Origin of the sequence: Bremerella sp. P1 (genome assembly GCF_028748185.1) — a bacterium.
In the GTDB taxonomy this organism is placed as follows: Bacteria; Planctomycetota; Planctomycetia; order Pirellulales; family Pirellulaceae; genus Bremerella.
In genome coordinates this window covers 2190125-2651497 of record NZ_CP118164.1, presented here as the reverse complement: position 1 = coordinate 2651497, position 461373 = coordinate 2190125, and the positions used below count along the sequence as shown (strand labels likewise).

General features: G+C 56.4%; 386 protein-coding genes, 1 tRNA gene and 1 pseudogene (2 of these 388 only partly in view). 186 read left to right on the top strand and 202 right to left on the bottom strand.

Features of this window, described 5'->3' with window-relative positions; genetic code table 11:
* A protein-coding gene (locus PSR63_RS10940; RefSeq protein WP_443111117.1) for a sigma-70 family RNA polymerase sigma factor crosses the window boundary here: on the bottom strand, positions 1-615 show its 5' portion. It extends 936 nt beyond the left edge of the window; the window shows 615 of its 1551 coding nt (coding positions 1-615); its start codon is at positions 613-615; its stop codon lies beyond the left edge, outside the window.
* A gap of 1333 nt (positions 616-1948) precedes the next feature.
* Here PSR63_RS10940 and PSR63_RS10935 point away from each other — a divergent pair.
* The 4 genes from PSR63_RS10935 (at position 1949) to PSR63_RS10920 (ending at position 4925) form a co-directional block, all read left to right on the top strand.
* On the top strand, positions 1949-2743 hold the full coding sequence (locus PSR63_RS10935; RefSeq protein WP_274333223.1) for an SDR family NAD(P)-dependent oxidoreductase: 795 nt from the start codon (positions 1949-1951) through the stop codon (positions 2741-2743).
* A gap of 151 nt (positions 2744-2894) precedes the next feature.
* On the top strand, positions 2895-3434 hold the full coding sequence (locus PSR63_RS10930; RefSeq protein WP_274333221.1) for a hypothetical protein: 540 nt from the start codon (positions 2895-2897) through the stop codon (positions 3432-3434).
* 18 nt (positions 3435-3452) lie between these two features.
* Complete coding sequence (locus PSR63_RS10925; RefSeq protein WP_274333219.1) at positions 3453-4172, top strand: lipoate--protein ligase family protein; 720 nt, start codon at positions 3453-3455, stop codon at positions 4170-4172.
* A gap of 75 nt (positions 4173-4247) precedes the next feature.
* A complete protein-coding gene (locus tag PSR63_RS10920; RefSeq protein WP_274333217.1) occupies positions 4248-4925 on the top strand; it encodes a basic secretory protein-like protein in 678 nt (225 codons plus the stop codon).
* 1 nt (position 4926) lies between these two features.
* On the opposite strand, the gene mutY is transcribed toward PSR63_RS10920, so the two are convergent.
* Positions 4927-6051: an A/G-specific adenine glycosylase gene (mutY, locus tag PSR63_RS10915; RefSeq protein WP_274333216.1), complete on the bottom strand. Its 1125-nt coding sequence runs from the start codon at positions 6049-6051 to the stop codon at positions 4927-4929.
* A 152-nt stretch (positions 6052-6203) separates the two neighbouring features.
* On the opposite strand from mutY, the gene PSR63_RS10910 reads away from it, so the two are divergent.
* Positions 6204-7187, top strand: coding sequence for an alpha/beta hydrolase family protein (locus PSR63_RS10910; RefSeq protein ID WP_274333214.1), 984 nt, complete (start codon positions 6204-6206; stop codon positions 7185-7187).
* On the opposite strand, the gene PSR63_RS10905 is transcribed toward PSR63_RS10910, so the two are convergent.
* Both PSR63_RS10905 and PSR63_RS10900 read right to left on the bottom strand, forming a co-directional pair.
* The gene (locus tag PSR63_RS10905) at positions 7184-8170 is read right to left on the bottom strand and encodes a DUF1559 family PulG-like putative transporter (RefSeq protein ID WP_274333212.1); all 987 of its coding nucleotides are present in this window, start codon (positions 8168-8170) and stop codon (positions 7184-7186) included. The genes PSR63_RS10910 and PSR63_RS10905 overlap by 4 nt on opposite strands.
* Positions 8171-8222: 52 nt before the next feature.
* Positions 8223-8387 (bottom strand): hypothetical protein, encoded by a 165-nt coding sequence (locus PSR63_RS10900; RefSeq protein ID WP_274333210.1) that lies wholly within the window; start codon positions 8385-8387, stop codon positions 8223-8225.
* A gap of 514 nt (positions 8388-8901) precedes the next feature.
* Between PSR63_RS10900 and PSR63_RS10895 the strand changes: the two genes are divergently transcribed.
* Entirely contained in the window at positions 8902-10587 is a 1686-nt protein-coding gene (locus PSR63_RS10895; RefSeq protein ID WP_274333208.1) for an alpha-keto acid decarboxylase family protein, read from the top strand.
* Between the two features lie 6 nt (positions 10588-10593).
* On the opposite strand, the gene PSR63_RS10890 is transcribed toward PSR63_RS10895, so the two are convergent.
* Together PSR63_RS10890 and PSR63_RS10885 are read right to left on the bottom strand one after the other, a co-directional pair.
* The gene (locus tag PSR63_RS10890; protein WP_274333207.1) at positions 10594-12033 is read right to left on the bottom strand and encodes a DUF1552 domain-containing protein; all 1440 of its coding nucleotides are present in this window, start codon (positions 12031-12033) and stop codon (positions 10594-10596) included.
* Positions 12034-12064: 31 nt separating this feature from the next.
* A complete protein-coding gene (locus PSR63_RS10885; RefSeq protein ID WP_274333206.1) occupies positions 12065-14545 on the bottom strand; it encodes a DUF1592 domain-containing protein in 2481 nt (826 codons plus the stop codon).
* Between the two features lie 84 nt (positions 14546-14629).
* Here PSR63_RS10885 and PSR63_RS10880 point away from each other — a divergent pair, with 84 nt between their 5' ends.
* The 4 genes from PSR63_RS10880 to PSR63_RS10865 all read left to right on the top strand — a co-directional run bounded on the left by PSR63_RS10880 (position 14630) and on the right by PSR63_RS10865 (position 19347).
* Entirely contained in the window at positions 14630-15625 is a 996-nt protein-coding gene (locus tag PSR63_RS10880) for a zinc-binding dehydrogenase (protein ID WP_274333204.1), read from the top strand.
* Positions 15626-15687: 62 nt separating this feature from the next.
* A complete protein-coding gene (locus PSR63_RS10875) occupies positions 15688-16716 on the top strand; it encodes an aldo/keto reductase (RefSeq protein WP_274333202.1) in 1029 nt (342 codons plus the stop codon).
* A gap of 118 nt (positions 16717-16834) precedes the next feature.
* Complete coding sequence (locus PSR63_RS10870) at positions 16835-18259, top strand: arylsulfatase (protein WP_274333200.1); 1425 nt, start codon at positions 16835-16837, stop codon at positions 18257-18259.
* A gap of 92 nt (positions 18260-18351) precedes the next feature.
* Complete coding sequence (locus PSR63_RS10865) at positions 18352-19347, top strand: hypothetical protein (RefSeq protein WP_274333198.1); 996 nt, start codon at positions 18352-18354, stop codon at positions 19345-19347.
* Between the two features lie 31 nt (positions 19348-19378).
* Here the strand turns inward: PSR63_RS10865 and PSR63_RS10860 are convergent, their stop codons facing one another.
* From PSR63_RS10860 to PSR63_RS10850, 3 genes are all read right to left on the bottom strand, one after another.
* Positions 19379-19714, bottom strand: coding sequence for a ribonuclease E inhibitor RraB (locus PSR63_RS10860; RefSeq protein WP_274333196.1), 336 nt, complete (start codon positions 19712-19714; stop codon positions 19379-19381).
* A 142-nt stretch (positions 19715-19856) separates the two neighbouring features.
* The gene (locus tag PSR63_RS10855; protein ID WP_274333194.1) at positions 19857-21161 is read right to left on the bottom strand and encodes a DUF1501 domain-containing protein; all 1305 of its coding nucleotides are present in this window, start codon (positions 21159-21161) and stop codon (positions 19857-19859) included.
* A gap of 30 nt (positions 21162-21191) precedes the next feature.
* Entirely contained in the window at positions 21192-23495 is a 2304-nt protein-coding gene (locus PSR63_RS10850; RefSeq protein WP_274333192.1) for a hypothetical protein, read from the bottom strand.
* 229 nt (positions 23496-23724) lie between these two features.
* Between PSR63_RS10850 and PSR63_RS10845 the strand changes: the two genes are divergently transcribed.
* The 3 genes from PSR63_RS10845 to PSR63_RS10835 are packed head-to-tail and all read left to right on the top strand — an operon-like array spanning position 23725 to position 27518.
* Entirely contained in the window at positions 23725-25068 is a 1344-nt protein-coding gene (locus tag PSR63_RS10845; RefSeq protein ID WP_274333190.1) for a sulfatase-like hydrolase/transferase, read from the top strand.
* A gap of 44 nt (positions 25069-25112) precedes the next feature.
* Positions 25113-26450, top strand: coding sequence for a sulfatase family protein (locus tag PSR63_RS10840; RefSeq protein ID WP_274333188.1), 1338 nt, complete (start codon positions 25113-25115; stop codon positions 26448-26450).
* A gap of 33 nt (positions 26451-26483) precedes the next feature.
* A complete protein-coding gene (locus PSR63_RS10835) occupies positions 26484-27518 on the top strand; it encodes a leucine-rich repeat domain-containing protein (RefSeq protein WP_274333186.1) in 1035 nt (344 codons plus the stop codon).
* Between the two features lie 46 nt (positions 27519-27564).
* On the opposite strand, the gene PSR63_RS10830 is transcribed toward PSR63_RS10835, so the two are convergent.
* Positions 27565-27969, bottom strand: coding sequence for a hypothetical protein (locus tag PSR63_RS10830; RefSeq protein WP_274333184.1), 405 nt, complete (start codon positions 27967-27969; stop codon positions 27565-27567).
* A 116-nt stretch (positions 27970-28085) separates the two neighbouring features.
* Between PSR63_RS10830 and PSR63_RS10825 the strand changes: the two genes are divergently transcribed.
* The gene (locus PSR63_RS10825) at positions 28086-29585 is read left to right on the top strand and encodes a sulfatase family protein (protein ID WP_274333182.1); all 1500 of its coding nucleotides are present in this window, start codon (positions 28086-28088) and stop codon (positions 29583-29585) included.
* 127 nt (positions 29586-29712) lie between these two features.
* Here the strand turns inward: PSR63_RS10825 and PSR63_RS10820 are convergent, their stop codons facing one another.
* From PSR63_RS10820 to PSR63_RS10785, 8 genes are all read right to left on the bottom strand, one after another.
* Positions 29713-30120, bottom strand: a complete 408-nt coding sequence (locus tag PSR63_RS10820; protein ID WP_274333180.1) for a hypothetical protein — start codon at positions 30118-30120, stop codon at positions 29713-29715.
* Between the two features lie 43 nt (positions 30121-30163).
* Positions 30164-31216, bottom strand: coding sequence for a DUF1559 domain-containing protein (locus PSR63_RS10815; protein WP_274333178.1), 1053 nt, complete (start codon positions 31214-31216; stop codon positions 30164-30166).
* Positions 31217-31710: 494 nt separating this feature from the next.
* Positions 31711-32127, bottom strand: a complete 417-nt coding sequence (locus PSR63_RS10810; protein ID WP_274333176.1) for a hypothetical protein — start codon at positions 32125-32127, stop codon at positions 31711-31713.
* Positions 32128-32190: 63 nt separating this feature from the next.
* The gene (locus PSR63_RS10805) at positions 32191-33135 is read right to left on the bottom strand and encodes a DUF1559 domain-containing protein (protein ID WP_274333174.1); all 945 of its coding nucleotides are present in this window, start codon (positions 33133-33135) and stop codon (positions 32191-32193) included.
* Positions 33136-33613: 478 nt separating this feature from the next.
* Positions 33614-33883 carry a hypothetical protein gene (locus tag PSR63_RS10800; RefSeq protein ID WP_274333172.1) on the bottom strand — a complete coding sequence of 90 codons (270 nt, stop codon included), beginning with the start codon at positions 33881-33883 and terminating at the stop codon, positions 33614-33616.
* Between the two features lie 183 nt (positions 33884-34066).
* The gene (locus tag PSR63_RS10795) at positions 34067-35020 is read right to left on the bottom strand and encodes a DUF1559 domain-containing protein (RefSeq protein ID WP_274333170.1); all 954 of its coding nucleotides are present in this window, start codon (positions 35018-35020) and stop codon (positions 34067-34069) included.
* Positions 35021-35223: 203 nt separating this feature from the next.
* Positions 35224-35691 carry a hypothetical protein gene (locus PSR63_RS10790; RefSeq protein WP_274333168.1) on the bottom strand — a complete coding sequence of 156 codons (468 nt, stop codon included), beginning with the start codon at positions 35689-35691 and terminating at the stop codon, positions 35224-35226.
* Between the two features lie 34 nt (positions 35692-35725).
* The gene (locus PSR63_RS10785) at positions 35726-36748 is read right to left on the bottom strand and encodes a DUF1559 domain-containing protein (RefSeq protein WP_274333166.1); all 1023 of its coding nucleotides are present in this window, start codon (positions 36746-36748) and stop codon (positions 35726-35728) included.
* A gap of 601 nt (positions 36749-37349) precedes the next feature.
* Here PSR63_RS10785 and PSR63_RS10780 point away from each other — a divergent pair.
* The 9 genes from PSR63_RS10780 to PSR63_RS10740 all read left to right on the top strand — a co-directional run bounded on the left by PSR63_RS10780 (position 37350) and on the right by PSR63_RS10740 (position 48296).
* Positions 37350-38978: an alkaline phosphatase gene (locus PSR63_RS10780; RefSeq protein ID WP_274333165.1), complete on the top strand. Its 1629-nt coding sequence runs from the start codon at positions 37350-37352 to the stop codon at positions 38976-38978.
* Positions 38979-39213: 235 nt separating this feature from the next.
* Positions 39214-40179, top strand: coding sequence for a DUF1559 domain-containing protein (locus tag PSR63_RS10775; protein WP_274333163.1), 966 nt, complete (start codon positions 39214-39216; stop codon positions 40177-40179).
* Between the two features lie 13 nt (positions 40180-40192).
* Positions 40193-40591, top strand: a complete 399-nt coding sequence (locus tag PSR63_RS10770; protein WP_274333161.1) for a carboxypeptidase-like regulatory domain-containing protein — start codon at positions 40193-40195, stop codon at positions 40589-40591.
* Between the two features lie 36 nt (positions 40592-40627).
* The gene (locus PSR63_RS10765; protein ID WP_274333159.1) at positions 40628-42007 is read left to right on the top strand and encodes a YncE family protein; all 1380 of its coding nucleotides are present in this window, start codon (positions 40628-40630) and stop codon (positions 42005-42007) included.
* A gap of 171 nt (positions 42008-42178) precedes the next feature.
* Positions 42179-43144 (top strand): hypothetical protein, encoded by a 966-nt coding sequence (locus tag PSR63_RS10760; RefSeq protein ID WP_274333157.1) that lies wholly within the window; start codon positions 42179-42181, stop codon positions 43142-43144.
* A 71-nt stretch (positions 43145-43215) separates the two neighbouring features.
* A complete protein-coding gene (locus PSR63_RS10755; RefSeq protein ID WP_274333155.1) occupies positions 43216-45063 on the top strand; it encodes a glycerophosphodiester phosphodiesterase in 1848 nt (615 codons plus the stop codon).
* Between the two features lie 38 nt (positions 45064-45101).
* Positions 45102-46322: an exo-alpha-sialidase gene (locus tag PSR63_RS10750; RefSeq protein WP_274333153.1), complete on the top strand. Its 1221-nt coding sequence runs from the start codon at positions 45102-45104 to the stop codon at positions 46320-46322.
* A 98-nt stretch (positions 46323-46420) separates the two neighbouring features.
* A complete protein-coding gene (locus PSR63_RS10745; RefSeq protein WP_274333151.1) occupies positions 46421-47818 on the top strand; it encodes an arylsulfatase in 1398 nt (465 codons plus the stop codon).
* A 31-nt stretch (positions 47819-47849) separates the two neighbouring features.
* Positions 47850-48296 carry a hypothetical protein gene (locus PSR63_RS10740; RefSeq protein WP_274333149.1) on the top strand — a complete coding sequence of 149 codons (447 nt, stop codon included), beginning with the start codon at positions 47850-47852 and terminating at the stop codon, positions 48294-48296.
* A gap of 66 nt (positions 48297-48362) precedes the next feature.
* Here the strand turns inward: PSR63_RS10740 and PSR63_RS10735 are convergent, their stop codons facing one another.
* Positions 48363-50030 (bottom strand): right-handed parallel beta-helix repeat-containing protein, encoded by a 1668-nt coding sequence (locus PSR63_RS10735; protein ID WP_274333147.1) that lies wholly within the window; start codon positions 50028-50030, stop codon positions 48363-48365.
* Between the two features lie 146 nt (positions 50031-50176).
* Here PSR63_RS10735 and PSR63_RS10730 point away from each other — a divergent pair, with 146 nt between their 5' ends.
* Positions 50177-51388 (top strand): FG-GAP repeat domain-containing protein, encoded by a 1212-nt coding sequence (locus tag PSR63_RS10730; RefSeq protein WP_274333145.1) that lies wholly within the window; start codon positions 50177-50179, stop codon positions 51386-51388.
* Between the two features lie 435 nt (positions 51389-51823).
* Here PSR63_RS10730 and PSR63_RS10725 read toward each other — a convergent pair whose 3' ends face one another.
* Both PSR63_RS10725 and PSR63_RS10720 read right to left on the bottom strand, forming a co-directional pair.
* Positions 51824-52669: a hypothetical protein gene (locus PSR63_RS10725; RefSeq protein ID WP_274333144.1), complete on the bottom strand. Its 846-nt coding sequence runs from the start codon at positions 52667-52669 to the stop codon at positions 51824-51826.
* Between the two features lie 302 nt (positions 52670-52971).
* Positions 52972-53136, bottom strand: a complete 165-nt coding sequence (locus PSR63_RS10720) for a hypothetical protein (RefSeq protein WP_274333142.1) — start codon at positions 53134-53136, stop codon at positions 52972-52974.
* 1089 nt (positions 53137-54225) lie between these two features.
* On the opposite strand from PSR63_RS10720, the gene PSR63_RS10715 reads away from it, so the two are divergent.
* The 7 genes from PSR63_RS10715 (at position 54226) to PSR63_RS10685 (ending at position 60619) form a co-directional block, all read left to right on the top strand.
* On the top strand, positions 54226-54732 hold the full coding sequence (locus tag PSR63_RS10715) for a hypothetical protein (protein ID WP_274333141.1): 507 nt from the start codon (positions 54226-54228) through the stop codon (positions 54730-54732).
* A 177-nt stretch (positions 54733-54909) separates the two neighbouring features.
* Complete coding sequence (ilvN, locus tag PSR63_RS10710) at positions 54910-55434, top strand: acetolactate synthase small subunit (protein WP_274333139.1); 525 nt, start codon at positions 54910-54912, stop codon at positions 55432-55434.
* Between the two features lie 165 nt (positions 55435-55599).
* Positions 55600-56604: a ketol-acid reductoisomerase gene (ilvC, locus tag PSR63_RS10705; RefSeq protein WP_274333137.1), complete on the top strand. Its 1005-nt coding sequence runs from the start codon at positions 55600-55602 to the stop codon at positions 56602-56604.
* A 151-nt stretch (positions 56605-56755) separates the two neighbouring features.
* The gene (locus tag PSR63_RS10700) at positions 56756-57298 is read left to right on the top strand and encodes a DUF6790 family protein (protein ID WP_274333135.1); all 543 of its coding nucleotides are present in this window, start codon (positions 56756-56758) and stop codon (positions 57296-57298) included.
* Between the two features lie 303 nt (positions 57299-57601).
* Positions 57602-58741: an Lpg1974 family pore-forming outer membrane protein gene (locus PSR63_RS10695; RefSeq protein ID WP_274333134.1), complete on the top strand. Its 1140-nt coding sequence runs from the start codon at positions 57602-57604 to the stop codon at positions 58739-58741.
* A gap of 19 nt (positions 58742-58760) precedes the next feature.
* The gene (locus tag PSR63_RS10690) at positions 58761-59699 is read left to right on the top strand and encodes an Lpg1974 family pore-forming outer membrane protein (RefSeq protein WP_274333133.1); all 939 of its coding nucleotides are present in this window, start codon (positions 58761-58763) and stop codon (positions 59697-59699) included.
* Positions 59675-60619: an Lpg1974 family pore-forming outer membrane protein gene (locus PSR63_RS10685; protein ID WP_274333131.1), complete on the top strand. Its 945-nt coding sequence runs from the start codon at positions 59675-59677 to the stop codon at positions 60617-60619. The genes PSR63_RS10690 and PSR63_RS10685 overlap by 25 nt, the downstream gene beginning before the upstream one ends.
* A gap of 22 nt (positions 60620-60641) precedes the next feature.
* Here the strand turns inward: PSR63_RS10685 and PSR63_RS10680 are convergent, their stop codons facing one another.
* Positions 60642-61175: a hypothetical protein gene (locus PSR63_RS10680; RefSeq protein WP_274333129.1), complete on the bottom strand. Its 534-nt coding sequence runs from the start codon at positions 61173-61175 to the stop codon at positions 60642-60644.
* 478 nt (positions 61176-61653) lie between these two features.
* On the opposite strand from PSR63_RS10680, the gene PSR63_RS10675 reads away from it, so the two are divergent.
* The 7 genes from PSR63_RS10675 to PSR63_RS10645 all read left to right on the top strand — a co-directional run bounded on the left by PSR63_RS10675 (position 61654) and on the right by PSR63_RS10645 (position 68931).
* Complete coding sequence (locus PSR63_RS10675) at positions 61654-61917, top strand: hypothetical protein (protein ID WP_274333127.1); 264 nt, start codon at positions 61654-61656, stop codon at positions 61915-61917.
* Between the two features lie 27 nt (positions 61918-61944).
* Positions 61945-62466, top strand: a complete 522-nt coding sequence (locus tag PSR63_RS10670; RefSeq protein ID WP_274333125.1) for a hypothetical protein — start codon at positions 61945-61947, stop codon at positions 62464-62466.
* Between the two features lie 106 nt (positions 62467-62572).
* On the top strand, positions 62573-63358 hold the full coding sequence (locus tag PSR63_RS10665; RefSeq protein ID WP_274333123.1) for a class I SAM-dependent methyltransferase: 786 nt from the start codon (positions 62573-62575) through the stop codon (positions 63356-63358).
* Between the two features lie 114 nt (positions 63359-63472).
* Positions 63473-64201, top strand: a complete 729-nt coding sequence (locus tag PSR63_RS10660; RefSeq protein ID WP_274333121.1) for a DUF1559 family PulG-like putative transporter — start codon at positions 63473-63475, stop codon at positions 64199-64201.
* 32 nt (positions 64202-64233) lie between these two features.
* Positions 64234-64638, top strand: a complete 405-nt coding sequence (locus tag PSR63_RS10655) for a hypothetical protein (protein ID WP_274333119.1) — start codon at positions 64234-64236, stop codon at positions 64636-64638.
* 14 nt (positions 64639-64652) lie between these two features.
* Positions 64653-64997 (top strand): hypothetical protein, encoded by a 345-nt coding sequence (locus tag PSR63_RS10650; protein ID WP_274333117.1) that lies wholly within the window; start codon positions 64653-64655, stop codon positions 64995-64997.
* A 508-nt stretch (positions 64998-65505) separates the two neighbouring features.
* Positions 65506-68931, top strand: coding sequence for a S8 family peptidase (locus PSR63_RS10645; protein WP_274333115.1), 3426 nt, complete (start codon positions 65506-65508; stop codon positions 68929-68931).
* A 144-nt stretch (positions 68932-69075) separates the two neighbouring features.
* Here the strand turns inward: PSR63_RS10645 and PSR63_RS10640 are convergent, their stop codons facing one another.
* The gene (locus tag PSR63_RS10640) at positions 69076-69618 is read right to left on the bottom strand and encodes a nucleotidyl transferase AbiEii/AbiGii toxin family protein (protein WP_274333113.1); all 543 of its coding nucleotides are present in this window, start codon (positions 69616-69618) and stop codon (positions 69076-69078) included.
* A gap of 226 nt (positions 69619-69844) precedes the next feature.
* Here PSR63_RS10640 and PSR63_RS10635 point away from each other — a divergent pair, with 226 nt between their 5' ends.
* The gene (locus PSR63_RS10635; protein ID WP_274333111.1) at positions 69845-71395 is read left to right on the top strand and encodes an outer membrane protein assembly factor BamB family protein; all 1551 of its coding nucleotides are present in this window, start codon (positions 69845-69847) and stop codon (positions 71393-71395) included.
* Here the strand turns inward: PSR63_RS10635 and PSR63_RS10630 are convergent.
* From PSR63_RS10630 to PSR63_RS10620, 3 genes are read right to left on the bottom strand one after another with little or no spacing between them, the layout of a single operon-like run.
* Positions 71310-72215 carry a hypothetical protein gene (locus PSR63_RS10630; protein WP_274333110.1) on the bottom strand — a complete coding sequence of 302 codons (906 nt, stop codon included), beginning with the start codon at positions 72213-72215 and terminating at the stop codon, positions 71310-71312. The genes PSR63_RS10635 and PSR63_RS10630 overlap by 86 nt on opposite strands.
* Positions 72212-73114, bottom strand: coding sequence for a hypothetical protein (locus PSR63_RS10625; protein WP_274333109.1), 903 nt, complete (start codon positions 73112-73114; stop codon positions 72212-72214). Before PSR63_RS10625 ends, PSR63_RS10630 begins: the two co-directional genes overlap by 4 nt.
* Entirely contained in the window at positions 73111-73962 is an 852-nt protein-coding gene (locus PSR63_RS10620) for a hypothetical protein (protein WP_274333107.1), read from the bottom strand. Before PSR63_RS10620 ends, PSR63_RS10625 begins: the two co-directional genes overlap by 4 nt.
* 475 nt (positions 73963-74437) lie before the next feature.
* On the opposite strand from PSR63_RS10620, the gene PSR63_RS10615 reads away from it, so the two are divergent.
* Complete coding sequence (locus PSR63_RS10615) at positions 74438-74875, top strand: hypothetical protein (protein WP_274333105.1); 438 nt, start codon at positions 74438-74440, stop codon at positions 74873-74875.
* Between the two features lie 119 nt (positions 74876-74994).
* Positions 74995-75846: a sialidase family protein gene (locus PSR63_RS10610; protein WP_274333103.1), complete on the top strand. Its 852-nt coding sequence runs from the start codon at positions 74995-74997 to the stop codon at positions 75844-75846.
* Positions 75847-75889: 43 nt separating this feature from the next.
* Here PSR63_RS10610 and PSR63_RS10605 read toward each other — a convergent pair whose 3' ends face one another.
* Positions 75890-76210, bottom strand: coding sequence for a hypothetical protein (locus PSR63_RS10605; protein ID WP_274333102.1), 321 nt, complete (start codon positions 76208-76210; stop codon positions 75890-75892).
* Positions 76211-76372: 162 nt separating this feature from the next.
* On the opposite strand from PSR63_RS10605, the gene PSR63_RS10600 reads away from it, so the two are divergent.
* Positions 76373-77179 (top strand): TrkA C-terminal domain-containing protein, encoded by an 807-nt coding sequence (locus PSR63_RS10600; protein WP_274333100.1) that lies wholly within the window; start codon positions 76373-76375, stop codon positions 77177-77179.
* 1 nt (position 77180) lies between these two features.
* Here the strand turns inward: PSR63_RS10600 and PSR63_RS10595 are convergent, their stop codons facing one another.
* Positions 77181-78299 carry a DUF1570 domain-containing protein gene (locus tag PSR63_RS10595; RefSeq protein WP_274333099.1) on the bottom strand — a complete coding sequence of 373 codons (1119 nt, stop codon included), beginning with the start codon at positions 78297-78299 and terminating at the stop codon, positions 77181-77183.
* Positions 78300-78575: 276 nt separating this feature from the next.
* Here PSR63_RS10595 and PSR63_RS10590 point away from each other — a divergent pair, with 276 nt between their 5' ends.
* Complete coding sequence (locus PSR63_RS10590; protein WP_274333098.1) at positions 78576-79787, top strand: hypothetical protein; 1212 nt, start codon at positions 78576-78578, stop codon at positions 79785-79787.
* Positions 79788-79859: 72 nt separating this feature from the next.
* The gene (locus tag PSR63_RS10585) at positions 79860-80930 is read left to right on the top strand and encodes a peptidylprolyl isomerase (RefSeq protein WP_274333096.1); all 1071 of its coding nucleotides are present in this window, start codon (positions 79860-79862) and stop codon (positions 80928-80930) included.
* Positions 80931-80939: 9 nt separating this feature from the next.
* Here the strand turns inward: PSR63_RS10585 and PSR63_RS10580 are convergent, their stop codons facing one another.
* Genes PSR63_RS10580 through PSR63_RS10545 form a run of 8 tightly spaced genes read right to left on the bottom strand, consistent with a single transcriptional unit; the run spans position 80940 to position 92193 of the window.
* Positions 80940-81875: a hypothetical protein gene (locus PSR63_RS10580; RefSeq protein WP_274333094.1), complete on the bottom strand. Its 936-nt coding sequence runs from the start codon at positions 81873-81875 to the stop codon at positions 80940-80942.
* A complete protein-coding gene (locus PSR63_RS10575) occupies positions 81872-85618 on the bottom strand; it encodes a hypothetical protein (protein ID WP_274333092.1) in 3747 nt (1248 codons plus the stop codon). The genes PSR63_RS10580 and PSR63_RS10575 overlap by 4 nt, the downstream gene beginning before the upstream one ends.
* Positions 85619-85650: 32 nt before the next feature.
* The gene (locus PSR63_RS10570) at positions 85651-88320 is read right to left on the bottom strand and encodes a tetratricopeptide repeat protein (RefSeq protein WP_274333091.1); all 2670 of its coding nucleotides are present in this window, start codon (positions 88318-88320) and stop codon (positions 85651-85653) included.
* Positions 88321-88338: 18 nt separating this feature from the next.
* Entirely contained in the window at positions 88339-88764 is a 426-nt protein-coding gene (locus tag PSR63_RS10565; protein ID WP_274333089.1) for an ExbD/TolR family protein, read from the bottom strand.
* A gap of 3 nt (positions 88765-88767) precedes the next feature.
* Positions 88768-89184 carry an ExbD/TolR family protein gene (locus PSR63_RS10560; protein WP_274333087.1) on the bottom strand — a complete coding sequence of 139 codons (417 nt, stop codon included), beginning with the start codon at positions 89182-89184 and terminating at the stop codon, positions 88768-88770.
* Positions 89185-89202: 18 nt separating this feature from the next.
* On the bottom strand, positions 89203-90012 hold the full coding sequence (locus PSR63_RS10555) for a MotA/TolQ/ExbB proton channel family protein (RefSeq protein ID WP_274333085.1): 810 nt from the start codon (positions 90010-90012) through the stop codon (positions 89203-89205).
* Positions 90013-90026: 14 nt separating this feature from the next.
* The gene (locus PSR63_RS10550) at positions 90027-91178 is read right to left on the bottom strand and encodes a hypothetical protein (protein WP_274333083.1); all 1152 of its coding nucleotides are present in this window, start codon (positions 91176-91178) and stop codon (positions 90027-90029) included.
* Complete coding sequence (locus PSR63_RS10545; protein WP_274333081.1) at positions 91162-92193, bottom strand: vWA domain-containing protein; 1032 nt, start codon at positions 92191-92193, stop codon at positions 91162-91164. The genes PSR63_RS10550 and PSR63_RS10545 overlap by 17 nt, the downstream gene beginning before the upstream one ends.
* Positions 92194-92477: 284 nt before the next feature.
* Here PSR63_RS10545 and hemE point away from each other — a divergent pair, with 284 nt between their 5' ends.
* Positions 92478-94406, top strand: coding sequence for a uroporphyrinogen decarboxylase (gene hemE / locus PSR63_RS10540; protein ID WP_274333079.1), 1929 nt, complete (start codon positions 92478-92480; stop codon positions 94404-94406).
* 52 nt (positions 94407-94458) lie between these two features.
* On the opposite strand, the gene PSR63_RS10535 is transcribed toward hemE, so the two are convergent.
* From PSR63_RS10535 to PSR63_RS10525, 3 genes are all read right to left on the bottom strand, one after another.
* Positions 94459-95034, bottom strand: a complete 576-nt coding sequence (locus tag PSR63_RS10535) for an HYExAFE family protein (protein ID WP_274333077.1) — start codon at positions 95032-95034, stop codon at positions 94459-94461.
* Between the two features lie 95 nt (positions 95035-95129).
* Positions 95130-96482, bottom strand: coding sequence for a histidine--tRNA ligase (gene hisS, locus PSR63_RS10530; protein ID WP_274333075.1), 1353 nt, complete (start codon positions 96480-96482; stop codon positions 95130-95132).
* Positions 96483-96606: 124 nt separating this feature from the next.
* Positions 96607-97041, bottom strand: coding sequence for a YkgJ family cysteine cluster protein (locus tag PSR63_RS10525; RefSeq protein WP_274333073.1), 435 nt, complete (start codon positions 97039-97041; stop codon positions 96607-96609).
* A gap of 146 nt (positions 97042-97187) precedes the next feature.
* Here PSR63_RS10525 and PSR63_RS10520 point away from each other — a divergent pair, with 146 nt between their 5' ends.
* From PSR63_RS10520 to PSR63_RS10510, 3 genes are all read left to right on the top strand, one after another.
* Positions 97188-98051, top strand: a complete 864-nt coding sequence (locus PSR63_RS10520) for a formyltetrahydrofolate deformylase (protein WP_274333071.1) — start codon at positions 97188-97190, stop codon at positions 98049-98051.
* A gap of 241 nt (positions 98052-98292) precedes the next feature.
* On the top strand, positions 98293-100929 hold the full coding sequence (locus PSR63_RS10515; RefSeq protein WP_274333069.1) for a diguanylate cyclase domain-containing protein: 2637 nt from the start codon (positions 98293-98295) through the stop codon (positions 100927-100929).
* 95 nt (positions 100930-101024) lie between these two features.
* A complete protein-coding gene (locus PSR63_RS10510; protein ID WP_274333067.1) occupies positions 101025-102191 on the top strand; it encodes a hypothetical protein in 1167 nt (388 codons plus the stop codon).
* Here PSR63_RS10510 and PSR63_RS10505 read toward each other — a convergent pair.
* The 3 genes from PSR63_RS10505 to PSR63_RS10495 are packed head-to-tail and all read right to left on the bottom strand — an operon-like array spanning position 102188 to position 105740.
* The gene (locus tag PSR63_RS10505; RefSeq protein ID WP_274333065.1) at positions 102188-102892 is read right to left on the bottom strand and encodes a sulfite oxidase-like oxidoreductase; all 705 of its coding nucleotides are present in this window, start codon (positions 102890-102892) and stop codon (positions 102188-102190) included. The two genes, PSR63_RS10510 and PSR63_RS10505, sit on opposite strands and share 4 nt — an antisense overlap.
* Positions 102889-104043 carry a GTPase gene (locus PSR63_RS10500; protein WP_274333063.1) on the bottom strand — a complete coding sequence of 385 codons (1155 nt, stop codon included), beginning with the start codon at positions 104041-104043 and terminating at the stop codon, positions 102889-102891. The genes PSR63_RS10505 and PSR63_RS10500 overlap by 4 nt, the downstream gene beginning before the upstream one ends.
* A 5-nt stretch (positions 104044-104048) precedes the next feature.
* Positions 104049-105740: a M3 family oligoendopeptidase gene (locus PSR63_RS10495; RefSeq protein ID WP_274333061.1), complete on the bottom strand. Its 1692-nt coding sequence runs from the start codon at positions 105738-105740 to the stop codon at positions 104049-104051.
* A gap of 154 nt (positions 105741-105894) precedes the next feature.
* Between PSR63_RS10495 and PSR63_RS10490 the strand changes: the two genes are divergently transcribed.
* From PSR63_RS10490 to PSR63_RS10460, 7 genes are all read left to right on the top strand, one after another.
* Complete coding sequence (locus tag PSR63_RS10490; RefSeq protein ID WP_274333059.1) at positions 105895-106872, top strand: DUF4282 domain-containing protein; 978 nt, start codon at positions 105895-105897, stop codon at positions 106870-106872.
* 185 nt (positions 106873-107057) lie between these two features.
* Entirely contained in the window at positions 107058-108626 is a 1569-nt protein-coding gene (gene purH / locus PSR63_RS10485; RefSeq protein WP_274333058.1) for a bifunctional phosphoribosylaminoimidazolecarboxamide formyltransferase/IMP cyclohydrolase, read from the top strand.
* 19 nt (positions 108627-108645) lie between these two features.
* Positions 108646-109437 (top strand): indole-3-glycerol phosphate synthase TrpC, encoded by a 792-nt coding sequence (trpC, locus tag PSR63_RS10480; RefSeq protein ID WP_274333056.1) that lies wholly within the window; start codon positions 108646-108648, stop codon positions 109435-109437.
* A gap of 47 nt (positions 109438-109484) precedes the next feature.
* On the top strand, positions 109485-110078 hold the full coding sequence (locus PSR63_RS10475) for a HupE/UreJ family protein (protein WP_274333054.1): 594 nt from the start codon (positions 109485-109487) through the stop codon (positions 110076-110078).
* A 183-nt stretch (positions 110079-110261) separates the two neighbouring features.
* The gene (locus PSR63_RS10470) at positions 110262-111068 is read left to right on the top strand and encodes a phosphatase PAP2 family protein (RefSeq protein WP_274333053.1); all 807 of its coding nucleotides are present in this window, start codon (positions 110262-110264) and stop codon (positions 111066-111068) included.
* Between the two features lie 18 nt (positions 111069-111086).
* Positions 111087-112247, top strand: coding sequence for an LptF/LptG family permease (locus PSR63_RS10465; protein WP_274333052.1), 1161 nt, complete (start codon positions 111087-111089; stop codon positions 112245-112247).
* 10 nt (positions 112248-112257) lie between these two features.
* Entirely contained in the window at positions 112258-113847 is a 1590-nt protein-coding gene (locus PSR63_RS10460) for an ArnT family glycosyltransferase (RefSeq protein ID WP_274333051.1), read from the top strand.
* A gap of 4 nt (positions 113848-113851) precedes the next feature.
* Here the strand turns inward: PSR63_RS10460 and PSR63_RS10455 are convergent, their stop codons facing one another.
* The 9 genes from PSR63_RS10455 to PSR63_RS10415 all read right to left on the bottom strand — a co-directional run bounded on the left by PSR63_RS10455 (position 113852) and on the right by PSR63_RS10415 (position 124630).
* Positions 113852-115501, bottom strand: a complete 1650-nt coding sequence (locus PSR63_RS10455; RefSeq protein WP_274333049.1) for a DUF58 domain-containing protein — start codon at positions 115499-115501, stop codon at positions 113852-113854.
* Positions 115498-116835, bottom strand: a complete 1338-nt coding sequence (locus PSR63_RS10450) for an AAA family ATPase (RefSeq protein WP_274333047.1) — start codon at positions 116833-116835, stop codon at positions 115498-115500. Before PSR63_RS10450 ends, PSR63_RS10455 begins: the two co-directional genes overlap by 4 nt.
* 70 nt (positions 116836-116905) lie before the next feature.
* Complete coding sequence (locus PSR63_RS10445; RefSeq protein WP_274333045.1) at positions 116906-118132, bottom strand: DUF4350 domain-containing protein; 1227 nt, start codon at positions 118130-118132, stop codon at positions 116906-116908.
* Positions 118129-118956 carry a DUF4129 domain-containing protein gene (locus PSR63_RS10440; protein WP_274333043.1) on the bottom strand — a complete coding sequence of 276 codons (828 nt, stop codon included), beginning with the start codon at positions 118954-118956 and terminating at the stop codon, positions 118129-118131. The genes PSR63_RS10445 and PSR63_RS10440 overlap by 4 nt, the downstream gene beginning before the upstream one ends.
* Positions 118953-119828: a hypothetical protein gene (locus PSR63_RS10435; protein ID WP_274333041.1), complete on the bottom strand. Its 876-nt coding sequence runs from the start codon at positions 119826-119828 to the stop codon at positions 118953-118955. The genes PSR63_RS10440 and PSR63_RS10435 overlap by 4 nt, the downstream gene beginning before the upstream one ends.
* On the bottom strand, positions 119818-120882 hold the full coding sequence (locus PSR63_RS10430; protein ID WP_274333039.1) for a stage II sporulation protein M: 1065 nt from the start codon (positions 120880-120882) through the stop codon (positions 119818-119820). The genes PSR63_RS10435 and PSR63_RS10430 overlap by 11 nt, the downstream gene beginning before the upstream one ends.
* A gap of 13 nt (positions 120883-120895) precedes the next feature.
* On the bottom strand, positions 120896-121843 hold the full coding sequence (locus PSR63_RS10425) for an RDD family protein (protein ID WP_274333038.1): 948 nt from the start codon (positions 121841-121843) through the stop codon (positions 120896-120898).
* A gap of 250 nt (positions 121844-122093) precedes the next feature.
* On the bottom strand, positions 122094-123176 hold the full coding sequence (gene corA / locus PSR63_RS10420; protein ID WP_274333037.1) for a magnesium/cobalt transporter CorA: 1083 nt from the start codon (positions 123174-123176) through the stop codon (positions 122094-122096).
* The gene (locus PSR63_RS10415; protein WP_274333036.1) at positions 123176-124630 is read right to left on the bottom strand and encodes a sulfatase; all 1455 of its coding nucleotides are present in this window, start codon (positions 124628-124630) and stop codon (positions 123176-123178) included. Before PSR63_RS10415 ends, corA begins: the two co-directional genes overlap by 1 nt.
* Before the next feature lie 204 nt (positions 124631-124834).
* Here PSR63_RS10415 and PSR63_RS10410 point away from each other — a divergent pair, with 204 nt between their 5' ends.
* On the top strand, positions 124835-126010 hold the full coding sequence (locus tag PSR63_RS10410; protein WP_274333034.1) for a tetratricopeptide repeat protein: 1176 nt from the start codon (positions 124835-124837) through the stop codon (positions 126008-126010).
* A 142-nt stretch (positions 126011-126152) separates the two neighbouring features.
* Here PSR63_RS10410 and PSR63_RS10405 read toward each other — a convergent pair whose 3' ends face one another.
* From PSR63_RS10405 to PSR63_RS10395, 3 genes are all read right to left on the bottom strand, one after another.
* On the bottom strand, positions 126153-126821 hold the full coding sequence (locus PSR63_RS10405) for a transposase (RefSeq protein WP_274326708.1): 669 nt from the start codon (positions 126819-126821) through the stop codon (positions 126153-126155).
* Between the two features lie 37 nt (positions 126822-126858).
* The gene (locus PSR63_RS10400; protein ID WP_274326707.1) at positions 126859-127029 is read right to left on the bottom strand and encodes a hypothetical protein; all 171 of its coding nucleotides are present in this window, start codon (positions 127027-127029) and stop codon (positions 126859-126861) included.
* A gap of 109 nt (positions 127030-127138) precedes the next feature.
* On the bottom strand, positions 127139-128263 hold the full coding sequence (locus PSR63_RS10395) for a hypothetical protein (protein ID WP_274333033.1): 1125 nt from the start codon (positions 128261-128263) through the stop codon (positions 127139-127141).
* A gap of 449 nt (positions 128264-128712) precedes the next feature.
* Here PSR63_RS10395 and PSR63_RS10390 point away from each other — a divergent pair, with 449 nt between their 5' ends.
* Together PSR63_RS10390 and PSR63_RS10385 are read left to right on the top strand one after the other, a co-directional pair.
* Complete coding sequence (locus tag PSR63_RS10390; protein WP_274333032.1) at positions 128713-129690, top strand: aldo/keto reductase; 978 nt, start codon at positions 128713-128715, stop codon at positions 129688-129690.
* Between the two features lie 6 nt (positions 129691-129696).
* Positions 129697-130893, top strand: coding sequence for a sodium:calcium antiporter (locus PSR63_RS10385; protein ID WP_274333030.1), 1197 nt, complete (start codon positions 129697-129699; stop codon positions 130891-130893).
* Here PSR63_RS10385 and PSR63_RS10380 read toward each other — a convergent pair.
* A complete protein-coding gene (locus PSR63_RS10380; protein WP_274333029.1) occupies positions 130883-132085 on the bottom strand; it encodes an inositol-3-phosphate synthase in 1203 nt (400 codons plus the stop codon). The genes PSR63_RS10385 and PSR63_RS10380 overlap by 11 nt on opposite strands.
* Positions 132086-132437: 352 nt before the next feature.
* Between PSR63_RS10380 and PSR63_RS10375 the strand changes: the two genes are divergently transcribed.
* Positions 132438-133631: an amino acid aminotransferase gene (locus PSR63_RS10375; protein WP_274333027.1), complete on the top strand. Its 1194-nt coding sequence runs from the start codon at positions 132438-132440 to the stop codon at positions 133629-133631.
* 70 nt (positions 133632-133701) lie between these two features.
* Here the strand turns inward: PSR63_RS10375 and PSR63_RS10370 are convergent, their stop codons facing one another.
* On the bottom strand, positions 133702-135294 hold the full coding sequence (locus tag PSR63_RS10370) for a HEAT repeat domain-containing protein (RefSeq protein WP_274333025.1): 1593 nt from the start codon (positions 135292-135294) through the stop codon (positions 133702-133704).
* A 566-nt stretch (positions 135295-135860) separates the two neighbouring features.
* Here PSR63_RS10370 and PSR63_RS10365 point away from each other — a divergent pair.
* Positions 135861-136127, top strand: coding sequence for a hypothetical protein (locus PSR63_RS10365; protein WP_274333023.1), 267 nt, complete (start codon positions 135861-135863; stop codon positions 136125-136127).
* Between the two features lie 454 nt (positions 136128-136581).
* Positions 136582-137847 carry a DEAD/DEAH box helicase gene (locus PSR63_RS10360; RefSeq protein ID WP_274333021.1) on the top strand — a complete coding sequence of 422 codons (1266 nt, stop codon included), beginning with the start codon at positions 136582-136584 and terminating at the stop codon, positions 137845-137847.
* Here PSR63_RS10360 and PSR63_RS10355 read toward each other — a convergent pair.
* Together PSR63_RS10355 and PSR63_RS10350 are read right to left on the bottom strand one after the other, a co-directional pair.
* The gene (locus tag PSR63_RS10355) at positions 137844-138881 is read right to left on the bottom strand and encodes an extracellular solute-binding protein (protein ID WP_274333019.1); all 1038 of its coding nucleotides are present in this window, start codon (positions 138879-138881) and stop codon (positions 137844-137846) included. The genes PSR63_RS10360 and PSR63_RS10355 overlap by 4 nt on opposite strands.
* A gap of 1 nt (position 138882) precedes the next feature.
* Entirely contained in the window at positions 138883-139353 is a 471-nt protein-coding gene (locus PSR63_RS10350) for a hypothetical protein (protein WP_274333017.1), read from the bottom strand.
* A gap of 79 nt (positions 139354-139432) precedes the next feature.
* On the opposite strand from PSR63_RS10350, the gene PSR63_RS10345 reads away from it, so the two are divergent.
* Positions 139433-140956: a hypothetical protein gene (locus PSR63_RS10345; protein WP_274333015.1), complete on the top strand. Its 1524-nt coding sequence runs from the start codon at positions 139433-139435 to the stop codon at positions 140954-140956.
* A 23-nt stretch (positions 140957-140979) separates the two neighbouring features.
* Here PSR63_RS10345 and PSR63_RS10340 read toward each other — a convergent pair whose 3' ends face one another.
* Entirely contained in the window at positions 140980-142272 is a 1293-nt protein-coding gene (locus PSR63_RS10340) for an outer membrane protein assembly factor BamB family protein (protein WP_274333013.1), read from the bottom strand.
* A 206-nt stretch (positions 142273-142478) separates the two neighbouring features.
* On the opposite strand from PSR63_RS10340, the gene PSR63_RS10335 reads away from it, so the two are divergent.
* From PSR63_RS10335 to PSR63_RS10320, 4 genes are all read left to right on the top strand, one after another.
* Positions 142479-142682, top strand: a complete 204-nt coding sequence (locus PSR63_RS10335) for a hypothetical protein (RefSeq protein WP_274333011.1) — start codon at positions 142479-142481, stop codon at positions 142680-142682.
* A 221-nt stretch (positions 142683-142903) separates the two neighbouring features.
* Entirely contained in the window at positions 142904-144058 is a 1155-nt protein-coding gene (locus tag PSR63_RS10330; RefSeq protein WP_274333010.1) for a TlpA family protein disulfide reductase, read from the top strand.
* 190 nt (positions 144059-144248) lie between these two features.
* The gene (locus tag PSR63_RS10325) at positions 144249-144836 is read left to right on the top strand and encodes a hypothetical protein (RefSeq protein WP_274333008.1); all 588 of its coding nucleotides are present in this window, start codon (positions 144249-144251) and stop codon (positions 144834-144836) included.
* Positions 144837-145059: 223 nt separating this feature from the next.
* Positions 145060-145782, top strand: a complete 723-nt coding sequence (locus PSR63_RS10320) for a hypothetical protein (protein WP_274333006.1) — start codon at positions 145060-145062, stop codon at positions 145780-145782.
* 199 nt (positions 145783-145981) lie between these two features.
* Here the strand turns inward: PSR63_RS10320 and epmB are convergent, their stop codons facing one another.
* Complete coding sequence (gene epmB, locus PSR63_RS10315; protein WP_274333004.1) at positions 145982-147028, bottom strand: EF-P beta-lysylation protein EpmB; 1047 nt, start codon at positions 147026-147028, stop codon at positions 145982-145984.
* A 76-nt stretch (positions 147029-147104) separates the two neighbouring features.
* Between epmB and efp the strand changes: the two genes are divergently transcribed.
* From efp to PSR63_RS10300, 3 genes are all read left to right on the top strand, one after another.
* Complete coding sequence (efp, locus tag PSR63_RS10310) at positions 147105-147671, top strand: elongation factor P (RefSeq protein WP_274333002.1); 567 nt, start codon at positions 147105-147107, stop codon at positions 147669-147671.
* A gap of 134 nt (positions 147672-147805) precedes the next feature.
* The gene (locus tag PSR63_RS10305) at positions 147806-148432 is read left to right on the top strand and encodes a hypothetical protein (protein WP_274333000.1); all 627 of its coding nucleotides are present in this window, start codon (positions 147806-147808) and stop codon (positions 148430-148432) included.
* A 9-nt stretch (positions 148433-148441) separates the two neighbouring features.
* Positions 148442-148729: a hypothetical protein gene (locus tag PSR63_RS10300; protein WP_274332998.1), complete on the top strand. Its 288-nt coding sequence runs from the start codon at positions 148442-148444 to the stop codon at positions 148727-148729.
* Between the two features lie 47 nt (positions 148730-148776).
* Here PSR63_RS10300 and PSR63_RS10295 read toward each other — a convergent pair whose 3' ends face one another.
* The 5 genes from PSR63_RS10295 to bioD all read right to left on the bottom strand — a co-directional run bounded on the left by PSR63_RS10295 (position 148777) and on the right by bioD (position 155165).
* Positions 148777-149451, bottom strand: a complete 675-nt coding sequence (locus tag PSR63_RS10295; protein WP_274332996.1) for a hypothetical protein — start codon at positions 149449-149451, stop codon at positions 148777-148779.
* Positions 149452-149457: 6 nt separating this feature from the next.
* Complete coding sequence (locus PSR63_RS10290; protein WP_274332994.1) at positions 149458-149958, bottom strand: hypothetical protein; 501 nt, start codon at positions 149956-149958, stop codon at positions 149458-149460.
* A gap of 157 nt (positions 149959-150115) precedes the next feature.
* The gene (locus PSR63_RS10285; protein ID WP_274332992.1) at positions 150116-151882 is read right to left on the bottom strand and encodes a vWA domain-containing protein; all 1767 of its coding nucleotides are present in this window, start codon (positions 151880-151882) and stop codon (positions 150116-150118) included.
* Between the two features lie 170 nt (positions 151883-152052).
* Positions 152053-154302 (bottom strand): vWA domain-containing protein, encoded by a 2250-nt coding sequence (locus tag PSR63_RS10280; protein ID WP_274332990.1) that lies wholly within the window; start codon positions 154300-154302, stop codon positions 152053-152055.
* Between the two features lie 140 nt (positions 154303-154442).
* Entirely contained in the window at positions 154443-155165 is a 723-nt protein-coding gene (gene bioD / locus PSR63_RS10275; protein WP_274332988.1) for a dethiobiotin synthase, read from the bottom strand.
* 68 nt (positions 155166-155233) lie between these two features.
* On the opposite strand from bioD, the gene PSR63_RS10270 reads away from it, so the two are divergent.
* Together PSR63_RS10270 and PSR63_RS10265 are read left to right on the top strand one after the other, a co-directional pair.
* A complete protein-coding gene (locus tag PSR63_RS10270; protein WP_274332987.1) occupies positions 155234-156121 on the top strand; it encodes a carbon-nitrogen hydrolase in 888 nt (295 codons plus the stop codon).
* Entirely contained in the window at positions 156118-157149 is a 1032-nt protein-coding gene (locus PSR63_RS10265) for an agmatine deiminase family protein (RefSeq protein ID WP_274332985.1), read from the top strand. The genes PSR63_RS10270 and PSR63_RS10265 overlap by 4 nt, the downstream gene beginning before the upstream one ends.
* Positions 157150-157151: 2 nt before the next feature.
* Here the strand turns inward: PSR63_RS10265 and PSR63_RS10260 are convergent, their stop codons facing one another.
* The 5 genes from PSR63_RS10260 to PSR63_RS10240 all read right to left on the bottom strand — a co-directional run bounded on the left by PSR63_RS10260 (position 157152) and on the right by PSR63_RS10240 (position 163249).
* Entirely contained in the window at positions 157152-157490 is a 339-nt protein-coding gene (locus tag PSR63_RS10260) for a tRNA-binding protein (RefSeq protein WP_274332983.1), read from the bottom strand.
* 2 nt (positions 157491-157492) lie between these two features.
* A complete protein-coding gene (locus PSR63_RS10255) occupies positions 157493-157864 on the bottom strand; it encodes a response regulator (protein WP_274332981.1) in 372 nt (123 codons plus the stop codon).
* Positions 157865-157960: 96 nt separating this feature from the next.
* Entirely contained in the window at positions 157961-159661 is a 1701-nt protein-coding gene (locus tag PSR63_RS10250; RefSeq protein WP_274332979.1) for an outer membrane protein assembly factor BamB family protein, read from the bottom strand.
* A 63-nt stretch (positions 159662-159724) separates the two neighbouring features.
* The gene (locus PSR63_RS10245; protein ID WP_274332978.1) at positions 159725-162472 is read right to left on the bottom strand and encodes an outer membrane protein assembly factor BamB family protein; all 2748 of its coding nucleotides are present in this window, start codon (positions 162470-162472) and stop codon (positions 159725-159727) included.
* A gap of 411 nt (positions 162473-162883) precedes the next feature.
* Positions 162884-163249, bottom strand: coding sequence for a cupin domain-containing protein (locus PSR63_RS10240; RefSeq protein WP_274332977.1), 366 nt, complete (start codon positions 163247-163249; stop codon positions 162884-162886).
* Between the two features lie 632 nt (positions 163250-163881).
* Here PSR63_RS10240 and PSR63_RS10235 point away from each other — a divergent pair.
* Complete coding sequence (locus PSR63_RS10235) at positions 163882-164838, top strand: hypothetical protein (RefSeq protein ID WP_274332976.1); 957 nt, start codon at positions 163882-163884, stop codon at positions 164836-164838.
* Positions 164839-164920: 82 nt separating this feature from the next.
* Here the strand turns inward: PSR63_RS10235 and PSR63_RS10230 are convergent, their stop codons facing one another.
* Together PSR63_RS10230 and PSR63_RS10225 are read right to left on the bottom strand one after the other, a co-directional pair.
* Positions 164921-165502 carry a hypothetical protein gene (locus PSR63_RS10230; RefSeq protein WP_274332975.1) on the bottom strand — a complete coding sequence of 194 codons (582 nt, stop codon included), beginning with the start codon at positions 165500-165502 and terminating at the stop codon, positions 164921-164923.
* A gap of 82 nt (positions 165503-165584) precedes the next feature.
* Positions 165585-167126 carry a sulfatase family protein gene (locus tag PSR63_RS10225; protein WP_274332973.1) on the bottom strand — a complete coding sequence of 514 codons (1542 nt, stop codon included), beginning with the start codon at positions 167124-167126 and terminating at the stop codon, positions 165585-165587.
* 363 nt (positions 167127-167489) lie between these two features.
* Here PSR63_RS10225 and PSR63_RS10220 point away from each other — a divergent pair, with 363 nt between their 5' ends.
* Entirely contained in the window at positions 167490-168641 is a 1152-nt protein-coding gene (locus tag PSR63_RS10220; RefSeq protein ID WP_274332972.1) for an ABC transporter substrate-binding protein, read from the top strand.
* A gap of 72 nt (positions 168642-168713) precedes the next feature.
* A complete protein-coding gene (locus PSR63_RS10215; protein WP_274332971.1) occupies positions 168714-170780 on the top strand; it encodes a methyl-accepting chemotaxis protein in 2067 nt (688 codons plus the stop codon).
* A gap of 66 nt (positions 170781-170846) precedes the next feature.
* On the opposite strand, the gene PSR63_RS10210 is transcribed toward PSR63_RS10215, so the two are convergent.
* The 3 genes from PSR63_RS10210 to PSR63_RS10200 form a co-directional block, all read right to left on the bottom strand.
* Positions 170847-172010 (bottom strand): formylglycine-generating enzyme family protein, encoded by a 1164-nt coding sequence (locus PSR63_RS10210; protein WP_274332970.1) that lies wholly within the window; start codon positions 172008-172010, stop codon positions 170847-170849.
* Between the two features lie 204 nt (positions 172011-172214).
* Positions 172215-174434 (bottom strand): hypothetical protein, encoded by a 2220-nt coding sequence (locus PSR63_RS10205; protein ID WP_274332968.1) that lies wholly within the window; start codon positions 174432-174434, stop codon positions 172215-172217.
* 163 nt (positions 174435-174597) lie between these two features.
* On the bottom strand, positions 174598-176256 hold the full coding sequence (locus tag PSR63_RS10200; protein WP_274332967.1) for a tetratricopeptide repeat protein: 1659 nt from the start codon (positions 176254-176256) through the stop codon (positions 174598-174600).
* Positions 176257-176591: 335 nt separating this feature from the next.
* On the opposite strand from PSR63_RS10200, the gene PSR63_RS10195 reads away from it, so the two are divergent.
* Both PSR63_RS10195 and PSR63_RS10190 read left to right on the top strand, forming a co-directional pair.
* Positions 176592-177014, top strand: coding sequence for a DUF2237 family protein (locus PSR63_RS10195; protein WP_274332965.1), 423 nt, complete (start codon positions 176592-176594; stop codon positions 177012-177014).
* Between the two features lie 108 nt (positions 177015-177122).
* Entirely contained in the window at positions 177123-177518 is a 396-nt protein-coding gene (locus tag PSR63_RS10190) for a hypothetical protein (protein WP_274332964.1), read from the top strand.
* Between the two features lie 20 nt (positions 177519-177538).
* Here the strand turns inward: PSR63_RS10190 and PSR63_RS10185 are convergent, their stop codons facing one another.
* Complete coding sequence (locus PSR63_RS10185; protein ID WP_274332963.1) at positions 177539-178786, bottom strand: HEAT repeat domain-containing protein; 1248 nt, start codon at positions 178784-178786, stop codon at positions 177539-177541.
* A gap of 184 nt (positions 178787-178970) precedes the next feature.
* On the opposite strand from PSR63_RS10185, the gene PSR63_RS10180 reads away from it, so the two are divergent.
* Positions 178971-179969, top strand: coding sequence for an endonuclease/exonuclease/phosphatase family protein (locus tag PSR63_RS10180; protein WP_274332962.1), 999 nt, complete (start codon positions 178971-178973; stop codon positions 179967-179969).
* Between the two features lie 9 nt (positions 179970-179978).
* Here the strand turns inward: PSR63_RS10180 and PSR63_RS10175 are convergent, their stop codons facing one another.
* The 6 genes from PSR63_RS10175 to PSR63_RS10150 form a co-directional block, all read right to left on the bottom strand.
* Positions 179979-180230, bottom strand: a complete 252-nt coding sequence (locus PSR63_RS10175; protein ID WP_274332960.1) for a hypothetical protein — start codon at positions 180228-180230, stop codon at positions 179979-179981.
* 135 nt (positions 180231-180365) lie between these two features.
* On the bottom strand, positions 180366-181340 hold the full coding sequence (locus tag PSR63_RS10170) for a HEAT repeat domain-containing protein (RefSeq protein ID WP_274332958.1): 975 nt from the start codon (positions 181338-181340) through the stop codon (positions 180366-180368).
* Between the two features lies 1 nt (position 181341).
* On the bottom strand, positions 181342-182910 hold the full coding sequence (locus PSR63_RS10165) for a tetratricopeptide repeat protein (RefSeq protein ID WP_274332956.1): 1569 nt from the start codon (positions 182908-182910) through the stop codon (positions 181342-181344).
* Positions 182911-183003: 93 nt separating this feature from the next.
* Positions 183004-184287 (bottom strand): glycosyltransferase, encoded by a 1284-nt coding sequence (locus PSR63_RS10160; RefSeq protein ID WP_274332954.1) that lies wholly within the window; start codon positions 184285-184287, stop codon positions 183004-183006.
* 8 nt (positions 184288-184295) lie between these two features.
* Entirely contained in the window at positions 184296-184796 is a 501-nt protein-coding gene (locus PSR63_RS10155; RefSeq protein ID WP_274332953.1) for a DUF1499 domain-containing protein, read from the bottom strand.
* A 3-nt stretch (positions 184797-184799) separates the two neighbouring features.
* Positions 184800-185630 (bottom strand): 3'-5' exonuclease, encoded by an 831-nt coding sequence (locus PSR63_RS10150; protein ID WP_274332952.1) that lies wholly within the window; start codon positions 185628-185630, stop codon positions 184800-184802.
* A 151-nt stretch (positions 185631-185781) separates the two neighbouring features.
* Between PSR63_RS10150 and pepT the strand changes: the two genes are divergently transcribed.
* Positions 185782-187032, top strand: coding sequence for a peptidase T (pepT, locus tag PSR63_RS10145; protein WP_274332951.1), 1251 nt, complete (start codon positions 185782-185784; stop codon positions 187030-187032).
* Positions 187033-187253: 221 nt separating this feature from the next.
* Positions 187254-188153 (top strand): hypothetical protein, encoded by a 900-nt coding sequence (locus PSR63_RS10140; RefSeq protein WP_274332949.1) that lies wholly within the window; start codon positions 187254-187256, stop codon positions 188151-188153.
* 91 nt (positions 188154-188244) lie between these two features.
* Here the strand turns inward: PSR63_RS10140 and PSR63_RS10135 are convergent, their stop codons facing one another.
* Positions 188245-189351 carry a hypothetical protein gene (locus tag PSR63_RS10135; protein WP_274332947.1) on the bottom strand — a complete coding sequence of 369 codons (1107 nt, stop codon included), beginning with the start codon at positions 189349-189351 and terminating at the stop codon, positions 188245-188247.
* A gap of 521 nt (positions 189352-189872) precedes the next feature.
* Here PSR63_RS10135 and PSR63_RS10130 point away from each other — a divergent pair.
* Both PSR63_RS10130 and PSR63_RS10125 read left to right on the top strand, forming a co-directional pair.
* Entirely contained in the window at positions 189873-191192 is a 1320-nt protein-coding gene (locus tag PSR63_RS10130; protein ID WP_274332945.1) for a flavin-containing monooxygenase, read from the top strand.
* A gap of 88 nt (positions 191193-191280) precedes the next feature.
* Entirely contained in the window at positions 191281-192918 is a 1638-nt protein-coding gene (locus PSR63_RS10125; RefSeq protein ID WP_274332943.1) for a sulfatase family protein, read from the top strand.
* A 72-nt stretch (positions 192919-192990) separates the two neighbouring features.
* On the opposite strand, the gene PSR63_RS10120 is transcribed toward PSR63_RS10125, so the two are convergent.
* Positions 192991-194472 carry a sulfatase family protein gene (locus tag PSR63_RS10120; protein WP_274332941.1) on the bottom strand — a complete coding sequence of 494 codons (1482 nt, stop codon included), beginning with the start codon at positions 194470-194472 and terminating at the stop codon, positions 192991-192993.
* Between the two features lie 282 nt (positions 194473-194754).
* Between PSR63_RS10120 and PSR63_RS10115 the strand changes: the two genes are divergently transcribed.
* A complete protein-coding gene (locus PSR63_RS10115) occupies positions 194755-195111 on the top strand; it encodes a YciI family protein (protein WP_274332939.1) in 357 nt (118 codons plus the stop codon).
* A gap of 69 nt (positions 195112-195180) precedes the next feature.
* On the opposite strand, the gene PSR63_RS10110 is transcribed toward PSR63_RS10115, so the two are convergent.
* From PSR63_RS10110 to PSR63_RS10090, 5 genes are all read right to left on the bottom strand, one after another.
* On the bottom strand, positions 195181-195627 hold the full coding sequence (locus PSR63_RS10110) for a tellurite resistance TerB family protein (RefSeq protein WP_274332937.1): 447 nt from the start codon (positions 195625-195627) through the stop codon (positions 195181-195183).
* A gap of 54 nt (positions 195628-195681) precedes the next feature.
* On the bottom strand, positions 195682-196125 hold the full coding sequence (locus PSR63_RS10105; RefSeq protein WP_274332935.1) for a tellurite resistance TerB family protein: 444 nt from the start codon (positions 196123-196125) through the stop codon (positions 195682-195684).
* Between the two features lie 221 nt (positions 196126-196346).
* Positions 196347-197723 (bottom strand): sodium:calcium antiporter, encoded by a 1377-nt coding sequence (locus PSR63_RS10100; protein ID WP_274332933.1) that lies wholly within the window; start codon positions 197721-197723, stop codon positions 196347-196349.
* A gap of 53 nt (positions 197724-197776) precedes the next feature.
* Complete coding sequence (locus tag PSR63_RS10095) at positions 197777-198709, bottom strand: SRPBCC family protein (protein WP_274332931.1); 933 nt, start codon at positions 198707-198709, stop codon at positions 197777-197779.
* A 133-nt stretch (positions 198710-198842) separates the two neighbouring features.
* Positions 198843-199166 carry an ArsR/SmtB family transcription factor gene (locus PSR63_RS10090; protein ID WP_274332929.1) on the bottom strand — a complete coding sequence of 108 codons (324 nt, stop codon included), beginning with the start codon at positions 199164-199166 and terminating at the stop codon, positions 198843-198845.
* A gap of 264 nt (positions 199167-199430) precedes the next feature.
* Here PSR63_RS10090 and PSR63_RS10085 point away from each other — a divergent pair, with 264 nt between their 5' ends.
* The 4 genes from PSR63_RS10085 (at position 199431) to PSR63_RS10070 (ending at position 204331) form a co-directional block, all read left to right on the top strand.
* Positions 199431-200864 (top strand): DUF2254 domain-containing protein, encoded by a 1434-nt coding sequence (locus PSR63_RS10085; RefSeq protein ID WP_274332928.1) that lies wholly within the window; start codon positions 199431-199433, stop codon positions 200862-200864.
* Positions 200865-200998: 134 nt separating this feature from the next.
* Complete coding sequence (locus PSR63_RS10080) at positions 200999-201760, top strand: ATP-binding cassette domain-containing protein (RefSeq protein ID WP_274332927.1); 762 nt, start codon at positions 200999-201001, stop codon at positions 201758-201760.
* Between the two features lie 70 nt (positions 201761-201830).
* On the top strand, positions 201831-203393 hold the full coding sequence (locus PSR63_RS10075; RefSeq protein WP_274332925.1) for an ABC transporter permease/substrate-binding protein: 1563 nt from the start codon (positions 201831-201833) through the stop codon (positions 203391-203393).
* Positions 203394-203464: 71 nt separating this feature from the next.
* Positions 203465-204331: a class I SAM-dependent methyltransferase gene (locus PSR63_RS10070; protein ID WP_274332923.1), complete on the top strand. Its 867-nt coding sequence runs from the start codon at positions 203465-203467 to the stop codon at positions 204329-204331.
* A gap of 93 nt (positions 204332-204424) precedes the next feature.
* Here PSR63_RS10070 and PSR63_RS10065 read toward each other — a convergent pair whose 3' ends face one another.
* The 3 genes from PSR63_RS10065 to PSR63_RS10055 form a co-directional block, all read right to left on the bottom strand.
* The gene (locus PSR63_RS10065; protein WP_274332922.1) at positions 204425-205612 is read right to left on the bottom strand and encodes a prenyltransferase/squalene oxidase repeat-containing protein; all 1188 of its coding nucleotides are present in this window, start codon (positions 205610-205612) and stop codon (positions 204425-204427) included.
* Positions 205613-205932: 320 nt separating this feature from the next.
* Positions 205933-206220, bottom strand: a complete 288-nt coding sequence (locus tag PSR63_RS10060) for a co-chaperone GroES (RefSeq protein ID WP_274332920.1) — start codon at positions 206218-206220, stop codon at positions 205933-205935.
* 191 nt (positions 206221-206411) lie between these two features.
* Positions 206412-207086: an endonuclease III domain-containing protein gene (locus PSR63_RS10055; RefSeq protein ID WP_274332918.1), complete on the bottom strand. Its 675-nt coding sequence runs from the start codon at positions 207084-207086 to the stop codon at positions 206412-206414.
* A gap of 113 nt (positions 207087-207199) precedes the next feature.
* Between PSR63_RS10055 and PSR63_RS10050 the strand changes: the two genes are divergently transcribed.
* From PSR63_RS10050 to PSR63_RS10020, 7 genes are all read left to right on the top strand, one after another.
* Entirely contained in the window at positions 207200-207988 is a 789-nt protein-coding gene (locus PSR63_RS10050) for a CPBP family intramembrane glutamic endopeptidase (protein ID WP_274332917.1), read from the top strand.
* A 68-nt stretch (positions 207989-208056) separates the two neighbouring features.
* On the top strand, positions 208057-208914 hold the full coding sequence (locus tag PSR63_RS10045) for a hypothetical protein (protein WP_274332916.1): 858 nt from the start codon (positions 208057-208059) through the stop codon (positions 208912-208914).
* Between the two features lie 382 nt (positions 208915-209296).
* A complete protein-coding gene (locus PSR63_RS10040) occupies positions 209297-209935 on the top strand; it encodes a hypothetical protein (protein WP_274332914.1) in 639 nt (212 codons plus the stop codon).
* On the top strand, positions 209932-210780 hold the full coding sequence (locus PSR63_RS10035; RefSeq protein ID WP_274332912.1) for a hypothetical protein: 849 nt from the start codon (positions 209932-209934) through the stop codon (positions 210778-210780). The genes PSR63_RS10040 and PSR63_RS10035 overlap by 4 nt, the downstream gene beginning before the upstream one ends.
* Positions 210781-211191: 411 nt before the next feature.
* Complete coding sequence (gene gyrA / locus PSR63_RS10030; protein WP_274334320.1) at positions 211192-213909, top strand: DNA gyrase subunit A; 2718 nt, start codon at positions 211192-211194, stop codon at positions 213907-213909.
* Positions 213910-213915: 6 nt separating this feature from the next.
* Positions 213916-214902 (top strand): GDP-mannose 4,6-dehydratase, encoded by a 987-nt coding sequence (gmd, locus tag PSR63_RS10025; protein ID WP_274332910.1) that lies wholly within the window; start codon positions 213916-213918, stop codon positions 214900-214902.
* Positions 214899-215801, top strand: a complete 903-nt coding sequence (locus PSR63_RS10020) for an NAD-dependent epimerase/dehydratase family protein (protein ID WP_274332908.1) — start codon at positions 214899-214901, stop codon at positions 215799-215801. The genes gmd and PSR63_RS10020 overlap by 4 nt, the downstream gene beginning before the upstream one ends.
* A 6-nt stretch (positions 215802-215807) precedes the next feature.
* Here the strand turns inward: PSR63_RS10020 and PSR63_RS10015 are convergent, their stop codons facing one another.
* The 5 genes and pseudogenes from PSR63_RS10015 to nadA form a co-directional block, all read right to left on the bottom strand.
* Complete coding sequence (locus PSR63_RS10015; RefSeq protein ID WP_274332906.1) at positions 215808-216584, bottom strand: type III pantothenate kinase; 777 nt, start codon at positions 216582-216584, stop codon at positions 215808-215810.
* Positions 216585-216586: 2 nt separating this feature from the next.
* Positions 216587-217594, bottom strand: a pseudogene (gene obgE / locus PSR63_RS10010) (GTPase ObgE); the annotation flags it as partial.
* A 123-nt stretch (positions 217595-217717) separates the two neighbouring features.
* Entirely contained in the window at positions 217718-217969 is a 252-nt protein-coding gene (gene rpmA, locus PSR63_RS10005) for a 50S ribosomal protein L27 (RefSeq protein WP_274332904.1), read from the bottom strand.
* A gap of 115 nt (positions 217970-218084) precedes the next feature.
* Positions 218085-219092 carry a hypothetical protein gene (locus PSR63_RS10000; RefSeq protein ID WP_274332902.1) on the bottom strand — a complete coding sequence of 336 codons (1008 nt, stop codon included), beginning with the start codon at positions 219090-219092 and terminating at the stop codon, positions 218085-218087.
* A gap of 203 nt (positions 219093-219295) precedes the next feature.
* A complete protein-coding gene (gene nadA, locus PSR63_RS09995) occupies positions 219296-220432 on the bottom strand; it encodes a quinolinate synthase NadA (protein WP_274332900.1) in 1137 nt (378 codons plus the stop codon).
* A 376-nt stretch (positions 220433-220808) separates the two neighbouring features.
* Here nadA and PSR63_RS09990 point away from each other — a divergent pair, with 376 nt between their 5' ends.
* The 8 genes from PSR63_RS09990 (at position 220809) to PSR63_RS09955 (ending at position 232704) form a co-directional block, all read left to right on the top strand.
* Positions 220809-221288: a 3-hydroxyacyl-ACP dehydratase FabZ family protein gene (locus tag PSR63_RS09990; protein WP_274332898.1), complete on the top strand. Its 480-nt coding sequence runs from the start codon at positions 220809-220811 to the stop codon at positions 221286-221288.
* Between the two features lie 100 nt (positions 221289-221388).
* On the top strand, positions 221389-221775 hold the full coding sequence (locus PSR63_RS09985; RefSeq protein WP_274332896.1) for an acyl carrier protein: 387 nt from the start codon (positions 221389-221391) through the stop codon (positions 221773-221775).
* 225 nt (positions 221776-222000) lie between these two features.
* The gene (locus PSR63_RS09980) at positions 222001-222546 is read left to right on the top strand and encodes a beta-hydroxyacyl-ACP dehydratase (RefSeq protein WP_274332894.1); all 546 of its coding nucleotides are present in this window, start codon (positions 222001-222003) and stop codon (positions 222544-222546) included.
* 158 nt (positions 222547-222704) lie between these two features.
* Positions 222705-223997, top strand: coding sequence for a beta-ketoacyl-[acyl-carrier-protein] synthase family protein (locus PSR63_RS09975; RefSeq protein WP_274332892.1), 1293 nt, complete (start codon positions 222705-222707; stop codon positions 223995-223997).
* Positions 223998-224343: 346 nt separating this feature from the next.
* Complete coding sequence (locus PSR63_RS09970) at positions 224344-226665, top strand: DUF1592 domain-containing protein (protein ID WP_274332890.1); 2322 nt, start codon at positions 224344-224346, stop codon at positions 226663-226665.
* Between the two features lie 14 nt (positions 226666-226679).
* Positions 226680-228035 (top strand): DUF1552 domain-containing protein, encoded by a 1356-nt coding sequence (locus PSR63_RS09965; RefSeq protein ID WP_274332888.1) that lies wholly within the window; start codon positions 226680-226682, stop codon positions 228033-228035.
* A 211-nt stretch (positions 228036-228246) separates the two neighbouring features.
* The gene (locus PSR63_RS09960; RefSeq protein ID WP_274332886.1) at positions 228247-231267 is read left to right on the top strand and encodes a DUF1553 domain-containing protein; all 3021 of its coding nucleotides are present in this window, start codon (positions 228247-228249) and stop codon (positions 231265-231267) included.
* Complete coding sequence (locus PSR63_RS09955; RefSeq protein ID WP_274332884.1) at positions 231268-232704, top strand: DUF1501 domain-containing protein; 1437 nt, start codon at positions 231268-231270, stop codon at positions 232702-232704.
* 75 nt (positions 232705-232779) lie between these two features.
* On the opposite strand, the gene PSR63_RS09950 is transcribed toward PSR63_RS09955, so the two are convergent.
* From PSR63_RS09950 to PSR63_RS09930, 5 genes are all read right to left on the bottom strand, one after another.
* Positions 232780-233412 carry a pentapeptide repeat-containing protein gene (locus PSR63_RS09950; RefSeq protein ID WP_274332883.1) on the bottom strand — a complete coding sequence of 211 codons (633 nt, stop codon included), beginning with the start codon at positions 233410-233412 and terminating at the stop codon, positions 232780-232782.
* A 374-nt stretch (positions 233413-233786) separates the two neighbouring features.
* Complete coding sequence (gene hemW, locus PSR63_RS09945) at positions 233787-234932, bottom strand: radical SAM family heme chaperone HemW (protein ID WP_274332881.1); 1146 nt, start codon at positions 234930-234932, stop codon at positions 233787-233789.
* Positions 234929-235768, bottom strand: coding sequence for an MBL fold metallo-hydrolase (locus PSR63_RS09940; RefSeq protein ID WP_274332879.1), 840 nt, complete (start codon positions 235766-235768; stop codon positions 234929-234931). The genes hemW and PSR63_RS09940 overlap by 4 nt, the downstream gene beginning before the upstream one ends.
* 160 nt (positions 235769-235928) lie before the next feature.
* Complete coding sequence (locus PSR63_RS09935) at positions 235929-236711, bottom strand: segregation and condensation protein A (protein ID WP_274332877.1); 783 nt, start codon at positions 236709-236711, stop codon at positions 235929-235931.
* A gap of 144 nt (positions 236712-236855) precedes the next feature.
* The gene (locus tag PSR63_RS09930) at positions 236856-240866 is read right to left on the bottom strand and encodes a hypothetical protein (RefSeq protein WP_274332875.1); all 4011 of its coding nucleotides are present in this window, start codon (positions 240864-240866) and stop codon (positions 236856-236858) included.
* A 425-nt stretch (positions 240867-241291) separates the two neighbouring features.
* Here PSR63_RS09930 and PSR63_RS09925 point away from each other — a divergent pair, with 425 nt between their 5' ends.
* The 5 genes from PSR63_RS09925 to PSR63_RS09905 all read left to right on the top strand — a co-directional run bounded on the left by PSR63_RS09925 (position 241292) and on the right by PSR63_RS09905 (position 256851).
* Positions 241292-242977: an outer membrane protein assembly factor BamB family protein gene (locus PSR63_RS09925; protein WP_274332873.1), complete on the top strand. Its 1686-nt coding sequence runs from the start codon at positions 241292-241294 to the stop codon at positions 242975-242977.
* 348 nt (positions 242978-243325) lie between these two features.
* Positions 243326-248305 (top strand): PVC-type heme-binding CxxCH protein, encoded by a 4980-nt coding sequence (locus PSR63_RS09920; RefSeq protein WP_274332871.1) that lies wholly within the window; start codon positions 243326-243328, stop codon positions 248303-248305.
* A gap of 226 nt (positions 248306-248531) precedes the next feature.
* Positions 248532-252326, top strand: coding sequence for a S8 family serine peptidase (locus PSR63_RS09915; protein WP_274332869.1), 3795 nt, complete (start codon positions 248532-248534; stop codon positions 252324-252326).
* Positions 252327-252491: 165 nt separating this feature from the next.
* Complete coding sequence (locus tag PSR63_RS09910) at positions 252492-255353, top strand: DUF1553 domain-containing protein (protein ID WP_274332868.1); 2862 nt, start codon at positions 252492-252494, stop codon at positions 255351-255353.
* A 46-nt stretch (positions 255354-255399) separates the two neighbouring features.
* Complete coding sequence (locus PSR63_RS09905; RefSeq protein ID WP_274332866.1) at positions 255400-256851, top strand: DUF1501 domain-containing protein; 1452 nt, start codon at positions 255400-255402, stop codon at positions 256849-256851.
* 10 nt (positions 256852-256861) lie between these two features.
* Here PSR63_RS09905 and PSR63_RS09900 read toward each other — a convergent pair whose 3' ends face one another.
* Positions 256862-257206 (bottom strand): GYF domain-containing protein, encoded by a 345-nt coding sequence (locus PSR63_RS09900; RefSeq protein WP_274332864.1) that lies wholly within the window; start codon positions 257204-257206, stop codon positions 256862-256864.
* 376 nt (positions 257207-257582) lie between these two features.
* On the opposite strand from PSR63_RS09900, the gene PSR63_RS09895 reads away from it, so the two are divergent.
* Complete coding sequence (locus PSR63_RS09895) at positions 257583-258551, top strand: SPASM domain-containing protein (RefSeq protein ID WP_274332862.1); 969 nt, start codon at positions 257583-257585, stop codon at positions 258549-258551.
* An 86-nt stretch (positions 258552-258637) separates the two neighbouring features.
* Here the strand turns inward: PSR63_RS09895 and PSR63_RS09890 are convergent, their stop codons facing one another.
* Both PSR63_RS09890 and PSR63_RS09885 read right to left on the bottom strand, forming a co-directional pair.
* On the bottom strand, positions 258638-259495 hold the full coding sequence (locus tag PSR63_RS09890) for a ThuA domain-containing protein (protein WP_274332860.1): 858 nt from the start codon (positions 259493-259495) through the stop codon (positions 258638-258640).
* Positions 259496-259611: 116 nt separating this feature from the next.
* Positions 259612-261132, bottom strand: coding sequence for a ThuA domain-containing protein (locus PSR63_RS09885; protein ID WP_274332858.1), 1521 nt, complete (start codon positions 261130-261132; stop codon positions 259612-259614).
* A gap of 200 nt (positions 261133-261332) precedes the next feature.
* Between PSR63_RS09885 and PSR63_RS09880 the strand changes: the two genes are divergently transcribed.
* Complete coding sequence (locus tag PSR63_RS09880; RefSeq protein WP_274332856.1) at positions 261333-261878, top strand: dual specificity protein phosphatase family protein; 546 nt, start codon at positions 261333-261335, stop codon at positions 261876-261878.
* Between the two features lie 7 nt (positions 261879-261885).
* Here PSR63_RS09880 and PSR63_RS09875 read toward each other — a convergent pair whose 3' ends face one another.
* The 3 genes from PSR63_RS09875 to PSR63_RS09865 all read right to left on the bottom strand — a co-directional run bounded on the left by PSR63_RS09875 (position 261886) and on the right by PSR63_RS09865 (position 264597).
* Entirely contained in the window at positions 261886-262236 is a 351-nt protein-coding gene (locus PSR63_RS09875) for a hypothetical protein (RefSeq protein ID WP_274332855.1), read from the bottom strand.
* A gap of 130 nt (positions 262237-262366) precedes the next feature.
* Positions 262367-262729, bottom strand: coding sequence for a 4a-hydroxytetrahydrobiopterin dehydratase (locus tag PSR63_RS09870; RefSeq protein WP_274332854.1), 363 nt, complete (start codon positions 262727-262729; stop codon positions 262367-262369).
* A 128-nt stretch (positions 262730-262857) separates the two neighbouring features.
* On the bottom strand, positions 262858-264597 hold the full coding sequence (locus PSR63_RS09865) for a tetratricopeptide repeat protein (protein WP_274332852.1): 1740 nt from the start codon (positions 264595-264597) through the stop codon (positions 262858-262860).
* A gap of 187 nt (positions 264598-264784) precedes the next feature.
* Between PSR63_RS09865 and PSR63_RS09860 the strand changes: the two genes are divergently transcribed.
* From PSR63_RS09860 to PSR63_RS09840, 5 genes are all read left to right on the top strand, one after another.
* Positions 264785-266089 (top strand): outer membrane protein assembly factor BamB family protein, encoded by a 1305-nt coding sequence (locus tag PSR63_RS09860; protein WP_274332850.1) that lies wholly within the window; start codon positions 264785-264787, stop codon positions 266087-266089.
* Between the two features lie 474 nt (positions 266090-266563).
* A complete protein-coding gene (locus tag PSR63_RS09855; RefSeq protein ID WP_274332848.1) occupies positions 266564-267871 on the top strand; it encodes a DUF1501 domain-containing protein in 1308 nt (435 codons plus the stop codon).
* A 203-nt stretch (positions 267872-268074) separates the two neighbouring features.
* On the top strand, positions 268075-270483 hold the full coding sequence (locus PSR63_RS09850; RefSeq protein WP_274332847.1) for a PPC domain-containing protein: 2409 nt from the start codon (positions 268075-268077) through the stop codon (positions 270481-270483).
* Positions 270484-270605: 122 nt separating this feature from the next.
* Positions 270606-272996 (top strand): DUF1549 and DUF1553 domain-containing protein, encoded by a 2391-nt coding sequence (locus PSR63_RS09845; protein WP_274334318.1) that lies wholly within the window; start codon positions 270606-270608, stop codon positions 272994-272996.
* A 99-nt stretch (positions 272997-273095) separates the two neighbouring features.
* Positions 273096-275885, top strand: a complete 2790-nt coding sequence (locus PSR63_RS09840; protein WP_274332845.1) for a c-type cytochrome domain-containing protein — start codon at positions 273096-273098, stop codon at positions 275883-275885.
* A gap of 100 nt (positions 275886-275985) precedes the next feature.
* Here the strand turns inward: PSR63_RS09840 and cysK are convergent, their stop codons facing one another.
* Positions 275986-276927: a cysteine synthase A gene (gene cysK / locus PSR63_RS09835; protein ID WP_274332843.1), complete on the bottom strand. Its 942-nt coding sequence runs from the start codon at positions 276925-276927 to the stop codon at positions 275986-275988.
* A gap of 149 nt (positions 276928-277076) precedes the next feature.
* Between cysK and PSR63_RS09830 the strand changes: the two genes are divergently transcribed.
* The 3 genes from PSR63_RS09830 to PSR63_RS09820 are packed head-to-tail and all read left to right on the top strand — an operon-like array spanning position 277077 to position 278199.
* A complete protein-coding gene (locus PSR63_RS09830; protein WP_274332841.1) occupies positions 277077-277445 on the top strand; it encodes a cupin domain-containing protein in 369 nt (122 codons plus the stop codon).
* Between the two features lie 53 nt (positions 277446-277498).
* Positions 277499-277906 (top strand): hypothetical protein, encoded by a 408-nt coding sequence (locus PSR63_RS09825; RefSeq protein ID WP_274332840.1) that lies wholly within the window; start codon positions 277499-277501, stop codon positions 277904-277906.
* A complete protein-coding gene (locus PSR63_RS09820; protein WP_274332838.1) occupies positions 277903-278199 on the top strand; it encodes an antibiotic biosynthesis monooxygenase family protein in 297 nt (98 codons plus the stop codon). The genes PSR63_RS09825 and PSR63_RS09820 overlap by 4 nt, the downstream gene beginning before the upstream one ends.
* Positions 278200-278207: 8 nt before the next feature.
* Here PSR63_RS09820 and PSR63_RS09815 read toward each other — a convergent pair whose 3' ends face one another.
* Positions 278208-278669 (bottom strand): CbiX/SirB N-terminal domain-containing protein, encoded by a 462-nt coding sequence (locus PSR63_RS09815; RefSeq protein ID WP_274332836.1) that lies wholly within the window; start codon positions 278667-278669, stop codon positions 278208-278210.
* Positions 278670-278742: 73 nt separating this feature from the next.
* Here PSR63_RS09815 and PSR63_RS09810 point away from each other — a divergent pair, with 73 nt between their 5' ends.
* Positions 278743-280233, top strand: a complete 1491-nt coding sequence (locus PSR63_RS09810; protein ID WP_274332835.1) for an AEC family transporter — start codon at positions 278743-278745, stop codon at positions 280231-280233.
* On the opposite strand, the gene pyrE is transcribed toward PSR63_RS09810, so the two are convergent.
* Both pyrE and PSR63_RS09800 read right to left on the bottom strand, forming a co-directional pair.
* Positions 280217-280771 carry an orotate phosphoribosyltransferase gene (gene pyrE / locus PSR63_RS09805; RefSeq protein ID WP_274332834.1) on the bottom strand — a complete coding sequence of 185 codons (555 nt, stop codon included), beginning with the start codon at positions 280769-280771 and terminating at the stop codon, positions 280217-280219. The two genes, PSR63_RS09810 and pyrE, sit on opposite strands and share 17 nt — an antisense overlap.
* A gap of 304 nt (positions 280772-281075) precedes the next feature.
* The gene (locus PSR63_RS09800) at positions 281076-281855 is read right to left on the bottom strand and encodes a leucine-rich repeat domain-containing protein (RefSeq protein ID WP_274332833.1); all 780 of its coding nucleotides are present in this window, start codon (positions 281853-281855) and stop codon (positions 281076-281078) included.
* Between the two features lie 220 nt (positions 281856-282075).
* Between PSR63_RS09800 and PSR63_RS09795 the strand changes: the two genes are divergently transcribed.
* Complete coding sequence (locus PSR63_RS09795; RefSeq protein ID WP_274332832.1) at positions 282076-282318, top strand: hypothetical protein; 243 nt, start codon at positions 282076-282078, stop codon at positions 282316-282318.
* 133 nt (positions 282319-282451) lie between these two features.
* Here the strand turns inward: PSR63_RS09795 and PSR63_RS09790 are convergent, their stop codons facing one another.
* Positions 282452-283246 carry a PhzF family phenazine biosynthesis protein gene (locus PSR63_RS09790; RefSeq protein ID WP_274332830.1) on the bottom strand — a complete coding sequence of 265 codons (795 nt, stop codon included), beginning with the start codon at positions 283244-283246 and terminating at the stop codon, positions 282452-282454.
* A 151-nt stretch (positions 283247-283397) separates the two neighbouring features.
* On the opposite strand from PSR63_RS09790, the gene pdxA reads away from it, so the two are divergent.
* The 8 genes from pdxA to PSR63_RS09750 all read left to right on the top strand — a co-directional run bounded on the left by pdxA (position 283398) and on the right by PSR63_RS09750 (position 292986).
* A complete protein-coding gene (gene pdxA, locus PSR63_RS09785; RefSeq protein WP_274332828.1) occupies positions 283398-284393 on the top strand; it encodes a 4-hydroxythreonine-4-phosphate dehydrogenase PdxA in 996 nt (331 codons plus the stop codon).
* Between the two features lie 171 nt (positions 284394-284564).
* Positions 284565-285773: a PQQ-dependent sugar dehydrogenase gene (locus tag PSR63_RS09780; RefSeq protein WP_274332826.1), complete on the top strand. Its 1209-nt coding sequence runs from the start codon at positions 284565-284567 to the stop codon at positions 285771-285773.
* A 164-nt stretch (positions 285774-285937) separates the two neighbouring features.
* Positions 285938-286483 carry a hypothetical protein gene (locus PSR63_RS09775; protein WP_274332824.1) on the top strand — a complete coding sequence of 182 codons (546 nt, stop codon included), beginning with the start codon at positions 285938-285940 and terminating at the stop codon, positions 286481-286483.
* Positions 286484-286537: 54 nt separating this feature from the next.
* Positions 286538-286918 (top strand): DUF4870 domain-containing protein, encoded by a 381-nt coding sequence (locus tag PSR63_RS09770; protein ID WP_274332822.1) that lies wholly within the window; start codon positions 286538-286540, stop codon positions 286916-286918.
* 768 nt (positions 286919-287686) lie between these two features.
* The gene (locus PSR63_RS09765) at positions 287687-288178 is read left to right on the top strand and encodes a hypothetical protein (protein ID WP_274332820.1); all 492 of its coding nucleotides are present in this window, start codon (positions 287687-287689) and stop codon (positions 288176-288178) included.
* 703 nt (positions 288179-288881) lie between these two features.
* A complete protein-coding gene (gene lysS / locus PSR63_RS09760) occupies positions 288882-290390 on the top strand; it encodes a lysine--tRNA ligase (protein ID WP_274334316.1) in 1509 nt (502 codons plus the stop codon).
* Between the two features lie 87 nt (positions 290391-290477).
* On the top strand, positions 290478-292178 hold the full coding sequence (locus PSR63_RS09755; RefSeq protein WP_274332818.1) for an ABC transporter permease: 1701 nt from the start codon (positions 290478-290480) through the stop codon (positions 292176-292178).
* The gene (locus PSR63_RS09750; RefSeq protein ID WP_274332816.1) at positions 292171-292986 is read left to right on the top strand and encodes an ABC transporter ATP-binding protein; all 816 of its coding nucleotides are present in this window, start codon (positions 292171-292173) and stop codon (positions 292984-292986) included. The genes PSR63_RS09755 and PSR63_RS09750 overlap by 8 nt, the downstream gene beginning before the upstream one ends.
* A gap of 109 nt (positions 292987-293095) precedes the next feature.
* Here the strand turns inward: PSR63_RS09750 and PSR63_RS09745 are convergent, their stop codons facing one another.
* The 6 genes from PSR63_RS09745 to PSR63_RS09720 form a co-directional block, all read right to left on the bottom strand.
* Positions 293096-293455, bottom strand: coding sequence for a hypothetical protein (locus PSR63_RS09745; RefSeq protein WP_274332815.1), 360 nt, complete (start codon positions 293453-293455; stop codon positions 293096-293098).
* Positions 293456-293792: 337 nt separating this feature from the next.
* Complete coding sequence (locus PSR63_RS09740; RefSeq protein WP_274332813.1) at positions 293793-294440, bottom strand: hypothetical protein; 648 nt, start codon at positions 294438-294440, stop codon at positions 293793-293795.
* On the bottom strand, positions 294404-294859 hold the full coding sequence (locus tag PSR63_RS09735; RefSeq protein ID WP_274332811.1) for a hypothetical protein: 456 nt from the start codon (positions 294857-294859) through the stop codon (positions 294404-294406). Before PSR63_RS09735 ends, PSR63_RS09740 begins: the two co-directional genes overlap by 37 nt.
* A 51-nt stretch (positions 294860-294910) precedes the next feature.
* Positions 294911-295177 (bottom strand): hypothetical protein, encoded by a 267-nt coding sequence (locus PSR63_RS09730; protein WP_274332809.1) that lies wholly within the window; start codon positions 295175-295177, stop codon positions 294911-294913.
* A gap of 9 nt (positions 295178-295186) precedes the next feature.
* Entirely contained in the window at positions 295187-295975 is a 789-nt protein-coding gene (locus PSR63_RS09725; protein ID WP_274332807.1) for a leucine-rich repeat domain-containing protein, read from the bottom strand.
* Between the two features lie 64 nt (positions 295976-296039).
* A complete protein-coding gene (locus PSR63_RS09720; RefSeq protein ID WP_274332805.1) occupies positions 296040-297278 on the bottom strand; it encodes a LysM peptidoglycan-binding domain-containing protein in 1239 nt (412 codons plus the stop codon).
* A gap of 104 nt (positions 297279-297382) precedes the next feature.
* Between PSR63_RS09720 and PSR63_RS09715 the strand changes: the two genes are divergently transcribed.
* From PSR63_RS09715 to PSR63_RS09695, 5 genes are all read left to right on the top strand, one after another.
* Entirely contained in the window at positions 297383-297631 is a 249-nt protein-coding gene (locus PSR63_RS09715; protein WP_274332803.1) for a hypothetical protein, read from the top strand.
* 237 nt (positions 297632-297868) lie between these two features.
* A complete protein-coding gene (locus tag PSR63_RS09710) occupies positions 297869-298966 on the top strand; it encodes an alpha/beta hydrolase (RefSeq protein WP_274332801.1) in 1098 nt (365 codons plus the stop codon).
* A 189-nt stretch (positions 298967-299155) separates the two neighbouring features.
* On the top strand, positions 299156-300220 hold the full coding sequence (locus PSR63_RS09705) for a sialate O-acetylesterase (RefSeq protein ID WP_274332799.1): 1065 nt from the start codon (positions 299156-299158) through the stop codon (positions 300218-300220).
* Between the two features lie 270 nt (positions 300221-300490).
* Complete coding sequence (locus tag PSR63_RS09700) at positions 300491-300760, top strand: hypothetical protein (protein WP_274332798.1); 270 nt, start codon at positions 300491-300493, stop codon at positions 300758-300760.
* 92 nt (positions 300761-300852) lie between these two features.
* Positions 300853-301182, top strand: a complete 330-nt coding sequence (locus PSR63_RS09695) for a hypothetical protein (protein ID WP_274332797.1) — start codon at positions 300853-300855, stop codon at positions 301180-301182.
* Between the two features lie 133 nt (positions 301183-301315).
* On the opposite strand, the gene PSR63_RS09690 is transcribed toward PSR63_RS09695, so the two are convergent.
* Entirely contained in the window at positions 301316-302635 is a 1320-nt protein-coding gene (locus tag PSR63_RS09690; protein ID WP_274332795.1) for a replication-associated recombination protein A, read from the bottom strand.
* A gap of 314 nt (positions 302636-302949) precedes the next feature.
* Between PSR63_RS09690 and PSR63_RS09685 the strand changes: the two genes are divergently transcribed.
* The 3 genes from PSR63_RS09685 (at position 302950) to PSR63_RS09675 (ending at position 304480) form a co-directional block, all read left to right on the top strand.
* A complete protein-coding gene (locus PSR63_RS09685) occupies positions 302950-303258 on the top strand; it encodes a hypothetical protein (protein WP_274332793.1) in 309 nt (102 codons plus the stop codon).
* Between the two features lie 118 nt (positions 303259-303376).
* On the top strand, positions 303377-303817 hold the full coding sequence (locus tag PSR63_RS09680) for a hypothetical protein (protein ID WP_274332791.1): 441 nt from the start codon (positions 303377-303379) through the stop codon (positions 303815-303817).
* Positions 303818-303982: 165 nt separating this feature from the next.
* Positions 303983-304480, top strand: a complete 498-nt coding sequence (locus PSR63_RS09675) for a thioredoxin family protein (protein WP_274332790.1) — start codon at positions 303983-303985, stop codon at positions 304478-304480.
* A gap of 26 nt (positions 304481-304506) precedes the next feature.
* Here PSR63_RS09675 and PSR63_RS09670 read toward each other — a convergent pair whose 3' ends face one another.
* Positions 304507-305322, bottom strand: coding sequence for a hypothetical protein (locus tag PSR63_RS09670; RefSeq protein WP_274332789.1), 816 nt, complete (start codon positions 305320-305322; stop codon positions 304507-304509).
* 184 nt (positions 305323-305506) lie between these two features.
* Positions 305507-305677: a hypothetical protein gene (locus PSR63_RS09665; RefSeq protein WP_274332788.1), complete on the bottom strand. Its 171-nt coding sequence runs from the start codon at positions 305675-305677 to the stop codon at positions 305507-305509.
* A gap of 48 nt (positions 305678-305725) precedes the next feature.
* On the opposite strand from PSR63_RS09665, the gene PSR63_RS28190 reads away from it, so the two are divergent.
* Both PSR63_RS28190 and PSR63_RS09660 read left to right on the top strand, forming a co-directional pair.
* Entirely contained in the window at positions 305726-306118 is a 393-nt protein-coding gene (locus tag PSR63_RS28190; protein ID WP_443111116.1) for a putative immunity protein, read from the top strand.
* Between the two features lie 33 nt (positions 306119-306151).
* Positions 306152-306562 carry a hypothetical protein gene (locus PSR63_RS09660; RefSeq protein ID WP_274332787.1) on the top strand — a complete coding sequence of 137 codons (411 nt, stop codon included), beginning with the start codon at positions 306152-306154 and terminating at the stop codon, positions 306560-306562.
* 203 nt (positions 306563-306765) lie between these two features.
* Here the strand turns inward: PSR63_RS09660 and PSR63_RS09655 are convergent, their stop codons facing one another.
* Positions 306766-307557, bottom strand: coding sequence for a DUF3050 domain-containing protein (locus PSR63_RS09655; protein ID WP_274332786.1), 792 nt, complete (start codon positions 307555-307557; stop codon positions 306766-306768).
* A 258-nt stretch (positions 307558-307815) separates the two neighbouring features.
* Here PSR63_RS09655 and PSR63_RS09650 point away from each other — a divergent pair, with 258 nt between their 5' ends.
* From PSR63_RS09650 to PSR63_RS09635, 4 genes are all read left to right on the top strand, one after another.
* A complete protein-coding gene (locus PSR63_RS09650; RefSeq protein ID WP_274332784.1) occupies positions 307816-308259 on the top strand; it encodes a hypothetical protein in 444 nt (147 codons plus the stop codon).
* Between the two features lie 153 nt (positions 308260-308412).
* On the top strand, positions 308413-309411 hold the full coding sequence (locus tag PSR63_RS09645; protein ID WP_274332782.1) for a hypothetical protein: 999 nt from the start codon (positions 308413-308415) through the stop codon (positions 309409-309411).
* Between the two features lie 44 nt (positions 309412-309455).
* A complete protein-coding gene (locus tag PSR63_RS09640; RefSeq protein ID WP_274332780.1) occupies positions 309456-310709 on the top strand; it encodes a polysaccharide pyruvyl transferase family protein in 1254 nt (417 codons plus the stop codon).
* 47 nt (positions 310710-310756) lie between these two features.
* On the top strand, positions 310757-312148 hold the full coding sequence (locus PSR63_RS09635) for an arylsulfatase (RefSeq protein ID WP_274332778.1): 1392 nt from the start codon (positions 310757-310759) through the stop codon (positions 312146-312148).
* 104 nt (positions 312149-312252) lie between these two features.
* Here PSR63_RS09635 and msrA read toward each other — a convergent pair whose 3' ends face one another.
* The 3 genes from msrA to uvrA all read right to left on the bottom strand — a co-directional run bounded on the left by msrA (position 312253) and on the right by uvrA (position 317155).
* Positions 312253-312789 carry a peptide-methionine (S)-S-oxide reductase MsrA gene (msrA, locus tag PSR63_RS09630; protein WP_274332776.1) on the bottom strand — a complete coding sequence of 179 codons (537 nt, stop codon included), beginning with the start codon at positions 312787-312789 and terminating at the stop codon, positions 312253-312255.
* A gap of 303 nt (positions 312790-313092) precedes the next feature.
* Entirely contained in the window at positions 313093-313812 is a 720-nt protein-coding gene (locus PSR63_RS09625; protein ID WP_274332774.1) for a hypothetical protein, read from the bottom strand.
* Between the two features lie 481 nt (positions 313813-314293).
* Complete coding sequence (gene uvrA / locus PSR63_RS09620) at positions 314294-317155, bottom strand: excinuclease ABC subunit UvrA (RefSeq protein ID WP_274332772.1); 2862 nt, start codon at positions 317153-317155, stop codon at positions 314294-314296.
* A gap of 344 nt (positions 317156-317499) precedes the next feature.
* Between uvrA and dgt the strand changes: the two genes are divergently transcribed.
* The 5 genes from dgt to PSR63_RS09595 all read left to right on the top strand — a co-directional run bounded on the left by dgt (position 317500) and on the right by PSR63_RS09595 (position 323374).
* Complete coding sequence (gene dgt, locus PSR63_RS09615; RefSeq protein ID WP_274332770.1) at positions 317500-318597, top strand: dGTP triphosphohydrolase; 1098 nt, start codon at positions 317500-317502, stop codon at positions 318595-318597.
* Positions 318598-318746: 149 nt separating this feature from the next.
* Positions 318747-319823, top strand: a complete 1077-nt coding sequence (locus PSR63_RS09610; protein ID WP_274332768.1) for a PIN/TRAM domain-containing protein — start codon at positions 318747-318749, stop codon at positions 319821-319823.
* 54 nt (positions 319824-319877) lie between these two features.
* The gene (gene rsfS / locus PSR63_RS09605; protein ID WP_274332766.1) at positions 319878-320288 is read left to right on the top strand and encodes a ribosome silencing factor; all 411 of its coding nucleotides are present in this window, start codon (positions 319878-319880) and stop codon (positions 320286-320288) included.
* Between the two features lie 176 nt (positions 320289-320464).
* Complete coding sequence (argS, locus tag PSR63_RS09600) at positions 320465-322441, top strand: arginine--tRNA ligase (RefSeq protein WP_274332764.1); 1977 nt, start codon at positions 320465-320467, stop codon at positions 322439-322441.
* A 15-nt stretch (positions 322442-322456) separates the two neighbouring features.
* The gene (locus tag PSR63_RS09595) at positions 322457-323374 is read left to right on the top strand and encodes a DNA-methyltransferase (protein WP_274332762.1); all 918 of its coding nucleotides are present in this window, start codon (positions 322457-322459) and stop codon (positions 323372-323374) included.
* Here the strand turns inward: PSR63_RS09595 and PSR63_RS09590 are convergent.
* Complete coding sequence (locus PSR63_RS09590; protein WP_274332760.1) at positions 323349-323780, bottom strand: hypothetical protein; 432 nt, start codon at positions 323778-323780, stop codon at positions 323349-323351. The two genes, PSR63_RS09595 and PSR63_RS09590, sit on opposite strands and share 26 nt — an antisense overlap.
* 214 nt (positions 323781-323994) lie before the next feature.
* Between PSR63_RS09590 and PSR63_RS09585 the strand changes: the two genes are divergently transcribed.
* Both PSR63_RS09585 and PSR63_RS09580 read left to right on the top strand, forming a co-directional pair.
* Positions 323995-324552, top strand: coding sequence for an RNA polymerase sigma factor (locus PSR63_RS09585; protein WP_274332758.1), 558 nt, complete (start codon positions 323995-323997; stop codon positions 324550-324552).
* Entirely contained in the window at positions 324545-324931 is a 387-nt protein-coding gene (locus PSR63_RS09580) for a DUF6768 family protein (protein WP_274332756.1), read from the top strand. Before PSR63_RS09585 ends, PSR63_RS09580 begins: the two co-directional genes overlap by 8 nt.
* Here PSR63_RS09580 and PSR63_RS09575 read toward each other — a convergent pair.
* From PSR63_RS09575 to gap, 5 genes are all read right to left on the bottom strand, one after another.
* Positions 324928-328074, bottom strand: coding sequence for an efflux RND transporter permease subunit (locus PSR63_RS09575; RefSeq protein WP_274332754.1), 3147 nt, complete (start codon positions 328072-328074; stop codon positions 324928-324930). The two genes, PSR63_RS09580 and PSR63_RS09575, sit on opposite strands and share 4 nt — an antisense overlap.
* Positions 328075-328092: 18 nt before the next feature.
* The gene (locus tag PSR63_RS09570) at positions 328093-329490 is read right to left on the bottom strand and encodes an efflux RND transporter periplasmic adaptor subunit (RefSeq protein ID WP_274332753.1); all 1398 of its coding nucleotides are present in this window, start codon (positions 329488-329490) and stop codon (positions 328093-328095) included.
* Between the two features lie 142 nt (positions 329491-329632).
* Positions 329633-330004 (bottom strand): hypothetical protein, encoded by a 372-nt coding sequence (locus PSR63_RS09565; protein ID WP_274332752.1) that lies wholly within the window; start codon positions 330002-330004, stop codon positions 329633-329635.
* Between the two features lie 105 nt (positions 330005-330109).
* Positions 330110-331246 (bottom strand): sialidase family protein, encoded by a 1137-nt coding sequence (locus tag PSR63_RS09560; protein ID WP_274332751.1) that lies wholly within the window; start codon positions 331244-331246, stop codon positions 330110-330112.
* Between the two features lie 244 nt (positions 331247-331490).
* Entirely contained in the window at positions 331491-332510 is a 1020-nt protein-coding gene (gene gap / locus PSR63_RS09555; protein ID WP_274332748.1) for a type I glyceraldehyde-3-phosphate dehydrogenase, read from the bottom strand.
* 991 nt (positions 332511-333501) lie between these two features.
* Here gap and PSR63_RS09550 point away from each other — a divergent pair.
* Positions 333502-335076 carry a cation:dicarboxylate symporter family transporter gene (locus PSR63_RS09550; protein WP_274332746.1) on the top strand — a complete coding sequence of 525 codons (1575 nt, stop codon included), beginning with the start codon at positions 333502-333504 and terminating at the stop codon, positions 335074-335076.
* On the opposite strand, the gene PSR63_RS09545 is transcribed toward PSR63_RS09550, so the two are convergent.
* The 4 genes from PSR63_RS09545 to PSR63_RS09530 form a co-directional block, all read right to left on the bottom strand.
* The gene (locus tag PSR63_RS09545; protein WP_274332744.1) at positions 335073-336281 is read right to left on the bottom strand and encodes a GspE/PulE family protein; all 1209 of its coding nucleotides are present in this window, start codon (positions 336279-336281) and stop codon (positions 335073-335075) included. The two genes, PSR63_RS09550 and PSR63_RS09545, sit on opposite strands and share 4 nt — an antisense overlap.
* A 31-nt stretch (positions 336282-336312) precedes the next feature.
* Positions 336313-337113, bottom strand: coding sequence for an undecaprenyl-diphosphate phosphatase (locus tag PSR63_RS09540; protein ID WP_274332742.1), 801 nt, complete (start codon positions 337111-337113; stop codon positions 336313-336315).
* A 145-nt stretch (positions 337114-337258) separates the two neighbouring features.
* Complete coding sequence (locus PSR63_RS09535; RefSeq protein ID WP_274332740.1) at positions 337259-340351, bottom strand: hypothetical protein; 3093 nt, start codon at positions 340349-340351, stop codon at positions 337259-337261.
* 60 nt (positions 340352-340411) lie between these two features.
* On the bottom strand, positions 340412-340885 hold the full coding sequence (locus PSR63_RS09530) for an RNA polymerase sigma factor (RefSeq protein ID WP_274332738.1): 474 nt from the start codon (positions 340883-340885) through the stop codon (positions 340412-340414).
* Positions 340886-341168: 283 nt separating this feature from the next.
* Between PSR63_RS09530 and PSR63_RS09525 the strand changes: the two genes are divergently transcribed.
* Both PSR63_RS09525 and PSR63_RS09520 read left to right on the top strand, forming a co-directional pair.
* Complete coding sequence (locus PSR63_RS09525) at positions 341169-341798, top strand: sigma-70 family RNA polymerase sigma factor (protein ID WP_274332736.1); 630 nt, start codon at positions 341169-341171, stop codon at positions 341796-341798.
* 25 nt (positions 341799-341823) lie between these two features.
* A complete protein-coding gene (locus PSR63_RS09520; RefSeq protein WP_274332734.1) occupies positions 341824-343512 on the top strand; it encodes a serine/threonine protein kinase in 1689 nt (562 codons plus the stop codon).
* Here the strand turns inward: PSR63_RS09520 and hemP are convergent.
* Positions 343496-343678, bottom strand: coding sequence for a hemin uptake protein HemP (hemP, locus tag PSR63_RS09515; protein WP_274332732.1), 183 nt, complete (start codon positions 343676-343678; stop codon positions 343496-343498). The genes PSR63_RS09520 and hemP overlap by 17 nt on opposite strands.
* 377 nt (positions 343679-344055) lie before the next feature.
* Between hemP and PSR63_RS09510 the strand changes: the two genes are divergently transcribed.
* Positions 344056-344517, top strand: a complete 462-nt coding sequence (locus PSR63_RS09510; protein WP_274332730.1) for a carboxypeptidase-like regulatory domain-containing protein — start codon at positions 344056-344058, stop codon at positions 344515-344517.
* A gap of 101 nt (positions 344518-344618) precedes the next feature.
* Here PSR63_RS09510 and PSR63_RS09505 read toward each other — a convergent pair whose 3' ends face one another.
* Genes PSR63_RS09505 through PSR63_RS09485 form a run of 5 tightly spaced genes read right to left on the bottom strand, consistent with a single transcriptional unit; the run spans position 344619 to position 351927 of the window.
* Entirely contained in the window at positions 344619-345380 is a 762-nt protein-coding gene (locus tag PSR63_RS09505) for a DUF695 domain-containing protein (RefSeq protein WP_274332729.1), read from the bottom strand.
* 53 nt (positions 345381-345433) lie between these two features.
* Positions 345434-347701 (bottom strand): glutamine amidotransferase, encoded by a 2268-nt coding sequence (locus PSR63_RS09500; RefSeq protein WP_274332727.1) that lies wholly within the window; start codon positions 347699-347701, stop codon positions 345434-345436.
* A 12-nt stretch (positions 347702-347713) separates the two neighbouring features.
* Positions 347714-350074, bottom strand: coding sequence for a BatA domain-containing protein (locus PSR63_RS09495; protein ID WP_274332726.1), 2361 nt, complete (start codon positions 350072-350074; stop codon positions 347714-347716).
* Positions 350075-350077: 3 nt separating this feature from the next.
* Positions 350078-350974: a DUF58 domain-containing protein gene (locus PSR63_RS09490; RefSeq protein ID WP_274332725.1), complete on the bottom strand. Its 897-nt coding sequence runs from the start codon at positions 350972-350974 to the stop codon at positions 350078-350080.
* Positions 350971-351927 (bottom strand): AAA family ATPase, encoded by a 957-nt coding sequence (locus PSR63_RS09485; protein WP_274334314.1) that lies wholly within the window; start codon positions 351925-351927, stop codon positions 350971-350973. Before PSR63_RS09485 ends, PSR63_RS09490 begins: the two co-directional genes overlap by 4 nt.
* Before the next feature lie 373 nt (positions 351928-352300).
* Here PSR63_RS09485 and PSR63_RS09480 point away from each other — a divergent pair, with 373 nt between their 5' ends.
* Both PSR63_RS09480 and PSR63_RS09475 read left to right on the top strand, forming a co-directional pair.
* Positions 352301-354664, top strand: coding sequence for a DUF4159 domain-containing protein (locus PSR63_RS09480; RefSeq protein ID WP_274332724.1), 2364 nt, complete (start codon positions 352301-352303; stop codon positions 354662-354664).
* Between the two features lie 203 nt (positions 354665-354867).
* The gene (locus PSR63_RS09475; RefSeq protein ID WP_274332722.1) at positions 354868-357225 is read left to right on the top strand and encodes an arylsulfatase; all 2358 of its coding nucleotides are present in this window, start codon (positions 354868-354870) and stop codon (positions 357223-357225) included.
* 143 nt (positions 357226-357368) lie between these two features.
* Here PSR63_RS09475 and pilM read toward each other — a convergent pair whose 3' ends face one another.
* The 4 genes from pilM to PSR63_RS09455 all read right to left on the bottom strand — a co-directional run bounded on the left by pilM (position 357369) and on the right by PSR63_RS09455 (position 364265).
* Positions 357369-359963, bottom strand: coding sequence for a pilus assembly protein PilM (gene pilM, locus PSR63_RS09470; protein ID WP_274332720.1), 2595 nt, complete (start codon positions 359961-359963; stop codon positions 357369-357371).
* Positions 359964-360023: 60 nt separating this feature from the next.
* Positions 360024-361256 (bottom strand): DUF1573 domain-containing protein, encoded by a 1233-nt coding sequence (locus tag PSR63_RS09465; RefSeq protein ID WP_274332719.1) that lies wholly within the window; start codon positions 361254-361256, stop codon positions 360024-360026.
* Positions 361257-361395: 139 nt separating this feature from the next.
* Positions 361396-362697, bottom strand: coding sequence for a type II secretion system protein (locus PSR63_RS09460; protein WP_274332717.1), 1302 nt, complete (start codon positions 362695-362697; stop codon positions 361396-361398).
* Positions 362698-363044: 347 nt separating this feature from the next.
* Entirely contained in the window at positions 363045-364265 is a 1221-nt protein-coding gene (locus PSR63_RS09455) for a type II secretion system protein (protein WP_274332715.1), read from the bottom strand.
* A 577-nt stretch (positions 364266-364842) separates the two neighbouring features.
* On the opposite strand from PSR63_RS09455, the gene PSR63_RS09450 reads away from it, so the two are divergent.
* Positions 364843-365550, top strand: coding sequence for an MOSC domain-containing protein (locus PSR63_RS09450; protein WP_274332714.1), 708 nt, complete (start codon positions 364843-364845; stop codon positions 365548-365550).
* 428 nt (positions 365551-365978) lie between these two features.
* Positions 365979-366494 carry a hypothetical protein gene (locus PSR63_RS09445; protein WP_274332713.1) on the top strand — a complete coding sequence of 172 codons (516 nt, stop codon included), beginning with the start codon at positions 365979-365981 and terminating at the stop codon, positions 366492-366494.
* Here the strand turns inward: PSR63_RS09445 and rlmN are convergent.
* Positions 366491-367552: a 23S rRNA (adenine(2503)-C(2))-methyltransferase RlmN gene (gene rlmN / locus PSR63_RS09440; protein WP_274332711.1), complete on the bottom strand. Its 1062-nt coding sequence runs from the start codon at positions 367550-367552 to the stop codon at positions 366491-366493. The genes PSR63_RS09445 and rlmN overlap by 4 nt on opposite strands.
* A gap of 195 nt (positions 367553-367747) precedes the next feature.
* Between rlmN and PSR63_RS09435 the strand changes: the two genes are divergently transcribed.
* The 3 genes from PSR63_RS09435 (at position 367748) to PSR63_RS09425 (ending at position 369626) form a co-directional block, all read left to right on the top strand.
* On the top strand, positions 367748-368056 hold the full coding sequence (locus PSR63_RS09435) for a hypothetical protein (protein ID WP_274332709.1): 309 nt from the start codon (positions 367748-367750) through the stop codon (positions 368054-368056).
* A 95-nt stretch (positions 368057-368151) separates the two neighbouring features.
* Positions 368152-368886 (top strand): hypothetical protein, encoded by a 735-nt coding sequence (locus tag PSR63_RS09430; RefSeq protein WP_274332707.1) that lies wholly within the window; start codon positions 368152-368154, stop codon positions 368884-368886.
* Positions 368887-368951: 65 nt separating this feature from the next.
* Complete coding sequence (locus PSR63_RS09425; RefSeq protein ID WP_274332705.1) at positions 368952-369626, top strand: family 16 glycoside hydrolase; 675 nt, start codon at positions 368952-368954, stop codon at positions 369624-369626.
* Between the two features lie 13 nt (positions 369627-369639).
* On the opposite strand, the gene PSR63_RS09420 is transcribed toward PSR63_RS09425, so the two are convergent.
* Both PSR63_RS09420 and PSR63_RS09415 read right to left on the bottom strand, forming a co-directional pair.
* Positions 369640-370053: an ester cyclase gene (locus PSR63_RS09420; protein WP_274332703.1), complete on the bottom strand. Its 414-nt coding sequence runs from the start codon at positions 370051-370053 to the stop codon at positions 369640-369642.
* Between the two features lie 161 nt (positions 370054-370214).
* Positions 370215-371654: a TonB-dependent receptor gene (locus tag PSR63_RS09415; RefSeq protein ID WP_274332701.1), complete on the bottom strand. Its 1440-nt coding sequence runs from the start codon at positions 371652-371654 to the stop codon at positions 370215-370217.
* Between the two features lie 511 nt (positions 371655-372165).
* Here PSR63_RS09415 and katG point away from each other — a divergent pair.
* Positions 372166-374556 (top strand): catalase/peroxidase HPI, encoded by a 2391-nt coding sequence (gene katG, locus PSR63_RS09410; RefSeq protein WP_443111090.1) that lies wholly within the window; start codon positions 372166-372168, stop codon positions 374554-374556.
* 174 nt (positions 374557-374730) lie between these two features.
* Here the strand turns inward: katG and PSR63_RS09405 are convergent, their stop codons facing one another.
* The gene (locus PSR63_RS09405) at positions 374731-376206 is read right to left on the bottom strand and encodes a DUF1501 domain-containing protein (RefSeq protein ID WP_274332699.1); all 1476 of its coding nucleotides are present in this window, start codon (positions 376204-376206) and stop codon (positions 374731-374733) included.
* A 399-nt stretch (positions 376207-376605) separates the two neighbouring features.
* On the opposite strand from PSR63_RS09405, the gene PSR63_RS09400 reads away from it, so the two are divergent.
* A complete protein-coding gene (locus tag PSR63_RS09400; RefSeq protein WP_274332697.1) occupies positions 376606-376938 on the top strand; it encodes a hypothetical protein in 333 nt (110 codons plus the stop codon).
* Positions 376939-377874: 936 nt separating this feature from the next.
* Here the strand turns inward: PSR63_RS09400 and PSR63_RS09395 are convergent.
* The 4 genes from PSR63_RS09395 to PSR63_RS09380 form a co-directional block, all read right to left on the bottom strand.
* A complete protein-coding gene (locus PSR63_RS09395; protein ID WP_274332695.1) occupies positions 377875-378480 on the bottom strand; it encodes a LutC/YkgG family protein in 606 nt (201 codons plus the stop codon).
* Positions 378480-379874 carry a LutB/LldF family L-lactate oxidation iron-sulfur protein gene (locus tag PSR63_RS09390; RefSeq protein WP_274332692.1) on the bottom strand — a complete coding sequence of 465 codons (1395 nt, stop codon included), beginning with the start codon at positions 379872-379874 and terminating at the stop codon, positions 378480-378482. The genes PSR63_RS09395 and PSR63_RS09390 overlap by 1 nt, the downstream gene beginning before the upstream one ends.
* Positions 379871-380620 (bottom strand): (Fe-S)-binding protein, encoded by a 750-nt coding sequence (locus tag PSR63_RS09385; protein ID WP_274332690.1) that lies wholly within the window; start codon positions 380618-380620, stop codon positions 379871-379873. The genes PSR63_RS09390 and PSR63_RS09385 overlap by 4 nt, the downstream gene beginning before the upstream one ends.
* Before the next feature lie 91 nt (positions 380621-380711).
* Positions 380712-381530, bottom strand: a complete 819-nt coding sequence (locus PSR63_RS09380) for a sensor histidine kinase (RefSeq protein ID WP_274332688.1) — start codon at positions 381528-381530, stop codon at positions 380712-380714.
* 391 nt (positions 381531-381921) lie between these two features.
* On the opposite strand from PSR63_RS09380, the gene PSR63_RS09375 reads away from it, so the two are divergent.
* Positions 381922-383535, top strand: a complete 1614-nt coding sequence (locus PSR63_RS09375) for a hypothetical protein (RefSeq protein ID WP_274332686.1) — start codon at positions 381922-381924, stop codon at positions 383533-383535.
* Between the two features lie 109 nt (positions 383536-383644).
* Here the strand turns inward: PSR63_RS09375 and PSR63_RS09370 are convergent, their stop codons facing one another.
* The 5 genes from PSR63_RS09370 to PSR63_RS09350 form a co-directional block, all read right to left on the bottom strand.
* The gene (locus PSR63_RS09370; RefSeq protein WP_274332684.1) at positions 383645-383881 is read right to left on the bottom strand and encodes a DUF1653 domain-containing protein; all 237 of its coding nucleotides are present in this window, start codon (positions 383879-383881) and stop codon (positions 383645-383647) included.
* Positions 383882-384504: 623 nt separating this feature from the next.
* Positions 384505-384578: transfer RNA gene (locus PSR63_RS09365), tRNA-His, on the bottom strand.
* A 100-nt stretch (positions 384579-384678) separates the two neighbouring features.
* A complete protein-coding gene (locus PSR63_RS09360; RefSeq protein ID WP_274332682.1) occupies positions 384679-385479 on the bottom strand; it encodes a creatininase family protein in 801 nt (266 codons plus the stop codon).
* Between the two features lie 59 nt (positions 385480-385538).
* On the bottom strand, positions 385539-387362 hold the full coding sequence (locus PSR63_RS09355) for a hypothetical protein (protein WP_274332680.1): 1824 nt from the start codon (positions 387360-387362) through the stop codon (positions 385539-385541).
* Positions 387363-387545: 183 nt separating this feature from the next.
* The gene (locus tag PSR63_RS09350; RefSeq protein ID WP_274332679.1) at positions 387546-388550 is read right to left on the bottom strand and encodes a sugar phosphate isomerase/epimerase family protein; all 1005 of its coding nucleotides are present in this window, start codon (positions 388548-388550) and stop codon (positions 387546-387548) included.
* A gap of 220 nt (positions 388551-388770) precedes the next feature.
* Between PSR63_RS09350 and PSR63_RS09345 the strand changes: the two genes are divergently transcribed.
* Both PSR63_RS09345 and PSR63_RS09340 read left to right on the top strand, forming a co-directional pair.
* Positions 388771-389799 carry a hypothetical protein gene (locus PSR63_RS09345; protein WP_274332677.1) on the top strand — a complete coding sequence of 343 codons (1029 nt, stop codon included), beginning with the start codon at positions 388771-388773 and terminating at the stop codon, positions 389797-389799.
* A 115-nt stretch (positions 389800-389914) separates the two neighbouring features.
* Positions 389915-391348, top strand: coding sequence for a hypothetical protein (locus PSR63_RS09340; RefSeq protein WP_274332675.1), 1434 nt, complete (start codon positions 389915-389917; stop codon positions 391346-391348).
* Here the strand turns inward: PSR63_RS09340 and PSR63_RS09335 are convergent, their stop codons facing one another.
* The 5 genes from PSR63_RS09335 to PSR63_RS09315 all read right to left on the bottom strand — a co-directional run bounded on the left by PSR63_RS09335 (position 391349) and on the right by PSR63_RS09315 (position 394128).
* A complete protein-coding gene (locus PSR63_RS09335) occupies positions 391349-391594 on the bottom strand; it encodes a hypothetical protein (protein WP_274332673.1) in 246 nt (81 codons plus the stop codon).
* Positions 391595-391687: 93 nt separating this feature from the next.
* A complete protein-coding gene (locus tag PSR63_RS09330) occupies positions 391688-392026 on the bottom strand; it encodes a hypothetical protein (RefSeq protein ID WP_274332671.1) in 339 nt (112 codons plus the stop codon).
* Positions 392027-392211: 185 nt separating this feature from the next.
* On the bottom strand, positions 392212-392454 hold the full coding sequence (locus PSR63_RS09325; protein ID WP_274332669.1) for a hypothetical protein: 243 nt from the start codon (positions 392452-392454) through the stop codon (positions 392212-392214).
* Between the two features lie 224 nt (positions 392455-392678).
* The gene (locus tag PSR63_RS09320) at positions 392679-393182 is read right to left on the bottom strand and encodes a hypothetical protein (RefSeq protein ID WP_274332667.1); all 504 of its coding nucleotides are present in this window, start codon (positions 393180-393182) and stop codon (positions 392679-392681) included.
* A gap of 55 nt (positions 393183-393237) precedes the next feature.
* Positions 393238-394128 carry a M28 family peptidase gene (locus PSR63_RS09315; protein WP_274332665.1) on the bottom strand — a complete coding sequence of 297 codons (891 nt, stop codon included), beginning with the start codon at positions 394126-394128 and terminating at the stop codon, positions 393238-393240.
* Between the two features lie 233 nt (positions 394129-394361).
* Between PSR63_RS09315 and PSR63_RS09310 the strand changes: the two genes are divergently transcribed.
* The 3 genes from PSR63_RS09310 to PSR63_RS09300 all read left to right on the top strand — a co-directional run bounded on the left by PSR63_RS09310 (position 394362) and on the right by PSR63_RS09300 (position 395991).
* Positions 394362-394994, top strand: a complete 633-nt coding sequence (locus PSR63_RS09310; RefSeq protein WP_274332663.1) for a hypothetical protein — start codon at positions 394362-394364, stop codon at positions 394992-394994.
* Between the two features lie 120 nt (positions 394995-395114).
* Complete coding sequence (locus PSR63_RS09305; protein WP_274326707.1) at positions 395115-395285, top strand: hypothetical protein; 171 nt, start codon at positions 395115-395117, stop codon at positions 395283-395285.
* A 37-nt stretch (positions 395286-395322) separates the two neighbouring features.
* Positions 395323-395991 carry a transposase gene (locus PSR63_RS09300; RefSeq protein ID WP_274326708.1) on the top strand — a complete coding sequence of 223 codons (669 nt, stop codon included), beginning with the start codon at positions 395323-395325 and terminating at the stop codon, positions 395989-395991.
* A gap of 103 nt (positions 395992-396094) precedes the next feature.
* On the opposite strand, the gene PSR63_RS09295 is transcribed toward PSR63_RS09300, so the two are convergent.
* The 5 genes from PSR63_RS09295 to PSR63_RS09275 all read right to left on the bottom strand — a co-directional run bounded on the left by PSR63_RS09295 (position 396095) and on the right by PSR63_RS09275 (position 401178).
* Positions 396095-396670, bottom strand: a complete 576-nt coding sequence (locus tag PSR63_RS09295; protein ID WP_274332661.1) for a hypothetical protein — start codon at positions 396668-396670, stop codon at positions 396095-396097.
* Between the two features lie 94 nt (positions 396671-396764).
* The gene (locus PSR63_RS09290; RefSeq protein WP_274332659.1) at positions 396765-397535 is read right to left on the bottom strand and encodes a hypothetical protein; all 771 of its coding nucleotides are present in this window, start codon (positions 397533-397535) and stop codon (positions 396765-396767) included.
* Positions 397536-397548: 13 nt separating this feature from the next.
* Positions 397549-399378: an oligoendopeptidase F gene (pepF, locus tag PSR63_RS09285; RefSeq protein ID WP_274332657.1), complete on the bottom strand. Its 1830-nt coding sequence runs from the start codon at positions 399376-399378 to the stop codon at positions 397549-397551.
* A gap of 258 nt (positions 399379-399636) precedes the next feature.
* Positions 399637-400698, bottom strand: a complete 1062-nt coding sequence (locus PSR63_RS09280; protein ID WP_274332655.1) for a beta-ketoacyl-ACP synthase III — start codon at positions 400696-400698, stop codon at positions 399637-399639.
* Between the two features lie 120 nt (positions 400699-400818).
* Positions 400819-401178: a DUF2750 domain-containing protein gene (locus tag PSR63_RS09275; RefSeq protein ID WP_274332653.1), complete on the bottom strand. Its 360-nt coding sequence runs from the start codon at positions 401176-401178 to the stop codon at positions 400819-400821.
* Between the two features lie 822 nt (positions 401179-402000).
* Between PSR63_RS09275 and PSR63_RS09270 the strand changes: the two genes are divergently transcribed.
* The 3 genes from PSR63_RS09270 to PSR63_RS09260 all read left to right on the top strand — a co-directional run bounded on the left by PSR63_RS09270 (position 402001) and on the right by PSR63_RS09260 (position 405008).
* Positions 402001-402777, top strand: a complete 777-nt coding sequence (locus tag PSR63_RS09270; RefSeq protein WP_274334310.1) for an NRDE family protein — start codon at positions 402001-402003, stop codon at positions 402775-402777.
* Between the two features lie 273 nt (positions 402778-403050).
* Positions 403051-404034 carry an EF-P lysine aminoacylase EpmA gene (gene epmA, locus PSR63_RS09265; protein WP_274332651.1) on the top strand — a complete coding sequence of 328 codons (984 nt, stop codon included), beginning with the start codon at positions 403051-403053 and terminating at the stop codon, positions 404032-404034.
* A 41-nt stretch (positions 404035-404075) separates the two neighbouring features.
* Positions 404076-405008, top strand: a complete 933-nt coding sequence (locus PSR63_RS09260) for an ankyrin repeat domain-containing protein (RefSeq protein ID WP_274332649.1) — start codon at positions 404076-404078, stop codon at positions 405006-405008.
* A 146-nt stretch (positions 405009-405154) separates the two neighbouring features.
* Here the strand turns inward: PSR63_RS09260 and PSR63_RS09255 are convergent, their stop codons facing one another.
* A complete protein-coding gene (locus PSR63_RS09255; RefSeq protein WP_274332647.1) occupies positions 405155-405931 on the bottom strand; it encodes a hypothetical protein in 777 nt (258 codons plus the stop codon).
* Between the two features lie 136 nt (positions 405932-406067).
* Positions 406068-407549, bottom strand: a complete 1482-nt coding sequence (locus PSR63_RS09250; protein WP_274332645.1) for a WD40 repeat domain-containing protein — start codon at positions 407547-407549, stop codon at positions 406068-406070.
* A gap of 300 nt (positions 407550-407849) precedes the next feature.
* On the opposite strand from PSR63_RS09250, the gene PSR63_RS09245 reads away from it, so the two are divergent.
* Positions 407850-408359 carry a hypothetical protein gene (locus tag PSR63_RS09245; protein WP_274332644.1) on the top strand — a complete coding sequence of 170 codons (510 nt, stop codon included), beginning with the start codon at positions 407850-407852 and terminating at the stop codon, positions 408357-408359.
* Between the two features lie 18 nt (positions 408360-408377).
* On the opposite strand, the gene PSR63_RS09240 is transcribed toward PSR63_RS09245, so the two are convergent.
* From PSR63_RS09240 to PSR63_RS09195, 10 genes are all read right to left on the bottom strand, one after another.
* Entirely contained in the window at positions 408378-409259 is an 882-nt protein-coding gene (locus tag PSR63_RS09240) for a hypothetical protein (protein ID WP_274332642.1), read from the bottom strand.
* Positions 409249-410160, bottom strand: coding sequence for a hypothetical protein (locus tag PSR63_RS09235; protein ID WP_274332640.1), 912 nt, complete (start codon positions 410158-410160; stop codon positions 409249-409251). The genes PSR63_RS09240 and PSR63_RS09235 overlap by 11 nt, the downstream gene beginning before the upstream one ends.
* A 357-nt stretch (positions 410161-410517) precedes the next feature.
* A complete protein-coding gene (locus tag PSR63_RS09230; protein ID WP_274332639.1) occupies positions 410518-411525 on the bottom strand; it encodes a Gfo/Idh/MocA family protein in 1008 nt (335 codons plus the stop codon).
* A 173-nt stretch (positions 411526-411698) separates the two neighbouring features.
* Complete coding sequence (locus tag PSR63_RS09225; protein ID WP_274332638.1) at positions 411699-412904, bottom strand: FG-GAP repeat domain-containing protein; 1206 nt, start codon at positions 412902-412904, stop codon at positions 411699-411701.
* Between the two features lie 74 nt (positions 412905-412978).
* A complete protein-coding gene (locus PSR63_RS09220) occupies positions 412979-413368 on the bottom strand; it encodes a VOC family protein (RefSeq protein ID WP_274332637.1) in 390 nt (129 codons plus the stop codon).
* An 83-nt stretch (positions 413369-413451) separates the two neighbouring features.
* Positions 413452-414648 carry a Gfo/Idh/MocA family protein gene (locus PSR63_RS09215; RefSeq protein ID WP_274332636.1) on the bottom strand — a complete coding sequence of 399 codons (1197 nt, stop codon included), beginning with the start codon at positions 414646-414648 and terminating at the stop codon, positions 413452-413454.
* Positions 414649-414742: 94 nt separating this feature from the next.
* Positions 414743-415453 carry a hypothetical protein gene (locus tag PSR63_RS09210; RefSeq protein WP_274332634.1) on the bottom strand — a complete coding sequence of 237 codons (711 nt, stop codon included), beginning with the start codon at positions 415451-415453 and terminating at the stop codon, positions 414743-414745.
* 32 nt (positions 415454-415485) lie between these two features.
* On the bottom strand, positions 415486-416226 hold the full coding sequence (locus tag PSR63_RS09205; protein WP_274332633.1) for a hypothetical protein: 741 nt from the start codon (positions 416224-416226) through the stop codon (positions 415486-415488).
* A gap of 55 nt (positions 416227-416281) precedes the next feature.
* On the bottom strand, positions 416282-417013 hold the full coding sequence (locus tag PSR63_RS09200; RefSeq protein ID WP_274332632.1) for a hypothetical protein: 732 nt from the start codon (positions 417011-417013) through the stop codon (positions 416282-416284).
* 66 nt (positions 417014-417079) lie between these two features.
* Positions 417080-417769 (bottom strand): hypothetical protein, encoded by a 690-nt coding sequence (locus tag PSR63_RS09195; protein ID WP_274332631.1) that lies wholly within the window; start codon positions 417767-417769, stop codon positions 417080-417082.
* Positions 417770-417971: 202 nt separating this feature from the next.
* On the opposite strand from PSR63_RS09195, the gene PSR63_RS09190 reads away from it, so the two are divergent.
* From PSR63_RS09190 to PSR63_RS09165, 6 genes are all read left to right on the top strand, one after another.
* Positions 417972-419996, top strand: a complete 2025-nt coding sequence (locus tag PSR63_RS09190) for an ATP-dependent DNA helicase (protein ID WP_274332629.1) — start codon at positions 417972-417974, stop codon at positions 419994-419996.
* Between the two features lie 386 nt (positions 419997-420382).
* Complete coding sequence (gene hisF / locus PSR63_RS09185; RefSeq protein WP_274332627.1) at positions 420383-421150, top strand: imidazole glycerol phosphate synthase subunit HisF; 768 nt, start codon at positions 420383-420385, stop codon at positions 421148-421150.
* Between the two features lie 69 nt (positions 421151-421219).
* Positions 421220-422368, top strand: coding sequence for a type IV pilus twitching motility protein PilT (locus tag PSR63_RS09180; RefSeq protein ID WP_274332625.1), 1149 nt, complete (start codon positions 421220-421222; stop codon positions 422366-422368).
* On the top strand, positions 422368-424194 hold the full coding sequence (locus PSR63_RS09175; protein ID WP_274332624.1) for an ATPase, T2SS/T4P/T4SS family: 1827 nt from the start codon (positions 422368-422370) through the stop codon (positions 424192-424194). The genes PSR63_RS09180 and PSR63_RS09175 overlap by 1 nt, the downstream gene beginning before the upstream one ends.
* 77 nt (positions 424195-424271) lie before the next feature.
* On the top strand, positions 424272-424829 hold the full coding sequence (locus PSR63_RS09170) for a hypothetical protein (protein ID WP_274332622.1): 558 nt from the start codon (positions 424272-424274) through the stop codon (positions 424827-424829).
* A gap of 47 nt (positions 424830-424876) precedes the next feature.
* Complete coding sequence (locus PSR63_RS09165) at positions 424877-425626, top strand: DUF4190 domain-containing protein (RefSeq protein WP_274332620.1); 750 nt, start codon at positions 424877-424879, stop codon at positions 425624-425626.
* Between the two features lie 6 nt (positions 425627-425632).
* On the opposite strand, the gene PSR63_RS09160 is transcribed toward PSR63_RS09165, so the two are convergent.
* Positions 425633-426586: a sugar phosphate isomerase/epimerase family protein gene (locus PSR63_RS09160; protein ID WP_274332618.1), complete on the bottom strand. Its 954-nt coding sequence runs from the start codon at positions 426584-426586 to the stop codon at positions 425633-425635.
* Between the two features lie 214 nt (positions 426587-426800).
* Here PSR63_RS09160 and PSR63_RS09155 point away from each other — a divergent pair, with 214 nt between their 5' ends.
* From PSR63_RS09155 to PSR63_RS09140, 4 genes are all read left to right on the top strand, one after another.
* A complete protein-coding gene (locus tag PSR63_RS09155) occupies positions 426801-427631 on the top strand; it encodes a TerC family protein (protein WP_274332616.1) in 831 nt (276 codons plus the stop codon).
* 156 nt (positions 427632-427787) lie between these two features.
* Positions 427788-430556 carry a PSD1 and planctomycete cytochrome C domain-containing protein gene (locus tag PSR63_RS09150; RefSeq protein WP_274332614.1) on the top strand — a complete coding sequence of 923 codons (2769 nt, stop codon included), beginning with the start codon at positions 427788-427790 and terminating at the stop codon, positions 430554-430556.
* A gap of 57 nt (positions 430557-430613) precedes the next feature.
* Positions 430614-432083, top strand: a complete 1470-nt coding sequence (locus tag PSR63_RS09145; protein WP_274332613.1) for a DUF1501 domain-containing protein — start codon at positions 430614-430616, stop codon at positions 432081-432083.
* A gap of 66 nt (positions 432084-432149) precedes the next feature.
* On the top strand, positions 432150-432422 hold the full coding sequence (locus tag PSR63_RS09140; RefSeq protein WP_274332611.1) for a hypothetical protein: 273 nt from the start codon (positions 432150-432152) through the stop codon (positions 432420-432422).
* A gap of 54 nt (positions 432423-432476) precedes the next feature.
* Here PSR63_RS09140 and PSR63_RS09135 read toward each other — a convergent pair whose 3' ends face one another.
* The 13 genes from PSR63_RS09135 to PSR63_RS09075 all read right to left on the bottom strand — a co-directional run bounded on the left by PSR63_RS09135 (position 432477) and on the right by PSR63_RS09075 (position 449765).
* Positions 432477-433643 (bottom strand): TlpA family protein disulfide reductase, encoded by a 1167-nt coding sequence (locus PSR63_RS09135; protein ID WP_274332610.1) that lies wholly within the window; start codon positions 433641-433643, stop codon positions 432477-432479.
* Between the two features lie 174 nt (positions 433644-433817).
* Complete coding sequence (locus PSR63_RS09130; RefSeq protein WP_274332609.1) at positions 433818-435038, bottom strand: TlpA family protein disulfide reductase; 1221 nt, start codon at positions 435036-435038, stop codon at positions 433818-433820.
* Between the two features lie 237 nt (positions 435039-435275).
* Positions 435276-437450 carry an alpha-amylase/4-alpha-glucanotransferase domain-containing protein gene (locus tag PSR63_RS09125; protein ID WP_274332607.1) on the bottom strand — a complete coding sequence of 725 codons (2175 nt, stop codon included), beginning with the start codon at positions 437448-437450 and terminating at the stop codon, positions 435276-435278.
* 163 nt (positions 437451-437613) lie between these two features.
* On the bottom strand, positions 437614-438633 hold the full coding sequence (locus tag PSR63_RS09120) for a galactose-1-phosphate uridylyltransferase (RefSeq protein ID WP_274332605.1): 1020 nt from the start codon (positions 438631-438633) through the stop codon (positions 437614-437616).
* A gap of 29 nt (positions 438634-438662) precedes the next feature.
* Positions 438663-440144: a glycogen synthase GlgA gene (gene glgA / locus PSR63_RS09115; protein WP_274332603.1), complete on the bottom strand. Its 1482-nt coding sequence runs from the start codon at positions 440142-440144 to the stop codon at positions 438663-438665.
* 408 nt (positions 440145-440552) lie between these two features.
* The gene (locus tag PSR63_RS09110) at positions 440553-441218 is read right to left on the bottom strand and encodes a potassium channel family protein (protein ID WP_274332601.1); all 666 of its coding nucleotides are present in this window, start codon (positions 441216-441218) and stop codon (positions 440553-440555) included.
* A gap of 5 nt (positions 441219-441223) precedes the next feature.
* Entirely contained in the window at positions 441224-442600 is a 1377-nt protein-coding gene (locus PSR63_RS09105; RefSeq protein ID WP_274332600.1) for a TrkH family potassium uptake protein, read from the bottom strand.
* Positions 442601-442700: 100 nt separating this feature from the next.
* Positions 442701-443357 carry a DUF6580 family putative transport protein gene (locus tag PSR63_RS09100; RefSeq protein WP_274332599.1) on the bottom strand — a complete coding sequence of 219 codons (657 nt, stop codon included), beginning with the start codon at positions 443355-443357 and terminating at the stop codon, positions 442701-442703.
* Between the two features lie 94 nt (positions 443358-443451).
* Positions 443452-444594, bottom strand: a complete 1143-nt coding sequence (pgsW, locus tag PSR63_RS09095) for a poly-gamma-glutamate system protein (protein ID WP_274332597.1) — start codon at positions 444592-444594, stop codon at positions 443452-443454.
* Positions 444591-445082 carry a poly-gamma-glutamate biosynthesis protein PgsC gene (gene pgsC / locus PSR63_RS09090; protein ID WP_274332595.1) on the bottom strand — a complete coding sequence of 164 codons (492 nt, stop codon included), beginning with the start codon at positions 445080-445082 and terminating at the stop codon, positions 444591-444593. The genes pgsW and pgsC overlap by 4 nt, the downstream gene beginning before the upstream one ends.
* Complete coding sequence (gene pgsB, locus PSR63_RS09085) at positions 445079-446272, bottom strand: poly-gamma-glutamate synthase PgsB (protein ID WP_274332594.1); 1194 nt, start codon at positions 446270-446272, stop codon at positions 445079-445081. The genes pgsC and pgsB overlap by 4 nt, the downstream gene beginning before the upstream one ends.
* 373 nt (positions 446273-446645) lie before the next feature.
* Positions 446646-448973, bottom strand: coding sequence for a VIT domain-containing protein (locus PSR63_RS09080; protein WP_274332592.1), 2328 nt, complete (start codon positions 448971-448973; stop codon positions 446646-446648).
* A 102-nt stretch (positions 448974-449075) separates the two neighbouring features.
* Positions 449076-449765 carry a hypothetical protein gene (locus PSR63_RS09075; protein ID WP_274332591.1) on the bottom strand — a complete coding sequence of 230 codons (690 nt, stop codon included), beginning with the start codon at positions 449763-449765 and terminating at the stop codon, positions 449076-449078.
* A gap of 201 nt (positions 449766-449966) precedes the next feature.
* Between PSR63_RS09075 and PSR63_RS09070 the strand changes: the two genes are divergently transcribed.
* Positions 449967-450395: a hypothetical protein gene (locus PSR63_RS09070; RefSeq protein ID WP_274332590.1), complete on the top strand. Its 429-nt coding sequence runs from the start codon at positions 449967-449969 to the stop codon at positions 450393-450395.
* 75 nt (positions 450396-450470) lie between these two features.
* Here PSR63_RS09070 and PSR63_RS09065 read toward each other — a convergent pair whose 3' ends face one another.
* The 3 genes from PSR63_RS09065 to PSR63_RS09055 are packed head-to-tail and all read right to left on the bottom strand — an operon-like array spanning position 450471 to position 453201.
* Positions 450471-450692 (bottom strand): H-X9-DG-CTERM domain-containing protein, encoded by a 222-nt coding sequence (locus PSR63_RS09065; RefSeq protein WP_338000682.1) that lies wholly within the window; start codon positions 450690-450692, stop codon positions 450471-450473.
* A gap of 55 nt (positions 450693-450747) precedes the next feature.
* Positions 450748-451158, bottom strand: a complete 411-nt coding sequence (locus PSR63_RS09060) for a hypothetical protein (protein WP_274332588.1) — start codon at positions 451156-451158, stop codon at positions 450748-450750.
* A gap of 48 nt (positions 451159-451206) precedes the next feature.
* The gene (locus PSR63_RS09055; protein WP_274332586.1) at positions 451207-453201 is read right to left on the bottom strand and encodes a tetratricopeptide repeat protein; all 1995 of its coding nucleotides are present in this window, start codon (positions 453199-453201) and stop codon (positions 451207-451209) included.
* 337 nt (positions 453202-453538) lie between these two features.
* Here PSR63_RS09055 and PSR63_RS09050 point away from each other — a divergent pair, with 337 nt between their 5' ends.
* From PSR63_RS09050 to PSR63_RS09030, 5 genes are all read left to right on the top strand, one after another.
* The gene (locus PSR63_RS09050; RefSeq protein ID WP_274332585.1) at positions 453539-454063 is read left to right on the top strand and encodes a hypothetical protein; all 525 of its coding nucleotides are present in this window, start codon (positions 453539-453541) and stop codon (positions 454061-454063) included.
* Positions 454064-454627: 564 nt separating this feature from the next.
* Complete coding sequence (locus PSR63_RS09045) at positions 454628-455629, top strand: DUF1559 family PulG-like putative transporter (protein WP_274332583.1); 1002 nt, start codon at positions 454628-454630, stop codon at positions 455627-455629.
* Between the two features lie 116 nt (positions 455630-455745).
* Positions 455746-456198: a carboxypeptidase-like regulatory domain-containing protein gene (locus PSR63_RS09040; RefSeq protein WP_274332581.1), complete on the top strand. Its 453-nt coding sequence runs from the start codon at positions 455746-455748 to the stop codon at positions 456196-456198.
* Between the two features lie 155 nt (positions 456199-456353).
* Entirely contained in the window at positions 456354-456836 is a 483-nt protein-coding gene (locus PSR63_RS09035; protein WP_274332580.1) for a magnesium-dependent phosphatase-1, read from the top strand.
* 71 nt (positions 456837-456907) lie between these two features.
* Positions 456908-457747 carry a hypothetical protein gene (locus PSR63_RS09030; RefSeq protein ID WP_274332579.1) on the top strand — a complete coding sequence of 280 codons (840 nt, stop codon included), beginning with the start codon at positions 456908-456910 and terminating at the stop codon, positions 457745-457747.
* Positions 457748-457800: 53 nt separating this feature from the next.
* On the opposite strand, the gene PSR63_RS09025 is transcribed toward PSR63_RS09030, so the two are convergent.
* From PSR63_RS09025 to PSR63_RS09010, 4 genes are all read right to left on the bottom strand, one after another.
* The gene (locus PSR63_RS09025) at positions 457801-458034 is read right to left on the bottom strand and encodes a hypothetical protein (RefSeq protein WP_274332578.1); all 234 of its coding nucleotides are present in this window, start codon (positions 458032-458034) and stop codon (positions 457801-457803) included.
* Positions 458035-458178: 144 nt separating this feature from the next.
* On the bottom strand, positions 458179-459540 hold the full coding sequence (locus PSR63_RS09020) for a PhoPQ-activated pathogenicity-related family protein (RefSeq protein ID WP_274332577.1): 1362 nt from the start codon (positions 459538-459540) through the stop codon (positions 458179-458181).
* 111 nt (positions 459541-459651) lie between these two features.
* A complete protein-coding gene (locus tag PSR63_RS09015) occupies positions 459652-460638 on the bottom strand; it encodes an HAD family hydrolase (protein WP_274332575.1) in 987 nt (328 codons plus the stop codon).
* Between the two features lie 88 nt (positions 460639-460726).
* Positions 460727-461373, bottom strand: the end of a protein-coding gene (locus PSR63_RS09010; protein WP_274332573.1) for an arylsulfatase. 922 nt of this gene lie beyond the right edge of the window; only the last 647 of its 1569 coding nucleotides appear in the window; its start codon lies beyond the right edge, outside the window — the gene reads right to left on this strand; its stop codon occupies positions 460727-460729.

Genomic DNA, 461373 nt, shown 5'->3' with positions numbered 1-461373 from the left:
CTGGGTACGTAGACCCAATTCTTCAATCAGTTTCACCACGCGCTGACGGCGGTAGCTCAAGCGACGCCATGCAGCGGCACGCTTGTCAGCCGATGCCGACTTGCTTAGCGCGGTAATGTAGTCACGACGGTTTCGCTTCAGCAGGCGATCGATGGTAACCAGATTCATCGGCATGCGGCCCATGATCTGTTCTTTTTCCAGGCGATCGGTCACCGAAACTTGGACCGTACGATCGAACGGGAGTTCGCCATCCTGTACGCGCTGCAAAACCTTAAAGGAATCTTGGGCGACGTAGTCGCACTCCAAGAGCAAGCGTCGGAACTTGGCTCGCGTTTGTTCGATCTTACGAGCGAGGAAGATTTCCTGTTGGCGGGTCAACAAAGGAATCTCGCCCATTTGCGTCAGGTACATCCGAACCGGGTCATCGGACCAGGTTTCGCTATCTTCGCTGAACTCATCGGATGAATCGTCTGCCGAATCATTCGACATATCATCCGAGTTCATTATGCGTTCGTCGTCGGAATCATCGATCACATCGACGGCAGCATCGTCGAAGCTACGCGGACGTACTCGTGCATCATCATCTTCGAAATCGTCAATCAACGAATCGTACAACATATCACTCCTTCACTCGCCAAAGTGAGGCTCGTATTCTTCTGATTTAACCCATGGGTGACGGGAAAAGTTCTGCGGTCGTCCCGCCCTATCCGCGTGCTTTTCTGTGGCATTCATTGCGATGAAAAACTTCGCAAGTCTACCACCTAACGCGCGGATGACTGCCTTCCGTGGATATTTGGAAAGAGATTACATTTAACGCGTGCTTGCGGCCTGCTTAGCTTGCCCAATCCCGAAAGTTCTGTGCTGAGCCAAGCGGAGTTTCGCCAATCTTGCGAATCCTCTCGCGGCATCGAAGCAGCAAACGGACATGGCCGGCAGCGTGCAACGTGTCAGTTGGTAATCCGTGCCCCTTTCCTCCAGCAGCAAGTCCTGTCCTGCTACTGGGCGACTCAGCTTCTTGCTGTGCCGAAGAATCACTCTAACCCTTGTTTACGACCAGACTTTCAACTCCCTAAAAATCGGTCTCATCACCTAGTGTAATCAACCGGAATGCCGCAATTCCATGAACTTTGCCGCTTATCGGCGAGGTTACTGGTCTGGAAAAAGGTCCGGAAGCGTGCTATCAATTGCCTAAAGTCCGTAGTCTATCCAAAGTAAAGATCGCCATGCTCTGTTATGCGATCGAACGATCGAGTTCTTTGAATAGGAGGTCGTCTATGTCACTCAGGTTCCCTTACGGATCGAAGTGTCTCCATGTTGCGATTTGGGCAAACACTCCGCAGTAACATATGTCAACCAAACCTCAACTCGTTTCACGACAAATAGAATTCCGTCTTCGGACCACGGAAAATTTAGACCGTGGGGGCAAGGTGTTCGTGCAAGAGATGGAGGGTTTGGAGGATACGAAATTTGGGCCTGCGCCATCGAGCATCCGTTCGTCGATTGAATTCACCCAATTCTAACTGGACGCTAACCAGGGTCCAGACTTTCATGCGGGAAAATAGGAGTTTCCGCTCCTTTTCGATCTACGGACAACCACAGTCTATGTCAGCATTTTCCAGGTGCTGGGAATTCTTTCCCCTTAGCGTCATTCCTGGGGGAGGATTGCCCCAGTGCGATGCGTCGCCGCAACATGTGTTCTTTTTTCCGGTTGGCTGTTTCCCCTTTACATCGTGGGACACTCCGTAAATGGCGTGAAAACACCACATTTTTGGCCTGAATCTCAACTCTCGTGAGATTGATCGATCGATTTTGAGACAATTCCCCCTGGCACTCGTCGCGGGGCCAATCCGTGAATTGCGGCCCGTGGGTTGCCCCGTTAGCATTACCCCACAGGAAGATCCTTCTTCTGCGAATATTCCTACCTCGATCAGCCCGGAAAAACAAAATCATGACGCAGCGAGATTTCGAAGGACAAGTGGTCCTGGTGACTGGTTCCAGCCAAGGTATCGGCAAAGCGGCCGCGATCGAGTTTGCCAGGCAAGGCGCCAAGGTCATCGTCAATTACCACAGCAGCCCGGCGAAGGCCGAAGAGGTAGTTGCCGAAATCGAAAAGCTGGGCAGCGAAGCGATCGCGGTAAAATGTGATGTCTCGAGCTACGAAGGGGTCGAAGCGATGGTCGCCCAGGGTGTCGAGCGATTCGGCAAGCTGGACATCGCGGTCTCGAATGCGGTCTACAGCGATCGCGAATTCTTCTACGAAGCCGATATGGACGGATTCCGCCGCACGATCGAAGTCACCATGTGGGGTGCGTTTCATCTTCTCAGGGCAGCTTCGCGGCAAATGATCGCCCAGAAAACGCCCGGTGCCATCACCATCATCAGTTCGCCGCATGCATTCATTCCAGCCCCTAAGGCCATGGCCTACAACATGTCGAAAGCGGCCATCGAGCATATGGCCAAGACGGCAGCGATTGAACTTTCCGATTTCAAGATCCGCGTGAACATCGTACAGCCTGGCTGGACCGACACGCCTGGCGAACGCAAATTCGCTACCGATGACGTTCTGGAAGAAGGGGGTTCCAAGATCCCCGCAGGTCGTCTCGGAACGCCCGAGGAAATGGCCGAAGCGATCTGCTACATGAGCAGTCCGAGAAACAGCTACACGACCGGAGCCACACTTCTGGTCGACGGTGGAATCTCACTCCCTTGGTGGGGCAAGACCGGTCGAGCTGCCCCTAGCTAACGCTGCAAGTAGATCGCAACGGTAAAGATTTTCAAAAATCGGCCTCATTCCTGCCTGTCGTTTTCCCACCGAGCGGTCGGGGGAGTAGACTAAATGGTTTCCATGAGCTTGTTTCCCGTTTAGATAGATCACTCGCGACCGCACAGAAGCTATGGCTCAAACTTATCTGCTGACGACCCCTGATGGCGAAGAGGTTCATGTCGAGTCCTCGCAAGCCGGTGAAACGATTACCACGGCCAGTGGCAAGACGGTCGAAGTCCCTACGCTTCGCGAACTCAAGAAGCTGCCGCTGGTTGAAAAAGAAGAAGCCCCAGCGCGGCGAGAATGGTCGGTTGGTCAATCGATCCTCTTTGTGGTGGGCCTGCTTCTACTGTTAGGGTGCTCGGTCAGTTCGGTCGCTTTGTATCGCATCACTCCGCTCGAGTCGCTGGACAAGGCCCGCGAAGTCCCGATCGAACTGATCGAAGGGGACGTCGAAAAGTGGACCATGGAAGATACGCTCAGCTTCTGGGCGTTTGCTACCAGTGGTCGGGCACTGGGCGATATGCGCGGAAACGCTTCCACGGATCGCTACGTACTCGACGTCTACGAGTCGCGGCAGACATTCTTGATGCTCTCGGTTGCTGGCGTTGTCCTGGGTCTGATTTTGATGGGCGGTGCATTTGCATTTCCTGGCAAGAGCACCAGCTAGGCTGAAGCAAACCGGTCCATGCAACTTCTCGATCTCACCCTGCCGTCGCCTGAAGAGAATCTGGCGCTGGACGAAGCTTTGCTCAGTGAAGCCGAAGCCGGCAGCCAGCCGGTTGAAGTTTTGCGAATCTGGGAACCGGTTGAGCCGCTGGTGGTCATCGGCCGTGCTTCCAAGCTCCACGAAGAAGTCAACGTCGAGGTCTGCCAACAGCGCGGTATTCGCTTTCTTCGTCGGGCCAGTGGTGGTGCCTCGGTGGTAACAGGCCGCGGCTGTTTGATGTACGCCGTTGTCCTCAGCTACGAGTTACACCCCGAGCTGGCAGCACTCGATGTCTGTCATCAGTACGTCATGGGGCGACTACAAACTTCGCTCGCCCGCGAGGTGCCTGAGATCGATTTTCAAGGGACGTGCGACCTGACGCTCGACGGGCGAAAATTCTCTGGCAATAGCCTAAGGTGTAAGCGCACGCATCTCATCTATCACGGTACGCTTCTCTACGACTTTGATTTAAAGCTGATACCGGAACTGCTCCGCACGCCACCGCGAATGCCCGATTATCGCGAGCGTCGTCCGCACGAATCGTTTGTTACCAACGTACCCATCGCCCGCGAAATCATCCGCCAACGGCTCATTGAAGCCTGGGAAACAGACGGCGAGATGGTCGATTGGCCCCGCGAAGCGACTGCTCAACTAGTTGCGGAAAAATATACAAATTCGGAATGGACCTCAATGCGATAGAGATTTCCGTTGGCTACGATGGGGGCAATATTTTCGTCCCCTATGTTCTCCTTTCGCAACCGAAGAGGCCACTCGATGCGATTCTCTCTGCTAGTACTCACTGGGTTGTTGTTAGCTCCCACAACGGTCTTCGCCAATGACACTACCCAAGAGCCTTCGCCACCCAAGGTGAAGGTCATCGTCGATACGACGGAAGTCCCCGAACTGAAAGAATGGGGCGATAACGCCGCCAAGCTGATCGAACAGTGGCATCCCAAGGTCGCCGAGATGTTACAGCAAGAAGGCTTCACGCCGCCCCAGGAAGTTCGCGTCGTCTTCAAGAAGGACATGAAGGGGGTCGCCCATACCATTCGCAATCAGATCGTGATCGCCGGCGATTGGGTAAAGCAGCATCCCGAAGATTCCGGCATGGTCGTGCATGAACTGGCGCACGTGATTCAAGCTTATCCTCGTGGAGGCCCCTTCTGGTTGGTCGAAGGGATTGCCGACTACATTCGTTTCTATAAGTACGAACCACAGACACGTCTTCGCGGTATTAATCCCGAGCGGCAAAGCTACCGCGACGGCTACCGTACCAGTGCCCAGTTTGTTGCATGGTTGGATAAGACACATCCTGGCATCGTGCAGAAGATCAACGAAGCGATTCGGAAGCACGAATATCAGAACGCCATGATTCGCGAGACAACCGGGAAGAGCGTCGAACAGCTGTGGGATGAGTTCGTCCAATCCGAAGACTCCCACGGACGGCGATAGATCACACCAGCTTGGCTAACTTCCGGCCGGTCGTCGATAACGGTAGATCGGTCAGGTGCGAAGCATCGCGCCACTGCCATACGCGGGGCTCGCCATCGGGGCCAGCCTCGGGGCGAAGGCGACCTTTCTTGTAAGCCATCTCGTGACACAGAAGCGTGATGCGATACTTGGTGACGCCATGCTTGATCGTCGTCACGTGAGAACCCAACGAGGCCTCAATTCCCGAGGCCTCTTTCAGTTGGGCTTCCACCACGTTCAGTTCTTCTTGGTTCTCCACAGAGAACCGGGGGAAATCCCATAGGCCCGCCCAGCGTTCGTCTTGCCCGCATTGCCGCACGAGGACCTCGTTCTTACGGCGTACGACCAGGGCGATCTCGGTGATAGGAATAAATTCGATCTTCTTCTTAGGCTGCGGAATCTCATCCTGCCGGCCTTGCTGATACGCCTCGCAGTGGGCAACCAAAGGACATTGCGAACAACTGGGATTCTTGGGCGTGCAGACCAGGCTGCCGATCTCCATCAGGGCCTGGTTGAAGATACCGACATCATGATCGGGAAGAATCTCTTCCGCGAATTCCCATAGCCGTTTTTGACTTGCTGAGGTTGTAAGTACCTGGTCCCAACCGATGAGCCTGGCAAACAGTCGCTGCGTATTCGCTTCCAGGATCGGAGCTTTGAGACCATAGGCAATCGAAGCGATCGCCCCCGCCGTATATCTGCCGATACCAGGCAGGCTTTGGATCTCGTCGACCGTCTGCGGGAACTTGCCGTCGTAACGCTCGACAATTTCCTTGGCGGCGGCGTGCAGTTGGCGAGCCCGGCGATAGTAGCCAAGCCCTTCCCAAAGCAGTAGTACCTGTTGTTCTTCGGCCTCGGCCAGGTCGCTCACGTGCGGAAACTCGGCCGTAAATCGGCGGAAGTATTCTTTGACCGTCGCGACTTGCGTCTGCTGAAGCATGATTTCGCTGATCCAGACGCGATAAGGGTCCTGCGATTTCCGCCACGGCAAATCCCGTTTGTGGGCCGCGAACCAGGCAAATACGTGCGATTGAAACGCAGCCAGCGACCCGCCCACAGGCGAAGAATTCTCTGGTTTCGAGCGAGATTTCGACTTGGTGCGTGGCATGGGGGAACTTCGGATAGGCGAAAACCCCAAGGTTAGCCTTTTCGTTTGACCTGACAACCGGACGACCTTGGAGAGCAAGCCGCTGTTTCAATCTCGATCTCCCCCGAGTTACAATAGGCCTGTTCCCCCGATTGGTTTATCAGGTTGCCTTAATGTCGTACCGCTTGTTTGTAGTGCTCGTTGGATTTTCGGTCACCACGTGCTTTGGTTTGGGCTGTTCCCAAAACCAGCCGGTCACCGAAACGCTCGTGGAATCCGAGTTCGCCGACCAACTGCTCGCCCCGGCGAATTACCTGAGCAACATCGCCAGGCAGGCTCCCGACGCCGTTTTCAGAGTGGAGCGAGGTGGTGGTGTTCGTAAAGCGGTCGTGCAGACGAAGCTTCCCAACGGACAATCGATGACACTGTGGATCTATCATCCGGATCCGCTGCCTCAGACGAAGATACCGTGCGTCTTCATTGCCCCAGCCGGAACGATGATGATCCACGGCCTGCAACTTGCCAATGGAGATACTCCCGAACACTTACCGTGGGCACGAGCTGGCTTCGCAGTGGTTGCGTACGAACTTAGTGGCAATGCGGACGCTCAGACTTCGTCAGATGACCAGTTAAAGTCGGCTGCCGAGAAATTCCGCCAGGCCAAGTCAGGACTTCTCAACGCGCAGGTCGCCATGGCCTACGCCCGGGAGAAAGTCTCATTTGTCGATCCCCAACAGTTTTACACCGCCGGTCATAGTTCTGCCGGGACGATGGCTCTCTACGTCGCCGAGATGGAACCTCAGGTGAAAGGAGCCATCGCGTTTATGCCAGCGGTTGATATCCGCGCTTCTTTGGGTGTCGATGGGATCACCTACGTGCAGAATGCCGAGATCGTGCCGGAGGCTGGCATTTACGTCAATGAAATTTCGCCGATCACCCACATCCATCGCTTAAGCCGACCTACGTTTCTATTCATCGCAGGTGACGATCGGCCTGATATCACCGGGCCGGCCGATTCGTTCGGCAAAAAGCTTCGCGAAATGGGAAGCGATGTCACGGTCGTCCGTGTCCCGAGAGGTGGTCACTTCGAGCCAATGCTCGACCCCGGCATTCCCATGGCGATTAGTTGGTTGAAGATGATTACGCAGAACAACTAGGGATCGTTCTTTTCTCCGTCGTTGCGAATCATCATCTGCTGAAGAACACCCATCTTGCCTGCCGTCGGTTCAGGCTGCCACTGCGTATCCGTATCGGTGGTGAGAAACTCAACCGATCCGTCGACCAGCAGCACGTTAGCCCCGCCGGGGTGCAGACTTGAAAAGCCTTCGCCGCACAGCATATCGCCATCCCAGGGTGGTGCATTGATCTTTGGCTTGGCCCCAGCAACCACATTCCAGATCGACGGCCCACCGTCGTGCTTCATCGGGTCAGGCACACCAGGCCAACTGCCGGCACGGCAACGCGTTAAATCACGTTCGCCGAGCATGATGGTGTGACTGACCCCATCGGTCACATCGGCCAGGGTCACCGCAGAGTTTCCGTAGAAGATGCCGGTGTTCACTTGGCTGCCGACGGCATCATGACGGTGCCCAGCGTTGCCGACGTACATGCTCAGCCCGAAAGGGACCGGATTGCCATCGTGAACCCAGCGTCGGTCGGGGTGGTTTTCGCCGTTGTAAGCCAGGGCATCGTCCGAAGGACACAAGTATTCTTGAAAGTAAGTTTGTACGAACTCCATACGCTGATCATCGGCGATCAAGACTTCGGCCAGTGGCGTCTCTAAATCTTGCGGCGTGGGATAGGTGATGTCGGTCATGCTGACCAGTTTGGAAGGCCATCCCCATGTTGGCAGCGAAGGCGCTTCATCCATCGGCACTTCCCACCCAGGCGGGAACGCATTGTGGACCACATAGTAGTCCTCGATCTGAACGCCCAACTGCCGCAGATGATTCATGCAGGTCGTTCGCCGTGCGTTTTCTCGGACTTGCAAAAGGGCCGAGGCGATCGGACCGAGAACGACGCAGCCGATAAGTAGGACCAAAAAGAGAACACCTCCAACAATCAGAGGTGTTCGAGATCGATCACGCTGGTCATTCACTTCAGCAAGCGACGGATCGGAATCAGAATTCAATTGGGACATGGTGCTAGGCGGCGAATCAGTAGGCTAAACAAGGACTATGCCGCCCATTAAATCAGTTTGCCTGCCACAACGCCAACGCGGGTCCCAAGATAAGAAGTCCGGCGATCAATCCTAGGCCGACGATTGCGACGGCCAACCAGGAGACAACGTCCGGGGGTGATTTAGCATCAGGATCGGAATGTGGATAACCTCGATCAAGTTCTTGTTGTTTGGTCATGGTATTCTCCTCGAATGTCTAACGAGAAATTCTCGGGTGAGCCGCTTTGCTCACGGGCTTTCCTGAAGAGGTAAGAAGCAAACAGTGCGCCGACCATTGCTGTAGGTAAGAAAAGGGGGGAGGCGAAACGACCTTCGCCTCGGGGCAGTGAGGCTGCAGTCCATTTCACCCCCCAACCCAAGCTCCTGACAGCCGCTGCCCGACTGTCGGATAACTCGCGAAATTAAGTGGTTAAAAAAACAGAACCGAAGTTTAAGTAACGCTTTAACCAGTAATCTGTGAGGAATCTCTCATTTCACCTATAAAATGTCCTGGATCTCGCAAACCCCCCGATATCACACGCTTTTGCCCCTTCTGACGAAATAGGTGCTTTGCCATACTGTGGGGGCATGGGGTGGGGGTAGGGTAGCCATCAGCTATCACGAACAAGAATTACCTGCCGCGAAAGGATCGAATTTCTACAATGTAGGTAGCTGGCTTTTCACACGTACCGTTTGATTGGGAGTCGACCAGGATGAATCGTTCCGCCCCTTCCCCGAGTGTGCCTGTCTCGCAAACTGTGAGCGGTGTTTCGATCGGCCAGTATCTCATTCGGCGGCTGCAGGAATATGGCCTGGAAGACATCTTTGGCATTCCTGGCGACTATATCCTTTCCTTCTACGGCATGCTCGAGAAGAGTCCCATCAACGTGGTGGGCTGTACCCGGGAAGACTGTGCAGGCTTCGCGGCCGATTCCTATGCACGCGTGAAAGGACTGGGTGCGGTTTGCGTGACGTACTGTGTCGGCGGTCTTAGCATTTGTAACAGCATTGCCGGAGCCTACGCCGAGAAGTCCCCCGTGGTTATTCTGACCGGTTCGCCCGGCCTGCGAGAACGCAACAACAATCCTCTTTTGCACCACATGGTGCGCGACTTCAACACGCAGAAAGATGTCTTCGAGAAGCTTTGCATCGCCGGCGCGGAACTCTCGGACCCGGTGAGTGCCTTCCGTGAGATCGATCGCGTGTTGGATGCGGTCGTGCGTTTCAAGCGGCCTGGCTACATTGAACTGCCGCGCGACATGGTGAATGTCGTTCCGCATATCAGCCACGTCTTTCCTTCTCAGGAAAACACCAGTGATCCACAGGCATTGACCGAAGCCGTCGGCGAAGCGGCGCAGTTGATTGAAAATGCCGAGAAGCCGGTGATTCTGGCCGGCGTCGAGCTGCACCGCTTTCATCTCCAGGATGAACTGGTTGCCCTAGCTGAGCATACCCAGATTCCGGTCGCGGCTACCGTGCTGGGCAAAAGTGTCATTCGAGAAACGCATCCCTTGTATGTCGGTCTTTACGAAGGGGCGATTGGCCGGGAAGAAGTGACCCGGTTTGTCGAAGAGAGTGACCTGGTGCTGCTGCTGGGGACGTTCATGACCGACATCAACATGGGCGTCTTCACGGCGAACCTCGATCCGTCGAAGTGCATTTATGCGACCAGCGAGCAACTTCGCCTGAAGCATCATCACTATCACGGCATCACGCTTCCTGAATTTGTACGGCAGCTTGCCCAGCGAAACATCACATGTGCCAAACGCACGCTGCCCGAAGGGATCCGCATGCAGATGCCCCCGGTCGGCGACATCACCGACAATCCGATCACCACACAGCGCATGATGCAGATGATCAATCCTCTGCTGGATGACGAAACGGTTGTCATTGCCGATATCGGTGATTCGCTCTTTGCCGCGACGGAACTGGTCACCCAGGGACGCAGCGAATTCTTGAGCCCTGCTTACTACACGTCCATGGGATTCGCCGTACCGGCCACGCTCGGTGCCCAGACGGCCCGCCGCGATGCTCGCATCGTGGCTGTGATCGGTGACGGGGCTTTCCAGATGACCGGCATGGAATTGTCGACCATCGTCCGGCTTGGCTACGACCCGGTGATTATCGTGTTGGACAATCACGGCTACGGAACCGAGCGCTGGCTACACCCAGGCGACTGGAAGTACAACGAGATACACCCTTGGTCGTACAGCAAACTGCCCGAAGTCCTGCGCGGCGGCAAAGGGTACGAAGTCAGCACCGAAAAAGAATTCCACGCGGCCCTGCACCAAGCCTGGGACGATCGCGATGCAATGAGCATCATTCACGTCCACTTGCCAGAAGATGACGCCAGTCCAACCCTGCATCGGTTGAGCCACCGATTGGGAGCGAATGTTTGATAGGCGTTAGACCAAATCGGGAAGCCGCCCGCCGAATGCGGCACCGGGCGACGTGACGCTGTCGCCGAACTCGCCCACTTTCACCCCGACTCGGTCGAGCATTTCGATGAAGAGGTTCGCCATCGGGGTTCCTTGCGGGAAGGCGATGTGGCGACCGGTTTTGAGGGTGCCTTGAGCGTTACCAACCAGCATCGCCGGGTAGTCTTCGCGGTGGTGGCCCCCGTCGGCCATGTAGCTGGTAAACAGCAGAAGCGTGTTATCCAATAGGCTCGCACCCCCCTCGTCAATGGCTGCCATCTTATCGACTACGCGGGCAAAGTGCTGGACAAACCAGTGACTTACCTGGCGGCAAGCCTCGCGAGCGATCGGATCGCTGCGGCGTGGATCGGGGTTGCCTCCTTGGTGTTCGAGCGTGTGAAAGTGCCGCTCGAAACCGACCGTCACCACGCCTGGCATCATCGAACCGTCGCTGCCGACAGCCATCGTGGCCACGCGGGTCGAGTCGGTTTGCAGGGCCAGAACAAACAGATCACCCATCAGGTCGATCACCTGCGATTGGACTTCCGGGTCTTGCGATGATACCTGATGAATCGGGTCCCACTCTTTGGCATTGGCAGGCAGCCCCTTGGGAATCTCGGCCGGCACACCCATGCCGTCGGCCATCATCTCGGCCGCTTGAGCTTCAACCAACGCAATCCGCCGCTCGACCGATTCGACGCTGGCCAGATACTGCTCTAGCTTCTGCTGGTCGAACTTGCCGACCTTCTTCTGCAGCCGTCGAGCGTCTTCCATCACCATGTCGAGGATGTGCCGATCGATCGACTTCTCAGCGGGCACGCTGGCTTGTTTGGCTTGATTCTCCGCGCGACGCTTGGCCCGGGCCGACCAATCCGGGGCCATGGGTTCGCGACCACGGAACATCCGATCGAAGACAACCCGCGGATTCATTTCATAAGGGACCGGCTCGCCCTTGTCGCGATACGAATACTTCCATTCATCGGGCGTCGTTGTCATCTCAAGACTAGGCAGGTAGGTCTGCGAACCGAGATGCTTGGCGGCCATCTGATCAACCGAGATGCTCGTCACCGGCACACCGTTCTCTTTGCCGACCTCCGCTGCCGCGGTCAGGTGCATCGAAGCACAGTGCTCGTGGGCGTTCACATTCTTCGAGCGACCATGGTTGGCCAGGCCTGACAGAACGAGCATCTTATCCTTGTGGGCTTCCATCGGCCGCAGGATGGAGGGAAGCTCGCTCAGGGTACCTGCCTTTTCTGGCTTCCACGATTCGATCACCGTACCGCCGACCGTCGAGTAAATACCCATCCGCATCGGGGCCACACTCTGGGAAGCAGCCAGGGCCTTGCTAGTCACCATCGATTCCAGCCACGGCAAAGCCAAGGCGGCGCCGGTTCCTTTCAGCAGCGTTCGACGGGAGATCGGTTTCATGCTCATAGCGGTACTCGGTGGATGAGTGCTCTTAAGGATTCGACGCAAGCGGTTGTTCCGCCCCGCGCTGGTATTGGAAGGGGTAACTCTCGACGATGCCGTAAATTAACTCTTGCATCTTGAAGTCGTTCTCTTCAAGACGATCGACGATGGCAGCCACTGCCGGGCGGTCCTCATAGGTGAGTTCGCGTCCCAGGGCGTAGGTCATCATCTGCTCTGTTAAGTTTCGCACGAAATGGGACTTCTGCTCCAGTAAAATCCCTTTCAGCTCAACAATGCCGTTCAGCTCACGTCCGCCTGGAAGTACGCCGGTCGCATTGACTTGCTCTCCTTGACGTTCGCGTTCGAAACGTCCGATCGGGTTGAATTCGTCGAGCGCGAAGCCGAGTGGATCCATCTTACGATGACAGCCGGCACAGGTCGAAGATTCATCCGCATGCAGCGATAGCAACTCGCGAAAACTCTTGGCCTGGTTCTTGTCCGATCCCTCGTCGATCTGCTCGACATCTGGTGGTGGCGGTGCCGGCGGATCGCCAACAAGCACATCCAACACCCATTTACCGCGCCGCGTGGGGCTGTTTCGCGAGACGTGCGAGGTCATCGCCAGGATGCCACCCATTCCGAGCAGACCGCCCCGTTCCGGGTTGCGACGCTTGTTGATCTCGGCCTTTTGGAATTCCTGTTGATAGCCGCCGTAGCGATAGATAGGGGTCAGATCGCGGTTGGTGAACGAGTAATCGGAATCCAACAACTCGATCACGCTGCGATTCTCCTGGACCAGGTGATCCATGAACATCAGCACTTCGGTTCGCATCGCATGCCGAGTACGGGCCGTGAATTCAGGGAAGAACTCTTCACTCGGCAGGGCATGATCCAGTTCATCCAGGTGCAGCCACTGCTCGGCAAAGTCGTGCACAAAGACCTGCGAACGCTCATTCTTCAGCAGCCGTGCGACTTGCTGCTTCAAGACTTCTGGCTCATGCAGCCGATTCTCGTCAGCCAGGCGAAACAGCTCTTCGTCAGGCATCGTATTGGTCAGGAAGTAGCTCAGCCGCGAAGCCAGTTCGTAGTCGGTTACCCGCTGCGGATCGCTTCCCGCCGGCGTTTGTTCGATTCGAAAGAGGAACTGCGGCGAGACGAGAACCGCCTTCAAACTGTACCGAATGCTTTCTTCAAAGGTCGAACCCTCGGTTTGCGCCATGTCGAAGATCATCAACAACCGGTCGATCTCTTCTGGCTTTGCCGGACGACGAAAGGCTCGCTTGGCGAACTGCGTGAGGATCTGCCGAGCCGCCTCTTTCGGCGGAAGCGTGTCGCTTGGCTGGGCGATAAAGATCTTCTCGTGGGCTTTTTGGCTGGGCACGATTCCCTGCGGGGAAACGGGACCGGCGACCTCCAGCGACTTCCAACCAAGATGCTTGAAGCGATGATCGTTCTCGGCCCACTTCGGGCCAAGCTCGGCATTGACGAACTCGATCGAAAGATCGATTTTGCCAGCTGGCAGTTGTAACGTCAGTACTTCCTCACCGGGATTCTCACGATCGCTGAGCACTGAGATAGACTTGCGTACCTGGCCGTTGACGGCAATCGCCAGATCAGGCTGCCACTTGGCCCACTTCGGTCCCTTGTGTCCCCATGCGGCAAGCGTTAACCGATAGGTGCCTGCTTTTTCGATCTGCAAAGGGAAATGATGGGTACTGCTCAAGCGGAACAGGCGATAGCCGTTGACCACTTCCGTTGCCGGAGGAATGGGGCCATCTTTCCCAGGACCTTCAGGCATCTCGCCTTCGAGATCGAAATCAACTTTCGTCATGTCGAAAGAAAACGACTTCGGCTTCGTATCGACCGCCCGCGAAAGCATCTCGTCGGCCGCGGCCAGGTACTTTTCGAGTTGCAGCGGGGGAATCTCCAGCGCGGTTCCTATGTTGTTGAATCCGAAGGCCACAGGATCTTCGGGCAACCCCACTGCGGTGGCCACATCGTAGTCGACCGCCAATAGGTCGCGCATCGTGTGGTTGTATTGCAAGCGGTTCAAGCGGCGAAAGACAACCTGACCGGGATCGCTCGGGGGCTTCTCGTCTAGATGTTTGCCCAGCGACTCAGCCCAAGTGACCAGTACCTTCCGCTCTGCCTCCGAAGGTTGGTCTTCGTCTTTAGGCGGCATGAATTGGTCTTTTTGCGACTGGGCCATCTTCAGCCAAGTCCGCACATGAGCGAACATCCGCTGCGGTGAGTCAAACCGATCTAGGGTGACATTGCCGCTTGGGGCATCGGTCGTGTGGCAGTGCAGGCAATATTGATCGAGAATAGGAAGGACGTCCGCGTGGAACTGTTCGGCACTTTGCTCAAGCTGCGGCGTCGCGAACTCATCAGCGCACGCCGGGTAACCAAGCGTTGCCCAAGCGCATCCGAGGCCTAGGATGCAAACAAAGATTGGCCGGAAGAATTGAAACGTACGAATCACGCGAGAGGGATCTAGCAAAGGAGAGTAGAAGGATGGGCGATCATTCATTCTACTCGTATGACCCGAACGGGCCAAAGGTTTCACTCCGCAGCTTGCCCCAACCCACGACCGAAACCGGGAAAGGATAACCCCATGCCTGGATTGATGATTAAAGAGCTTAAGTCCCCCTTAGAACTGTCTGATTACGATTTAGGGGATTTGAAACCAGGTTACGCCAAAATCGAAGTGAAGGCGGCGGCACTGAATCACCGTGATTACTGGATCACGCAAGGCATGTACCCCGGGATCGAACTGCCCAAGGTCCTCGGTTCGGACGGGGCTGGCATCGTCACCGAGGTCGGTAGCGATGACGACAAGAGTTGGCTTAACCAGGAGGTCATCATCAATCCTGGTTGGGATTGGGGGACCAATGAGGCGGCTCAATCCGCCGACTTCACCATCCTGGGGATGCCTCACAACGGGACCTTTACCAGTCACATGCATGTGCCGGTCGAAACGCTGCGGCCCAAGCCCAAACATCTCAGCTGGGAAGAAGCGGCCGCGCTGCCCCTGGCCGGTGTGACCGCGTTTCGGGCGACGATGTCTCAGGGACAACTGCGTCCCGGCGAAAAGGTCTTGGTCAGCGGTATCGGCGGCGGCGTCGCCACGCTCGCGCTGCAATTTGCCGTCGCGATAGGGGCCGAGGTTGCCGTGACGTCGTCGAAGCCTGAGAAGCTGGCCAAGGCGAAAGAACTGGGCGCGGTCGCCGGCTACAACTACCGCGAGGAAAACTGGCACAAGAAAGCGGCCGAAGAGTTCGGTCGACCGAATCTGATTGTCGATAGCGCGGCCGGTAAAGGATACGCGAACCTGATTGCACTGGCCGCACCTGGCGGACGCATCGTGAACTACGGCGCCACGACCGGTCCCCCGGAAACGATCGATATGTTCAAAGTCTTTTGGAATCAATTGAAGTTAATCGGTACGACGATGGGCTCCACCGCCGATTTCCGCGGCATGTTAAATCTCGTCGACAAGCACGAGATTCGTCCGGTGATTGATCAAGTCTTCAGTCTCGCCCAGGGCAACGAAGCGTTGTCCCGGATGGAACAAGGCGAACAATTCGGTAAGATCGTGCTGCGGATCTGATCGTCGATCGCACTCTCTCTTGCCGAGCATCCAGCCAAAAACCCCAGAACAGAAAGAGCATCATGAAGACACGTCCTCTCGGAAAATCAGGCATCGAAGCATCCGTCGTCGCTTTTGGGGCCTGGGCAATCGGTGGATGGACTTGGGGTGGGGCCGACGAGAAGGAATCGATCGCGGCCATTCACGCCTATCTCGATGCCGGCGGCAACTTGATCGATACCGCCCCCATGTACGGCTTTGGCCGCAGCGAAGAAGTCGTCGGCAAGGCCATCGCCGATCGTCGCGATAAAGTGCTCGTCGCGACCAAGTGCAGCATGCGATGGGATCTGACCGACGCCCAGAAGAAGCGAGCCACCAAGCGTTTCAGCACGACCAAGGAAAATGTCGACTGGAGCGGCGAAAAGACCGAAGAGAGCTTCGACGTCTACATCTACAGCGGCAAGGACGGCATTCGTGAAGAGGTCGAGCGGAGCTTGAAACTGCTGCAAACGGACGTGATCGACCTGTACCAGACGCACTGGCAAATGGATAACACGCCGATCGGTGAGCGGATGGAAACGCTCATGGAACTGAAGAAGGAAGGCAAAATCCGCGCGATTGGTGTTTGCAACGCCACCCAGGAAGAGATGAACGCCTATCGCCAGTTCGGCGAGTTGGATACCGATCAGGAAAAGTATTCGATGCTCGACCGCGATCTGGAAAAGACGAATCTCGACTACTGCGCGAAGCAGGACCTCGCGTTCCTCGCCTATAGCCCTTTGAGTCAAGGTTTGCTCACCGGCAAGATCACCCCGGATCGCAAGTACGAAGAAGGGGACCAGCGCAACTTCAAGCCTCGCTTTGAGGCCGAGAATGTTCGCAAGGTTCAAGCGATGCTCGAGCCAATGCGACCGATCGCCGAAAAACATGATGCCACGCTCGCTCAGTTGACGATGGCCTGGACCTTGGCCCAACGGGGTTGTTCGCACGTGCTGTGTGGTGCTCGTACGCCGCAGCAGGCAGTCGATAATGCCAAGGCCGGCAGCATTGAACTCAGCGATGCTGAGATCAGTGAGATCACCAAGGCCGTCGAAAGCTACGATGGCGTGTAACGACCGTTTGCCCCTGCATTTTTCCCCGGAAACCAGTTTAGGTACTCGCTCGATCTGACTAAGATACAGGCACACCAATACCTATACTTTCGCGCAAACCTCGTTTCCGGGTTATGTCATGAGTTCGCCGATCCGAGCACTGCTGCTCGTTACGTTTGTTTACGCACTGGCTCAACCAACGCTGACTCAAGCGGCCGATCCTTCGCGGCCGCCGAACATTATCTACATCAATACCGACGACTGGGGCATCGGCAAGGTTCCAGCATTGAAGATGGACCCAGCCAGCGAGCGGATCATCAAGACACCGAATCTGGATCAGCTGGCCGCCGATGGGATGACCTTCACCAATGCCTACTGCGGCAATGCAGTGTGTGGACCGTCGCGCTGTTCGCTTTTGACGGGTAAGCACCCCGGCAACGCCGTCTGGCGGGCTAATCGAGCGAAGATGCCTGAGGAGTTGTGGCCTCCTAAAACTCCGCAACTCGGCGAAGTCGCGCGCAGTGCCGGCTACACGACCGCTGGCTTTGGCAAACTGAGTGCCGGCGGAACAAGCACGCCCGAGGAGATCACCGAATGTGGCTGGGACTACTGGCTCGGCTTTCTTGGGCACATCGATTGTCGCGATTACTACGCCGCCAAGATCTGGGAAAACGGCAAGCAAATCGACTTGCTGGCGAACACGCCAGATGTTCTGAAAGGGACATCGCTCATCGGTGGTGGCAGTGGCGTGGTTGGCGAAGGGAAGGGGACCTTCATCGAAGATCTCTACACCGACAAGCTTATCGAGTTCATCACTACCAACCAGGACAAACCGTTCTTCGTTTACTTTGCATCCACAGTCCCGCACGGTGGCCCTCCAGGAGGAATGCGGGTTCCTTCGCTGGAAGGCTACGACAAGGTCGAAGGGCTTACGCTTCACGAACAGGTGTACTGCGCCCTGCTCACGCGGCACGATCGCAACGTCGGCCGCATTCGAAAAGCCCTTGAGGACTTGGGCCTGGCCGAGAATACGATTGTCATTTGGACCTCGGACAACGGCGATGAGGACAGCTACTACAAGCGAACCGATACGTTTGATGGAAATGGTCCTTATCGCATGATGAAACGGTCTCTGTACGAAGGAGGTGTTCGGGCACCGATGTTCGCTGCATGGCCCGGCACGATCAAACCGGGTAGCACGTCGGACGTAATCACGACGCAGATTGACATCATGCCTACCTTGGCCGACGCTGGCGGTCAGCCGATCACCACCGAAATGGATGGCATCTCGATTTTGCCGACTTTAGCTGGAAAGCCATCCGAGCAGTCTTCGCGGGAATACATCTACTTCGAGTTCTACGAAGGAGCCAAGCAGCAGTCGGTTCGCATGGGCAAGTGGAAGGCCTACCGCAAAGGTGGCTGGAACGGGAAGCTGGAACTGTACAACCTCGATACCGACATTGGGGAAGAGCACGACATCGCCGTCGAGCATCCCGAGCTGGTAGAAAAGATGAAGGCCATCATGCGGAAAGAACATGGCGAGCATCCGATCTACAAACTGTGAGTTCTTTCGCTGGCCTGCGGGGATAGACGTGATTGATCGCGTGTTTTCAATTACGCTAATGGGTGTCCATTCTGTCACTCGGAGAACGGTCCATGTTCGGTCGACGATTCTTTCTGCTGGTACTGTTCGCACTCGCTTCGACCGAAACGGCCTTGGCCGAAGAGCCCAAACTGCTTGATCGACTGACCGTCCCAGGGCAAGGGCATCTGGAACTTCAGCGGGCGATCATCGCCGATCTCGATGGAATTCAGCTTCAGACGGTGGCCGATGTCGTGAAGCTGCGCCAGCAGTTGGAAACGATTCCTTACGATCGCGAGGCAATTCTGAAATGGAAGTTCCTCGACCAGCTCGGCTTTACCGTCGTTAAGCACGAGATTCCGCCGTCCCCCCCAGGCGTGAAAATCGAACTGATTCAAGGTCCAGCCTGGACGACCACCATTTATGACTTCACGAAAGATTCCTTCGTCGATCGCACTTCCTACGACACGACCGAGTTTACGTATGGACGCTCGCCGGTCTCGCAGATTTTTGTGAATCGCAATGGCGACTATCAGTCGATTGTTCATAACGTTCCCGGGCCGCGACAAGGGGATAGTTTCGTCCCTGGCGAAGTTTTGTCTCGCGACGCCCGGGTACTGAAAGGTCCTTACCAGCGGCGAGAAGTGGCGGGGCAAACGTTTCGTGTCATCGAGTCTCCGCAGTACGAGAACTGGCTACTTGTCGATCTCGACCAAGACGCCATCCTGGCCACCGTAGCGGTCGACAAAAAGAATCATCAGGTGTTCAACTGTTCGTTGTATTGCTACCTGCAGCCGTCCAGCGATACGTGCCGCTTTCAGATGCCCAAGCTCGTGCTTAACTTTAATTTACTGCCTGAAGATGTCTGCCACGTAACGATGCATCACTTCGACGAAGCCGACTTCGAGACGCCGGTCAAACCCCAGCAGCTTCAGGTTCCGGTTAAGCAGGGAGCTCAATACACCACGAAGTCAGGCGCCGAAGAGTTCGTGGGACGTCTACCCCGCGACATCGAAGATATCTTGAACCTCTTCCCGGAAACGGTTCAAGGAATGATCCGTAATCAATAGGAACCCCGGTGTTAGAAGTGACGGCCTTGGGTCAGTCGTCCTGGTTACCAAACGTACCGAAGCCGTCGCTGTAGCCCCCAAATGGATCGGCCAGATCGTCCAGGTTCTCTTCGATATCGAACACCGTATCGACGGTCGCTACGATCGTCTTAGTGCAGTAGCAGGTCCACTCGCCCGACTCTTCATCTTGCTCGACACTCGTTTCAAATCCAATCTTGCGAGCCTCCTGGGCGACTTGCCCGCCAGATTCCTGACTCGGTACGGCCACGAAGAAGTCCATCTCGATCGGCTTCGACAAATCCGATCCATCCTCCTCAATTTGCTTCAAGGCCTGAGCGGTAACCGCTTTTGCTTCGGGGTCGAACATGGTGGCAAGTCCTTGTGCGGTGGCAGTTGTGATGCGCCTTATTCTAGTCATGCTCGAATCGACAAGTGAATCCAGCGTGAGCGATTCACTTTGAAATAGGCGAAAGAAATTGTAGGCTCACCCGATCGATGGGATCCGGCCATCATCCCCAGAATCCATGTAGTTGTTCCGCCTCAGCGACCCCCAGGGGAAACTTCTGACTGTGCGGATGATCGAAGATCTTGGCGTATTGGCGCAGAGAGGTGTGAATATGCTCAGGGCGAATACGAACCCCTTCTGTCGCACTGGTCGCGAGGGTCTTTGGATCGAAAGGGACGGCAAACTGTTTGTCATCGGTGGCACCAAGAACACGGTTTCCCTTGATTCCGGGGCCGATAAACATGATCGAGCCAATCGACCAGTGATCCTTTCCATTCCCCTTGTTGTAGTTGGGTGTCCGCCCCATTTCGCTCTGCACAATCACGACCAGCTTCTCGCGTATCTGCAGTTCCTCAGCCCGACGGAGGACGTAGGCGACTCCCTCTAATAGCTCGGGGATCAGGGTCATCTGATCCTTGTCGTTGTTGGCGTGACTATCGAACTGGCCAATCGAAAGATTTGCCGAAACGCAAACGCCGGCTTTGAAAGACGCGAGTGCCACCTCGGCTTGCCGCGCGAGACGAGCCTTGGGAATCTCTTTGGGAATGTGGGGCGTGATGCGGAGAAGCGACTTTGAATTCACTTGCGCCGCGTACAGGATGTTCTCTGCCCGTTCACGACGCGGCAGTACTGGTTGCGACTCAAGACTACGCTGCTTGTCGGCAAGTGCCTGTTCGATTCGGTTCAGTGCGAAATCATCGTGATAGGGAGCACGTTCATTTCCATCGATCGAGTCCGCACTCGCAATCCGTTTCAGCGATGGCAGGTAGGGGACACGCGACATGGCAACCAAGTTGCCGGTGGCCGAATAGTTGCCGAACGTCAAAAACGAAAGCGGACAGGCGGGTCCCTGACAGGCAGCCACCAGCGCGGCAAACGTGGGATAGGCAAGGCTATCGAGTTTGCCCGTCGCCATGTAGCGTGAACAGGGCGCGTGGTTGTTCACAGAGTAATCCAGCCCGTTGAAGACGAGCAGTTCCTGGCCAAACTCGGCAAAGAAATCTTCGTTGCTCATCCCGTCTTGCTTGTGCCTGGCGGTCGGAGCAAACCGGTGGTTGCCTTCGGTGAGGATCTCACCTTGTTCGTACAGACGGTTGATTCCATCGATCCCTTTGGGATCCATCAGGTAAGTCGTATCCCACCCTCCGGCAGCGTTGAAGACGATGTAGTAGGGACCTTCGTAGGCCGGTAGCTCGGCTGTCTCTTGAGCATGTGACAACAAGGGGACTGTCATCGGAGCAGCAATACCTAGCCCTGCACTGGCCCACATCTTCAGAAAGTTTCGTCGCGACGCGTGGTGCTTACTCATAAATAAACTCCTCTTGTCGCAGCAGGTAGGTTACGACGGCCCGCCAGGCACGTACCGTGTAATGCGGATCAGGCACCGGTTGATGGAGCCCCTGTCGACCCATATCTCTTGCTGTTCGAAGCGCCCCTGCTTGTGAGCATCTGCGACAATGCCGGCGAAGAGATCGAATGTTCGTTGAACTTCCGGGGCAGTCACTTTGTCGTAGCGACCAAGTATCCGCTCATGCAGATGCACGATTGTCTTGCGGATTCGTGTGTCATCCTCGGTCGAAACGCGTGGCAGAACATCAGGCTCAATGCCTGCGAACAGTATCCGCTCGGAAGCAGGTCGACTGAAATCGAGAGCCACGTTTTTGCACGCAACGTCGTTGGCCAGGATGCGTTGAATGGCTCCCATCGCCCCGCTCGGGTCGACCGCTCGTTCGGTGACTTCTTTCGAGTCGATCCCACCGTATAACATCGCGGTCTGATCATTCAATCTTCCCCAGGGTTTGCCAAAGACCGCCGCAACTTTGCGATCCAACTGTTCAGGAGAGAGCATGCGGACAACACCGATGTCTTCCAATTCAGTCCGCCGCGAAGTTGTCTCCAAAGGCGATGCCAGTCCATCGGCTCGATAAAAATCGGAGACGATCCAATCCTTAATCACCATTTTGAAGTTGAATCCACTCTCGACAAAATGAGCGGCGATGTCTTCGATTTCTCGGCGCTGTTCTTGATAGGCACGATATCGCGATTCGAATAGTGGATCGTCTAAGTCTTTCGGCGCGAGCAGCGGACGCCGACCTGTCAGAAGATAATAGGCATGCTCGGTCATCGCCGTGGCAAAACGAGGATCTTCCACGGTGCGCTCCCCCAGCCACTGCAGTGCCCGCCATCGTTCTTCGTCCGGCAAATCCTCACCTTCAAAGCCAGCAGAGAACATGTCGGTAAACCAGCCCTCGTGGCGTTTCCCGTAAATGGCGAAGTTGCGATCAAATCGCCAATAGTCTTGAAACAGCCCGGCAACCGGATCGAGCGTCTTATGGCAGATCACGCATTCGGAGGCCTCCATCGTGGGAACCTCAAACTTCGCCGAGACCGAAGCGGCATCCGAGACGCGTGCCGCGAGTTCCAGCACATCAACACCCAGAAAGTGCTGATAGTACATCCGCGCCCGCAAACGGTTTCGATTCGTCTCGGTGGTTGGATAGCGGCTTAAGTACTGAAACGTGCTTAACACTCCCGCATGGGGATAGAAACCAGTTGCGGAGTCCTGATCCTCTTTCTTGTTGCGTCCTTTGAGGGCTTCGAGTTTGACGGGGACGTACTCAAAGGGATTTTCTGGATCGTGGAACTGATCTTTCATGCGATCAAAGATGCCATAGCCCCTGGCAGTATAGGGGGACACCATGATGTAATCGGCCGTGACAATCTCGCTGAAAGGAAGATCGTTCCGCACGATGTATTCGACCAGCCGCATCGGTTCGTCCAACAGCGCGGCTCGGTACTGATTGGCGAGCTTGTACCCGGCCTGTCGTCGTTCTTTTTCATCTTCGATATGGCTCAGGTCAAACTTCTGATACCAGCCTCGCGACTTCTCAAAGTGTTCGTAGGACAGGACTGTAGAATCAGGGTTCCCATCGACACCGAGCGTGAGAAAGACGTCGTTGAAGCCTTCTCGAATCCGCTCGAAGAAAGCTTCTTCGGTCATGACCTTGTCCAGGATTTCTGGTATCGCGGAGAGTCCCTGTTCGGTGACGGCGGCGAGTTCGGCGTCAGTTGGTAGTCGTCCGGCCAGAGACAGCGTCGCTCGTCGGAGCAGTTGCCGGTCGTCACACATTACTACGCCATCAAAGAAGGGTGTCTCGGTGACCGCGTCGGATGGCTTGCCGGGCGACGAATTCATTCGGTGGATGAACTCTTCCAGAAGGCGGAAACCGGTCGAATCCTTCGCGAAGACTTCCCCTCCGCCATGGTCGATCTCGCCTGTCACTTTTGCCAGCAACAGTGGTTTGCCGTCGGCCTTCAAGCCAGCCATCTGACGAAACGCAACGTAATTGCGACACATCAAATCGAGTCGCTGATCGCCTCGAGCAAGTGTCGGGTCGTGCAGAATGAAGCGGCTATCTTCCGCGTCGCCACCCGACTTGTGGCACTTGATACATTCCAGCCCGCCAACTTTAGCCCAGACATCGCGTGAGAATCGGTCGATAGCAGCTTGGCTGGACGCCAGGCCTGGGCAACGTTCTTCTGGGGCGTCGTCCGCGGCAATGGCTTGTCCACCTAGTGGCAGCATGCACGACACGGCAATCCCGAGCAGCAATCGAATCGACGAACCAGCTTGAATTCGCATGCTCAATAATCCGGAGGAAGAGGGCCTGGTCTCGCCACACATCAGCAGCGGATCCCAGGTCAATCGGAGACAACAGGCAGGCAGTTCGATATTTTAGTAAGAGATCACCGCTTCTACTAATTCATTCCCATTGGGGGCTCCAAACGGGGGAGATTTGACCGGCCATTTCCAGTGGAGGATACTAAAAGGCCATCGATATCCTTCCGTTTCCCCCTAGGTTCCACGTTCCATGAATCGTGTTTTAGTGCTGTTGGCGGCTTGTCTGCTGCTTGTAACTTGCTCTTCCGTGTTCGCGGAGGAAAAGCCGAATGTGATCTTCATTCTGGCCGACGACCAAGGCTCGGTCGATGCCGGATGTTACGGATCGAAGGACCTGCACACGCCGCACATGGACTCGCTGGCCGTGCATGGGGTTCGCTTGACGCAGTTTTACTCGGCCGCCCCGGTCTGTTCACCATCGCGGGCCGGAGCCCTGACGGGGCGTTGGCCGGTACGTGCTGGCGTGCCCAATAACTGTTCGTCGAAAAAGGGGGGCGGCGGTGCGCTGCCCAACGAAGAGATCACGCTGGCCGAAATGTTTAAAGACGCCGGCTACACGACTGCCCATATCGGCAAATGGCACGTCGGCTACACGCCGGAGACGATGCCGTTGGCCCAAGGGTTCGACTACTCGATCGGGCACATGGGTGGCTGCATCGACAACTACTCGCACTTCTTTTACTGGAACGGCCCCAACCGTCACGACCTGTGGCGCAATGGCGAAGAGGTCCACGAGGACGGAACTTACTTCCCGCAGTTGATGGCGGACGAAGCTTGTGCGTTCATCGAAAAGAACCAGAACAACCCGTTCTTCATTTATTACGCGATGAACACGCCGCACTATCCCTATCAAGGCGAAGCGAAGTGGCTCGAGCATTTCAAAGAGGTCGAGTACCCGCGGAATCTGTACGCCGCGTTTATCGCCTCGCAAGACGACCGCGTCGGCCAGGTGCTGGCCAAGCTCGATAAGCTCGACCTGCGGAAGAACACCATCATCATCTACCAGTCCGACAACGGTTACTCGACCGAAGAGCGGGCACACTTCGGCGGCGGCAACAGTGGACCGTATCGCGGTGCCAAGTTCAGCATGTTTGAAGGAGGCATTCGCCTGCCTGGCATCATCAGCTGGCCAGGCCAACTCCCTGAAGGAGAAGTCCGCGATCAAATGGCCCATGCGTGCGACTGGATGCCGACCCTGGCCGAGCTAACCGGCGTAAAGCTTCCCGAGACCCACCTCGATGGCCGCTCGATGGTCGCTATGCTGAAAGATGCCGCGGCCCAATCACCCCACTTCAACCATCCGCTGCACTGGCAGGTCGGTAGCGGCAAGAACGCGGCCTGGGCGGTTCGCGCCGGCGATTGGAAACTGATCGCCAATACCCGCGATACCCACGAAGACGCCCAGAACGCATCGTTCAAACTCTTCCTGGCCAACATCACGGAAGATCCCGGCGAACAGACCAACCTCGCCGATCAAAACCCAGACATCGTCAAGCGATTGACGAAACTGCACGACGAAGAGCTCGCGAACTAAGGACAGTATCCACTCCCTATTCTCTTTTCCACACGGCCCCACCCATGAAATCCCTTCTCTCGATTTTCGCCTTACTAACTGTCACAGCATCGATCTTCGCTGCCGAACCGAAGCGGCCGAACTTTCTGATCATCTATACCGATGACCTCGGCTACGGGGACGTTTCGACCTATCACGACTCGGACGTGGCCACGCCCAACATCGACAAGCTGGCCGCCGAAGGGATGACCTTCACGCAGATGCGGGCCAACTGTACGGTGTGCTCTCCTTCCCGTGCGGCGCTGCTCACGGGTCGGTACCCAGACCTGGTTGGTGTGCCTGGGGTGATTCGTACCAAGCCGGACAACTCGTGGGGCTTTCTGAAGCAAGGCGTGCCAACGCTGGCCGACGAACTGAAGAAGCAAGGCTACGCCACCGCGTGCATCGGCAAGTGGCACCTGGGGTTGGAGTCTCCCAACACACCCAACGAGCGCGGCTTCGATCACTTCCATGGGTTCCTGGGCGACATGATGGATAGCTACATCACCCATCGCCGCGAAGGGAACAACTACATGCGGTACAACGATCGTGAAATTGATCCTGAGGGGCACGCGACCGATTTGTTCGCTCAGTGGGCGCATCAATACATCTGTACCCGCGGAGCCAAGAAGGAAGAGCCGTTCTTCCTGTACCTGGCTTTCAACGCACCTCACTTCCCAATCGAACCGCCGAAGGAATACCTCGACGCGGTGAAGAAGGCGAAGCCAGAGCTCGATGACAAACGGGCCAAGAACGTCGCGTTCGTTCAGCACTTGGACGATGCGGTCGCCAAGGTGCTGAAGGCTTTGGATACGTTCGGCCTGGCCGAGAATACGGTCGTGTACTTCGGTAGCGACAACGGCGGCAGCCTGCCCCATGCTCAGAACAACGACCCGTGGCGAGACGGCAAGCAAAGCCACTACGACGGCGGCCTGAAGGTTCCGTTCTTCGTGCGTTGGCCTGGCCACATTCAGCCTGGCAGCACCAGCGACTACCAAGGGATGAACTTTGATGTGTTTCCCACGTTCGTCGAACTGGCTGGCGGTACTCCGGCCGCAGACCTGAATGCGGTGAGCCTCGTGCCACTATTCGATGGGAAACCGATGCCCAAGAAGTCGCGCGATCTCTACTTCGTCCGCCGCGAAGGAGGCCAGCGCTACGGCGGCAAAGCATACCAGGCCATCATCCGCGACGGCTGGAAGCTGATGCAGAACGACCCCTATCTGCCGCTGGAGCTCTACAACCTGAACGAAGATCCGCAGGAACAAAACGACCTGGCCAAAAGCAACCGTCAGAAGTTCCGCGAACTGCAACAAGCCATGCAGAAGCAGATTCAAGCGGCCGGTAGCGTGCCGTGGCAGTAGAAACAATGAGGTACGTACTTTTAGGAACAGAAGATGCGATTTCGTTTCTCACTACTCAGTATTATGGTGGTTTGCCTGGCGGCCACATCGGGTTTTTCACAAGATTTGGGCAAAGCAAAGAACAGCGATGAAGCGGTTGCTGCGCTCGAGAAGATGGGTGTATTCGTCAGCAAGAATTTCCTGACAGAACAAGTCGAGTCGGTCTCCTTTCGAGAGATGCGTTTCGCCCCGAATGATCTTTCCGGGCTCAAACACCTTTCGGGACTTAAAGAAGTATCGTTTGAAGAGGTCGCGTTATCCGGAAGAGATTTGAAAGCTCTCGCCGAGGCCAAATCGATTCGCGAGATTAGTTTCACCGAGGTCGCTGTTACGGACAAAGATCTTGTGCCGCTTGCCTCGCTGAAAGACTTGATGAGTCTGTACTTCTACGAGTGTCCGATCCAAGGAAGAACGCTCGGCAAGTTTCCGAACGTGGAACGGCTGCACGTCCAGCTATTGTCCTTCGACGATGCAGGCATGAAACAAATCGGATCCCTGAAGAAAGTCTGGAGTCTGACGCTGGCCGAGACGAAGCTGACCAACCGAGGTGCGACGAATCTCGAGGGGCTTAAGGACCTCCAGTTGTTGACGTTGAGCGACAACAACATCAGTGACCCCGCGATCGAGGCCTTGAAAGGGTTAGAAAAGCTGAGCTCGCTCAGCGTGAACAATACGAACGTGGGAGACAAGGGGCTGCAAGCGCTCACCGGTCTGAAAGAAATCGATCTCATCTCAGCGGAGAGCACCAAGATTACGGATAAGGGACTCGATGCTTTACTTGAACTTCCAAAGCTCAGATACCTTTACCTCGACAACAATAACATCACCGACGAAGGCCTGAAGACGCTTTGCAAGATCAAGACGCTCGACAACCTGCAGCTCGACGATACGAAGGTGACCGACGCAGGTCTTCCAGCGGTCCTTGATTTGCCGGAGCTAACCATCCTGATGGTTCAAAGAACGGGAGTCACCAAAGCAGGGGCGGATGAACTGTGGTCGAAGAAGATGAATCTGCGGATTACCTACTGATCTGCCTCGATTGCTGGAATCGCATGCAGTCGAAGATTGCCAGCGATCACGTGCCGGCATCAAGATCGATCGCATTCAAAATCTGGCAAAGCGTGATTAAGACTCCCACGACCAGGAACAAATAGAACAAGAACGCCAGCGAGAACGTTCCTTTCTCTGGCGGCGGGCTATTGCGATAGGCATAGCTAAGCAGGATCGCGATTCCACCTAGATAGGCTGGCATCAGCGAGACCGCGTAGAAACTGGGGGTGGGTATAAAGCCCTTGCCGATCAACGCGGCGGTGATCAGCCAGCTCAGCACATAAAAGCCAGCCACCACGCATGCCCAGCCATACAGATTGGCTTCCGGCTGCCGCAAAATAGCTAGGCCAATGCTCAAAAGGCCAATCAAAATGCCCAGAAAGAACGCCAGGAGTACGGTTAAAAAGTAGACGCTCAATAGTCCGTCCATGTTTCATGAAAAGGAGCGGTTTAATCGCCCAGATTTGACCCTTCCGACGCCATCAAGGATACTGATCCTAAAGCTCATAACCCACCTCAGTCCTCCACTCAAGCGCGGAAAATCTCATGCCTCGCATCTCTTTCTTCCTTTCGGCCTTGCTGCTGTGCGCTATCGCATTGCCTGCCTTGGCCGACGATCGCCCGAACTTCATCATCTTCATTGCCGACGACGTCAGCTGGAACGACTTCGGTTGTTACGGCAGCGAAACGGCTCGTACGCCGAACATCGATGCCTTGGCGGCCAGCGGGATGAAGTTTACCAACGCGTATCTCACCGCCAGCAGCTGTAGCCCCAGCCGGTGCAGCATCATCACCGGTCGGTACCCGCACAACAACGGGGCAGCCAGCGAACTGCATCGTCCATTGCCGGCGCACCTGGTCAAGTTCCCCAAGTTGCTCAAAGAAGCTGGTTACTACACGGCTTTGGCAGGCAAGGACCACATGCCGCAAGACAACGCCGACGAGAAGGCCGTTTGGGATGACAAGCGGGGGACGAACGTTCCTGGCAACTCTGGCGGGGAAGGGCATTGGGTTGATGTCGTTCAGAAGCGTCCCAAGGACAAGCCGTTCTTTTTCTGGTTCGCAGCGACCGATGCCCACCGTGGCTGGGATGCCGACCGCCAGTGGCAGGCCGACAACTATGGACCGAAGCACAATCCCGACGACGTAAAGGTCTCGCCCTACATGCGGAACGAGCCCGCCACACGCGACGACCTGGCTTCCTACCACAACGAGATCACTCGTTTCGACTATTACATCGGTCAGGTCTGCGAAGAATTGAAAGCCCAAGACGCGTTCGACAACACGCTAATCATCGTGATGGCCGACAACGGTCGTCCTTTCCCACGTGGCAAAACGCGTGTGCACGATAGCGGCATGAAGACCCCGTTCGTCGTCAGCTGGCCCAAGGGGATTGAGGACGCCGGCGCGACCAACAACAAGCTGGTTAGCGTGATCGACATCTGTCCAACATTCCTGAGTCTGGCTGGCGTGAAAGTGCCTGAGCAGGCCCAAGGGGTCAGCTTCGCTCAGCTGCTGGAAAACACGCAAAACCTGTCGGAACGCGGCTACGCTTTCAGCGAGCACAACTGGCACGACTACGAAGCCCATGGCCGCGCGGTCCGCAAAGGTCAGGGGATCCTCTACATCCGCAATGCTCGGCCTGAGAAGGCCTGGCTTGGTCCGGCTGACTCGGTCAGTTCTCCTTCGCACAAAGATATCGTCGACGCGAAAGATAAACTGACCGACGCCCAGGCCGACGTGCTGTTGGCACCTCGTCCTACGGAAGAACTGTATGACACCAGCAAAGACCCACTGCAAGTGAACAACCTGGTAGGCAGCCAGGAGTATGCCAAGCACCTGGTTGAAATGCGGCAGGTCATGGACAAGTGGCAAAAGGAAACGGGCGACAGCGTCCCGGAAAACTACACCACCGACTTCTACGACCGCGAGACCGGCTACATCGACAGCAAGACGGGCGAGCGCATCAAGGGGAATCGCCCCTACGGTGATTGGTCTGGCAAAGAGTATAACGCCGACAAGATCAATGCCAGCGGACTGAAGTAGCAATCAGTGCGATTGTGAGCACGGTTCATCCCGTGCGTGCTAATGAAAAGAAAAAGGGCCCTCGCGGAGAAGCAACCGCGAGAGCCCTTTTAAGTACCACCTTCTCTGTTCCAAAAAGCGGTGGACTTTACAGTTCGATCTCGACGTGGTTTTCGCCATCGGGGTCGATGGTCACGACGATCTCTTTGCCCCGGTACTCCTTAAGTTGAGGAGCTGGGGCTTCTTTCGAGGTTGGCTCGCTTGGTTTGGCGTCGGTCGCCTTGCGGCCGCCGAGGACTTTCACCGTATGTTGCCCTGGGGCAGCACCAGGCTTGCCGGTCGAGTAGTACAGCTTGAAGTTGCCTTGCTCGTCCGACTTGCCATACGACGGAGCGCCCGCGGTTTGCGGCTCGAACTCGAGGTTCGCATCGACAAAGGGGACGCCGTCTTTGGTGATCGTGCCATCAACGGCATGCAGCTCTTGGCCCGAGCCAGAAAAGCAGCCTGTCGCTGACAATGCCAAAACCACGCAAGTGGATAATAGGAATCGATTCATCACATTCACCTTGAATAAAGCTACGAGTTAGATCCAACCGGGCTTAGAACTCGCCGAGGACGTTGCCGTCGGCACGGTTGGCCAGGTTACGCAGCGTTTCCAACGTGATGTTCTCGCTGACAAATCGCGTCGATCCATCGCCCAAAACAAACAGGGCACCGCCGGGGTGGGCGGACGTGAAGATCGTATGGTGGCCCGAGCGGCCTCCCTTGTTGGGATCGTTACCGGTTCCCAGTGGGTTGTTGTATCCGCTGGTGTGTGAGTAGTTGATACCAACCCGGATGGACGAATGTCCTTCCCAGTTGCCGTACCACGAACCGTTTCCATTGTGACCGCCGCCACCGCTCCAGGCACCGCCACGGTGTCCGTACTCGCGAGAATCATGGAAGGTGACTTCGCCGGTCGATGTATTGAGCGAACGGATGAAGTTCGACTGCTCGCCCACGGCCAACGTGTTGCTCGTACCGTCGGTGATGTCGCGGAACGAGGTCGTGGTCGGGTTGCGGCTGTCGATCGCCACAAAGATACCGTTGTAGTCGTTCATCCCGTGGTAGCCGTACCAATGCGATGGGGTCGCACCAGACATGTTGTAACCGCCACCCACGCCAACGTAGTCGGCACGTTGGTACTGAACTTCCGCTGGTGCACCATCATTCTGGGTCGCAATGCTGGAAGTCTGCGTCAGGAAGCGGTCCATCGGGTTGGAAGGGCAGTTCAGCGAATCGACATACAGAGTCGTCGTGACGCGCCAGTTACGATCGAAGCCAATCCCCGTCCAGTCGCTTTGGAACGTGCACTGGTCGTAGGCGGCCGATTGCTCGATGAACGGCCAGATCCGCACCAACCAGCTTGCAGGCCGGTTCGTGTTGTCGACGTACGAGACCATCGGAAAAGCGCCGTTGGTGTCGTGATAGTTGTGCAGGGCCAAGCCAAGCTGTTTCAGGTTATTGCTGCACTGCATGCGACGTGCAGCTTCGCGAGCCTGTTGCACGGCAGGCAGTAGCAGTGCGATGAGCACGCCAATAATGGCGATCACCACAAGCAATTCGACCAAGGTAAATGCAGAACGAGTTGAACGTTCCAGTTTCGTTTTCATCTCTCGAGTGCTCTCTGTTCCAGGCAGGAAAAAAATGGAGGAAGTATCACCACATCAGACCGTGTGAAGTGGTCTAGGAATGGTGGTATACCGGGATATCAGCAAAGCTTAGACCGATTTGCGCATAGTTCTAGGGCGAATCAGGCGGGAAAATTTCATTTTGGGCGGAAAAAGCACTTAAGGGGCAATAATGTTTCGGTATCGTCGATATTAGAAGGATAGTGGACGCATTGTTTCAATTGCGACTTCTACGGTCTGTCGGTAGGAATTTGCCTGGGTGGCGCACCTGAAGTGCTGTCTGTCGAAGAAGCAGGCGAACTGCTGCGAAGAATCAAAGCAGTTTCAAACCGCCTATTCCAGTGGGCATTTCATTCCAGCCACGCCTTTTCTCACCGGGAATATCCGGCTCGAAGCGCATAAAAAAAATGGCCTCGCGACAAGTGTCACGAGGCCATTTAGGTTTTCGCGAAATGCTATCCCAAGATCGGGTCGGACTACGCTTTCGACTTCGAGATCTCCAAGTCGACCGTATTACTACCGGGAGTAATATCAACTTGAATGATCTCTTCGTAGTACTTCTCTGGGAATGGAAGCTTACGCTTCTTGCCGGGGGCAGACGGTGCAATCTCGGGCGGGACAAGCTTCACGTCGCACGCTCCGACGCGGACGCCGTTGGTCGAGAGGGAGTAGACCGCTTCATATTGTCCCGACTCGTCGGTAACCGCGGTGCTGCCACGGACACCCTTGGTGACCGGGTCGAACTCGAGTTTAAGTCCGGCCCTGGCAGGCTGACCGTCCACGTACACTGTTCCCGTTACGCTTCCCATATCGACCTGGGATGTCGGACCGCAGCCGACAGCAGCCAGCGAGATCAGTAAAAGGCCAGGGGCCATCCATCGGTAATTCAACATGATTATTAACACTCTGGTCTAAAGTCTATGGATCGATAACAAAAAGCGAATCATGGCTGGGAACTACGGCAGACTTACCGTTTGTCCGTCGTCGCGAACGCCGAGCAACTGATACACGCCCATGCCTGATGCGTTGGCGTAGATGTCGGCATGAACCGAATCACCACCGAACCATCCATTGGAAACGCCGTTCTTATCGAACTCGATATGCTCGGAAATGAACTGCACCGAGCCATCGCAAAAAGCGAAGTAGGCTCCCTCGGTATGAGCACTGGTGAAGCCCCAATGTGCTGTCGCGTTCATTGGAAAGGAAACGCAACGCGATAGCGTATTCTGACGTTCCAGGTAGCCGTTACCAGGTGTTCCGGCCCAGAAAGCCCAACCGCGCGGACCCGACTCCCAACCACCAGCCTTGGCCGAAGCTTCACCGATAGCGAACGTATTGGAGAGACCATCGGTAATGGCCGAGAACTCCAAACCTACTTTGTTGACGGCACCGGTGTTGGCTGCCTTGTCGGCGTCCCAGCCTGCCTGACCATAGCCTCGGCTGGCCGCGTAGCTGATCACGCCATACAGCACCGAGTTGTGTTCGAAGGTCTCGGGTGCGGTCGTCGAAGGACATCGCAAGTTCGGCAGGACCGTAGCCAGGGCCGCGGTGGCATTCGTGCCGGCCGTTCCATCGACGGCTTGAGGGAAAGTATTCGAGTTAACGCCGACCGCTTCACTCAGGTTGTCCTGTTCCATGAACGGCAAGAGTTGAGCAGCCCAGCCCCAGAAGGTGTTGTCTCTGCGGTAGGCCGGCAAAGTCGAGAACGTGTCGTGATAGTTGTGCATCGCCAAGACGCTCTGCTTCAGATTGTTGCGGCATTGGATTTTGCGAGCCGCTTCACGAGCCTGTTGAACAGCGGGCAGAAGCAGAGCAATCAACACACCAATAATGGCAATGACGACCAACAATTCGACCAAGGTAAACGCCGAACGGCCGGACGAAGATCCTTTGGTAAACATCACAAATCACTTTCGAAATTGGGTAGGAAGAATCGAGGAAGACAATCCAGGCGTTGAGTTGCTGAAGGCGGAACTCGCCGTGGCGTAGCGGGATATCAGCAAGGTAGAGACCGAAACGCGGGTCGTCCTAGGGCGAAACGGGCGGACCTGGGGCAGATCGGGTGGCGATTGGCTGTAATGAAAGAAAAGATGCCGTTCAGCAGTCTTTTAGATGCAAGAATGGACTAGTATTTCGTATTGCGCCTTACCGAGGGTACAAGGTGTTTAAGCGCAGCGTGAAGAATGTGTCAGTGATTTAGGCACGCCGACGCATGGGGACAAGGCAAGCCCTTGGTATCGGCCTCCGCCTTGGGAAGTAAAAAGGTCCCCCCGCAACAAGGGTCGCGAGGGAACCTGGCTCTCTGTTCCATTTGTTGGTAGCGAACGGGACCCAGTGAGTCGCGTTCGATGTGTTTCATCTTCTTAACGTCGCAGACGCTTATAACTCGAAGGTGAATTCATTCACGGGCTGTGAATGGACTTCAGCCGTCAAGTCACTCGTGTCCGGCGATGCGTATTTACTTGGCAAGCCTTTGGGAAGTTTGGGAATGACCGGCATTCCGCCTGCCCCAGGCTCATGCGATGTATTGGGCGGAGAGATCGCAACCTTGTAGGTCGCCTCGGGAATCTTCGTATTACTTACGAAAGTCCCATCGGGGTTTAGTTCGCAAGTGATGCCGACACCCAGGTCAGGATTGTGAAACTTCACGTTGGCATCCGTGAGAGGTTTGCCATTGAGAGTCACTCTTCCCGCAACGGTTCCGCCCGAATTGGAATCGCTAGAGCAACCGATCATCGCAGCCACTCCCAGAAGTAGGAGTGAGCAAGCGACGTTCGATCGCGAGATGAAAATTGCTTTGTGGATCATATAGGTAGTTCTCTGCTATTAGGCCTAGTCGAACTTCACGACTTCACCATCACTCTTGAGTGCCAACAATTTGAAATTGTTGAGATCGATCGTTTCTGCAATGAAACGAACCGATCCGTCGGCCAGCAAGATGTTGATGCCGCCAGGATGAGCGGAGGCGAGGATGGTTGAGTTGATATAGCTGTAGCCGCAATCCCAAGGATCGGGACATGTCGCGTTCGGACCATATTGAATAGGAACGATGCCCGACATGATGCCGTACTGCGAACCGGTTTGGCTGAGGTTGCCTGGGCCTTCCCAGCCAGCATGGTAACCGCCTGGCGACATCGTCTTGCCTTCCGCGAAAGGCCATGATCCGAGGCCTGAACCGGTGTACTTCACACGTTCCGATTGTTCGCCAACGATCATCGTGTTGGAGGTACCATCGGTAAGTTCGGCCAGCTTCACCTTCTTGTTGACCGAGAACGGTCCGTTGTCACAGTTCCAGCCATAGAACTTCTGGCACGTTCCCACGCTTGTGCCGACCGCGCCGCTCACGCCCATGTAGTGATGGTACTGATACTTCAGTCCGTTCCAGCCAGGATTCATGTTCGGATCCAATGGGCTCGACGGGCAGACAAACGTATCGACGGCCGTCCCGCTCAACAGCGGAGTATTCGCGTTGTTTTGATCACCTCGAAAGGTAGCTGAGAAGTCGAGCTGATCGTACAGATTGTTTTGTTCGATGTACGGAAGTACGCCGACGCGCCAATTGTGTTGTTCCAGCACGCCCATCGGCAATGCCCGAAACGTGTCGTTGTAGGTATGCAAAGCGATACCGAGTTGTTTGAGATTGTTCGTGCATTGCATTCGCCTGGCAGCTTCTCGAGCTTGCTGAACGGCAGGCAACAGCAAGGCGATCAACACCCCAATAATGGCAATTACCACCAACAGCTCAACAAGCGTGAAGCCAAGGCGTTTCCGAAGCGGACGCTTCATCAGGAGGGCCTCCAATTAAGAAAGAAGTAAGAAAGTATGTACGTCGAAGTGACGCTTAGGGGATGTATCAAGCAACATCTGGCTGGCGATCCCTCTTCCGCCTTCAACGCTTCGGTTGAGGCGTAAAAAAGGACCCCCGCGACACAGGCGTCGCGAGGGTACCCAGCACTCTGTTCCATTTGTATGTCTTGAACAGGACCTGGTTAGTCGAGTTCGATAACGACGTGGTTGTCTTCACCCTCTTTAACGGTTGCCGGAATTCCTTCGATGGATTTCGGACCTCCGCCGCTGCGGCTACGACGGCCGGCAGCTTCCGGATTGGCGACCGGGGCTAACACCGTTTCGCCTTCGATCGGATCTTCGACAGGCTCTTCTTCGATTTCCGCACCATTGGTGCTTCCACCGATCACGGTAACCTTGTGATTGCCGATCACCGCACCAGGCTTACCGGTCGAGTAGCGAAGCTTGAAGTTGCCTTGCTCGTCCGATTTGCCGTAGGAAGCGGCACCAGGCCCTTCCGGGTAAAACTCAAGTTGGGCACCAACGAAGGGAACTCCGTTCTTGGTGATCGTTCCGGTAACGCCCTCGAGGGCAGGTCCCGATTCGCTACATCCAACCAGTAAGACCGTGGCCAAGAGCGTGATCGCTGCCAGGGATCTTCGAATCGTCATAGGTCTACGTCCTTAGATATCTGGAGTGATTCGATTAGTACTCGCCAACAACACGGCCATCGGCACGGTTGCCCAGGCTGCGGAGCGTGTCGAAGTTCATATGTTCGCTGACGAATCGAGTCGAGCCATCGGCGAGGGTGAATAAAGCTCCGCCTGGATGTGGCGAGCAGAATGGCGAGTGATGCCCACGGCGACCGTACCAGTAGTCACCAATCCCGTGCGGGCTGTGATTGCCCGAGGCGACAAAGTTGATACCAACGCGGAAGGAGGAGTGACCGTTCCAGTAGCCGTCACTGGTCTCACCGCCGCCGCCACCACTCCAGGCACCACCGTGCCAGCTGAAGTCGCGGTAATCTTTCTTCACGACGTTGCCGCTACCATTGTCGATGCGGACGTAGTCGGACTGTTCGCCGATTGCCAGCGTGTTACTGGTTCCGTCGGTGATGTCTTTGAACGCGGTGACCTGCGAGTTCTTCGAGTCGGTGGCGATGAACACACCGGAGTAGTCGTTACGGCCGTGGTAGCCATACCAGTGCGATTTGCCGTCGCCGTACGTTCCGCCCACGCCGCAGTAGTCAGCGATTTGATATTCGACCGTCGAAGGAGCGCCATCACTGGTCATTTCGCTACCGGCCGATTGCGAGTGGAAGCGATCCATTGGGCTGGAAGGGCAGTTCAGTCCTTCCACAAAGAGGTTAGTTGTGACGCGCCAGTTGCGGTCGAATCCGCGGCCAGACCAGTCACTACCGATAAACGTGCACTGCTCGTAAGCTGCCGATTGTTCGATGAACGGCCAAATTCGCACGAGCCAACTAGCGGGTCGCTCGGTCGGATCGGTGATAAAGTGAGCGATCGGAAACTCTTGGTGCGTATCGTGATAGTTGTGCAGTGCCAATCCAAGCTGTTTGAGATTGTTGCTGCACTGCATACGTCGGGCAGCTTCACGAGCTTGCTGGACGGCAGGCAACAGCAAGGCGATCAGCACACCAATGATGGCGATCACTACTAGTAATTCGACAAGGGTAAAGCCGCGATGCTTCGAGAGCCGGCAATTCATCAGGAGGGCCTCCAATTAACGAAAGGAAATATAAGAACAAATATGCCTCAAACTGACTGTTCCGCGATATCACCGAGATATATCGGGATATCGATTTCAAGCTAGGCAAAGGCAAAGGCCGTGCCATCCCGTAAAAAGAGCACTCATCAAGTCCTTGCTGATTTATCAGAATCCCTTGGTTTTTCGAAGTTTGGCAGATTTTTGTATATTTTGACGCGGGACACCAAGCACCCCAGAGGGGTGAATAGAAACTATCCATCTCTATTCTTTTTTGCACAATCTGATGGCAGGCCTGCTCAGAACGCTAACAGGCAATTCCTTAACCATCCACGCCATCGGTGGTAGGTCGATCAATTGAGAATCCTTCTAATTCTGGGCAGCGACTAACCCATAGGGTGGATGAAGCAGAGATTAATGGTTCGAGTCGGTCGTTCCTCGTCCCGATCGACCCTCATGCGCAAGAGAAAAAGATCTCAAGCGTCCTGCGCATTCGGAAGGATCGTCTGCGCTATAAGGGGTTTATTCATCGAGTCTTTGCAGGTTCAATAAAGGTTCAAGACGCGTTTTCCTCCCTCCCTGAAATTCCCGCCGAGACCCGCTTGTGTTCAAGATCTTTCCTGCGATTTGTGTAGCTGCCCTTAGTCTGCTGCTTGTGAACATGGGACACGCCGAAACGCTCGAGCGCGTTCCGGTCTCCACGCTGCAGCAGAATAATGCTGAGACAAATCGTCCCAACGGCATCCATTGGGGACCCAACGAAGAAAAGTATTCGAGTTGGGGCAATCACTCGAACCGCTTGATCCCGATCTACACGTTTGGCATCGACCTGGATGGTTTTGGGGGTGCCGACAGTATCTATCGAAGTGAAGAGAAACTCACAGAACTGTTCGATTACCTGCCTGCGCAAACAGTCAATTCCCAGGCCGAATACTTAGACCAGACCGACGTCTATCGTTTGCAGAAGAAAGCCGTGGCCAGTGGCAAGAAGCGGGTCATTCTGTTCGTTTACGATGGCATGGACTGGCAAACGACTTGGGCAGCCGCCATTTCCAAGTCGGGCAAGGTTGGCTATCGCGAAGGTCGCGGGACCGGTTTGCATTTCCAAGACTACCGCGGCGTGAAGACCGACTTTGGGTATTTCGTCACGACTCCGCATAACAGCGGGACCGACGTCAATGTCGATCGCCAAATCGTGACTTCCCCCGGCGGGAGCACCAAGGGCGGTTACGACGTGAGCCAGGCGGGCGAATTTCCCTGGAGCGTTCCCGCCGACGCGAACTATCCAATCGCCAAGGGAAAGAGCATCGTTCACGCGTTTACCGATTCCGCGTCGTCGGCTACATCGATGACGGCCGGCATCAAGACGTACAACAACTCGATCAACGTGAACTACATGGGTCGCGAAGTCTTGCCCATCGCGCGTCAGCTTCAAGCCGACGGATGGAAGGTGGGGGTGGTAACAAGCGTTCCCATTTGCCATGCCACACCAGGGGCGGCCTACGCCAACAACGTTCATCGCTACGACTATCAGGACATCACCCGCGACATGATTGGACGTCCATCGGTCTACCACCCCGGCGGTCTCCCCGGACTCGACGTGTTGATTGGCGGAGGTTGGGGTGACCAAAAGAAGAAGGACGGAAAGCAAGGTCAGAACTTCGTGCCTGGTAATCCTTATCTGACCGAAGAGGATCAGCTGGCGATCGACGTTGCCCACGGCGGCAAGTACGTCATCGCGCAACGAACACCAGGTCGCAGTGGTAAGCAGGTTCTGGAAGAAGGGACCACCGCGGCGATCAAAGAAGGTCATCGCTTGTTCGGTTTCTTTGGCGTCGGCGGCGGTCACTTGCCGTTTCAAACGGCCGACGGAAAATACGATCCGGTTGTCAGTGCCAAGAGTTCCGGTCCGGTGGCCGCCGAGAAGTACAGCGAAGCAGATGTTCGCGAGAACGTCACGCTCGCCGAGATGAGCATCGCGGCTCTCGACGTGTTGGAAGCGAAGGGTCAGCCATGGTGGCTGATGATTGAAGCGGGCGACGTGGACTGGGCTAATCACTCGAACAACATTGACAACTCGATTGGAGCCGTGCTTAGCGGGGACCAAGCCTTTCACCAAGTGACCCAATGGATCGAAAAGCATGGTGGCTGGGACGAAACGTGCCTGATTCTGACGGCCGATCATGGTCACTACCTGATCATTGAAGATCCCAAGGTATTAACCGGCGAGTAACGACGCCCTGCGAGCAAACTCGAAACGATCCAAGCCCCGGCGGCCTTTCCGCTGGGGCTTTTGTTGTTCTTGGCAGCCGTTACTGGCCTGGGAACTGAACCTCAAAATCACTCCTCGCGTAAATCTTTCAAGAATGTACTTGCAACAGACTTGCAAAACAAATAAAGTCGCAAGTGGCATTTAGTCGTGCATTGTTTCGCACGGCGTTGGTTATCCGCGAAGGGGAAGAATTTCAATGCGTTCACGACATGCGTTCACGCTCGTCGAGCTGCTGGTGGTCATCGCCATCATCGGTATTTTGATTGCCTTACTGCTGCCGGCCGTGCAACAAGCACGCGAGGCGGCTCGTCGAATTCAATGCCAGAACAACCTCAAGCAGTTGGGACTGGCTATGCACAACTATCACGACACCCACAGGAAGTTTCCGCTCATTTCATCCACCAGTACGGGCTTCTCGACCCAGGCGCAGATCTTGCCATTTATCGAGCAAGGCAACCTGCACGATCTGATCGACTTCAGCGAGCCGCTCATGCTAGGTAGTGGCCCGTGGGTCACGTTGAACCCTGTGCATGCTGGCATTCAAGCTCGTCCACTCGAGATGTTTTTGTGCCCATCCGACAGTGGTGACCCCCTCACATACGACGGGACCGATACGTGGGCCGGCACCAACTACATGGTCAACGTGGGAAGCGGCGACGGGCTGAACTACTGCGAAGCCTGCGATCCGAACGGTCTGTTTTGGCGGGGTAGTAATACGGCGTTTCGCGACATTACCGATGGCACCAGCCACACCATTTTGATGGCCGAAACGTTGTTTGGTGGTCGCGATCAGGTTTCAACGACGGTGCTGACCGACCCACAGCGGCAGATCAAGCGGGTCAGTGGGGGCGCGCCGGGATCGAAGACGGCCGAAGATATCGATGCCGCATCGGCTTCCAGCTACAGCGGAACGCGGGCCGGCTCGTGGATTCGGACGACCGGTTATCACATCACGATCAACGGTTTCTATCCACCCAACAGCCGCAAGCCTGATGCCTCGCATCACGGGTACATCGTTTCCAGCAGCCGCAGCGATCACCCCGGAGGAACGCAAATCGTGCTCGCCGATGGAAGCGTCAGCTTCGTGACCGAAACAATCGATCTATCCACCTGGCGAGCTCTGTTCAGTCGCAGCGGTGGCGAAGTACCTCAGCCCTATTAAGTAACCAACGACCATGCATCGCTTTGCACCCACACAGTGGACACTGCTCGCCTTCGTACTGATCGGTTGCGGGCCACCTCCCACAATTCCCGGAGGCACGCCTGGCAAGCTGCATAGTGAAGGTGAGCCTCTGCGTGAAGTTCGCTTGACCGTCTACGACCACGACGGCCACCCCCAGGCATTCGCCGTGAGCGATCGCCAGGGGAACTTCCAGCTTCGCAAGGAGGCGACGCTGGAAGGCGTTCATCTGCCACCAGGCAGCTACCGCGTAACGATTGAATCGGCTGGCGAGTTCCGCATGCTCTGGCCCAAAGCCTACCGCTCGCCGGACAAGTCTCCCTTAAAAATCGATTGGACGGCAGAACAAACCGAGATCGATCTCGATGTGCCTGCTCCGAAGTTAGCGCTTTAAATACCAACTCAAATCCATCACCTAAGAATGAAAACGATGACTCAGAAACGACTGCTCTCGAACTTGCTTGTGATCCTTGTCCTGCTGATTGGCACCGCGCCGATTCAAGCCGAACATTCCCATAACACGCCCATCATGCGAATTGTCTGGCAGGACCGCGAAGCGAAGACACTCCGTTGGGGTCAGTTCTCCCAGGGCGACTCGCAGATCGAGTTCACCAAGCACGATTCCATTGAAGGCTTCCCGCAGCTCGATACCAAACGGAATGAACTGGTTCAGATGGAGCGTATCGGCCGTGTGGTGGTCGTGGGGATTCGAGACGATGACGATGGCCAGTATCAAAGTGGATGGGCGGCACTCGACATGGGTGTGCGGAGCCATTCGCACGGCGATCACGACGACCATGTCTACCGCGAACCACCCCACGTGCTTGCCAGCGTGGTCGATCAGTCGCAGGGAAACCCGGCTCATCTGTATCAATACGACGGCATGTTTTACCTGGCCAACGACAAGCTCAATGGCTTCACCAAGCTCGATCCACTGCACCTGCTGCGGCAAGATGATCAGCAGCACGGTCACTTTTATCGCGGCGGTGGTGGACACATCACGTTGGCGACCGTCGGAGGAAAGATCGCTTACTCGACGTGGGCTGCTCGTGATGAAGAGAACAACGGCCGCATCGATGTGAGTGACCTAACCAAGTCAGGCGAAGACGCAATCGCTTATTCGTACCAGCTGCCGGTCGGAGGTCTCCATGGTGCGACGGCCGCCGGACGCCGTGTCTTCTTCGCGCCTTCGGATGGGATCTATTACATCGATGCCGATGTGAACTTGAAGCATTCCGCTGAAAGCATCGAGATGCATCATCTGTCTCTGGGAAAAGATGAGCAGTCCGATAAGCCGAATCGTACCGGTGCATTCACTACGCATCGCGATTGGGTGCTTTGCACGACCGGCAAGCACGCCGCGGCGGCGCTCTGTCTGATCGATGCATCCGCCGAAGCGCCTTCGGTCATCAAGTTGCCGATTGACACGCTGGATGGGCTTTCGCTCACGACACCCACAGCCGTGGTGACCGCAGCCGGCAAGAATTACGCGTTTCTGTTCCAAGATCGGAAAGAAGGGGATCTTGCCGAACAGTTGGTAATCGTCGATCTCGATCCCAACGCCGACCGCGACCTGAGTGATGCCCAAATGGTGAAGCAACTACCGATCGGACCGAGCCAGGTCACGGGTCACTATGGCCATCACGAGATCGATTTCGATGCCGACGGCCGCTGGGCCGTGGTTACCAACCCAGGCAGCGGCAAGCTGCAGCTTCTATCCCTTGCCGATCTCGAATTTCACGGCGAGTACGAAGTCGGCGGCATGCCGACCAAAGTGCTGTGCGTAGGTGGCAAACCGACGCATCACTAAGCAGGCAATGTGGCGAGAGTGCAGAAACGAGTGGTTTCCCCAACGGGGATGTGGGGGGCCACTCGTTTCTGATCGTCCTCAACCTTTGGTTTCCGGCTCAATCTTCAGGTATCCTAATAGGAGGTCCATTCTTCCAACTTAGTTCTCTCGCCATTTCCGCGGCTGTTCGCCATGAAAAAGTCTTTCGACCGTCGTCGCTTTGCAAAAGTGGTTCTCGCTGGCGGAACCTTGGCCGGCAGTCTGTGGTCCGACTGGCTGAAGGCCGCCGAAGACTCGCCGCTGGATGACCAGCACCTGGTGCGCCTGGGGATGAATGCGTTGGCCCGCGCCCACAAGATGAACTACTTCAGCGACGGGCATCGTGGCGCGGCAATGATCTCGGCCCATTTGATGTGCGTCGAGAATGGATTCGACCAGCCAACGATGACGCGGATCTCGCAGCTATTCGACTTGAACTGGGCGAAGACGAAGCTGTGCGAGCCCTTTCCCGAAGAAGATCCCGATCCGGAAGCCGTACAGAAAGTACGCCTGGCACTGCTCGATGGCAGTGAGACGCTCCGCGAAGTGGGGCACAACGTGATCTTCGCCGCCTTGGCGATCAAGTCATTCACCATGATGCCGGAACTGGCGACTCCGCAGCGCGTGGACGGCGTTTGCCAGATGATCCGCAAGTTCAAGCCGTGGCATGACGAAGCCCCGGACGAAAGCGTGCAGCCTCCTTCGTTTTCCGATACCGCCGTCGCTTCGCGCTTCGTTCTACAGGAAGCCAGTGATGCGATCGACCGCTTTGTCGGTTATGGGCAAGGGTTCGCCGGGCACATGCTCACCTTCGGCCAGGCCATGGTCGAACTGGCTGCCGACGGAGACGAAGAACTCGCCGAAGGATGCCGCACCGCGTTCCGCAAATACGTGAGCGTCACGCGGCAAGGTCCCGTCCCGGATGCCAGAAAGATCAAGGACCATGCGTTCAGTAAGCTCCGGCCCAACCAGGCCGAGTATTGGCAACGCCGTGGTGACAAGGCGGTTGGCATCGGACATGTCTTCAAGTATCCCTTCGGTTACTATTACTTGCTCGATAAGGCGAACGATCCCGATTTGGCGAAGACCTTAGATGCCAAGGCATACCACGTGTTCTAATAAACCGTTCGCATCGAACCCTAAGACCCTGACTCCCCGTCGGCGTGAAAAGAAGTGCAGAGGAAAACACCATGAACTCACGGCTCACTGCGACATCGCAGGCATTTTCCTCCTGTTGGAAAACACTTTTCGCGACCGATCTGCTCTACAAGATTCTCGCGTTCATTCTGCTCACTCCCCTGTTGGGTAGCCTGTTCCGATTTCTGCTGGCGACGTTTGGAGATGAAGTTCTCTCGGACGTCGAGATCGCGATGTTTTTTCTCGGCCCGGCAGGCTGGCTGTGTTTGATTGTTGTCGGTTCGCTTTGGCTGGGGATCGTGTTTCTCGAGCAGACCTCGCTACTGGGCATCCTCGCCGCCAAGCATGTTGGGCGAACGGTCACGCCGATCGGCGCCCTGCGATACGCGGTCGCCCATGCGGCAAGCGTCGTGCGGCTGACGATGAGGATCCTTTTACTGATCATTGCTGCCGTGGTACCGTTTCTGGTGGTGGCAGCGATCGTCTACTTCTCGCTGCTCACCGAGTACGACATCAACTACTATCTGAAAGAAAGCCCGCCTGTGTTTCGCATTTCGGTGGGCATCGGTGTTGTGTTGGCGATCGGGCTGGTCAGTGTACTGTTGTGGATGATTACCAGTTACTTCTTCGCCCTGCCGCTGCTCTTGTTCGAGCAACGCAGTCCGTCCGAGGCGCTGCAAGAAAGTCGCCGCCGTGTGCTTGGCCACAAGCGAATTATCTTCGCCTGGCTGGTCGGTTGGGCCGTGGCCATCGTGATCGTCTCGGCGATTGCCTCGGCGATTGTCACCTGGTGCAGTCAGCAGTTGATGCCGGATTCGACGACGTCGCTACATTGGCTGGTCGTGGCGATCGGTGTTTCGATGTTGCTGCTAACCGTGGTCAACCTGGCCAGCAACCTGCTGGGCACGACGACCTTCGCGTCGATGCTGTTCACGTTGTACCAATCGCCAGGAAACGGTTCCGAGGTCGACCTGGCCACCCAGTTCGAACAGGAAGCGGCCAACTACGCAGGCCCCAAGATCACCCGCACTCGCCTGGCCGTGCTCGCGATCGTTGGCGTTCTGGTCGCCATCTTGATCGGGGCCGCCGCGCTCGAGACCGTTAAGCTGGAAGACAACGTGCAGATCATGGCCCACCGGGGTGCTTCCAGCAAAGCCCCTGAGAACACGCTGGCAGCGTTTCAGCAGGCGATTGAAGACGGAGCCGACTGGATCGAACTCGACGTGCAGGAAACGGCCGACGGGCAGGTCGTCATCATGCACGACAGCGACTTCATGAAGCTCAGCAAGAACCCGCTCAAAATCTGGGATGCCACCACGGATGATCTGAAGGACATCGATATTGGCACGTGGAAATCACCCGACTTCGCCGACCAGCGCGTGCCGACGCTCGCCGAAGTGCTGGCCCTGTGCAAAGACAAGGTCGGGGTGAATATCGAGCTGAAGTATTACGGTCACGACGAGATGCTCGAGCAACGCGTGGCCGATATCGTCGACGAGCAGGGGATGAACGATCAGGTCATGGCCATGTCGCTCAAGCGAGAGGGCGTCGAGAAGATGAAGGCCATTCGCCCCGAGTGGAAAGTGGGCCTGCTCATGTCGGTTGCGGCCGGCAACCTGAGCAAGCTGGAAGCCGACTTCCTGGCCGTCAACGCCAGCTTTGCCGACGTGCTGCTGATCGATCAAGCTCACGATAACGGCAAACAGGTGTTCGTCTGGACGGTCAACGATGCGGCAACCATGTCGACTATGATGAGCCGCGGCGTCGACGGCATTCTGACCGACAAGCCCGAGCTCGCCCGGTCGGTCCTCGAGCAGCGCGCCGCGATGAGCACTCCACAGCGACTGCTGCTGGAGTTCTCAGGCCTCTTGGGCATCGAGCCGAAAGTAGCGGATCAATAGAAATAGCTTCAGTGCAACTTCACCGATTGGTAGAGACAATGATGAGACAGCGTTTGGGTCTGGCGGCATGTTTCGCGATGCTGATGGTCGTTGGCAATGGGATCGCTGCGACTAAGTCAGCAAACGCCGAAGAGAAGACGCCTGCCGACCAGACGACGATCATGCTGAAAGGAGACTGGGTTCCCGCGCATCCGCATGACATCGACTTCGATCGCTTGCCGCGCGTTCCTTCGCAACATGTCGTGGTGAGTGATGTGCGGAAGGCGAAAGGTGTTCATCAGCATAATTACCTGGCCTTTCACGAGGGTCAGTTCTGGATCATGTGGAGCAACGGCCCTGGCATTGAAGATCAGGCAGGGCAGCGCGTTTCGTATGCGACCAGCCCCGATGGATTGACCTGGAGCAAGCCCAAGTTCCTTTCGCCCGTGCCGCCCCATTCCGGCAAGGACTCGAAGGTCTACGGCACGCGCAGCCCCGATGGGTTCCGCTGGATTGCTCGCGGCTTCTGGCAGCGCGACGGCGAGCTGTACGCGCTGGCGTCACTCGATCAGTCGGCTGGCTTCTTTGGGCCCGGCCTCGAGCTGCATGCGTTTCGTTGGGATAACCAAGCCCAGGCCTGGGGCGATTCGCAGGTCATCCAAGACAACGCGATCAATAACTTCCCGCCCAAGAAGATACCTTCCGGTCAGTGGATGATGTCTCGCCGCATGCACGACTACAAAAAGTCAGGCGTGCAGTTCTTGGTCGGCGGCGTCGAAGCGATCGACGAGTGGGACTCGGTGCCGGTCTTCAAGTCCGATGCTGAGTTAGCCGCGGAAGAGCCGTATTGGTGGGTGCTGCCGGACAATCAGCGAATGGTGGCCCTGTTCCGCGATAACCACAAAAGCGGCTACCTCTATCGCTCGTTCTCGGAAGATCAGGGCAAGAGCTGGTCCCCTCCGCATCGCACCGACTTTCCCGATGCTCGGTCGAAGTTTAGTGGCGTTCGCCTGGAAGATGGCCGCTACGTGCTGGTCTCGAACCCGCATCCGAAGCGCCGCGATCCGCTGGCCATTTCGATCAGCGACGATGGGGTTGTCTTCACCAAGATGGGCTATCTGATCGGCGGCAGGCATGTCGACTACCCGCACGTGATCCAGCATGGCAGCGACCTGCTGGTGGCCTTCGCCGGAGGCAAACAAACCGTCGAGGTGCTGAAGATCAAGCTGGAAGACTTGAACAAGCTGGAAATGCCGAATCAACCGCTGGTAAAGCCGTAATTCTCGAGAATTTGACCCCGCCACCGGAGCAAGCAATACTAAACAACCACCTCTCTGGCACCCCGATTTGACCCTTGCTTGCGCGGAAGGTCCCTCCCATGCATCGTTTGGTTTTGCTGCTTGCTGGTTTGCTGTTCTTGGTTCCTTCGGTCGCGCGTGCGGCGGATGATGCCAAGCCGAACGTGATTTTCATCTACGTCGACGACCTCGGTTATGGCGACCTGGGCTGTTTCGGCCAGCAGAAGATCGCGACGCCGAAGCTCGATCAGATGGCCGGCGATGGGATGAAGCTGACCAGCTTCTACGCTGGCTGCACGGTCTGTCGTCCTTCGCGGCTGGTGCTGTGGACCGGTCGAAGTCTGGGGCATCAGCCGATCAACGACAACAAACCGTACACGATGAAGCCGTCCGATCACACGATCGCCGAGCTGATGAAAGAGCAAGGCTACACCACCGGCGGCGTCGGCAAGTGGGCGATGGGTGAGCCTGGCAGCGGCGGCGAACCGATCTATCACGGCTTCGACTTCTGGTGCGGGTACCTCAACCAAAGCAACGCCCACAACTATTACCCGCCCAATATCTGGCGCTGCGAAGGGGACAAGGTCGAAGAGCTTCCCTTGCCGGGCAATGTCCTGATGGACGACAAGAATGCCCGCGGCCGTGTGGCCAAGCTCGATGCCCGCAAGACCTACTCGCACGACGTGATGACCCAGGAAGCGTTCGACTTCGTTCGCCGCAATGCCGACAAGCCGTTTCTGCTACACATTCACTGGACGATCCCGCATGCCAACAACGAAGGGGGCCGCGTCACCGGCAACGGCAGCGAGGTGCCCAGCTACGGTCAGTACGCCGACAAGGATTGGCCCGCACCGGAAAAAGGTTTCGCTGCGATGGTCACGCACATGGACAGCGACGTCGGTAAGCTGCGCGACCTTTTGAAGGAACTGAAGATCGAAGACAACACGCTGCTGATCTTCACTTCCGACAATGGCCCGCATCAGGAAGGGGGACACAAGGTCGACTTCTTCGATAGCAACGGCCCGCTCAAGGGATACAAGCGAACCGTCTACGAAGGCGGCATCCGCGTGCCGTTCATCGCCGTCTGGCCCGGCAAGATCGCACCCGGCACCGAGTCTGGCATCACCTTCAACGCCTACGATGTGATGGCCACTTACGCCGATCTGACCAATGCCAAGGTGGTGCCGCTGAACGACGGCCTCAGCTTCCTGCCAACGTTGCTCAACAAGCAGCAGAAGGTGGTCGTCGCAAACCGCAAGCCTGACCCGAAGCAGCGGATCTCGTATTCGTCCTTCGCCAAGATGGAAGCGGCCCGGCAAGGAGAATTCAAAGCCGTTCGCCAGGCCCCAGACAAACCGATCGAGCTATACAACTTGCAGGAAGACATCGGCGAAACAACCGACATCGCCAAGGATCATCCCACGATTGTCCAGATGATGGCCGACTTCATGAAGGAAGCGAAAGAGCCTCTGGAGTAGCGGCACCCGTTTGCTTTTAATTTAATAATGCATGAAACCGCTTAACGAAATCATCGAATCGATCGACTCCGTTGTTGTAAAGGCTTACGAATCCAAACGTATCGGCGATTCTGTGAGCGACGCGGCCGACTCCGCCTCAACACTCGCAGGCTACCAAGCCATTGGCGACGGCTGGCGAACGATCGAACATGAGTATGAGTCCATCATTGACATGCTCGCCTACGATATAGGGCATGATCTTGCCTATTCTTCGGATCAACTACTACCGATCGAGGAATGCGTGGCGCTCGCGGAATCACTGTCCATGCACGCGGAATCAGGTTCGACTTGGGTCACTAACCATAGTCCCAAAACGTATGGCCATAACGGAACAGTGTTCGGTTCCTGGAACCCCGTATCCGATTGGACCTTCGATAAAGCTATTGTGGCGGTGGGTCACCACAAGACTCTCTTCATCTGCTTTTTCGCCGAAGACTGAAGTCGCGCACAAATCGAATGGGGACGCCGGCTTTTTTGGACGATCCCCATTTCTCATGCGGAAAACTTACTCCGCTTTCTTCACAATCTCATTCCCACGCTCAACGATCCGATCGGTCTCGTTCCCCTTGGCCAGTAAGACCTTGGCGTTGGAGTCGCCGGTGGTCACCTGGTTGCCCATGACGGCGGTCGATCCCTTGGGATCTTGGATGACGAACGCCGCTTGGTGGAACGTCTTCACCTTATTGCCGACGGCCGAAACATTCGCCTGGCTGGCGGAAACGGCGTGACGGAAGTTCTCGAAGCTGTTGCCATACGCCTGGACGGTGGCGTCCGGCAAAGCCCAGATGCCGAAGCTGGGTGGTCCGACTTTGCGAAGCGCCGTAGCAACCATTTGATTGTTCTCGATCCGGGCCTCGCCTGCGATGCGAACGCCAGCGACGCCGCCTCCCTTGAAGGTGTTGCCGTTTATGTCGACGGTCGAGCCAGCGAAGATCATCATCAGCGGCGGCATTCCTCCGGTCCGTTCGAGTTCGTTCTCGATCACTTCCGCTTGCCACCCACCGTGAATGCCGATGGCGACTTGCTTGTTTTCGATCAGCTTATTACGGGCAAGCGTGGCCTTTCCGTCTTCGCACTCCGCCATGCCGATGCCGGCGGATTGGTTGTGATGGCAGTGGTTGTCCATCACGACCGCCTTGGCTCCGTCTAGCCCGATGCCAGCGGCGCCGTTTTCGTAGCTGGTGTTGCCCACGATGGTGGCCTGTGCGTGCCGAATGCCGATGCCCGCCATCTTGTTTCGGTAACACTCGTTGTTGCGGATGATCGACGCGGCGTCCTCTTCGGTGCCGATGCCGGCCATGTCGTTCTCATAGCAGAGATTCGCTTCGATGATCGGACGGGTATCTGACCCCGTTCGCACGCCGATCCCGGCCCGGCGGTTCTTGTAGCACTTGTTCTCACGCACCGTGGGGCACGAGCCTTCACTGATGCCGATCCCGGCACGGATGTTCTCGTAACAGACGTTGCGGATCACAACAGGACTGGCGTGGTTGTGCCCGATGCCGGCGTAGAAGTTCTCGAAGCAGGTGTTCGCTTCGATGATCCCGCGCGACTGACGCATCGCACCGATGCCGCCACCCATGTTGCGGTAGCAGACGTTCTTATAAATGTGCGGCGAAGCGGCGCTGCCCGAGCTGCCGAACAGGCCGATGCCGGTGTCACCGATGTGATGCACGATGTTGTTTTGCACCACGCAGGTCACGTTCGGGATTTGAATACCTGGACCAGGGCTTTCGCCGATGTGCTCGTGCGATTGAAGGTTTCCCTGCGTCTTGTGATGCTTCGCCCACTCGGCTTCGTCGTAGTGACCAAAGTTACGAACCGTGAGCCCGTCGAGCTCCGACCCTTCGGCCATCATTACGGCACTGCCATGCCCCGGCACGTCGGAGCCATCGAGGATCGTTTCTTCGGCCCGCAGCAGTCCTTGCTTGCCTGCAGTGGCGTCTCCTTCGCTACGAACAGTCACGTTCGCTTTCAGCTTGAGTCGTTCGGCGTACGTTCCGGCCTTCACCAAAACAACGTCATCAGGCTCAGCCGCGTCGATGGCTGCCTGGATCGTCTTGTGGTCGCCCGGCACATGAATCGCTTTGGCCGAGGCTGAGGTGATTGTGGTAGAGAACCAAGCCGCGACCAGCAGCGCAGCAACGACCTTGATTGGGTTGGACTGAGACATGCGGAGATCCTTGGGTGGGGGTTAAGGAGGAGGGATACGTTTATGATATCGCGCGGATGTGCTCATCCAAACAAAAAATCGCGGAATGTGTTCTCAATCGGTACAATCACTCCGGAGAAAACGTGACCACCCTTGGGAGCTACTTCATGCCGCCAACTACCTGTTGGGTCAGCCTGCTTTTGATTGCCTTCGCGTGCGCGACGCTTCGGGCAGAAGAAACGAGTGCGATCCGTTTCCAGAAGATCGTGCTGAGCGATCGCTACTTCTGCGATGGAATTCAATCAGGCGACATCAACCAAGATGGGGCGACTGATATCGTGGCGGGCCCCTATTGGTACGCGGGGCCCAGCTTCGATCAGAAGCACGAGTTTTACCCGGCCGTGCCACTGCCGCCGGAGAAGAGCCCATCGAACAGCATGTTCAGCTTCGTGCACGATTTCTCCGGCGATGGGTTACCCGATATCCTGGTGCTGGGGCGCGTGCACCTACATGCTGCCTACTGGTACGAGAATCCCGGCAGCACCGACGGCGAGTGGAAGAAGCACTACGCGTTTGAACGCGTACAGGGAGAGTCGCCGGCGCTGGTCGATCTGTTTCAGGACGGGAACGTGCAGGTCGTCTGTCATTGGGAAGGCCGTTTGGGCTGGATCGAACCGCAGCCGGGCAAGCCACAACAGCCGTGGCGGTTTCAGCCGATCAGCGATCGGGGTGAGTGGAAGGAGTTTTATCACGGCGAAGGGGTCGGCGATGTCAACGGAGATGGCCGGCTCGACTTGGTGATCAACGACGGCTGGTTCGAACAGCCACCAAAACGCAACACCGTTTGGCCGTTCCACACGCACAAGTTCGCCGAGCGCGGTGGGGCGCAGATCTACTGCGACGACGTTGACGAAGATGGCGACGCCGATGTCATCACGGCGCTCGACGGGCACGGCTGGGGGCTGGCCTGGTTCGAGCAGACCAAGAGCGGTGAAGAGATCTGTTTCGAGAAGCACCTGATCATGGGAGACGACACGCAGCGGGAAACGTTCGGCGTAGCGTTCACCCAGCTGCACGCGTTAGACCTGGCCGACATCAACGGCGACTTACGTAAAGACATCATCGTCGGCACACGTCGCTGGGCCCACGGCCCCAAAGGAGACATCGAACCCATGGCCGCCCCGGTCGTCTATTGGTTCGAGCGGACCAAAAACGCAGACGGAACCGTCCGCTTCGTCCCCCACCAGATCGACGACCACTCAGGCGTCGGCGTGCAGATCCAAGCCGCCGATGTGAATGGGGATGGCCGGATGGATGTGCTGACTTCGTCGAAGCTGGGGAGTTTTGTGTTTGTTCAGGACGTTGAGGGGGCTCAGTGACGATCGACATCGTTGAGGTGATCACCGATGAATTCGCCGAGATTGAGCTTCGTTCGGAACTACCGGAACGGCCAAGGGCATACGACGACGATGGCGATCGTCCAACCCTGAGTGTGCTGATTCGACGAGCAGAAACTTCAGCCGTGGCGTTTAGCGTGCAGGAATTGCTGGAAGCAATTCAGGCAGTTGGCTTAGACGTAAGAGTGTTCGCCAAAGAAGCTCCGGAAGTCCTAGCCAGGGCAGTGGGGTACTTAGAGGACCAAGGGCGAGTCATACGCAATCACCCTTTGTTCGCTGACTTTATTAATGAACAAGGAAATCGATTGCCACGCGTCGAAGATGAGTACCTTGTCTGGAATACCGTCGCTGTTGAGCGTGGCAATCCAAAGGTGGAAGAACGACGATTGCGAGTCACTCTAGACACCTCTTTTTCTTCTACTCACTATCAAAGTCAGTCGGAATCACTTCCTCGATTACCTCATTGTGGCTCGAACAGACATAAACAGGGCGATCAAAACAGACAGCCACCATGCTGGCAAGGATGGATGATATATCCAAGACCCGATCGGTCTTCGACGCCGTACGATTCGTCACAGGTGCATACAAAGTAACATCAATCATTACATCTTTGTGGCTTAGTCGCGAATCCAAATCAGGGTCAAAGTAAAACGATTTTGAAACGGTTCCTTTTACGCCCATCGCTGCAAACGAGAAGGATTCATCCAGAATTGGGGACACGTGTTTTTCCATCTCTACATTGAACAACCGCCCTAGTGTTTCCCGGGCCTGTTCGAGATCTCCGTCAAAATCAAACCGAATCCTCACAATTCTTGACAGTGCTTCGTCACCTCCTGGCTGAATGGTAGTGCTGACAACCTTTCTTTTGGGTAATTGGGAGTCGGGCATAACTTCTTCCAGGACCACATCGTCTTCCGAGCAGACATAAGCGACACAATGAAGGTCGGTCGCTATCATACCGGCAAGAGGGGATGCACACTCAGAGAGGACAGCAACTTGGAAGTACATTCGTCCCGTTACTGGTGCGTATAGGTTCATTTGTACGATAACGTCGTTATCACTTAACCTGGGATCGTGATCGGGGTCATGAAACTTGTGCTTAAAGAGAGACACCCCCATTCCCATAGACGAAAAAAAATAGACATCGTCCCCATCCCAGGCTGTTCCCTTTTGAATCGCGACATGGAATAGCTGGCCAAGGCGCTTTTGAGCCTCTTCTAATGACCCATCGAAACTAAAACGGATCGCTACGGTATCTGACATTTTATCCCGGCGGGGTGGCACTGGCGGGCGATTAATCTTCCGTGTGCCACTTCTATGAAAGTCTCTGATTTGTCCAGGGGTTAGTATTCACGCTTGCGGAGATCCCAGTCTTCTATCCGAGCATCGGCCGCTTGGCCTAGCCCTGGTGGGTGTTTCGAGGTGCGAAGGCTGCCCTATCTGGCTTCGGACGGGTGTCCAAGTGGCACTCGAGCTCGCCTTCGCTACGCAAGGATCCGCGATCGTAAGTTCCTGCTCCTGAGTTTCATCGGTAGCTCTCGGTGATTGAAATTTTCAAAGGTACGCTAAGCGGCCAGTTCGGTTTCGGTGGCGACCATCTCGTGGTATAGCCTGCGAAGCCAACGGTTGGCGATCGCGGCCGAGACGACGTTCGCCGGTTTGGTTTTTCGTAAGCGTGTGTGAAACTCTTTCCAGCGATCGTCGCACCGTGGCAGTCGGCTGGGTGGCACTGGTTAACGATGGTACTTCTGTGTGCCACTGGCCTGCAGAATTCGGCGGCAACACGTTGGCTTTACTGGGTGCCATCAGGCTACCATAACGGCATGGCACGTTCACGCACTCAGAAGAAGATGAAGGGCCAGGCCAGGTCGTTCGCCGGGTGTCGACCCTGCCTACGACACTAACGCCATGCAGTGGCCTCGGAGCAATTTTAGTTTTCGATACGATATTGTGATGCAAACGGACAAATTTAGACTTGGGACAATGGTGCACTTCAATAAATGGAATCGCGTATATGACTAATGACAAATCGCCTAATCCATTGGACGCAATATGTATTGTTTGCGATGATCCAGAATTGATTATCCGTGCAGTGGATTCGGTATTCCCAAAACTTCCTCGGGAATTCAGATTGCCCTTTAGCAGATTGACTATGGACCTATTTCACCGCCATGGAAAGTCCGGTCTTTTTGACCGAATCAATAATAGAAGTGTCGCGTCCTTGTTCTCCGAGTATCATGATTTGGTAGATATTCCACCAATAGTTGAGGGAGAATTAGAGGGAGTGAAATATCATCTATTCGATAATTCCAAACAGCGTGAAGACTAAAGCATTCTGCAGTCCCGTGGGCCGATTGGCACTGCCAGCTTCTCCATCATGTTCAACATCTCAACGTGTGCCACTGCCGCCCTCGGAAGTGTGAAGCGGCAAGCCGGCTTACTCTCCAAGTTCCTTCTGAACTCTGGATGCGTGCAAACAACTTGGGTCAGGCAGGGTCAGCTTAGGTAGTCCTGGTTGTATCGTTCGATCTTCGTAGAACTTGGCGGCTGGGTGGCACACAGAGGTATCCTAGGCGGTGCGGCCCATACAAGAAAACCGCTAGCGCACTATCCTCGCCTGTCAGGCAGCTGGTAGACTACACGCATCTGACCTCAAAGCAATCTTGCTTCGGGGAATTGGGTTCGCCTCTTGTGCGGATCTTTGACTTGGGTCGCTTTGATCATTCGCCGGCCCTTCTACTTTCACCCAGTCGCTACCAACGTGCTTGTGCATGCGCGGTGGCTGGCATACCGCGGTTCTTTTTCCAACGAGGATGATAATGTCGAGTTCCACTACCGATACCAACAGCACGACGCAAGACGAAACGAAGAGCACGATCGACGTGAGCCAGATGTCGACCCCGGAGATCTTCGCGGCCATTCGGCGGATCTACCAACGGCGGCAAGAGAAGCAGCAGGAGATCGAACGGCGCGAACGTGAGCAGGCCGAGGCCCAGCAAGCGGCTGCCCAGGAGGAAGCTCCCAGGCCGGTGAAGAGCGTTCCGCGTGCCACAGGCGTCTCGCCTGTGCGGCGTCGGTATCCGTTTGCCATGCCGTTATCCGCTTCCAAGACACCGGCCAGAGGCCAGTGGCATACACCGGGCACCACGTTGCTCAAACGGCCGGGGCACACGGAACTCGCATCGGCGGCCAGCTGCCGTGGACTCGTCCGCGTGGGCATGAGTTTGAGAAACGTTCTCCCATTTCGCCTGCCTTGGCCGCCGTTCCCATGGCACGCTAAGCCGCCCCTGGCAAAACCTCAATCGAGGGGCCTGAACTTGTCGTAACTCATGGTGTCTTAACAGGATCGGTCGGCTCCATCGGCTACTAACACTTCTGCCCGCGTTAGGGTGGGGCTAATGGCTTTCCTGGCTGCACTAATTGGCGGCATAGCACCGCCTCTTGTCGGTGCAAGGGGGGCAAACTATCATGCGGGTTTCAATTTACGGTTCTGGGAGAAAACAATGCGTCACGTGCTCTCGGCGGTGGTACAGAATGTGCCCGGGGTACTCGCCCACATTTCCGGGATGCTCGCCTCACGCGGATACAATATCGATTCGCTCGCAGTGGGGGAAACCGAGGATCCACATCTTTCGCGTATGACCTTCGTCGTAGTCGGAGATGATCATGTCCTAGAGCAGGTACGCAAGCAGCTGGAAAAGATCGTCACCGTCGTACGCGTGCTGGACGTCAGCTCGTCGGACTTCGTCGAACGCGATCTGATGCTGATCAAAGTTGCCGCCGAGCCAGGCGGATCTCGCAGCGAAATCAACGAGTTGGTCGACATCTTCCGCGGCCGCATCGTCGACGTCGGCCGGAGCGAGATCATCATCGAGATCTCTGGCACCGAAAACAAGATCGTCGCATTCATCGACCTGATGCGACCTTACGGAATCCGCGAGCTGGTGAGGACGGGACGAATCGCCATGGTTCGCAGCGGAATGTCGTTGGAAGAACAAGTCAACGATCCGCACGCGGTTGAAGCGTAAGCCTCGCCGAGAAACTCAGGTCCCCTCTCCCTTCAAGGGAGAGGGCCAGGGTGAGGGTTCTTCGCACTTCGGATAACCCCTCACCCTAACCCTCTCCCCTCAGGGGCGAGGGGACAAGACATAACCGTCCACTTACCCATCAGTTTTAGAAACAGTAACAATTCTATGACCGCCAAAATCTATTACGACAACGATGCTGACCTGTCCGTTTTGAAGGGCAAGACGATTGCTATCCTGGGTTATGGTTCCCAGGGTCATGCCCAGGCTCAGAACCTGCGTGACAGTGGCTGCACCGTCATCATCGGCCAGCGCCCTGGTAGTGCAAACTACGACCTGGCCAAGTCGCACGGCTTCGAGCCCATGAGCGCCGAAGAAGCGACCAAGAAGGCCGACATCATCAACATGCTGCTGCCGGACGAAGTTCAAGCCGACGTCTACAAGAGCTGCGTCCAGCCGAACCTGAAGCCAGGCAACGTCCTGATGTGCTCGCACGGGTTCAACATTCACTTCAACCAGGTCGTTCCGCCAGAAGGTGTCGACGTGCTGCTGGTTGCCCCCAAGGGTCCAGGTCACCTGGTTCGTAGCGAATACGAAAAGGGTGGCGGCGTTCCTGGTCTGATCGCTTTGGGCGACACGGCTTCGGACGAAACGCGTCAAATCGGTTTGGCCTATGCCAAGGGTATCGGTGCTACCCGTGGTGGCGTGATCGAAACGACCTTCGCCGAAGAAACCGAAACCGACCTGTTCGGCGAACAAGTCGTTCTGTGTGGTGGCCTCAGCGAACTGATCAAGGCCGGCTTCGAAACGCTGGTCGAAGCAGGCTACCAGGAAGAAATGGCTTACTTCGAGTGCATGCACGAAGTGAAGCTGATCGTCGACCTGTTCTACGAAGGTGGTCTGAGCTACATGCGTTACAGCGTGAGCAACACGGCTGAATTCGGCGACTACCAAACCGGTCCACGTATCATCACGCCAGAAACCAAGGCCGAGATGAAGCGCGTTCTGACCGAGATCCAAGACGGTACGTTCGCTCGCGATTGGATCCTGGAAAACAAAGCCGGTGCTGCCCGCTTCAAGGCCATCCGCCGCCGCGAACGCACCCACCAGGTCGAAGAAGTCGGCAAGCGATTGCGTCGCCTGATGAGCTGGATCGACGCGAAGGAAGTTTAATTTGCTTCGCGCTTAGCTGATGCTGATAATCAAACGGCACCTGGGTTTCCTGGGTGCTGTTTTTTTGTTGGGTATCGTCTTCGTAGGCTGGGTCGCGACCCAGCTTGCTATTTCGCGTGCGGTATGACCGTCTTCTCATGGATTGGATGCAATGGTCGAGACCATCCTGCGATTAGCGATTAGCAACTATCCCGTCACGTTCTTTCTGCTTGGTTTGATTTGTTCCGCCGTTTCGATTGCCTGTCAGGCGAAACGGCTTACCAAGCAGATCGTGTGGGAGAAGCTGCTCGCTTACTATTGCCTCAGCGCGGTGGGCTTCTTTTACATCTTCAACTTCATCATGCATGTCTTCTTCGGCGAGATGGCGGCCAGGTTTATTGGCTGGGAAGACAGCCCGTTTCAGTTGGAGGTCGGTTTCGCCAGCCTGGGCTTCGGCCTGGTGGGGTTGCTCGCGTTTCGGCAAGACTTCGGTCTGCGACTGGCAGCGAACCTGGGGCCGGCCTGTTTCATGTGGGGTGCGGCGGCTGGTCACGTTTATCAGATGGTCGTGCATCACAACTTCGCCCCGGGCAACGCCGGCACGATGTTCTGGGCCGACATCTTCCTTCCGATCATCGGCTTCGTCTTTCTGATCGGTTGGCAAGTGACGAGTCGGAAGCGATCATCGAACGAAGCTGTTGAGACGCCTGATTAACATGGGCCAAGTACGCTGTCGCGACGCACTCGAACAAAATATCGCGCGCACTGTCTTCAGGCACATTCAGGCTGGTATACCTAATGCATGCATGGGAATTCGCTAGCAATCACCGCAGTCAACGATTTCACGCGCCTTTATGGTTTGATCGCGAAATCAATCTGCAGGAATACAAGCCGCTTGGTCGACCTTAACGGTTATGTGGATTGCAGCGGGCAGGCTCTTCGGCATCTTACCAAGGGATGACGCCAGCACTGCTTGCTCTTCTAGCGTGAATCACCTGCCTGCGAGCGTTTTCCTCCGATGCACAATCAGTTCGACATTTCGTCTGCGTGCATCGACTATCTGCGGCGTGCTGTTCCGCTGCTGGCTTGGCTGTGGGTTGCTGCTGTCGCTTCGATCGGTCTGGCGGAAACCAACTACGCGTCGGACGTTTTGCTGGATGACAGCCAGCAGGTCTACGTCGAACAAGAGTGGATCGAATACGCAAACGCACCACCAACCACGCTGACGCCGTTTGCTCAACTGCTAACGCTGAAGCTGACCGAAGGAAGCGCCGAGAACTGGGCTCAGGAGATCACACCGCTGGGCATGGGTAGCCTGGCCGGAACGGCTCGGTTGATCGATGCTCCGTTCGAGTGGAATGCCGCGGTCAGGGCCGGCATCCAGCGCGACTGGCCCGAGCCTGGCACGAGCATGCGTTTGTACTACACCTACTTCGGCACCTCGGCCACCAACCACGCGGCCGGCGAAGTCTATTCCGCTTTCCTCGGAAACTTCTTTGTCGACAACCCGGACGGCACTGGCTTCGGTCCCAAGTACCGTAGCGCCGACGTCGACTGGGACGTTCAGTTCCACACGATCGATCTCGAGTTCGAGCGTACCTTTGTGATCAGTCCCGCGCTGACGATGCGTCCGTTTGTGGGTGTGAAGTCGGCGATCATTCGGCAAGACATCGACTCGCGTTGGTACAGTCCGATCGACTCAGCGGGGCACGACTACCAGTTCAACTCGGCGACCGAAACGCTGAAGCAAGACTTCTGGGGCATTGGCCCGTCAGTTGGGTTCGACGCGCTTGTGCCGCTTTCCATGACGCCCACGCATTCGCTTCAGGCGTACTTCACACCTTCGGCCGCTTTGATGTACGGCAACTGGAATTTCAGCGAGGTGTACCAGACCGACGGTCCGACCTCGACGACGATTCCGACACCTTCCACGATCGCGATCAACGAAGACCCCATCCACGGCGCGGCGACCATGTTGCGGTTCGCGCTCGGCATGGAATGGGAGCAGCCAGGGTGCCGCGTGAGCACTCGCGTTCGCTTGGGATACGAAGCCCAGGTGTGGCTAAATCAAATGCAGTTTTACTCCTACAACATGGGTCGTTTGAACAATCTCATGTCGCTGCAAGGCGGCGTGCTGGAGATTGGGTTTACTTATTAGTCCGTTTTAGAAACCGCCAGTGATTCGTACGTTTGTATGCCTGTTCTTCCTTTTGGCCAGCGGGGCTTCCGCTGCCGCCGAGGGAATTACGCCGTTCGCCGAGGCGATCGTGTGGCATGCGTCGGCCGAAACGTCGTCGGTCTGGGCCAGCGAAGTGCCGCTGACGGTAGATGAGTTTGAAGCGACCAACATCGAGTTCGGCTGGGATGCCGGCTATCGGGCAGGCCTACTGATCAAGCCGCCTGAGTGGTTGTGGGACGTGAAGTTCACCGTCACGCACTTTTCCACGTCGCAGCAGGCAGGGATCGAAGACGGCTTGAACCTGGTGATCCCGGAATTCTTCAGCGGCTTCCTAAGTGGCGATTCGTTCGACTTCACCACGGCCTCGGTCGACTGGACGATCAAGTACACGACCTTCGATTTGGAAATCGGACACGATGTGTGCGTCTCGCCAGGATGTATCATCCGCCCGACCTTTGGCTTGAAGGCCGCGGTGATTGATCAAGATATCGATTCGCACTGGGCCAACTTCCTGGGACTCACCGCGGTAGAAATGGTCGACCACGAGTTCTTCGGCTTCGGTCCCAGCGCCGGAGTGGGCGTTCGCTGGAACCCAGGCACCGAGCGGCTTTGCCTGGTGGCCGATTGTTCCGGAGCTTGGATGTATGGTGTGTGGAACGTCGAGGACGACTTCCAGCGCACCGACGGGGGCGCGCCTTCGTCGTCGTACGAAGCGTTCACGACCAGCATGAATGACTCGAAGCTGGGGACGCTCATGATTCGTTCCTTCTTTGGAGTCGAGTGGAATTTTCCTTGGCCAACGCCGGTGGTGGGTCGGCTGGGTTACGAGATGCAGTGGTGGGCCAATCAGCAACGGTTGCTCACGTTTCAGCAATTGCCAATGCACGGCGATTTGACCTTTCAAGGTGGTGTATGCGGTATTGCGGTTACTTACTGATTCTCTGCCTGGGCTTGGCGACCCCAGTACAAGGGGCCGAGTTCTTCGGCGAGTTCTTGTACTGGAAGGCGACCGAACCGGTCGATTGGGTCCTCAATACCAATGCGATGCCCGTCAATCAGTACATCGACTACGAGTCGACGATCTACGACTTTGCCCCAGGCTTCCGCGTGGGCATGTCGTTGGATGGCAATTGGAAAACCAACCTGGCGTGGACCCACCTGCGTACGGAAACCACAGACTCGGCCAGCGGACTGTTGACGGCCGCGTTTCTCGGCGGCAAAGAATCGCAGCCGCCGTCACCGAAGCTGTACTTCGATACCGGGCAGCTTGAAGCTTCCATCGATTACGACGTGGTCGATCTCGACTGGAGTCACGAAACGCCACTAGACAGTGGGCTGAGCATTCGTCCGGTGATCGGACTTCGCGGCGGCATCATTCGCCAATCGTTTACCACCTCGTTCCAGGCCGACTACGTCATCGGCCCGACCACGTCGACTCGGCTGGTGGTTGAAGAAGCCGAGAGCAATTTCTGGGGGCTCGGCCCGAAAGTGGGTATCGATGGCGAGTATGCCCTGTGGTGCTCGCCGCAGTGCGAGGTGAACCTGACCGCCGGCTTCTTTGCTTCGTATCTGCTGGGTGCCTGGGACGTTCCCGATGAGACCCACATCACGCAAACCGATAACGGCGTGACGACAACCAAGTCGCAAGCCGTGAAAGTCGATTCGCGCGACTTCGGCTCGCTGGCATTTCAAACGATGGTCGGCATGAACTTCCGCCGTGGACCGTGGTCGGCCGCGATCGGTTACGAACTGAACGACTGGCTCAATCAATGCCAGATCTTTACCGACGCCACCGGCCCGCAGAACAACGATCTACTGCTGCAAGGTCTTACGGCGACGGTGGTGCTGGAGTTCTAGCAGAAGGTCCAACGGACCATTCTCACTCGGCTGGAGTCGCTGTGAAGAACTTCTTGATCGCAGGCTCGGAATCGATCAGCGGTTTGAGTCCTTGCTCGGTCATCTTGACCCCGCTTAAGTCGCAGTCGACCTGTTCCACCTTGGGCTGCTCGCCGCGAATCGATACCAAGAATAGGCCCCCCTTTGAGATGTCGTAGGTCTGGTCGGCGATCGTTGCGGTGCCGGTTGTTTCTGTGTCGAATAGGCAGCGAAATTCGACAAAGCCGTACTCGTTGTTGATCAGTTGGCCCCCTCCACCCACGTGATCCTCTTTGCTGGCATAAGCGATACTGGCGGCGCTGTTGGAAGTCGGAAAGTCACTCCAAACAATGACCGAGTCTCCAAAGTAAAGAACTTTTACTTCATCAACGCCCGGCGTGGAAGGTCCTTCCGGTTTCTCCGACCAGTCGACGATCCCCATCGGCGGGCGACCTGCATAGGGCAGGGAAGCCGAGTTGTTTTGCGAACAGCCGACGACCACAAGTAATGCGAGAGAAACCAGGAGAGCTGTTTTCATGTTACCGCCAGAAAGACGAAGCGAAGGAGAGATCGTGAAGAGCATTGGCTAGTGAACCGAGACTAGCGGAGCCTGACAACGGATGTCAAGAAATAGTTGCCAACGTATTCCGCCAAAAGCGCATACCTTAGCGTGCCCCACCCGCCCCCGGCGGACTCTGCCTGAGAAGATATGTCCTGGGGGCGTTCTCGCGGGAGAACGCCCCCTTCGGTTCAGGTTGTGGGTGCGCGGAGGAAGACATGATGTGTTTCTTAACAGTTGACGGTTAATGGTGGTTGGGGGAAGCGGTCCCCAAAGCATGGATTAGGTATACCTGCCGAGGTGGTCGGAAGATAATGTGCGCGGAATTTTGTTGAAGGAGTGGTGCTTTCGCATTCGCCTGGGCGTGAGATTTGCGCTAAGATGTGCCATTAGCTGATTCGCGAATTAGTGAATCAGATTATGCTCAAGACACCTCCTCCCCCCCGCTGCGATCAACATGCACCTCTTCCTTCTCCTGGCTGACGCCAAAGACGATTTCAATCAGTACCTGGAAAACAATCCTGCCATTTTGGGGTTAGGAGCGATGGGCCTGGGGCTTTTGATTGGGGGCTGGGGCGTAGCCGAGTTGATCACCGGCGTTTCCCGCGATAAGAAGGGAAGGGTGCTCGAAGGGGGCACCGGCAAAGCGGCTTCGTTGATCCGCGTGGTTTTCGGGGTCGGGCTGATCGGGTTTGGTTTGTATAAATTGGTGGCGGGTTAACATCTCTCTTACCTCAGAAAGGGTTCTATGGGTTTTCGGATTTCGTGGGTTGCTTCTCAAGAGATCGCTGCGGATGAACTGATTCGCACCGCCGATAAGCAGCGAACTAAAAAGCGCGACGAGATTCCCGATTTGTCGTGGTATCTGTTAGAACTGCCGCCGTGGGAGCTGATCCTGGCCGACGGGCGAGACAACTACCGAGATCTCGGCCGAACTTATGCCAAGAACCTTTCGGCAGGTGGTCGCGAGACCCTCTTCTTCCGGTGCTCTGATACGTTCATGAAGACCGACCTGCGCTGTTATCGGGACGGTCAGGAAGCGTGGTCGATCATCTACAAGGGTGACGAAGAAACCAAAGAGCCGACGCTCAATGGCGAAGTTCCGGAAATGGTGCACGAGATCCTGGCTCAGCTAAAGGCCAAGCAAGAGCAGGACGGTGCCGACCATATGTACGAACTAACGGCCGAAGTTGGTCAGTCCCTGACCGGCTTCCGCCACGACAAAGACCCCGAAACGAGCGACCCGCGGCCGTTCCAGGTTTTGACTTAGCTATCTGGCGGCTCGCCAACGATTCGCTTGATCTTTCCCTATTCGATACGTTCTACTTTGGCTTGGGGCATTCGCACTTTGCTAAGCCAAGGATCGGGGGGAAATCGTGTCAGAGCAAACAGATACCATCAGCGTCTTTGGTTCCGGCAGCGCCGCATATGAAGAGGCGTTTCTGGCTTTCTTGCACCATACCGATCAGAAGGTCCAAGCCAAGAGCAAGATCGCCGAGGTGATCGATCGCCTTGGGCCGGTGACAGGCGAAAGCAAGAAAGGGAAGTACGTCGACGTGGGTGCCGCGACCGGGGACGTGACCAGCTGGTTCATGCCGCACTTCGAGCAGACGATCTGCGTGGAACCGAACACCCACTTCGAGCCGAGTATTCGCGAGCATTGCCCCGGGGCCGAGATCGTTCAGCAGACGATCCTGGAGACTGATCCGGCGCAGGTCGACGGAGCCAACTTCATCCTCTGTTCGCACGTGCTGTATTACATCGAGCCGGAAAAGCGGCTGGCCAACCTGCAAGCGATGAGCGATTGGCTGCGGCCTGGCGGAATTCTGCTGGTGATCTTGCAGCAGTCGACGACCGATTGCATGAAGATGCTCGACCACTTCTTGGATATGCATTTCGACCTGCCGGCGATTGCGGATCGGTTTGCCACCGATGCCGCGGAAGCGTTTGATGTGTCGTTTGAGAAGATCGACAGCCACGTGACGACCAGCACCTTTCCGGTCGCCTACCAGGTAGCCGAGTTTATGCTGAACCTCTTGCCGATGTCTGATCCGCCCAGGCGAAGTGATTTGGAAGCCTACCTGAACGAGAACTTTCAGACGCCGGAGGGAGGCTATCGGTTTAGCTGCTCGCAAGACTTTTTGATCGTGCGGCGGAAGTAGTCAGTCCGCCACTTTGGGTATTCTTATCGGCAAAGTGTTGCCTGGGGTCGACGGAACGTCGAGAATCAGGGCATTCCCTATCGTCATGCCCTCTTCTTGTTTTGGATGATTGCGATGCGCTCACGAAAGTCCTCTGGCAATACGGTCGTCGTTCTGATCGTAATTCTGGTCGTTGTTGGCATCATGTTCGTTCTCTGTGCTGGGATTGCCGTGGCGATCTTCTTGCCGGCCGTTCAGCAAGCACGCGCCGCCGCTAGACGTGCCCAGTCGATGAACAACATGCGGCAAATCGGCATCGCTCTGCACAATTACCACGCCACCTACAAGTCTTTCCCGCCGGCGCTCATAACCGAAGAGGATGGCCAGCCGCGGACGTCGTGGCGGGCTTCGCTATTGCCGTTCTTGGCCGATAACTACGCGGACGATTACGACTACCACGTGGCCTGGGATGACCCCAACAATCAGGTAGCCGCCCAAAGGTATCGCGACGTCTACGCGAGCCCCAACGTCGACCGAGAGGGCTACACCCCGTATGTCGCCGTGGTGGGACCGAAGACGATCATCTCGCCAGAACTTGGAATTCAGATGAGCGACGTGAACGATGGCCTCTCGAATACACTGTGCATCATCGAGGATGTCGAGCGTCCCGTGCCGTGGAATGCCCCACAGGATATTTCGCCGGAAGAGCTTTTGAAGCGATACGACCGGCAAGACTTTCCGTCGCCTGGCGTGTTGGTGCTGATGGCCGATGGATCGGTTCAACTGGTGACGTTCGGCCAGACGGAAACTCTTGAATCGATGATCGATCGTGATGACGGTAAGTTCCCGCTAGGGGGTTTCTGAGCGGGAACCGCATTCGGCGAAGAGTGGTGGCGATGATCGACAACGGGACTTGCTTGGTTCTCATAGGCAACGGCCTTGCCGGTGCGGCGGATGCGGTTGCCATTATGATGGTCATGTTCGCCGCGATGGTGATTGGTCTGACCGGCCTGCTCGCGATGTGTTATCGATCCATGCGAACGATGTACGTCTATTTGGGGCTGCTGGCGTTGTTTGTATTGCTCTTCCAGCCCTGGCGCGTGTGGACCGATACGCCGCCGAGCCCCGCGACCGATTCGGAATGGGAGTCGACTCAGGACGTGATTGATGCCATCGAATTCTGTACGATTGGACTATTGCTGTTCACGATCGCCACGGTTGCTGTGACTGTTTACCAGGCTCGGCAGCATGCCCAACTGGTAGCGCAACTGGGGGATCGATTCACCGCAGAACGTGATTGACGTTGGAGGCGAATATGAATCACTCATCTCTTACCACGATCGTTTGTCTGGTGGCGTTGTCCTTCGTCCTGGGTTGTACGAATTACCGAGCCCAGATGGAACAAGCCGAAAAGGCTCGTGCTATGGCCGAGCAGCAGGCCGCCGAAGCCGAGATGATGCGGGAAAAAGCGGAGGTGATTTCCGCCGACTTAAAGGTTGAGCGGGATAACCTGGAAACGACCAACAAGATGTTGGAGCAAGCTAACGATGAGCTTTCCAAGACGAAAGAAGCATTGAAACAGGCGAATGCCGAGATCGAACGCCTTCGATCGGAGCTGGAAGCGCTGAAACAACAGCAAGAGAAGCCCGCGGACGAGTGACGCCAGGTGCGCTTCGATTTCTTTCGCGCAAGGGCCATGTATCAAAAAATCAACATCGGTGCATAACAGAAGCAGCTAGCCGCACGTGGTGTTTTCTTTTCGCCTCAAATGTCGGATTCAGGCTACTTGGACTTGAGCCATTCTTGGGATTTTTTCAGAATCCCTGCCCGCTCGATTTGACGCCAGGGAAGGCGCGACCGACATTTCCGCAGGACTTTGCGGAGGGAGCAATTCGCAGGCAAGGAATGCCGGCAATCGCTTCCCACTGAGTCTCTCTACTCCCCAGCGTGACCGGGCAGCCAGCTATCGGCAGCAAGGTGACCCACGTCACGCACTGCTTATCACGGCACCCGCGCATTAAGCCGCGCGGTCGCCATGTTCCTGCTGGCATGCAAGCAGCCGAGCTCCCAGGCAAGTATCGGGACGGCTAGCAGCAGCCAGCAAGCACGTATCCAAACCATCGGCTCGGTTGGAATCGAGCCCCAAGGTGAAATCAGGAGCAGCGAAGGTGGGAAGTTTCGATAGTGACAATCCCGAGGTACGTACCGGGCTAGCAAAGTGGCTGACCGGCGGTGCTGCCAAATCTAATCGTTCCAAGAGGAACTCGCGCAACTCCAAAAAGAGTTCCAAACAACAATCCAACGCCAATACCATCGAAACGCTGGAAGTCCGCAGCATGATGGCGGGCGATACGATCTCGACGATCTGGTTCGAAGACGTCGCCGGCGAAGACTACGAGCGCAACGGCGGTGGTTACACGACCGATTCCAACGGCGTGACTCAGCAATCGACCCAAGATCCCTACACCAACGACTGGATCGTGCAGCTCTCCAGCGACGTGGCTAGTACTCTTACGTCGGTTTCGCAAGTTAGTTCACTGCTGACCGGCAGTGGTTTTGAAATTGAGGTCGTCCGCGGGCTGGGCCTGGTAGGTCAGCTGTTGGTACGTAGCGAAGGAGCCACCGCCGACGATGTGGGTGCCTGGTTCTCGTCGCTCGATGTGATTAGCGGATTTGAACTCGACGTGGCTTCCGTCTTCAACGTGACACCGAACGATGCCAGCTACTCTTCCACCTACGGCATGAATCAGATCGATGCGCCGGAGGCCTGGAACAAGACCACCGGTTCCGATAGCGTTGTCGTCGGCGTCATCGATACGGGCGTCGACTACACCCACCCCGACCTGGTCGGCAACATCTGGACCAACCCGGGCGAGATCGAAGGTAACGGGATCGACGATGACGGCAACGGCTTCATCGACGACGTGCACGGGTTCGACTTCGTGAATAACGATGGCGATCCGATGGACGACAATCATCACGGAACGCACGTTGCCGGAACGATCGCCGCTCAAGGCAACAACGGACGCGGCGTGAGCGGCGTGGCGTGGAATACATCAATTATGGCGCTGAAGTTCCTCTCGGCCAGCGGTGCCGGGTACACTTCCGACGCGGTGCGTGCGATCAACTACGCCACCATGATGCGGACGCAGTATGGTGTGAACATTCGCGTGCTGAACAACAGCTGGGGTGGTGGCGGATTCAGTGCTTCGCTTGAATCGGCCATCAAGGCCAGCGAGCAGGCGGACATCTTGTTTGTCGCCGCGGCCGGTAACGACGGTACGAACAACGACGCCAACCCTCACTATCCTTCGAACTACAACGTCAGCAATGTGATCTCGGTGGCAGCCACCGATCAGAATGACAACCTGGCCAGCTTCAGTAACTACGGAGCCAGCACGGTCGACATTGCTGCCCCAGGCGTCGGCATCTACAGCACGATCGCCGGCGGCTACTACGCTTCGTTCTCGGGAACGAGCATGGCATCGCCCCATGTCGCTGGCGTCGCCGCGTTGGCTTTCGCCTACGATCCTGATGCAACGGCTGCCGAAGTGAAGGATGCGATCCTGGGTGGCGGCGACTTGATTTCGGGACTCAGCGGAAAGGTCTCGACCGGCATGCGGCTCAACGCGGCAGGCACGCTCGACCTGTTGAACCCGGTCAGCAGCAATCCAACGCCTGATCCCGAGCCGGAACCGGAACCCGAGCCAGAACCAGAACCGAACAAAGCACCGACCTTGGGCAGCGTCTCGACCGACCCCAGCACGGTCTACCTGGGCGAAACCAATACGATCACCATTTCGGCCAAGAATGTCGCCGACGCGGACGGTAGCGTCTCGAAGGTGACTTTCTATCGCGACTCGAACGGCAATGGGAAGTGGGATGCGACGGATGCCGTGCTCGGCAGCGATTCGACCATCAGTGGCGGCCTGGCCAGCCTGACGATCAGCAATCCATTTACCGCGGCCGGTAGCCAATTGATCTTTGCCCAGGCAACCGACAACGAAGGGGCCAAGAGCAACCTGGTCGCGACCACGGTCACGATCGTTCAGCCGGACGATCATGCGAACAACGCTGCCGGAGCAACCCTGGTTTCGGTTGGCAGTTCCAAGTCAGGCAAGCTGAACTACGCTGGCGACGTCGACTACTTCCGCTTCAGCGCGGTAGCCGGAACGACGTATGTCATCGACACCAGTCACAGTTCGCTGGCCGGTTCCGAGCTGACTTTGTACGGCAGTGGCGGCGCGACGCAGTTGGCACAGGACTCGAGTACTTCCGGTTCCAAGATCGTTTGGACGGCCAGCAGTACCGGCACCGTGTACCTGGCGGTGAAGGGTGCGACCAGTTCGTACACCGGCGACTACACACTGAAGATCGCCGAGTCGTCTCCGTTTGAGTTGAAGAGCGGAACGCTCGCCATTTTGGGGACCGATGGGAACGACACCATTTCGGTCAATCACACTGGCTCGACCGTTACCGTCACGATGAACGGCAAGTCGTCGAGCTTCAGTGCTTCGCAAGTGAAGAAGATCACCTTCGACGGCGGGGCCGGGACCGATACGGCTCGCTTCTATGGAACCAGCGGCCGCGAAACGTGGATCTTCCGCGCCGACACGATGACGGTCCAGGGTAGCGGTTTTACCTGGAGCACCGACAACGTCGAGTACAACTACGGTGGTGCCAGCAGCAATGACTCGGTGATCTTCTACGATACGATCGCCAACGATACGTTCACCAGCAGCCCGACCAAGTCGACGATGTCCAGCAGTGGCTATAAGAATGAAGTCACTGGCGCTCGCTCGGTGATGGCTCGGGCCATCTATGGCGGCATCGATACGGCCATGCTGTACGATTCGAGCGGGAACGATTACTTCATCGGCCGCGGAACCGACAGCTACATGCTGACCTCAAGTTCTTCGATTGCGACCTATGGCTTCGAACGAACCAACGTATACAGCACCGGCGGAAACGATCAGGCCTACTTGTACGACTCGAAGGGGAACGACACGTTCACTTCGTATGGCTCGTCGAGTGTTCTGAGCGGTTCTGGCTACACGAATACCGTCTACAACTACGATCGCGTTTTGGCGATCGCCATGAACGGCGGCAACGACACGGCAACGTTCCACGATACGGCCGGCAACGATGTTTACATCGCTCGCGGGAATCAGGCCACCATGTATGGTGCCGATTACTATGTGTTTGCCCAAGGCTTTGATCGTACCTCGGCCGTGTCCAGGAAAGGTGGTGAAGACCAGGCGTTCTTCTACGACACGGTCGGCAACGACACGTTCTATAGCCGCACGGTTGAAAGTTCGATGGCCGGACAAGGCTACGCCAACACGGCACGTGGGTTCGATCGTGTCAATGCGATCGCTTCGGCCGGGGGGCATGACGTCGCGTATCTGTTCGATACCGAGGCCGATGACAAACTTATTGCTCAGTCAAATTATGCGTCACTACAAGGCGATAATTTTTCGAGCTACGCTGCCGGATTTGACGTCGTGAATGCCTACTCAACCAAAGGTTCTGACAAAAGTTATGTCAGCGACATCGACTTTCTTATGCAATACTTTGGTGAGTGGGACGATTAACACGACCTCTTAATCGTTCAAGATGCTTATCCTCTTTCCCTCCGAACTTGGGCAGTTTCCCTCCTACCCCATCGTCGACCTACCCAATCGCCCGGACCGCCCTGGTCGGGGCGATTTTTTTGCGCTCTCATTACAGAGACTTCATCATTGGAGAAGCTGCGTCAGCAGTGAATCGAGTCCCGTTATCAATCGGTACTTCCACTCTTCCTGGGTACCGGGAATCTGGGGGTATTCCTTCTTGAAGTCCTCCCATTCGATGTGCCAGTTGAGGATCGCATCGGCATCGAAACGGTCGACCGGGTTAGGGCAGTGAGCGGTCCACGTATCACTCACCTCGAAGGTCTGACGGAGTAGCTCAGCATCCAGCGTCGTGTGATCCGCCAGCAGCACGGCATCGTAGAGGTCTTTCCCTTGGCCGTAGCAATCGGTCTTCAGCCGAACGACTTGAAGGCCAAGTGGTTGGAGCTGCTCTTCAATCTGCTTGGCCGTCGCGTGCTGTGATTCTAGCGAATCGGTACCCCAGTACGTGATCATTGGCTGGCGTTGATGGTCGCCGCGGCTCAGTTCGATTTCCGTCCACTTCAGGCCCGCTGCAGTGGCCCACGTCCGCGCAGACTCGATGCCGTCGCTTCGGTTTGATGCGAGCGTCAGATGGGTTTCGTAGGTTTGACTAGGTTGGAAGTTCACAGTAGTTCCTGTTTTCCCGTGCCAGTTCATGTGGCAGATAGACAAGACGCATGGTAATGGGGTTCACAAAACCGGAGGAACATCTGCAAAGCAGGTAGACGTCGCAGTTCTAAGATTTTGGAACTCTTTTGTCCATTGATTGAAAATCACGGCAAAACCAAGCAAAATGAATCGACCTGCCCAGGATTTCACTCTTGCTGCGTTCTCTACCCTCAAGGTTTCTCTCATGTTTCGTGCAATTACTGCGCTCGTTGTTTCCGTGGGATGTTTTGCAGCATTGGCTTGGGCCGAATCGAGGACTTGGACCGATTCGACCGGGCAGTTCAGCATCGAAGCCGAGTTTGTTGAGTACGCCAAAGGTGACGTGACGCTCAAGAAGGCGAACGATGAAACGATTACTCTTCCGATGAACAAGCTCAGCAAGGACGATCAGGCATGGATTCGTGCGCTGCTTCGCGAGCGGTTGGCCGAACGGAAAGCAGCCGAGATGCGTCCCGGCGCGAATCGGTCCGGTGAGATGCGATCCGACGACAGTCGGCCGACCCGCGGCGGCAACGAACCGGAACAGAGCGAAGACAGTGCGGTTGTAAATCGTGGGGCTCCTGGCGACTGGCTCCAATGGCGCGGACCGGACTCCAACAACATTGCCCCTGGTCCACCAGCTCCGACGCAGTGGAACGACACGCAAAACGTCAAGTGGAAGGTCGAGGTCCCTGGTCGCGGTCATTCTTCGCCGATCATCGTGGGGGACCTTGTCGTTGTGACTTCCGCCGACGAGAACCGCAAAACGACCGGCGTGTTCGCCTACGACAAGATGACCGGGAGTCCGGTGTGGCAGACCCCAATCACCCAGGGAGGATTCCAGGGGGAGATTCACCCGAAGAACACGCATGCGACATCGACGGTGGCTTCCAACGGAAAACAGCTGTTTGCCGTTTTCATTCAGAATCAATCCGTGCAACTGATCGCGCTGGATCTCCAGGGAAGACTTCAATGGCAGGTCAACGCCGGGCCCTACGTGCCGCAGCAGTACAAGTTTGGCTATGGGCCTTCCCCCATGCTGTACGACGACATGGTGATCGTGGCATCGGAGTATGAGAAAGGTTGGCTGGCCGCGTTTGCACAGAAGGATGGCAAGTCGCGCTGGAAGCAGCCTCGCAATGGGATCTCGTTCAGTTCTCCGGTCGTGACCAAGATCGGTGGTAAGGATCAGCTGCTCATTAGTGGTCTCAAGATGGTTGCTGCCTACGATCCAAAAACAGGCCAGCCGTTGTGGTCGACGCCTGGTACGACCAATGCGACTTGCGGAACGATAGTCTGGGATGGCGACACGGTCTTTGCCAGCGGTGGCTACCCGGATTCGCAGACGATTGCGATCAAAGCCGGCAGCTCTGGCCAAGTGTTGTGGACCAACAACGAGAAATGCTACGAGCAATCGATGCTCGCTTACGATGGTCACGTCTACGCGATGAACGATGGTGGGATCTTCTTCTGCTGGGATGGCCAGACCGGTCAAGAGAAGTGGAAGACCCGTCTGGGCGGGCCGGTCAGCTCGTCGCCGCTACTCAGTGGCGATAACATCTTCGTCGCGAACGAGAAGGGCAACGTTTGGGTAATCAAAGCCAGCCCGGAATCGTACGAACTCGTCGCGGAAAACCGCCTGGGGGATGATGTCTTCGCTACCCCAATCGTCAGTCAGGGACGTCTGTATGCTCGCTTTGCCGACAGTTCTCAGGGGCGTCGGCAAGAGTATCTGATTTGCATTGAGCAGCAGTAGCCGGCGCTAGTTTCAGCACGCCGGGGAGCCAGGCACGTATCGGAAAGAACGTGCCCCAGATGAGCATCAGCTGAAACGCAAAGGTTGGATAAAGCAGGATGAGAAACTGTCGATCGTTCAGCGGTCGATTCTCATCCAACACGATCAGTGCTCCCAAGACAAACAGTGCAAATACTGTCCAGAGTAAGACGCAGAAAACGATCATCCCGATAAGCCTCTTTCGACCCTGGGAGATTGTTGCCAGGCACGCGGGAAACAAGTAAATCCCACAAGAAATAGCAAAGGCGATGAAGACGGTCTCTTGTGCTTGTCGCCAATAGGAAAGGGTGGTTGCCTCCGCAAGACGGGCCATGAAAAGGAAGATGCCCAAGAGCCCGCTAAGCGCTAGGATTTCGGCGAGCGAGAACTGAGGGGACCATTTCTTTGGACGCACAGGCATGTTGAATAGCCAGGCCGATGTCAAGGCAAGGCCCACAAGCGCTGCCGCCTCAAGAAGGAACCAGACAATGGTTCCGAGCGATTGAAGGTCCAGAGCGATCATGACGATCCCTACGACGACCAACAGTCCGGCGACAAATGTCAATCGCCGGATAAAGATGGGCAACGCCCCGGCGACCAGGAAGAAGCTCAGCATCCCGGTCTGGGCGAAAGGACCGGTAAGCATCGACCAAATGAAAACGTCCAAAGTACCAAGGTTGGAAGTCGATAGGTAAGCAAAGAGATAGGGAGAGGCATTCAAGACTATCAGCCAGACGATGACTAGCCACTGCCACCAAGTGGGCCACTTTCGCGTGCCAGTGGTTTGGTAAAGCTGGTTCATTGCATCTCGGCGAAGTCCTGTTCGCCGCTTGGCTGTTGCTGAGTTGAAGCGGCCTGACCGACTCGGCCCAATTCGCACGGCGTTTGGCTTGTCAGCACGCCAGGGAACCACGCTCGTATCGGAAAGAACGTGCCCCACACGAGCACAAGTTGGACCAGGAAAGCAGGATAGAAGAGGAAGAGAAACAACATTTCTTCCATGGGCCCTGTCTCTTCGATTGCGATGAGTAGTCCCAGGAAAATCAGTGGGAACACTGGCCAGACTAAAACGCAGAATAGTACTAGACCGCAGATTCTTTTGCGCCCGTGGGAAACCGTCGCCAGGCAGATTGGGAGTAGATAAACGCCTGTACCCAATGAATACCCGATCAGTGCGATCTCTTGTCCTTGTCGCCAGTAGTCCAAGTCCATCGCCCCGGCCAAGCGGAGCATGAGAAGTAAGACACCCAGAAGCCCGCTGAGCACTAGGATCTCTATCAACGAGAACTGCGGCCACCATCGCTTCGGTGGTGAAGGAACACCAAACAGCCAGGCGGATGCCAACGACAGCGCGATCAGCGTTACCGCTTCAAGGAGAAACCAGGCAATCGCTCCGACCGAATCGGCTTCCAGAATCAGCATCATCAATCCCAGGACGCCAAGCAGTCCGACTGCGCCAATCAGCCGTCGGACAAAGACAGACAAGACGCCCGCGATCAGGAAGAAGCTCAGCATTCCGATATGGGCAAAGGGACCGGAAAGTATCGACCAGAAAATCCATTCCAACTTACCAAAGTCGTCGGCCGCCCAGAAACCAATGAGGTACGGAGTTGCATTCAGGATCACCAACCAGACGATGACCAGCCACTGCCACCATGTGGGCCAGTTCCAACTGCTATCGTCTTGAGGGATCTGTTTCATTGCATGTCCGCGAAATCTTGTTCGACGCTTGGCTGGTCCGGTTTTTCATCGACCAGGTCCCCCGGCTCTACTTTGGGAGGTGTCTGTCTTACGAGCACTCCAGGGAAAGCGTTGACCAGAGGAATCATGATCGCCAGGGCCATCACCGTCTGGCCGATGTGGGCGGCGTAGAACAGTTCGATATCTCCGCCGGATAAGCTAAGCAGTGAGAACGTCATCGATTCGATGGGTGGAATCAGGGCAAGCGCAAATGCCAACATGGTTCCCATGAACCAACGTGGTTTTTTGCCTGTGACAATCAGCGGCAGCAGGGCGATGGTCATCATAGCCCCGGTGAAGAGTGCAAACACCAGGAAGTGAACCCCAGCCCGCGATGCCCATGCAGGCCAGTCCCACTGGTAGATTTCCGAGAGCAAACGAACGATGGCCAACGTCACGCCGATAAGCCCAATGCTGACGACGATCTCCCAAAGGGCGATGCGGACTTTCCACGTCGATTGGATCGGTAAGAACGAGCCGACGCATCCCAGCCCGAGCATCGCCAGCGCGGTGGAAGCCGTCGTGGCCGCGAGACCTGGGGTAAAGCCGACGGGGTTTTCGCCGCTTGTCAGTGCCATGACGAAGACGAGCAAGCATTGCCCCACGAGCATCCCCAGCAGCCGCAGCCAAACGGGACCGATACCAGCAGTTAGCCAAATGCCCAGCAGTGCGGCCGTGACGAAAGGAGTGACCAGGATATACCAGAAGTCTCCGATCGTGGTGGGAGCTACGAACAGCAGAAGGAAAGCTCCGACGAAGACGGCCAGTATCCAAAGCAGGGAAAGCCATTGCCGGCTGGTCCATTTCATCCGATTTGGTTCTCCCTAAGTGAATCGTCAAACAGCACTTCTATCGTATCGCCTGTTCTCGCTCCTTACCAAATACGCGTTATTTGACCCAGTTAGGTCTATTTATCTTGTTGCAACTTGTGGGGGTTTGGGGCGAGTTGGTTTTGACTTAGGGATTGAATCGAACGCATAAAATGGATGCCCAGCGAACTTGTTGAAGAAATAAGCATCCATAAAGGTATGTGCGCCTCGCTTGAGCATTGTTAATGATGCGCTCCGCTAGCTGACCGTGATTCGGCTCACTTTAGCTTTTTTAAAAGTCAACAGGCTTTTAGGTTTACGGTCGGTCCGCGGTAACCAACACAGTGTTTTGGCACGTGTTTCGCTTTAGGGTCCATCAGCATTCCGGAATGCGAACGAAAACCCTGCGCACCGTAGCTCCGCAGAAGGATCGCGGAACTCTCCATTTCCAACGACTGGTACTAGGGAGACGAGCATGACCTCGTTCGTAGTCGCGTCCATCTTAACGATGGCGTCGATGGGGGCTTCCCCTGTCGAAACCCATGTGGTCGACCGTGTCGATCTCGTGGAAATTAATCACTTGTACGACCTTCAAGGCCGTCTCGTAATCAATCAACTCATTTTCTACCAATGGGATAGTGCATCCCAGCGATTTCAGGTCCGCGCCTGGCGGCTGCTGAAGACGGACGATCAGCTTCCTCGCAAGTCGTGGCATCAAGACCAGTTCATCTGCCACTGGCGTGACATGAACGTCGATCGCAAGGTCTACGCGGATAACGTCCGTGAAACGTGGACAACCTACGATCCGGAAGTTCTGGAACGGAATATGTTTCCGATAGAACAGCGGAGCGAATTAAGCCAGCCCGACCAACTCTCCGGTCGTTTGGCGAAAGCCGAGTCGGACGAGGAGTAACGCACACTCAGCCACCTAACAACGTGCCGGCAGAGGCAAACGCCGGATTTAATGAGCTGCCGTGGGGACTACAATAGGAAAGGCCTCTCACCCTTTCCCACCCCAAGGCAGCTTTTTTCATGTTTATTGCGTACGGACAACAGGGTCTGCGAATCGCATCCGCGGATGGTCGGACGTGGTCTGAGCCGATTGTCGAGAAGAACAACTACTACTTTCGAGGCTGCCAGTTTGCCAAGGGGCGTTTTCTCGCATTCGCTACCTACGGCGGTAAGATGCTCTTCTTCTCCTCGCCCGATGGAAAAACGTGGCAGCAACAAAGCGAGCACGAAGTCGATGGGCGCATGTATGACATCGCCTATGGAGACAATCGCTATCTTTTAGTGGGCGGCAATACGGACGGCCATTGGACGACTGTCATGATCAGCCAGGATGGAACCAGCTGGGAAGGTCCAACCAAGTTCGACAAGCAGCCGCTCCTTCTCCGCGTAACCTACGGCAAAGATCAGTTCGTGGCCGTCGGCGTGAAAGGGCGAGTAGCCGTGAGCAAAGACGGCACACAGTGGAAAGATGCCGAGCCACTGCCAGAGCTCGATACGTTCATCGACATTGCCTATGGCAACGGAGTCTATGTCGGAGCAGGCCTGCACGGGCTGCGCATGACCAGCGAAGACGGTCTGGTCTGGAGCCACCGCGAAGTCGGCCGCGAAGGGGAGCACATCAACTCGCTGCTTTGGACCGGCCAGCAGTTCGTGGGCGTTGGTCTCGGGGCGACCTACTTTTCGACCGACGGAAAGTCGTGGAAACGCGTGGAAAATGAAAACGCTCCGGAAACCTGCACCTACGGTGACGGGCTCTATCTCGGTTCTGCCTGGAAGGGACGAGTATTGATTTCGGAGGACGCGATCCACTGGAAGGAACTGTTCCGCGCGCCGGAACATGTCAACGGAATTGCCTACGGCGCGACGGCATGAGCGCGGGCACCGATTAATTCAAGTTGCCTCGATTCATAAGCCACTACAATTCTTCGCCCTGGGCCTGCTCCAGGTCCTTCACGTAGATCTGCTCGACCGCGTAGACGGCCCATGCCGTGTAGCTGAACCAGGCCAGTCCCAGCAGGCAGGCGACGCCTTGCATGGCAAAGGATGGTGGAAACATCACCAGCAACCACAGGGACGCCAAGCCTAACACGATGGAGGGAATTGCCGTCAGCCGCGCGATCTGTTGACCCCGCGTCTTCGGCTTGATGAAATGCCCGGCGAAGAACGCGTACAGGAAGCGACCCAAATCAAATGCGATTTCATGGTCGTCATTGTTGTAGTCGAACGGTTCAGACATCGGTTTATAATTGATAAAGAAGATTCCGGTAGCGCTATCGAGTTTTTCGGTGCCGCGGCTCGAATATTGGCTTCGCAAAACACCGGTCCGTGATTTGCACCTTAACGCAGTCACAACTTCCACATCGTCCACAAAACGCTTTCAGGGGCTTACTGTAGTCTAATGGCGTCCTTTATACCGATCATCTCTCTTTTTATCGTCATTCTCATGTCGTTAATGGTCGTGCGCATTGCGACCATGGCCTTAGTTTTGACCGGGCTTTCGCATCAGCTGGCTCAGTTTCAAGCTCGATCCGCGTTCACCGGGGCAGGCTTTACGACCTCGGAATCGGACAAAGTGACGCAGCATCCGGTACGCCGCAAGATCATCATGCTGCTGATGCTTTTGGGAAATGCGGGGATCGTGACCGCGATGAGTTCGCTCATGCTTTCGTTCATTAACACCCGGGAAAACGATCCGGTAGATATCTGGATCAACTTCGGCATCCTGGGCACGGGTCTGGCAGTTTTATGGTTCGTCAGTCGCAGCCAGTGGGTCGATCATCGCCTGAATAACCTGGTGGAATGGGCACTGCGGCGGTGGACCGATTTAGAAGTGGCCGACTACTCGAGCCTGTTGCACCTGGCACACGGGTTTATGGTGATCGAGATGGTCGTCGAAGAAACCGACTGGCTCGTCGAACGCGACCTGGCCGGCCTGCGGCTTTCAGAAGAAGGGGTGCTGGTCCTAGGGGTCGATCGCCCCGGTGTCGATTACATTGGCATTCCCCGCGGTCACACGCGACTACAAGCGGGCGACACGGTCATTCTGTACGGACAACGCGATGTGCTGATGAACCTCGACGAACGCCGAGCCGGTTCCCGCGGCAACTGGGATCACCACCGAGCGGTCGACAAGCGGATCCAGGTCCAGCTCGAGCAGGACGAGTTGGAAAAGGGGGAAGAAGCGGAAGGACAGAACGCTCCTTAGCTTACATCTTGTTCGGCAGGTCGGTGATGTACCGCAGGAAGTACGCTTCCAGTTGATCGAAGTCGCTACCGAACGCATCGCGGAAGTCACGCATACGCTCTTCTGTGGTGTAGCCCTCTTCGGCCGAGCGTGCCGCGACGGTCCGCACGTAGGCGGCGAATTCCCGGGGACGGGTTTCGATGAGATAGAAGACCAATGCCCAGCCTTCGCCGTAGGCGGTGGAAGGACGCTTGTAGTAGGCGTCGTCGGTGGCGATGAACTGGGCCAGCGAACCGGGGGCTCGTCGGGTCTTGGCGTACTCCAGGAACTCGAGCATCCGCGTCTTGTTCACGCGGTCGCGGAAGTTCGAGTGATTGCGCGAGTCCCACACGCCGGGCGCTTCGAACATGGTCGCGAGTCCTTCGACAAGCCACTTCGGCTGCGGAGCATAGCGGCTGTGTAGGCCAGTGTTAAAAGCCGTTTGGTGGGTGGCCTCGTGAATGATGGTGGCCATGTTCTCGGCCCACATCGGATTGTCGTGGTTGCCGTGGGTCACGTCATACAGCGCCACGCGGTTGGTTCGTGACGAGTAATAACCGACCAGACCCGGCGATACGCGCATGCCATCCCGGGCAGCGTACTTCTGATACGAACGAAAATCTGGGAAGACGACAGCAACCAGCGGAAACTCGTTCCGCTGCAGAAGAATGCCGCGAGCCGCGAAGTATTGCTGGAACGAACGAAAGAGCGTTTCAAACTGGTTGGCCCACTCGTCTTTCTGACCAGCGGGATGCACGACCAGGTAATTGCCCGTGCCGGTGACATCGAAGCCTTGGCCGAACTCCGTGAGCAGATCACCACGCATTTCATTTTGCCGGAGGGGACGAAACGGCGTGGCAAGTTGCGCAAAATTGGAAGCATTCTGAGGAGCAAAGTCCCACATGCGACCATCCTGGCCGAGCATGATCACCCTTTGCTCGGTCGCGAGCACCGGTGTGGCCTGGATGGTTTCATCTTTCAGATCCAGCTGAATCATCACCGGGTAAGTCTCTTGCTGAGCGATGGCTTTGGCCGTGAAATGCTGGCAAGTCGGTAGCAAAACTAGCGTTACGCTCAGCAGAGAAAGCCCTAGGAATTTCATATCCAAACCCGGTGTTCATAATCAGGGGAATTGTAAATACCTTACAAGCGTAGGTTACGCGCGACAAAAAACCCCTACAAATGAGGGGGAAACTTTCGAAGATTCTGCTGGAAAGTTATCGCCACAATCCCTAGAATGATTGCTCACCTCATCTCAAATGACCTTTTCTGGAAGAAATTCCTAACCCTATTCATGGACGCGCTTCGAACCATCATGTGGGTGGGCCTCGTGCTTGCGCTCGCAGGACCCCTGTATGCCCAAGATGCAGAACCTAGTTTGTCGGACCAAGTGAAAGCTTGGGCACGTCGTCTAGATTCTGACACGCTCGAGGATCGCCAACGCGCGGAGCGAGAGATTATCGAGCTTGGTCATAAGGCCATCGAGTATCTTCCGCAGGTCAAACCGAACACGCCGGCCGAAACCAAGGCTCGGCTTCAGCGGATTCGGACCATTCTGGAAAAGGCCCGTGCTGACAGCGCGGCCAAGGCATCGCTTGTAACGCTCACGGTTCAAGATGCGACGCTGACCGATATCCTGGGAGCGATCGAAGAACAGACCGGCAATAAACTGGTCGACTATCGCCGCAACTTCGGCCAGCGTGCTGACGCCACAAAGTTGAGCGTCGATTGGAAAGATGTTCCGTTCTGGAAAGCCGTCGAGGAACTCTTCACCAAGACGAATCTCGAGGCCTATCACTATGCAGGCCAGCCCAACGTGTTGGCCTTCGTAACGCGGCAGTCCTCCTCGGACGAACCGAATCCCTTGGTGCGAACCAGCGAGATCTTCCGCTTTGAACCAACCCGCGTCGAATCGTTTCTGAATCTTTCGGATCGCTCGCAGCGTGGAACGTTCTTGAATTTACAGGTTGCCTGGGAACCTCGCGTCGAGCCGATTGTCATCAAGTTACCGCTTGATCAGTTGAAGATCGAAGACGAACAAGGCAAAAGCCTGACGGCCGAGAATCAAATGGGTTCGCTCGATACCGAAGTGCTGCAAGGCGTTTCGGCGGTCGACATTCAGCTTCCTCTGGGAGGCGTCCAGCGGGACTCGCAAAAGATCGCGACCCTCAAGGGAGATATGGTGGCCTTGATGCCTGGTCGCGTCGAAACGTTCAAGTTCGATAAGCTAGAGACCGCGCGGAACGTGAAGGACACACGCGGAACGATTGAAGTTGTGCTCGAAGCATTTCGACGCAACGGTGATATCTGGGAGGCAAGTATCCTGCTGCGATTGTTGAACGAGCAAGGCGCGCTCGAATCGCATCGTGGCTGGGTCTACAACAACGAAGCATATTTGCAGGGCCCCGACGGGGAACGTATCGACATGGCCGGGTTTGAAGAAACCTACCGCGATGTCGATACCGTCGGCATGTCTTACAAGTTTGTTATGGAACGAGAAGTAGGCGATTTCCAATTCGTGTATCGATCACCGGCGTCGATTATTTCGCTGCCGGTATCCTTTGAGCTCACCGATATTCCATTGCCGTAGTTTCACGGGAAGCCAAGTTGGCGGAGCGTACCTGCACGCGGTACTGGAATCCGAAAGAATTGAGAGCAAGCCATGTCGTCAAAACCCTGGATCGGATCTCCGACGTTCGTTCTGGTGATGATCTGTTTGATCGTCTTGCCAGAAGCCGCGAACCAATGGAGCCTATCAGGCGATTTCGAATCCTCACTTGGCCCCTACTTGCCCGAAGAAACGTTGATCCATCCTTCCACGGGAGCGATGGTCGTCGCGAGCGTGAATGACGTTCCGATTTATGACGTGGAGATCGAGCGCTATTTGCAGCGGTTGAATGTGTTCGATGACCTGCCGGAGACGTCGTTGCAGGTTTATCGCTCGACCGTGATGTCGCAGTTGGTGCGCCGCCAGGTGATTCTTTCGTACCTGCAGACGACCAAATTCCGTGCTACCGAACAAGAGGTCGACTTGGCCGTTTCCGAGGTCAAACAGGCCCTGGCAACTCGCGGTCAGTCATTGGATGAATTCCTCGCCTCCGGCAAGGTCGATCAGGCCATGCTCCGCCGTAACCTGGCCTGGAAGATCGTCTGGTCGCGCTACCTGGAAAGCTATTTGACCGAAGCGAACCTGCGTCGCTACTACGAGCGGAATTACGAACGATTCGACGGCACGGCCCGGCGTGTATCGCAAGTCTACTTTGGCGATCCTGATAACTCCGCGGAATTTGACTGGGATGTGGCTTTCCGGGAAGCCGTGTTCCTGCGAGATCGCATCCAGCAAGGGGAAATCTCTTTCGAGGACGCGGTCAAACTGCACTCGCAGGCCCCTAGTGCCGCGGACGGCGGAGACATGGGCTGGATCCAGCATCATGGTCCCTTGGATCCTCGGATTCATGAAGCCACGTTCGCCCGTCCTGTCGGTGAGCTGGTCGGTCCGATTCAAACCAAGTTCGGTATCCACTTGATGAAAGTCCACGAAGAGAAGCGGGGCGAGAAGAAGTGGGAAGACATGGTCGACGATATTCGCGCTGCTGCGGCCGCGTACTTGTTCGCCCACGTGGCCGATCGTCACATTTCCGACTCGAACGTCTACTACTTCGGTGAAGAAGAAGGTTCGGAAATCGATCCCTCATTCGTCCGTCGATTCAGTGACGAATTCATCGCTCCGTAGGACCCGCGACTACTTCGCTGGTTCTATCCACTCTCCGTCGCGATAAACGCATTGCCGAGGATCGAAGCCGATTGCCTTGGCAAGGGATAGGACCGGCAGTGGTTTTTGGAACGTTCCGTCAAGGAAGAATCCCCACTGCGGTTTCACTTCGTCGCTCGCCTCGCTGGTCCTTAGTTCCAGTTCCGCCGCGACAAGCTTCTGCAGCATGTAGGCTGGAATCTGCCCTTGTCCACAGCCAGGGCAAAGACCTTGAACCAGTGCCAGGCACTCGTCGGGCGTGATCTTGCTGGTCCCTTGCCGCATCGCGCTGCGGATCTCGTCCCGCTGGAGTTGTTGCCGCGCATCGGCACGTTCGCCGTGGCGAAGCATCTGCAAAACCTTGATGACATCCTCACGCAACGACTCGTCGAGCGCGGCTCCCGTGGTTACGGCCTGCTGTTGGCCTTCCAAAAGCGAGGCGTCATGGGAAGGATCAATCAGGTAGGCCATCGCGCGAAGCTGTTTCACGCTTTGGGGATCGTTCATCAGGGGGGTCATCCCCAGAAGTGCACTTCGTCCTTCCGCTTTCGGATCGAGATGGGCAGCAATCATGAACAGACGCTTAGCCGTTTCGACTGCTTCGGGATCGGACGTCTTCTCGACCAGCTCTTCGGCGTATTCGCGGTAGGCCTTGGGGTTATCGGGCGAGAGTTGGCTCAAGCGGCTTGGGCTTACCGGCTGAAGCAGCAGGTCGATCTCGCTGCGGAGGATACGGCGATTCAGCTCGTCACCTTCCGGTGTTACGATTCGCAGTTGGATGCTCATGTCGTCGGCCGATTCGACAAAGCCGGCGATCGGTTCCTTCTGACCTTTGACATAGACAACCGCCCCAAAAGCTTCGCTGCAAACGAGCAGCAAAGCCAGGAGCATCAACCATGATTTCATGCGAGTTGGAATTACGATCATGCCGAGCCTCCAGTCAATTCCCAGACTTTGACCAGTGCCAGCTCGCCACTGCGAAGTTGCTCGATCAAGCTCGTTGCGGACGCATCTTGTTGTTCCAGTTTGTCGATGATCTGTCCCAGCTGCCCCTGAAATTGCGGCCGCTCTTTGCCAAAGCGAAGGGAGACTAGCCGTAGCCATACCCGCTGCTTGGCGACCATCGAGGCGATGGGCGAATTGCTCAGGTAATTGAGGGCGATCTCACGGCGAGTAATATCCTGCAGCTTGCCCGCCTCGGCATCGGTGAGGGTCATCTGTTCGAGACGGGCTCGTTCGATCTCGATCAAGCGTGCGACGATCGCATCGGGTAGCTCATCACTACCCAGTTGATCAGGCGAAATCCCGCTGAGCCGTGCATGCTGTCGATAGTGATCCGCAAGGAACATGGCCATGTCATTGGCCATTTGCGGCGAAAGCTCGCCCGACTGGGCAGGCTGATTCCCGAGACCTTCGAGTCCACTCCGCAGCAGGCGTTCTCGCAGTTCGTCCCGCGCGGTTCGCACGTTGTTAACGACTACGTTTTCTCCCAACAAGCCACCGACGATCTCGGCCATGTCATCCGCTGCGCGGCGGGCCGTATGGACTTGATCCGCAACGGCCAGCTTAATATTCGTCCAGTGAGAGAACGCTCGGATTCCGCTCTGGATCTGGCCTTGCTCGGCGCGCGGCTTGGGGGCCAGAAGGTATTCCGCCAACTGGGATGCGGTCGCGTAGTCAACGTCCTCGACATCTCCGGCAAGCGAACATAGCTCGCGGTAGACATCGATTCGGCCCAGGGGATTGCTCGCGCGATGCAAGCGTTCGACGAGCGATTCAATCTTGGATAATGCCGCTAACGACTTGGTGGAGGACGAAGTCGCATTCATGTTGGTCGCGGAATTCGCATCGTAGACAGGCGGACCTTTCTTGAGCGTCTCCTCAAAAATCCGCTGCCCCATATTGCCCTGGCTGGCCGCATGCCCCAGGGCCGATAGAAAGCTCAGTTCGGTAACCTGCTTGGCAAGTTCATCCGCTGCGATATCCGATGGCGGTTGCCAATCGAAAGCTGCCGACCGTCGCGTGAACATGCGATACATTTCACCGTCGCGAACGACCACCGCGTCGAGACCCAATTCGGTACGTACGATCGCCGCCGATTGAATCGGGTCGTCGGCATCCAGACCCCGGCTAATCCGCCGCGAGAGCATGCGGGCAATTTCCTGTTGGACGCTCGAGCTTTTCATGCCGTGCTCGAAAGCGTCCAATATCGGCAGCAAACGATCGGCCTTATCGGAACTGACCACTCGCTGCACGACCGGCTGATAAGTTGACCAGTTCTCGGTCATTCGCCCGGCGATATCAGCAATCAGATAACTATCTTTGGCAACAACCTGGTCCGCAGGCAGGTAGCTTTGAGCCATCTGGGAAAGATCCGCATGCAAACGGGCCGCCGCATTGGGATCGTTGGCGGAAAGGTCACGAATCTTGTGATACTGCTCGCGAATCATCTCGCTCATCGTGAGTTCGACGGGGTCCGCCGAACCCGAGTACGTAATGCCCAGTTGTTGCTCCAGTTCGTTTAAGAACAGTTCGCGACGTTCTTCCGGCAAGTCCGACTGCTGAGCCGATTTGACGCTGAGAAAGGCCTTCTCCAGCATTTGCGATAGCGGCGTCGCGGCCGATATCGGTGCGTCCTTCAGCGAAATTCCTTCGGTCAACGTCTGAGCGATGATTTCGACCGCTTCATCGCTCGGTTCATCGTGCACGAGCCCCGCGACAGATTCGCGAATCGCTTCCCTTGATTCTCCTGCCTCCGCGACAGACTTCGTTACCATCTGGGGCAACAAGGCTCGATAGGCCTTGCTGCGGCGGTCTACGTCATCGGTACAGATCGCGGTCAAACGCGGCTGGAGGGACGTTTCTTCCTGGTAGACCTTCAGCAGATTGAGCGAGAGGGATTCGCCCCACCAGGGTTGCCGCTGCCAGACGAGTACTTCCGGCTCGTTGTTATCATCCGACGAATCGAGGTTGGTATCGGCGATATCGGTCGAAGTTTTCCCGGGTGAATGATGCGCGGTGGGCGAGCCTGTTGGAGGGATCGAACCGATGTAAATGACATATCCGCCACCGAAAAGCAGCAGGGCGAAAAACGCACCGAAGATCATGGCAACCTGGCGCTGCCCGCGATTTTGCTTCCGCGTGTAGTCAACGATTCGGTCTTCGATCAGTTGCTGGCAATGGGTGTGATCGAGTCCCCATTGCTCGCCTTCGGCCATCAATCGCTGACGGCTTTGTATCGAAAGGAAACCCTCTTCGCGCATCAGCTCATCGACCAGCGAATTGATATGCGACTCGGCCTGTCCGACTGTCACCAGGCGAAGGTCTTCTTCCTGCAGAACTTCGCGAAGCGTGCTCCAGGCGAGGTCTTCATGGAGACCGTGCATATCGACGCCGATCTGGACGAGCTGCTGTGCCAGGGTCGCAATGACAATGCCGTGACTCATGTTGTCGAGTCGTTCACGCACGAACTCTCGGAACGATTCGGCACGCTGTTGCTGGCGAGTATCCGACTGGTTCTTCTCGTTTTGCTTCTGAATGGAAGCGAGCGCGGCGTCGCGATCTTGATCGGAAAGCCCCAGGTCGGTGGCTACCTGGGCGATCATGATACGCGTTAGCGAGTTGACTCCGCCTTGTCCGGCAATGATGGTCGCGGCCCGCTGCTGGAACGTCGTGATCCGTTCGGCCTTGGCTTGTTTCTCGTCTCGCTCTTCCGGCTTCTCTTCTTCCGAGGCGACGACGTATCCCTTCTCCTTAGCGACCTCCAAAAGCAGGTCACGTGCGAGCACTTCGCTTAAGCCCAGCTTGGTGGTTCCCTCGCGAATGAGCTTCTGTTCGCGTCGCTCGTTCACGCGTTTGACCGGCAAGGCCTCCATCGCCTTCCGTAGATAGACTTTGTAAAGCTTGCTGGGGGATTGCCGTTTCTTTTTCTCGGCCTTTTCCCGCTCGGCGGCTTCGCGTTCTTCCTGGGTCGGGCCTTCTTCGGTTTCAGGCGCGAGTTGGGCCTCGAATACCTGCATCGGATCCGCGGCCGGTACATCCTTTGAGGGGGGCTGAGGGTTGAAGTTGGAATCGTCCAGTCGCCGGTAAAGGTTGCCGCGGACGTCGTGCGGAATCAGAAACTGATCGGCCAGGAAGTTGATTCGGGCCAGTGCCTGTTCCGACCATCCGCGTGCGTCGGCCAAGATAAGCCGTGCCTGGCGCGTGAACGAGTAAAGGTCTTGAGGCCGCACGCCTGGGTAGTCCTGATCGTCCTCGGCGACCACTTCCGACTCGATTAGCGGTTCGTCGTCGGCGGGCTTCTCGACCTCATCGGCAAGAACCTCCTGCGGAGCCGCTTCTGGTGGCGGGGCGGCTGCCTGGGGTGGCTGCGGCTTGGGGGGAGCCGGAGGCAGAGCTTGGGCAGGCTTCGACTTGACCGGTTTCGTCTGCGTGGGCTTCGTCGTAGGAGGTGAAGCCGCCGCAGGGGTCGCTGGGGCCGTGTACAGAATGTGCATCGCCTGCTGGTATTCTTCCCGAGACAGGCCGCACTGATACGCTAGTGCTGGCAGGACCGTCGGATCGTGTCCTCCACCGCGAGAAGCAAGAAAAGCCTCCGCTTCGCGAACGAATTCGTCGATTCGTTGCGATTGGTTCGGGTCGGCGGAGTGTGGAGGCGGTCCTTGAGGCATTCCACTGGACGTATTCAGGAATTACTAACAGGTTACGATCCCGCAGATCCGGAGATCTGTTGGGCGAGTGTCTTTATTTTATCGCGCCACGGTGGCAAACCCCAATCTGGATGCAGCAATTCAAATTGCTCCAGGACCGTTTTGGCTTGATCGCGGTCGGTTTGCTGTAGGCAAGCCAACTGGTAATACTTGGCCTCGAACCAGGCCTCGTCTCCCTTGTTGAGCCCTACCAGCAAGGTGCGCCAGTGTCCCAGAGCCCCGGGGTAGTTCTGTAGTGTGAACTCAACCCTTCCCAGCCGTTGCAGGTACTCTTGTTCCTTGGGATAGGCATCGACCAGCACACGCAGGTAAGTCGCCGCGTCGGACCAGCGATGAAGCTGCTCGGCGAAATCGGCTGCCTTCGAGCAGGCCACTTTGGCGTTCTTGCTCTGTTTCACAGCTCCGGACGTTGCTCCGAGATGCTTCACCAGGCGGCTATAGATGTCAAAGCCTTCTTCCAGAAGGGGCATATCGGGATTGGTCGTAGCGGCAACCTGCTGATCGATTTCCAGGGCGCGAATGATCAGCGCTGACTGCTCGTACGGCGAACCTTTGGCATACTTGAGTAGCCAATCGGCGTGCGTGGCGACCTCGTCCTCATTCTTTTGAGATCGAGCCAGCATCAGCGCCTGGTAGTGATAGTCGACCCAGGCCCGGTCGTCCGGCGGAAGGGAAGCGACCAGCGCCTTCGACGCACCAACGTACTTCGCGAAGTTGGCAGCAGGTAAGATGTTCTTGCGGGCCAAGTCGGAAACGTTCAACAAGCAACGCACCACGCCGGAGATGCGATCCTCCGGAGCAGAGTCCTGGTTCAATCGTGACTCAAGGTCATCGGCAACCGTTTTGAGTTGTCCGGCCAGCTCTTTCTTTTCGTCCTCAGACGAAGCTTGATCGATTTGTTGCCGCAGCAGATTACACAGATCGAACTTGGCGGACCAATAATTGGGGTCATTGGGCGCAATGCTTTGTAGCTGCCGGATCGAGGAAGTCATCGAGCCGCGCGACTGCTGCAATTTGGCGATGAAGTAGTCCGCCTTCTGAGCGTACTGGTGATTGGGGAAGTCACGCTTCAGGTCTTCCAGCACTTCGATGGCACGCAGACCGTAGCGAGGTTCTTCTTTAGCCAGGGCCTGGTAAGACACAAACGCCATCCAGGCGGCTTCGGCTGCCTTGCCGGGGTTGGGACCTTTAAGACCCGAGACAGCGTCTTGAAAATTCATGCCGGCCTCGGCGTGTTCTTCCAAGCGGTAGCTACACCAACCCAGCGTGTAGCGGCATTCGCTTGCGGAAAGAAGGTCTTTCTTCGCCTCGGGGGCGGTCAAGGCATCGCGAAGTTGAGCTTGCGCCTTGCGGTAGTCGTCGTCCGACTTCGATTTCTCGGCTTCGGCGAACTCCTGCTGGCCGACCAGCCACATCATGTAAAAGCCTTGCGAATTCTCCAGATCGAGGTCGTACTTCTCGACCAACTGAATAGCCGCCGAGTGATGGCCCAGCTTGGCTAAACCAATCAGTCCCTGGATGCCCATATCGCGGATCTTGGGATTGTTGGCTCCTTCTCGCAGGCCGGTGTCGGCTAACAATACGCACAGGCTCGTTTTGCCGGGGGACGTATTCCCTTGAAAGTCTTGAATGGTCATCTTGGCGAAATCGGCCGCTGCGTCGAGTTTCCCTGCGTTGATCAGGCCGCGGCAGTACCAATAGTCGGACTGATCGACAATCTCGGCACTCGTAGGGCCAGCTTCCAGCAGCGCGAAACATCGCTGCCCATCCAGCACGTTGTCGTCCAGAATCTCGGACATGCCCAGACCGATCAGGGCCCGAGCTCGCCACTCTTGTTCGAGCCCCATTCGATTCGGATCGGCCGCCTCATGCCAGGGCGTGGTTGCCTTCGGGTCAATCTTCAAATCCAGCAATCCACGAAAGAGATTGATGGCGATCTTTGAGTACTGCGACGGCCCACGTGTATCTTCGACCAACGAGAGGTAATAGTTCGACCAGGCACCGAAGAACGCGGCCCGACCGACAACGCCTTCCAGCTCACGCACCACCTTCTCGCGCGTTTCTCGTCCAGTTCCCGACGGCATGCGGTCGATGACGTCCCATTGCTCTTCGATTCGCTTTTGAATCGACTTGTGATACTCGACCAGCTTCGGAGCGATCCGCTGAAAGTCGCTGCGTGCTTCGGCCAGGGACTCCTTATCGCTTGGGTCGTTCAGCCACCGCGTGACGGCTGCTTCCCCACGGTTGTAGTCAGCTTGTAGCAGCATCACCTGAATCGCCGGTGTGTCGGCACTGGGGTGATCAGTGAGAAACTGCTGGACCTTCTGCTGATAGTGCTTCGACCGGACCGGGTCATCGGCGTAAAGCATCAACTGGGTGGCGTACAACTGCGAGCCTTGGTCGAGCAGCTCTTCCCGTTCTTCGGCCGGCAGGGCATGTTTCAAATAGCGCTCGATCAGCAGCAGCCGCTGATCCGGCAACTTGAATTTGCTTAGGTAACCATCAACGCGGCGGTACTCCTCGATCATCTGTTGGGGAGAACGCTTGTCGTTGACGACCGCATTCTGGGCACTCGCCGCGCGCAGCGGAGCAAGGCACATCGCGGCGGCAGTGAAGCCGCCAAGAAGTGCACATGCGAATCGCGTTTTCAGCGCGGTAGGCACGAGTGAGGTGGGTTTCTCTTACGGGGTTAATGGAACGTACGAAACGCCGGGAAACTCGGAATTCTTGCAAGCTTGAATCGCTGCGGCTGCCATTCCGTAGGGTGCGGCATCGGGGGCTCGTACGAAGGCCCCATCCGCTTTGTTAGGAAACTTGTCGAGCACTTCCTGCAGTTCGGCGAAAGTACTGATGTTGTTCGATCCGATTTGATAGACCCAATTCCCATCGACCTCGGCCAGCAGGACCACGGCAGGCTCCAGATCTGTCTCGGCGGCGCTGCTCGACTTTTCATTCACCTTGGTCACGGCGTCCAGGTCACGTTCGGTCTTGGTGAAGCTGGCGGTGACGATGAAGAAGATGAGCAGCAGGAACACGACATCGATCATGCTGGTCATTTCCAGCGTGATCTGGCGATTATGGGCGCGTTTATGGCTAGATAATTTCATGGCTTAGTTAGGTACCTGCACAGCGAGGCGAACTTTCGAAATCCCTTGGCCGGCCAGCTGTTTGACCAAAGCATTGGGAACCTGGCAGGTTGCTTTCTGATCGATGCGAACGACGACGGTCACAAGGCCCGGGTCGCCCCCGTTGCTCTCGAGTTCTTTCCCGACCAAAAACGCCACATCAGCTAACTGCAGTTGGTTGCCGGCCACGATGATATCGCCGGCCTTGTTAATGTTGACGACCAGGGAGGTCTTCTTCTGATCCTTGGCACCCTTCAGCTCCGGCAGTTCCAGCTTCTCGCGGTTGGTTTCCGAGACCTGGCTGACGGTGATGAAGAAGATCAACAGCAAGAAGACGATGTCGATCATCGGCGTGATGTCCATCCCCTTGGTGTGTCGCACTCGCTTCTTGGAGAGCTTCATGTCATTGTCCCCAAGCGATTAGCGGCGACGACCCAGCGGAGTCAGGATCTGTTCCACGCGTTTGCCGACTTCCGCTACGAGGGAATCGATGCGGTTGCCGAAGTAGCTGTAAGCCACCATCGCGGGAATAGCAACGACCAGCCCCAGCAGCGTGGTGACCAGTGCTTGCCCAATCGAGCCGGCCAAGTCTTCCGGTTTCGGAGCCCCACCACTCGAGGCGATCGTATTGAAGGCCTTGATCATACCCAGCACCGTACCGGTCAGCCCGAGCATCGGAGCGATCGAGCCAATCAGGCCCAGCACTTCGGTCTTGCGGTAAAGCTTGGCCGTTTGATCTTCGCCTGCTTCTTCGACGGCCGCCTTGTATTCGGCAAAGCCAAATTCGGCCCCGCGAAAGCGTTCCAGACCGGCCTGCACAACATAAGTCAGCAGCGACTCATACTCAGGGTTCTTGCAAACTTCGAGCGCCTCGTCGACGCGGCCCTGGGCGATCATCTCTTCCAGTTCGTAGGCGACCCCTTCCGGCATCAGCACACTTTTGCGAATGGTCAGGAAGTGCTCGACGATGAAACCAATCGCGACCATCGATAAGAGGCCGATCAAGATCCCGACGGTACCACCATCCATCAGCGTATCGAGAAGGGTCTTTTCTTCGTAATTGGAACGCGGGGCCATGGTGGCATCTTCGTTGCCGTCGAGTGTCAGCGTATCCGGCGAGGTCGGCGGGGGGTTCCCCGAATCTTGTGCCCAGAGCTGAACGGTGAAAACTGCTACCAGCAGTACCAGGCAATAGAAGATGCCCGTCTTGGGCGTCGTCTTGTGTCGCATATCAAGGGTGCCTCTCAAGGGTTGCTTTGGGACTTAGTCGCTTCGCGAATTTCCTGGGCGTGGGTCGTTCCACCGTAGAACAGCAAGAGCTGCCGGCGAATGTCCTGAGCCTGTTCGGGTTGTTGGATGCGTCGTAACGCGGAGTAAGTTTCTGACAGGGCGGCTGCGGCCAGTTCGGGATGTTCGTTGCCGTACAGGGCAGGGATGTGCAGCAAATCGAGCACACCATTTTCGATTCGCAGAAACTCGCTCGACCGTGAGCCTGAGATGCCCAACAGGTACCACGCCACCGGTTGGTTCCAGGTCTCGAAGCTATGAATCAGCGGCTCGAGATCAGCCCGCGCGCCGATCAAGTCGCCTGTTTGAATACGCGATTGCGCGGTGAGAATCACCGGCCATTGCTTGAGGGTCGGATTGCCGCTTTTGATGCGGCTCCGCCATGATTCTGCCTGGGCAAAGTCCTCGGCAGCGATCGCCAGCGAGGCCATGTAGACCAGTACGCCATCAGGCGCGCCCGAGCCTATCGAAGTGGCCGCCGTGCTGGCCTTGGGAAGTGCCTCGGCCGCTTTTTCGCGATCGAAGAAGATGGGCAGCATGTCGGAAGTCAGACCAGTCTGTTTGTCGTAATCGAGGGTTCGGCTGCCGGGCAGCTGCGTTACTTCGCTGGTTCGTGCCGACTTCTTCATGATTCGTAAGCAGCAGAAGTAGGGTTCAAGTGCCGCTTCTCGTTCACCTTCGGCCAGGCGTCCCCACATGGTGGCCTGGCAAACCATGTAGGCGACTTTGGAGTCGCGATTTTTGTAGCGATCGAAGACGGTCTCGGCTGGTTCGCGAGCTCCTGCGTAGTCGCCAACTTTCAGGCGTTGGTGAATGCGAAAGAGAGGATCGCCCAGTTCCTTCCGCAGGCGATCGAAGTCGGCTTGCTTATCTGGACTGACGGTGCCGAGTTCAATTTCGTGCCAGGGAATGAGGTTGTTGTCGGTGACTTTGACTCCTTCTTCGTCAAAGCCGATCACGGTGATGTTACCGATCAAGCGAAGATCTCGGAGGATAAGTCGATCGGCCTGTACATGTGCTGGCACGGCCAGCCAAAACGCAGCGACCAAAACCGCCATGCATTGCCCGCACCACGTGCTCACGCGTGGGCTATCAAAAGGCAGAGACATGGCGATACGATCCTCCGGAGTCGTTAGCAATCTGCCGCATCAGTGGTTCGGCTGACTTATCGATGAACGAGATCGAATGAATCTTGGTTCGGTTGCTGCCACCGATGTTCAGCGCTTTCACCTCTGGGACAACATTCGGCTCGAACAGACCGTCGGTCATGAAGAAGATTGCATCGGGGGCTGGCGTCAACTTGAACGCTTCCTGAAATGCTGAAGTCGGATTGGTGCCGCCCTGGGCCGTGACCGTATTCAGCCAACGCTTGACGTTGTCGAGGTCACGCTTTGGGTTTCGCCAGCCACGCATGGTGTAAGGAACGGCGCCGCTGTTGAAGAAGACGACCTGGAATTCACTCTCCCGCGACATGCTGCGGATGGCTTCCAGGACCTCTTCTTTCAGGTATTCGATTTTGGGACCACTCATACTGCCGCTACAGTCGGCGATGATGCAGATGCGCGAACCTTCGGCCCGGACGCCCATGAACGTGGTACCAGCGCCCACCGAGCCACCGCCGCCCCCGATGGTATTTAACGATCCGGCCGCGCCGCCAGCAGCACCACTAGGAAGGAGCTGCGAAAGGCTGACCTCTTCCCCCATCTCGGATGTCGCAGCGGTTGGGGGTTCGATGTCGGCGACCAACTCGTCCAGGCTGGCCGTGTCGGACGACTGTTCGACGTCGCTCGTATCAAGAACGTCTCCGCCGGAGTCGGTCAGGTCGATCCCAGGCAATTCGCCGATCGAGACTTCTTCGCCTTCGGGAAGGCCACTGCGATAATCACAAGTGACGGCTGCCAGGACAAACAAGATGCCCATGTGGATCAGAAGCGAGGCGAAGCCCGAGATGCTGTCGGTCAGCCAATAGTGGGCCTTCGGTTGATGGTCTTCTTCCGACGTATGCAGCTGTTCGGCGTCCGGCAGACGGACCACATTCCCACAATGCGGACAGACAACTTCACCACCCAATTGATCGGCGGTAGCCGTCAGGTTCTTGCTGCAGTAAAAGCAGGAAAGTTGCATGGTGGGAACTCGCGAAAAGCCTTCGTTTACCGGTCGAGACCGCAAACTGCTAAAATCAGAGGAGCGTGGCAGTTGCGCACCGTAAGGTGGTGTACACTGCACAATCATCATCGTAGGAATAGAATACAAGCCGGTCAATGAATTGGAACGCTGGCCGAGGCCCCCGGGGGAAAGCTTTCTCCCAGGAAAACGGCCTTTCGGTGCGTTTCCAACTGAATATCAAGTGCGGAACAACCGCCTGCCGGTCGCCCACCCCAATAGAGCTAGACGCGGATTAGATTTATATGCCAGAAAATGGAAAAAACTTCGCAGGCCTGAATGTTGCCTCGTTCGAGAGTCGTCGCGGAAAAGAAATGGCGATGATCATCGAGAAGTTCGGGGGCGTTCCGCACGTGAGCCCTTCGATGCGCGAAGTGCCGTTGGATGACAATCAACCAGCGATCGACTTTGCCAATCGCGTGATTACTGGCCAGATCGATATCGTCATTTTCATGACCGGGGTGGGATTCAACCACCTGCTGGCGGCCATCGATCGTAAAGTCGACAAGCAACGATTTCTGGATGCCTTATCCGACATCACCACGATCTGCCGTGGACCGAAGCCTGTGGCCGCGATGCGGGAAGTAAAGCTGACGCCGACCATTAAGGTGCCTGAGCCCAACACGTGGCGCGAGATTCTACAGACCATCGATACCGAGATCCACATCGCCAATCAAACGCTGGTGGTACAGGAATACGGCGTTACCAATGCCAGCTTGGTTGCCGGGCTTGAGGCCCGCGGCGCGCATGTCGAAACCCTGCATGTGTACGACTGGGACCTGCCGGAAGACATCGGCCCCCTGGCGGCAAACATTCAGAAAATGATCGACGGCAAGATCGATGTCACGATGTTCACGTCGGCCAATCAGCTGAATCACGTCTTGAAGCTGGCCCAGCGACAGGGGCAGATGGAAGCCTTCTCGGCAGCTTTGCGTGGTACGGTCATTTGCAGTGTCGGTCCCACGATGAGCGAACGCCTGCGCGACTTGGGCTACCCGGTCGATGTCGAGCCAGAGCATCCTAAGATGGGGCCGTTGGTGGCAGCCGCGGCTGAACGCTCACAGGATATTCTCGTGCGTAAGCGTCAGATCCGTGCCGTCTTGCAAGAGACCACCAAAGCGGCGCTCAACAAAGAAGCACCCTGGTACAACAGTGCATTTCTCAAGGCTTGTCGTCGCGAACCGACCGACTTCACGCCCGTGTGGCTGATGCGTCAGGCCGGGCGCTACATGAAGGAATACCGAGAAGTCCGCGCGAAGACGACCTTCCTCGAACTGTGTGCCAATCCTCAGCTTTGCAGCGAAGTGATGTGCACGGCTGTCGAGAAGTTGGGCGTTGATGCAGCGATCATCTTCTCGGACCTGCTGCCGATCTTGCAGCCGATGGGGTTGGACCTCGAGTTCGCCAAGGGAGAAGGCCCGGTCATTCATAACCCGATTCGTGAAGCGGCCGACGTCGATCGCGTGCTGGAACTGGAAAGCACCGACTCGCTGCACTACGTGATGGAAACGGTCAAGCAAACGCGTGCCGATTTGCCGGCGGATATGCCGCTGATCGGTTTTGCCGGAGCTCCGTTCACCCTAGCCAGTTATGCGATCGAAGGGGGTGGTAGTCGCGATTACGTGAACACGAAGACCCTCATGTTCCGCGACCCTGGTGCCTGGCGAGAACTGATGGAACGCTTCGTGCGTGCGATCTCGCGCTACTTGAATGCCCAGATCGCCGCGGGTGCTCAGGCCGTGCAGCTATTCGATTCATGGGCCGGAGCGCTCGGACCGGATGACTATCGCCGTTATGTGCTTCCGTACGTGAAGGACATCGTCGCCCAGATTGCTCCCGGCGTGCCGGTGATCAACTTTGCAACCGGCAACCCGGCACTTCTGCCAATGCTGGCCGAATCGGGCGCGGCGGTTGTGGGTGTCGATTGGCGTATTCGTCTCGACGTGGCCTGGGAAACGGTTGGCCACAATATCGCCGTGCAAGGGAACCTCGACCCGGTCTCGCTGTTGGCAGACCAGATGGAGCTACGCCGCCGCGCGAAGGATGTCCTCGACCAAGCTGCCGGCCGACCGGGGCACATCTTCAATCTTGGCCACGGGGTGATGCAGCAAACGCCGGTCGACAATGCGAGAGCGTTGGTCGACATGGTTCATGAAATGAGCCAGCGGAAGTAATCCGTGCGGCTTATTCCGGTAAGGGATCATCGGTGGGATGGTCCCGATCTCTTCAGGCAATCGCCGATGCGGTATTGCCGGACCGCCGATGATCGAAGTCACCTCCCGAGACGACCGGCGTCCGGAGGGTGACTTGCAGCGGTTCGGCCAGTTGGCGGAAAGCCTTGGTTGGCATCGACATGGTTTTCCAACGTGGCGAGATTTTCCGCGCCCAAGCGACATACAAGTCGAGCCGGACCCCAATGAACGCGTAGAGTCGGTCTTGATGCGGATACAGTAAGTGCTGTGGAACGGGAGCCATTTCGCCAACGACGTCGTACACAAAGACGAGCATCCCGCGAAACTGGGGACCCAACAGCCGCTGCCACTGCGACAAGCTTTGCAGGTCGTCGGTCGTGGTCCAGTTCTTCCAGTAGCGGTTCTTGCGACCGGAAGGGAATCGGCGTCCCTTCACATCGATCAGCCACGACATGTCACTGCCGCTGGGGGTGGCGATGAAATCGAGGTTCTTGAGCGAGCCGGCTCCGTACAGCGAACGGCGTCGTTCATCGACGGCGATGTAGGGGATCTTCTCGTCGCGCAAGAAAGCTTCGAGTGCGACTTCATAATGGTTCGTGCGGATCGTCATCGGTGTTGCCCTCGGGAAAGTTGCGAGGTGAGAAGCCGGAGATCTTGGATGGCTTCAATATCGCAACTAGGGGTGACAACACCTTGTCATGGGGGTTATGCGGTGGGCCGCAGAATTTTCGAAATTCCCGCAATCAATTCTTCGGCACCCCCCGCTAGACTGGCCTCGGCCGAGTCGCCTGTCTTCAGATCCTTCACCTGGCACTTATCCTCGGCCAGTTCACGGTCGCCGGCGACGATCGCCACTTTGAACCCGCGTCGGTCGGCATACTTCAGCTGCTGACCAAGCTTCTTGGCATCGGGATAGAGTTCGACGTTGAAGCCTGCCGTGCGAAGCGTGGCCGCGATCTTGAGATACTGTTGCAGGCTGTTGGCGTCGAAGTAGGGAATGAAGACTTCGGCCGGCGTTGTTCGAGCTTCGATCTTGCCGAGTTCTTCCATCGCCGCCAGAAGTCGGTCCAGTCCCAGCGAGGCTCCGATGCCTGGCAGCTCTTGATTGGTGTACAAGCTGGCCAGGTCGTTGTAGCGGCCACCACTGCAAACGCTGCCGATGCCAGGTAGCTCGCTAAGGAAGGTCTCGAAGATCGTCCCGGTGTAATAGTCCAACCCGCGGGCAATCGAGACATCGATCTGAAGTCGCTCAGCAGGGACGCCTGCGGCTGCCGTGGCTGCGGTCAACTCGCGCAGCTGTCCGACGCCGATCTCTCCTTTTTCGCTACCAGCGACCAGGCTATCGAGTGCCGAAAGGATCTCGTCGGTCGTGCCGCCGATTTCTGCCAGCTTCAAAACCTGGGCTGCTTGCTCGGCGGAAGCGCCGGCCGTTTCCTGCATTTCCGCAGCAACTTTCTCGGCACCGATCTTGGCCAGCTTGTCGAGCGCACGCAGGACTTCGGTCGACTTCTCAACGAGGTCGAGCTTTTCGAGCAGACCCGATAGCACCTGGCGATTGTTCACGCGGACCGTGAAGCCTTCGAACCCGATCGCCAGCATCAGGTCATGAATGACCAGGGCCGTTTCGATATCGGCCACGATGCTCTTTGTGCCGATCGTGTCGAAGTCGCACTGCATGAACTCGCGATAGCGACCGCGCTGGGTGTTCTCGCCTCGCCAGACGGTTGCGATGTGATAACGCTTGAAGGGCGTTCCCAGTTCACCGATGTGTTGAGCCGCGAAGCGGGCCAGGGGAACGGTCAGATCGAAACGCATGCCTACGTCTCGTTTGCCATGATCCTCGAATCGGTACATTTGCCGATCGGTTTCGTCGCTTCCTTTGCCCAGCAGAATCTCGGCATATTCCAGCGTTGGCGTATCGATCGGGGCGAACCCATACGAACGATAAACGCGGCGTGCCGTGTTGACCAACTCCTCTCGCGGCATCATCGCGTCAGGCAAATAGTCGCGAAAGCCTTTGAGCGTGCGGGGTTGGATAAGTTTCTTCTTGTTGGACATGGGATTCGGGGTTCGATGGCTTGCGGTCAATTAGTTCCGATAGGACAGGGCAGAACCTAGATAGTTCGCCCCTGACTATTTTCTTTCGCCGTTATTCGGCCAGGATTCTTGAGCAAAACAAGAACTAGCTAAGAATCGGCAGTGCTGGCGGCTTGGTGCTTCGCAGGCTTTGGCCTGGGCGGCGAGGCGTGGTGGCCTCGGCGTATTCCCAGATCTGCTCTGGGGTTTCGAAATACTTCTCGTAGCACCAATCGTCGTCGTACTCGCACGCTTCGGTCGTGTAGTCGCGACAAATCTGCGGGCGGGTCTCATAGATACCGCAGCGATAATCGTCTTGCAGATGCTTGCAGGTCGTATGAACCAACAAATACCAAACGTCTTCATCCAGAAAGACGGAGGCCCGGTCGTGCAGCAGGTACCACCGGATAAACTCGAAATCGGCGAATTCGGTGGGCGTTTCAATCGGCAGCGCGAAGTAACGGCAGCACTTGGCGGTGCAGTGTTCGCACAGGTTCTCATCCGGCCCAAGATCTTCTCGGCGAACCTTTTTCTGGATCATTTTGGCCATCCTCGGCGAATTGGTGGCGTTGGTAAGATGTAGGACTTCTTCGGACAAGGTAGCAAACCGGTGCTACAATGCCTAGTTCGGGTCGATATTCGAAGTAGGTTCAATCGTTGTTTTAAGACTCCATAGGTAGTTTGGCGATGCTCGTTGTGATCACCGCAGTCGGACCAGATAACGTGGGTTTGGCCGATCCGATTATTCACTATGTGACGGGTTTAGGGGCGAACATTGCCGAAATCCAGATGTATGACCATGACGAAGAGGCCGTCTTCGCCATGTTCCTGCGCGTGCATATCGATGCTGACCTCTACAATTCGCTCCGAACGGCTTTGACCGAGATTGGCCGGCTGAAAAAGCTTTCGATCCGGGTCTGGTCGGCCGATGTTCGCCGCGATTGTCCCCGTATCGCGATCTGCACCACCTACCGCCCCGAGCCCGCCCAGGCCGTGCTCGAGGCGATTGCGGCTGGGGAAATCAACGCGATACCAGCGGTCATGATCGGCAATCGCGATAACTGCAAGGGACTGGCCGAAAGCCATGGTGTCGATTGGCAGAACATCGGCCGCGAGAAGGGAGAAGCCAACGACGAGCGGATGATCGAAATCCTCGACGAGTACGACGTCGACTACGTTCTGCTGGCTCGCTATATGCGTATTCTGCCGGCGGCCAGCTGTTGGAAATATGCCGGGGGCCGCATCATTAACCTCCATCACGGCCTTCTCCCGAGCTTTCCGGGAATTCGCCCTTACCACGATGCCAACGAAGTACGGATGCTCACGTTCGGTGCGACCTGTCACTTCATCGTTCCCGAACTGGATGCCGGCAATCAGATTATCCATCAGGAAACGTTCTCTGTTGAACCCGGTACCAAGATCGAAGAGATCATCCGGATAGGGCAGGAAGTCAACGAGCCCACTTGCCTGGTCGAAGGCCTCCGCCGCGTGGTTGCCGGAGAAGTGGAACTTCATTTCCACCGTGTGGTACCCCGCAAGACTCACGGCTAGTCGCATCGATCGCGATTTATCTGAGCGACCGGTTGTCGCGATTGTTCTGGCATTGCTGGCAGCGTCGGATAATTCGGGTGGTATCCAATCAGATATTCTGCTTGCGCTTCTTGCGATATTTGTGAGGCGCCCTAAGTTTTCAGCGTCTCAGGTTACTAGGAAGCAGTAATCGCTTTTTGATAGCGCCACATCTGTTGGTGCGAAGCGTTTGCTGATCAAAGTGAAGTATGGTGGGCAGGCCATGCACAATCGATTACTCGTGATCGAAAGCACTAGTGCGCTTCGCAGGAAACTGCGCGACGTTCTCAGTGAACATCACACCGTTCATATTCTGGAGAATGCGGACAAGATCCGCGCATCTATCGAGCAAGTTCAGCCTGCGTTGATCTTGCTCGATTATCACTTGCGCGACGACTCGGCCCTTGAAGTCTGCCGAGCGATTCGCCGTGAATTTGCAAGTCGACAGATACAGCTCCTTGTGCTGGGAGAAGGTCTTAGTGAATCACAGCGATTGGAAATGTTTGCCGCCGGTGCCGATAACGTCATCGATAAATCAATCGGCCGTTTAGAGTTAACCGCAAAGATTGACGTTCTGATGCGGCTGCACAGTGCGCTGATGCGTGCCACGACCGCCGAACGCAAGCTTGCGAACTATTCTCGCGAGTTAGAGCGGATCGTCGAAAATCGCTCGATGGCCATTCAATCCACGCAAGACATTGCGGTCTTTGCGTTGGCGAAGCTTGCCGACTCGCGTGACACGGAAACAGGCGAGCACCTCGTTCGCATGCGCGCCTATTCGCAGATGATTGCTGAGCAACTGCGGATCAGCGGGCCTTACCAGGACGCAATCGATGATTTGTTCCTGCAAGACCTCTTTCGTTCCAGTCCTTTGCACGACATCGGTAAGGTTGGTATCTCCGATGCGATCTTGCTGAAGCCCGGCAAGCTGACGGCGGAAGAATTCAACGCGATGAAGCAGCACGTCCGTATCGGCGCCGAAACGCTGCAAGAAGCCGCCAAGAGTAGCTCGAGTGGCTCGTTCTTTCACATGGCCGCCGAGATCGCTCGATATCACCACGAGCGTTGGGATGGATGCGGCTATTTGGAAGGCTTGAAGGGAGCCGAGATACCATTGGCCGCTCGCATCGTGAGCGTGGCCGACGTATTCGACGCCCTCTCCAGCAAGCGTGTGTATAAAGATGCGATCCGCTCTGATCAGGCAAAAGCCATGATCTGCGAGGGAAGTGGAACTCAGTTTGATCCGGCAATCGTGACTGCCTTCGAGGAAACGTTCGACAAGATCGAAGCGTTCTCGGCAGAACAACACAGCGTCGTGCGTTTCCTAAACGCAGCCCCAGGGCAAACGACCAATTATCACTGGGGCAAGCATCAAGCGGCACCGGAGCTGAGCGGCGAGAATGCCGTGGTCATCAACGATGGTTCGCCTTCGATTGGACTGATCATCAAGTGGCTGCAAAGCGTTGGGATGCATGTACGTACCTGCGGCGAGTTTGCATCGGCCAAGCATCTCATTCGCGAAGACTGCCCGATGGTAGTCATCAGCGATTGGGGACAGAACCAGGCCGCTGCCGAGGGATTTTGCCGTTGGGTTCGGGAAGAGCATCTACCTCGTTACGTCTTTACGATGATGTTGGCCGATCAGTCCGAGCTGAATGATCCGACGCTGGCTTATCGCCTGGGAATCGACGATGTGATCTCGCATTCGATCGGCCGGGAAGAACTGCTGTCGAGAATCAATTCGGCAGGTCGGGTTATCGAACTGGAGAACCACCTTCGCACGGTCGAACGAAACGATCCGCTAACCGGCCTCGCCACGCTTCGCTATCTAAACGACCAGTTGAAACGGGAGTGGGTACGGGCTCGCAACTATCATTTGCCGATCTCCTGCGTGGTCATCGATATCGACGACTTCAGCGAGATCAATCGCAACTACGGTTTGGAGGCCGGCGACCGGGTACTGCAGCAGCTGGCCCAGACGATCACGGTTCAGGGACGACAAATCGATTACCTGTGCCGCTTGGATAGCGATCGCCTGCTGTTGGTATTGCCTGAATGTGCCGAGGTAAATGCCTATCGCGTTGCGATGCGTATCGAAATGCTGGTCGACAAAATGGTCGTCGACGTCCCTGGCGAGCAGGTACGCTGCTCGGTAAGCATGGGGGTCGCACAGCGGAACAACGACGTACCCAACTTGGAAGCGCTGATCGACAATGCGGAGATCGCGTTGAAGGTCGCCAAGAGCTCAGGCAAGCGTCATGTCGTTTGTTTGGGACATTGCCAGGAATCCACCGGGATCATCGCATCTGATGATCAGGTTCGAGAACGGCTGGAACACCTGACGGCTTCCGAGATCATGACCTCCCCGATTCTTACCATTTGCCAGACCGATACGATCGCAAACGCCACGCAAATGCTGATCAACGAAGGGTTCAATTCAGCGCCTGTTGTGGACGAGAAGGGCTACCTGGTAGGCGTCATTTCTGAGAAGGACTTGATGCAAGCCTTCCGTCGACCGGAAGCAGGCAAAACGCTGGTATCGGTGGTGATGCGTAGCGAAGTCGTCAGTTTCGATGAATCCGATCCGGCGATTCACGTATACGAATTCCTCTGCCAAGCTGCGATGCGCCGGGTCATTGTCGTCAATGACGAGCGGCCCACCGGTGTGATCAGCCGTGGAAACTGCCTGCGTTGGGTACATCAACTTGAGGCTGAGATGGGACTTGGTGATCCCGGCAAGCTGGCAGATATCGTCGATTCGGGGATTCTGGAATCGGCCACGCTAAGCCAAATTAGCGAGATAATCAAAGGAATGGAACACGGACCCACGGGCAGTTCGGTCGATCGCGTTCAATTCTAACTAACGGCGTGTTGCTATTCATCGCCGGTGCTCCCTGTTACGATACGTGATGTGTAATTCATTTATTTCGTCGCGTGTCCTAGGGGTTTTCCGTGGTGTCGCAGGAAGTTTTCGACCAGTTCCGTCAGCAAATCCAAGAGTCAGGCAGTTTGGCGGCGATCGAGAATATGATCGAGTATTTCCGCCAAGAGAAGCAGCACGTTCAGCTGTTCGAAATGTACAAGCTCCGCGCAAGGGCGAAGCTCGGGCTGCCACTGCTATTTCCTGGTGTCTCGGAAGAGCTCTCCGAAGAGCAGCGAAATCAATTGGAAGACGCGCTCGTCGAAGCATGCGATGAAGTTGGACGCTTGCTGCTGGACGCCGGACAGATTCGCGAGGGATGGTACTACCTTCGTCCGGTTGGCGACAAGGCTCCTGTCATCGAAGCTCTGAAAGAGGCTGAGGTCGATGAGGAAAACATCGAAGACCTGATTGAAGTTGCTCTGTATGAAGGCGTGGCACCAGAACTCGGCTTTGGCTGGATGCTGGAACATTACGGCACGTGCAATTCGGTCACCACGTACGAACAGCAACTGGCCGGCATGCCTCCGGCCGCTCAGCAGCCGTTGGCCGCACTGCTTCTCGATCATGTCTACGACGAGCTGATGGGGACGGTTATTGCCGATATCTCGCATCAAGAGGGCACCGAACCGCAAGAGAATACGCTGAGCGAAATCATCGCCCCGCGTGACTGGTTATTTGCCAACTCGGCCTATCACATCGATACCAGCCACCTCGCCGCGACTGTCCGCTTTGCTCGTGTCCTGCGAGACGAGGCACACCTTCGCAAGGCGTTGGAACTGGTCGACTATGGTTCCCACTTGGATCAGGCATTCCAATACGAGCAGACGCCGCCGTTCACCGACCTGTACCCAAGCCACAAGCTCTATTTCCAGACGCTGCTGGGCGAAGACGCTGAACAGGGCTTGGCCTACTTCAAGGAAAAGGCCGAAGAGTCCGACATTCGCCGCGAAGGTTCGCTTGCCATCGAGACCTACATCGAGCTGCTCTCGCGTTTGGGGCATCACGATGAAGCATTGGATGCCGCATTGAAGATGATCCCGCCAGGCATTCACACCATTGGGATCTCACCAAGTTTGATCGAGCTCAGTCAGAATGCCGGGGACTTCCAGCGACTGGCCGAACACTCGAAAGAACTGGGTGATCCGCTCGGCTACGCAACCGCATTGCTGTTTGCCAAACGAGAAGCTGGCGAGGGCTAAATCCCTTCCGGTCCGCCGGTCCAGCCAGCTGGCATTTGGCCATCGCCGAAACGCTGCTCTTTCCACGGGTCGCCTACATTGTGGTACCCGCTTTGTTCCCAGTAACCCGGCTTGTCGGTTGCGCTAAGCTCGATCGCTTTGATCCACTTGGCGCTCTTCCAGGCGTATAGCTTCGGGACAATTCCTCGAACAGGTCCGCCGTGATCGGCGTTGATCTCGACGCCGTCATGCAGGTCGGCCAGCAGGGCGTCTTCGCTGAGAAATTCATCCAGCGGGAGATTGGTCGTCCAGCCATTGTCGTAGCCATGACAAATAACAAACTTGGCTTCCGGTTGTACGCTGGCTTGCTCCAGGAGGTAACGCGTTGAGACCCCTTCCCATAGATTCCCCAGTCGCGACCACTGAGTCACGCAGTGGAAATCGGAGAAGACCTTCACGCGTGGCAGCGCCTGAAACTCTTCCCAGTCGAACGACAATTCGCGATCGACCAGCCCAAAGACTTTCAGCGCCCAGGTTTCCTTCGTGACCTCAGGCACGATCGTCGCGTGCAATACCGGCCACTTCTTAGTGCGTGACTGCCCCGGCGGAATGCGATTGTCTCGGAAGGTATCGCGACTGATGATCACGTCCTCTGCATCCGCATGATGATGCGGGGCAGGGGGATGTTCGGTCTGATACTTCGCTCGGTCGTGCTCGTTCATGCTTTCAGCAGCGTCTGGATAGTTTGCAGGGCGTCGTCGATCTGGCGTTGTTGCACTTGTTGATGCAATTGTCGAAGGCCGTCGATCTGACGACTGGTGAATGGAATGGGCTCGTGTGCCTGGGGAACGTTGGGGATCAGGTGCGAAACGATCGACGAGATCAATTCGGGTACGCCTTGCCCGGTAACCGCACTGGTGGCGAGCATTTCACCCGATTCTGGCACTTGAAGATCATCGGCCAGGTCGATCTTGTTCACGACGTGCAGGGCCGCAGGAAGTTCTTTCAGCGACTGGTCCAGCTCATCGGGTTTCAGGTCGGTTGCATCGTGCATGACGATCGCCAGATCGGCTGTCTTGAGTGCGACTTTGGCTTTGGCAATGCCTGCTTGTTCGATTTCGTCGTCAGAAACACGAATGCCTGCGGTGTCTGAGAACTGCACCGGCCACCCGTCGAGTGCCGTGGTCGCGTGCAGCACGTCCCGAGTCGTCCCAGGCATATCGAGCACAATCGCCCGGTCGTACCCGACGATCTTGTTCAGCAGACTACTCTTGCCGACGTTCGGGGGGCCGGCGATGACAATCAGCCAGGGCTGCGTCAGATGCCTACCGAACGGCGCCAGCGACAGCAAATGGTCGAGCTTCTCCTGGGCAACTTCGAAATTCGCATTGTCGAGAAGATTGCCGATGGTAACGATTTCTCGGGTCAGGGCTCCGTTGGCCTGATCCAACAGGTGCAGCGCAGCCTGGGATGTGACTGCTTGGGGAAGCTCCAACTTCGCCTCGGCTATGATCGCATCGGCATGCTCGGAAGTCGTTCGTGACTGCCAAGACTGTACCTGGCAGCCGGCCGAGGCCAGGTGCTTCAGGATGCGCTGACTCGCTTGAACACCGCCATGGCAATGGATTTCGACCAATTCGGGAGCCAGCTTCGCGACGACCAACTCTTCGCCGATCGGTTCGTCTTCTGCCTGCCAGTGTCCCACCAGGATGCGTCCGACGTTGGCATCGCACACTCCGATCTTGCCCAGGCTGGTGAAGAAGCGATCGGCCAGCGCAACCGCTTCCGGCCCTTGCACCGAGACCGTAGCGATGGCCCCGCGCGCCGGAGGCGTAAGAACGGCAGCGGTTGTTGGCGTGGTGAACTCTGACATCCGATCTAAAGCCCGAGGAACTTGCTGGCCTGCCCAGCCACTTCGCTCAAGCAGCCTGGCTCGAAGGGGCTCTTCAGGTCGGCACTTTTGGCAAGCTCCTGGAACGGTAACGTTCCTCCCCGAGCACAAAGGTTCAGGTAGTCTTCCATGGCTTGCTCGAAGTTTTGTTGCGACCGAACCCAGAACTGCAAGGCACAGCATTGGGCCAGCGTGTAGTCGATGTAGTAGAACGGCGACATGTAGATATGCCGCTGCTTCTGCCAGCGTCCCCCTTCCGGCAAGTGAGGAAGGTCGCCGAATTGCATGTGAGGGAGATACAACGCTTCCAACTCACGCCACTTGGCATTACGCTGCTGCGGTGTCATCTCAGGGTCTTTGTAAACTTCGTGTTGGAAGTGATCAACCGAGACACCGTACGGCAGAAACAGAAGTCGCGACGCAAGATGAATCTTACGGAATCGATCGGCCTCGTCTCCGAAGAACTTCTCCATGTGCGGCCAGCAGAGGAACTCGAGGCCCATCGAGTGAATCTCGCACGACTCCATCGTCGGCCACACATTATCCAACAGCGGCAGTGACATACTGGCGTAGCACTGGTAGGCATGGCCGACTTCGTGGGTGAAGACTTCCACGTCGCCCAGCGTGCCGTTGAAGTTCGCGAAGATGAACGGAACTCGTTGTTGAAGCAAGCTGGCACAGAACCCGCCGCCTGCCTTGCCGGGGCGGTTCTTCAGGTCCATCAAGTTCTTGTCCTGCATTAGCTGGAAGAACTCGCCCATCCGCTCGTCCATACCGTCGAACATGGCCTGGGCCTGTTCGATCTGATGTTCATACGTTCCTTGCGGACGAGGATTCCCTTGTTGGTCGTGGATCGCTTCGTCCCAGTACATCAGCGGATCGAGGCCCAGTAGCTCGCCTTGTCGCTTACGAATCTCGGTGCACAGCGGAACGATCTTGTCGATCACTTCCTGGCGATATTGTTGGACATCTTGTTCGTTGTAATCGATCCGGGACATCCGCTGGTAAGCGAGCTGGACGAAGTTTTCGTACTTCAGCTTCTTGGCCATCTGATCACGAAGCTTGACCATCTTGTCGTAGATCTCGTCAAGTTCTTCGTGGTTCTCGGCAAACCAGCCCCACATGGTCGCAAGAGCGGAGAAACGGACGCTGCGGTCGCTGTCTTCGGCGTATTCGACGATGCCTGATAGATTGGTTTCTTTCCCTTGGAAAGTGAACGTAGCACTGGCCAACAGTTCGTTGTACTTGGAAACCAACTTCGCCTCTTCCACCAGGTCGTCTTCGATCACTGGATCGAATGAGCGGACCTGGCACTCCCACAAAGCGGTGGCCTGGGCACCAAAGCGTTCGACGATCTTCTCTTTGCGGTCTTCCACCAGCAGCAGCTTTTTGATCTGCACGTCGAGGTCGGTCAGCTTTGGATGGATTTCGTCGAGACGATCCATGGCCGCTTTATAGGCCGCGTTTTTGGTGTCTTGGTTGAAACGGATCTCGGTCAGATTGCACCACGAATCGATCTCGCGACGAATGTCGTCCCAGCGTTCGAGCCATTGAAACAGCTGTTCCCCGCGGCCATCGTTGCCGTTGAGATCTTCGATTCCCTTCGCGATCTCGTCGTAGCGCGATTTGAGTTCCGCGAGGTTGGGCTCGGGAAGTTCGAGCTTGCTAAAGTCTTCCATTCCAATGGTCCTACAGCTGAATAAGTGGGAAAAACCTAGATTCTTCGGTGACGATGTGTGCGTTTGACTTTGGCGTCCCGCTAAGACATTATGAAGAGCACACTCTTCCTCAACCCGCGCGCTTCTCTTCGTGACAATTTAAAGATCATACCTCATGGCCGATGAATTCTTCTACAAGTTCAATCCGGATGCGCCCGAAGTAGGTCCGATTGATTCAAAAACTTTGAAGCAGCTTGCCGGTAGTGGGGCGATTCAACCAGAAAGTCTTCTACGCCGCGGCACCGGCGACTGGGTGACCGCTTCCACCGTCAAAGGACTGTTTCCTGGTGGTGCCGCCGCCAGTCCTCCAGAAGCAACGCCGGTGGCACCTCCGGAAGCCAAACCAGCTGGTCCTGTGCCGATTGCCGCGCCCATTACGGCGCCACCGGCAACGCCAGCATCTCCGCCGGAAGCCATCCCCGTGGCTCCGCCTGCCGCAGACGCTGGTGGCGGAATGGGTTTCCCCGATCTGGCTCAATCAAAGCCTGCCGCGGATGTTCCGGCCGGGCTCGATTCGTTAGTGGTTGCTCCGAAGAAGCCAGGCGGCAAGCCAGCCAAAAAGGGGAGTGCCCCGACTGCGAAAAAGGCCGCTCCCGCGCCAGCAGCACCAAAGGTTGAGGCACCCAAGGTCGATGCCCCGAAGGTGGAAGCACCGAAAGTCGAAGCACCCAAGGCAGAGCCTGCCGCCGCTCCGGCGGTGGCACCGGCAGCACCCAATCCGTATGCCAGCGATCCGCCAGCCGCGCGAACCGCGCCGCGCCGCAAAGGACGAGGCGGGATCGGCTCGCTGTTCAACTTTGATGTCTTGATCGCGCCGACGGTGATCAAGATTCTGTTCTTCTTGCTCGCTGGCCTGCTGTTTCTCGGGTTCATCGCCTACTCAGGCTTCTTCCTGGTCATGGCGATCCTGGCCGGTGATGTGATGGCTATGGCCATGGCCGCCGGGGCCGCGCTCGTGATGCTATTGTTCACGTTGATTTACATCGTGATCCTTCGCGTCATGGCCGAAGTGGCGCTGACGTTCTTTAACATCAACGACAATGTCCGCGACATGCGCGACATGATGGCCGATCGTCAGGGGACCATCGAATAGTACCGGTCAGCCGCGATTTGTCGCTACTTGCCAATCTAATGACCAAACGGGCGGCCGATTTGCTTCGGTCTGCCGCCCAGAGGGGGTTCGGGTGGTTGACGATTTCCCACTCGCCAGCCTACAAAGGGAGCTGATTCTCTCTCCTGGGTTCCGTTCTCGGTATACAGATTTAGATTGGTTCTACGATGTCTCTCGACCCTGTCATTCAAAATGCCATTATCAGTGTCAGCAACAAGGAAGGCCTGACCGAATTCGCCCAAGGGTTGGTGGAAGCTGGGGTCACCATCTACAGCACAGGTGGAACCCGGCGTCACCTGGAAGAAGCCAACATCCCGGTCAAGGATGTCACCGAGTACACCCAGTTCCCCGAGATGATGGATGGCCGGCTGAAGACGCTGCATCCGAAGATCTTCGGTGGGATTCTGTGCCGACACGATCGTGAAGACGACATGACCGCCATCGGCGAGCACGGCATCTTCGCCATTCCCCTGGTCGTGGTGAACTTGTATCCCTTCGAGGAAACGATTGCCAAAGAAGGAGTCACCGACGCCCAGGCCATCGAACAAATCGATATCGGCGGGCCTACCCTGGTGCGTGCTGCCGCGAAGAACCATGCTTTCAGCACGATTGCCTGCAAACCAAGTCAGTACCCCGAGATCCTGGCCGAATTGAAGAACGGCGGAAAGACCTCGCTTGGTCTTCGTCGCAAGCTGGCCGCTGCCGCGTTTGCCCATACAGCCGCCTACGATGCGGCGATCGCCAACTACTTCGAGAAGGACGACGACTGTGCCTTCCCAGAAACGCTGCGTCAGTCGTTCCAACGGAAAGCCGTTCTGCGTTACGGCGAAAACCCACATCAGCAAGGTGCCGTGTACGCGGTGCCGAAGTTTAACGGTGCCTCGCTGGTCGATGCCAAACAGCTCAACGGCAAGGAACTTTCGTACAACAACTTGCTCGACCTCGACAGTGCACTGGCCATTGCCCGCGGTCTGCCGGATGTGGCTGTTTCGGTGATCAAGCACAACAATCCTTGTGGTGCGGCCTCGGCTTCGACACTGGCCGAAGCGTGTGAGAAGGCCATGCTGGGGGATCCGCTCAGTGCGTTTGGTAGCGTGATTGGTATGAACGCGGAAGTCGATGCGGCTACTGCGGAATACCTTTCGACGCCTGGTCTGTTTGTCGAAGCAATCGCCGCCCCGAGCTTCTCAAAGGAAGCGGTGGAGATACTGACCACCAAGCCTAAATGGAAGAGCAACGTTCGCTTGATGGAAGTCGGACCACTGGAAGGTGCTCGTCCGGAGTTCCAGTCGCGTTGGATCGAAGGGGGCCTGCTCGTTCAGAACACCGACTTCTCGCTCGATGATCCAAGCACCTGGCAGGTCGTGACCGAAACGCAGGTCGAGGAATCGATGAAGCAGGAGCTGCTTTTTGCCTGGGAGATCTGCCGTTTCGTGAAGTCGAACGCCATTGTCCTGTGCAAAGACCGCTCGCTCGTGGGTGCCGGGGCAGGGCAGATGAGCCGCGTTGACTCGGTTCAGATTTCGATCGAGAAGGCCGCCGACCGTGCACCCGGTAGCGTGCTGGCCAGTGACGCGTTCTTCCCATTCCCGGACTCGATTCACGAAGCCGCCAAGGCAGGCGTCAAGGCATTCATTCAGCCAGGTGGCTCGAAGCGGGATCAGGAAGTGATCGACGCGTGCAACGAGCACAAGCTGCCGATGATCTTTACTGGTGTTCGTCACTTCCGACATTAATCTGCCGCAAGAGAAGAACATGGCTGATCCGACCGTCCTCGATAAGATCGTCACCAAGAAGTGGGAAGAGATTGCCGCAGCGAAGGCGATCCGTCCACTCGCAGAAGTCGAAGCCCGAATGGCCGACGCACCGGCTCCACGGGACTTCTTCGGAGCCCTGGCCGCAGGCGGCGCGGTCAAGCTGATTGCCGAAGTGAAGAAGGCCAGTCCATCCAAGGGATTGATTCGCCCTGACTTTCATCCGGTACAAATTGCCAAAGACTATGAAGCGGCCGGCGCCTCATGCATCAGCTGCCTGACCGACGAGTCGTTCTTCCAAGGTCATTTGGATTACCTGGTCGCCATTCGCAGCGAAGTCGGCTTGCCGATCCTGCGGAAAGACTTCGTGCTCGATCCTTACCAGGTCGTCGAAGCCCGGGCAGCCGGTGCCGATGCGGTGTTATTAATCGCCGAGTGTTTAGACGACGATGCACTCAAGTCGTTGCACGATCAGATCTGCGAACTGGGCATGACACCGCTGGTTGAGCTTTACGAAGAGTCAAACGTCGCGCGTGTGCTCAACATTGGTGCCAAGTTGGTCGGCATTAATAATCGCGACCTGCGAACGTTCGAGGTCGACTTGAATCATACGATTCGACTTGGCCAACAAATCCCTGACGAATGTGTACTGGTCGGAGAAAGCGGTATTTTCACGCACGACGATATTCTTCTGCTGCAGAAGAATGACGTCGATGCCGTTCTGGTTGGCGAAAGCTTGATGCGGCAGGACGACGTGCAAGCAGCTGTCCGCAAACTTTTGGGTGGCACCTAGCCGATAATAAGGGTGGCCTTCTCCTTTCACCTCATCGAGAACACCCCATGAGCTTTGCCCGAAACCTTTGGGCCATCTTCTTGATCCCGCTGCTGACTCAGCAAGCGTGGGCTGGTCCTGTCGACGGCTTGGTAGCCAGGAACAGTTTTCTCGATGGCGTGTTGCATCCCTGGTTTGGCATCGATCATCTGCTGGCCACACTGGCCATCGGTCTGCTGGTGGTGCATGTCGAAAAGGGATCGACGATCGCAGTTCCGATTGTGTTTCTCAGCAGCTTGATGGCCGGGGCAGGCCTCAATGGAAGCGGGATCTGGCTGCCCTGGGGCGAACCGATCGTCGCGTTCTCGGTGATCTTGTTGGGGGTTGCCCTGATTCCAGGGCGAAGATACCCCGAATTGTTGCTAGCAGTCGCCGTGGCCCTTTTCGGTATTTTTCAAGGCTACGTTCATGGAAGAGAAAGCTTGGCCGATTCGCTGCCGCTGGCATATCTGTTTGGACTGCTGCTGGGGACTGGGTTGCTGCTGGGGCTGGGAATTTGGATCGGCCACTGGATTGAACCGGCTTCCAAGGTGTCGCGGAGTATTGGTGTCGCGATCGCGCTGGCTGGCTTGGGATTATTCATCTACAGCCTTGTCGCCTAGTCGCTGCTAGCGTGCTTCGACTGCAGATGTGTCTTGCGTCGAAACCCTCATCTCGGGTAGTAGTAACCTTCGCTATAGAATTCGGACAGACGTTTCGCTTAGGGTGATTCGGAAAGCCGAGCGACATCCATTGAATACTTTAAGTCTTTGTCTCACGCGCGATTGGCCGCGGACTTGTCGACCATGCCCGACTCGGACCATACACAACTCAGGCCTCAGGCTCATTCCTTTCAGCGAATGCTGATCTGGATGGCCATCGTGCCGCTGACGCTATTGGCAACGATCACGGCGCTTTGCTACCTGACGCAGCTTGATCTGGTGACAACACACCAGTTCTTCCGTGCCCAGGGAGAAGATCCATTTCCCTACGGCGAAACGCTTTTGGCGACCACGATTTACGACTACGGTCCGATTCCCGCGATCCTGTTTGGCGTGGCAAGTGTGGCGACGTGGATTGGCAGCTATCTCTTCGCTTCACTAGCAAGCTGGCGAAAGAGTGCCATGTTCTGCTCGCTTGCCATCCTCATTGGTCCGGGGATTCTGATTAACACAGTCCTGAAGCCTAACTGGGGGCGTCCGCGTCCGATCGATACGGTCGTGTTTGGTGGTGAGTACAACTATGTTCCGCCTGGAACGATTGGGCCTTACGAGATGGCCAAGTCTTTCCCCAGCGGTCACGCTTCGATGGGATTCGTCTTCCTGCTGCCAGCATTTCTACTGCTTCGCAAGAACCCAACAGCAGCGGCGTGCGTATTCGTCGTTGGGTTTTTATGTGGAGCTGGTGTTGGTGCTTCCCGTATCGCCGAGGGGGGGCATTACCTGAGTGATATTGCTTGGAGTGGCGCGATCGTCTACTTTACCGGCCTCACTTTATACGTGGGAATGTACGGCTGGAAACAGTCGGACACATCGGCTCTGAGTGTTGCGGAAACGGTGCCGTTTTCGCGTGAGAGCCACGAAGACAACGTTCGTAAAAATTCCGCCGCGTAAGTAAAGCACAGATTTCTCATGTCAACGATCCAGAGGTACGTATTGTGGGAGATCACCAAGGTCTTCCTGCTCTGCCTCGGAATCACCGTGCTTCTGATGACGGTCGGTGGTGGTGTGAACGAAGGGCTGAAGAAAGGGTTGCCTCCTGGGGTGATCCTGAACATGCTGCCCTACTTCATTCCTGAGATGCTGCGGTACACCATCCCCGGCTGCATGCTGTTCGCCGTCTGTACGGCTTTCGGACGCATGGCCGCCTCGAACGAGATCACGGCGATCAAGTCGGCTGGCATTAATCCCATGGAATTGATGTGGCCGGTGCTCACGCTGGCCTACTTTCTCAGCTTCTTTACCTTCTGGATGTACGATGCCTGTGCGGCATGGTCTCGGCCGAACCTGCACCGCGTGGTGGCCGAATCTTTAGACGATACGGTCTACGGCGTGCTGCGGACGCAACGCAACTTCAAGATGTCTGGCTTCTCGGTGACGGTGAAGTCGGTGCAAGATCGCAAGTTGATCAGCCCGACGTTTCAGGTCGCGGCGACCGATTCACAGCCGTCGATTTACCTGGAGGTCGAAGAGGCCGAACTGAAGACCGATCCCGAGACAGGCATCCTGCAACTGATCTGCCGCGATGGTACGGTCGAATTCGGCGAGGAAGGCTCATTCGAATTCCCCGACGAACGTGTGATCTATCTTGATCATCTTAATTCCATCGAACTGAATGAAGACAATTCGTCTCCGGCGAACCTCACCCTGAAAGCGATTCCACAGCAGATCGATCGAGAGAAGGTCATCGTCGAGGAAGCTCAAGCTAAACTTTCCGATGTGACCACGATCACCGGAGCCGAGACGGTCGAGGATGTTCAGCATCACTTCAACCATCATCAAAAGCGACTATTTCGCTTGCAGGCCGAGCGTCAGCGCCGCTTAGCCAATGGCTTTGGTGTCTTTTGTTTTGTTTGCATGGGCATCCCTGTTGCCATTTGGAGAAAGTCTTCGGACAACGTTTCGACCTTCTTTACCTGCTTCCTGCCTATCTTGTTGTTGTATTACCCGCTGCTGGTCATTGGCGAACAGACGGCCCGCGAAGGAACGTTCGGCTCGGCACCAGTGTGGATTGCCAATGCCGTCCTGATCACGATCGGCGCGGCACTCATTTGGCGAGTGAATCGAAACTAGCAACCAACGCATGAATACACCACTTGAGGCCATGAAGGCCGATTCAGAAGACTCGACTTTGTGGACTCGCCGAGCGATCTGGCTGTTGCTGGGCTTGGGACTGTTTCGGATTCTTTACCTGGCTTTCGATCCCTTCGACCTGGTCCACGACGAGGCCTACTACTGGGATTGGTCGCGGCAGTTGGATTACGGTTACTTCAGCAAGCCCCCGATGATCGCCTGGATCATCGGTTTGTCGACACGACTATTGGGCGATCACGAATTCGCCGTTCGCCTGCCGGCGGCGCTACTAGGAACAGGCAGCCTGGCGTTTGTCTTTCTGCTGGCCCGCCGGATGTACGATGCGAAGGTCGGTTTCTGGGCGACGCTTTTGGCAGCGATGACGCCTGGTAACGCGGCAATGAGCTTGTTGATGACCATCGACGCTCCGTTCCTCTTCTTCTGGAGCGTCGCCATGTATTGCTTCTGGCGACTACTGGAACGCGGGGAAGATCGTTGGAAATGGTTGGTGGCAACCACCGTTGTCATCGGTCTCGGCCTGCTGACCAAGCAAACCATGGCCGGCATGCTGGTCTTTGGTGGACTGTTCGTCCTACTTTCACGGGAAGACCGACACGAAGCGATTCGCCCGACACTTTACGTCTGTGCTGTCGGAGCTTTGTTGTTCCTCGCTCCCGTTTTCTACTGGAACTATCAACACGACTGGGTCACGCTGCATCACACCAGCGAACACTTCCAAGGCGAACCGGTGACGCTTCTGCGCCGCGTGGCCGTTTCCCTGGAATTTGTCGGCGGGTTGTTCGGCGTCATTTCGCCGGTCACGTTCTTTCTGTTCGCCTGCGTGACAGCATTCGGTCTGTTTGCGTTTCGCAGCGTCGGACGTCGCGAACGCTATTTGCTTTGCCTGAGCGCGTTGCCGATGATGCTCGTCCTGGGATTGAGTTTGAAGCAGCGACTGGAATTGAATTGGCCGGCTCCCTTCTTCAGTGCCGGTATCATCCTGGTGGCCGCTTGGGCACTGGGCCGTTTTCAATTGCCTGGTTTGTTTCTCAAGGGCAGCGAGACGCGCTTACGCTATGCGGCTACCGTCGGTGCGATCTTCCTGGCAGGCACCTATGCGATGCCGCTGGCATTGCCGATGTTGGGACTCAATGGAAGCAAGGTCGATGTGCTGGTTCGGCTAAGAGGCTGGGAAGAACTCGGCAACGAAGTCGGCAGTCGTTTAGAAACACACCAGGCCGGATCGCAGGCCATGATCGTGACGGCCGGTCGAGCGGTCGCCTCGGAGCTGGCCTTCTACATGCCGCAGCATCCGAAAGTTTACCTCTGGGGAGATAACCAGTTTCCTCTCTCGCAATACGATGTTTGGGGCGGACCGGAAGCGACGGAGAGCCAGGATTTTCTGCTCGTAGCCCACCAGGAAGACGAGATCCCTCTTCCCCTCAAGATGGCGTTTGAATCGATCGAGCTGCTGGAAGAGGTGGAAGTGGAAGTCGGTCCCAATCGCAAGCATGCTGTGACGGTCTACCGCGGTCAGGGCTTTCGGGGTTGGTCCGTCGCCAAGAGCATTCAGGCCGACCAGCAGACGATGCATCGCTAGCCGTTTAAAGCAGATGCCGCGCCTTGATCTCGAGATACTGATTCACGAGGTTGGCGGTTAAGTCTTCTGGGAAGACATCCAAGGCCAGCACCCCTTTATGGCTGAGATCGGTTAGCACGTGATGCCGCCAGGTAAGGATTTCGGCGGCGGCCGCAGCCCGAAATAACTCGGCTCCGTATGGCTTTTCATTCTCGGCCGCGTCGAACAGGCGATGATCCCGCAGCAGCACGCCCAGCGGCAAATGCCGCCCGACCAGCGTCGTCAGGTACTGCTCGATCTGATGCGAGTTGACCTCGTCGATCACGTTGGTGATCAGCACGACCAGCGACCGCTTTCGGCAGTTCGTCCGCAGATGCATGAACGCTTCGTCGTAGCGGGATTCGACCAACTGTGGGAATTGATCGTAGCTGGCATGCAGCAGATGATTCATCTGGTTCGCGCCGGACTTGGGTGGCACGTACTTGTGAACGCGATCGGAAAACGCGATCGCCCCGACCGAGTCTCCCTGCCGCAGCGCAACGAAACTGAGCATCAGCATGGCATTGAACGCATGATCCAACAGGCTGATGCCATCCGCTTCGTTGGTCATCATGCGCCCGCAGTCGATCATGAACATGATCCGCTGGCTCTGGCTGGTTTGAAACTCGCGAACCGTCAAGCGCCGTCGCCGAGCCGTGCTTCGCCAGTCGATATGCTTGTAGTTGTCGTCCCGCGTGTAGTCGCGCAGGCGTTCAAAATCATGGTCCTGCCCAACCTTCCGCGTACGCCGCACGCCGACCAGGCTCAGGCGGTTGGTACGGGCAAGCAGTGCGTACTCGGCCAACTGCTTCATGTCGGGATAAACACTGATGGCGATATGAGCCGGGACCTTGACGATCTTTTTCCAGAATCGCAGCTTGCTATCGACCTGGATGAAAACCGTATCCATGGCAAACGACCCACGCTTGGTCGGTTCCATTTCGTAGTGCACGGTCGTCCGGCTGCGTGGTTCAACGTCCAGGTTGAACTCTTCCGGCACGGCCTGGAATTGCTGCGGGACGTCATCGCGGACCGACAAGTGAAGATTGAGTGGACCCTTGTAGGTGATGGTCAGGATCACTTTTTGTTTCTTCAGCAGCGAAGCGATGCGACTCGTTTCGCGCTCGACCGAAAAGTCCTTCGCACTCGGCAGGCTCGACAGGTCGATCGCGGCAATCACCGCGATGGCAATATTCAAGGCCAGCAGCGTCCAGGCAACCCACGTGAGCGAGTTGCCGATCGTAGCGAAGGCAAACAGCACGCAAATGCCCAACGCCGCCATGAAGGTTATTCCCAGCCATACGCGTGCGGAGAATGGCAGGAAGGAAACCTGGAAACGCTTCCACCCCAGGGAATGGGCGAGAAACTGAACAAACGAAAAGATGCCCACCGTCAAGGCAACCGCCAGCAGGAACAGGATCGGTCCCATCAGGCTGCCGGCGTCGGCCAGCAAAATGGCGATCACTGGCACCGGCATCAGCGCCGCGAAGGTCAGGGCCAGCCAGATCGTGGGCGTCGTCCGCATCCACCGAGCAAGAATGGCCAACGGAATCACCATGGCCAGCAATTGCATCATGGGTTGGGTGAGGACGTTATCCCACAGTCCGACGAAGAAGTCTTGTACGATCGAGATCACAGACGCGGCACCTCGATCGTGCGGATGAGTTCTTTTAGTAGCTCGTCGGCCGTGTGCCCTTCCACTTCGGCTTCGGCCGAAAGGACAATACGGTGCCGCAGAGCAGGCAAGGCGATCTGAACCACGTCGTCAGGCACGGCATAGTCACGGCCATTGAACGCGGCCAAGGTGCGTGCCCCTTGCATCAACGTGATCCCGGCTCGAGGAGATGCCCCCAAGTGGAATTGCGGCCACGTACGGGTCAGACGCACGATTTGATTGATGTAGTCAATCAGCTTGTCGGCGATCAGCACGTCCCCATTTTGCTTGGTGACTTCCATGATCTTGGCGGGTGAAGCGATGACTTCCAGCTCTTCGTCGAGACGCTTGTTGATGTCGACTTGCTGGCTGTGCTGCTTCAAGATTTCCGATTCTTCCAGTTCGCTCGGATAGTCGAGGTTCAGTTTGAACATGAAGCGGTCGAGCTGGGCTTCCGGCAGGTTGTAGGTCCCTTCCGACTCAATCGGGTTTTGCGTGGCCATCACCAGGAAGGGGCGATCGATCTTGTGGCTCGTTCCGTCGATCGTCACGCGGAATTCCTGCATCACTTCCAGCAGAGCGGCGTGCGTCTTGGCAGGCGAACGATTGATTTCGTCGGCCAGCAGTAGCTGGGTGAAGATCGGACCGGGGCGGAAGCGGAACTCATTCGACTTCATATCGAAGAATGGCGCACCGGTGATGTCCGACGGCATCAAGTCGGCAGTGAACTGCACACGACCGAAGTTGCACCCCAGCACGCGTCCGAGCGTTCGCACGAAGAGCGTCTTGCCCAGACCCGGAGCACTTTCGATCAGCACGTGTCCGCCGCTGAACAGGGCGACCAGCGTACCAAGCACCAGTTCTTCCTGACCCACGTAGATCTTCGAGATCTCGTCGGTGATGCGCTGGAAGAGATCGCGCGTCTCCGAGAAAGCCGAGTCATCCGCATGGTGCCCCTGCAGCGTTGTGCTGGTCGGGCGAAGCGGTTGGGCCGGGGCCTCTGGCTCTGGAGTTAGCTGGGCCGGCGGTTGTTCAGCAGGAGGTTGAACGCTGGGCTGATCCATACTAGCGAAAAGATCGTCCCCCAAGCTGCCGCTTGGTGTTGCTTCCGCGGCAGGAGGTGCGGGCGATGCCTCGGTGGGCGGCTCACCTACCACTTGGCTGGTTCCGTTCGCTTCGCTGGAAGTGGGAACGACCTGCACGTTGTCGCACTGCGGACAGCGTGCCTTCTTGCCGGCGGCTTCCGGGCCGACACGCAACTTCTTGCCACAGCCGCTACAAGGAAATTCGATAATGTCAGGGGTGGAACTACTCATGGATGCTCGCTTATCGTAATGCACGCCGTCTTGTCAATTTGCTGTAGTTGTTGTTCGTCGAGTACCGGCCTTACTTGCCCTCGCCTCGACGTACCTTCGATCGACGGTAGACGGCGTCTCCTTTCATTGCTTGATGATATTGCTGAACGCGTAGCTGAGCGTAACCGTGATCATCGGTTGCCTGCAGCAGGTCGCCCACGGAATCGATGTGCTTTTTGAAGTCGGATGTCTCGGCCGATGGCAACTTCTTCGCGCGACCGAAAATGGGGTACAACGCAAAGCAGAGGACGATCAGCCACCAGGCCATTTGCAGGCCGACCAAATTCAGGGGCCATTTCGAGAGCCATTCCCAACCACTGTTGCCGTCGGTGGACTGATCCGCATTCATGATGCGAACGCCTCCTTCTGTTTCCAGGAAGGCCACACTGTCGGGGGCATAATAAGACTCGTCGCACTGATTGACCAGCTTGGCCGCTAACTTGCGGTGTTCTGGATTGACCAGCGGCAGATTCAACAGGAAAGAACCGTTGTTGACCAAAATGATTTGATTGTCGCTATAGTCGCTTCCCAGGCGAGCAACGATTGCTTCTTTGCCCGTGCTTAGCAAGATCTCCGAATCTTCCACTAAATGAATGGGAACAGCATCTTCGTCGAAGGTATCGAAACCTTTATAGATCGTATCTTCATCGGCTGGGATCATTCGCGATCGCAGTTCGATCTGAGTCTTACTGGCGTCGATCCCCTTGGCCCAAGGTCCCGAAAGGGATGAGGCAACCCGCCGCGGGGCGTCCCGTTCGATCTTGTAGAACTGGTAGTCTGCTTGCGGTGATTGATAGTTTCGCAGCTTATCGAACGACTCGATCGCCAGGCTGCGCTGTCGCATGACATCAAGCTTTTCCGCTGGGTCGACCTTGTTAAGCACATCATTCCAATACTGGATAGAAGCGTCGAAGTCGCGTCCCACGTAGATGAACGTGCGACCTTCCTCCTCTTCCAGCCATCTCAAAATGGTGTCGCGAAATTCAGGAGTTGGACCGTCGAAGCTATTGGGGAACCAGACGATCACGTTGTGTCGGAGCATGCTTGGTGAGACAGCGCTATAGCTGCGAACGTAGTAGCCTGCCTCACGGAACATCTCGGACAGGGCCTTGGTACCGTTGACGCTGCCAGCTTCATTACCAGTTCGCTTGCCGTAAGCCGTACGGAGCTTACTGCTGGGCTTACCACAGCCAACGATAATCCCACAGGCCAACAGCAACAGCAGGACGAGATAGCGGGAAGAGCTTAAGCCGTTCATACGCCACCTCCCGCGAGATGTTGATTGAACTGCGTGAGCTGATTCCAGCAACGCTCGAAGCGATCGCGGGTCAAATTGCGATTGCCGAAGAAGACATCCTCGAATGCGTTCATGGTGCCTTGCAGGATCTTCCGCAGGTCGCGGTTGCGGCCAGCTTCGCGGAGATACTGACCGTTCGTCTTTCCTTTGGCCAGGCGAATAACGTGTCCCTTGTCGAGTTCCAGCAGTTGGAAGCTGAAGAGGTAGATGATTGCCTCGTTGAAGTTACCCGACTCGTAACAGCGGCGGGCCTCGTCGAGCAAGTTGCCGTCCTTCTTCTTAACCTCAAACGGAAGATGCTCGACGCGATCGACCTGGCGCGACTTTTCATCCTCGTGTTCCTCAGGCACGTACGAACTTGACTCGTTCGCGCCGCCTGAGCTAATGGCTCGATAGATCAGGTAAGTAATGAACCCGAGTATGATGATCAAGATCGAGTACATGGCAATCGAGGCCAACGACAGGCCACCGAGGCTTGGGAAATTCCAATTGCCGCGGGCCGCAGGTGCCGCAGCAGGTTTCTTCTGTTTCGCGGCACCGGGGCGTGTGTCCGGCATCTTGGTTTCCCCAGGCACAGGAATGGTACGTACCTCGTCCGATTCGCTGTCGTACCAGTTGGCTTGGGGAATATTCGCTAGTGCCTCGCGTCCTTGCTCGACCGGTTGTTGGATCGAACGCGTGCCGGTTCCAAACTCATCCCACTCTTGGGCATGCGTCTGGGGTAGTACCGGGACTAATAGCAACAGGCAGAACAGAGCGAGTTTTCCAAGAAGGCTGCGCATCATCCGGCGACCTCCTTCATGCGTGTGGCTTCGGCCCGCAGGACAAGTTCGACTTCCCAGCCTTCTCGGCGGATGCGCAAGTCCAGGTAGCACAAAAAACGCACCACGGTCATAAAGGCAACCACCAGCCACAAAGCCATGGGGAACCAGATGAACAGGAACATGTCGTCCCAGTTCCATTGACCGAAAACGAAGCCGCGGAGGCCAAAGACATTCATGACGATACTGGCCGCCAGCAAGATACTGATGCTCGAGGCCATCGCGCGGATGACCAGATCGCCAAAGTTCGGTTGATGCAGGGCCGAGCTGCGGCGACCGACCGTGATCGCATCTTTCTGACGCGAGAAGACCGGGTTCTTTTCCAGGATCAAAATCTCGCCAATGTAGGGGCGAACCGCTCGGAGGATCGCGGCATAGCAGCATAAGAAAAACAGCAGCGTGCCGGCGATAAAGTCTTCGTCGAAGGAACCGATGAATGCCAATGCCATGCCCGGCAAGATGGCCCGGAGCACGACAATGATCCAAAAGATGCGGGGAATCACCGGCCAGAGCCCTGTGCACATCCGCCGCCAATTCGGTTTCTCGTGGAATAAGGCATCGCCCAACAGCAGCGTGATGGGAAGACCCGCCAAGGGAGCTTCCAGGAAGATGAGGGCGATCATGTAGTAAATGAACAGACCGGCTGTTTCGTTGACGACCAGGTCAGGCTCCATCACCCACAACAGGCCAGCGTTGATCAACGTCAACGGGACCGCCGTGATGGCCAGGGCCTGCACGATCTTCCACCAGTAGACGCGCATCACGATTAACGCCAGATCGTAGATCTCGAGCAGTTCGCGTTCGCGGATCGCAATGCGTGTTTTATCAAGCTGCATCGGATTCCCTTCGCGGATAGCCGAGCACGATGAAGTAGACCATCAGCAGACCACTGCAAAAGATGGCCACAACCTGCTTCGCTTGCTCAGGCAGTGGAGAAGGGGAGATCCATGCTTCGATCATTGCCGCCAGGATAAAGAGAATCGCCGAAGCACCCATGATCGGCAGGGCACGCTTGGCACCAATCCGCAGCGAATCGATTCTTTCGTAGGCGACCCGGCGCGACTTATCGAAGAGGCTTTCTTCCTCTTCCGGCAGTTCGTCAGGCTGGAGCGATTCTTCTTTATGGTAGGGGCTGATCAGCGAGAACCCGATACGCAGACCGGCCCCGGCGGCCAGGACAATGGCCGTCAACTCAAAGGGACCGTGGGCAGTAACGAACTCGAAGAAGTGCTCGCTTACTTCTTCCGAAACGTTAGGGCTCGCCATGTGTCCGAACGTGGCCCCCAAGACCGCCGCGTTGTAGAGCAGCACGCAGATGCCACCGATCACGGTGATCCCCACGACGAAGCACTTGATGCCGATGCCCGTGTTGTGATTGACGTAGAACGCGGCGCCGGAAGCGGTCGGACCATTATTGCGCGAACTTGGATCGTCGGCGTACATCTGCTCGTACATGTCGATGTTTTCGGCACCGACGATGTCCGCGGCGAAGTTCGGAAAACGATCTGGATTGGCGGCCATATAACCGGCCAGCAGAAAGACCATCCAAAACAGCCAGAACGTCAGCTGAACGCAGCGATCCTGGAAAATCTCGCGCGGGATTTGGCGGAAGAGGATGTCCCCGATCTTCGACCAATCGACGCGGCGGCTACGGTATAGCTGGCCATGGGCACGGCCGACGAGCTTGTGCAGGTAATCGACGATGTTGGGTGGTAGCTGATAACTATCGGCCAAGGCCAGGTCGGCACAGGCCGCGCGGTACAGCGTGGCGAACCGAGCGATGTTGCGGGCCCCGATCGTTTTCTTGCGCGAGTTGGACATCTGAGCGCAGAGATTCTCCAGCTCTTGCCAATACACACGCCGTTTTTCGATCAGTTGAGCAACTTTCACCGTGATAATTCCTTTACTTCGATTCCGCTCCGACCGGTGCTTTCGCCGTCGCCAGATAAGGGTTGGAATGCTCCCTCATCGTTCCATCCCCCAGCAGCTGCGAATCGTCCTTCGTCCCGTCGGCTGAGTGTTTCGATAGGAACGTTCGATAATACAGTGCGCAGAGCAGTAAATCGTAGCTGGTGTCGGCCGGGAGGCCAAACTTTTCCAGTAGCGGTTCGGCCAGGTGCCGTGCGATTTCTCGTCGCCGCGCGGTCGTGAAGTAACGTCTTCGCTCGACGTAGGTAGCCACCGCTTTGACCATGCTCCGCGGAGCCACGAAGTTGGGTGGAATATAGTCGGCCAACAGGCGTGCCCGGTCGTCTTCGATTTTGGCAATTTTCATCAGCCACGAACGGTCTTCGATGACGACCATTGTGCCGGCGATCAGGTCGCCAATCCGCTGGAACCGTTGATTGAAGATCGGTACGATCAGCGCGAATAGAAACGTCACCACGATCGGCTCGGGCGTCATCTCTTCCCGCATCACGGCGAAAGGGAGCGGTACCATGGGCCACATATCGACATAGCGAAACAGGTTTCGCACGGCCGACTGAAATAGATTGATCGGCTCCCCTTCGTCGGTGGTCACCCGCAGGTTCAATAGCCACTTGCCTGGGGTTGTGCCGTTCCACCAGTACTCGAACGCGGCCATGTAGAACCAGTTGAAGAAAAACGCCGCCAAGGTCATCAGGGCGAACATGAGATCTTCGAGCCCGGCATTGACGAAAACGCTTCCGATTCCGGCACAACTCAGGGCGATGAAGAAGGCCAGAATGACCGCTCCGCGAATGGCCAGATCCAATAGAAACGCAAGCAAGCGACGGAATGGTCCGGCGACCTGGTAGTTGAACGCGATGTTCTCAGGCGTCACGACCTTGAATTGCGAGTCGATCGCCTCGGTATTCCACGGAGCTACCATCGAGGAGCTTTTCTATCCTTGCTGGGTGCGGCCTTCGTAAAAGTTTGCCGTCAGATGAGTTATCTCCAGTCTAACGCAACTACTTACGCCAAGACGAGGACTCGTCCCAGATTAATCGGTTTTCACCCCCCTCAACAGAGGTGATTGGAAATTCAATCTAAAGACTTACGCGTAATAACGTGGACCGAGGGATGGATTAACTCGGTTTTCGTTGGCAGACCCCTGCTATCTATGGGTTCGCTCCGGCCGCTTATCCCTTGAACCAGCCCCGGGTATAGAACCACGTCATGAGCCCTCCGGACACGCTGAGCATCAAGATCCAGGCGAATTCATAGCCGAACTTCCATTTGAGCTCCGGCATGTATTCAAAATTCATCCCATAGACGCCGGCGATAAAGCTGAGCGGAATGAAGACCGTGGCGATGATTGTCAGCGTTTTCATCACCTCGTTGGCCCTTTGGCTGGTCAGGGCGAAGTGGAAGTCCCGCATGTCCGAGCAAATCTGCCGGTAGGCATCGATCGCGTCGAGCAGCTGCGACGTGTGGTCGTCGGCGTCGCGCAAGAAGACCGACGTATTGTCGGTGTACCGTGTGAAGCGGGCTCCCATCATGTTGCGAATCGCTTCCCGGTGGGGGAGCAAGTTGCGGCGAATGGTGAGCAGGTCGCTGCTGATCTTTTGGATCTTGGGGATGATGTCGTGGGTGTAACCGGCGGCCAAGGGATCGTCGAGCGTATCCAGCCGGTCGCCAAACGATTCAACGACGGGGAAGTAGTGATCGATCACCGAGTCCATCAAAGCATACGAGAGGTAGTCCGCGTTCATCTGCCGGATTCGACCAACCCGATTTCGTAGACGCTCGCGTACAGGCTCCAGTCGATCATGGTCGCTGGCTTCCTCGATGCTTAGCAAAAAGTTGTCGCCTACGACCATACTTAGCTGCCGCGTATCGAGATGTGGATCCATTTCGACCATGCGTACGACAATGAATGCGTAGTCGCCGTATTCCTCGGCCTTGGCACGTTGATGCGGATGCAACATGTCTTCGTAGACCAAAGGGTGCAGATCGAACAGATCGGCCAGCTGCCGAAAGTGCACCGTATTGCCCAGGCCATGCACATGAATCCATGTCACGTCATAGCTGCCCAGGTAATCGCGAACTTGATCGACGTTATCGATCGCAGTTTCCTCGAATTCATCCGGGCCGAAGGCAACCACCTGGATGCGGCTAGCGACTTCCTCGTCCGGCTTGGTTGCCGTCCCCGGTGCCGAGCCTGGCGGCGTGCGGCGTTCGAACGGACGTCTCAGAAACTGCAGATCGATGGGTAACTTCATTACGGCGAGGCATCCTGCACGGTTTGGAGTAACTTCGCGACGACATCCGGCTTTTCCTTCACCAGGTTCTGAATCGGGTCAGGCGTTTCTCGAATGTCGTACAATTCCATCTTTTGCGGGGTTCCCTTTTGCATCTGCACGATCAGTCGATGCTGGTCGTCGCGAATGCTGACCTGATTGCCCCGCCAGTAGCTGACCGCGACATCACGAACCTTGTCACTGGAGCCCTGCACAATCGGTGCCAGGCTTACGCCGTCCAATGGGTGCTCGGTCTGTTGAAACTTCGGATCGCACAGCTCAATCAAGGTCGGGTAAATATCGAGCGTCTCCGCCAGGGCCGTGGTCATCTGTCCCTGGTCGGTCACACCGGGAACTTTAATAAACAGGGGACTGTTCAGAGCGCGTTCGTGCGAAGTGTGCTTGGCCCATAGCGCACTTTCACCCAGGTGCCAACCATGATCACCCCACACGACGACGATCGTCGAATCTTCCAGGCCCGTTTCTTTCAGGGCTGACAGGACCTTGCCGATTTGACGGTCCGTATAACGAACACAGGCCAGGTACGCTTTGCGAGCGGTGATCTGATCCTTCTTGGCCAGCGGGTTGGTCTTGGGGTAGTCGGTCTTGTACTTGTAGAACTCGCCGGACGTATGCCAATAGGCCGTGTCAGGCTTGGTGCCATGAGGTGCCGGCTGAATGTCCATCGCATCGACTGCTTCCCAGTCCTGCCTGGTCGCCACGAAGGGAAGATGCGGCTTGAAGAAACCCAGGCCCATGAAGAAACGTTTATCGTTCTTGCTGTAGGCTTTCAGCTTCTCGATAGCCGTCTCGGCCATCAGGCCGTCTGGCAACTCGTTGTCCTTTTCGACGGTGAACTCCATCAGGTCACGATGACCGCCACCGTCCTCGCGGTGCTTTCCGTCCGCATAGGCGAAGAAGATCCCCCAGCCGCGCTTCCACGGACCGTAAGGGGTCGCCAGGTCATCCCAGGCATGTGGAATTTCATCGCGACCGTCGCCTTTGCCGTTGTAGGCGTACACCTTGCCATCGCCCGTATGCGAGACTTTGCCAATCAGCGTCGTGTGATAGCCGCTCCGACGGAAGAGTTCCGGCAGCGACTGTGCCCCGGGGAGCTGTTGTTGGGAAAGGGCATTCTTTCCGCTGTACATCGCTTCGTTCCCCATCGCGCTGGTCTTGCCGGGACTGCGTCCGGTGAGCAGCGCGAATCGAGAAGCACCGCACGTGGGAACCTGGACGAAATGGTTGCGAAACACAACCGAATGCTTTGCCAGTTCATCCAAAGAGGGACTTACCGTTGGCGATCGCCCGAAGCAGCCCAGCTCGGGTCGTAGGTCGTCGACGGCGATAAACAGCACGTTGTAATTGTTCTCGGCCGCCGCGCTGGCAACCCAGGTGAGGGACAACAAGACGGTGAGAATTCCGATCCGAGACATAGCAAACTCGTGAGCAGGGAAGTGATTGGGTAGTCTTCATAGGTAATCGATCTTGTGCCAGGAAACAAGGTTACGGCGCTTCCGGGCCTAGTCTACGGGGCCCGGTTACAGTACCTTTAACCGAAGAGAACGTAAGGGTTTGCTCCAGCTTTTTCCCGCGCTTGGGGACCGGCCAGGGCAGCCCGCTTTCTGGGATAGTGGCACGTGGCAACGGACTGGGCCAAATCGAACGAAGCCGGCGATCTGTCGGGCAAACGCGTCGCGATTATCGGCAAACTGGCCGGTATGACACGGCGCGAGGTCTTTACGGCGCTGCGCGAAGCCGATGCTACCCCCAGCGATAAAGTTGACGAGCGGGTCGATGTGATCGTCTTTGGAGAGAATGATCTGACCGGTTTGGGAGATCAGGGCATCTCGGCCGAGCTGCAGGAAAAGGCGGCCGCCGGCGATCTGAAATTCATCAGCGAAACAACCCTCTGGCAGTGGCTTGGCCTGATTGAACCCCATCAGAAGCTGCATCGACTTTATACGCCGGCGATGCTATCGGACCTGTTGGGGGTCTCTAAGTCGATCATTCGTCGCTGGCATCGGCGAGGGCTGATCGTTCCGGCCCGGCAAGTTCGCAGCCTCCCTTACTTCGACTACCGCGAGGTCGCCACCGCCAAGCAGTTGGCCGCGATGCTGGCTTCCGGCTTATCGCCTGATCGGATCGAACGTCAGCTGTCGGCAATTTCCGAATACCTCCCTGACGTGCAGCGGCCACTCGTGCAGCTTTCGGTGATGGTCGAAGGCCGCGACATTCTGCTGCGGCAAGGGGAAGGGCTCGTCGAACCAGGCGGCCAGATGCGTTTCGACTTCGATCGCGATGAGGACTTCTCCGAAGAGTTCAATGTCGTCGATCCCGGAAGCTACGAACCGGAAACGGCTGAGCAGTGGGACGCCCGTGCCGCGGACTACGAGGATGACGAGCAGCTGGAAGAAGCGATCCGCTGCCTGCGATCTGCCCTGGCAATCGGCGGGGCGAGTGCCGAGCGATCGTTCCGCCTGGCCGAACTGCTATACCGGGCAGGCCATCTGCACGGAGCCATCGAGCGGTACCACACGGCGATCGAGCTCGATCCCGACATGATTGAAGCCCGGGCAAACCTCGGCTGCGTGCTGGCCGAAGCAGGGCAACTCGTCGAAGCGGTCTCGGCCCTGCGAGACGCGATCGAAGTGTATGACGATTACTGCGATGCCCACTATCACTTGGCCCGCACGCTCGACGAACTAGGTCGCGAACGCGAAGCGACCGGCCATTGGCAGAAGTGCCTAGAGCTCAATCCGGATTCCCCCTGGGCCGATGAGGCCTATCAGCGATTGAATCCGGAAGAGGATTAGTCTCGATCCTAGAACGCGTTTCAACGCACCAAGCGTCGTCGGCTGGGCCTTCCGCCCTTGGGATCGAAATGGGAGAGGAACTTTGGCTGGCGATGCTCATCGCTCCATAAACCCTCACCCTAGCCCTCTCCCTGCGACAACATTATTCACCAGCTAGCGGTGGAGGATGAAGGTTGAGGAGCATGTACATGGCATGGATCAGAAGTTTGGCTTGAACCCACTCGCGGACGCGGTGTATTCGTCGAGCCCAGTTGGGTAGTGGTTCGAGGCCTCCGGCGTGATTGCCAAGCCAGGCGAATCTTCGTTCGACCTGGTTCCGGAACCGTATTAGGGCGCGACCGAACTCCTGCTCTAGTAGGGCGAAACAGCGAATTCGTCCTGGGCTGTGGCGGCAATGCCCCAAGCCTTTTCCTGGTCGCAGTTTTTCGGCCACCAGTTGATAACCGGCTTCCATCGCCGCGTCGTGGAGCTGGTTGCTGTCGTATCCACGATCAGCCACTAGATAGCCTCCGCCTCTCCCTAGGATCGGGAGAAGCCGAACTGCAACCGGCGTTTCGGCCACGTTGAGCGGTTCGACATCCCAGGCCAGCGGCATGCTGCTCGAGCCGTAGATCGCGTGGACCTTGTAGCCCTTGCCGTAGCCGCGTCGTGCGCGGCCCCAACGGGCATCGGGATCCTTGCTGCAATGACTCACCATTTGCGGCTTGCCATCAACGAGCATGACAAAACCGAAATCGTCCACCGCGATCATGCACCGTTCCATTTGAGCGAGCAGTGCCTGAACTTCCGTGGTTGGCAAGCGTCGGCTCATCGTCGGTTGAGACGGTAATTTCCGAGGCCTGAGATCGTCAGGCCAGTTGCCCGGCTCGCATGCCCAGCAGGTTGGTCGATCGTGAATAACCGCCCACAAGTAGACGCTCACGATCTCCCAATCGAAAAAACTTTGTCATCGCCCACCAGGGATTGGCGTCGCACTGGCGAGCCAATTTGTATAATGCAATCCAGAGTTCACGTTCCATGGCTTGGCTCCCAATTTGGGAATTCGTACACAACTACCTAGCCTAGTACGTGAACTCCTTTTATTGCTAGCTGGTGAATAATGTTGTGCGAGGGAGGGGACATGAGTCGTTAGCTGCCGACGTTTACTTCTAACCCGGTTAGCTGCGATTCCAGCTCTTCCGCCGCTTCTTTCGAGGCGCCGGTTTGCCAGAGGTAAAGACTCTTCAGGTTGGTCAGGTTAACCAGGACATCGATGCCCTTGTCGGTGACCTTGGTGCCGTACAGGTTCAAGTACGAAAGCTTCGTGTGTGGCACCAGGTAAATCAGAGCCGCATCGGTCACGCCGGTCTGGGCCAGGTTCAGCTTCTGAAGATTAGGAAGGCCGACCAACTGCTTGACCCCTTCATCGGTGATGTTGGTTCCGCGGGCATTGATCTCGACCACGTTGCGTAGCTTGCGAACCAGGGCCAGGGCTGCGTCATCGATCGGCTTGTCGCTCAGGTGGAACGACACGACCTTCTCGTCCGAGTTCTGGGCCAGCACGTTCACGCGACCACCACGAGCCGTGATCTGCTTGATCGCTTCTTCTTCAGTCGCGTCGTCGACAGGAGCCAGCGGATGGGCTTTGACGATCTCGATGACCTGCAGCTGCGTCTTGATTGCATCGGCCAGGCTCTTGCGTAGTTCGGTCGAGAGTTCCGCTTTGACTTCCTTCTTGATGTCGGCTTTCAGTTTGTCGAGCGCGGCTTGATCGAGAACCAGTCCGGTCTTTTCTTCCGCGGCCGATTCCATCGGCATCGGTTCCGGTGTTGGTTCTGGCATCGGCTCGGCCTTGGCGATCTCCGATGGCAACTTGCCGGCACTGATGTTATCGGCGAAGGTGGGGGACTTATCATCCTCCTTGTTCACCTTCATGGCCTTCACTTTTTCGAGCGCGGCAACCACTTCGGCGGTCGCTTTGTCCTTTTCCTTTTCGAGACGCTCTTTGTCGAAGTTGGCCTTGTCCAACAGTTCGTCCAGAGCCACACCGTAAGCGTTGCGTTCCTTCTTGCTTTGACCATCGATGTGGCACACGTTGCACTTCGATTCGGTGGCGGTAGCAGCGAACTTCTTGGCAGGCTCTTCCTTCGGATCGGCCGGAACGACCTTCTCGTTGAAGACTTCCCAGAAGAATGGAATAGCGTAGGCTGGCTGAGTGATGTAGGCGACGCCTACCAGAGCGAAACAGGCAGACAAAACGATTCGGGCAAACATGGACTTCCTCGTCGTGTGACTTGTGCGATGGGATCGATATCGGAAAGGGCCTCACCCGAGCAGCGAGACGCTTACCGAGGTTTTTGGCAATTTGGGCGAGATATTACGATTCTGGCTCGTAAACCGGCGCGATGCAAGCCGGAGAGCCAATTCGGGGCAAAGTCGCACGCATAAGAAGGATTGTTACGCCGGTCGTGCGAGTTTTCGATGAATAGGGTGGCCCAGAGATTCATCTCTGGTTCGGCTTTGCCGACGAGCGGCTCGAAAACGGATGTCGTCGAGGATTGAGTCATCCCGTTCTATTCCTACCCAGACCAAGAGCCGCTTGTCGCCTGCGGCTACCCAGAGAAAGCTCTCTGGGCCACCCTGGTGCTTAATCGCCGACAGGGGCATTTGATTGTGTTATAGTGGCCCACGCTTGATGATTCTTTCCCCTCCAGGCTCACCTCATGAATACACAAACGCTCAACACCGGATCCCACATGCCCATGCTTGGGCTCGGTACTTGGAAGATCGACAAGTCGCAATGTGCCGACGTGATTGTGGCCGCCGCGAAGGCCGGATATCGCCACTTCGATTGTGCATGTGACTACGGCAACGAAATTGAAGTCGGCCAGGGCATCAAGCGAATCATCGACGAAGGTATAGCCACCAGGGAAGAGCTGTGGATCACTTCCAAACTGTGGAACACCTACCACGCCAAGGAACACGTGCGGCCGGCATGTGAGAAAACGCTCAGCGATCTGGGACTCGACTACGTCGACTTGTATCTGATCCACTTTCCGATCGCGCTGAAGTATGTCCCCTTCGAAGATCGCTATCCGCCAGAGTGGTTTTACGACCCGGCCGCGGACAGTCCTGGGCTGGTGACCGAGCCGGTTCCGATCCGTGAGACCTGGGAAGCGATGGAGTCGCTGGTCGAGGCCGGCCTGGCGAAGGACATCGGCGTCTGCAACTTCGGCGTGTCGCTCATGCGGGACATGCTTTCCTATGCGAAGATTCGCCCCAGCGTGCTGCAGGTAGAACTGCACCCACGTCTGACGCAAGAGAAGCTCCTGCGCTGGTGCGCCCAGGAAGAGATCGCCGTGACCGCGTTTTCTCCGTTCGGTCCGAGCTCTTACTTTCAACTGGGCATGGCCGAGCAGAGCGAGTCGCTGATCAATAACGATGTCGTTCAAGCAATCGCCAAAGAAGCAGGCAAGACACCAGGACAGGTTCTGCTGCGTTGGGCCGTGCAGCGCGGGACGATTGTTATTCCCAAGGCGAGCAGCGAAAAACACCTACAGGAAAACGCGGCAATATTTGACTTCGAGCTGACGAAAGACCAGATGTCTGGCCTGTCGGCTTTGAATCAGAATCGCCGCTTCAACGACCCAGGCCATTTTTGCGAGGCGGCCTTTAACACCTTCTTCCCCATTTACGAATAGAGCATCATGGGCGGCGAACTGGCACAGCTGAGTTTGATCTTTCTGGGACTCGCGATCGTGATTGTCTTCGCAGGCAATTTCATGGCCAAGGCAGCCGACGTGATCGGCGAGAAGTCAGGCATGGGGGCCTCGCTGGCTGGCCTGGTGCTGTTGGCCGCGGCGACCAGTCTGCCCGAGTTCGCGATCAACATCAACGCGGTTCGCTTGCCCGATAGCACCCAAGGGGTCGACCTGACGCTGGGCAACGTGCTGGGGAGCTCGCTCTTTAATCTGTTGATTCTGGGGATCGTCGACTTAATCTTTCACTCCAAGGCGCGGATGTTTTCGTCGATCTCCTCGGCGCACGCTTTATCGGCGTTGGTCAGCATGGCGCTGATTGCGATTGTTGTGCTGTTTCTGCTGCTGGAGCGGGATGCAGTCGGGATACCGCTCCACGTTTGGCACATGGGGATCGGGACGATTTTGTGTGGGGTGTTTTATATATTCTCGGTGCGGCTGATCTACCTCGATCAGCACATGGCCTCGAAGCTGAAGGATGAGAAAGAGAGCCCGGAAGAAGAGCCTGCGGCCAATTCAGGCATGTCCCTTGGGATGGCAATCGGCGTTTACCTGGCGACGACGGTGGTGATTTTCATCGCCGCGGCCTACCTGGCACCAACGGCCGATCGTATCGCCGAGATCACTGGCCTGGGTGGCACGTTCATCGGTAGCACGCTGTTGGCCCTCACGACCAGCCTGCCTGAGTTCGTTACGACGATCGTCGCCGTCCGCATCGGCGCCGCCGACATGGCGATCGGCAACATCCTGGGCAGTAACACGTTCAACATCGCGATCCTGCTGCCGGTCGATGCGATCTATACGAAAGGTTCGCTCCTGGCCGACGCCAGCCCCGTGCACGCCATGACCGGCGTGGCGGTCATCGTGCTGACGTGCGTGGCCACGATGGGGATTGTGTATCGAGCCGAAAAGAAGTACTCGATCATCGAGCCAGACGCGCTGCTGGTGGTTCTCTTGAGCCTGCTCTCGATCTGGGGCATCTATCAGTTAACCAGACCCAGCGGCCAGCCTGAGATCAAGGAAAAGCCGCACGTCGAGGAGGTGTCGTACCAGCAATTTCACGTAGGGTGCGAGCAGCCAAACGCGTCGCACCCCATGCGGCATCCACCTTGGCTCGAGATGAGTTCTCGAAGCCCTAGCTCTTAAGCGACTTCGTCCAATCTTCCAGCATTTGGAACTGGATGGCGAAGTCGTTCTCTTCGGTCCCCAGCGGTGACTTGAAGAAGCACGAGAGCTGCGTTTGCAGGCCGGTGCATCCGGATCGCCGGGCCAGGTCGGCGAAGCGAGCCAGGTCGATCACCAGCGGGGCGGCCAGCAGCGAGTCGGCACCTTGCCAGATGAACTGCATCACCATCGGCGTGCCCAAAAAGCCTTGGAAGTGGATGTGGTCCCAGGCCGTCTTCCAGTCCCCCATGCTGTCGATGTTTTCGATGGTGACCAGCGTCTGTGGGGTGTAGCCGAAGATCTTGCTCAGCAGACGATCCTTGCTGACGGCCTTGGTCTTCTTGTTCTCCGGATCGTCGAGCACCTTGGCATCCATGTTGCCGAAGATGTTGTGCCCGACCCAGCTCATCACGTGGAAGTTACGCTTGGCAAACATCGGGGCGAGCGCACTCTTGAGGAGCGTTTCGCCGGTCTTGCCGTCGTGCCCCATGTGACAGGTACCCTTCGACTTGGCCAAGTCATCCAGGGCTTCGATCGCCGTACCCAGCGAGGGCGTGAAGTTGATGAACGCGTAACCGAGTTCCAGCGTGGCGATACCATACAGCGAACTGGCCGGTAGCTTGCAATCATCGGAGGCCAACTGCGGCTCGAGCTCTTTCCACGTCTTGGGGAACTGGTCGCCATCGACCGGCGGCTCGGTCGAGGAAATATTCACCACCACCACGTTGTCCAGGCTGTTGGCCTTGGCGAACCCGGCGATGTCGGCTTTCAAGCGATCGACCGCTTCTCGCGGCGTTTCCTTGAGGGCTTGAAGCTTGGGATGGGCGAACTCACTGATCTTCTTGCCAGCGTTGTAGAGCGTGCCGTCGTGAATGTTGGCGTCGAGCGCAGTCAGGTCGTCCTTGATCTTTTCGACCAGGCGACCATCGATGGCGCGGCTCTCGAAGACCATCTTGTAGGCTTCGTCCAAAAGACTGACGTCGCGAATGTCGTGGCCGCCGATGACGATGTCATTCCACTGGGCCAGTTCCAGATCCTGAAACTGCTCTAGTTCGCTTACCAGCCCGACGGTCTCGGTCAGGCCTTTCTTTAGTGCGAGAAGTCCAACAATGGAGGTTGTGGCGACGCCGCCTTTAGCGCCAATCAGCCAGATCCCGGTACGCGAGCCTGCCATCGGTAAGTTTCTTTCCAATCAAAAGGCGAAAAATCAATTCGTCGCGTTGCCAACGTCAGGCCTGGCTAAAGGGGAGCGTCATCGCCGTGAGGCTCTCCGCTGTGCTACTTCCAGTTCCGAATTCAGGGAGGGAACAAACCAGGCAGGCATCGCGAGGAAGGGTGAAGCTTACCATTATGATCGGTTTGGGCGCGAAATTCACCCCGTTAAAGGGGCAGGTCACCGAAGAATCCTTCGCATTTTTTCCGAGTTTGGGACTTTTCGGACACGATTGCGAACTATCAGACATCGTTGGCATCTCGTAAAATGAACGCGTTTGTTTGCTTCAGCCCCCTGTTACCAATGGAAGTTTATGTTCCAGCACGTCGAAACGGCTCCCCCGGACGCAATCCTGGGTCTTAATGAAGCCTTCCGCAACGATCCCAACCCCGAGAAGATCAACCTCAGCGTGGGCGTCTACAAAGACGAAAAAGGGGTGACGCCGGTCCTCAAGTGCGTCAAGGAAGCGGAAAAGCGCCTGTTGGAAACAGAAAGCACCAAGAGCTACCTCCCAATCGACGGCCGAGCTGGCTACAACAGCGCGGTTCGCACGCTGCTGTTTGGTGACGATCATGAAGTGATCACGGCTAAACGTGCCGTTACCGTGCAGTCGCCTGGCGGTACGGGGGCCCTGCGTGTCGCTGGCGACTTCATCGCGGCCAACTTCCCCGGTGCTTCGCTATGGCTGAGCCAACCGACCTGGCCGAACCATCCCAATATCTTCACGGCCGCCGGCATTCCGCTGAAGACGTATGCCTACTTCGACAAGAAGACCAACGGCCTCGACTTCGACGGCATGCTCAATGACTTGAAGAGCGCCGGCAAGGGGGACATCGTCCTGCTGCACGGCTGTTGCCACAACCCGACCGGTATCGACCCGACGCCTGAGCAGTGGAAAGCGATCGCCGACCTGATTCAGGAAAAGGAATTGCTGCCGCTGTTGGACTTCGCTTACCAAGGCTTCGGTTCCGGTCTGAGCGAAGACGCCGCTGGTCTCCGCGAGATCGCACGTCCCGGGCAAGAGATGCTGATCTGTAGCAGCTTCAGCAAGAACTTTGGCCTGTACAACGAACGCGTCGGTGCCCTGACCGCCGTGGCGACCGGCGAGGCGGAAGCGACTGCCGTACTCAGCCAGTTGAAGAAGGTGATCCGCTCGAACTACTCGAACCCACCGACGCATGGTGCCGCGGTCGTCGAGACGGTTTTGACCGACGATGGCCTTTGCACGATGTGGGACGAAGAACTGACCCACATGCGGGACCGCATCAACGGCATCCGCAAGCTGTTCGTCGATAAGATCTCGGCCTGCGGCATCGACCAGGACTTCTCGTTCATCCAAGACCAAAAGGGGATGTTCAGCTTCTCTGGCCTCAATCAGATGCAGGTCGACCAGCTCCGCAGCGAGATGAGCATCTACATCGTCGGCTCCGGCCGCATCAACGTGGCCGGCATCAGCGAGGCCAACGTCGACCGCCTATGCGAAGGCATCAAGAAGGTCACCAGCTAACCCGTTCCTGTCCCCTCTCCCCGCAGGGGCGAGGGGACAGGAAGTAGATGACCTACGCCCAAAGACGTCTCTACTCCGCTTCTTCTTGATCCGATAGGCTCTCGTGCAGCGAGACCCATTCTGGGCGGTCTTTGTTAAAAGCCTGTAAATATTCGCGGCCTGTGTGAACGTAATAGGCCTCGCGGGGGCCGATCGGGTGTCGGCTTTCTCCGGCCGGGTAGAACGTCGTGCTGCGGAGATCCGCAATCGCGGTCCCGGCCTGACCGTCGCGGCGAGTGCCTGCTATCAGTCTTACATCGCCAAAGAAGAAGCCCAGCATGGCCGGCTGTGGTGTCTCGTAACCTTCGCTGGCCACACGCTGCAGCAGACTGTTGGCCAACTCGTTCTGGTTGGCCTGCCACTTGTCGGGTTCTAACTCGAAGACCTCCGGATGCTCGGCCTGCCAGCCGGCGAAGGCCGCGTAGATGTCTGGCAGCGGCAACGAAGTCAGGTCGACGGCAAAGCTCTGGGTGACCGGTCCCACAATCCCCACGCTCTGAAATGTACCGCCGGGCATGTGGTACGCGTACTGAATCAGGTGGCAATTCTGAGCTTCTTCAAACCCAGGCCAACCCAAAGTGCGGCTATCAACCTGGTGCACTTCGTGCGGTGGCATGCCGAACTGGGTGTCTAAAGAAAGCCACGCGGCGAGCTCTCCTTCGACCTTCGCTTGTTCGGTTTGAAACTCGGCCGGGATCTTTGCCAGCATGTCCAGTTCTTCCGCCACCTCAAGCACACTCGGCCGGCAGACCGGCTCGGCAGCCAACTCCACGAGCAGCTCTTTGCCTTCTTCATTGCCCAGTTTGGCCAGCGCGATAGCCGCATCCGATCGCAGCTTGCGATGCTTTAAGTCAAGTGCTGACTTGAGTTTACTAACGGCCTTCTCGTCGCCGATGAGGGCAAATGCGTCGCAAATGGCCAGCGCAATGGACGTGGCTTCGGTCACCGCGACCTTGGCCGCGGCGAAGTCCTTGGCCTCTTTGGGCGGCTCGGTTTCAAACTTCGAGAGCCGCGCGATCAGGCCCGAGAAGAGTTCCCCCAACGCATCGACTCGGTCGGATGCCGGATGCTTGGCGACCATCCCTTGTCGCGTGACGAAGTTGGCCAGGTCCAACACGAGCGACGCCACTGAAAGATGCGACAACGCTTCAAGAAGTTTTGGAAAAAGTGTCTCGGTGGGAAGATTGTCCTGACGCAGAAGAGGAACAAATGCGATCGCGGCCGCATTGGAATTCGAAGGTGGTTGTTCGACGACCAACTCAGCGAAGAGTTCCAGCGCTGCCTCACTACCGGTGGCCGACAACAACGCGAGCAAGAGATGCCCCATGCGATGCGTCGCACCCCAGTTGCGATAGGCCGCGGCAATACGATTCAAGTCGTCCGTTTCGAGCTCTTCGACGTCGCGCAGACGCATGGCCAGCAGGTTCAACACGCGATCGAGAAAGCGACGTTTCGCATCGGAGATCTCAGGCGGTACGGACTCTAAAAACCGCAAAATACCCGAGATTTCCAGCTCTTCGGCACTCAGAATCCACTGCAGAGCTTCCTTGTGAGAGACCAAACTTTCGAGGGTTTGATCTCCTTCCAGCCAGCCACTGAGAACGGCATTCAATCGATCCGACATGGAATTCACTTTCGCATAGAACAACGGCGGACAACCACTTGGTCCATCTACTAGTCTAAAGGGCAAAGCATTTGATCGCGACCACCTTCTGCGCGCGCTGGAAAGGTTCGTGTCGCTTCACCGCGCAAGTGGCCGCGCAACTATTTCCAGGAAGTGTGCGGTTGGTGGAGAACTTTTTCTGCACAAATTCGTTTCGAGGTTCGATAATTCACCTTGACGAAAGAAAGGCAAAGTTGATTCAATTTGCGAGAAGTAGTTTTTCAGTCATCACCTCACGTCGCTTTCGCAGTTTGGTGGCGCACCTGAGCGATGACATGATGAGAAACTCCGGCTTGATTAATCCCGCGAGGATGCCGAGTCGAAAAGGGGTGAAGCGGCACGCGTGCCGAAGTTCTCCCAATCGAATCTGTGCCATGCATTCGGACGGATGAAAATGGATGTTCAATCTCTCACTTGTGTGTGAGAGTTCGGCATAACTGCCAAAGCAGATTCGAGAGGACTTTTGTGATGCCCCGAAAGTTCTCTCTATGACCACGGGCATCGAATCTTGAGGAGCCCACGGAACGATGGCAACCAAGAAGAAAGCTGCACCGAAGAAGACCGCCAAGAAAGCACCTGCCAAAAAGGCTGCCCCTAAGAAGGCTGCTAAGAAGACGGTCAAAAAGGCTGCACCAAAGAAGGCCGCCCCTAAGAAGGCTGCCAAGAAGACGGTGAAGAAGGCTGCTGCCAAGAAAGCTTCGCCAAAGAAAGCTGCCAAAAAGGCTGCGCCAAAGAAGGCCGCTAAGAAGAAGACCACCAAGAAGGCTGCCGCTCCGGCAACTCCAGCCACCTAAGGCTGATGGCCGAGGGTAATCCTCGGTCTATATTGGTTTTTCTTCGACGAGGTCCCCCCCAGGGGCGGCCTGGCATATAACGACGAGAAAGGCCGGACCACTGTCCCGTAGACGTCTTACGGGCCAATGGTTCGGCCTATTTGTTTGCGCATCCGGAACTTCTGAGGGGCACGCTCGATTGTCCTATCGCCGTTTGTACATTATTGTTAGGGCTTATTGTTTTGATGCAGAACTAGCGGCAGCAGCGGTTAACGTCCCAGCAAGTGTCATCACATCGCCCTGGGTCGGCCCCGACGGAGCGATCGTTAAGCAAAAGCCCCCCTGGCTATTAGCGATCGCCCCCTTGGGGCTGACAAGTGAAAGACATGCTTAATGTTTGGACCCGCGCGAGAAGCCGCTGACAACAACGACGTCTCCCTACCCTACGACGTCCTTTCCAGAAACGGTCCAAACCTTGTCGACCTCTGAAGATTCCCCAGAAAAGAAGTTCACCGATCTCAATCTCTCCGAAAAGATGCTCGCGGCCCTGAAAGAGGCCCGCTATGAGGTCCCCTCGCCGATTCAAGCTGGCGTCATTCCCTTGGCCCTGGAAGGGAAAGATGTCCTCGGTCAGGCCCGCACCGGTACCGGCAAGACGGCCGCGTTCGGCATTCCGATCATCGAGACGCTTCCTTCTGGCAAAGGTCCCCACGCCCTGATCCTGGTGCCGACCCGCGAGTTGGCCGTTCAGGTCCGCGACGAGATCGTGAAGCTCTCGAAAGGAATGAGCATTCAGACGGTCGCCATCTATGGTGGTAAGCCCATCAAAGGGCAGATGGATAAGCTCAAGCGAAACCCCGACATCGTTGTTGGGACGCCTGGTCGCGTGATCGATCACATGACACGCCGGTCCCTTTCGCTCGACTACCTGAGCATGGTCGTGCTGGACGAAGCCGACCGGATGCTCGATATCGGTTTTCGTCCCGACATCGAGAAGATCTTGCGTCGCTGTCCGGAACAACGCCAGACGATGCTGCTGAGCGCCACCGTTCCTCCGCCGATCGAACGCCTGGCCAAACGCTACATGCACGAGCCGGTGAAGGTCGACTTCTCTCCTAAGAACATCTCGGCCGACACGATCGAGCAGCATTACTTCACGGTCGACGGACCGAAGAAGATGGAGCTGCTGGTTCGCCTGCTTCGCCGCGAGCAGCCCACCAAGTGCATTGTTTTCTGCCGCACCAAGCGAGGCACCGAAAAGCTGTTCCAGCGACTGCAGAAGAAGACCAAGCTGGTCCGCTGCATCCACGGCGACATGCAGCAGGGAGCCCGCAACCGTACGATCACTGATTTCAAAGCGAACAAGTATCGCATTCTGATCGCCACCGACGTCGTGGGCCGCGGGATCGATATCTCGGATGTGACGCTGATCGTGAACTACGACGTGCCGGAATACTCCGACGACTACGTCCACCGCGTGGGCCGTACCGGCCGCATGGGCAAGGAAGGGGTCGCGTACACCTTCGTGACGCCGGAAGAAGGTAATCAGCTGACGCGGATCGAGATGCGGATCGACAAGCTGCTGATTCGCGACGAGATCGAAGGCTTCGACCCGTACGTCAAGACATCAGTGCAGACCACTCCGCCGCACGCTCGCGATACCGACAACGCAGGCAAAGAAGAAGAAAAGAAAGAGCCGCCCAAGAAGGCTCCCCGTCGCCGTCACCGCCGGGCACTCTAGTTGGTCAGTATCTTCTCGCGAAGAAACGCCGCCGCGCTATCCCACTGGTCGACCGAGGCCTCCCAGTCGACCTCCATCGGCTTGATCGTCTTGGGGGATTCGACCTGCAGCGGAATATCGAGCGTCGTGTTGAGCGGTATTTGAGCGCTCGGTCCTTGGGAGAGTGCGGTCTCGACTTCGGCCGAAAGCAGGTAATCGACCAGCTTCTTCGCGGCCTCCGGGTTCGGCCCGCCTTGGATGATTGCCAACGTATTGGGAATGAAGAGCGTGCCGAGTTGGTCTTCCGCCTGGTCCGGATAAACAATCGCCACGGGACGCCCCGATTTGATCTCGACCATCGCATCGTCCGTATCGGTCAGGCCAAACGCGATTTCGCCTGAAGAGACGGCCTGGGCGACTTGCTTGTTGCCCGGGAACATCTTGGCGTTGGTTTGCAGCTTGGTGAAGAACTGCTCGGCTTTCTCCTGGCCCAACTCCGTGAACAGCACGGCCGCGTGGGTGGCGGTCGTACCAAATAGCGGCTTGGCGTAACCTCCTTGCCCTTTCCACTTGTCATCGGCCAGATCGAAGACCGAAGTGGGCCGCTGGCCTTCCGCTAGTAGGTCGGTGTTCACAAGCAGAATGCGAGCCCGGGCTGCGAAACCAAACCAAGTGCCATCGGCTGAACGGAATGTCGCCGGGTACTCCTCCTCGTGCTTGGGATGGTACGCCGCGAGCAGTCCCGCTTTCTGCAGCCGCAGCGTGTTGAGGATCTCGTTGTTCCAGAAAACATCGCAGCGAGGACGGTCCTTCTCCGCCAAAAGGGCCTCGGTCAGGCCGACCGTCTTGTTGGCTTCGGTATCGTACTTGGCGACGACGTCGACACCGGTCAGCTCGTGGTAGGTATCGAAGTGACTCTCTGAGAACTCCTGATCGAGCGCCGTATAGACGACGACTTCCTCCTGGGCAGCGGGTCGGCAAGCGGTGAAAAGCGTGCCAATCGATAGCAAGAGAATGAAGAGGGCAGTGCGGCGGCACAGGGCAGGGGCAAGCATTTCAGGAAACAGCTTTCGACTTGCGAGGGGTGATTTTCCAGCGAATGCCCCAAATGACCAGCGAAATGATGCTCGTGACGAAAAGAGCGACCAGGGTGGTCGTTTGGCCGGTCAGAATCGGGATCGAGTTGGACTGCTGGGCGAAAAACACCGCGACAACGATCAGCACTACCACGTTAGCGACGATCCAGCCGATGTCCGACTTGCGTTCGTAGTGGCTGCTGCTGAAAAGGTGCTGATGATCCAGAATTGAGGTCCTCAGGTGGCCTGCTGCCAGCAAAAACTGGTATACGACGGCGATGCCCCAAATCACCAGTGCTGGCATCATCACGGCGGCATGCTGTGGGGCCGGCGTAGGCCAATCGAGCCCTGATACGACGGCGCCGGCAAAGCAAATAAGGGCGCAGGTAGCGTGAGCTTTGGGTAAACCAGATTTTCCGGGGGACGTATGGTCCTGCATGACGGCAAACATGAACAAAGACTTGAAATCGATTTTCGTCTAAAATACCACCAAATGGTTTGTTTGTCTTCTCTTCGGGCAAAGGCGGCCCATGGTTCGATACCTCGTTCTCGTCATCGTCGGTGCACTTTTACTGCCAGGCTGCGGTTCGTCCGAACCGGCGGCTAAGCCTGCACCTCAGGCACCCCCAGCACAGACCACCCAGGCCAAGCCAGCCGAGTCGAAGCCACCGGAGCCCGAGAAAGAGCCACCCAAAATGCGCTCCGGCAACGCGACCTTCAGCAAGCCACCGTCCGACGGAGCTGATGCCCTGGGGCCCAACTTCTTTAGTGGCGAAGGACTCCGCGAACGACTTAAGGTCGGTCGCATCGAACCAGAAGTGCAATTCGAAGTCGACCCAGCCAAGCTCGAGGCCAACGGTATCCGCACCATCGAGGGGACGCACGTCACGATCTATACCGACCTGCCGTCTTCGCCTGAGATCGACGAACTTCCCAAGGTGTTCGACGCCGCCTATCCGCAGTGGTGCGAGTACTTCCGCGTCGATCCCGTCGCCAACAACGACTGGAAGATCAAAGCGGTCTTGATGTCCAACAAGCAAACCTTCAAAAACGCCGGCCTCTTTCCCGATTCGCTGCCGGAGTTTCTGCATGGCTACTACCAGGGAGACGCCGTCTGGCTGTTGGATCAGCCGAGCGACTACTACCGACGCCACTTGCTGATCCACGAAGGAACGCATGCGTTCATGATGATCCTCTTGGGCGGAGCCGGGCCACCGTGGTACATGGAAGGGATGGCCGAGCACTTCGGTACGCACAGCTGGGAAAACGGCCAACTCGAAACCCGCGTGATGCCCCCCTCCAAAGATGCGACACCGATGTGGGGACGCATCAAGATCATTCAGGACGAAGTCGCCGGCGGCAGTGCGCTATCGCTGACCCGCATTATGGGAACGCCCCAGCAGTCGTTTCTCCAGAACCGACCTTACGCATGGTGCTGGGGCGCGTGTGCCTACTTGGATAACCACAGCCTGTCGCAGGAAGCGTTTCGCGACATGGTCACCCAGGTACGTTTGACGGGCGGTTTCAGTGAACGGCTATTGAACGAACTCGGCGATGTGATGCCGCAGCTGGCTGAGTCGTGGGAGCTGTTCGTCACCAATGCCGAGTATGGCTACGACTGGCAGCGGAACGAGGTCGTCTACCGGGACCCGGTTCCCTTTACCGGCGAAGTAATGACCGCCGAGATCAACACCGATCGCGGCTGGCAATCGACGGGAATTCTGTTAGACACCGATAGCAACTTCCAAATCTCTGCCAGTGGCGAGTACGTCATTCGCAACGACGGCCAGGCCTGGAAGTGCGAGCCCAACGGCGTGACCATCCACTACTACAAAGGGAAACCACTCGGTCAGCTCGTCGGGGCATTGCGAGGCGAGCCTTGGCGAGGTGGAGCCATCACGCCGCTGGTCACGGCCAACGAAGTCGGTCTGGGGACCAACCTCTATCCGGAAGCACCCTGCGTACTGTTCCTGAAAGTGAACGAAAGCCCAGATCAGCTAGGTGATAACCTGGGCACGATTCAAGTTCAGATCAAGCGGGTCGAGAAGCAGTAACGCGTTCAGGCGAACGAAGGTACTTACTTCCCGATGCAGTACAGATGTTCTTTCCCACGAAGGAACAGTTTGCCACCGGCAACCGCTGGCGAAGCGATCGTCGTGTCTTTCACTTCGTTTTCGCTCACCAACTCGAACGTATCCTTCGCGGCGACCACCTTGCAGTTGCCGTCGATGTTGATGAAGTAGACGTTGCCGCCCGCCACGATCGGCGAGGCCTTGAAGTTGCCGCCTAAGCGTTCACGCCAGAGAAGCTCGCCATCGGTGCTGCGGTAGCAGTGGGCGATGCCATCGTCGGTCACCGTGAAGAGCATCCCGCCGGCATACACAGGCGACGGCGTGTCCGGCGTCGACTTATCGACGGTCCATTGAATCGCGTCTTCGCTGAGTTCCCCTTTATTACCGTCGAGCGTCACCGCCAACAGCGGCTTACGCATGCCGCGCGTGGTGAAGATCTTTCCTTCGGCGACAATCGGACCGGTCACCGTGCGTCCGCCGACCAGGCCTGGCAAGTACCACAGACGCTTGCCGGTATTGGGGTCGTAGGCGTCGAGCGTGTTGCCACCCATGACCACCAGTTGCACCTGGCCATCTTTGGTAAGCAGCAGCGGCGTGGTGTAGGCGTCGGCTTCTTCGGCCGGAGCACCGGTCATCCGCATGGTCATCCATTTCTTTTCGCCCGTCTTCAGGTCATGGGCGATCAGGTAGCTTTTGACCGGTTCTTTCTGCAGGTCGGCCAACGAGTCTTGCATGCAGACCGAGATCACCAGGCCGTTGTAAACCACCGGACTGTTGGCGTGTCCCCACCAGATTGAATAGGTGCCGTATTCCTGCTGAAGGTTGTGGCGCCATAGCTCCTCACCGTCGAGGTTGTAGGTTGCCAGCAAACCATTGCCGAAGTGAACGACAACGTGATTGCCGCTGACCACAGGCGAAGGACTGGCCATGTTGTGCAGATTATGAAACTTCTGGGACTTGCGCTTCGGGGCCGTTCGCGGCGTTTCGGCTTGATCGACCAGGATGTTCAGTTCGATCTGACCCGTCTTCGCATCGAGCCGCAACAAACGCAGCTCGTTGGCTTCGTTCTGCAGCGTGACAAAGACGTGATCGCCCACGATGGCTGGAGTCGAGTCGCCCCAGCCGTCCAGCGAGGTCTTCCAGGCCAGGTTCTCCTGGTCGCTCCACTTCGTTGGTACATTGGTGGCCGCACTGAAGCCGATCCCTTCTGGGCCGCGCCAGGCAGGCCAGTCGTTAGAATCGCCCTGAGAAAGGGGTTTCCAGCCCGATTCTTCCGCCTGAGCGGCCATCGGAATCATGAAGAGGACGAGAAAAAGAGTCCAGCAAAAGCGAACTGCCGGATTAGAATTTTCGATCATCATTATTTGTGGGGTAAGATTGGGGAGTGGGAAGGAGGAGTGATTGCTCTAACTTACCACGCGGCCGCAGCGAAATCGACATTTTTCAAACAACGGGGTCTGCCGATCAATACGCAGGCGAGAAGGGGCGACGACAGGGGAAATTGATGACCGACAACGAGAAATACCCAGAACTTCGCGAATATCTGCGAGGTCAGAACTACTCGGACCTGGAAATCGACCACATCATCGCCGAAGTTCGCGATTACGAGGCCGAAACCCGGGTCGACTCGATCATGGATAGCATCGACTCAGGCCATCTCGACATTCAGGCCCTGATCGACGATGCCCTCAAGAAGATGGCCGACTAAGGCATCGGCATCGCGCAGCCATTCTGGGGTGTGCTGCGCAATTGTGTATGCAATTCGAGGGTAGACATCTTTCTTCTGCCCTCCACCGGGCCATAATACACTGTCCCTTGATTCACCGCCCCGCGCGATCAGGGACCGACGCTTGGCCAATCTGGTAACGATTGACCGCCCAATCGCTCGCTCGCCAAAATCCCTCTCATGTCCTGGGAAGCTGATTGCTCATGAAACGAATTGCTCTTGCTGCCTGCGTTTGTCTGTCTCTGTTTACTTTCACGGCTTGCGGTAGCGCCGCGGACGGGCCCGGTTCTGCCGAAGCAGATTCTTCCGGCGGAGAGGTGCTCGCCCAAGATAGTCTCCAGGCTTTCATCCACGACACCACCGATACCGAACCGCTGATGGACTTCGCCAACGCCAATTTTCAGGCGCTGATGCACGAGATGTCCGGTCCCAGCGAAATCGCTCAGAAGCATATCGAAGGCATCCGCGAAAGCGTGGCCGACGTCGACCCAGGCGACAACGAACAAGCAGCCGGTCTCTTGAACAGCATCAAGCGATCGTTGGAAGCCTTTGAGTTTCGCCTGGTCGCCAAAGGGCTCTCGCTGGATGAAGTGAAAGCGACCGTGACCAAGGACCCTGCCAACACCGAAGCGATCAACCTGTATATCGTGAAGCTCGGCATGACGTTCATGGAAGACATGAATGAGGACATCGAAAAGATGGAATCGTTCGTCAAGACAGAGAACGACTTCATCGATGCCAACGTCGAGAAGGTCGAAGCATCCGATGTGAAAATCACCTACAGGAAGGCCGGCGTGGTTCTTCAGTCGGCCACGCAAGAGATCGAGCGTTTGAAAGCCTACGCCGAACTGGTCGGCAAAGAGATGCTGCCGATCGACGCCCAGGCCTGGGCCAACGGCGATGGGCTCTCTGCGGAAGATCTCAAGGGCAAGGTGGTCCTGCTCGACTTCTGGGCCGTCTGGTGCGGTCCGTGCGTCGCCAGCTTCCCACATCTGGTCGAGTGGCAAGAGAAGTACGGCAAAGATGGCCTGCAAATTGTGGGCATCACGCGTTACTTCAACTTCAACTGGCCTGAGGGTGCCGAAGGCCCACAGCAAGGAGAAGGCCAGGTCCCGCCCACCGAAGAGAACGCCATGCTCGACAAGTTCACCGCCGAGCACAACCTGAAACATCCCACCGCCGTGCTTGACGATACGGATGCGTTCTACAGCTATTACGCCGTTTCCGGTATTCCTCACTTCGTCCTGATCGGTCGCGACGGCAAGATCCACAAGGTGAATTCCGGCATCAGCGAAAGCCGGGCAAAGAAGCTGGAAGAAGAGATTCAGAAACTCTTGGACGAATCCGCACCCGAGTAAGCGGCAACCAGCTTTCGTCATACAAAAGGGCCGAGCGTATCGAACGAGATAGGCTCGGCTCTTTTTTTGTCCAATGGCAATCGGTTTACATCATTGTGGAAAGACATCGTTTGTTTCTCGACATGCGAACAGGGCTTGATAAGGTAACACGCATCACGATTGGGTTATCCCTCATGAGGTAAGCGTAGTCATGCGACAAATCGTCTTCCTATTGGTGCTCTGTGCTCTTGTCGGTTGTGGACCATCGGATCGCGACCAAAAGATCAACGAAGCGCCTCTGAGCCATCAATATCGAGATCCAAAGCCTAAGATTCCGACCGATGATGAGTTGAAGGAGATGTCGTTGGAAGAGGTTCAGGCCATTCTTGATAACGATCGGAATCCAGAAACATGGCGGCTATTGAACCTCAAGGTCGAACAACTCGCCGACCAGCAGATTGAGGGAGCTAGCCTCGAAGCAATTCAACAGCGAATCGAAGCCGACCCGAACGATCGAGTGGCCTGGCGATTGTTAGTCATGAGAGTCGCACAGTTAGCCGGTGATGTCGTCGAGAGCGATCACAGTAAGGCCTATGAATACATCCTGAAAGCGAGAGAACTCTTGCTAAAGCACCAGGAAAACATGTCGGAGGATTTGAAGATGAAAGTCTTTCAACATTCGAACGAGGCGTGGGAGGCAATCGAAAAAAGATCGTTGGTCCTCTTTCAGAAGCAATACGCATCCGATGCCGAGCAGCCCCAACAGGAAGAGGCCGAAGAAACTTCTCCGAGCGAGTAATGGCCTCCGTGTTAAAAAAATTCTGCGCGCACTATCTTAGTGACGCGCTTCCCTTCTAAACTGCACTTTCATCGTGCACACCAATCCCAAAGTCTGTGTGCCACTGGCCTCTGGCCAGCGCTCTTACGGCCAATTGGGATGGCTAACCACGTGCTCACTTCGCACTGCCGAGGGCGGCAGTGGCACACGATTCATCACCACACGTTCAACACAGAAAAACATCATGTCCCATCACCACGCGCCCCAACCTGAAAAGCACGGAGCTGGCTCGAAAGGCCACGCTCCGCAGGTTGCCGTGCGCGATGGGAACCGACTGCTCTGTCCCTGCTGTGGCGAAGTGTTGATGGTGCTGCCGGAGAAACCGCCATCCTACGGCGCCACCCGCCAGACGGTTGCTGTCGATCCGGAGATCGCTGCCTACGCGTTCCCCGCAGATGCACCTCCGCCGATCCCCAATCGGCAACCGGCAAGGCTTCAGCCGGCATCTCTCGATCAGCGAGAACCTCGTGAGCGCAACGACGAAACGCGTGCCCGCGAACGAGAGCGCTATCGGCTCCGGCGTCCGCCGCGCGAACCTCTCACGCACGAAGCAGCTCGGTTGTTTGCGTGGACGTTCTATCGGTTGAAAGCGCTGAACATCCAACTGATTGGCGAAGTCACCGCGAAGCAAGAAGTGATCGAAACGCTGCAGCGGGAATTCGATGCCGTGACGAGAGAGGCTCCGCGCGAAGAACGACCTCGATGCATGATGCAGATGCAGGTGATACTTCATCGCGAAGCCAGGAAGCTTATCGCAGCCCGGCGACGAAAACGCGTTTGCCAGGCGATCGCCAGACATGCCCAAGTCGACGTGGGCATGGCACCTGGTGATGGATGCGAAGCGGACGTCGTCGCAGCGGCAACAGGTCAGGGAGTGGTCGAAACCAACGAACGCGGCCCGCCCTAAACTCTTGTCCCCTCTCCTTCGCAGGGAGAGGGCCAGGGTGAGGGTTTACTGAACGACCGTTAGCTCACCACACCAAACAAAGCTTCCGCAACAAACGGAACACGCATGCGCTGCCAACAAGCGAGATGCCCTTCACGCTAACGCTCTTCCCCTAGGGGCGAGGGGACCAGATCGCGCGTGCGCGTTCACCATCGGCCGACTAACCGATCACCCGCTTGCTGGTATCCCCAGCGATTTCCTCGACGTAGCGCGGTACCGCGTAGCCTGGCAGGCGACTTCGCATTGTTTCCAGAATGCGCAGTCCCTCGGCTCGTGGGACCTCGAAGTGGGCGGCGCCTTGCACGCGGTCGAGCTGATGCAGGTAATACGGCATGACGTTCAAATCGAGCAGTTTTTCCGACAGCTCGATCAGCGTCTGGGCGTTGTCGTTTACCCCGGCCAGGAGCACGCTTTGATTGAGCAGGGGAACGTGGGCCTCGCTCAGAAGCGCCAGCGCCTCGGAGACATCGTCCCCCAGTTCCTGGGGATGGTTCACATGAATGACCACAAACGGCTTGAGCCGCGTGCCGGTCAGCCAGGCCAGCAGCGAGTCGTTCACCCGGCTGGGGATCATCACCGGCAGCCGCGTATGAAGTCGCAGGCGGCGGATGTGCTGGGCATGGGCGATTTTTTCGGCCAGTTGCCGCAGAATGCCGTCGGTCAGGGTCAGCGGATCTCCGCCAGATAACAAGATTTCGTGAAGGCTTTCGTCCTGGTGGATCGCCGCCAGGGCCGAACTCCACGCGTCGATCCCCTTGGGGCCTTCCCCGTAAGGGAAATGCCGCCGGAAGCAGTACCGGCAATGCACGGCACACGCCCCGGTGGTCACCATCAGGGCCCGGCCATGGTACTTTTGCAGAAGGCCTGGCGTCAGAGCCGCTTCGTTGTCGCCGACGGGATTTGCCGTAAACCCTTTTGTGGCAATGGTTTCCTGCTCGACGGGAAGCACTTGGCGGAGCAGGGGATCGCGAGAATCGCCCGGCTGCATCTTGGCGGCGAACTCGCGTGGGACGAACAGGGGGAAGTCATCGGCCGCTGCCTGACCGGTTTGCCAGCAGCTTTCGGGCAGCTGAAGGTACTCGGCCAGGTCGGATGCGCGGCGAAAAGCAGCCCGCATCGAGGCCTTCCAACCCTCGCTAGGCGACGTGGCGGGGTTCGCGATACAATTGCTACTCGCAGATTGCGAATCGGTAGTTACAATGTTCATCTTTCCATTTTACCGAAATGGACAGGGGCGGAAGGCGCCCTGAAGCGACGGATATCTTTTTTCAGCGAGTCCCCACGTGCAATACAGTACCAGCGATTTTCGTAAAGGTTTGAAGGTCCAGATCGACGGCGAACCGTACATCATGACCGAGTGCAACTTCGTGAAGCCAGGCAAGGGGAACGCGCTGTACAAGTGTAAGCTCAAGAACCTGATCCGCGGCACCAACTTGGACCGTACCTGGCGTGGTGGTGAAACGCTGGAATCCGCCGACGTCGAAGAAACCGACGTGCAGTATTTATACAAGCAAGGCGATACCTGGGTCTTCATGGACAACGAATCGTTCGAGCAGTACGAACTCGATGCCGACGCCGTGGGCGATGGCTGGAAGTTCCTGAAGGACGGCATGAAGTGCATGATGACCTTGTTCAACGGCAACCCGCTGGACATGACCCCGCCGATGCAGGTCGAAATGGAAGTCACCTACTGCGAGCCAGGTGCCAAGGGCAACACGGCCACCAACGTGACCAAGCCAGCCACCATCGAAACGGGCGCCGAGATCCAGGTTCCCATGTTTGTGAACCTGGGCGACGTCATCAAGGTCGACACCCGCGACGGCAGCTACGTCGAACGCGTGAAGAAGTAATCACGCGATTGACAGCTTGAATCAACGGGAAACGCTCGGCTACATGTCGGGCGTTTCTTTTTTTTGACTTCACCACGCTCCATCGGGAAAATCAGTCGAAAGGCCTTTCCTTTCCCTCAAGCGGATCTTGTCCTATGTTCCCGGTGATTTTCAGCTTGTCCGTTGCTCTGGTTTGCCAGTTCCCTCCGTCGGATGGTCTCTCGGTAGACGACGCCGTCCAAGCCTTGAAGCAAAAGGGAGGTACCGTTCACGGCAGTAAGAAGCTGATGCGCGTTCGGTTTGTGATGCTCAAGGGATCCCAATTCACGAACGAAGATTTGGGTTATTTCAAACACTTTCTAGAAATGGAACAACTGATCATTCGTGACACGGCGATCACTAGCGAGGGACTGGTGGCCATCAAGACGCTGAAGCATTTGAAGCGGTTATCGTTGTCAGGCGAAAAGATTGACTCCCAGAGCCTTACCTACTGTAAGGATCTTAAGAGTCTCGAGGTGATAACACTGGCAGATATCAAGATCGATCCCGTCCCGCTGAAGCACCTGACAGGCCTCGAGAAACTGAAAATTCTCACGATTCGCAATTCCGCGATCACCGAAGAAGGGCTCAAGGTGATCCAGCAAATCCCCAACTTGGAAACGCTTCGTTTGAACGACGTCGAACTCACCGGCATCACGCTAAACGATATTCAAGCGATACCGAGCCTGAAACAGCTATTCGTCGATGGGGAAGAAGTGGTGTTGGACGCAAGTAAGCAGTAAGACTTGCCCATGAAACTCGTCCTTTCCAAACGAAGAGCCAAACGACTAGCCGCCGGAACAGTCTTCTACTCTGAAGTGCTGGGCATGTGGTATTTGTCGCTATATATGGTCGTCGACGGCAAGGCCGCTCCGTTTGGCATGACGCCGCATGATAACGAAGCGGACGCGCTATCCGAAGGTAACGAGACGCTGAAAGTTACCGATAGCGATTGGATCGACATCGAAGAGGAAGAGGTCGAAACGTACATCGCGACGAATGCAAAGCACCAGTGGAATCCGAGCGGCAAAGACGCGTGAAGAAGTAAACGCAGCTTCGACAACACGAATCAACGGGAAACGCTCGGCTACTTGTCGGACGCGTCTTTTTGGGTCGCCCAGTCATCTGGTAACGGCATGCCGATCATGAAGTGTTTCCATTGGTCGGCTTCATCCTCGGGCATCGGTTCGTATTTTCGGGCATGAAGTCCAAAGCTAGGCAGGAAGCTTCTGTCCAGGTATTTGACGATTCGAGTGAATCGTTTGGGATAGTGTTCGTAACATGCAACTTGTTTTGCTACGCCTTGGCTTTCGACGTGGATGGCCATCCAATGTTGAATCGGGATATCGGCTTCGTACCGATCGTCGAGCGTGCAAAAGTCAGCGTTTCGTAAGATGGCACAAATCGCTGCGATTTCCCACTCGTTTACTTTGATCTCGGTTTGCATCACCGGGTAATCCGGGACGCGGAAATCGATGAAGCGATAGATGCCTTCGCCGGATCTTTTGAAGTAGAACTCTTCGATATAGTAGTTCGTCGCATCAAAGCGAAAGAATTGAAACGAGTTGAAACTTTCCGACACAATCTCGTCGGTTTCCAACAGCGATGTGTTGGGCCGCGATTTGCTGAGCGGGTGCGAGGCGAACGGTACGGCCGGCGTCGGCTGCATCGTCGCCAGGTTCCAGCAAGCAGCGATCGCATCGACACCTAGTACGACGACCAACAGAATTCCGAATGTGAAGAGGACTCGATTGACGATCATCCAGCCTTACTCCGGCGGAACAATGTGCTGGATGCGGATCATCACGTTTTCGCACGAGCCGGGCTGGTACACCGCCGATTCAGGCTTGTCGACCAGCACGTTGTAAACAAGCAAGATGTTCACCAGGACGTCTTTTTCCAAGCAGAGCGAGACGAAGTTGAACGGGTAGATCACTTTGTCTAAATCGGGCGATACCACGCCGATCGCTTTGAAGGGGGGATCGCGATCCGTGAGATCGATATTGGTCCACCGCCAACCCAACTGCTTCACCAGCTGATTGCCCCACAAAGCACCCAGCAGCATGACGATATCTTCGTCTTCGCTGAGTTCCGGCCCGCCCCCTTTTTGAATATCGCACACGCACTCGTTGACGGCCTCGACAATGGACTTCGGAGAATCGCTGAGGGACACGCCCAAAAGTTCCGCTGCATCTTCCGCCACCAGATCAAGCAGACGCATCGTATCGTCATTGGGAGCCGTCGGGACAACATGTGCGGGATCAGGCATAGGGAGGAGTTCCTGAGTTGGTGATCGTGATCGGTGTCAAATCGATTGTAGCGTTAGGCCTTGCTGAGTTGAATGATGCACCGCGCGTACCTTCGAAACGCAACATGCCCAAGCGAAACCGCTTGGGCATGTGCCGTGAGCCGATAGCCTTATCAGCTTACTTCTGCAATCCTTCGGCCAGGCGGACCAGTTCCAGGAATTCTTCACGATACGAAGAGCCTGGGCCGCCTGCGTATGGGGCGGCGATTTCTTCGATGGCGGCGTAGCTGGTGTCTTTGGTTTGCTCGCTGTCACGCAGCAACATACCGAACATCGCGACAGCCGCGGCGAATTGGAAGTCGCCACTCGCTTTGGCGAACTCCTGGCCTTCGTCGACGATCGTTGAAGTCATCAACGTGCTGGTGTCCGATTCAGGCTGCTTGTAACGCAGCTTGAGCGTCAACAGTTCGTCGGAACTCGCGGCCTCGGAAGGGACGCGTTCGGTTTGATACTTCAGGTCGTCGACCTTGCCGGTTACGGTGGTCTCGGTACCGAAGGGAACGATCTCGTAGAACGCGGTGACCGTGTGCCCGGCACCGATTTCACCGGCGTCTTTTTTGTCGTCGTTGAAGTCTTCGGCTTTGAGCAATCGGTTTTCGTAGCCTACCAGGCGATAGGCGGCGACTTTCGTGGGATTAAATTCGACCTGAATTTTGACGTCTTTGGCAATGGTGACCAGCGTGCCGGCCATTTGCTCGACGAGAACCTTTTTCGCTTCTTGTTGGCTATCGATGAACGTGTAGTTGCCGTTGGCCTTGTTCGATAGTTGTTCCAGCAGCGAGTCGTTGTGGTTGTCGTTGCCAAAGCCGAGGATGCTCAAGTAGATGTTCTTCTTGGCGTGCTCTTCGGCCAGGCGAACCAGGTCGCCGGTGCTGGTGGTGCCAACGTTGAAGTCGCCATCGGTGCACAGCAGCACGCGATTGGTAGCCCCTTTCAGGAAATGATCGGTGGCCATCTTGTACGCCAGCTGAATCCCTTCGCCTCCGTTGGTCGAACCGCCAGCGTGCAGTTGATCGAGGGCACTGATGATCTCGGCCTTCTGGTCGCCGGGGGTCGGCTCTAAAACCAGGCCAGCGGCACCGGCGTAGACGACGATTGAAATCATGTCGTTCTCGCTCAGTTGATCGACCAGCATCTTCATACCTTGCTTGAGCAGCGGCAGCTTGTTGGGCTGGCTCATCGAGCCGGAGACGTCGAGCAGAAAGACGAGATTGCTGGAAGGACGATTCTCGAGATCCAGCTCTTTTCCTTTCAGAGCCACCCGTGCCAGGCGATGATCGGGGTTCCACGGGCAATTGGCGACCTCCAACGACGCTGCGAAGGGATGCTCATCATCGGTCGGTGCCGGGTAATCGTAAACAAAGTAGTTCACCATCTCTTCGATACGCACCGCATCGACCGGTGGCCGCTGGCGATAGTTGCTGAGATACGAGCGAATCTTGGAGTAAGAAGCCGTGTCGACATCGATCGAGAAGGTCGACAGCGGTTGATCGCTGACGGCAATGAAACCGTTCTCGTCGATCTTGTCGAACTTATCACCACCGATGCCAGGCCCTTGGCCTTGGCCAGGTAGTGGCTGGCCGCCAGGTAGAGCCGCGAGAGCATTAGGGCGTGACGACGGATAATAGCCGCCCGCGCTCACGCCGCCGTCCTCAAACATCGCTCTTGGGGCCTGGATCGGCGGAGCGTTTGTCTTTCGAAGCGCGCTGGCTAGTTCCGCAGACTCGGCTGCTTCCTCAGGTGCCGCTACTTCTTCACTGAGCTTCTCGTTCGTGGTGTTGGTTTCCTGCGAGAGCTTGCCCGGCGGGGTCGTATCAGGCTTGGCGTTACAGCCGAAGACACCAGCGGCCAACAGTAGCATCGAAAACAGAAGAGTTCGCTTCATCGGACAGACTCCACTTGGGGTGATTCGTGTAACCGAACATGAGCTAAACGCAGTGTCTCAAGCTTTCACGAATGAGTCATGCGTATTGTTTGTGAAGATCGAAAGAAAAAGCCGCCTGCAGTGAGCAGGCGGCCTTCGAGTGAACAAGTCGGAATGATTCCTTGTCCGGCTTACTTCTGCAGTCGTTCGACCTGGCGGATCATTTCCAGAAACTCTTCGCGGTACGAGGAACCGGGGCCGTCGACGTTCGAGGCGACCAGTTCTTCGATTTCAGCGAAGTTGGTTTCGTGATGGAAGTGGCTACCGCGAAGCTTCAAGCCGAACATGGCCACGGCCGAGGCGAATTGGAAGTCGCCGGTGGCCTGGTTGAACTTATTGCCGCTATCAACCACTGGGTAGGTCATCAGCGTGCTGACGTCTTCCTCAGGCTGCTTGTAACGCAGCTTCAAGGTCATCAGCTCGTTGGTGTCGGCGGCTTCGGTCGTTTCTGGCTTGGTTTGATACTTCAGCTCGTCCACCTTCGGATCGACAGCAGCGACTTCGGTATCACCCTCACCGGTAGCTGGCACGATTTCGTAGAAGGCGGTGACCGTGTGCCCGGCACCGATTTCACCGGCGTCCTTCTTGTCGTCGTTGAAGTCCTGAGCAGCGAGCAGGCGGTTTTCGTAACCGACCAGGCGGTACGAAGCGACCTTCTTTGGATTGAACTCGATCTGGATCTTCACGTCCTTGGCGATCGTCAGCAGCGTGCCGCTCATCTGTTCGACAAGCACCTTCTTGGCTTCCTTCTCGTTATCGATGAACGAGTAGTTACCGTTGGCTTTGTTGGACAGCTGTTCCAGCATCGAGTCGTTGTGGTTGCCGATACCGAAGCCCATCACGCTGAGGTAGATGTTCTTCTTGGCTTGCTCCGAGGCCATTCCGACCAGCCCGCCGGTGCTCGTTTCACCAACGTTGAAGTCGCCGTCGGTGCAAAGGATCACGCGGTTGGTTCCACCTTGGATGAAGTTCTCCGTAGCGGTCTTGTAGGCCAGCTTGATACCTTGGCCACCGTTGGTCGAACCGCCTGCTTGCAGACGATCCAAAGCTGCCAGGATCTTGGCTTTTTCATAACCGTAGGTTGGTTCCAGAACCATACCAGCGGCACCGGCGTAGACGACGATCGAAACCTTGTCGTTTTCGCCCAGCTGATCGACGAGCATCTTCATGCCCTTCTTCAGCAGCGGAAGCTTGTTGGGATTGTTCATCGAGCCGGAAACGTCCAACAGGAACACAAGGTTACTGGCCGGACGATCTTCGGTATCAACTTCCTTCCCCTTGATGCCGACTCGGACCAGGCGATTGGCTGGGTTCCAAGGGCAGCTGGCCACTTCCACGTTGGCGGCGAACGGATGTTCGTCGGTTGGGGTGGCGTAGTCGTAGGTGAAGTAGTTGACCAGTTCTTCGACGCGAACCGCATCACGTGGTGGCAGTTGGCCGAACTGGCTCAGGTACGAACGAATCTTCGAGTAGCTGGCCGTGTCGACATCGATCGAGAAGGTCGACAAGGGCTGATCGGCCACCGCGATGTACTCGTTCTCTTCGATCGGTTCAAACTTGTCGCCACCTTCGCCAGGACCGACCCCGTCGCCGGGCTTCTTCATATCGAGACTTAATTCCTCGACTTCTCTGCCGAGACGCGATTCACGGACTTCTCCGCCTCGACTTCGGGCGCTATCCAGTGGCTTTCGCGCAGGCACCGGATTGCTGGCTACGCGGGCCGCTGGATCGCCGGCTGCGGGACCCAACATGGCTCCTCCTAAGCCTGCGGCATTACCTGGAGCTGGAGGAGCTTCTGGGGCTGGAGCGTTTTCGCTCTTGGCGACGTCCGATTTCTTGGCTTCCCCCTCGGGTATGGCGAAGCGGCTATTCAGGTCATTGACCTCTTTGGAGTACTTCTCCATCTGCTGAAGCTGGGCCTCTTTGCCCTTGCTGGCCGATTCTGACAACGCACGTAGCTTGTCGCGTTCGCCCGACATGGGTTGGCCATCCAGCTGCGAGCTTAGGCGATCCGCAGCCGGAGCGGTTTCTTCGACCCGAGCCGGCATCGCCTTGCCACTGTACTCGGCGGATTCATTTGCTGGCTCCGCCGTTTTAGGAGCCGGCGTCGAGCCATTGGTTGCTCGCCCGTAGTTTGCCCCCGGAGCGGCATCGCTATCCAATTCGGCCGGGGCCGTCATCGGAGCGTCGAAGGGGTGTTCAAAGTCTTCCAGAGGGACCATCGCTTCGTCGACGGAACTTAAATCGGAGTAGCCTTCGGTAGAAGTCTGCGCCGCACTTTCCTGGCGGAGCCCTTTGGTGGCCACGTCGCCTGTCTCAGCGGTACATCCAATCATCGCTACGCCAAGCAGAAGTGGCGTAAGAATCCATGTTTTTTTCATCGGTTTCGACCCGCACAATTCGGTTGGGATGAGTGTTTTTGCGTTGTTTCACCTAATGAGCTCACCCAGAGAGACGAGACACTTTCGCCCAGCGATTTGGAGAAAGGAGATTTTTTCCGAATTTTTGTCCCCAGCGGCACTTACGCCGAGGGGGTCGTGCTGGCAAGCGACAGCCAGTCGACCGGGTCAGGCAATTGATTCGCGCCAAAAGGAACATGCGTCAGAATCGGCGTCTGGCAGTGGCGGGCGAGTTCGGCTCGGTTGCTGTCGCGGCTGACATCGCTCACTTCGGCGGCGATATCATTCAAAACGATGCCAGCAATCGGAACGCCTTGCTGATAAGATTGGGCCGTGAGAAGTGTCTGGAGCGTTTCGTTGATCATGCCCAATCGGTTGGCCGCGACCACGATCAGCGGCAGTCCAAATTCCAAGGCCAGGTCGGCGACATAATCTTCGTCCGACATGGGCGAAAGCAGCCCGCCAGCCCCTTCGACCAGGATGAAATCGCACTCACCGGCGGCGTACTGCTGCTTCCAATAGTCGAAGCCGGTTCGTAAGAGGCTGGTGTCGATTTCCTTTCCTTCGGCTCGAGCAGACAGATGCGGAGCAAGCGGCGCGTGAAACGTTTGCGGGCAAATGCGCTGCGTGTCCCAGATTTTGCCGGAAGCTTCCCACAAGGTTTGCACGTCTTCCGAGATCCACCGGCCGTCCTGTTGGATCAATCCACTGGCCGCTGGCTTGTACGCGCCAACGCGGAGGCCCGCATTTCGAAGGCTTTGGGCAATCAAACCGGCCACGTGGGTCTTGCCGACGCCCGTATTATTTCCGGTAATAAAGAGTCCTCTTGGTGGTTTTCTGTCCATAGGGGAAATAGTACCATTTTGCCAGTTCGCATCCCAGCATCGCTTCAGGGTAGTAAGCAGTCAGAAACATGAGCAAACCGGACAAGGTCAACGTCGCCGTCGTGCAGATGACGTGCAGCGGCAGCAAGCAAGAGAACGTCGACAAGGCAGTCGCCAAAATCGCCGAGGCCGCCCAGCAAGGCGCAAACATCGTTTGCCTGCAAGAGCTGTTTCCCGGTCTCTACTTTTGCCAGACCGAGGACCACATCCAGTTCCAACAGGCCGAACCGATTCCTGGCCCAACCAGTGAACGCATTCAAGCGGCTGCCAAAGACCACGGCGTGGTGGTCGTGGCTTCGCTGTTCGAGAAACGCGCCGAAGGTTTGTTTCATAACACGGCCGCCGTATTCGATGCGGACGGAGCAATGCTGGGCATCTACCGCAAGATGCACATCCCCGACGATCCGCACTACTACGAGAAGTTTTACTTCACGCCTGGCGATATCGGCTTCCGGACGTTCGACACGAAGTTTGGCCGCGTGGGCGTCTGCATTTGCTGGGATCAATGGTTCCCCGAAGCGGCTCGCCTGACGGCCCTGACCGGGGCTCAGATCCTGGTCTACCCAACGGCGATCGGCTGGCTGCATCCTGAGAAGGAAGAGTACGGCCCGGCCCAGGTATCGGCCTGGGAAACGATGATGCGGAGCCATGCGATTGCCAACGGTGTGTTTGTCGCCGCGCCCAACCGCGTCGGCATCGAAGACAACATCGAGTTCTGGGGGCACTCGTTCGTGGTCGACCCAACCGGCACACTGCTGGAGGTCGCATCGCACGACCAGGAAGAGATCTTGGTGGTCGAGTGCAACCTGGCTCAGATCGAGTTCTCGCGCACGCACTGGCCGTTTTTGCGTGATCGCCGCATCGATGCCTACGGTGGGCTGACCAAGCGATTCATCGATGGGGACATCACCTCATGAATGATCGTCTGACGCCCAAACAACAAGCGTATCGCTGGCCGGCGGAATGGGAACCGCACGTCGGAACGCTCCTTTCGTGGCCGCATAATCGCGATTCGTGGCCTGGGAAGTTCGAGCCAGTCCCCGGCGTGTACAAGAAGCTGGTGACGGCCCTGTGCGAAGTCGAGGACGTTCACATTCTGGCAGCCGCCGGCGAGGTGCTGACCCAGGCCGAAGACCTGGTGGGGCATCTGCCCAACGTCTTCATTCATGCGATCCCCACCAACGATGCCTGGGCACGCGACCATGGGCCGAGCTTCCTGCAGGCACCCAAAGGCAAACCCTGGATGGCGGTCGACTGGAACTACAATGCCTGGGGTGGCAAGTATCCGCCGTGGGATGACGACCAGGCCGTGCCGGAGCGACTTTCCGAGAAGCTCGGCTTCGGCCGTTTTCAGCCAGGCATCGTCATGGAAGGGGGAGCCGTCGACGGCAACGGCGGAGGGCTAGTGCTCAGCACGACTGAGTGCCTGTTGAACCCGAATCGAAATCCTCACCTCTCGCAGGCAGAGACCGAGAAGTTTCTGTGCGATTACCTGTGCGCCGAAAAGATTCTGTGGCTCCACCATGGGATCGCTGGCGACGATACGGATGGTCACATCGACGAGCTGGCTCGTTTCGTCGGCTTGGGTACGGTGGTCGCCGCCTACGAAGAAGATTCAAGCGACGAGAACTACGAGGCGTTGCAGCAGAACTTTACCGACCTGCAGGCCATGACCGACCTGAACGAGCAGCCCCTGGAAGTGATTCCGCTGCCCATGCCCAAGGCCAAGTACCAGGACGACCAACGCCTGCCGGCCAGCTACTGCAACTTCTACATCGCTAACGAGATCGTCATCGTTCCGCAGTTTGGCGACGATGCGGATGAGAAGGCCTGCGATACGCTGCAAGGATGTTTCCCCGATCGCAAGGTCGTGCCCATTGAGGCCATCGATCTGGTATGGGGCCTGGGAGCGTTCCACTGCATCTCGCAGCAGATAATGAAGTAGTGTTACGCCAAACGATTCCCATTGGCCGTCGGTCTATCCGGTACGGCTAACGTGACGGCTCCATCTTCGCCGTAGAAGCCGGTCACCAGGACCTCGCTGCGGATGGGGCCGATCTGTTTCGGGGGGAAGTTGGTGACGGCGATGATCTGCTTGCCCAGCAGTTCGTCTTTCGAGTAGAGCTGTGTAATCTGGGCGCTCGACTTTTTAATGCCTAGAGGATCGCCGAAGTCGACCTTCAGCTTGTACGCCGGTCGGCGAGCTTCGGGGAAATCTTCGACTTCGACAATCGTACCGACACGCAGTTCTACGGCCTCGAAGTCGCTCCAGGTGATCTCAGACATGGCTATCCTAGAAAGGGCTCCAGCTTTTTCAGGGTCGACTCTTTGCCCAGATCCCGCTTGCCAAAGCCAGGCACGGCACCAGCGGCCTCTGCGGCGGCTTGGGCGTCCTCGAAGTTCGAGAGCATCATCACCGGGACATCTTGAAACTGCTCGTCCGCTTTGAGGTCGATCAAGATATCGATCCCATTGGAATGATCGCGGTCGAGCTTACGATTAATGACCACCAGGGCGAACGTTTGTTCGCGCATCATTCGGATTGTGTCGGCCGGACCGTGCGATTGAAGGACCTTGGCGTCGAAGTTACGTTCGATCAGGTTCTTGAGCGAACCGTGGTCGTAACCACAATTGCCGACGTCGAGAACTTGTTTAGGCATCTTCCGGGTTCCTCTGTCTCTTGCTCGAACAATAAAAAAACGCGGGAGCGCCAAGTGGTCACTCCCGCGTCTTTGATGCAGTGTCAGGCGGTGAGGTTACTCGCCACCCTCGGTGATTGCGAAGAGGTGCGTCTTGTTGGCGATGTACAACACACCATTGGCAACGATTGGGGTCGAGTAGACCGAGTTGCCCATGTTGATCTCTTCGAGCGGTTCGGCGTCATCCGGATCGGCCGACAGCTTGAAGACCGCCACGTCGCCGTCTTCGTCACCGATGTAGACGTGATCGTTCACAATCAAGGCCGAGCCCCAGGCTGCGGCGAACATATCGTACGTCCAGTTCGGCTTGCCGGTCTGGGCGTTCAGGCAGTGCAGCAGACCGCTGAAGTCAGCGATGTAGAGGATGTCGTCTTTGATCGTGCAGGTACCGATGCTGCGGTGCATCGTTTCCTCGAATTCGATCTTGCCGTCTTCGTCTTGATCGAAGGTCGAGTAGTGCCAGATCACGGCGCTGTTCGGATTAGGAACGGCCACGTCGCCTTCTTCTTCGATCACGGCTTGAATGCGGCGATGTTCGATCGGCACACGCTGGCTGCCTTCGATCTTCATGGCCAGTTCCGAGCTGACATCACCACGCTTGGTGGGATCCAGGCACCAGAGGTGACCTTCGCCTTCACCGTGTTCCGGGTCCTGACCGACGGCCACGTAGACCTTTTGATCGTAGATAACCGGGGTAGCGATGATGTTGTTACGCGTACCGCGACCGCCGAGAACCCACTTCGAGGTCTTCGGGTTGCCGTCGAACTTCCAGAGCAGTTCTGGCTTGCCGTCGGTTCCCTTGTCGGCCTTGAAGGAATAAACCCAGCCGTCGCCGCCAGCGAAGATCACTTGGGGAACGCCACCCAGTTCCGCAACCGTTGGGCTCGACCATTGACCGTGCAGGATGTTGTTACCAGGCGACTTGTCGGTCCAGTAAACTTCGCCGGTGTTCTTGTCCATGGCGATGAAGCTAGGGGCACCCGTCGAAGGAATCACGATGTGCGACTCGTCGACACCGTTGGAAGTGTTCACGAACAGAATGTCACCCAGACAGGTTACCGAGCAGCTGCACATGTTGTGCTGCGAAACGCCCAGGTCCTTCATCATGTCGAAGACCCAAATGACGTCGGCTTCTTTGTCGCCGGTGAACTCTTCGTCCTTGTAAGGACCGTTGTTTTCGCCGTCGCGGAAGCCTTCGGTATCGAGGCAGCGGACTTCACCGCGGCTGGTGACAAACCACAGCTTCTTGCCTTCGATGTAAGGAGCACAGCAGACACCTTGCAGCGGCCAGTCGTGGACGCGGCCGGTAGGCAGCTTTTCACTGGAGTGTTGCCACAGGAATTCGCCGGTCGCTTCGTCGAAACAAACCAGGCAGCCCAGGTCGACCTTGGACGGATAGCGATCGATGTAACCGTTACCGTTATTGGTGCCAACAAAGATCTTGCCGTCGGCGACTACCGGGTTGCCGTACGACTGGCTACCCAAAGCGGCAACCCACTTGATGTTTTCGGCGTCGTCTTTTTGCCACTCACCGGTCTGGCGATCGAAGCCACCGATATCCCAAATGGTGGGGATGTTCGTGGCAGAGGGAGTGTTGTTTCGCTTGGAATCGCCACCCCATTGCGGCCAATCCTTGGTAATTTCGGCCTTGGCCACTTCGTCCTGAGCGATAGCACGCTCTTCCGGCAAGAGGCCTGCGATCGTCATGCCAACGCAGGCCGAGCCCACGATAGCTAGATAAGCATACGTCGATTTCATTGGTTCTATGCTCGTACGTGAATTGAGTGATATGAGGGAGGAATTGAGGCGGGAGTCCGACAGTTAACTATTCGGAGTCACCGTGATATTGTCCAGGAAGATTTCCCCAGTTTTCGCATTTCCGAAGAGACCTGGGCTACCGGACGTGTTGGGGACACTGTCGACGATCTCGACCATCCACGCTTCCGGTTCCGCTTCGTCCTTCTTCCAGGCCTTACCTTGGGCTTTGACGGTGCCGTCATCCTGATTCGACACTTTGAACTTCATGTGGTACCAGACGCCTGGTTCCAGGGTGAAGTCCACGTCTTTGGCGATCCGCTGCTGAGTAATCCAGGTCAAAGCACGGGCCTTCGACTCGTTGCCCATCAGCATGAAGATATAGCCCTGGGCGGTGACACCGATATCGGGAAGTTGGCCATCTTTCTCGTGACCCATCACGTCGGCTTCGATCGTGTAGTCATGCAGATCCGAGTGGCCCATCCAGCCTTGGCTTCGCGTTCCCTTAGGAATCGTGGTGATTTTCACCATGACCTTGTTGCCATCTACCTCACGCACAACGTGACGATAGCGGGCACCAACCCAAGTGATCGGCGGTTCGCCTTTGCCGGTCATCTCGTTAATTGCGATACCTTCAAAGTCGAAGCTCCATGGCAGCGGCGGAACGATTCGCAAGCGGGCATTGCCTGTCAAACCGTCGGCCTTGGCCGTGACGTAGGCCGGAGCATGGCCTGCGTCTTCATTGGCCGTTAGCTTGCCGGCTTCGTCGATCTTGGCAGGGCCTTCAACACTGAACTCAACCTTCTCGGCGTCCTTTACGAACTGACCGCGCGAGTTGAACAGCTTGACGCGATAATCGACTGCGTCCCCAGGATAGATCAGCGTTTCGGCTGGAATCACTTGGGCGTGAGCCGGTTCTGGGTCGTCGGAAACGGGATCTTCTTTTGGCTGCTCTGGCAGGCCACTGAAGCCGGTTTCCTTGGCTTCGTTGCCAACGCAGTACAGGGCGGTGGTCGTGGGGAAGTAGATACGTCCGTGAGCACAAATCGGCGAACCGAGTGCGTCCCCTTCTGGCAAACGTCCCTTGGTCAGGATGTCGACACTACCATCCTCTTGAATGCCCAGCACGTAGTAGCGGCCATTCTCGGTGATGGTGTAGATCTTGCCGTCGGCGTACAGCGGCGAGGCAAACATCTTGGTGCCCAGAGGCGTCTTCTTGAAGAGCTCTTCGCCGGTCTTCGGATCCAGCACGAACAGCTTGGCTCGGTCGTCGATCACATACAACTTGTCGTTGACGTAAAGCGGAGCACTGCGGTTACCGTTGAGTTCGACAACCTTCCAGTTTTGTCCCGTGACTGAGATGTCGCCGGACTTGGTCGCGTCGACCGAGACGACGGCACCCATGGTGTTGTCGACGTCGATGACGATCTGGCCGTCGACTTCCTTCGGTTGGACGTTTTCTTCACCCTGGGCCATGAAGACGGTATCGCCTTCAATGATCGGGGTGCCGTACAAACCGCGAGCGGCGAATGCGAAGCTCCAGTTGTGCTGGCCGGTGCGAGGTTGAATGCTCCAGATCTTACCGTCACCAGCACCGATCACGTACTGTGGAATACCGTTGACGATCTTGATGCTCGGGGCACTGTAGGTCGTGTCGTAGGGCAGGGGAGTCGTTTCGGTGAACCAGACGACTTCGCCCGTTTCCTTGTTCATCCCCAGGAAGCGGTGAGCTGGCTTGGCCATGTCGCCCCAGCCGATCACAATCCCGCTGATGATCACCAGGTCTTCGTAGACCAAGGGGAAGTTGGTTCGACCACCGTAGGTCGTCAGCAGGCCGAACTCTTCATGCATCTTACGAAGCCAAACCGTCTTGCCCGTATCGGCATCGATACATTGGAAGTGGCCGGCAACACCCAACGCGAAGACCGTGTTCGTTTCAGGATCAGCGGTGACCGCAGACCAACCAACACGTTCGACTGGGACGTCCGAGAGATAAACGTTGAAGCGGTTTTCCCAGATCGTGTCGCCCGTCTTGGCGTCGACACAGACCACGCGTTCCCCTTCACGAGAGGTGCCTTGTTCGGCGGAGGCGAGCATGAAGAGCTTGCCGTTCATGACCACAGGCGTGCTGCGGGTTCCGAGATCGTCTCGCTTCCACAAGACGTTACTGCCTTCGCCGCCTTCTGGGTCCCAGCTTTCCGGCAGGCCGGTTGCGCGGCTGATGCCGTTGAACTCAGGGCCACGCCAGTAGAGCCAGTCTTGCGGGTCGGCTTGGCTTTCGCTGGCCGAAGCGGCGGTGGTGGTCTTCTTGGCGGAAGCAACTTCAGCGACGGGTTCTTCCTTCGCCTCTTCCGCGGGAGCTTCCTTGGCAGGAGCTTCCTCTTTGGTCATTTCCTTAGGAGCAGGCTTTTCTTCTTCGGCAGCTGCTTCAGCTTTGACTTCCTCTTTCGCCGCTTCTTCCTTCATCGCTGCATCGGCAGGCGTTTCGGTCACGGTAGGAGGTGTCAGCTCTTCGCTTGGCTTGGCAGGTGTGGTCTCGACGGTGTCGACCAGTGTCTTGCCAGGCTTTTCGTCAGGCGTGACAACCGGAGTCAGGTTTTCACTGGTTTCGGCCGGAGTTACGTTCGACTCGGCAACGGCTTCTTTCGTTTCTTCTGCGGGGACTTCATCGGGACCAGGCAGCTTTGCCGGGGAAGTCACGGCTGAACTAGGAACCGTTGTGTTGGGATTTGGATTGAGCGTTGTGTTGTTGGTGGACGGTCGCCCGGTGGGAGGTGGCGTGCAGCCAATAGCAAGGAGGGTCAGCGAAAGCATGAAAACCAACGTTGCCGAGGCCACCGTTGGATGGAGCCGAAGTGCATAGGGCCGGAACATAGGGATCTCTAAATCGTTGGGGGGAAGGTCGTGACGCAGCTTCAAGCTTATACCTGTTTAAACGTGTATGCAAGGAATCTCCTGGTCGCATAGGCCAGGTGAGGGAGGAAAAACGTGCGGCTGCTAGCGGGATTTTTGGGGGGGAAACAAGCCACAGAGGACACAGGGACCACGGAGGGAAGCGAGCCAGAAATAGGGCGAATATGTGACAAAAGAACCTGAAACGCATGCCACTGCGAGTTCGTCCAGCAGTGGTTCCCTTGAGATAAGGTCAGCATCCTTTCTCGGTGTGCTCTGCGGGCTCTGTGGCTAAATCCTTTTCAGCCAACAACTAGCGGCCACGAGCAGCGATCAATCGAACCATTCGTCTGCGGGGTCGAACTTGGGATAGACGATGTTCACAATCTTCATCTTCCCCAGGGCTCGATGCCGGGTACCAGGGCGAATCATGATGCACATTCCGGGATGAACAGGAATGATTTCGCCATCGAGCTGCATCTGGGCGTCTTCGCCACATTCCAGGAAGAAGTAGGTCTCGGTCAGCGTTTTGTGGTAGTGAACTTTGGCATCGGTCGAGATCTCGGTGACGTGAATCGTGCCTGGGTAGTCTTCAACATCGGCCAGACCGCGCTTGGCGGTTCCACATGGACAAGGGACACCAGGGATGTTGGCGAAATCGACGACTTCATATCCCTTGGTTGACGGGGTTGAGGACATGTTGCCTCCGGTAGGTGCTGACTGAAAGTAAGAATTTAGATGCGTTATACCGCATATTCTACCTCCCACGTGGATGAGGGGCCACCGATAGCACCGCGTTAAGCTGTAGCGATTAGCGGCGACCTTTCGGGCTTGCGCGGCAAGCTGTAACGACTGGCTCGCGTGAATAATCGTTAAGGTTTGCCTGTCTTTCGTGGCGGGAAAACTTCGTGCAATCGAAGATGTAAACCAAGTAGCTGAAATTGGTTCTGAGCGATCAAGCCTGCCTAGTCAATCCGCCGATACCGATTTCCAGACATACCTGCACGAGGTGTCTACAAAACGGAATTCCCTCTGGCGGATCACGAGGGGCTGTCAAGTTTCGATGGGGAACATTCGGGTCAAGGATTGGCTCGACGGAACTTAGACAGAGGACTGTGGAGACGAAAGAAACCGAGAAGCTTTGTTCAACAGGTTCGACTACACGCTCAAACTTCCGAGGCTTTGTTGTCCAACCCGCCATATGGACAGCCCCAGAGGTGCGAGCAATCGCGGCGTGGTAGTCGCATACCGTGATTGTTCACGAGAGCGCCGGCCTGGCGAAAAAGAATATTGGAATCTGGAAGTCACCACTCAGAAGGAGAAATGACTCGATGAAATGGAACACTCTTTTGGCAACGCTGGTGCTCGCGTTTGTGTGTAGCCAGGCGAATGCCGCGGGACTTCTGAACCAAATGCTGGGAACCGGCTGCGGTTGCGATACGTCCTGCTGTCAAACACCGAAATGCTGCTCGCCTAAGCCGCGCTGCTGCATGCCAAAGCCGACCTGCTGTGCTCCGGTTGCAGCTACTTGCTGTGCTCCGGAACCAACCTGCTGTGCTCCAGAAGCTTGCGGATGCGAACCATCCTGTGCTGCTCCTGAAGCTTGCGGTTGTGCCCCTGAAGCTTCGTGCTGTGCACCTGAAGCTACCTGTGCCGCTCCTTCCGCTTGTGGCTGTGCTACCAGCTGCTGCAAGAAGAAGTGCTGCACTCCGCTGAAGGACGCTCTGAACAACCTGTTCTGCTGCAAGAAGTCTTGCTGCAAGAAGAGCTGTGGTTCGAGCTGTGGTTGTGGCGCTCCAGAAGCTTCGTGCTGTGCACCTGAAGCTTGCGGTTGCGACAGCGGTTGCGGTTGCGAACCATCGTGTGCCGCTCCAGAAGCTTGTGGTTGCGACAGCGGTTGCGGTTGCGAACCAAGCTGTGCTGCTCCTGAAGCTTGCGGTTGCGAACCAACCTGTGGCGCTCCAGCTTGCGGTTCGTGCTGCAAGAAGAGCTGCAGCCTGTTCGCTGGCAAGTGTGGCTGCAAGAAGAGCTGCACCCCGCTGAAGGACGCCATCGCTCGCTTGTTCTGCGTTAGCTGCTGCAAGAGCAGCTGCGGTTGCGGTTGCGACACCGGTTGCGGTTGCGACAGCGGTTGCGATTCGTGCGGTTCGGCTTGCGGTTGTGGTGCTACCTACTCCGCTCCAGCTGAAGCTGCTCCGACCGAAGCTGACATGATGCCACCGGCTCCAGTTCCGGCTGACACCATGACCTTCGTTCCAGCTCGCCGTCGCCTGGCTTCGGCTCGCTAAGCCAAGCGAAGACAGCGTGAATACAAAAAGCCTGGTTGGGGAAACCCAGCCAGGTTTTTTTATGCGCGCACGTCAAATCGCATCACTGCGTTTCGAGGTCTAACGGTATTTCATCTCCACGGCGAATGATCTTTTCGGCGAAGCGGAAGTATCCCGGAAGCGTGCGAGCAATTCGCTTCACTCCGCGGAGCTCGTGATTGTACTGAAAGACGTTATGTGGCCAGAGGGCGCTGATGAAGTGAAGGTCGCCGCCACCATCCCAGGCAAACGGAAACCAGGAATCCTGCCAGACGTCGGTATCCCACATCGCGCCGCGAAGCACTCGAAACCACAGGGGCGTCAGAACAAGAATGCCCGGCTCATCGAGCATTTGCGATTGTTCCATTCGGTCCATGTAAAAGCCGGCCATCTCTTCGGCCGGGATGATCGAGAAGGTGAGTTCCTTGGTCTCGGAATAGACATCGGGTAGATACCCGGAAAGTCGAAGGCCGTCTGTCAGTTGGTAGAACTCGGCCAGCTGTGTTGGAAAGAACTCGAACTCCTTTTGCCACTCGCGAGTCAGCGCAAAGGAGTGCCTCGGCAGAACGCGTTCCTGGATGTTGGGAACGTGTTGCCCCACGGCATCCACAAACGAAGTCCATGATCGCTCGATCGAATTGCCCATGTCTCTCTCGTCGAAAGCAAAAAAAAGTGGCTACGTCCCATTGGGAAGTAGCCACTTACTTAAATGTTAATCAAGCTCGCGTCTAGTACTTTTCGCCCTTACGCGGCGTGTCGTCTTGGTACTTGGCTCGCTGCTCTTTCAGCTTCTCGTGCATCTTGGACTGCACGTCGGCGTAGTCGGCCTTGCCATAGACGCTATTCATTTCGCTTGGATCTTCCTGAAGATCGAACAGCTCCCATTCGTCCAGTTGATAGTAGTAAATCAACTTGTAGCGGCCGTCGAACACACCGTAGTGCCGTGGCACGCTATGAGCACCAGGGAACTCGTAATAGTGGTAGTACAGTTCCTTGCGCGGCCAATCCTTAGGCGTCTTGCCGTCGTCTTGAAAGATCGGCAACAGGCTGAGGCCTTGCATGCCGGCGGGGATATCGACGCCAGCGGCGGCGAGCATCGTTTCGGGGAAGTCGAGATTCATCACGAGCGCGTCGCTGACGGTGCCAGGCTTAACGTGGCCAGGCCAACGAACCAACAGCGGCGTGCGGAACGATTCTTCGTACATCCAACGCTTGTCAAACCAACCGTGTTCGCCCAAGTAGAAACCTTGGTCCGAGCTGTAAATGACCAGCGTGTTTTCGGTCAGGCCCGTTTCATCCAAGTAGTCCAATACCTGGCCAACCCCTTCGTCGACCGAGTCGATGCAGCGGAGGTAGTCTTTGATGTAACGCTGGAACTTCCAACGCGTCAGTTCTTTGCCTTCCAGCTTGGCTTCTTCGAAGGCCTTGTTCTTCGGACCGTAGGCGGCGTCCCAGACGGCTCGCTGCTCAGGCGTCAGGCCACGCTGCGTCGCAATCTTGAGATCGTAATTGTTCATCGTCTTCGAGATGGTCATGTCCTGGTCGCGGGCACCACTGGCACGATTCTTATAGTCGTCCCACATGTTGGCTGGCTCTTCGAAGGTGACATCGTCGTACTTGCTCAAGTACTTCGGAGCCGGCATCCAGTTGCGGTGAGGGGCTTTGTGTTGGTACATCAGCAGAAACGGCTTGTTGGGATCGCGTTTCTCTTGCAGCCACTCCATGGCGATGTCGGTGATGATTTCGCTGGTGTGCCCCTCGTACTTTTTAGGACCATCCGAAGTCCGCATCTGTGGGTTGTAGTAGGGACCCTGACCCTTGAGGACGTTGAAGTAATCGAAGCCGGTCGGTTCCGATCCCAGATGCCACTTGCCGATCATGGCCGTCTGGTAACCCGCTTTCTGCAACAGCTTGGGGAACGTCAGCTGGCTTCCGTCGAAGCGAGGAGTTTTGTTGTCGTAGAAGCCGTTCAGGTGACTGTACTTGCCCGTGAGGATCACCGCCCGAGCTGGGCCGCAGATGCTGTTGGTTACGTAGCAATGATCGAAACGCATGCCCTCTTTGGCGATGCGATCGATGTTGGGAGTCTGGTTGATCGCACCTGGATAGGCCGAGATCGCCTGGAATGCATGATCGTCCGACATCATGAAAACGATGTTCGGTTGTTTGGCAGCCGCCTTTTCGGCTGCCTGGGCACGACGGTCGAGCCAAGGGACGATCGACATGGCGACCAGAAACAGGGCGGTAGAGTACCGAAAACAGTGGGTCATAGAGATCTCCATACAAGCCGGTGGGAAGGGGAGGTGGTTTAACGAGATTCAACCACGGCTCGTGCGCGAATGCCCGAATCGGGCGAGCCAAAAGGAATGCCAACTATTGTGGTTGCTACGGGTTACCGCGTCAAATCAGCGAGCCTGCCCCTATTTCTTCTGAGATTGTCCAGAGATCTAAACCTTCTTATCGATTCAGGCGGAATCTTTGGAATGCGACCCCGTTGGGATGGGGGGATCCGCGAGGAATGTTTGAATAGACGCCCTACATGGTGCACTTTCCTCAATCTATGTTTTTCCGAATTCAAATCCAATTCATGGGGCTCGGCCAGAGCCCAGGCATTTCATTAAGGGGCAGAAGTAATGGGATTGCGGCCATTGGTCATCGGGCTGGTCTTGGTATTGACCGTTGGTAACGCGGTAAACGCGACCGACGGGATCAGCCCTTCCGAAATCCACCTGGGGCAGGCCTGTGCCACTAAGGGGCCGGCGAAGGCGCTCGGTCGCGGCATGCGAAGCGGGCTGGAGGTCTACTTTCAGCAGCTCAATCAACAGGGTGGCATCGACGGCAAGCACATCAAGCTGACGACCATCAACGATGGTTACGAGCCAAAGAAAAGCGAGATGGCCACGCGGATGCTCATCGAGAAGAAGGATATCTTCCTGATGATCGGCGGCGTGGGAACGCCAACAGCCAAAGTCACCGTGCCGGTTTGTGAAGAGCACCAGGTACCGTTTGTCGCCCCCTTCACCGGGGCCGAGTTTCTGCGAAGCCCTTATCGACGATACGTGATCAATCTCCGCGGCAGCTACTTCCAAGAGATGGAACTGCTGGCCGAGTACCTGGTCGATAAGCAAGCGCTCAAGCGGATCGCTTGCTTCTATCAGAACGATGGATATGGCCAGGCCGGCCTGGCAGGTATCGTGCAGGCGCTCGAGCGTCGCGGTATGGAGCTGGTGGGTACAGGTACCTACGAACGAAACACGGTTGCCATTGCGACCGGCTTGAACGATATCGCCAAGCAGCGGCCCGATGCGGTCGTGATGGTCGGAGCCAACATGCCGTGTGCCATGTTCATCAAGCAGGCCAAGAAGCATGCCGACTTCGACAAGACACTCTTTTGCAACATCTCGTTCGTCGGAACGGAAGCCCTACTGGCCAACCTGGGCGACGCCAGCGAGGGCTGCCTTGTCTCGCAGGTGGTGCCGTTCCCTTGGGATACTTCCATTCCCGTCGTCAACGAATTTCAAAAAGCGATGCAGAACGCTGGGCGATCCGAAGAGATCGGGTTCGTCAGTCTTGAAGGCTACCTGGCCGGCAAGCTGTTTCATGAAGTTGTCAAACGCGTTGATGGTGAGTTGACGCGTGAATCGTTTGTCGATGCGGTCGACGCTTCGGGAGCGATTGACCTGGGTGGCATCACGGTCACCTTTGGTTCCGATGATCATCAAGGCATGGATGAAGTGTTTCTCACGCAATTCCGCGACGGGAAAGTCGTTCGCTTAGAGAACTAACACGGCTTACTCGCTTTCCATATCAGCATTCGTACACAACGAAACTTTTATAACGACTCACAGGTCAGACACATGCGTAGCAGTACCATTCAAACGAAATTCACGCTCTGGGCAGGCGTTTGTTTGTTGACGACGATGACGATCGTCTGCGGATACTCGGCCATCAAGATTCGATCGACCGCAGCGAAGACTGCTCAAGAGCAGGTTCGCGGCGTCGCACAGGAACAAAGTTTCCGGGTCCAAGGGGACATCGACGAAACCATCAGCCTGGTACGAAGCCTAGCGCAAACGTTTACTTCGGTGAAGGACGAAGCGGTCGAGCTGGATCTCGATCGCGATTCGGCCTCTGGTATTCTCAAGATCATTGTCAAAGAGAATCCCCAAGTCGTCGGTCTGTTTACCTGCTGGGAACCTGATGCTTTCGATCAGATGGACGCTGCCTACGAAGGGGTCGAAGGACATGACGAAACAGGCCGCTTCCTGCCACTGGTGCACCGTGGCGAGGACGGCAAGCTGTTGGTCGAGGCCCTCACCGGCTACGACGAGCAGACGCGTTCGCATGAAGACGCTGGAATGAGTGACTTTTATCAAGTTGCTCGTGATGGGCGTCAGGAAATCATTACCCGCCCACACTGGGCAAACAAAGGTGACGATCAGCTTCTGGTCGCACGTGTGGTGGTGCCGATTGTCGTTGGCGATCAGTTCTACGGCGTCGTTGGCGCGGACATCCGCTTGGATAGCCTCCAGCAAACGGTTGAGCAGCTTGATCTGTACGACGGTGCAGGCCGATCGATGATTGTTTCTGGTGATGGGGTCATCGTTGCTGACTCGAAGCAGACCGAGCTTCGCGGTACGCTGATCGAGTCGACCGAAAAACTTACCAGCATCGCCGAGCGAGAAACGGTTTGTGGTTACGTCGATAATCAGTTGGAAGCCGTTCAGCCAGTGACGCTGGGCAATTCGGCGACCACGTGGGGCGTTGTCGTTTCGGTGCCGACAGCTCAAACGCAGGCGGCAGCCAACGGCTTGATGCTATGGCAGATCATCATCGGCGGTATCTCGTCGGTGATCGCTTTGGGTGTTCTTTGGCTGATGGCTGGACGTGTCTCGAAACCGATTCGCCAGGCTGTGAACCTGCTGAGGGATATTGCCGAAGGAGATGGCGACCTGACGAAGAAGCTGAACGTTAAGAGCAATGACGAACTGGGTGAACTGGCCGAGTACTTTAATCGCTTTGCCGACAAGGTGCGGGGGATCGTGACTCAGATTGCCGAGAACGCGACCACGTTAACCGCGTCTTCCGGTTCGCTGACGCAAACGGCGACCGAGCTGGCTTCGGGAGCGGCCGATTCGACAACCCAGTCGGCGGCCGTGGCTGCGGCTTCGGAAGAGATGTCGGTCAACATCAACCGCATGGCCGCCCAGACCGAAGAGATGACGCAGCGCATCCGCAAGGTGGCCGAGGCGGCCGCGGAGATGAGCGAGAGCAATGGCGAAGTCGTGCGAAATGCCGATCAAGCAGCCAATATCGCTTCGGATGCGACGAAAACGGCGGAAGAAGGAAATCAGCGGATCAGCCATTTGGATTCGTTGGCCGAATCGATTGGCAAGGTGACGATCACCATTCAAGACATTGCCGAACAGACCAACCTGTTGGCGTTGAACGCGACGATTGAAGCTGCCCGAGCCGGCGAGGCTGGCAAGGGTTTTGCCGTGGTGGCAACCGAGGTGAAGGCCCTGGCTCGCCAGACGGCCGAAGCGACCGAAGACATTCGGGCCCGGATCGAAGAGATTCAATCTTCAACCGGTCACGCCGTGCATGCGATTCGGAATATGGCCGATGCGATCACCAACGTCAATCAGTTCTCGCAGCTGATTGCGACTTCGATGGAAAAGCAAAGCTCGACGATCGAAGGTGTGGCCTCGAACGTGAACGAGACGGCAACCTCAGCAGAAGCCATTTCGCTGGGTCTCACCGAATCGGCCACTGCCAGCCGCGAGATCGCTCAGAATATCACTCGCGTGGACGAGCAATCGAAGCAGACGGCCGGAAGTGCCGATCAAGCCAAGGCAGCCGGTCGAGATCTATCGGGACTGGCCACCACGCTGCACACGCTAGTGAACCAGTTCAAGTATTAATCGAACCACAAAAAAGCCCTCTTTCACTAAGTGGAAGAGGGCTTGTGGATTCATTGATCAGGAAGCTTACTTGTCTTCCTTCAGAGCAGCCGGCAATTCCGGATCGACCAGGCCGAGGACACCACGTCCTTCGAGCAGACGGTCGCTGACATCGAGATTCAGGAACTCGATTTCAGGCACATAGAACTTGGCCGCTTCCTTCTTGGGCAGTTCTTCCAATGGACGAATCACGCGGAACCCAACCATCGTCGATGGATAGCTGGTGAACCACCATGGGCTCAGCGGAATGTTGGGGTCTTCTTCTTTCCAGTCTTCGTCCTCGCTACCCATCTTCGCGGCAGCACGAACGTGCTCGGCGTCGTCATCCCAGCCGCCACCTTTGACCATCAACGGTTCTGGTTCGTTCGGCCAGGCAACCGTGTCGAGGGCTTTGAGCTTCTTACCTTCCAGGCGAGCGAAACCTTCTTCGCTGTACTGATCGAGAACCCATTCCCACATGTTGCCGTGCATGTCGTACAGGCCATACTGATTCGGCTTCTTGCCCTTAACCAGGTGAGGTTCTTCGTCCGAGTTATCGACGAACCAGGCATACTCTTCCAGCTTGGCTGGGTCATCACCAAAGTGGTAAGCCGTGTCGGCCCCACCCAAAGCGGCGTATTCCCATTCAGCTTCACTTGGCAGGCGGTACTGGTTACCAGTGACGCCACTAAGCCACTTGGTGTACTGACGAGCTGCGTAGTTCGTCATGGTTGCCGCTGGCAGTTCTGGATCTTCGCCGTGCTCGTAGGTGAAGCTCGGTTCATAAAGCGGAGTAGGGGCGGTGATCGCGTCGATGCGGTTTTCATCGGTCACGGCACGAACGCCACCAGCCTGGAATTCCTTGAAGGACTCGTACAGTTCCATGTACGGCTTGTACTGCTTCCAGGTCGTTTCGTGTTCAGCCATCCAGAACGGAGGAACTTCCACTTCGATCTGAGGAGCTTCAGCTGCTGTATGACCAGCTTCGGATTCAGGGCTGCCCAGCTTGAACGTGCCGCCTGGAATCGGAATCATCTTCAGCTTGGCTTCGGTACCGGGGATCGTGATTTCGTAGGGAACCATGAAGCCGCTATCGATCTTCACGTATGGTCCCGACTCGGGTTTGTTGGGGCTGATGCCAACCACTTCTGCGGCTGACGCGGACACAACCATGGTAGCTGCCACGGCCAAGGTCAAAGCAAACTTGTGCATACGGTTTGTCTCTCTTGAAATCGAATACCCATCGCGAACGAGCCGCTCAATCATTAGGGGCTAAGCGTGCTCGTATTGTGAACGTAGCACCCTGAATCAAAGGCGGGGGGTGCCGACGAATCACTTAGTATAGGCAGGATAGAGATCGTTTACCGGCCCAATTGAGCCCAATCCCGCAATTTCCCGTCCAGAGAGGGGCGAAAGTTATTTCGTGCCGGTTTCCAACTTTATGGCCACCGAATTACTGGTGGCATCTTCCCCGTTACGCTTCGTTTTGGCGACTAATTTCACGCCCGCCAGCTGCTTTGCTTGGATCCCAGGCGGCAGCGTGATTTCCACAACGAAGTCCGATTTATCGGCCGCAACCTCGACGGGAGCCGCTTTTGCTTCCTTGGGAAGCCCTTCGGTCACAATCGTGACGGCTTCTTTGAAACCGCCTGCCCGAGAGATCTTCCCCTTCAGCCGCACGATCGATTCGCCGGTCAGGGCCAAAAAGATAGGCGAGCCCATCGTCATGCGAGCTGCCTGTGTCGTGGCCGACGCTTTGACTTGCTTTTTGTCATCCGACAGAAGCTCACCCTTCACGGCAACGTCCCAGGCAATGTCTTTCAGCTCTTGGGGAGCCGTTAGCACAAGCGTCATTTCCGATTGATCGGCAGCGAGGATCGGGTTGCCTTCCAGCTTGATCGCCTTCGACATATCAGGCTTCCCTTTGTCCTGGGGAATTACCTGCGAGGTGACGAGCGAAAACCGAACCGGTCCTGTCTGGCCTTCACCGCGCTGGACCTTCACGGCCAGCGATATCGGTTGCCCCAGGGCCAGGGCGGTAGGTGCTGGGGTAACACCATAGGCCAGCGTTAGCTTTGGATTTTGAAGGATGCCGATGCCGAGGTTCTCTTCGGAAGCTACCAACCCAAATCCGCCAGCGTCGGTGCCTACGGCAGCGACGCGCAAAACTTCCTGCTCTTTCGCTTTGGCTTTTCCCATGACCGGAACGACAGCAGACTGCTTCGCTTCGGCCGAAGCCGTGAAGGTCACCAGTGCTCGATCCGCGCCAGCGGGAATTTCGTTGAGCGAGACTTGAACGCCTTCCGGCAGTTGCGGGAAGGCCAACGCGATTGGTCCCCCGAATCCGCGTCGCTGAGCGATGACTTCCATCACCGCGCTTCCGCCGGCAGGGATGTTGATGGCCGGACTCGGGATGTGCACATGAAAGTCGGCGTGATTTGCCGGGGTGACCGCGATGCGATACAAGTGCAGCGGACCGCCAGCACGCGTGACATCGTGCACGGAAACACTCACTTGGTTCACCCCTTTGGGAACATCAAATGTAGCGGCCGGATCTGGCGTGTTCCCTTGGTCGTCCGAGCTGGCCAGCATGCCGCCATCGGGCTTGCGAATTTCCAGCACGGCATCGACTGGGGAATGGAGCCGCTGGGCAAAGACTTCCGCTCGGTACTTCGTGCCGGGGGTCACATCGATGAGAAATGCGTCCTTCTCTTTAGGTTCAGAAAGAACGCTATTGATACCGATCGGTGCGGCCCAAATGGAGTCCTCGAGAGAGTTATCATCCGGCCAGATGGTCGCCTCGGGAATACCACTGACGTAGACGTTATGCTTAGGCAATTCGAAACCTGGGTTTGGGTTGTCGAACCCGTGCCGTTCCCCAAATTCTTCCCCTTCACCTCCGAACCCATGTTTGATTCGCCAGGAGCTTACCGCCAGTGGTAATTCCAGATCGGTGTACTCGAACTGCCCGACCTTCAAACGAAAGTGCCCCGGTGCAGTTCCTTTAAAGAGGGCGTCTTGCAGCCGGATTGTGTAGATACCATCGGCCGGTAGTTTGACTTCGACGCGGGCATCGCCTTGCAGGGTGACTTCACGTGAGGAATAGGCCAGCTGCGTGCCACGCTGATCGACAATGCTAACCAGCGGCTGTAGTTTGCTTCCCAGGCGTTGGGCTTCGACCTCCGCAATCACCAGCTGACCTGCTTTGCCGCTGAAGGTGGTCGATAAAAGCTGCGAGCCGGATAGGTTCCCGCTGAGTGCGATCGGAAGGGATTCGATCTTCTCGCTGAAGACGGCCTCGGGGAGTTGGTCGATTCCGAGCGTAATCGGTGCGCTGATTCCTGTCGCGGAAGCAACCCGCAGGTGACCATGCTTCGGCTGGACCTCGGCTGCTAGATCGATCTCGAGTTCCAATCGTTCGGCGTTGGACTCAGGCAAGATGCGAATCGCCGCTGCCGGGAAGTCGAGCTTCACTTCCGGGTTAGGCCCCAGCTGCTTGCCGCGAAGGGTCAGACGTGTTGTTTGCCCGATCGTTAGACCGCGAAGCGAGGCGATATCAATCTGCGGGGCAGCAAGAGCCTGCGAGGTTAGACAACAGACGAGCGCGAGACCAATCAGCACTGAAGAGCGCACCATCAGGTGGGTTCCTTGTCGTTTTGGCAAGACCGCCTCTGACGGCGGCAGGGTGGGGCGGGATAAGGTTCGGACTTATTGTCCGAAACGGAACGACGGTGCGTCAAGGAAAAACGCAACCGAAGTTCCGCGTGTGCGAGATCAAGTTGTCTCGTCCAAGTTGTTTCTAGTTACCGAAAGGATCGGCAGCTGGTTCGCTCGCACCGAACGGATCGTTCGATGGGGCAGGAGCTGGAGCGGCGCCAAAAGGATCGTCGCTGGGCTCAGTCATCGGTTTGGGAACCGGAGCTTCGCCGAAAGGATCCGCAGCTGGCTCGGTTGCCGGAGGGGCTCCGAAGGGATCGTTACCTGCGGGAGGCGCTGCTCCGAACGGATCGGTATTGGTGGGTGCTTCGGTCGGGCTGGCCGGTGCAGGATTCGTGGGCGATCCTGGAGGCGACGTTCCACCGAATGGATCTTCAATCATTTCTGGGACTGGTTCAGCACCGAACGGATCGTCACTGGGAACCGTGTTCGATGGAGCGGCGGAAGGAACACCAAACGGTTGTTCGTTCATGCTTGGGTCGGCACCGAATGGGTCAGCTCCCGGAGCGGGTTGACCACCAAATGGATCGTCGTCAGCTGGCATCGCGCCAGGTGTTGATTCTCCGGAAGGAGGTCCCATGCCAGGCACGGAAGGAACTTTCACACTCGGAATCAACGCACTACCCAGAGCACCAAAAGCGGCGGAAACCGGATTCGGTTTGCCGTCGGTCCCAGCACCAGGAGCCGGTGCAGCTCCGAAGGGTTCCGCGAAATCGGTGGGTGCTTCGGTCGGGCTGGCCGGTGCAGGATTCGTGGCCGAACCTGGAGGCGACGTTCCACCGAATGGGTCTTCGGTCATTTCTGGCATCGGAGCGGCGCCGAATGGATCCGCAGCGGGCGCTGTCGGAGCAGGGACGGCACCAAACGGATCGTCATTCGGTGTAGTTGGGGCAGCGCCGAATGGGTCGTCGCTAGGAGTCGTGGCCGAAGGAGCCGGAGCGGCACCAAACGGATCGGCCGCTGGCTGGGTCATCTCCGGCATCGGTGCGGCACCGAACGGATCGTCGGTCGGCGTCGTCGGAGCGGCACCGAATGGGTCAGCCGTATCGGTCGGTGCAGCCATCGGGCTGGCCGGTGCAGGATTGGTAGGCGATCCCGGAGGCGAAGTTCCACCGAATGGATCTTCGGTTACTTCTGGTTCGATTGGACTAGGCTGAGGAATCGGAGCAGGCGTCATCGGAGTGGTCGCGGCACCAGGCGAGCCGAATGGATCGGTTTCGTCTTCCGACGGAACAGGTACGACCGGCTGCGTCGAAGCACGCTGTTGACGATTTCGCAAAACTTCGTCCTCAGCTCGCTTAAGCTCTTCGTAACGTGCTCGTTGACGTTCTTTCTTCTTCAGGTAGACCTCGGTCCGAACCTTGTTGCGGTAGTCTTCCAACATCAGACGCTCGGAACCCTGGACGCGTTCGAGTGCCTTGCCGACTGGATAGACTTGGCTGCGGTCGAGTTCCAACTCAGCACCCTTGGTGAAGTCGGCTTTCGCCTCGTCATCGTTACCAAGTTTGTAGTTGGTCAGACCCAGGAAGTAGTAAGCACGGGGATCCGAAGTGCCTTCGGCAATGACGGCATCCAGAAGCTTTTCCGCCTCCAGGTAGTCGCCTCGGTTGTAAGCGTGCACACCGCGACCATACAGATCGATGAGAACGGTGTCTTGCGCCGCTGCCTCTTGGGTCGCACATGCAGTCAGAAGCAGGCTCAGGCAGGACAGTAGCCCGCAGGCGATAACGTTCCTCGTCATCAATATAAACTCCCTGGTACCGATCGGTTGGCCGCGCTCGAGGGGCGCTAAGTTCATGAGATTTGTTGGGAAGTGGACGTGCTCGTGGGAAAATGGATCTCTTGGTTCCCATTGATTCAGCTGAATCACTGACAACCTGTCCTTCGTCCTTGAAGAGAACCTTTTGCCCCTTGCAGTGAGGGCATCAGGCCATTGTTATCGTCCCTGAAATAGGACCACGGCTCACCGGTATGGTAGTTCGCCTGCTCCCAGATTGCAAGTTTTGAGCACGGTCCCGCCCATTTGGGGTAAGTTCCCGGGCGGTGGGGACTTGCGACAGAGGAGGTCATGTTAAGATGACCGCGTACCACACGGTAAGTGCCCTACTTACACTCTATCTCAAGGCAGCAGAAGTCATGGCGAAAAATGTCCTCGGAACCGACCTGCAAGATTGCAGCCATGACCCCCTGACCGGCTTCTTTCGCGACGGATGCTGCCACACCGGGGCCGAAGACGTGGGGCTGCACATTGTCTGCAGCCAAGTGACTGCCGAGTTCCTGGAGTTCTCCAAAAGCGTCGGAAACGACCTCTCAACACCCCATCCCGAGTTCGGTTTCCCTGGCCTTAAACCCGGTAACCGCTGGTGTTTATGCGCTTTGCGGTGGAAAGAAGCGATGGAAGCAGGCGTCGCGCCGTCCGTTGTTCTCGAGTCGACTCACATCTCGACGCTCGAGTTCATCGACCTGGAAGACCTGCAAGAGCACGCCGTGGAAGGCTGATCGGCCGGGCATTCTCGACGAAATTGCTTTTCTCAAGGCCTGCGGGTGGTAAAGTGCATTAGAGAGTCTTCTCGAAATTGCCCGAGTCTTACCGAAAGGTAGTGCCCGATGTATCGCTTGTCTGTTGCTCTGGTCTTCGTTGTAACTCTTTTTGCTAGTGCTACTTATGCCGATCAGGGGGAGCTCGATCTATCGGGCCGATATCGCTGTATCGGAACATCGGACCAAGGAGCCCAGTACACAGGCGAGGTCCTGATTAAGAAGGTGAACAAGGGATACAAGATCGACTGGGTCGTCGGCAAAACGAAGTATTCCGGCATTGGATTCGTTGACGAAGACCGCCTGAGCGTTGCTTGGATGGTGAAAACCCCCAATGGCGTGGCCATTGGAGTTGTCTCGTACAAAATCAAGAAAGACGGATCACTCGCGGGAAAATGGACCGACCCGTCGTTGAGAGGAATCTACGACGAAACTTTGATTCCCATTCACGACAATCTGATCTGATTGCGCTCGCTGCGCAGTAGCTACTGTTCCCGAGCTAGGCGAATCGTCGGAGATTTCGGCGCATGGACCTGTTGGTACCATTCCTTCCAAGCGTCCGGGTTGTAGCCGAAGTCTTGTCCATCACAAAGCTGCCGTAGTGCTTGGTGGACCCCTTGATTCTGGACCCGGACGATATCGTAGGCGTTTCGACTTCGCCCCAGAAACTCGGCCAGCGTTAGCATCCGATACGAAGCTTTCGGTCCTTCGATATCAAATCGCTTCTCCGGGGCCAGCGACGTGTAGAAGTAGGTGTACCGCGACGAATGCGAGGCCAGGTGCTGCGTTTGCAGGGCCCCTGCCAGCGGAAACACGGCCGTCGGGTAATCGAGCTCAGCCAGGACGTAGGCGGCTCGATTCACGATCGTGTTGTCGTAGCTTTTCAGATGATTGGCAAAGAACTCGACCATCTGCGGGTCGCGCTGGGCCAACACTTCCTGCAGGCACTTCTCGCGGTAGATGGGGTTGTTCTGGAAGACCGCGTTTTCCATCAAGAAGGAGCGAGCCGCCGGACTGTTGATACGGCCAAGCGTTTCGAGATAAGCAAACGCGAGATCTTGATCGAGTTCATCACCCAGAAGCTGAATCAGTCCGGGAATCGCATCGGGATCGTCCAATGTATTGAGGTCGATCTGAACTTCGGGTGCCGACGATCGGCCCAGTTGTTGTCGCCAGCGACGCAGACGGACTTTCCAGTCGATCAGCTTTTGTTCCTGTCGCTCTTGGGCGACCTGGAGTGCGGCCTGCTGCACCGTCATCCAGCGACCTTCATAGCGAATATAGCCGCGCTCGGTCATGATCTCTTCGCGGCTCACCCATCGGCCGTCTCGGCGTTCGTAACCAAGGGCTTTGCGAGCCGGCAGGTAATTCGGATCAAGCTCGAGCACCCGATGCGCATGACGCTCAAAGGGAAGCTGCAACCCCTGGTGCTGACACCACTTGGCCAGTTTCCATTGGTCGCCAACCGTGTCGGTGAAGTTCGCTGCGTAGTCGAAGTACTCGTCTTCGGTCACTTTCGGCGATTCGACCTGCTGCACCTGGTGACTGGCCAGCACGACCGAGCCGACCCCTTCGACGACCAATTCGACGTGGCCGCTGGCAGCTACTTCCGAGTCGTGATTCACGGCGGCTTCCAGTTGCCCCCCATTGGCAAGCTGCACGACCTGGGCGTGGGCGCAAAGCGGCAGCCACATCAGCCCAAGCAGACTCGCAATGATAGCACTCCCGCGCAAACCACCGTGCTCCTATGACAAGGTGAAAAGTCACCCTTCAAGATAGGCATTGATAGCACGATCGACAATGATTTCTCCACGAAATGGTATGGATTCGCTCGTCCGGTTTCGGCTATTGTCTCGCACCCCGTATAGCGCGCGGGCATGAAAACCAAGAGGTAAACCGGACGTTAGGAGGTTGGCGGTGAGAAGGACGAGTGCCTTGCTATTGGCTTTGATCGCTGGCGCCGGCGCTTGGTTCTTTTTCCAGAACTATCGCATCGAAGGGATCGACAACGTCGTGGTCGTCCCGCGTGATGCAACCACTGCCAAGCCTGCTGCAGCGACGAATGATCCCATGGTGGCCGTGCCTCCGATGGCGCGGAAGCAAGACTCGATTCGCATTGCGTCGTTCAATATCCAGGTCTTCGGCACCGCCAAGATGGAAAAACCGGAAGTGATGGCTCGGCTGGTCGAGATCGTACGTCAGTTCGATGTCGTCGCTATCCAGGAAATTCGCTCGACCGATCAAAGCGTTATCCCGCGCTTCGTCGAGATGATCAACGCCGGTGGTCGCCACTACGACTATGTCATCGGCCCGCGTCTTGGTCGCACCAACAGTAAAGAACAGTTTGCCTACGTCTTTGATACGGCCAGCCTGCAGGTCGATCGTTCGCAGGTCTACACGGTTGAAGACCCGCAGGATGTCCTGCATCGTGAACCACTCGTCGCTTGGTTTCGTGTCCGGGGACCTGACCCGAGTCAGGCGTTCACCTTCAGCCTGGTCAACGTGCATGTCGATCCGGATGAAGTGCAGCAAGAGATGGACGTGATGGACGATGTCTTCCGCGCGGTTCGCGACGATGCCCGCGGTGAAGATGACGTAATCCTCTTGGGTGACTTCAACGCCAACGAATCGCAGTTCGGCCAGATCGCGACAATCCCTGGGATTACCTGGGCGATCAGTGGCGTGAAGACCAACACGCGGGGAACCGAGCTGTACGATAACCTCTTCATGCAGCGCAGTGCTACCAGCGAGTACACCGGCCGCAACGGCGTGTACGACTTTCTGCGTCAGTTCAATCTGACCTTGGCGGAAGGCCTGGAGGTATCAGACCATCTACCGGTCTGGGCCGAGTTTAGCATCTACGAAGGGGGCACACCCCACGGACCGGTTGCGGCGGTGCCTGCGAATACGAAATAGACGGCTGCTTTACTTTCGTTGAAAGATACGTGGCAAGTTGTTGGTTCTCACGTCGCCGCTGATTCCGAGGTAGATCTTAGCGAGACTCACCGACAGCATGGGGACTCCCAGCAGGAGAGCCGCCAGTCCGTAAGCGATGCGAACCCATAACGCGTCGCCAATCCAGCCGAAGATGACTTCGCTAAGGCAAAGAGCGATTAAACACAGGGATGCCAGAATTCCTTGCATGCCTTGGTAACAAAGATCGAATCTAGGTAGCACAATTCGTTCCGCAGTGTGATTAGCTACATAAGTCGTAAGATGCCCCTGGTATGCTCTTCGCACTTCGTGTCCCGTGCTTGGAATGCACCGGAGAGAATTCAACACATTTCCAGGTTGCTCACGGGAATGCGTCTGCTAGTTCAACCACTCTTCCCGAAACGTACGCAGTAGTGCGTCACTTTCGGTGGCTTCGACCGCTGCTTCCGTTCGCTCCCGAAGATCACCCATCGGGCCATTCAGGCGTAGGGCTTTCACGGCATCGGCCGCCGTGCGGATGTCTCGCCGGTCGATCAGGGAAAGCAAAAAGTCTTGCGACTTGGTCGTTCGCAAAAGACCAATGCAAAGCAGTAAGCTTTCGCGAACATTCAATTCCGACCGGCGTCCCCACGCACTTCGAAGAATGTCGAACGTGCCTGGCAGGCGGGCTTCACCCAGCGCCAAGGCCGTTTGCACACATTGATCGGGGTCAGGTGAAGTGAGGAACTGTTGAACGAACGCGAGGCCTTCTTCGCGATCGGCTTTGAGCATCGCGGAACAACATTCGCCGTGAACCTCGGCCTGGGTGTCTCCCGTTAGCAGCTTCAAGCGGAGCAGGGGAGCCCCTTCGATCTGGCCGAGTGCTCCCAGGGCCTGAGCCGCACCGAGTCGTGCTTCCGGCCATTGGTCGCTCAATAGAACCGCGCACCGGTTCAACACTTCTATCGCTGGCGCAAAGTGAACCAGGCCGATCGCGCAAACGCCGCGGATTTCGGCGGCCGAGTCGATCTCGCCTTGCCAGTGCGGTTCGATCTGGCAATAGTGGATGCCGTCGCGGAAGACTTCCATGTCGGCGTATTCGACCTGAACGAGCGCCTTCACGAGGGCCGTCTTGCCGAGGCAGCCGGGGTCTTTCTTCAGCGGGTTTCGCTTGAGCCGCCAATACGCTTTGACCAGGTCGGCGGTCAGCGAAGCGTCTTCCGCCTCGGCGATCATGTTGGCAGCTCGCTGCACGGTACGATTCGAGGCGTGCGACAACGCGGCCTGAAGCGACTTCCTGGCTTCGTCCGACTTGAGACTTTCTTCGCTTCGGGCCAGGCTGCGTAGTTGATCTGCGATGGGGTCGTCGGTCATGTCAGCGTTGGCCGTATAGTTCCTGGAATCGACGTTCGTCTTCGTCGGCGTCGTTGTTGCGATTGTTAAGTCGGTAGGCTTGCGCACGGAACTTATAGGCGTAGGCAAGTGCCGTATCGAAGAAGTCCTTGGCGTCAGAATCACCACCGGGGTCTTCCTTCTTCAGAAGACGAATCGCGATGGTGAAATCGTCGATCGCTGCGTCGACCGAATGCTGCTCCAAATAGATTTCGCCCCGAACGGTCAAGGGATGAAACTCATCGGGATGATCACGGATCACTTGATCGAGGCCTGCCAAGGCTTCGTCGGTGCGACCCATCTTACTAAGAATTTGGCAACGCGTGGTTTGATACGGTTCATCATCGGGGGAAGCCTCGAGCGCCTTCTCGTAGTCGGCCAAGGCTTGTGCGAAGATATCCTTTCGGTCGACTCGCTTGGCCCAGGCAAACAGAATATCGCCTCGATGCGTGTAGTTGAACTCGCTCGGGTCGAGATCGATTACGGCCGTCAGATCGGCCACGGCGTTTTCGTATCGTTCGAGATACTCGTAAACGCCTGCCCGACCTTCATACCCATCGATCGACGGCTGGTCGCGGATCAACTGGGTATATAGATCAATCGCCTCCTGGAACTGATCACGAAAGAATAATTGACGTGCTTTCTCAAGCAGTGGTGCCTGGCTTTGGGGATTGGCCTGCTGGGCGGCTTCCATGGCCGATTGGCGAATGGAGGGATCGTCCGAAAGTTCTCCGAGCCGGAGGATCGCTTCGGCGTCGGATGGATTGAGCTTCAACGCCTGCATGTAATGATGCGAGGCCTCGGCTCGATGGGTTTCTGCTTCGTCGAGCAGACCCTTGTACTCGCACAGAGACATCGACCCTCGAACCCGATCGCCCAGTTGACGATACTTTTCGGCAATCTGCTGGTCGGTGAGCGTCTTGCCGAGGATCTTGTCGGCAGGAAGTTTGCCTTTTCCCTCGAAGGTTAACGGTACCCCAATCGCTGCGGACAATCGTTGGCCGACGGTCGCTAGGACTACCGCCGCATCGAATGCCGATTGCTCGCGGCTGCGACAATGAAAAAGCGTGATCGGCCTTCTTCCAACGTCCGCTACCAGGAGTGCATGGTGATCTTTACCGTCGCCGCCATCTCCTTCGATCCGAATGATCAGCTTGTTGATCTTGGAGAAGGGGGCCGAGCCTCCTTTCCAGGTCAGTTGCTGGTTCTCCCAATCCATACGCCACCAGCGGCTGCCGGAACCAGCGACAAACATCAAGTACAACAGAACCAGGATCACCGCGATCACGATGCCGGCATAGATGGCGTAGCGCAGCAAGATGTTCCAGTCGTCGGCATTGATACTGCCAAGGACGCCGATGCCCACGAGCACCAGCGAAGGGACTAGCAATGCCACCGTGCAGCCCAACGGCAACACGGTGAAGACATCCCAGAGCGAAAGCCCGGTGTACTCCACGTACACGCGTTTGCCGAGCTGCCAATCCTTGACCGACTCTTGGACCTCCATGTAGTCGACTTCCGGCACATCGAGCATGATATGTTCGTACTTCATGCGAAGCGTTCCTTCGGCAATGAAGAGGACCCGTGAGCATCGTAACGCAGTTCTAAGACTTCCGGTCAGCTTACCTTGCCCGGCGGGGTGTTGCTACGATTTCTTATTACGCTGCACATGCTGGGGGTTGAGAATCGTTGTTTGGGAGTCCATTGCCTCTTCGATCAATTTGGCAGCCATCTCCAGGCCATCGTAGCTGGCTAGATTCTCGGCGAACTCATCTGCTTTCTGCTGGAACGAGTCTTCTTGCAGCATGCGGTCCAGCTCCGTTCGCAGTCGCTGCGTGGTGACCTTTCGGACAGGAATCACGCGTCCATTGCCCAGGTACTCGGCTCGTTTAGCCACCCCAGGCTGATCGTTGGTGACCGGTAGACAAAGCATCGGCACGCCGTGCGAGAGGCACTCGAGGGCCGTGTTCATGCCGGCGTGCGTGATCACCAGCTTGGCCTTTTCCAAAAGGCGAAGCTGCGGGGCTTTCTCGACCAGCAGAACGTTTTCTGGGATGGGACCTGCGACGTCGACCTGGCCGCCCCCTTTGCTCAGAACAACCTGCATGGGCAGGTCTCGCACCGCATCGATGATGTTACGAAAGACATGGCTCACGGCGTTTTGTAGAGTCCCCATCGAGGCATAGATGAGCGGTCGACCGTCGAGCCAGTCCCAGGGAAATTCGATCGATGTGTCGTCACGCGCGGAGCGATGCCAGGGGCCGGTGTAGTGCAGTCGCTCCGGGTATTTCGTACGCGGGTATTCAAAGAAGGCCGGCTGCTGGGCAAGGTGTATCAGGGCCTGATCGTTATCACGAATCAGCTTTAGCGGATCGACACCGACCTGCTTCTCGGCGGCAAACAGGCGATAGGCCCACAGCACCAGGTGTTTGGCAATTTCGTTGCGTGCTCGCCCGTAGAAGTCGGTTCGATAGTCCCATGGCAGCGGTGGCGGAGGCATGTACGGATCCCAGTAGACGGCCAGTGCGTTGCACGCGACCGCGTAGGGAATTGAAGCCGCTTCCGCCTGGATCGCGGCCGCCGGAGCGACCTGATCGATGACCAGGCCGTCGAAAGGAATGATGTTGAAGGCCTCATCGATGTACTTCCGGACGAGCTTGGCTTGAATGCCGAAGATCTTGCCGGTCATCATCATCCCTTGAATTCCCGACGTCTTGCCGAGTTCGCGGAAGGATTGTTCCAGACGTTCATTTAACGGGTCGTCGGGACCGAAAGCATAGAATGGAAGGCCGCTGCGCTGAACGATGCTTTCGGCCATCTGACAGCCCAGGAAGGTCACCTCATGGCCGCGACGCTGAAGTTCGCAGCCGAGCGTCGTCATCGGATTCAGATGGCCAGGAACCTCAGGGCAGTGCAGACCGATCTTCATGGCTCGACTTATCCCCGAACTTTCGACATCAGCTCGGCAATGTTCCGAGGGTTCTGTCCCAGGTCGCCTTTGCCCACGCGAGACTGGCTGGTGGCCGTGATCTGAACGCCATCGTCTACGTCATTCAGATAAACGCGAATGTCGTCGGTGAACTTGAAGAGCGGCGTCGTACGGGTAGCGTGGATGATCGTGCGTTTGCCTTCGGTGGTGATGCTTTCGATGCTCCAGTTCTTCAGCTGCATGATTGCGTCGGTAACGCGAGTGGTCGCAGCGGTTCGGTCTTCCGAGACGGTCAGTGGTTGCAGCAGGGGGTTGGGATGACTGCGCGTGGTTTCCGCATGGTTGGTAGATAGATCGCGCGACCAGTCGTCGACGTAGATGGAGAGAACCACGATCGGCCCGACGATAAGTACCGCCAAAATGCCAAGAGCCACATAGAGCCAGATCATTCGTCGCGCTTTCTTCGGAGTTGGCGAAGCGTCCGCTTTCTTCTTCTTTTTCTTGTTCAAGCGTTACTCCCCGGAGTCTGATTCCCAGGGATTTTCCCAGTCGCCCCAACCTTCTAAGTAGGTCTGATAGATGGGCGTTTCGCTTGCGCGTTCTTCCAGCCATGTCTTGGTTTGTTGAATCAGTTCCTGCTCGCGATCGAGCGTCACCTTGCCGAGCATCACGCAGCAGCGAAGAAAGACGAAGTACGTGTCCAGTACGTCGCAGCGACAGTACTCGTTGATCTCGTCGAGCTTCCCTTCATGATACAAGTCTTGCACCATGTGCCCTTCGATTTCCATCTTGCCTGGCTTGCCCAACAGGTTGGCGGCCAGGTTCAATCCGCCGGTGAAACGGCTGGCCCCATAGTTGGTCAGCACGTCGTACAGATCGAAGTGGGAATCGTTGTTGTAGCGATACCGTGATTGCTCGAAGTTCTTGGCGTTCAGGTTGAACCAATCCGGCACGCTTAGTCCAAACCGAAAAGCGGCCAGTTCCATCAACGGGATATCGAATGCCCTTCCGTTGAACGTGACGAAGGTTGGCCGGCGGTACGCTTTCCAACCACGCCAGAAGTGATCGGTAATGACCGGCGGGCGAAACTTGGGGGCATCGAGTACCACCTGGTCGATCAGGTTGAGTTCGATGTCGAGCTTGGCGATCGCGACCGAAACAGGCATCTGGTAGGTATAGGGAATGAAGTCACTTCCCTTTTCTTCCAGCAGCTCGGCACGAAAGCGATTGACGGCTTCCTCAGGCGAGAGCCCCTCGCCGGGATATTTCAGCCGGGAAACGAGGTTGCCGTCGGCGACCGATTCCACATCGAACACCAGATATCGAACCGCCGCTTCCGCCATTGGGTAACCTTTCCACAGAGAACTCGCTGAAATTCCTTTCCGACAACATCAACCTATCACAACGCCTTGGGAATAACGACGGAGGGTGTCGAATTCCGCGCCGTTTCACTAAGCTGGAAGGAACCGACCCAGCTTCCTCAAAGGAACCTCCATGAGCCGCGAACGTTTACTCCAGCGATTTCTTAAATACACCCAGATCGATACGACTGCCGGCCACCCTGGCGGTAAGTACCCCAGCAGCGACGGGCAGTTGGTGCTGGGTAAAGTGCTGACCGACGAGCTTCTCAACATGGGGGTCGTCGACGCGACTCAGGACGAGCACGGGCTAGTCTACGGAACGGTTCAAGGAAAAGTGATGGGATGCCCGGTGGTGGCACTCAACTCGCATGTCGACACCTCGCCGGAAACAACCGGGGCTAACGTCAAACCGCAAGTCATTGAAGACTACGCCGGCGGAGACATTCCCTTGCCCGGCGATCCGTCGAAGGTAATCACGATTCGTGAGAACCCCGAGCTGAACGACCTGCACGGCTGCACGCTGATCACTTCAGATGGCACAACGCTGCTCGGAGGAGACGACAAGGCAGGCATCGCGGTCATCATGGAGGTCGCCCACCGGGTCTTGGAAGGGAAAGGGCCTGACATCGGTACCCTCAAGATCTTGTTTACCTGCGACGAGGAAATCGGGCATGGGGTCGATCACGTCGACTTGAAGAAGCTGGGCGCCGATGTGTGCTACACATTGGATGGACCTGGGGCGAATGAGTTAAACGAAGAGACGTTCTCGGCCGATCTGGCCACGGTGACCGTGAAGGGGGTGAACATTCATCCTTCGATCGCAAAAGGACGTATGGTCAACGCGGTACGTGTCGCGTCAGCACTGGTCGCGAAGCTGCCCACCGATCGGCTTTCGCCGGAAACGACCGACCAACGCGAAGGGTTCATCCATCCCTACATCGTCGAGGGAGGCGTCGCGGAAACGACCGTTCAGTGTCTTCTCCGCAGCTTCGAGACCGACGAACTGGACGCGCAGGCGCAGTTAATTCGTGACGTGGCCAAGCAGGTGGAAGGCGAGTTTCCCGGCTGCGAGATCGACGTGACCATCACGAAGCAATATCGCAACTTGCGAGACGGCTTGGAAAAGGAACCGCGGGCCGTACCGATCGCCGAGAAGGCCCATCGTGCCCTGGAGCGACCCTGCAACAAACGCGTCATTCGTGGCGGCACCGATGGTTCGCAGCTGACCGCGATGGGATTACCGACACCTAATCTATCGACCGGTCAGCACAATCCTCACTCGCCACTAGAGTGGGCTTGTTTGGACGAGATGGAGCAGGCAGTCGAGCTGGTTCTGAAAATGTTAGAGCTGTGGGCGAGCGAGCCGAAAGCCGACGCCAGTTAACTGGATCGTTTACCTAAGTCTTCCAGGCTACACGATGCTAGCTGCTAGCCTGGCATCTTTGCATTGTTCTGCCAGCGGCATCGTCGGTTTTGAGGCAAAACAGGTAAACTTGTGACCACATTTGGTCCGAATTATTCCAACGTGAGCCCCGGCCAACTAGCCCTACCTAGCGTACCTTGGTCTTCCCCCTGAGTGTCAGGCCGCGGCAGAAGGATAATTCTGTGCTGAAAGTCTCGATCGTCATTCCGAGCGTCGACAACGCTCACCGACTGGAAACGACCCTGATCTCGCTGCTGGAGAATCGTCCCAGCGATTGCGAGATTGTCGTGCCTCATTCTGGTTACTACGACGACCCCTATGATATTGCTGATGAAGTCCGCCTGATTGAAGTTCCTGCAGCTCGTAACGAAGTCGAACTGCTGGCGGTGGCCTGGTCGATGTGCAAGGCTCCTATCGTCCACACGCTGGCCGCTGGAGCGACCGTGGAAGAAGATTGGCTGGAACACGCGTTGGCCTGCTTCCAGCGCTGTGAAGTGATGGCAGTTGCCCCACAGACGCACTACTCCGACTCGAGCGAGCCAGTGCATGGAGTACTGGCCGATGATTTCGGTCTGCGTGCCGCTGCCTCGGCAACAACGATGCAAGCGCCCATGCTGCAGGCCGGCTTCTACCGTTATTCACTGCTAGCAGCGGTGGGCGGTTTCTGTACGCGGATGGAACAAGTGGCCGACCTGGACATCGGGCTTTGGGTTGCCGAAGCGGGTGGCGCATGCGAAGTGGCAACTGAATCGCACGTCTATTTGAACGAGCCTAACCAACTGGACCGCGTGACTGCCGACCGGATTCGCTTGGCGAAGACGCTTCAACTGCGGCATCAAGAGTGGTTCGCTTCTCGCGGCAAACCAGGGGGCAAGTTGGGCTGGCTCTCGCGTAGTGTGGGAAGTGGTTCGATTTCCACCATGATGTCTGCCCTGACTGCGAAAGCGGATGCGAAAGCCGCTCTGCATCGCCTGCCTGACCTGGACGATGTACGAGCCGTGATCGAAGGCCGTGATCAGACGTTTCGCTTCGATCCGCGACATGATCAGTCTGGCCCGGGATTGCGTCGTCACGCCGCCTAAGCGGTTGGCTATAGACAACTGATAGACACAAAAAAACGCGTCCAGAATTCCTGGACGCGTTTTTGCTTTCTTGTTTTGCCGAGTCGGCAAGTTACACGCTGGCAACTTCCGATTCTTCCACATCGGCTTCATCTTCTTCGCTCTTCACAGCGTAGAAGAGATCTCGCGTTGCGGTCAGCAACTGGCAAGCTTCGGCTTCGCCTGGCTTTTCTTCGATCTTGCGGCACAGCGACTCGAGGATCGCACGACCTTCTGGCCAACGGACGGCCATGATCTTCTGGCAATCTTCCAGCAGCTGGTAGATGCGAGCCCGGGTAACTCCCAGGTTGCGGGCCTGCATACGAACGCTCTGCGGAGCCGATTCAATGCCCAGACGGCCAGCGGCCAGGTCATGAACCGTTTGACCGGCATCGGTCAAAATCTGTTGCAGCATCGGGCGAGTCAGGCGATCCATGACTTCGCTACGGCTCAGCGACGACTCACTGGCCAGACGATCCAATCCCCAAGTTTCGAGGACGGGAACCATCTTAGGTCGCAGAGCGATTGCCAGGTGTGGCTGACCTTGAGCCAGGTCGAGCGTTTCGTGAACGCGATAGAAGACTTCGAGAACGACGCGGACGCGTTTCTCGCCGTGGGTCTTCAGGCGACGAATCTCGGCCAGGCTGTGGCCCATGTAGAATTCGAGCGGCGTGTTCCAGATGACGGTTGGCAGGTCGGTCAGCGTCGGAGCCAGACGGCCAAGCCGTTCGTTGCCCAGGTTGTGACGACGAACCGTTTCTCGCCAGCGAAGCCACAGGACTTCCGAAACGAGGGAAGGATCGAAATTGCCGTCAGCATCCAGCGGGCTCTTGGTCGAGAAACTGTCGTCTGCTGGAGCTTCCTTGGCAGCAGCCTGGGAAGGCTCGAAGCCGGCGTCTTCCTTGGTGGCTCGGTTCAACAGCGTGACCAGCGAGCTGATCTTCTTCTGACCGATACCTGGCGTTGCCGAGAGTTCGTCGAACGGAGTCGCCAGCAGGTCGCCGATTGTGCGGCCGAGGAAGGCCAGTGGCAAACGGCGATCGTTGGGAAGGGCCCAGTAAGCGAGCGGCTTGTCCAAACGATCTGAATACTTCTTATCATCGAGAAGGCGTTGCTTCACCTCATCGAAACTATTGATCAGCTGAAAGTCTTCGGCTGAAGTGATCTTGTTAAAACGCATGTCTAAAGCCTCTTCTAAAGTTCTTTCGACAACTTGGGTCTAGTTGGGTAGGCACCTTAGGGGAAGTGCCGGTGGGTCTGAAATGCAGGAGGTGTTCCGGGGTCTCCTGGTTAACGATATCCCGTGAAATGAAATTGTAACCTCTCACAAAAGAATTTCGCTACCTAAGAAACTTATTATTTCGAGATTTGACAAAAAGACAACATTTTTTGAGTGCGGCAGGCCGTAGGTGGCCATTTAATTACCAGGAAGCATAGCTCACAAGCGTAAAGCACGACAAATCAAAAGGTTACGAGGTAACCGAGGAATTGCAATAAAAGTAGCATTTAAGAATTGAAACACCGATGGCAGGATAGGGTTTCTGTAAAATACCTACATTCAAGTGAAAAATATCTATGGTCACGTTATGACCATCAATTGGTAAGGCGAGACTCCCCTAAATTCACCCTCGATTTATGGCATAGAATTTCGCGCAGTAGCACCGATCTCGAACAATTGAAAAAATCGTTACAATTGGCGACATGACTTCTCAGCATGATTTTCGTGTTCTCGTAATCGGTGCCGGACCGTCCGGTTTGGTTGCGCTAAAAAACCTCCGCCAGCTCGGAATCGACGCCGTTGCGGTTGACCGCAATCCAAATATCGGAGGCAATTGGGACATTAAATCGCCCCATAGCAGCGTCTACGAATCGACCCATTTGATCTCTTCGAAGGGGATGACGCAGTTCGTCGACTGCCCAATGCCGGAGGAATATCCGGAGTATCCCAGCCACCGGGAAGTGCTGGCATACCTACACTTTTACGCAGAACGCTTTGAGTTGGATCGTTTTGTTCGGAAAAGTACATCGGTTCTTAACATTAAAAAACGAGATACCAACTGGCAGATCGAACTGCAGAAAGAAGGTTTTCCCGAGAAGTTAACCGAAACGTTCGATGCGGTGGTCATCGCCAACGGCCACCATGCCGAGCCAATGATGCCGACCGTAACCGGGAAATTTAATGGCGAGATGCTTCACGCTCACGACTACAAGCATCATCGCCAACTGGAAGGAAAGCGGATTCTCGTGGTCGGAGCCGGCAACAGCGGCTGTGATATTGCGGTCGAGGCCGCGATCCACGCCGAGTCCGCGGCGATCAGCATGCGGCGTGGATACCACTTCTTCCCCAAGTTCATCCGGGGTAAGCCGGCCGATGTGGTGGGAGACCGCGTTCGCCGCTGGCCGATTCCCAAGTCGTGGCAGCGCAGGCTCTCGCAGCTGGTCGTCGACTGGACGATTGGCAAGCCGCATCGGTACGGATTGCCTACGCCGGAGCACGGCTTGTTTGATGCCCACCCGATCATCAATTCGCAGCTTCCTTACTATGTGGGGCACGGCAAGCTGGCGGTCTTCCCTGATATTCGTTCTTTCGACGGTGAGGTGATCGAATTCACCGACGGCCGCCGCGAAGCGTTCGACGTGGTTGTGTTCGCGACGGGATACCAGCTCGTATTTCCGTTCATCGCGGATGACCTGCTCAACTCGCACAACGGTGTCCCCAAGCTTTACTTGCACGCATTTCATCCAACCGACGATACGCTGTTTGTGGCCGGTATGATTCAGCCCAATAGCGGTCAGTGGCAATTGACCGATCTGCAAACGCAAATCATCGCTCGTTTTCTCAAAGCAAAGCAGGAAGGTCGCAAGGTTGCCGATTCGTTTCGTGAGCAGAAGCAAGCAGGCGGAATCGGCTTGAATTCACGCGAGCACTTCCTGGCGACGGCCCGGCATCGATTGGAGGTCGACTACTTCGACTATCGCAAGACGCTTACGAAGATCGTGCGTCAATTTGACCAGTCGTAGATTCCGCGCGTGCGTTATGGCCTGCTTCGGTCTAGAATGAAATTCTTCCTTTTCACTCGCCGAGACCTTCTTTCTGGACAGCCCCAACATGTTGCGACGCACCTTATTGTTTGCGCTGATGGCTACCTGCCTGACAGGCCTTGCCAACCGACTTCACGCGGAAGAAACCAAACGCCCGAATATCTTGTTCGCCTTTGCCGATGACTGGGGGAAACAAGCCAGCATCTATGGGCAGCTTGAACCAGGCGGCATCAACGATGTGGTGAAGACCCCTCATTTCGATGCACTCGCCAAGCGGGGCGTGTTGTTTAAGAATGCATTCGTGAATGCTCCGTCGTGTACGCCGTGTCGCAGTTCGCTGCTATCCGGGCAATACTTCTGGCGAACGGGCCGCGGGGCCATTCTTCGCGGGGCGGTGTGGGATCCGACCATTCCCAGCTATCCGCTGTTGCTACGAGATGCTGGCTATCATATTGGTGAAACCTACAAAGTATGGAGCCCTGGTACGCCGGTTGATGCACCGTACGGAAGTGGGAAGTACGCCTATCAAAAGGCCGGCGGATCGTTCAACCAGTTCTCGCAGCGAGCCACCGCCCTGATGTCGCAAGGCAAGTCGACCGACGACGCGAAGCAGGAGCTCTATCAGCAAGTTCGCGGTAACTTCTCCGACTTTTTGAAAGACCGCAAGGAAGGTCAGCCCTTCTGTTACTGGTTCGGTCCAACAAACGTTCACCGCAAATGGATTGCCGGCAGTGGCAAGAAGCTGTGGGGCATCAATCCCGACGACTTAAAAGGAAAGATGCCTGCGTTTCTGCCGGACGTCCCGGTCGTTCGCCAAGACCTGGCCGACTACCTGGGTGAGATCCAGGCCTTTGATGCGGCGCTGGGCATTCTCGTTGAGCAGTTGAAAGAAGCTGGCGAACTCGACAACACGCTGATTGTCGTCAGTGGTGACCATGGCCCGCCTGGCTTCCCGCAAGGGAAGTGCAACTTGTATGACTTCGGTACCCACGTCGCTTTGGCGGTTGCGGGGCCAGGGGTGAACGGCGGCCGTGTTGTTGATGACTTTACGATCTTGCCGGACCTGGCACCCACATTCCTGGAAGCTGGCGGTGAGAAGATTCCCGAGGTGATGACCGCGAAAAGTCTATGGCCTGTTTTGAAATCAGACCAGGAAGGACTCGTTGATCCAACTCGTACGGCTGCATTCACGGGGCGGGAACGTCACGTCGAGATGGCTCGCGAAGGCAATCTGCCTTACCCGATGCGGGGCATCCAGACAGCCGACTACCAATTGATCATCAACTTCAAACCAGATCGCTGGCCGATGGGGGATCCTTACAACCTGGGCACCGACAACCCACCCACGTTGGACGAGCTGGTCAACAAGACCTTCGTGACCTTTCCCGATGATGACGCTGGTCCTACCAAGGCGTTCATGGTCATGCATCGTGCTGATCCGGAAGTGAAACCGATTTTTGATCGTTGCTTCGGGAAACGCTCGGCCGTGGAACTGTACGACCTGAAGAGCGACCCGGATCAGATGACGAACGTCGCCGACGATCCGAAGTACGAGAAGGTCAAAGAAGAACTGACGGCCCGGTTGATGGAAGAACTGAAGACCAGTGGCGATCCTCGTGTGATCGACAACGGCAAGTTCTTCGAGACGCCACCCATGGCTGGCCCGCTGACAGGAAACGGACCAAAGCCAAATCGGAAACGATAGACCGAAACGAAAAAAGCCAGGAGCGAATCACTCCTGGCTTTTTCTTTTGGGTAAGTCTTAGCTCGTAGCTGCTTACTTGCCGGCCTCGATCTGGGCCAGCAGCTTCTTCAACTCCTCGAACTTTTCGGGGTTCTGCTTGGCGACGTTGTTCTCTTCGCCGGCGTCTTCCGAAAGATCGTACAGCGTGTAGCCTTGGTTCTTGTTCTTGCCTTGGCGAACCAGCTTCCAGTTGCCCTTACGCAGGCCGATGCCGCGAGGCGATTCTTCGACCACGTAGTCGCGTCCCTTGGCACTCGCTTCACCGAGCAGCGTTGCTTCCAGAGCTTCGCTGTCTGGCAATGCACCTTCCGGCACTTTCTGACCGACGATCTCGGCGAAGGTCGCACCCAGGTCGGTGGTCGTGATCATCTTGTCGGACGTTTGCCCTGGCTTCACCACGGCTGGCCACTTCACGATGAACGGCGTGCGGCAACCTCCTTCAAACGGTGTGTACTTACCACCACGATAAGGACCGGCAGGCAAGTGATCGCCCAGCTTTTCGACGGCACCATCTTTGTAACCATCGTCCAGCACGGGGCCGTTGTCGCTGCAGAACACGATCAGCGTGTTATCGGTCAGGTTCAACTCGTCGAGCGTCTTCACCAGTTCGCCGACACACCAGTCGAGCTGAACAATGGCGTCGCCGCGCAGTCCGAGGGAAGTCTTGCCCTGGAAGCGTTCGTGGGGCATTCGCGGGACGTGCAGGTCGTGCGAAGCGAAGAACAGGAAGAACGGTTCGTCCTTGTTGGCACGGATCCACTCGTTCGATTTCTTGACCCATTCGTCGGCCAGATCTTCGTCGCGCCAGCGAGCCGCATGGCCGCCGGAGAAGAAGCCGATTCGACCGATACCGTTGTGGATCGTGTTGTTGTGCCCATGGCTCCAGTCGAGCTTAAGCGTGTCTCGCGCGGTGATGCCCGTCGGCTGGTTATCAGGATTGGTGCGTCCCACCCACAGTGGATCGTTCGGATCAAGATCACGCACGCGATAGTTTTCGACGTACACGCTGGGTACGCGATCGTTGGTGGTGGGCAGCAGGAAGCAGTAGTCGAAGCCGAGTTCCAGTGGGCCTGGTTTCAGTTCGCCATTCCAATCAGGACCATCTCCTTCCCCCAAGCCCAAGTGCCACTTGCCGACGACGGCCGTTTTGTAGCCAGCATCTTGCAGAACGTCTGGAGTTGTCTTGGTGCCCGGCTTGATGATCGAGGTCGCATTTGGCGGCGCGATGCCGGTGCCGGCCTGGCGGAACGCATACATGCCGGTCAGAAACGCGAACCGAGTTGGCGTACAGGTCGAGGTCGAGCAGTAGCCACTGGTGAACTTCAAACCATCGCTGGCCAGTGCGTCGATGTGAGGAGTAGCTAAGGCCTTGGCACCGTAGCAACCCACATCACCGTAGCCGAGGTCATCGGCCATGATCACGATGATGTTAGGCTTCTTGGTTTCTGCCGAGGCAAACGACGTCAGCACGCAGGCAAGCAACAAGCCAGCCCAAACAGGCACAAGAGACTTCATGAGTGGGGTTCTTCCAGCTGAAGTGAGGGGGAATCGAGAAGGAAATACGGAGATCTATTTTAGTCACAACTGACGCGAGATATCTAATGGATCGACCCATGTTTCGGGCATGATTGCTTCCAACGGACATCTGGTAGTAGTTCTCAGCCACAATATTACTTGTCTGACGGACAAAAAAATTCCGGTCGAAAGTCGAATTAAAGGCTTATCAGTCGACTATGGATTGATAGCCAATGCCCAAAGCGTGGCAGGAATTGATACTTTCAGAGAGAGCGTTGAACAATGAAATACATCCTTCTCATGTACCACACCGAAGGGGTCTTTACGCAAGAGGAGCTACCCCAAGAGATGCAATTTGCGATCGGGCTATGCGAAGAGCTGGCCGCCAAAGGACAGTTTGTGGGGGCTTCGCCACTACAGACGATCAGCACGGCGACCAGCCTGACGGCCAAGTCGGGGCGTACGGAAGTCCGCGATGGGCCGTTTGCGGAAACCAAAGAACAGCTTGGAGGCTACGTGATTGTGGACGTCCCGAACTTGGACGAGGCGATCGCCATTGCCGAAAGATTTCCGGCGGCCAAACGAGGAACGGTCGAGATCCGTCCGCTGTTTCCTTTAGAAGGCATTCCGGTTGCGTGACACAACTGGCCATAAACGACCATGCCCACGCAGAGAACGTGGGCATGGCAATTTGGATTACAACGCTCGTTAGCCTTGGTTCTTGAAGACCATGACCTGGACGATGGTCTTGGCTCGATTCTTGTCCATCTCGAGCTTGATCATCAGGTCGTCGATGAATTCCTTTTCATCGGGCTCGACGATCCCGTCAGCCAGCACGATATCACATGCATTGGCGAAGGCCGTCTCGCGAAGTTCCGGAGGAATCGCTGGAATGGCGGCGGCAATCAGCTTTTCAGGACCGCCTCGCTTGAGGACGCCCATCAGGCGATCCATCATCGAGTTGAATTTGTGCGGCGGCACATGCTGATACATCTTCATGCGGGTCAGCGTGGTGATCAGCGAGCCCACTTCTTCATCGGCAATGTGCCCATCGCAGGCCGATGCAGCGAGAAGTGTTCCCGCGAATCCTTCTTGCGGTCCAAACTGTTCCGGGGCGAAGGACGAATCGTCTAATACATCATCAAATAGTGACATGAAATAATCCCAATCGGCGGAAGGTTGGTAGTTCGCTTGAGCGATGCCAGATCGCTAACCTTTATTCTTGATGACCATCACTTCGGCGATCGTCTTGGCCGTTTTGCCATCGATCTGCAGTTTCTCTCGCAGCCGATCGATAAAGGCCTTTTCGTCTGGTTCAACAATGCCATCGGCCAGCACGATATCACATGCATTGCAGAAGGCTGCCTTGGCGAGTTCCTTGGGTAGCGTTTCGGTACAGGAATCGATCAAGGCATCGACCCCCTTCTTCTTCATGAAGCCGTGCAGCTTGTTCAAGGTCTTGCCGTATTGTCGGCCGTCATATCGCTGGAACAGTTTCATACGTACCAGGCAAGTAATTAGGCCGTCTACTTCTTCTTCGGCGATGTGTCCGTCACATCCGCTGGCACCCATGAGGATCCCGGCAAACGACTCTTGAGGGGTCAACTTCGAGGAACCTTCCATTCCTCCGAATAACGAGTCAAGTAATCCCATCGTCTGGATTCCCTTAATCGACAATTGTTGTAGGAGATAGGTCTTTAGATAAGAAAGGATTTGAAGTGAGGTGGTGCGCATTACGCACCGGCACGTTATCGTACAAAAGAAATTACCGTGTTGCCTCAAAATTCCGGGGGAAAATAAGGGGGCAAATTCAGGCAATCTTGCTGACACATGGACGTGGCCTCGAATTCATTTCGAGACCACGCTCTCAAAAGTTACAGCCCCAACATGCCCACGATGCTGAATCCGAAGGAACCCGCGATGGCGTAGGCAATGAACAAGGTATACAGGAAGACCAGGAAATAAGACTTGGCTCGCGTTAGCTGGCGGCGGTGCCAAAGTACCAACAGGGTAATCGCAGAAAGCGTCACCAGTAGCAAACGCAGGTCAACCAGACCTTCGATCGGTTTGCCATCTTGCACCAAGAGTACCGGCTGCCAACCAATCAGGTAGGAATTGACCAACAGTGGAATCGACAGGCAGATACAAATATCGAAGATGTTCGAGCCGAACACATTCGATACCGCACCCGAGTCATCACCTCGCATGGCGGCACCAATCGAGAGAAACGTGTCCGGCACGCTCGAAGCTGCGGCGGCGAGTATGACCGCGACAAAGAAGACTGGTACGTTCAAGACGTGCGCTGTTTCGTTGGTAACTTCAACCAGCCAGTAACATGAAATAGCCGCGATGCCTGTGCAGACCAGAAGGACCAAGGTTGCAGTCAGGCCGTTGAGCGGGATGTCAAACATTCCGTAAAAAGCACCGGCCGAGTCGGTCTCTTCATCCTCGTCTTCATCAGCCGAGCTCTTAATCTTCTCGACCAACATGTGCGTGGCTTTGATGTTCTCTTCTTGCAGTGTCTCCACGATTTGCTCGGTGGGTGTGTCGTGACCGACTTCTCCAAGATGAGCATGAATCGCGTCCATTGCCCGCTGATAGCGTTTGGCATCAACGAACAAGTGAAAGATGTAGGCGATGTACATTCCGATGAACACCAGGCCCATCCACCAATACATGCGATCATTGAACAGGAAAGCGATCAACACCAGTTCGCAAGCAATGAACCACATGCCATCCCGGGAGATGACTTCCGGTTCGACATCGACCGTCGGTTGCGACTTGCGATAGAGCGAAATGACGATCCCGCAAAACGCCGGAATCAAGATCATGTTGTAAACGGCGCTGCCAGCACAGGTAGCCAGGGTGCTGCCGTATCCTTCGGCACCGGTCTGGGCCATGTCCGCGACGGAATCACTTTGAACGCTCATCACCGCGACGACGACAAAGAAGATGCCGCTAAACAGTTCTGGCATACTGCTGGCCACCGCGTCGAGCGTGGCACCGCGCACCGAGCCCGGCAATCGGAGCTTCTCGCCTACCCACTGGGCGGCATCGGCGAAGGGATCGCATGCTTGCCAAATGACGATCGAGATCAACACGACCTGAATGATCAGAAATCCGAGTTGAACGTTGAGCATCCAAGGAGAAAGGACGACCAGCAGGACGAGCGAGGCGATGGTAACGCCAATCGCAATCCAATCGGGTCCGCCTTCATCTTCCTGATGATTCTGATCGACATCCTGACTCATGCACGGCTCCTAAAGGCGTACCGCGGCACGCCGGTGAGGGGGAAGGTGGGAAGTTACTTAAGTGGAAGGTAGATCTTTGTCTGCAGTTGATCAATCGGGGTCTTGTCGGGGTTGTTCTCGTAGATTTCAAACGCACTGCAGTTGCGTTGCTTCAGCTTCTTGTACCGCACATGTTGATTGGCGGCACTCCAGCCGTTACCCAGATGATTGTAATCGCCCAGGTGCTCGACGCAGAAGGCCTTGGTTTGGGGGCACGACCATTTCTCGAGCGGTGCCGGAACGTCGATATCGCCTGAGGGCAAGATCGTGCCGACGGTGAATTCGCACGTTTGCTTTCCGATATGGAACTTGTGGTAAGCCGCCATCAATTTCCCCTCGCTGGGCAGCCCATGTTTGGCGTATAGATCCATCATCTGGCCCAGGGCACCCTGCATGGTTCCGCCAATGTCTTTCAGCGAGCAGCTGCGTCGCAGGCCGGCCATGTGAATGGGGCCGATCTCTTCAATGCCCAGGATATTCGTCTTGCTGTGGATCGTACCAGTCTCGATCCATTCTTTGAGCATCTTCAGACCGCGCTCGTAGTCCATTCCGATGAAGCCCTTCATCATGCCGGTCATCCAGAACATGAACCAGGGCAGAGAGCCATCCATGTGCCAAGTCAGCTTCGTGCCCAGTCCGGAGGGCTCGACATCGAATGCTACGCTTGAAGTCGAAGCGAAGGGTTTCAGGAAGCGAATCTCCTCGTCGATTCGTCGATGGGGATCGAGCTTGATATGCTCGATCTCGCCGGCACCAACTACCTCGCCGGACCATTTATAGAGAGAGCCCTGCGAGTTCGAGTTCTCGCTGATAGTTACCTGGGCATCGGGTTCCGCACATAGCCAAGGTGACCAGGTTGGCCATGTCTTGAAGTCGACGACTTTCTCGTAGACCGTTTGCGGAGGCGCAGCGATCTCGATCGACTTTTCAACATGGAAGCGCGGCATCGTTGATTCCTCACAGCTGACAGGGAAGCCCGGGGACCGTCGTTGATTCGCACGAAGGGTCCGGGGGGCTCAGGGAAGCTCCGATTATGGAATTCCCCGCTAGCTGCGTCAAAGGTTTTCGCGCGGAAAGAAGCTACTTCAATTCGAGATTAACCGAGCAGCAGCCGAAGTCGATTCGGCGAGCCTGGGTCATCGACTCGCTCTTACTCTCGGCGGCAACATCCGGGGCCAGCGAGTAAATAACGAAACGCCCCTGTTTCTCGGTTTGCACAAGATCCGCGTGCCGCAAGACACCCAGATGGTGCGAGACCTTCACGATCTCTTCGTCGAGCGCTTTCGATAAGTCGCTGACATTCATCGGGCCTGAGAATAGCTGCTCGACAATCCGCAAGCGATCGGGATCGGCAAGAGCCTTTAACCTACCAGCACAGAGTTCGTATTCACGTTTCTTTTTCATGGACTCTCGAATGATCCAGGATGTCGAAGATAATCGTGGTTAGCGGGTGACCATTGGTAGGGGTGCTGGGATTGTAGGGGCAATCGCTTTGTTCCGCTAGGCGATCGTTGGGCGTCGATGCAAATCGTATTCACGGGCAACTGAAAGGCAATTCATTCCATTTCATTTCGTGTTCGTCTTGTTGCCTGCGGCTGTCTATGATCGAGAATAACTCCCGTCCGGCTTAACTGGGACGTAGATCTTTCCTCAAGCAATAATGCCTAAATGTTATCTCTAAAAAAGTTGATTAATTATTGGAATCGCTTGCAACACAGCCTCTGGTTTGTGCCCGTTCTTTGCACGTTAGGAGGGGTTGTTGGTGCGGTACTGATGCTGTGGATTGACCATTCTTTAAAAAGATCTTGGGAAGATTTTTTCTGGCTAGAGACGACGACCAACGGAGCTCAGACAGTTCTGTCCACAATCGCCGGCGGAATGATCACCGTGGCCGGTGTGGTTCTTTCAATGGAAATGGTCACGCTTTCGATCACTTCTTCTCAATTTGGCTCGCGCGTGCTGCGTAGCCGGTTGGGTGATCGGACCACCCAGTGGACGATCGGGGCGTTCATGGGCACGGCCGTCTATAGCCTGGTGGTGCTGAAGATGGTGCGTAAGCTCGGCGAAGATAACTTCTTCATTCCCCATCTGTCCGTAATGGCAGCAATTTTATTTGCCTTGGGCAGCCTGATGATCTTGCTCTATTTCATCCACCATGTCGCGATGATTGCCCAAGCGCCGGAGATTGTCGCGAGTCTCGCTACGGACCTGCGACATTCGATGGAGCGGATCTTTCCTGACAAGATCGGTGATCCCCCACCCAAAGAAAACTCTCACGAGCGTGAGGTCACCGAAGAGGAGTGGAACGCCTTGAAGGAAGGGGTGACCGTTCAGTCGACTCGCGAAGGTTACATTCAGGGAATTGAAGGGGACGACCTGATTGCCTTGGCAACTCAGCTGAACTTGATCATTGAACTCCCCAAGCGTCCAGGCGATTTTCTTTCCCGTGGCGAAACGCTGGCTCGAGTCGCCGCGTTGGACCAGATTGATGAGAACGAAGTAGCCCGCGCGATCAACGAAACCTTCTTCATTGGGAATAATCGCACGCCGTGGCAAGATGTGAACTGTTCGGTGCACGAGCTTTCGCAAATGGGTGTTCGTGCTTTGAGTCCTGGCATCAACGATCCCTACACGGCCGTCAATTGTATCGATCGATTGTCGTCGGCCTTGGCACAGTTGGCTCAGCGGCAAATGCCTGCGGCGAATCGCTTCGATCACGATGGGCATCTTCGTTTGATCGTCGACCGGCAAACGTTTTCCAGTGTAATGCATGCGGCCTTTGATCAGATGCGAAGCTACGCCATTAGCAGCGCGGCCGTGTCGCAGCGGTTGATGGAAGGATATCAGCGAATCGCAGATGCCGTTACGCATGAAACCCATGCGGAAGATGTGCTGCATCAAGCACGGCTTACCATGGAAGGGGCCCTTGAGCAGCCGCATCACCCGGCAGACCTGAAGATTATTCAGGAGCAATACGAGCGGCTGAACAAAAAGTTAGAGCCGCTACTGGAGAAGAAGGAGGAAGCTCCCCCGTCAGATCAAAATCCCGTCGATGATGAATCCGACGAAGAAGGGGAGGCCAGTGGCGAAGTGATCGGTTAGGCTGCACACCTGTGGGGAAGCCGCGAAAAAGTTTCTGTCCTAACGATTCCCCTTTTTCGCTATTAATTGGTAAGCGAGTGACGTGATGCATTCGTACCCTATCCCGCTGAGCTCGTAAGAAGCGAGAAAAGCTGATGATTCAACTCAAAGATCTCTGCAAATCGTGGGACGGAGGTAAGACCTTCGCGGTGAAGAATGTCTCGTTGGAAGTGCCGGAGGGGAAAGTCCTGGCGCTTCTGGGTGGGAGTGGCAGCGGCAAAAGCACGACCGTGAAGATGATCAATCGCTTGATCGAACCCACTTCCGGTACCATTCTGGTCGGTGGTGAAGATATTACCCACCAAGATCCCGTTCAGCTTCGTCGCCGGATCGGCTATGTCTTCCAAAGCATTGGCCTCTTGCCGCATATGAATGTCGCCGACAACGTGACACTCCTTCTAAAACTGCAAGGCGTACCTGCGAAAGAGCGAACGACCAAGGCGAATCAACTGTTGGACATGGTTGATCTGCCCCACGAGACTTTCGCCAAACGTCTGCCGAGTGAACTCTCTGGCGGGCAGCGTCAACGGGTCGGCTTTGCCAGGGCGTTGGCTGCCGAGCCGAAAGTGATGCTGTTGGACGAACCCTTCGGGGCACTCGACCCGGTGACCCGCGATACGCTGCAAATCGAATTCAGCCGAATCCAGCGTTCGCTCGGTTTGACCGCCGTGATCGTCACCCATGATATGGCCGAAGCGTTACTCCTGGCAGACATCATTGCCGTCATGAACGTTGGCGAAATCTTGCGTATCGGTACCCCGAAAGAACTTCTGCAAGATCCAGGCGACGATTACGTTGCCAAGCTGCTGGAAACGCCACGCCGCCATGGCGAACTCGTTCGAGAGCTAAGTGCCTAACGCTGCCGGAATGCAAAACCCTTCACGCTAACTCTCTTCCGATTGGGACGAGGGGGATAAGAATAGAACCATGTTCGATGCTGACTTCTGGGCACGAGTGCCGTACCAGCTAAGCTTTCTACCAGACCGACTGGGAGGGCACGTCTTTCTGGCCTTCACCTCGATCCTGGCTGGCGTGCTGATCAGTATTCCGCTGGGGATCTTTTGTTCGCGCAGGCCGCAGTGGGAGAAGGTAGCGGTCACGATCGCCAATATCATTCAAACGATTCCTGGCATGGCCTTGCTGGCGATCATGGTGTTTGCCTTGGATCGCACCGGCATCATGCCCGCCTGGATCGCGTTGGTGCTTTACAGCATTCTGCCGATCCTACGAAACACGATCGCCGGAATGAAAACGGTTGACCCAGGCTGCATCGAAGCAGCCGATGGAATTGGGCTGAACAAGTGGCAACGGCTGCGGATCGTCGAACTGCCTTTGGCATCGCCAACGATCATCGCAGGGATTCGTACAGCTTCGGCTTGGGTGGTGGGTGCGGCGACGCTCGCTTACCCGGTTGGGGCGACGAGCCTGGGGGATTACATCTTCGCCGGTTTGCAAACGACCAATCCGGTGGCACTGTTTGTTGGCTGTGTGTTTTCCGCCGGCTTAGCACTGTTATTGGATATGCTCCTGGGTGGACTTGAACGCGCATCGCAGCGGCGTAGCAAGGCCTGGGCGTTGGGTTCGATCGGCGGAATGATTGCCGTCGCGCTGAGTCCGCTCTTGCTGAAAGCGGTACAGCCGCAGCCAACCATCACACCAACCGATCGTCTGGCCGAGACGAGCGAGTTCATTCAGGAGAAGCCGTATGTGATTGGCGGCAAGCCATTCACCGAGCAGTACATTCTGATCGAACATCTGCAGGACACGTTAAAGGATGCGAACCGCCAGACGGACGTCAAAGCGGGGCTGGGATCGACGGTCGTTCTGCAGTCACTGCAACGTGGCGAGATCGACTGCTACGTTGATTACTCCGGGACGCTGTGGGCGAACGAGATGAAACGTAGCGACAACGTGTCTTCCGCGGAAATGATGATCGACATTGCCACCGATTTGAAAGAGAGCAGCGGTGTGCTGACGTTGGGGCCGCTTGGTTTCAGTAATGACTATGTCTTTGCCATGCGAAAAGAGAAAGCTGACGAATTGGGGATCAAGTCGCTGGAAGATTTAGCCACCCACGCCGGTGATTTGACGGCGGCCTGTGAGATTGAATTCTGGTCGCGTCCCGAATGGCAGAACGTGCAGACTGCGTATGGTTTGCAGTTCGGTGAAACAAAGTCGATGGATGCCACGCTGATGTACGGAGCGCTACTTCGTGGGGACGCGGATGTGATTGTGGGGTACCGTACCGATGGTCGCCTGGCCACGAATGAGATCGTCGAGCTGGCCGACCCACGGTTCGTGTTGCCGCCCTATGACGCGGTACTTCTGGTTTCGCCCCGCCTGGCCAAAGATCGAGCCGCTACCGAACGCCTACGAAAGATGGTGAACACGATCTCGACTCAACAAATGCGCAAAGCGAATGGAATGGTCGACATCGACAAGAAAACCGTGGTAGAAGCCGCGGAAACACTGGGTGTTCCAGCAACGTGAGAATGCGGGGCAAATAGCACTGCTGGCACCTGCGGGCAATTACTTTCGTAGCTTTCGGCCGATTGGTCACTTTGCTCCTATCGGCAGATGCGGAATCAGGGCACAATGGCAAGATTGCCCTCAGGGCTCCGTACTTCTTCTACGAGAACAATCTCTTGACACCATTTGAAACAGTCGATTGCTACGACTATCCCAAATACTGGGACCTATCTTTTCAGGACGAAACGGAGTTGGAGTGCGACTTCTTTGAAGACGTCTTTAAGCGATTCGGCCAGGACGAGGTCCATCGCGTTTTGGATATCGGATGCGGAGGAGGCCGGAACGTAGTCGAAATGGCCACGCGTGGCTTCAAGATGCTTGGTTTAGACAATAACGAGGCATCCCTGGCGTACCTTGCCCGGCAACTCTACGAGAAAGAGCTGAACGCTGAGACTTTGTCGGCCGATATGGCGAGCTTCCAGATCGAGGAGCCACTCGACGCGGCGCTTTGCACGTTCAATACGTTTCGCCATTTGCTCACCGAAGAGGAAGCGGAAAGCCACCTGCACTGTGTGGCAAGTTCTCTCAAGACCGGCGGAATGTATATCTTGGGCTTTCATATCCTGCAGGACTATGATGATCCGGAGTGCGAGGAGCACTGGACCAATCGCGACGGGGAAGTCGAAGTGACCACCACGTTAGAAGTCGTGGAATCGTGTCGCGAAGAACGTCTCGAAACGTTGCTGTTTCATCTGCAAGTCCGTGACGGCGAAAAGCAACTTCGCCTGAAGGCCGAGTATCCCTATCGTATCTACAACCCAACGCAGTTTCGTAGTCTCTTGGCGAAGGTGCCAGAGTTTGAAATCTGCGAAGTGTACGACTTCAATTACGACATCGACGACCCAATGCCGTTTGACGACGAAATCAGCGACGCGGTCTTCGTGATGCGAAAGAAGTAAACGTAAGCGTCAGGCAATGACCAGGCATTGTGCAAAAAAAGGTCCGACGAGTCATCTCGCCGGACCTTTCTCATAGGTTAGTAATCGCCAAGACTAGTCGGCATCTTTCTGCAGGTGAGCCAGTGCCAGCAGGCAGTATCCGGTCACCAGGTTCGGATCACCTTCCATCCAGCGTTCGGCTTTTTCGTTGACCCAGCTGCCGTTCTCTTGTTGGCGGCTGATCAGCTCATCGGTGAACTCTTTCCGCCAGTCGTGCTTTTTGCCGTCGGCGGTGACGAATTCGTCTTCGCCGTAAGCTTCCAGAGCTTTAGCGACCGTGTGGTAGTAGTAATACAAACCAGTATCACCCATGCCTGGGTTTTGCTCGGTGTCGTAGTTCTTACCCAGCCAGGCAACCGCTGCTTTCACACGCTGATCGTCCTTGTCGACACCAGCATAGATCATGCTCTTCAGGCCGGCATAGGTCATCGAACCGTAGCTACGCAGACCACCATTCTCCGTCTGACCTGCTTGACTTGTACCGCCGGCTGCAACGGTGTAGTAGAAGCCGCCATCTGGGTTCTTCGGAGCGAACTCGAATTGGTTGTGTGGCGATTCCAGGTTCTGGCAGCGGCTGACAAAGAGCAGGGCCTTTTGCATCGCCGGATCATCGGCACTGGTACCACTCTCTCGCAGGGCTTCCATCAAGAAGGTCGTGTTCGACATATCAGGGCGCGAGTGACCACCGTAGCCAGCGCCACCGTAAAAGGCGTCGTCTTCGCTTTTGCCTTCGCTGTCGTCCCACTGCAGACCTTTGAGGAACTTGTTGGCGTTGGCGATCAGCTTGTCGTACTGGCCATCGTTGTTGGCAGCAACAAACGTCAGCAGGCACAGGCAAGTTTCATAATTGCGGTGACGGGTGCCTTCGAGGTAGATACCACCATCTTCTTTCACGTGCTTTTCGAGAGCGGCCAGACCCTTTTTGACGGCTGGGTCGAGCGGGGTACGTCCGTGTTCCAAAAGACCGAGCGTACAAATGGCCGTAACACCGATACCTGTGTTGCTGCTGAACGTGCCGTCAGCGGCCTGACCTTGATTGGTCAAATAGTTCACGGCATTCTGGACGGCCTTTTCATAGGCAGCATTTTCGGCGGCACGAACAACGGCCGGCGAAATCAAGAGCGAAGCCAAAAGCAGCATCGCCAAGCAAAAACGGAAGGGACTTACGAGCAACTGAGACATGTAGGAGACCTCAATCTCTAAGGAAAACAAGTCGACGCGGATGACGAAGCAAGGCGTCATCGGGCGGGTTGCTAGGTGCTCGTTGCTGCCCGAAGCGATGGCAGACCGCGCGGGGGATCCGATTGACAGAGCATCGACCCCAAATTGGCACCGTTGCGAAGCCCAGGACGAACCACGAAGTTCGCCATGAAACCAAGCATGGAACACGCAATTGTAGACCGAGAAACGAGAATTAACCACTCATCGGAGAGATATTGCCCCCGCACCACCGAAACAGGCATGATCGGTGGGCTTGGCATGTATCGCAGCTAAGCCCTTTTGAGGCAAGGGTTTAGCGATATGGTAAGCCAGGTCCAGATTGTGGAGCGGTCGCGAAAGGACTAGCCGCGTACGGCCAGGATGTCACTTTCGGCCATGATGAGGAGTTCTTCCCCTTCCACTTTGATTTCGGTACCAGCCCAGGCGCTGAAGATCACTTGATCGCCTTCTTTGACGCTCAGCGGTGTCTTGGTGCCGTCCTTCAGGACATGACCGTCACCGACGCTCAGGACACGACCCTGCTTTGGCTTTTCTTGAGCACTGCCTGGCAAGACGATGCCGCCGGCCGTGGTTTCTTCCGATTCCATCCGCCGCACGACCACATTAGCTCCCAGGGGAACAACTTTCATACTTGCTTCAACTCCGGCTCAAAACAAAAAGGGGCACGCAAAGTCGCAAAAGATGTAAGGAATGATTCTGACACGCCGATGGATGCGTTTCAAGAAGTGACCATTCAGAGAATGGAAGCTCGGGTCCCGCTAAGGGGTGGGTAAGTGCGGTTTGTGGGGGATTGGTAAAAAATCCTGCCAGGCACAAGTCTTTATTCGGGCTCTTGGATGCCAGATTCGGGCAGATAACAGGCCAGCGGGCAGCCTTCACATTTGGGAGTTTTGCGACAGAACTCGTTGCCGGCGCGGACAATCAGCGCGTGAAATTCGTTGTAATGTTCGACCTCGGCGGGAACTTGACCGACGAAATGGTCTTGGATCTGGTGATAATCGGCTTCCCACTCGATCCAGCCATGCCGCTTCAAAATACGGGCCGTGTAGGCATCGACGACAAATGTCTTCAGGTTACCGGCATAAAGCAGGATCGAATCTGCCGTTTCTGGGCCGATTCCGTTAATGCTTAGCAGTTCTTCGCGAAGCGTGGTCACATCGTGCGAAAACATCCACTCCAGGTCTCCGTCGTAACGAGTGACGACGTGATCGATCAGATTAGCCAGCCGCTTGGCTTTCAAGCGATAGTATCCCGACGGGCGAATGATTTCGGCCAATTCTTCCTGCCGAGTCGCATGCAACCGGCCCAGGTGCAGAAGATCGGCATCTTTCAGATTGGCGATCGCCTTCTCAACGTTCTTCCACGACGTGTTTTGCGTCAGAACGGCGCCGATCATGATCTCCAGCGGCGAGTCCCCAGGCCACCAGTCTTGTGGGCCATAGTGCTCTAAAAGCTTTTCAAAGACAGTATTTAAGGAAACGTTTGAGTCGCTCAACGGAGATTCCACGCAGGCTGGGGCAGAGAGTGAGGCGATGTCCGGTCGTAACAGTTGTTCCAGTCAGGCGAAGAGGAATCAAGTGCTGCTGGCATAAGTTCCGACGGGAAAGTATGTGGAAACCTCGCTTCACCAACGATCAGCCAGCAAAGAACGAGTGCATGTCCGCTCCGGAAGTGGAACTTGAAACCCAAGAGATTAACTATTGGCAGGCCACTGCACGCCCGCTAACGAGTTTGATCTTCGTGCTGCCGATGCTGGCCGTCTATGAGGCCGGCGTGCTGATGCTTGGTCCCGATGCCATTCGCAACGGCGTCGATGTCTGGCTCCGACAGTTCCTGGGGCTGATGGGACTCGGGCAGTACTTTCTTCTGCCGGTGCTGACGATTGCCATTCTTCTTTCCTGGCATCATTTGAAGTCGTACCCTTGGCAGTTTCGTCCGACCAACCTGCCGCTGATGGCTGCGGAATCGATGGTGCTGGGGTTGATGCTTCTGTGCCTGGCTCATTTTCAAGCGTCGGTCATGCAGATGCACGTCGTCGCGGCCAATGCCGGCCCGGAAGTCGATACGACCACCAAGCAGGTCGTCGCCTATTTCGGAGCAGGTATCTACGAAGAACTCTTGTTTCGCCTGATGCTGATCCCGGTGCTGATCGTGTTCATCCAGGGCTTTGCATTTCCGAAACTGGTTGCCACGTTTGCGGCGATGCTGATTAGCAGCTTGGTGTTTGCCGCGGCCCATTACAACTTCTTCGTAACTGGCGGCGATCCGATCGATGGCTATACATTTCTGTTTCGCCTGTCGGCTGGGCTGATTTTCGCATCGATCTTTGCCCTGCGTGGATTTGGCATCGCGGCCGGTTCGCACGCCATGTACGACGTGCTGGTCGCGTTTTCTTAGTGCGCTGCCGTTAAATTTCGTGACGGCGTGGTGACTATCGGGGTATAACCTCCCGGTAGGGGAATTCCATGCACGACATCGAAAGCAGCCCACCGCGCCGATCGTTCTTTCAGCTGAAGATCAGTAGCATGCTCTTCTTGTTGCTACTGGTGGGGATGGGGCTAGGTTGGTGGTCGGATCATGCGAGACTTACTCAACAGTTGACCGATTCGGAAGTCGATCGCGAGATTCAAGAGAAGCTGCTTGCGCTGACCAAACCGCGGAAAACGTCTAGGTATGTGCCCACGCGAGGCCCTCACTACTATGCGGCCGAATCTCCGGAGCATTTCATCGAGCAAACACGCAACCATCGTTCGACGATCAATGCGTCGTACTGGGGAGATTCGCTGCGTTGGGCGGAAGAGGACTTTGATGTCATAGTTCCGATGACCTGTCAGCTCTTGGCAGATCCCAACGAAATCGTCCGGCGGAATGCCTGCCTGGTGCTACGCGAGCAATACGGAAAAGGGAGCGATGACCGCATGGAGAAGCACAATGACCAAATTGTTGGCCAACTTCGGACGTTGCTCCATCGGGAAGATTCAGGTGGTGAAGACGCACGCCTGGCGATCGATCTGTTGACGGTCATTGGTCCCTCGGCCTCCCCGGCGCACGCCGAGCTAAGGAAGATCATGGAAGACGATCAGCATCTGCAAGCCGTTTCGGCGACGATGGCCATGGGAAAGATACTGCAAAGCGACGTTTCTCCCCGGCTGGTCGAGCTGATCGAAGCAAATAACCCGGCCTGGGAAAGAGCCGCCAACAGCTTGTTGGAATTTCGTACCGAAGATGAGGTTCGCGACATCTTGAAGCATTTCTATGCCAGTCGCCAAACGGAAGCGGAACGCAATGAGGTTATCAAAGCGATTCATCACTTAGGTCGTTAACCGCGGCCGAGGGCCCAAGAAATAACTCGACCGCAGCCACCATAGAATCAACCCCCGATGATTCGATGTGGCCACGGTCGATGCCTTCCATCTGCCTGTGTATCTCCCCCATGACACAGGCAAATTCGCGATCGATCGGAAACTACGCTTGATCGTACCGACCGATCCTCCCCTCGTTGAATCGTCTCGCGGCCGCGAGTAAGTGACCCGTTTCCCCCGTCGAGCCAAAAAGGTTATCTGGGTATCCGGGCTCAGGTTGCTTCGAATCAGCGAAAATTCTGGAAAGAAGTTCTGCGGACCATTAAAACTAGTACGAACTCATCCTCATCTCTTCCCAGGAACATTGCTTATTACGGCGGTTTCCTCCCGCAATGAAATTCGAATGAGCGAGACCGACCAGGACATAGCACAACAGCCCCCGAAACGAGCCCAGTTCCCGCTTTGGTTTCTGCTGTTCGTCATTCCCACGATTGCCGGCCTGGGGCTTGCCATCTACACCAATTGGCACCGGCAATCCCAGATGCGTTCTGATCTGATCGCCCATCAGGAAGTTTTGCATGAAAGGATGGTCACGCTGGAATCGGAGATCGCGTTGGTTCAGTACGTCGATCATCAAATCCAAGAGCGAGCCGACCGCTGGAAGACGGCCGACGCGGTGGTCGACTACCTCAAGGGTTATCATCAAAGGGATGGGCGTTCCGGATTCCAGGCCATCTCGGTGTGGCATGAGTTGCGTTGTTTCTTCGTGCAAGCCGATGAGCAGGAATTACATCGCCTGCTGAAGCTGATGAAGGAAGAGTTCCCAGACTGTGAAGTCCAAGATCAATTTACGATGTTGGACCTGGTTGTCAGCATTCCGGAGTTTGCTCCAGCTCATGCCGCGGCGTTGGCAGGGGATGCACATCAAATCGCGGATCTGGTACCGCCTGACGGGCATCCGCGTCTGATCGAACAAGCGACACGACTTCGCGAGGTATTCCCTCGCAACGTTTCCTCTGCTGAACCGAAGGAGACGTCATGAGTGATTCTTCTTCCAGCAAAGTCAACTTGTGGTTGGGCGGTATTTCGATCGTCATCATCGTGGCGATGGCAGGCGTCCTGTTTGGGCAGGTCCGTTTCATCGCTCAGCAAAATCACGAGCTGATGATGCAGAATCAGCATCTTGAAATTCAATTCGATGCTTTGAAGACGACTCTCGACGCCGAGGCGAACAAGATTGTTGCCAAGCTCGACTCGGGATTGCCGTTAGTATCCGGGGCAGATAATCGTCAGCTGAATATCCACGACGATCTCAAGGGCCCCATCGTCGGTTCCCACATACGACAACTCCAGGACGATCGTTTCTATGTTCGGTTGAACGGACTTGCCGGACTGGCGGTAGCGGTACCCGATAGCAACAATCGAGACATCTTCGCTCCCATGATCGTTCCAGCAGTGATCCCGACGTTGGAAGATAAGCGACTCCGCTTCTGGGCCATGTCTGTGCTCAATCAATACCGGGGCCAAGCAGCGGCGGCAGCGCCCAAGGTTTTAGAAACGAGTGACGCCCGGCGTTGGATCAATGTTTCCTCGTCGATCGAAGACGCACGAGCGATGGACCCTCAGTGCGACTATGTGCCAGTCTTGATCCGGTATGTAGAACAAAGTGAAGACGACTGGAGAACAACGCTGGTCAATCTGCAGCACAGCTTCACAGACGAGGAAGTTCTACAGGCCTACGAAGGGGCACTGGAGCAAGCGTCGGATGACGAGCTAAAGCGTCGCTATGCTGGTGTTATGCGCTACCTGAAGGATAAGCCGCCTGCTGGTTCCACTCCTCTGCCAGCCCGTACGGTCGAATCATATATCGAAGAAGGCGAACGATAGGCTTGTCGCTGACGAATTGATCCTTTTCGAGAGGTCATTTCGCGTCGCTTTCCTGCCCGTCCGTGCGATGCCAAATCGGCCCAAAATAGTCGCTCCGTAAGCCCCTATCCCACAACCACTTACCGCTTCTGCTAAATAGGGCTCCCCTAGTAGTTCCGCGCCCTCATATTTGGTACATTACGGTGTGCATTTTGGAAGGCTCTTCTCGGCTGGGGAAACGTGGTTTTTCTCGGTGTTTTTGCCCCTTTTCAGCACGCTTGCAACCTCGCAGATTGACGGTCGCGCCGGGTCCTTTTTCCCGCCGCGCAGGATAACCTCCGAAAGGACGCTCACTTGGCAACGGACGGTAACAACCCCAACGGTAATGGTAGTGATGGCGGGTCGCCGGAAGACCCAACAAAACTGTTCACAATGTCGATCGAGGACGAGCTCAAGGAGAGCTACCTCACCTACGCGATGAGCGTGATCGTCAGCCGCGCCTTGCCCGATGTTCGCGACGGGCTGAAGCCTTCGCAGCGGCGCATTCTGGTGGCGATGAACGACCTGAACCTCACTCCGGGGGCACAGCGGGTCAAATGCGCCAAGATCAGTGGTGATACCTCTGGTAACTACCACCCGCACGGTGAATCGGTCATCTACCCGACTCTCGTCCGTATGGCCCAAGACTGGAACATGCGTTACGTGCTGGTCGACAAGCAAGGTAACTTCGGTTCGATCGCCGGTTTGCCTCCGGCGGCCATGCGATATACCGAAGCTCGCATGTCCGGCTTTGCCCAGCTTCTGCTGGAAGACCTGAAGCTCGACACGGTCGACTATGTGCCGACCTACGACGAAGCCCGTACCGAACCAACCGTCCTTCCGAGCAAGTTCCCGAACCTGCTGGTCAACGGGGCCAATGGTATCGCGGTCGGTATGGCGACTTCCATTCCGCCCAATAACCTCCGCGAGATTTGCCAGGCCGTCATTCAACTGATCGACGATCCGGGGACTTCGTTGGACGAGATCCTCAATATCGTCCAGGGGCCTGACTTCCCGACCGGCGGTATCATCTGTGGTCGGGCAGCGATTCGCCAAGGTTACAAGACCGGCCGTAGCACGATCGTTGTTCGTTCGCACACGACGATCGAACATGCCAAGAGCGGCGCGAAGATCATCATTCACGACATCCCTTACCAGCAGACTCGCGACCGCGTCGAAGAGAAGATCGCCTCGCTGGTCAACGAAGGTCGCATCCAGGGGATTCGCTCGGTCAGCAACCTTTCCGACCTGCAAGAGCCGGTGCGGATCGTCATCGAGCTGAAGCGAGACGCCGACCCCGATATCGTTCTGAACCAGCTGTACCAGTTCTCACCGATTCAGGACTCGTTCTCGATCATCCTGTTGGCATTGGTCGATGGCAAGCCGCGAACGATGTCGATCAAGGAAATGCTGGAGGAGTTCATCCGCCACCGCGTGACGGTCATTCGCCGCCGCACGCAGTTCCTGTTGGCCAAGGCACGTCAGCGCAAGCACACCATCGAAGGTTTGCTGTTGGCACTGGCCGATATCGACGAGATCATCCGCATCATTCGTTCGTCCAGCACCCAGGCCGAAGCGAAGCAGCGCCTGATGGGGGTCGAATGTCCCGCCTCGATGATGGCCCGAGCTCTTGGTGAGCAAGGGTTTGCTCAGTTCCAGATGGAACGGGGCGAATCGGATGTCTACTTCCTGACTTCGGTTCAGACCGACGCGATCCTGCGAATGACGCTCGGTCAGTTGGTGAACCTGGAACAGGAAAAGCTGGCTGGCGAGCACGCCAAGCTGTTGGAAGAGATCACCGAGTACCTGCGTATCTTGTCGGACGAAGCCAATATCCTGGCCATCATCCGCGAGCAGATGGAAGAGATCGATCGCCGCTTTGGTGACGATCGTCGTACCGAGATCTCGCACGAAGAGATCGGCAACATTGATCTGGAAGACCTCATCGAAGAAGAAACGATGGTGGTCTCGATCAGCACCAAGGGTTACATCAAACGAACCCCGGCCAGCATCTATAAAGCCCAGCGCCGCGGTGGTAAGGGAATTAAGGGTGCCAAGAGCGAAGAGGAAGATCCGATTCGCCACCTGTTCGTCGCTTCGACCCACGCTTACGTCCTCTTCTTCACGACGAAGGGTAAGGTGTTGTGGCAAAAGGTGTACGACCTGCCGAACCTCAGCCGCGAAAGCCGCGGCCGCGCCGTGGTCAACCTGCTTCAGCTGGAAGAAGGTGAGCACATCGCCGACTGCCGAGCTGTGCGTGACTTCGACATGCCTGACCACTGCCTGGTGATGGCTACCCGCAAGGGCCTGGTGAAGAAGACCTTGCTCGAAGCGTACAGCCGTCCGAAGAAGAACGGTATTATCGCGATCAAGCTGAAAGAAGATGACGAATTGATCGACGTCGCGATCACCAAGCCAGGCGACGAACTGGTCCTTTCAACCGAAAAGGGGATGGCCATCCGTTTCCGCGAGAGCGATGCCCGAGCCATGGGCCGTAACTCAAGCGGTGTGAAGGGGATCAACCTCACCAAGGGAGATAGCCTGGTGGGAATGGTTGTGGCCGATCCAGACGCTCAGCTGCTGACCGTGTGCGAAAATGGCTACGGCAAGCGGACCAACTTCGGCCCAGGCCTGACGGTCGAAGACGAAGGCGGCGACAACGATTCGGATGACAACGATTCCAATGACAGCGGATCGGAAGAAGAATCGACTTCGGGTAGCGCTCGGTACCGCACGCAAAAGCGTGGTGGTAAGGGTCTGCGAGACATCAAGACGACCGAACGTAACGGCAAGGTCGTTGCCGTCGCTCGTGTCGATGATTCCGACGAAGTCCTGATGATGACTGCCCGCGGTAAGATCCAGCGTATTTCCGCCGCCGAGATCAGTATGGTCGGCCGCAATACGCAGGGCGTTCGCATCATGTCGATGGACGAAGGAGACAGCCTGGCCGCCGTTGTTCGTGTTCCGAAGGAAGACACCGACGACGAAGTGGATGCAACCGAAGCACCCGCATCGCCAGCCCCTGAGGCCGCACCAGAAGCAACCGACCAACCCACTGCAGAAGACTCGACTAGCGAAGATTCTGATTCCGAAGCGAGTGGCGAGGAGTAATCCACCATGCGAGTGGCACTGATCACCGGGATCACCGGGCAGGATGGCGCGTACCTGGCCAAGTTTCTCCTGGCCAAGGGCTACGAAGTCCATGGGATGGTGCGACGTGGCAGCACACTTCCTTTTGAGCGAATTGCGGATCTGACCGAAAAGATCACGCTGCATCAAGGGGATTTGCTCGACCAGATGGCTCTCAATCGGCTGATCGAAAAAGTTCAGCCGTCGGAGGTCTATAACCTGGCCGCGCAAAGTTTCGTGCCGACCAGCTTCGACCAACCAATCCTGACAGGCGAGGTCACCGCGCTTGGCGTCACGCGTATCTTGGAAGCGATTCGTACGGTCGACACAAACATCCGTTTCTATCAGGCCTCGAGCAGTGAGATGTTCGGGAAGGTCTACGAAGAGCCGCAGCGGGAAACGACCCCGTTCTGGCCGCGTAGCCCTTACGGTGTGTCGAAGATGTACGGCCACTGGATGACGGTCAACTATCGCGAGAGCTACAACCTGTTTGCCGCCAGTGGGATCTTGTTCAATCACGAATCCCCCCTTCGCGGAACGGAATTCGTGACCCGCAAGATCTCTTACGCGGTCGCGAAGATTGCAAATAGCCTGCAAAGCGAACTCCGCTTGGGCAACCTCGATGCCGAGCGCGACTGGGGTTTCGCTGGCGACTACGTCGAAGCGATGTGGTTGATGCTGCAAGCCGATACGCCCGATGATTATGTCGTGGCGACTGGACAGAAGCATACCGTCCGCGAGTTCTGCCGGTTGGCATTCGAGCGAGTCAATCTCGACTGGGAGAAGTACGTCGTCGTTGACGAGCGCTTCTATCGACCGGCCGACGTCAACACGCTGTGCGGCGACTCGAGCAAGGCCCGCAAGGAGTTGGGCTGGCAGCCGAAAGTCTCGTTCGAGCAGTTGGTGCACATGATGGTCGACGAAGACATGAAACGCGTCAAAGCGGAAATCAAACTCGCTGAGGAGCAGGCGTGAAGTCTCTGATTACCGGCATCAATGGATTCGTCGGTCAGCATCTCGCGTCGTACTTGCGTTCACGCGGGGACGAAGTTCGCGGGACCTATGTCGGAAGTCAGCCTTCGTCCGAGTCGGATCTGAAGTGGGAGATCTCGCAGCCGGCCACCCCTTCGTTGATCGATACGCTGAAAGACTTTTCGCCCGACGTGATCTACCACCTCGCGGCGATCAGTCACCCTGGCAGCTGTGGCGATGACCTTCCCACCGAAACCTGCAAGGCAGTCAATATCCTGGGAACACGTCACGTAGCCGACCTGGCGTTGGCACTACCATCGGAACCAAAGGTTATCTTCACCAGCAGCAGCAAGGTGTATGGCGCCCGCACCGCCGAGCAGCCGTGGGCCCGGGAAGACGATCCGCTACAGCCCAAAGGGGGCTATGCCCATAGCAAGTGGGCAGCCGAAAACATGCTGCGAGATCGTATCGAGCAGGGGCTGAAGGTCGTCATCGCTCGGGCGTTCAATCATACTGGCCCGGGTCAAAGTCCAATCTACCTGGTGCCGGAGTGGTGCCAGAAGGTGAAGGAGGCCGATGGTCCACAAGTGGTGCGATCGTTGACAACGTCCCTCGACTTAAGCGATGTTCGCGACGTGGTTCGCATCTACCGGCTTCTTGCTGAGAAGGGAGCCTTGGGTGAAACCTATAACGTCGGCAGCGGTCAGGCAATCACGACGGCCGACATCTGGAACACGCTATGCGAGATCCGCGGCGAGCAGGTCGAAGTCACCGCCGAGAAGCCAGACCCTTCGCAGCAGCCGATTGCCGATGTTACGAAGCTATACCAAGCGATTGGTGAGATCGAACGAATCTCGTTACGGCAAACTTTAGAAGACGTCTACCAAGGCACCACTGAGTAGCTGGCGTTAAAGCGACTGAGCTGCCAAGGCCACACCACGCATCACCAGGTGATCGACCGTTTCGATGTCGAGGTCCATCCATGGTGCCAGGTAATTCACATCGCCACCGCTGAAGAAGATTTGCGGACGCTTATCGGAATTGAGTTGATCGGAAACGCGGCGGATCGTTTCTCGCACGGCTCCGACCGAGCCCCAGAAGAGGCCGCTTTGCATGGCCTCACTTGTGTTGGTACCGATCGCCGCAGGCCTATTTTCCAGATTGATCGTGATCTGCGGTAGTGCGTCCGTCCGAGCGGCAAGCGCCTTGGCACTGGTCTGCATGCCAGGCAGGATGGCACCACCGACGAACTCTCCTGCGTCTGATACCACATCGATGGTGATGGCGGTCCCGGCATCGACCACGATCGCCGGTCGATCTTTTTGTCGCATATGGTTTGCGGCAACGGCTGCGGCCAGTCGGTCGAGGCCAATCTTCTCCGGGGAGGGAATCGCAATCTCAATCGGCAGCTTCTGATGATTGAACGCGACAAACGAGCTGACGCGCGGTTCCATCTTCGAGAACGCTTCCAGCGAAGCGAGTGCCGAGCGATGCACGCTTACGGTGTACCAGGGAAGGGTAGCATCGGTTAGCCAGTTTCGCAGACCTTGAATGTCGGACGAATAAGTCGAATACGAAAAGGTCGACACCGGCGGCGTCACTTCGTCCGCACGGAAGTTCTCGAAGCGAGCAAAGTGTACCCGCGTGTTGCCAATGTCGACGGCGATGAGCGACTCAACCGGCACTAGGCATCCTCCGTTTCGTTCTTGGCGGCCTCCAATTGCTGGGCGACCTGGCGGATCATTTCGTTGAGGCCTTGTCCGGTGACAGCCGAAATCAGAAAGACATCGCGGCCAAGCTCTTCCTGTAGCTTCGTGCGAAACTCTTCCGCGCCTGGGAGTTCGGCCTTGGTTACGCAGGTTACTTCTGGGCGGGCAGCAAGCTTGGGATTGTAGGCTTCCAGTTCCTTGCGAATGGATTGGTAGTTCTCCATCGGGTCGGTTCCGTCGATGGGGGCCGGCTCGACAAGATGAACCAACAGACCGGCACGTTCGACGTGACGAAGGAACTCGTGTCCCAGGCCAACGCCATCTGCGGCACCCTCGATCAGCCCGGGAATGTCTGCCAGGATGAAGCTGGTGTCCATGTCGATCTGCACCTGACCAAGGTTAGGGAACTTGGTGGTGAAGGGGTAGTCGGCGATCTCGGGCCGGGCACGGGAAAGCCGTGAAAGAAGCGTGCTCTTGCCGGCGTTGGGTTTTCCGATAAGGCCCACGTCTGCGATCGACTTCAGTTCGAGCGTCAGCAGGCGTTTCTCGCCGGGATCGCCGGGCTGGCATTCACGCGGGGCCCGGTTGGTGCTTGATTTGAAGCTGAGGTTACCGCGGCCACCTTTACCACCACGCGCTGCGACGAGTTGATCTCCGTCCTTGGCGAGATCTTTTAGAACGAAGTCTTCCTTCGCATCGATCACCACAGTCCCAGGCGGAACCTTGATGACCATGTCTTCGCCTTTTCGGCCGGTTCGGTTGGCGCCACTGCCGTGGCCACCTCGTTTGCCGCGCCAATGGTGTTGATGGGCGAGTTGCACCAAGCTGTTCACACCTTCTTCGGCAATGATGATGATGCTACCGCCGTCGCCACCGTCACCGCCGTCGGGACCGCCCTTGGGGATATATCGCTCGCGGCGGAAGCTGGAACAACCATTGCCCCCAGCCCCGGCTTCGACTTCGATTTGTACCCGATCGACAAACATAGATGGATCTTGGTGCCTGGCGTTGCGCGAATAAAAATAGGGATGGCCGACTGACCATCCCTACTGTGTTTTCTCTTGTGCGAATCGTTCGCCTAAGCTTCCCAGCGGGGAAGGGCGAGTCGCCTAGTTGGCTTCAGCCACGATGTTCACGCGGCGGCTGCCCTGGTCGAACATGACCGTGCCATCGGACAGGGCGAACAAGGTGTAGTCCTTGCCCATGCCGACGTTCTTACCGGCACGAAACTTGGTGCCCAGTTGGCGAACGAGAATGCTGCCAGCCTTAACCGTTTGGCCGCCGTACTTCTTTACGCCGCGATATTGTGGGTTGGAATCGCGACCGTTACGGCTAGAACCTTGACCTTTCTTATGGGCCATGACATCTGCTCCTGAGGTATCTTACGAGGCCGCATTGTTGAGGGCGGCGATAGCTTATGAGTTGGATCTCTTCAGTCCCCAGGCGACTATATCGCCGCTAAGGGAAACTAGTTTTTTATCGGAAGATCCACTCGTAGTCAACCTCCCCAGGCGAACCGAGGCGGATTTCACGCTCGTTTTCGTCCAGGCGATCCCCAGGACGCCAGAAGTTGAGCTTCAGCGTCTTTTGCTTGTACTTACGGTAAGCCAAGGGGTTAGAGCTAGCATCGTAGTTTTCATCGGCGTCGACGTAGCGGAATGCGTTGGTCAGGCCGTCGATGTAGATGCTGAAGAAGTCGGTATCGGGGTCGACATCTTCCCAGGTCACCACGCCCCAGATGCTGTTATCCTTGTCGGCAGTGGTTACGGGGATGTCAAAACGGCTGATCTCGACCGTGTTATAGAGCTTGCTGCCGCCGGTCTCGCGTTCGGCGATCTTTTCGATTGCGGACGGGATAATTCGGTCCAGGTATTCCTTCCGCTCTTTGGTGTCCTTGGTTTCCAGGACGAAGCGAGGGAAGAAGCGGATCGGAGCGGACGGAAGGTCGTCGATCTGTTGAACTTCGAACTTCACGTTGTCGAACTGATCTTTGACCGGCACGTGTCGAAGTGGGTTCCCATGATTGGTCACCTTGTAAACCATGTACCAAACCAGCTTCTTCTGCAGTTTTCCGCTGGGCTGCGGGACACCAACTTCAATCATGCGGACCGGCTTGAACGAGAATTCCAGGCCCCAGATATCGCGGCGGTAGATGACATTGCTGGCCATCGACTTTAACGTTCGCGTGTCAGCCAAGTAATTCGGCGTCCAGTCCAGGTTCGGAATACCCTGCAAGATGTCCCGGTACTGCTCGGGGCTCGAGAACGTGTCTTGAGCGTTGAACTTCATCGGAATCGTCGTCATGACGCCGTCGACAAACTTGCGATTGGGCGGATTGGCCTGTGCCAACCGAATCGCGTTGGCGGCGACGTCGGTGTTTTCTTCCGGAGCTGCTGCCGCGGCATACGGAGACGGCATGGCCAACAATGCCAAGAGCATTGTCAGAACAGGCAGAAACGAAGTGCGAATGGAAGCAACGGTCATGCGGAAACGCCTGGAGATGGGAATAGGGACTCACGGTCCAAGCACAGCAGTGCCGACCGAATTTATCTCAAAGTCTAATATAGTTGCCCAAATTAACAGGCGTCAAGTTTTTGGGCCTTTTGAAGTTAGGAAGTTGCCGAATGGTCCGGCCGAGGTAGTCTCAGCCTTGTATTCCGACCGTCGGCCCGTTGGGCTTGTAGCGATTAGGCCGATACTTCCAGCATCCGCTGCAGTGCGACCCGAGACCACTTGGCCGTTTCGTCATCGACATGAATCTCGTTGACCGGGGTTCCCGCCGCCAGATTCTCCAGCGACCAGCAAAGGTGCGCCAGGTCGATCCGATACATCGTCGCGCACATGCATACCACCGGGCTGAGGAAGTGGATTTCCTGTTCGGGGTGTTCCTTCTTAAGTCGATTGACCAAGTGGAGTTCGGTCCCGATCGCCCACTTTGTACCCGCCGGAGCGTTGCGGACGGTCTCGATGATCTTCCCCGTCGAGCCGGACACGTCGGCGATTTCGTTGACTTCCCGCATGCATTCCGGGTGCACCAGGATCTTGATTCCTGGGTGATTCTGCCGGAACGCGTCGACGTGTTCCTTCTTGAACATCTGGTGCACGCTGCAGTGCCCTTGCCACAGAATCACTTTGCTGTCAACGAGTTGCGCCTCGGTGCTGCCTCCTAAGTCGCCTGCGTACGGGTTCCACACCGGCATCTGATCTTCAGTGATTCCCATGGTCAGAGCCGTGTTCCGGCCGAGGTGCTGATCGGGGAAGAACAGGACGCGACTGGTGCGGTTGAACGCCCATTTCAGGGCTTTGTCGGCATTACTCGAAGTGCATACGATGCCGCCGTGCTTGCCGACAAACGACTTCAGGCTCGCAGCGGAATTGATGTAAGTCACTGGTGTGATGTCATTTGTGTCAATGATCTCGCCTAGGTCGTCCCAGGCGTTCTCGACCTGGTCGATGGCGGCCATATCGGCCATCGAGCAACCGGCGGCCATATCAGGCAGCACCACCGTGACCCGTTGGCCGTTACGCTCTTCGATCTTTTCAGGGCGATTGGCCAGGATATCGGCTGTTTCAGCCATGAAGTGAACACCGCAGAAGACGATGTAGCGGCAGTCGCTACTTTCGGCGGCCATTTTGCTCAATTGGTAGCTATCGCCACGGAGATCGGACAGTTCGATCACTTCATCTTGCTGATAGTGATGTCCCAGAATGAGCAGTTTACTGCCGAGGTCGTCGCGGACTTTCTGGATCCGAGCGGTGAGTTCCTCGTTAGAAAGGGATCGATAGGGGGCAAAATCGAATGATCCCAGGGAAACGGTCGACATGATGGTTCTCGCAAGTGCCAGGCGTCCGCCGGCAAGCGGGTGGCTGGGAGGTTGGGGCCGCATAGGGCCTGAAACTACCGGCTATTATAGACATCTGCCCCGGGCTGACCCACCCACGCCTGGCGCTTGTCAGACCTTATATTACCGGCATGTTCGGTAGATTCTGACTCGATCCAGGGAACTGACCTACCGTAAGTGGGGATATTTTCTTAGGTTAGGGGCTCACGCAGAGGTCAGAGTATCGTCTGAAAACCGTCACTGTGCGGGCGGTTGTGAACTTGTGAGGGTGAGATTGGCTGGGTATACTGCTAAGCTTTAATTTCCCGTCGCTAGGTCCTTTAGTACCTTTGAAAATTCGAGTCGCTAGTGAGCTGAGATGAAGTTCAGTCTGATCGATCAAATCTCGGAGATCCATCCCGGCGAACGAATTTCGGCGGTTAAGTGCTTGAGTTTGGCCGAAGAGTACCTGCAGGATCACTTCCCGCGGTTTCCGGTCATGCCAGGCGTGTTGATGCTGGAAGCCATGACTCAAACCGGGGCTTGGCTGGTTCGCGTAACCAACAACTTCAGCCACAGCGTGACCGTGCTGAAAGAAGCACGCAACGTGAAGTATGGCAACTTCGTCGAACCCGGCGAGATGCTGGTCGTCAAAGCGGAACTGGTCAAGATGGACGGCAACCTGGCCTCGCTCAAGGTTTCGGGCGAAGTGGCAGGAACCGTCGCCGTCAGTTCCCGCATCGTACTGGAGAGCTACAACTCGTCTGGTACGGATGAGCCGAACATTACCGATCAGAATGCAATTCGGCAATTGAAACAACAATACGATTTGCTGTTTCGCCAACCTTCGGCGTTATAAGCAGTCCAATGGGTCGCTCGTGCGGCCGCATATCCCCGTGTAGGGCAAATTTTCAAGCAATCATTTAGCCAGTCTTTTCCCAGTCGGAGAGCAAGAAATTATGGCACCCTCGGATGACGAAGTTTTTGAAAAGGTCCGCGAAGCCTTGGTAGACGCATTGGGCGTCGACGAGGAAGAAGTGGTACCGGAGGCGACCATGGTTGGTGATCTGGGTGCCGAGTCGATTGACTTCCTGGATATCGTGTTCCGCCTGGAAAAAGCGTTCGGTATTACCATTCCACGTGACGAACTGTTCCCAGAAGACATTCTGACCAACGCTCAGTACGTTCAAGGTGGTAAGGTCACCGACGAAGGTCTGGCCGAACTGAAGAAGCGAATGCCATTCGCTGACCTCAGCAAGTTCGAAGCCAACCCAGTCGTGTCGGACTTCGGCAACCTGCTGACCGTCAATGACATGTGCAGCTACGTTAAGTCGAAGCTGGCCTAAGTAACTGAGTTTCTTCCGATTCCCTCTCCCACACGCGGGAGAGGGCGCACGGTAGGAACAACGAGCAGTCGTGCATTTCCAGCATGCGAAATGCGCGAAGATTCCAAGCCGAATCCATCGGCATCATAGGACGTGAGTTGCGGAGCAATCTGTCATTGCCCCCTCACCTCATCCTTCTTCCTGACGCGAAGAGGGGATAAGAAAGAAGCCTGAGGGACTGTCGGGATGCGTTGGTTTTGGATCGACAAGTTCATTGAGTTTAAGAGTGGCACGTCGGCCAAAGCGGTGAAGTGTGTCTCGTTGGCCGAAGACCATCTGCACGATCACTTTCGCTATCTGCCGGTTATGCCGCATTCGCTGGTGATCGAAGGCATCGCTCAGACTGGCGGTTTGCTTGCCGGCGAAGTTTATGACTTCCGCGAACGTGTGGTTCTGGCCAAAGTAGCCAAGGCTATCTTTCATGGCACCGCTCACCCTGGCGACCAATTGACCTACTCGGCCACCATGAATGACATCCGCGAGAACGGAGCGTATGTCTCGGCGACAAGTCACATCGGCGATAAGCTACACGCCGAGGTCGAACTGTTTTTCGCCCACCTCAGCGACAAAGACCAGCAGCGCGAGCTGTTCTTCCCGGCCGACCTGCTATCAATGCTACGCTTGCTTGGCTTGTATGAAGTCGGTCAAGCCAAGGATGGTTCCCCGCTTCAACCACCCGATTACATGATTCAAGCGGAAATCGAACTGACCAAAACCCCCTCGATTTCGTAGCAAGCAAAGCCCAATGTTGGTGCAATTGCCGACAGCTTGACCAAACCTTCGCAAGCTGGGACGCGACCCAGCCGATATAGCGAACTACAATAAGTGTGTGAGCCAGGCTTGAGAGTTCTGGACGCCCCTAAATGCCTTCGGCGCGGAGAGAATCTTCTATGACTAGGCGAGTCGTTGTCACCGGTGTCGGCATGGTGAACCCCATGGGACACGATGTGGAAACGGTCTGGAAAGGCCTGAAAGAGGGTGCTTCCGGCGTTGGCTACACCAGCATCTTTGACGCCTCGAACTTCCCCACCAAGATCTCCGCTGAGGTCAAGGATTGGGATGTCACCAAGTGTGGCGAGAAGATCGAAGACTGGGAAAAGGCCGGTCGTCATACGCGCTTCGCCGTCGGTGCCGCTAAGCAGGCCGTCGAATCCTCTGGCGTGCTGGACAGCATCAAGGATCCGACCCGCTTTGGCGTTTATCTGGGATGCGGCGAAGGGGACCAGGATTTCCACACGTTTACCAACATGGTTGTCGCCGCAATCAGCAGCGGCGAAGGCGACTGGGACAAGTCGGCATTCATCAAGAAGGGCCTGGCCACGCTCGACTCGCAGCGTGAGATGGAACAGGACCCCAGCATGCCGTGTGGTCACCTGGCATCGCTGTTCAATGCCCAAGGTCCTAACCTGAACTGCTTGACGGCCTGTGCCGCTTCGAGCCAGGCCATTGGCGAGGCCCGCGAACTGATCAAGCGCGGTACGTGCGACGTGATGCTCTCAGGCGGCGCACACTCCATGATCCATCCTTTCGGCGTCACCGGCTTCAACTTGCTGACCGCCTTGTCGACTCGCAACGACGAACCGACCAAGGCTTCGCGTCCTTTCGACCGCGAACGTGACGGGTTCGTGCTGGGCGAAGGGGCTTCGATGGTCGTGCTTGAAGAGCTCGAACATGCCAAGGCCCGCGGCGCAACGATCTTCGGCGAGATCATCGGCTATGGCACCACGGCAGATGCTTTCCGAATTACCGATACGCATCCGGAAGGTCGGGGCGGTATCGCCTGTATGAAGATGGCCATGCAGGACGCCGGTATCGGTCCTGAGCAGGTCAATTACGTGAACGCCCACGGCACCAGCACCACGGTGAACGACAAGGTCGAAACGTTGTGCTGCAAAGAAGCGTTCGGCGAAGAGTGGGCTAAGAAGATCCCAGTCTCCAGTACCAAGAGCATGATGGGGCACCTGATTGCTGCCGCTGGCGTGACCGAAGCGATCGTCTGCATGTTGGCTATTCGCGACAACATCCTGCCGCCCACGATCAACTACGAGAACCCAGACGACAACTGCGATCTCGACTACGTGCCCAACGTGGCACGCGAAGCCAAGGTCGATATCGCCCTGAACAACAGCTTTGGGTTCGGTGGCCAAAACATCACGCTCGCCCTGAGTCGTTTCAAAGGCTAGGCCAGCAAAACTGTTTCAATTTAAGCCGCAATTCGTGCCTCGGATTCGCGGCTTTTTTTTGTGTCTTTGCGTCTCTTCTTCGTGAGAGCCACGACTGTCTGACATAACGGCGATGCGAGTTGTCTGCAGTGTCCGTCTGGCAGGTGGAATGGAACTCTGCGGTGGGGTGTCTGTCTATCTTCTCGGACGCTCGTCTTTTCGTGTGGAAATCCGTATCCCGGAAGCGCCGCTGGCAGATACGATTTTCCATAGACGTATTTACACATGAATCTTATAATTTTTGGTAACCTGTCCCCTTAGGCCTGCCTTAATCCCTCGTTATCTTCCCCAGCAAGAGCTTTCTTCCATGCCACGGCTGTCAGATGGGCTCCGTACGTACGGACCTTTCCCGCTCGTTTTGTGTCTAGTCTGCACGCTGATTGCGTCGCAGGCGATGGGAGCAAAGCGCGCTGAGATGGCCGAGTCGTACAATGCCACCGTCGTGCCGTTCATGAAGAGCTACTGCATGGATTGCCACTCCGGCGACTCGGCCGAGGCAGGGCTCGATTTAGAGAAATTCCGCTCCTGGGAAGAGGTCACCACGACCGGCCGCAAGAAGTGGTCTTCCATATTGGAAATGCTGGTCGCCGGAAGCATGCCACCGAAAGATTCCGAGCAACCCGCCGGCGAAGAGCTGCAAGCTGTGCTGAAGTGGGTCCAGGAAGCACTCTCGACGGTCGACTGTGATGGCCCGGTGAACCCCGGCCGCGAGACCATCCGCCGCTTAAATCGGATTGAGTACGAGAATACGATTCGCGACTTGGTCGGCATCGAGTACAAGGCCACCGAGTCTTTCCCTGCGGACGATGTTGGCTATGGCTTTGACAATATCGGTGATGTTCTGTCGACCTCCCCGCTTCTGTTCGAGAAGTTCTACGAAGCCGCCGACGAGATTGCCTCGCGAGCGATCGTTACTGATAAGAGTCAGCTCATTCCGAAGAGTGAATTGCCGCTGGCCAGTTTCAAACTGAAGTACGGTAAGCCGGCCGGTCGCCAGCTGTCGTTTCCATCGAACAATACTGGTAGCTACGAGTTGGAAGTTGAGCCCGGCATGTACACCGTGGCGATCTATGCGCATGCCAGCCAGGCTGGGGACGAGCCCGCCAAGATGGGAGTACGTCTGGGTGACAAAGAGAAGCGAACGTTTGCCGTCAGCAACGAGTCGCCCAACGAGCACCCGATGGAAATCAAGATGCGGATGCCTCGCGGAAAGCTTCCGTTGGAGGTCGCGTTTCTCAATGATCATTACGACCCAAGCAATCCCAATCCCAGCCGGCGTGACCGAAACCTGTTCATCAATCGGATTGAACTACGCGGTCCGGATACGAACCTCGATGATCGGTATCCCGAGTCGCACAAGAAGATCATCTTTGTAACACCTGGTCAACAAGGATTGGATGAAAAGCAAGCGGCTCAACAGGTGATTGCTCGTTTCGCATCGCGAGCGTTCCGACGGCCAGTGACGAAGGGAGAGATGGAACGGCTGATGATCCTCTACGCAATGGGGAAATCAGATGGTCTGAACTACGAAGCTGCGATTCGCGAGGTTGTGGTGGGTGTTTTGTGTTCCCCTCACTTCCTCTTCAAAGTTGAGGAGGCGCCCGAAGGAACGGAAGGCCCTCAGCCGCTGAGCGACTATCAATTGGCGACTCGCTTGAGTTACTTCCTGTGGAGTACCATGCCCGATGAAGAACTGCTTCAGCAGGCCTGGAAGGGAACGCTCCGGCAGAACGTCGATGTCCAAGTCACGCGGATGTTGGCCGATCCGAAAGCGAAACAACTCACCGAGAACTTCGCCGGGCAGTGGCTCGAAATGCGAAAGCTGGAGATCGTGCAGCCCGATCGCCGTCGCTTTGGAAGCTTCAATCACAAGCTTGCCGAAGACATGCGAACCGAAACGGAAATGTTCTTCCAGTCGATCATCGATGAAGATCGCAGTGTGCTCGACCTGTTGGCGGCAGATTACACTTTCCTGAATCAGCGTCTCGCCGAGCACTACGGCATTGGCGATGTGAAGGGAGATAACTTCCGCCGCGTCAAACTTTCCGATGGCCGCCGAGGCGGAATCCTCACCCAGGCCAGCGTGCTGACAGTGACCTCGAACCCGACTCGCACAAGCCCGGTCAAACGCGGGAAGTGGATTCTCGACAATGTGCTGGGTACTCCACCGCCGGAAGCACCGGCGGATGTGCCATCGCTTGAATCGCAAAAGAAGTTGACCGGTAGCCTGCGCGAACAGATGAAGCAGCATCGCGAGAACGCTGCTTGTGCGTCGTGTCATGCCCGAATGGATCCGATTGGGTTTGCGCTGGAAAACTACGATGCGATCGGCAAGTGGCGGACCAAGGACGAAGGCTTTGCCATCGACGCGTCCGGCGAGATGCCTGGCGGACGCAAGTTCGACGGGGCTGCTGGCCTCAAGCAATTGCTATTGGAAGACAGGAAGGACGAATTCGTTCACAACCTGATCTCAAAAACGACCACGTATGCTTTGGGGCGAGGCGTGGAGTATTATGACGAATGTGCGATCCAGGCCGTGAAGGTCGAATTGGAGAACAGTAATTACCGCTTCTCTTCGATGATCCGGGCAATCGTTCATAGCGAACCGTTTCAGAAACGTGGCGGCTAAGGGAAGGCAGTTATATGTCTAGCACAATGCTCAGTCGACGAATGATCTTGCGTGGCCTTGGTACCGCCGTGGCGTTGCCGTGGCTGGAAAGCGTATGCCCCGAGGCGCGAGCCGCCAACATCGATTCGTCCGACATCAAACCGCCGGTACGCATGGGCTTCTTCTACGTTCCCAACGGCATGCATATGCCCGATTGGAAACCGCAGTATGAAGGAGAGCTGAAAGAGTTGACCCCAACCCTTTCGCACCTGGCCAAGCACCGCAGCGAGATCATGCCGATCTCCGGTTTCGAACTGCACAACGGCTGGGCATTAGGTGATGGTGGCGGCGACCATGCGCGCAGCGTGGCTTCCTTTTTGACCGGTGCCCATCCGCACAAGACCTCTGGTGCCGACATCCGCAATGGCATCTCGGTCGATCAGTTTGCCGCGGCTCGACTTTCACATTTGACCAAGTTTCCCTCGCTCGAATTGGGGCTTGAGCCAAGTGCCCAGTCTGGCAACTGTGATTCCGGGTACAGCTGTGTCTATTCGTCGAATCTCAGCTGGCGGAGCGATACCAACTATGTCACCAAAGAGATCAACCCGCGGGCCCTGTTTGATCGGTTGTTTGGCAATGGCGATTCCAAGGAGCAGGCCGAAAGCCAGGCAATCCAGAACCGTCGGAAGAAAAGTGTCCTCGATTTTGTCCTGAATGACGCGAAGCGGCTTCAGCATCGTCTCGGGGAAGTCGATCGCCGCAAAATGGACGAGTACCTGCACGCGGTGCGCGACGTCGAACGCCGTGTTTCCCACAGCATCAAGCTGGAAGGACAAGAAGTCGAGATGCCCGACTATGCTCGCCCAAGCGGAGTACCGGCCGAGTTTGAAGAGCATTGCCGCCTGATGTTGGACATGATTGTACTCGCGTTTCAGACCGACTCGACGCGGATCGCGACCTTCATGATGACCAATGCGAGCAGCAATCGTCCTTATCCTCAAATCGGTGTAAGCGAAGGGCACCACGATCTTTCGCACCACCAGAACGACGACGCAAAGCAGAAGAAAATCGCCAAGGTCAACGTTTTTCATGCCAAGCAGTTCGACTACCTGCTTACCAAGATGCGCGAGGTCAAGGAAGGTGACGGCACGCTGCTGGATAACTCGATGCTGCTGTACGGCAGCGGAATCTCGGATGGAAATCGCCACAACCACGACGACTTGCCAATCTTGCTGGCCGGACGAGGTGGTGGTGCGCTGAAGCCGGGCCGACATGTCCGTGTGGCGGATAAGACTCCGCTGTGCAACTTGTACGTCACCATGCTCGAAGCGATGGGCATCAATGCGGACAGGTTCAGTGACTCGAGCGGTCGGGTGACCAATCTCGGATAGGATTAGCTTGTCTAATCGTTACGACCCCTTCGTGCTGCCCTGTGGTGGGGCGTTCCCTGGCTCGCACTTGGACCAAAATCGCCCTTGGCGTATATGATGGAAGAAAGGCGTCTTTCTTTCCTGATCCGCTGGGGTGCTTGTGCATTCTTTCCGTGCTTGGCTAATTCGATCGCTTTTGTTCTCAGCGTGCGCGCTGGCGGCATCGGTCGACGTGCGCGCGGAGAAACTGACGATCGACTTTCCTCGCGATGTGCAGCCGATCTTGGCTCAGCATTGCTACGCTTGCCATGGTCCCGATGCGGCCACTCGAAAGGCCGATTTGCGGCTGGATCAGCGCGAGAGTGCCATGGAGCAAATCTCACCAGGGCATTCTAAGGATAGCGAGCTCTATCGTCGTTTGGTCTCCAGCGATCCCGATGTCCGCATGCCGCCTCCCAGTGAGCAGCATCAGCCGAGCCTGGAAGAGATTGCGACCCTGAAGCGGTGGATCGAAGCTGGGGCGAAGTGGCAAGACCTGTGGAGCCTGCAGCCGATCAAACGTCCGGATCTTCCTACGGTAGAGAATGAGGATTGGCCCACTGGCGATATCGACTATTTCACGTTGGCCAAGATGGAAGCCAATGAGGTAGCGCCAGCGAAGCCTGCTTCCAAGTATGCCTGGCTGCGGCGGGTAACCTTCGATCTAACCGGTCTGCCACCCACGCCTGCCGAAATCGCAGCCTTCGTTTCCGACGCGTCCCCGCAAGCCGAACAGAAGGTCATCGATCGCCTGTTGGATTCACCTGCCTATGGCGAGAACTTTGCCCGTCGCTGGCTCGACCTGGCTCGGTACGCCGATACGCACGGCTACAACGTCGACAGTCATCGCGATATGTGGCGTTACCGCGAATGGGTGATTCAGGCGTTGAATGAGAACATGCCGTTCGATCAATTCACGATCGAGCAACTTGCTGGCGACCTCTTGCCGAACCCGACCGTCGATCAATTGACCGCGACCGGGTTTCATCGCAACCTGCCAGTGAACGATGAGAACGGAGCGTTCGCGGAAGAGTATCGTCATGCCTACGTCGTCGATCGTGTGAATACCACGGGCAGCGTCTGGTTGGGCATGACACTCGGTTGTGCCCAGTGTCACGATCACAAATACGATCCGATCTCGCAGCGCGACTTCTACAAATTGGCCGCCTTTTTCGACAACATCGACGAAAAGGGGCTCGATGGTCAATACGGCAATGCAGGGCCAGTGATCAAGAGCCCCACGCGCGAGCAGCAACAGAAGCTTGCCGGGCTGGAAACCAAGCTAGGTGAACTCCGACAGTCGTACGCCGACTATCTTACGACCGATGATCCGTTGATGGCCAAATGGGAAACGAAAGCCCAAGAGGAAGGCCGAGCCGAAGTCGTTTCACAGGAGAAGCTGATCGCGAAACTCGACTTTGATACGTCGTCTTCTGTTCCCAGTGGCATCGGCCTGATGGGTGATGCTTCGTATGTTACCGGCAAGCAAGGGCAGGCCTTACTCGCAGGCGGAGACGTGCGGTTGAGTCTGCTGCGTGATTCCAAGGGACCGGTTTCTGTTGCTGCCTGGCTTTATCCGACCGTCACGCGGCCGCAAGTTCTCTACACGCTCAGTGGTGACAGCGGTGAGAAGCTGGAATTACTTCAAACGAAGAACAAGTTCACACTTACGTTGGCTAAGGCAGACGATACGGTCACCACTTGGGAAGCGACTTGTGATGCGTGGGAAACCAACGTTTGGCAGCAAATAGCGTTTGCGATCGATCCGACTTCACCACAGGATGCACGCGTCTGGGTAAACGGTAAGCGCCTAGGGTGGCAGTCGCCGGTGACCACATCCTTGGATGAGGAGGGCGAGCATTCGCAAGGCGCGTGGATCTTAGCCGTGCGTGGGCTGCTGGATGAAGTACGGATCGATGCGCGGACTTGGTCGGATGCCGAGGTTGCGATCCTGGCGGAAGACGACCCGATCTCGGCGCTGCTCGCAATGTCGCCCAACGAGCGAACCGAAGAACAGTCGCTCCGACTTAAGAAGTTCTATCTGCGTGAGACGAACCAAGACTTCGTGCGTCTGGAAGCTCGCATGGAAGATCAGCAGCGCAAGATCGAACTTCTGCAGCGAGAGTTTCCTGAAACGATGGTGATGCGCGAGCGGGAAGAGCCTCGCGTCACGCATGTGCGTGTTCGCGGTGTATGGGATCAGCTTGGGGATGTGGTGCAGCCTGGCCTGCCTAGGCAGTTGTTCGATGGTGTGAGCGAAGGGAGTGGTGATCGTCTTCAACTCGCCGAGTGGCTGGTCGCCCCAGGCAATCCGTTGACGGCCCGAGTCGTCGTGAATCGTACCTGGCAGCATTACTTCGGCGGCGGACTGGTCAAGACGGTTGATGACTTTGGGACACGCGGTGAGTTACCGACCCATCCGCACCTACTGGATTATCTCGCCAGTGAACTGATCGCCAGTGGATGGGATATGAAGCATCTGCATCGTCTGATCGTTTCCAGTAGCACGTATCGGCAATCGAGTTCCGTCGGAAGGCAACGCTATAATGCCGATCCACAGAATCACCTATTTGCCAGAGGCCCACGCTTACGACTCAGTGGGGAAGAGCTCCGAGATCAAGCCCTCGCGACTAGTGGGCTACTGGTGGAACAGATCGGTGGTGTGAGCGTCAAACCATATCAGCCGCCCGGCTTGTGGGAAGAGCTTTCCAAGGGAAGTGATTTCACGGCGCAGCGATTCGTGCAGGACCATGGCGATCGGCTCTATCGCCGAAGTCTCTACACTTACTGGAAGCGATCGAGCCCACCGCCGAACATGACTGCTTTCGACGCACCGAACCGAGAGATTTGTGTCGCTCAGCGTAGTCGCACCAACACGCCGATGCAGGCACTCGTCTTGTTGAACGATGTGACATTCGTCGAGGCCGCCAAGGTTTTAGCTGCCAACGTAATGAAGAGGCATGAAAACCTAATCGAAGCGGCCATTGAGGACGCCTTCCTGAGGATCCTTTCCCGGCCAATTCAATCGGACGAGAGAACGATGCTCGCAGCTCTATATCGACAAGAGCTGCAGAAGTTTTTCGAGGATGCTCGCGCGATGAACCAGTGGCTGGGCGAGGGAGAGACAGTGGTTGAACCGAGTCCCGAACTGGCGGCGATGACGGTGATATGCCATACGATTTTCAATCTTGATGAAGCGGTAATGACTCCTTAGATGCGTGACGATTTTCGACAACTCGCAGACCGTCAAACACGGCGATCGTTCCTGGGATCGACTGGCGTATCGCTAGGCGCGCTGGCCATGCATGCGCTGACATCCCAGGAGGTTCACGGAGCCGAACCTTCACTGCCGCACTTTCCGCCCAAGGTGAAGCGAGTTATTTATCTATGCCAATCGGGAGCCCCATCTCAGCACGATTTGTTTGACTACAAGCCAGAACTCGAGCGATTCGCCGGCCAACAGTTGCCAGAGTCGGTCCGCATGGGACAACGGCTCACGACGATGACTTCCGAGCAAGACTCGTTGCCGCTGACCCCCAGCAAGTTCGCGTTCTCTCAGCATGGTGAAAGCCGGATGTGGTTTAGCGATCTTGTTTCACACCAAGCCAAGATCGCCGACCGCATGTGTCGCATCCGCTCGATGCATACCGATGCGATCAATCATGATCCCGGTATGACATTATTGGTCAGCGGGCATACGCTGCCAGGCAGGCCGAGCATGGGAAGTTGGCTCAGCTATGGACTGGGAAGCGAGAACGAAGAACTGCCGGCCTTCGTGGTGCTTGTTTCCCAGGGGAGTGCTACTCTCAACAACCAGCCGATCTTCGATCGTTTGTGGTCGAGTGGTTTTCTGCCGTCGCGTTACCAAGGCGTTCGCTTTCGCAGCAGCGGCGATCCGGTTCTGTATTTGAATAATCCGGCTGGCATCTCAATGGCTGACCGGCGTCGCGTTCTGAAAACGATTGCCGCATTGAACCAGCGTCAGGCCGCCGAGGTAGGCGATCCGGAAATCGAGAGTCGCGTCGCTCAATACGAAATGGCCTACCGGATGCAGATGTCGATACCGACCCTGACCGATTTTTCGGATGAGCCAGAATCGGTGTTTGCCGCCTACGGTGAGGACGCCAGGAAGCCAGGGACGTATGCTGCCAATTGCCTATTGGCACGACGCATGGCTGAGCGGGGCGTTCGCTTCATTCAACTGTTTCATCGCGGCTGGGATCAGCATCGCAGCATCAATGCCGAGCTTCCGCGGCAATGTCGTGATACCGATCAGGCTTCTGCCGCGCTGGTCAACGACCTGGCGCGGCTCGGTTTGTTGGAAGACACGCTCGTCGTTTGGGGAGGTGAATTTGGTCGAACCGCCTATGCCCAAGGATCGATCGAGGCCAACGACTACGGTCGCGATCATCACAGTCGATGCTTTACGATGTGGCTGGCCGGAGCAGGGGTGAAGCCCGGTTTCGAATTGGGAGCGACCGACGAGATCGGTTACAACATTACCGAGGATCCCGTACATGTGCACGACTTGAATGCAACGCTTCTGCATCTACTGGGTATCGACCACAAGAAATTCACGTACCGCTTTCAGAGCCGCGATTACCGACTGACCGATGTGCATGGCAGCGTGGTCAAGAAGATTCTCGTCTGATGGTCAGTCGGTATTTCTTTCAGGATGGCTATGCCGTGTCAGGCGAAAGGCATCCCTATCGTTTTTCCTAGACGACTAGGTCGCCCACACCATCCACCAAGGTCGTTTGACTGCTTGTGGCTTGGGTTTGAATGGCTTGTGCTTGGCACATGCGTTGATGGCTCGTTCGACATAGCAACCGTCGAGGTGGGCCTCTGTCATCGTGGCATCGGTAAAGTCTGCCTCGTCGACTTTCGCTCCGGTCAGGTCAGCACCGGTGAGGTTCGCCCCGCGTAGGTCCGCACGAGTTAGGTTCGCACCAGGCATATCGCAGCGGAGGTCACACATACTGATATCGGCTTCGACCAATCGTGCTCCCGAAAGATTACAGTTGTGAAGCTTGGCATATCGCATATTGGCTTTGGTGAGATTGACCTCTTTGAGCGACGACTCATTGAGTATCGCGTCGGTCATGGTTACACCTGCCATGTTGGCACCGTCGAAGCAAGCATGCTTTACACTGGCACCCATGAAACTAGCTCCTTCGAGATCTGAATTCTCGAAAGAAACTTCGTCCAGGTTGTCGCTATCAAAAACGCAATTGCGCAGCACCAGTGAGGACAGGTCTGCCCCTGCGAGATTCTTGCCGACGAGCTTGGCGCCTGCCAACGCGTCTGCGTCGATCTCGTACAGGACTTCGCCTGTAATGCGATGCTTAATCTGAATCATGGCGTCACTCCCAGGTTAACTGGCCAAGGGATTGGGGGTGGGTCATCGCCGGGGAACTTCCCCTAAGGCGATGCAATCGACGCCTCGACAATTTTGTTCCGTTAGATGAACAGCAGTCGAACGTATCTTTCGTCGAGAGCTATTCTGGTTGAACCATGGTTGGCAGAAAGAGTTTTGCGTGAAGTTGCGAAAATCTTTTCGTTTCACACACCTCCACTCTACATGATTAGTAGTTCGGTACAAAGAACAAAATATCACAGAGCAAGAACATTTTGTCCCGGAAAGCCTAGTAGGCTTATGGTTTGCCTACGGCAGAATGGGCCTCGCAGCACCTTGTAGAGTGGTGAACGCTAGTGGTTTAGCGCGTTCTTGGCTCAAAGCAATTCGACGCAAATGGTATCAGCAAGTAGTAGCCCTTCACGCGTTAATCGTAAGCGCTCATAACTATAGTTTAGTAGTTCTAATTGCAGGAACTGGTCAATTTCTGTCCCACACAACTCCCATGGAGTCATGCCCGTATCCTTCTGAAAGGTGGGAATATGGATGCCGCCAAGCATCCGCAGTCCAAATACGAGTTGTTCCCTGGCTTTCATTTGCAATGTGAGCTTTTCGTGTTCTGCCACTGGAGAGCTGCCTTGTTGCATCCTGCGGATGTAAGCGGTCGTGCTCCGGTGATTGGTTTCACGAATCATTCCCACGTGACGTGAAGCCCCAGGGCCGGCGGCGAAGTAACGCTTGCCCAGCCAGTACTGCATGTTGTGGCGGCTTTCGTAATTCGGGAGAGAAAAGTTCGAGACCTCGTAGTGTTGAAAGCCTGCCTCGGTAAGACAGGCTATGCCAGCCAGGTACATCTCGCGCTGCAACTCCTCGTCGACTTCATGGAGCTGGTCGTGATGCAGTCGATTCCAGAAGGTCGTTCCCTTTTCAAAGGTCAGGCCATAGGTGGAAATATGAGTCGGGCCCAGCTCAATGGCCGACTGAAGATCGTCTTCCCATTGGGCAAGTGTTTCTCCTGGGGCGGCAAAGATGAGGTCGAAGCTTAGGTTGGGAATACGAGGTAATAGCAGCTCGGCAGCGGCTTCTACCTGGGCTCGGTCGTGGTCACGTTCAAGCAATTTCAGTTTGTCACTACGAAACGACTGCACGCCCAGGCTAACGCGATTGACCCCAGCGGACTCAAGCACTTCGGCTTTCTCAGGCGTGATGTCGATGGGGTTGGCTTCCACGCTTAGCTCGGCACCTGGGGCCAGGGGGAACCAAGTGGTTGCCAGCGAAAGAAGTTGCTCAAGCTCTGGGGGCGAAAGATGCGTTGGCGTGCCGCCGCCGAGAAATAGCGTGTCGACTTCCTGCGGCTGGCCAAGCTGCGCCAGTTCCTTCTCGATCGCTTCCAGGTAGGCACCGGTCAGGTCGTCGCGACCGGCGATGACCGTAAAATTGCAGTATCCGCAGCGATGCGTACAGAAAGGAACATGAATGTACGCACTGCGGGGAGAATCGGTCGTACCGTGAGAGTCGCTCATAACCACAAGTGCAGCCGACCGTCGAGCATTTCCGGCAGCTTGGCTTTGACGTGCTCTTGGATCTGACGATTGTTGTATCGCGTACTGAAATGTGAGGCGATGATCTTCTTGTTCTGAAAACGATCTTGCCGCGCCACCACGTCATCCAAGTGAATGTGACCCATCTTGTGGATCTTTTCCTTGCGATGCTCCGGCGAGACGAACGTCATCTCCATGATCAAGATATCGGCTTCGTAAAACTGCGGATTGTTGTCCATCGCTTCGGCACGGCTGTCGCCTAGATAGGCCAGCAGCGGATGACGATGCTCTTCGGTGACCTCGGTACCACCAAGTCGCAGGTCACGGATTTGATCCCCCGGAAGGTTTTGGTACTCCGGTTTCAGTTTCCGGCGTCGCTGCGAAACAACATAGCCAACCGACGGAACGGTGTGCTTGGTTTCGTAGGCGTTGACGATCAGTTCGCGGGAGAGTTCGATTTCCGCGCCCGGCAGAACCGGATTAATCGTGCATGGCATCTTCCCGCGATCCAATCGGCTAAACGCCTTGAGGACCTGCAGGGCAGGGCCGACCGCGACTTCGGGCATGTAGATTACCGGCGGGGGCATTTTCATCAGCCGGCGGCGGGAAACATATACCGGCAGCGCGGCAATATGGTCGAGGTGGGCATGAGAAACAAACCAGGTTGCCGTGCCCATAAAGTCCCACGGCTGCAGTCCCAGGTCGAAGCCGAGCTTCATTTCCGGAATGCGCCAGTAGGTTTGAACAGCCGCGCGGGAATAGCCCTCGATGGTCAGTCCGTTGAATTCAAGTTTTCGCAGCGGTGCGTTGTCGAGCATAATTGTGAAAGTCTAGTTGCGTATCTCTTTGGGGCCCTCTGCGTCCTCTTGCAGGGCAGAGTGAGTTTGACCGGGCGTCGAATCGACGTGAATGCCGATCGCGCTCTATCAGGGTGTGGTTAGTCGAGGAAGGAAAGGACGGTCATCTGCCAACTCAGGTTCACTCGGCAGCTGCTTTTCCTGGTTCGTATTCATCGACATCTTCAAAATGAACTTCGGCCGAGAATCCTTCGCCGGCGGTAAGCCAGATTTCGCTTTCTCCCTCGTCCTGATGTGCCAGCGTATTATAGTGGCGGATCAATTCCAGCAGGGCGAGGAAGATACCAATGATGCGGCTCTTGGCGGCATCTGGTGGAAAAAGGGTGTGAAAGCGGACCTTTCCTTCGTGAACAATCCGCTCGTGCACTGCTTTCATGTGCACGCGGATCGGGGTGTCGTCATAAACGATATTGGTTGGCTGTTGAGCCTTACTGTCTTTCAGGAGACGATTGAGCGCGCTGACCAGGTCCCACAGCTCGACTTCGTTGATCGGCTGATCGGCCACATCGACCTTCCGCGGAGGCAGGTCATCGGCGATGCGCGTGAATCGTCGCTGCCAGTTGCGACCTTGATCTTCTAACAAGCTGGCGGCGTCTTTGAATCGCTTATATTCCAACAGGCGTTCAACGAGCTGCTCGCGCGGATCGTCGATGGCATCTTCGTCGGCGTCCTCGACTTGCGGCAGGACCAATTTCGATTTGATCTCGATCAACGTGCTGGCCATCTCCAGGAAGTCGGCCACACTGTTGACGTCCATCGCCTTGAGGATTTCCAGATAGGCCAGGTACTGCTGGGTTACCTGAGCAATGGGAATATCGACGATATCGAGTTCGTGCTTACGCACCAGGTACAGCAAAAGATCGAGCGGCCCACGGTAGATGGGGATTTCAACTCGAAAGTTCATTGCTTGGTACCTGTTTCGACGATGGCTCGGATTGCCGACATCCTGAATTCTCAGAGCGGCGATGCAGTGCAAGTCTTCAATGCGAAGTATTCAGTAGAAAGGATTTTGCTGAAAACTGAACACTGAAAACTACTAACTGACTCATTATTCCTCTTCGTCGTCTCCACCGGAAGGGAAATGGGTCGTCCAGCTGTCGATTTGGTCGTGAACTTCTTCCAGAGAAAGCTTCCTGAGCGGAATCGCTTCACCAGGTTGCCAGGCTTCGTTTTCGGTCGAGAAGCTAGCTTCGAGTTCGACTTTCGTTACTTCCTCGTCCAGGGCCTTGAGCCATGCCGGAATATCGAGCCCCACGCCGCTGGGCTCTTCGACCAAGGCTTCCGCCTCATCGTACAGGAGTTTGAAGGCCGTGTTGGCCTCTTCACTTCCCATGTTGGTCATCGATTGTTCGACCAGCGAGCAGATGCGGTCGACGGCCAGCGGTCTGACGAAACGCTCCTTGATGCGGTCGGCTACGGTGGGCATCTGCATGGCGTATTCGCGTTGTAGGTTACGCAGCTTCTGTACGTATTTGTCGGCTTCGTCTTCGATGCGATCGGCCAAGGCCTTGCGCCACATCTGGGCTGCTTCTGAGTGCCCGGTTCGGACAAGCACCTCGTGCGTCATGACGATCGGCTTAAGGTTCCACGAGACCCGATCGTACGCGGTACGAAGTCGCAGGAAGTCGAGGAACATGTAGAGGTACTCGCCCCGGTCACTTTGCGTGGTCGTGCTGTTGTAATCGCGGTACTCGGCGAAGTTCTCCAACACCGCTTCCAGTACCATGCTGAAGCAGGCAATCGATTCGGTCCGATTGATATTCGTTCCCATGGCCTGAATGAACAGGGGCCAGTCTTCTTCGGGCCACTGCTGGCGAACCTTCTCGATCCAGGTTTCTACGCCACCATGCAGAATGCTACGGATATTGCCGCGATTGAAGAAGTGTTGGGTGAACAGGTCGGCCCCGTACCGCTGAATAAAAGCTTGAACAAGCTTCCATTGACCTGGGTCAGAAAACTTCTCGACCGCCGACAAACGGAGCGTCCGGCTGTGATTGAGCCACACGATTAACAGGTTCTGGGTGACATGCTCCAGGCACTCGACCAGGGCGTTGTCGAGTTCCGATGCTCCCTCTTTGGCAACTTCCCAGCTTTCGGACGAAGCTACAACTGCATCGATGATTGCCAGGAAGCCTGTTTCAAACAGAGCGTCGAACTCGGTGATTGCGCCAGGACCGATCGGGTTGTCGTTTTCCATCTTCCGCGCCGTGTCGAGCATTTGACGCGAGAAGTCGTACTGTCCGATGCGCGGTAGCCAGTGCAGCAGTTCACGAATGGTCGATTGGCGAACGCGAGTCGAGACAATTCGCAGTGGCCCACCCCGCTTCGAGATCGGCACGTATAGCAGTGGCTTGTCTTTCAGCGTATTGAGCATCGGTGGGAAGTGCTTCTGCACGGCCTCGGTATCGCCTGCCAGGATCGCAGCCAGCAGATCGACTGCCAGCGTCTGTTCGGCACCGATTTCCTTTTCGAGATTCTCCAGCGATTGCTTGTGCTCCGGAGCAACCGCGGCCACGACCGACGAGAGGATGCGAGCCGCCGAGGCCGTACTCACCGTCGTCATGATGATTCGTTCGAGCATGAACTCTTTCACGGCACGTTGTCGATCGTACTCGACCATCTCCTGGTGGTCGCCGCTGATATCGCTCAGCTGATGTTGGTTCACGACCAATAGCAGTTCCAGCAGTTCGCGATAGTTGGTAATCGCCTGCTCTCGCCACTGCAGCAGTTTCTCGACGACGACTGGCTCACCTTGGGTGCGTAGGGCCTGGAACGCAGCCATCTGCCATTGTTGGGCCACACAACTCAGAAACGAGATGTGCATGTTGACGCGGCGTGATTCGACTTGCAGTTCTTCGCTCGATTCGGTCGAACTCGACCCCCCTTCAAAGATCGCACCTTCGTTTCCGTCGTCGGTGCTATCGGTGAAGGTGACGTCTTCGTAGGCGGCCTGGAAGATGTCATCCTCTTCGCTCGGCTCTTCTCCTTGGAACAACGCGTCGAGTTCTTCGTCGAACTGTCCCTTCTTGGCTTGCTTCGAGAACCATCCCGGCACCTGGCTAAAGATACCTGCGTTGGCTTCTTGGAAATCCATGAAACGCTGAAGCATCTGCCACGTTTCGGCCTGGTTCTCAGGCGTATCAGCCAGCGTCTCGCGATGCTTCTGAAGGGTCAGAATCCACTGCGTTGCGATGCTGAAGTAGGACGTGTCGAGATGATGCAGCGGAATCTCGTCGGCCTGTTCGAGCCAGTTCATCAACAAGGCCATCGTGGTGACGAAATCGTTTCGCTCCAGCAAGGCTTGAATCACCAGGCCATAGGCCTTGGGGGAATCGAACATTTCGACATGCGGCGACCAGAAGGCAATGTCGCCAGCTTCCGCTCCGGCTTTGTGCCACAAACGCAAGGCATCAGCAACACGTCGAGCAGCCGCGAAGGCATCATCACCGCTGGGGCTGTCGACGCTGGAAAGCTCGTGCGTGGCGAATTGATGCCACCACATGCTGAACTCTTCGAACGCCCAGGCCGTTTTCGAGCGGACTGCCTCATCGTCGCGAACGGCCGCTTCGCTGAGTGCCTGGGACATGAGATCGAAGATCTGTTCAATCATCCGTGCCAAGTCATCCACGCGATGATCGCGGACGCTGTTTTCGTACGCCGGGAACAAGCTGAACTGGCCATCGAAGCCCAGGATGTTCCAGGGATCGACAATCGCTCCACACTCGATCGCCCGATGCAAGCGGTCGACAATGCGGTGGATGTACTCGATGGTTTCGTTCAGGTCGCCGCGACGCATGGCCTGATGGGCGAGGGTGATGAAGCACTCGATACGGCACTGCATTCGCGCGGACGCGGTTGGGACGATATCGACCTGTTTGCCTGCCGCTTCGGGATAACCCATCCGCGAAAAGATGAGTGCCAGGCGAACGTGCGCGAGCTGTTTCGCGCGGCGATTGCTGAGATACGCATTCAGGTGCTGGCGAGCGGCCCCGAATGGTTGGCGTCGTTGGATCGACTCTTCATTGAGCCGTTTGGCCATCGACTCAGGGCAGTTATCCAGCAGCTGGTTGTAAAAGCGATCGCGGTAGTTGGCGATAACGGGGACCAGCTTCGAAAGGGTTGTCTCGCTATCGTAAGCACCTGGTCCGCTGCCACTGATTCCGGCACCCATAAGGATGACACCGGCCAGAACGGCTGCCCCTTCGTAAATGAGCTCGTCATGGCTCAAGTTTTCCGGAGGGTTGCGATCGACGCGATCGGTTAATGCTTCCAAGGTAACTTGTTGTACGACAAAGCGATTGTAGTGACCGCTCATGTCGATGCTGTCCGGGTCCCATTGTCCGAACTGGTAATTCGGACGTTTGTTGACCGGGTGCTCGAAGTCGTATGCTCGTGGGTCGATCGCCAGTTCGACTAGTTTCGCGGGATCGAAGCCGGCATCTTGCAGGATGTCAGGTGCCGTACTTTCGAGTAGCTCCAATGTCTTCTCGACGATCTCCTGATGTCGGCTCTGACATGCGCCTGCCCCTTTCAGCCAAATCGGAATAGGGCGGCAATACTCATGGGCGTACGGTTCGGTCTTGCGGGTTTCGAGTGCAGGTACCGGCCGGTGTCCGATGTAATCGTTGAGCTGATCGAGACAATTCTTGAGAACCCGATCCTCGTTGTCCCATTCGGCCGATTGCATCAGAACAGACTGCGCCACGCGGACCACGAAGTAAGGAGAGAACAGGCTCTCGCCGCTTTGGTGGAACAGAAGATCGTGATGGAATTCCAGGTAGCCCGGCAGAACGACGTCAAAGATATAGTGGAGAGCTGTCTCAGCCTGGGTGCTTTGTTTGAGGGCAGCGGAAGACGTCCTCAGGCGAGCAAGACCCTCTTTCAGTGTGCTGCCGACCTGCGACCATTTCCAAAAGGGGCTGTCTGGGTTTGCTTCGGCCACTTGGCGAAACAGATGGTCCATCGCAGTGGCAAAGCGTGCGTCGAAGTCTCCGGAAGAGAAATTGAGATAGCCGAGTATCTTCTCGAGCAGAACATTCTCTTCAGTTCGATCACCCATGAACCGTCCACTGTGATTGAAAATAAGTACCCAATGCGAGGGGTGGGCGGTATTTCATTCGACACGCCATTCGATCCCCTCACGAGAGTGGTAAATCCTCCCGCAAGAGTTCATGGTAGAGCCCAGCGTGCATGGGGTCTAGGCGATGCAGAACCCCTGGAAACGTGGAAAAACAAGGTTTTGGCGAAATCCTGGGCGAAAACGTGACGCTTCTGGGTATCTGAATTAAGATGAAAAAACTCGGCAAGGTATTTCCTAATCGAGTGTTATGCTTAGAGAGGACGTATTGTTGGCGTTCTCATCGAGCAAAAAATCTAAATTCCAATCCTCGCAGCCGATTCAGGCCGTGAAGGACCTTATCTGGCAGTAGTTTCCACACAGAAAGTCGGACCCTGTTCAGGCCGACCCAAGGAAGCAAGACGATTATGCACATTCAGAAATGCGTTACGCGGCTGTTCCTATTTGCCATGCTGGTGCTGGCCGCAAGTCCTGCGATGGCTCAACTGGGGCCGCGAAACTTCTCTCCTTTGGAATTGGAGCGATTGGGTCTTGAGAAGTTGTGGACAGGCCAATTGCCGATCGATCCGCATCGTTCCGAGATTGAAGCGTTTCGCCAGGTGGTCAGCCTGAAGAATCCGTTGGTCGTCTTCGAGGTGGAACAGGATGGGCGGAAGGCAACGTTCGCCTCCAACGAATTGAGCATCGTCGGACAGCCGCTGGGCGAAGAAGGCGCGAAGGCCAAGGCCGATCAGTATGTCGCTCGTCTGGACGACAGCAAGGGAAAGCCGGTTGTTAATCGCCTGGAGATTCCAGAAATTACGTTTCTGGCTCAAAGCGACGCCGGCATGTTGATGTCGGTCAATGGTCGTACGGGTCGAACCGAGTGGTCGAAAGTGTACGGTCGTCGCGGGTACCCCCAACCGACGCCTAATGCCAACGACGATTTTGTTTTCACAATTAACGACTTTGCTCTGAACTGCATTTATCGCAACAACGGCGAGTTGGTCTGGACTCGAAAGCTGGAAGGCGTTCCGATTGCCGGGCCTGTGGTTGGTGAAGAGTTCGTCTACATTCCGATGCTCGACGGAACCGTCGTTGCCTACAACTTTGAAGGCGGACCACGACTGACGCCGCGCTATAAGTCGTTGGGTAGAATTCACAAGCCAATGGTCGCTTCGAAAACGTCGGTTGCCTGGGCGACCGATCGCGATTACTTCTACGTGGGCTATGCCGATCGACCGTTGATTCGCTATCGCATCGAATCGAGTGGTCAGATCCTCGCGCCACCTAGTTTTGAAGGACCTCTGCGTCTCTTCTTTACGACCGAGACGGGTTATGTCTATTGCCTGTATGCTCCTGATGGTAGCGTGCAGTGGCGATTCTCGTGCGGACAGCCGATTGACACTTCGGCCATTGCCATCGGCGATGCTGTTTTTGTGGCATTGAAGCGAGGCGGGCTGTACAAGCTCAGTATCGATGATGGTGGCGTGAAGTGGTTCGTGCCACGTGTCGAACAGTTCCTGGCAGCGAATGATCAGTACGTCTATGCCCTGGATCAGACCAAAAATCTCGTTGTGCTCGATATCAATTCGGGTGCTCAGGTTGGGACACTGCCTTTGTCTGGCTACGACTTCTTTTACACCAACCCCGAAACCGATCGAATTGTGATCGGCTCGAAAACGGGACGCCTGGTTGTATTGCGATCGGCCGCCCATCCGTATCCGATGGTGCACGTCAATGTGAAAGCACCTAAGAGCGAAGAAGAAGCTCCCGAGGGTGGCAAGAAAGAAGAAGACGCAGGAGATACCAAGCCTGCGGTCGATCCATTCGCAGCCCCAGGTGGTGGTGTTGCTGATCCGTTTGCTGCACCTGGTGGCGGTGCTCCGGCAGCCGATCCATTCGGTGGCAGTGGCGGAGGAAATGCAAATCCATTTGGTCCGCCCAGTGGCGGCGGAAACAACGATCCGTTTGGTAGCGGCTCGAGCGATCCATTCGGCGGTGGCAACTCGGGAGGTGGTTCCAACGATCCGTTTGGTGGCGGTGCCAGCTCCGATCCGTTCGGCAGTTCCAACAACGGAGCCGGAATGAGCAACGATCCGTTTGGTAACTAAGCATTCCGCCTAAGTGACTCAAGGTTATTGAAAGACTCGCACATCGACTTGATGGCGAGTCTTTTTTGTTGCTAAGTAGGGAAGTGTATTGCCCCTTACGCCGCTGCAGACGTCGTTCATTTTTCGAAATGGGTACAGAAATAGGCACAGATCTAGTGCATTTCCGGCTTCGTCCCCGCTAAACTAACAGTGTCCAGCCGCATGTTCGTCTCTCGGAAGGGTATGCATTGATCGCAGACTTCCATCCAGCCTGGCGAACGCACCCCACATTCGCAAGCTTCTCATCAGCCGCGCGCGGCTGTCCACACGCATCCCGTTTACCTCATGAATGCAGGAGATTTCACTCTCATGATTAAGCATCTGGCATGGCTCTTGGTCGGCTTTCTGGTGACCGCCGCAGCGAATGTCGCTTCGGCGGACGATGCCGGCTTCAAGCCTATTTTTGATGGCAAGACGCTCAATGGTTGGAGCGGCATCGACACCTTCTGGAGTGTTGAAGACGGCGCCATTACTGGAACGACGACCTCGGAGAATCCCACCAAGGGCAACACGTTTATCATTTGGGAGCAGGGCAAGGTCGATGACTTTGAACTGAAGCTCAAGTACCGCATCGTTGGTGGTAACTCGGGCATCCAGTATCGCTCGACCGACCTGGGCAACCATGTCGTCAAAGGCTACCAGGCCGACATCGATAGCGGCACGACCTACAGTGGTATCAACTACGAGGAACGCGGCCGCGGTATCCTCGCTCAGCGTGGCGAAAAGGCGATTGTCCAGGACGGCAACAAAGATCCCAAGAAGGAACGTTTCGCCAAGTCGGCGGACCTGCAAGACAAGATCAAGCAGGAAGATTGGAACGACTACCACATCATCGCCAAGGGCAACCACCTGATCCACAAGATCAACGGCGAAGTCTTCAGCGAAGTCATCGACGAAGGCGAAAAGGATGCCCGCACCAGCGGTATCCTGGCGTTGCAGTTGCACGCTGGTCCTCCGATGAAGGTCCAGTTCAAGGACATCATGCTCAAGCGTCTTCCTTTGCAGGAAGGTAAGAAGAAAGTGGTGTTCGTTCCTGGTACGCCCAGCCATGCTTGGGGCGATCACGAACACGTCGCTGGTTGCCGACTGTTGATGTTGGCTCTGACCGAGAACATGCCGCAGTTTGAAGCTTCGATCTACAAAGGTGGCTGGCCTGACGATCCGACCGCGTTCGACAACGCCGATGCGGTGGTTGTCTACTGCGATGGTGGCGAACGTCACCTCTTGAAGCCGCACCTGGAAGAATTCCAGAAGCTGATGGACAAGGGTATCGGCCTGGCATGCATTCACTATGGCGTGGAAATCCCTAAGGGCGAACCTGGTGACAAGTTCGTTGATTGGATTGGCGGCTACTTTGAAACCTGGTGGAGCGTCAATCCACACTGGACGGCCTCGTTCAAGAGTCTGCCTGATCACCCGGTTGCCAATGGTGTCGAACCATTCGAGATCAACGACGAGTGGTACTACAACATGCGGTTTCGCAACGACATGGTCGGCGTCACCCCAATTCTGACTGCCACTCCACCAGAAAGCACGCTGAGCCGACCCGATGGTCCACATAGCGGCAACCAACACGTTCGCGCGATGAAGGGCCAGCCACAACACGTTGCCTGGGCTTCCGAACGGGAAGATGGCGGACGTGGTTTTGGTTTCACCGGCGGTCACTTCCACTGGAACTGGGCCGACGAGAACTTCCGCAAAGTGGCACTCAACGCTATTGTCTGGATCAGCCATGAAGAGGTTCCGGAAAACGGCGTCGAGTCGAATTCTTTATCGCGAGACGACATGGAAGGCCTGATTCCAGGTCCCAAGCCCCAGTCGAAGAAGAGGGAAGCCAAGAAGCCAACTTCCAACAAGGTTTCCCAGAATGTAAAGCCTCTCTACCAAAGTCCCGTCGTTACGACGGCGACTCCCGGACATCAGGTCGACATCAAAGTCGACCTGAAAGGGGCCAAGAAGCTGTTTCTCGTCGTCAGCGACGGTGGGAACGGCTACAGCTGCGACTGGGCCGACTGGATTGAACCCAAGTTGGTCGGTCCCAGTGGTGAAAAGAACCTGACGGAACTGAACTGGAAGAAAGCGACGACCGACTGGCGCCAAGTTAACAAGAATCGCAATGTCGACGGCACGCCGTTGATGGTCAACGGTAAGCCTTACGAGGACGGGATCGGCACACATGCGAACTCCGTCATCGAATACGATCTGCCTGAAGGTTATACAACCTTCGTCGCCAAGGGCGGGCTCGATAATGGTGGAACGAATCAAAACGGCGGCAACGATACCTCGGTTCAGTTTGCTGTTTACACCACCAACCCTGGCAACGTTTCCGAGCAAGCCGAGAACGCAGGCCGTGGTCCTGAAAATGCCGTCGCGAATCTCGACGTGTACCCAGGTCTTGAAGCAACGCTGACTGCTTCCGAGCCAGACTTGAAGAGCCTGACCAATATCGATATCGATCACCGCGGCCGCATCTGGGTCTGCGACGTGATGAACTACCGCCGCAACAACGGCAGCCGCGAAGAAGGGGATCGGATCCTCATTCTGGAAGATGAAGATGGGGACGGAGTGGCCGAGAAGTCCAAGGTCTTTTACCAGGGTCGCGAAATCGATTCGGCGATGGGTATCTGCGTGTTGGGAAACAAGGTCATTGTTTCCGCTTCACCGAATATCTACGTCTTTACCGATGAAGATGGTGACGATAAGCCTGAGAAGAAAGAGCTTCTGTTCACCAACACCGGCCAGCCTCAGCACGACCACTCCGCCCACAGCTTTCTCTTCGGGCCCGATGGCAAGCTTTACTGGAACGTCGGGAATACTGGCAAGCAGGTCTACGATGCCAACGGCAAGGTGGTTGTCGACCTGGCTGGAAACGAAGTGATTGACAATGGCCAGCCGTACTTCGGCGGCATGCCATTTCGCTGCAATCTGGATGGAAGCGAGTTCGAGGTCCTCGGACATAATTTCCGCAACAACTACGAAGTCACCGTCGACTCGCTGGGTAACCTGTGGCAAAGCGACAACGACGACGACGGTAACCGCGGCGTCCGTATCAACTACGTGATGCAGTATGGCAACTATGGTTATCGCGACCAGATGACCGGCGCCGGCTGGCGTGATCCTCGCACCAATATGGAAACCGAGGTTCCGCTGCAGCACTGGCACTTGAATGACCCAGGCGTCGTACCGAATCTTCTGCAAACCGGTGCTGGTTCGCCAACGGGCATTTGTTTTTACGAAGGGGATCTACTGCCAAAGGTGTTTCACAATCAAGTGATTCACTGCGATGCCGGTCCAAGTGTTGTTCGTGCTTACCCAGTGAAGAAGGACGGCGCTGGCTTCTCGGCCGAGTCGGTCGATATCTTGCAAGGTGCCCGCGATAACTGGTTCCGTCCGGCCGACGTGTGTGTGGCTCCGGATGGATCGATCTTCGTCAGCGACTGGTACGACCCAGGCGTCGGTGGTCACGGTCAGCGCGACCTCGATCGCGGCCGTCTGTTCCGCGTCGCCCCGGAAGGTTCGAAGTACATCGTGCCGAAGTTCGACTTCGCCACCGTGGAAGGCTGCATCAAAGCTCTCAATAATCCATGTCTTTCGGTTCGCTACATGGCTTGGACCAACTTGCACGAGCGAGGTGCCCAGGCCGAAGCGGCACTGAAAGCGGCCTATGACTCGGCGAAAGATACTCGAGAAAAGGCTCGCCTGATGTGGCTCCTCGGTAAGATCGAAGGGAAGGGGAATCAGTACGTCGACCTGGCGTTGTCTTCTGATGATCCCGACATTCGCATCGTGGGCCTGCGTCTGGCACATCAGCTGAAGATTCCTGCGACAGAAGTCGTGGCGAAAGTCTTGGGTGACAAGAACCCTCAGGTTCTTCGCAGTGCCGCCATCGAGCTTCGCTTTGACGGTAGCGACGAGGCTTCCCAGCAATGGGCTCAGTTGGCCAAGAAGTACGATGGCAAGGATCGCTGGTATCTCGAAGCTCTCGGCATCGGTGCCGATCTGCACTGGGACGGCCGCTTGGCTGCCTACCTGTCGGCCATCGATGGCAAGATTGATACCGATGCAGAAAAGGATGTCGTCTGGCGAAGCCGTGCTACTCAGACGCCTAAGCTGTTGGCCTCGATCATCGAAGACAAAACGAACTCGGCTGACAAGCTGGCTCGTTACTTCCGTGCTCTCGACTTCCAGCCGAATGCGGACGGCGTGAATAGTGCTGTCGCTGCGTTGGCTTTCGCTGGCACCCGGCACGACGCAGCCGAGACAATGATCATCTCGGAGTCGGTCAAACGACTGAAGAACTACAATGCCAGCAACCCTGAGTCAGCTGCCGCTATGGAGAAGGCGCTTGCCAAGCTGGAAGGGACCTCGATGTACGTCGATTTGGTCGATCGCTTCCAGCTCAAGCAGCACTACGGTCAACTGCGAGAACTGGCCATCGCTCAGCCAGAATCGGCGATTGGTGTTGCGGCTGTCGATGTTCTGCTGCGACGTGGACAGAACGATTTGCTTGCCGACATCTTGACCGCAGGCACTCCGGAACAAAAGTTGGCGTTGACGACAGCTATCTCCAATAGCAGCACTGGCCAGGCAAATGCGTGGCTACGACGAACGTTGAACGATTCGTCGGCTGACCTGCAAATTCGCCGTGCTGCGGTGAAGGGTCTGGCGAATAACGAGAAGTCGGCTAAGCAGTTGTTGGAACTTGCCAAAAGCGGCAAGCTCGATCCCGAACTGATGCAGGCCGCGGCAGCTCCGCTGAAGATCGCCGTTTGGAACGACGTTCGTAACCAAGCCAACGAGATCTTCCCGCAGCCGCCATCGAAGGACAACAAACCCCTTCCGCCAATGGATCAGTTGGTGAAGATGAAAGGCTCTGTCGATAGCGGCAAGAAAGTCTTCACGACCGAAGGGACCTGTAACAAGTGCCACATCGTGAATAATCAGGGTAAAGAAGTTGGACCGAACCTGAGCGAGATTGGCTCGAAGCTAAGCCGCGAGGCGATGTTCGAGGCGATTCTCTATCCGAGTGCCGGCATCAGCCATAACTACGAGAATTGGGCCGTGCTGACCGATAGTGGTACTGCAATCTCTGGCTTGAAAACGAGCGAGACGGGCGATTCGATTACGATCACCAATGCCGAGGGTCTTGCCCGCACCATTCCTAAGGATGAAGTGGAAGAGATCCGCAAGCTGCCTATCTCCGTCATGCCGAACGATCTGCAGAAGCTGATGACGGTTCAGGAACTGGTGGATGTGGTCGACTACATCTCGACGCTCAAGAAGAAATAAGCAGCCACGCCGTCAGGCAGGCTGATCGACTTCGTAAAGGCCGCGTGAACATCATCGTTCATGCGGCCTTTTTTGTTGGGTTTCTGCCGATTCTGCGGAATTTTCTACATCCTGGACCTTCGCCGCTGCGGGAGTTACGACCTAGAATAGAGAGTTTACGTAGATTGTGCGGCCCAGGGCCTGCACGCTTTCTCGACTCGCGAAGATCCTTCAACCCAAGCCAGCCATGATTCGCTTCTGCTTTGCCTTCGTTTTGTTGGTCACTTGCTGTACGCCTGCATTTGCACAAGACGCGTTCTTTCCGACGGCCGACTTGCTTCCCAAGAAGGAAATCGGGGCGACGCGCTATCTGAAGCAGCACCGCAAATTCGATGGCCGCGATGTGATTGTTGCCGTGTTCGATACCGGCTGTGATCCGGCCGCGGAGGGTCTTCAGGTCACGTCCGATGGAAAGCCCAAGATCATCGACATGATCGACGCTACTGGCAGTGGTGACGTCCGCACGACGACCGTTCGCAAAGTGGAAGAAGGTCAGATCGAAGGACTGACCGGACGAAAGCTGACCATTCCCGAAAAGTGGAAAAACCCCAGCGGTGAATACCGCGTTGGCATGAAGCCAGCTTACGAACTCTTTCCCGATAGTCTTGTTCCCCGCTTGCGAGCCGAAAACCGTAAGCCATGGGACGAAGCCGTTCGTGCGAAGGTCGAGGGGCTAACGCGTGAGTTGGAAGCTTTTAAGAAAGCCAATCCCAAGCCGAAAGGTGAAAAGCTAAAAGAGAAGAAGGAACTCGAAGCTCGACTGGAAGAGTTGACCAAGCTGGGCAAGAACTGGAGCGATCCCGGCCCAATCTATGACTGCGTTGTCTTCAACGACGGCAAGCAGTGGCAGGCCGTCATCGACACAGATGAAGATGGTGATCTGAGCGACGAGAAGGTAATGACCAACTACAAGGTCAAGCGTCAGTACTCGACCTTTGGCGAGGTCGACCTGGTGACGTTCGCCGTGAATATCTATCAGGATGGTGACGTCCTGAGCATCGTCTGCGATGCCGGCACGCACGGTACACACGTGGGCGGGATCATCGCGGCCAACTATCCCGAAAAGCCAGAACTCAACGGTGTGGCACCAGGGGCTCAGATTGTGTCGGTGAAGATCGGCGACTCACGACTCGGATCGAACTCAACCGGGATTGGTGAAGACCGCGGTCTGATCGCCGTGCTGGAAAACAAGTGCGACCTGATCAACATGAGCTACGGTGGACCTTCGCCTGAATGGAGCACGGGCCGAACGGCTCGCTTGTTCTCAGAGATTGTCAATCGCTACGGCGTGATCTTTGTGGCTAGTGCCGGCAATAGTGGCCCGGCTCTTAGCACCGTTGGCGGCCCAGGCGGAACGACCTCGGCCATTCTCGGTGTTGGTGCCTATGTCTCGCCTGAGCTGATGTCTTCGGCCTATTCCGTGCGTGAAGATCTGAGTGAAAAGCCTTTCACTTGGAGCTCGCGTGGACCGACGATGGATGGTGACCTGGGTGTCGATATTACCGCACCTGGTGCCGCGGTCTCACCTGTCTCGCGCTGGTCGCTGTCGCCAGGTAGCCTGATGAACGGGACATCGATGTCTTCGCCCAATGCATGCGGCGGTGTGGCACTGATCCTCAGCGGACTGAAGCAAGAGAAGATCGACTATACGCCGGAGTCGGTGAAACTGGCCATCAAGAATACGGCTCGTAAGCTTGAAGGGGGTACCGTCTGGGCCAATGGTCACGGGCTGATCCAGGTCGACGCAGCTTTCGATTGGCTGGAAGATCACCGTGACGATGTCGAGCCAGAAGTTCGTTACGACGTTTCCTTGCCAGGCATGCGAACCAAACGAGGTGTCTACCTGCGAGAGCCAGAGGAAGTCAAACGTACCCAGGAAATCACGGTTGAGGTCGATCCCCAATTCAACGAAGACGCCAAGTACGGTCCGCGGGCCGACTATCGCGCCGAGTTCTTCCTGAAGTGTGATGCCGACTGGGTGAAGGTTCCCCAGAACTTCTATGTGAACCATGGCGGCCGCAGCTTCAAGATGGAAGTCGATCCTCGCAATCTGAAGCCAGGAGCCCACTTCGCGTCGGTGGAAGGTTACTACGCCGATAAGCCCGACATGGGGCCACGTTTCCGGGTGCCGATTACCGTCTTGGTTCCTTCGCCCAAGAAGACACCCACCGAGTTCCAAACAACCTTGCGGCTTAAGCCAGGGCAGATCGACCGCACCTTTATCGAGGTGCCGATGGGTGCCACGTGGGTGAATGTCCGCGTGAAGCCGATCAAAACCGAAGATAGCAAACTGTACGTATTTCATGCTTTGCAGCGTCTGGAAGATCGAGCTTTTCCGACGATCGAAAAGAAGAGCTTCCTGCGGGTCGAACCGAATGAGGCCACCGAGATTAGTTTTGCTGTGGCTGAAGGGAAGACGTTGGAAATGACCCTGGCCCAATACTGGTCCACGCTTGGTCAAACGGAAGTGGAATTGAAAGCGACCTTCTTTGGGATCCTGCCGAGCCCAGCCGAGTTGACCTGGGACGGAACGAACCCGATTCATCGCATCGATGTTCAGTCGAGCCTGGCGCCTATGGAGATCAAGCCGAGTGCCAAGTTCGAGAAGCTCCGTAAGACGCTGCTGCCGGTGAAAAGCGAAGTCGAAGCCCTCGACCCCGAGCGCGACGAGTTCCCTCAGAAACGACTGAACTACGGCATCACGCTCACCTACGAATTCACACTGAGCGAAAAGTCGACCGTCACGCCAGAACCTATCATCTGGGCCAATAGCTACGATCGTTATTCCGGCGGTGTGTACGTCATTTACGATGCCAACAAGCGGGTTATGAAGACAGGAGCCGGCGGACGCGATGCTTCGCTCGATAAGGGGAAGTACACGCTGACGTTCTACTTCCGCCAAGAGGACCGCGACAAGGTCCTGGAACTGGAAGACATGCCGATCTGGCTCGACTACAAGATCAGCGGACCAGGCATTCGCACCTTCGATACGCATGCCAAAGCGGTCGGCCAGGATGGTGGCTTTAGTTCCACATGGCTTCGTCCCGGGCAACTGCTTCCTGTCTTTTTGACGACCAATCCGAAGGGGCTTCCCAAACAGGCCTCGCCGGGCGACTTGTTGATCGGGGAAATCCAGTTTGGTGATCCCGATTCCAAGCTGGGTGGCGAAGCTCGACGACCAGACGGATTTCCTTTGCAGTACGTGGTTGCTCCGCAGCCAACGCCCAAGGCGGAAGCCCCGGACCAACCGAAAGAGGACGAGCCTACTCTGGAAGACAAGCTATTCGAGACCAAGCTCGCTTACCTGAAGACGCTCAAAGATAAGAAGCAGAAAAAGGAATTCGACAAGCTGTTCAAAGAGTTGAACAAGGAAAAGAAAAAACACATTCCGCTGCTACAGGCCAAGTTGATCTTGCTGGACGAAAACGATCGCAAGGACCATTTGCCGGAAGTCGTGCAGGCCGCGGACGAGGTTCTCAAGGCCATTAACGTCGGTAGGGTCCGCAGCTACTTTGCCGAGCGTCGCGATCCCGAGACCGACAAAGAAAAAAAGCAGATGAAGGAGATGACCGAGCTGAAGGAAGCGATCATCGATACGCTTTACCGCAAAGCTCGGGCAATCGCCTACATGGATCTGCCGACTGACGATCCGGAGCATCCCGAGAACAAAGACATTCACAAAGAGCCGAAGGACGACCAAGAGCGAGCCGAGTTGTTCGAGAAAGCTTTCGATGATCTCGCAAGCTGGGTCGACACCACCGATAAGAAGTACGCTCTGGTCCACCTGCGGCATCTACGCCGGCATGATCGCCAGGCAGAAGCCCTGCAACTGCTCAATAAGATGATCGCGGAAGATCCGACCAATCTGCTTCTGTATAAGAAGCGTTCGGACATCTACGGCGAATTGGGCTGGGAATTTGCCGAAAAGTACGAGGAAAAGTGGCGCAAGCTCCGCAAGCGAGACGCTTACCTCCCAAACTGAGAGTCGAGATCAACTATGGGGTTAAGGGTAAATATTCGCTAATAGAGCGAAATTTCCCCGCTGTCGGGTGATCGAATCTTGCTGTTTTGCCCGAATTGAGAAATAATGCATTCGGGTTGAGACACGTTTCCCTGCCTGCCGTCCATAGCCCCTTTCTGGTGATCTATGAAATCCGTTTTCTATGCCTGTATGGCACTCTTCTGCTTGGCGTTGCTGACAACCACAGCTGCAGCCGAGGAGAAGGATATTGATTTCGGTCGTGATATTCGACCGATCCTCTCGGGCAAGTGTTTTCACTGCCATGGGCCTGACCCTGAATCGCGTGAGTCCGGTTTGCGCCTTGATATCGAGGAAGACGCCAAAACAGAACTCGATAGCGGCCTAACGGCGGTCGTCCCTGGCAATGTGGACGAAAGCGAGTTGTTCGCACGGATTATCACCGATGACGAGTTCACCCGGATGCCGCCTCCCGAGATTGGCAAGCAGCTTTCCGACCGCGAAGTGAAGCTGATTCGTACGTGGATCGAGCAAGGCGCCCAATATGCGCCTCACTGGTCGTTTGAGGCTCCCAAGAAGCATGAACCACCCAAGGTGGAAAAAGCCGACTGGGTGAAAAACGACATCGATGCGTTCATCCTTAAGCGTCTCGAAGAAGAAGGGCTCACGCCGAATCAGGAAGCTGATCGGTATGCCTTGGCACGTCGTGTTTCGTTTGCTTTGACCGGCCTGCCCCTTTCGGCCGAAGAAACCGAAGCGTTCGTTCAAGACGAATCTCCTGACGCCTATGAAAAGCTGGTTGACCGTTTGCTGGCCGATCCGGCCTATGGCGAACGTTGGGGACGCGTCTGGTTGGACATCGCTCGCTACGCCGATTCGATGGGCTATGCCCAGGACGACCTCCGCACGATCTGGCCCTATCGCGACTGGGTGATTAAGGCCATCAACGAAAACATGCCGTTCGATCAATTCAGTATCGAGCAACTTGCCGGTGACATGCTACCGGATCCGACCCGCGATCAGATCGTCGCCACCGGTTTTCATCGCAACACGATGACCAACTCCGAAGGCGGGACGAACGATGAAGAGTTTCGCAACGCGGCCGTCGTTGACCGAGTGAACACGACCGTCCTAGCCTGGATGGGCCTGACGATGGAATGTGCCCAGTGCCATACCCATAAGTACGATCCCATCACGCAGAAGGAATACTTCGAGTTCTTTGCGATCTTCAACCAGTCGGCCGATGCCGACCGCCGAGACGAGTCCCCGCTGCATAAGTGGTTCACCGAAGAGCAAGAAGCGAAACAAGCAAGCATCAAGTCGCAGATTGAAGAAGCCAAGGCGAAGCTGAAGCAACTGCTCGCCGATTCGACCGACGTTGCCTTGTCGCAGCACGTGCCCAATGTGGGCCGCTATGTTCGTGTCGAGAACCTGGCCGAAAGTGGTTTTCTGCACATCGCCGAAGTGCAGGTGTTCTCCGGCGAAAACAATGTCGCCATGAAGGGCAAAGCCTCGCAAAGCAGCGTCGACTACAACGGTCCGCCCAAGCTGGCAATCGATGGAAACACCAACGGCGACTTTTCTGGTGCGATGAGCACAACGCACACCAAGCAGGAAAAGAATCCCTGGTGGGAAGTCGACCTGGGGGCCAACACGACCATCGACAAAGTGGTCATTTGGAACCGTACCGACAACGACTTGTTTAATCGTATGAAGTCGTGCCGCGTCGTCATCCTTGACGAAAAACGCCAGCCTGTCTGGGCCGGTCGAGTTGATGCTCCGTTTAATCCCAGTGCTGAGTTTGTGCCGCCCAAATCGGTCGACGGCATGGACGAGCGTGCTCGCGCTGAACTGGCTGCTTACCTCAAACACAACTCGCCGGAAATTGAAAAGCATAAGCAAAACATCGCAAAGCTTGAGAAGTCGCTCGCCAACATCAAGCCGATCACCACTCCTGTGATGCAGGAACTGCCGGAAGACAAGCACCGTAAAACGCATATCCAGATTCGGGGAAACTACCAATCCCTGGGAGATGAAGTCGGCCCAAGTGTATTGGACAGCTTCCATGCCTTCCCCGAGGATGCACGTGCCGACCGAATGGCAATGGCCAAGTGGTTGGTCAGCCGCGAGAATCCGCTGACTGCCCGGGTCGTCGTGAACCGTTATTGGGAACAGCTCTTCGGGATCGGCATTGTCGAGACGAGTGAAGACTTTGGCTCGCAAGGTGAACTGCCGACCCATCCGCGGCTTCTCGACACGTTGGCAGTCGAACTGATGGAGCATGGCTGGGATACCAAGTGGTTGGTGAAGAAGATCGTCATGAGCCAGGCGTTTCGGCAGTCGGCCAGCACCTCGCCGGAGAAGCGAGAGATCGATTCAAGAAATCAGTTGGTCTCGCGCGGTCCTCGCGTGCGGTTGTCGGCCGAGATGGTTCGCGATCAGGCCTTGGCCGTCAGTGGACTCTTGAGTGACAAGATGTTTGGTCCCTCCGTCCGTCCGCCTCGACCAAGCTTGGGTCTGAAGGCCGCATTCGGTGGATCGACGGACTGGACCACCAGCAGCGGCGAAGACCGATATCGCCGTGGGTTGTATACGATGTGGCGTCGCACGACTCCTTACCCGTCGATGTCGACATTCGACGCACCGAGCCGTGAAGTATGCATCGTCCGTCGCATCGTCACCAACACGCCACTGCAAGCTTTGGTCACGCTGAACGATCCGGTCTTTATCGAGGCCGCTCAGGCACTCGGTCGCAAGGTTTGGGATCAGAAAGACCTTTCGCTGGAAGCGAAGATGGAATACGCATTCCGTCGCGTCTTGCAGCGGCCACCAACCGATCAAGAGAAAGCTCGCCTGATTCAGCTATACGAGCAGGTCAAATCGCAATACGCGACCGTGCCGGAAGAGGCGACCAAGTTGGCTACCGATCCAATCGGGCCGCTTCCTGAAGGGGCTCCGGCGGATGAACTAGCCGCTTGGACGATTCTGGGGAACGTGCTGTTGAACCTGGATGAGACCCTGAATCGCTAGTTCCGTTTGTAGCTGATCGAGACAGAAATTCGACCGAGAGAAACCGATGAATCCTTTCCATCGACCTTTGCAAAATATTACGCGTCGCTACTTCCTCTCGCAGTGCCAGGCCGGAATTGGCGGACTGGCATTGAGTTCGCTCCTGGGCGGTGCCGCAAACGCCGCCGGCGGGACACCTAAGGATCCGCTAGCCCCTGGCAAGCCGCACTTTCCTGCCAAGGCCAAGTCGGTGATCTACCTGCACATGGCTGGCTCGCCGCCGAACTTGGACTTGTTCGACTACAAGCCAGAGCTGATCAAGCACGACAGTCAAGATTGCCCGGCTGAGTTCTTCGAAGGCAAGGAGTTCGCGTTCACCAAGGGTACGCCCAAGCTGATGGGCACACCGCATAAGTTCCGCAAGGTCGGCCAGTCCGGATTGTGGATGTCGGACGCGCTACAGCACATGGAAGAGATCGCGGACGATATGTGCGTGATCCATTCGATGAACAGCGACCAGTTCAACCATGCCCCGGCCGAACTGCTGCTCTACACCGGGTCGCCTCGTTTAGGGCGTCCTTCGATGGGGTCATGGGTAACGTATGGCCTCGGTTCGGAAAACGCCAACCTGCCTGGCTTCGTCGTGCTGATTTCCAGTGGTTCGAATCCCTCGGCGGGGAACAGCGACTGGGGCAGCGGATTCCTGCCGTCGGTTTACCAAGGGGTTCAGTGCCGATCAAAGGGAGATCCGGTCCTTTACCTGAATAACCCGGCTGGCATGGACAAGGACATGCGTCGCATGACATTGGATGCGATGAATGACCTGAACGAAATGGAACTCGAGCGGAATGGTAATCCCGAAACCGAAACACGCATCAGCCAATACGAGTTGGCCTTCCGCATGCAGATGGCTGCTCCGGAGGCAATGGATCTGAATCAGGAAACCCAGGCCACCCTCGATGCCTACGGGGCCAAGCCTGGTGATTCTAGTTTGGCAAACAACTGCCTGCTCGCACGGCGTCTTGTGGAACGTGGTGTTCGATTCGTGCAGCTGTTTGACTGGGGTTGGGACTTCCACGGCACCAGCGCCGCGACCGGTCTACAAGACGGCCTCCGAAACAAGTGTGCCACGATGGATCGCCCCGTTGCGTCCTTGATTAAGGATCTGAAACAGCGAGGGCTGCTGGACGATACGCTGGTGATCTGGGGTGGCGAATTCGGTCGAACACCATTTCGCGAAGGGCGAACGGCTGGCAGCAAGGTCCTGGGCCGTGACCACTATCCGGATGTCTATACCATGTGGATGGCAGGTGGCGGAGTTAAACCTGGACTATCGTACGGTGCCAGCGATGAGCTTGGTTTCAAGGTCGCCGAAAACAAAGTCCACGTACATGACCTGCAGGCCACCATCTTGCACTGCCTGGGTATGAATCACGAACGGCTCACCTATCACTATGCTGGCCGCGATTTCCGCCTGACGGACGTTCACGGTCATGTCGTTCACGACGTCCTGGCTTAAGAGCAGCCGGCTAATCTTCTTCAGATTCGAAAGCCACCAGGCCCTTGATGTTCTTGGCGTACATCCACGATGTTTTGTCGGTGCGGATGTGCGTCTCGCCGGTGATCAGCCCGTCGCGAGCGAGTGTCTTGAGTTCCGCTAACCGATAAGGTCCCGACTCCTGGAATTTGGGTGGGAACTTCACGTAGAACTCGGTCAGGTCCGGCTTGGCATCCTTCGCCGGTTCGGGGGCGCGCAGCGGCGTCTTCCGCTTCTCGCGGCCAGGATACCGGTTCTTCTTCTTTTTACTTTCAAGCAGCGGCTTGAGAGTGGGGAAGATCTCGCCGAGCTTCTGGAAAATCTGTTCCGACTTCATGGCAGCGGACCTGGGGTAGGGGTGGGCTATTCCGATAGCGTTCCAGTAATCCCTACGACTAATGTCGGCGTTGGTTCTGCAGATTGGCAGGTCTTCATCGGATGTTCATCAGTTCTTAACTTGCTAGCGAAGACAGCATCTCTGGGCGAAATGGAAAGAGTTGATATTGCTTCGCTTGGGGGAAGTCGGAATCATCTAGGTTCGCGCTCTCCTAACATCATTTTGGCGCGAGAAGCATTATTGGCCTGAGCAACACCCCCAGTTCAGTATCGATTGATCCCAGTCGTCCCGGAGGGGTGGCTTCGACCAAGCGAATGACGCCTGACTAGCACGGCGTCAATCGCACCTACACGAAACAGGGAAGTTCACGAAGGCTATGACGCGTCTGAAGTACGATCCATGGATATTGTCGCTTCATCTGATTGATGCTAACGGGCCGAGGCGTGTGATGATGACGCCGGATCGGTTGTCCGAGATTCTCTCTGCCGTTCGCCAGATTGATACCCTCCACTCTGTTCATGTCCGGGGTGTTGGTGCCGACCCCGGCGAGTTGGCTGAACTGGTCGACCATGGTCGCATGATTGCCCTGACGGGCTTTCCGCAGCGTGTCCTGTTCACCAACGGCGTGGGGATGATGCGGCAAGAAGTGGAGGAAGTCTTTCGAGCGTTCACCACGATCGAGTTCGCTCTGCCCACCGATCTGCGTAACCAACTGCTACCCTTTCACCAGGCTGACCAAGAGCAGCTATCAGACGAACTCGAAGTCTGGTTGAGAACAATCGAATACTACGCACGCGTGAAAAGTGCCTGGCAGCTTTCGTCAGAACTGGTCGTCCGCATTCCCCAAGGGAATCTGTCGATCGACGTGGCGGGGCGTTTGGATCAACTGAGTTGGCGTACCGCCTTTCGCGTGCAGCGCACCGGTGGGGCCAGCGCGTTCTCGCTTGAGCAGCAACAGGCCGACTACGGTATGAAGCTGTGCGAAGAACCGTATCGCGTGATGACATTCGGCGCTTGCGGCCAATTGACCGGGTGCAGCGGCCAGCATCGGCAACGGGTCTATTTCGGTAGCCTGGCAGAAGACAGCCTACGTGGCTTATGGGAAGGTTCGTCGATGGAATCGTGGCGAAAGAATCGTACCGAGAACCAATGCCAAGGCTGCCCAGGACTAGGGAGTACGCTCCGCAGGCCTTCCTTGATTTCGATCTATGAATCGGTCGGCGAACAACGCTTTCACGAATACCCACAATCCCAACTGCGAAAGATTGCCGACGAGTCGGAAGGGCAATCATCGTCCCGCAGCGCGACGCGAACGATCTTTTGCTCGCCGCGAAAAGCTTCTTAGTGATTTGCGACTTGCATAGAAAAAGGCAGCCCTGTTCTAGTGGGCTGCCTAAGAGTTACTTCGATCGCTTTGTGGGTAAGTAGGACTTACTTGGCCGGCGTAGGGCTCTTGTCCTTGTCCGGGTTCGGGGTGCTGAGGTCGATCTCGGCTTTGCCCGTTCCTTCGAAGCCTGGTTTGGCGGTGCCATCTTCGTTCAGGCCATCGACGCTCCAGAGAATGCCGCGAGCGACCAGGCTCAGCCACGCATCGTTATTCATCGTTTCGTTGTAGTGGCCCAAGGTGGTCGAGAAGGTCTTGGTCCCCTCGTACTCGTTGCACCAGATCACGTTGTGATCCTTCTTCGTATCCACGCCGTAAGCTTTAGCCAGCGGTGTGGCCGAGTCCCATGTCTTTTCAATCTTGTATAGCTCGCCCCGTTCGACCTTCCAGTTCTGCGGGAAGCCTTTCATGATCGGGTGATCTTCCACCAACGTGACGACGTCCAGCGGATGCTTGCCTTCGTGGCTGGTGCTTCGCATACCGATCAGCTTTCGCCACTCGTCGGTCTTGGCATTGCGATAGCTGTGCATCGAGCAGTGAACGAAGATCGCGGGAATCTTGTGCTCGGTGTGTGCCTTGACGATGCCTTCCACGAATTCGACATTATCGACCGCACCATAGCATTCGTTGTGCACAACCAGGTCGTACGGCTTGATCCAGTCGTGGTTCTCGTAGACGGGGACCTTGGTCTTTCGATCGGAGTCAGCCAGGGCCACATCCCACTCGATGCTCACACGCTGGCTTAGACCTTGCGTGATGATCTTGATCTGGTTCGGGTAGTCGTGGCAGCAACCGCCGGTAATCAGCAAGGCCTTCAGTTTGGCCTTTTCTTCGGCAAAGGAAGTGCCGGCGATTACTAGGACGAAAAGCATCACCAGCAAGGGGCGGAACAAGCGAAACGTCATGAGGGGAATTCCTTGATTAGATATGGGATTGGCAGGAAAAAGGACCACGGAGAAAACACGAATGGAACGTTCGGCTTCCATTCGTGTCATCCGCGGTTAGCTCTTATCGTTCTTTCTTATTTGGCGGCACTGGGGGCCGTTGGTCCATCGATGTCACCCAGAGCGAACTGGATGCCGTCGAGATAGAACTTCAGCATCTGAGGGTTCCAGTAGATCTCTTCGCGATGTCCCAGCGAGCTGTAGAACACGCGGCCGTCACCCCACTTGCGAACCCACGAAACAGCAAAGTCACCATCCTTGCGATGGATGCCACCCTTGTTCATGTTCGTGTTATCGACATCCAGTGAGAGCAGCACGTGCAGTGCTTCGCGGGAGTAGGGATCGCGGAACTGGTAGATCTCGTCGACGATCGCGAAGTTCTCGCCACCGAACGCAGCCATCAAGGGGTGCTCGGGATCATCGACTTTGATGCCGACCTTCTCGTGCCAAGGGTGACCGTGGAAGTAACCGCCGATCAGCTTGCCGAAGTCTTCCCAGTGATAGTTCGCGTCGCTGGCAGCATGGAAGCCGACCAGGCCCTTGCCGCTGGAGACAAATTCCAACAGGCTTTCGCGGAACATCTTCTCGGCGTCTTCCTTGCTCATTTCCTTGCCGGCGGCAGCCAGCTTGGCGATGTCTTCGTCGCGGGGTTTGATCCACGAACCGGTCGTATTGACCATCACGATCGCGTCGTAATCTTTGAGCGTTTCAGGAGAGAGCATCGTAAGATCGTTGGTGATGCGAGCGTCGAACGCACCGGTTTTTTCGCCCAGCATCTTCACCGCCATGGCACCCACGGGAATCGAACTATGACGGAAGCCGTCGTAACGGGTGAAGACCAGCACGTTGTGCTTTTCCTTCGGTTCGACCCGTGGCTTTTCCGGTAGGGCTTCTTCGATCTTCGCGAGTTGTTCTGGCGTGACCAGTTCGCGAATGTAGATGTTGCGGAAGTACAGCGTGTTACCGTGATTCTGCAGTTCAATCTGGCCAGTGCGGTAGATTGGCTTGTCACGTTCCCAATAGTTTTCCAGCACGACGTCATCAGTGACCAGCTCGCCGTTTAGCTTGACGGTCACGCGGTCGCCGATCATACGGATGAAGAAAGTGTTCCACTCTTCGACAGGCTTGTCCGCAGTGACGAGGGGCTTACTGGGGTTCTTCTGGTTGTTGAACAAACCGCCTGAGCCGACCCCCTTCTCGTTCTCGGGATCCCAAATTTGAACTTGAGGGCTACCACGCAGATAGATGCCGCTATCGCCGGCCTTCTTGATTTTGAAGTCAACGTACATCTCGAAGTCAGCGTAATCCTTCGAGGTGCACAGGCTTTGCCCTTTGCCATCGAAAATCAGAACGCCATCTTCAACTTGCCAATGCGCTCGCATCGACTCGTCGGCTTTCGCTTGAGCTTCTGCGAGCTCTTCCGGCGACATCTCGGCCCGCTTCTTAGGATTGGCAACGAGGCCCTTCCAGCCGGAGAGATCCTTGCCGTTGAACAGTTGCTTGAAGCCCTTGGGAGGTTGGTTCAAAGCGGGCTCTTCGGCCATCACGAACGTGGCCATGCTCAACAGCAGGCCAAAGCAACACACCAGACGCAACATAGAAAGGTTTCTCCTCAAGATGATTTCAGGCGGGAACGAGGCATCGTTTTTGCCTCATATGGGTAGGCTGCCGCGACATTTCGCCTGGGCAGGGTGGGCTCAGAGACCGCCAACCATCATAATCGGTGGCTTAGGCAAAGGGAATCAATTGATTAACTTCCTACGCTGTATCCCCCGGGAATCGACTATTTTTGCCCATCATGAAGCGTTTTTTCCAGCATCTCTACGCGAAATTGATCTACTGGCCTTCGTACCTCTACAACTGGACGATGATCCGGCGGCTTAAGTGGTGGCGCTGGTATGACGAAATCGAAGACCATGTTTTCGTCGGGGCTGTCCCGTCGCGAAAGATGGCCGTCGACCTGGCCGAAAGCGGCATTAAAGGGGTGATCAATACGTGTCACGAATACGAAGGCCCACTGGACGTCTACAAAGAGCACGGGGTCGAGCAGCTTTACCTGCCAACGGTTGACTTCACCCCACCCAGCGTCGAGGACATCGATGAAGGGGTTCGCTTTATCGAACGGTTCGTTGCCGACGAAAAGGACGTCTACGTCCACTGCAAAGCAGGCCGAGCCCGTAGTGCGACCATCGTGATGTGTTGGCTGATGAAAGCTAAGGGGATGACCCCTGAGCAGGCCCAGGTCTTCCTTCTGGAAAAGCGACGCCAGGTGTTGGCAACGCTCTATCGCCGCCCCGTAGTGAAGGAGTATTACCGAATGCTCCAGGAAGAGGCTGAAGCGTAACGGTTAGCTAGATTGCCCCGCCAGTTCGGTTGGCTTCTTCCATGGCCTCGAGCAGTCCACGAACGAGAAATTCGCCGCAGTAGATCGTCACTAGAACTGGCAAAATAACGGTGAAGAAAACCGTGGCCAGCGAGATCAGTATCTTCGCCCAGGCCGGGTACTTCGGGCTCAGCCACAACAGTGGCAAACCCAGCGGACCAATCGAAAGGATAACGATCCAGATGATCGTATGGCTACGCACGGCTGAACGAATGCTGGGCGGAAGGCCTGCATCGATCGTTCGCTCGGCCGGAACCGGAGCCTCAGGAGCAACGGCCGGCAGCTGAGGCTTATCGAGAAGTTCCGTCTCTTCGTTCATGACCATGTTGGGGGTAAGACGCGTGCGCAGTAACTTCCCAAAGTTTAGGTCACCTGCCGCAGAACGCAAATTGGTCCTGCGTGGTCATTAACCAGGACTTCATACGAACACGTTTGTATCCGTATGCCAGTTAGGACTTTACCTCAATCGGAACGGCATCGATCTTGGCTGCCAGGATGAAGTCGTTCTCGCTAAGTCCGCCGATCGCATGTGTCCAAAGTTCAATGGAAACGTTGCGATAACCGGCGATGTGAAGGTCGGGGTGATGTCCGTCTTCTTCGGCCACCTGGGCCACCTTGTTGAAAAAGTCCATGCCGGCCATGAAGTTCTTCACGGTCCAGTCTTTACGGATGCGTTGGCCGTCGTGCGTCAGGTACCAGCCTTCCAGTTTGCCAAGCTGATCATTGGCTTCGTTTAAGCTGCATGGATCGACACCACCTTCGCACGGCTTGCACTTCTTTTGCGTCAATTGATCCGGCGTTTGAATATCCATGATGTGGAGTCCCTTCATGAAAAAGCCCTGGCGCCAATAGGAGGCCAGGGCAAGGTTTCTTTTTCGGTATGGCCTCTGCGTTCATTCTTTCGAATCCACCGAGGCGAAGCAAACAAAAAGGCGTTGGCTTACGAAACGGGAGCCATGTCTGGGACAGGTTCCATCATTTCGGGCTTGTCCTCTTTTTTCTTCTCTTCGTCGCCATTCTTTTCCTTGTCGGCGTCCTTCAGCTGTTCGGCCACCTTGGAAGCCGGACCGGCGATGGTATCGGTCTTGCCACCTTCTTTGGTGTTCTGGATTTCACGCCAGGCTTCATTGGCATCGTATGCGTCAAGCTCGCTCTTCAGGTGATCGCGAATCTCGGCGGCAGCTTCGTCTCCGCCAGCGACTTCCACGGCCTTCTTCGACCACTTGCGTGCTTCGTCGAAGTCACCCTTTTCGGCATGGGCCGCAGCCAATGTCGAAAGGATATGAGCTTGCGAGTAATCGGTCGCTTCGCAGGCTTTCACGGCGTACTCGAGGGCCTTAGCACCGTCGCGAACATCCTCTTTCGGGGACGTGGCCAAGACCCAGGCCAGGTTGTTCAAGATGCCGCCTTCTTCGTCATCTTGAATCTTCAAGGCTGCCAGGTAGGTCGCGACCGCTTCGGCATGTTTGCCATAAGAGAGCAGGGCGTCTCCCTTGCCACGCAATGCGATGACGTTGTCTGGTTCGATCTTTAGGACCTGGTCGTAGACTTCCACTGCCTTGCGAGGACGCTTGTCCGCTTGATACAGGGTCGCCAGTTGCAGGGTGATCGTCGCGTTTTCGCTGTTGCGAATCTGAAGAGCTTCCAGGTCGCGAATGGCTTCGGGGAACTTGCCTTCCTGGGCGTAAAGCGTGGCCCGCATGAGCAAGGCCTGCATGTTGCCGGTGTCGGCAGCCAAGGCCCGTTCGACATCTTGCAGGGCCGATTTAAAGTCTCCACTTTCCACGTACAAACTCGCCCGCATGAGTAAAGCAGGCACCGATCGTGGAGCGAGAACCAATACCTGGTCCAAGTCTTCGATCGCGGCATTCAGGTTGCCGGCCATCGTCTTGAACTGGGCTCGCAGTAAGTAGCCGATGGGTGAGTTCGGATTGGCCTTAATGATCTGGTCGACCGCTTTGATCGCTTCGTCGAACTCACCAAGTCTGGCGAACGCGCGAGCATAGGCTTGCAGCGAAGTCAGATCGCCGGGGGCCAGTTGTTCGGTCACGACCTTCAGATCGGCCAGCGCTTCCTGAAATTTTTCCTGTTCCAGGTACATCAATCCGCGTAGTCGATATGCATCGGCATTGTTGGGGTGAGCTTCGATCGCCTTGGTCAGCACATCAATCTGAGCATCAGGGCCTTCGGCAAAGACAAGCGAAACGACCAGCGCCTTGGAAAGGGGCTCGCCTGTTCCCTTCAGTAATTCGATCGCCTTGTTGATGCTCTTCTTGGCCTCATCGCGGTTTCCTTCCGGAAGCAGCAAGAGGCGGGCTTTGAGGAAATGAAGCATACCGACCGAATCGTCGTACTTCAGGCCCTGGTCCACTTCGGCAACCGCTTTGTCGCGCAGGTCTTTCCAGTCCTTGCGCTGCTGAGCTTCTTCGAAGATGCCTTTGCCCATGGCTTCGGCACGTTGGTATCGGACCGAGGTGAGCAGCTGTTTTGCGAAGACCTGGTCTTCTTCATGCAGGCCCTTGTCCAAGGCCGACTCGCAAAGTTCGGCGACCTTGGCCAGGTCGTCCATCCCTTCCGCATCGAGTTTCAGGTCGACAGCTTTGTCGAGATCGGCTTGCCCGGCGTAATCCTCAGCCGCCAGAGGGAGGGTTAGGAAGCCACAGACCATTGTGGCTACCACGAAGAGGGAGAATCGCCCAACCATGATGTTTTATCTAACTCCGTGAGAACATTTTGTAATCGGATTGGCGTAGAATGTTATTCTAAGCAATTAGGCAGACCTTGCCACGACGAGAATTCAGGGAATTTATTTCGATCCGGTAATATGCGAAGAAGCAATTGCCCGGATGACTCGCCCACGGAGACGCATGATGCTCGCAGGATATCGCCGAAGTGTGTCGCTTTCGATTGCGCTGGGAGCCTTGTTGCTTGGTTGTCGACAAGAGCCGGTTGCCGAAATCCACACCCCAGAAAGCGAAGCCGCCCAAGCCGCGGACCCGGTGTCGTTGCCGCCCGGCAGTTGGCCTTGGTGGCGGGGGGAAGATCGCGACGGCATCGCCCATCAAGAGATCGCTGATTTCCAGTGGACCAGCCAGCCCAACGTGGTTTGGAGTGCCAAAATCCAGGGGCTGGGACATTCTTCGCCCATCGTCGTAGGGGACAAAATCTTCATCACCACGGCGGATGACAAGCAAGAAACCAAATCGCTCGTTTGCTACGAGACCGTCATGGGTAAGCCGAACTGGACCACCACGGTTCATCAAGGGGATTTTATGCGGACGCATCAAAAGAACTCCCAGGCATCGGCAACGCCTGCCACCGACGGCAACTACATCTTCACCGCGTTCGTGGTGAAAGATTCGCTGTACGTCACGGCGATTGATCTCAAAGGACAGATCGTCTGGCAAAAAGAAGCCGGACCGTTCCGAAGTCAGCATGGTTATGGAAGTTCGCCAATCATCTACGATTCGTACGTCATTGTCCTGGGGGACTCCAATGGCCCCGGCTTTTTGGCCGCTTTGCGAAGAGACACCGGCGATATCGTCTGGCGGGTAGGGCGTTCCAATGAGCCGAGCTACGGCACGCCTCTTCTGGCGGAAGTCGCTGGCCGGCAGCAGATCATTATTGGGGGTACTGGCAAGACTTCGGCCTATGATCCAAGCAATGGCGAGCTTTTGTGGTCGGTCAATGGGCCTGCGAAGACGACCGCCAATACTCCAGCTGTGGCTGGGGATATGGTGATCTCGACCGGCGGGTATCCCCAAAATGGTTCCATTGGCGTACGCGTCAGCGGAAACGGGGAGCAGATCAGCGAAGAGATCGCCTGGGAAGCCAGGGAGCGGATCTATGTTCCGTCGCCCCTCGTGCATGACGGCAAGATTTTCGCCGTCAACGACGATGGCATTGGGCTCTGTTATGACGCCCAGACCGGCGAGCGGCTCGCGAGGAAGCGTATCGGCGGTAACTTTAGTGCGTCATTGACTTTATACGGCAACCATATGCTGGTCCCAGACGAAGATGGGACGATGCATGTCTTCGATGCGACCCCCGATTTCAACTCGGTGGGCCAGTTTCACCTCGAAGGAAGCGGGTTTGCGAGCCCGGTCTTTGCAGGCGGAAAACTGTACTGGCGAACGTCGACCCATCTCTACTGCCTGGCACCTGCCAACTAGCCGCCGAATGCTAGCACAAAAGCAGTTAAATTGAGGTGCTCGAGATAGCAAATCGGGCTACTCGGCTCTTTTTTCCGAATTCTGCTGATGGCTCGTGACATCATTTCGTTGTAAACTGTTTCCAATTAACGGCTTAAGTTGCCACTTGCCAAGGAAGTTAAATAGCTCAAATCCATTATAATTCTTTTGACAATACGGGTGGCGATCGTTATATTGATCACTCAATGGATAAGGCTGCTTGTATCTCAAGTGGCTTTTTTCCTGCCATTACCTACCCATATTTGCCTGCCTTTTTAACGATGGTCGAGTTTGCCGGCGATCGTTCGATACTTTGCTACGCGTCCAATCCCCTTGCGCTTCACACAGTAGGGGTTCGACGCAGTTCCTTCCGTTTCGCTTGATATTGATGAAACCTTTCGTCGGTTCAAGTCATTCCTAAGAAGCTGAACACACCCACAACTGTTGGAGATGGTCATGAAGAAGTGCAAGGGGAACCCGCTGAGTCGACGTAATTTTCTTACCGTCGGCGCCGCGGCTGGTTTGGGGCTGAGCATGTCCGACATGTTCCGTCTGCAAGAGGCCCAGGCTGAAATCAAGCAGTATGATTTCATTGAAGCTAAGGCCAAGAGCGTCATTCATATCTACTTGCCGGGCGGTGCCGCTCAGCAAGAACTGTGGGATCCGAAGCCCTATTCGCCGATCGAATACCGAGGCGAAATGAAGACGGTCAAAACCAACACCGGCGAGTACTTCAGCGAAGCACTTCCTAAGACCGCTCAAGTTGCTGATAAGCTCTGCATCATCCGTTCGATGAGCCACGGTGAAGCCGCTCACGAACGTGGTACGCACAACATGTTCACCGGTTACCGTCCAAGCCCCGCATTGAAGTTCCCAAGCTTCGGTGCCGTGGTGAGCCACGAGTACGGTCCGCGTAAGAATCTGCCTCCTTACGTTTGTGTACCAAACGTACCAAACGAATACGCAGGTACTGGCTATCTGAGTTCGTCCTTTGCACCATTCTCGCTGGGTTCCGATCCGGCCAGTGGTGGTTTCAAGGTTCGCGACCTGAGCCTGCCAGGCGGCGTGGATGACGCTCGTTTCTATCGTCGTCGTTCGGCCCTGGATGCCGTTAACAGCTACTTCGCTCAGAAGAATGAGTCGGATCAAGTTGCGGCAATGGATACCTTCTACGAACGAGCTTACAGCCTAGTTTCGTCGCCAGAAGCTCGTGACGCCTTCAATATCGAAGCCGAAGATGCGAAGATTCGCGACGAATATGGTCGCAATACGGCTGGTCAGCGAATGCTGATGGCTCGACGTCTGGTTCAGTCTGGCGTTCGTATGGTTACGTTGACCTACGGCGGTTGGGACATGCACCAACGTATTACCGACAGCATCAAGCGTCAGGTGCCTGACTTCGATCAAGCCTTCTCGGCGCTCATTCGCGACCTGGACCGCCAAGGCATCCTGGACGACACGCTCGTGATGGTTTCCTCGGAATTTGGCCGTACGCCAAAGATCAACAAGGACGCCGGTCGCGATCACTGGCCGAAGGTGTTCAGCGTGGCATTGGCCGGTGGTGGTCTGAAGAAGGGCTACATCCACGGTGCCTCGAACGCCACTTCCAGCGAACCCGAACTCGACCCAGTCGGTCCTGAAGATCTTGCCACCACCATGTACCACCAGTTGGGCATCGTGGCTGACAAGGAACTGATGGCTCCTGGCGATCGTCCGATTGAAATCGTTGACGGTGGCAAGGTCATCAAAGACCTGCTGGCCTAACTTGCTAGAAACTGGCTTCGCGACGGCAGAAAAACCTTCGCCTTCGCGAGGTCCAGGTTAGAATAAAACAATCGGCCTGGGCATGTTTGCTCAGGCCGAACCTATCATCCCGCCTAAAATCGTGAGTTCGGTTCACTGCCAGCTTCCGGCTCTCGTTTTCTCCCCCACACGATTTGACCCTTTCATCTGGACGCGGAATTGTCATGAAACGCCTCCATGTTCTTCTTTTGGCTACGGTCATCACGACGCTGATCTCAGCTGATATCCTAGCTGCGAAGCCGAGTTTCACGCGAATCAACCCTCCCGGTTTTCAGCGCGGTCAAGAGATCGAGGTGCTGCTGCAAGGGGATCGCCTGAAGGATGCCCAAGAGATTCTGTATTTCGAGCCGGGTGTCTCGACGAAATCGATCGTCGCGGAAGACGACAAGAAGGTGAAAGTCACCCTGAATGTCGCCCCCGATTGTCGCCTTGGCCAGCACGGCATGCGGCTACGCACGGCGACCGGCCTGAGTGATGTGGTTCTCTTCTATGTCGGAGCTCTGCCCGAAATCGAAGAGAAAGAGCCCAATAGCGACTTCAAAGAACCGCAAGTCGTCGAGATGGGCACCACCGTCAACGGCATCATTCAGAATGAAGACGTCGACTACTTCGTGATCGAAGCGAAGAAGGGCCAGCGGATCACCGCCGAATTGACCGGCCTTCGTTTGGGTCTGACCTTTTTCGATCCATACATTGCCATTCTCAACGAACAGCGTTTTGAACTCGCCAAGAGCGACGATGAACCACTGTTGTTCCAAGACTGCCTCTGCTCGCTGTTGGCTCCCGAAGATGGCAAGTACATCATTCAGGTTCGCGAAAGCAGCTACGGCGGAAATGGTAACTGTGCTTATCGCCTGAGCGTTGGCAGCTTCCCACGTCCTAAGGGTATTTACCCAACCGGTGGCAAGCCTGGTGAAGAGATCGAAGTTACCTGGATTGGTGATCCTTCGGGAACGCAGACCGCCAAGGTTCGCTTGCCTGAGAAGGAAGGCGAATTCATGTACTATCCCGAAGATCAGTACGGGATCGCTCCTTCCCCCAATCGCCTGTTCGTTTCGAGCCTGCCTGGCGTCGTCGAAAAGGAACCTAACAACGACCGCAAAGAGGCCACGCCCATGCAAGGGCCAGGCGTCGCCAGCGGTGTGATTGAAGAGAAGGGTGACTACGACTGCTTCGCTTTCCCCGCCAAGAAGGGGCAAGAGTTTGACGTTCGCGTCTATGCTCGCGAAGACTTGCGTTCCTACTTGGATCCAGTCGTCGACGTCTATCAGCAATCCAACGGCAAGCGTCTGGGTGGCAACGATGACACCGGCGGAAACATCGATAGCTATGTTCGCGTCAAGGCGGAAGAAGACACCGACCTGGTTGTTCGCGTCCGAGACCACCTCGGCTCTGGCAGCCCGCTGAACATCTACCGCGTGGAAGTCACGCAGCGTACGCCCAGCCTGGTCGTCGAGATTCCTGAAGTCGAACGTTACAAGGCCCGGACGATGAGCGTTCCTCAAGACAACTACATGGCCGTCTTGCTCACCGCTCGCCGCGAAAACTTCGGTGGTGAACTGATTTTCGACTTCAAAGATCTGCCAGAAGGGATCGAAGTGATTACCTTCCCGATGGCTGAAAACACGAACAAGTTGCCTGTGTTGATGCGTGCGAAGCCCGATGCCCAACCGAACGGCAAATTGGTGGATGTTGTGGCGAAGCCGACCAACGAAGCAATCAAGGTCGAAGGGCACGTTCTGCAACGAACCATGCTCGTTCGTGGTCAGAACAACCGTGACGTGTGGGGGCATGACTCCGATCGTATGTCGGTTGCTGTCGTTGAGAAAGTTCCTTACAAACTCGAGATCGTTCAGCCCAAGGTTCCTGTTGTTCGCGACGGTTCGATGAAGCTGAAAGTCAAAGCGACGCGTGCCGAAGGGTTTGAAGAAGAAATTCGCCTTCGTTTGCTGGACGATCCACCGGGTATCGGTGCTTCCCGTTCGATCAAGATCGAAAAGGGTCAGACCGAAGCCGAGATTCCGGTGACGGCCAACGGTGGTGCAGCCATCGGCGTTCATAAGATCTGCGTTCTGGGAACCTCCGGTTTGTCCGAAGTCGCTTCCCCCTTCGCTGACCTGGAAGTTGCTGACCGCGTGGTTGACTTCGCGTTCAACCAGGCCGCTTGTGAGCAAGGTCAGGAAACTCAGATCATCGTCGGTTTGACCGCCAAGCGTGACTTCCCTGGTGAAGCAACGGTTCAGTTGCTCGGCATGCCGTCGGGCGTGACCACCGAACCAGTCAAAGTGACCAAAGACGCTGAAAAGGCTGTCTTCAATGTAAAGGTTGCCAAGGAAGCCAAAGACGGTAAGCACAAGTCGATCGTGGCCCGGATCACGGTTACCGAGAACGAAGAACCAATCGTTCAGACCAACGGTAACATTGAGCTTCGGGTCGACAAGCCGCTGCCACCGAAAGTGGCGACCGCCAAACCAAAGGATGACGGCAAGAAGGAAGAAGCTCCGAAGCCGAAACCAGAACGTCCGCTCAGTCGCCTGGAACAACTGCGACTGGCCAAGGAAATGGGCGAGTAACCGCTCGTTTCCTGATCCCCCGAATCAAGATTTCCGATACCCTCCCCAGGATAAACGGCGAAAGCCGAAGGAGAGTCACCGTGACTCGTAACGCAATCGCTCATTGGATGCTCAGCGGTCTCATGATTTGTCTGGCAGCGACCACTGCCCAGGCCGAGACCGCCATTCGCGAAATCAACGTCTATCCCAGTTCGATTGAATTGCTGACCAGCCGGGACGCTCAGCATTATGTCGTTGTCGCGACACGTGATGATGACGTCACGTTGGATGTGACCGCTCAGGCCACCGCCACCTTAGCTTCCGAAGGAAGCGTCAAGCGGGATGGCAATTTGATCCTCCCGGTCGCCGATGGCGAAACGACTTTGAAGATCGAGTATGCCGGTCACAAAGTCGAGATTCCGGTGAAGGTCGCCCAGGCAACGGACGAACGTCCGGTCAGTTTTCATCTCGACGTGATGCCTGTCTTCATGCGTGCTGGCTGTAACACCGGTAGCTGCCACGGTGCCGCTCGCGGTAAGGACGGCTTCCGTTTGTCGCTGTTTGGTTTCGATCCATCGGGTGACTACTTCCGCACCACCCGCGAACAGGCAACCCGCCGTATCAACCTTGCCGATCCTCAAGCCAGCTTGCTGCTGGAAAAGGCCATCGGTAGCGTTCCTCACACCGGTGGTAAGCTGTTTGAGAAAGACTCCGACTACTACGCCACCTTGCTGCGTTGGTTGGAAACGGGTGCCAAGCTCGACGAAGGCGAAGTGCCCCGATGCGACCGGATCGAGATCTACCCGCCCAAGGCCGTTCTGGAAGGGGAAGGGGCTCAGCAGTCGTTCATCGTCAAAGCTTTCTACGCCGACGGTACCACGCGTGACGTGACCGATCTGGCCGTCTTCATGTCCAACAATGACAACTCCGCTCCGATCGACGAGCACGGTTTGTGTACCGCCTCGAAGCGTGGTGAAGCATTCGTCATGGCTCGCTTCGATACCCACACCGTCGGTAGCCAGGTCGTCGTTCTGCCGAAAGACCTGCAGTACGAGAAGCCTCAGGTTGCTGGCAACTACATCGACGAGCTGGTCGGTTCCAAGCTGCACAAGCTGCGTATCGTTCCTAGCGAGATCTGCTCGGACGAAGAGTTCCTCCGTCGTGCCACGGTCGATATCACCGGCCTGCTGCCTACGGAAGAAGAATACACCCTGTTCATGACAGACACTTCGGCCGACAAGCGAGCCAAGCTGGTCGATCGTCTGCTTGAGCGAAAAGAGTTTTCGGAAATCTGGGCCATGCGTTGGGCCGAGCTGTTGATGATCAAGAGCACCAACCGCGTGAGCGATAAGTCGGCCTTCCTGTACTACAGCTGGTTGACCGAACAGATCTCGAACGACGTTCCGTTAGATCAGATGGTTCGCGACCTGCTGTCCGCTTCGGGTGGTACCTTCAGCAACCCGCCAACGAACTACTACGAAATCGAAACCGATACCCTGAAGACCGCCGAAAACGTGGCTCAGGTCTTCATGGGTCTGCGAACCCAGTGTGCCCAGTGTCATAACCATCCGTTCGATCGTTGGACGATGGATGACTACTATGGCTTCGCTGCGTTCTTCGCTCAGATCGGTCGTAAGAACACCGAAGACTACCGCGAGCGAATCATCTACAACCGCGGCGGTGGTGACGTGCGTCACCTGGTCGGCAACACGGTCATGGAACCGAAGTTCCTGGGTGGTGTTGAACCGGACCTGAAGGGACGCGATCGTCGTGAAGTGCTCGCCGAGTGGCTGACCGCTCCCGAGAATCCTTACTTCGCCAGCAGCGTTGCTAATCGCGTCTGGGCCAGCTTCTTTGGTGTCGGTATTGTCGATCCAGTCGACGACGTCCGCGTGAGTAACCCGGCCTCGAACCCAGAGCTGTACGCTACGCTTGGCAACAAGCTGGTCGAGTACAACTACGACTTCAAGAAGCTCGTTCGTGATATCTGTGCCTCGAAGGCCTATCAGCGAACGACCGTTCCTAACGACAGTAACAAGTCCGATACCAAGAACTTCGCTTACGCCCAGGTTCGTCGGATCCAGGCCGAGCAACTCTTGGACTGCATCAGTCAGGCAACCAACCACGACGAGAAGTTCCGTGGTCTGCCGCTCGGTTCGCGAGCCGTTCAGATTGCTGACGGGAAGACGTCCAATTACTTCCTGACGACCTTTGGTCGCAGCGAACGTGAAACGGTTTGTACGTGTGAGGCTTCCACCTCGCCGACCCTGTCCCAGGCCCTGCACATGCTTAATGGCTCGGCCACGCAAGACAAGATCGGACGTGGCAAGCTGGTCGAAGATTGGGTCAAGGAAGAACTGACCAACGATCAGATCATCGACAAGATTTACATCCGCTGCTTGAGTCGCAAGCCAACGGCGGAAGAACGAGAGAAGCTCACGGCTGTTCTCAAGGAAGAAGAGAACCGTCAACGCGGTCTCGAGGACGTCTTTTGGGCGGTCCTTAACTCCCGTGAGTTCATGTTTAACCACTAATTCGTGAGCTAGACTTCCATAGCGTGCCGCGGCAAGTTCGCTGGCACGCTTGACCCCCGCCTTCGTTTGCCTGCCTTTTTTCGCACAGAGTATTGAGCGATGCGTTACACCCTCCCACTTCTGGTTTTATTCGCAATGACCACGCTGGCCGCGGCTGAAGATGCCAAGCCAGCCGGCGACAAGGTCGAGAAGATCACCTACGAGGACCACGTTCGTCCGATCTTGCGCGAGCATTGCTTCAACTGCCATAACCAAGGTGATGCCAAAGGCGGTCTGAACCTCGAAAGCTTCGGCGCCACGCTTGAAGGTGGTGCCAGTGGCGAGGTGGTGATCCCGCAAGATGTCGAAAGCTCGCGTCTGTTCGCACTCATCAACGGGGATGAAACTCCCGAGATGCCACCAGGGCAGGACCCGATCGCGCAGGAAAAGCGAGACATCATCGCCAAGTGGATCGAACTGGGTGCGCTTGAAAACAGTGGCTCGAAGGCCGCAGTTAAAAAGAAAAGTGGCCTGGCAATGTCTGGCCCCGTGACCACCGGTAAGCCGGAAGGTCCTGCCGCCATGCCGGAAGGTTTGTGGAAAGCCCCCGTGCTGGATCTCGACAGCAGTGGTGCGATCACCGCCATGGCCCATAGCCCTTGGGCACCGCTGGTTGCCATTGCCGGTCAGAAACAAATTGCTCTGTACAACACCGATACGCTGAAACTATTGGGCGTGATTCCTTACCCGCAAGGCATTCCATACATCCTTCGCTTCAGCCGTAACGGCGAAGTGCTGATGGCTGGTGGTGGCCGTGGTGGCTACGCCGGCAGCGTGACGCTCTTCAATGTGCGTAACGGTAAGCCGCTGGTCACCGTGGGCGATGAATACGATGCCGTGCTGGCTGCCGACGTCTCACCAGATCTTTCGCGTGTTGCTCTGGGTGGTCCTCAACGACTGATTCGCATCTACTCGACGGCGGACGGTTCGCTGCTGCACGAAGTTAAGAAGCACACCGACTGGGTTACCTCGATCGCTTACAGCCCCGATGGCGTTTTGCTGGCTTCGGCCGATCGCTCGAACGGATTGTTCGTTTGGGAAGCTGAAACGGCTCGCGAATATATGAACCTCCAGGGTCACAAGCAAAGCATCAATGCCGTTTCGTGGCAGCCGGACTCCAACGTGTTGGCTTCTGCCAGCAGCGATAACGACGTCAAGCTGTGGGCCATGATCGACGGCAAGAATATCAAGTCGTTTGGTGCCCACGGTGGTGGTTCCGAGTGGGTCAGCTACACCCACGACGGACGCATGGTCACGGCCGGTCGCGACAAGGTCGCCAAGGTTTGGGCCGGTGACGGAAAGGAACTTGCCCGGACGCCTGGCTTTGCTGATCTGACGCTGCGTTCCTGTTTCAATCACGACGGAACCAAGATCGTGGTGGGTGACTGGACTGGTGAAATTCGCGTCTATCAAATCGAAGGGATGAAGGAACTCGGCAAGCTGAAAGCCGTCACTCCGACCTACGACGAGATGATCGCTTCGCTGCAGACCGAAATCGGTACGTTCGACAAGGCTGCTGCCGATACAGGTGCCGCCGCTGCGGCAGCGAAGACAGCTTTTGACAATCACCTCGCTGCGATCGAGAACACCAAGACGGCCAGCAACAACGCCAAGGCCGCCATGGACGCCGCTGCGAAGAAGATCGAAGAGCTGAAGAAGGCCATCGCCGATTCGGAAGCGAAGCAGAAGCAACAAGAGCAAGAAGCCGCCGCGAAAGATGCCGACGCCAAGAAGTGGGCCGGCGAAATCGCCAAGGCGGAGCAGTCCCTGAACCAGGTGAATGCCAAGCTGGCCGACTACGGCAAGAAGATCCAAGAGAAGAGTTCAGTGCTAACGTCTTCCAAGAACGCTCAGGCCGAACACCAGAAGCAACTCGATGAGCTGAAGAAACAGCTCGCTTCGCAGCAGCAAGCCATGGAAGCTGCCAAGAAGAAGGTCGCCGACCTGGATGCCAAGATCGCGGAAGCGATCAAGCAGAAGGAAACAACGCCGGACGATCAGAAAGAATCGAAGCAGAAGGAAATTGATTCGTTCAATGGCGAAAAGTCGGCCGCTCAGGCAGAAGTTGATAAGTTCGCTGCCGAAGCGAAGAAGTCGACCGGCGCGATCGCCGCCAAGGACGCTGAGCTGAAGAAAGATGCCGAGCAAATCGCTGCCGCCGAAGCGGAAGTGAAGCAGCTTCAGGAAGAGACCAACAAGGCCAATGCGGAGAAAGCCAACGCCGAAAAGGCAATCGCCACGGCCAAGCAGAACAAGCAGACCGCCGATACCCAATTGGCTTCGGCCAAGTCGGCGATCGAAGCTGCCAAGAAGGCCAAGGAAGATGCTGCCAAGGAAACGGGCAATCAGCAGAACCTGATCAAGAAGTACGACGACGACATGAAGAAGCAGGCCGAGCAGCTCAAGAAGCTGGAAGAAGCCAAGCCGAATGTCGAGAAAGCCATGAACGATCAGGCCGCCGCTGCCAAGGCTGCTGCCGACAAAGCGGCTGCCGCCAAGGCCGAGTTGGAAGCGCTCAAGAAGGAAATGGCTGACTTCGCGGCTTACCCAGCCAAGCTGCAAGCCGAACAGCAAGCCATGCTGACGGGTATCAAGACCCAGGAACAGCAAGTTGCTGAAGCTGCTGCCCAGCAGGCCGAGATGGAAAAGAAGATGCAAGAGAAGCTAGATCAAATCGCCAAGCTTCAAGCTGAACTCGATAAGGTCATGGAAGAGAAGTCGGCCGTTTATGCCCAGCTTCGCGAGCACAAGCAAAAGGTCGAAGCGGGCACCGACGAAATGGCAACCGCTCAGGCCAAGCTGGAAGAGCTGAAGCGTCAAGCGGAACTGCTCCAGAACCTGTACCAGTAAGGCAAAGTCGCGTGCGATTCGCACGAAAGCTAAACCAATAAAAAAGGGACGATTCGCAGTAGCGAGTCGTCCCTTTTGTTTTTCGTTCTCGCGGAAGGCCTTAGCCGTCCAGGCCACCGAAAAGTGGCGTCGACAGGTAGCGTTCGCCCAGGCTGCACAGGATGACTGCGATTCGTTTGCCCTTCATTTCGGGACGAGCGGCGACCTGCTTGGCGGCCCAGATCGCGGCACCACTGCTGATCCCAGCAACCAGGCCTTCTTCCTTGGCCAGGAGTCGACCATATTCGAAGGCGTCTTCGTCGTCGACCTGAATCGTTTCGTCGACGATCGAGGTATCCAGGTTCTTCGGGATGAAGCCCGCACCAATACCTTGAATGCGGTGCTTGCCAGGCTGACCGCCACTGATCACGGGGCTGTTCTTCGGTTCGACGGCGATCGAAATGAAGTCGGGGTTCTTGCTCTTGATGAACCGCGAAACGCCGGTGATCGTACCGCCGGTGCCGACGCCGGAGATCAGCACGTCGACGTTGCCTTCCATGTCGGCCCAGATCTCAGGGCCGGTGGTCGCTTCGTGGATCGCTGGGTTGGCCGGGTTATCGAACTGACCAGGCATCCAACCGTTAGGATCTTTCTCAGCCATTTCGGTGGCCGTGTTGATAGCACCCTTCATGCCGTCGGCCGCTGGCGTCAGAACCAGGTTCGCACCCATGGCACGCAGCAGAGCACGACGCTCAAGCGACATCGATTCCGGCATGGTCAGCGTAAGCTGGTAACCCTTGGCGGCACAAACGAAGGCCAGGGCGATGCCCGTGTTGCCGGAGGTCGGCTCGATGATGTGGGTGTCTTTGGTCACGACGCCGCGCTTCTCACCGTCGGCGATCATGGCGTAGCCGATACGGTCTTTGACGCTGTTGAGCGGGTTGAACCATTCACACTTGCCGTAAACCTCGGCCCCACCCTGGGGGATCAACCGATTGATATGTATCATCGGGGTATCGCCGATGGCGTTGCACGCGTCGTTGAACGTCTTGTTTCGGGGCATGATTGGTTTTCCTTCGTGATATCCGTTATGGCGCGAGGTTTGGGTGAATTTTTCGCCCAAGTATCAATAAACGCCCAAATGTGTCAATAAGATTCTCTCACAGCCTTAGCCGCTGCACCAGAATACCCCTGAAGGAGGCTAAAAAACCGATGGATATCGTCAATTTGAACGACGCGGAGCCGTTTACCACCAAAGATGGCTCCGAAATCCGCGAACTGTTGGCCCATCGCAATTCATGCATCGCGGCTCAAAGCCTGGCCGAGGCCCGCCTACCTCCCGGGGCCTGCACGACCGCCCACTACCACCCGAAGACCGAAGAGATCTACTACATCACCCACGGCCAGGGCCGCATGCAGATCGGCGAAGAGTTTCGGGATGTCAGCGTAGGGGACGCCATCGCCATCCCGCCGGGGAAGGTGCATCAGATCACGAACACCGGCGACGAGACGCTACGGCTGTTGTGCTGCTGTGCTCCCGGGTACGAACATGAAGACACGGTGTTGGTGGAAGAGTCCTGAACTTCTGCCAGGCACTAATAACCAGTGAATGACATTGATCAAAGAGGTTGGAAATGGAGGAGCCGTCCAGAATAAACGAATTCCAGTTCCAGCTAGATAAGACAAAGCAGGATGCTTTGCGTCAACTCTTGGAGGCCGCTGCCAGCGGCAAGGACACCGAGGAGCCGCTCAAGCTGGTCAAGCAGAAGCTAACCGAAGGCGCCGACACCGACGGAAACCACGAAGCGATGGACCTACTCAAGTTCGTCCAAGCAGACAATCCGAAGAGCATGGGATTGAGCGTTGGCGACCCGCCGGTGTTGCTTTCCGATATTCTGTGGACGATCGAAGGGATGGAAATGCCCAGCGAAGTCCAAGCCGATTTTCCTCATCTCAAGGAGCATGATTGGAACGCGGCCTTGCGAGTCATGATGTTGATTCTTTCCACGTATGACCTGTCGTGCATCGAGGACGACTCATGATCCGCGTCATCTACCAGTGGCAAGTTCCCCAGGATAATATCCCGGCATTTCAGCAAGCGTGGAAGCAAACTACGGCGCTGATTCACGAAACCGTGCCAGGGGCTAGGGGTAGTTTTCTGCTGCAAGACCATGCCGATCCTGGCAAGATTCTGACGATTGCTCGTTGGGATTCGATCGAAGACTGGCAAGCATTCTGGGAAGCGAAGAATCCACCGCAGATGCTACGCATGCGAGATTTGGGCCAGCGAGTTTCGGTGTCCTCTTTTGATGAGTTCGATGACGTCACCGTCTAGTCATCGTATCACTCCCCACGCAGCCGGCAACTACTCTCTTCGGTGCACACGTCACAAATGGGTGCCCCTTCTTCGCAGTGGGCCAGGCACGTTTCGATTCGCTCTTGCATCACCTTGGCCATCAGTGGATGGAGGCCCAACGGGGCGGTGACCAGATGCGTGGTGCCAGGGTGGTTGACTGCGGCCTCTTGGGCCAGGCGGGGGATGTCTTCGTGCCAGTGTCGGCCTGGGGAAAGAAAATAGGGGTGCACGACAATCCGAGTGGCTCCCTGGTCGACGCATTTTTGAAAGGCGTCGGCGATGCTGGGCTCGGCCAGTTCCATGTGGGCAGGCTCAACGATCTGGTACCCCGCTGTTTGGCGGAAAAGTTCGACCACTTCCAGCAGCAAGTTGTTGCTTTCGGCCCGGCGGGAGCCGTGATCGACGATAATGATGCCTAGGTTTTCTCGGTTGGATGTGGACTGCCGCATCAAAGGACTTCTCGGGAAGGAAGTTTCGTGGTGCCTAATTGTTGCTTTGGACGCTAACGATTAAGTTAGGACGATGAATCTTACGCAAGTCATTACGATTCTAAGTATAACGGCCGCCGTTTTCACCGTGATGGGGATTGGCGGGACGGCTCGTTATCTGAATTGGATCTCCCGCGAGGTCGACGCAGGCTTGCTCAAGCTGGGCATTCGTGTGCTGATGCCATGCTTTATCTTTGTAAAGGTCGTCGGCAATCCGGCCTTCGATGAAGCGGCCAACGTGTACCAGCCGCCCGTCTGGGGTTTCCTCTCGGTCGCGATCGGCTGCCTGGTGGCTTACTCGTGGGCGCGTGCCGGCGGAGCGAAGCTCGGTTTCGATCACACCGACAAAGTACATACGTTTGCGATCTGCATCGGGATCTTCAACTACGGGTTCATTCCCATTCCGTTGATTCAGGAAATCTTCGGCGAGCGGGCCCTGGGGGTGCTGTTTCTGCATAACGTGGGTGTCGAACTGGGCATTTGGACCATCGGCGTGAGCCTAGCCAGCGGTGGCTTGACCAAGGGTTGGTGGAAGAATGTTTTGAATCCGCCCAGCCTGACGATCATCTTGTCGCTGTTTATTAACGAGATGGGTTGGGCTGACCTGGTGCCGGAGTTTGTGACGCAAATCACGAGCATCCTGGCTAGTGCCGCGATTCCCATGATGATGCTGCTGATCGGGGCGACGTTCTACGATCAAATCTTTCACGGGGATGTTAAGGACGATAACAAAGGTGCCTGGCCGACCTATATTTCGGCAGTCCTGCTGCGGCTGCTGTTATTGCCCATCTTATTCTTGTTAGCGGCACTTTGGTTGCCGATATCGCTAGAACTGAAGCAAGTGGCGGCGATTCAGGCCGCGATGCCGGCGGCCGTGTTTCCGATTGTGCTGACCAAGCATTACGGAGGGGACCCCCGCACGGCACTTCGCGTGGTGATGGCGTCGACCGTGGTTGGATTTGTTACAATCCCGATATGGATCTCGACCGGCATTGACTGGCTCGGTCTTGAGACCACCGTGCTTCAGCAATCTTCTCAGGAGGTAATCGTGGCACCTCAGCTTGAGCCACTTCAGCAAGCGATCCACGTAGCGGGCATCTCGGTCCGCACGACCAACCGCGTGGAAATGAATCCCGAGAGCGGGCAAATTCCTAAGCTGTACGAAAAGTATGAGTCCGACAACATCGACGCATTGATCGTCGATCCGGTCGAGCCGAAGCAGCGCATTGCCGTCTATGCCGATTACGAGTCGGACCAGTCAGGCGAATTCACGATGCTGCTGGGAAGAAAGGTTTCAGCCGAAGCAGAGATCCCTGATCAACTCGACAAGGTGCGGATCCACAAAGGAAACTACCTGCACTTCGTCGGCGAAGGGGAGATGCCGGAGGCCGTCATGAAAACGTGGCAAGAGATCTGGAGCTTCTTCGAAGAAGACACCACGTATACGCGGACCTTCGAGGCTGACTTCGAGATCTACGACGAAGCCAGCCCGAATCGTGTTGATATCTTTATTGCGGTGGAGTGATACCGAAGTCTTCAATCGTCAGCAGGGTGCGTAGCTCGTAGCCTGCATCGGCGAAGGCCTTCTTGCCACCTTCCATGCGATCGACAATCGCAATCACGCCGAGCACTTTCAGCCCGGCTGCTTCGACCTTTTCGATCGCCTTGAGCGAGCTACCGCCGGTCGTGACCACGTCTTCGACGATCACGCACTCGTTACCGGCAACCACGGGGCCTTCCACGTCCTGGCCGGTGCCGTGAGCCTTGGCTTCTTTGCGAACGATGAACCCGGCCAGCGATTTGCCTTGCACGGCGGCCACGGTGATGACCGAAGCCGAGATTGGATCGGCCCCGATGGCCATCCCGCCGACGGCATCCGGCAGGTCGTCGCCCAGCATTTCCAGGATGCCCAGACCAACCTGCAGGGCCCCTTCGCTGGAAAGAGTCACCTTCCGGCAATCGAGATAGTACGAAGCCTTTTTGCCAGAGGCGAGCGTGAAGTCGCCAAATTTCAGGCCTTTGTCACGAACAATTTCAATCAGCTTCTCTTTGCTGTATTGCATCGGTCTTTCCTCGGTCGCAGGGTCGTTTGCCAATCGAAACCCATCGTACCGCATCCCGGCAAAGCAGGTCAGGGGGGAGATCTCTCAGGACCTGAAAGGGCAGATTGGACTAGCCACAGAGGACACAGAGATCACCGAGGGAAGAGTTTTAACCACGGATTGCGCGGATATACGCCGATGGGATGGAAGTTTCTGGGCCACTCATGATTCGAGACAACCTCGACAGGTCGATTCTTATCCGCGCCAATCTGAGTAATCCGCGGTCGCCCTTCATATCTTCCGCTCTCCGTGTCCTCTGTGGCTACTAAGAATCGTCCGCGGCGTCGCTTTCATCCAGCGGAAGGATCTCAGTCTCTGGCAGGGCCTTGCGAAGTCGCGTAAGTCCTGCCGGTGTGATGGCTGTCTCTTGCAGGAACAGCTTTTGGAGCGACTTCATTTGCGATAGCGCGTCGATGCTCTGGTCGGTGACGTTGGTTCCCAGCAGATAAAGGACTTCCAGGTTGGTCAGCGCCGGAAGCTTCACCACGGCCTCGTCTCCGATATCGGTCTTGGCCAGGCTCAGGACTTTGAGCGAAGTCAACTCCACCACCGGGTCGACGGCTGCGTCGGTGAACCGGGCATGAAACAGTGTCGGCTCGGTATCAGTGATCACCGACCCACCCAGGTAAAGCTGCTCCAAACTTGGCAGGTCGGTCAGATGCGTAATCGCTTCATCACTGATTTGCGTGCCGCGCAGGTCGAGCACGATCAGGTCAGGCAGCCCCGTGATCATGGCCAGGTCTTTGTTGGTCACCAGAAGCGGGTTGGGCGTGGTGATGACTTGAATGCGGTTCTCGTTGTCGCGGCCGATCTCGAAGCCGACGCGACGAAACTTGCTGACCGTTGGGTCCTGGTCGGTGTCATGTACCGGAGGAGGCGTGGGCTTGGCAGCCCAGTTAAAGATCAGTCCGCCAATCACTAGCAGCAGGCCGGCCACAACGATTGACATCAGCGCGATGCCAATTTCCGTTCCAAAGCTTTCGCGTTTGGGGCGTTGTGGTTCGTGGGGGAAGTCAGGGTGCGGCATGCGAAGATGGGTTTCCAACGAGAAGCTCGACAAGCCCCCAGGATAACATCAATCCGGTCCCATTTGCCACGGTTGGATCGAGCAGTGCTGTGCTATCAGTGCTGCTTCGAGGAATTCGAAGAATTCGCGAACTGCCACCGGGGGCTCGCCGTATCAGTATTTGTTCCCAGGCGAGGTTCATGACGGAGAGTAACTTCGGTCCTGGCAACAACAACGCGATAGCACACGGAGGAACGCAGTGACCAGAAGAAGACACGCCCAACGCAGTGGCAAACGAAGCTCGGCACAAGCCGGCATGCACGTGGTGCGAGCGATTGTCCTGGAAGGGATGGGCATCTTGCTGTTGGCAGGCCTGATCGGGTATCCGATCCTGACGCAAAGCCAATGGCGAGTATCGTGTCAGGACTGCCAGCCGTCTGCGATCGACCAAGGCCTGCACGTGCTGTTGGCCAAAGTGGGTCTGCTCAACGAGCCAGACTAAACCATCAAACTCAGCGGTGCCATGCCCACGTTGGCGCGGGCATCTAATACGACCCCGGGATGACATTCCCACGCCAACGTGATCACGACACCCACACTTTTGAACTTAAGGAGGTCTATGGAGAAAGGATTCTTTAGACGAACAGTTCAATCTTAGCAACAACAACGGCGTGCCCTCTTAGGAGGGCACGCTCGTTTCGAACCTCGACTTCGACTTCTCCACCGCGCGGCGATGCTTGATACGCCTTCATGACCTGCTTGTTCAGCTTGCGGCTCCAATACTCACCCAAGACGCAGTGCGCAGAACCGGTGACCGGGTCTTCCGGAATGCCAGCGGCCGGTCCAAAGAAACGCGAGATGAAGTCGTACTCCGGCGTGTCACTTTTCGCGGTGACCATCACCCCGCGCGACGTCACCGGTGCCAGCAGCGCATGATTGGGATTGAGTTGACGAACGTCTTCCGCTGAGGGAACTTCGATCAGCCAGTCCCAGGCGTTCTTACCGCAAAACGTGAAATCGCTAATCCCCAGACTTTCCAGCAGGCCATCGACCGGCGCGGTTTCCTCGGCTGGGGCAATCGGGAAATCGAGTTCGATCATCTCTCCATGCGAACTGGCGGTGAGCGTTCCGCTGCGGGTTTCGAAGCAAAGTGTCTTCTCGCTGGGAAATCCTTTGTGCTGCCATAGCGTGTGCGCGGTAGCCAGCGTGGCGTGTCCGCACAGGTCGACTTCCACGGCCGGCGTGAACCATCGCAGCCGGAGCGACTCTCCTTCCGGATGAACAAACGCCGTTTCCGCAAGGTTCATTTCCGCCGCAACCTGTTGCATCCACTTGGCATCGACCGGCTCGTCCAGCCAACAGACAGCGGCCGGATTCCCAGCAAAGGGTTTGGATGTGAACGCATCGACTTGATAAAGCGTACGCGGCATGGGTCGTGATTTCTTAGCTAAGGAAGTGGCATCAGTCCGCCAGGCAGACACCACAGCCGGGGCAAAAGGTTCGCCTCCCTCGGCGAAATGGCGATAGAAGGTACAATAGAACAGGTGCTGTTCACTTGCCACTGGAAAGAAAGTACTGGGCGTGTTGCTTCCGCGAATTATCGTGACCATGGGAGACCCCGGCGGGGTTGGGCCTGAGGTCTGTCTGCAGTTCTTGTTGGATCACAACCAGTACGCCGGCACCGTTCCAATCATCTTTGGCGACGCCGCCATCCTGCGTCAGGTCGCCCACGTATGCGGCTATCCCGAACCGAAGAATGTGGTTCCCTTCCATGAAGCGATGGACCTGCACTCGCTGAAAGAGGCCACGGTCGTCGACTTCGGCACGATCGATATCGACAACTTCCAGCATGGCAAAGTCACCGCCGAAGGGGGCGAGGCTTCCTACCAATACTTCACCAAGGCCATCGACTTCGTCCTGGCCGGCAAAGCCGACGGCATCACCACGGGACCGATCAACAAAGAAGCCCTGCACGCAGCCAAGCATTTCTACCCCGGCCATACCGAGATATTGATCGAACGCTGCGGCCGCGAAACGGGCTGCATGATGCTGACCAGCGAAGAGCTGACCTGCAGCTTTGTCACCACGCACGTCGGCTACCGCGATGTGCCAGAGCTGCTGACCATCCAGCGGATCGATGAAGTGATCGACTTGACGGTCGAAGCGATGCGGAAGATTCGCAAGCGTGAGCCACGTCTCCTGGTATGCGGGCTCAATCCGCATGCCGGCGAACACGGTCTGTTCGGCGATCGCGAAGAAGAACGCATCATCGTGCCTGCGGTGGAAGGGGCACGCGCCAAAGGAATCCACATCGACGGTCCGGTCCCGCCTGACACGGCCTTTTTAGCCGAACGCCGCCCGCTGTACGACTGCGTCATCTGCATGTACCACGACCAAGGGCACATCCCACTCAAAGCGCTGGCCTTCGATGTCGCCGTGAATACGACGTTAGGTCTGCCGATCGTGCGAACGTCGGTCGATCATGGCACCGCGTTTGATATTGCCTGGCAGGGGAAGGCGAAAGTGTCGAGCATGATCCACGCGGTTCAATTAGCGCGGGATTTGGTATCGCATTAGGGCCAGTTCGAGACGCTCTTCCCCCCAAAAGTCCCGCCCGTAAACTTGGCGAAGATGGGCATCAAGAGCAGCCTGGTGCATGGAATCCAGCAATCTGGCCAGCTAAAATAGTCCCGACGTTCCTGCCGCTGGTCTTTCCGTTTTTCCCCCTGTGCTGAGAGCATCTCGACCATGAATCGTTTGCTTCGATTGTTTTGTACGCTTCCGATGATCGCCTTGTTGGCTGTGCCGGCCTTGGCGCAGAAGAAGGAAGTCGAAGGTCCGCCGATCCCCAATGATCCGATCTTGTCGGTGCTGCCCAAGAAGACCTTTACCAACTTGCGCATCCGCCGCCCAATTACGATCACCCATGCCGGCGACGGCACCAACCGTCTGTTCTTTGCCGAACAGCAAGGCGTGATCCTGGTCGCACCGAATGATCCGCAGGTCGAAGAGACGGAAGTCTTTTTGGATATCGAGGACTCGGTTCACTTCAACCCGAAGCAGAACGAAGAAGGGCTCTTGGGACTGGCGTTCCATCCCAACTTCAAAGAGAACGGCGAGTTCTTCGTTTACTACACGATCAAGGACGGCCTCGTTTCGCACGTCTCTCGTTTCAAGACGAAGGATGGCAAAGGGGATCCTGCATCGGAAGAAGTGCTGATGACGATCGATCAGCCGTTCTGGAATCATAACGGCGGCAGCATCGAGTTCGGCCCCGATGGTTACCTGTACATTGCCCTGGGTGACGGCGGCAGTGGTAATGATCCGACGGGCAACGGCCAGAACCTGGGTACCTGGATGGGGTCGATCTTGCGAATTGATGTCGACAAGAAAGAGAACGGCCAGAACTACGGCATCCCGGCCGACAATCCTTTCGTGAACACCGAAGGGGCCAAGCCTGAGATCTATGCGTATGGTCTGCGGAACGTCTGGCGTCTGACCTTCGACCGCGAGACAGGTGCCTGTTGGGCCGGTGACGTGGGTCAGGGCCTGTGGGAAGAAATCGACATCATCACCAAGGGCGGTAACTACGGCTGGAACGTGCGAGAAGGTTTGCATCCGTTCTCCCAGGAGTTTGCCAAGCCAGGGGCAAAGTACATCGATCCGATTTACGAGTATCACCACAACGTCGGTAAGTCGATTACCAGCGGCTACGTTTACCGCGGCAAGAAGGTGCCGCAGCTGGTCGGCAAGTTCCTGTACGCCGACTACGTGGCCGGTAAGGTGTGGGCGCTCGAGTACGACTACGAAACCAAGAAGGCTGGTAAGAACTTCCGTATTGAAGAGCCCTCGAACCCACCGGTCGTTTGCTTCGGCGAAACAGAAGATGGCGAAGTGCTGATGTGTGCGATCTTCGGCGACTACGGCTCGATCTACGAGTTCGTTTCCGCCGAGTAACGAATCTTGTTCCCTCGCCCCTGAGGGGAGAGGGTTAGGGTGAGGGGCAACAAACCACGTGACCCTCACACAAAAAAATCCAAGAATGGCCGATGGCTGACGAATCCCCTTTGGGAAACGTACCCATCGGCCTTTTTCGTACTCATCTGGCATAGGGGCAATGCATGACGCAGTCGCCGATTATTGTGGGGCTCTCGATCTTGATGTGCGTCATCTATGGCGTCGTCCACGATCAGGTCACGGCTCGGATCTGCGTCGAGTACTTCACCATCGGCCACCAGCCGATCTTAGGCGGGACGGAAAATCCCACGGTGTTGGGACTGGCCTGGGGCTTCCTGGCAACCTGGTGGGTCGGAGCGATGCTCGGTGTTCCGTTGGCATTTGTCAGCCAGGTCGGCTCGCTGGTGAAGAAGTCGGCTCGTGACTTAATACGCCCGATGCTGGTCCTGATGGCAGGCACCGCCGCACTGGCCATGGCCGCTGGGGTGACCTGCTACCTGCTTACGGCCAACGATGTAATTCACCTGGCCGGCGGATTTACGCATGTCATTCCCAAAGAGAAGCAGGATGCGTTTCTCATCGACCTTTGGATCCACTCGGCAAGCTACGCAGGCGGATTCCTGGGCGGCATGATCCTGATGGTCTGGGTCGTGGTTGATCGTTATCGCCAAACCCACATGCCAAAAGATGAAGTCGCTGCCGAGAAGTGATACGCTGGGGGCGCCGACGCACCCGCTTCGAGTCTTACCGCGAAGGATGAAACGATGTCGTCAGATTACTCCAGTCCGTTTGAGTCTCCCAACGAACCAGGGCACACCCAGGAAGTCACGCAAGACGACCGCAACATGGCCCTTTTATGTCATATCCTGGGGCTACTAACCAACGTGTTCGGTCCGTTGATTCTGTGGATCCTGATGAAGGATAAATCCCCCTTTGTCGACTTCCACGGGAAGCAGGCGATCAACTTTCAAATCACACTGATTCTGGCCTACATGGCGTCAGGCGTCATGATGTGCGTTTACATCGGAATTCTGCTCGCGATGGCTACCTTCGCTATTCAAGTTATCTTCACGATCTTGCCTGCTATGAAGGCGTATGAAGGGGAACGCTACGTGATTCCGGTAGCAATTCCTTTCCTGAGGTAAGTGTCCAAGCACAATTCCGGAGTCATGTGTCATCTTGCGGTAGAACGTAAACCGCCCGTACGGAGGAGTGTTTTGGGTCGTTAAAGGTGATTCAACCCCTATAAAAAGGCCAAAACCCCGGGATATGACGAGATATATCCCCCATCTTGCGGAGTAGTATGCGGGCCACCTGAGATTAGACTGGTCTTAGCATTTTCTTCATCCTCGGTTTGCCACATCGATTCTGTTTGGTGCCGGGTGAAAATGTAGACAGCTAAGCAACTGCCGTCGCACGAGAGTTTCGTTCCAGGGCAGTAACGATATTGGCGACTCTGGTTGGCCCGTTTCCCCCGACGTTTGCCCCTGCCGGCCCGAGTCGCCTTTTTTTATCTCTTGTGAGCGCTAGATCCCGCCCCCACCTGCTAGCGTTGCGGATGACCACATCCCCTGTGGCCTCAAGGGAAAAATCCTTCCAATAAAGTTTTCACCCTATCTACGCGGATATGGCGAGGACCCATCCCCACTTGACCCCCATAAGGTGCGCTTTTTTGCATAAGCAATTCCTGGGAGTCCTGGCTAAAAATAGCCCTTCAAAAAACCATTGCAAAAAAAACGACAATGGGGGAATATCAGTCACAGACCGATGCGAATTAAAGGTTAGAGACGTTTTGATTTCCATCGAGAACGAGGCCGAGCTGGTGGCCTGAACAACCACGGCTCACACACTTTCCTTCCTACCTGCAATCCGACCCACCTACCTACCGGAACAGAGAACAGAGGATTTTTAGCATGGGCAAGATTTCCCCAGTACAGTTTGCTAAGTCAGCTTTGACCGTTGTCGTAATGGTTGGCATCCTGGGTGTCGCTTTTGGCGAGTCCGTCTACCGCAAAGCAACCTACGCCACCTTTCTGGCGACGGAGTCCTTCCCGACGATGAACCCGTTGTACCGAGACAAGCTAGTCTCGCAGAACTCGTTCACCGACGAAGGAGGCATCACTCACCGCATATTCGTCTTTGAATCGGATGCCGGCGACACCACCACCACCTGCCGCGTGGTGGTCACCGATCGGGACTACAATGTGACTTCGTCGTGGAACGCCGATCGTGCCAACAAGCTGCTCAACGTCGGTTTCATGGAGCACACCTCGCCGCCGGTTCTGGAAATCGTTCGGCACGATTCCGATAAGCGAGCACTCATTTGTGAGCACTTGTGCCTGCACATGGGCGTGCTGCAAGCCTATCAATATCGCCCTCGCGAAAAGGGCCCAGTTACCCGCTAGATAATGTCGGAGATTCGACCTCCGATTGACCCTCAATCTAACCCCAGTAAAATCTTGCGGTAACTGGGGTTACATTCTTTACGCTCATTGAGGGTGTTGAAGCTGCCCCTGGGGTTTTCCCACTACCCGAACTTCGGAAGGGGCCATGTCCGCCAAGCCAACCAATCGACCGTCTAAGTACCAAGTCTTTCTTCTCTGGTCGAACGACACTGTCAAAGAGTGTCGCGATGTCCGCAAGTTCTTCAAAGAGTTCAACAAGAAGACCGCCAAGCCTGAGTTCGGCGTCACCTTCGAGATCATCGATCACTGCTTCGATACCGATGACAAGGGGCACCCTGGCGCGGTCCCGGCCGAAGAACTGCTGGCCAAGTCGAAGGACACCCTGGCGCTGACCATCGGTCTGTGCACCGACGACGAGACGTCGCTCAATCCGTACACCGAAGAAAAGGCGCAGCAGCAGTTGGACCTGGTGCTGGAAAGCGCGAAGCAAAACAAGTTTCATCAATCGACGTGGTTCGTGCTCACGCACCGCGACAACGGCGGCGATCAGCGCGAGGAAGTCTCAGGCGAGGTCCACGACCTGCTGCGTCTGCCCGAAGGCTTGAAGCCCAACGACATCTGCCTCTTCGGCGAGAACGACAAGTTCGCCGACGTCCTGGCCGAGAATCTGACCAAGCTTCTTTCGCACGAAGACCGCCCTTGGATCGAAGATCAGAACGCGGCCGTCCATGCCATTGAAGCGGCCCGTCGTCAAAAGATGGAAAAGCTCGTCAGCATGGGCATCGACCCATGGGGCCAGCGGTTCGACAACAAGCAGGCCATCGCTGACGTCCGCGCACTTGAATCGGAAATCACCGAAGAGAAGACCACCACCGAAGGTGGTCGCGAGCAAACCCTGTACAGCGGACCCAAGGTTCGCGTCGCTGGGCGTATCGTGTTGATGCGACCGACCGGCAAGCTGATCTTCATCAACCTGGTCGATCGGACTGGGACCATTCAGCTGTTCCTCGGCCAGGCCCAGGTCGGCGAGCGCAACTGGGATATCGCCCAGTGCTTGGATCTCGGCGACATCATCGGTGTCGACGGCGAGCTGAAGAAGACCAAGACCGGCGAGCTGACCGTCTTCGTGGAAGGGCTGCACTTCCTGACAAAGACCCTCGAAGCTCCGCCGGAAAAGCACAAGGGTCTGACCGATCCCGAGATGCGTCAGCGAATGCGGTATCTCGACCTGGCCTACGGCGACGGGGTACTCGACCGCTTCGTGCAGCGAACCCAGATCGTGCGATCGATCCGCGATACGTTGGTTGGGGAAGGGTACTTTGAAATCGAAGGCCCCACGCTGCACACCATCGCTGGTGGTGCCGCTGCCCGTCCCTTTGAAACCTTCCACAACGCGCTGGGCATGCCGCTGGTGATGCGTATCGCTTTGGAGCTACACCTCAAGCGGCTGCTGGTGGGCGGCATGGAACGCGTCTTCGAATTGGGACGCGTCTACCGCAATGAAGGGATCAGCCCACGGCATAACCCCGAGTTCACCATGCTCGAGGTCTACGAGGCATTCGGCAACTACGAAACGATGATGGAGCTGACCGAGAACATCATCAAGAACGCGCTCGATGCGATCGGCTCGCCGTACAAGGTTCCCTTCGGCGACAAAGAGATCGACTTTACCCCGCCGTTTGCGCGGAAGTGCTACAGCGACCTGCTAGCAGAGCACGCTGGCATCGATCCGACGAACGAAGCCGAAGTGGTCGCATGTGCCAAGAAGCTGGGTCTGGAAACCGACGGCAAGCACCCCGACGTACTGCGTAACGAGATCTTCGAAGAGACCGTCGAAGACAAGCTGGTCGGCCCGGTCTTTGTCATCGACTACCCTGCTAGCATCTGCCCGCTGACCAAGCGAAAAGCGGATAATCCCGCAGTTGCCGAGCGTTTCGAGCTGTTCATCCAAGGCATGGAACTGGCCAACGCCTATACCGAGCTGAACGACCCCGACCTGCAGGAACAGCTGTTCCGCACGCAGCTGGAAGGGATGGACGAAGAGGACTCGATGGCCCGTATGGACACCGATTTTGTCCGGGCACTTCGCAACGGAATGCCGCCAGCTGGCGGACTTGGTATTGGCATCGACCGCCTTGTCATGTTACTAACTAACAGCGCAACGATTCGCGAAATCATTTTGTTCCCGCTGTTGCGGCACGAAGCAACCTAGGACGGTTGCTGCCCCCTCAGGTTTCCCCTCGGTCAAAAAGTGGCGAGGGGGCCAGACACGAGTGCCGCGCTTGCCGAAGGATTGGCAATGTACAAGTTGATGCTCTGTCTGCGTTACCTGAAGACGCGTTGGATCGCCCTGGCGTCCATCATTAGCGTGACGCTGGGTGTGGCCACCATGGTGGTGGTCAACGCCGTCATGTCAGGCTTCTCGCACGAGATGCACGTTCGCCTGCACGGCATCCTTTCCGACGTGGTGATGGAAAGCCACAGCCTGGATGGCTTCTACCAGTGGGAACGGCACATGCAAGCCGTTCGGGAAGTCGCCGGCGACGACATCGAGAACATGACCGTCACCGTGCACGTACCGGCGATGCTCAATCTGCGTGTTCGCGATCAATGGCTTCCGCGGCAAGTGACCGTCATCGGTATCGACGACGAAACATACAACAACGTCAGTGACTTCTCGAAGTATCTGAAGCACCCGTCCAACCGCCAGCAGGTTGACTTTGATCTGAAAGAGAAGGGATACGACGGCCCCGATAACTCTCCGTTGGTCGAATCGGGCTGGGAGTATCGCCGCGAAAAGATCGCCTATCAGCAAGAGCTGGAAGCCGAGATGCGACGTTTTGAGACGATGCATCAAACAGGGCACTTGCCGACTCGAACCAACCCCAACGAGCTTGCCGCGATGGATAGCCCGCTCGAGGGCAATGCCGCCGAGCCAACTCCCCTGGTGACTCCCAAGTTCGCCGACGATCCCGATGCTCCACCCCTGCCTGGGGCTCCGCCAGCCGACTTGGCGGATCGCATCGCTAAGCAATCCAACAAGCAGGTCGATCCCAACACAAAGGGTGCCGACCCATTCGCTCTGCGTCACGATCAACCCAAGAGCCAGACGTTCGATCCGATGAAGCACCAGGCCCCCGGCATCATCCTGGGGATGGCCGTCGCCAGCATTCGTCAACGCGATGCCGAAGGCCAGGTGAAGGATTACTTCCTGGCCGTCCCGGGCGACGACGTTCGCCTGACGTTTCCTTCGGCCGAAAGCCCACCCAAGGCAATCAGCGAGACCTTCACGGTCGTCGACTTCTACGAAAGCAAGATGAACGAATACGACGCAGGCTTCGCGTTCGTTCCCCTGAGCAAGCTGCAGTCGCTGCGTTACATGACGCACCCGGAACTGGGCAGCGCTGTTTCGACGATTCAAATTCGTTTGAAGCCAGGGGCCGACCTGAACAAGTTCACCAACAACCTGCGTGCCGCTTTCCCAGCTGAAACGCATCCGTTCCGCATTCAATCGTGGAAGGACATGCAGGGGCCGCTATTGGCTGCCGTGCAGATGGAAAAGACGATCCTCAACATCCTGCTGTTCCTGATCATTGGCGTGGCAGGCTTCGGTATTCTGGCGACGTTCTACATGATCGTCGTTGAGAAGACGAAGGACATCGGCATCCTCAAATCGCTCGGTGCGAGTGGTGGCGGGATCATGAGTATCTTCGTTGGCTACGGGCTCTCGCTGGGCATCGTTGGTTCCGGTGTCGGCTGCATTCTCGGACTGCTATTCGTCTGGAACATCAATCACATCGCCAAGCTGATCGAGATGATCACCGGGCGGGAAGTGTTTGATCCGACGATCTACTACTTCCAGGAAATTCCCACCATCGTCGAACCTGCCGCGATTGCGATGGTGGTGTTTGGGGCGATGTTGATTGCCGTGCTGGCGAGCGTGCTGCCAGCGATTCGCGCCGCACGACTTCACCCGGTCGAGGCCCTCCGTTATGAGTAACACGATGAGCGATAGCTACACGTCCACCGCGACCGCCCCGGCCGTTACCCCTGCGCCTAAGAAGCCCGGCCCGCATGTCCACACCGATCGATTCGATACACCCATCGAAGTCGATAAGCCGATCCTCCGTACGATCGGCCTGCACAAGAGCTACCGCAAAGGTCAGCACATTATTCCCGTGCTTCGCGGCGTCGACTTTGTCGCCAACGAAGGCCGCATCACGTCGATCATCGGCCAAAGCGGTTCCGGCAAGAGTACGCTGCTGCACCTGATGGGTACGCTCGATGTGCCAGACCAGGGCGAGATCTACTTCGAAGACCAACGCACCGATAACCTGCCGATCCGCCAGCGCGATCGCATCCGCAATGGCCAGTTCGGGCTGATCTTCCAGTTCTATCACCTGCTGCCGGAACTGACGACGCTCGAGAATGTACTGACGCCAGCGATGATCTCGCACGGCTTCTTCAAGTACTGGACTGTGCGCAAGCAGCTCAAAGAACGAGCCAAGCACCTGCTCGACATGGTCGGCCTCGGTCACCGTCTGAACCACAAACCACGGGAACTATCCGGCGGCGAGATGCAGCGTACGGCGATTGCCCGAGCGTTGGTCTCCGACCCAAAGGTCCTGCTGGCCGACGAACCAACCGGCAACCTCGATCGCCAGACCGGCCAGGAAGTGCTGACCATCCTGCGCAAGTTGAACGAAGAACAAGGCCTGACGATCGTGATGGTCACCCACGACCAAAGCATCGCCGACGAAGCGGATTCAATCGTCCGCCTGGCCGAAGGCTGCGTCGAAACGGTTTAACGCCAATAGCGAGCATCCAGCAACCCGTAACTTGCGACGTTTTCAAGTGTGTGTATCGAAGGCGATTCGGCATGGATGCCGAACAGAGCGGCGATGCGATGTTGGCCAACTATGCCGTGTTCTGAAACAACGAGTCCAAATCAAACTGGTCCTGAAAATCATCGAGCGAATCATCATCCTCGGCAACTAACAGCCCTTCGCTCACAAGCCCTTCAACAATAACACCAACGTCCTCGCTTCGCACAATGTTCCAGGATTCCAAGACGCCCTTAGCGTCGTCGCCGAAAGATTCGACGGCAAATACTCGTAGCTTTTCGCCCACGCTGGTTGTGTTCACGGAGCCAGATTTCAAGACCATTTCGTGAACGAACCGAATGGCTTCGATTGAATAGTCCAAATTGCGCCCGAGGTAGTTGATGCTGTGAAGACGCTCCGGCGACCATTCGAAAGAGGCTGGTTCAAGTGTCATGATGCACCAAGTAGATTCGCGCGGCCAACGTTTCTGAATGCCCGACACCGACTTCAAACGAAGGCTACCAGTGTCGAGCTAGAGCTAATTGTCCAAGGTCTTAATGCCGGACGCAAGCAAGAGGTGTGGCCGAAGGCCCGCAGCGGGCATTCACTGTTGGCCGATGCCATTCGTTCCGCCACCTTTTCCGCTCCCATTTTTCCTTCTTCACTTGGCACCTTTGACTTTTTGATCTCGCCCTTCTGTACGAGCATCTGCTTCACTAACCAAAGTTGAAAGGGGCACATTCACGTTGCTGCTGGTGATCCTGAACGGCTTGACCATTAATCGTGTTACGCTACACCGTGGAAGAGCATTCGCAATTCGCTTTCTGCCGTCTTCGGTGACCTTCGTGTACGATAGATCTAGACGTCGCAGACTTGTCATTTGCTCCAGAACGGTATTCGCCCAGCCGCAGACTTTCCAGTCGATCGAGTCGAGCGACGAGGCCCAAGAACTCTTCCAACTCTTCCGGTCTCAAAGGCCCTTTGGATTCAATCGTATCAATCCGCTGAAAGAGGAGGCCGGTTTGCGTGTTCTCCATCCACTTTGGAACCCCTTTCTCGTACTGCGTCTGAAGAACAATGTTGGTCGGGCTGGAAGTGATGCGGTTCCAGGTGCGGCCCGAGATGGTTTGTTTCGTGACCTTCACGGTGTACTTCCACTGCACGTCAATTCGTGAGCGTCGGTGGGCATACGTCGGCGTGGCCTTTCCGAGAACCGCCAGCTGGTTGGCAACCTCCTCATGCGTTTGTCCGACTCTTGCCAGATAAGAACCCCAGGCAAATAGAATGCATGTCAGCGTGACGAGGACGAAGAAGGCCCGCATCGACCAGCGCACGCGCCACGATCGCTTGGAAGCGGGCTTCAAGTCGCTGACAGGTTCTTCGCTGGGTGACTTCGGTGTGTTCACGGATTCCTCAGCGGCTCCCAAGAGATCTGGCACCAGGGCATCTTCTGACGCAGGCGTTCGACACCTTCTTCGCTCGTGCGCGTACGCCGCAGGATTAGCTTCTGCAGGTTCTTCAGCCGGACGAATTTGTCGAGTCCCTCGTCACTGATTCGGGTACGGGTCGCGTCGAAGTATTCCAGCGTGATCGGCAGGTCGTCGATGCCAGGGTCTGAGAACTGCGTGCGGGCCAACAGCAGCCAGCGGGTCTTAGTATCTCGCAAACAAGGGATACCGCGGCGGTCGACCGTCATGCTTTCAAGGTACAACGTATCGACTTGGGTGTTCTCCAATAGCCGGGTCAGTTGAGCCTGGTCCATGGGGCAGCCGTACAAAGACAGATGCTGGAACCATTCGAGTCGACTTAATTCGTCGATCGTCTTTTCCAGTTGTTCCCCCCTCGAATACTCGTACAAGACGACTCGTCCTGTTCGCGTGGTCGCGTCCTCGGCCCCCATTGCTTTCAGCTAGGCTTGCCGCTTATCGGTGATGGCAATGGGAAACGGGCCGAGGTAAACTTGCTCGGCACGAATCGTTCCGACCATACCGCCGAGCTCGCGAACGTTCTCGCAGACTTCTTCATGGAGCTGGCCGACACGCAACTGGTAGCTTGACCATGCCAGTGCGGCGGCACAAAGGGCCACAAACACGAACAACGTCCGTAGCGACCAGCTTCGCCAGAGCGATCGCCGTTTGGGTTGGGTGGGGTCTTCGTGGGGCTGGGTTTCCGGCATGATGGCCCGCTAAGGATTTCTCAGCGGCTCCCATTGGATCGTGCACCAGGGCATCTTCTGACGAAGCCCACGGATAGCTTGTCCGCTGGTGGGCGTTCGGCTGAGATCCAGTTGTTTCAGATTCGTCAGCCGCACAAACTTATCGAGGCCTTCATCAGCGATGCGTGTCCGTCGCAGATTCAGATGCTCGAGCGAAATCGGCAGGTCATCGATCGCGGGGTTCGAGAACTGCGTGCGTCCCAGGTGCAGGTGTTTCAGCGTGGGATGATTGAGAAAGGGAAGTCGACCACGACCGAGCTGGGTTTCTTCGGCCGAGAGCTCTTCAACGGAAGTCTGCGCCAGCCACTGGGCGAGTTGCTCTTCGTTGGACTGGCAATGGTAGAGAGATAGATCACGCAGGTGGGGAATCCGCGTTAGTTGCTCGAGGATCGGCTCCAATTCGTTAACGCTGGCTTCGTTGATCACCACGCGATCGATACGCAGAAACAGCGGCTCGGCTCCCACGCTTCGGACCCAGGGCGAAACGGTCGAAGCTCTTCGCCAAACGCCCACGCCTGGCTTGGGGTGCACCCACTGCCAATCTTCGTGCACCCATTCGATGTAGACATGCCGGTCGCGTTGGATCTGGTCGGCGACGTGTGCATGCAGCTGCCCGGTACGCTGCCAACTGCTGATGAGCATGAACACGGCAGAGAACGCCACGATCAAGAGGGCGAATGCCCTGAGCGACCACTGCAGTCGCCGCGATTTGCGCGGGGCGTGGGTCGTTTCGCTAAGCTGGCCGTTCGGCGTGGGCACGATAGTCTCCGGCAGAAGGAGGTGAGACTATCGTAAGCTATCCGCGATTTACTTCGCGGTCAAACTATCGGCGAACGGTGACCTTCGAGCCGATCGAAAGAATACCGAAGATATCTTCCGAATCACGTGCGCTCATGCTGATCGAGCCGCCTGGGCCGCCGCTGCCGTGCAGCACGATGCCGCCGTCCAAATGTACCGCGTGTCCGCCGTACGGATTGGCCGGATCGCTGGCGGTCAGGATCTTCTGAGCCGACTCGTCGTAGAACTGCGGATTGGCTTCCTTTCGCAGGACTTCGTGTTCGCCTGCTGGAATGATCGCGCCGTTCTCGATGGTGATCGGGAACCGCCCGGCATAGCAGCCGTCGATTTCCAGCGTCAGTTCGTTATGCGTCATGTCGACCTTCGCGTGGAAGGGGCCACGCAGCACTTTCAGCTTCTGACCAGGCGTCAGGCTGTTCGGGTCCGCAATGCCGTTGATTCGCTGCAGCAGGATGGCAGGGACTTGAAACTGCTGGGCAATGCTGCCGAGCGTTTCGCCACTACCGACCGTGTACGGTTCCTCCAAGGAATGCTGCGTCGAGTAAACCACCGTGCCGGCGAGTTGGCTCAGCAGGAGGTTCAGCTTTTCTTTTTGCGAAGGATTCAGTTCCGGTCGATTCCGCCACTTGGTTAGCTTCCGCGTTGCTTCGACCAAGTCGTTCTGGCCAAGGTAAACCTGGGCTTCGTCCCAGTCGACTTGGAACTGCCCGGCCGACTGCGAAGAGCCACCGCTCATCGGGTTGGACATGCCGCCCATGTTGCCTTGGCTGTAGACCGAAGCTAGTTCGGTACGGGAAGCATCCGGCGAAGTGGGGATGGGAGCTTCGCTTGATGACATCTCTTGGGCGGGGTTCGTTGGAGCCGAGCTGCCCAGAGGAGGCAAGTCGTTAGAGCTGGCAAACTTGGGTGCGCTGTCGGAATGGTCATGGCCATGTGCGTCGTGGTTGTTGGACGGGGAACCGTCGAACGAAGGGACGTTTCCGCCAGATTCACCCAGCTGCGGAGCCGTCAGTCGGCCGCTGGCAAAACCTTTGTCTTCAAACTTCGGTGCCGCCGATGGGGTGCCCATCGGCGTGGATGGAGACGTCGAAGGAGAGCCGCCAGGCATCGCCATCTGCGAGAAGTCAGGCAGCGTCAGGTCCATGCTTTCGCTGGCCTCGGCCACTTCCGGCGGGACATCTTCCGGCTGATTTAAAACGGTGTAGACGCCGTAACCAATGGCCATGAGTACAATGACCATGCATGCGGTTTTAATCGTTTCCACCTTCGTCCTCCCTGACGATTTCGGCTCATTCGAGGCAGATCCTTCTGCCGAAGAACGATAGTGCCGAGGTGTGCTCTTAACTTTGCTTTACCCATCCCAGGAACATGTACGACAGCGACGAGTACGACGAAGATTGGATCGACGACGAGCCTGAAGACGATGATCAGGACAATACGATGATCTGCCCCGAGTGCGGGGCCGAAATCTTCGACGATGTCGATGTCTGCCCGGTCTGTCTGCACGCGATCATCCACGATACGAGTCCCTGGTCGGGCAAGTCATTCACGTGGATTCTCTTCGGCATCCTGGGCATCATCGCAACGATCGTCGCGCTGGTCATGTTGTTCCCATAGCTTGCGAAAGACCCATAAATCGGGCTCTAGTTCCGCAAGCGTTCTCAGATAGTAACCAAACGGCCAATTCGTACAAAGGCCGGTTTTCTGCGACTCGCTAGCTGCCGTAGGAAGAGGGGCATTAGCCACCTTCGGCACCGAGAAAGCAGAGCGGCGAACCAGCCTCGAATTGCCCAGTGGGCCAGGTTTCTCAGGTTTTAGCGAAACAATAGGCCTCGACTGGGGGTTAATCGGGGTATGAGAAACTACATCCTGATTCTGACCTGTGTTTCGCTTCTGACTTCCACCGGATTTGGGCAGGCACCCGCGCGGGATGCTGCCCAGCGCCGGGCAGAGCTGCTCAAGCGGTTTCCCCAAAGTGATACCAACGGGGATGGAGTGCTTTCGACGCAAGAGATCGGGGCCTTCATCCGTAAGCGGCGCATGGAGCAGGGCGAGCAGAATGGCACGCCTCGCGGGCGACTGGGCAATCGTCCGCAGGTCGAGGCCCCGGTCGCGAATGTGGCTTACGGCGAGCACAAGTTGCAGCGTTTCGATTTGTGGCCAGTGCCTGATGCAAAAGGGCCGACACCACTGGTGATCTTCATTCACGGCGGTGGATTCCGTGGTGGCGATAAATCGCAGGTACGATCCGGCACGATCGAGAAGCTTCACCAGGCAGGCATCGCCTTCGCTGCGATGAACTACCGCCTCTCCGATTCGGGACCGTATCCCATCATGATGCACGACGCTGCCCGGGGTTTGCAGACCATCCGGCATCGAGCGGCCGAGTGGAACATCGATCCCGATCGTGTTGCCTGCTACGGCGGCTCGGCCGGGGCTGGCATCAGTATGTGGCTTGCCTTTCACGATGATCTGGCCGACCCCAACAGCAATGATCCGATTGCCCGTCAATCGACCCGCATCCTGGCAGCCGGTTCCACCAACGGCCAGTCGGCTTACGATATGCACGTCTTTCGCGATTGGTTTGAGGTCCCTGATCTTGAGATGGGACCGGCCCTGCCTGCGTTCTTAGGCATTGAAGACGAAAGCGAACTGAAGCGGCCAGAGATCCACGCGAAGATGAAAGATGCTTCCCCCATCGCTCATCTCACCAAGGATGATCAGGCCCCGGTGTACATGCTGTATAGTCGACCCAACAGCAAGGTCACCAAAGAGACGTCGCACTCGATCTGGGTGCATCATGTTCTGATGGGATTGAAGCTTCAACAGGCGATGGAGAAGCTTGGGCTGGAATGCGTCGTCACGGCACCTGACCTGCCGAGAGACACCAAGTACGGTTCGCTGGAAGACTTCCTGATCGCCAAGCTCAAAGCAGAGAAGCCTGGCAAGTAGTTGGCCAGGAGCTTCCCTTCTGATCGGTGACCATCCACGCAGGTTCGTGGTTGGTCCTCTTCTTCTTGGCAGAGCAAAAAGTTTTGGCTCTCGGCGGCGGGCCGTTGTATCATCAGAGAAGTCGAATCCAACGAGACAGACTTCTCACCTTACTTTTCCCCGTCGCTACTTCCTTCCAAGGAACTCCTCATGCGTTTTGCCAATGTTACTGCGGCCATGCTCTTCATGGTTGGTATTGCCACCTCGAACCTTTTCGCCGCCGATACCTACAAGGTGTTCGTCCTCGCGGGGCAGTCCAACATGGAAGGGAAGGCCAGTACCGAGTTGTTCACGCATCAAGCGACCTTCCCCGACACGAAGGAGTTCTTCGCGCCGTATCGCAACGAAGACAACACCAAGTGGATCGAGCGGGAAGATGTGCTGATCAATTATCTCGGCCGCCGGGGACCGCTGACGGTTGGGTACGGTTCGCGCGACAAGACGGGCCTGGAGCTGGCCTTTGGCTTCGCCATGGGGGACTACTACGACGAGCCGGTTCTGCTGATCAAAACATGCTGGGGCGGGCACTCGCTGTATCAGAAGTTTCGCCCGCCAAGTGCCGGCCTGCCGAGCGAAGAAGTGTTGCAGCAAGAGTTAGCCCAACTGCAGGATCGAACGAAGAAGAACAACGAGAAACGTAACCGCAACGACCCGCTGCCCACCATGGAGCAGGTCAAAGCCGAGTACGGCGTCTCGTACCGCAACATGATGCAGGAAGTGGATGAAACGCTGGCCAGCGCCGGCGAGCTGTTTCCGCAGCTCGAAGGGAAGAAGCCAGAGATCGCCGGCTTCGTTTGGTTCCAAGGCTTCAACGACATGTTCGGCGACCATGCCCCAGGCGAATACGCAGCGAACATGAAGCTACTGATCCAAGACGTCCGCAAGGCCTGGGATGCCCCAGAGCTACCGGTGGTTATCGGTGCGTTGGGCCAAAACGGCTCGTCACCTCCGGCCGAGAACATGAAGAAGATCCAAGACGCCCAGCTGGCCATGAACGATGTGCCTGAGTTCGCCGGCAACGTCAAAACGATCCGCACCGATGTGCTGGTCGACAAGGTCGCCGAAGCCAAGTTCCCCGGCTGGCAAAACCACTTCGAAGAATGGAAACTCGTCGGCTCCGACCGCCCTTACCATTACCTGGGCAGCGCGATCTGGTATACGCGGATTGGCAATGAACTGGCGAAGACGATGATTGAGCTGAAGTCGAAGAAGTAGAGAGTCAACCGCGAACTAGAGTGGATGGTCGCGGATAAAAGAGTATGGAGGCTGTGGTGAGATTCAGCCTGCCTGACTCAATAAGGAACTCCGATCGTCATGTTAGCCATTCTTGCTGGAGCGGGCGTAGGAGGACTATCTGGTGCCATCGGCCGCGTAATTGTCGCTCTTCTATTCCTAAAAATGATCAGTGATGGGGAAGGTTCATTTTTCGGAGGCGGCAGCTCAGGCGTATCAGGAGTGGGATCCGACTTCTTGTGGTTCTTACTTTTGTCTGCGCTTATCGGGCTCATTGGCTGCGGCGCTGCTGGGGCAACCTGTCGGGTTGTGATTGCCGTTCCCTTAGGTGCGATTCTCTCGGGCCTGCCGTGCTTCGTACTGGTAGCGTTCCCTTCGACAATGATGATGTCGATGTCAGGCGGAAACAACGAACCCGACTTGCAAGCGGTGTGGGTAGGCTTTTTGGGAATGGTGATCGTCGGTGCCCTCGCCGGCGCTTTCGGTGCCCAGATCGGAAAGCTGGTTGCGCGCCAGCAGTGACCCGTGGTTGGCAATTATGTAGGTAGTGTCGGGAATCAGCTCTTGCCCTTTTGTGTCTTTTGTGGGCATGTACGCTGCAACAGGAGCAAATAATGTCCGAACCACCCGCTGAAGATCTGCTCTATAATCATGTACTGGGGACCGATACGCCGAATGGGTCTTTAGTGGATTGCGGCCAGTTCCCGGATGGCTGGGTGGATCGTTACCTTGAGCTACTGGCCAGCGTTGCAGCGATCTACGCAGGTCAGGCAATGCTGCCTCGAAAGGTCGTATGGGCGGTCCACTTTGCCTCTTGGTACTTGCCGATAAGGTATGAGGTGTGGAGTGAAGGAGGCCAACGTTCTAACTCGGAAACGCTCAGTCAACTTGCTCGACTCCGAACACCAAGCGAGTTGTTCATTGCTGATGGAGTGGATCACTAGGTACATATCGTTTGCTGGCTCACACTGCCGAGGGCGGCAGTGGCACACGGTTGGTCCCCGTTCTTATCCGCGCCCATCCGCGTAATCTGCGGTTCGTCCCTCTTCCTCTCTGTGATCTCTGTGCCCTCGGTGGCTAATCCTCTTCTCCACGTAGCCGCTTCCGATACACCTCGACCCGCTTTTGCAGCGTCGCTTCGAAGCCGCGCGGGACCGGGCGGTAGTACTCGCGGTCGATGCCCAGGTAGGTTTGGGCGGCGATGCCGTCGGGCGAGTTGTGGGCGTACTCGTATCCTTCGCCGTGGCCGAGATCTTTGGCGCCGCCGTAGTGCGAGTCACGCAGGTGCACCGGTACCGGCTCGACGCGGCCTTCGCGGATGTCTTTGCGGGCTTCGCCAATCGCGACCGTCGCGGCGTTGCTTTTGGGGGCACATGCCAGGTAAGCGACCGTTTGCGAAAGGGTGAGCTGGCACTCCGGCAGGCCGATCATTTCGCAGGCCTGCATGGCCGAAACGGCGATCGTCAGGGCATGCGGGTCGGCGTTGCCGATGTCTTCGCTGGCCGAGATGATCAGCCGCCGCGTGATGAAGCGAATGTCTTCGCCTCCTTCGAGCATCTTGGCCAGCCAGTAGATGGCCGCGTCGACGTCACTGCCGCGGATGCTCTTGATCAGCGCGCTGGCCGTGTCGTAGTGCGTGTCGCCGTCACGATCGTACTGCACGGCCTTCTTCTGAATCGACTCTTCGGCCAGCTGCTTGGTGAAGTGGATCGGCTTCTCGTCGCTCGAAAGGACACCGATTTCCAAAGCGTTCAGTGCCCGCCGAGCATCGCCATCGCACACCTCACCCAGGAACTGGGCCGCGTCGTCCTCAAGCTTTACGTCGAACTTGCCGAGCCCGCGATGGGGGTCGGCCAGCGCGGCGTTGAGTACGTCATGAATCTCTTCCGGTGTCAGCGGTTCAAACTGAAAGATCTGACTGCGGCTGACCAGCGCGCTGTTGACCGCGAAGAACGGGTTGCTGGTGGTCGCCCCGACGAGGATCACGATGCCGTTCTCGACATCAGGCAGCAAGGCATCTTGCTGCGACTTGTTGAAGCGGTGGATCTCGTCGACGAACAGCAGCGTCTTGCGTCCGCCGGTGGCGACTTCGCTTTGGGCTTCCTGCAGCACCTCGCGCAGCTCTTTCACGCCGGAGGTCACGGCGTTGAGTTGGCGGAATCGGCACTTCGTTTCCGAAGCCAACAGCTGGGCCAGGGTGGTCTTGCCACAGCCAGGCGGACCGTAGAAGAGGACCGAGGTCAGGCGATTCGACTTGATCAATCGCCACAGCAATTTACCTTCGGCGAGGAAGTGCTTTTGCCCGACGAACTCGCCCAGGTTGCGCGGACGCATCCGGGCAGCCAACGGCTTGGCGCGATCGAAGTTCTTGGCTTCGGCTTGTTCAAACAGAGACATCAATGGGTACCGAGGGGATCGTGAAGCAATGAGGCTCCATTGTACGAAAATCGCCTCGCTGAAAATGGCTCAAGAAAAAGTTTGCATTTGGCCAAAACATAACCTAAGTTAAAAGTGTTCGGCCGAATGGGCCCTTCTGGACGGTTGCTCCAATCGTCTGCGGTCGAGCAAGGACACTGCACGGAGCGTTAAGCACTTTGCCGCAGTGTGAGCCCGACGTACGTTGACGCTTAACAAACGTACGCCGGGTTTTTTTATTTCTTGAGCGTAACGGCTGGGAAGCTGGCCGTCTGTTGGTCGAGGTGGAATCCACGATGACGATCCTGCTGTATGTTCTCGGCGGCTTGTTTCTGCTTGTCGTCGCGTATGGTGTTCTCCTTTTCGTCGTGTTTCAGCGCTCGAAGCGTCCGCAGCACTGTCGAAACTGCAACGAGGATACGCTGCTGTACGTTGGCTTCTTTACCGAACCGTTTGGTGAGGAAAGCGAGGAGGACTTCATTCCACGAGCGTACTACCGGTGCGAAAAATGCCAGCTGACCGCGAAGCTGGAGCAGGGAGAATGGTACGATGTGCCTGCAGAAGAAGTAGTCCAACAGGCCGTCGATAGCACTTCCGAGTCGTAGCTCGGTTCAGACGGAAAAGTATCCGCAACTGCGGCGCGATTCATCTCGCTCAGATGGTTTGAAGACAACGCCGACTCGCCTCCCCTTGTCACCTTTAGGGCTAAGCCTTTCAGAATCCATGGGACATGAAGTCTTGATGTATGGCGTGATTGTAGGTGCTCACCGCAGGTCGGGTGAGGATTTTCGGTCACTCTATCCACGAAACGCCAAGGTTATTGAATCGCTGCCGAGTGACGATGATCACCCCTGGGTAGACCGCAGCATTTTTGCGATGCCAGGAGACTATCCTAACGGCACCTATCGAAGTCAAGCGATCCACTTTGGCCTGACGATGAAAGATGACCCGTACGACTTGGACGCCCTGATTGCTGAATGGCTGTCCAAGTTTGAGCGTGTTTTGAGTCAGCTTTACTGGTTCTCGGCCACCCTGCACGTTGTCCGCGATTTCCCTGGCGGTGGCACGTACCAGTGGAGTCCCACCGATGAATCCCTTGCAGGATTATTAGAAGATCCACCCAAGCCAATTTCAAATTGGCAACGCACGTTTAGACCTGGCTAGTTGTGATCTCGCTTCTGGGTATAACGATGTGCGATGCCTGACTGCCGAAACGCAAGCGAAGGTTCCCAGCTAGTCGGCATGTGAGCGGATGCAGCGGAGCACGGTAGGGAGCGATTGCCAGACGATTCGGTTAGAAGAAAGAGCATCCTAGACACACGCACAGTCATGAATGAATCCTCATCAGCCAGCAGCTCCGAGACGCCCGCGAAGCGCAAGAAATTCTTCCATTTCTGGCGGTGCTTTTGGTTGACGTTTCTGGTGGTCTCGCTGGCGTATGCCTGGTATTGCTTTTATGTTCCTGCCAACAGCATTGCCTGGGCCGACAGCTACGCGGCGGCTCAGCAGCAAGCAGCCGGTACCGGCAAACCGGTCCTTCTTTACTTCACCGGCCAGTGGTGTGTGCCGTGCCGGATTATGAAACGTCAGGTATGGGCGGATGAAGAGGTCACGGCCGCGGTCAACGACAACTTCATCCCGGTACTAATCGACGTGGATAATCCGGAAAGTGCTCCCGTTATGGAGCGATATCAAGTCGGCGGACCGCCGGTCACGATCATTACCGATCCACAAGGAGAGGCCCTCCGCTGGCGAACGGGCGGACTCGGCAAGCCAGAATTCCTCGAACTGCTTCAGCCATCGAACCCATCCACGTCAGAGGACTAGGGTGTGGTTGTTTTCACGGCCGCCAGTCACTCCCCGGGCGGCAGCTCCCCTTCATCCCATAACTGCACCGCCAGTTGTTCGTCTGCTTCTGTCCAATTCGTTTTCACGCGAGGTAGAAACGGAATGAAGCCGAAGACGCCCACGAGTAGCACGGCCATGCCTGTGATCATTGCAGTCAGTTTGTCGACGCCAAGCTGCAGCAGGATCGGCGTCAACAACAAGCCGCAGGAGCTGACGGTCAGCACCATCGCGCGGATCCGCTGACGACGTTTCTGCTCGCGCTGTGTTTGCTCCCAGGGGGCGGCCTCCACGTTGGGGAAGTAACCATCGCGAAGTGGGATGGCCACGCGATGGCAGAACCGGGGCCAGTTCTCTTGCTGCGTGTCAGGCACCAGCGTGTGCAGTAGGGCGATGATCTCCTGCCGATCTTCGACCGAGTAGCCATGCAGGCTAAGACGGGCCTTAGCGCCGGGCAGTTGAAACCGGAGCGAGCCGCCGCGCGGATAGGGTGACCAGACGAGCGACTGAATTTCGGACAGGTCGAACTGATGGTTCTGCGTTAACGAGCGCAGCGAAACCAGGCTGCCGCGGATGCTAAGCTGCTCGACATAGTAGGCCCGCCATAGGCATAGCGAGCCGATCAGCATCGGTCCGAAAACGATCGATCCCAACACCAAGACCGAGACGTTCGGCCCCTGGGCACCCGCCGCCGCTGGCTGCAGAAAGAAAGCGAGGGCGACATACAAACCGATCACGACCGCAAAAAAAAGCGTGAAGCCGATTCCCTGATAGAGAATCGACTTCTTCAACCGGAAAGTTCTTGCTTCCGAGAGCTCGTTCACGGATGGGGTTCCGCAGGTTCAAATCAGGAAAAGAGGTAAATCGTTTGATATTGTCGCTTCGGCTTGGTGGAACTGTTAATCTACCCTTTCCGCCAAGCTCGCTCCATCGTGCCGTGGTCATGTGCCGGCGCGGTGACCGCTGCCACTTTGCGACTAACTTTTCCCATTGGTGACTTGTTTGATGCTATCGCAAATTGAAGCCATGTTTGAAAACGACGATCCTCGCGTTGTCGTCGAACATCTCAAAGCGATTCATCATCCACTTGCCGGCGAAATCGAGAGACTCGACAACCATAAAGCTCAGATTGTCCGAGCTCTTGTTGGTCATGGCATCGAGCCGCCCGATGTTCTCCATTTCCCACTTTCGCCCAAACTGAAGGTCGAGATCCTTCTTCGTCGCGGTGTGCTGGATGATTCTGTGCTACATCGCATCGGATGCGATTTCGCGGAGCATGTTCTCCCCCAATTCGAATCCGTGTTCGAGAACGATAGGCGACCAAGAGAGGCGATTGAAGCGAAGCGAAACTGGCTTGCTGGCGAGATTAACTTAGAACAACTGTACGAAGCGCGTAGCAGTGCGTGGTATTCGTCGTATTTTCGCAGGGATTCTTTTGGGCGACCCGTGATTCCAGAGGTCTCTGTGATAGACGCAATACACTGTGCCGCATTATCGGCAGGCACAGTGCCTAGAGCCTCAAAGATTGCCGCATGTGCAGCCGGATACTACGACAATAAAGACGTGCGCGTCTGGCAGGTTGAATGCCTTCGCGAATTACTAAACGGAAACGCTCCGTAGCCCTGCAGAACGACAAGAAGATTCAGCACATCGATGGACCCCTACAAGTCACCCCAGGCAGTCAACGACGAACCGAACCAACCGGCCCAGGCGTCGCCGCCACCGCCGAAACGTGTTTTTCGCTGGCGTGTTATTCCGGCATGCATCTGTTGGCTGATTGGTGGTCTGATGTTGTTCGCCTTTCCAATGGCCGTCTGGAACAACTGGAAGTATCTAGGCGTCGACTTGGATGGCCCGTTGCCGTGGCTCCTGCTGGATATCGTTCAAATGGCAACGATTCTGTTCTTCTTGGGATTCGGTCTGGCCCTTCTGTACGCAGGAAATCGATGGATCAAAGGACGATGGATTTGGGCCATCGCACTGACCGTAATCCCTTGGCTCTTGATGGCGGCCCTCAAGGAAGTTACCGAGTATCTTGAACACTGGGCACTTGAAATGCCGTGAAGTGTCGACCGAGCTCAAGCGTACGGTTTACTCCACCCTTGGATTCAGATTCCCTAGGCGAAAGAGCAACGTTGTAAGAATAACGATTACGATAGCACGCTAAGCTACGTCAACGGGCAACTACCGTAGCGAGTTGCCCGCTTCTGTTTTCGTGAGAATCAGCTCTCGACTTCGAAACGCGCAAACGTGAGAATCGAGAGCAACTAGTACGCCAGCGCGTCGAGCATCCCGTTCCACAGTAGCAACCGGGCTTCCAGGCTACGCACGGCGGCGTCTTCGGCGGCTTGCCATTTGTCGTCGTCGTCGCCGCAGAGGTGCGAGAGCAGGCGGTGGGCCATCGGGCCGTGCGAGTCGCCGTCGAGTTCGATGTGGCGATCGAGGTAGTAGACGAACTTCGAGGCCGAGCCTGACAGCTCTTGATTGACCTGGTTGACGATCTTCTGGAAGACGCCTGGCAGCAGGTCTTCGCGGCCGTAGGTGAAGCCGGCAGCGATCGCACACAGGTTATCGCTGGCGATCAGGTCGAACGTGTTGGTCACGAACTGCACGATCGGACGCGGCAGGTCGGCTTCGTAGAGAGCAGCCGTCACGTCGCGGCCACATTCCAGCCGCTGCAGGAAGCGATCGATCAGGTAGCCATCGGCTCCGATTTGCTCCATCGAACTCTGGTACAGCTCGAAGTGGCTGCTGAAGCCGCCTTCACCGTCTTCGTCGCTCTCTTCGGCCAGGACGATTTCATTCACCAGGCGGCGGCCGAGGTTGTTCTCGGTTGGCACCCAAGGCACGCTCGTGCAGGTCAGCTTCAGCTGCAGGACCTTCAGCAGAGACATGAAGTCCCACACCGCAAAGACGTGGTACTGCATGAAGACCTTCAGGGCGTCGGCGCTGGTGATTTGCTGGTAGACCGGGTGGTCGAGCAAAGCTTGCCGCTGAGGTGCAAGAACCTGTTCGATTCGTTCGAGACGCTCTTGCGCCGAAGGAGGCATGATAATCATGGGCATCTGTCGCTTGGCAGTGGGGTTGGGTGTGTCCCTAAAGTAACGGACAACAACTTGTGAAGCTAACAAAACCTGGGGGGATCGGGAATGGAATTTCGGGAAAGCGCAGGTTCAACGTGGGGGATATCCCGATTTTCCCGAAAAGAACCCCTTACAGTGGGAGATCTCACGGAAAAAGGGTGAATGATCACCGCACAATGTCGGTACTATGTATGGTAATTAGTCCCGCCGCTCTGTGTCCAAAACTAGGAATTGATGATGGAAGATAAAAATCAGCCGATCGAATCCCTTAGCCAAGGAACCGAAACCGCCGGGCAAGGTTCACCATCCGCGCAACCGGCAGCCCGCGTTGGGAGTTGGATTAAGAACACCGTCTACGGGTTCGCCGGCCTGGTCATCTTGGCCCTGGGGATCACCGTCGTCTCGCCAGAGACCGCCGTGGCCGTGACGCAGTACCTGCCCAAGGAATACCAGGAGACGATCTTCGCGAGCGCGGCACCCAGTGGTACCTGCTCGGCAGGCATGCCGGTGGGTGGCTACGCAGGCGGCAGCTGCTGTCCTTCGATGGCCACGAGCGGCAGCACTGGCACTTCGTGCTGCCCAGCAAGTGCAGAGTCGGAAGTGGTCGACGAGTCGCTCGCAGCCGATATCCCATCGCTGTCGCTCGATACCATGCTGGCCGGCCTGAGCGACAATTAAGCTCGGTCATTCCCCCCGTTCGGCCTGTTTCTCGGGCCGAAAAGGTTCCATGTCGGATTGAGATTGATTAATATCAGGAGCAGGTCGAATCTGGGTGGATTCGGCCTGCTCTCATGATATTGCCTGCCCCCAATCCTTCTGAGAACCTTCGTCATGCTCCGTTCGATTCTGTTGTGTTCCTTTGTACTGGGACTTTCCTCTCTCGCGATGCCAGGCACAGCTGCCCAGGCACACGAACCTTCAGGCGACCCATCGGTCGTGCTGAAGACTCCCAACCTGGTCGCGTTCTGGACGTTTGATGAAGAGCCTGGCCAACTCCGCGAATCGATCGCCCCTGAAGGCACGTACCCGCTGAAGGAAGTGAACGGCCCGATCGCCCGAGCCGACGTGGGACCGTACTCTGGACACAGCATCGACTTCAACGGCACGCAGTACCTACAGCTCGACTACGACAAGACCGGCAAGCTGAACATCAGCGGTCCGGATGCTCAGGTCTCGATGTTCGCCGTCGTGCGAATCATCGATCTTCGCCAAAGCCGCACGATCGCTGGCATGTGGAGCGAAGGCAAAGGCCGCGACGACGACAGCGGCACGCGTCAGTATTCGATGCTGATGAACATGCCGACCTATGGCGGCCCCAATCAGTTGGTGCCGCACATCAGCGCCGAAGGGGGCGTCACGCGTCGCGCCGATGGTTCGGCCTTCCCATGGTGTGCCGACTACGCCGCGACCAAGCGTAAGGTACCAGAGGAACAATGGTGCACGTTGGCGTTCACGTACGATGGCAAGTACATCACCGCCTACATCAACGGCACGTACGAGAAGCGCGAGCTCGATGCGAAGAAGGATCGCCGCGACGATCGCTACTTCACGCAGGAAGGTCCCGACGGCAAAGACCGCGGGATGAATCCTTATTATCACGGCCGTGGCATCTTCAAGTACGATCCAGAGAAGCACGCCGAATCGAAGCCGGATGGCGGTTCTGACTTCACCGTTGGTGCACGCTACGCCGTCGGTTCGTTTCTGCGTGAAGCGACCAAAGGAAAGTTCGGCGGCCTGGCGGTCTTCGATCGGGCACTGACCGACGAAGAGATCCTGGCGCTGCACGAGTCGGCCAACATCGACGCCTTGAATGCGGCCGAAAAGAAGTAAACGCCTCTATCGACTCTCCTCTTGCGCATCGCGGGTTTCGTCCTATGAAACGTCGTACGTTCTTACAATCCTCGGTCGCCGCCGTGTTGGCTTCGAAGGCTTACGCGGCTCCTGCCAGGCGGCCGAGGATACTTCTTCGTTCTTCGTGGCAAGTGGTGAACATCGGTGACATCGCCCACACGCCCGGCGTGATGGCCTTGCTCGAGAAGTACGTGCCAGAGGCTGAAGTCACGTTGTGGGCTTCTGGCGACTTCTCAGAAGAAGTCCACGCGATGGAAGCCCGACGCTTCCCCAACATGCGGGTCGTAAAAGGTTCGATCGGCGAGACCGGCAAGGTCTCCAATGCCGACTTGAAGGACGCCGTCGACTCGTGCGACTTCCTGCTGCATGGCTCGGGGCCGTCGTTCGTCGCTCGCCGCGATGTGGGTCGGTTCGTCGAGCACACAGGCAAGCCGTTTGGCATCTATGGCATCACCTACACTGGCGCCGATCAGGAAACCCAGGACCTGATGAGCTCGGCCAACTTCGTCTACTTCCGCGATTCCGTCTCGCTGAAGAAAGCGAAAGTGGATGGCATCCAGAGCCCGATCATGGAGTTCGGTCCCGATGGGGCATTCGCTTGCGATCTGCGTGATGACGAAAAAGCGGAGGCCTATCTGAAGCAGGTTGGTCTGACTCCTGGTGAGTTTCTGTGCTGCATCACGCGGCTGCGTTACACGCCTTACTGGGAAGTGAAAAAGGGACGTACGATCGATCCTGAGCGTCATGCTCGTAACGAGGCGATGAAGGATCACGACCACAAGCCGATTCGCGAGGCGATTGCCCGCGTCGTGACCGAGACCGACAAAAAGGTCCTGCTTTGTCCCGAGGACATGACGCAGATGAAGGTCACCAAGTTGAACATCTACGACCATCTTTCCGACGAGGTGAAGCAGAAGGTCGTCTGGCGCGACAAGTTCTGGCTCACCGATCAGGCCCTCAGCACGTACGTGCGTTCGGCCGGCTTCTTCGGGCTCGAGATGCACTCGCCGATCATGTGTATCGGCAACGGCATCCCCGCCATTGTGGGGCGTTTCGAAGAGCAGACCTCCAAGGGTTTCATGTGGCAGGACATCGGACTGGGCGATTGGCTGTTCGATTTCGACAAGCCAGAGCAGGTCGCCAACTATCCGGCCACCGTGTTAGACTTAGTACAGCGGCCTGAGTTTGCCCAGCACATGGTCACCCACGCCCAGGCCGCGGTAACTCGCCGACAGTACGAAACCATGGAAGTGGTTCGCAAGTCGGCCGGCCTTTGATTCTAATAGAGACTTCTATTTCCCTTTCCCCCAAGACGACTCCTTTGATGATGACCCGTACGCTTACCAGCTTGTTGTTAGCCATTGTCGGCCTTGGTTTGTTCTGCCCGGAACTGGCCGAAGCCAAAAAGCCAAACATCATTTACATCCTCGCCGACGATCTGGGGATTGGCGATCTTGGCTGCTACGGCCAAGAGAAGTTCGAGACCCCCAACATCGATCGCCTGGCGACCGAAGGGATGAAGTTCACCGATCACTACAGCGGCAGCACCGTGTGTGCTCCGACGCGTAGCGTGCTGATGACAGGGCTGCACACCGGGCACACGCCTGTCCGCGGCAATGCCGAAGTGCGACCGGTCGGCCAACAGCCGATTCCGGCCGATACCGTTACGCTGCCCGAGCTGCTCAAGGAAGCTGGTTACAGGACCGGTGCTTTCGGCAAGTGGGGCCTCGGCTTTCCTGGCTCGGAAGGGGACCCCATCAAGCAAGGCTTCGACGTCTTCTATGGTTACAACTGCCAGCGTAACGCTCACACGTACTATCCAACCTGGTTGTACGACAACGAGAAGAAGATCGAGCTCGACGGCAAGACCTACTCGCACGATCTGATTATGGATCAGGCTCTTCAGTTCATTCGCGACAACAAGGACAAGCCGTTCTTCTGCTACCTGCCGATCACCATTCCGCACGCCGCGATGCACGTGCCGGAAGAGTACGTTGCTCCTTACCGCCAGAAGTTCTCTGAGTTTGAAGACAAGATCGGCAAGTACTCGGGTCCTCCGGTGAAGAACCCGATCGCGGCGTTCGCTGGCATGTGCACCAAGATGGACGAGGACGTCGGCCGCGTGATGCACCTGGTCAACGAGTTGGGTCTCGACGACAACACGATCGTCATGTTCACTAGCGACAACGGCGCCCATCAGGAAGGGGGCCACGATCCCAAATTCTTCAACAGCAACGGACCTTATCGCGGTCACAAGCGTGACCTGACCGATGGCGGTATCCGCGCGCCGTTTTTGGTTCGCTGGCCAGGCCACGTGAAGCCAGGCACCGAAAGCCATCTGATCAGTGCTCACTGGGACGTTTTGCCGACGCTATGCCAACTGGCCGGCGCCGAAGTGCCGGAAGGCCTCGACGGCATCACCATGGTGCCTGAGCTGACCGGGGAAGGGGATCAGCCGCAGCACGATTACCTGTACTGGGAGTTCTTCGAACGCGGCGGCCGTCGAGCCGTTCGCATGGGCCAATGGAAGGCCGTGCAAAACGACATGACCGCCGACCCCGATGCCCACATCGCGCTGTACAACATCGAGAAGGACGTCGAGGAAAACGTCGACCTCTCGAAGCAGCACCCCGAACTGATCGCCAAGGTGCGTGAAATCTTCGACCAGGCTCACACCGAAAACGACCGCTTCAAGTTCAAGTTTGAACGGAAGTAACTCGGACGGATCGACGAAACATAAATGAACAGACGCCCGCTGCTACGGTAGTGGGCGTTTCTTTTTGATCTGCAGCTTAGGCTTAGGATCTGGGTAGTTGATCTTTACTTCAGCTTGTCGGCAAACTGCTTGCGGAACTTGTCGACCTTCGGGCGAACGACCATCGCGCAGTAAGGGTTGCTGGGGTTGTTGGCCAGGTAATCCTGGTGGTAGTTCTCGGCCGGGTAGTAGTTGTTGATCTGGGTCACTTCGGTCACGATCTTGCCAGGCAGCACGCCGCTTTCGTTCAGCTTGGCGATGAACGCCTGGGCCGTCTCTTTTTGCTCGTCCGTGTGATAAAACACCGCGCTGCGATACTGCGGGCCGACATCGTTGCCTTGCCGATCCTTGGTGGTCGGGTCGTGCGTTTGAAAGAAGATCTCCAGCAAGTCTTCGTAGTTGATCTGGTCAGGGTCGTACGTGATTTGAATCACCTCGGCGTGCCCGGTCGTCTTGGTGCAGACCTGTTCGTAGGTCGGATTGGCAACGTGCCCGCCTGCGTAGCCGGACTCGACACTCTTGACGCCACGTAGCTCAAGGAAGACAGCCTCGGTGCACCAGAAACACCCGCCGCCGAAAGTTGCCGTTTGAAGATCTGCCATGGTGTGATGTCCTATGAGTGAATGGGGCGATGGATGCCGGAGCTTGGCCGAAGCCAATCCCAGGCGAATCGATCCCGTGTGAAGCAAAGCCAAGGTTTGCGTTCATTATAAGCGCGCAGGCAATCCTGTCCCCTCGCCCCTTAGGGGAGAGGGTTAGGGTGAGGGGGCATCTTGCTTGTAAGCAGCGCATGCGCGAGCGGTGTTCCGATCGATCCGGAACTTCCATCTGGCAATGTTGGGCAAAGGACGCTCAATAAACCCTCATCCTAGCCCTCTCCCCTAAGGGAGAGGGGACAGGATTCTTTAAGGCGGTCCGCGTTCGCTGGCTTCATGCGTCTTGTTCGTTCCTGCGGCGGCCGCGTTCACGTCGCGAAGTCGTCCGGGTGCCACGCCCAAGTCTGCTTGGGCGTGTCTTTGAAGCGCGCCGCGAACGCGCTGGCGTCGCGCCGGTGTGATGATCTTCTTGGGCTCGCCATAAAGACGAACCTTTACCTGCTTCGCGCGTTGTGGACGTTCTTCGCGCGAAGACGTTTCCTTCAGGCCATCCAGTTCCCGCTCCAGCGCGTCGATCTCTTCCTGCTTCTGGCAAATCTCGCGATGCAATTGCCGGTCGAGGGCCTGCAGGCGGTAGTAGGTGTAGGCGAACAGCCGGGCCGCTTCGTAAGTGAGTGGTTCTCGCAGGGGGCGCTTGAGCCGGTAGAGTTCGCGTTCACGAGCCCGCGTGGCTTCGTCGCGCTCGCGCGGTTCGCACTGATCGAGTGACGCAGGCCGAAGCGTGGTGGATCGCCGGGTAGGAATCTGCGGAGGTGGGTCTGCCGGGAACTCGTGCGCCGCGATCTCCGGATCGATGGCGACTGCTTGGCAGTTGGCTCCGTAGGAAGGCGGCTTCTCCGGCAGCACCATCAACACTTCCCCACAACAGGGACACAGCAGCCGGTTCCCATCGCGCACGGCAACCTGCGGAGCATGGCCAGAGTGGCCTGCTCCGTGTTTTTCAGGTTGTGCTGCGTGGTGATGGGACATGATGTTCGCTTGTGTGGTGAAGTTGTTTTGATGAATCGCGTGCCACGGCTGCCCTCGGCAGTGCGAAGTGAGAACATGGTGAGCCATCCCAAATTGGCCGTAAGAACACTGGCCAGAGGCCAGTGGCACAGGTTGGGATGGGCACGTGTGAAGGAGGTCGCCCGTTTAGGATGGCTACCTCTTGGCACGCCCAAGCGGACTTGGGCGTGGCACCCGGGGGAGCGAGAGTGCTTCGATGGATGTACGTGTAGTTTACAGGCAGAACGCTGCCCTGAGATAGTGCGCCTGGAATTTTTTTGTAGGGCCCGCGTGTCGCGGGTCGCGAAGCGGGTACCAGGGGGCCGACCCGCGACACGCGGGCCCTACTTCTTATCTGCGTGATCCGCGGTGGATCTTCTCTTTGAGACTTCAAGAGCGGGTACCAGCTTCGCCCCTCACCCTAGCCCTCTCCCCAAAGGGGCGAGGGGACAGGAGTTTAAGGCTACGCGTTCCCGTTGAGCAGCGGTTTCAGATACTGCCCAGTGTAGCTCGCTTCGACTTCGGCGACTTGTTCGGGCGTGCCGGTGGCGATGATTTGGCCGCCGCCAGAGCCGCCTTCGGGGCCGAGGTCGATCAGCCAGTCGGCGCTCTTGATGACGTCCAGGTTGTGTTCGATCACCAGGACCGTGTTCCCCTTGTCGACTAAGCGCGAGAGGACCGAGAGCAAGCGGCGGATGTCTTCGAAGTGCAGCCCGGTGGTCGGTTCGTCGAGGACGTACAGCGTGCTGCCGGTTTCGGTGCGGGCCAGTTCGGTGGCCAGCTTGATACGCTGGGCTTCACCGCCGGAAAGGGTCGTGCTCGGTTGGCCGAGCGAGAGATAGCCCAGGCCCACGTCGCACAGGCTTGCCAGCACGCGGTGGATGGTGGGCACTGCCTCGAAGAACTCAGACGCTTCTTCGATCGGCAGGTTCAAGACGTCGGCGATCGAAAGGTCTTTATATTTGACCCGTAGCGTCTGTCGGTTGAAGCGTTTGCCGTGGCACTGAGGGCACTCGACGAACAGGTCAGGCAGGAAGTTCATTTCGATCTTCCGCAGGCCCTGGCCTTGGCATTCTTCGCAGCGGCCCCCTTTGACGTTGAAGCTGAACCGCGACGCCTTGTAGCCGTACTGCTTCGCTTGCCGCGTCTCGGCGAACACCTTGCGGATTTCATCGAACACGCCGGTATACGTAGCCGGGTTACTACGCGGCGTGCGGCCGATTGGGGACTGGTCGATCGGGATGACCTTGTCGACCTGGCTCGTGCCGCGAAGACTGGTGAACGCCCCAGGACGCTGCGAGGGCTGACCCAGGCGGCGAAGCAGTGCCGGTGTGATCGTTTCGTTCACCAACGAACTCTTGCCGCTACCGCTCACCCCGGTCACGCAGACGAACGCGCCCAACGGAACCTGAACAGCCACATCCTTCAAGTTGTTGGTCGTGGCTCCTTCGATGGAGATCATCCGCGACTTGGCAACCTTGCGACGGGATGCGGGAACGTCGATCTTCGTGCGGCCGCTGAGGTATTGGCCGGTGATCGAAGCATCGACATTCGCGACGACGTCTGGCGTGCCTTCGGCGATGATCTGCCCGCCCCGGTGACCGGCACCCGGGCCGACATCGACCAGGCGATCGGCGACGCGCATGATCGCTTCGTCGTGTTCAACCACGATCACGGTGTTGCCATGGTCGCGCAGTTCGACGAGCGCCTCGATCAGGCGGTGGTTGTCACGCGAGTGAAGACCGATCGAAGGTTCGTCCAGGATGTAACAGATACCGACCAGCCCGCTACCGATGCCGGTGGCCAGGCGAACACGTTGCAGTTCGCCACCGCTGAGCGTATCGGCGGCACGATCGAGCGTGAGGTAATCGGCTCCGACCTTTTCCAGGAAGGCTAGACGCTTGGCGATCTCGCGGATGATCGGCGTCGCGATCAGGCTCTCGTGTTCGTCGAACTCCAGGTCATCGAAGAACGTGCGGGCATCGTTGATGCTCAGACGAACGATCTGATGAATGTTGTGATCGGCTACCCGCACGGCGAGCGCTTCGGGCCGCAGACGGGCCCCGTGACACGCAGGGCAGGGGAGCTTGCCGCGGAACTTGCCGAGCTGTTCGAGCCGCTTTTTACGGGTCGTCGTGACAAACTCTTTTTCCAGGGCGATCAGTACGCCTTGCCAGGCATTGCCTTCGCCGGACAGGAGCTTGGTGCGCTGGTCCTCGGTCCATTCGCTGAGCTTCGAGGTGCGGTCAAGCTTGTGCTTGCCGAGCCAGGTGTCGAGCCCCTTGGTGACCTTGGTCAGCGCGGCCGCCGTCAGGCCACGCCACGGAGCGATCGCGCCGTCGTCGATCGATTGTTCGCGATCCGGCACGACCAGGTCGGGGTCGAACTCTTCGCAGATGCCGAGGCCTTCGCACTTGGGGCAGGTCCCGTAGGGGCTGTTGAAGCTGAACGTGCGGGGCTCGATATCGATGAAGCTGAGGTTGCACTCGGTGCAGGCCAGCTCGGTGTTGAAGATCTGATCGATCCAGGTCCCCTTGGGATGCGCCTTGTCGACGATGTCGGTATCCAAGTGGCAGGAAAGCAGCCGGCCTTCACCCAGTTTCAGGGCCATCGCTACCGAATCGCTCATGCGAGCGCGAAGCCCTTCGCGAATGATGATGCGGTCGACGATCGCTTCGATCGTGTGATTCTTTTTCGGGTTCAGCTCGGGGACTTCGTCGATCTGGTAGACCTCGTCGTCGACGCGGACTCGCAGCAGACCTTCGCGGCGGATGCGATCGAAGACCTCTTTGTGCGCCCCTTTGCGCCCCTGAACCATCGGGGCCATGATCATCAGCTTGGTTTCATCGGGCAGGGCCAGCAGACGATCTTGAATCTGTTCGGCTGTTTGCTGGGTGATCGGGCGATCGCACTTCCAGCAATGAGGCTGTCCGAGCCGGGCCATCAGTAGACGGAGGTAGTCGTAGATCTCGGTGATCGTGGCGACCGTGCTGCGCGGGTTCTGGCTGCCGGTTCGCTGGTCGATACAGATGGTGGGCTGCAGGCCGACAATCAGGTCGACGTCGGGGCGTTCCATCTGATCGAGGAACTGCCGCGCGTACACCGAAAGGCTTTCAACATACTGACGCTGTCCTTCGGCGTACAGGGTGTCGAGCGCCAGCGAGCTTTTGCCGCTACCGCTGGGCCCGGTGATGACGATCAACTGGTCTCGAGGGAGATCGATGTCGACGTTTTTGAGGTTGTGGACGCGTGCCCCGCGAACGCAGATAGAGGACGTATCCTGCGTCGGATCGATGGCAGACAGCTTGTCTCGATGAAAATCCACGATGGCAGACAATCATGCTGGGCAATAAGGTCTCGGATTTCGCACCTGCCCCTGCCATGGGGCAATCCCGACCTTAAAGGTATAAATGATGAGTGACAATTCAGTTCAGGCTAACAGGGCCCACCCAAGGTGGCAACTAGAGGGGAAGCGTGTTCAGTTTTCAGTTTTCAGTTTTCAGCAAGAAATCGAATCCGAACGCCGATGGAATTCTCTTTCCCGATCAGTACGCAAAGCGTTGTTAGAGAAAAGGGTTACGTCGATTCACCACGTGTTTATTGGGCTCTTTCCACTGAAATCTGAACACTGAAAACTGAAAACTACGACCAAAGCACATGCATCATTTCATGAATTATGAACAGCGCGAGGAGCGGCTTTTGGCTCCTTACGCGCTGCGAAGTAAACAGTCGCGCGGCCGCGAGCACCAGGAGTCCGACCAGCCGTATCGCTCGCCGTTTCAGCGCGACCGCGATCGGATTATCCATAGCAGCGCGTTCCGCCGGATGGCCGACAAAACCCAGGTCTTCATGAACGTCAGCGACTACCACCGCACGCGGCTGACGCACACGATCGAAGTCGTCAATGTCGCTCGCACGATCGGCCGTAGCCTGGGGCTGAATGAGGAACTTATCGAGGCTTTGGGCTATTTGCACGATCTGGGCCATCCGCCGTTGGGGCATACCGGCGAGGAAGTCTTGCAGGAGTGCATGGCCGACTGCGGAGGCTTCTCGCACAATGCGTTTGGCCTGGTGTTGGTGAAGCATCTCGAAACGCGCAGTCCTTATTACGATGGGCTCAACCTGACGCACGAAGTCCTGGAAGGGCAGATCACTCGGGTCGACAAGCGGCAAATGACCTTCCTGCGGCCACTGCTGGAAGCCCAGACGGTCGAGGCCTGCGACAGCATCACGTACGACACGCACGACGCGGACGATGCATTGAAGCTAGGGCTGGTGAATTTCGACGAGCTGATGCAGGTTCCACTTTTCGCGCAAGCGGCCGAGAAAGCCTATCAGCGGTATGGCCAGCTGGAAGGGCGTCGGTTGCGGAAGATGGTCATTCACCAGTTGATCGACATTCAGGTCACCGACGTGATGCAGACGGCTATGGAGCGGATTGCCAAGTGGAACCCGCTGACGCCGGAGGAAGCCGAGCTGTGCGAGCCGATAGTGACGGTGAGCGATGACCTGCGTACGCGGAAAACGCAACTCGAGAAGTTCCTTTTCGAGCGGGTTTATCGCCATCCCGATATCATCGAGTTTCGTAACCGTGGTCAGGACCAGCTACGGCAGATGTTCGAGGGGTATCTGAACCGCCCCGAATTGGTACGCGGGAAGTGTGCCGAATGGTTCGAGGTTTGGGGGCTACCTCGCACCGTAGGGTATTACATTGCCACCATGACCGATTCTTACTGCCAGCGGGAGTTTGACGCCCATTTTCGCTAGTCTATGGGGATGCTTTCGGGACCGATGCTAGGTAGAATACTTCACTTGGAATTGAGATTAGGTTTGTCTTTTAAGGGGAGAACGACCTGCCTTACTGATGGGTTGCCGTCGCAATCTTGTCGGTTTAGGTCGTCTCCTGCAGGCTCTCCATGGCGCTGATTGTACTTAGAATTGTTTTTATCCTGGTGGCTGCCGGTGTCGGCATTACCGTCATCCAGGTCGATGCCTTCCGCAGTGCGCTGCAGGATCAGCCTTTTTGGGCGTTCTGTGGGGTGCTGGTTTTGGCCTTGGCGGTCATCGGCATCGATATCTTCGTCAAGAACAAGCGATACGACACCATCTCGGGCGTCTACTTCGGCCTTCTCGTGGGGCTCTCGCTGACGTACATCCTGGGGCTGATCACCCAGGTTTGGTTCCCGGCCGATAACCCCGGGGCCGTCACGGCGCACCGGGCACTGCAATTGGTGATCGGGATGGTGCTTTGCTATAGCTGTATCAGCCTGGTGCTGCAGACGAAGGACGACTTCCGCTTCATCATTCCTTACGTGGAATTCGCCAAGGAAGTGAAGGGGCCCAAGCCGTACGTGCTGGATACCAGTATCGTGATCGACGGCCGCATCGCCGACGTCGTCGAGACCGGCTTCTTCGACAATGTGCTGATCATGCCGAGGTTCGTCCTGGCCGAACTGCAGGGTATCGCCGACAGCAGCGACAAGCTGAAGCGCAGCCGCGGCCGCCGCGGGCTCGATATTCTCAACCGTCTGCGAAACAACGATCAGGTCGATCTGAAGATCCACGACCGCGAGACGCCTGACATGGAAGGCCAACCGGTCGACATGAAACTGGTCCTTTTGGCCAAGCTGCTGGAAGGGAAGATCGTCACCGGCGACTACAACCTGAACAAGGTTGCCAAGCTGCACAACGTGGAAGTGATCAACCTGAACGAGATCGCCAACGCGTTGAAGCCTGTCTTCCTGCCAGGTGAACATCTGTCGGTTCGGATTGTCAAAAAGGGTGAAGAAGACACCCAAGGCGTCGGCTACCTGGACGATGGCACGATGATTGTCGTCGAAGGTGGTCGCGAGCACATCAACAGCCAGGTCCGCATTCTGGTGACCAGCGTGCTGCAAACCAGTGCCGGACGCATGATCTTCGGACGCTACGAAGCGAACGAAGGGGGCTCGCCAGGCGGCGGTCAGAAGACCCACGCCAACACTTCGGCCTAACGAGCGAAGCCCTACTTCCCAATCCAATATTTACTCAAGTCCCCCGGCAATTGCGTGACTGATTCTGACAAGCCTGAAACTTCCGAAAACAGCGATAACGCCAGCTTCGAGCTCGCCAAAGCAGCCGCCCAGGTGATCGAAGACAATAACGGTCGCGATATCTGCATTCTCGATATGCGGCACCTGACGCCGATCTTCGATTACTTCGTCATCGGTACCGGTGGTAGCCGTCGACAGCTGCACGCAATGAGCGAAGAGATCGACGACAAGCTTGAAAAAGAGCTTGGCGATCGCCGCATGGGCCGCGAAGGGTACGACGAAAGCCGCTGGATTTTGTTGGACTACGGTACGATCGTGTGCCACCTGTTCGACGAAGAAACCCGCGAGTATTTCCAGCTGGAACAACTGTGGGGGAATGCCAAGAAGGTCGACCTAACCGGCATCTTGCGAAACCCTGGCGAATAAACCCTGGTGGCATAAACCTCGCCCCGCATGACCTCCCATCTTGTCCCCTCGCCCCTTGGGGGAGAGGGTTAGGGTGAGGGGCGAACCAGGTACCCGCTTCCCAACCCTCTCCCTTGGGAAGGGCGAGGGGACCAGATTGAGAACACTTCGATTCATTCAAGCTGCAAGCCACTTTCATGAACATTCTTGCTCTGCTTCGTGCCCGATTTAAGCCTGTGCTGGAGTCTTTGGCTGACGACGCGGGTCCGCTGCTGGAAATGATTCGCCCGGCCGGCGATCCCAAGTTCGGCGACTACCAGGCCAACTTCGCGATGGGCCTGGCCAAGAAGCTGGGTAAGAATCCACGCGATCTGGCCACCGAAGTGGTCGCGGCCGTGCATGTGGGCGATATCTGCGAAACTCCGGAAGTCGCCGGACCTGGCTTCATCAACTTGAAGCTGCGCGAAGATTGGATCGAGCAGCAGCTTGCGCACGCGAAGAACGATCCGCGGATTGGCATCAAGCGGGTCGAGACGCCGCGGAAGTACGTTGTCGACTATTCTTCCCCCAACGTTGCCAAGCCGATGCATGTCGGTCACATCCGGAGCACAGTGATCGGTGATGCGCTCTGCCGCACGCTGCGGTTCGTCGGGCACGACGTGATCAGCGACAACCATCTCGGCGACTGGGGAACTCAGTTCGGGATGATCATCTACGGATACAAGCACTTCGCCGACAAAGACGCCTACAAAGCAGCCCCGGTGCCGGAGCTGTCGCGAATCTACCGCGTCGTGCGAGGGCTGATGGATTACTTCGATGCGAAGAAGCAACTGCCTGAGCTGATCGAGAAGCTCGACGAGCGAACGGCCGAGTACGAAGCCGCTAAGAGTGCGCCCGAACCTGCTGATAAAGCCGAAGCAAAGAAGCAGAAGAAGGAAGTCGGTCGCTTGCAATCGCAGATCAAGGAACTGAACGAAGCGATTGAGTCGACCAAGGCCAAGATCGCCAAGACCGAGGACTCGCCTGAGCTGAAGAAGATGGCCGACGAGCATCCCGAGATCAGCACGGCCGTCCTGCAGGAAACGGCCAAGCTGCACGAAGGGGATGCCGAGAACATCGCCTTGTGGAAAGAGTTCCTGCCGTTCTGCGAAGACGAGATCAAACGGGTCTACGAGCGATTGAACGTTACGTTCGATCATCAACTGGGCGAAAGCTTCTATCACGATCGACTTGCCGCCGTGGTCGAAGACTTCGAGAAGCAGGGCCTGGCCAAAGAGTCGCAAGGAGCAACGTGTGTGTTTCTCGACGGCTTCAAAGCCCCGATGATCATCCGTAAACGGGATGGAGCGTTCCTCTACTCCACGACTGACCTGGCGACCATCGCCTACCGGATGGAACACTGGAAGCCCGATGCGATTCTATACGTGGTCGACTTCCGCCAAGGGGAACACTTCGACAAGCTGTTCGCCGCCACGCGACTATGGGGTTACGAAGACATCGAACTGAAGCACGTCAGCTTTGGTACTGTCATGGGCGACGACGGCAAGCCGTTCAAAACGCGATCGGGCGATACGGTGGGGCTGGAAGGTCTGCTGGATGAAGCGGTCAGTCGAGCCTACAAGGTCGTCAGCGAAGGGGACGATAAGCAGCCGGACGGTCCGCAATTGGATGAAGCTCAGCGAAAGCAGATTTCCGAAACAGTCGGTATTGCCGCGCTGAAGTATGGCGACCTGTCGCAGAATCGCGAGTCGGACTACAAGTTCAGCTATGAAAAGATGCTGGCTTTGAACGGGAATACGGCGACGTACATGCAGTACTCGTATGCCCGGGTACAGAGCATCTTCCGAAAGGGAGAAGTCGAGATCGAAGACCTGCGGACCAGCAGTGCGAAGATCACGGTCGAACATCCGGCCGAGCGTCAGTTGGCGATGGCCATCCTGCGGTTTTCCGAGGCATTGGACGACGTGCTGCTCGATTACCGGCCGAATTATCTGACCAGTTACCTCTTTGATCAGCTGGCCAAGTCGTACAGCAGCTTCTTCGAGAACTGCCCCGTGCTGAAAGCCGAGACGGAAGAACAAAAGAATAGCCGACTCTTGCTTTGCGATTTAACCGCCCGGGTGATACAACATGGCCTGGATCTGCTGGGTATTCAAACGGTCGAAAAGATGTAACCGTCGGAGAAGATCATGCCACGGAAGGTTTCGAAGGCGGCCAAGCCGAGTTTCGAGTTGAACACCGTCTATCACGGACATGCCCGTGATGTTCTGAAGACCTTTCCCGACCAGGTGATCGACTGCGTGGTGAGCAGTCCGCCGTACTTCCAGCAGCGGAACTACGACGGCGACGATCAGATTGGCCAAGAGACCTCGCCGGAAGCCTATGTGCAGAGCCTGGTCGAAGTCTTCAGCGAAGTTCGCCGCACGCTCAAAGAGACCGGTGCTCTATGGCTGGTCCTGGGCGATAAATACCTCGACGGCGAACTGTTGGGTCTACCGTGGCAAGTGGCTTTGGCCTTGCGAGCCGACGGCTGGAAGCTCCGCAGTGATGTCATCTGGCATAAGCCCAACGCGATGCCCAGCAGTGTGAAGACGCGACCGACGACCGATCACGAGTATGTCTTTCTGCTGGTGAAGGACAACAGGTACTTCTACGATGCCGACGCGATCCGCGAGCCGCATGTAACCTTCAGCGAGAACAGCAAGATGAAGGGGGGCCGCAATCATTTTCATCGACGCGGCAGCACGCCCGAAGCCGGCAAGAACGGCGGCAACAACAACCTGCATGATGCTCGCTGGGATCAGGCCTTTCATCCGAAGGGACGCAACAAACGCACGGTCTGGTCGATTCCTCTTTCTAAATTCCGCGATGCCCACTTCGCCGTTTTTCCCGAGACGCTGGTCGAGACCTGCATCAATGCAACGTGCCCGGAAGATGGAGTCGTGCTCGATCCATTCCTAGGCAGCGGCACGACGGCCGTTGTTGGGAAGCGACTAGGCCGCAGCTATGTGGGCATCGATCAATCGAAGAAGTATGTCGAGATGGCCCAGGGACGCCTGGCCGATGTGAAGAACGGGCAACTCAGTTTGCCGGGTCTTGAGAAGTAATTCTTCGTCGCGCCTGGGCACGAAATGCCAGCCAGATCGACGCGACCACAATCCCCACCACGACGCAGCCCAACAGCGGCAGGCTGTTGCCGACCTTCACCGCCGTGAAGGTTTCCATGTGCAGGTACCATCGCAGTGGTGGGTTGGCCAAGGCAAACGGCATCAGCAGCAGGCCGACGAAGTAGCCCAGCCCGATCGACAGCACCACCGATTGCCGTGGTTTCAATAGGCAAAGCCCGATGACGGCGGCCAGGGTACCGGGGATGTATTCTAAGTAAGGGAGCGACGCCAGGACGACCTCGGTGCGATAGATGCCGAACAGGACCAACAGGGTCACGACCAACGCCAAGACCCAGGCCATGTCCTGCCACGAGGAGTGCGATATTTCATCAGGCGTATCCGGCATGGTCAATCCTCACCAAGAAGAGGGGACAACGTCGCTACGGCGATTCTCCCCCGAAACGACGGGATTGGCAATGATTTTGTAGGATCTTAGGCATTCGATAAGTCGTGCCTTATCAACGATTTCCTGATTTTGCTCGAAATGCGCCAACCATTTCCCGCGGGAATCGACCTAGTAGCACTGGCTGATCATTTACAACATTTCCCAGGCAGGTGCCGTGGATCGCGAACCGGAACAGATTGCCGACGAGTGGCTGGTGCTTTCTGCCCAAAGCGGAAGTGCCACGGCCATGGAGGCCTTGGTGCGGCGTTGGCAGCCGAGACTATTGGCCCATGCCCGGCAGGTCACCGGCCGCACCGATGTAGCGAGTGACGTGGTGCAAGAGGCGTGGCTGGCGATCATGCGTTCGCTGGAGAAGCTACGCGACCCGGCCGCGTTTCGCAGTTGGGCCTACCGGATCGTGCACGCTCGGGCAGTCGATTGGGTTCGCAAGAACAAACGCCAGCGCGATGTCCTGGAGGATCAGGCTCCCGACGAAATCCCGGCGCCGCTTGAAACGCAGCACGCTACTGGCGACAAGCGTCCGGCCCTGGCAGCGGCCATCGAAAAGTTAGCAGCCAAGCAGCGCGTGTTGCTCCGGATGTTTTATCTGGAGCGGATGCGTGTCCGCGAAATTTCCACGGCACTAGGTATGCCGGTCGGTACGGTAAAGTATCAACTGTTTCAACTTCGGCAACAGCTGAAGTCTTTAATGGAAGGAGAGGAAGATGTCTGAGAAGAACATTGACGATGAAATTCGAGCCGCGCTATCCGCCGAGGATGCCCGGCTGCTGGAGCAGTTCGCCGACGACCCATCGATTCTGGAAGTAACGATCAAGTCGATGAACGATCGCTTCCGCTGGGTGAACGTGGTCGGGATGGTCTTTTTGTTGCTGTTCGTGGTACTGGGGTTCCTGAGTGCCTGGCAGTTTTACCTGGCCACCGAAATGAAACCGCTAATCGGCTGGGCGTTGGCTGTCATGTTCTGCATCACGACGGTCAGCATGATGAAGATGTGGTACTGGATGCTGATCAACCGCTACGACGCCACGCGAGAGATCAAGCGACTCGAGCTTCAAGTCGCCCGTCTCTCGCAGCGGCTGGGTGCAAACTAGGTCAGCTCTTCCGGCGAAGCCTCGTCGACGCCAAGTCGCTCGGCAGCTTTTTTGCCGAAGAACCAGAACATGCCAGGGCGGACCAGGAACTCGCAGAACGTGCTGGTGACCAGCCCGCCCAGGATGACTGTCGCCACCGGGAAGAGCATCTCCTTGCCCGGTTGGCTTCCACCGATCACCAGCGGAACCAGGCCGATGCCAGTGGTCAGTGCGGTCATCAGCACCGGAGCCAGGCGTTCCAGGCTACCGTTGATGATCATCTGTTGCGTGAAGCCTTCTTCGCGGTATTGCTCTAAGTAGGTCGAGACCAACAGCAGGCCGTTACGGGCTGCGATACCACCCAGCGAAATGAACCCGACCAGGGCCGCGATCGAAAGCGTTTGCCCGGTGATCAGCAGGGCCAGCACACCACCGACAAATGCCGCCGGCAAGCTGAACAGGATCTGCAGCACGACGCTGGTCGACGGATACGCCGAGTACAGCACGACGAACGTGACCAGCAACGCCACGATCGAAAGACCAAAGATCCGCGTGCTGGCACTTTGCTGGGCTTCAAACTGGCCTCCCATCGTGAAGAAGTACCCTTCCGGGAACTCGACATCTTCGCGGATACGCTCGTCGATTTCGGCCACGGCCGTACCGAGGTCTTTGCCCAGTGTGTTGACGCGAACGACGATGCGGCGACGACCATCTTCGCGCTTGATCGTGTTCGGTCCACCAGCTTCGTAGACATTGGCCAGCACCGAAAGTGGTACGCGCCTGCCGTCGGCCAATTCCAATGGATACCGGTCGAGGCTCTCTAGGTCGGTTCGATAGCGATCTTCCAGCCGAACCAGCACATCGAACGTGCGTTGCCCTTGGTACAGCTGCGTAACGACCTTCCCGTTCAGGGCCGTTTCGACAGTCTCGTTGACGTACGAAGCAGGCACACCGTAGTACGCCAGGGCGTCTCGTTTCAATTCAACGCGAAACTGGGGAATCATCGCTTGCTGCTCGACCACCGGTGGAGCAATGCCTTCGATATCGGCTATGGCATTCTTCACGTTGTTGGCCGTACGGCGAAGCTCCGTGAGATCGTCTCCATAGATCTTGATGGCGATCTGCGCGGTCACCCCGGACAGCATGTGGCTGATCAAGTGAGCGATCGGCTGTTCGATTTCAATCTCGACGCCAGGAACGTCCTTGGTGGCCTCGTGCAGAATCGCGATCATTTCGTCGCGTCCGTTGTGAACATCCGGATTGAGCGAAATGACGGTCTCGGTCACATTGACCCCCATGGCATGTTCGTCCTGCTCGGCCCGGCCGGTTTTGGTCGTGTACCACAGCAGGGGACCGTCCGGATTCTCTTCGCTCTTGGTCAGCTTACCCAGTTCGTCATCGACCAGCTTGGCAATCTTGCGGCTGGTTGCCAGGGAGGTGCCTGGAGGAGCGAACAAGTTGACCTGCACCGCACCTTCATCGAACGGAGGCAGAAAGTCGGTTCCCAATCGTGTCACCAGGAAGCCGCTGCCCACTACCGCGATCAAAACGCCAGAAAGGATCATGGCGATCCCATTCTGGGTGAGACCAGCCCGGATAATCGGTTGGGCAATCCACTTCAGAAATCGCAGGAAGAAGCCATCACCCTGGTGCGTGGCCTTGGCGTTGGGAAGCAGATAGTACGAAAGGACCGGCGTGACCGTCAGCGAAACCAGCGTCGAAGCGAGAATCGAGATGATGTAAGCCACACCCAGCGGAGTGAACAAACGGCCTTCCATGCCACTGAGTGCGAACAGCGGGGCGAAGACGACGATCACCAGCACGGTGCTGATAATGATCGCGTTTCGCACTTCGACACTCGCATCGAAGATGACCCCCAGAACCGGCCGAGGGTTTTCGAGCTTCGCGTTTGCTTTGAGTCGCCGGAAGATGTTTTCGACGTCGACAATCGCATCGTCGACCAGTTCCCCCATGGCCACCGCGATGCCGCCGAGGGTCATCACGTTGATCGACATGCCGAGGAAGTAGAAGATCAGCGACGTGACGAGAATCGAAAGTGGAATCGCCGTCACGGTGATGAAGGTCGTGCGGAAGTTGAAGAGGAAGATGAACAGGATGATGACGACCAGGATGGCCCCGTCACGTAGGGCATCGATCACGTTGGTCACGCTATGGTCGATGAACTCACGCTGTTGGTAGGTCGTTTCGATCTGCACATCTTTCGGCATCGCCAGTTTCAAGTCGGCGATTGCCTGGTTGATTTGCTCGGTGATCAGTCGCGTATCGACGTTGGGCTGCTTCTGAATGGTCAGCACCACCGCATCGCGGCCGTTGACACTGGAATCACCTCGTTTGATCTGGGCACCTTCTTGGATTTCGGCAACGTGCCGCATCAGAACAGGACGCTCGCGATCGGTCGTGAGGGGCACGTCTTTGATGTCATCGATCGTTTTCAAGAGCCCCAGGCCGCGGACGAGAAACTCTTGCGAGCTTCGATCGACGTAGCCCCCGGTAACGTTCAGGTTGCTTTCGCTGAGCGCTTTCTCAATGTCGCCCAGTTGCAGGTCGTACTGATGCATCTTGTGCAGATCGACCAGCACCTGGTACTGCTTTCGTCCGCCTCCCATGGGAATTACCTGGGCGACACCTGGAATCGTGAGCAGACGTTGCCGCACGGTCCAGTCGGCCATCGTCCGGATTTCCAGCGGCGAGGTCGTGCCGTCGTCGCTCCACATGCCGACGATCATGATCTGCCCCAACAGCGATGACATCGGGGCCATCTGCACATCGGTTTCCGGCGGCAGATTATCTTGCTCCAGCGCCAGGCGTTCCTGGACAATCTGGCGAGCGGTGTAGATATCGGTTCCCCAGTCGAACTCGACATAGATGACCGAGAATCCAATATCGGAAGAACTACGCACTGCCTGCACGCCAGAGGCACCAATGAGGCTTCGCTCCAGCACGTACGTGATGCGCTGTTCGACTTCTTCCGGCGAGAGCCCATGCGATTCAGCGATAACCACCACCCGCGGCCGGGTCAGGTTCGGCAGCACGTCGATCGGTAATCGCACGGTAATGACACTGCCCACAACAATAACTGCCAACGCCGCCATGACGATGACCAGCCGATTGCGGAGGGCGAACAGAATAATGTTGTTCAACATGATTTCGCTCCTCTGCGTTTAGTGGGAATGTCCATGGTGAGCGTGGCCACCGCCGCCGGCGCCAGCTTTGGAAAGCATCTCCAGATACAACTGATAGGCGTGGGTCACGACGATCGTATCACCCAGGCGAACGTCTCCGTCGCGGCTGATCACGGCGGTATTCGTGTCGCGATGGATGACCTCGACGGGCACCTTCTGGAACTCTTTCATGCCAGGCTCGACATGGCCGAAGACTTGCTGAAAGACGAATGTTTCGACTCCTTCTTCCACGAGGGCTTCTCGCGGTAGAACGAATTGATCTTTGTATTCGTCCATCGGCAAACGCAAGTGCACGCGCTGCCCTGGTTTGAATCGCCATTGCCGCGTGACGGATTGATCCAACAGCAGCGAGTCGGCAGCGACTTCGTTTTGCATGCGTAGATAGAAAAAGAATGTCCCGGTCTTGTCGTCGGCGTTGTTGTCGATGTAGGCGATCTCGGCCATGCGAGTCGCGTAGTTTCGATCGGCTTCGTCTTTGTGCGAGTGACCGAACTGGACTTCGATGGGGACGTGATTCGCTTCCAACTCGTACAGCCGAGGCACATCCTGCTCGAATGCTTCGCCGCGAATGTACAGGTAACGATGGTCTGCCAGGCGAGACAACGAGGTGCCGCGGTCGACGGTCATGCCGGGATGAATATTAAGCGTCTCGACGACGAACGAGATGGGATCTTGCTCGGAAGAGTCCATGTCTCGAGGAACTTCGCTCAGCAGCACTTCAACCTGTTTGATTAGCTGTCGCTTTTCGATCACGGTAGAAACCTGCGTTTCGGTCAAACCGCGTGCGATCAGTTCCTGGACCCGCGCATCCTTTCGGTTTTGTAGCTTCTGCTTCTGGTACTCGAATTCTAGCTGTGCTTTGCCTGCGATCGCTCCGGTTTGAGCCAAGGGAGCGAGGCGGTCGATCTCGGCTTGGGTGACATCGAGCTGCCCCAGAACATCCAGCAGGTCGACCTGAGCCGACAAGACCGGCTCGTCCACAATATCGAGCGTGAAGAGCGGATCGGATAGATGCACCAGCTGTCCGACGTCGACATTCACCTTGCGGATGTTGCCACCGACCGGGGCCGCGACGGTAAAGCTGCTGCGGCCAGGGATCTCGACGACTTCGCCGGGAATAGTTAGTGGCGAGACATACGTTTCGCCACGCATGGTTTTGACCGCGATCTTCAAGTTGTTGAATGCCGTGTCAGACAGTTCGACGACTTCGCCGGAACTGTGGTCGTGTCCATGCTCGTCCTCGTGTTCTTCATGTGCCTCTTCGGCCGGCAGGGCAGGGGCAGGAGCGTTTTGTGTTCCGGCGTAATATCCGATCAAGCCGATCGCGATCGCAATGCTCAAAAAGAGCCCGATCCGAAGCAAAATCGTGGTAGGCATGATGCGCCTTTCTTACTAGTTATGGAAAGTATCCGGCAAATGGATGGAGTGCGTCTGGTCATGTCAGCGTTAGCTGTGACATCAAAGACCAGGGATCGACTGGGGATGTGCCCAAAGACTGGGGCAAATCGGCTGCCGGAAACTAGCAGCGAAAGAGCTGAGAATGAGCGCGCAGCGTCGTCGTAGGAGGTCCTGCGCCGTGCTCAACTTGGAAAATGTCGCGCGAGACAACGATGGTGAACGTGCTGCTTTGCAGGTCGAGAATGGGCAGCCAGGCGGTTACCTGAGCCCCGTCGTCGTCGACCGTTCGCGAGGAAACCAGCAAGGCCGTATCGGCTTGCAGGTCGCAGTTGCAGTGCTCGGTCGGATCATGTTCGTGCGCACAGCCCGGCATCTCGTGGTCGTGTTCCACCATGTGATGCAGCGCGGCGTACCACTGGTTTTCCTCAAGGCATCCCCCAGGGCAAACGCCGTAGGAATACACCATGCTGAGGATGGCCAGGGCCACCGTCATTGTGCGAAATCGAATTGAATCCAGGGTAAACATACGTCTGAATGATAGTCCGAGTGTTATGAGCCGACAATTCCAATTAACGGCCCGCGGGCGGATGCGTTGCCACTATTTTGCTGGTTCGGACGCAGGAATCTTCAGTTTTGTGGGGTCAATGACCACGTGTTTGATCGTTTCTCGGCGATACGTATAGACGATGTGCACTTTGCCGTCGGAAGTCTCAATCACCGCCGGATACGAATATTCGCCCGGTTGTCGTTCGAGGGTCAACACGGGATGCCAGGCATGTCCATCCTTCGAGATCGCCACATTCAGCATGTTGCGGCCGGCCGGAAAGTCGGACTCGCGAATGGTGTGATTGTAGACCAACAGCTGCATGCCATCGGCAAGGCTGACGGCGTCGGTGCCTGAGTTCGGGTTGGGGAGTTCCGTACCGCTCAAGGCGCTCCAGGTCTTGCCGCCATCTTCCGACCAGGCCGAAGCGACCAGGTTTTCACGCGTGCGGCAGAGGATCTGCATCTTCCCGTCTTCGTAGGTCAGGATGCTAGGTTGAATGGCATTGAACAGCTTGGCATCGTTGATCGGACCGATCACTTCCCATGTCTTGCCCAGGTCTTTAGTGACCTCGAAGTGAACCCGCCATCCTTTGTGTTCGGTGCTGGAAGGACAAACGATCGTTCCGTCTTCCAATTGAATCGGCTTGTTTTTCACGGGGCCAAGCAGGTTGCCGATCGCTTCGTTCTCGCCCAGACGCGTTGGTTCGCTCCAGGTAACACCGTTGTCGGTGGAAGTGGTCAGCATGCCCCACCAGCTACTCGGGCTGGGGCCAACTTTATAGAAGAGCATCAGCGGCCCTTCCTTGGGTTGAAACAGCACTGGGTTCCAGGTTGGGTGACGGAGCTCTTCGTCCTGGTATCCATTGGCGACTTCGACGGGCGTGGACCAGCCGTTGCCGGTATTGCGAGAGATCCAGATGCCCACGTCCGGGTTCTTTTCGTGGGTTCCACCGAACCAGGCAGCGACGAGGCCCTCCGACGTTTCGACGATAGTCGAAGCGTGGGAGTTCTTCGTCGGGCGATCTTCGGTGGGGAAGATGAATTCAGAACTGACAAACGCTGGCGTATCTTGTCCGGCGACTTTGGGCAATTTTGGGGCTTGGGCATCGGCAGCTTGGCCGCGGGCAGGACATACAAGGAGCCCGACCAACAGGCCAAACAAGCCGCCGTAGGTAACGATTGTTTTCATGGCAGTGTTAAGCAGTCGTCGTTTGGGAATGCGTGGTAAGCGACTGGGGAGGGTGTTGCATCCAAAGATGCTGTCCCCAATGTTCCGACATTCGGCCATCTGTGTCAAAGCGAATCGATCGGGCAATTTTTGCGCGGACCCTGGCCTTTTTAACTCTACCCCATAAACAAATGCGCATGAAAAAACCCTCGGATACGTTCGCATCCGAGGGTTTTGATGATTTTAACGCCTGAAACAGGCTTGCTTACATGGTGCCCAGCTTCTTGACCAGGTCGGCAGCACGAGCCGAGTAGCCGGCTTCGTTGTCGTACCACGAAACGACCTTGACCAGCTTGTCGGCGATCACGGCGGTGAACGGAGCAGCGAAGATCGAGCTGTGCGGATCGCCGATGATGTCGGACGAAACGATAGGATCTTCGGTGTAAGCCAAGATACCCTTCATCGGGCCTTCCGCGGCAGCCTTGATGGCGGCGTTGATTTCTTCGACGCTGGCCGACTTGCCGAGGTTAGCGGTCAGGTCGACGACGCTACCGGTTGGAACCGGAACACGCATGGCGATACCGGTCAGCTTGCCCTTGAGTTCCGGAATGGCCAGAGCAACGGCTTTGGCAGCACCGGTCGAGGTTGGGATGATGTTCTGAGCTGCGGCACGAGCACGGTAAGGATCTTTGTGCGGCAGGTCCAGCACGTTCTGATCGTTCGTGTAAGCGTGGATGGTGGTCATCAAACCGCTTTCGATACCGAACGTATCGTTCAGAACCTTAGCAACCGGAGCCAGGCAGTTGGTCGTGCAGCTGGCGTTGGAAACGGTGGTCATGTCGGCGGTCAGCTGATCGTCGTTCACACCGAGAACGCACGTCAGATCAGGAGCGTCCTTGGCCGGAGCGGACAGGACAACCTTGCGAGCACCAGCGTCCAGGTGCGAATCGTAACCAGGCTTTTCGCCATTCTTCTTACCGGTGAAAACGCCGGTCGATTCGATGACGACGTCAACGCCCAGGTCACCCCAAGGCAGGTTGGCTGGGTTACGTTCTTCGAGAACCTTGATCTTCTTGCCGTTGACCGTCAGGCCTTCGCTATCGAATTCGACGGTGCCAGGGAAGCGACGGTGCGTGCTGTCATACTTCAGCAGCGTCGCGAGCATTTCGTTGTCGGTCAGGTCGTTGATCGCAACAACCTCGAACTCCTCAGGACGAGCGATCATGTTGCGGAAGGTAAGTCGACCGATACGTCCAAAACCGTTAATTGCAACCTTTACTGCCACGGTACGTAATCTCCTGAGGGGGTAAATCGTTGGGCGGCGAGCGATTCGCCGTCATGTATGTTGGTTTCTCTGGTCCCTTACTGGGACGATGCCAAGCGGGGTCAATTCTCGGCGGTTATAGCACGCATCCTGAGCGTGCCCAAGCGGGCCAGACATCCGTGCCCAGAGTTTTCTCGTGAAGCGCCAAACGAAATTCGTAGAAACGTGGACGCTTCCCAATTGAAGGCGATTATACGGCCCCTTAATTCGATGCACAAGCGGCATAAGGGGTTACCCTGGCAGATAGGACAGGCCGTGACCTAAGGGATGGATTGACCCGGTAAAGCTGCCTTTATGGGCACGAAGATGCCTCAGGCATAGGCAATTTAGCGATTTGCCTGACAAGAAGATTGCAAGAAGATGGTTCCGGATCGCAGGTCCCGCCCCATTGCGAGACCTGCGTCGTAAACCATTCGGCTATCGGATCATTGCCGCGTTCGGGTCGCGGGAAAGATCTGCGTGCGAGAGATCGCCGGAAGGTTTTTCGGAGTTGCTGAGTGCTGCAGAAGTCTTATTTTTTCGGGTATCTGCGAGTTTATGGACGCCGTACAGGACGGCAAAAACCGCGACCCAGGCCAGTGGGTAGAACAGCACTCCAGGTCCCAGGACGACGGACCCCAGGACAGCCCAGAGAACTCCGACCGATACTAAAAGCATTCCTAATTTCATTACTCTTCATCTCCCTGGCCAAAATGTGACCATTCCAATCCTCGGAATGTCGGCTCGACTACGTTGTGTAAGATAGCACGTCGTAATCGGGCGTCTATGGTAAGTATACTCGCAAAAGCCGATTTTGGGCTATAGAAATATTCAGAGCAAATCGGGGTCCAAACCTTCGCTGCGTCAGTAGAAATAGACATCTTGCCTGAAATTGTTTGAGAAGTGGCTGGGTTTTCCCGGCTGAGGTCGGTTATCTTAAGCGGACACTTAGGACCACCAGGGAGGAACCCCAATGACCGACACCGCGGACGCAGCCAAACCAGACAACAGCATGCGTGGCCTGATACTCATCCTGCTGGGTATCGTTTTGGGCGTATTGTTGGGGCTTTTCTACGGCAAATCGATGTGGATGGCCTCGGAAGGGCCTGAGAAGGAGCTGGCCCGGCTCGAGAAGACGATCGAGCAGAAGCAGTCCGATGCGGCCAAGTACCGCCAGCAAGCGGAAGATGCCGATGATCCCCAGGTTGCCCAGCGACTGAACAAAGAAGCCGACCGCCTGGAAGGCCAACTGCCCAAGATTCAGACTCGCATCGACGAAACCAAGAAGACCGTCGAAGGGGTCGAGGCCGATAAGAAGGCCGGCAAACTGGGCGTTGCTCAGTCGGTCTATATCTTCTGTGAATTCTGCGGTGACTTGTTCCTGCAGGTCCTGAAGCTGTTGGTCATTCCGCTTGTCATCACCAGCATGATCAGCGGGATCACGTCGCTGGGGGATATTCGGAAGATGGGACGCGTCGGGCTCTCGACGATCGTCTACTACTTCAGCACCGGGGCGATCGCCGTGTTCATCGGGATCGTGCTGGTGATCATCATTCAGCCAGGCATGTCGGCCGATGATACGTTCGCCTACCGCACCGAGTCGGTCGAGGCGAAAGAAGGCCAGACCACGATGGAGGTCTTCCTCGACGTCTTCCGTGGCCGCGAAGGGGACCCAGGCAGCGGGATGTTCCCTTCGAACTTGTTCCTGGCCGCGACCAACACCAACGTGCTGGCGCTGATTGTCTTCGCCATCGTGTTCGGCGGCGCGCTGACCACCCTCGGCGAAGAAGGAGCCCTGGTCATTCGTTTCTTCAACGTCTGCAACGAAGCGGTGATGAAGATGGTGCACCTGGTGATGCTCTTTGCGCCGGTAGGTATTTTCGGGCTCGTCAGTTCGAACATTGCTAAGAACGGCGGTGCCGCCGGCTTCTTGGAACAGTTGCAAGCCATCGGATGGTACGTGGCGACGGTGGTCATAGGTCTATTGATCCATGCGGTCGTCCTGGGGACCTTGCTCGCCGTTTTGGGTAAGCGGAATCCGTTGACGTATACGTTCAACCTGCTGCGCGCGTTGCTCACTTCGGTCAGTACGGCCAGTAGCGCTGCCACGCTGCCGGTTACGATGGAATGCGTGGAAGAAAACAACGGCGTCTCGAATCGCGCCGCCTCGTTCGTCTTGCCGCTGGGGGCCACCATCAACATGGATGGTACGGCCCTGTATGAAGCGGTGGCCGTGATCTTTATTGCGCAGACACTAGGGATCGACCTGTCCACCGCCGACTTAGTGATCGTCTTCCTGACCGCGTCCCTTGCGGCTGTCGGTGCCGCTGGGATTCCGGAAGCCGGCCTGGTCACGATGGTGATCGTGCTGCAAGCGGTCGGGCTGCCGATGACGGGAATCGGTACGATCCTGGCCATCGACTGGTTCCTCGATCGCCTGCGAACGACCGTCAACGTCTATGGCGATGCTTGCGGTGCCGGGATCATCGATACGATGGTGGTGCAGAAGCAAGCGGCGGCTAGTGAGCCAACGCCGGAAGCCGCTTAGCGATTGGCAGGATCGTCGCGAAAGCCCAGCACGCGGCGTATTTCGGCCGGGCTGGTCGTGCCGCTGGCAAGCATCGCTTCGGCCTGAACCCATCGCGTTGCCATGCCGGCCTCGACAGCCGAGGCCTCGATCATCGCGGAGGTTGCCGTGTCGAGCGCCACCTGCGACAGACGATGCTTGTGTGGTACCAGCCATTCGGCCAGGAGTGTGCGTCCAAGGTAGCCGATGCCGCGGCACTTCTCGCAGCCGCCAGGCTGCTTCATGCCTTCGATGGCAAAGCCGAAGCGTTCGTCCTCTTCGCACGGTACCGCACATTCGCACAGCGTTCGCACCAATCGCTGATGCAGTACGCCGAGCAGTGCGCTTTGGATCATGTAATTCGGGATGCCCATGTCGATCAGTCGCCGGATCGCCTCGGCGGCGCTGCCACTGTGGAACGTGCTGAGGACCAACTGCCCGGTAAGACTGGCCTGCATGGCTGTTTCGACCGTGACCGGATCGCGGATCTCACCCACGAGAATCACCTCGGGATCTTGTCGCATTAAGCTACGCAGACCTGTGGCGAAGTCGAAGCCGGCGCTGGGGCGAATGTGGCTCTGCGAGATGCCAGGGATCTCGGATTCGATCGGGTCTTCCAGCGTGACGATGCTGCGTCCGCCCTGTTCGCCGGCGGCGATATGCCGGAGGCAGGCATAGGCGGTTGTCGACTTGCCACTGCCAGCGGGACCCGCGATGAGAATCATCCCGGACGACTCTTTCAAGAGTGATGCGAGATCGTCGGCAATGACTTTGGGCAGTCCCAGGTCGCTCAGCTGATGCAGTTCGTCCTGCTGCCACAAAATACGAATGACGACCCGCTCGCCATGCAAGGCAGGGAAAGTACTCACCCGGACTTCCTGGCCGAACGTGAGATCGCTGACGCGTCCTTCCTGGGGGATATCGGTGCGGTAGGTTAACAGGCCGGCGAGAATCTTGAGCCGCGCGGTTGCGTCGGTCTTTTCTCCGCGCGGGATTTCCCCCAGCGATTGAAGAACACCATCGATGCGAATCTTGATCTGGTATCCGCTGGGCGTCGGTTGAAGATGCACATCGCTGGCACGTAGGAGCAGCGCACCTTTCAGCAGCGCGGCAACGACCCCTTCGGCATAGGCGTCGGCCTTCGGGTCTTGGCTGAGTAGCTGCTGGTGAAGTTCGGTCAGTTGCATCGATCTATCAAACGCATAGGAACGAGAAGCTTTATCCTATCGTCGTCTGCCACACGAGAACAAACAACCCGACTGCAAAACACCACCAGGCAAACCAGTGCAGGCGTCCCCGTTGAACCATCTTCAGCAACAGGACCAGCGATGCCCAGCCCACGGCAAAGGAAACGAGTGCTCCCAGTAGCAATAACCAGGCAGGCAGGCCGTTTTCGGAATCGGACGATTGCGAGAGAGACTTGGCCAGTTCTAACACGATTGCCCCGAGAATCGCTGGCACCGCCATCAGAAACGAGAACGTCGCAGCAGCTTCCCGGGATAGGCCAAGTGCCTGACCGCTGCAGATGGTCGAGCCGCTGCGTGAAATGCCCGGCAAGATGGCGAGAGCCTGGGCGCAGCCAATCCACCAGGCTTGTGCCCACGTGGTGGCTTCGTAGGTTTGTTCACTCTGGGCGAGTCGCTGCGAAAGCAAAAGAATCGCACCGGTCACAAGCAGGCAGATGCCAGCAACCAGGGGAGATTCAAGCAGTGCGTCGGCATCGGTTAGTTTCAAAACCACCGCGGCTATCACCGCAGGCATGGTCGCCATGGCCAATAGAAACAAGATCCACCAGTCTTTGGTCAACGCCTCAAAGAGATGCTTGCGATAGACCACCAGGATCGAGCCGAGCGTTCCGGCGTGCAGCACGATGTTGAGTTCGACCAGATCAAACTTTTCGGCATCGGCTCCCAGCAGCGTCGCCAACACCACGAGGTGGCCCGACGAACTGATCGGCAGGAACTCGGCAATGCCCTGCACGATGGCCAGCAATATGATTTGCCAAACAGGTAGATCCACGGAAACAAAACCCTGACGCAGCGGAAGAAAGTTTCTCAATTCTCCGCCGCTCTCTAGCGCTGAGAGATGAAGCCATGGGGAAATGTGACTTCGAGATCGATCGGCAGTCGATAAGATCCGCAGAACCGTTACAGCCGGCGTGGCCTTAGTTCGACGCCTTCTTCGTAGGAGCAGGAACGGGAGCCGCGAGCTTGGGCGGAAGGACTTCGACGTAACGCACGACCGTTCCCAAACGTCCCGAACCATGGGCATCGATCAACAGGCGATACCGGCCAGGCTGCTGCGGCAGTTGAACGGGAATGTTCAGTTGACCGTTCGGATTGGTCGTCAGACGAGGCTTCCAGAGAATCGGTTCCGGCAAGAACTTTTCGGCTTCATCGAGCTCATCGGTCGTACGGCCTGCGAAGCCTCCGGCCGGGTCGGCGGGCATTGGATTGCCGAAAGGCGCGTTCTCGCTCTCTGCGGCCGGAACCTCCGGCTGCGGAGCGGGTGCCCCTGGCGATCCTGACATGGCTGGCACGGCACCAAAGTCGCTCATCCCCATCCCAGATGCGGCGGCGTTTCCACCCATGCCGCCAGCACTAGGTGAAGGCTGAGCAAAACGTGCTGGGCCGGTTCGTAGTTCGATTTGAGCCTTTTGCATCGTTGGCTCAGCATTGCGTTGCAGTTCAACCGCCGGACGGAGCTGAGGTGCTTCGTCGAGCATACCACCGTCAAACATGGGCTCCGAAGGAATCGTGTTGGCCATGGGGGCAGCCACGCCATCGGCCATTCGGTTCTTCTTTGCCTCTAGGGCCAACTCTTCGACTTCAAGCTCAGAAGTTACCTTTAGCTCGTCGCTCGCTTCGTTCAGCGCAACCATTTCAGGGCGGCTGGCCGCAGGGCTGGTGAGTTCCGGAAGCGAAAGGTTGAGCGAGAACATTCCCCACAGCACAGCACCCAGAGCGACCAGCAGACCCGGTCCCCAGACGCCGATCTTCGGCATGCCTTGAACGACAGCCAGGCCGATCAAGCAAACCACGAGAATTCCACCAGCGACGGATAGCATCCAGCTAGAAGTATGGCGGATGTCTTCCAGCTGCGTTTCCCACTCCGCATGGATCGCAGCTAGTGCTTGTTGGTACTGCGACTGAATGACCTTCTTGTTGGATCGTCGCATGACCGGCAACTTGCCGGTCGATGCCGGCGACACGGTCTCGGCATCCTGATCCGTCCGAGCGATCATCGCCTCGGGTTCCGCCGTAGGAACAGGCCGTTCTTCCTTCCAGGTCGAAAGGGCAAGGACCTGGTCGAACCAGACGCTGTCTTTCTCCAGGTCACGGATGTTTTCGGGGAGGTCTGCGGCCGTTTCAGGAATTTGCACACGACGATTGAAGAACCATTCGCCCTCGAGACCGAGCGGTTGCTGCGACTGCGGCACAACGTCCGACATGCGTTCCATTTGTACGCCTAGCGTCGCCTGAGCCGGGTTATCGTACTCGTCCTTCACCGTGACTTGCACGTCCAGGCTTTGGCCCGGATCGGCTTGCGCTGGCAGGCCGTTGATATCGATCTCGTACCGCTGCACCGGGATGCGATAGATGATCCGTTCGGCGATCAACTGCGGTTCTGCTTCCGAGTCTTCTTCGTCTTGCGAAGGAACGCTGAAGAGCTGCACCCGCTGCGCGCCGCTGGCTTCGACCGGCAGGTCAAGCTGCACCGGCTGCGTGATCGGCGCGTTGACACCGACATCCCACAGGTTGTGTCCAATGGTGTTGTAGCCATCGCTGGCAACCAGCGCGAGGGTGTTGTTCGGCTGGGCGACACGAACTTCCACTTCCAGTGGCTCGTCCGCAGGGGCGACCCCATTGTTGACCTGCAATGCCGCCGGCAAGGCTTCGGCCTGGGGGATCTGTTCTTGTAGCGGTGCCCGGTTCTCTTCCATCACTTCGACGGTATATTCCTGCATCGGCTGCGGAACGAACTCGAAGTAGCCGTATTCTTGGTCCAGCTTTTCGGTTTGGGCGAACTGTTTGGCATTCGCACCGTTAACCTGCATCTGAGCGCGGCTCCTGCGGGTTTGATCGCGCGTTGCCAGGTAACGCACGCGATTCGATACGCCAGCGACTAGCTTGCCACCTTCCGGTTTGGCCGCGATCTGCGACGGAGCTTGACCACCCCAGCGTGCGCCTCCCGCATTGTTGGCGTAGTCGCGACCGTACTGTCGAGCGTTAAGCCGGACGAGTTCTTCGCTATCCTTCGCACGGGCATCCACGACCGGCAGAGCACGCTGCTCAAAGCTGTTCTGTAGTTCGGGACTTTGGACAACCAGGTCGACGTTGTTGAAGTCATTGGCCGCCGGGACTTGCATCTGGCCTTGAGCGACCCCCTTGAGCGTCGAACGTTCGGCACTGGCAATACGATTCAGGCCGCGTTGGTTGGGCACGCTGTAAACGAAGTCGACATTCGCAGACTGATCGCGATTGGTTTGCGGATCGAGGACGACCGCACGGAAGTTGACTGTCTTGCCAGGTTCGGCGATTTCACGGTCGGTTTGCAGAACGGCAATCGGCTTGGGCGGAGCGGCCTTCACGTCGACGTCGAGCTTGCTCTTGGCTTTCTCGTGACGAGCCACCACTTCCAGTTTCGCGGCGTACGAAACTTCGTCGGCCGGGATCTGACAAACGACCTGGCCGTTGGTGGCCTTGGTCAGGCCATAGTAGACGGTGGCCCCTTCTGGATTCTTGAAGGTGTACTCGACTTCGGCATCCACCGGCTCTGCGTCGGCGTTCTCGATGGAAACGAAGAAGTCGTTGCGGACTTCGGCTGCCATCAAGGATGGACCGGTGACCGAAACGCTGAGGAAGTTATTGGCCAGGCTTTCTTTCTGCTCGGCCAGAGCAATCGTTTGACCTTGCTCGTCGATGCTCAGCATCGGGTAGCCCAGTGCGACGATAAGCAAACAGGCTGCCAGGGCCGCGACCGCCTGGAACGTGCGTGAAGCCCAAGTTGCCGCTGGAGTAAGCGGCGTCGGGCGGTCGGCATCAGCTTCTTGTTTCCATTGGTCGTAGTTGGGAGGCTGCGACTCGTCCCGGGTCACCTCGGCCAGCAGTTCGGTCTGCTCTTTGAGCTCGGCGTATTCGCGTGCCAGCTGCCCGTCGGAACTGATACGATCGACCAGCTCTGCGGACTCTTCGTCCGAGAGTAAGCCGTAAATCAGTTCCAGCATCTGCTGCTGGAGTAGTTCGCGATCGTCCATTGCTCTGTGAGGTTCTGCTGGGTGCGACTTACCACCAAGGCTAGTCGCACGATAGTTAACTTACAAAGGATTCTTTCGAGGTGATTCTTGGGGGGCCAGGTGTTCTCGCAAATGCGTGAGGGCCATTCGCATGCGTGTTTTGACGGTGCCTAGCGGAATGGAAAGCGCATCGGCAATTGCTTCGTACGTAAGGTCACCGTTCTGACGAAGCAGGAACACTTCCCGTTCTTCGTCACGGAGCTCTGATACGGCAATCCGTAAACGTTCCATCTGCTCGGACCTGTGGGCGTGATGCTCAGGAGTCGCCTCTTTGCTGGGGACGACTTGCTGCTCGTCACCCAGTGCTTGGCGTTTTCTTCTCCAGGCTGTCATCCGCATGTCGCGACCCGTATTCACGGCAATGCGGAAGATCCACGCCCTCACATTCTCTATTTCGGGTAATTGTTCTCGGTTTCGCCAACACTTGATAAAGGTCTCTTGGAGGGCATCATGGGCGTCGTCCATGTTGCCCAAAAGGTGGTACAGCGTGCCCAATAGTTCCCCGTGAAGACCCGAAAAATGGGTCTCCAGCGTATCCCCACGGTTTTCCGCAGGGGGGGTACTGCTTGCGCGACGCGAATGCTCCACAATGGGCCCTTACGCATAGATAGACGAGACGACCGGCCAAAACGATTTAGGCTGGGCACCGATTTTTTAACAGAATGGTTGCGATTTAACACCAGATTGGCCGGTTTTATGGGTTAATGTCGGTCTGGTTCTCCCGGAATTCTAGTCTGGTGGCTTGCTGGAGCCCCCCCTCGCTCAAAATAATAAAGATATGTGGCCGGAAACTGATAAAACGCAACAGCTCCTTCAGGGTGCCCGAGATGGGGATACTTCTGCGAGAGATGCTTTGCTGCAACGACACCGCGACTCGCTGCGTCGGATGATCGAAATGCGTCTGGATAAGCGTATCCAGCAGCGAGTCGATGCTAGTGATATTGTCCAAGAGGTTCTAGTCGATGCCAATCGCCGGCTGGCCGATTATTTAGAAAACCCGAAAATGCCATTTCATTTATGGCTACGGCACATGGCCAAGGATCGAATTATCGATGCCCATCGCCGTCATCGGGTCAGCGGGAAGCGAAGTGTCGACCGCGAACAAAATATGAACGTCGGATTCAATATGGATCAGTCGTCGGTCGATCTGGCTGCCCAGTTGTGCGATCAGAACACCACGCCGGGCGCGGCCGCGACGATGCAGGAACTGCACATCCGCTTTCAAGCCGCTATTGAAGACCTGGACGAGCAAGATCGAGAAGTCGTCATCATGCGGCACTTTGAACAACTGTCTAACCAGGACGTCGCCGCGGCACTCGATCTGACTCCGGCCGCGGCCAGCATGCGTTACCTGCGGGCCATTCGCCGCTTGCGTGCGTTATTGGGTCCGACTGCCGTCGACGAGTAATCCTTCTTTTAGTCAACGCGAGAGCATGGCCACCGACCGGGATCAAATCGACGAACAGCTGGCCGAGCTTCTCGATGAATTGACCCAACGCGTTCAGCGCGGCGAAGCGGTCGATCTGGAAGTGGTCACGCGAGAGCATCCCCACTTGGCCGAAGATCTGAAAGAGGTGTGGGGCGCGGTGATGCTGGCCGACGCGGTCGCGCTCAACGTTTCGATCACTGCCCCTGGTGAAGATGAAGAACCGATTCCCGAGAAGCTCTCGCAGCTGAAACTGCCGCTGCGGTTTGGCGACTACGAACTGCTCGAAGAGATTGGTCGTGGTGGCATGGGGGTCGTCTACCGAGCTCGGCAGGTAAGCCTGAACCGAACTGTGGCCGTGAAGATGATCCTCAAGGCGCAGCTGGCCTCGGAAGATGAACTGAGCCGTTTCCTCTCGGAAGCTGAGTCGGCCGCACGACTGAGCCACCCCGGCATTGTTCCGGTGTACGAAGTAGGACAGCGCGACGGTCGGTACTACTTCAGCATGAAGTACATCGAAGGAGAGACACTTTCGCAGCGGCTGGCTCGCGGACCGATGCCGGCGAAGGAAGCCGCGCGGATGATGCGAATCATCTCAAGCGCCGTTCATGAAGCCCATCAACACGGCATTTTGCACCGCGATCTTAAGCCTTCGAACATCTTGATCGACAAGAATGGCTGCCCTGTGGTGACCGACTTTGGTCTGGCCAAGCAGGTCACCAGCGATGTCGACAGCATCACGCGAAGCGGGGCGATTATCGGTACGCCTGCGTTTATGGCCCCCGAGCAGGCCAGTGGTGATCGCGGCGCCGTGGGTGTTCGTAGCGACGTTTATGGGTTGGGGACGATTCTGTTCGCGATGATCACCGGACAGCCTCCTTTCCAAGGTCGAACGCCGGTCGATGTACTGCTCAAGGTCTTGGAACAAGATCCGCCGCTGCCGCACGAGGTAAACCCGAAAGTCGATCGCGATCTGGAAATGATCACGCTTCGCTGTCTACAGAAGCCGATGGATCTACGCTATCCCGACGCACAGATGCTTTGCGAAGACTTTGAAGCGTACTTGAACGACGAAGCGATCTCGGCTCGCAGCGGTCAGTTTTTCCAGATCTTCTCTCGCGTGTTTCGCGAGACACATAACGCCCAGGTGCTCGAGAACTGGGGCCTGTTATGGATGTGGCATAGCCTGGTGTTGTTTATCTGCTGTGTGATTACCCAGGTACTGCAGTGGAATAACGATCAAGATCCCTGGCACTATGTCGCCATCTGGACTGTCATCTCGGGAATCTGGGCGGCCTGCTTCTGGTACTTACGAAGACGGATGGGGCCGGTCACGTTCGTAGAACGTCAGATCGCGCACGTGTGGGGCGCTGGCATGATTGGCGTGGCGATTCTCTTTCCGGTCGAATGGCTGCTGGGACTGGGGCCGCTCGAGTTATCGCCGCTGTTGGCGATCATTTCCGGGATGATCTTCCTCATCAAGGGAGGCATCCTGACCGGCTGGTTTTACTTCCAGGCAATGGCTCTGTTCGCGTGTAGTGTCCCGATGGCCTTGTACCCCAATGCGGCCCACCTGATCTTTGGCGTCGTCGCGTCCGCCAGTTTCTTCATTCCTGGTTTGCAGTACTACCGACAGCGTCTTCGCGTGCAGCGAGAACGTCCGATCGCGCCGGCCTCTTCTATTTTTGGAGAATGAGCTTGCCCGACTTGGTTTCGCACAAGCGATAGACGGCGTCGCCGTGCTGAATCCAAACTTCTTTCTCGCCGGCCATGATCTCTTCCGAGGCAATGGTCCGCTTCAACAGGGTGGTCGGATCGCTTGTTGGCGTAGGTGTCTTTTGATCTTGTTCCGAGGTATTCATGCGAAAGCTTTTCGAGGCATACGTGTCGGGTAGGGAGGACCGAGGAAAATTCGCTGATGTCGTTGACACTGGCTAACGCTCTGTTAGTTTATAGCGATATTGATACTCGGTATCAACCGTGTGGCGCAAAAACGTTCCATTTCGAGCGTTTCGCACTTCTGCGTGCCAGCTTCAGAGGCCAGCCAGCTTCTCGATCACCTACTTCAGGCGGAAGTAGTTCCGCAATGCGAGGGGGTTTTGGCAGTCATTCGAGGCTGGCTCGCGCCCAGTTTTAACTTCCCGTTAAGCCGCCACGCGGTTGGTCCCCGGAGTATCGTGGCAGTCCTAAAATCGATTCCTGGATCGCGGCACTTAGCCGTGAACGAGGTGACTCAGCCATGATCGATCGAGGATTGCAATTGATGACGCGGAACCCGGTGGAAGCGAGTGTGGTGCTGGTCTGGGCAATGGCCTTGATGCTGATGCTGTGTTCCGGCTGCGGAGGTTCGGCCGGAGAAGTCACCGGACGCGTGTTTTTGGATGGACGTCCGTTGGATGGGGCGATCATCAAGTTCAAGCCCAAGGGCAACCCCGAGGCGAAGGAAGTCACGACCGAGGTCACCAGTGGCTCGTTCACGATTGCCAGCGGACGCTTGGCGCCCGGTGACTATTACGTGATGGTCATTTCCCAGCAGCCGGGGGCAGGCGCGATGATCGAAGGGGTGCAGCGTGGCGAAGGTGTGCCACCACCGAAAACATTTGTTCCCAAGGTCTACGAAAAGAAGGGACCATTAGACGCCAAGATCTCCGACAAGGGAGGCAATAACTTGCTCTTCCAACTGAAGACCGGCGGCTTCTAGGGGCGACTCAAGCAAACCATTCAGGCGATGTTCGCATCGCTTCCCGTTCTCTCCAGCAGAAGCCGTGAGCGGACTGCTTGTCGCAGAGCAGTCCGCCGCGGTTAATCTTCGGGTCTAACGACAAACGTTTCCCATCCGTCGTAGGTGCCATCCAACGAGTCGGCCAAGTCGAATAGCTCGATGGTTACCTCGTTGATCGAATCTTGATCGACATGATCGACACGATCGATTTGAACTCCAAACGGATTGGGTGGTTCCGATTCCTCTTGTATGCTTTCCTCGTCGACTTGAAAGCCTTTCTCTTGAACCGCCGCGATGAATTGCGCTCGTGCTTGTTCGGTGGGAAAATAGGCCCAGTGCGAAACGAGACGTTCTTCTTCCAGGGTATCGCCTGCTTCTAGGAGTCCATGTAGCACCGAGGCATTGGACATTGCTTGCATTTCGTACGGCGAGGGATACAAGATTTCAAAGTAGAAGCCCCACTCGGCATCCTCTTGGTAGCTGCTTCTCAGCTCGTGCGTGGAATGCTCTTGCGTGACCGAGGTCAACGCCACGTCTACTCCTTCAAACGTAGGGCTATAGAAAACGACCACGCGCTGTCCATCGTAGGTCATGCAGCCGACATGTACCGCGTCGAGTCCTTGCTCGAGCGATTCGACAATCGCCTCTTCTAGTGGCCGGATCGCGGTGAATTCTTCGTCCGTGGCCAGCCCGTATTCGTCGCGTTCCTGCAGTGCAATGGATACTCGGACGAGCCAGGTCTTCTGCGGGACGGGAGCGTCTTCGGCGACACCCATGTCTAAGAGGATCGACGTAATCGAGTCTTCAATTTGCGTGAGATAGGCGTTCCAGTTTTCCGACACAGTTTGCCTCCTGGCAGGAAAAGAGTAGGGGGAGGCCATAATATAACGCCGCGTCAAACCATGCTCCAATGTTTTCTCAGATACCATTCCCAGCCCAAGAGGCCGACAATCAATAGTAGGTTGATCCAGCTGTCGCGTCCTGACTCGGGCCAGGTCCACTTCGTCTGCACTTCGACTTCCGTTTCCGGTGGGCGGTTCTTTATTTCATCGAGTAGCTGCGGAAGTTCTTCCGGTGTCCACGTTCGTCCGCCGACATCTTTGGTGATGGCCGACAGAGCCGCCAACTGCGAAGGGCGAGCCGAAGGGTCGCTTAGTTCCAGGTCCTGGTCGTAGACAAAGAAGCGTCCCAGGCCGGTACCTACGCTGGTGCCGTTTTGCTGAGCGACCACTTCAATGGTGTAGTCGCCCATCGTCTGGCCAGCGTCCAGGCTTCCTTCAATGACGCTATCGCCGGGCAGCGTGCGAATCGGCGTGCGGCTTCCGTCGGGCGAGATCAAGGTGGCCTCGAACGTTACGCCGCGCAGCGGATCGCCACTTTGCGAGTTGGCACCGGCGGTGAACTGGATAGGTGCACCCGGCACGTAACGTCGTTGGCCAAGCTGCACCCAGACATCCCGCGTTTCGATGCCATCCTTTTTGGCCAGCCATAACAGGATTTGCCGCCAGAAACGTTTGTGGATATCACTCTTGCCGGCCATCACCCAACGCCACGTGCTATCGGCCGTGAAGGCCAGCGTTCGCCCGAGACCATACTCGCCAGCGACCAGCAGCGGTTGACCACTTTGCGTTTCCAGGATAGTCATGCCTCGCTGCGTCGGTCCGGTGACTTTATTGGCCCCAGTTAGCGCTGGTACCGCCGTAAACGCAGGGACGCCTTCGCTATCGGTACCCAACGAAGAGAGAAAGTGGTTCTCGGTGGCGACGATCGTGATCGGACCTGGTACGTGCATGTCGGTGCGGATCGGAGCGTCGAAGTCCTGGCGATCGAAACGGCTCATTTCTACCGGTAGCACGTTCTGGAAGATCGTCGTCTGGTAACCGCCGGCACCGAAGGAATGAAACCCACCAAGCATGATCAGGCCTTTGCCGTCTTCGACCTGTTTGGCCAGCAGATCGAGCGTCTCGGGGCTCAAGGCCGATGAGTCGACGTCGCCGATGATGAAGACGTCGTACTTGCCTTTTTCGATGGCTTCGGTCAGATCGACTGGCCACTGATCGCGTCGGCGCCGGTCGATCCAGCGGAAGTCGAGTTCCATGTCGGCCGACTCGGCAACCACTTGCCGCAGCCACTTTTGTTCTGGTCGATCGACCGTACGGCCTTCCAGGTACAAGAGCTTGAGGCCGCCTTCCAGGACATTGAGGTAGGCGCTCAGCACGTTGTTCTTGGTGACTAGTTCGCCATCTTGATCAGGCACCACGATGCTCAGCTTGAACTGTCCGGACGTTTGGGGCGTGTAGCGGAAGATCACGTCGACCGTTTCCTGAACCTTCGGGGTCGTGATCTCTTGCGTTTCGACGATCGTCTTTTGGCCTTGGGCGTCTTCCACGATCAGTTGCACGGGCACCGGCAGATTGGCCATGCCTTGAATCTGGACCGAAGTCTTGATTGCCAGTTCGTTCTTCACGAAGACGGTGTAATGATCGGCCAGCGTTTCCACGGCCACATCACGGGCCTGGGATGGATCGATCGCCTTGCCGTAGGTGACGGTATGCAGTGGGGTTTCCAGTCGGGCCAGGTCGCGTGCCGCTTGCTGCATTTCGACTTGGGGCGAGTAGACTCGCTGGGCTCCGTCGGAAAGAAGGATAACGCCAGCCAGCTTCTTGCCGATGTTTTGCTGCATGATCTGGGCGATCGAAGTACCGATGTCGGTAAAGCGGCCGTCGGGGCTGCTGGGCAGTTGCACCTGGCCATCAGTCGATTCCAGACGCGTGGCGTTCTCGTCGAACTGATAGATCGCCACGTCGATGTCATCACCCAGTGCTTTGAGTTCGGGGGCGAGCCGCTGAAGCGTTTGCTTCTGGGCATCCCAGCGCGGGATGCCGTCGCCTGCGTCCGGTACCGTCATGCTGCGGCTGGAGTCGAACATCAGCACCAGCAGTGACTTCTGTGTCTCTTTGATCGTTCGAACCCAGGTCGGGCGAAGCAGCGTTAGGGCAATCAGCAAAATGACCGCGAAGCGTAGCCCGGTAAGGATCCAATGCCGCTTGGGCGTCAGTCCGTGAAACTGAGGCCGCAGTACCAACAGCGCAACTAGCGCGAAGACCAATATCCCCACCAGGAGATAGCTCTCGCCCAAAGGTTGCAGGTACCAGTACGACAAAGCTCTTCCTTTTTAAGCGTTCGTTTCACTAGGTGCTTGTCGGTAAAACCGATTGGCCAGGACATTCTCCAGACCAAACACGATTACCACGATCAACATCAGCCAAGGGAACAGCGGCACGCCAAGGCGGGCCTTGCCTTGTTCGCGGACGATCTGTTCCTGCTGGCGAGCCAAACGATAACGACCAGGGCCCAGCAGGTCATCCAGGTCGGCTTCGGTCAGCTTGTCCATGCGAGTGGCATAGGGTGGCAGGTTGACGCTAAAGCCCATCGACTTGCCACCACTCAACGGACGCACGCGATACGTGCCCAGGCTGCTGGTAAAGGGAATGGTGATCGTACCGGCATCGGGAACGACTTCCTGGGGATCGATCCCATTGGGAGTGAACAGCAAGTGAGTCGCGGTTTCGTTGCCGGGCTCGGTCTTCAAGGTCGCCACGTCACCGGCGGTGTAGTTGAAGTGATCGTCGCCACCTTGCACGACGTATCGCGCCATTTGATTCCACAGCACGAAGAATGGCCACGTATCGAGCCCGGTGAATAGCTTGTTCCAGGAGTCCCCACGCGGGTCCGAGACCGATGTCGTCAGCGTCAGCACCAGGCCATCGCCGATCCGCTGTTCGATCAACGCTGGCGTACCGTTGCTGTACGAAACGATCGGGTTGATGTCTTCATCCATGTCATCAAACGACCAGAAGCGGTCGATCGGGTAGTCGCGCCAAGGGACAGAAGCACCGGTTCCGCGGAAGGGAGAGAGAACGGCGTGTTGATATTCGGTTGGAGCCAGGAACCACTCGCGATTGCCGGCACGCCACTGACGTGAGATCTTCCCCGGCAGCACGCTTTGGGGAGCTTCCGTATTGAAGTCGGCTTTGACGGCCGCGCGACCCAAGAGGAGCATCAGACCGCCACCCCGACTCACATAGCTGGAAAGCGCTTGCCAGGTTGCGTCGGGCATCGGTGCTGGATCTAACAGGGCAATCGCTTGATACCCTTCCATCTTGGCGGGCGTTAGTTCGCTTTGCGAGATGACGTCGATCTTGAAAGCTGCCCGTCCCGATTCCCGGTAACTGGGTGGGGCCAACGCATCGACCAGGCGATCGCTAACCGCTTTGTCTGATTTGACGACCAGCATCGACCACGGCGTTCGCGCTTCAATGGTGAACCAACGTTTGTTATCGGCACCCAGACCATCTTCACCGACCAGTTGAATCCAGCCGTGATGCGTGCCGGCTTCCAGTCCGGTCAGACGAAAGCTCACGCTGCGCGGCTGGTCATCGGCCAGTTCGATTGTTTGGCGATTACGCCGCGTCGCCGTGGGGACGATCAGCTCACCGTTTTCCACGATGGGTAACTTGTCGTCGACTTCTTCGACAAACATTTCCAACGTCTGCACCTGGTCGCTTCCGTCCGAAACGACTTCGGCTTGCAGGGTGACGTCGTGATTCTCAGGCGAACTTTCGGCTGAAAGTACGAGGTCACTGATCGCAATGTTCTGCACGTCGTCGGCACCGACGTCGATGATGTAAAGCGGAATGTCAGGCTGCTCGGCCAAAACGGTTTTCAGACGCTGGGCCTGGTTGGTATCCCAGGCCGGAGCTGCCAGGTCGGTCAGGATGTAGATCTCTTTGCGAGCCAGCTCGTTGCTTTCCAGCATCTCGAGCGCGTTTTGCGTGAGCTCGATCAGGGATTGTCCGCCCACGGCGATCTCCAGTCGCTGGAGTGCCTGGCGTGCGGCACCGCGGTCCGGCGCGAAGATCGTCGATTGAGTTCGTTGATCGAGAACTGCCATCTGGCTGTCTTCGGGCAGCTGCGAGGTCAGCCACATGCCCAGCTCTTGGGCTTTCTCCAGTCGCGTTTGATTCTGATGCCGGTAGAGCATGCGTGGCGACGTATCGCAGATGATCACCGCCGCGACAGGGGCTTCCTGCTCACCGACGATTGGGCCCGAACTGCTGGACATGGCCATCACCGCCGAGACCAATGCGCCGACACCCACCAGTGCCGTGATGCCGGTCAGGATGTAGGCCAGCGTCCGGCTACTTCCGGCCAGCCAGGCAGCCAAAGAAACAAAGACGCCAATTAGGAGAATCACACTCAGCGAGCCGGAGAGAACCCACCGGCCCAGGGCTGCTGACGCGACGCCAGGGCGGGCCAGTGCGACAACCAATGCCAACACCGCCAGGCAGCGTAGTGCCAACAGGACCCAGTGTTTTAGTTGCAGGCGGCGCGTATTTTGTACGCTGCGTTGCCGCACGAAACGCAGGGCAGGGAATTCCAATTGTTTCGGCTGCTGCCGCATCACCAAATGCAAGATGATCGGCACGGCCACGAGCAGGCCTCCCAGCAGCAGGCCGACGTTGGCGAACTGCATGAATCAAAACCTTGATTGGCGGCTGATGAGGTACTCGGTCAGGGCCTTGTCGAACTGCATGCTCGTGTCGAGTTCCACGTAGTCGACCCCGGCCTGAAAACAATCCTGGCGATACTTGTCGCGAAAGGCCGAAATCTCTTTCTCGTAGTCTTTCCGGTAGTTACTGGCGTCGACCTTCATCCGCTCCTTGGTTTCCGGATCTTCCAGTTCGACCATCCCGTCAAACGGAAACGTTACTTCCGCTTCGTCCAAAATGTGAAACAGGATGACGTCGTTATTGCGGTGACGCAGCTGGTAGATAGCTCGCATCACTTCGTCCGCGTCGGCCAAGAGATCCGAAAAGATCATCACCACGCTGCGGTGCTTGAGCATCGCGGCCAATTGCGAAAGACTGTGCGCGATGTCCGTCTCGCCAGTCGGCTTCAAATTGGCCAGCAGCGAAAGGACGTCCCCCAGTTGTTTGCGTTTTGATTTGGGAGGAAGGCTCGCGCGGATCTTCGTGTCGAACGTCACTAGGCCGACCGGGTCTTGCTGGTGCACCATCAAGTAGCAAAGGGCCGCGGCCAGGCTGATCGCGTAGTCGAACTTGGTCATGTCCTGGCGATAGGTGTACGCCATCGAACGACTCAGATCCATCGCCAGGTAGCCGGTGATGTTGGTTTCTGCCTCAAACTTCTTGATGTAGTAACGGTCGGTCTTGGCGTAGACCAGCCAGTCGATGTCCTTGGGGTCGTCTCCCTGTTCGTAGCGGCGATGCTCGCTGAACTCGACGGAGAACCCATGGTAGGGGCTGGCATGCAAACCTTGCAGGAACCCTTTGACCACGAACTGAGCGCGCAGATCCAACCGCGAGATCTGGCGGATCACCTCAGGCTTCAGATAACTTTCGGCAGTGGTCAACGTTCAAACTTTTCGATCTTGGGTTCCGGGACTTCTTCCAACAACTTCTCAATGATGTCGACGTTAGTCATCCCTTCGGCCTGGGCCTGGAAGTTCGTACCGATACGATGCCGCAGCACGGGGATGGCAATCTTCTTGATGTCTTCAATCGCGACCGAGAAGCGACCTTCCATGGCAGCAATCGCTTTGCCGCCGTTGATCAGGTTCTGACCGGCACGCGGGCCTGCACCCCAGTCGACGACTTCCTTGATGAACGCAGGAGCTTCCGCATCACGCGGGCGCGTTGCACGGACGAGCCGAGCGACGTACTTAATGACGTACTCGCTGACTGCGACCGACTGGACGAGCTTTTGAATGTTGAGGATCGCTCGGCTGCTGAACACCTTGCGAACTTCGACCTTCTCTTGCCGAGTGGTCGCCATGAGGATCTTTTCTTCCTCATCAAGCGAAGGGTAGTCGATGATGATGTTGAACATGAATCGGTCGAGCTGGGCTTCCGGCAGCGGATAGGTGCCTTCCTGCTCGATCGGGTTTTGCGTGGCGATGGTGAAGAACGGCTCCGGCAGATCCATCGTATCGCGGCCGACGGTCACCTCGCGTTCCTGCATCGCTTGCAGCAGCGAGGCCTGCGTCTTGGGCGGCGTACGGTTGATTTCGTCGGCCAGCAGAATGTTGGTGAAGACAGGCCCTTCGACAAAGCGGAAGTTACGACGGCCGTCTTCATCTTCTTCCAACACGTTGGTACCGGTGATGTCTGATGGCATCAGGTCCGGCGTGAACTGGATTCGCTTGAACTGCATGTCGAGCACTTTGGCCAGCGTGCTCACCATGAGCGTCTTCGCCAGCCCTGGCACCCCTTCCAGTAGACAGTGCCCGCGCGTAAAAATGGCCGCGAACAATTGTTCGATGACTTCGTCCTGACCGACGATCACCTTCTGCAGCTCCTGCTGCATGACGATGCGTTGTTGTTTGAACTCTTGAAGAACTTCGCCCAGGTTTCTGGTTTTGCCCACAATAGACGCCTTGTCTCAGATGGGAATCGTCGATGGTGAATGAGTGACGCTAAGTTTGGTATCGGCTAATATCTGGTTCCCTCTCCCATCCAAAGAGAGAAGGCGAGGGGACAGGATAAGTCGTTAGCCGGGTAATTGTAAGTTACGCAGGGGAAAAGGTTTGGTTCCGACAAGCGAAAACCGACTGCCCTAGCCAAGTGATTGTAGAAACGTGCTTCGATGGAAACAACGCACCTGCATTTCGCTTGTGCCCACCGCAGGCAAACCTAAGATGAAAAGAAGCGAACGCGACGTGTCCCCAAGGAACCCCCGTTTGTTCCCACTGAGAATCACTAGCTGCCTAGCGCTGATTGTAGCGATCCTGTTGATTGCGCCCCCTGCGATGGCGCAACGTGCGGCTACGCGCGGTGGGGTGACTCCCCAAAATGTCCGCGACGCGATGGACAAAGCGGTTCGTTATCTCAAATCAACGCAGCGACAAGACGGAAGCTGGCCAGACTACGCAGAGTTTAAGGGTGGGGTAACTTCGCTGGTCACCTTGGCTCTGTTAGAAGCAGGCGTACCCAAAGATGATCCAGCGATTCAAAAAGCGCTGACTTCGCTGCGCAGTACCCGGGCCGATAAGACGTACGCACTTGCCCTGCAAACGATGGTTTTCTGTGCCGTCGATCCGCAGAAAGATTTGCAGCTGATCAAATCAAATGCTGCTTTGCTGGAAAGTTATCAGATCGAATCAGGCGAACGAGCCGGGCTGTGGTCGTATGGTTCCCCGCGAGCAGGGGGCGGTGGTGGCGACAACAGTAATAGCCAGTTCGCGCTGCTTGCCTTGGACGAAGCAGCCGAGCACGGAGCCTCCGTGAAGGAGCAAACCTGGCGGCGAGCGTTCCTCCGCTGGGAATCGATGCAAAACGGAAGCGGCTCTTGGGGATATCTGCCCAACGCTCCCGGTACCGGCAGCATGACCTGTGCTGGCATCACGTCGATGATCATCACGACCAAGCGTCTGGAGAGTGGCGACGCCGAAATCAATGGCGATAACGTCAACTGCTGCGTGCCGCTCAAGAAGGACAGTTCGGTCGATCGTGGTTTCGATTGGCTCGCGCGAAACATGACGCTACGTACCAATCCGTCGGAAGGGGGCGGGGGCGGGAATTCGCTTTTGTATTACCTCTATGGTATCGAGCGTGTCGGCCGATTGAGTGGTCGTCGTTTCATGGGCACGCACGACTGGTACCGCGAAGGGGCCGAACTGCTGGTCGCCTGGCAAGATTCGCTGGATGGAACCTGGAAGGGAACCGGCGTCGTCGAGCAGAGCAACCCATTGGTCTCGACCAGCTTCGCGCTGCTCTTTCTGGCCAAAGGACGCCGACCGGTACTGGTCTCGAAGTTACGGTACACGGCCAATCAGGATTGGAACCCGCATCGACACGATCTCAATAATTTAAATCGCCACGTGGAAGGGCTCTGGCAGCAGAAGATGACCTGGCAGGTCGTTGACGTGAGTGCGGTTAAATCTGCTGAAGACCTGTTGCAAACGCCGGTCATTTGGATCAGTGGGAAAGATGGTTTCCAGATCACACCGAAGCAGGAAGAACTGCTCAAGCAATATATCGAAGGGGGTGGTTTCATCTTTGCCGAAGCTGGCTGCGGTGGCCAGAAGTTCGACACCGACTTCCGAGCGATGTTGAAGCGGATTCTGCCAGATAGTTCCTTCCGACTGCTTCCGCCGGATCATCCGGTCTGGTTTGCTGAACAGGCCGTCAATCCTGACTTCGCTGTACCGCTGTGGGGACTCGATGCGTGTTGCCGTACGAGCGTGGTCTATACGCCACAGGATTTGAGCTGCTACTGGGAACTGTACGGTAGCCGCAGTTTTCTGGATGACAACAACATCTCGATCAAAGTCCGTAACCAGGTAAAAGCGGCCAACGCGATCGGGGCCAATGTGTTGGCTTACGCCACCGGCCGACAATTGAAGGACAAGCTAGAACGAGTAGAGCTGACTACTGACGGCGGCGTGCAAGATGAACTGGGACGCAATGTGTTGAAGGTCGCTAAGATCCAGCACCTGGGTGGCTCGGACGATGCCCCGGCGGCGCTGGCCAATATGGTTCGTGTTGCTGGCGAACAGTTAGACCTGCGGTTCGATATCGAAAAACCAATGGTGACGCTGCAGGACGACGCGCACCAGTTCTATCCGATTCTGTTCATGCATGGCCGCCGCGATTTTGGTTTTAACTCAGAGCAGCGGAAGCATCTGAAAGAGTATCTCGAACGGGGCGGTTTTCTCTTCGCCGATTCGATCTGCGCCAGCAAGCCATTCACGGCCGCGTTCCGCCGCGAAATCGCAGCGATCTTCCCTGATGCCAAGCTGCAGTCGATTCCTATCGATCATCCCATGTTGTCGACCGGGTATGGCGGTTTTGACATCACCAACGTCACGCTCAACGATCCCCAGACTCGCAACAGCAATGAAGGGGGACTCAAGTCAGTCCGGCGAGAATCGAGCCCTGAACTGGAAGGCCTATTCATCAACGATCGCCTCGCTATTGTTTTCAGCCCGAACGACCTGAGCTGTGCGATGGAAAGTGGCGCCTCTTTGCAGTGCAAAGGGTACATCAAGGAAGATGCTGCCCGGATTGCTACGAACGTTCTGCTCTACGCTATGCAGCAGTAGGAAACCAATAGGGGCGTCTAAGCCCATATTGCGCTTGATGCATTTGACAAACGCAATGCTTGCCTGGCTTCGCGCAACGTTGAAGTTTTCGCGAATTTGCTTTCTTTGGCGTTGGGATCGCGCTATCTTGGCGGAATGGCCGGTGCTGTATCAACTTGCTTTCTACATCGAGTATTCACTCTTCGTACATGGAGTCCCACACCATGCTTTCTGGAACGTTGGTCGCACGTGCGACTGGTACGCTTTGTTGTCTCGCGGCATTCTGCTACGTCGGATCCGTCATTGCCCAAGAGGTTCTGCCTCGACCGGAAGCGCCATTCAAGGGAAAGATTGGCCTAACCTACAAGGACTCGGTTGCTATTAAGCCGAAGCTGGATATTCCGCAAACGTATGGCTTGGAAGACCCACCGAACATCTTGATCGTGCTGATCGACGATTGTGGTTTCGGTCAATGCACGACGTTTGGTGGTGAGGCACCGACACCCACGCTGGATCGGATTGCGAAGAACGGCATCATCTACAATCGCTTCCATACTACGGCGCTTTGCTCGCCAACTCGGGCGGCCTTGCTGACCGGACGCAATCATCACTCGGTTGGTTCCGGGGTGATTGGTGAAGCCGGGACTGGCTTCCCTGGGTACACGGGAATCATCCCTGCTTCCGCGGGAACGTTCGCGGAAGTGCTGCGAGAGAACGGGTACATGAATGCCTGGTTCGGCAAGAACCACAATGTGCCTGACTGGGAAACGAGCATCGTCGGTCCGTTTAATCGCTGGGCCAATGGTTTGGGGTTTGACTACTTCTATGGTTTTGTCGGTGGCGATACCGATCAGTTTCATCCAGCCTTGGTTGAGAACAAGCGGCGTATGACCGCTCCTGAAACCAATGAGGATGGTTCCCCATATCACCTGACGACTGACTTGGCCGACCATGCCATCCGGATGATGCGTGCTTCCAAGGCCGTCGCTCCGCAGCGTCCGTTCTTTGTCTACTTTGCTCCTGGGGCGACTCATGCTCCCCATCAGGTTCCAGAAGAATGGATTGAGAAATTCGAAGGCAAGTTTGACGGGGGTTGGGATAAGTATCGTGAAGATACGTTTGCTCGCCAAAAGAAGATGGGCATCATTCCAGCGAACACGCAGTTGACGCCTCGGCCAGATTCTTTGCCTGCATGGGATTCCCTCCCCGAAGATCAACGCAAGGTCTACGCGCGAATGATGGCCGTCTTTGCTGCATTCACCGCCCACACCGACCATGAAGTCGGACGCGTGGTCGATGCGATTGATGAGATGGGCGAACTGGACAATACGCTGATTATCTACATCGCCGGTGATAACGGCTCGAGTGCCGAAGGTGGCTTGAGCGGTCTGCTGAATGAAATGACCTTCTTCAACGGGATCGAAGAACCACTGGAATCCAAGTTGAAAGCCATCGACACCTTGGGAAGTGCTAAGCATTACAATCATTTTCCCGCTGGTTGGGCTTGGGCAATGGACACGCCGTTTCAATGGACCAAGCAGATTGCCAGTCATTTTGGCGGAACGCGAAATGGCATGGCGATTTCGTGGCCGAAAGGAATCAAGGCCCGCGGCGAAGTACGCGACCAGTTCCATCATGTGATCGATATTTATCCAACGATCCTCGAGATCGTAGGTGTTGAAACGCCAGCCCAGTTGAATGGCATCGGGCAGAAGCCAATCGAAGGTGTCAGCATGGTCTATACCTTTGACGATGCCAGCGCCGAAGACCGTCGGACCACACAGTATTTTGAAATGCTCGGCAACCAAGGCATCTACCACGACGGTTGGATGGCCAGTGCCCTGCGTGGCGTTCCATGGGTTTCCGAAAATCCACCAGCCAATCTGCTAGAGATGCCATGGGAGCTTTACCACGTTGAAGAGGATTTCAGCCAAGCCAATGACTTGGCCAAGCAGGAGCCTGAGAAGCTGAAGGATTTGGTCAAGTTGTTCTTCGCGGAAGCTGCCCGCTACGACGTACTGCCATTGGATGATCGTAAGACAGCGAGACTGGCCGTTGATAACCGTCCCAGCTTGACCCAGGGACGTAACAAGTTTGTCTATCCAAATTTGCTTCGCTTGACCGAAGGCTCGTCTCCGGACCTTAAGCATAAGAGCCATACGATCACCGCGGAGGTTGTGGTTCCTGAAGGAGGCGCCGACGGCGTGTTGTTCACCCAAGGTGGTGATTTCTGTGGATACGCGTTCTACGTGAAAGATGGCAAGCTGACGTATCACTACAACCTGGCCGGGGTCGATCGCTATACGATCGTGTCGGAAGACAAGATCCCCACCGGGGACGTGAAGTTAAAGATGGAGTACATCTCGGATGCCGACAAACCGTTTGCTGGTGCGAATGTCACGCTCTACGCGAACGATCAAGTCGTCGGCAAGGGACGCGTCGAAAAGAGTATCCCCAATCGGGTGACACTCGACGAGACGACCGATATCGGCTTCGATACCGGTACGCCGATCAACGACGCGTATGAGTTGCCGTTTAAATTCGGTGGTCACTTGAAGACGGTGACGATTGAATTGAACTAGTACGCGTCTTTTAATCCATTAAAAAAGGCGATCATCTCGTTCGGATGATCGCCTTTTGCATTGGCACCTGGTGGCTTTACCCTTTACTTTGTCAAGTCAAAGCTCAGGTCGTTTTCACCAGCGGTGATTGTTGACGGATTCGGTTATACGTCCAGGAACTTTCCGAACTGTAAGAAGGTCAGCAGCCCGTGCAGGTAAGAGCCTCCACCAATAAGCTTGATCTCGGCCAGCTTGAGCTTGTCTAAGCCAGCGTACGTGTTGACCGAGTACGACGTTTCCTTCGAGATGTTCTTAAGTACAGGCTCGGCCACGTCGTACAGCTTGAAGATCTCGTCTGCCGTATCGGGCTTCTTCTTAAGCTCTTCGGCCTTACTGAACGTCAGACTCATCTGACGCACGAGGATACGCGTGAAGTTCTCGCCACCCACTTCCAAGCTACGGAACCAAATCGAGTTGGGCCCGCAGATAACCAGGTGGCTGGCATCCGAACCGACGTCGAGGATACCGACGGCTTGTTCCGTTTCTTCCATCAACTCGCGGTATGACTGATCCGAGAAGAGGTCGAAGTCAAAGAAGTTATAGATCGCCATCTGATCGGTTTGCACCAGGCTCGGCGTGATGCCCAGTCCTCGCAAAAACGCCAATCGTTCCTGTAGCTTGGTCAAGCGTGTTGCGACGACCACGCAGGTTCGCTTGGCATCACTTTCCAGGCTCATCTCTTCCGGGGCCAAGTTGTCATCCCAGACGTGATAGTCCCATGACAATTCTTCCATCGGAAAAGGGATCTGGTGGCGAACTTCGTATTCAACCGTCTTGGGGATCTTCTTGTCGTCCACTGGCGGAAGATTCAGGAAGCGTCCCAAGACTTCGGTTGCCGGCAGGCTCAGGCAAACAATCGGCTTACCGCGTTTGTCATTAAAGACATCTCTGCCGACGGCGTTGAAGAACTGTTCGACGGCGTCTTGAATCAGACCACGACGGTCCGCGTCGTCCGCTCGCGAAAGAGGCCGTTTGAATTCGACCTTCACCATCTGTTCGATGTGAACAATCGTCTCGGCATCTTTCTTCTCTCCCTTGACTTCCTTGCGTAGTAGCACGGCTTTCAGTCCCGAGTTGCTGAGATCGATCCCCCAGGCCAGTTCGCCGGTAGGTGCCTTCTTGCCGGCCCCGATTAATCCAAACACGCCACCGCTTTTGTTAGGTAGCAAGTTCGTTTCGACTTTGGCTGCGCCGATGCCTTGCAGGGCGAGGCCCACGGCGACGATGAAGCCAGAAGAGAAGTGTTCGAAGTGTTCGTTGTCGTCGACCGCAGCCGTATTGAACTTCCGGAACCGAGGATAAAGATCAATTGGAATGCCCAGCGTGGTGTGCTTGGGTGGTTCGTTCCAATAAGAGCTTGGCGCTTCGCGGTTTTTGCGAGCCTGTTCGACACGCTGGGTGATCTTGTGCAGCCGATCGATTGAATGCTTGTCCTTCGGCATCATTTTGACCAGGCGACTCGCCATACCGACCAAAATAGGATCGGCGTACGAACTTCGGCGAAGGTCAGCCGAAAGGAAGGCCAGTTCCGAAATCTGATCAAAGAACTTTAGGAAGTTCTCTGTACGAACCGATTCGGGGACTTCCGTGAGAACCTGGTGGGCTCGCTCGTAGCGGAACTGCTTGAGGTACTGCTTGGCTTTTTCGATCAGCTTCTCGCGTTTCAATCGATCGGCCTGATCTTGCGACTTGCGAAGCTTTTCAGCCAACCGCTGGGCCGAGACATCGTGCGGCTTCAGCTCGAGCAGACGTTCCACTTTCGGAAGCAGACGCGAAGTACGACGCTCTTGAATGGCTGTCTTGATTTCCTGAGCCAGTCGTTTGATCTGCTTCTTGGTCTCGCTGACTTCATCGTAAAGTTCTTTGAGAGAGTCAGGCCAAAGCACCTTCGGGATTTCCCGAATCAAAGAGACCGCCTTCTCGGCATGTTTCCCATCGCGAAGCTGTCTCGCTTCGGCTTCGACTTCCGGTGCACGGTCGATCAGGCGTTCTTTCTCGAGCGTGATCTGGGTGATCATCGTAGCGGCACGCTTGGCGAATTCGACTTCCCCCTCGTGCTGCGCCCGGGTAAGGGTTCGCAAGACATCGCACGCGCGTTCATGACGCCCGTCTTTGAGCAATGCTTCCGCTTCGTCGAAACGCGACTCCAGGGCTTCGCGCTGTGCATTCGCTGAAGCTTGCAGGTTCACGCCACATTGTCCACAGAACCGTTCGTGAACGGTATTCATGCCACCGCATTCGGGGCAGGCCATGAAGAGCGCATCACCACAATCGGAACAAAACCGACGCGAGGGCGGATTGAGGGTAGAGCACTTACGGCACTGGATGCGATCGCCAGGCTCGGCCGGAGATGAGGCGGAATGATTGCCGTTGCCATTGGAACTGGCGGCAACGCGAGCCGCGTTACCGGTCTTCTCTATATCCAGCTTCTTATCGTATTCGGCTTTCTTCTCCTGGTCGGTTAGCGTCGCGATCGCGTCCTCGACATGGTTGAAGACCTGCCGCCAAAGGCCTGGATCGATTTCACCGAACTTGGAATGGAGCTGCTTGCGAGCTTTCTCGCCGTAGTTGCGGATGTAATTGACGTCCTTCTCAAAGTCTTCGAGTTTCAGTACCTCGTAGAAATTGAGTGGTTTCCCTTCGGTCTTAATCCGAAGCAGACGGTCGTACGGGTCGATGCTCGATTCAGTGGATGACATTGCATCATTGTATTTGCGGATCATGAAGGCTGTGTGAAGACGATTCCAGGGTAAGTGTGCTTAATCAACGTGGAATTCGAGTGCGATTCCAACGCGTTCGTCCGACGGAACGCGAGGAATATGCGGGTGGTCGCTTTCCAGGACAATACGTCCAATGGTTTGGCCGTAATAGTTCCCTACTGGGGTACCGGGGGGGACTTGAATCTGAAGCTGGAACAGTCCTTTTTCCTGATCGAGTGGGACGACTTTCACATCGAGAAATTCAGGATATTTGCGAATTTCGGTCACGTTCCACGGCGTCGCTCCCTGATCGACTCGAAAATTAAGCTTGAGTAGTTCGCTTCCTTTCTCAGAAGAGACCTGACCAAGCTTGATGCGTCCCCAGCCATCGATCAGCGGAGAGAAGAACTTGACGCCAGGATCTTTGACGCGAAGGTCGATGTTGAGAGCGACCTTAGGAGTTCTCGCATCGACCTGCTCCTCGTCGGTAAGTTCGTCAGGGTGGGCAGTGAATTGCACTTGGCCGACATGGTGGCCTGATTCCAGATCGCCGGGAACTTCGACTTTGACAATGTACCCACAACGTCCTTCGACAGGTTCAAGATCCTCGGTCGATGCTTCGTGTAAGGTAACGTTCAAACCGGGGATGGTTGCCTTAACGTCTTGGGCGACGTTACCCAGCGACTTGAGCGTACGCGAGTACAAAAGTACCTCTTTGGTTGGACTGTCACCGGGGTAGAGGGACGAAAAGACCACTTCCGATTCGCTCAAGCCCAGACGTGTTTCCGTGAGGCCTTTGACGACCAGCTCAATCTCTTTTCGATTGGGATCATTCGTGTAGATGGTTGCCGATTGAGAGAAGGGGCCCTCTTTGAATTTCAATGTCCATTCGAGTTTGATCTCCGCAGATTGACCAGGCATGACCTTTGAGGTCTCCAGGCCCAGGATCGTGCAGCTGCAAGAGCTTGGCCCTTGTTTCAGTTCCAGCGGGGCGGTGCCTTCGTTGCGGATCTCGAAGACATGATGCGTTTGGGTAAAACGGGGCAGGACGCCAAAGTCGTAGGATGTTTTCGGAGTAACAGCGATGGGATAGGCTGTGCTTTTCTGGGCGGCTTCCTCATCCTTTGTGGATTCTTTTTCTACTTTGGTTTCGTTGCTGGTCGAAGGCTCTACCGTGGCAGCCGCTTGCGTGTCCTTCGCTGGCGTTGAATTCGATGTTTGAGAATCAAAGGGGCCTGACAACCATAAGACTCCCGCAATCGTGACGGAAATCAGCAGGATAACCAGGGGCATGAAGCGGCTCATGGCAATTGACTCGAAAGTAGGTGGGGAAAGTAACATGAAAGCGAGCCTTGGGGTTTCCCCCAAGGCTCGGACTTTCTAGAGGTCTCGTAGTTTTCGGTTCCTCTCGTCAGGCCAAGGCCCTTGAAGACTAGTCTTCGAAGGTACCCTTCATAGCCTTACGAGGCAGGATCGAAACGCCACAGTAGATGTCGAACCAGTCCATTTCGACGGTGTTGTCGGTGTAACCAACCTTGTCGATCAGGGAGTTTTCAACATCGGTACCATTTGGATTGATGTTGAAACCTGGGTTCAGGAAGCCGTCGCCATTGACGTCGAAGGCGGTCTTCACCGAACCGTCAGCCATCAGGATGTTACAAGCACCGCCGGTCTTACCAACAGCGTGCCAAGCGAACCAGTCGCGAGTGTCCTGGGCCCACTGGGCACCGTCACCACCGGTACCAGCCATGCGCTGACCGTCGGCGTTGAAGTTACCAGCACCCGAAGTGTCGTTGGCAACTTCGTCATTTGCGAATGCAGTTGGGTCATCAAGACCGTCCCACGAACCAACACCAGTTTGGCTGTAGGCCGTGAAAGGAATTGGGTTGACTTCAACGCGCGTCGTGACGCCAGAAGCGGCACTAGCACTTGCGATAGCAGGACCGTCATTGAACGATTCGGCCAGACGCGCACCTTCGATCAAGTCGGCGTCAACGCTCAGGTCAACCGACAGAACAGCTTCGTCCGTGTCACCAGGGGCACCGCAACCTTGCAGTGGAATCGCCTGGGAAGGAACGATTGCGGATTCGACCGTACGGGTACGAATACCACCACGAGTGCCGCCCAGACCCTTCATTTGGCCAACAACCAACAGGTCCTTGTTACCAGTACCACCGATGGTGAAGGTGACCTGTTCGCGGACAGCGAACCAGCTCGAAGCGTAGTTCGTGTTGTAGCCCTGATCCAGCAACTGGGTCTTCAGGTACTCAGCGCGTGCTGCGGTAGTGGCAGGCGTATTGCTGAATGGGGCAGCGGAAGTTGGACCACACAGACCTGCGAACAGTTTGTTCGTCGCGACACCTTCTTTAGGGTCGGTCGTAGCGGAACCACCCAACAGGTCGTTCAGCTTTTCCAAACCACGCAGCGGGGAAGTTGGGCAAAGCATTTCGGCAGGAGCAGCGGAACCAGTGTTCACCAAGTCCGCAACCCAACCGTAGGTGTCTGGGCAACCGTCACGCTTAAAGTCGTAAGCGGAGCTGATCAGACGACCACGCTTGTCGACGCCGGCGAAGATGTAAGCACCGATACCGAATTGACGCAGGTTGTTCTTGCATTCTGCGTTACGAGCAGCTTCACGAGCACGCGAAACGGCAGGCAGCAGCAGGGCAACGAGGATACCGATGATGGCGATAACCACCAACAGTTCAATCAACGTGAAACCACGCTTCTTCATTGAAAATCTCCAAGGATTTAGTTACAAGCAATTGTGGAAAGAGTGTCGTAAGACGCTTTTCGAGAGGGCCGAGGCACGGAGTTCCAAATCTAGTGCTTCGGTCTCTCTTTTTTTGTGCTGTGATATTCCATCTGGGGGTGGGGGCTTTGAAGACGCTTCGGCGTGATCAAAAGCAGGTTGACATAACTACGAATGGGAACCGAATGACTACTACGACCTCCTTTCAGTAAAGTGATTTGGCTAGATTGTCGCTTTGGATTGTCAACGAAATGTGAATCTCGGAGCGAATTTTCGATTAAGGTTAATTCCACTTCTTTGTGGCGAGGGTTGACCCTCATTTGTGGCAGTTATTTGAACTTCAGCGGTTTTAGGTCCCACCGCGAGTAGCACTCGGTTTCAGGGACTTCCGCCTCATCGCTGCGGGTGTATCCGACCAAGTAGTCCTGACCTGCGATGAAGCCAGGATTGAGGTAACCGTCGCCATCGCTATCGGTGAGGGAACGAACGCTTCCGTCGGCCATCAGGACGTTGCAGACATCGCCGTGAATCGCGCCAAACTGACGCAGGTCCTGGCGGCAACCTTCCCACCACGCAGCTTTCCAGACCTGCTCAGTTACGCCGCTAAACACAGGCGGTTGCATGAGCGTGGTAGCGGTCCAACCAGCAATGGCATCGGTTGTCGAAACTCGAGGACCCCATGTGCAAAAGGGGACCATTGGGTCACCTGCTCGCACGCTGCCTGATAGTCCGCGTGTCAATAGCCCGCCACCGCCCGACAAACCATCGCCCATCAGGGGAATCAGGCTAGGAGATGTGGCCGCGTTGTCGACCATTGCGGTGGTCAGAGGCCCATGGGTTGCGCCCAGGGAAATCAAGGCGTTTGAGCCTGACGTGCTGACAACATTTCCTGTTGGACGACGCGTTGAACTGTCGTAGCTCATCCGAACGCGCGAGCGTACCAGGAACCAGTGAGCCGTATAGTTGGTGTTATACAGCTTGTCGTAGATGTTTGTTTTGACGTGTTCGTCGCGCTGATCGCCTGGGGTTTGTAAGGCAACCGTCTCGCAAATTTCGCGACAAGGGTTCTTGCCAGCTAAGCCACTTTCCAGGGCGACCGTCAACGAGCCAAGCGAATCGCCTTCGGGATCGGCGAAGTTGGCGTAGTCGTTGGGAGCGGTTCCTGTTTTCGTGACATTGGTTTCGGATAGCAGGTCTTCGTAGGTATCGGAGATTTGCGAGTTGTTGGAAGCACAGAGCATGTCACCAACACCGATGTTGGTATTGACCAGGTCAGCGACCCAACCCACTTCGGTAACAGCCCCATCCCGTTTCCAGCTAAAACCGCCGGAGGAGAGACGTCGCCCTTTATCGATACCGGCAAAGTTGACTAGGCCAATACCGATTTGCTTAAGATTTGACTGGCATTCCATCCGCCGTGCCGAAGCCCGTGCACTGGCGACTGCCGGCAAGACCAAGCCAACCAGGATTCCAATAATCGCGATCACGACCAACAGTTCGACGAGCGTGAACGCTGGCCTTGGCTTCGCAAGCAAATTGTTTGATGTCATGGAGTCTCTGCGTTTGGTGAGGCTACGATGCGGGTTGGCAAAATCGAGTGAAAGTGAGATCACGAACACTTACTGATTGCCTGCCTTGCCGTGTACATTTCGAGCATATTGTCAGGACGACATGTTAAGAACGGATTTAGCCCCGGTTGTCTTCGCTTAAAGAGAAGCGTTCAGAAGCGAGCTAAACATTCGAAGCTGCGCAGCGGTGAGTCCGGTAGAGCCGTTTTGTTAAGAATCAGCGGTTGGTGAGTTGGCTCAAGAAAAGGAAGAAAGCCACCCAAAATCACTCGCTTTTTTGGCGAACGCTATTGGGTGGCCTTTTCCTGGAACTCACACTTGCTTCGTAACATTCTTGGAGGGAAATGTCTCGATAGCCTTGTTACGATCTCTTCATGCCAATGGTTCGACCCCGGGAAAATAATATTGAGAAATCGCACTTCCGTATCCCCGGCCGTGGGGAAAACCTCTCGAAGAGATGTTGGATCTTTCTTGGCAGACGGGCATCCAAGCAGGCATTGGGCGGTCAGAATCGTCGCATTTCGCCATCCAAGTGACTTCGTTGTTTAAGGAGTAAGTGTTGTCTGTTAAAGGAGTTATCGTCCAGGTGGCAGTTGGCATGCCGCAGCACTATGGCAGCGCGGAAGCGACCGATCCGATGGATAAGCCCTGGCAGACCGGCTTCTTCAAGCAACCGGTTTCCCAGGCCATTCGCTTAAATCGATTGGGGTTCGAGGGAGACGGCGTCGCCGATCTGGTCAATCACGGGGGGGAAGATAAAGCCGTCCTGTGCTATGCAGCCGAGCACTATCCCGTTTGGCGTAACGAGTTTCAGCAAATCGACGCGATTGCCGAGCGTTTGCCAATCGATAGCTTTGGCGACGGGGCATTCGGCGAGAACCTGACCGTACGTGGGCTTTCAGAAGATAACGTCTGCCTGGGAGACATCTATCAAGTGGGAACCGCTCGAATTCAAGTCTCTCAGCCGCGTCAGCCGTGCTGGAAGCTAGGGCGACGTTGGCGACTGAAGCAACTCACGGCACTTGCCGTGTCAACCGGCCGCATGGGCTGGTACGTGCGTGTTGTGGAAGAAGGGACCGTTAGCGGTGGCCTAGGGATGGATCTGGTGGAACGTATGCTGCCTGAGTGGCCTATCGCGCGGCTGAACGAGCTCTTCTATCACGATCGGAGCAATCTAGAGGATGCTCAACAGATGGCCGATTGTGCCGTTTTAGCGGAAGCATGGCGGGGTGAATTTCGAAAGCGGGTCGAAAAAGCAGCGGGCTAGCAGACAAATTTCTACCGTCATTATCGGGCGAGTTTCTTCGCAAACGAAAATGATCATGGGATTTAGTGAACCTGAACCGGGCTGGTGGTCGAACTTATTCTTCGTGTTTCCGACCTATCCTCATGGCAATTGTGAGGTAAAATAGGGGAGCATCACGAACAAAGGATATAAACCTTCGGCCCACATCGGCTGAGGGACCATTTTTTTGCGATTGCCCGTTTCATCAACGGCTAGTGCATGTGCACGCTCAGAAACGCGCAATTCTCGCAGCGACTCCACTCGTCGCATCTGGCCGAAGGTTTAATTTCAAAAGACGCTCCGCTGACTAAGCGGGGCGTTTTTTGCTTCTTGGCAATGCAGTGGCTTGAAGGGGTACAATGCTGAGCAGCCGTACTCGGAAACAATCACGACAGTTCGTGAGGTGGGAAATGTCGCGTTGCTCGTTGAATTGGATCTCTTGCAGTCTCAGCGTTTTGCTCTGTTTGGTCGCGAAAGGTTTCGCGGACGAACGTCTCCAGTGGGATAAGCCACCCTTTGAAGCGTTCTCACAGAAGCTGAGCGGCGTCATCGAGAAGTACTACCCCGATGCCAAGCTCGAGCAGCCGAAGGAACCTGACCAACATTTGAGATGGTCCGCGAAGACGCGCAAATTCATGGTCCATTTGCCCACACTGACCGGCAAGTGGCAAGAAGCGATTGAGATGGTAGGCCCCGACCGAAAGGGAATCCTCTGCACGGCGCATCTTCACGAAGGGCCCTATATGGGCATGGCCGCGGTGCCGCAGACGTTCGATCGACACTATTTCCAAGTGCTGATGATGGCTCCCAATCGCAAGGACGTAAACGCCCATGTGATCGTTCGACTTTACTACCCGTCGGATGTCGACAAAGCGTTTGTCTCAGAGATTGCCGAGCTCGTGAATCAATTCGACTCCGAGCGTTAGGAAGGCGTTCCTTCCAGCGGCACCAGGTTCTCTTTCGAGAGCCGTCGCAGCTGTCCACAGGCCGCGTTGATCTTGTCCCCTTTTCGGTGGCGGAACTTCACCGTGATACCGTGGCTTTCCAGGATCTGGCGAAAACGCTGCTGGGCCTGGACCGTTGGCGTTTCATAGGGGAGGCCAGGGACCGGGTTATAAGGGATCACGTTCAACAGGGCAGGGCGGCCTTTAAGCAACTTGGCCAACTGCTGCGCGTGCTCGGGACGGTCGTTCAGCTCGGAAAGAAGCACGTATTCGAAGGTGAGCCGTCGCCCACTCACCTCGAAATAGTGATCGGCCGCGTCCAGAATCTTTTGGATGCCGATCGTCTTGTTCACTGGTACGATCTGGGTTCGCAGCTCGTCATTAGGGGCGTGCAGCGAAACGGCCAAGTGATACCGCGTGTCGAGCTTAGAAAGCTTGTCGATTGCCGGAGGCAAGCCAACGGTGCTGATCGTAATTCGCCGAGCACTGATGCCCAGGCCGTCTTCTGCCGAGGCAAGATCGAGCGCCGGTAAGAGGCGATCGATGTTGGCCAGGGGTTCGCCCATGCCCATCACAACGATGTGGCTCAAACGTTCGTCTTCCGGCAGCAGCATCTGCAGCCGCAGCATCTGTTCGGCGATCTCACCGGAAGTCAGGTTGCGGTCGACGCCATCCAATCCGGAAGCACAGAAGACGCAGCCCATCGCACAGCCGACCTGAGAGCTGATGCAGATGGTCCGGCGGTCGCCGTCCCGCAGCAAAACGCATTCGATGCGTCCGCCATCGTGTAGCTGGACCAGCAGCTTCTCGGTGCCATCGTCCGCGGTGGTGTGCTTGGCGATGGTGGTCGTCCAGATCCGGCAAGACTCGGCTAGCTTCTCGCGAAATGGCTTGGGCAAGTTGGTCATTTCGTCGAACGAGTCGACCCGCTTCTGCACGATCCACTCGCGCAGTTGCTTCGCCCGAAACTTAGGTTGCCCCAGCTCTTTGACGGTGTCTTCCAGTTGATGACGGACGATTTGTTCTACGAGATCGATCATAGGTAAGGTCTGCCTGTGAGACCCTATGGCTATTTTGAGGGAAAACGGTCTGCCCATGGTGAATGGCAGTGGAATCCGTTATATTAGCTAAATTCAACCCATTGCGAGGGTAGGTCCACTAGGTGAACTCGTCTTTTAATAGATTCTCGCCTTCGCAGGTAATTGGTCAACTTCCCACAACGGCAAGATTGCACTATGGCTCGAAAAGTCGCTAATCGTAAAGAGTTGCGCGCTCAAGCGGAGGCTGCTGAAGCCGCCGAAGCTAAGGACGAAGGAGCACCCAAGAAGAAAAAGGCGAAGCGCAAATCCCGCAGTAAGAAAACCACCGAAGTCCGCATGAAGATGTTCTGGGGGGTTTTCAATCAGTCGATGAAGCGGGTCGCTCTTTACGACTTCGACCAGAAGGAAGAAGCCGAAGCCAAAGCCGCCGACCTGAGCAAGTCTGGCAAGCCGCCACACTTCGTTCAGAAGGTTAAAGAAACGATCGAAGAAACGATCGAGTAACGGCACCCCCCATCACGCCCTACCCAGCGTGCCGTTTCGTAGTTGCCTCGTCCTAGTACCAACAACTCACCTGTTTGAGTGCGGGAGTCCCCACGATGATGCTGCGAATGAGTCTAGTTACCTGCGCTGTGCTTTTGGTGACGGCGCTAGGATGTACGAGTGAAGCTCCGGCACCTGCTCCTTCCGGAGGTGGCGGTGCCGCTCCGCCGGCCCCGGCACCGGTGAAGGCCCCCAAGGTTTCACTCGCCCCAGTTGGTGAGGCGACGCCTCCGCTGGATGGTGGTCGTGTTCAGTCGAACATGCCCGAGGGTTGGAAGTTCCTGCCGCGATCCAACGACTATCTCTTTGCCGCTTACTATGAAGACAAGGCAGGCATTCCGCGGCTTGTGCTGCGTGAGGCCGACGCTGGCGATCTACCGCAAACGTCTTCGGCCGACTCCGCCAAGCAGTTGGTTGCCAAGATCACCGAAGAAGTGGGCAGCGACAAAGACTCGGCCCTGACCGTGGTCAACATTGGCGACAGTTGGTATGTCCGCTACGAGAAGGCTATGAAGTTCCGCAGTCTGGCGGCCAACGGCGTTTTCCTGGAAACGGTTCGCTCAGGCAAACGGTACTCGATCGAGCTACTCACCTACAGCGTCGACAAGGAAAAGTTCCTGCCAGCGCTCTATCGCTTTGCAGCGGACTTGAAGGTCGAAGCGGCCGAAGAGCCAGTAGCTCCTGAAGAGGAGAAAGCCTCCGATGAGCCAGCGGAATCGACCGAAGAAAAACCGGCTGAGGAATCCGAGAAGGATGCCCCGGCCGCCGAAGAAGGCGCGAGCGAAGAGTAACGCTCGGCCGAACGATCACAGCCCCTTCCATCCCCTCTATCTTCTTTTTCATGAGATGCCCGCCCATGGTCCGTTCTCTCGTATTCGCTGCCGTTGTCTGCTGTGTGGCTCCTGCTTTTGGTGAAGCACCGGCTGCACCTGAAACCAAGCTTTGTAAGCCTGGCAAGTTGGTCGCTTTCGAAAAGTTCGACAAGCCTGACGTGATGATCAAGAAGGGCAAGCCGGAAGCAGGCCAGTGGCGCGACGGTCTCGGGGACTGGAAGACGGTCGACGGAGCCGCTTACGCCATTCAGGAAGCACCCAGCGAGAAGCGACCCAACGGTCACGAAGCCGTATGCGAGTACGTGACCGACATGCGCGACTTTGTGCTGACGGCCGAGTTCAAGATGAATGAGTCCCCTCAGGTAGCGTTTGTCTTTCGCGATACGAATCAGCCGAACCTGCATCAGGGCCGCGTGATGATCAAGCCGAATGCGTTCTGGATTCAAAAGATGACCGGTATCTCGAAGGAAACCCGTCGCGAAGAACTGAAACGCATTAAGCACGATGTCGAACCCGACCAGTGGCATAAGATCAGCATCGAAGTGGTCGGCGATCGGATGCGAGCCACGCTCGATGGCCAGGAAATCGAAGCCGCTCACGAGCGTTTCCTCGATCACAAAGGCCGCATCGGTTTCGTGGCCCGCGGAGAAGGGGCCCTGTTCCGCAACGTGGCCATCTGGGAAGCCGCCGCGAAGTAGGCTTGCCGACCAGTTACATGCCGAGTCCTTCGAGCCAGCTCGACTTGTCCCAATCGACCCAGCTTTCGACGAGTTTATCACCTTCGTAGCGATCGGTGTGGACGCCGGTCCAGGTGGTCGTCTTTCCGGTCGCGTCAGCATCGCGGAACGCGCCGGTATTGGTGGCCGTCATCCGCCAGCGCGAGCAAACGTAGTCCCCTTCGGCTACCTGAAGTAGCACTTCCATCTTCACGTCCGAGAAACCTTCGTGGAAATCTGTAACAAGGGCTTTCCACTCACTCAGCGACTTGGAAGAAGTTCCTCCAGCGGCGTCCGGCATTTGGTGATTGACGTAGTTGTCAGCAAGGTAGTCCGACGCCTGGTGCACGGCATTGTCGCCCCACAATTCGAGCAGCTTTTTCGAGCTCGCTTTTTTGTCGATCGCCATGAGATCCCCCTGTAGATGAGTAGCTCCTGCTACGAGGTTATCCTTCGGGGTGATACCGTGCAAATGATTTTATCGGCCGAGCCGAATAGAGCACACGAGAACAAAAAAAGCTCCTCGCCTGGGCAAGGAGCTTTCGTTGAACGGTATGCTGCGGTTGCTGCTTACGAGACCGCACACGAGTCGTCGTCGGGGCACTGGTAATCGAAGAACTTACGTTCCTTGATCACCTTGGCGACCGGTGGAGGAACCATCGCTTCCCACGAGGAATCGCACTCGCTGATCTTGCGGAGCACGTCTCGCGAGAAGATGCCCAGGCACTCTGGATTGTAGTTGTCCAGATCGCTGATTCCGTCTCGCTCCAGCAGGTAGCGGTACAGCTTTTGGAGTTCCGGTTTGATGTTCAGCGATTCGGTGGTCAATAGTTCATCGCTATCGCGATCGCGAAGTGGGTAGCAGTAGATCTTGAGATCGTTCTTGAACAGGCGTCCGAACGATTCGAGAATGCCGCCATCGAGCGAGGTGTAATACTTCTCGTCGAACAGTTCGCGGAGGCTGGCCGCTCCCATTACCACGCCGATGTGCTCGTTCGTGCAGCGGGCCAGGTACGCACCCAGGCGATAGTATTCGAAGTAGTCCGAAATCAGCACGTTCATGCCGCACGCGGCCATCACGTCGGCCCGGGCGAGGAAGTCGCGGCGGTCGATCTCCCCTTCGGCTTTCAAGTTCCGCATGGTGATCTCCATGATCTGGGCCACCTCTTTCCCTTTGATGTCGGGAAGCTGCGAGAACTTTTCGTGGGCACAGCTGAGCATGTCCACGTTAACGTTGCAAACGGGACGGAAGCTGCCGCGCTCGACCAGAATTGGTTTCTTGTAAAGGAATTCTGACGGTTGCAGCACTTCGCCGTTGGCCGCGAACATGGCGGCACCGCTCAAGCCGAGTTCAACCAGCTTCAAACTCATCAGGCGGTTATCGACCCGGCGGAAGGCGATGCCGGAGAACTCGATCATGTCGATTTCGATTCGCGAAGTCGAAAGGCCATCCAGCAGCGAGTCAACCAGCAGTTCCGGTTCGTGATGGTAGTTGAACGCGGCGTAGACCAGGTTCACGCCGACGATCCCCAGGGCTTCCTGCTGCAAGGCCATCTCGTTGTCCAGCATGCGGACGTGGATGATGATCTGGCTGTCGTCATCGCGCGGGTGAGCTTGGAACTTGATGCCCATCCAGCCGTGACATTCCGAGCCCCCTTTGTAGCCGCGGGCCTTCACCGTATCGGCGAAGGCAAAGAAGGTGCTCGTCTCGCCTCGCATGTCGGTCAAGCGTTCCAGGTTCAATGCATGCTCTTGGTCGAGCATCGCCTGCAAGCGTTCGCGGCAGACGTAGCGTTTGGCGCGTCCGTAGATCGCATCGCTGACCTGCATGTCGTAAGCGGACATACTTTTGGCGATCGTTCCGGCAGCACCCCCGACGCGAAAGAACCAACGAACGACTTCCTGGCCGGCACCAATCTCGGCAAACGTGCCGTAACGGCGGTTGTCCAGGTTGATGCTGAGTGCCTTCTGGTGGGTATCCAGGGGCTTTCCGGAGTTATTTTGGAGCATGCGAGTTCCGCTCGGTAAGCGTTGAGTTGGTTGAGAAAATCACGCGGCGAGTTACCGATCGCACGCCGACGTTTCGCCACGCGTGTTTCGAGCCACGTTGTAAATCGGTTTCGATCCGGGCCCTAGCGATTCAAGATAACAATTCGCGCAGTTCGTGCCACAGTCATCTATCGGGCATGTCTCGGCGCGAGTCGAGCGAGAGGGGTAAGTTTTCCGTGTTTAGGGGATTTGCGCCCCGTAACGGCCGATACGGGCAAATCCCGTTCCACTGAGTTTCTCAGATAATTTGGCGTATTCTGATCGTTTCAATCCGGAAAATTGTTGTTACCCAGTGACGAGGGCTCTAGATTTCCGGGTAGGGTCTCACGAAGTATCTATGCGTTTTGTGCATAGTAGCCATAGAGAGAATTCATTGGATGAATTGCTCCCGGCGCGGCACAATTTAGCGAAGTCGATTGGCCAATGCCCCACAGCGGGCCATTTCACATATTTCAACTCAACCGGAGAGATCATGACACGAACCAATCCCATCACAGCTTATTTAGCGAGTTGTGCGGTGATGTGCCTCACGGCTACCGCCGCTGCTCAGCAGCCAACCGTTCCGTCCAATCATCCGGCCGTCCCGGCGGGGGAAACGGCGAGCAAGTGCCCCATCACGGGAGCCATGAACGCTCTGTTCACGGCGGCCCATGCCAAGACCGGCGATGCTGAAAAGATTCCCGAAGGTTACATGGATTCCGGCCCGGTAATGTCCGTGAAGGACTGGTGGCCCAATCAGATCGATTTGACGATCCTGCACCAGAACTCGGCCCGCAGCAATCCACTCGGTCCTGACTTCAACTACGCCGAAGAGTTCCAGAAGCTCGACCTCGACGAGGTGAAGGGGGACATCAAGAAGTTGATGACCACTTCCCAAGACTGGTGGCCGGCTGACTATGGTCACTACGGTCCTCTGTTTATTCGTATGGCCTGGCACAGTGCCGGTACCTACCGTGTGACCGATGGTCGTGGCGGTGCTTCGGACGGGACGCAGCGTTTCGCTCCGCTCAACAGCTGGCCCGACAATGCCAGCCTCGACAAGGCTCGCCGCTTGCTCTGGCCAATCAAGCAGAAGTACGGCAACAAGATTTCGTGGGCCGACTTGATGATCCTGGCCGGTAACTGCGCCTTGGAAGACATGGGTTTTGAAACGTTCGGTTTCGCTGGTGGTCGTGAAGACGTCTGGGAACCACAGATGGACGTTTATTGGGGTCCCGAAAATGAATGGCTCGGTGGTGAACGCTACCACGGTGACGACGAACTCGACAACCCGTTGGCCGCAACGCAAATGGGTTTGATCTACGTCAACCCAGAAGGCCCCAAGGGAGAACCAAACCCACTGGAAGCCGCTAAGGCGATTCGCCTGGCTTTCGGTCGCATGGCGATGAACGACGAAGAAACGGTGGCTTTGATTGCCGGTGGTCACACCTTCGGGAAAGCCCACGGTGCCGCTTCGCCGAAAGAGTATGTCGGTCCTGAGCCGGAAGCGGCCAGCATTGAAGAGCAAGGTTTCGGTTGGAAGAACAAGTTTGGCAAGGGTAACGCCGAAGACACCATCACCAGTGGTTTGGAAGGTGCTTGGACGACCACGCCAGCTCAGTGGTCGCACGACTACTTCGACAACATGTTCAACTACGAATGGGAATTGACCAAGAGCCCTGCCGGTGCCCATCAGTGGAAGCCGAAGAACGGTGCCGGTGAAGGTACGGTTCCAGATGCTCACGTCGAAGGCAAATCGCACGCCCCGATGATGTTCACCACCGACCTGGCTCTGAAGATGGATCCGGAATACGCCAAGATCTCGAAGCGTTTCCACGAGAATCCGGAAGAGTTTGAAAAGGCGTTCGCCAAGGCTTGGTACAAGTTGACCCACCGCGACATGGGACCTCATGCTCGTCTTTTGGGTGCCAGTGTCCCCGAACCACAGCTGTGGCAGGACCCAGTCCCGGCAGCCGATTACACGACGATCAATGACGCCGACGTGGCGGCATTGAAGACGGCGATCCTCGATACCGAACTGACCATTCCTGAATTGGTGGAAACGGCTTGGGCTTCGGCCAGCACGTTCCGCGGCTCGGACATGCGTGGCGGTGCCAATGGTGCTCGCATTCGCTTGGCTCCGCAGAAGGATTGGGCCGTGAATAACCCTGAGCAAACTGCCAAGGTGATTGCCACGCTTGAGCAGATCCAAAAGGGTTTCAACGGTTCGCAGGCTGGTGACAAGCAGGTCTCGTTGGCCGACTTGATCGTGCTGGGTGGTTGTGCCGCCGTGGAAGCTGCCGCTAAGGAAGCTGGCCACGACGTGACCGTGCCATTCACGCCAGGTCGTACCGATGCGACGCAGGAAATGACCGAAGTCGAATCGGTTGCCTACCTGGAACCAACCTCGGACGGTTTCCGAAACTACATCGGCAAGAACGACTACGATCGTCGCAAGCCTGAAGAGAAGTTGATCGACAAGGCCAACCTGTTGACGTTGTCCGCCCCGGAAATGACCGCCTTGGTCGGTGGTTTGCGAGCGTTGGATGCCAACACCGGCGAGTCGAAGGTTGGCGTGCTGACCGACAAGCCTGGCACGTTGAGCAACGACTTCTTCGTTAACCTGTTGGATATGGACACTGCCTGGCACAAGACTGGCGACAACAGCTATGAAGGTCGCGATTACAAGTCGGGCGAGGTCAAATGGACGGCCACCCGCGTCGACCTGATCTTCGGATCCAACTCGCAGCTGCGAGCGATCGCTGAAGTCTACGCGACCGACGGTGCGGAAGCACGGTTTGTCAATGACTTCGTCAATGCTTGGAGCAAGGTGATGGACCTCGATCGCTTCGACGTCGATCGAGCAGATCCAGAGTTGAACTAAGCCGACGGATCGTCAGCGTATTCCCCCCCGAAAACGCGTCTTGCTGCTATGCGGCGGGACGCGTTTTTCTTTATGGGGTTACAAAAAAACGGCCTCGGTGGGATGGGTATCACCGAGGCCGTTTCATGAAAAGCTGAAGGGAGGAACAAAGAAAAGAGTGGGGTGGAGTTCGTTCTAACCGAAGAGTGCCGTAACGGCTTCGGCCTTCACTAGCTCGCGGGGCTGATTTAAATGGTTGTAAACGATCGTTTGCGGATCGATGCCGATCGCATGGTACATGGTGGCTAACAATTCCGTCGGGTGGACGGGATCATTCTTCGGAGCCGAAGCGGTATCGTCCGACTCGCCGTACACCTTGCCCCGGCCGATACCAGCACCTGCCAGGCAAGCGGTATAGCAGTAAGGCCAGTGGTCTCGACCGTCGGCACTGTTGTTATTGCCGGATGTACTCACGCCGCGTTGTGGACTTCGACCAAACTCGCCGACAGCAACCACGAGGGTCTCGTCGAGCATGCCGCGGTCGTCCAGGTCGGCAATCAACGAAGAGAGACCCGAGTCGAGCATCGGTGCCGACTGGTTCTTCATGCGATTGCTCAGGTCGACGTGATGATCCCAGCTGTGGTTGTTGCTGTTGGCAACTTTCGGCCAGATCACTTCCACCACGCGGGTACCTGCTTCGACCAAGCGTCGTGCCAGCAGGAGGCTTTGACCGAAGGTGTTGCGGCCATAACGATCGCGGGTCTTGTCACTTTCCTTGGAAAGATCAAACGCGTCGCGTGCCCGACCACTGGAGATCAGGTTGAGGGCTGTTTCGTAATACTTGTCCAGATCATACGACTCGACTGCTTTGTCGAGTGCTGGCATGCCAGCGTTGATCATGTCACGCAGACGGGCCCGACGTCCCAGGCGTGTGCTGGTGATTTCGGGACGCAGCTTCAAGTCGTCGACATTGATGCGGTCCATCTTGTTCATGTCCATATCATCTCCGGATGGGAAGAGATAATACGGATCGTAAGCACGTCCCAGGAAGCCGGCGGTGCCGGACTTGTTGACGACGTTACTTTCCTGCAGCGGACGCGGCATCATCACGAATGGAAGCATGGGGACTTCCGGCGGCTTGAATTTGATGATGTTGCAGCCGAAGTTCGGGAAGTCTTTCGGAGTGGGCGGTTCTAACTGTCCACTTGGGCTGACTTTGTCGGCCGTGTAGCCGGTATGCATCTGGTAGATGGCGGCTGTGTGATTGAACAGGCCGACCGGGGTGTAGCTCATCGAGCGGATGAGGGTGAGCTTGTCCGTCTCTTGGGCAAGCTTGGGCATGTTCTCGGTCAGGTCCATGCCAGGCACTTTGCTGCCGATTCGCTTGAACACGCTTTTCACGTTGTCCGGCACGTCGTCCTTCGGGTCCCACAGGTCGAGGTGGCTTGGGCCGCCTTGTAGGTAGACCAGAATGATGCTCTTGGCTTTGCCGAAGTTGGTTCCATGGGCACTGGACTCGGCCGCGACGGCCTGGCCTGACTGCAGATTCAGCATTTGCCCAAGCGAAAGCCCCAGCATGGCAGAACCACCGACGCGCAGCAGATCGCGACGAGTTGGTCCCAAGTGGGAATCGCAGACGTCCTTCGCTTTACTTCCAGGAATGACCAGCATGGGAATGCTCCTTGGTCAAATTGGGACGAATACCATCGCGTATCACGACGGTAAACGAGCGGAGGTAGGACAACCCAAGACTGTCACCAAGTGGGAGATGACATGCGAGAGAAGAGGTTCTCTCGAGTTGGGTAGCCAGCGCTTGCGGGGATAGCGCGGTCCTCAAACCGGAGGCCTGTTAGGATCAACCCCTCAATAACAAGCCTTTCAGGGCAGTATGACGCTTTCAAAATATAAAGTCAAGCTTTGCCACTTTTGCTCCAAATAACGGTGCGCAAAGTTGCCTTGTTGCTTCTGGACAGCGTGCTAGCGGAAATCTATCGGCTGTTGCTCTTGTCAGGGTAAATCAGATTTTGGTACGTATCATCCCCGAATTTTCTCGGGTGCCTAAGGAGGTCGATGATGCGACGTCAAATGCTGAAATGGATTGCTGGCAGTTTTGCTCTCGGTAGTGCTTTTGCGCTGGGGCAGGGTTGGCTCGTTCCGCAGCGGCTCGACGCGGCCGACGTGCCTAACCTGAAGACAACGCTCGAACGCGGACTTTATGCCCGTACTCCCGAGCAATTCGAGTTTATTGCCCTGGTTGTCGAGCTTGTTGAGCAGGACCGACTCGAGCTGAAGATGGTTTACTCGACCTTTCAGTGGTCTCGTAAGTACGATAAAGGGCGCCGCTACTATTACTTCGAGGCCGCGATTCGCAAGCGTGCTGGCGATCTGGGGATTCCCGTTTAGTCTGATTTTTAATTCGTAAGCCTACGAATTACTTGACCAGATTTCGAATTCCGCGAGAATCGTTTCGAGAAGAGCGAAACTACCGCGCTTCCGTGCGGTTAATTCTAAAAGAGCGGCCACACCCTACCCACCTTTGCCGCTCCCTCCCGGAACAGTTCAGACAGAGGAAATACGAGCATGAATCTTAAGGAATCTACCTGGACCAAAATTACACAAGTGGTTTTGCCTGGGTTAGTTCTTTTTAGTGCGTTGGCTTACATGCATGGGCCAAGCTACGTTGCCTATTTTCAGAAAGAGTACTTGGCCTACAGCATGCCCCGCGAGTCGCTGTGGGGACCGGTTAAGTACAACGTTCGGCTCAAGGCACAATTCGTTTCCGAGTATGGCGACGATTGTCAGGTATTCGTGATCACCGACCTTGAACCGGCCAAAGACGCCAAGACCAACCGCCAGGAACTGATCCTGGTCGATAAATGGAGCCGCATTGTCGATCGCCAGGTCACGACCGACGTGGGAGCCATCCGCAGCACCCACCTGAGCCCGCAAGATGGCTACGCGATGCTCGAGGTCATCCGCAGCGTTCCCGAAAACCGCCGTCAGGCCGAGATCGTCCATTACCAGGTCACAGCGGAAGAGATCGCCATGGTCGACAGCGAGACGCGCGACCTGACCCCCGATTGGGATTGGCACAATGGTCCACCGCGTCGTCGCCGTGGCGAGGAAGATTATCGTGGACGACGCTGGGGCGACCGTCCTCAGCCGACGCCTGAGCAGATGGAAGAATGGAATCGTCGTCGCCAGCGTTGGGAAGGGCGTCAGCGCGAAACGGCTGCCGACGTGGCCATGGCCAATGATGATCACGACCTAGACCACGAAGCCATTCCGCCTCGCGGCGAACGAAATCGCCGCGACGAAGATGCCAGCGAGGTGACTCGCTCAGACGACAAAAAAGACGTGAAGCGAACGCGCTCCATGGGCTCCGATAACGAGCGACTGCTCGATGTCAGCCGTCTTGGAGGGTCCCGAGATGAAGCAACCGAACTCGTTGCGACCCCACGTTAGTCGCTGATAGGCTTCGGCCATATTATTCACGACGGCATCTTCGACTTTACCGTCTGGGCAGTGGATCACCAGGGAAACATGTTGCGGAATGAATGCTATCACTCGGTGCCGAATATTGGCATCGGTGACCCAGACCGCAGCATTCTCCGCCACGGCAAATTCGCCGGGCAGAACCGCATAGTCGACATCTTCTAGGTCGTGCGGATCTTCGACGCGCGCCAGGTCAACGGTTCCCACAAGCCCCTCGATGCAGCTGACGGTCTTCTTCGCTTCCGTATAAGCAGGAACCTTGGCGAGTTCTTCCGTCAGGCCATCGATACCTTCGACGGCAATCGCCGTTCCGCCGACCGCTTGTAGAACCTCGCCGAAGTGGGCAACGGCATCGTCATATTGGATCCATTCTTGATCCAGGCTTGGCAGGTCGGCCGACGGGACCAGCTGGTTGCGGACCGACTTCAGGATGTGATCTTTGCTGCTCATCAGTTGTCGCTTTTCTTCTTCGCTCGTTGGGCGTACTGCTTGCGGAAACTTTCCGGCGGAGCCTCCGGCATCTCGCGATTACGTCCCCAGGGATTCAGCGAGTTGTAGATCAGGAACCGCGGCATCGTTCGCAGGAAGAACTTACCGACGCCCCCCAGCCATGCATACAGCTTGGGCCGCTGGAAGACGTACGACGCGATCCGCATCGGCATCGTCTTCGACATCGGCAACTGCTTTTGATTCTTCACTTCGGTGCGAAGCGTGAGCAGCTGTTCGTGCAGGTTGATCTTCACCGGGCAGACATCGCTGCAGCTGCCGCACAGCGTACAGGCAAACGGCAGCGTCTTGTGATGTTTCGCATCGCGTAGCGGATTGAGGATCGAACCAATCGGTCCGGGGACGGTTGCCGCGTAGCTGTGGCCGCCACTGCGACGATAGACGGGGCACGTATTCATACACGCACCACACCGAATGCACTTGAGCGAATTTCGGTAGTCGTCGCTGTTCATGATTTTGCTGCGGCCGTTGTCGACCAGCACGATATGCAGTTCGCCTCCTTCCACGGGACCATGGAAGTGCGAAGAGTACGTCGTGATCGGCTGTCCGGTCGCGCTGCGGGCCAGCAGTCGCAGGAAGATACTGAGGTGGTCCACTTTGGGAATCAGCTTCTCGATGCCCATGCAGGCAATGTGAACCTTCGGCAGCGAAACACCCAGGTCGGCGTTGCCCTCATTGGTGCAGACCACAAAGCCGCCGGTTTCCGCGATGGCAAAGTTGACCCCCGTGATGCCGACGTCGGCCTGGCAAAACTTCTGCCGCAAGTGCTGGCGTGCCGACTCGGTCAGGTAGTTCGGATCGTGATTGCCTTGTTCGGTATGCAGGTGTTCGTGGAACGTGTTGCTGACATCTTCCTTCTTCAGGTGAATGGCCGGCATCACGATGTGCGAAGGTGGTTCTTCCCGCAGTTGAACGATGCGCTCTCCCAGGTCGGTATCGACCACTTCGATGCCATGCTTCTCGAGCCACGGATTCAAGTGGCACTCTTCGGTCAGCATCGACTTCGACTTAACGATCCGCTTGGCTTCGTGCTTTTGTAGAATCTCGAGCACGATGCGATTGTGTTCTTCGGCGTCTTTCGCCCAGTGGACGGTCACCCCGCGGGCTGTCGCGTTCTTCTCAAACTCTTCCAGGTAGTCGGCCAGCTTGCTGACGGTGTGGGCTTTGATTTGAGAAGCACACGAGCGAAGCGTTTCCCATTCGGGCAAGCTCTTTGACATGCGGTCGCGCTTTTCGCGGATGAACCACAGCGACGAATCATGCCAATGGGTACGTTCCTGGTCTTTGTTGAACTGGTTGGCGTTGGTTGGGTGATCGTAGCTTTTTATGGCGCTCATTGGGGTACCTCGTATCCGGCGAGGATCTCGGCTATATGCATGACGCGGATGGGCTGCTTCTCGCGTTTGATCAGACCTGCCAGGTGCATCAAGCAGGACATGTCGCCAGCGGTGAGAACCTGGGTGCCGGCCTGAAGATGGTCGGCGATCCGGTCGCGGCCCATCGTGCAGCTGACCGCTTCTTCAGAAACCGCAAACGTGCCACCAAAGCCACAGCACTCGTCTTTTCGTTTCAGTTCGGCAAACTCGACACCATCCAACAGCGCGAGCAGTTGACGCGGCTTATTGAACTCAGGTGCGTTCAGTTCGCTATCGCTGGCCAGGCGAAGTTCACGCAAGCCGTGGCAGCTTGAATGCAGGCCCACCTTGTAAGGAAACTTGACCGGCAGCGATTCAACCTTCAGCACGTCGACCAGGAACTCGCACAGTTCGTAGACCTGCGTGCGAATGGTGTCGTACTTCTCGTCGTTGTGCAGCAGGTGGTCGTAGTGGTTCTTCACCATCGACACGCAGCTACCACTGGGACAAACGATGGCGTCGTAGCCAGAGAAGATTTCGACAAACCGCTGGGCCAACGGCAAGGCATCGGTGTCGCAGCCGCTATTGAGCATGGGCTGCCCACAGCATGTTTGGGCTTCCGGAAAATCAACGTCGACTCCCAGTTGCTCCAGCAGCTCTAATGTGGCCATGGCAACGCGCGGGTAGAGTTGATCGATATAGCAAGGAACGAAAAGGGCGACGCGCATGATAACAAGAGAGCAGGGGAATCGAAGGAGCAAAACCGGGGCAGGCAATTGACTACCAGTATAACTGCTTAGCCGATCTTTAAGATGCAGATCAACTGAATGCTCGCGATTTTTCCTTGATCGTGTCCGATTGAATCAAATCGGTGACGGAAAACTCTACCCGCATGATCTGTCCAGGCGCTTGCGGGTGGGTGGCTGCCTGGTGGCCTGACAGAATCTCCAGGCAATCCTGAATCCGCGGACTGTCGGCCAAGTCGCCGTGACCGTCATCGGAAATGCTCAGCTGAAGCCGGTCGTCCTCTTGGATCAGTTCCACTTCCACGTTCTGGGCGAATCGATTGCGGCGGATCTGATCGAACGCTTCGCGAACGAGTTGAATCAGGGCGCATTCGCACAGGGGAGCGAGGCGATCGAATTCGACATCGTGATGAAACCGTACGCTTTCAACCGTTGCTTCCAAGTGTTCGGCCAAACGCTGCAAGCTGGCGACAACTCCTTCGTCTTGAACGAGCGTGGGCGACATGCAGTTCATGACGCGTCGCGTTTGATACAAGCTTTCGCGAAGCAGGTCGATTGTGGCTTCGAGCGAGTCGTCCATGCCGTCGAGTCGTTGATGAAGAGCTTCCATCTGAAATAACGCAGACGTCAGATTCGGCAAACTCAAATCATGTAGATCGAGGGCCAGGAGTTGTCGCTCGTGATCCTGATCCGCCCGCATAAACTGCAGAAACGCTTTATCTTCCAATAGCTGAGCATGCAGGTCGCGGAGCGTTTCCAGCTCGAGCTTGAGCTGCAGATTCTCTTGTGTGAGATGACTTACATTCGGGTTTGCGTCGTCTTCGCTGTGTCTTAATGCCACCAGGGCGGTCACGCTAATGGCGATGGCCAAGATTGCAAAAATCGTTGTCATTGCTGGACTTGGAAGCAATGTTGGCACGACGGATGCAGTAATGCCACCGGCCGCGGCCAGAAGACCGAGCGCGGAAATGATGAGGCAGCATGTTCGTTTGGCACGCACCGTTGAAGATCCTCAATCGGGCAGACGAGCGAGGGACAATTCGTATGCATTGTTAATAACACCCCGCAACTTGCGAATCTGCCCCTCCCTCAGGTTGGATGTGTATAGCGATTATATATTTTGCCCAAAATACACAAGAACCTAATTTATCCTGGTCATCGCAGCCGTTAAAATCGAACTTTGCCAGTTAAAGCTGATGAATAACCTACTGTTGAAGAGGTGTCGGGTGAGACACCCTTTAGGCCTACTTGTTTTCAGAAAGTTTCTGGGGGAAAGATTGAAAATGCTCCGTGTTGTTTTAGTTCTAGCGATGGCCTTCTTAAGCATTCCGCAAATCGCGGAAGCGGGCCGGCGGCACTGCCGAACAAGCTGTGCTTCGCCATGTGTAACCAGCTGTGACACCGGTTGTGGTACAGCATCCTGTTCTTCGTGCGGCGAAGCTGCACCTGTCGAAATGGTCGAAAAGACCGTGATGGTTCCGACCACTGTGATGGAAACTCGCACCGTCACCAAGACCGTTTGTAAGCCTGAAACGCGAGAAAAGACTTACAAGGTGTGCAAGCGCGTTCCTGAAACGAGCTACGTCACCAAAGAGTACACCGTGAGCGTTCCGTCTTGGGAAACCAAGGTCGTTGAATACACCGTGTGCAAGCCTGTTTACGAAACCAAGACGGCTACCAAGACCGTCATGGTTCCCGTAACCAAGACGAAGATGGTCGATTACTGTGTCAAGAAGCCAGTCTACGAAACCAAGACTGGTACCAAGACCGTTATGGTTCCTGTAACCAAGACGAAGATGGTTGACTACTGTGTCAAGAAGCCTGTCTACGAAACCAAGACTGGCACGAAGACCGTGATGGTTCCGACTTGGGAAACCAAGCTGGTTGAATACACCGTCTGCAAGCCAGTCTACGAAACCAAGACCGGTACCAAGACCGTCATGGTTCAAGATTGGGAAACCAAGGTCGTCGACTACACGGTTAGCAAGCCAGTCTGGGAAACCAAGACCAAGACCTGCACCGTGATGGTTCCTCACCAGGAAGAACGCTCCGGTACCAAGACCGTTTGCAAGATGGTTCCTGAAACCATTACCAAGACGCGCTGCGTTGATCGTGGCTGCTGGCAGACCAAGTGCAGCACCGACTGCTGTGGTTGCCCAACGACCTGCAAGGTTTGGGTTCCTAACGTTGTCGAAGAAGCCTACGAATGCACGGTCATGAAGCCGGTTACCGAAGAAGTGCCGTACACCTACACCGTGTGCGTCATGAAGCCGGAAGAACGTACCCAGACTTACAAGGTCTGCAACATGGTCACCGAGACCAAGCAGAAGGAAGTCAAGCACATGGTCTGCCGTCCAGAAACCAAAGAGTACACCTACCAAGTGTGCAAGATGGTTCCTGAAACGCTGACCAAGGAAGTCAAGCACAAGGTTTGTGTTCCCGAAACTCGTGAATACACCTACCAGGTCTGCAACTACGTGACCGAGACCAAGCAGAAAGAAGTCTCGTACACCGAATGTGTTCCGGAAACGCGTGAGTACACCTACCAGGTTTGCAACTACGTGACCGAAACCAAGCAGAAGGAAGTGCAGTACACCGAGTGCGTTCCACAGGAACAAGAGTACACCTACAAGGTGTGCACGATGGTTCCTGAAACCAAGACCAAGGAAGTTAAGTACATGGTCTGCAACACGGAAACTCGTACCAAGGAAGTCCCAGTGACGACCTACAAGAACGTGTACGAAGACAAGGTTTGCACCTACACCGTCATGGTTCCACACACCGTGACCGAAGAAGTTGAAGTTGCCGTCTGCAAGATGGTTCCTAAGACCATCCAGGTTCCTGCTTGTGGTTCGCCATGCAGCAGCTGCGGCGGTTGCAGCACCTGCGGAAGCTAACTTCGGCCTTCGCCTGACTCGATAAACCTCAAAAGCCTGGGATCACACGATCTCAGGCTTTTTTCATGCGCCAGTCGCTGGGGAAAGGATATGCCTGAAGCGGAGGTGCCTAAAAGGCCTCGGGTCCCAGGTATTCAAACCGAGGCATTTCCTGCCCATCGACCGTGACCGACTCGACGAACATCGCCAGGGGACGCACCCACAGGCTCTTATCGCCGTAATCCTTGCGGTAGACCACCACCGGCTCTTCGGTCTCGCTATGCCGTGCAACGCCCAGCACGACGTACATAGGGCCCTTGTAGTGGCGATAACGACCTGGTCGAAGTTGATCACTCGGATGGTTCATGGGTGTTCTCGAAGCTGACACTAGTAAACGTGTCTGTAAGATACGGGAAGATTTGCCTTAGCGTTAAAATGCGGCCTAGGCCCACATAAGGGACAACTCGCGACTAAGTACTATTCCTGTCCCGGAATTCCTCGGCACTTTTTCGACTGATGACCCAGCCCCGACCGTGCATCTTCTGGCCCTTTATTTTGCCTTCGCGTGCTAGGCGACACACGTACTCAGCGGATGATAGACTCATTATTTCTGCTGCTTCTGCTGTGCTGATACCGTCGTCTATCTTGATTGCTTTTTCGGTAGAATTAATGTCTGGCTTCGCTGATCTGACTGGGTGAGTTCTGCGGGTTCCGTTCTGAATTTCGTAGGCCAGAGCAATCACGTCTGAACGCTCGTATAGCGTCAAGTGACTGTTGACTTTATGTCCGTTCAACTTCCCTTCATTGACGAGCTGCCATACTCTATATCGGGTTACCCCCAAGATTTTCGAGGCCTGAGTGAATGTGATAGCGTCACGTAGGTTGTGCATCTGCCACTCTCCGTAAGCTGACGAATGACCGGATTTAGCTATACCTATCTGTACAGTACACCCAAAAATCAAGGCCGGAGGTATTCCGGCCGTAATTAAGGGTGGATAGAGGGATTCGAACCCACGACCCCTGGAACCACAATCCAGTGCTCTAACCAACTGAGCTATACCCACCACAATCGAAGCGACTTATCTTAAATGCCGCCTCGGCTTTCGTCAATCGGCCGGCCCCGCTGATTTCTGCAAGACCAGCAATTTTCATGGTTTACGTCGACTACTCAACGATAAACGGGAACTTCTCGTCTGCCTGGGCGTTGGAAAGCTGGACCAGGAACGGGGCCAGGCGGTTCACCAAAAGCTCCATTAATCGGTCTCCTTTTTCGGCCGTCGCCTCGTGGGGATTGCCTGAGCCGCTGTTGGTGGTCAGCAAGTGCCAGGGGCGGGTGATCGAAACCCAGCCGTTCTCCAAGGCCTCCATCTGCATGGGCCTGGTCGCTCCGGAGTCAGCGTCAAACGATCCATCTGGTCGTCGGGCGACCAGCTCGGGGCGGTACGCCAAAATCATCGAGGTTTCCATTTCGCCGGCGTGATCTTCCTTGTGGGTGAAGATCTCATGGTATTCCTCGTCGCTGAATGCCTTAAACCAGTTGCACAGGAAAACATGGGCTTCCGTTTTTCCATACAGCTCACGCAGCAGCGGTTTCATCTCGTTCCCTCCGTGGCTGTTCAGCAAAACGACCTTCTTGATCCCACTTTGCACCAGCGATTGGATAAGGTCCGTAACCACGGCAAACAGCGTTGACGGGTCAACATTCATCGCCAGTGGAAACTGCCGCATGTTGGTCTCGGTCCCGTACGGCATCGTCGGCAAGAGAATAACCTTCGCGCCTTGGTTGTGGGCCGCTTCGCAGATCCGCTCGCCGATCTGAGTTCCTTCGTAATCGTCCGTTCCATACGGCAAGTGAAGATTGTGCGGCTCGGTCGCGCCCAGGGGAAGCACGGCGACTTCGTACTGGGTGTTCTTAACGTGGCCGTAGTTAACTTCAGAAAGTTTCCAGGGACGAGGGGCAGACATCGGTGCGGCTCCAGCAGGAAGGAAGGGAAGTGGAGGAGCACTCGATTTTAAAGGTCTGCTTAGTGGTGAACCACCACCTTCGGCAACGATTGCTTCAAACGCTCGATCCCCTGCGGCGTGACCTGCGTCTGCCGGGCATCGATCATCTCCAGGTTTTTTAGCCGGGCAAGCTGCAGCAGACCTTCGTCACCAACCTGTGTGACCGCCAACCGTAGGACCTTCAATTTTGATAGCCCGCGCAGATGAGCAAGGCCGGCATCGGTGACCGGCGTACCACTGATGTCAAGTTCTTCCAGCGTGCTCAGCTTACCCACGGTGGCCAAGCTGTCATTGCTGATCCGCGTGGTAGCAATACTCAAGTCACGCAGCGATCGGCAGCGTGTCAGATGGGCAACGCCGCTATCGGTGATCTCGGTCTTGGTGAGGTCCAGCCAACGCAGCTTTTCAAACGTACCGATGCGGGACAGGGCCGCATCCGTAATCCCATCCATCGTAGCGAGTACCAGGTCGGTGGTCGGGGCACTTTCAGGCAGCGCCAGGATATCTTGGTCGCTGACCGTGAGAAACTCTCGATAGACCCCGTCGTAACCGACCGCTGATGAGTCCTTCACGGTCTCATTTAGTGAATGAGCTCGATCGCGTCCCAGGTAGATCTCTTTCAAGTAATCAATAAACGGTTCGCGCCATTGGGTGGCGCTCGGTGGGTAGTCGAGAAACATCTGCGCGACGCCAGCCGACTGGCTATAGATCGCCCCGATGTCAGGGCTCTTCTGGAGGTCATCTCGGCTCATGCCCGCCAGTTCCTCGATCGGCAGATGGAACCCGCCGGTGAAGTACCGATTTCGAGCAAACTGCAATCGCGAAGCATCTACGCCACCTAGCGTGACGTACCCGTCAAAGATGCGGAGCGACTCCATGTACATCGCCACGCCTTCGATCGCCCAGAAGTTGAAGTTCAGCCCCACCTCTTTCGAGGCCGAGCGATACTCTTGAAACAGCTGATGCGAGACCTCGTGATGCCAGGTTGCGTGGGCCGCTTCGCTCTCATCGTGGAAGAGGTACACCTTCTCTTCATCGAACTGGTAGATTCCCAGCGTGATACCAATCCGCGGTTGGACCTGTTCCAGGTAGCTGACATACTCGCCGCGTGTTTTGAACAGGACGACCTCAAGCTTCTTTCGCACAGGGCTCGGCGAGCCTCCGTCGAAGTAGCCGGCCAGCTGCAACTCGTTGCTCCAGTAGCTGAAGAACATCTGCTCCCACGCCGAATAGACAATCTCCAAACGCTCGCCCAGCTTCAGACCTTCCGCCTCGCTGAGATTGGTCATGATTTGAAAGTGGGGCGTATCGATCTGCCAGAAGCTTCGGGCCGGCCAGTCGAACTTGGGATGCTGATACCGCGGCTGCTTGGCTCGCGTCACCACGCCAGGGCGACGCCATGTTCCATTGACGTTGGCATAACCGAGGATCCGCCGCGCATCGGCGTGGTCGGGGTTCTCGCGCAGTACCTCGTGCAGTGTTTGGTACGACCTTGCTCCTTGCTTGGCGATCAACAGTTCCTGGGCATGCTTGTACAAGGCATCGGCGTGCGCGTTTCGGATGGTGCGAAACTTCTGATACCAAAACTGGACCAACTGCGAAGCGTTGTCGTCAGGCTGAAGCGGATCACTTTCGGGCACCAGGTAAAAGAGGTTTGCCTGGCCGTACCGAGGAACGATCCACGTGCGGGTAAGCTCGGCCTGCTCCGGCAGTTTCACCTCGTCGCACTTGGCTGCCAACTCGCTTAGCTGCGTCTGAAACCGCGCATCGATCTCTGCCCGAGACGGTGCTTCGGTCTGCATCGTCACGGCCGAAAGGATCAGGATGGCAGCGGAGAGTTGCAAGGCGGTTTCTCGAAAGGTGCGACAGGGATCGTATTACTCTAGTGTGATGTCAAACGGACATTCTTGCCAACTTATGGCCTCGGCGCATGAAAAAACCGAGCCGGAAAATACGTCTGGCTCGGTTTGTTTCGTTTGTAGCGATTAGCCGGAAAGCTCCCTCAGGCGAGAGGGAATAGGAATCGCTTATTGCTTTTCTTTGTCGAACGCCGAATCGAACGCCACGTCGCTTGGGGCGAAGTCGATGCTGCGGACGAACTCGCACGACTCTTCGGCACCGTGCAGACGATCCATGCCGCTGTCTTCCCATTCGATGCTCAGCGGGCCGGTGTACTTGATGTCGTTCAAGGCGCGGATGATCTCTTCAAAGTTCACGCCACCATGGCCAGGGCTGCGGAAGTTCCAACCGCGGCGGTGATCGCCGAAGTCGATGTGGCTGCCCAGGATGCCACTGCGTCCGTTGAGGGTCGTGATCGCGTCCTTGATGTGGACGTGATAAATGCGGTCGGGGAAGTAACGAATGAACTCGACTGGATCGATGCCTTGCCACAGCAGGTGGCTTGGGTCGAAGTTAAAGCCGAACTCTTCGCGATGGCCGATCGCATCCAAGGCCTTTTCGGCACTGTAGATGTCGAAGGCGATTTCGGTTGGGTGGACTTCCAGGCCGAACTTGATACCGCATTCGCCGAAGACATCCATGATCGGATTCCAGCGATCCGCAAACAGCTTAAAGCCGTCGTCGATCATCTTCGGAGGAACCGGCGGAAAGCTATACAGGAGGTGCCAGATGCTGCTGCCGGTGAAGCCGTTGACGACCGGCACACCGAACTTCTGAGCAGCCCGGGCAGCGTTCTTCACGGCTTCGGCAGCACGATCGTTCACGCCGGCCGGATCGCCATCGCCCCAGACCGATTCCGGCAGGATCGACTTGTGACGTTCGTCGATGATGTCGCAAACGGCCTGGCCGCAAAGGTGAGTACTGATCGACCAGCAACCCAGGTCGTATTTGTCGAGCTGCTCGCGTTTCTTATCGCAGTAGTCATCTTCGGTGACGGCGCGATCCACTTCAAAGTGGTCCCCCCAGCAAGCTAATTCGAGACCGTCAAAACCAAACCCTTTCATGGTCTTGGCCATATCGTCCAGTTTCATATCGGCCCATTGGCCGGTGAACATCGTGACTGCGCGAGCCATGCTCTGCTCCTTTGCGGGGTGAAAAACGCGTCGATGGTTTGTCAATGGAAAAGTGTGGGAAACCACAGAACCGATTATTTTGTCCCTTCGCTTGCGTCGTTGCAACCACTCAGAGACCGCCAGTAAGGGAATTCCAAGGGTAACGATTCTGCCAATTCCCCGGCTGCGCGCCAGGCGGGTGCTATATTGGAGCGTGGACGAGAACCGAAAGGGAACAGGCATGACTCAACTGCGCGCTCTATTAACGACCTTGATCTTCGTTACGCTCTCGGCGTCGGCTTGGGCTGATCATCGCGTGACGCTCGATGTGATCACCGAGAAAGGCCTGTCGATCACGGCCCTGCAAGAGTGGACGCGGCTGCTCAACGACAAGGGAGCCGATTCGGTCAAACTGCGCAGTGGTCGCGAGGGGGAGAGGGTCGGGATCGAAGAAATCAATCTGGGCCGGACCCAATCGTATCGCGTGACGGCCATCCTGGGGCGTGATCAAACGCTGCATATGCCTGACGGCAAACGCTTCACCAAGCGAAACCTGGGAGAGCTGCCGCAGTGGTTTCAGCGCATCAAAGTGGGTGGCGAAGACGAACTAATGCGCCAGCCAGCCAGCGACGGCATGACCCGCGCTGAACGCAACGAAGTTTTGCTGAAGCTTTCCAAGCCGCTCGATTTCAACACCCAGGATCAGCCGCTGGCCGAAACGCTAGGGGCGGTCCGTGAACTGACAGGCCTGAATTTCAGTGCTTCGCCGGCGATGATTGCCCGGGTGAAGATGCTCAAAGCGAAAGACGAACTTAACGGCTACTGCGCCGGCACCGCCATGGCCATCCTGCTTCGCGCGCATGGTTTGATCGTTGTGCCCAAGCGAGAAGTTGGTGGCGTCGTCAATCTGCATGTCCTGCCGATGGGAGTCAGCGACGATGCCTGGCCGGTTGGTCAGCCGCTGAAGCGGAGCCCGGCCGATACGTGCCCGGTGCTGTTTCAGTTTATTGAAGTCGAAATCAATCGGACGCCGCTTGAGAAAGCGCTCGGTGCGATCGGGCCTCGCTTGAATACGCCTATGTTCTTCGATCACTACAAGATCGTCAAAGACAACATCGATACCGACGTGGACGTTCGCTTTCCGAAGGACAAGACGTTCTACAAGAAGATTCTCGACCACATTCTTTACCAGGCCTTGCTCGGGATCGATCTGAAAGTGGACGAAGCCGGCAAGCCGTTTCTGTGGATTACGTCCGCCAAGCGTGGCTGATCTGGTGAAAAGCTTTGCAGGCTCGCCTGTCGTGTGTATAAAATAACGCAGTGTGCAGCTGGCAATTGTCGCCGGCTGCCGGACCTACCTCCTTAATTTCTCTCTGCGTGTGCATATGACTCGCCAGCTTCCCAAAACGTTTCGGTATCTTCTGCTCGTGTTGTTGTTGATCGTTGGTGTCGAGGCACTCGATGCCGCCGAGCTTGCGGCCTGGAAGAAGCAAGGAGGCAACGAAAGCTACTTCATCGACAGTGGCAGCGGAAAGTGGTTGGAGGTCGATGAAAAAGGTAGTTCCATTCGCTTCGAGGAACTACAGCGCAGCGACGACGGCGTCGAGATCATTGACCGAGGCCGACAAATCAAAATCTGGCTTAAGCCCAAGCAGGCCGAGCTGTCGGTCGGTGGCCGTCCGTATCAGCAGTGGGTGAGAGGTGACTGGACGAAGGCCGACGAACTGCCGGAATTCGCCCAGGTCTCACCAATCGATCACAAGGTACGCCTGATCTACTTCGTGCCGACCGATCGTGAGCCGAAGGCCGGCTACCGCGAGAAGATCAACACGTTGATGCACTTCGTGAACGAGACCTACAAGTACGAGTTTCGTCGTCGCGGTCTGCCCGATCGTGGACTCGTCTTTCAAACCGACGACGATGGCACCCCGATCGTGCACCTGGTGCGCGGTAAGCATCCGGCGAAGCACTACAACGGCGCACCGAACTACGATGCGTACTTTCAACTCCGACAGCTTCAGCCAGAGATCCCCCGCAGCATCGGCTCGCAGTCGACCCACCTGGTGATCACATTCGCTGAGACCTACGACGAAGGCCCGCACCAATTTGAATGGCCCGGGGGTATCGCACTGGGTGGCTGGCGTTCGGCCGATGGCGGCACGGCGAACTTCTCGGCGTGGGTCTTACAAGACATGTTCTGTGCGACGTCGGTTGCCGAGCAGGAGAAGCTCTTTCAAGATCGTACGCCCATCGAAGGACGAACGGCGCTGGGGCACGGCCGACCGAATTCGCCACGGTTTGAATTCATCGAGGACGGCTTCGGTGCGGTGATCCATGAAGTGGGGCACGCGCTAGGCTTGCCGCACGATCAGCGTGACGATCGTCACTACATCATGGGCAATGGCTTTCGCAAGATGCAAGCCAACCTCGATCCCAACACGCCAGTCTCAGGCCGAGCTCGATTCTCCGATGCCAATGCCAACATCCTGGCATCCTCACGGCTGCTGAATCCTGACGTCGATATCACCGACAACGCCGGACCTCAGTTGGAAGTTCAGCTCGAACCGACCGATAAGCCGAACGTTTACCAGGTAAGCATCCAAGCCAAAGACGACCGCGGTGTGAAGGCCGTTCTTTACTACGATGATGTCCGTGGAAGCGTTGTCGGCGGAAAGCAACTCGACGGCACCGCAGACGACGATCAGCGCGAGCTGGAACTGAAGACCGACGCGCAGAAGAAAGAGGTTCGCCTGCAAGCCAAGGTGATCGATCAAGGAGGCAACATCATCACCGTCCAAGCGGTGCGGCCGACGTCTTAATTACCATCGACCAGGGCGGTAGTCAGGCCCAAAGCCTGATCCGTAGCCATACCCGCCGAAGCCGAACCCACGGAACTCACTTCGTGGGAGTGCGGATCGATAGTGGGAAGTATGAATTTTCTGGGTAGCTGGTACGGCATGCTGGACACTACGCCCGCGCCATGCGCGACGCCAGCCTGCTTCGGCATTGCTTACCCACAAACAGCCTGCGATCAGCATCGTGAAAACAAGAAGGGGACGGGTCAACCTTATTCTCCTCAAAGGTGAGACTTGCCAAATGAAAAAGTGACGCCTGTCCGAAGACAAACGTCACCTGAGTGAGGCACTTTTCGTGAATGCTTAGAAGCCTACGCGGAAACTGACGCCTGGTCCGTAGCCATAACCATAGCCGTATCCGTAAGCGGGATACCCGTAGTAGCCATAGCGATAAGTTGTGACCGGTCGGTAGTAATAGCGGGGCTCATGGTAGTATCCGGGGGCGCCGTACGCCGGGCCGTAGTAATAGCTACGGTAACTGGGGCCGCGGTAGTAGGTCGTGACGCGACCCGGGTAGCTGTAGTAGCCGTAATTCGCGACGTAAGGTCGATAGTAACGACGAGGTCCAGCATCGGCCTCGGGCAGCGAGATACACATCATTCCGCCAACGAGAACAGCGGCCAACAGCAGCGTACGGATCATGGCTTTACTCCTCTGAGTCGCCAGGAAGAAGATTGGTTAACTCCCTCTTTGCCATTGTTAGCGATGCCAAGGCCAGAGCCAAGCAAGAACCTTTGAAACCGCTTGAATTGACCGCGCATAAAAAAAGACACCGCGCCGATGCGTGACCAGCGCGGTGTCTTTCTGATATTCGTTACCTACTTGGCTTAGCGGCAAACACCGTTTGCGCAACCGCTGCTTTGGGTCTGGCAACCTTGGCTACCGCATGACGAGTAACCGCTGTAGCAGCTGCCCTGGTAGGTGTTGTTGTAGCAGCTTCCGCGATAGACGGTCGAACAACCGCGATAGTGGTGACCACCACAGCGGCGATGACGCCAGCCAGCTTCGCTGACCGAAACCATCGACAAACCAACCAACAACGCGACGGTCATAAGCAATGCTCGGACCATGAAAATCCCTCCTTAGGTATGCATAGAAATGGGGGTACTGGCACATCATCACGGCTCGTTGCCGCATGATGCTTGGGGAAAGGTGAATTCCTTTAGACCAACAGTAGGCATCAATGGCGGCAAGGAAAGTACCCTCACTCACATTTGCAGATCAATTCCGCGAGAAACATAAGCGGATGCGGAAAGCCGACGAGATCATCGATCAACGTTGATGGCAAACGGGGCTAAGGGCATAGATAGGGGGAACCCCGATGCGGAATGTCAGGCAATTCGTCGACTCGCTGAAAGTAGAAATCGATCAACTGGTTATCCCCCAGTACGCCGGACGGGGGCGTGTTGGAACGCACCATCACCTTGTACGCACCATCCCGCAGCAGCAGCGTTTGCTCTTCAGGGCACTCGACATTCCAGTCCATCAAGTCGTAAAGGTCGCGGAAGCAAACCTTTCCGCCAATGCATCGAAACGGCAACGACAGGCTGAACTCGTGTTGTTCGGCACACATAGCCGGTTTACCGCGCTGCACACGCAGACGAAACGTGCCTGGCGTCCCTGTGCAGAAGCCAACGATCGAGCCGGCTCGCACGTGCCGCCGCACATCGGGGACGTTCGTGTAGTGGACACTTAAGTAGTCGTCCCCCGGTTCGATGTGCGCAGCGTTATGGGGGGAATAGAAAATGATGCCCAGTCCAACTGTTTCCAGTTGGATGGACTTAACGGTCGAATCCACGAATTTGCCGCCCCTGAAAGTTTTGCCGGTAATGGCTTTCTGGCCGAAAGGTTCTCTATTTTAAAAGCCGCTTCATGGCCGATGCAACGCCGAGGGCCACTTCGGCCATTCGCTCGTAATCGAGCGTGTCCGGCGTATCGCTCGCTTGATGGTAGTTGGGATTCCGTACGAAGGCCGTGTCGGTCAGCATCAGCGCCGGATAGCCCTGTTCCCAGAACGCCCGGTTATCGCTCAGAAAGATGAACTCAAATTTGTCCGGCAGCGCAAGCGCCCACAGCGGCAACCGCGAGCCCCGTTTGAACCCGCGATGAAACTGATACGCCAGCTTCCACGAAGCCAGGTTCCCCAGCGCCGTCAGAAAGTTGCCCCGCGTGGGTAGCGGCCAGGTCAGCCACTTGGGGATCTCTTCGGGGTAGGGCTGCGAGCCGGGCTCGTCCTTGAAGTAGCCCACCATCTCCAGGCAGAGCATGCCGACGATGTTGTCGCCGCGCTCTTTTGACGACCGCGCATGGTGCTGGCTGCCCATTTCGTTCACGTTGAAATAGGGAGGCTCTTCACAGGCAAACGCGACGTACCGCGCGGTACGCTTACCGACGTGATCTTTCAGCAGTCGGCTCACTTCCAATAGCACGGCCACGGCCGAAGCGTTGTCGTCGGCACCCGGTGTCGAACGCACCGTGTCGTAGTGTCCGCCCAGCACGACGATTTCATCGGCGCGGCGGGTGCCTGGCGTTTCGACAACGAAGTTCGTGGCGATGTCGGACAGCGCGTTGAAGGGTTCCTCTTGGATCGTATAGCCCATCTCTGACCACTGCTGGCGCAAGTAGCCCATGGTCGCATCCATCGAGCCAGCTCTTTGGAAACAACGCGGGCCAATCAAACCGGCCAGGCAATCGACATGCTTAAACAGCCGCTCTTGCAGGGCTTGCTTCTCGTTGTTGTTCATCCTGCTGCCACCTCACGTGGGTCGCGATTCCTGTTTCGGAAAAACTTTCCGCGCGCACTATCTTATGGAAGCGCTTGGCGTGTAAATTCCAAGTACGACACACAAACCAAACGAAGGTTCCATGGTTCGCCAGCTTGTCCTCGTCGGACACGCGGGTGAAGGTACCTCGACTTATTCTCGATTGCCAGCGAAATATTGCCGACGTTTTCTACCTAAGCCGAACGAGGTTCGCCATGTCCGATGCCAACGAAAGATCTGAAGGGAATACGCCCCAGGTAATCGTGCGCGCAGGCAAAACGTTTCTCTGCACGGCATGCGGCACGCTGGTGGAAATACCCGCCGATGTCGTCGGGCAGTTGGTGCTGGTGGGCGATCACGCGCCGCAAGCGGATGATTCCGAAGAGAAACCAACCACGCCTGATCCACCAGCTTCGCACGAATCGAACGACCAACCAGAAAGCCTACCGGCTCCCGCTTCTCAACCACACCGCGCGGAACCCGTTCGGTTAAATGATCCTCCGCCGCGACCCAAGCGTCCACGACAGCCTAAGCGGGATTCTTTCGTCCACCAGATGATCGACGGGCTTCGCGTTCCCTCGAGTAACGAACTCGATCGCGCGTTTACCTGGGTGAGCTTCCACCTGAAGGTTCTCGACCGGCAAGGGAGCGAAATCAAGCGGCTGAAGAAGCGATTGAAGCAGCACGCGACGTCCACGGTGCCAAGCCCAAGTCGCCTTAGACGTGCGAACGAGGTCACCCGACCAGAACCAGTTGGCGCGATTGTTGGTGTGACACAAAGCCACGCCCAAGCGGAATTGGGCGTGCCACTCGTTTCGGATACCGAACACCCCCGCGGCCCACCCTGACAAGGCAAACGAATCCTGTCCCCTCTCCCCATAGCAACATTATTCACCAGCTAGCAATAAAAGGAGTTCACGTACTAGGCTAGGTAGTTGTGTACGAATTCCCAAATTGGGAGCCAAGCCATGGAACGTGAACTCTGGATTGCATTATACAAATTGGCTCGCCAGTGCGACGCCAATCCCTGGTGGGCGATGACAAAGTTTTTTCGATTGGGAGATCGTGAGCGTCTACTTGTGGGCGGTTATTCACGATCGACCAACCTGCTGGGCATGCGAGCCGGGCAACTGGCCTGACGATCTCAGGCCTCGGAAATTACCGTCTCAACCGACGATGAGCCGACGCTTGCCAACCACGGAAGTTCAGGCACTGCTCGCTCAAATGGAACGGTGCATGATCGCGGTGGACGATTTCGGTTTTGTCATGCTCGTTGATGGCAAGCCGCAAATGGTGAGTCATTGCAGCAAGGATCCCGATGCCCGTTGGGGCCGCGCACGACGCGGCTACGGCAAGGGCTACAAGGTCCACGCGATCTACGGCTCGAGCAGCATGCCGCTGGCCTGGGATGTCGAACCGCTCAACGTGGCCGAAACGCCGGTTGCAGTTCGGCTTCTCCCGATCCTAGGGAGAGGCGGAGGCTATCTAGTGGCTGATCGTGGATACGACAGCAACCAGCTCCACGACGCGGCGATGGAAGCCGGTTATCAACTGGTGGCCGAAAAACTGCGACCAGGAAAAGGCTTGGGGCATTGCCGCCACAGCCCAGGACGAATTCGCTGTTTCGCCCTACTAGAGCAGGAGTTCGGTCGCGCCCTAATACGGTTCCGGAACCAGGTCGAACGAAGATTCGCCTGGCTTGGCAATCACGCCGGAGGCCTCGAACCACTACCCAACTGGGCTCGACGAATACACCGCGTCCGCGAGTGGGTTCAAGCCAAACTTCTGATCCATGCCATGTACATGCTCCTCAACCTTCATCCTCCACCGCTAGCTGGTGAATAATGTTGCATAGGGGCGAGGGGACAGGAGCGCGATGTAATTCATACCTCGCTGGGTGCCACACTCAGGTCTGCTTGGGCGTGCGGGTGATGCTTGCGCATGCGCTCTACCGGCGCCAGACTTGCCACCACTTTTTCGCCAGTGGATCGTGGGCCAGGTGATGGAAGTAATCCTTCCCTTCGCCAGGCAGGGAATCGTGGAACGAGAACCCAGTGATCCGGCGAGCCGTTTCGATGGGGACTTCCATCATGCAGTCGACCAATTGGTTCGAATCGTCCATCGCGGCTTGTTCGCCGGCGTACCAGGTTCGGATTTCATCCACCATGGGCGGCAACTTGCCAGTCGCTTCCATGTGGTGTCGTCCGGCCTGCAACTGACTGTCGTGGGTGATTTCCCAAGCCAAGCGGCCGTTTTTCCAGAACGACGTACTGGCATACATCAGGTGCTCTTCGACGGCACAGGTAATCAGATCGCAACGTTTCGACAGCCGACGCAGATTACGGGTATTGGCGAAGTCGCAGCGCTCGCTGACGACCAGGTACCAGCCGGTGGGAAGCGAGATGCCGGAGAGGGTCCCATCGGGGAACCCTTCATAAGTGTCTCCAGACTCCAGCCCCAATGCGTGAAGCATATCGTCCGGCGACTTCCCTGAAACTGCCAACCACGAATAAGCGAAACTCATGGTAACGACTCCCTTCCAAGCGGTGTGAAGAAGCTCACATGTTTGATGATAGAGAAAGCCGCCAGAAATGGGAATCGGGGAAAACACCACATCCCTAAGAGGTATCTTCCGGTACCTTGAATGCTCCCACGGCATGTACGCCGTCGTCGGAGATTTGATAGACCTCGGTCGAGATCGAGTAGGGGCTACGGGTATACTCCCTTACCACAACAGGGCCCACCCTTTGGGTCAACTCCTGATGCTGCGCGCCCCACATGTAAAGAAAGTCACGATCCGGCACCACGGCCATGACCGGCCAGCCGAGCTTCTCTTCGACCAGCTGCCGCAGGTTGGGGGCCAGGATCAGGGCCGCCTTGAAGGGGAGTTCGGTGATCACGTAACCCAGCGGCGTGCCGTCGACGGCCTGGGCTTCGAGCGTCGCCGCTTCCACCTCGCGGCCGAGATTGGCCAGCGCCTGTTCGCCAGCTGCTTCGGCGGAAAGGCCCAGTGTTTCCAGGATCTCCGGCGTGACCCAGGTGATCATGCTTCCGCAGGCCGACAGGTGCACCAGGACCCGATCGACCGAGTCGCTAACGGCCTCGCAGTAGTCGGCTTTCTCCTCGTAGTCGTTGTGTTCAAGCGACCAGAAGAGACGATTGGCGGCGTAGTCGGCGTCGGTGGTTTCGACCGAAGCGAAAACCATATCGGCAAAGCGAGCCACGCGATCGGCATCGACGCCAGAGGCCAGCTCGCGCTCGAGGTTCTCGAGGCTGATCTTCAATTGGCTTTCGCCGACGGACACCAGGTGACAGCCTGACTCGGGATCGATCTCGAACGAGTACCCACGCTCGGTGAGTTCTCGTTCGAATTGTTCGCGGACGCTCATCGCGACATGACCTTTACAGCAAGTCGTTCAACTGATCGACCAGGCTCTCGAAGTGGCTCAGGGCCATATCGACCGGCTTGGGGCTTTCCATATCGACGCCGGCATCTCGCAAGAGATCCAGCGGATACTTCGAGCAGCCGCCCTTGAGGAACGAGAGGTAGTCGTCCAGTTCGGCCTTGCCGCCGTTGAGCACTCGCATGCTCAGGGCGATCGCAGCGGACAAACCGGTCGCGTACTTATAAACGTAGAACGCCCGGTAGAAGTGCGGGATGCGGAGGCATTCGAGCTTCAACTGCGGATCGATGACGAAGTCAGGACCGAAGTAACGTTCCAGGAGGCCTTGGTAGACTTCCTGCAGCGACTTCGACGTGAGAGGTTCGCCTGCTTCGCACATGGCGTGGGTGATCTTCTCGAACTCGGCGAACATCGTTTGGCGAATGATCGTGCCGCGGATGGCGTCGATGTCGCGGTTGATGAGGTAGGCCCGTTCGAGGTCGTTCTCGGCGTTCTCTTGCAGGTGCTGGCTCAGTAGCTGCTCGTTGAACGTACTGGCCACTTCCGCGACGAAGATCACGTAGTTGTAGTACTGGTACGGCTGGCTCTTAGCCGAGTAATAGCTGTGCATCGAGTGCCCGGCCTCGTGAGCCAGGGTGAACACGTCGTCCAGCACATCCTTTTTGTAGTTCATCAGGATGAACGGAGCCGCGTCGAAGCTGCCACAGCTGAACGCGCCGCTTTGCTTGCCGGCGTTGGGGTAACGATCGCACCAGCGGGCCTTGGTGAGGCCATCCTTCAGCACGTCGCAGTATTCCGGACCGAGTGGAATCATGGCATCCATGATCACGTCGACCGCTTCGTCCCAGGTGTGCTTCTTCTTGATGTTGTTCAAGATCGGCACGTAGGTGTCGTAGTGATGGATGTCCTTCAGCTTCATCTTGCGGCGACGCAGCTCGAAGTAGCGATGCACGGCCGGCAGATGGTTGTGGACCGAATCGATCAGGTTGTCGTAGACCGACTCGGGAATGTTGTCCGCGTAAAGGGCCTGACCACGAGCACTTTCGTAACCGCGGACCTTGGCGTAATAGACGTCTTTCTGGATCGAACCGGAAAGGGTCGCGGCGAGGGTGTTCTCGTGTCCTTCAAACTGTTGGTAGTACTGTTCGAAGGCCTTCTTGCGAACCTTACGTTCCGGCGAAAGAAGGAATTCCATCAGGGTCGAGTTGGTCAGTTCCTGCTCTTCGCCATTTTCGTTTTTGACGTTACCGAACTTCATGTCGGCATCGAGCAGTTGACGGAACGCTTTGCCGGCGGCCCCTGCCATTTCGCTTTGCATGGCCAGGATGCGTTCTTCCTTTTTGCCCAGCGTGTACTTCTTGTAACGCGTCATGCGTTCCAGGACGAGGCGATAGCCTTTGAGGACCGGATCGTCCATCAGTTCCTGCAGACGCTTGGCCGGAATGGCTTGGATTTCCGGAGCCATGTAACTGGCAGCCTGACCGAGCTTGCTGGCCACGGCTTGAAAGCGAGCCATGCGGCGTTGGCTGTCATCGTTGGCCTGGTCTTCGGTCGTTTTCAGAAACGCATAGATGCCGAGCTTCTCGCCAAGACGGTCGACTTCGGTATCGAACTTCAGGCAGGCCAACAGTTCCTTGGGACCTTTGGCCAACGTGCCACGAAACTTCTCGAAGCCGGCTTCCTTCTTGGCCAGCTTTTTGAAGTCTTTCTCCCATGCTTCGGGGTCAGGATAAAGGCTGCTTAAATCCCAGGTATCACCGGTGGCAACCTGGTCGCGTGTGAGGAGCTTTTTGACAGACTTCTTCGCTGCTTTGGCAGTCTTGGCCATGTTGGTTCCTTCTCAGGTTTCTCTAATCGCTAATCTCGAAGGCAATCGTACCGCGTAAAAGCGGATGGTTAAAGATTAGGTTGGGGGCAGTTGGAAGTGTTCAGTTTTCAGTTTTCAGGAAGAGAGAGAAGGGGAGGGACCACGGATTACACGGATGGGCGCGGATAAGAAGTCGGATGAGTGGTTAGTGATGGCACAAAAAAAGGGCATCAGAGATGCCCGATATATCTTGGCGTAATCCACGTTTGATCATCCAGCCTACCACTGGAAGACAGTCGTACCCCACGATAGCCCGGCACCGAAGCCGCACATCAGGATTTTGTCGCCGCGGTTGATCAGACCTTTTTGCATCGCTTCGTCGAGCACAAGCGGGACACTGCCGGCCGACGTGTTGCCGTACAGGTCGAGGTTGACCACCATTTTCTCGCGCGGGAAGCCGAGGTTCTCGCAGGCCGCGTCAATGATGCGGACGTTGGCCTGGTGCAAGAGGACGAGCGAGATGTCGTCTGGCGTGAGATTGGCGCCGTACAGGACATCGCGGATCGAATCTTCGATCACACGCACAGCCCACTTAAAGACGCTGCGGCCATCCATGTACAAGTACTGCTTGCCTTCGGATAGGCCTTGTTCGGTGAGGGGCTCGCGAGAACCACCGCCTGGGACGCACAAGAGCGGACCGCCATCGCCTTCGCTACCAAGCGTGTAAGACAGCATGCCCTGGTCGTCGCCCGCCGGTCCGAGAACGACTGCCCCGGCGCCGTCGCCGAACAACGGATAGGTCTTCTTGTCTTCGGGGTTCGAGATCCGCGAGAGCAGATCGGCACCGACGACCAAGGCTCGGCGGCTGGTGCCGGTCTTAATGAACTGGGCCGCCGTGATCATGGCGTACAGGAAACCGGCACAGGCCGCACTGACGTCCATCGCTGCGGCACGAATGCCGAGGCGTTCCTGGAGTCGACAGGCGGTCGAGGGCGTTGCCGAGTCAGGCGTGAACGTACCGACCACGATCAAATCGATCTCGTCGGTCTCGATGCCGGCCGACTTGATCGCCGCGATGGCGCTTTCGTAGGCCATATCGCTGGTGGCGATGTTTTCCGGAGCGTGACGACGCTCACGAATGCCGGTGCGCTGGATGATCCACTCAGGATCGCATCCCAGCGACGAGAGGTCTTCATTGGGGACGACCTTCTCCGGCACGTAGCTGCCGGTACCAAGAATCTGAAAGCCCATCAGTGAACGAAGATGACTTCGCCCAGAGGGAACTGGGCGCGGAGACGTGGTGTCACTGCGGGGAGAGGAATTGGGTTGCGCCGTCGCCATGCTTTCGTTTCGTGAGGGAAGCTCGTGCCGGAAAACGATTAATGTACCAGAAATCCCCCAAGTTCTCATGCCTATTCCCGTTAACAGGCACGCGATTCTGTGGGAACTACTGTCAGAGAATTATAGAAGTTCCGCTCGCAAGGCCACCGGGTCGACGAAGACCGGCCCATCGAACGGGGTAGGGAAGACGGCCACTCTCAGCCGCATGCGGACCAGCTTATCAACCCAACGTTCGTTGAAGCTGGAGAGCTTGATCATCTTAGGGGAGTGTTGTCGCCATTTATCCGTAGCGCAAAGGCGGGCATGTTGTTCATCCGGCCAAACGACCAAGGCCTTCTTGCCGTCTTCGTCGGTCGCTTCGGCCCAGCCATCGACGTACAGTCCCCACATCTCTTGCGAATCGCTGACCTTGTGGATGAACATTTGTAGTCGATCTGGACCGCTTAAGTCGACAGCTCCGGCAAATCTGCCTGAGGACATATCATCACTCCCGAATTGCTGTTCCGCTTGGCTAGGGAAAAGAGGGTTGAAAAGTTCAGTGACACTTCTCACGCCGGCTGGCCAAGTCGGTGGAAAGAAGCAGATCAGAGTTCGTTGCCACTTACGTCTTCGCGTTTGATCGGCACAAGGACAGCCTCTTCGCAGATGGCCGAGTCAAACAACCCGTCTCAAATGATAACGGAAATTTGACGCTGCTTCACCCAGGTCGGTAGCTGAACGAAATACACGACGATCACCAGGCGTTTCGTACCAGCGGCTATTCGCCCTTCGATCGTCCTCCTTGGAAGATGCCGAACACACGCTGCGTTGGCGTGTCCTTCGAAGCGAACAAAGGGTGATCACGGTCGACTGGATAGGGGGGCTGAAATCAACCTTGTCTTTGACGGTTACGGTGACGTTTTGGTCCGATCTAGGCATCGTTCAGGCACCATCAAACCGAGGTAGGTCGCCTGCGGTCGTCGAAGCCGGAGACGCATCGGGGGCGGCTGCCCCGAGCGACTCCGAGTCCATTAATGTCGATTTTGCCGAGTTTTTTGACAATTGGCTGCCATCTGGCGGGGGGGCCGCCGATCGAGGGTGTACCTTAAAGGTGGGGATAGCGGGCTTATTTGTGTCCCTCTTTTCACACTTCCTTCAAGCGGCCGTCCGAGAAACTTGTTTTAACAAAAATTTAGGTACTCGACCCCCATTAAAGGGTGTCCGAATGGGGAAAAAAGAATAGACTCAAGGGAATTAGATCGACCTTGGGGCGTGACCAGGGCACTTGCTTTTTTCAATCCTCTAGCCCCGCTCTTTAACAATATGTGCCTATTGGCAATCCAATACCGAAGCGTTCCTGAGGCCCCGATTCTCGTCGCGGCTAATCGGGAAGAATTTTATGATCGTCCCACGCTCGCTCCCTCGATTCAATCGGGGAAGCCACGAGCGTTGTGCGGCATTGATCAACAAGCTGGGGGAACCTGGCTCGGCGTCAATCAGCACGGTCTCGTTGTCGGATGCACTAACCGTCGCAAGATGAAGCGTCCAGCAGTACCTCGTTCGCGGGGACTTTTGTGCCGTGAACTGCTGCGGGCCAGCAGTGCTCAGGCTGCTGTCGAAGTGGCGATGGAAGGACTGATGTCCGAGCAGTACGACGGAGTCAACTTCGTCATGGCCGACGCCGACAGCGGTTGGGTCGTGCATGGTGGCGACGACGTCAACGCTCAACGCCTGGAAGAAGGCCTGAACCTGATCGGTGGTCACGACCTGAACGATTCGCGCGACGAACGTGTTCAGCTGGCTCATCGCTTGATGACCCTGCAGACGCTTGATTCGGCCGTGAAGTTCCTGGCCGTTTCCAGCAAGGTCTTTGCCCGTCCGCCAGCGGCTCAAGGTCGTCCTGGGATGGTGATCGAAGGTAAGGAATGGGGTACGGTCAGCAGCACGCTGATCTCGCTGGGCAAAAAGCCCCGCGACGCCATCTTCCAATACACCGAAGGTCCTCCGACCAAGGTTGGCTACGAAGATTACTCGCCACTGTTGCGAGACATCCTCAGCCGCGGTCTTCGCGAAGCCCGAGCTTCCCGAGCCGAAGCCTAGTTCGCCGACGAGAAATTGATAACACTCGAAAGAGCACATTGCATGCGTGATGTGCTCTTTTTTTATTGGACATTCCGGTCCCCTCTCCACCGTCTGCGGGGGAGAGTGTTAGGGTGAGGGGGCTCGTGCTTCTCTCAAGCGAATGCCCGCCATGTGTTCCAGATTGGTGCAGTACTTCGTCTGGCGGTGTTATATTAGCGTCGCTCAATAAACCCTCACCCTAACCCTCTCCCAGCGAGGGAGAGGGGACTAAGACTTGATTGTTTTGCTTTCATGCCCAATCACTCCTGGCGTCCTACCGCGTCGATCGACAACTTGAAACGCCGTCACGAGATCACCCAAACTGTGCGGGCCTTCTTCCTGGCTCTCGGGTTCTGGGAAGTTGAGACGCCGCTACTTTCTCGGGACACGGTCGTCGACACGCATCTCGATCCCGTGCCGGTGCCGCTCTCCTGGAATCCGGCTAAGCCGAGCGAAGGCGAGCGATACTACCTGCAGACGTCGCCTGAGTTCGCCATGAAGCGGCTGGTGGCGGCTGGGGCGGATGCCATCTTTCAGATCACCAAGGCCTTTCGCCTGGCCGAGGCTGGCTTGCAGCACAATGTCGAGTTCACGCTGATTGAATGGTACCGAGTCGGCGACGACCTGCAGGCCGGCATGCAGCTACTATCCGATTTGGCCGAGGCCGCTTTGCAGCGAGGCCCAGCCGAAACCATCAGCTACGCCCAGCTCTTTCAGACGCATCTGGGCATCGACCCGCTGGCCACAACGACGCAGCAGCTTAAAGCGATAGCCGAAACGCACAACGTCAGCGTGCCGGAGTCGTTCTCGGATGATGACATCGACGGCCTGTTGGAACTGCTGCTATCGGAACTGATTCAGCCGAAGCTCGGCTTCGATCGGCCGGTGATCCTGTATCACTACCCGGCCTCGCAGGCAGCGCTGGCCCGGCTGGATGAAGCTGACCCGCGGGTAGCTTGCCGCTTTGAACTGTTTGTCGATGGGATGGAACTGGCCAACGGCTACGACGAACTGCTCGACGCCGAGATTTTGGTGGAGAGAAACCGAACCAGCAACGCGGCTCGTGAGTCACTCGGCAAGCCCGCTTTGCCAGAAGAGAGCCAGCTAATCGAAGCGATGCGCGACGGCCTGCCAGCGTGTAGCGGCTGTGCGTTGGGTTTGGATCGTCTGGTAATGGCGGCGATCGGAGCGAAGTCGATCGACGAGGTGATCCCGTTTCCGACGCGGTTGGCTTAGGGAAATGATCCCGTGCCCTTTTTTCCGAAGTGACTTATGCCATGCTCAATCCTATGAATGTCTTGCCTGTTGTAGGTTTAGGGTTTTTGCTTTGCATCGTCATGGCTTTGGGGTGTTATCCTCATCCACCCAAGTCCGCTGCATTTCCTGGGGCGAATGGCTGGCGAGCAAACGATTTCTTCCATGACGAGCAAGTTATCGAGTTATGCGACTCAATCGACTCCAACAATCCAAGCAAGATAAAACGTTTGGCTGAGGCAGGTGCTGATGTTAATGCAATTGGCAAGGACGGTATGACACTGCTGCTGTGGGCATTTGCCCGCAACAATTTAGAATGTTTTGAGATGTTGCTGCAGAAGGGTACCAATCCGAATCTCACATTTCAGAGTCGTTTTGGTACCAATGTCATTAAGCCTGGCGATGAAATCATTCATCTGGCGACGAAGGCATCACAGGATGGCTTTCTCGGTGCTGTCCTTACGCATGATGGAGATCCCAATCTGACAAATGCGAATGGCGATACCCCACTCTGTCTCGTTATTTCGCATGCTCCGTCAAAAAAGCAGAGGATTCGTATGCTGCTCGATGCTGGGGCTGATATTAATGGACGCGGTCGATCAGGGGATACGCCACTGATGCGTGCCGCAGGCTGGGGAGGGCAATATGGGATCGCGTTGTTCTTGCTGCAAAACGGAGCGGACCCTATGGTACGCCAACAGCCGAGTCTGCTTAATTTTGTCGATGTCTTCGTCGAAAGCGAAAATATAAACCCGAAGAGTTGGACTACCCAGCAACAGTCCGATTTTGAGCAAATTGAAAACTGGTTAACCGATCATGGAATCTCTGTCGCCAACGTACGATCGGATCACCAGAGATGGAATCGTTGGATCAAGAATCATCCGGAAGTAGAAAGCCATAAAGACACACTCGGTTACCAAGAGCGAGCGGCTAGTTTTTCCGATGAAAACAAATAGTTGTTGGGATTGGATCGCCTGGTGATGGCGGCGATCGGAGCGAAGTCGATAGACGAGGTGATTCCATTTCCGACGCGGTTGGCGTGATCTCATCAAGTTCTTTCCTCATGAAACCAAAGCCCCAGAAGGGATTGCACACGAGGATACTACGTGCACTGATTGGAAACGCGAATGGTCTGACACTTTTCGCACATTTGGAAAATCAGAATCACGTCATCTTCATATTTGCCGAATAAGTAAGTTTCCTTTGTAGGACAATTGGGAACAATCGCGATGGTCCGAAGTTGGTTGCGACGATCTTGCTGAGAGTATTCGCACAAGGGGTTCATACATCGCGAAGTGGGGCGTCCTTGGGAGAATGGCATGTCAAGGTAATCGGATAGTTCTTCTCTGGTCTGCGGAGCATCCTGTTGCCAAAGCCGAGCCGATTCGTGAGCTTTCTTTTGAAGAAGTTCTTCACCTTCTTTTGAAATGTGATCCATGCCAAAAATGCCGGCCCAAGCGTAAACATCTTCAGGATCCTGCGGATTGTAGGGTACTGGGGTGATACTCATGGGGACTCTTGGGAATCGCTCAGGATAGTCTTCGTATGGCCATTCTTCCTCGGAAGATAGATTCGGATCTGATCGATCGAAGAAAAACTGAAGCGAATCGTCAGTTGAAAAGCGATACCCAATCGTGTTTGCGCGAAAATCAAAGCAGTAGAGCAACGGTAACGACTTCAATCCCGGTGGACTGAACGGTAACGCAGGATCGGCTAAATCAAGAGAATACAAATGATGTACTAAGAGGCCATCACAATCCTCTCGTGTCGCGCCACGAAATGGAGTGTTCCCACCGAACGTATGGCGACCCTGAGAGTTGGGCGTTGCTTTGGCAAGTTTTAACACGCCAAAAAGAAACGCGTTGTCTTCCGGCAGCATCAGCACTTGCTCCGCAGGACGGTCATTCTAGGTTGATAATTAGCCATTCACGAAGAACGGCCGGAAACTGGCTGTGGACTGGATGCCCCTTGCGAGGTGATCCCGTTTCCGACTCGTCAGGCTTGAACGCGCTGGCCTACTGCACCACAAACGGCAGCGGTAGGAAGTCGGCGGTGCGGGGGATGAAGTAGGGGATCTGGAGGCGTTTGATTTCGGCGGCGACTTGTGTGGCGGATGCGTCCGAGATCTCTTGTTTATCCAAGCCTTGCAGGAAGCCGGTGGCTGTCGACGATGAGAACGTGTGCGACCAGATCGGCTCGTCGGAGCCCTTCATGAGAAGTTCCAGCTTCAACTGGCCGTATTGATGCTCTGGCGAAGCAGGCTCGGCGTTGAAGCGGAAGTAGGCGTCTTGGTCTGCAGCGTAAAGCATCTTGTCCGCTTTCAGGCGGGCCACGATCGCGTCGCCGATGGCTGCCCGGGCTTTGTCGACCGACGGGCTGCGTTGGCCTCGCATGTAGACATACAGCGAAAGCTTGGCACCTGGGCCGATGATCACGTTGTCGACGGAATTCATCGCCTCCAGCGACCGGGCGACTTCTTCCCAGGGAAGGCCGATCATGGTGATCGTTTCGGCCTCTTCGCCGAAGCGTCCCATCAGGAAATATTTGTCGAGCACCGTGATCTCGTCGTTGTCGTTACGCGGACGTTTGAACTGAACGGTGATCCGTTTGGTTTCGCGATCGATGACGTTGCCGTCGACGATCCAGCCTCTTTGATCCGGTAGCCACGACAAGCTGTACGCATTCAAGCGGCCATAAGGGACGTTCAAGAGGATGTCTTGGATGATCTGTCCCTTGCTGTTCCAGACCACCAGGCGCTGCCTGCTGAACGTGCCGTAGACCGCCGCCATCTCCTGGCCATCGGGCGAGAACTCGAGGTCTTCGACATCGCGAGCACGGAGCGTCCAACTGGAACGGCTTTCCAGATCGCTCAGCGGAGCAGCCATGTTGCCCACGTAGCGACCATCGGCCAGCGTCATGACCGAGACCTTGTCTCCTTCGCACAGTGCCAGGTACTTACCATCCGGCGAAACGGTCAGCTGACCTTCTTCGATGCGTTCGGCTCGGACGAAGACATCACGGGTCTTCTTGTTTTCCTCAAGATCCCAAATCGTCAATGTCTTGCCATCGTACGGAGCCACCAACAAGTAGCGGTTGTACATGATCTTCATCACCTGGTAGGTCGTATCCGACTTGCCAGGCACCGTGGCGACGATCTCGCCGGTGACCAGGTTCCAGACGTTGACTGGTTTCCCACGATCGAAACGGCGGCCTGCGAATGCGGCGAAGTACTTGCCGTTGGCGCTCAAGCAGCGGTATTCACCGATCTCAGTCCCTTCGGGGATCGTCTGCACCACCTTCTTCGATTTGATGTGCCAGGCCTCGCGGTTGACCACGATCACCGGGCAACCGGAAGGCCCCATGGTGATCTGGGCGTCCTCGTCCGCAGGGATGGTGATGTCGGAGGCGAGCATCCACGGCGAGGCGCTCATCTGGGCAAAGGCCAGTCGCGTGGGAAGCAGCAAAACAACGAAGGCAATCGTAAGTGTTCGAATCATTCGAGACATAAGAAGGCAATGAAGGAAAGCGGGCCAGAGCGAATCTATCTTCCGATTATGCATACCTGTCGGGGGGAAGGGAATGCGAAAACCGAGTGGGAAAAGACTTTCACAAAGGATTGATCGTTCTCTCTATTTAGTTCGACGAATTTCCGCAGAAATCGTTCTTCATTTTTCTGGGAAGCAGCAAATGCTTGCTGTCGGCGACTGGGTAGGGTACACCGAACGGCATCTCAGGTATGCGCCGCTTGGCGATGAATTGCCCTGGTGAGTTACGCCCTGTGAAGCAAGGATCGATCGATGAGTGAAAAGGTCGGACTGTTCCTGAAGAAGGCCAACGACGATTTAGTTTCTCACTGCAAGTGCGAGCCGTGCTGGATCTCGGCGCCGGCCCAAATGGATTGCCCCTGGTGTGGCTGCGGGTGGCTCTTCGCTTGTCCCAAGTGCCGGCATGCCTATACCTTCGCGGTTGCCGCGCCTTGTGATCTGACCTGGGAGGAGCTGGCGCACCTGGACCTCGATACCCGCTACAGCGAGCCGCCGACCGATGAGGACGTTGAGCTTTGGATTGAACTCATGAAGCAAATGACCGAGGACTTGGAGGAAGGCCAGCAGTATGTCTACTTCGATGGGTGGGCGATTCCGGTCGATGCCGAAGAGTTTGAAGTGCAGGGCGTCTATGCCGATCACGAGCTCAAGCTTGTGCCCCAGGCAGCGGCGCTCGATCAGCCAGCGGTCATTGAACAGGTGCTGGCCAACGAAACGTACTGGCGCGATCGCCATGTCGAGTACGACGACGAAGAAGAATAAGCCGCCGGTGATCGGCGATCAATCTTCCATCAGGACGTCGACTTCTTTCTCTTTCATGCGGACCGCGGACTTCATGGCATGACGCGGTCCAAGCTTCCAACTGGGATGGATCAGCTTCCAGCCTAACGCGTAGAAGCTGAACCAAAGCGGGTAGAGGATCAGCCACAGCAAGAGGAAAATCATCCATACCGGATACATCACCTCCTCGACCAACTGTGTTGTGTTTTCGGAGAAAGCCAGGATGCCGTAAATGATCAGTGAGGACGGAATCGCGATCAGGAAGCCAGTTGCCGCAAAGACAAACGCTTCCCATTTCGTGTTCGTCCAGGCGGGAGTGCATTGGGCGGTCATCGCAAAACCGAGCACGGTCAGAATAGCAATGGCCACAGCCACGTCCGTTGCTCCATTGGATAAGAACAAGTAATTGATCGCCAGCAGGCATACGGCGGTGATTGCCGTGACGACCATCAAGCCGAGAATTGTGAATCGCTGACGAGCGCTCGACTCGCCGCGAAAGGCCGAAAGGATCATGCGGCCCGCGAATGTGAATCCAGCCGAGATCACGATGAACACGCCGTGATAGGAAATCCCTTCCAGCATGTCATGGCTGTAATGGCTTGAAGCGATAAGCAAGATGCTCAAGCTGGCCAGCAGCCAACGCGCCCACCACCGGGCATTGCCACAAGCCAGGTAGAACCCCGTAAACGCGGTGAGGCTATAGATGAGAAACATGCCGATTTCGAATGTAAATCGCATGGAACTGAAGAGGCAAATCAGGATCGATATCGCCCAGACAAGCAGCGCGAGCACACCCGCAATTCGCAAGCCCCCAGTCGTTACAGGCTTGGGTTCTGGTGGCGAACCCACGTCTTCGATCACTTCAGCGGCATCAGGTTCCATCGCCATCATCGCCCATCAGGACATCGAATTCCGGTTGGACACGAGCAGGCTTGAGGGACCTCTCGTGACGTGGCTTGAGTTTCCAACTCGGATCGACCAGCGCCCCGCCCATCCCGTAGAAGACAAAGACAAGCGGATAGAGCGTAACCCAGGTGGTGAAGGCCATGCCCCAGCACGCCGTCACGACGTTCCACATTTCTGGCATTTGATCTTGTAACACGTAGATAACGCCGACGATGCCAAACGGCATCACAAGTGCCAGCGATATGGCACTGGCGGCAAAGGCGATGGCCTGACGCGGGTTGGTAGTCCACAGGGGAGAGCACTGGGCGATCAAGCACAACCCGAAACAAGCCATCATCAGGATGATGGAACTCCCCCGCGCGGTATCCTGGAATTCCGGAAGCTGGTTCAACGCAACCGTACAAACGGCCACGACGCCGGTCACGAGCATCAGACCGAAGATGGTGAAGCGCTGTGTGGGGCTCGACTCGCCACGAATGACGGCGACGATCATGCGGACCAGAAACGTGAACCCAGCCGAGATCACGATCAGCACGCCAAACATGACATAAGAAACCGGATCTTGGGGCTGCAGCATGGTTACGGAAAGGCCCAGCACCGAGCCAGCGGCGACCAACCAGCGAACCCACCACTTCGCCCAGCCGCAAGCCAAGTAGAAGCCGACGATGCCTGCCTGGCCGAAGCGAAGGAAGATGCCGATGTCGCTGGGAGTTCGCCAGGCGAGAAGCACGACGATCTCCAACAGCAGCATGGCAAACAAAACCAAGGCTGCCGGAACCAACCATTTGGTTGCTTCGAGATCGTAGGAATCGGCGGAAGCATCATCGCCCGCATGGATCGCGGTCGAGGAGAATGCTTCGTCGTGATCGGCTTCCATTCAGCTCGGCTTTTGCGAATCGACAGAAAAGAGTAAGCAGCACATATCTCTCACCGTAACAGCTGGGTGGTGCGATGGCTATGATACTGGGGTGATCCCCCCCCGAGGGAATGATCGGCATCGCGAGGCACGCCGTGATCACTGCAATCACTTCCGTGAAAAACAGTAGGCTTGGATCCCAAGACCAGGCCTAAGTGTCTAAGTGAATCACGCGAGCTGTGTGAGCCCCGCAACCGATGAACAAGAAGTGACAAAAGCCCTGGAAGGTTGTTCTTCCAGGGCTTTCATGTGCTTTGATCGCATCGCTTATCAGCCCCTCAGCCTGCGAAGGCGAAAGCGGGCGATGGAGATCGTTTCCTACTTGGCCACCATGTGATTGACCGATTCCCAGCGGCCGGAGCGTTCGCTGCGGAAGACGGCTTCGATGACTTCCATGTTGGCGACCGCATCGGAGATAGGCGTGGGGACGTCGGTGTCTTCCAGGATGGCCTGCGACATGAGGTCGCCTTGGATCGTGTATTGATCGGCCACCGGCAGTTGGATCTCGGTGATCTCTTCCCCTTGCTGATGCCACAAGATGCACGGCTCGTCTGGTGGAGCGTTGAAGGGAATCTGGATCTCAACGCGGCCTTCGGTGCCGAAGATGTTGACCCGCTGGTAGGGGACGATCTTTGTGCCGCAGGTAAACGTGCTCATCAGCCCGCCGAAGTCGATCATCACCGACGACACGACGTCGGTCTTGAACTCTTCGTCGCGCGTCACCGAAGCGATGACCTTTTCCGGTTCGCCTTCGAGGATGAACCGCGACAGCGAGATCGGGTAGCAGCCGATGTCCATGATGCCGCCGCCACCCCAGTCAGGATTGTTGCGGATGTCGGATGGGTTGTTGTTGAAGTACGAGAAGAAGCACTGGATGGTGACCGGCGTACCGATACCCCCTTCGCGGACAATCTGGCGGGCCTTCTGCCACTGCGGGTGATGGCGAAACATGAACGCTTCCATCACCTTCAGGTTCGGGTGTTGGTAAGCGATGTCGGCCAGATGCCGGGCTTCTTCGACACTCAGTCCGATTGGCTTTTCGCACAGCACGTGCTTGCCGGCCTGTATGGCCTTGATGGCCCAGGGCACATGCATGTGGTTGGGCAGCGGGATATAGACCGCGTCGATTTCGGGGTCTTCCAGCAGGGCTTCGTACGAACCGTAAGCTTTGGGAATATTGAGCTGGTCAGCAGCTGCCTGGGCGTTTTCCAGCGAGCGCGAGGCGATGCCGGTCACTTCGCAATATTGCCCTTTCTGCATCCCAGGGATGACTTTGACCGTACCGATCTTTGCGGTGCTCAGCACACCCCAACGAACTTTACTCATCGGGCCTGTTCCTATTTCGTTCTTCATGATGTGGGGAGATAAGATTTCGCGTTTGGCAGGTGAAATCCAGTGTAACGGTCCGTTCGTCATTCACCCAGCGATATTGAAATTTTGCGATAAAAATAGTAGGAACCACCCGGTAAATAGGTAATGTTTGAGAAATGTAGCGATCGCTATTGAGTTTTGTTCCAGTAGATCTTGGCGTTGTGTGTTTGCCGACCGACCGCCACGATATCGGCTTTGCCATCCCCGTTCAGGTCCCCTACGGCTAAATCTTCGATGGCAACCGCTCCGGGGTCAATGACCGTTCGCTGGAATTGGGATCCCTTAGCATCCTGAGGGTCGAAAATACGCAGTCCGCGGCGGGTACTATCGGTCTGATCGTCGCGAACCCCGATCACCAGTTCCTCGTCGGCGTCGTCGTCTAAATTGGCACACCAAACGGCGTGTCCCCACTTCAATTGGTCGTCCAGGACGTGACGCGTCCATAGGCTTCGCAGCGGCTGATCCTCTGGCTTGGTGTAGACCACAATCTGATTGCCGTGCCACGGTTCAATGGTGGCGATATACCAATCGCCATTGGCCAGGCGACCGACTTTCACTTCGCTGGCACCGCGGCTGGGGCTCGACTCTTGATCGCCGCTGCCCAGCTGCGACTTCTTCCAACTGCCGTCCTCCTGAAGCTCGTGAAGGTGAACGCCTTCGTAGCTGGCCGAGATGATGTCGGTCTTACCGTTGCCGGTGAAGTCGATCGGCAGGAAGTTGTGCATCACGTGCAACGAGTTGTCGATCATGTGGACCGGCCACTCGTCGGTGGTTGGGGTCTTGGGAATCTCGAGCGCGATTAGACGCACGCCGTTCTCTGCGAAGTGAGGTCCCGTCGTGCCGGGGCCGAAGAGAGGGCCGATAATCAATTCCGGCTTTTCATCGCCGATGACATTGGCAAAGCGGATGCGATGCGTGCTGTGCTCGTTGCGGATCGGATGGACGTTCCAGTGATCTCCCTTGGCTTCCGCGGAGGTGATCCACTGGATGGTGCCGCGCTGCGTCTTGCCGCCACCCCAGCCAGCGGCCACCGCGAAGTCGAGCTTTCCATCGCCGTTGATGTCGGCCGGGGCAAAGGCCACGTTGTCGGCGTTGGTTTGGCCAGGGCCCAGGATCTCGTGCTCGGTCCAGCTGGGGTTTTCTAGCCAGATCAGACGCTCTTTATCGACAATGCAGATGTCGAGCTTCTCGTCGCCGTTCATATCGAGCAGGCGAACGGCGTACCCGACGCCCAGCTGGGTGTTCAGCTCTTCGGGCTCAAACGAAAGCTCATCGGCCAAGAGTGGGCAGGGAAGCAGAAGCAGGGCAGTCAGCAAGGCGGGCAGCAATCGCATGGGGAGCACCTCCAAGGGGAATAGGAAAGATGCTCCCGATTATCGGCGATTGCTCGCCCCGAAACAAACGTCTCTTAGGCTAAAAGCTTTTCCACGCGCGAGACCAGCTGCAGCGTCAGGCCCCAAGGGTCGCGCAGAAAGCAAACCAGGTCGCCGTTAGGCTGCGTGGCGATCGGGCCTTCTTCCTTGGCCCCGGCTTCGATGAGCCGCTTGCGATCTTTCTCGATGTCTTCGCTCACGAATGCCAGGTGAAAATGAGCCGGCGGGACCTGCGATTGATCCGGCACGTCGAACTGATCGTTGAAGTAGAGCTCGATCAGCATCTGTCCCCCGTCATCGGCCAGGAAGTGGGCAAACGGCGGTTGGCTGCTTCCCTTCTGGATGGTCATCCCCAGGTGAACGACATACCAGCGAGCAACAGCAATCGGGTCGGCAACCTGGAGGGCAAAGTGTTCGATTTTCATGGCATTTCATCCAGGGAAAGGTCTATTAAAAAACGCCGCTCCCTGTGTCAGGAAGCGGCGTGTGTGGATGGCACGGAAGCTGCTTAACGGCGAGCCACTTCGTGCTTCAGGGGCAACCAGGCGCCGTCTTCTTGGCTACTGGCGACGCACTGCTGAATGAAGTACATCCCTTCGACGCCGTCGTGGATATTTGGATAGACGGTGTCCTTCTTCTCGAAGTCCTTACCCAACGCACGCAGGGCCATCGCATCGAACGCGGCGCGATAGATGTTCGCGAACGCTTCGAAGAACCCTTCGGGGTGACCGGCCGGAATACGGCAGGCAGCATCACCCATCGGGGTCATGAACGGAGCACCAGGGCTGCGGGTGTAGATCTTGTGAGGTTCGCCGTTCTGGCGGAAGATCATTTCGTTCGGGTTTTCCTGACGCCACTGGATGGCGGCCTTGGTGCCGTCGATTTCGATCGCCAGATCGTTTTCGCGGCCATGGCTGATCTGCGAAGCGGTCAGCGTGCAGAGGGCACCGTTTTCGTAGCGAATGATGGTGGTGCCGTAGTCGTCAAGCGTGCGACCTTCAACGAAGGTAGCCAGGCTTGTGCTGACCTTGTCTGGCAGCAGACCGGTCATGTAGCGGCCCAGGTTGTAGGCGTGGGTACCGATGTCGCCGTAAGCACCGGCGGCACCACTCTTCTTCGGATCGCTACGCCAGGCAGCTTGCTTCTGGTCGGTGTCTTCCAGCTTTTCTCGCAGCCAGCCTTGGATGTACTGCACGCGGATCGCGTTGATCTCGCCCAGCTCACCATTAAGGATCATCTCGCGAGCCTGGCGAATCAGTGGGTAGCCGGTGTAGTTGTGCGTAACAGCGAAGACGGCACCCGACTTCTGCACGACTTCGTACAGCTCTTCGGCTTCTTCCAGAGTCAGCGTCATTGGCTTGTCGCACATGACGTTGAAGCCGGCTTCCAGGGCGGCCTTGGCCACGGGGAAGTGCATGTGGTTCGGCGTGGCGACCGAGACGAAGTCGATCCGCTTGTCTTCCGGCAGGGCGTTTTCCTTATCCAGCATCTCTTGGTAGCTGGTGTAGGCCCGATCTTCGGGGATGTCGTAATCGGCAGCGGAAGCTTTGGCTCGTTCGGGGTTCGAGCTGAGTGCCCCGGCGACCAGTGCGGCGCGGTTATCGAGGACGGCTGCAGTGGCATGAACACGGCCGATGAACGAGCCGGAACCACCACCGACCAAAGCCATTCGCAATTTACGATTCAGATCACCGTTGGTAGCCATGGGGGCAAATCTCCTCAGAGAATAAGACAGGCAAAGCTTGGGGGTTAGTTCGATAAAGAACGCTTGTTTTAACACACGCGGCGGGGCGTGTCAGTCAGGCGTCTAGCTTGGGTTCGCTTTCGAAGGCGGCACGAACGTCGGGATCGTACAGAATTGCGACCCCCCAAATCGCCAGCGCCAGCGGCACGATCAAGAGAGCTGCCGGGTAGGAGAACGGGATTATGGCCAAGATCATTCCCGTGCGTGCGGTGATGTAGTTCCGCATGATGCGTGCCTCGTTCAAGGCAATAAGGGTCAATACTTGAACGATAAACACCGTGATCAGGCCTGCCAGTGCACCAAGCGTTCGCGGATCATCGGTTGGGTATTCAAAGATCACCACAACTCGAACGCCAATCATCAGCAAGCCGAAAACCAGCGACGGCACTCCCAGCAGCATCAACGCGATCGCCAAGGCCTTCAGGATCTTTTGCTTTTGGGTTGTGTCCCGTGGCTGACCTGGCAGTGGTGCCTGGGGACTTTCGACCGGTGACGGTTCAGGCCGCTCGGCAAAAGGATTTGGGGAAGGTTGGTCCGGGGGCGGGGCATCCCAGCGAGATTCAGTCTTACCAGTGATTCCCAGTGGGTCCTCTTCTTCCAGTGGAGCGACCTCGGGTACGTCGGGGGTCGTCAACAGCTTCGGGCTACCGCTGAAGGGAATCCGGACGATCGAATAGCAATTCGGACAGCGTGTCTTTTTGCCTTCCGAACCATCGGGAACGCAGATAGACCGCCGACAGGTTTCGCAATGAAAACTGATCGGCATCGCAAGACTTTCTCAAATAGGTAACGGCTTAGCTACGGTAGGCGAAACGCTGCTTTCACGGAATCGTCGTTCATGACCACAATTCCCCAGATGCCAAAGACCATCCCGATCAGGCAGCAGAATCCGCCCGAGCAGGGCGTTATCGATAGGATAAAACCGGTCATGACCAACGCATAGTTGCGGACAGCCAGCGCGCGGATCATCGCCGTAATCGACAGGATGGTGAACAGCAACGGTATGCCAAATTGGAACACCGCCACGATAAGGACCTCGACATCGTTCTGGTTCCCGTTGAATCCGCCACCGTCTACGACTTCGACAATCGTGATGAGGATCCCCAGTAACATCAGGAGCAGACCCAACCCGTTAGTTACCAGAATACCAATTGCAGGGCCCATCAGTTTCGAGCGTGCGTCCTCACGGGAAGCCGGTCGAGGTGCGTAAGACGAAGAGGAAGACGCCGACGAAGGGGGCGACACATAGGGATTGTCCGACGGCGGTCCAAAGGGATCGGGAGCATCGCCAAACGGATTGCTCGACGCAGGTGGCTCGGCTGGAGTCGATTCCGACGTCAGGTCATCCCAGACCGATTCTTTCTTGGCCGGCTGCTGGGGAGCCGGAGGAGGCGTTGGCGTGGGGGACGAACCTGCCGCGCTTTTATTGGGAATGACCTGGATGTGTTGGCACTTGGGGCACTTGGTCTTTTTACCTTCGGTGCCATCAGGCACGCGAACCGTCTGATGGCAACTGGAGCAGGGAAAGTCGATCGGCATATTCGTTTACTTCACGTCTACGCGGAGCGCGTTTTTCAGTTTCGAGAGCTTCTATTTACGGCAGACGAAAGGCCGCTTTGACGGAATCATCGTTCATCATCACGATACCCCAGATACCAAAGAGCATCCCGATCAAGCAGCCGCAGCCTCCGCCAAAGGGCGTTAAGGCCAGGATGAATCCGGTCATGACCAGGCCATAATTGCGGACGGCAAACGCTCGGGCCATGGCCGCCATGCACAACAGACTCAGCAGGAACGGAAGGCCGAACATGATGAACAGAGCGATGCTGGCTCCGACGATCTCAGGCGTATCGTTGATCTCGTTTCCTTTTTGAAGCTCGATGATCGTGGCAATCGCCCAGACACCCAGCAGAAGCAGCCCCAGGACGTTACATACCAAAACGCCGATCGCCGGACCCATCAGTTTCGAGCGAGCCTCTTCGCGCGAAGCACCTCGACGTGGATAAGACGAAGAGGACTGAGTCGGCGACATATAGGGATTGTCGGCCGGAGGCCCAAACGGATCGGGAGCATCGCCGAACGGATTGCTGGAAGCGGGCGCTGGTGCAGACGACGGCTCTGGCATCAGGTCATCCCACATCGATTCTTCCTTGGCCGGCTGCTCGGGTGCCGGAGGAGGCGTCGGTGCCGAGGATGACCCGAACGAGTTCTTATCGGGAATGACCTGGACCTGTTGGCATTTAGGGCACTTGGTCTTTTTACCTTCGGTGCCATCGGGCACGCGAACCGTCTGATGGCAATTCGAGCAAGGAAAGTCGATCGACATGGGAAGGCACCTGATCGGTTCGAGGGAGTTTCAACGTAGGAGCAACAACATGGACCTAGCGACTCGTTACGAAGTGAACTGACGCTGGACGCTATTATCGGACAGAACCATCATTCCCCAGATGCTAATAGGAAGGGACAGGGGAAAACAACACGAACAGGGAAGCAAAGTGATAATGAAGCCTGCCCAGGCCAGGCCATAACTTTTAAGATCACGGGCCTGCATCAGTCCGAAACAGGCAAAACCCAACAGACCGATCGCGAATCCGAAACCGATCGCATAACTGATTAGCTGAATGACGACGTCGTTTCCGCGGGCCCCTTCGCCAATGATCCCGATCACCGAGATGATCAGCGTCACCAGGTTGGAAGCGATGCCCAGACCCGCCAGGATCAGGCAGATCAGGGCCGGCGTCTGCAGCTTTTCCATGGCCTCCATGCGGGCCGAGCTGACCTTGACCGCGTCTTCGCCGTACGAAGGGGCGTAAGGATTGGTTGAGCTATCTGAGTCCATGTCGCCGAAAGGACTCTTCTCTTGCGGTGGCGGCGAGGATTCCCGTGGTTTGAAGGCATCCCCCACGCCAGATCGACGTGTCGGGGCAGGTTCGCCTGGCGAGTCCTTCAGCTGTAATTCGTCCGTTTCGGACGGAACCGGCTGGATGGCGTTGCACTTGGGGCACTTGGTTCGCTTTCCCTCGGTTCCATCCGGGACGCGAATTCTATGTTTGCAAACGGCGCAATCGAAGTCGATCGGCATCGTGGATGACTTTCTCAACGCAGAAGGACAGTACGAAAAGGTCGGCCCCAAAAGGCCGGATCCTAGTCTATTCCAAATCGAGTCCCTGCTCTAGCTTACGACGCGACTTTTACCCATCGTGGTGGGCAGTAGGCTCGATCCGCGATAGAGTAAACAGTTACCGACCCTGTAAAGCCATACCAGTCAGTCAAGCAGTTCACGGATGGATAACCTGTCAATCGAGGACGTTCTCGGCCCCCAGGGGCTGATCGCTCGTCGATTACAACAATACGAACAGCGCCCCGAGCAGATGGCCATGGCCCAGGCCGTGGGCAAGGCCCTGGCCAAGAACCGCCACCTGGTGGTCGAGGCCGGGACGGGCGTCGGCAAGAGCTTTGCCTACCTGGTGCCGTCGATCCTGTGGGCTTGTGGCCAGCAAGGAAATGGTGAGAAGTCCCGCCGCGTGGTCATCTCGACCCATACAATCAGCTTGCAGGAACAGCTGCTGGAAAAGGATATTCCGCTGATCAACGCGGCCATTCCCTTGGAATTCACGGCCGTGCTGGCCAAGGGCCGTGGCAACTACGTGAGCCTGCGTCGGCTGGGATCAGCCTCGCTTCGCAGTGCCAGCCTGTTCGACAAAGACGAAGAGACGACGCAGCTCCGCACGCTCAAAGAGTGGTCGAAGAAGACGGCGGACGGCTCGCTAAGCGATCTCGACTTTCGCCCAGCCATCAAAGTGTGGGACGAAATCGCCAGCGACAGCGGCAACTGCCTGGGACGCAAGTGTCCTTCGTACGACGACTGTTTCTACTACCGGGCTCGCCGCCGGATGCAGAACGCACAGCTGCTGATCGTGAACCATGCGTTGTTCTTCAGCGACCTGGCCCTGCGGCGTAGTGGCGTCAGCTTGCTGCCTTCGTACGACGCGGTGATCTTCGACGAAGCGCACACGCTGGAAGGGGTCGCCGGCGATCACCTGGGGATGTCGGTCACGTCGACGCAGATCGACTTCGCCCTGAACAAGCTGTTCAACGAACGCACCCAGAAAGGCCTGCTGGTCCATCACGAGTGCAGCGACGCGATGAACCAGGTAGTGCATACCCGCTATCGAGCCCAGCAGTTTTTCAACGAGCTGGATAGCTGGCTGGAAGAGAACCCGGGCGGAAACGGCCGCGTGAACGTGCCGGAGCTGATCCCGAATGTCCTCTCGCCGGCGATGGCCAAGCTGGCCCAGATGGTGAAGTCGGAAGGGGATCGCTTTGAAGAGGAAGGTACGCGGCAAGACTTTCATTCGCTGTCGGACCGCATCTTCCTGATGGCCGACTCGATCGAAGCCTGGCGGATGCAGAAGATGGAACACACCGTCTACTGGGTCGAAAGCAGCCAGCAGCGTGGACCTTACCGACGAGTGAAGCTGTTCGCCACGCCGATTGAAGTGGGGCCAGTGCTCAGGGAAGAGCTGTTCCAGAAGGTGGACAGTGTGATCCTGACCAGCGCGACGCTATCGTCCTCGCCGAACGAGGGCTTTGACTTTTTCAAGGATCGCATCGGCATCACGCGAAACGACGAGGTCACCTCCGGCAGTCCGTTCGACTACAAGAAGAACGTCAAGCTGGTCCTGGTGAAAGGGATGCCAGACCCCAGCAATCGCCGCGACTACGACCAGGCGCTGGCCGATATGGTGAAGCGGTACGTCGAGCAAACCCAGGGGCACGCGTTCGTGCTGTTCACCAGTTACGACATGCTACGCAACTGTGCTTCCCGCGTGAGCCGCTGGATGAGCCAGAACGGGTACACGCTGTTCAGTCAGTCCGACGGCATGCCACGTGGGCAGATGGTACAGAAGTTTAAAGAGACGCCGGGCTCGGTGCTGTTCGGAACGGATAGTTTCTGGCAAGGTGTCGACGTCCCGGGGGATGCCCTGCAGAACGTGATCATCACCAAGCTCCCGTTCAGCGTGCCGGACCATCCGCTGCTTCAGGCTCGGCTGAATCAAATCAAGGAACGCGGCGGCCAGCCGTTCTCGGAGTACCAACTGCCCGAGGCGATCATCAAGCTGCGGCAAGGCTTCGGCCGGCTAATCCGAGGGCACTCGGACAAGGGCATCGTGGTCATCCTCGACCCACGCGTGCAGACGAAGGGCTACGGACGAGCCTTTCTAAAAGCGCTACCGGAGTGTCACCTGGTGGAAGATAGCTTTGCCCAGGCTGGCTCGGCGAAGCCGACTTGGGATGACTATATCTAGGATCGAACGCGGAGATCTCCTGGATTGTTCATTGCGTTTACCAATAGCCTCCTAGGCCTGGAAGGCCGACCGAAAATACGATGGTTGGATTCGGTCGCCCTTCCAGGGCTTACTTTACGACGGGCCCAGAGTACCAGGGGTTATCACCCCTGGCTACATTCGGCCGGGCCTCCGGCCCTTAGGGCGTGGGGGCTTTGTGCTTTGCATTGCCCGTTGTTGGGCATGTGCCTGCGTTAATTTCAGGTGTCAGGAAAGCACTCCATACTCAAGTGGGGTTAGTTGACCCTGACTCCTGTCCCGCTTACAGTAGATTTGCCTTTCTACGGGCCCTTTTCTGGGTTCGGTTTTGTTAATGCAACCCTTTCTGAAAGCTGCGGTTAGCATCGATGTTGGCCAGCCGTGTCATACCGTGTTTGGACGTCAACCAAGGGCGTGTCGTCAAAGGAACGAATTTCGTTCAGCTGCGCGACGCCGGTGACCCGGTCGAAGTCGCTGCGCGCTACGAGCGCGAAGGGGCCGACGAGTTGGTGTTTTTGGACATTACTGCCAGCCATGAAGAACGCGACATCATCCTCGATGTGGTGCGGCGAACGGCGGAAGAGGTGTTCATGCCGCTGACCGTTGGGGGCGGCATTCGCACGATGGAAGATATTCGCTCGCTGCTTAATGCGGGGGCCGATAAGGTCTCGATCAATTCGGCGGCCTGTAAAGATCCCGAGTTCGTCAGCCAGGCGGCCAAGCGATTTGGTAGCCAGTGCATTGTGGTGAACATCGACCCCAAACGCGTACAGAAAGATGGCCAGGAAGTGTGGGAAGTCCACATCAACGGCGGTCGCAAGCCGACCGGCCTCGAAGCGGTCAGCTGGGCGAAGCGGGTTGAAGAGCTGGGTGCCGGCGAGATCGTACTGACGAGTATGGATCGTGACGGAACCAAGGATGGCTACGATCTGGAAGTCACCAAAGCGGTCAGCGAGGCGGTAACGATTCCCGTGGTGGCCAGCGGTGGGGCAGGGCACCCCGAGCATTTGGCCGACGCGATTCTGGAAGGCAAGGCAGATGCTGCCCTGGCAGCGAGCATTTTTCACTTCGGCCAGTTTACAATTCATGAGACCAAAGAATTGATGCGCGACCGGGGAATTTGTGTCCGGCTTTGATTTCACGGCCGTCGCGAATCAAAATGAGGCGCTTGTCCTCGAACGTTCAGGAACTGAGGTAGAAGAGTCATGGCAGAGATCGATAAAGCGATAGCCGAGAAGTTTCTCTCGGGGGACAAAGAGTACGAAGTCGACAAGATCTTCCGCGCCCTGGTGAAGCTGGAAGGTTCCGACTTGCACATGAAGGTGGGCCGCCCGCCGATCGTGCGCGTCAACGGTACGCTGAAGAACCTCAACCGGGGGCCGATCGATGCCGAAGAAATGCTGCGACTCTTGTGGCCTCTGCTGGATGAACGCAATACGAAAATCTTCCAAGACAACGGCGGTGCCGACTTTGCCCACGTCGTTGACGTCGACGGCGAGAAGTGGCGTTTCCGTGTGAATATGTTCACCCAACTGGGCAACGTCGGTCTGGTCGCTCGTCGTATTAACAACTGGATTCCCAACTTCGAAGGGCTGAACATTCCGCCGGTGATGGAAGAACTGTGCAAGTTCGATCAAGGGATGGTCCTGCTGGCCGGGGTGACGGGTTCTGGTAAGTCAACGACGATCGCGTCGATGCTCAACTGGATCAACCGACACTACTCGAAACACATCCTGACGCTGGAAGACCCGATTGAATTCGTCTACACCGAAGATAAGTGCCTGATCAATCAGCGCGAGATCGGGCAAGACGTGAAAGACTTCGAGATTGCGATGGCGCACGCCGTGCGTGAAGACCCCGACATCATCCTGATTGGTGAAATGCGTGATCAGGAAACGTTCCTCACGGCTATCCACGCGGCGGAAACGGGGCACTTGGTGTTCGGAACGATCCACGCTTCGAGTGCCTCCAGTACGATCGGCCGTATTCTCGACTTGTTCCCCGAAGAAATGCACGGCTCGATTCGCAGCGCTATCGCCTTCAATATGAAGGGGATCGTCGCGCAGAAACTCCTCAAGTCGATCAAGCCGGGCGTCGGCCGTGTGCCGACGGTCGAGATCATGACGATGAATCCAACCGTCCAGAAACTGATTCTGGAAGGCAAGGACAGTAAGCTGCCCGATGCGATTCGTATCGGTAAAGACGACGGTATGCAAGACTTCACGATGAGCCTCAAGTCGTTGATCGACAAAGAACTAATCGATCGCGAAACCGCTTTCGCCGTGGCACCAAACGTCGAAGCGTTGAAGATGGCACTCAAAGGCATCAATGTGGCACAACCTGGGATGGTTTAATGCGAAGAATCGCTTTTTTGATTTTGGCCTTTCTGTTGATCGGCCTGGCTACTGCTTCATTTGGATTCGAGTCGACCTTGCTTGCCCAAGAGGGTGGGGAAGCGGCTGCGGCGCCTGAAGCAGCCCCAGCAGCTGCTCCCGCAAGTACGCCGGCTCCGGTTGCCGCGACGGATCCGACGGACGAAGGTTTCTTCGTCAATCCGTTTCTGCTGTTGCCGGTCATCATCTTGTTCTGCATGTGGACCTATTCGACCGACTGGATCGGCCAGGACTGTCCCCAGCGGAAGCTTTCGCCAGAAGCGTGGGTGATTCCGAACGTCCTGGTGTTCGGCTTGACCTTCTGGCTGTTCTGCGCGGCGATCCCTTATTTCGGCGGATTTCTGTTGGCGATTTTGGCGTGGGCCGTGCCGCTGTTTATGTACATCAAGACCCGCAACGCGATGCTCGACCCGCACGAACGCGTGATGACCAAAGATCACATCCGCTACCTGATCGGAACATGGTCGGGCGGAAAGGTGAAACGCGAGCTGAAAGAGCCTTGGGAAGAAGGGCCTGAGATTCAGATCACGGCCATGGGCAATAGCGATCCGGCCAAGAACACCGAGAACCTCTACACCGCTCGCAAGATGCCCGATGCCTATGTCTGGGTGAAGGAGCTGATCTTCGAGATGATCACCCGCCGCGCGTCCAAGGTGATGATGGACTACACCAAGGAAACCGTCGCGATGCGGTACCTGATCGATGGTGTCTGGCTTGCCGGTGAGAATCGTGATCGAGAGTCGAGCGATCAGATGTTGGTGGTCTTGAAGCTCATCTCGAACATGAATCCCAACGAGCGTCGCGCGCGGCAAGCAGGCGAGTTTGAGATCAAGTACGACATCAAGAAGAAGGTGATCTGCTCGCTGAATACACAAGGGACGCAGACCGGCGAACGAGCGATTCTCGCTGTGCCTGCGGTCACCGCCAAGCTCGAGACCTTAGAAGACCTGGGTATGCGGGATGCCATGATCCAAGAGGTCAAGGGATTGATGGGGGCCCCCAACGGTCTGTTCGTCTTCGCGGCCCGCCCTGAAGGAGGCTTTACCACATTGTGGCAAACCGGCCTGTCTTCGACCGATCGTCTGATGCGTGACTTCGCAGGGATCGAAGTGAAGAATAGTCGCGAGCCTGAGGTGATGAACATCTCGCTCAAGTACTACGATCCGGCTGCCGGCGAAGCACCTGAGGCCGCATTGACCTCGGTGATTCGAAATCAGCCTGATGCGTTGTTCGTTCGTCGAATCGACAACCCAGAAGTGTTTGGCATTCTGCTCAACGAGGCCAACTCGAAACGCATGTGCTTCACGACGGTGAATGCCAAAGAGGATTGTGCCGAGGCGATCCTGCGGCTTCTTTCTCTCAAGATCCCCGCGGACGAGTACGCGAGCGCGTTAAATGGCGTTTTGTACACGCGTCTTTGCCGCAGACTGTGTAAGGGTTGTCGCGAAGAATTTCAGCCAAGCGTGGCCCTGCTCAAACGCATGGGAATCCCGCCAAATAAGGTGGATAAGCTTTACAAGACACCGACGCCTCCCGGCCCGGATGATCCGAAGAAGCCGCCGTGCGAGCATTGTGGTGGCATCGGTTACTACGGCCGCGTGGGCATCTTTGAACTGATGAAAGTCGACGATGGTATTCGTCGCGCGATTGTGAAAACGCCCAAGCTCGAAGCGATTCGAGGTGCTTCCAAGCAAGCAGGCAACAAGACGCTTCAGGAGGAAGCGATTCGACTGGTGGCAACGGGGGTGACTTCGTTGGAAGAAATCAGTCGTGTCCTCAAAGAGTAGATTGCAACTCTCGTATTTCCGCTCCTTCGTCGTTTGATTGCCCCCGTTGTTGTTACTCGTATCCAGGACTTTTGGCTGTGTTGTACTTTTTCGTCTTTACTGTCGTCCTGCTGCTGGCGTTGTTCGCAGTCTTCTGGAATCAGTGTTTCTGGACGAACTTTCTCAGCTGCCAAATGGTGATTCTGTGCAGTGTGATCGCCGTCAATATCGCGCCCGTGTCAGCCGCCAAGATTAACGAAAAGGCACCCGAATGGAGCGGTTTCACCGAGTTCATTTTCATCTGGTTCCTGTTTTGGTGCTTCTACGGTTCGCTGCGGAAGTACGTCAACTGGCTGTCGAAATACCCGGTCCGATTCGGCAAGAAGCTCGATCCCGCGTTCGACTGGATCGGTACAGGCTTGATTACCATCGTGATGTACTGCTGGATTAGCTTTACGCTGTTTGCCTCGCCAGTTGGAGAGCCAAACTTCATCAACATGATGAATGGTCCCAGCGTTCCTTCGTTTGCCGGACGTACATACGGTTACGTTGTCTTTCAACTTCCATCGAATTTGGGGATGCCTGGCAAACCGTTCAACATGGTCGAGTTCGCAAGAACACGCTTTGAGCGTGCCCAAGCGGAAGCAGATCGCTAAATCGTTGTCGTCGCCTATCGCCCCTTTGAATTGAATCTTCGTCACGTATGACTGACACGCCTAACCACGCTTCCGGTGCTGGATTTTCCGCCGAAAACGAAGACCTGCTCGAATATCGAGAACTAAGCCGGCTGGCCATTGGCGGCATGGTGCTGGGGGTGTTTTCGGTTCTCGCGATTTTTACATCGGTCCTTTGGATCGTCCCGGTGCTGGCCATCATTCTATCGCTGGTGGCCTACTACCAAATTCAAAAATCGGATGTCCTGACCGGGAAGGGAATGGCCCTGATCGGTATGGGCCTGGCTGCCATCTGGTTGGGCATTGGCGTCACGCAGGGGGGCGTTCGCGATCGCGTGATGATGAGCACTTCGCGCGAGATGGCCAAGAGCTGGCTCGACTTGCTGCTGGAAAAGAAGACGATGGAAGCCCACCAGCTGACGCTCCGCCCCAATGGTCGTCAGTCGGCAACGACCTCGCTGGAAGGCTATTACCAGAAGGACGATCTGACCAAGGAAGATCTCGAGGCGTTTGAAACGCACGACGCCGTGAAGGTGTTGCGAGGGTGGGCAGGCGGCCCGCTCGAAGCGAAGTTCGTCCGCGACATCTCGTCCAGTTTTTACGAAGGCGTGAACTATGGACGTCACGAGTTTCAAGTGATCGACAAAGAGTCGGGCAAGCCGCTGTGGGATGTCGAAGTGCTCATGAAGCGCGAACGCGGTTACGGCGAAAAGCAGAACGAATTCTTCTGGATCGCCGATTCCATTTCGTTGGGAAAGACCTACCCCGACGCTCGATAACCGGCCTTAGCCGATGGCCTGCTGGACGCTGGCCTTCATCTTGTCGAGCCCTTCTTTGGCGACTTCCAAGGCATCACGCTTCCAGTATTCCGGGTTGAACAGTTCCAGCGAGAAAACGCCAGCGAACTCGTTGGCCACCAGCGTCTGGATCATCGTCTTCAGCGGAGCAACGCCATCACCGGGGAAGACCCGGGCACTGTCGTTGATCTTCTCGCGTGGCGGATCGGCGGGATAGTCGTTCATGTGGAACACGGGAATCACGTTGCCGCTGATCGCCTTGAGTCCACTGAAGTCGGAACCACCTTTGTAGATGTGGTAGACGTCCGGCATCATGCACGCGTCGGGATGATTGGCTTCGACGACGACCATGGCCACTTCGCCGAGGCGGTTAAGGTTTGTCGAAAATCCCCACAGCTCCAGCTCTGGAACGACGCCTGCCTGGCGACCGACTTCCAAAAGGGCATGGTATCGCTTGGCAACTTCCAGCAGGTCGAGCTTCGGGCCGTTGGTAGCACCGGCCGGGGGTGCGGCGATGCGTGTGCCACCAATTTGCGCGAGCAGGTCCATGTCGCGTTTGGCGTGTTCCAAACCAGCGGTACGTTTCTCCTGGTCGTCCACAATCCACTGAGCAAAGCCGATCGCGCTTTCGACCTTCAATCCGGAATCGGCAATCCGCTTGCCCAGGTCGTGCAGGCTCTTGCCGGAGTCTTTGTATTCCTGAATCTTGGAGATCCACGGTTCGATGCCGTCGTAACCTGCTTTTGCAGCAATGTCGACTTCCTGCTCAATATTCAGCTTCTGACCACGAATAGTACTGGTGTTAAAGCAGTAGCGAATCGCCGGCGGGGTCTTTGGAGCGGCCTGTGCGGTAGTGGAGGTTCCCAAAGTGAGTCCGGCGCCGCCGAGTGCCGCGGCACCCGAGAGAGAAAGCATTTGACGACGATCCAATAGCGCGCTCATGAGCCAGTGTCCTTAGGTGGGAATTTCTTTGCAGGTCGCTTTATTGTGGTTGGATGGCACACGACATGCAACGGCGTAAAGGGGTATCTTCGCCGAGAAAGCGGCATGGTGACCGACTTCTGCGTGCGTTATGATGCGACTGACCAAATCGTGGGGATGAAATGAGATTGGTGGCCAACTTCAGCCACCGTAGGGGACGCTGAGAGAATCATCTATGTGGGAAGCACTGATCGCGGTCATCGCTCTGGCCGCCATGGAAATCGTTCTGGGCATCGACAATATTGTCTTTATCGCGATCGTTTCGGCGCGGTTGCCAGAAGAGCAACGTCCCAATGCCCGCCGCATGGGGCTGCTGGCCGCATTGATCATGCGGATCTTGCTGCTCTTTACGATCTCGTGGGTGATGAAAGCCGACGAGCCGTTCTTCTACTGGAGTTCGCTCTTCGGCGACTTGGAGTTTTTCCATCATCACGAGGAGCTGGCAGGCGTTTCGGTGAAGGACCTGATCTTGTTCGTGGGTGGATTGTTCCTGATTTGGAAGAGTGTCTTCGAAATTCATGAGAAGCTCGAACACCACCCGCATGCCGACGGGGAAGCCAAGCCGGCTGCAGCGACGTTCTCTGGTGTCATCTTTCAAGTGATGATGCTGGATATCATCTTCTCGTTGGACTCAGTGATCACCGCGGTAGGTATGGTTCAAGAGACGGTGATGATCGCCGGTATGGAGGTCAGCGGCATCTGGCTGATGGTCACGGCGGTGTTGATCTCGGTGGGTGTGATGATCGTGTTCGCCAATCCGATTTCCGAATTCGTCGAACGTCATCCGACCCTCAAGATGCTCGCCCTCAGCTTCCTGATTTTGATTGGCGTGATGCTGGTTGCCGAAGGGGCCGGCACGCATTTCAACAAGGGATACATCTACTTCGCGATGACCTTTGCCTTGATCGTCGAGTTCCTCAACATGCGGGTTCGTATGAAAGGGCGCAAGCCGATCGAGAAAGAGCTGGAAGAGGAAGCCCAGGCACGAGCCGCAGAGGGCTCGTAACCCGATCTTTTCCCACGAATGAGGGGTGATTTGCCGCTTCGCGGACGCATTTAGACTTGGACCGATGCCAAGCGGTGCGGTAGAATAGGTGGAGCATGGTCTTCCCATGTTCCCACCCTTTGATCAAATCCCACCCAACCTCAGTGGCTCAGTTCTATGCGGACCCTCGCATTGCCGCTCGCCTTGTGCGTGATGTTCACATTCACGGCTCAGGCATCGGCGGAAAATAAGTTCTCTCCCGAGCATATCGAATTCTTTGAGAAGTCGGTTCGTCCGGTCTTAATGAAACGATGTGTCGAGTGTCACGGTCCTGAAAAGCAGGAAAATGGCCTTCGTCTGGACGCTCGATCGGCGGTCGTCAAAGGGGGTGACTCCGGAGCTGCCGTTGTCGCCGGTAAGCCGGACGAGAGCGAACTGATCCAGGCCGTACGCTACGAAACGTACGAGATGCCTCCGAGCGGTCAGATGCCGGCTGAGGAGATCGCAGCTCTCGAGAAGTGGGTCAAGCTAGGCATGCCATGGCCCGAAGAGTCTGAACCGCTGCAGCCAGCCACATTCGACGAACGCCTGGTGGACGATAAGCAGCATCACTGGGCCTATCAGCCCATCCAGAATCCAGCGGCACCCAAGGTCGAAGGTGATTGGGCGACGAATGATATCGACCACTTCGTGCAGAGCCGACTTACGGAAGCAGGCATCACGCCGAGCGAGAAGACCGACCGTCGGACTTTGATCCGTCGCGCGACGTTCGATCTGACGGGGCTCCCTCCCACGGCGGAAGAAGTCGAAGCGTTCGTGAACGATAAGGACCCCAATGCGTTCGAGAAGGTAATCGATCACCTGTTGGCTTCCGATCAGTACGGTGTGAAGTGGGGCCGGATCTGGCTGGATGTTGCCCGGTACTCCGATACACGTGGTTACTTGAACGATGGCCAGGATCGCCGCTTTCCATACGCCCATGCCTACCGCGACTACGTGATTGATTCGTTCAACCTCGACACGCCATACGACGAGTTTCTTAAGGAACAGATCGCAGCGGACTACTTTGCCGAAGAAGGAGACCGACGCCTGGCGGGTCTCGGGTTGATTCGCATCGGTCGCCAGTTCCTCAAGCGGCAAGATACCATCGACGATCGTATCGACGTTGTCACGCGAGGGGTGCTCGGTTTGACGGTCACGTGTGCCCGTTGTCACGATCACAAATACGACGCCATCAACATGGCCGACTACTACGGGCTATACGGTGTTTTCGATCAGCTGGAAGAGACCACTCCGCTGGTCGGTCCCATCGATTCCGATCCGAAGTATCCGGAATTCAAGAAGAAGCTGGATGAGCTGCAGGGCGCATTGAATCAGCATATCGCCAAGGTCGATCGTGCGATCCAACTCGAAGCGTCGACCAACTTCTTCGATTTCATCGTCCGGGCTGTCTCGAAGAAACAAGATGTCGAGATTGCCAAGTTCGAGCAGAACGAACTCGACAGCAAGAACATTCGCCCGCACCTGGTCAGCAAGTGGAAGCTCTTCGCCGATCGCGAATGGAAACCAGATCATCCGGTGTGGGGACCTTTGTTCAAAGCACGCGAGTTGGGCGATGACGCCTATGCATCGCAATCCGAAGCACTGCTGGCCCAGTGGACCGGCGAGCAAAGCCAGTTGAATCCAGTCGTGCGACGTGCACTCGATAGTGCCAAGCCGACGACGCTGCCGGCGTTGGTCGACACATACGACGAGTTGTTGAAGCCGATCGGGAAGCTCTATCGAGATGCCGAATTCAATCGGGAAGGGGCCGATAAGCTCGAAGGTGCTCAGGCTCAGATTGCCAAGTCGCTATTGGGACGCAATTCGCCTGTCGTGTTGAATGAGAACGACGTGCGTCGAGCCTACTTCACGAGCGACCGGAATCACCAGAAGAAGCTCGAAGGCAACATTCGCGGACACGAGATCGATTCCGCTGGCTCCCCGCCGCGGGCGATGGCCGTCGTTGATCGCGACAACATTCACGATCCACAAATCTTCCTGCGAGGTGACCCAGGCCGACGTGGCGATCGCGTACCGCGTCAGTTCATTCGCGTTTTGAATGAAGAGTCGGATTCCGTTTACAAGAATGGCAGCGGACGTCTCGAGCTGGCCGAAGACATCGTCGCCGACGATAACCCACTCACCGCACGTGTGATGGTCAATCGCGTGTGGATGGGGCACTTCGATCAGCCGTTGGTGCTTACGCCGGGCGACTTTGGTATTCGCAGCGATCCGCCTGCCTTACCGCTGCTGTTGGATCACCTATCGACCTATCTGCGAACCAACGATTGGTCGCTTAAGCAACTGCATAAGTACATCATGCTTTCTTCGACCTATCAGCAGTCGAGCAAAGACCGCCCCGATGCCCGCGAGAAAGACCCCGAGAACCGTCTGTTCTGGCGGATGAATCGACGTCGCCTGAGCTTCGAGGAAATGCGTGACGGTATGCTGAAGGTCAGCGGCTCGCTCGATGATTCCCTCGGTGGACGAGCCGTGAAGATCCTGGAGGTCCCCAATCCGCCGCGGCGTACCGTGTACGGGTTTGTGGATCGGCAAGATCTGCCGAACCTCTATCGAGCATTCGATTACCCCAGCCCCGACGCGATGAGCCCGGAACGCTCGAAGACGAGTGTTCCTCAACAGGCGTTGTACCTGCTGAACAGTCCGTTCGTGCAGCGTCAGGCTCAGTGGGTGACGGAAAAGTGGAAAGATGACACGTCGCTTTCGGACCAACAGCGTCTTGAGCGACTCTTCCAGACGGTGCTTCAGCGATCGCCTACGAAGCAAGAGTCGGAAATGTTTTTGAAGTACGTCGAAGCATCCAGCGACGAAGAGAAGTGGAACAAGTGGGACAGTGTCGCCCAGGTGGTGATGGTCTCGAATGACTTCATGTTCGTGGACTAACCCTTTCCTTGTCTCACTGATCAAACGACTTCGCGAAATAAGAACCGGAACTAGATTATGAATAGCCAATACCCACATCACCCTGAAGCCTGCATGAACCGTCGTGACATGCTTTCTCGCATGGGAACTGGTCTTGGTATGTTGGGCCTGGCCGGTTTGCTGGGCGACGAGAAACTACTGGCAGCCGATGCTCAATCGGCAGCCCAGGCCTCGTCGTATCAAAACCCGCTGGCGCCTAAAGCTCCGCATTTTCCAGCCAAGGCAAAGCATGTCATTCACTTGTTCATGACTGGTGGTCCTTCGCATGTCGATACGTTCGATCCGAAGCCCCTTTTGACCAAGTACGACGGCAAGCCACTGCCCGGCGGCGAGAACCTCCGTACCGAGCGCAAGACGGGTGCCGCCATGGCATCGCCGTTTAAGTTTCAGAAGTACGGCGAGAGCGGCATCGAGGTCAGTGAGCTGTTTCAGCACACGGCCAAGCACATTGATGACATCGCCGTGATTCGTTCGATGCAGGCCGAAGTTCCCAACCATGAGCCATCGCTGGGATTGATGAACTGCGGTGCTTCGGTCGCCGTTCGTCCAGCGTTTGGTAGCTGGCTGACCTACGGCATGGGAACCGACAACCAAAACCTGCCTGGGTACATTGTGATGTGCCCCAATGGCTACCCGACCAAGCAAACCCAGAACTGGCAGTCGGCCTTCTTGCCTGGCGTCTATCAGGGAACGTACGTCGATACGCGGCACACTGAAGTCGAGAAGCTGATCGAGAACGTCAAGAACTCGAAGCTGTCGCTGGAAGAACAGCGCAACCAGATCGATCTACTGCAACAGATGAACCAGGCTCACCGCGAGCAGCGCGGCTTCGATCCGGCCTTAGAGTCTCGCGTGCAGTCCTTCGAGTTGGCGTATCGCATGCAGATGGAAGCGACCGATGCCTTCGACGTTTCTCGCGAGCCGAAGAACGTGCTGGAAGCCTACGGCGACGGCATCCAGGCACGTCAGATTCTGATTGCTCGTCGGTTGGTCGAACGGGGTGTCCGCTTCGTGCAAGTCTTCCACGACAAAGGCCAGCCGTGGGATAGCCACGATGATCTCGAGAAGTCACACCGCCGCCTGGCAGGGCAGTGCGATAAAGCCATCAGCGCGTTGATTGCCGACCTGAAACGACTGGGCCTGTTTGAAGAGACCCTGATCTTGTGGGGCGGAGAGTTTGGTCGTACGCCGACGGTCGAATTGCCTAAGCCTGGCTCCAACCAAGGCAAGGTCAACGGACGTGACCACAATCACTACGGTTTCACCTGCTGGTTGGCCGGCGGTGGGATCAAGGGTGGCCAGGTTTACGGATCGACCGATGAGACCGGTTTCAAGGCGGCCGAAAATCCGGTTCATGTTCATGACCTGCATGCCACCATGCTGCACGCGTTGGGCTTCGATCATAAGAAGCTCACCTATCGCTATGCCGGACGTGATTACCGTCTGACGGACGTTCACGGGAACGTGGTTCACCAGTTGCTATCGTAGTGAACCGAAAGCGAGCATCGGTGTCTTACGGGGATTGTTGCCTGTTTCAACCGAAGGACTACCACGATGGCTCGCTGTGAACTATGCGGAGATGAAGCTTTTAACGAGCATCATCTGATCCCGCGCCATTGCCATCGCAAGGCATGGTTCAAAAGCCGCTATTCCAAGCAGCAAATGCAGCACACAATCGATGTGTGCAAGATGTGTCATCAGATGATCCATCACTTCATTCCGGATGAGAAAGAACTCGGTCGCCGCTACAACACGATCGAGCTACTCACGGCTCATCCCGAATTTGATAACTACCTGCAATGGAAACGAAAACGAGTCCGCACTTGAGTCGGACCCGTCTCGATTCTGCTCTAGAGCAACGTAATTGGGTAGGGGGAATTACTATTGCTCAGCTGCAGCTTCTTCGCTTTCTAATTCGGGGGCTTCCACATCGGGAAAGGCTTGGGCGAGGAGCATGGCCAGTTTCTCACCACGGGCATCGGTGGCCTGCACGATGCCGTCTTTGTCCACCAAGATCATCTGGGGAATCGCGTTGATTCCGTAGTACCGGGCATTCGCATCCGAGAAGCCGTGGTAGTCGTCCCCTTCAGCATTGCAGACGATAATCCATGGTAGCTCGCGATCGATGACAAACTGCTGAACGTCCGCCTTTACGTCGTCAAGACTGATGCCCACGACTTCAAAACCATGCTTGTGGTAGATCTCGTAAAGCTGCTTCAGTTGAGGGAACTCGGCAACGCAGGGACCACACCACGTTGCCCAGAAGTCGACCAGCACGACCTTGCCACGCAGCGACTCCCAAGCCAACTCTTTCCCTTCGAGCGTCTTTCCGGCGATTTGAATCGAGTTGCCGTTCAGGTTGATCATCCGCGAGAAGCCCTTCAGGTCTTCCGATACCCGCTGCAGTTCTGAATCGTCTGAATTTGCGAAGTGCAAAGCGAGTTCGTCTGCGATGCTGGCGGCTGACTTCTCATCAACGACCGCGGAAAGATTTCGGGCAAGGGTCATCGCCAGTTTGGCCGAAGCGGAAGTGACCGGCATCGCTTCGATCTCTTCCTGCATGTTTTGAACTAGGGTCTGTTTCTCTTCGGCGGACTTGTCACGGATGAGCATCAATTGGAGCGTCATCTTGGCATCTCTTGCTGCCAGCGAGATTTCGGGCTGCTCGTGCTGAGAATACGAGGTCAGCTCGCTCAATAGCTTCTCGATGCTCGCCTCACTGCCGGTGCGTGCTTGAGCCATTCGTAGCGAGAAACGCGTCCAGATGAGCTTGCGTTTGAATTCCTCGTCGGAGTCGATTGCCCAGAGGGTATCCAGCATCGCGATCCCTTGCGTCAAACGCTCGGCAATCGGAAGCGGGTTGTTCGGATCACGCATGAAGGTTTCAAACTGCGTGAAGCCTTCGGTGGCCGACTTTGGCTCGAAAGGAGTGTGAAGTGATGGTGACGACTCGACAACCGAGGCCTCTTCGGCAAACAGCGGCGCGGTTGGAACGGCAAGTCCCAGCAACAAGAACGAAAGCCCATAATAGGTCCACGCACGCTTCATCTGCCACTCCTCGATCATGGTTCAGGGTGCCGGGGCGGATGAGTCTGTTGGTGCCCCTGGGTCGTTGTCACTCCATTCTAAGTCAACAAAAATGGCTGCCTATTTTCATAAGCAGCCATCGTGATTATTAAATTGTGGCACCTACCAACTTGCGTTGATGCCAGGCGGAAGCGATTACTCTTCCGTCTTTTCTGCGTCCTTCTTGGCTTCCTCTTCTTCGGAGGGAACCTTGACGTCCGGATAGGCTTCGGCCAGCAGTTGATCCAAATTGTGACCGCGGGCAGTCAACGATTGAACGTTGCCGTCCTTGCCGACGAAGATCATCGTAGGAATTCCGCTGATGCCGTAACGGCGAGCGTTCTTGTCATCCCAACCGCGTTCGCCTTCTTCCCGAGTGGTCCAGACGATGGTCCAAGGAAGTTCTTTGGCTTCGACGAACTTCTCGACGGTTTCTTTCTCTTCATCGAGACTGATCCCGACGATTTCAAAACCGTGCGGATGATAGATTTCGTAGAGCCGCTTCATGTTGGGGAATTCGGCGATACAAGGACCGCACCAAGTTGCCCAGAAGTCGACCACGACGGTCTTGCCTTTGAAGGAGGAATCGAACGCCAGGTCTTCGCCGTTAAGCTTCGTACCGGTGATTTCGATCGGGTTGCCCGGCAGGTTCAAGCGATTCGAGAGACCCACCAAGCGAGCCGCAGCCTTTTGGACGTTTTCGTCTTCGACAGATTTGAAGTGATTGGCCAGGTCGGCAACTTCTTTGGCAGCCTGATCTGCTTCCAAGCTTTTGGAAAGCGAGCTCGCCAGGGTCATCGCCAAAGCTGCCGTGCTGGGGGAAGGCTCGGCTTCCATGATTTGTCCCTTCACTTCATCAATCACCGCTTGCTGCTCTTTGGGAGAGAGCGATGCCAATTGATTGAGTCGCAGGTTGAGCAGCGAGGTCTCAGCGAACGAGGCGATTTCAAGGTTTTCGTCCTTGGTCAGGTTCGTGAGGAAGGCCATTGCTTCTTCCACGGCCTTGGGGTTACCGAATCGTTGTTGAACCGACAGCAACGAGACCTTCAAGCTGATTGCTTGCTTGGTTTCGTCAGCGGTGCGTTCCAGGTCCCAGGCCTGGTCGATCATTTCAACCGCTTTCTCGAAACGCTTGGGAATTGGGAGCCGGTCGTCACCGCCTGTGCGTGCGACATTCAACGCGGCAGTCAGTTCCTCTTGGAAGGTCTTGGGTTTCGCCTCTTCTTCTTTGGCTTCTTCGGCAGCTTCCTTTGCGGTTTCCTCAGCGGCAGGGGCTTCTGCCGCGGCAGCATCATCGTCAGCAAACACGTTGCTGCTCGTTACCATCATGCCGCCTGCCAACAGTGCCGCTAGGGCAAATTTCCAAGCGATTTTCATCACTGTCTCTCCCTGTCTTTATTAGATTAGGTAATGGTCCAACTCGCGCGAATTGATACGTATTGTAAGCATTGGGTACGCATGCAAGAACCTAATTGTTTCGCAAAAAGGCCAAGCTGGGTCAAATTTGATCACTTTTGGGTGCGCAAAGAAAAAGAGCTCTCCATCGCTAAGTACGGAGAGCTCTTACATTTCGATCGGTGAATGTGAGTTCGACTACACTCACATGCAGATTGCCTAGCCTGCGTTGACGCTTTCGCGAACTTCTTTCGGCATGCGGCTTTCCGCGAGTGTTGTGTCGATGTCCAGCTGCATCACGACACTCCAGCGGCCTTCGGCATCCCCTTGGACCCACCAATGAGGCATCATGCAGACACTCTGGTGCACCATCTCGAAACCGCCTTCCGACTGGCTGACCGTCGAGATGGGGAACGTCCACAGGCTGGTCGGACGATCGGCACTCCAGCGGCAATCAATACCGAGCCACTCGTCTTTCACACCGAGATCTTGAACTTCGTGCAGGTCAAGCTGCGTACCGAGGTGACCCAGCTTGTTGCCGTTGGCCTGGTGGAAGTAACGATCGTCGGCACCCGAAGGAAGACCGGCTAGATTCATTTCCACGGCGAAGTGCAGGACCTGATCCTGCGGCAGACCTTCCAGCATGTAAGCAATCTCGAGGCTGCTGCTGCCGGCGTTCATGGTGACGCCCTTGGTGATCTTCAGCGGGATACCCCAGGCGTTGCCCATCCGCGACATCTGAACCTGAATACGGTCCGGGTTGCGTCGCACTTTGGCTTCAAAGGGAGAGCCGACGAAGTCACCGCGTTCCATGGCGTTGTTCAGCGCCACTTGTTCCAGCGAAGCGTTGTTGTCGAAGAAGTGATCGACCAATGCCTTGCGCTGGTAGGTGTCGTACTGCAGCATCTTGTCGAGGCCTTCTTGTTTGAAGACCACGCGATCGTGAATCGATGCGACTTCACCGCCACCAGCCGAAGGACCAGCGAGCACTTTGCGGTGATATGCTTCGGGACGACGCGACAACGTTGCCAACAGGTTGTGGCAGATCGAACGAACGTCGAGTTCGTAGATCGTGCCACCGCTGGCCGGAGCCATCATGGCGACGAGCTTGTCGTCTTCCAGGCGAACTTCTTTACGCCCGTCGAAGTTAAAGTCGGCGACTTCGGCTTCGATGAAGCTGGAAGCTTTGTGCTCGGCCTTGTCCAGCAGGTTGTCCGCGGCAATCAAGTGCTTGTAGACGGCGTTGCGAAGGTGCGGCAGGTACGTGCCACCGAACGCACCGTGCCAGTAGCTGCAGTTGCACTGACCGCGGTAAAGTTCCTTCTTGGCCTGAGCCAACAGTTGGGCATCGCCACCGTTTTGCTCGGCAGCGTGAAGCCGGTTACTGATGCCCAGGGCACGGCAGTACATTTCGTCAGTTTCGGGATAGCGAACCTTGAAGTTGCGCCAGTAGCCACCGCGGATATACTTCTTGATCTGCGGCCAATGTTCTTGATGTTCCAGTTCGTGGACCATGTCCTCGAACTCGACTTGCTGCTGAGCCGGCATCGCCCATTCGGTCATCTCGCGATAACTGCCTTCGGGGATGTAGGTCTTGCCAACGGGAAGCAATGCTTCCGAGGCTTCGGCGAGCGTCGTGGTTAGCAGCCAATCCTTGTTGGCGGTCAGCAGTTCAAAGAACTGGGCCAACCAGCCACGATCGTAGACGTGGGCTTTTGTATCGGGCCAGGTTCCAAACTTTTCGCCATCGTCACCGAAGACCAGAACCGAGCCTGGGTACTGATCGGCAATGCTACGCATGTAGTCGATGGTGTCCTGAGCCGGTGCGAACGGCAGCAGGTAACGAAGGCGTTCGCTACCGGGGAAGACATTGAGCAGCTTGCCGCACTCTTCGGTCACGTAGTAGCCGTAGAGGTCTTCCTGAGGGATACCGGCATTCTTGAAGTGGAAGTCATCCAGGATGGTGTACTGGATGCCGGCATCGGCGATGTCAGCGGTGAGAGGTTGTTCCCACACGCGTTCTGGCATCCACATGCCTTGGATCTTGGCACCGAGCCGGTCGGTGAGCCACTTGGTGTACGTTTCGATCTGGCCAACGCGATCCCGTGGCGGGATCATCGGCAGAATGGCTTCGTAGAAGACACCACCGATGATTTCGATGCGGCCGTTTTTGACATGGGCGGCCAGGCGATCGAGGTATTCAGGATGATGCTCGTCCAGCCATTCCATCAGCGGGCCGCTGGTATGCAGGCCGATCTTGATATCGGGATAGCAATCAAACACGTCCAGGAAAGGGAGGTAGCTGTCCTGATAGGCCTGCTCGAAGACACCATCGAAGTTGCCGATGGGTTGATGATTGTGCAGGACCAAGCAAAGACGGATCGTGTTGCTCATGTTGTTCTCGGGGGAGTTCCTGGGAGTTGGGGAGGTTATGCGACGGAGTTCGTCTGGATAGATACAGGACGAATCGGCAGAACCAATAACCCTTTGCTAGCTTTTCCAATCGAGTTTAAGGGAAGACCTGCGGTGACCTTTCAGGTTGTGTTGACCTTATCGGTTACAGCAACTCTCGGAGGATTCTAGCGGCTCGTTCAGGAGAGAGTGGGTTCACATAAAGACCCGTCCCCCACTCGAAACCTGCTCTGACCGTCACGCGCGGCAAAACCTCTACATGCCAGTGATAGTGATCTGTCGAGAATGTGTCAAACGGCAACGTGTGAATCAGGTAGTTATATGCCGGGAAATTTAATGCCTTTTCTAATCGCACCAGGATCGAGCGTAACAACAAGGCAAGCTGCTCTAATAGCGTTGAGTTTGCCTCCCCAAAATCGGCCTGGCTGGACCGCGGCAAAATGGTGACTTCAAATGGCATCCGAGACGCATATGGACAGAAGGCCACGAGCTGATCGTCGGCATGGATGACGCGTATCCCATCCGATAATTCGCTTTCGATGAGATCGCTCCAGAAGGACCGTTTCGTCTTCTCGTAATAGGCCTTACTGGCGGCCAGTTCCTGCTCGATGATCGGAGGAACGTAGCGGGTAGCCATCAGCTGACTGTGCGAGTGTTCGAGCGAGGCACCAGCGGCTGGGCCGTTGTTCTTGAAGAGCTGAACGTAGCGGCAACGGCCTTCCTCGCGGATCGCATTGAGCCGCATCTGATAGGCCTGAAACGTCAGAATCGCGTTCTGCTCGGGCAACTGGGCAAACGAGCGAACATGCTGAGGGGACTCGACGATGACTTCCTGAATACCACTGGCCGCAACGGACTCGAAGAAGGGACTTACGGCTTGGGGAACGCTGTCCGGAAAGTGGGGCGACAACGAAGGATAGATGTTCGGCAGAACCCGGACTTCCCACGGCTCTTGGTCGTTCTGGCGGTTGAGACCCTGCGGCAGAACGAGCCGTTCGTGGGGTGTGGCATCTTCGTGACCACCACAGAACGGGCAACGCATCGCGGAGGGAGCCGGACTGGTCGATTTCCACTGCTGGGGACGGCTCTCGCGACCTTCGGCGACGACAACTTGAAACCCAAGCAGTGGGTCTCGGCGGAGCTCGTTTCCAGAACTAGGACTCACGGCGACGTCCTTGTCGGCGGGGACCTGCGTTAGCTACTGCGGCGTGCGTCGAGCGTTTTCTGATAGAGTTCAATGTACTGCTGGGCGCTGCGATCCCAAGACCAGTCTTGTGCCATGCCGGTCTCGACAATCTGCTTCCAAGTATCAGGTTGTTCTCGGTACGTGGTGATGGCGATTTCCAGGATATCCTGTAATGCCTCGGCCGTGTACTCCCGGAAACTGAAGCCATTGGCCGTGCCTGATTCGAGCGTGGCCGGCGACATGTTGGTAATCGTGTCGGCCAGACCGCCTGTTTCACGGACGACTGGAACGGTACCGTATTTCAGGCTGTAAAGCTGGTTGAGTCCGCATGGTTCGTACAAGCTCGGCATGAGGAACATGTCCGCTCCGGCTTCCACGCGACGAGCTTTCCCTTCACAAAACTCGACTTTCACGCCGATCTTGTTCGGGTACAGAGCACTCAGCTCTTTCAGCGTCGCTTCGTGATGCGGTTCGCCGGTTCCCAGGATCACCCACTGGCAATCGCAATTCTTGGCACGATCACGAATCACCTTGGCGACCAGGTCAAAGCCTTTTTGATCGGCCATACGACCCACCATGCCGATGACCGGCACTTTAGGATTGGTCGGCAGGTGGAACTCTTTCTGCAGTTCTTCTTTGCAAAGCGGCTTATTCTTCTGCCAGTTCTGCAGGTCATACTGTGTGGCGATGTCAGTGTCGGTGGCTGGATTCCAGCGGGTGTAATCGACCCCGTTGACGATCCCCTCGAGCACCGATCGGCGTTCTCGCAGGGCACCTTCCAGGCCACAGCCCATTGGCTGCGATTGAATTTCTTCCGCGTAACGTGGGCTGACCGTGGTGATCGCGTCGGCGAAGACGATCCCCGTCTTCAGGAAGTTCAGATGGCCGAAGAACTCCATCTGATGCATGTTGAAGTACTTCCAATCGAGCCCGGTCAGCAGCATGTCCCAGTGCCAGAAATTACCCTGGTAGGCCATGTTGTGAATGGTCAGCACACTGGCGATGTCTTCGTAGCCATGCGTAGCCCGGTACTCGATATTCAAGTAGGCCGGGATGAGACCGGTTTGCCAGTCGTTGCAGTGAATCAGGTCGATCTTCAGATCGAGCAAGCGAATCGCTTCGAGCACGCTGCGGCAGAAGAAGACGAATCGTTCGCAGTTGTCTTGGTAGTCTGTTCCCGCTTCGCGATACAATTCAGGCCGATCGAAATACTCTTCATTCTTGACAAAGTAGATCGGAACATCTGAATTGGGCAAATGCGATTTCAGGAGCTGGCCCGAGGCGATTTGACCTCCGACAGGGACGTCGAAGTAGATCGGCAACTCTTCAATGGGTAGCCCGGACTTATAGATATGCCGAAATGCGGGCAAGATCACGGTGACGTTGTCGACCATGCCTTGCAATGCGATTGGCAATGCACCGCCTACGTCCGCCAGTCCCCCGGTCTTGGCGAATGGATAGACCTCGCTACTGGCAAAAAGAACGTTCAAGGGGGCTCGGCTCCGATGCGTGGCTATCTTCCGGTAAACAGCGAGGTTGCGTCAAATAATAACACACGAAAACAGCCAAAGGGATAGGCTTGTGAAAAAAGGCGGTTTTCGTTGATTATGGCGATTAGGCCCTCTTGGTGATTGGGGCGCACGCTCCATTATTAAGTCGCATTGCGGGAATTTGCTTTCCCACAATTGGGTGATCTGTCAATAAAAAAAATTTGGGAACGAAATCGAATGCCATCTGATTCGGCCATTCGAGTGGGGGGAAGGCCAGCGAATGTCCATAAAAAGATATACGTTTAGTAGTTGTGATTGCACTACTTACGTGCGATTCGACTACTCCATTTTAAGTGGCAGAATCAAGGGCAGCAATTTGCCAAATTGTCGCAGATTGCTATGAGCGAGCTATGTTTTATTGCGCAGCTGCTCGAGCGAAGATTGTTTACCGACCACAAGGATCAGCTGATCGCAACCCAGCGAGTAGGCACCGTCCGGAAACATCTCGAGCTTGCCGGTCATCGAGTCCTTGATGCCCACGACCCAAACGCCGAATTGCTGGCGAAGGTTCAGCTGCATCAGCGACTTGCCGACCATGTCGTCGGGGACCGCCACTTCCATGAAGCTGTACTCAGGATCGATGGGCAGAAAGTCGATGATGTTGGGCCAGGTCACGCGGTCGGCAAGTGTGACCGCGATTTCCGCTTCGGGGAAGATTACCCGCTCGACGCCCAGGCTCTTCAGCAGCTTGCCGTGATCGCGGCTGACCCCTTTGACGATGATCCGCTTGGCACCCAGTTCCTTGACGTGCAGCGTTGCCAGTAGCGATGGGCTGATGTCTTCGCCCATGCTGATGAACACGCCGTTGGCATCCTTGAAGTTGAGATGCTGAAGGGTATCAAAATCGGTCGCGTCAGCGATGATCGCTTCGTAGAGCTCGTCTTTGATGTCTTCGACGTGCTCACGGTCGCTATCGATACCTGTTACGCGGCAGCCGTTCTTATTCAACTGCCGAGCCAGTGCTCCACCAAACGAGCCGAGACCCAAGACATAAAAGTGCTTTACAGGTGCCATTCGGCTTATCCTATCAAAGGTTCTTCTTTCGGGTATTCGACCGGCGTTTTCCGCTCGGTCAGCGATAGAGCTGCGAACACGGAGATCGGCCCGATGCGTCCCAGGAACATCAACGCGATGATGATCAGCTTGCCACTGTTGGAAAGCGTTCCAGTAAATCCGGTCGACAAGCCAACGGTTCCTAGAGCGGATACGACTTCAAAGGCCGCATCCAGAAACAGGCCCTGACTCTTGGGATGGGGCGCACTGGACTGCTGGATCACCAACAGCATGGTCAGCGCCCCGATCGCCACAACCGAGAACAACAACGCAGTCGCGGTTGCGGCTTGAATCACATCGCCAGGTATTGTGCGACGGGCAAAGTTGAGACGCGTGGCACCATGAAAGGTCTTCCAGGCATGCAGGGCCATTACCATCACGGTCGAGACCTTGAAACCACCTCCGGTTGAACAGGAACCGGCGCCAATCAGCATCAGCATCATCGAGATAAAGAGTGTCGCGTTGGTCAGCGCAGAAAGGTCAATTGTATTGAAGCCAGCCGTTCGGCATGTAACCGAATGGAAGCCTGAGACCAACACCTTCTTCCACAGTGGCATCTCGTTGAGGACGCCGTCCCACTCCAATAACAGAAAGCCGAGAAAGCCGGCTAGCAGGAAGAACGCGGTACCGAAGAGCATGAACTTCGAGTGGATGTGTAGGTTGATCCATCCCTCAATCGGCCCTTTCCGCCAGTTTTTGTTGAGATCCAACAAGACTGGAAAACCAATGCCACCCACGATAATCAGCGCCGAAATGGTCACGTTGACGATGACGTCGCCTTGAAAGCTCGTCAGGCTGTCGTCATGCAGTGCAAAGCCCGCGTTGCAGAACGCCGACACGGAATGAAACAACGCATGCCAGGCAGCTTTGCCAGGCTCGTAGATAAACAGGTTCCGCGCCAGCAAGATGACAAAGCCGATCCCTTCGCTTACCGCCGTGACGACCAAGACGTGCTGAAGAATCCATCTCAGGTCAGCGTTGTCACCGGCTCCAAGCGTTTCCGTCAGGATCGCTCGGGCACGTAGGCTGGGCTTATTTCCCAGGTTGAACATCGTGAACGTGGTGATCGTCATGATCCCGATCCCGCCGATCTGGATCAAAAAGAGAATGGCTAGTTGCCCGATGAAGCTGAAGTCGTGCGGGGTCGAGCGAACTGCCAGTCCGGTTACACAACTGGCACTGGTCGCCGTGAAGAAGGCGTCGATCAAGCTGATACTTTCGGCGCCCGATCCACGCGAGACGGATAGCGTCAGCACGATCGTTCCTGCCGCGATCAACCCCACGTACCATACGACCAGATTTCGCGCTGGGTATTTGACGATCGAGCCGGTCAGTTGAGCCATGGTACCAGTGCTTCGGAGGTACAGTTCAGCGCGACAAAGCGGAAAGGGGCGTTCTCTTTATGAAGCAACGCCCACCAATCGTCAACTTGCCTGGCTACATCTACCTGGCGGTAGAAGAGCCCGACTGGTCGAGTTGGCTGCTTGGCTCTTGGATCGGTGCGAGGGCGTTGAGCAGCAGTGGGCAAAATAGAACAACGCTACCCAGGCACGTTCCGGCCAGAAGGTTTCGATAGAACGGCAACGCACTCACATAGCATTGAATCAGGCCGCTGACGTCTTTAGTGTACTCTTGGAGTGTCAACCAGCTTCCGAAATTGGAAACGATAAAATAAGCCACGCTGGCCAATACACCCATGCCGATCGGCTTGATCCAACTGCGATCGTTCCTCAGCACGTAACCCAGCAAGATCGTCGCGAGAAGGCAGAGATAGTTGAAGGGAGTGCCTGGGTAGAACGCCCATTCGATGTGACCGGAAGCCAGCCAGATGCCGAGATCGCTAACGATCAGTGCGGCAAGCAGCAGGCCAGCGGCAGCATAACGATTAGTGAACATTGCCCCAGCGAACATGCCGACCGCCAGAATCGGTGTCAGCGACCAGGGGAAGTTTTGCGAAAACCAGTCGTGCTGGGCTCCCATAGCCGTCAGCACGTAGGGAAGCACCCGAAGCAGGACACAGTAGATCAAGCAGGCACCCACCACCAACCAGGTGCGTAGATGGTGGGTTTGCTTCGCAGGAGATTCAGAGGCCTGGGACATGCCGCGACTCTTTGGTTATCAACTTAGGGAAACTTGAATTCCCTAAGTATCGGCAACAACCCCCTTCAGCGTCAACCTCGCTGCGCTTATTGGTTTATACCATTGGCTCTGGCGGGCCACTGGTCTTCTTCGGCGAAGCCACCCGCAAGAGCCGGAAGCCAATGTCGGAGCGAATGAAACCGTACAGACCGCCGACGATCAGCACCAGCAAGATCGCCGTCAGAACACGGTTATAGTCGTTCACGATAAAGACCGGCCCTTCGCCGATCTCCGGATAGGTGGTAGGAGGCACGGGCAAACCGTTTTGCTCGGCAATCATCGCGGCGTTCACGATGTGGATCACCGGAATCCCTTCCTTGATGAATCGCGGGGCGCCGCCGTCGATCTGGTCGATGTTCGGTGGCGGCAGCAGATTGACACCGGTCTTGAACGATTCTTTCCCCAACGCTCGTCCGGTCGACACGACCCCGCCGCCAATGTTGATGTAGCACTTGATCGGTTTCTGGGCCGCATTCTGGCGATAAATCTTCATTCGCTCGTCCGCGCTGTCTTTCACACGTTTCTCGATCAGCGGCAGATTGTTCCGCTCGATCGACTTGCGGATGATCTCAATGCCGTTATCCGGCAAGCCGAGACCTCGGTCGTTGTCGCCACCCAGCGACGCCGCAATGCTGCGGGTCTTAATGATCCCTTCGTCGTAGAGGATCCGTTCCATGTCGATCCACAGCAGTTCCGGAATGTTGGCACCCCACTGCGAACTGCTGCCTGAAGCGATCACGATCGGTTTGGCGCCTAGTGTTTCCAAGGCCGAAAACATGCAGAGGTTCAATGCAGGGAACGAACCGCTGATGCCCACCGCGACGACGTCTCCGTCTTGGACGCCAGTCTCTTTGAGCATGTCGACAAAGATCGCTGCGAAGTTCGGGTTGGCCGACGCCAGCTTTGATGGTAAGTCACCAACCATGCTGGTCACCGGCGAATTGGTCAGACCGACCATACCACTGCGTCCGGGATCGAGCGTAGGATCGATCGCGTAACCTAGTTCGACGCGGGTCAGGTACAGCTGTTCCATGCCGCGGGCCGCCAGTTCGGTAGCCGCCAGCTTTTCTTCGAAGTAGCGAGTCTTCCGCTCGACACGCACATTCTCGACGATTGCCAGCCCGGCCACGGCGACCGAGGCGATCAGCGTGAGAGCCGTGCGTGAAACTGTTTTAGGACGCCAATAAATCTTCTTCACAGATGGAGTTCCGTACCGAAAGCGAGAATAAGGATCAGACGAATCGCGGTCGAGGCGATAAACAGAGCGCTCAGCGTTTCCACTACCCCTTGGCGATCGAGCCAGATGGCGATCAAACCGGGAATGATGTAACCGATTACCTGGACAGGCTCGGCCGTTTCCAGCGGCTGCTGGAGTTGCAGCGATTGCAGTGGAGCGAGCGCCCAAACCGGCAAGGCATCGAACAGCGAACGCACGAGAAAACCAGCCAGAATCATCAGCACAGTGCGGCGTTTGCCGTACACGATGACGATGTTGGAAAGTAGGTGAATCAGAAAGAACGTCAGCAGCGAGGCCACGACCGTCATGCTGATGTTGATCGGCTGATCCAAGAACAACGCAAAGTAACCTGGCACCACCATACCGCCGGCGGCCAGTCCGAAGAGTTCGGAAAATATGAGGCTGACTGCCAGGCCAACCCCAATGGCAACTGTAATAATTCCCGTCATTTAAAAGTCTTCTGTGTACTGCGATTTGCGAAGTAGCGAACGACGTCGAGGCCGACGCCACCAATATTTGCGATCCCCATGATCAGCGAGGTTTTGCCTGAGTACTCCAAGAGGGTCTCAAAGATGTCAGGCGCCGGCAGGTCTTCGGCGAACACCAGCTTCAGCGGATCGATACCTGCTTCCGTGGCGGTCTTGGCGAAGATGTAGGTGCCGGTGCCGATCAGCACGTAGTAGTCCGCCGGCGGCCAATTGGTGACCGACTGACCCAACTGCTGCGAGCGGTCAGGCCGGTCTTGCCGACAGTTGACCACCATCACGCGGCGTTCCACTTCTGGATATCTTTCCAGGGCCATCTTCCAAATGCGTTCGGTCGATTCCGGATCGTTGGCGGCGAAACCGTTAACGAAGTGAATGTTGCGGCCAAAGAAATCCATCTCGTGAGCGGTCATCGCACCTGGGTCGGGTTTAGCTTCCCACATGCCCCGCAGTGCCGTGGCGCGATCGACGCCCAGGTCGGCACATACACGTAAGGCCAACGCCACGTTCTCGGCATGTTCCACGTACATAAAGCCAGCCAGGTCGAGCGGTGTGATCTGCTCGACGTCTTCTTCGGTGATGGCGATCAGCTGGGTTGAGCGGTCATTGCTGGCATGCTCGAAAACATCCAGATGGTCGCGCTCGGCAGTGAACAGTTTGGATTTCACCGGCACCATGCCAGCCAGCGCCCAGGCCACGTCCTTTTCGGTCGGACCCATCACGTCGAGGTGATCTTCGCGGGCATTGGTAATCACGCCGTGCGTGGCGCGAACCAGTTTATTTTCGCACAGCCACTGCAAGTTCGGACGTAGGGCCATGCACTCGATGACCAGCGCTTCCGCTTCAAACTCGACGGCCATGTCGACAATGCGGACCTGTTCGATCACGTTCGCCTTCGACGGGCGAAAGACCGGGTACTCGGTTCCGCTGGGAACAATCATCCGGGGAAGCGTACCGGTTGTTTTGCAGCACGTTCGCATGCCGGAAGCACGCAGGCCGGCCGCGATCAGCCGAGCCACACTCGATTTGCCGCGGGTGCCGTTTACATGCACGCGGATGGGAATTTTGGCGAGTTGCAGCCGATGCCGGTACAGCTCCCAGATCCCGTACCCGATCAATAGACCGGTGGTGATCAATAGAACAATCGTTGCCATGGGCCTAGGCGCCGGAAGCGCCTAAAGGTCCTCGGAGAGTCACGGTTCGTGGCAAGGGTCATCCCGAGGACCGACCTACCACTAAGCACTGGTGCGTGCTGGAAATCACCGCGAGAACGATCGACCCGTTCCGCCTGAAACGCGTCTGAGCCAGACCGATTTTGGGGAGGGAAGAGGCCCTCTTAGAAATACGGTCCGCTGTCGATTTCGGAAGTATGTATCGTTTTTTGTAGGCGTCAACTGGAGGAAATCTCTTGGGAACAAAAAATAACGAACAATGTGCAATCCGCAGGAAAGCTTCCTACGAAAAGAGCCCCAGTCGGTTCACCAACTGGGGCTCTCACTCTACTTTCCTGAGTTTGTTAACAAGGAGTTACTTGATCAGGTAGTTCTTGCCACGCAGCCAGACCATCAGTGTCTCGTCGGCTCGCTGCTGTGATAGCACCTGGTTTTCCTCCTTGGAGTTCTTGGCGACCAGCTCGAAGTACTCCTTGCTGAATCGCTCGATTTCGACGATCTCGGTCTTGTTCTTGATCAGCTTTTCGGCCGACTCTTCGTCGATCCACATATTGTCGCGGAAGAAGAGGGTTTTGTTGCCGACGTTGCGAACCGACTCGACCACCCTGACCTCATCCGTTTCCGTATCCTCAACGGCGATTCCAAAGCCACCGGCTGCCATGCCACTGACCCCACTGGCTCGATCAGCCCCGGCCTTCGCTGCCGGAGCAGACTCAGCCGCTGGTGCATTCTGGGCGTTCTGATATCGCTGCTTGAAGCCACGTTGCAGGAACGCTGATCGGCCTGACGTTTCGGCCAGCTTCTCGGTTTCGGCTCGCAAGCGACTCAGGCTCATGCTGCCACCGAAGCGAGCGTCGGCCAGTTCTCGAACCGATTGGTTCTCGTCGGCCAGGAAGCTGGTGTACGGCGTCAAAATGCCGTGATCGGTGGAAAGCTTTACCAGTTCAGTCATCAACTCGTCGTTCTTGCCGTGCAGGTCCATTTGATCGATGATCTCACCGATGCGGCGAATGGCCCACAACTTCTCAACAAACGCGTTCGACTGATCGTTGCTCTCTTTGACAAAGTCAGCACCGAAGTCGAACTTTTCCTTTTCGCCATTCACCGTGCCGGTGATCGTAATTTTGGCTTTGCCTGCCTTCTTGTACCGTCCCACCTGGACTAACTGTTCTCCGTCAAACAAGTCGACCACTTCTTTAGGCAGCAATCGATTGACGAAGTTCTGTCCGCCATCTTCCAGGTCGAACTTGATCTTCACGTTGGTCATGACCGGGGCGTTGATCTTGCGGTACAGGCGAGCCACGTGTTCTTCCAGGTCTTCATCAGGACGAACGTACTGGCTTTGTCCCTTGATCTCACGTGACAGTCGATCCATCAGGCGGCTGTTCACATCGAAGCCAACTCCGAAGTTGATCATCCGGGCATCGTAGGTGTTGTTGCTCTTGGCGTTCTCGACGATCTTCATCTCGTTCGTTTCGCCGTGCGTTGGGCGACCGTCGGAAAGGAACAAGATGTAGCAGGGGCGATCGTCGTCCTGCACCATTTTCATGGCCGACGTGAGCGCGCCGTTGATGTTGGTACTTCCGCCGGCGTACAGTCCATCGACAAAGCCAATCGCCTCGGTGACGCTCTTCTTGTCGGCGCTCTGAAGTTCAGGTCGGAAGCTTTCGACATCGCTGTCGTAGGCGATGATGTTGAACAGGTCTTTCTCGTTCAGATGATTCAGCACGTACTTGGCGGCTTCGCGAGCCTGGTCCATCTTCTCGCCGCTCATACTGCCAGAGCGATCGACGACGAACAGGACGGTCTTCTTCACTGCCTCGGCCTTCTCGTCACGCGGAGGTGGCGATGCGAGCATCAGGAAGAAGCCTTCTTCATGCTTGCTGGGCCGGTAGCTGAGCACGCTGGCCGAAAGCTTCTGGTTGTTGCTCTCGAAGAACAGGCGGAAGTCGTTGCTGGGGATGTAGTTCTCTTTCTCGAACTTGACGACGGCTCGCTTGTTGCCGTTGCGGCTAATGTCGACCTCGTGCGTGGGGCTGTAGATGCTCTTCAGCTTTTGGCTTGCTTCAATCGCCAGGCGAACCTTGACCTTCTCGACGGGCTTGTCGGTGTACTTGGCCGTCGACAGCGGGAAGAGGAAGTCGGTCAGCCGGCCATCCTTCTTCAGCAGCTGCGAATAGGTGATGTTCACCTCGCGGCTCGCCCCGGCGGGAACCGGGAAGACGCTTGTCTGGAACATGCCGGTGCCGGTCCATTCCAGCAGAGCCGGGTCCTTGTTCGAGCGTACGATCGATTCGTAAACCGCTCGGGCTTTATCCTTCGGCAGCAGCTTGGCTGGGTATTCCTTGCCGTCAACCATCAGCGTCAGGCTGTCGATCGCCCCGTCGTAGGGCAGCGGAAAGAGGAATGAGACCTCCATCTGGCGGCTGCCGGTATTGGTAAACTCTTGGGCTACTTGTGCTTGCGCGACTTGGTCTTTGATGTTCGCGTTCACCTCCAGCTTCGAGATCTTGTACGAAAGCTCCGGCTGAGGGGCCGGTCGGGGCCGTGGAATCGGTCGGGGCAGGGGATGCGGGTGCGGGTGATGGATCACGATCACCCCCTGGGCCGTTGCCACGCTGGCCGAAAATGCGAGACAAAGTGCTGTCAGAAAAGAAGTTGCGAGAAGTGCTGTCCGGGTCATGGGGGAGTCTCCCAAGCGAAGAAGTACATAGCCTGTTCTTCAGTGAGACGAATCTCCCAGGCGTCCGGTTTTAAAGAACTGCCAGGAATTCTGAGAGCGGCTCTAGGCGGCTTTTTTGCGGGCCCGGCGCGTCTGCTTCTGATACAAAATCGCGTTGCCTTCCTTGCCGACCACACCCAAAGCGCCGGTCTTTCGCAGCGTATAGAGCATCTTCTGAGCGATCCAGCGTGGTCGCTGCAGCCCTTCCGCGACGTCGCCGGTATGAAACTGCTTGGGTAGACCGGCCGGCAGCAGCTTTGCCAGGTCCGACGCTTTTTTGAAGCGATGGGCCGAGACGATCTCGGTCAGCATCTGATCTTCCACGACGAAATCGTTCTCGCGCTTTCGCCGCCGCTTGCCGTGCCCGGGGTAGCGGATCTCTTCGATCTCGACCAGCGGAATCTCGAGCGTGAGGTTCTCGTGCGGGAAGACATTGGTGAAGTGGACCAGTTCCTCAAACACGCTGTACAGGTCGCACCGCTTGGGGCTGTAGCGAGCCGAAACGATCTCGCCCCCTTTTTTATCGCGGCGAACGACCTTCTTCCGAGCCACAATTGGCTTCACGACCCGCACCTTGTGATCGTCGCACAGGGTCCGAATCTTATCCCGAATCGCGGCCAGCCCCGACCACTGCACCTCAATCAACTGCCCGCGAGAAACGGCATCGATGATATACCGCCCCAGCCGAACTTCCGTCTCGGCCTTCTTCCCGGCGTAATGGGCTTTCAGAGCTTTGTGAAGTGAGGTTTCCATCCGTGGAAGCTGGGGTGGTTTGTGGAGTTGGTCGAGGAAAAGCGTTTCTTTTACGGGATATCGGCAATTGAGGGTAGGTGAGTTGAGCGGTAGGGCCACCGCTACACCAAGGAATTAGTAGGTGAATCGAACACCATAACAGGATCGGAGAATGAAATTGATCCCCTCGCGAGCAACTCTTGGATAACGGAGTAAGATTCTGTGAACGCCAGACAGATCTCAATCACCGACGTTCTCTTGCTTCAAGCCGGGTGCTTGATCACGTTCTTTCTGTATCCGCACATGGAGCTGATTGGGATCGGACTCCTCTGCTTCGTGGGATCGTTCGTAGCTGTAATCGATACGTTTGAATGGCTTGATAAGAATGGCGGCCAGGAGATGGAACCGTTGATTTATCACGTTTGCTATCGAACGGTTGGCGCGCTGATCGGAGCGGCGTTTGGCGGTGTCGTGGGGTTAGTACTCGCTGTGATATTCTTACTGAGTGGCCTGGGCTCGCTAGAACTCTGTTTCGATGTGATGTCTGCAACATGCCTTCTCCTGGCGGCCGTTGGTGGAAGTTTTATTGTGTTCGGACGGCGACTGACATGGGTCACCGGGCTCATCTATACGTTCGTGATGAATGGTTGATCTCTGCAGCTACCGCCTCCGCCAAGAAGGCCCCGAAGCGTTAGGCCTTCTTGACGATACGGCGGTACACCCAGATTAGTACTCACCTACCGGCTGGCCATCGTTGATTGCGGCCAGGCGTTCCATCACGGTGTTCTTGACCGTGTCGCCGTCGCCGCCGTAGGCCCATTCGACCGTTTCGGAGCTGAACTGGACCGAGGCATCGGCCATGCAGGCGTTGACGCCTCCTTTGTGGGCGCTGGAGATCGACTCTTGCCGCGACCAGAGCTGGACGGTGTCGGAGTCGGGGCAGGTCAGTTAATTCGCATTGGCCTAACGATCGGTGCTTCGTTGATTCGATGGCGAAGTGTGCTTATGGTGTCGGCTGCCGTTCTTCGTCTTCCGCTTCTGGCAGCGGGCCACTCCACGGATAGTAAATCGCTCCGAGGAAGAAGAGAAAGAGCGCGAGTGGAAAGAATTGGAGGATGCCCAGATAGGGCTGGGGAGCAAACAGGCAGGCCGATCCGCCCACCAGGCAAAGCCACCCGCCGAAGAAGCAGGCGAGCGCTCGTTTTCTACGCTGTTCTCTTGCCGCAGCTGTCTCTACTGGAGCGGCCGTCGGAACCTGGTGAACCAGCGATTGTTTGGCAGTCAGCGGTCGAACGCGGGTCAAGGTAATCTGGTGCTCGTCGGCGTAGGCCTGGACTGCCGCTTCATCGGGAAGTTCCACGAGTCGGCTGATCGGCAGCCCGTTGGAGGCGGTGCCTGAGATCGAGAATTTCACGCGGTAGTGCTTTCCGTTTTTTGGTAGGTGAACCCAAGAGCTTTCGACTTACCGTCGCGTGATCGTTCCCTTGCCAATCAATTGCCAATTCTCGCGATTGAACGACCAGTAGGCCTCGTCGGCTTCCAATCGGACCCACAGGGCTCGCTTCAGGCAGAACAACTCGATGAACTCTGGCGTGTGGCGGATTTCGCGAAAGCGATTCACGGTGTAGCCATTCTTCGATTCGAGCCACTCCAGGCCGATGTCCTTGAACTCACCAGGACGGCCCTCTTCGTCCTTCTCGATGGTGAGTTGTGTGTAGTGCAGGCTGCCTGGTTGCCAGGCTTCTGTTTTGGGGTCGTTGGCAATTTGCAGAACGTTTAAGTCCTTGGCCAGAATGCGGGCCTCTCTCTTTTGCGGCTCGGGGTGATTGCCGGCAGCGAACTTGGTGAGGGCATCGACCGCGGCCTGGGTGTCTTCCGGCGAGATCGGAAAGGCCTCGATGTTTTCGACCAGCTTGCGAAAGCCTTGCAGGCCGAGCTTCTGTTGCTCGACGTCATCGCTGGAAATCACCGTGGTCAGACCCTGAAGCCATAGCCGCCCCCAGGATGGATGCTTGCGGTGTGGCTGGAACGACTTTTGTCGATGCAATTGCTTGCCACCTTTGAGTGCGTCGATGTGCTGATTGACGTGCGCGACGAGTTCCTTTTCTTCTTCGGCCAACTCCTGCTCGTACTCGTCGGACCTACCGACAAACGCTTTTACTGCGATCGGCTGGTAGGCATCATCCGCCCAGGCTTTGGCGTGTTCTCCCATATCTCGATAGATATTGGCTCGATCATGGTAGTTGGTGGCGCCCATGTCGATCGAGGTGGTCACGTCGGTGATGGCTCCTTGAAAGTCGCCTATGTCGGCTTTCAGCCTAGCGCGACTAAGTTGCCAGTCGGATTCGTCCGGCTCGAGCTCAACCAATTTATCATGGGCCGCGAGCGCATCTTCATAACGTTTGAGGGCCTTGTATGATTTGGCCAGTTGGTAGTATCCGACCGCGTTGTCAGGAATGATTTCCAGGTAGACGTTCCAGTCCTCGATCGCTTTTTCGTGCTCTTCCATCCGCGAGTAGAGTAGCGCCCTGGTCAGGATTCGCGACTTATCTCGGGGATTGAATTCCAGGTACTTGGTTGCGTCGCGGAGGGCCAGGTCAAACTTGTCGAGATTTCGATAGGCTGAACCGCGATACAGATACATGCACTCAGAATCGGGGTCGTGCCAGATAACGAAGGTTGAATGGCGGACGACCTCCTCGTAACGGCCCAACGCACGCAGTACTCGCACAAAGTGATAACGAGCCAAGAGCCAATCGGGATCAAGGTCGACCACGATTTCCAAGTCCTCGGCGGCTTGGCGATTGTTTCCGTAGGTCGATTTTACATTCATCAGCAAATAGGCTCGGTTGTAGCGGGCCAGCTTGTGGCGCGGTTCCATTTCGATGACCTTCGAGAAGTCACCGTACGCCTCGACAGTCTTCCACTGTTCGATGAATAGTTTGCCGCGAGCGAACAAGATTTCAGGATTGTCGGGCTCCAGTTGTACGGCCTCGTTCAAGTCCGCTTCCGCCGCTTCAAACTGATGCAAGCTGTAATACAGCTTGCCACGTTCCGCGAGTAGTTCAGCCGATTTCCCTTTCAGTTTCATGAACTGGGTCAGATCGCTGATCGCTCCCTCTCGTAAATCAATCTCTGCTCGGATTCTGGCTCGAGAAAGCCATAGATTCGGGTCGTCGAGCGCCGTCTGTAACTTGGCCGTTAGTCGATCGATTTCGGCCTGGCGCATCTCGCGTACTTTCTTCGCTCGACGCTCAGCCAGACGTTGCTCTTGTTCAGCTTTGTCTTCTTCAGGCGTTTTCTCGCGCGGCTTCTCTTTGAGTGGGCCAACTAACTCTTCGATCGATTTCCGATTCTCGGTGTCGGTTGGTTCACAGTTAGCGCCCCAGGCGGGTTGGGTGACGCTGAAGCTTAGAATGGCAATTCCGAAAAGACGTTGAATGGCAGCAAGTCGCATGTTTATCCAGAACGGTTTGATAGCGGCTGATAATTCGAGTGAACATGCATGAGAGAGGAGGGTGTGAGCATCCCAGGGTAGGGGGTCTGGATGTCAATTGCAAGTAAAACCCTGCAAGATAATTCACGCTTCAGCCAATGGGCGAGACGGGCTCGTTCGCTTCCCGCGATCTCAGTCGATATGATTTCATCGAAACCTGTCTTTATAGGCCGTTGTCTATCAGAACTTTTGCTCGCGTGTGTCTGTCCTTAATGCTCCCTTCAACAGGCAAGATTTTGGACATGGCAACGAATACCTGCGCGGCTGATTACCTCCAGTTTCCACTGAGCCGACAACCATGAACCTAATCGCACTGAACTGCCGAAACTGTGGTGCTCCGCTCCAAGTGCCGGACGACTTAAAGCATGTCACGTGCATGCATTGCGGAACGCAACTTGCCATCGTGCATGAAGGGGGCGCGGCGTATACCGAGAAGCTGGAAGAGCTATCCGAACGCACCGAGCAGATCGAAGACAAGCTGGATGAACTTCATCGTCAGCAGAAGCTGGCGGCACTGGATCGAGAATGGGATAACGCGCAGGAAGGATTCAAGGTTCGGCGAAAAGATGGGTCGACCTATTTGCCATCGAAGACAGGCAGCGTCCTGTCGGGGGTCGGTGGGATTGGCATCGCAGTATTCATCATGATCATGGGCGTCGGGATGTCAGGGAAAAGCGGCCCCGGACAGGTCATTGTCCTGTTTGGCGTCGTTGCCGTGTTGCTGAGTGTCGGCGCGACCGTCTGGGGGTATTATCGGGCAGATGCTTACGAAAAGGCCAAACGTCGGTACGAAAGCCGTCGACGGCAGATTCAGCGTGGCTAAAGCACAATAAGCCATAGCATGGTTACTCATCGAGTGACGAAGACTAGGAATGCGCACCGGCCGTTTCTGGAAGTGCTTGCTGGGGATATCAGCAGGGCTTAAACGTATCCCAAGGCGAAATGGGGTGGGGGCAGCGCGGCGATCTCAGCCGCTTTCAGACCAAGTTGATTGTGATATTTAGCGCAATCTTTCGGGGTGTAAAGAAGAAAACGTAAAAAAATAGACTCAATGCACGCCAACCGGGGGGCATTGTGTAGCGTAAAGGAATGCGTCTACATAGTGGCCTTAAGGGGTGCAATGTGAACGTTAAGGCTTGGTTGGCCCTCCGTGCTTGGTCTTATGTTACCTGTTTTACCCCTGTTTTGCGCAGTCGGCGGTTCTCGCCCATCCGCGGAAAATCTCAAGTGTATGGAGAAAACGATTCAAAAGAGGGGTTTTTCTTCTCAGCAGATTAGAGAATCATTGTCGTCTGAAGTTGGTCCTTCGGGCGTTTGCCGCTTCGAGTCGCCAATTTCGCTACTCTTCTATCTCTTCTCATTTCAATTTGTGCTGGAGGCTCTTCTTATGGTCCCTCGTGCGCGGTTCGAGCGTGGTTTTACGCTAGTCGAACTCTTGGTTGTGATCGCCATCATCGGCGTTCTGATTGCTCTCTTATTACCTGCGGTGCAGCAAGCACGTGAAGCTGCTCGACGGATGCAGTGCACCAACAATCTGAAGCAGATTGGCATCGCGATGCACAACTTCCATGACACGTATGGAAAGCTTGTGCCGATGAGCACCGAAGACTGGGGTAACGAAAATACCCACGGTAACTGGGGCTGGGCAGTTGACCTGATGCCGTTCTTGGAACTGGGCAACACCTACGACGCGCTGAATCCAACCTATGGAAACAATAAGAATGACTTCTGGCCTTACCAGCCCGGTGGTGGAAAGAATCGCCTGCACAATGCGGTGAACAACGCGAACTTGTTGGCCATCATGCAGAAGGAAGTTGACGCATTCATGTGTCCATCGACGGCTGGTCCCGTTTTGAATGAGTCGAAGCCGATCCCCTACGACAGCGGCAATGGCGACAAGTACCTGGCGCGATCCGATTACATTGTCGTCAACGATGCCGACAACATCGATCGACGCGACTGTGATGGTCCATTTGTTTGGACGCGATACGACGCACCACTCACCTTTGCTGGAATTACCGACGGTCTGTCCAACACCCTTTTCGTGGGCGAGCGATGCTACACGCTCGGTGGCGAACTGATTGGTAGTGGCGTCGTGTATGGTCACGCCGGTAACAATGAAGGGGGCGGTGCAGGGGCCGTTACTACGGGCTTCTTCTATGTTGCGGGCAGCGGACTGTTGCCGATCAATTCGACCACGGGTGGTTCCGACAACGATCATCGTCAGGGTTTTGCCTCGAATCACCCAGGCGGCGTCAACTTCGTGTTAGGTGATGGTTCGGTGCGTTTCGTCCCCGAAACGATCGACCACAACACGAACAACGCGGCAAACAGCACGTTTGAATATCTCCTTCAACGTAACGATGGTCGACCTGTTGGCGACTACTAAGGGTCGCTGATTCTAAGAGACCCAAAGAGAACAACGCGCGGCGCAATCGTGAGAGCCGCGCGTGAGTGCTTTCCTTCATTGCCCGACTGTGACTGCCCAATACGGAAGGACTTCTCATGAGAAAACGGTACTCCAATGGGATGGCCGTAATGATCATCTCGGCACTGGTCTCCACCATGGGGTGCCTAGGTTCCGGTTCCGATCACGGTCACGTGACCGGTGTCGTGACGATCAATGGATCGCCCGTGGAAGGTGCCACCGTAACCTTCTCGCCCGAAGGTGGAGGACGTTCGGCGATCGCGACGACCCAGGCTGATGGATCTTACGAATTGAATTACACGCCGGGCGTCAAAGGTGCCAAGCGAGGTACCAACGCGGTTCGCATTTCGACCTACTCAGCTCCGGAATTGGATGACGACTACAGCGTGGTGACACCGGCCACCCCGGAACGCTTTCCGCCAGAGTACAGCCTGGGAGAGGAAATGACCGTTGATGTAAAGTCGGGGGATAACACCTTCGACTTTGACATCCAAGCGGACAAAGAGGAGTATCCGCCTCCGCCGGAGTAGTCGTTTGAGTTTTTGTTTTTCCAGCACTAGGGGCAGGGTTCTTTCGTCTTGGAGGGAGGGACCCTGTCCTATTTCTATGCCTGGGGCTCTGGAATGTGAGGCAATCGGTTTGGTACAACGGCAACGAGTGTTTAACTTCTCGGAGCCTTTGACCTGTGTCTGTTCCTCGACTCATTGTGTTCGATCTTGACTTCACCCTCTGGGACTGTGGTGGGTTGTGGTGTGATTGTCTGCATCCCCCGTTTCGTATGAATGGGCAGCGGGTCGAAGATCGTACGGGCAGGCATGTGCGGCTCTACGATGACATCCACGACATCTTGGATCACTGCGACGATCACTCGATTTCGATCGGACTGGCTTCCCGGACTGAGCAGCCCAGTTGGGCGCGCGAACTTCTAGAGCACCTGGAGGTGACCCATCGTTTCGCCTTCGCCGAGATCTATCCGTCCTCGAAGCTGCGACACTTCGCCGCCCTAAAGAAATCCAGCGGCTTTGCCTACGAGGAGATGCTCTTCTTCGATGATGAGATGCGGAACATTGACGAGGTGAGCCGCCTGGGAGTGACCAGTATCTATGTGCGTGACGGCATGACAGCCGAGCTGTTTTACCAAAGTCTGGATGCATTTGCAGAAATATGATTTAGTGCTTCTGCAGTAGTACTTTCTCGGCGGCTATCCGCGACGGCTAGCAAGATAGTCCAACGTACGACATGAACGACACTAGCAAGCGAAAAGATGAGCCGACTCGGAAAACTGCAGCAGAAACCCAGCAGATAGTATGTCGCGATACATTGGCTTCTTTCTTGCTGCTTCTCTTTCTGATCATCTTTCATGGTTCGTTTGCAATCTATGCCATCAATGGGATAGCAACGAATGTGTTTTCTGCTGGGCTGCAGATGATCATCGTCGGATTTTGGATAGGAATTGGCCGAGTTCCACTATGGCTGCGGTTGGGTTTGTTTGCCGCGTTGGCACTGTATCTGCCATGGATATTAGATCCAACGGGTACACGCTATGGGGGCAACATCATTTGGACTTTAGGTGATGACCTCGAACCACTTACTTGTATTGTTTTGGGTTCGGCAATCTTCAGCTATCTCGTCCCACGACTTTGTGCTTGGCGTTTGCCGCCGATTCGGCTACCGCGTTTCGATCTAATCAATCTGATGTTGATCACAGCGGCAGTTGGTCTATGCGCAGCTTGCTGGCAGGAGGCCGTCAGAAGCATGCTGAGGAACGATTGGCATTTGCATGTATATGCAGCCCTGGGGGTTTTTCCACTGGGACTCGTCGTTGCCTGTGTTGGGTGCCCGCTACTGTTTCACGAGCAAGAACTACGAAAGAAGGCCCGGCATTACGCCATCATCCTCTTCTTTGCAGCCCCTATTTTCTACTTTGCGTTGGGAAGTCTACTTCATAGTCAGCTGATTGAATTCGCGACACTTTCGTTTCAAGTCATCCTTGCGGCAGCCTTCATGATTTACCCAATGCATTTCGTTTGCTGGTCATACCAAGTACCATGGCTTCAGACTTTAGATGAACCAGAATAACGCTTCCGCGCGGTATCACGTGTGTGGTTGATCAGCGAAGCAGCGCCGGTCGCTTAATTGGCGGGATGCTGTTCGACAACCACAGCGGGATGTTGATCGAGTTGATCAGCGACGGTGCTAAAGTCGTCGTTTGCATTGGCACCAATCGAAGCGATGGCTGCCAGGGCAACGACGATGAAAACCGGAATGCCGACGAAGAACATGGCGGCGATTCCCACGCACCAGGCAATGATGGTGCTGGTATTTGATTGGGTCTGCTTGGTACCGCAGTTGGGACATACGGACATGACGTTTCCTTCCCAGGTAGTGGCATCGAAACACAAAGCGAAGATGCCATGTGCCGTAGAACATGGCTTGGAAGGTTACGTCGTCAGATAGGCAAGTCAAATCTCGTCATGACATTTTTGATCGAGAGAATGGCTTCTGCCGCACTAGTCTTCCGCGCCCAGCACTCGCATCGTCGTGCTCAGGTAGAACGGCACTTTGTCGTGGGCGTACACGACTTCGGCGAACGATGCCTGGTAGCCTTCGGCAGGCGGGTTGAGTTTGGTGGTGGCGGTGCCGTACTGGTCACGCGGCAGAATCTGACTGGTCCACTTGGCCTGGCGGAAGTCACGTGTAGCGGACTGGGCCGTCCACAGGTGAACCACGGCCGCTTTCTCTCCTGGCGAAACGGTCAGCTTCAAAGGGATATCACCACCGGCGGCGATGTAGTCCCACTTGAGATTTGGCATTGGCTTCTGTTCGTCGACATGCCGCCGCAGTGCGCGTAGTCCGCCGAAGACGCGGATCCAGTCTTTGGCCAGGTCGTGGTCGGCGTTGGGCACATAAACGATGTACTTGTCGCCTTCGACCTCATCCCAATAGAGGTTTAGCGAGTCGACCGTCCAGAAGGAATCGTTGGTCCCCAGGAAGATGAGTTTCGGCTGCTTGATCTGCGGTAGGTAATGGTACGGATCGACGATGCGGCGGAGGTTCTGGCCTTCTTCGGTTTCAAGTCGCTGAGGAAGTTTCAGGTCGGTGTACTCGTCGATACGCTGCGACAACGTGCCGTAAGACTTCTGTTGATGCTTGAGCTGAGCATCCATCTTCAGCGTATCGATCACCATGGGGGCCAAGCCGTGCACACGCGGGTCGATCGCGGAAACGAGCCAAGTGGTCCAACCCCGCTTCGAGGCACCTGTAACGGTGAAGCCATCGATCTTTGTGTTCAGCTGTTCGCTGGCGTAGGCCTGAACGGCATCCATGGCCTTGGTGGCACTTTTGACCATGGGAAGCAACAGCGGCCAATCGCTTTCGCCTGTCTCCAGATATTTGAGGAATGTCAGCGCGATGATGGCGTCTTCCTTCTTACCGTCGAAGATCGGCTGCTGGGGGACGTTCAAGAGCACCGCGATCGGACAGCCGATCTGCTGGGCATAGATCGAAAGCAGCGAGGCTTCTTTCGGCAGTCCCAACTTGCCATCTGCTGGTGGTTGCTCGTACTGGTCCTTCCATGACCCGCCTGCGACGACGAGCACAGCGTCGGTTTCTTCCGGCACGCCGGCCGGCATGATGACAAACAGCCGATGCTTCCACACGATGTCTTTCCAGGTCTGCGAGGTGAGCGTCAGTTCGGTGACATCGCACGTGCCGATCTTCTCCTGATGGCGGACCTTCCAGGCAAAGCTGTCGTCTGGCTTCTGCACATAGGCTGCCAAGGCCTGGGCGGGCTCTTGAGCAGTAGCAATGGAGAGAGCCGGAGTGACTAGTAGAAGCGCGGCGATAATCGGCAGTAAGCGAAGTGATGTCACGGCGAGGAGTTCCGATGGAAGGGGTCGACAAAAAAGCCCACGGCCGATTCGCCATGGGCAAGGTCATCCTACTTACTTTTTTTTAGGAGTTCGAGTTTCATCGGCGGAAATTTATTTGTCCCCGACAAAGATGGTCTTCCAGTCATCCTTCATGCTGACGACGGTCCAGCCGTACTTCGGGGCCGCTTCGAGTGCCGTGATAAGGGTTCCGCTGGCTGGCGGGTGCTTGTCGTAGGCGTACTCGCGCTTCGCATCGGTGTGATGGACGATTAGGCCAAAGCTGGGGTGCTTGTTGTCGATCGTGGTGTACTCCAGCATGGCCTGGTCGCCGTCGGAGTTGCCAAAGCACGCAATTGGTTTGCGACCTATAAACTGCCAGATACCCACTGGCTTGCCGGCCTTGTCGTCGACAAAAGTCTGCTCCATTGTCTTGGTCAGTGTCGGTTTGCCGTCGATCATTTCAAACTTTGTCAACGAGTTGGAGCCAACGACTTGATTTGGTGGAATGCCATACACGCGGTGTGAAAAGACACGCATGAAATCGGCCCCTCCGCCTGAGACGATGAACGTCTGGAACCCATTGGCCCGCAGATACTTGAGAAGTTCCTGCATCGGTTGATAGGTCATGCCTGGCAAGTTGTAGCCGAACCGTTTGTCCTTGAACGTTTTGATCCAGTTGCGAACATCCTGGTCGTACTGATCGGTCGTCATGCCAGAATGGGTAATCGCAAGGATCTCCATCAGGCCGTCATGATGCTTGCCGGCCAAAAGTTTGGCGAAGTCGCCTTTCAATGCGGCCTTCACCATCTCGTTATCGGCCAGCTTCGGGTTTTCGGCAGAACGTCGCTTCAGTTCGCTGAGAACATAGTCGATTTGGATTGGGAAGGGGGCTTCGCACCACAACGTGCCATCGTTGTCGAAGACAGCAATCCGATCGTATTTGGGAACGAAGTCGTCGCTTCCTTCGGTCGTGACTTTGGTCACGAAGTCTAGGATCGACTGCTTGGCTGGGCCGTCGTTCCACGATGGGAGCGGGTCGTCCTGTGCCAGGGACAGGGAGGGAACAAGCGCGATTAAGAATAGCGAAAGCCACTTCATCAGTGGGCTCCTTCGGCGATAAGACAAAAAAACTCCGCCGCCACGTAGCTCGTGACGACGGAGGCTTCCTAAGAAACTCTACGTCAAATTAACGACCGCGGGCCGCGTCTTCGATCTGTTTCTGCACCTTTTCGAGGTTGAAGGAACCTGGAGTCTGGCTCGGCGGGTAGTCGGCCATCGACTTCAGGAAGTTTCCGGCCACGCCTTGCATCGGAACGAGCACGTAAGCTCGATCAAGCAGCCAGTCGTAATACGTGTTGGCATTGTGCTGCGCCTTCTCGAATGGGTCGCGACGCAGATTGAAGATGGCAGGCACACGCAATTCGGTGAACGGTTCCATCCACACGCCAAACTGTTTGCCGCGATTCTCGAGAAAGACACCTTTCCAGTCGCCTAGCCGCAGCGCGACAATCGCCCCGTCGTCGTTCACGTAGATGAACTCTTTACGCGGCGAGTCCTTGGTCTTGCCCATGAAGTAGTCGAGCATGTTGTAACCGTCGGGATGATTGCGGTACTTTCGGCCATTTAGCTCGACCCCTTCCATCAACTTCTCTTTGATGTCGGGTGCACCTGCAGCGGCAGCAAATGTAGGCATCCAGTCTTCGTGAGCCACGATCCCGTTGCGGACTTCGCCAGCGGGAATTTTGCCGGGCCATCGGACGAATGCTGGGACGCGGTAAGCACCTTCCCAGTTCGAGTTCTTTTCGCTACGGAATGGGGTCGTGCCGGCATCGG

What these genes read in the sequence shown, in the direction of transcription:
- PSR63_RS09240 (WP_274332642.1), bottom strand. Translation starts at nt 409,259, where the DNA reads ATGGAACCTGATGCCGCTGAAGTGATCGAAGACGTGGGTTCGCCACCA.
- PSR63_RS10740 (WP_274333149.1), top strand. Translation starts at nt 47,850, where the DNA reads ATGAAACCGCTTAACGAAATCATCGAATCGATCGACTCCGTTGTTGTA.
- PSR63_RS09105 (WP_274332600.1), bottom strand. Translation starts at nt 442,600, where the DNA reads ATGGCTCAACTGACCGGCTCGATCGTCAAATACCCAGCGCGAAATCTG.
- PSR63_RS10080 (WP_274332927.1), top strand. Translation starts at nt 200,999, where the DNA reads ATGATTCAACTCAAAGATCTCTGCAAATCGTGGGACGGAGGTAAGACC.
- PSR63_RS10545 (WP_274333081.1), bottom strand. Translation starts at nt 92,193, where the DNA reads ATGCAACTTTCCTGCTTTTACTGCAGCAAGAACCTGACGGCTACCGCC.
- PSR63_RS10165 (WP_274332956.1), bottom strand. Translation starts at nt 182,910, where the DNA reads ATGAAGTACGAACATATCATGCTCGATGTGCCGGAAGTCGACTACATG.
- PSR63_RS09545 (WP_274332744.1), bottom strand. Translation starts at nt 336,281, where the DNA reads ATGCAACTGACCGAACTTCACCAGCAGCTACTCAGCCAAGACCCGAAG.
- PSR63_RS10905 (WP_274333212.1), bottom strand. Translation starts at nt 8,170, where the DNA reads ATGTCCCAATTGAATTCTGATTCCGATCCGTCGCTTGCTGAAGTGAAT.
- PSR63_RS09565 (WP_274332752.1), bottom strand. Translation starts at nt 330,004, where the DNA reads ATGACGGTGGCCCTGGCCATCCTCAGCATGGTGTATTCCTACGGCGTT.
- PSR63_RS09145 (WP_274332613.1), top strand. Translation starts at nt 430,614, where the DNA reads ATGAATAGCCAATACCCACATCACCCTGAAGCCTGCATGAACCGTCGT.
- PSR63_RS10035 (WP_274332912.1), top strand. Translation starts at nt 209,932, where the DNA reads ATGAGTGATTCTTCTTCCAGCAAAGTCAACTTGTGGTTGGGCGGTATT.
- hemP (WP_274332732.1), bottom strand. Translation starts at nt 343,678, where the DNA reads ATGAATACCTCGGAACAAGATCAAAAGACACCTACGCCAACAAGCGAT.
- PSR63_RS10555 (WP_274333085.1), bottom strand. Translation starts at nt 90,012, where the DNA reads ATGCGACACAAGACGACGCCCAAGACGGGCATCTTCTATTGCCTGGTA.
- PSR63_RS10130 (WP_274332945.1), top strand. Translation starts at nt 189,873, where the DNA reads ATGACTTCTCAGCATGATTTTCGTGTTCTCGTAATCGGTGCCGGACCG.
- PSR63_RS09990 (WP_274332898.1), top strand. Translation starts at nt 220,809, where the DNA reads ATGAAGTTCAGTCTGATCGATCAAATCTCGGAGATCCATCCCGGCGAA.
- PSR63_RS09350 (WP_274332679.1), bottom strand. Translation starts at nt 388,550, where the DNA reads ATGGCTCGCGCAGTCACGATGTTCACCGGCCAATGGGCCGATATGAAA.
- PSR63_RS10395 (WP_274333033.1), bottom strand. Translation starts at nt 128,263, where the DNA reads ATGTTTGCCCGAATCGTTTTGTCTGCCTGTTTCGCTCTGGTAGGCGTC.
- PSR63_RS09680 (WP_274332791.1), top strand. Translation starts at nt 303,377, where the DNA reads ATGGGACATGAAGTCTTGATGTATGGCGTGATTGTAGGTGCTCACCGC.
- PSR63_RS10630 (WP_274333110.1), bottom strand. Translation starts at nt 72,215, where the DNA reads ATGAACCAGCTTTACCAAACCACTGGCACGCGAAAGTGGCCCACTTGG.
- PSR63_RS09895 (WP_274332862.1), top strand. Translation starts at nt 257,583, where the DNA reads ATGACGCGTCTGAAGTACGATCCATGGATATTGTCGCTTCATCTGATT.
- PSR63_RS09485 (WP_274334314.1), bottom strand. Translation starts at nt 351,927, where the DNA reads ATGCAGCAGGAGCTGCAGAAGGTGATCGTCGGTCAGGACGAAGTCATC.
- PSR63_RS10895 (WP_274333208.1), top strand. Translation starts at nt 8,902, where the DNA reads ATGAATCGTTCCGCCCCTTCCCCGAGTGTGCCTGTCTCGCAAACTGTG.
- PSR63_RS09425 (WP_274332705.1), top strand. Translation starts at nt 368,952, where the DNA reads ATGGTCCGTTCTCTCGTATTCGCTGCCGTTGTCTGCTGTGTGGCTCCT.
- PSR63_RS09560 (WP_274332751.1), bottom strand. Translation starts at nt 331,246, where the DNA reads ATGAAAACAATCGTTACCTACGGCGGCTTGTTTGGCCTGTTGGTCGGG.
- PSR63_RS09790 (WP_274332830.1), bottom strand. Translation starts at nt 283,246, where the DNA reads ATGCCGCGTACGCTTTATCAAGTCGATGCGTTCACATCCAAACCCTTT.
- pyrE (WP_274332834.1), bottom strand. Translation starts at nt 280,771, where the DNA reads ATGCAATACAGCAAAGAGAAGCTGATTGAAATTGTTCGTGACAAAGGC.
- PSR63_RS10415 (WP_274333036.1), bottom strand. Translation starts at nt 124,630, where the DNA reads ATGTCTCGGATCGGAATTCTCACCGTCTTGTTGTCCCTCACCTGGGTT.
- PSR63_RS10105 (WP_274332935.1), bottom strand. Translation starts at nt 196,125, where the DNA reads ATGGGATTACTTGACTCGTTATTCGGAGGAATGGAAGGTTCCTCGAAG.
- PSR63_RS09400 (WP_274332697.1), top strand. Translation starts at nt 376,606, where the DNA reads ATGATGCGACGTCAAATGCTGAAATGGATTGCTGGCAGTTTTGCTCTC.
- PSR63_RS09160 (WP_274332618.1), bottom strand. Translation starts at nt 426,586, where the DNA reads ATGAGCGCGCTATTGGATCGTCGTCAAATGCTTTCTCTCTCGGGTGCC.
- PSR63_RS10775 (WP_274333163.1), top strand. Translation starts at nt 39,214, where the DNA reads ATGCGTTCACGACATGCGTTCACGCTCGTCGAGCTGCTGGTGGTCATC.
- PSR63_RS10935 (WP_274333223.1), top strand. Translation starts at nt 1,949, where the DNA reads ATGACGCAGCGAGATTTCGAAGGACAAGTGGTCCTGGTGACTGGTTCC.
- PSR63_RS10135 (WP_274332947.1), bottom strand. Translation starts at nt 189,351, where the DNA reads ATGCGTTTTAACAAGATCACTTCAGCCGAAGACTTTCAGCTGATCAAT.
- PSR63_RS09220 (WP_274332637.1), bottom strand. Translation starts at nt 413,368, where the DNA reads ATGAAAATCGAACACTTTGCCCTCCAGGTTGCCGACCCGATTGCTGTT.
- PSR63_RS10110 (WP_274332937.1), bottom strand. Translation starts at nt 195,627, where the DNA reads ATGTCACTATTTGATGATGTATTAGACGATTCGTCCTTCGCCCCGGAA.
- PSR63_RS10060 (WP_274332920.1), bottom strand. Translation starts at nt 206,220, where the DNA reads ATGAAAGTTGTTCCCCTGGGAGCTAATGTGGTCGTGCGGCGGATGGAA.
- PSR63_RS10425 (WP_274333038.1), bottom strand. Translation starts at nt 121,843, where the DNA reads ATGGTAGCTCCGTGGAATACCGAGGCGATCGACTCGCAATTCAAGGTC.
- PSR63_RS09015 (WP_274332575.1), bottom strand. Translation starts at nt 460,638, where the DNA reads ATGAAGTGGCTTTCGCTATTCTTAATCGCGCTTGTTCCCTCCCTGTCC.
- PSR63_RS09110 (WP_274332601.1), bottom strand. Translation starts at nt 441,218, where the DNA reads ATGGCACCTGTAAAGCACTTTTATGTCTTGGGTCTCGGCTCGTTTGGT.
- PSR63_RS09635 (WP_274332778.1), top strand. Translation starts at nt 310,757, where the DNA reads ATGATGACCCGTACGCTTACCAGCTTGTTGTTAGCCATTGTCGGCCTT.
- PSR63_RS10830 (WP_274333184.1), bottom strand. Translation starts at nt 27,969, where the DNA reads ATGGACGGACTATTGAGCGTCTACTTTTTAACCGTACTCCTGGCGTTC.
- PSR63_RS09455 (WP_274332715.1), bottom strand. Translation starts at nt 364,265, where the DNA reads ATGACATCAAACAATTTGCTTGCGAAGCCAAGGCCAGCGTTCACGCTC.
- PSR63_RS10615 (WP_274333105.1), top strand. Translation starts at nt 74,438, where the DNA reads ATGACCTCGTTCGTAGTCGCGTCCATCTTAACGATGGCGTCGATGGGG.
- PSR63_RS09375 (WP_274332686.1), top strand. Translation starts at nt 381,922, where the DNA reads ATGCTCCGTGTTGTTTTAGTTCTAGCGATGGCCTTCTTAAGCATTCCG.
- PSR63_RS09175 (WP_274332624.1), top strand. Translation starts at nt 422,368, where the DNA reads ATGCGAAGAATCGCTTTTTTGATTTTGGCCTTTCTGTTGATCGGCCTG.
- gmd (WP_274332910.1), top strand. Translation starts at nt 213,916, where the DNA reads ATGCGAGTGGCACTGATCACCGGGATCACCGGGCAGGATGGCGCGTAC.
- PSR63_RS09775 (WP_274332824.1), top strand. Translation starts at nt 285,938, where the DNA reads ATGACGCAGTCGCCGATTATTGTGGGGCTCTCGATCTTGATGTGCGTC.
- PSR63_RS09050 (WP_274332585.1), top strand. Translation starts at nt 453,539, where the DNA reads ATGAACCTAATCGCACTGAACTGCCGAAACTGTGGTGCTCCGCTCCAA.
- PSR63_RS10825 (WP_274333182.1), top strand. Translation starts at nt 28,086, where the DNA reads ATGCCTCGCATCTCTTTCTTCCTTTCGGCCTTGCTGCTGTGCGCTATC.
- PSR63_RS10695 (WP_274333134.1), top strand. Translation starts at nt 57,602, where the DNA reads ATGCACAATCAGTTCGACATTTCGTCTGCGTGCATCGACTATCTGCGG.
- PSR63_RS09575 (WP_274332754.1), bottom strand. Translation starts at nt 328,074, where the DNA reads ATGTTGAACAACATTATTCTGTTCGCCCTCCGCAATCGGCTGGTCATC.
- PSR63_RS09535 (WP_274332740.1), bottom strand. Translation starts at nt 340,351, where the DNA reads ATGGACGATCGCGAACTACTCCAGCAGCAGATGCTGGAACTGATTTAC.
- PSR63_RS09645 (WP_274332782.1), top strand. Translation starts at nt 308,413, where the DNA reads ATGCTCCGTTCGATTCTGTTGTGTTCCTTTGTACTGGGACTTTCCTCT.
- PSR63_RS10225 (WP_274332973.1), bottom strand. Translation starts at nt 167,126, where the DNA reads ATGACCCACTGTTTTCGGTACTCTACCGCCCTGTTTCTGGTCGCCATG.
- PSR63_RS09290 (WP_274332659.1), bottom strand. Translation starts at nt 397,535, where the DNA reads ATGAGCGTCCGCGAACAATTCGAACGAGAACTCACCGAGCGTGGGTAC.
- PSR63_RS10620 (WP_274333107.1), bottom strand. Translation starts at nt 73,962, where the DNA reads ATGAAATGGACCAGCCGGCAATGGCTTTCCCTGCTTTGGATACTGGCC.
- PSR63_RS10125 (WP_274332943.1), top strand. Translation starts at nt 191,281, where the DNA reads ATGTTGCGACGCACCTTATTGTTTGCGCTGATGGCTACCTGCCTGACA.
- PSR63_RS10885 (WP_274333206.1), bottom strand. Translation starts at nt 14,545, where the DNA reads ATGAATGATCGCCCATCCTTCTACTCTCCTTTGCTAGATCCCTCTCGC.
- PSR63_RS09215 (WP_274332636.1), bottom strand. Translation starts at nt 414,648, where the DNA reads ATGGCTACCAACGGTGATCTGAATCGTAAATTGCGAATGGCTTTGGTC.
- cysK (WP_274332843.1), bottom strand. Translation starts at nt 276,927, where the DNA reads ATGCCCCGAAACAAGACGTTCAACGACGCGTGCAACGCCATCGGCGAT.
- PSR63_RS09765 (WP_274332820.1), top strand. Translation starts at nt 287,687, where the DNA reads ATGGGCAAGATTTCCCCAGTACAGTTTGCTAAGTCAGCTTTGACCGTT.
- PSR63_RS09755 (WP_274332818.1), top strand. Translation starts at nt 290,478, where the DNA reads ATGTACAAGTTGATGCTCTGTCTGCGTTACCTGAAGACGCGTTGGATC.
- PSR63_RS10370 (WP_274333025.1), bottom strand. Translation starts at nt 135,294, where the DNA reads ATGTCGGATCGATTGAATGCCGTTCTCAGTGGCTGGCTGGAAGGAGAT.
- PSR63_RS09970 (WP_274332890.1), top strand. Translation starts at nt 224,344, where the DNA reads ATGCCACGGCTGTCAGATGGGCTCCGTACGTACGGACCTTTCCCGCTC.
- mutY (WP_274333216.1), bottom strand. Translation starts at nt 6,051, where the DNA reads ATGCCACGCACCAAGTCGAAATCTCGCTCGAAACCAGAGAATTCTTCG.
- PSR63_RS09080 (WP_274332592.1), bottom strand. Translation starts at nt 448,973, where the DNA reads ATGACCCGGACAGCACTTCTCGCAACTTCTTTTCTGACAGCACTTTGT.
- PSR63_RS09715 (WP_274332803.1), top strand. Translation starts at nt 297,383, where the DNA reads ATGTACGACAGCGACGAGTACGACGAAGATTGGATCGACGACGAGCCT.
- PSR63_RS09250 (WP_274332645.1), bottom strand. Translation starts at nt 407,549, where the DNA reads ATGATTCGAACACTTACGATTGCCTTCGTTGTTTTGCTGCTTCCCACG.
- PSR63_RS09195 (WP_274332631.1), bottom strand. Translation starts at nt 417,769, where the DNA reads ATGCCGATCGACTTCGATTGCGCCGTTTGCAAACATAGAATTCGCGTC.
- PSR63_RS10845 (WP_274333190.1), top strand. Translation starts at nt 23,725, where the DNA reads ATGAATCGTGTTTTAGTGCTGTTGGCGGCTTGTCTGCTGCTTGTAACT.
- PSR63_RS09270 (WP_274334310.1), top strand. Translation starts at nt 402,001, where the DNA reads ATGTGCCTATTGGCAATCCAATACCGAAGCGTTCCTGAGGCCCCGATT.
- PSR63_RS10685 (WP_274333131.1), top strand. Translation starts at nt 59,675, where the DNA reads ATGCGGTATTGCGGTTACTTACTGATTCTCTGCCTGGGCTTGGCGACC.
- PSR63_RS10525 (WP_274333073.1), bottom strand. Translation starts at nt 97,041, where the DNA reads ATGATCCAGAAAAAGGTTCGCCGAGAAGATCTTGGGCCGGATGAGAAC.
- PSR63_RS10045 (WP_274332916.1), top strand. Translation starts at nt 208,057, where the DNA reads ATGCACGACATCGAAAGCAGCCCACCGCGCCGATCGTTCTTTCAGCTG.
- PSR63_RS09275 (WP_274332653.1), bottom strand. Translation starts at nt 401,178, where the DNA reads ATGTCCTCAGGCAGATTTGCCGGAGCTGTCGACTTAAGCGGTCCAGAT.
- PSR63_RS10390 (WP_274333032.1), top strand. Translation starts at nt 128,713, where the DNA reads ATGAATACACAAACGCTCAACACCGGATCCCACATGCCCATGCTTGGG.
- PSR63_RS10585 (WP_274333096.1), top strand. Translation starts at nt 79,860, where the DNA reads ATGTCGTCAAAACCCTGGATCGGATCTCCGACGTTCGTTCTGGTGATG.
- PSR63_RS10065 (WP_274332922.1), bottom strand. Translation starts at nt 205,612, where the DNA reads ATGACGCCTTGCTTCGTCATCCGCGTCGACTTGTTTTCCTTAGAGATT.
- PSR63_RS09745 (WP_274332815.1), bottom strand. Translation starts at nt 293,455, where the DNA reads ATGACACTTGAACCAGCCTCTTTCGAATGGTCGCCGGAGCGTCTTCAC.
- PSR63_RS09665 (WP_274332788.1), bottom strand. Translation starts at nt 305,677, where the DNA reads ATGGAGAACATCGGGCGGCTCGATGCCATGACCAACAAGAGCTCGGAC.
- PSR63_RS09625 (WP_274332774.1), bottom strand. Translation starts at nt 313,812, where the DNA reads ATGTCCCATCACCACGCAGCACAACCTGAAAAACACGGAGCAGGCCAC.
- PSR63_RS10435 (WP_274333041.1), bottom strand. Translation starts at nt 119,828, where the DNA reads ATGCAGCTTGATAAAACACGCATTGCGATCCGCGAACGCGAACTGCTC.
- PSR63_RS10890 (WP_274333207.1), bottom strand. Translation starts at nt 12,033, where the DNA reads ATGAAACCGATCTCCCGTCGAACGCTGCTGAAAGGAACCGGCGCCGCC.
- PSR63_RS09520 (WP_274332734.1), top strand. Translation starts at nt 341,824, where the DNA reads ATGGCCACCGACCGGGATCAAATCGACGAACAGCTGGCCGAGCTTCTC.
- PSR63_RS10405 (WP_274326708.1), bottom strand. Translation starts at nt 126,821, where the DNA reads ATGAGCCGACGCTTGCCAACCACGGAAGTTCAGGCACTGCTCGCTCAA.
- PSR63_RS09045 (WP_274332583.1), top strand. Translation starts at nt 454,628, where the DNA reads ATGGTCCCTCGTGCGCGGTTCGAGCGTGGTTTTACGCTAGTCGAACTC.
- PSR63_RS10460 (WP_274333051.1), top strand. Translation starts at nt 112,258, where the DNA reads ATGAATACACCACTTGAGGCCATGAAGGCCGATTCAGAAGACTCGACT.
- PSR63_RS09905 (WP_274332866.1), top strand. Translation starts at nt 255,400, where the DNA reads ATGAATCCTTTCCATCGACCTTTGCAAAATATTACGCGTCGCTACTTC.
- PSR63_RS09860 (WP_274332850.1), top strand. Translation starts at nt 264,785, where the DNA reads ATGATGCTCGCAGGATATCGCCGAAGTGTGTCGCTTTCGATTGCGCTG.
- PSR63_RS10090 (WP_274332929.1), bottom strand. Translation starts at nt 199,166, where the DNA reads ATGAAAAAGAAACGTGAATACGAACTCTGTGCTGGTAGGTTAAAGGCT.
- PSR63_RS10875 (WP_274333202.1), top strand. Translation starts at nt 15,688, where the DNA reads ATGAAGACACGTCCTCTCGGAAAATCAGGCATCGAAGCATCCGTCGTC.
- PSR63_RS09975 (WP_274332892.1), top strand. Translation starts at nt 222,705, where the DNA reads ATGACTAGGCGAGTCGTTGTCACCGGTGTCGGCATGGTGAACCCCATG.
- PSR63_RS09640 (WP_274332780.1), top strand. Translation starts at nt 309,456, where the DNA reads ATGAAACGTCGTACGTTCTTACAATCCTCGGTCGCCGCCGTGTTGGCT.
- PSR63_RS10790 (WP_274333168.1), bottom strand. Translation starts at nt 35,691, where the DNA reads ATGACGATTCGAAGATCCCTGGCAGCGATCACGCTCTTGGCCACGGTC.
- PSR63_RS09055 (WP_274332586.1), bottom strand. Translation starts at nt 453,201, where the DNA reads ATGCGACTTGCTGCCATTCAACGTCTTTTCGGAATTGCCATTCTAAGC.
- PSR63_RS10365 (WP_274333023.1), top strand. Translation starts at nt 135,861, where the DNA reads ATGGCAACCAAGAAGAAAGCTGCACCGAAGAAGACCGCCAAGAAAGCA.
- pepF (WP_274332657.1), bottom strand. Translation starts at nt 399,378, where the DNA reads ATGGCCAAGACTGCCAAAGCAGCGAAGAAGTCTGTCAAAAAGCTCCTC.
- PSR63_RS09930 (WP_274332875.1), bottom strand. Translation starts at nt 240,866, where the DNA reads ATGGGTGATCGAACTGAAGAGAATGTTCTGCTCGAGAAGATACTCGGC.
- PSR63_RS10230 (WP_274332975.1), bottom strand. Translation starts at nt 165,502, where the DNA reads ATGGGCAATTCGATCGAGCGATCATGGACTTCGTTTGTGGATGCCGTG.
- PSR63_RS10680 (WP_274333129.1), bottom strand. Translation starts at nt 61,175, where the DNA reads ATGAAAACAGCTCTCCTGGTTTCTCTCGCATTACTTGTGGTCGTCGGC.
- pepT (WP_274332951.1), top strand. Translation starts at nt 185,782, where the DNA reads ATGAGCCGCGAACGTTTACTCCAGCGATTTCTTAAATACACCCAGATC.
- PSR63_RS09180 (WP_274332625.1), top strand. Translation starts at nt 421,220, where the DNA reads ATGGCAGAGATCGATAAAGCGATAGCCGAGAAGTTTCTCTCGGGGGAC.
- PSR63_RS10500 (WP_274333063.1), bottom strand. Translation starts at nt 104,043, where the DNA reads ATGTCAGAGTTCACCACGCCAACAACCGCTGCCGTTCTTACGCCTCCG.
- PSR63_RS09310 (WP_274332663.1), top strand. Translation starts at nt 394,362, where the DNA reads ATGTCCGATGCCAACGAAAGATCTGAAGGGAATACGCCCCAGGTAATC.
- PSR63_RS10355 (WP_274333019.1), bottom strand. Translation starts at nt 138,881, where the DNA reads ATGCTTGCCCCTGCCCTGTGCCGCCGCACTGCCCTCTTCATTCTCTTG.
- PSR63_RS09135 (WP_274332610.1), bottom strand. Translation starts at nt 433,643, where the DNA reads ATGAAGCGTGCGTGGACCTATTATGGGCTTTCGTTCTTGTTGCTGGGA.
- PSR63_RS09230 (WP_274332639.1), bottom strand. Translation starts at nt 411,525, where the DNA reads ATGAGTAAAGTTCGTTGGGGTGTGCTGAGCACCGCAAAGATCGGTACG.
- PSR63_RS10840 (WP_274333188.1), top strand. Translation starts at nt 25,113, where the DNA reads ATGAAATCCCTTCTCTCGATTTTCGCCTTACTAACTGTCACAGCATCG.
- PSR63_RS09940 (WP_274332879.1), bottom strand. Translation starts at nt 235,768, where the DNA reads ATGCTCGACAACGCACCGCTGCGAAAACTTGAATTCAACGGACTGACC.
- PSR63_RS10210 (WP_274332970.1), bottom strand. Translation starts at nt 172,010, where the DNA reads ATGCACAAGTTTGCTTTGACCTTGGCCGTGGCAGCTACCATGGTTGTG.
- PSR63_RS09730 (WP_274332809.1), bottom strand. Translation starts at nt 295,177, where the DNA reads ATGCCGGAAACCCAGCCCCACGAAGACCCCACCCAACCCAAACGGCGA.
- PSR63_RS09610 (WP_274332768.1), top strand. Translation starts at nt 318,747, where the DNA reads ATGGCGCTGATTGTACTTAGAATTGTTTTTATCCTGGTGGCTGCCGGT.
- PSR63_RS10735 (WP_274333147.1), bottom strand. Translation starts at nt 50,030, where the DNA reads ATGTCTCAGTCCAACCCAATCAAGGTCGTTGCTGCGCTGCTGGTCGCG.
- PSR63_RS09140 (WP_274332611.1), top strand. Translation starts at nt 432,150, where the DNA reads ATGGCTCGCTGTGAACTATGCGGAGATGAAGCTTTTAACGAGCATCAT.
- PSR63_RS09280 (WP_274332655.1), bottom strand. Translation starts at nt 400,698, where the DNA reads ATGGCGACGGCGCAACCCAATTCCTCTCCCCGCAGTGACACCACGTCT.
- PSR63_RS10745 (WP_274333151.1), top strand. Translation starts at nt 46,421, where the DNA reads ATGCATCGTTTGGTTTTGCTGCTTGCTGGTTTGCTGTTCTTGGTTCCT.
- PSR63_RS09550 (WP_274332746.1), top strand. Translation starts at nt 333,502, where the DNA reads ATGACCGACACCGCGGACGCAGCCAAACCAGACAACAGCATGCGTGGC.
- PSR63_RS09325 (WP_274332669.1), bottom strand. Translation starts at nt 392,454, where the DNA reads ATGGTCCGAGCATTGCTTATGACCGTCGCGTTGTTGGTTGGTTTGTCG.
- PSR63_RS10865 (WP_274333198.1), top strand. Translation starts at nt 18,352, where the DNA reads ATGTTCGGTCGACGATTCTTTCTGCTGGTACTGTTCGCACTCGCTTCG.
- PSR63_RS09210 (WP_274332634.1), bottom strand. Translation starts at nt 415,453, where the DNA reads ATGCCGATCAGTTTTCATTGCGAAACCTGTCGGCGGTCTATCTGCGTT.
- bioD (WP_274332988.1), bottom strand. Translation starts at nt 155,165, where the DNA reads ATGGACAGAAAACCACCAAGAGGACTCTTTATTACCGGAAATAATACG.
- PSR63_RS09495 (WP_274332726.1), bottom strand. Translation starts at nt 350,074, where the DNA reads ATGCAGTTCGCCAACGTCGGCCTGCTGCTGGGAGGCCTGCTCGTGGCC.
- pgsC (WP_274332595.1), bottom strand. Translation starts at nt 445,082, where the DNA reads ATGACGGGAATTATTACAGTTGCCATTGGGGTTGGCCTGGCAGTCAGC.
- PSR63_RS10085 (WP_274332928.1), top strand. Translation starts at nt 199,431, where the DNA reads ATGTTATCTCTAAAAAAGTTGATTAATTATTGGAATCGCTTGCAACAC.
- PSR63_RS10765 (WP_274333159.1), top strand. Translation starts at nt 40,628, where the DNA reads ATGACTCAGAAACGACTGCTCTCGAACTTGCTTGTGATCCTTGTCCTG.
- PSR63_RS09100 (WP_274332599.1), bottom strand. Translation starts at nt 443,357, where the DNA reads ATGTCCCAGGCCTCTGAATCTCCTGCGAAGCAAACCCACCATCTACGC.
- PSR63_RS10290 (WP_274332994.1), bottom strand. Translation starts at nt 149,958, where the DNA reads ATGCCTGATCCCGCACATGTTGTCCCGACGGCTCCCAATGACGATACG.
- PSR63_RS10295 (WP_274332996.1), bottom strand. Translation starts at nt 149,451, where the DNA reads ATGATCGTCAATCGAGTCCTCTTCACATTCGGAATTCTGTTGGTCGTC.
- PSR63_RS10340 (WP_274333013.1), bottom strand. Translation starts at nt 142,272, where the DNA reads ATGATTCCGATGGCCGCTCAGGCGGAAGAATCGGGCTGGAAACCCCTT.
- PSR63_RS10575 (WP_274333092.1), bottom strand. Translation starts at nt 85,618, where the DNA reads ATGCCTCAAGGACCGCCTCCACACTCCGCCGACCCGAACCAATCGCAA.
- PSR63_RS10655 (WP_274333119.1), top strand. Translation starts at nt 64,234, where the DNA reads ATGATCGACAACGGGACTTGCTTGGTTCTCATAGGCAACGGCCTTGCC.
- PSR63_RS10170 (WP_274332958.1), bottom strand. Translation starts at nt 181,340, where the DNA reads ATGACCGACGACCCCATCGCAGATCAACTACGCAGCCTGGCCCGAAGC.
- PSR63_RS10235 (WP_274332976.1), top strand. Translation starts at nt 163,882, where the DNA reads ATGAAATGGAACACTCTTTTGGCAACGCTGGTGCTCGCGTTTGTGTGT.
- PSR63_RS09395 (WP_274332695.1), bottom strand. Translation starts at nt 378,480, where the DNA reads ATGAGCAGCAAAGATCACATCCTGAAGTCGGTCCGCAACCAGCTGGTC.
- PSR63_RS09810 (WP_274332835.1), top strand. Translation starts at nt 278,743, where the DNA reads ATGAATCTTACGCAAGTCATTACGATTCTAAGTATAACGGCCGCCGTT.
- PSR63_RS10445 (WP_274333045.1), bottom strand. Translation starts at nt 118,132, where the DNA reads ATGAACGGCTTAAGCTCTTCCCGCTATCTCGTCCTGCTGTTGCTGTTG.
- PSR63_RS09855 (WP_274332848.1), top strand. Translation starts at nt 266,564, where the DNA reads ATGAAGAAGTGCAAGGGGAACCCGCTGAGTCGACGTAATTTTCTTACC.
- hemW (WP_274332881.1), bottom strand. Translation starts at nt 234,932, where the DNA reads ATGAGCGACTCTCACGGTACGACCGATTCTCCCCGCAGTGCGTACATT.
- PSR63_RS10715 (WP_274333141.1), top strand. Translation starts at nt 54,226, where the DNA reads ATGTCGAGTTCCACTACCGATACCAACAGCACGACGCAAGACGAAACG.
- PSR63_RS09190 (WP_274332629.1), top strand. Translation starts at nt 417,972, where the DNA reads ATGGATAACCTGTCAATCGAGGACGTTCTCGGCCCCCAGGGGCTGATC.
- PSR63_RS09165 (WP_274332620.1), top strand. Translation starts at nt 424,877, where the DNA reads ATGACTGACACGCCTAACCACGCTTCCGGTGCTGGATTTTCCGCCGAA.
- PSR63_RS10850 (WP_274333192.1), bottom strand. Translation starts at nt 23,495, where the DNA reads ATGCGAATTCAAGCTGGTTCGTCGATTCGATTGCTGCTCGGGATTGCC.
- PSR63_RS09820 (WP_274332838.1), top strand. Translation starts at nt 277,903, where the DNA reads ATGATCCGCGTCATCTACCAGTGGCAAGTTCCCCAGGATAATATCCCG.
- PSR63_RS09475 (WP_274332722.1), top strand. Translation starts at nt 354,868, where the DNA reads ATGCTTTCTGGAACGTTGGTCGCACGTGCGACTGGTACGCTTTGTTGT.
- PSR63_RS10730 (WP_274333145.1), top strand. Translation starts at nt 50,177, where the DNA reads ATGCCGCCAACTACCTGTTGGGTCAGCCTGCTTTTGATTGCCTTCGCG.
- PSR63_RS09360 (WP_274332682.1), bottom strand. Translation starts at nt 385,479, where the DNA reads ATGTCTGCCCCTCGTCCCTGGAAACTTTCTGAAGTTAACTACGGCCAC.
- PSR63_RS10245 (WP_274332978.1), bottom strand. Translation starts at nt 162,472, where the DNA reads ATGCTTTCGCTGACCCTCCTTGCTATTGGCTGCACGCCACCTCCCACC.
- PSR63_RS10625 (WP_274333109.1), bottom strand. Translation starts at nt 73,114, where the DNA reads ATGAAACAGATCCCTCAAGACGATAGCAGTTGGAACTGGCCCACATGG.
- katG (WP_443111090.1), top strand. Translation starts at nt 372,166, where the DNA reads ATGACACGAACCAATCCCATCACAGCTTATTTAGCGAGTTGTGCGGTG.
- PSR63_RS09660 (WP_274332787.1), top strand. Translation starts at nt 306,152, where the DNA reads ATGGACCCCTACAAGTCACCCCAGGCAGTCAACGACGAACCGAACCAA.
- PSR63_RS09675 (WP_274332790.1), top strand. Translation starts at nt 303,983, where the DNA reads ATGAATGAATCCTCATCAGCCAGCAGCTCCGAGACGCCCGCGAAGCGC.
- PSR63_RS10675 (WP_274333127.1), top strand. Translation starts at nt 61,654, where the DNA reads ATGCACCTCTTCCTTCTCCTGGCTGACGCCAAAGACGATTTCAATCAG.
- PSR63_RS09510 (WP_274332730.1), top strand. Translation starts at nt 344,056, where the DNA reads ATGATCGATCGAGGATTGCAATTGATGACGCGGAACCCGGTGGAAGCG.
- PSR63_RS10820 (WP_274333180.1), bottom strand. Translation starts at nt 30,120, where the DNA reads ATGAATCGATTCCTATTATCCACTTGCGTGGTTTTGGCATTGTCAGCG.
- PSR63_RS09695 (WP_274332797.1), top strand. Translation starts at nt 300,853, where the DNA reads ATGTCCGAACCACCCGCTGAAGATCTGCTCTATAATCATGTACTGGGG.
- PSR63_RS10115 (WP_274332939.1), top strand. Translation starts at nt 194,755, where the DNA reads ATGAAATACATCCTTCTCATGTACCACACCGAAGGGGTCTTTACGCAA.
- PSR63_RS09305 (WP_274326707.1), top strand. Translation starts at nt 395,115, where the DNA reads ATGGAACGTGAACTCTGGATTGCATTATACAAATTGGCTCGCCAGTGC.
- gyrA (WP_274334320.1), top strand. Translation starts at nt 211,192, where the DNA reads ATGTCGATCGAGGACGAGCTCAAGGAGAGCTACCTCACCTACGCGATG.
- PSR63_RS10300 (WP_274332998.1), top strand. Translation starts at nt 148,442, where the DNA reads ATGAAACTCGTCCTTTCCAAACGAAGAGCCAAACGACTAGCCGCCGGA.
- PSR63_RS10750 (WP_274333153.1), top strand. Translation starts at nt 45,102, where the DNA reads ATGATGAGACAGCGTTTGGGTCTGGCGGCATGTTTCGCGATGCTGATG.
- argS (WP_274332764.1), top strand. Translation starts at nt 320,465, where the DNA reads ATGAACATTCTTGCTCTGCTTCGTGCCCGATTTAAGCCTGTGCTGGAG.
- PSR63_RS10400 (WP_274326707.1), bottom strand. Translation starts at nt 127,029, where the DNA reads ATGGAACGTGAACTCTGGATTGCATTATACAAATTGGCTCGCCAGTGC.
- PSR63_RS10220 (WP_274332972.1), top strand. Translation starts at nt 167,490, where the DNA reads ATGGGATTGCGGCCATTGGTCATCGGGCTGGTCTTGGTATTGACCGTT.
- PSR63_RS09685 (WP_274332793.1), top strand. Translation starts at nt 302,950, where the DNA reads ATGACGATCCTGCTGTATGTTCTCGGCGGCTTGTTTCTGCTTGTCGTC.
- PSR63_RS10120 (WP_274332941.1), bottom strand. Translation starts at nt 194,472, where the DNA reads ATGAAGTCTCTTGTGCCTGTTTGGGCTGGCTTGTTGCTTGCCTGCGTG.
- PSR63_RS09025 (WP_274332578.1), bottom strand. Translation starts at nt 458,034, where the DNA reads ATGTCCGTATGTCCCAACTGCGGTACCAAGCAGACCCAATCAAATACC.
- corA (WP_274333037.1), bottom strand. Translation starts at nt 123,176, where the DNA reads ATGAAGTTACCCATCGATCTGCAGTTTCTGAGACGTCCGTTCGAACGC.
- PSR63_RS09770 (WP_274332822.1), top strand. Translation starts at nt 286,538, where the DNA reads ATGTCGTCAGATTACTCCAGTCCGTTTGAGTCTCCCAACGAACCAGGG.
- PSR63_RS09200 (WP_274332632.1), bottom strand. Translation starts at nt 417,013, where the DNA reads ATGTCGATCGACTTTCCTTGCTCGAATTGCCATCAGACGGTTCGCGTG.
- PSR63_RS09125 (WP_274332607.1), bottom strand. Translation starts at nt 437,450, where the DNA reads ATGAGCAACACGATCCGTCTTTGCTTGGTCCTGCACAATCATCAACCC.
- PSR63_RS10900 (WP_274333210.1), bottom strand. Translation starts at nt 8,387, where the DNA reads ATGACCAAACAACAAGAACTTGATCGAGGTTATCCACATTCCGATCCT.
- PSR63_RS10255 (WP_274332981.1), bottom strand. Translation starts at nt 157,864, where the DNA reads ATGCCTAAACAAGTTCTCGACGTCGGCAATTGTGGTTACGACCACGGT.
- PSR63_RS10075 (WP_274332925.1), top strand. Translation starts at nt 201,831, where the DNA reads ATGTTCGATGCTGACTTCTGGGCACGAGTGCCGTACCAGCTAAGCTTT.
- PSR63_RS09985 (WP_274332896.1), top strand. Translation starts at nt 221,389, where the DNA reads ATGGCACCCTCGGATGACGAAGTTTTTGAAAAGGTCCGCGAAGCCTTG.
- rpmA (WP_274332904.1), bottom strand. Translation starts at nt 217,969, where the DNA reads ATGGCCCATAAGAAAGGTCAAGGTTCTAGCCGTAACGGTCGCGATTCC.
- PSR63_RS09845 (WP_274334318.1), top strand. Translation starts at nt 270,606, where the DNA reads ATGATTTGTCTGGCAGCGACCACTGCCCAGGCCGAGACCGCCATTCGC.
- PSR63_RS09030 (WP_274332579.1), top strand. Translation starts at nt 456,908, where the DNA reads ATGAACGACACTAGCAAGCGAAAAGATGAGCCGACTCGGAAAACTGCA.
- PSR63_RS09815 (WP_274332836.1), bottom strand. Translation starts at nt 278,669, where the DNA reads ATGCGGCAGTCCACATCCAACCGAGAAAACCTAGGCATCATTATCGTC.
- PSR63_RS10610 (WP_274333103.1), top strand. Translation starts at nt 74,995, where the DNA reads ATGTTTATTGCGTACGGACAACAGGGTCTGCGAATCGCATCCGCGGAT.
- purH (WP_274333058.1), top strand. Translation starts at nt 107,058, where the DNA reads ATGTCTCTCGACCCTGTCATTCAAAATGCCATTATCAGTGTCAGCAAC.
- PSR63_RS09750 (WP_274332816.1), top strand. Translation starts at nt 292,171, where the DNA reads ATGAGTAACACGATGAGCGATAGCTACACGTCCACCGCGACCGCCCCG.
- PSR63_RS09345 (WP_274332677.1), top strand. Translation starts at nt 388,771, where the DNA reads ATGACTCAACTGCGCGCTCTATTAACGACCTTGATCTTCGTTACGCTC.
- PSR63_RS10605 (WP_274333102.1), bottom strand. Translation starts at nt 76,210, where the DNA reads ATGTCTGAACCGTTCGACTACAACAATGACGACCATGAAATCGCATTT.
- ilvN (WP_274333139.1), top strand. Translation starts at nt 54,910, where the DNA reads ATGCGTCACGTGCTCTCGGCGGTGGTACAGAATGTGCCCGGGGTACTC.
- PSR63_RS10595 (WP_274333099.1), bottom strand. Translation starts at nt 78,299, where the DNA reads ATGAAATTCCTAGGGCTTTCTCTGCTGAGCGTAACGCTAGTTTTGCTA.
- PSR63_RS09580 (WP_274332756.1), top strand. Translation starts at nt 324,545, where the DNA reads ATGTCTGAGAAGAACATTGACGATGAAATTCGAGCCGCGCTATCCGCC.
- PSR63_RS09150 (WP_274332614.1), top strand. Translation starts at nt 427,788, where the DNA reads ATGCGGACCCTCGCATTGCCGCTCGCCTTGTGCGTGATGTTCACATTC.
- PSR63_RS10285 (WP_274332992.1), bottom strand. Translation starts at nt 151,882, where the DNA reads ATGAAGCGAACTCTTCTGTTTTCGATGCTACTGTTGGCCGCTGGTGTC.
- PSR63_RS10600 (WP_274333100.1), top strand. Translation starts at nt 76,373, where the DNA reads ATGGCGTCCTTTATACCGATCATCTCTCTTTTTATCGTCATTCTCATG.
- hisS (WP_274333075.1), bottom strand. Translation starts at nt 96,482, where the DNA reads ATGTCCAACAAGAAGAAACTTATCCAACCCCGCACGCTCAAAGGCTTT.
- PSR63_RS09880 (WP_274332856.1), top strand. Translation starts at nt 261,333, where the DNA reads ATGAAGCGTTTTTTCCAGCATCTCTACGCGAAATTGATCTACTGGCCT.
- PSR63_RS09435 (WP_274332709.1), top strand. Translation starts at nt 367,748, where the DNA reads ATGGCTCGAAAAGTCGCTAATCGTAAAGAGTTGCGCGCTCAAGCGGAG.
- PSR63_RS10350 (WP_274333017.1), bottom strand. Translation starts at nt 139,353, where the DNA reads ATGTTTGCCGTCATGCAGGACCATACGTCCCCCGGAAAATCTGGTTTA.
- PSR63_RS10925 (WP_274333219.1), top strand. Translation starts at nt 3,453, where the DNA reads ATGCAACTTCTCGATCTCACCCTGCCGTCGCCTGAAGAGAATCTGGCG.
- PSR63_RS09370 (WP_274332684.1), bottom strand. Translation starts at nt 383,881, where the DNA reads ATGAACCATCCGAGTGATCAACTTCGACCAGGTCGTTATCGCCACTAC.
- PSR63_RS09405 (WP_274332699.1), bottom strand. Translation starts at nt 376,206, where the DNA reads ATGCTGGTCATTCCTGGAAGTAAAGCGAAGGACGTCTGCGATTCCCAC.
- PSR63_RS09840 (WP_274332845.1), top strand. Translation starts at nt 273,096, where the DNA reads ATGCGTTACACCCTCCCACTTCTGGTTTTATTCGCAATGACCACGCTG.
- PSR63_RS10095 (WP_274332931.1), bottom strand. Translation starts at nt 198,709, where the DNA reads ATGCCGCGCTTCCATGTTGAAAAGTCGATCGAGATCGCTGCGCCTCCG.
- PSR63_RS10550 (WP_274333083.1), bottom strand. Translation starts at nt 91,178, where the DNA reads ATGTCTCTGCCTTTTGATAGCCCACGCGTGAGCACGTGGTGCGGGCAA.
- PSR63_RS09710 (WP_274332801.1), top strand. Translation starts at nt 297,869, where the DNA reads ATGAGAAACTACATCCTGATTCTGACCTGTGTTTCGCTTCTGACTTCC.
- PSR63_RS09330 (WP_274332671.1), bottom strand. Translation starts at nt 392,026, where the DNA reads ATGATCCGTACGCTGCTGTTGGCCGCTGTTCTCGTTGGCGGAATGATG.
- PSR63_RS09525 (WP_274332736.1), top strand. Translation starts at nt 341,169, where the DNA reads ATGTGGCCGGAAACTGATAAAACGCAACAGCTCCTTCAGGGTGCCCGA.
- PSR63_RS09955 (WP_274332884.1), top strand. Translation starts at nt 231,268, where the DNA reads ATGCGTGACGATTTTCGACAACTCGCAGACCGTCAAACACGGCGATCG.
- PSR63_RS10565 (WP_274333089.1), bottom strand. Translation starts at nt 88,764, where the DNA reads ATGAAATTATCTAGCCATAAACGCGCCCATAATCGCCAGATCACGCTG.
- PSR63_RS09460 (WP_274332717.1), bottom strand. Translation starts at nt 362,697, where the DNA reads ATGAAGAAGCGTGGTTTCACGTTGATTGAACTGTTGGTGGTTATCGCC.
- PSR63_RS09890 (WP_274332860.1), bottom strand. Translation starts at nt 259,495, where the DNA reads ATGACGTTTCGCTTGTTCCGCCCCTTGCTGGTGATGCTTTTCGTCCTA.
- PSR63_RS10440 (WP_274333043.1), bottom strand. Translation starts at nt 118,956, where the DNA reads ATGATGCGCAGCCTTCTTGGAAAACTCGCTCTGTTCTGCCTGTTGCTA.
- PSR63_RS10330 (WP_274333010.1), top strand. Translation starts at nt 142,904, where the DNA reads ATGAAACGAATTGCTCTTGCTGCCTGCGTTTGTCTGTCTCTGTTTACT.
- PSR63_RS10725 (WP_274333144.1), bottom strand. Translation starts at nt 52,669, where the DNA reads ATGTCAGATACCGTAGCGATCCGTTTTAGTTTCGATGGGTCATTAGAA.
- PSR63_RS09870 (WP_274332854.1), bottom strand. Translation starts at nt 262,729, where the DNA reads ATGGATATTCAAACGCCGGATCAATTGACGCAAAAGAAGTGCAAGCCG.
- PSR63_RS09420 (WP_274332703.1), bottom strand. Translation starts at nt 370,053, where the DNA reads ATGGCGATCGACAAAAAAGCGAGCTCGAAAAAGCTGCTCGAATTGTGG.
- PSR63_RS10240 (WP_274332977.1), bottom strand. Translation starts at nt 163,249, where the DNA reads ATGTCCTCAACCCCGTCAACCAAGGGATATGAAGTCGTCGATTTCGCC.
- hemE (WP_274333079.1), top strand. Translation starts at nt 92,478, where the DNA reads ATGCCAGAAAATGGAAAAAACTTCGCAGGCCTGAATGTTGCCTCGTTC.
- PSR63_RS09650 (WP_274332784.1), top strand. Translation starts at nt 307,816, where the DNA reads ATGATGGAAGATAAAAATCAGCCGATCGAATCCCTTAGCCAAGGAACC.
- PSR63_RS09920 (WP_274332871.1), top strand. Translation starts at nt 243,326, where the DNA reads ATGATTAAGCATCTGGCATGGCTCTTGGTCGGCTTTCTGGTGACCGCC.
- PSR63_RS10190 (WP_274332964.1), top strand. Translation starts at nt 177,123, where the DNA reads ATGTATCGCTTGTCTGTTGCTCTGGTCTTCGTTGTAACTCTTTTTGCT.
- PSR63_RS10870 (WP_274333200.1), top strand. Translation starts at nt 16,835, where the DNA reads ATGAGTTCGCCGATCCGAGCACTGCTGCTCGTTACGTTTGTTTACGCA.
- PSR63_RS10215 (WP_274332971.1), top strand. Translation starts at nt 168,714, where the DNA reads ATGCGTAGCAGTACCATTCAAACGAAATTCACGCTCTGGGCAGGCGTT.
- PSR63_RS09260 (WP_274332649.1), top strand. Translation starts at nt 404,076, where the DNA reads ATGCTCAATCCTATGAATGTCTTGCCTGTTGTAGGTTTAGGGTTTTTG.
- PSR63_RS09255 (WP_274332647.1), bottom strand. Translation starts at nt 405,931, where the DNA reads ATGCTGCCGGAAGACAACGCGTTTCTTTTTGGCGTGTTAAAACTTGCC.
- PSR63_RS09155 (WP_274332616.1), top strand. Translation starts at nt 426,801, where the DNA reads ATGTGGGAAGCACTGATCGCGGTCATCGCTCTGGCCGCCATGGAAATC.
- PSR63_RS10335 (WP_274333011.1), top strand. Translation starts at nt 142,479, where the DNA reads ATGACCGACAACGAGAAATACCCAGAACTTCGCGAATATCTGCGAGGT.
- PSR63_RS09465 (WP_274332719.1), bottom strand. Translation starts at nt 361,256, where the DNA reads ATGCCCCTGGTTATCCTGCTGATTTCCGTCACGATTGCGGGAGTCTTA.
- PSR63_RS10280 (WP_274332990.1), bottom strand. Translation starts at nt 154,302, where the DNA reads ATGAAAAAAACATGGATTCTTACGCCACTTCTGCTTGGCGTAGCGATG.
- PSR63_RS09415 (WP_274332701.1), bottom strand. Translation starts at nt 371,654, where the DNA reads ATGCTCCAAAATAACTCCGGAAAGCCCCTGGATACCCACCAGAAGGCA.
- hisF (WP_274332627.1), top strand. Translation starts at nt 420,383, where the DNA reads ATGTTGGCCAGCCGTGTCATACCGTGTTTGGACGTCAACCAAGGGCGT.
- PSR63_RS10835 (WP_274333186.1), top strand. Translation starts at nt 26,484, where the DNA reads ATGCGATTTCGTTTCTCACTACTCAGTATTATGGTGGTTTGCCTGGCG.
- PSR63_RS09900 (WP_274332864.1), bottom strand. Translation starts at nt 257,206, where the DNA reads ATGAAGTCGGAACAGATTTTCCAGAAGCTCGGCGAGATCTTCCCCACT.
- PSR63_RS09980 (WP_274332894.1), top strand. Translation starts at nt 222,001, where the DNA reads ATGCGTTGGTTTTGGATCGACAAGTTCATTGAGTTTAAGAGTGGCACG.
- PSR63_RS10760 (WP_274333157.1), top strand. Translation starts at nt 42,179, where the DNA reads ATGAAAAAGTCTTTCGACCGTCGTCGCTTTGCAAAAGTGGTTCTCGCT.
- PSR63_RS10000 (WP_274332902.1), bottom strand. Translation starts at nt 219,092, where the DNA reads ATGACCGTTGCTTCCATTCGCACTTCGTTTCTGCCTGTTCTGACAATG.
- PSR63_RS10650 (WP_274333117.1), top strand. Translation starts at nt 64,653, where the DNA reads ATGAATCACTCATCTCTTACCACGATCGTTTGTCTGGTGGCGTTGTCC.
- PSR63_RS10535 (WP_274333077.1), bottom strand. Translation starts at nt 95,034, where the DNA reads ATGACGATCCGCACGAACCATTATGAAGTCGCACTCGAAGCTTTCTTG.
- PSR63_RS09245 (WP_274332644.1), top strand. Translation starts at nt 407,850, where the DNA reads ATGAGTGAAAAGGTCGGACTGTTCCTGAAGAAGGCCAACGACGATTTA.
- PSR63_RS10250 (WP_274332979.1), bottom strand. Translation starts at nt 159,661, where the DNA reads ATGAAATCGACGTATGCTTATCTAGCTATCGTGGGCTCGGCCTGCGTT.
- PSR63_RS09655 (WP_274332786.1), bottom strand. Translation starts at nt 307,557, where the DNA reads ATGATTATCATGCCTCCTTCGGCGCAAGAGCGTCTCGAACGAATCGAA.
- PSR63_RS10515 (WP_274333069.1), top strand. Translation starts at nt 98,293, where the DNA reads ATGCACAATCGATTACTCGTGATCGAAAGCACTAGTGCGCTTCGCAGG.
- PSR63_RS09595 (WP_274332762.1), top strand. Translation starts at nt 322,457, where the DNA reads ATGCCACGGAAGGTTTCGAAGGCGGCCAAGCCGAGTTTCGAGTTGAAC.
- PSR63_RS10670 (WP_274333125.1), top strand. Translation starts at nt 61,945, where the DNA reads ATGGGTTTTCGGATTTCGTGGGTTGCTTCTCAAGAGATCGCTGCGGAT.
- PSR63_RS09885 (WP_274332858.1), bottom strand. Translation starts at nt 261,132, where the DNA reads ATGTTGCGTCTGGTGTGTTGCTTTGGCCTGCTGTTGAGCATGGCCACG.
- PSR63_RS09205 (WP_274332633.1), bottom strand. Translation starts at nt 416,226, where the DNA reads ATGCCGATCGACTTTCCCTGCTCCAGTTGCCATCAGACGGTTCGCGTG.
- PSR63_RS10195 (WP_274332965.1), top strand. Translation starts at nt 176,592, where the DNA reads ATGACCGCGTACCACACGGTAAGTGCCCTACTTACACTCTATCTCAAG.
- PSR63_RS10040 (WP_274332914.1), top strand. Translation starts at nt 209,297, where the DNA reads ATGAGCGAGACCGACCAGGACATAGCACAACAGCCCCCGAAACGAGCC.
- PSR63_RS09830 (WP_274332841.1), top strand. Translation starts at nt 277,077, where the DNA reads ATGGATATCGTCAATTTGAACGACGCGGAGCCGTTTACCACCAAAGAT.
- PSR63_RS10770 (WP_274333161.1), top strand. Translation starts at nt 40,193, where the DNA reads ATGCATCGCTTTGCACCCACACAGTGGACACTGCTCGCCTTCGTACTG.
- PSR63_RS10470 (WP_274333053.1), top strand. Translation starts at nt 110,262, where the DNA reads ATGCCCGACTCGGACCATACACAACTCAGGCCTCAGGCTCATTCCTTT.
- PSR63_RS10200 (WP_274332967.1), bottom strand. Translation starts at nt 176,256, where the DNA reads ATGACGAGGAACGTTATCGCCTGCGGGCTACTGTCCTGCCTGAGCCTG.
- PSR63_RS10270 (WP_274332987.1), top strand. Translation starts at nt 155,234, where the DNA reads ATGAGCAAACCGGACAAGGTCAACGTCGCCGTCGTGCAGATGACGTGC.
- PSR63_RS09705 (WP_274332799.1), top strand. Translation starts at nt 299,156, where the DNA reads ATGCGTTTTGCCAATGTTACTGCGGCCATGCTCTTCATGGTTGGTATT.
- nadA (WP_274332900.1), bottom strand. Translation starts at nt 220,432, where the DNA reads ATGTCGACCGTTTCCCTGGGATCATTCGATTTTGCCCCCTATCGATCC.
- PSR63_RS10305 (WP_274333000.1), top strand. Translation starts at nt 147,806, where the DNA reads ATGTTCCCGGTGATTTTCAGCTTGTCCGTTGCTCTGGTTTGCCAGTTC.
- PSR63_RS10100 (WP_274332933.1), bottom strand. Translation starts at nt 197,723, where the DNA reads ATGAGTCAGGATGTCGATCAGAATCATCAGGAAGATGAAGGCGGACCC.
- PSR63_RS09225 (WP_274332638.1), bottom strand. Translation starts at nt 412,904, where the DNA reads ATGCGATTGCTGCCCGCCTTGCTGACTGCCCTGCTTCTGCTTCCCTGC.
- PSR63_RS10380 (WP_274333029.1), bottom strand. Translation starts at nt 132,085, where the DNA reads ATGGCAGGCTCGCGTACCGGGATCTGGCTGATTGGCGCTAAAGGCGGC.
- PSR63_RS09300 (WP_274326708.1), top strand. Translation starts at nt 395,323, where the DNA reads ATGAGCCGACGCTTGCCAACCACGGAAGTTCAGGCACTGCTCGCTCAA.
- PSR63_RS10520 (WP_274333071.1), top strand. Translation starts at nt 97,188, where the DNA reads ATGCTCGTTGTGATCACCGCAGTCGGACCAGATAACGTGGGTTTGGCC.
- PSR63_RS09235 (WP_274332640.1), bottom strand. Translation starts at nt 410,160, where the DNA reads ATGGAAGCCGATCACGACGAAGCATTCTCCTCGACCGCGATCCATGCG.
- PSR63_RS09380 (WP_274332688.1), bottom strand. Translation starts at nt 381,530, where the DNA reads ATGACAACGATTTTTGCAATCTTGGCCATCGCCATTAGCGTGACCGCC.
- PSR63_RS09570 (WP_274332753.1), bottom strand. Translation starts at nt 329,490, where the DNA reads ATGCCTACCACGATTTTGCTTCGGATCGGGCTCTTTTTGAGCATTGCG.
- PSR63_RS10375 (WP_274333027.1), top strand. Translation starts at nt 132,438, where the DNA reads ATGTTCCAGCACGTCGAAACGGCTCCCCCGGACGCAATCCTGGGTCTT.
- PSR63_RS09340 (WP_274332675.1), top strand. Translation starts at nt 389,915, where the DNA reads ATGACTCGCCAGCTTCCCAAAACGTTTCGGTATCTTCTGCTCGTGTTG.
- PSR63_RS10810 (WP_274333176.1), bottom strand. Translation starts at nt 32,127, where the DNA reads ATGTTGAATTACCGATGGATGGCCCCTGGCCTTTTACTGATCTCGCTG.
- PSR63_RS10660 (WP_274333121.1), top strand. Translation starts at nt 63,473, where the DNA reads ATGCGCTCACGAAAGTCCTCTGGCAATACGGTCGTCGTTCTGATCGTA.
- PSR63_RS10325 (WP_274333008.1), top strand. Translation starts at nt 144,249, where the DNA reads ATGCGACAAATCGTCTTCCTATTGGTGCTCTGTGCTCTTGTCGGTTGT.
- epmA (WP_274332651.1), top strand. Translation starts at nt 403,051, where the DNA reads ATGCCCAATCACTCCTGGCGTCCTACCGCGTCGATCGACAACTTGAAA.
- PSR63_RS10805 (WP_274333174.1), bottom strand. Translation starts at nt 33,135, where the DNA reads ATGTTTACCAAAGGATCTTCGTCCGGCCGTTCGGCGTTTACCTTGGTC.
- PSR63_RS09590 (WP_274332760.1), bottom strand. Translation starts at nt 323,780, where the DNA reads ATGCCGGATACGCCTGATGAAATATCGCACTCCTCGTGGCAGGACATG.
- PSR63_RS09690 (WP_274332795.1), bottom strand. Translation starts at nt 302,635, where the DNA reads ATGTCTCTGTTTGAACAAGCCGAAGCCAAGAACTTCGATCGCGCCAAG.
- PSR63_RS09390 (WP_274332692.1), bottom strand. Translation starts at nt 379,874, where the DNA reads ATGAGCGCCATAAAAAGCTACGATCACCCAACCAACGCCAACCAGTTC.
- PSR63_RS09780 (WP_274332826.1), top strand. Translation starts at nt 284,565, where the DNA reads ATGAATCGTTTGCTTCGATTGTTTTGTACGCTTCCGATGATCGCCTTG.
- PSR63_RS10700 (WP_274333135.1), top strand. Translation starts at nt 56,756, where the DNA reads ATGGTCGAGACCATCCTGCGATTAGCGATTAGCAACTATCCCGTCACG.
- PSR63_RS09875 (WP_274332855.1), bottom strand. Translation starts at nt 262,236, where the DNA reads ATGAACGAAGAGACGGAACTTCTCGATAAGCCTCAGCTGCCGGCCGTT.
- PSR63_RS10815 (WP_274333178.1), bottom strand. Translation starts at nt 31,216, where the DNA reads ATGAAAACGAAACTGGAACGTTCAACTCGTTCTGCATTTACCTTGGTC.
- PSR63_RS09825 (WP_274332840.1), top strand. Translation starts at nt 277,499, where the DNA reads ATGGAGGAGCCGTCCAGAATAAACGAATTCCAGTTCCAGCTAGATAAG.
- PSR63_RS10475 (WP_274333054.1), top strand. Translation starts at nt 109,485, where the DNA reads ATGAGCTTTGCCCGAAACCTTTGGGCCATCTTCTTGATCCCGCTGCTG.
- PSR63_RS10560 (WP_274333087.1), bottom strand. Translation starts at nt 89,184, where the DNA reads ATGAAGCTCTCCAAGAAGCGAGTGCGACACACCAAGGGGATGGACATC.
- PSR63_RS09950 (WP_274332883.1), bottom strand. Translation starts at nt 233,412, where the DNA reads ATGATTCAGATTAAGCATCGCATTACAGGCGAAGTCCTGTACGAGATC.
- PSR63_RS10880 (WP_274333204.1), top strand. Translation starts at nt 14,630, where the DNA reads ATGCCTGGATTGATGATTAAAGAGCTTAAGTCCCCCTTAGAACTGTCT.
- PSR63_RS10260 (WP_274332983.1), bottom strand. Translation starts at nt 157,490, where the DNA reads ATGTCTGAGATCACCTGGAGCGACTTCGAGGCCGTAGAACTGCGTGTC.
- PSR63_RS09925 (WP_274332873.1), top strand. Translation starts at nt 241,292, where the DNA reads ATGCACATTCAGAAATGCGTTACGCGGCTGTTCCTATTTGCCATGCTG.
- rlmN (WP_274332711.1), bottom strand. Translation starts at nt 367,552, where the DNA reads ATGATCGATCTCGTAGAACAAATCGTCCGTCATCAACTGGAAGACACC.
- PSR63_RS10795 (WP_274333170.1), bottom strand. Translation starts at nt 35,020, where the DNA reads ATGAAGCGTCCGCTTCGGAAACGCCTTGGCTTCACGCTTGTTGAGCTG.
- PSR63_RS09910 (WP_274332868.1), top strand. Translation starts at nt 252,492, where the DNA reads ATGAAATCCGTTTTCTATGCCTGTATGGCACTCTTCTGCTTGGCGTTG.
- dgt (WP_274332770.1), top strand. Translation starts at nt 317,500, where the DNA reads ATGAATTATGAACAGCGCGAGGAGCGGCTTTTGGCTCCTTACGCGCTG.
- PSR63_RS10910 (WP_274333214.1), top strand. Translation starts at nt 6,204, where the DNA reads ATGTCGTACCGCTTGTTTGTAGTGCTCGTTGGATTTTCGGTCACCACG.
- PSR63_RS10385 (WP_274333030.1), top strand. Translation starts at nt 129,697, where the DNA reads ATGGGCGGCGAACTGGCACAGCTGAGTTTGATCTTTCTGGGACTCGCG.
- PSR63_RS09295 (WP_274332661.1), bottom strand. Translation starts at nt 396,670, where the DNA reads ATGAGTTTCGCTTATTCGTGGTTGGCAGTTTCAGGGAAGTCGCCGGAC.
- PSR63_RS09430 (WP_274332707.1), top strand. Translation starts at nt 368,152, where the DNA reads ATGATGCTGCGAATGAGTCTAGTTACCTGCGCTGTGCTTTTGGTGACG.
- PSR63_RS10505 (WP_274333065.1), bottom strand. Translation starts at nt 102,892, where the DNA reads ATGAACGAGCACGACCGAGCGAAGTATCAGACCGAACATCCCCCTGCC.
- PSR63_RS09385 (WP_274332690.1), bottom strand. Translation starts at nt 380,620, where the DNA reads ATGCGCGTCGCCCTTTTCGTTCCTTGCTATATCGATCAACTCTACCCG.
- PSR63_RS10320 (WP_274333006.1), top strand. Translation starts at nt 145,060, where the DNA reads ATGTCCCATCACCACGCGCCCCAACCTGAAAAGCACGGAGCTGGCTCG.
- PSR63_RS09130 (WP_274332609.1), bottom strand. Translation starts at nt 435,038, where the DNA reads ATGAAAATCGCTTGGAAATTTGCCCTAGCGGCACTGTTGGCAGGCGGC.
- PSR63_RS10755 (WP_274333155.1), top strand. Translation starts at nt 43,216, where the DNA reads ATGAACTCACGGCTCACTGCGACATCGCAGGCATTTTCCTCCTGTTGG.
- PSR63_RS10050 (WP_274332917.1), top strand. Translation starts at nt 207,200, where the DNA reads ATGTGGAAACCTCGCTTCACCAACGATCAGCCAGCAAAGAACGAGTGC.
- pgsB (WP_274332594.1), bottom strand. Translation starts at nt 446,272, where the DNA reads ATGGCAACGATTGTTCTATTGATCACCACCGGTCTATTGATCGGGTAC.
- PSR63_RS09315 (WP_274332665.1), bottom strand. Translation starts at nt 394,128, where the DNA reads ATGAACAACAACGAGAAGCAAGCCCTGCAAGAGCGGCTGTTTAAGCAT.
- PSR63_RS09445 (WP_274332713.1), top strand. Translation starts at nt 365,979, where the DNA reads ATGTCGCGTTGCTCGTTGAATTGGATCTCTTGCAGTCTCAGCGTTTTG.
- PSR63_RS10150 (WP_274332952.1), bottom strand. Translation starts at nt 185,630, where the DNA reads ATGGCGGAAGCGGCGGTTCGATATCTGGTGTTCGATGTGGAATCGGTC.
- PSR63_RS09965 (WP_274332888.1), top strand. Translation starts at nt 226,680, where the DNA reads ATGTCTAGCACAATGCTCAGTCGACGAATGATCTTGCGTGGCCTTGGT.
- msrA (WP_274332776.1), bottom strand. Translation starts at nt 312,789, where the DNA reads ATGGCAGATCTTCAAACGGCAACTTTCGGCGGCGGGTGTTTCTGGTGC.
- PSR63_RS09935 (WP_274332877.1), bottom strand. Translation starts at nt 236,711, where the DNA reads ATGAACTTTCGAGTTGAAATCCCCATCTACCGTGGGCCGCTCGATCTT.
- trpC (WP_274333056.1), top strand. Translation starts at nt 108,646, where the DNA reads ATGGCTGATCCGACCGTCCTCGATAAGATCGTCACCAAGAAGTGGGAA.
- PSR63_RS09075 (WP_274332591.1), bottom strand. Translation starts at nt 449,765, where the DNA reads ATGGAAACCTCACTTCACAAAGCTCTGAAAGCCCATTACGCCGGGAAG.
- epmB (WP_274333004.1), bottom strand. Translation starts at nt 147,028, where the DNA reads ATGAACATTGTAACTACCGATTCGCAATCTGCGAGTAGCAATTGTATC.
- PSR63_RS10495 (WP_274333061.1), bottom strand. Translation starts at nt 105,740, where the DNA reads ATGGAAGACTTTAGCAAGCTCGAACTTCCCGAGCCCAACCTCGCGGAA.
- PSR63_RS10860 (WP_274333196.1), bottom strand. Translation starts at nt 19,714, where the DNA reads ATGTTCGACCCCGAAGCAAAAGCGGTTACCGCTCAGGCCTTGAAGCAA.
- PSR63_RS09915 (WP_274332869.1), top strand. Translation starts at nt 248,532, where the DNA reads ATGATTCGCTTCTGCTTTGCCTTCGTTTTGTTGGTCACTTGCTGTACG.
- PSR63_RS10930 (WP_274333221.1), top strand. Translation starts at nt 2,895, where the DNA reads ATGGCTCAAACTTATCTGCTGACGACCCCTGATGGCGAAGAGGTTCAT.
- PSR63_RS10465 (WP_274333052.1), top strand. Translation starts at nt 111,087, where the DNA reads ATGTCAACGATCCAGAGGTACGTATTGTGGGAGATCACCAAGGTCTTC.
- PSR63_RS10920 (WP_274333217.1), top strand. Translation starts at nt 4,248, where the DNA reads ATGCGATTCTCTCTGCTAGTACTCACTGGGTTGTTGTTAGCTCCCACA.
- PSR63_RS10450 (WP_274333047.1), bottom strand. Translation starts at nt 116,835, where the DNA reads ATGAGTAGTTCCACCCCTGACATTATCGAATTTCCTTGTAGCGGCTGT.
- ilvC (WP_274333137.1), top strand. Translation starts at nt 55,600, where the DNA reads ATGACCGCCAAAATCTATTACGACAACGATGCTGACCTGTCCGTTTTG.
- PSR63_RS10345 (WP_274333015.1), top strand. Translation starts at nt 139,433, where the DNA reads ATGGTTCGATACCTCGTTCTCGTCATCGTCGGTGCACTTTTACTGCCA.
- PSR63_RS10580 (WP_274333094.1), bottom strand. Translation starts at nt 81,875, where the DNA reads ATGATCGTAATTCCAACTCGCATGAAATCATGGTTGATGCTCCTGGCT.
- PSR63_RS10635 (WP_274333111.1), top strand. Translation starts at nt 69,845, where the DNA reads ATGTTTCGTGCAATTACTGCGCTCGTTGTTTCCGTGGGATGTTTTGCA.
- PSR63_RS10490 (WP_274333059.1), top strand. Translation starts at nt 105,895, where the DNA reads ATGGCCGATGAATTCTTCTACAAGTTCAATCCGGATGCGCCCGAAGTA.
- PSR63_RS10855 (WP_274333194.1), bottom strand. Translation starts at nt 21,161, where the DNA reads ATGAGTAAGCACCACGCGTCGCGACGAAACTTTCTGAAGATGTGGGCC.
- PSR63_RS10160 (WP_274332954.1), bottom strand. Translation starts at nt 184,287, where the DNA reads ATGAAGATCGGTCTGCACTGCCCTGAGGTTCCTGGCCATCTGAATCCG.
- PSR63_RS10205 (WP_274332968.1), bottom strand. Translation starts at nt 174,434, where the DNA reads ATGGTGCGCTCTTCAGTGCTGATTGGTCTCGCGCTCGTCTGTTGTCTA.
- PSR63_RS10785 (WP_274333166.1), bottom strand. Translation starts at nt 36,748, where the DNA reads ATGAATTGCCGGCTCTCGAAGCATCGCGGCTTTACCCTTGTCGAATTA.
- PSR63_RS09850 (WP_274332847.1), top strand. Translation starts at nt 268,075, where the DNA reads ATGAAACGCCTCCATGTTCTTCTTTTGGCTACGGTCATCACGACGCTG.
- pilM (WP_274332720.1), bottom strand. Translation starts at nt 359,963, where the DNA reads ATGTCATCCACTGAATCGAGCATCGACCCGTACGACCGTCTGCTTCGG.
- PSR63_RS10265 (WP_274332985.1), top strand. Translation starts at nt 156,118, where the DNA reads ATGAATGATCGTCTGACGCCCAAACAACAAGCGTATCGCTGGCCGGCG.
- PSR63_RS09040 (WP_274332581.1), top strand. Translation starts at nt 455,746, where the DNA reads ATGAGAAAACGGTACTCCAATGGGATGGCCGTAATGATCATCTCGGCA.